Raw genomic sequence first — 461,373 nt, forward strand, 5'->3', positions numbered from 1 at the left:
CTCAAAATTCGACCAAAATCCTGTTTTCCCTGGGGGAGACAGGATTTTTGAGTTGGGCACGATTCCCCCAGGGCGGTCAACTGAGAATCTGTCCCTGAAGATTCGGGAGGCTGGGGTTTGTTGCCTAGGCTGGGGGGTAATCTGCAATATTTCCGGGTAACATGACAGCAATAGACTCTCCATTGAATGCGATCGCCAAGGGAACCATGCCCACTGACTACGACACCGCCACATCCCTCGCCCAAGTCTGGCAAATCACCTGCCAAAAACACCGGGATATTCTCGCCCTCTACGATCCCCACAGCACCCCAGAGGTGCGCTACACCTACGGCGAAGCCTATCGGGCCATCGAGCAGTTCGCCAGCGGTTTGCAAGCCTTGGGGGTGAAACCGGGGGATAAGGTGGCATTGTTTGCCGATAATAGCCCCCGCTGGTTAATTGCCGATCAAGGGGTGATCTTGACAGGGGCGGCGAATGTGGTGCGTTCGGCCCAAGCCGATCGCTACGAACTCCTCTATATCTATGCAGACAGTGACAGCACCGCGCTGATCGTTCAAGATTTCAAAACCTTGAAGACCCTCCAGCCGGAACTTAGTGAGCAATCGGTCTCGGTGATTATTTTGCTGTCGGATGAAACGCCTGATCCTGAAGGGGCGGTTAGAATGCTCAACTTTGAGCAACTACTCGCCTTGGGTCAACAGCAGCCCTTGACCCCCGTGGCGATCCAACCCTCGGATCTCGTCACCTTGCTCTATACCTCCGGCACGACGGGAAAACCCAAGGGTGTGATGCTGACCCATGGTAATTTGCTCCACCAAATCACGACGTTTATTAGTGCGATTAAACCGACGGCGGGCGATCGCGTCCTCTCCATTCTCCCCAGTTGGCATTCCTACGAGCGGACGGTGGAATATTTCCTCTTCGCCTACGGTTGTTCGCAGATGTACACCAATATTCGCTATTTCAAGCAAGACCTGGCCAGCTTTAAACCGCACTTTATGGTGGGCGTGCCGCGTCTGTGGGAATCGATCTACGAAGGGGTGCAAAAAACCTTCCGGGAAAAATCCGCTCGTCAACAGGCGTTGATTCACTTCTTTTTTGGCTGGTCAGAAAAATACATCCTGGCGCGACGGTTGGCGGATGACCTCGATCTGTTGCGCCCCAACCCATCGGCGAGCGATCGCACCAAAGCCAAACTCAAAGCCGCCCTCCTCAAACCCCTCCATCTCTTGGGCGATCGCCTCGTTTACGGCAAAGTCCGCGCCGCCACCGGTGGCTGCATTAAATACTTCGTCAGCGGCGGCGGCTCCCTCGCCCGTCACATCGACACATTTTACGAACTGATTAACGTTCCTCTGATCGTCGGCTACGGCCTCACCGAAACCGCCCCCGTCGCCACCGTCCGCAGTCGCGAATGTAACCTACGGGGCGCATCGGGCCCGCCGCTGCCCCACACCGAAATTCGCATCGTCCACCCCGAAACCCGCACCCCCCTCCCCGACCTAATCCTGTAGGGGTTTTACTAAGTCATATGTATTAGGGGGTTGAAGATATCCTGAGAGATAAAGCCCAGTAAGGCTATGGAGGTTAGACTATGCCCAAAATGATGAGGAGTAAGCACAGTAGAGATGTCAGAGTTTAGCCAACTCAACGCCTTCCGCCCCCAGGTAAAAAAAGTCTGAACCAAGCCTATGAACGTGCCTACGAAAAACCCAACTTGTCCTTTTCGAGTTGTATGGGCAACAGCTTTAGGCAAACAGTGGCCGGTTTGTTTGCCCGCAAGGACATGAACAGTGCAACGATGTTGTCCGGTCACGTGGCATCCACCCAAGCCCGAGTCCAAGCCAGTGAGAGTGAGTATCTCATCGCGGCTCAGGACACAACGTACTACAACTACTCAGGTCAGACGCAGATGTCGGGATTGGGGAGAATCCAGGGTAAGGTGCGGGGACTGATGCAGCACAATGTGTTGCTCATGGAGCAGGAGGGGCAGCCCCTAGGACTAATCCATCAACAGTACTGGACGCGAGGGGGGGCGATAGATTGGCCGTCGCCGCAAAAAGAATCTCAAAAGTGGTTCAAGGGCTTGGTTGCGGTCAACCAACAAGCCCAAGGGTCAAACCGACGGTGGGTGGTCACCTGTGACCGAGAAGGGGATATTTTCGAGTTCTTCAAAGCTGAGCGTGAGCCCAATGTGGATTTGCTGGTGCGGGTGTGTCAACCCCGCCGCGTCGAAGTGGCTGCCGCCGGAACGGTCTGTCCATTGCCGGATGTCGCTGAGCAGCTCGACGACTACGGGCAGTATTCAGTGCAGATTGAGCGGCTGTATGAGGGCAAGGGACGAACGGTAGACGTGACCTTGCAGTTGCAGGCGGCAACCGTTTACATCTACCCGCGTCAAGATTTGAGCCCCGCTCGCCACAAGACGCAGCCCCTTACGCTGGTTATGGCTACCGAGGTCGCTTGTGTCGATGGGAAAACGCAGGTGGACTGCTTCGACGCTGACAACAGTCTGTGCTGGTCTTTGCTCACCAGTCTACCGGTGGCAACGGCAGCGGATGTCCAACGCATCCTCCGTTTCTATGCTCTGCGTTGGCGCATTGAACGGCTTCACTTCACTCTCAAGTCTGGGGCGTTAAATGTGGAGCGGCTCCAATTTGACGATGTGCATACCTTGGTCAATGCCTTAACTTTTTACTCGGTGGTCGCTTGGCGGCTTCTCGGGTTGACTTATGCCTTGCGTCAAGACCCTGAACAGTCGGCTCAGACGCTTTTTGATGCCGATGAACTCAGGTTGTTGCATCAGCTCTCGGGCCAAGCTGTTGACTCCCTGCGACAGGCTACGCTGGCGTTGACGAAGTTAGTGGGCTTTGCTCCTTCTCGAAGGCAACCACTGCCAGGGGTCAAAGTCCTGGCTATTGCGATTGAACGTTTTTTCTTTGTTAAGCAGGGGGCTCAGGCTGTCTCCAAACCCCTACAGGATTAGCTCCCCGACGGTGAACAGGGTCTCGTGTTGATTCGCGGCCCCCAAGTCATGCAGGGCTATTATAAAAAACCCGAAGCCACCGCCAAAGCCATTGACCCAGAGGGTTGGTTTGACAGCGGCGATTTAGGAATGCTCACCCACGGCGGTAATCTCGTCCTCACCGGACGTGCTAAAGATACGATTGTCCTCAGCAACGGCGAAAACATTGAACCCCAACCCCTCGAAGATGTCTGTGTCCAAAGCCCCTACATTGATCAAATCATGGTCGTGGGTCAGGATCAAAAGATCCTAGGGGCGTTGATCGTGCCGAATCTCGATGCCTTGCAGCAGTGGGTGACGGAACAGGGGTTAAGCCTGACCTTGCCGGAATTGGGCGCGAGCGATCGCCAAGACCTCGATGATCCCGCCATCCATCGCCTCTTTCAAACCGAACTGAAGCAGCGGATCAAAAATCGGCCCGGCTACCGGCGCGATGACCAAATCGCCGTTTTTCGCTTGATTCTCGCACCCTTCTCCATTGAAAATGGTTTACTCACCCAAACCCTGAAAGTCCGTCGCTCGGTAGTAACCGATCGGTATCACGCTATGATTGACGGGATGTTTTCATAATTTATCCACCGCTTTATACTGCCACTCAGAGGAACCCATTTTAGTCATGGCCACCGAATTAACCATTAAGCGCCCTGTTGTCTTGAAGGTGATTGTTACCCCGCGCTGGAAAGAGGAAGTCACCCAACAACTGCAAACCCAAACCACACAACTGGATCAACAACTGCAAGACATCGATATGCAGGGGCAACGGGCGATCGCAGAAGTGCAAAAACAGGGTGTGGCCTTAACCAATCCCCAAGCACTCCAGCAAATTGAAGCGATTCAAAACCAAGTCAACCAAAAGAAAAACGAACTGCAACAACGCAAAAACCAACTGCTTCAGCAACTTGACCAACTTGAAAAAGTGGAAATGGAGCAAGAAGTAGCCCAAGGTCAGATTGACGGCACTTGTACCGTAGCCGTGGGCGACAACCTTGTGAAAAAACTCCAGGTTGAAGTCGTGGTTCGCGATGGCATTGTCCAAGAAATTCGCGGCGAACTCTAGCCACCACAGCGGGCACACCGGTTGCCCCCCCCCATCACTCACACCGTAGCATTTGACAGCGATGAGCCAGACTTCCGCCCACTGTGCCAGTTCCCCACCCCTAGATCCTAACTTGAGGGGATAGCATCCCATGAGGCAGCTTGGTATGATATGGGTGCTTCGATCTCCATCGTCCCTGCTCAGGGTGATGGATTGTCGCAAAATATCGGGTGCTAGCATCGTGAGTTTGAAGGCTCTGTCACCCTGTTACTGGAATGCGTGTCAAACTATGGTTCGGTTCTGTTGTTTGTATAAAAGGGGGCGTGCGCTATGTCGATAGAAGGAATTCAATCGGCTTCAAAACAGGATGCAATGGTCTACGTTCCTTACTTTCAAGGCCAAAAGCGCAAAATGCTGCCGAAAGCGATCGGCATTTACCAAAATGGTTCCCTTGAGGGAGAGCGGATGATTGAGGGGGGGGAAAGCATTCCCTTTGTGGCGACCTGGTTTGTCTCGAAACTGCCGGCGGAATCGACCCGGTGTCGGTTGCAGTTTGATGGCAATGCGGAACTCAGCTACGAAGTGGATATGCAGAATTCCGAGTTTGTGGATCATCTGATCGGGGTGATCATGAACTACCAACGCACGAAACATACGGATTTCTCCCGTGCGTTCTATCGCAAATTATTACAAATGGATGGCTCATCATAAACCGAATCATCCAGATCGATACCCTATAAAGTATTCATTGAGTTCAGTTATTTCAGTTATAAGGAAGGAGTGAGGGGTGGCACAGGCCAAACACAATAAGCATCTGTTGATCGGTTCAACGATGGCCCATAGTGGCAAATCGGCGGTTATTCTCGGACTTGCCCATCAACTGAATCAGCAAGGGATTCAAATCGGCTATGGCAAGCCCTTGGGAACGTATCTCAACACGGAGGCGATCGCGCCGACGGATGCGGATGTGCAATTTATCACTGAACAGTTAGCGCTATCACCGGCTCAGACGAAAGCGCCGTTACTGACCCTCAATGCAGCGAGCTTCACTCAATATTTGCAGCCGACGAGTGAGGTGACGAATGTGATGCATTCCCTGTCGAGCTATGTGGATGATATTGCTGGCGATTTGGTACTTCTAGAAGGGCCGGGCAGTTTGTCGGAGGGGCGACTGCTGAATTTGTCGTTGGTGCAGATGGCGGCTCAGTTGGATCTGCCGGTGTTGATGACGGCGTTGTATCATCCGGTGACGTTGATTGATGAACTGTTGGATGTGCAAGAGGCCCTGGGGGATCACCTAATGGGGGTTGTGATCAATGATATTCCGGAGTCTGATGCGGCGGTGGTGGCGGAACAGGTGGCCCCCTATCTGGAGCGGCAAGGGATTCCGGTGTTTGCGCAACTGCCCCGCAATGGGTTGCTCCGCAGTGTGAGTGTGCGAGAGTTGGCGACCAAGTTAGAGGCCAAAGTGCTGTGCCGTCCGGATCGGTTGGATCTCATGGTTGAGAGTTTGACGATTGGGGCGATGAATGTGAATTCTGCCCTGGAGTATTTCCGGAAGGGGCGCAATATGGCGGTGGTGACGGGGGGCGATCGCAGTGAATTGCAGCTTGCGGCCCTGGAGACTTCCACCAATTGCCTGATCCTGACGGGGCATTCTGCCCCCCAAGACTTTATCCTCAGTCGGGCGGAAGATTTAGAGATTCCGATTCTATCGGTGGATCTCGATACCTTAACAACGGTGGAAATTGCCGACCAAAGTTTTGGCCAAGTCCGCCTCCAAGAACCGATTAAAGTCCAGTGCATCCAAGAGTTGATCCACGCCCATTTTGATACCCCGCGCTTGATGCAGGCGTTGGGGTTAGAACCTAGTCCTGTTAATGTCTGAGTACAAATCCGATGCAAACCCTAGACGTACCTGTCAATTCTGCGATCGCCCTCACTGATCCCACGATTCACCGCCGCAAAACGCGCCCGGTTCCCGTGGGATCGATCACCATCGGCGGCGGCCATCCGGTGGTGGTGCAATCGATGATCAACGAAGACACCCTCGATATTGAAGGCTCTGTCGCCGCCATCCGCCGCCTCCATGAGATCGGCTGTGAAATCGTGCGGGTCACGGTTCCCAGCCTCGCCCATGCCAAAGCCCTCGCCGAGATCAAAGCGAAATTAGCCGCCACCTACCAACCCGTACCCCTAGTAGCGGATGTTCACCACAACGGCATGAAAATTGCCCTCGAAGTGGCGAAGCATGTGGATAAAGTCCGGATTAACCCTGGGCTGTATGTATTCGAGAAGCCGAGCAGCGATCGCACCGAATACAGCCAAGCCGAATTTGATGACATCGGGGCGAAAATCCGCGCCACCCTCGAACCCCTCGTCGTCTCCCTCCGCGACCAAGGCAAATCGATGCGCATTGGCGTTAATCATGGCTCCCTCTCCGAGCGGATGCTCTTCACCTACGGCGACACCCCCGAAGGTATGGTGGAATCTGCCCTCGAATTTATCCGCATCTGTGAATCCCTCGATTTTTATAATCTGGTGATTTCCCTCAAGGCCTCCCGCGTGCCGGTGATGTTGGCCGCCTATCGCCTCATGTGTCAGCGCATGGATGCCCTCGGAATGGACTACCCCCTCCATTTGGGCGTGACCGAAGCCGGAGATGGGGAATACGGGCGGATCAAATCCACCGCTGGCATTGGGACATTGTTGGCCGAAGGCATCGGCGACACGATCCGCGTCTCCCTCACCGAAGCCCCGGAAAAAGAAATTCCCGTCTGCTACAGCATCCTCCAAGCCCTCGGCTTGCGCAAAACCATGGTGGAATATGTGGCCTGCCCCTCCTGTGGGCGGACATTATTCAACCTCGAAGACGTGCTTCATAAAGTCCGGGAAGCCACGAAACACCTGACTGGTTTAGACATTGCGGTGATGGGCTGCATTGTCAACGGCCCCGGCGAGATGGCCGATGCGGACTATGGCTATGTGGGGAAACAACCGGGTTTCATTTCCCTGTATCGTGGGCGGGATGAAATCAAGAAAGTCCCCGAAGATCAAGGTGTTGAAGAACTGATTAACCTGATTAAATCTGACGATCGCTGGGTTGATCCCTAACTAAATTTCCCCTCTTTTTCACAAAACCCCCATGGCACGAACCTGCTGTGGGGGTTTGCGATCGCACCATCGCCCCCTCTCAGCCATTGACTACAATAACAACATCCTCTGCCCACGTTGCATCATGGTTCAGATTCCCTTTGAGGCCTCAACCCGCTATCCCGACTCTGACGGTAAACCCATGGCCGAAAATACCCTGCAATACCAATGGATTGTCCGCTTGGTGGAAAACCTCAAACGGATGTTAGCCGGTCAAAATGCCTTTGTTGCGGGAGATTTGCTGTGGTATCCAGTCCAGGCGCAACCCGGTGAGACTCCCCTTGCCCAAGCGCCGGACGCGATGGTGGTCATCGGTCGCCCGGATCACTGTCGAGGCAGTTACAAGCAATGGGACGAAGAGAATATCGCGCCCCAGGTGGTGTTTGAAATTATTTCACCGAGTAATAGTGCGGCGGAAATGACGGCCAAGCAGGCCTTTTACATCGAACATGGGGTGTTGGAACTGTATTTTTACAATCCGCAGTCGGAGACGTTCTGGGGGTTGGTGCGGGGCACGGTGGACGATAAACTTGAACCGGTGATGCCGCTGAATATGCCCTGGGTGTCGCCGCTGCTCCAGATTCGTTTTGAACTGTTCGAGGATGGGTTAGCCGTGTTTTATCCCGATGGTGAACCGTTCAAGACCTTGGCGGAGTTTGCCCAGGAACGCGATCGCTTGGCGGCCAAATTGCGAGAACTGGGGATTAACCCAGATGACCTGTAGCGATCGCGTCCCGTTAGGAATGGAATCGCGATCGTATTCCATGCATCACTGTTTAAGCATAGTTCGATTCAATCAATCATGACGATTTAAAGTGATGCCAAACACCCCAAATGCACAGGAATTTCGGATCAAGTCTTTTTGGATTAGGGGTGTGTGACAATTCTAAAAATGGCTAATGCGATTGTGCATCAAAATCCGCAATCTCTTGTCTGACAATAGTTTTAGTCGCAATTAATAACACCATTAGGGCGTACAATGCGTTTATTGTTCCGTAGCCAGATCATCAACTGGACTAACCCCAGAAACTTAACAGGAACTCCATTGGTCATAACTTACAACAAGAGCAGAAAAACCAGCACAACGGTTGATTCACTCTTTGCACTCACAACCACTGACCTCACTCTGCAATTTATAGGAGATTCCATAAATGATTAACTTCAAACGCTGGCAAGCCACGACCGCCTTGATCATGACCTTGGGGATGAATGCAACGGCGATCGCACCCATTTTCGTCGCCCCGATGATTGCCTCCTCCGCTGCCCCCGCCTTGGCCCAAGCCACCCGCTTCCCCGATGTCCCCAGCACCCACTGGGCGAAAGACTACATCAATGCGTTGGTGGCTCAAAATGTATTAGCCGGTTTTCCCGATGGCACCTTCCGCCCCGATGCACCGGTGACCCGGGCGCAATATTCCTCCATGGTGCAAGCGGTGTACAACAAAACGAAGATTCGCAACGCCATCAATTTTGCTGATGTACCCAGCAGCCATTGGGCCGCCGGTTCGATTCGGACATCCTACGAAATGGGGTTCCTCTCTGGTTATCCCGGTAATATTTTCCGTCCTGAGCAAAACATTCCCCGCGAACAAGTCCTCGTTTCCCTCGCCAACGGGTTGAACTATAGCTCGAATGCCCCGGTCAACCAAGTGCTCAATTACTACGTGGACAACGGCTCGATTTCTAACTTTGCCCAGTCAGCAGTGGCGGCGGCAACGGAAGAACGGATGGTGGTGAACTATCCCACCCTCAACCGGTTGAATCCGACCCGCAATGCGACCCGCGCCGAAGTTGCTGCGTTCCTCTATCAAGCCATGGTGAGTGAAGGCCGAGTGGCAGCGATTAATTCGCCCTATATTGCCAATGCCACCCCGATCGCAACGGAATACCGTATTCCCGCCGGGACGACGATCCCCGTCAGCTACATGAAGGACAAAATCCTCTTGATGCCTGATGAAACCCTGCCCGTTACGTTCGCAGTGCGGACGAATATCACCACCCAAGATGGCAGCGTGTTGATTCCGGCGGGCAGTCAGGTGAAAGGTGAACTGCGCCCCGCTGGGGATGATGCGACCCAGTTTGTGGCTCAGGAGTTGACCTATCCGGATGGTTCGACGCGACCCTTTGCTGCGACCTCTAGCCCGATCACCAAAACCGAAACGGTACGCCGGGGTACGAATACCGGGGATCTGCTGAAAAATGCGGCGTTAGGGACGGCTGCTGCTGCTGCGATCGCTGCCGTCACCGGAGACCGGGCGATCGCCACCGAAGAACTGCTGATCGGAGCGGGAGCCGGTGCAGTATTGACCCTGATCCAAAACTTCCTCGGTCGTAACAGTGTGGATCTCCTGGTGGTGGAACCGGAAACCAACTTGAACCTCACCTTAGATGATGACTTTGTTGCCCCGGTGCAATAGTCATGCCGTAGGATGCTGAGGCGGGCGAGTCGCTCCCTCAGCCCCGGTTTCACAGGATTTTTCTCACATCTAGCTTCAACCGCAATACAGATCCAGTCGGTCTGTATTGTTTTTTTGTGGGGATTGTTGTTGTGGGGGTGCGATCGCAGGAGAAAAAGCCAAACACCTCCATTTTCGTTGCGTCATAATGAAACCATCGATATTGTGATCGCCCGTGGTACAAGCACCTTCTCAACCCAACACCCAATATCCCGACTCCGACGGCAAACCCATGGCAGACAATACCAAGCAGTATCAATGGATTGTACGTCTTGTGGAAAATCTCAAATGCCTACTGCAAGATCAAACCGCCTTTGTGGCTGGCGATCTGCTCTGGTATCCCGTCCAGGCTAAAGGGGGTAAAACGCCGTCCGGTCAAGCTCCCGATGCCATGGTGGTCTTGGGTCGTCCCGCTGGAGACAGAGGCAGTTACAAACAATGGGAAGAGGATGATATTGCCCCCCAAGTGGTCTTTGAGATCATCTCACCCAGCAATACCGCCACCGAGATGGTGGCTAAACAACATTTCTATGCCCAGCATGGTGTGTTGGAAATGTATTTTTATGACCCCGATTCCTACGATTTTTGGGGACTGACTCGCGACCACGTAGAGGCGGGCTTCACCCCGGTACTCGTTCTGAATTTGCCCTGGGTTTCGCCACTGTTGCAGATTCAGTTTGAACTGTTCGAGGATGGTTTGGCGGTGTTTTATCCCAATGGTGAACCGTTTAAAACCTTCACCGAATTAGCCAATGAACGGGATAAAGCGTTTGCCAAATTAGATAAAGCGTTTGCCAAATTAAGGGAGTTGGGCATCGATCCCGATACCTTGTGAATTTGAGTTGTTTGACGCTGATTACAGTAAAAACCGCAACAGCGAACCAAAGCCCCCTAACAGGTTTAAGAGTTGAATGCCTAACCCATTGCCGCCGCCGGAACCTTGGCGTTTATTCACTTCCTCGATTAACCCTGTGGCGATCGCTTGGCCACCTTCGTCCTCTTGACGTTCAAATAAGGCTGCTGCGATTTGGGCATCTTGAATCGCGCCGGCTTCATCGGTGAGGCGGAGACGGACGAGGGCACGACCAAGATAGGCAGGGGCGAAGTCTTGTTTTAAATTCAGGGCTTGGTTGTAGTTGGCGATCGCATCGACATAGTTACGTTGATTCGCTGCCACGATTCCCAATGCGTAGTACTGTTCCGCTGTCTCTAGGGTGCGCGGCAACCCGATCGCCCCTTCCGTCCAGGCTAAATCTAACCGCGTTCCCCAAAGATTCGTATTCACCAAATAGGCCTGCCGCAAATCCGCCCCCGCCAAATTTGCCCCCAACAGGGTCGCCCCCAACAGATTCGCACTGTGGAGTGATGCACCACTGAGATCCGCCCCGGTTAAGTCCGCTCCGGCCAAGTTCGCTTGGCTGAGGTTGGCAAACCGTAAATCTGCCCCCCGCAAATCTGCCCCTTCGAGATCCGCCAATACCAACCCAGCCCGACTTAGATCACATTGCACACAATTCCCAGTCGCCAGCAGTTGGCTGGTGTGGTTGAGGTTTTCCGCCAGCAGAGGAGCGGCGAACAGGGTGGAGATGAGGCCAGTGGCGATCAGGGTTTTCTGCATGAGACCAAAAAGTGCAACGATGTTTCTATTCTACTGACTTGTTTTCAAAGACCTAGGGATCATGGTTGACTCTGCTCCGTTTCGCTTTCCGCCGCCGCTCCAACCGGGCGATCGCCTCTGTGCGATCGCCCCCAGCGGCGCACTCAACGAAATCGCTCGGCTTCAGGATGGTCTGGCCCTCTGGCAGGCGCGGGGCTATCGGGTGGATCTGGGGCCCCATTGGGATAGTCGCTATAGCTATCTCGCGGGCGACGATGCCCAGCGCCGCGAGGCCCTCCGCCAGGCCTGGGAAAACCCAGACTATCAAGGCGTGCTCTGTATTCGGGGTGGCTACGGCAGCGCCAGACTGTTAGAAGAGTGGCAGTGGCCCAAGGGGCATAAGTGGCTGATCGGGTTTTCGGATATTACGGGGCTGTTGTGGAGTTTGGCGCGGCGTAGATTGGGGGCGGTGCATGGGCCCGTGTTGACCTCTTTAGGGAAAGAGCCGGATTGGTCGGTGCAGCGGTTGATTGATTGTGTGGAGGGGCGGCCCTTGGGGCCATTGCAGGGGGAGGGCTGGGGAAATGGGGTGGCGATCGGGACGTTATTGCCCGCGAATTTAGCCGTGGCGACGAATCTCCTGTGTACCCCGGTTCAACCCGACCTAGAGGGGGTGATTTTGGCCTGGGAGGATGTGACGGAAGCCCCCTATCGTTTGGATCGGATGATTACCCAGTGGCGGTTGAGCGGGGCGTTGCAGGGCGTGCGGGGGATTGCGTTGGGGCAGTTTACGGATTGTGCGGGCAATCCGGGGACTTGGCCGGTGCTGGAGATGTTGCGCGATCGCCTCGCCGATCTCAAGATCCCGATTGTTGCCAATCTGCCCTTTGGTCATGTATCCGGGAATGCGGCGTTACCCGTGGGCGTGCGGGTGGAGTTGGACAGCGATCGCGGTTCGTTGATTATTTTGGATTGATCGCCAGAACGATCCTAAAGTTTAGGGAGTGCGAGCGTCTCGCTCGCTAGAGACCACAGCGAGAGTTCGATCATCCCTAGGCCCACCAACAGGCCAGGGGAAACAGCAAGTATTCCAGGAAAAACAGCAGCCAAATGAATTGATAAAAGCGGGCGATTTCGGGCTTTTGGGCAAGATCCACCCCGCGACTGCGCCAGAGCAGGGCAATGGCGAGGGCGGTATGGGTGGCGATCATCACCGCTCCATTGATCCCCGGTATCCCCAGCAGTCCCACCCCGATCATCGCCCCATAACAAGCGACAATTAACCCGCAGCAGATCCGAAACACCGCCCGTTTGCCGAGCAAAATCGTCACGGTTTGGATGCGATATTGGCGATCGCCGTCTAGATCCGGCACATCTTTAAATAGGGCAATCGCGATCGTAAACCAGAGAATAAACCCCGTCAGCACCCACACCGGCCCCGGAATGCCTCCCGTTGCACCTTGAAAATAGCGATACAGCCCCACATTCACCACCCCCCCCCGCACCGTGAGAATGCACAGGGCTGCCCAGAGGGAAAAGCGTTTGAGGCGAATCGGGGGCAAGGAATAGGCCGTGCCGATGATCAAACTAATGCCCACGGTGAACAGGAGCCAAGGATGGGTGAGGGCAAGGGCGATCGCCCCAATCCCCGCCGTGATCACAATGCCTCGACCTTGGGCGGGGGAAAAAACACCAGCGGCCAGGGGCAGATGGGGTTTATTAATCCGATCAATCTCGATGTCTTCGAGTTGGTTTAAGCCGACGATGTAAATATTGCCGCCGAGACAAGCTACCCAGGCGATCGCCACCGTTAACGGCGATACCGCTGCCGTCGGAGATTGAGCTAGCGCGATCGCGGCTAGGGCCAACACACTTAAACTCGTGCCAATAATCGTATGGGGGCGGGAAAATTGCCACAGGGCTTTCGCGGTTTGCGGGAGGGGCGATCGCGACCACTGCTCAAAAAAATGGGGTGTCATACCGTTACATCAACTCACGTCTGCATTGTTCATCGTAACGAGACGCGCCGCCGGACATCGCAGGATGGCGCAAATCCTTAGGAGTTGTGCCGCTGATTTCCTTTAAACCGTAGATATTCCGCCCCGCAGGCCACCGCTCCCGATGCCAAAATCAGCAGCACACTGAGGGCATTAATATCAGGTTTAACCCCGGTGCGAATCCGACTAAAAATCTCCATCGGCAGGGTCGTTGCTCCCGTTCCCGCTGTGAAGCTCGCGATCAAGAAATCATCCATGCTGAGGATAAACGAGAGCAAGCAACCCGCGAGAATAGCGGGGGCGAGTTCCGGTAACAGCACTTTAAAAAAGGCTTCAAGGGGAGTCGCGCCCAGATCTAACGCGGCTTCTTCGAGATGGGGGTCAAGGGTCGTTAAACGGGAGGAGACAACGATCGCCACGTAGGACAGGCAAAACACCACATGGGCCGCCACAATCGTCCAGAGGCTGAGTTGAATCCCCAACACCGCCAGAAAAATGAGGGTAGAGACAGCGATCGCAATATCCGGCACAATCAGCGGCAAATAGGCCACCCCCCGATAGAGCGACTTGCCCCAAAAGCGATACTTCGCCAAGCCCAACGCCATCAGCGTCCCAAAAATAGCCGCGATCGCCACGGATGCGATCGCCACCATCAGGCTATTCTCCAACGCCCGCACAATCCGCCCATCCTGAAACAGCTTCCGATACCAGCGCCAAGAAAACCCCGTCCAACCCGCACTATAGGCCGACTCATTGACGCTATAGACCGCCAAAACTGCGATCGGCAAATACATATAAAAAAACATCAACGCCGCAAACAGACCCTGCCACGACACCCGCCAAGGACGCGAATCAGAACGGCTCATCACTCCCAACTACTTCCCCTTCGTTTGGAAATAGGCCTCCATCACCTTCGCCACCATCGGCCCGGCCACCTTACCACCGCCGCCGCCCGAATGCTCCGCAAAGGCCACCACCACAATCTCCGGATTCTCATAGGGCGCAAACCCACCAAACCAAGCATGGGACTCACCCGGCGGCGCTTCCGCCGTACCACTCTTCCCCGCAGCAGAGGGAACCGTCGGAATATTCAACGCATTCCCTGTCCCCGCTGTCACCACCGACCGCAAACCTTCGCGCAGCACTTGCAGCGTCGTCGGCTTCAACTCCATAGACGTAGTCGGCTTCGGCGGCTGATCCGGATCTTGGAACAAATGCGGTGTGACCCGATAGCCCCCATTCGCCGGAACCGCAAACATCACCGCCACTTGCAGCGGTGTCGCCTGGGTAAACCCTTGACCAATCGACATATTCACCGTATCCCCGGCCGTCCATTCCCAGTCAAACTGTTCCCGCTTCCAGGCATCATCGGCAATCAGCCCCGCCGTCTCCGATTTCAATTCAATCCCCGTCGGTTTACCAAACCCATAACGACGCGCCCAATCAATTAACACCGGCCCGCCCACACCCCGGCCAATCTGACCATGGAACGTATTGCTACTCCAAGCCATCGCCCGCACATAGCCCATGGGGCCAAATCCAGCCCGGTTCCATTCCCCGAACGCCGTTCCCCCGACCCGCAGATAAGCAAACGTCGGCAACACCGTATCCGGCGGATATTTTCCCGACTCCATCCCCGCCGTAGCAGTCACCACCTTAAACGTCGAAGCCGGAGGGAAACCCCGCAACGTCCGATTCACGAAGGGATTTCCTTCCCCTTGGAGTTCGGCCCATTGTTCTTCTGTGATCCGCCCGGAGAAAATATTAGGGTCAAAGGTGGGATAACTGGCCATGGCCAAAACGGCCCCATCTTGTGGGTCTATCGCCACGATCGCACCCTTACGCTTACCCAGAGCCGCCTCCGCCGCCCTTTGCAAATCAAGGTCAAGGGTGAGTTGAACATCACGGCCTGCTTTCGCCGGTTTTTGTCCCAAAATTTGAACGGCCTGCCCCGATCCATCTACTTCCACCTGTTGGCCGCCCCATTCCCCCCGTAGTTCATCTTCGAGGGCTTCTTCCACACCCATTTGCCCCACAATATCCCCTAACCGATAGCCACGGGGTGCTCGTTCTTTCAGCTCTTCGGCATTGAGTTCGCCAGTATAGCCCAAGACGTGGGAAGCTAACTTTTGATTGGGATAGTCCCGAACATGCTCAATATCTACATCAACCCCTTGGAGATCACCGCTATATTCTTGAATCGCTGTAATTTGCTCAGGGGTCAGGTCTCGACCGACCCGAATTCGGGTGGGAGAGTTGTAGCCCGCCGCTTCAACGGGATCACGAATTTCAGCTTCCGGGAGGTTTAAGATTTGGGACAACCGCTGCACGGTGAGATCCCAGGTTTCGTATTTTTGGGCCAGCGGCCAGATGTAGGCCGAATGGGTGAGGCGGCTACTGGCTAAAATTCGGCCTTTGCGATCAAAAATTGTGCCGCGAACGGGTTGACGGGGCACAACGCGAATGCGGTTATTTTCGGCAAGTTCTTTGTTGCGTTCGCCTTCTACCAGTTGGAGGTATGCCAGCCGCGAACCAATACCGCCGAGCAACGTCAGGCTGATCAGGAGCATGATGAAAACCGATTGGTAGCTCAGACCGACGGTTCTGGGGGTTTGTTTTCGTCCAACTTTAGACGTGGGTTGTAGCGCAGTGGGATGAATGGCTCGCATTATTAGATTAACCGTTCAAGGGATGGATAGCGGAGAACCAATACAGAGAGGTATTGGAAATTCGTCGCCTAGAATGACACCCCGCAGATTGACCTGCCTGTGGTATAGGTTTGGGTCTAAACTGGCTTAGCTTTCGCATGATCTCGCCATGAATTGAACCTATATTAACCTCTGATTGAGTAATTTGTAGCATGGCTTGGGGTGAGATTAGTCAGAGGATGACGGCAATCGGCCGATTGCCAGGACAGGGGAGGGGGACTCATTCTGTCGGAGGGTTGATCACCCTACGATCGCTATTACGATCACTATATTTTGCCATCAGCATAAATTTGGCTCGTGATGACAATGTACGACATCCATTGGGGACAACTCTGCGCCAGGGCGTTGATCGTTCCTAGGGTTGGGGTTTCCCGCTGTTCCTGCCCAAGGCTCAGGGTTACCGAGGGAGACCGCTCACGGGTCTCGATGGGGCCAAGGTTCAGCGGGTTAGTATCCAGTGCCACGGTTTACCCTTCGGCTTCGGTAGATGCGAGGGGTTGTTCGGGGGGGAGGGTGGGCGCGTCATCGCTTTTTTCTTTGGACAGAAGGTTAATGATGGATGCTTTTTCTAGAAGTCCGAGGACGCTATTTTGCTCATCAACGACGACGAAGGTGGTGTTAGGTTGTTTTTCCAGTTGTTTAACGACGGTTAGGAGGGATTGATGGGCGGGAATTGTGAGGGGTAGGGTTTCGGTGTTGAGGAGGGTGCTGAGATCGGTTTCAGTCCAGAGGGAGGTGGGGATGGTTTTGAGGCTTTCGGGGTTGAGGGTTCCGAGTAGTTTGCCGTCGGCATTGGTGAGGATGAATTGTGAGTGTTGGGGTTGACCGATGATGTAGTTGTTGACGAATTCCCGAACGTTCATGCTCACTGGAGCGACGGGGCTGTGGGGGGCGATCGCATCCTGAGCCGTGAGGTGGTCTAACTTGTCCTGCACCTGGGCAGATTGGGCGGACATCCCGGCGTTTTGCAGTAAGAATAAGCCGATGAAGGTCGTCCACAAGCTCCCGATGGGACTAATGCCGAGGACTGCGAGAATCCCGATCACCACGGCTAACCAACCAAACACTTGACCCACACGGCTGGCATAGAGCAGGCCTTTGTTGGGGTTGCCGGTGATTTTCCAAATGATCGCCCGGAGGATATTCCCCCCGTCCAAGGGCAAGCCAGGGATGAGGTTAAACAGGGCTAGGACTAAATTAATGGGGGCGAGGAACGACAGGACAGCCAGCACCGGCAGGGGAAGGCCAATGTTCGCGCTGCCAATGCCGGCAAAGAGAATAAACAGGGCAATACTGACGAGGGGACCAGCGATCGCGATCGCCAACGATTGCCAAGGCTTTTCCGCATCTTTTTCGAGGAGAGCTAACCCACCAAAAATAAAGAGGGTGATCGACTTAACCGTAATCCCTTGGGACATAGCCACCAGACTATGACCCAATTCGTGGGCTAAGACAGACGCAAACAGGAGCAGCACCGTCACCAGCCCCAAGAGCAGCGAGGCAAAGCCATTAAATTGCGGTAGAGAAAGAGCAAACTCTTGCCCAAACCAGAATGTTCCCAAGGCTAAAATCAAAAACCAAGAGGGGTTGATAAAAAAGGGAATGCCAAATAACTGACCAACGCGAATATTGCCGTTCATGTATGTTCCTCGTATCCTCGGACAACTGCCACAAAAATTGCAGCGCCCCCCTATTGTATCGAGGGCCGGTCAGGGGGAATTGACCCCAAAGGTGAGGTTTTCCGACTTGTTTACCCAAAAATGGAAAATCTTCCGGTGTGGAACCGGGTTGAACAGAACCAACATCCGGAAGACTGATGCCTGCGTTTTGAGGGGCGAAAATTCCTTAGCGGGTCTTTTCAGCCCAAACGCGAGTCGGCAGGCCCCAGATGTAAATAAACCCTTCGGCAGCCTTGTGATCGAATTGATCATCGGCGGTGTAGGTGGCTAGATCCGGCGAGTAGATCGAGAGGTCGGAACGACGACCCACAATACTGGCACTGCCCTTGAACAGTTTGACCCGCACCACCCCAGAAACTCGCTCCTGGGTTTGTTTCACAAAGGCATCAAGGGCTGTTTTTAAGGGGCTGTACCACAGACCTTGATAGACCAAGTTGGTGTAGGTCTGTTCGATGGTTTGCTTGTATTGGGTGACATCTGCCGTTAGGGTCAGGCTTTCGAGGTCGCGGTGAGCTTGGATCAACACCAACAGGGCGGGTGCTTCATAGATTTCCCGTGACTTGATCCCGACGACTCGGTTTTCGACCATGTCAATCCGGCCGATGCCGTGGCCCCCGACGCGATCATTCAGTTCGGTGATCAGTGCGATGGGGCCAAGGGCGCGACCGTCGAGACTGACGGGAATGCCTTGCTCAAAGCCAATTTCTACATAGTCTGGCTCGTTGGGGGTATCTGCGATCGCCTGCGTCATCGCAAAAATTTCTTCCGGGGGTTCCACCATCGGATCTTCGAGGGGGCCCGCTTCGATGCTGCGGCCGAGGAGGTTGCGATCGATGCTGAAGGGCGAGGATTTTTTCACCGGGGAGGGAATGCCGAACTTTTCCCCGTAGGCGATCGTTTCTTCCCGGCTCATGCCCCATTCCCGCGCCGGAGCGAGCACCTTCAAGGACGGATTCAGGGCTGCAATGCCCACATCAAACCGAACTTGATCATTCCCTTTCCCTGTGCAGCCGTGGGCCACCGCATCCGCGCCATATTTTTCCGCCGCTTCCACTAGCATTTTGGCGATCATGGGCCGAGCTAAGGCCGTGGAGAGCGGGTAGCGACTTTCATAGAGAGCATTAGCTTGAATTGACGGAAAGGCGTAGTCCGTCACAAATCGTTCTTTACCATCAATGACGAGCGACTCCGACGCACCAGAGTCCAACGCCTTTTGTTGAATGGGGCCAAGTTCATCGCCTTGACCGAGATCAGCAGCGAGGGTGATCACTTCTTTCACGCCCCATTCTTCTTTCAGGTATGGAATACAAACAGAGGTATCTACACCTCCAGAGTAGGCAAGGATAACTTTATCTGCGCGACCCATGATTTTTCCCCCACGAGGATTTTGACCGAGGAGTCATTTTACGCAAGGCATCCAGGAAAGTCAAAGTGATGTCAAGATTCTCTCACTCTTGGACTGGGGTTTGGGGCGGTTTGATCACCGTGGGAATGGCGGCGAGGATAGTTGTGGCGATCGCCTCTGGTGAATCCTCCGGTGGGGGTTGAATATGCAGATCCGCTTGGGCGTAGCGATCGCACCGCGCCGCGTGCAACGTTGTCAACTGCGACAGCCGATCCTGCCCCCCCAACAGCGGACGACTCCTATCCTGGCTCTGGTCTAAACGGGCCGCAATCACCTCCAGCGGCGGATCAAGCCAGATCACCAACCCCTCCCGCAGATAGCCCCAGTTTTTCGAGGCCAGCACCGCCCCCCCACCCGTCGCAATCACACTTTGGTTATAGGCACAGACCTGCTCCAAAACCTGGGTTTCCAGCGTGCGGAAATACCCTTCTCCCGCCGTCGCAAACAGGTCAGAAACCGTCTGATTCGTCACCTGCTCAATCAAAACATCCGTATCGAAAAAACGGTAATTAATCTGACGAGACAACAGTCGGCCCACCGTGCTTTTGCCGCTTCCCATCATGCCAACGAGAAAGAGACTGAGTCGTTTTAACATTAAGTTCTGCGTCATTTTATGAATGCAATTGAGGACAAAAGGAGGCTGAATTAAAAGATGTATCGGCATTGATACAAACCCCACAGGGAATGTCTAAATCCGTTAGGGTGAGGAAGAGAGTTAGAGAATCTAAAGAAAAGATTAAAGAATGTAACCATTCTGACCGCTAGCTCCGGAATGCCTATGGCATAATACCCCTATTGCACTCAAATGGTAGGTCCATATGACTCCTGCAATGCTTCGACAGCTCTGGTCTTTGGTTGAAAATGCTCAATCCACGACCATCCTAAATCAGGACGATTCGAGTCTTGTTCAATGGCTTTTAGCCCGCCTCAGTGAACAATGTTCCCTAGCCGCTGAAGACGTTGAACTTGTGAGCCATTATATTCGGTCTCGCACCCCACTCATTCGAGAAATTGCAGCAGCCCAGGGCTAACATCCCAAATGCGAGGTGAAGCTCAAGGCGATCGCCAATATCGAAAGAGTCCCCGCCCGCCGCCCAGTCCCATTCAGCCCGAAAAACCGATTGACAGGATCTAGATTGTCAAAATCTCCCCCACATCTGACACCGTATATCCCACACCACAAGCACTCTCCCCATCGTCCCAAGAGGGATGTGCTGATCGCTGCGATCAGCACATCACCGGGGAGTCTGGATGACCCAAAATACGCCCCATCCCTAGGACTGAAATTTTCCAGCAGGATTCAATATCTCGTCACTTTTGATACCGAATTTCTGGAAATGCAGCCCCTAACCTCACATCTGGGGTGACAAACTTAATTTTTATTTTGTAAAAAAAGACACACCAACATTACAGATAATCACGAAGTGTATATACTTGTTTAGTGTAAATTCTTAGCCTTCGTGGTGTGATTGTCATGCGTAAATGGAATTCGTTATTTTTGTCTTTGCTTTTAATGGGATCTTTGGCCGCCTGTGCCACACCGCCTGAGCCCGCAGCAGACGGTGAAGAGGGTGGCTCAGAAGACACCGAGTCCGTGGCTGGTTCGAGTCGTTTGGATACCGTCAAAGAGCGCGGCACTTTGATCTGCGGTGTTGATGGTGGGATTCCTGGGTTTAGCTTTGTGGATGAAGCCGGTGACTACTCAGGGCTAGACGTAGATATCTGTAAAGCTGTGGCTGCTGCGGTGCTGGGTGATGCCGAAGCCGTTGAATATCGTCGTTTGGATTCCACGGAACGTTTTACCGCTCTGGCGGGGGGTGAAGTGGATATGCTGTCCCGGAATACGACCTGGACGATTAGCCGTGATACCTCTGTGGGTCTGGAATTCGCTCCGACGACCTTCTACGACGGTCAAGGCATGATGGTGCGGGCTGACAGTGGGATCGAAAGCCTCGAAGACTTTGATGGTCGCTCAGTCTGCGTGGAAGCGGGGACGACGACTGAACTAAACCTCACGGACAAGATGCGGAAAGCGGGGGTTGACCCGGAAGTGAAAACCTTCCAACAAGCTGATCCGGCCTATGCTGCCTATGATGATGAGCTTTGCGATGGGTTTACGTCGGACAAGTCCCAGTTGATCGCCCGTCGAACCACGCTTTCTAACCCGGAAGATCATGTGTTGCTTGATGTCACGATGTCGAAAGAACCCCTCGGCCCTGTGACGATTAATAACGATTCGGCTTGGTTCGACGTGGTGAAGTGGGTGACCTTCGGCTTGATTGAAGCGGAAGAATTTGGGATCACCTCTGAGAACGTCGAAGAAATGGCGAACAGCGAAGACCCCAATATCAGCCGCTTCTTGGGGGGTGAAGGGGATCTCGGTGAAGGCATTGGTTTAGACAATGACTTCATGGTGAATGTGATTTCAGCGGTGGGGAACTACGGTGAAATCTATGAGCGGAACTTGGGTTCTGAGTCTCAATTTAATTTGGAACGGGGCTTGAATACTCTCTGGACGGAAGGGGGCTTACTCTATGCTCCTCCCTTCCGGTAGGGTGTGATGTCTATCTAAACGAGGAGGGGGGCGAGTCTGCCCGGCTTCCTTGATTGTTGTTATTTCGGTTTTGCACCATGACCCAATCTCCAGAGCATCAGGTTCCCCTTTGGCGCGATGACCGTTTCTGGAAAATCGCCCTGCAAGTTTTAGCGGTGGTGGTGGTGGTGGCGATCGCCTCACTGCTGATCTACAACCTCAATATCAACATGCAGCGGGCGGGCTTAGAATTCGGTTTCGAGTTCCTCGATAACCAAGCCTCGTTTGATATTCTCGATAGCGTTGCCCCCTACAATGTTCCGGAAGAAACCTACAGCAGCATTTTCCCCTACAGTCCGACGGATAGTTATGGGCGCGTGCTACAAGCCGGTTTGGTCAATTCCCTGATCATGATGGTCTGTGGGATTGTGTTCACCACCCTTGTGGGGATTATCGTCGGCGTTCTTCAGTTTTCCAACAATTGGCTGCTCCAAAAAGGCAGTCAGCTTTATATCGAAATCATTCGCAATACCCCGTTGCTGCTGCAACTCTTCTTCTGGTATTCGGCGGTCTTTTCTCAACTCCCCCGACCGGGTGAACGCCTGGAGTTGGTGGGTGCGCTCTATGCTAGTAAACGCGGGATTTTCATGCCCTGGCCTGCTACGTCACCGCTGATGTGGGTGAGTTTGGCGGCGTTGATTGTGGGAACGATTGGCCTGATTGTGCTGTGGAAATGGCGCGTTTACTTGATGGTGGAGCAGGGTCGTCCCGGCAAAGCTCAACTCTATGGTCTGATTGGGGTGGCGATCGCAATGATCGTCATTTTTTGTTTTGGCCTCGGTTGGGCGTTCCCCCAAGAACTCACCCTTGATCCGAGTCAATTTGAAGCCAACGACATCGAAGACTTCACCGCATGTGTGGCCGAAACCTACCAAGTCTCATCCCTGGCCCCTCCCCTCAGTGACGAAGCGATCGCCACCTATCCCAAATGTCTCCAAACCGGGAATTTTGAATATGGGTTGCGGTTGTCCCTCGAATTTTCGGCGCTACTGGTGGGCTTAGTGCTCTATACCGCTGCGTTTATCGCGGAGATTGTCCGCGCCGGGATTCAATCGGTGGCGAAAGGGCAGTGGGAAGCGTCGAGTGCTCTGGGTATTTATCCCAACCTCACGATGCGTTTGGTGGTCTTTCCCCAAGCCTTGCGGGTGATCATTCCCCCGTTGAATAGCCAGTACCAAAACTTGGCGAAAAACTCCAGTTTAGGGGCTGCGATCGCCTACGCCGAACTCTACAACGTCGCCAACACCACCTACAACCAATCCGGACGACCCATTGACGTGATGCTGATCATTTCGGTCACGTATCTTGCGATCAACATGGTCATCTCCTTATCCATGAACGCCTTTAACCGTGCGGTTCAAATCAAGGAACGATAAACCTCGGATGGGTTCTTTTTGAACCCCCATCCCTCGTTCTTCTTTGTCGTCTATCCAACGGATTTAAACCCCAATATGACTGCCCATACCCCCACTAGTCCCGCTCTCCCCCCACCAGACGTACGCCCCACACCCGCCAATTGGGTGAAGCAAAATCTCCTCACCCCGTGGTACAACGCGGCGATCACCGTTATCATCGGTGGCGGCTTTCTCTGGTTAGCCTATGGATTTCTCGTTTGGGTCTTTACCCAAGCGCAATGGCAAGTGATTCCGGCCAACCTAGCGATTTTTACCACAGGTCGCTATCCCGATGAACAATATTGGCGGCTCTGGGTTGCGGTGGGCATTATCGTCACCCTCGCTGGGATTTCCTGGGGGGTTGTGGCTCGAAATGTGACGCTGTTTAGCCGCAATGTGTTGATTGGCTTAGGGGTGGCAGCGGTGATCTGCTTTATCATCCCGATTCCGGTAGTGCCGTGGCGATCGCTCGTCGTCTTCATGCTCGTTCTCCTCGCCGCCACCGCCTGGAGCGGGCAGCAACTCGGCAAAAAAGTCCCCAAACTCGGACAATACACCACCTTCGCCTGGCTCGGTTCATTTTTTGTCTATCTCTGGCTGATCAGTGGCAATCTTGGCCTCGAACCGGTCAAGACCAATGAATGGGGCGGTGTCGTGCTGACGGTCTTCATGGCGGTGGTTAGCATTGCCATCTGTTTTCCCTTTGGGGTGACCTTGGCCCTGGGACGACAAAGTGACCTGCCTGTGGTGCGGTTATTTTCGGTACTCTATATCGAGATTGTTCGGGGGATTCCGCTCATTGCCATCCTCTTCATGGGTCAGGTGATTATCCCGCTCTTTTTACCCGAAGGGATGCGACCCGACCGGGTGTTACGGGCGATCGTCGGGTTGACGCTGTTTAGTTCCGCCTATTTAGCGGAGAATGTGCGCGGTGGCTTACAGTCCATTCCCAAGGGTCAAGAGGAAGCCGCCAAAGCTCTAGGTCTCAATTCCCCCCTGACGGTTTCATTAATTGTGCTACCCCAAGCAGTCAAGGCAGTGATCCCGGCGATCGTGGGTCAGTTCATTAGCCTATTCCAAGACACCACCCTCCTCTCGATTGTGGGCTTAGAAGAACTGCTGGGGATGAGTCGCTCGATTTTGGCGAACCCTAGTTTTATCGGTCGCTATTCTGAGGTGTATTTATTCGTGGGGCTGCTGTATTGGATCTTCTGTTACGCGATGTCCTTGGGGAGTCGGTATGTGGAGAAAAAGCTGAATACGGGACATTAAGGATTTAAGGGGTGACTGGGGGAAATTTCCGGAGCGATCGCACCCTAAACCCTGAGCCGCCAATGGTAGGATGAAACGATAGCCATTTTTAATCGACAAGAAGCACAACATACGGAGAGCAGCATGGTTGAATATCTTTTATTGGGGATTGTCATGGGTCTGGTGCCTGTGACGTTGGCCGGTTTATTTGTGGCCGCATACCTGCAATACAAGCGCGACGATCAAGCGATCAGCTAAGGCTTGTTCAAAAAATCAGCGAAGACGAAGGTGGGATGAGCAACGATGCTCGTCCCATTGTTTTTGGGGATGATGGCGACAGCATGCTCAAACCCAAGGAGCTTGCACCTCTGGCCTGTTTTCAGGATCTTGACTGGTGCGATAAAACGCGATCGCACTGTTGCCGTAGGTTTTGCAGCGATCGCACATCAGCCCCGCAATCTCAAGCGGTTGCCATTGGCGCGGGCTATATTCCACCGCCATTTCACCATCTGGGGCGAGGAGGTGATGGGCAGCGATCGCAGTTAACACCGGTTGATACAGTGCCCCGGCATAGGGCGGGTCAAAATAAATACAGTCAAACTGACGGCCGGCGAACTTGGCCAGCATTATCACCACATCACCGCGCAAAATTTTAATCTGTTGCTCCGGTTGAGCCAGGGTTTGCCAATTGTCACGAATCACGCTGTAGGCCCTGCCCCATTTTTCAATGCCCGTCACCGTCGCCGCGCCCCGACACAGGGCCTCCGCCCCCATCGACCCCGACCCGGCACAGAGATCGAGCCAGTCACAGCCGGAGATGCGATCGCGCCATATTTGGAAGATCGCCTCTCGCACTCGGCTTGGGGTGGGGCGCACCGTTTGGCCCGGCAGGGTTTTAATGCGGCGATTACCATAGATGCGCATCAGTTTGCCCCAGAGCTTGGCATTGTTCGAGGAGGCGGCGCTGTTCGGGCCAGACCATCGGCGGTAACGAGTCGAGGGGAAACCAATGGAGGCGGTACAGGCGATTGGGGTCAGTGGGTTGGCCGGAGGTTTGCGCGGTGGTGAACAGGAAATAATGCACCACTTTCCAGGCGGTTTTATGGAGGTTGAGGCGTTCGCACACGTCTAGTTTTTGGATCAAGTGCAGTGAGCTGAGGCCGGCTTCTTCGTGGATCTCGCGCCTCGCGGCGGCTTCGATGCTTTCCCCTGGTTCTACATGGCCTTTGGGCAAGATGTAGCCCGTGTTAACGGGGCGATCGCCTTCTTCAACCACCGCGATCAGGCGTTGATCGGTGCTGCGATCGCGCCGCACCACCACCCCCCCCGCCGACACCCGCACCGGCACATCCGGCGATCGCACATACCAACTGTGATCAATCACAATCATCGCCCTATCTCCCTAACTCCAGTGAACCAATTGCCGCTCACGGAGCACCCGCTGACAGACCAACTCTGTTTGTTTCGCCAAGCGCCGCCAATGAAACTTATGGTTGAGATCTTCATAGGCATTTGTAGCCAACCTTGCGCCATAGTCCGGATGTTTCAGCACATCTAAAATCCCCCAGGCGAGGGAATCGGGGTTATTGGTTTGGGTGACAACTCCCGTCTTGCCATGCTCCACCACCTCCGGCAGGCCGCAGGTATCCGACACCACCACCGGCACTCGCGCCGCAAAACTTTCAAGCACCACAATGCCAAAGGGTTCATACAAACTGGGGAACACGGCACAGTCGGCAATCACCTGAAACCGGTTTAACTCTTGTTCTGGCATAAACCCGGTAAACAAGCATTTATGGGCAATGCCCAAGTTCCAAGCTTGTTCTTTGAGGTGATCCACATTGCCGCCGCCGATAATGACAATCTTGGCGTTGCCGTTCATCTCGGCAATCACGCGGGGTGCAGCGGCGATCAACACCGAGATCCCTTTCTCGTAGCTCATGCGGCCGAGATAATAGACAATTTTCTCAGTGCTGAGGGCAAAGCGATCGCGGAAGGTACGGTAATCAAAATTGGGGTCGAGGTTCTTTTTGGCAGCGCGGATGCCGTTGTAAATGATGTCGAGTTTGTTCGGGGGGGTGTGAAAGGCGATTTGGAGTTCGCGTTTCATATGTTCAGTGCAGACAATGACGCGCCAGGCTTCGTGGGACAGTTGCACCTCTTTGCTATGGATATAGCTTTGGGTGGGGGTGTAGATGCCGTTGTAGCGACCGTATTCCGTGGCGTGGATGGTGGCGAGGAGGGGCAGTTTAAAGCGATGTTTGAGGGCGATCGCTGCATCCCCCACCAGCCAATCATGGGCATGGATCAGGTCAAAATCCCCCGTAGCGGCGATCAGATCTCCCCCATATTTCCCCATGCTTTCGTTCATGTTGACGACCCAATGGAAAAAATCATTACCATAGGCCACCGCCACCCGATGCAAATGAATCCCGTCTACCACCTCCTGCTGGGGTGTTTTGCCAAATTCGACGGTAATTAGGTGAATCTCGTGGCCCAATGCCACTAATTCGGGATATAACTCAGCGACATGACGCGCAATCCCACCAATGATACGGGGCGGAAATTCCCAAGCTAGAACAAGAATTTTCATTGAAATTGATTGGATGGATGCCGCTTTCGGTGGATGTCGTGGAGACAATCCGATGCAGCATGATAGCGAGTGGGCAGGGTGTGAATCCCAAGGCCAGATGCCATGGGCACCGCTGTATACACATTGGGTCTGGGAACGTTCTAGTCTTGCTGTGCTAAACCATACTCTATCAAAACGGTTCGACATTGCAAGCAAGTGAGATCCTGCCGCAGTTGGGTGATTCCGGCGCGGGTGTGGGGATAGCGAGCGCCACCGGGTAGGGAGGGCGGATCATGGCGGGGGTCAAGCTCGGCAACAAAACCGTAGAGTTTTTGGTTAGAAAAGGAACTGTTGATCAGCCAACCTGTGGTCGTTAAGGCGGTGAGGGTGCTGATCGCGTCGGGTGTGATGCCGAGTTCGCGGCTGAGGATGGCCGGGGCGATCGCCTCTGGACTGCCACCGTCTGGAACCCGCCCGCCGGGAAAGTCCCACGTAGCCTGCCCCACACCGGGACGGTATTGGGGGGCGGGTAAGAGGATGTGATGGCGATGGATCGGGAGGATGATCACCGAGTCGGCTTTTTCGACGCGCCAGTAGTCATGCTCTTGGCCGGTGCGATCGCGCAGTCGTTCAGCGATCAGCGTTAGCCAGGGCGATCGCACCGTCGCCAAGGTTGCCAGAGTTTCCCAATGATCTGGTTCAGGGGGCATCGGCGATCACCTCATAGATTTGCATCTCTCGTTCTTTCCCCTTGAGGGCAACCCGCCCTAGATCCGTGAATGCGATCGCCGCTGCGTTGCCGGGCTCATTGCGCACCGATTGATAGACCTTTTTCGTGATCAAGGTTTGCCCCCACTGGGCCCGACTGGTGAGCCGCGACGCAATATTCACCGTATCACCCAGAACATTAAACTCCCGCCGTCCCCTCGGTTCGCCAATTTCGGCGGCAAACACCAACCCCTGCGCAATGCCAATCTGACAGGCCAGTTGGTAGAGTTGGTCACCCACTGGCAGGGCGGGCAGTTGAGCGATCATCTCTTGAATTTGACAAGCGACCTGCACCGCCCGACGGGAATCATCGGTGTAGCGGCTCAGGGCCCCGAAATAAATCAAAATATCGGGATCATTTAATTGATAGGTGGGGTTTTTCATGATCCCCCCCGCTGCGGTGACGAGGCCGTCAATTAATGACAGCACATAACCACAATGTTGTACCAAAGCCGCTTCCTCGTCGGGATGGGCGCGATCGCAGGCTGCCGACACCCCAATCACACTGACAAACATCACCGTTAACGGCGTAAATCGGGCCGGAATCTGCCGCTGATTGACATTCATCACCGCCAACTCCAGCACTGGCCGCGGTAAATAACTCGCCAAGGGCGTGATCTGATGCACGAGGGTGGTAATTTCCTGGGTGAACCCGGCCGGCGTGCGGTCAAACAAAAGCGAGCCGCTCGCCCGCCGCCGCCGAAATGTAATATCGTATTCCCCCAATTCATCTTCAAAATTATCCACCACCAGCACATGGTGGGGCGACAGGGGTTCAACCGTCCAGTCCGGCGGTAACTGACGCGCCGCCGCAGCGGTTAAACAGACGCGGCCCACCACCCCAGACCCTTCTGCCCCCTTCCCTTGGTGAACCGCATGGCCTAACAACATTCGCAGCATTCGGGCCGGTGTGCCCGTGTCCACCGTCAGAAAGCGGCCCGTGTGAATCCCCACCCGCATTCGCAGCGAGAGGGAACCCTGCTGGGTTTCAATGTGGGCAAAATCCGCCATGGCCCGCTGCATCCGTAGGCCCGCTCGCACAGCGCGGAGAATATCGTCTCCTTGGCGATCGCAGGGAAACTCCGCCAACAGGGCATCGCCGGTAAATTCCAGCAAATTCCCCCCCGATTTACTAATAATTTCCACCATCGCCCCAAAGTAGCGATTGAGCACCGCTAGCAGTTCATTCGCCCCGTGATGGCCTTGGGTAAAATACGCCTCCATCAAGGTTGTGAAACCCGCAAGATCCGTAAATAAGAGCGTGCCCGCTTGCCAGATCGAGCGGTTTTGGCCGGGAATGGGGGGAGCCGTGGCAATGGTGGGGGGGACATATTGCTCCAAGATGTGGCGGAGGGTGCGGAGGTGCTCAAACACTGCCGTTAGGGTTGCCGTGTCCGGTTTGACCCAAGCCAAGGTGTACAGCTTTGCCGGTAGAAACAAGCGTAATTCATGTTCAACAGGGCTTAACAGCGACATAATTTAGCAGCGTTAGGAGCAGAAGCGCAGTGATATATCTTATTTGTCTTCACATTAGAATCGAGGAAATCCGTTGATTCTGGAATTGAGGGCAAGGGCAAACCCATCCTATGGCGTTCGATCCGTTGCCATTCCAGCCATCCCTTTCCATAATTGAGGTGGTTTTCCCTTTTTGTAATGAAAAATGTCATGAACCTTCGGGCTTTTGCGATCGCAGTCCTCTGGAGTAGCTGTCTCTTCTGGCCAAAACCCAGCCGTGCCGACAACAGTCTCAACCGCCTCCTGCAACAGTCCATTTGCGGGCAAAATTGGTTCCAAGCGGTTCGCATTCTCACAGAAATGAAACGCCTCGCCCCCCAAGACGCAGCCCGTCTTACAGTGTATCAAAGTCGCCTCCAAACCCTCGCCGATCGCAACATCTTCATCACCGGCTGGGACTGTAGCGATGCCCTCCCCAGCGCCGAAGCCGCCCAACCCGTGGCCGCCTCTGATAGCTTCACCATTCCCATTTTGGAGCGTAGTAGCGGCATTCCCGTCGTCGCCGTCACCTTCAACGGCGAAACCGTCCCGATGCTCTTCGATACCGGAGCCTCCACGACGATGATTTTGCCCAGCGTCGCCGCCCGCATTGATCCAGTCATCTTGGGGGAAGCCATGGTCACGGTGGCGGATGGCCGCGTTGTGCCCAGCCGCTATGGCATGGTGGCCTCGGTGCAGGTGGGGAATCTCTCCCTGAACAATGTTGAAATTGCGGTAACAGATGGCGTTGATGAACTGGCCCTCGGTGGCATGGGGCTATTGGGACAAAATGTTTATGGTTCCTATGATGTGACGATCAAAGAAGACGTGATCGAACTGCGATCGCGCTCCGCCCCCACACCGTAACAATCCTTGCTAGGCTTACATTGGCACAGCCACACTGTAAGCAAAGACTTGGGCAAAATCATGGCGAGTTCACGACTCCGAAAACTAGGTGAATATCTCCGTCCCCACTGGCCAAAGGTTGCCCTTGGGATCGTGGCACTGCTGATTGTGAATATCATCGGTGTTTACATCCCCCTCCTGATCCGGGACAGCATCGATCAACTTCAAGGCGCACTGCAATTCAACGTCATTTTTCGCTACGTCGTCCTTATCTTTGTCTATGCCTCAATCATGTGGGTAATGCGGATGTTTTCCCGCATCATCATGTTTGGCGTAGGGCGGCAAGTGGAATTTGACCTCAAGCAACGCATTTTTCAACACCTGCTGCGCCTCGATTCTACTTATTTTGCCACCAACAGCATCGGCGATTTAATGAACCGCGCCACTAGCGATGTGGATAATATTCGCCGCCTCTTAGGATTTGCGATCCTCAGTTTAGTGAATACGCTCTTTGCCTATACCCTCACCTTGCCGGTAATGTTGGGCTTAAATATTAAATTAACCCTCTTTTCCCTGGCCGTTTATCCCCTGATGCTGATCACCGTTCAACTCTTCAGTGAAAAGCTGCGGGAACAACAGCGCGATGTGCAAGAATCCCTATCTGATCTGAGTCAACTGATCCAAGAAGATATTAGCGGCATTGCCTTGATTAAAATCTACGCCCAAGAACTCAACGAAAAACTCGGTTTTCAAGCCCAAAATCACAGCGTTCTAGAAAGTAATCTCACCCTAGCCCGTACCCGAAATTTACTCTTTCCCATCATTGAAGGCTTAGTCTACTTCTCCCTCTTAGTGCTGCTTTGGCTCGGTACGGGGGCGATCGAACAGGGGGCCATTTCCATCGGGGATTTTGTCGCCCTCTTAATTTATGTCGAACGCTTGGTTTTTCCCACTGCTCTCCTTGGATTTACGATTACGGCTTATCAGCGAGGTGAGGTCAGTATTGATCGCATCGAAACAATTTTGGCGGCTGACCCTCAAATTCAAACGGAATCCACTGCGATTGTGTTGCCTCCGGAATTAGTCGATGGTAAACTTACGGTGCAAAATTTAACCTTCACCTACCCAGACCAAACAAAACCGGCCCTTGATGATATTTCTTTTGTGATTAATTCCGGTGAAACGGTGGCGATCGTCGGGCCGATTGGGTCAGGAAAATCCACCTTGGCGAATACCATTCCTCGGCTACTGAATGTAGATGCGGGGACGATTTTTCTTGATGGTTGTGATATTACGAAGGTGCGTTTAACGGATTTGCGAGAAGCGATCGCCTACGTTCCCCAGGATAGTTTTCTCTTCAGCACCCAAATCCGCGAAAATATCCGCTACGGTCAACCCTTCGCCGAACAATCCGATATCGAAGGAGCCGCCCAACAGTCCCAAATTCACCCCGAAATCCTCAATTTTCCCCGCCAATACGACACCCTCGTCGGTGAGCGCGGTATCACCCTTTCCGGTGGCCAACGCCAACGCACGTCCCTAGCGCGGGCCCTCCTGCTCTCGTCTCCGGTGTTGATCCTAGATGATGCCCTCGCCAGTGTTGACAATCAAACCGCGACGGAAATTTTAGATATTTTGGCGAATAATGTCCAAAATCAAACGATTTTATTCATCTCCCATCAACTGTCAGCAGCGGCGACGGCGGATCGGATTTTTGTGATGGATCACGGTCGGATTGTGCAAATGGGGAGTCATGATGAGTTAATCCATCAGCCAGGACTCTATCAAGACCTCTGGCAACAGCAGGAACTCACCGAAGCGATTCTCTAACATGATTTTTTCTCGTCAATTCCCTACTGTCATGGCATAGCTAAAATTAGGCTTGATTGTAGGGTGGGTTAGGCGGCTAGAATATCGACTATAACTGCAATCTAGCAATCCGCCGTAACCCACCGATTAACTGTGTCATGCCATTAGGATGCTGAATCAGTGTCGGATGGCAGGCCGCAGCTTAGGTAGGCGATGCATTCGGGGGGCAGGGGGGCCCGTTGGCGGCGGGTAGGATCGATGCTGACGTGTTTGGTGGTGGCTATGGCGGCGAGGACGGGTTCAGGGTCTAGGGTGTAGAGGGTGTAGCGGAGTTGGAAGGCGGTGGGGCTGAGGGTGTCGGTGTGGAGATCGATTTGGAGGCGATCGCACCACCGAATCGGCTGTTTAAATTGAGCATCGCAATGGACGATGGGAAGGGCGATCGCCCCCGACTCGAACCATTGCCGCAGCGATAAGCCCGCCGCAGCAAAGGCCGCTTCATAGGCTGCGTGGCAAAGGTCAAACAATCGCGCAAAATAGATCACCCCCGCCGCATCCGTTGCCCCCAGGGGAACCGTACAGGTGTAACGAAAGAGTTGGGTCATGGCGGGGCTGGGCGAGAACGACGGGGGAATCGATGGACGGCGGCAGGGATTTAACTGCGAAAGAGGCGGCTGTATTGGGTTTCATGGGCCATGCTAGCGAGGGAAAGTCCCCAGCCACAACTGTTGAGATTGTGATCATCCAGTTGGCTGATCTGTTGTCGGGCCTGGTCAAGGTGAGGATCAAGACTCCAGAGGAGGCGTTGACCGGCGGTTTGCCCCAGGGGAATCACTTTGACCCCCGCGCTGATCACGTTCGTTGCCCAACTTTGGAGATATCCCAAGAGGGCTGTTTGGGAGTCAAGTTGCCACTGCCAGGCGGCCAGAGCAAATGCGATCGCACCATTACAGGGTGTTAACTCCGCCACCGGCCACGGCAGGGGTGGAGTCACCAAATCCCCCAGCAACTTCAGCAAGGCTTGACCCATTTGCTGGCTCGATTGGCGCAATTCTGCGGTTTCGCGGCTGGCGGATAACCATTGATTCCACTGGATCACAGCGTCCCAGTCTCCCCCTTGCGCCGCCGCCCGGGCCCGCAACAACACCGCCCCATCGATGCGAATTGTGCCGTATTGCAGTTGCTGGATTAACCAACCCTGCAACTCGGTGGCATTGTTGAGTTGCCCTGTTGCGGCGAGGGTTTCTAAGCCTTCGGAATAGCTGTAGGCCCCGATCGGTAGGGTGGGGCTGGCCAATTGGAGGAGACGGAGCAGAGCGGTGGGGTCAGTGGCGGGAGTCATGGCGGGGAATCGGGGGATGGGGCAACGGGTTGAGCGACGTAGGGCGGGCGATCGCGGGCAGTATTGTGCAGTTGGCGGTTGAGCGCATCCCAGTTTTGGTGTTGAAGCTGATCGATAACGGTGTCGAGGGTATCGCGGTAGGTGAGGAGCGATCGCAACACCGCCTGCTGATTATATTGCGCCATCATCATCCCCAGTTCGGGGTTTCCCCCGCCGACGCGACTTGTATCGCGAAACCCAGAGCTAGCAAATTGTTGCGCCAAGGCCTTGATGGCGGGATCGGCTTCGGCTTCGCAACTGGCGATCAAGGCGGCACTGACGAACACGGGAAGATGGGAAATCCAGGCCACGGATTGATCATGCTGGTGCGGGCTACAGGTGAAGATCTCAGAACCAAGCGATCGCACCACCTCCGCCACAGTAGCCAGACAGTCCGGGGGGGTAGTCTCGGTGGGGGTGAGGACATAGGGCGCATTGCGAAATAAGCCCGATTGAGCCGCTTCGATGCCCTGTTCTGCCGTCCCCGCCATGGGATGCCCCCCCACAAAGCGCGGCCACAGCGGCGCGATCGCTTCCACAATCGGAGCCTTAACCGAACCAACATCCGTTAAAATCACCTCAGGATCGAGGTGAGGGATCAGAGCCTCCACCGTGGGGCGTAGCGCATCAAGGGGGGGACAGAGGAAAACGAGTTGTGCCGCCGACAGTATGTCAAACGTTGTACTAGTCCGGTCGGCGATCCCTTTGGCGATCGCCCGTTCACAGGTTTCCGGTCGTCGGGACACGCCCAAGACTCGATAGCCCTGCGATCGTAACTCTAGCCCCAACGATCCCCCAATCAGCCCCAACCCCACAATGCCCACATCCATCACAAGCCAAAAATCCCTGATAGCATTTTCTTATCGTCTCTGTATCGGTTTACGCACGCCTGCCCCCCCATGAATCTTAAAGAACTCTGCCATCTCTATGCAACTGGCAAGCGAGATTTTGGCCCCCTCAATCTCAACGAAGCAAACCTGCGGGGCGTAAACCTCAGCGGAGCCATTTTAAAAGGCTCACGGCTCATCGTGGCTAACCTCAGCGGTGCTAACCTCAGCGGCGCAGACCTCAGCAACACCAAACTACACGTTGCCCGCCTCAGTGGAACCAACCTAATCGGAGCCAAATTCAATCAAGCTCAACTCAACGTCGCCAACCTGATCCGAGCCGATCTACGCAACGCCGAACTGATTGAAGCGGTGATCATTCGTTCTGAACTGGTGCGCGCCAACCTCAGCGGGGCCAACCTCAGCGGGGCCAACTTAAACGGAACCGACCTGCGCGAAGCGAGTCTGCGCCAAGTCAACCTCAGCTACTGCAACCTCAGCGAAACCAATCTCCGGGGCGCAAACCTCACCGAAGGCAACCTCGAACAAGTTGACCTCAGCAGCGGCGATCTCACCCGTGCGAAACTGATTGCCGCGAATCTCCGTGATGCCGATCTCAGCCATGCTCGCTTAATGTGCGCGGATTTAACCGGGGCGGACTTGCGGGGGGCAAACCTCCGGTGGACAGATTTAAGCGGGGCGAACCTCACCGGGGCAGACCTCAGTGATGCCAAGTTGAGCGGCGCAAGTTTGACCGGGGCAGATTTGCGGGATGCCAACTTAATTAATGCCAGCCTTGTCCATGCCGATCTCAGCCGGGTGCGCTTAATGCGGGCGGAATGGGATGGCGCGGATCTCACCGGCGCAACATTGACGGGGGCCATGTTGCATAATGTGTTGCGCTCGAACCTGAAAACCACAAATTTGAGTTGCGAGTGGGTGGATCTGAGTCCCTTGGGGGATGGGTCGGAAGTGCGACAGTTACGACCGGAGCAAGTGCAGTCCTTTTTTAAGGAAACCCGGCCGATGGTTAAAGTTGCCGTTGATGCTCCCTTTAATCTTTCGGCCAATCTTGCCTTGGCGACGATCTACCACCAGATCACCCAGGCCTATCCCCGCATGGAACACCCACCCAGCATCCAAATCACCACCCGTCGCACCTATCTAACCTTTACGGTGAATCGTAATTCTGACCTTTTTTTGACGGCCTATTGCGTGATGTTGCCATTTCTGGATTCTGAGGCGATCGGCACACAACTTCAGAAGATTCTGAGTGCGGTAACCCATACGCCTCAGGGTGAGTTGTCAACAGTCAAACAGGAAATTCTCCAACAGTGGTATCAAGACTTAAAACAGTTAATGCAACATTTAGCATCGGTTAAAGCGGAGCAGGATAATGTCATGCCTCAAGATGCTTCTCTGTTTTTGGAGTCGCCTACCTACACGGTGCTCACAAATGCCAATAACCATAGTATCGACCTGTACCATCATCCCTATTTCGGGAAATATATTCCAGCGGTGCAAGGCGATGAAATGGATTCATCGGAGCAGTCCGCGTTGCCGGAAATGTCCTTGCCACCCCTTCAGATTTTGATCCAGTTTATGCAGGATTGTTTTGCTTAAACAGGCGATCGCTGGCAAGCCATGGGGCTGATGCAAAGCAACGGCAACGTTGGTCTCATGACCTCTTGGCATCGAGGGGGGCGGTGAAACCGTTAAAATAAGCGGGTTGCCATGGTTTTTTGTCGTGCAGATTCATGATTACTGAAGCTCAGGCTCATCAGGCGTTGCTGGAATTTTTGCGATCGCAAGACCGACCCCTTTGGCAACACCATCTCACCTTAACCCGGCTCGTCGTCCGTGCCTTCCGGCTTGGGCGATCGGCCCTGATCCAAACCGCCACCCGTCCCGCCACCTATCGCCTCAGCTATCTCGCGGCTGCCCTCCTCTGGCCCGATGCTGTTGTCCTAGTCACGCCGGAATTTCATCATGAATCCTTGCTCACCGTTGATATTCCGCGCCTCTTAGGGGCGTTTGGGGTGACAAAAGCAGTACAAACCGGTGAGCAGATGCCGCCGGAGTTTCAGGGGCTTTGGGTGACTACGCCCGAAACTTGGCTCGGCGATCGCCTCTCTGCTTGTGGTGGCTTTCCCCCCCAGATTCCCACCCTGATTGATCCCGCTGACGATTGGGCCCAACTCACCCGCCAACACCTCACCCTCACCCTCACCCCCCAGGATTGGGATGCCCTGTGGCGATCGTGGCTCGCCCACCCCGATCAACCCGACCCCCAACAGATCATCCTGAATCTGTACCAAAGCATCACCCAAGCCATTCGCCGCCGTCCCAGCAACCCCTACCACAGCCACCCCCTCAACCCTGAGGAACTCGACCAACTCACCACCCTCCACGAGCAACTCCCCCCCGCCCCCCTACCGCCCCCCTGGGAGCAATTCCGTCAACAATGGCCGCAACCGGGGCAACTCCATTGGGCCAGCCGCAATGCTGCAACGCAACAGGTCAATCTCCACCTCGCGCCCATTGAGGTAGATCAGCCCTTACGAGGGATTTGGGAGCAACAACCGATTGTTTTGATGGGCGGGTTTTTAGGGCTTGAAACCAACAAGGGGCATCGCTATCGGCAACAGTTAGGCCTGGGGGATTGGATGCAAGTTAAGTTTTCCCCCCAGCGTCAAAACGACTATATCCAGCTTTATATCCCCGATCGCATGCCGCTCCCCAACACACGGGATTTTCAGCCCCGCCTCTTGGATCAAGTGTTGCGCCTCTGTCGCGGTGGCATGATCAGTCAGCGGCGGAGCCATCGCCACCCCCCCGATTGGATTGCCCCGTTGAAACGTCCGGTCGTGGTGATTGTGGATGATGTGCCCCTACGCGGACAAGTGGCGGCAACGGTGGCGGCGGAGTTTGGCTCTGTGGTGAAGGTGGAGCAGAAGGGGCTTGCGCCGGAGGGGATTTTGGTCTGTGGCTGGACGTTCTGGCGTTGCCATCAAGAGGCTTTACCCTTGCCGCAGTTGCTGATCATTGCCACGTTGCCCCTGCCATCGATGGAAAATCCCCTGGTGGCCGGTCGTGTCCGCCATTATAAACACCAACACCAAGACTGGTTTCACTACTACTTGTTGCCGGTGGCAATGCAGGAATTGCAGCGGGCGATCGTGCCGGTGCGGGAGGTGCAGGGGGTGGTGGCGCTCTTGGATAATCGGGTCAATCATCGCAGCTACGGGGCGAAGATTTTGACGGCGTTAGAGCCGATGGCGCGGGTGAATACGATTGATTTTGTTTAAGTCTGGATTGATGGCAAACCGAAATAAGTCCTCGCGGCAATGCTGCCGCAGATTAGACCCTTGCGCAGAGTCAAGACTTATGATTCGGATCGGATTGAATGGCCAACGCTCAAGGTGACGGTCGGTGCGTTGTGATGGTGCGTTACGTTTCGCTAACAGCACCCTACTGCCATGGCACAGCTAAAGTAGTACTTTACAGTAGGGTGGGTTGGGTGGATTTAACTCTTGCCATTGATGCAATCCAGCGATTAACCAAAACTCACTTTTTAAGATGTGTCGTGCTATTACAAGTATCCTGATTCTTAGCCTTGATGCTGTACTAGTGGACTGTCTAGCCTCAGATGGCAAGTAACTTGAAGACTGAGCGAAGTTGAAGTCTGGTGCTCCGGGGTTCGACGACCCTCACCCCTCTGGATAACAACTCACCTTTTTAAGCTAGACAAGACACTAGCCTTGACTGAGCCAAGCGATCGCTGCTTTGATCCATAATTCCGGCGCGGGGGTTTTGAGGAGTTGGGGGTCTTGGTGGAGGTGGATGAGGGCCGAGGTGATTTCGTCTTGGTCGTAACCGAGGGCGAGGAGGGTGAGTTCTACATCTTCTTGGAGGGTGGGGTCAAGGTTGGCGGTGGCGGGTGGGGCGATTTGGGCGGTGGTGCGCCATTGGGCGAGGCTGGTTTTCAGTTCGAGGGCGATGCGTTCGGCGGTTTTTTTGCCCACGCCGGGGGTTTTGATTAAAACGCGGGTGTTGTTGGTGACGATCGCTTGCACCAATTCCTCTAACCCCAGGGCATCGAGAAGGGCGATCGCTAACTGGGCCCCGATGCCGCTGACGGCGATTAACTGGCGAAATAGATCCCGCTCAGCCATGGACGCAAAGCCATAGAGCAGGGTTTGATCCTCGCGGGTTTGGTGGTGGGTGAAGATTTGGAGCATCTCCCCTGTGCCGGTGGGTAATTGTGTCGCCCACCGGCCGGGAATCTGCACTTCATAGCCGATCTGATTCACTTCAACGATCGCCACCAGCCGCTGATTGCGCCGCTGCACCGCTACCACTTGACCGTTGAGATAACTAATCATCGCCCTCCGGTGAGGCGCGATCGCACCCGTCGCCACAGCCCAATGACCGCATCTTCCACCCGTGCCATCAACCGGTCAAAGGCCCCTAGCACCACTTCGAGCCAATGTTTTTCATAGCCCACGGGTTCGGCGGGGATATCGAGCCAGTCCGGTTGATAGTCCGGCGGGGCGGCGGTGGATTCGCGGCGGCGAAGGGGGGCGGGGGCATCGTCGGCGGGGGAGGTCATGGGGGGTTTTAAGAGGGACAGAGGCGAGGGGTCACGGTGGGGCGGCTCGACGGCATAGAGTTCGAGGGCCATTTCGTCGTCGATGATGGAGCGGCTGCGGGGAACGGAGGGAATGAAGCCGCTGGATGGGTTAGGGATGTCTTCCCAGAGGAGCCAGGGCTGTCTGGGCGGGGGAGGTGGGGGCTGTAAGGGGGTGAGTTGGGGTTGGAGGCCGAAGAAATAGGCGATCGCGCTCTGGATTAACCCTTGCAGCGTACCGGACGGGGCTTCTTGTTGCGTTTGGGTCTTCATCCAATCCACCCAGCGGGCTTGGAGGGCGGCCTGTTGGGTTTCGAGGCTCACCACTTGCGGATCGAGCTTGGCCAAGGCTGAGGGGAGGGACGGCGGCGGCGGCAGGGTGAGGGCGGGAGGCAGGGCGAGGGGAAAGATCGGCGGTTCAAAAAAGGTGTCTTCGTGAAACAGATTAGTAGCGATCGCCACTGGACTCTGTTGCAGCCAACGCATCACCGCCCAAAACCGCCGCACAGGGGGCCAAATCTGCGGATCTTGGCTGAGGGCGGCAGGAATCAGGGTGCGATAGGCCTGCACCTTGCGGCGATAGTTCTGATAGGCGTAGTCGGCGAGTTCGAGGCGAATATGGCGATCGAGGCGTTGCTGTTCCGCTGGGGGGAGGGCAATGGGGCTGTTGTCGTGGGCGGTGAGGAGGAGGCTGCGGGTGGTGCGATCGCTGGCAATGCCTCGAATCAGTCCGGTGGGGGATATGTTTGTCGGAGGTGCGATCGCTTCGAGATCCAGATCCGCCCAAACTGTCCCGGTCGTCACCTGAGCCAAGAGCTTTTGAATCGGCGTATCGGGGTCGGCCGGTTGCAAATTTAAGGGAGGAGACGGACTAAAAAATCCTTCGAGTTGCAGGCTAAAATTACGTCCCCATTGGGTCAACGCATAGAAGGGATACAGCAACACTTGCACACCCCACACCGCCGCCACCTGGGCCGATCGCACCGTGCGCTGAAGGCGATCGCCCCACACAATCCGAGCGCGATTAATCGCATTCAACAAACGACTTTGATAGGGGCCAGAAGAATCGTGCATTGCCCAACGGAAAACCTGCAACGATTGTACGGTTTTCCGGTCACGCCGGTACAGCCTCGCCCCGTTTGACCAACTTGCGAAATATATCAGGAAACGGTGTGACCCTAGGGGCGTACCTTAAAATACCGGAACACGGGGGAAACGCCCGCATAGAGTTTGGTGAGTAACCCTTCATAATCCTTGGTTCAGGAGAACAGTTAATCATGACAACCGTGCTTAAAGCGGCGGTAATTGGCACTGGGGTGATTTCAAAAGAACATCTCAGCTTCCTTGCCGCCAGTCCCCACGCTCGGTTAGTGGGAGTGTGTGACCTCTCGCGAGCCGCAGCCCGCTATGCTGCCCAACGGTATGGCGCTGATGCACCCTACACGGACTTTAACCAGATGTTGGCCGAAGCGCAGCCCGATGTAGTGCATATCCTCACGCCGCCCCAAAGTCATAAATTCATCGCCACGGCCTGTTTAAAAGCTGGGGCCCATGTGATTTGTGAAAAACCGATCGCCTCCAATTATCAAGACTTTCAAGAACTGTGGGCAGTGGCTCAGGAGTGCGATCGCGCCCTAATCGAAGACCAAAACTATCGCTTCAACGAGCCGATCCTCGCCATTCATGACCTCGTGACCCAGGGCAAACTCGGCCAGATCGAAGAAATCGAAGTGCGGATGTCCCTCGGCCTCCGGGGCGGCGGTCGCTTTGCTGACGAAAACCTCCCCAGCCCAATCCACCAAATGCCCGCCGGCGTGATCCACGACCTGATCACCCATCTCGTCTATCTCGCCCTGCCCTACCTGCCCAGCTTTGACTATATTCGCGCCACCTGGAACAACCACGGCGGCGGCGATCTCTTCAAATACGACGATCTAGACGCGCTGGTGATTGGCGACAACGTTCATGCCCGATTCCGGTTCAGTTGCACCACCATGCCCGAAGGCTTTCACTTCCGCGTCCGAGGCACCGCAGGCTACGCCGAAACCGACCTATTTCAACCCTACATTCGCGCCGTCTATCCCCGTGGCGGCAAACAACTCTCCCCCCTCGTCAACCACTGGTGCAACGGTCTCGACCTGATGAAAGCCAGCGTCCGCAACTTCCGCCGCAAAATCATGCAGCGCACCCCCTACGAAGGTTTAAAAATCCTCCTCGATCGCACCTATACCGCCCTGATCAACGGCACACCCCTGCCCATCTCTTACGACGATATGGAACGCACCAGCCGCTTAATTGACGCTTTAGTCGCAGAGGACAATCAACGTTCAATGACCCCCACCTGGCATCCGCCGAGGTGGGGGAGTGACCGGAGATAACCCGGTCGTAGCTGCGAATAGGCCACCAAGGTTAGTACGGCAACACTTCCGGTTGCTTCTCTAAATCGGATTATTTGTAAGGCCCTGGAATCTCAGGGAGTGGGTTCAGCCCAGAAACACCGTACTCACTGGCTGAAGAGACCTATAGTTTTGGAATTATCTTCCATGCAACGCATCCCAGTCCAAAACCCTGATGGTACTCCTGCCATGCCCACCAAGAGTAGTCGCGCTCAACGGTGGGTAGCGCAGGGCAAGGCCCAATGGGTGAAAACCAATCTACGGATCAAGGTAGTGCGCCTGAAAGCGGAGCCATCGGGTCGTAATACCCAGCCCATCGTGGTCGGGCTCGATCCCGGCAAACTCTATTCAGGGATTGCCGTTCAATCCGCTCAAGCGACATTATTCCAGTCCCACCTAGAACTCCCCTACCCCAGGGTGCGTGAACGGATGGATCATCGCAGAATGCTACGGCGTTCTCGCCGCAGTCGGCGGATTAATCGAGAGTTACCCTTCCAGCTACGAAATCATCGCCAAAAGCGATTTAACAACCGTAAACAGCAGAAAGTGCCCCCCAGTATCCGAGCCAACCGAGACCTAGAGTTTCGAGTTGTTCAGGAGTTGGGACAACTATTCCCCATTGCCACCATTGGCTACGAGAAAGTTCGCGCCGACGTGGACTTAACCTCAGGTCGAAAGGGAGCAAAATCTGGGAAAGGTTTCTCTCCGGTCATGGTGGGGCAAGCCTATGCCATTGAGAAAATGGAGCAGATTGCCCCCGTCTACACTCGCTACGGGTGGCAGCAGGATGGCAATGGCACCGCTCAACTTCGCTCTGCTTTGGGATTGAAGAAGTCTCAGGACAAAGCAGAACAAATTCCCCAAACCCATGCGGTAGATGGTATCGCTTTAGCCTGTGGATACTTCATCGAGTATCGTCCCTTCCACCGGAAACGCAGTCACGGTTATCTTTGGTTTGGAGAGGTTAAGCTCACATCTGCCCCATTTGTGGTGATTAAACGGCCACCCATCAGTCGCAGGCAACTGCACCTCATGGTTCCCCGTCAGAAGGGTCTACGCCGCAAATATGGGGGCACAGTAACCCGCCATGGATTCCGGAAGGGGGATCTAGTGCGGGCTGAGATGGCAGGTCGCGTCTCGGTGGGCTATGTGAGTGGGGATACAACTCGGCAAGTTTCTGTTTCTGAGTTCACTTGGAAGCGTATTGGGCAGTTTAGTGCTGCCAAGGTTGAGCTACTCTATCGCGCCACGGGTATTTTGGTCAGTTGCCCGCAGAGATTGTCAGTCAGTGGGGCATTTAACCCCGCTGCCTGACGCTTGTTTCCTCCCCCACCTGCGGTGCGAGGTGGGGGTTTCCACAAGGAGTTTTTGATGAAACTACTAATTACTGGCGCATCGGGTTTTGTGGGTAAATATGTCGTGGCCGAAGGGCTGCGGCGGGGTCATGACGTGAAAGCCGTCGTCCGTCCCCAAACCGACGTAACCCGCATTCCCTGGCATGATTGCGATCGCCTCGAACTCGTTCGCATCGACCTCCGCCAACAAGCCGAACTCACCGCCGCCCTAAACGGCGTGGATGCCGTCATCCACCTCGCCGCTGTCAAATCCGGCGACTTCTACGACCAATTCGCCGGAACGGTGATGGCCACGGAAAGCCTCCTCGCCGCCATGGCTGAGGCTCAAGTATCACGCCTCGTGGCAATCAGCACCTTTTCCGTCTACGAATACCAACAAAAACGCGCCCATAGTCTCCTTGATGAAAATTCCCCCCTTGTCACCCAAGAACGGGTGATCAACCGAGATGAATATTCCCAAACAAAGCTCATCCAAGAGGAGCTTTATCGCGAATTTGGCACAGAACACAATGGCAAAGTCACGATCTTAAGACCCGGCATGATCTACGGTCGAGAATACCTCTGGCACGCCCTCCTCGGTGCTGAGTTCGGCTCAGTCCTCTTACGCATTGGCACGCGGGGAACGTTGCCCCTCAGCTATGTAGAAAACTGCGCCGAAGCGATGATCATCACGGCAGAATCAGAGGGTGCGATCGGTGAAACGATCAACATTGTGGATGACAATTTACCCACCCAAGGGAAGTACACCCAAGAACTCATGAAGCGGGCCGAATCTCCGAAGCTCTATTACTGCCCTTGGGTGGTAATGAAGTCGATCGCGGGCTTCGGTTGGTGGATCAATCAAACCTTTTTAGACGGCAAAGCTAAAATGCCGGGGATTGTGGTTCCAGCAAAGTTGCACGGTCGTTTTAAACCGTTGCGCTACACCAACAAACACGCTAAATCGGTCTTAAACTGGCAACCCAAATACACCTTCGAGGAATCCCTAGATCGCAGTTGCGGTGAGATAGAACTCCTCAAAGCCTAACCCCCCCCAAGAGTGAACCGTCTCTCACTCTAATTAAAAAAATTGCAGTATTTCTTAAAACAAAATGTAATCTTTTGGCTTAATGATGAAATATTCAAAGTAGTAATCTCTAAAACTCCTACTCTGTCGTGCTATTTGCTTATAGTTTACTTGTTTGTATTGCAAGAGATGGCAATACCCACCCTGCTACTACATTTTTGCTGTCGTGCTTTATATTGAAATTCATGCTATTAAAATAGTAGTCTACATCTGTACAATATGAAATGGGAGCGTTATACCATATGAAAAACTCTGATGAATACAGTTTGGCAAAGGAAGGAAATCCGAAAGCCATTGAGGCTTTGATAAATAAAACACTAAGCCCTAAAGGTATAAGTGTAAAAGCATCACTAAGTCATGATTGCTTAAGCCTTATTGTTAAGTCTAAGACTTCACTAAATCAAAAAGCTGTTAGTAGTTTTTTGCAACAAGGTCTAACAAAACTCAATCCCCAAAATATTGAACGAGTGGTTATTAAAGGTGGAGCTACTAATCAAGCATCAAATCAATGGCAACTTTCATTTTCTCTTTCAGAGTCATCAAAAGAGAATAATTCAGAAACGAAGATGTCAACAAAAGGTGTTCAGAAAATCAAAAGGATAGATAAGAATCTTGAAAAAAAACAACAAAAAAGTAAAATTAAGAAGCAAAAGAAAATTCTTGATCTAACAACAAAAGAAATCATTAACCTGACAACAGATTTTATTAAAAAAGAACCAAAAAAAATTGCAATTTTGTTTTTCACGCTATTTGGTTTGTTCGTGTTGTCTAATTTATTTTCATCAAAACAAATTGACAATGAAATAGCTCAAGAACAAAATACGGATTCAATAGAAATTGAACCTAGTCAATCTTCTAACACATCTGTAGAGCTTTGGAATGATACTACGTAAGGATTCAGGTAGCAGGGATGAGGGAAGGCATGGAGACTTGCTCAGGAGAAGCCGTCGCCATCAAAGCTTGTTTCAAGAAACTCAACACCGAACGCCCTTGAGTCCGACAAGTCTGAATCACACTCAGTAACCTTGCCGTCTGGGCAAAACCTACCATCGAACGCGAGCCACCACAAACCTTACGCTTGGTTACAGCCAACCGCAACGAGCGTTCCGCACGATTATTATCCGGGGGAATTTCTGGATGGGACAGGAAATACCACCACTGATTTGCCTTATCACGTAGAGAGCGCAATAACAAGCCTGCCTCATGCCCAGCCAGGGGGAGCCAATGCTCCACAGCCGCCTTCACCTCATAGATAAAGCCCGCCGCCCATTGATGATAGGCAGCCCCATCCTCGGTTTCACGCCACTGACGATGCTGCTCAAAGGCTGTGTCAATCAGATCCAGGAATGCCTTCGCCAACTCTGGATTTTTTCCATGCCTGAGCTTGCAGACTTTCTTGAAGTGCCGCCTCAGATGAGCCAAGCACTTCTGCTGGGCTTTCACCTCATAACCGTTGTACACACTGAAGTCATCAGAGACGAGTACACCATCAAAGCTTCGACCTAATAGGGTCTCTAATTCCGCCCTTGAACGAGTATCAGCGGCGTGGAAGAGGCAAAAACCCACCCCACACACTACCCACATCCACTCTTTCACTCCCTTGACTAGCCATGGTGTTTCATCCACTTGGGCATAGTCTTGGTGCTTCACCCAGTTTCCCAGTTCCTCTACTGTCGGCTTAACGCTTTGGGATGCCCTTTCGTTGGTCGCTTGTAATGTCCCTACTCCCACGGTGATATTCCCCAGTTCCTCTAGGAATTCCTGCTGCTGTTCATAGCTCATGTGAGCGTAGTTCCCCAACCACACCAACAGGGATTGCAGTCCGGCTCCTAAGCTTTGACCTCCCAGCACCGGCGGCGGTAACTCTCCCCATGTTTCCTGTCCACATCGGCTACAACAGCAGCACTGCTGCTCATACTCCACTACTTCTATGGCGGGTTGGATTAACTCGGCTACTTCATGGCGGCGCGTTTTTCGGGGGACTAGGCTCAACTCTTGGCTCCCACAGTACCCACACACTTGCGCTCGCACCATTTCGTAGCGGTCTATTCTGCCAAACCCTTTGCGAGTTTTTCCCTGATGACCGGGTTGCCCACCGGGTTTACGCTTTCCTTGGCTTGGTGGCTCTTTTTCTGGGGGTTGGTGTTCTGAGCGTTTGTGGATGTCGCTTGATGGGGGTTTCGATGAACTCTCGCTATCGCTGTTGGCGTTGTTCTTGAGCCGCTCTATTTCCCAGACTAGTTGCTGAATAATCTCTTGTTGCCGCAACACCAGTTCCACCAGCACCTCTGATGATGCTTGTCTCAGTTGCTCTCGTTCGACGGCTGGGGGAATCTCGATGGGCTTCATTGTGCTAACTTAGCTGTTTTTTCTGATTTGTCAACCCCCCCCCACCTGAATCCTTACGATACTACATATGGTATGAGTGAATCAGAACTATTTAGTCAGTTTGATAGTTCTAAGATGGTTAGAGTGCCTGATTCGGCTCGAATATGTATGAATTTTTATGAGAATAATTGTTACGAATACAGAATGGAAGGATTTCTTGTTAACACCCGTCCAGTAATTCGTGAAATTTACTTCGATGTATATTTTATTATTTCCGAAAATGGACTAGAAGAGGTGATCTTAGTCAAAGAACCTATTCGATTCAGAGATAAGAACAATTTTGAATCTACGGATAGAGCTAATCCTGAAGAAACAGGTCAACATATTATGGATGAAATGGCAATTTCTTTAATGTTGTCTGGTATTTATGGTGAACCACAAGAAAAAGAAGTTGATCGATTAGTTGAAAAACTTACTATTTGGGAGTTCCCAGAACAAAATAAATCAGTTACATTTTCAAATCAAGAAAAATTGGCTAAAATCACAATTCGCTATGAAACGTACGAGGGACGACAAAGACGACTGAGCAAAAATCAAAGACCTGACATCAATGGATACCAACTATGAAATCCCCTAAATTTATGAAGTAATCGATTCCTCTTGATTCTCTTTTTTCAGGGTTTCGCTTGATGAAATTGTTCATGCCGTCCAGGAAATCGATAAAAATCTAATTAGCAACAAGTCAGAAATACATTTCACGAAAATTGCTGAGGCTTCAGAGTATCGCAAAACGTTAGCGAAAGAGAAAGGGCTAGATGATGGATGAGAAGTGTTAGCAATGTGCATGAAGGTTACTTTATTTTGCAGTCTGGGTATAATATGACGAATACTTGCTCTCGTAATCATTGAACTCTACAAAAGCATCACCTATGATTAAAAGTCCGTTACGGTATCCGGGGGGGAAGTCGAGGGCGATTAAATTTTTGAAGGATTATTTAGGGGACTTTGAGGAGTTTCGGGAGCCGTTTTTGGGTGGGGGATCGGTGAGTTTTTTTGCGGTTCAGGATTCCCCCGGTTGCCGATTTTTGGCGACAGAACTTTATTATGAGCTGTATTGCTTTTGGAGTCAGTTAAAGACCGAGAAAATGCGCCTAGTGGATGCGGTGCGGGCGATTCGGCAGCAGTATCAGGATGGGCGATCGCTCTATCGGGAGATTATGGAGCGCCGGGAAGGAGAGTTATCCGACTTTCAGCGGGCGGTGGATTTTTTTGTGTTGAATCGGATTACCTTTTCAGGAGTAGCGGACTCTGGAGGGTATTCCGATGCATCGTTTCATAAACGATTTACCGACTCATCCATTGATCGATTGGAAGCAGCGATCGCAATTATTGAACAGATTGAAATCACCCATGATGATTACAGCCTGCTATTGAATCAACCGGGTCAAAATGTTTTGATTTTTTTAGACCCACCTTATTATTCTGTCACCGGCTCCAAGCTATACGGCAAGAAGGGACATCTTCACACGTCATTTGACCATGCACGCCTAGGGACAGAATTAAAAAACTGTCGTCATCGCTGGCTGATGACCTATGATAATTGTGACTATATTCGCGAACAATACCAAGAGTTTGAAATGCGATCGTGGCAGTTACAATATGGCATGAATAACTACAAACAAAACAATGCTGCCATGGGAAAAGAGATATTAATCGCAAATTTTTCCCTAGATTAATGAGAGTGAAGCTAGCACTTTCTCAACTCATTGATTCAGATCAACCACTCGCGTCCTGTGCAGGTCACCTTCCCCGGTAGCGAGAATCAAGCGATACACCCCGCCTGTGTCGTGGGGTTCCGTGGATGCAGCAACAGCTAAACTCTCGAAATCATCATCCTTATAATTACTCACCTCAAAATCATCCATATCTAGAGGGTCGTCGGGTGATCAGCGATCGCCCTCAGCGAGAGAATCAGTTTGGGGAGGATCGAGGCGGCTGAGGCATGACGCTTAAGTCCCCAGGATGGGAACCCGAAAATAGCAGCGATCGAGACAGGAGACGTTTGATCAGTGCTATACAAAACGATACAAAGAGCACTCTGGATGGTTATGGCGCGTTTCCAGAAAATTTTGATGAGGCCGTCATCCCGCCAGAGGGCTACAGCCTCACGATAGGGAGCACCATCCCTCAGAGCAGAATTCTGTCAAGTGACGCGATCGCCCATCAACCGGATCATGATCAAGCCCGCTAATACCTGCACAGCCTCAACTCAAAAGGATCAAACGTACTTTTTTCTTGCGATTTCGACCTAGATTGTTGAAATCAACGTCCCATCAGCATCTACTGTTACATTTATTTAGAATTCTTCAGTATCTTCCCGGCAATTTCCCGTAAAGCATTTTCGTATCAGTGCTATACTGAGTCATGAGTATGAGTATTGGTCGTAGCGTTCGTGTTTCAGTATTGATTGGTTTTTCCCCTCAGCTATTGATACCGCTAGTTTCCGAAAATCTTATCTCTCTAGACAACCCATTGATTGAAAAGATTCAATTATGTCAATTTACGTTGGTAATCTTTCTTACGAAGTTACGGAGAAAGACCTGGAAGCCGTTTTTGCCGACTACGGCTCTGTTAAGCGAGTCTACGTTCCCAAAGACCGTGAAACAGGAAAAATGCGCGGCTTTGCATTTGTTGAAATGAGTGCAGATGCAGAAGAAGAAGAGGCGATCGAGGCTCTCGATAGTGCCGAGTGGATGGGGCGTACCCTCAAAGTCAATAAAGCTCGCGAACGGGAACAACGCGGCAGATAAAGGTTGAAGCGGTATCCTTGACCCCAGTCGATTCGCAACAAGCAAAGTTTAGCATCGGAAGTCTTACGGTTGGACGAGTTGTCTTGCAGTTACACTAAACATTTGTTCTCCTCGAATTCGTGGTGTTCTAATTGCTGAACTGACCGTAGTCGCCACGACTACTCTGCAATCCAGCATTAGACAGTTATGGCATGGCCCTAAGCTGTTATGGGTAAGAAATTATTGCCCATGCAGCTTGGGTTCACCATCATAACTGTATTGTGAGCAGGAAATCGCCAAAGCAGCAAACTCATCGTTTTATGATCTCCAGATTTTAGCTATTTCGCAAGAATCATGAAATGATGACATCGCTGCCCATCAATCCCATCATCCAAGCTCAAGCAAAGCTTCCGATAACTATTGTTTTCACTCATCAAAATACCTCTGTCTTTTGGTTAGGTGATCGCTGGTATGAAAATCGGCCTGCCCTGATCGATTTAGTTTCAATGACATGGGCATTAACCCTCATTTCTCATTAAGCTTGACCTCAATCAAATGTGTAAAACCTCGCCAAAAAAGCATTTCAGGAAATACACTCTTGTTTGAAATTTCGACTCCCTAGGGGTTTTACTTAGCCAGCATAAAATTAATTTATGTTGATTAAGTGACATGGAGTTCCGAGGAAAGCGTTGTATCAGTGCTATGCTATCGGACGGGTATGAAAATCGGTCATCACTTTTTTTAAGTATCGATTGAGTTGTCTGAAACAACTGATGGGCATGTTTCCGAGAATCTTGACTTCCTAACATAATTATTCACTCCCTAAGGAGATCTTCAAATCATGTCAATCTACGTCGGTAATCTTTCCTATGACGTTACCCAGGACGACATCAAAGAAGTGTTTTCGGACTACGGAACAGTAAAGCGGGTTCATCTCCCCACTGACCGTGAAACGGGCCGGATGCGCGGTTTTGCCTTTGTCGAAATGGAGGATTCAGAAGAGGAAAAAAAAGCGATCGAAACCTTAGATGGTGCAGAATGGATGGGTCGCAACATCAAAGTGAATGCAGCTCGTCCCCGCGAGAATCACTAGGGCGACGAATTATCCCGCTGGAATCCTCCTGCGTTACTAAGGGATAGCACGTTTTGGGAGTAGAGATCACCCCATGGGGGTCAGCATTTTAATTTTTGAATCTGCCCCCAATGTTTTTGCTGCTGCACAGGTTAGGGTTAAACAACATCCGCTGTGAAAAGCAGTTTTATCGGGGTGCTATACTATTCAATGAGTATGAGAATCGGTAATAGCATTTGTTTTTCAGTATTGATTGGTTTTTCTCTCAGCTATTGAACAGCTAGTCTCCGACAACCTTATCTCCAACAATTATTCAAACTGCCTTGAGGAGACATTCAATCTATGTCAATTTACGTTGGTAATCTTGCCTACTCAATCACCCCAGAGAACCTGACCGAAGTGTTTTCGGACTACGGGACAGTGAAGCGGGTTCACGTGCCGACTGATCGTGAAACCGGTCGGATGCGTGGCTTTGCGTTTGTCGAAATGGATAGTTCCACAGAAGAAGCTGAAGCCATTGATGGACTGAATGGTGCTGAGTGGATGGGTCGTGAGCTTAAAGTGAACGAAGCTCGTCCCCGCGAAAACAACCGTTCTAGCTCTAAGTACTAAACACTGGGTATCATGGGTTGTTGCGCTGGTGGGAGAGCTATTACTTTCAACAGAGTTGTCCCACTCAGCGCATTCTTTTTGTTTATTTGAGGAATTACTGTGGCCAAACGTCGCAATCTTAAGAAGGATAAAGCTGCTCGTAACGCAGCCTACGCTAGACAATTTCGGAAGAAATCGACACGTTCTTACTCCAAGGGAAGACGATATTCTAGTGGCAGCACTGAGGGTGAGTCGAATGAGCAGTCGAACAAAAATAATGAGTCTGATAACTAAATGAAGGGTATGATTCAGACTCTCACGATGGAGTATCATCCGTTCTCTGGCGTTTGAATCGAAGGTGTAGAGTGCAAACCATTGGCAAACAAACCTGTGGCAAGACTTGGCAACCGCTGTGGCTTTTGGTCATGGCGGTTTTGATTATGGGGATCGCTACCAATACGATCGCACTCTGGGATCAGGATGAGGCGGCTTATTTGGGGTTTGCCCAGCGGATGCTAGAGACGGGGCAATGGTGGATTCCGGAGTTTCTCTGGTCGGAGGTGCATCGCAAACCGCCGCTTCAGTTTTGGGTGATGGCGGGGTCGCTGGCGGGTTTGGGGGGGACGGTGTGGGCGGCACGGTTACCGAGTTGGGTGGCGGTGGGGTTGACGGGCTGGGTGTTGTGGCGGTGGGGGCGTGGGGTCTGGGGGGAGGCGATCGCGCAGCGGGCGGCGCTCATTCTGCTCACGTCTTGGATCTTGCCCAATCTGGGCCGGTTGGCGCTGACGGATGCGCTGCTGGTGTTGTGGGAAACGGTGGCGATGTTGGCGATGGTGCGGGGGGTGCGATCGCCCCATGGTTCGTGGCCACTGTGGCTCTGGGGGGCGATGGCGTTGGGGGTGCTGACGAAAGGGCCGCCAATTTTGATTTTAGTGGGTGGGAGTGGATTGTTTTGGTGGTTTCTGGGGACAGGCTCCGATCGCCAAGGCTTGCGACAATTACACCCAGAATTCGGGCTGCCCCTAGCCCTCGTCCCGTTTGGGGTTTGGGGTTGGATGACCTGGCGCTTAGATGGTGGGGCGTTGTTGCGGTGGCTGGGGGACTGGTATGTGCTGCGCCGGGTTGGGGGGGAGGTGGTGTTTGGCCAATGGGGGCCGCCGGGCTATTTTTTGGGGGTGTTTGCGATCGCATTTCTGCCGTGGTTGCCTTGGTTCGGGGCGGCCCTGGGTCCGGCGATGCGGCGTTGGCGATCGCCGACTCAACTGCCCCTCACCGCTTGGATCGTGGCGGGCTGGCTGCTGTATGAATTGATTCCGAGCAAGCTGCCCAGCTATGCCCTAGGGGCCTATCCGGCGATCGCGATCCTGATCGCTCAAACCAGTCTTGCCCCGCCGGGGGCGCAGAGGATGAAACGCTGGTTTCAGGTGGGGTTTGGGGGGGCGATTCTGTTTACGTTGGGGTTGTTGGGGACGTTAATGATCGTGCCAGCGATCGCAGTCTTGCCCTTAGCGATCGGCTGGATGGCGGGAGCAGTGGGAGTCTATCGCTTGAGTCAAAGCGGGCAGGGGTCACGGGCGTTTACCCTCGCCACAGTGAACGCTGTTGTTTTTTTACTGATCCTCTGGGGCATTGCGCTACCGAGCTTAGAACCCGATCGCTCCGGTTCAGTCCAGATTGCCCAGGCGATCGCCGCCCACACTGCCCCCGATACGGTGGTGTTATTGGGCGATCGCTTCGATCTCCCCAGCATCCCCGCCTATCTCCACCAACACCACCGCACCTATCGCGCCAGCACCACGGCTCAGATCCTCGCCCAACTCCAAGGCCCCGACCCCGTTGCCATCATCACCCGCGACCCTGAGCAACGGGCAGCAATCAGCGCGATCGCACCCAACAGTCACACCACTGCAATCACCGCCTGGTTTGACACCTTCGGCCAACCCCAAACCTATTGGGTGATGACCCCCGCCAAACCAGCCGTTGCCGCAACACGCTATGATTTTTTAGCAGATGCACACCCCTCAAAACTGAATCATGCTCGACGAACAAGCGAAAAAAACAATCCTCCGTAAAATCCCCCACGGTCTCTATATTTGCGGTGTCAAAGATGGCGACGAACGCAATGGATTCACCGCCAGTTGGGTAATGCAGGCCTCATTCAAGCCGCCCCTCGTCGTCAACTGTGTCCGGGCTGATTCCGGTTCCCACGCCATGATTAAAACTAGTGGTGTCTTTGCCCTCAGCGTCCTCGACAGCAGCCAAAAAGAAGTAGCCGCGCAATTTTTCAAACCCCAGCGCATTGTAGGGGATAAATTAGCCGATGTAGATTGCATCGCCGGGCCAGAAACCGGTTGCCCCGTGATCACCGATTCCTTGGGGTATGTAGAATGCCGTGTGGTGGGCAGCGTTGACCATGGCGACCATACAGTCTTTGTGGGTGAAGTGGTTGGCGCTGGCGTTCACCGCGAGGGCGACCCCTTGCTACTAGAAAGCACCGGCTGGCAATATGGTGGTTAAGCACATTATTTTCCATCCTTTGCATCAAAACTGACTGAGTTATGCCTTTTATTAAAGTCCAAACATCCCTGGCCAAACCCGAAACCGCCCAAGTCGAAGGCCTGTTAAAAACCCTCTCCGGCAAACTCGCCAAACATTTAGGTAAGTCGGAATCCTACGTGATGACCGCCTTTGAAGCCGATATTCCCATGACCTTCAGCGGCACAGTAGAACCGACCTGTTATCTCGAAGTAAAAAGTGTCGGCTCCATGAGTTCCGGTCAAACCGCTGCCATGAGCCAAGACTTTTGTGCTGAAATTGCCAGCACCCTCGGCATTGATCAAACTCGAATTTATATCGAATTTGCCGATGCCAAAGGTGCGATGTGGGGCTGGAACGGTCGCACCTTTGGCTAAGTTCAGTGGGTTATAGGGGTTTCCATAAACACGAGGGACAAAGATCCCCCTCAATCTCCCTTAAAAACCACTGCCTATACATGGCGATAACTGTTGAGCCATCCGGCAGTTAATCCCCCTCCACAGAGCAACGATCTAGAAGCTCGCACGGCACTCGCACGACAGAGGATTACCGTTATGGTAGTGTCATGACACACGTTAACCGGTGGGGTATGGCGGATTACTGGGTTGTCGTGATGGCGGGAGTTTAAGCCGCCTAACCCAACCCTACGATACCACATCATTCTGGCTGTGCCGTGACAGCAGGGTGCTGTTAGCGAAGCGTAACGCACCGTCTTGTCTACTATGCCGGGTGTGCTGCGTTCCACTGCTTTCTGAGCGATCGCATTGCGCCGATTTCATCCTCTTTCGCGGTGACCAAGAAATCATAGAGCCAGGTTTTTGGGATGTCGGGAAACGTTGGGCTTTGTTCGACTTCAATGTAGACGTGCGATCGCAACACATAGATATGCCACACCTGTCCATTAAACCGCCAAAATTCCGGCACACCCAAGGCGGCATAGAATTGATTTTTTTGAATATCTGTGTGGGTAATATCCACCTCAACCACTAAATCCGGCGGCGGATCATTGGCAAAATCCACATTACGCCCCTTCACCAAGGGTTGATTTTGGAAATAATAGGCATTGTCGGGTTCAGCCCCCTTTTCGAGATTGGGATAGTTTAACGTTGTTGATCCCATTGTTTTAATTGGCAATTCCAAAATTTCCACTAAAACTAAAATAAATCGCTCAAGCATACACCGATAAAATTCATGATCTTCTAAGGGCATTGTGATTTCTAAAATTCCGTGATCGTAGGTGAGACGCGAGTTCCTCGACTGGGGTAAAAGAGCCAACATTTGGAGGTAGGTGTCCCATGTCATGTGATGAAAAATAACCCGTTGTTCACCGCTGGGATGAAGAAGGGCTGGGGGTTCTGGGGCAGTGGTTAGCATCAGCGGTTTTCCAAATCAATAGGGTCATGAGGGCGGGATGTTAATCCCAAATTTTCGCCACGAGATCAGTGAAGGGTTGCCAGTTGTCGTGCTGGGCGATCGCATCCCACACGGATTCGATCACGGGGCGGAGTAAGGTGGTTTTGGGGTTAGCGGCTTGGAGTTGATCGGCAATGGTGGGCATCTGATCCGGGGCGAATTCATTGAGGGCTTGATGGTAGAGGGTTGCCCAGGGTTCCCACTCGATGCTGAGGTTAAGATCTTTGAGGATCAGGGTGCGATCGCGCCGCCAATCAGACCGGAATTCCTGGGCGAGGGTGATGAAAAATTCACTATAGCCCGCTTGGGTTTCGGCCAAGGTGGCGATCGTCGCCTTCAGTAAATCAGTCCCCAATTCTCCCAACAATGCCCCAAATCCTAACCGCTTCAGCATCAGGCTTTGATAGGTTGTGAAATACTGCTGATCATACTGAGTTAGCCCAGCTTCTAACGCCTCTGTCGCCATCACCAATTTGAGCGGCACTTGCAACATTTCTAAATTGAGCCGACAGATTCCCGGTTGATTGCCGTAGGCATAGCGGCCACTGTAGTCAAAATAGGCGGCGGTGAAGGTGCGATCGTAGGTGGGAATGAACGCATAGGGGCCATAGTCGAAGCTTTCCCCCGTGATCGACATATTATCGGTGTTCAGCACGGCATGACAGAACCCCGCCGCCATCCATTGCGCCGCTAAGGTTGCCACCCGCTGCACCAATGCTGCGTAAAATTCGGCGTAGCGATCGCCCCCCGTCGGATCAATGTCCGGATAATACACCGCGATCACATGGTCAAGGAGAGGCGTGATCAGATCCGGACGTTGGAGATAATGGAGCCGCTCAAACGTGCCAAACCGGAGGTGCGATCGGTTCATCCGGATCATCACCGACGATCGCGTCGGTGACGGTTCATCTCCCCGCCAAAGCGGTTCCCCCGTTTCAATCAAACTCAAACAGCGCGATGTCGTCACCCCCAACCGCGCTAACAATTCCGCCGCCAACACTTCCCGCACGCCCCCCTTCAGGGTCAGCCGTCCATCCGCCGTCCGGGAATAGGGCGTGCGTCCCGATCCCTTCGTGCCAAAGTCGTACAGCACGCCATCCACGCCCCGCACCTGACCGTAGAGAAAGCCGCGCCCGTCCCCCAGTTGCGGATTATATTGCCCAAACTGATAGCCGTGGTAACGTAGGGCGAGGAAGGGGCGCACGCCTTGGAAATGGCCAAAGGCTTCAATAAAGTCATCATCCCCCACCTGGCGCGGATCGAGGCCGAGGGTGGGCAAGAGGCGATCGTTACGGAACCGGAGGATATGCTCCGGGAAGGTGGCCGCCGGGACGCGATCATAATAGTCATCCCCCAAGTTTTCGAGGGCAGGTTCATAGGTTAAAGTCAGAAAAGCGTTCGCCATCAGTGCAAAGGGGGTGCAATACCCTTAACATTTTAGAAAGCTTTGCTCAAAAATTGACCGAGGAGAGAATGATGGCGGATTCAATCATGTATCAAGAGGATGCCTATGTGGTGCTGGAATCTGGGCAGCCGGAACAGGTAATTTTGACGGCTGAGGAACTCTTGACCAAGCTCGAAGAGGTCTTAGCCACCCTCGATCATGTCCCCCGCGATCTCCAACGGTTCGCCCCTCGCTCCGCCCAAGCAAAACACTTGATGGAAACCAGTTGCGAAATCGACCTTGGCCCTGGGGACTATTTACAGTGGTACGTGGTGCGTTTGGAAAAATAGCGACGGTGCGATCGCCCCCCTTAAAAGGGCAGCAACACTTCAAACTCAGTCCCCTCATTCACCTGAGACCGGAGTTTTAATTCACCCTGGTGTTTTTTCACCACAATTTGATAGCTAATCGCCAGCCCCAGCCCCGTCCCTTTGCCTACAGGCTTCGTTGTAAAGAAATTATCAAAAATTTTCTGTTGGTTTTTGGGCGGAATGCCTAAACCATTATCAATAATTTTAATACTTATTCCTTGGCCCTTTTGATATTGTTCTAAATAGCGGGTTTCAATCCGAATTGTGGGTATCCAATGGGGGTCATCATTTTGAGCTTTGCGCTCCATCAACGTATCGATCGCATTCGCCAATAAATTCATAAAAACCTGACTAATCTGCCCAGAATAGCAAGCCACTTCCGGCAGGTATTCATAGTCTTTTTCAACAGTAATGCTATTCTTTAGTTGATTTTCTAAGATTAGTAGCGTACCCTCTAAACAATCGTGGAGGTTAATTAGTTGTTGTTTTTGATCATCAATGCGCGAGAAATTTCGCAAGCTCGTCACGATTTGAATCAATCGCTCCGAACTGAGTTGAATACTTTTAATGATTTTGGGGGTATCTTCGATGATGAAATCATATTCAATTTCGTCCTTGATTTCCGCTAGCTCATCGTGATCAGAGGCCGGGATTTTCGTTTCAAGAGTTTGGATCAGTTCAGTCAAATGATTGTAATAGTCAGCGAGGAATTGAATATTTCCATGAACGGAATTGACGGGGTTTTTAATTTCATGGGCGACCCCTGCCACCATGCGCCCCAAACTGACCATTTTTTCCGTTTGCATCCGTTCGGCGTAGCTGGTTTCATCGAGGAGTTGGCTCGTCAGTTGGTGGATGCGGGATTGAGCGAGCAGGAGTTGATGGACATCGACTAAATAGTGGATTTGATGGTCTTCGGAGTAAACAAGAATGGGTTCGTAGAGAAATTCCGGCGATCGCTCCAAGGAACACCGCGCTGCTTCAACAATCAAGGTGGTTTCGGGGAAAATCTCCAGTTTACCTTTAGTAAAATGATGCAGCGATCGCACCGGACGTTTTAAAAACAATTCCAAGGCATAGGGGCGACTCATGCGCTCTAAAAAGCGACGGCGCGAGATCATCCCGAAAAGCTGGCCAGACTCCAATAAAATCACACCGGGTGATAGGGGATTTTGTTCAAAGACTCGTGCCACATCAATCACTAACTGATCCGCCTCAATTTGGGCGGTGTGACGAGACAGTGCTTGTAGGGTTGTATCGAGGGCGAGGGGGCGATCGTTCATCCATGCTAATGGTGATAGGGGGCGATCGGGTTTAGCCGCTAAAGTGTGATTCACAGCAAAATGAGCAGAAGTTTGAAGCATGGGGGTAACGGGGTGAGCGTCATTATTCCTACTGTATCCTGCTCCTTTAAGTTCTGTCAGATTTTATACTCAAATTTCATTATTTTTTGAAATTTTGACCATCTTTTAATCTACTCTTAACGCTTTCTTGAAACGACATTAATCTTCACTGATAATGTGCTTGATATTAGCAAAAAAGAGCTTATTTCAATTCATAATATAACCCTGATTTGACCTGTATTTTCTCTCTAGAAAAGGAATTTGATCAGGGTTTAATCAGAGGATGCAAGGTGGTAAGGATGGTGAGCGATCGCTCACAGCCCAGCCAAAAACCAAGGACAAGGGGGTCAATCCGCCTTGTCCTCAGCCCCTGATCTGGGGGGATAGTCACCAATCGGCCCCAATCGGGAGCTAGTACAGAGTCAAGACTTAAGATTCAGATCGGATTGAATATCCAAAGCTCAATGTGACGGTGCATTACGCTTCGCTCACAGCACCCCACTGTAACGGCACAGCTAAAATAGTGCTTTATCGTAGGGTGGGTTAGGTGACTTCAACTTCCGCTATCACTACAATCCGGCAATCCGCCGTAACCCACTGATCAACCTGTGTCGTGACACTAGGATTCGATTTGTACGGAAAATTTCGGGGCTTGGAAGCCCATGTCGTGGAGTTGGTTGCGGAGTTTGTCGGCTTCGAGGAGGTTTTGGGTGTCGAGGATGGCGATCGCTTTCCCGAAATACTCCAACCCTTCTTCAATTTTGCCGCATTTAAACCACACCACCCCTAGGTTTTGATAGGCCGGTGCATAGTCCGCTTGGAGTTCGATCGCTTTTTCGTAGGCCTTAATCGCGTCGTTGTAGTTCCCCAAGGCCTTAAACACAAGCCCCAAATTGTAATAGGCCAGCATACAACTGGGGTCAATTTGAATTGCTGCACCGAGGGGCCGTTGTGCCATTTCATATTCCCCGGCGATGTGGAGTAATGACCCAAAATTAATCAACGCACCGAGTTTTAAAAGCGGAAAAATGTTTTGGGAAATGGCGGCTTGGTAGTGAATGACGGCTTGGTCGGTGTTATTTCTGCGGGCGTAGGCGTTGGCGAGGTGGTAGTGCAGTTCGTAGGCGACGGGGGGGTCTAAATTGGGCGTTTTTAAGCCTCGTTCGAGGAGTTCACGGCCCGGTTTATGTTGGCCGCTGGTGGTGTAGAGTGCGCCTAATTTACTGCATACATAGGGGTCGTCGGGATGGTCAGCAAGATAGGTTTCCATCGCTTTTTGGGCGCGGGCTTTTTTGTCTTTTTTGCTAATGGAGGCTTGGGTGTAGCCGGTGTGAGCGATCGCAACGGTTTGCAAGGTGGCAAAATTCCACTGGGGTTCCGCTGCGAGCAGGGCCATTACACTGTCGTCAATCAGGGCGTGGTAGGGGCGGGAAAATTCGATTTTGGGGTGACGGCGGAACAGGCGCGAGGTGAGGGAATAGGGGGATTGCACGGCTCCGAGTTCTTCACGAATCAGGCTCACCACCAAGAGGGAATCATCCACCATGGCGGTGCGAATATGCGGCCCGGCTTCTTCGGTGAGTTCTTCATCAGCATCGAGAACGAGCACCCAATCCCCGGTGACGTGCTTGAGAGCTTCGTTGCGAGCGGCGGCGAAATCATTATTCCAGGGAAATTCTGCCACTGTGGCCCCGTAGTCTTTGGCGATCGCAATGGTGCGATCGCTCGATCCCGTATCCAGAATCACGATCTCGTCTACCACATCTTTGGCACTGTCTAAACAGTGGGGCAAGGACTGCTCTTCATCCTTAACGATCATGCAAAGGCTTAGTTTCATGGGGGATCACTCGCGGTAGGCCGTTGGTTATTTTAATGTATTACAGCACCGCCACCACATGATCCGCAATCCGGGCGGCTGCGCCACTCGTGCCCATGCGATTGCGGCCATTTTCTGCGATGATTTGCAGGGTGTCGGCGTTATTGAGCAGGCTGTGGCAAATTTTCGGCACGTCCTGCGGGCGCTGAACGAGGGTGACGGATACGCCGAGGAGTCGGGTTTGGGCTTCGGCAAATTGGGGGGTGAATTGAGGCCCAGCACCGGGGAGGGCGATCGCCGGTTTACCGAGGCCGACGAATTGCTCCGTGGCTGTGCCGGCCATGGCGAAGGCCAGATCCGCCGCGTTGAGACAGGGCGCATAGGCCTGTTGCGTGAGGATGATTTGGTGGCGATCGCGATCGAGTTTCCAGGCTTGGGCATCGGGGGCGGTGATCGGGGCGGTGTCGGGTAGCGGGGTCGATCGCCACCCCTGATTGTTCAACGCGGCCTGAAAGGGGGCAGGGTCTAAACCGGGGGCGATCGCCCCTAAAAAGAGCAGGGGCCGTTGGGGGCGATCGCGGCAGAGAGCTTGGGCGGCAGCGAGTAAGATCTGCCAATTGCGTTCAGCTTCGGGCGATCGCGATCCGGTTAACAGCAGCACCGTTAAGGGCCGTTGGTCTTCCTGTTCCGGGCGATCGTAGCGGGGAACCGCTAACCCATCCATCATCGGATTGCCCAGGTCATGGGCAGGGATTTTAAACTGCTTGAGCACGGCGGTGGTGAGGGAATCGCGAGGATACACCGCCCGACAGCGCGATCGCGACAACAGCCACCGTTCCCACGGCAAATACACCGACCCCGACCAAGCCTCAGAGCGTCGCTGCTTCAACAGTCGGCCACCATCATCGCGAATGTAATATTCGGATTTCGCCGTTCCCACAAAGCCATAATTGCCCCCACTCCACCAGGCCATCGCCAGGGGCACAATGTCCCCCACCGCCAAGACCGTCCCGCCACTGTTGCCCCATCGTTTCACCGTCTGCAACTGCGCCCAGGTTAACCCCAGCAAGCCGCCGCGCACATCTTGCCACAGTTGCCGCCCATCCATATAAATAAAGCCACCGGAGGGCATCGCTTTGACGGGGCCAATGATGGGAATATCCGCTTGAACGTAGGTGCGGCCTGCTCCGACGAGGGGAAGTGCGGCCAGTTCAGGCGCATCGGGGTGTTGACGCAGCGCATCAAGAATACGAACTGCGATCGCATCTTCACCATGGCCATTACTCAAGCAGAGGAGTTTCATGTCGGATCTCGGCAGATTCACAGACTCTTATTATTAACTGAGATGCGGCGCGATCGAACGGATCGCCACCAAAAACCCCCTGTTTATCCAGAGTTTTATCCAGAGTTCCTCTGTCATTTGGCTTAGGGTTCTAAGCCCATCACCTGACGATAGTGGGCTTCGAGTTGAGGGCGATGCTGGGAGGTACGCTGTTGAATCCATTCACTGTGGGTAAACAGATCTTGGCGTAATTGCGCCACATCAACGCGGGTTAATTTTCCCTCGGCGATCACCGGCTGACCCCGCACCCACGCATAATTCACCACTTGGGTCGGTCGCCCCATCACCAACAGACCGACGGGATCGGTTTTCGGCAAGAGCGAGAGATTGGTTAAATCGTAGAGGACGAGATCCGCCTGTTTGCCGACGGTGAGAGAGCCGAAGCGATCGCTCATTTTCAGCCCCTTCGCCCCGCCCAGGGCTGCGATTTGCACCGCTTCGCGGGGGGTGATCCAATGGCGATAATCCAAATCGGTGGTGTTATGGATCAGCGTGCCAATTTTGATCGCTTCGAGGACATCTTGACTGTCATTGCTGGCCGTGCCGTCGCAGCCGATCGCCACATTCACCCCCCGCTGGCGATATTTCAAAATCGGCGCGATACCGCTACCGAGACGGAGGTTACTGAGGGGATTATGTACCGCTGTTGTCCCCGTGGCGGCCATGATCTCAATGTCGCGATCGCTCAACCAAATGCAATGGGCGAGGGAGGTGCGATCGCCCAAATACCCCAGTTTTTCCAGATGCTCCACCGCCGAACAACCATATTTTTCCTGGGCGAGCATCTGCTGGGCCTTGGTTTCGAGGAGATGGGCATGGCGGCGCAGATCGTAGCGATCGCTCAATTCAATGCAGCCTTTGAAGAGTGCATCGGAACACAATTGCGTCCCCGTGGGAGCCACCATGATCGAAATCCCCTCCTCGGGCCGATGGAACCGCTCCACCGCTGTGGCCATCATGTCTAAAATTTCCGCCGTGGTGCGGTGAAAACTGCCGTACTCCTGAGCCTCATCCCCCTGGGGAATTGCCGCCGCGATCACTTCATCCTGAATCAACGGGCCAATAAATGCCCGAATCCCCGCATCACGGTAGCCGCGCACGGTGGCTTCAATCGTCTCCAACTCCCGCCCCGGAATCAACACCAAATGATCCACTACGCAGGTTCCCCCCGTTTGCAGGGTTTCCACCGCTGTGCCGATGGCGCTGAGGTAAACCTGTTCCGGGTTGATCGGCGAAAATTCGTGGAGTTCGGCGATCCAAAGTTCGAGGGGATAAGGGGCGATCGCGCCCCGTTGCCACAGTTCCGAAGAATGGGTGTGAGCGTTAACGAAACCCGGTAAAACCAGGTGATTGGACCCATCAATGACCGTGCCTTGGGGGTCGAGGTGGGGGGCAATGGCTGCGATGGTTTCACCCTCTAGATAAAGATCAAGGGTTTCATACCCATCGGATGTCGGACTGAGGACGTGCTGGATCGTAAAACTCACGCGCTTAAAACCTTCGGTATTGTGTGTATAAATCCTAACAAGCTCACCCCGAATTTGATCCCCCGGATCAGGGCAACGAGCTAGAAGCTCACGCGCTTAAAACCTTCGGTATTGTGTGTATAAATCCTAACAAGCTCACCCCGAATTTGATCCCCCGGATCAGGGCAACGAGCTAGAAGCTCGTACTACAGAGGATGACAGCAAGGGTAGTGTGAGCCTCTGGCTCACTCATGCCAGATCCAGCCTCGCATGGCTCACTCATGCCAGATCCAGCCTCGCATGGCTCACTCATGCCAGATCCAGCCTCGCATGGCTCACTCATGCCAGATCCAGCCTCGCATGGCTCACTCATGCCAGATCTAGCCTCGCAACTTGGGTGATGGATAAGACATCTTCTAGCAGATGCGGGGGAGTTGTTCGCCGCTGAGGAGGTCGAGGATGCGGGTTGCACCGATGCGGCTTTGGAGGGTGACGCGACCGAGGGGGCGATCGCTACGACCGAGCACTGTCCCAATACATTCGGCTTTGGGGTCATAGCGGCGCATGATCTGCACGGCTTGCTCCGCACAGTGGAAGGGAGCGATCGCAATAAATCGCCCCTCATTCGCCACATAAAGCGGATCGAGTCCTAAAATTTCGCAAGCCCCCTGCACATCTTCCGGCACAGAGATTAGCTCCTCTTCTATCTGCATCGTCACCCCCGCCGTCGCCGCAATCTCATTTAAGGCACTGGCCAAGCCGCCCCGCGTTAAATCCCGCAAACAATGGAGTTCAACCCCCGCCTCTAGCATCGCCAACACCGGCTCATGGACGGGGGCGGAATCACTTTTAATCGTCGTTTCAAAGCTTAAGCCTTCCCGCTTCGCCATAATCGCAATCCCGTGACGACCGAGATCGCCGCTCAAAATAATCACATCCCCGGAACAGACTGAATGGGGTGCGATCGCCTGATCATGCTCAATCACCCCCACCCCACTGGTATTGATAAAAATGCCATCACCCTTGCCCCGATCCACCACCTTCGTATCCCCCGTGACAATCTGCACCCCCGCTCGTCGTGCCGCCCGCTGCATCGATTGCACCACATACCACAGGGTTTTCATCGGTAACCCTTCTTCTAAAATAAAGCTCACACTGAGATAGAGCGGTCTCGCCCCACTCATGGCCAAATCATTCACCGTGCCATGGATCGCCAAGGAACCAATATCGCCTCCCGGAAAAAATAGGGGTTGAATCACGTAGGAATCCGTGGTGAAGGCGATTTTGCCGTTGGGGATGGTGAGGGCAACGGAATCGTGTTGATTGGGAGATTTCCCCTGGGTGGCGAAGGCGGGGGCGAACATTTGGCCAATCAGTTGCTGCATCAGTTTGCCACCGCCCCCGTGGGCCAGCAGCACCGTGGGATATTGCTCGATGGGGATGGGGCAAGAAAAGTTTGCAGCAGCCATAGTCACAGAATTGTAGATGTTTGACGGCGATCATCCCATTGAAACGTGGCGATCGCTCCATTTCTGGGGATTGATTTAAGAAGCCAAAACAATTGCAATCTCAAAGCCTGAGTATTAAGCTAAATGAAGATTCAAGCATTACAACCAGACAACGCTGCATAGATGCAAGGCATAGTCTGCCTTTGTTGAGTTGTCGGGTTCACGCTTCGATCCACTGTATCCGGTGTCCGGTGCAGATCATTGAACGACATCCAAAATAGAGAGGAGGTGAGGAACGTGTTACCTGTTACAAAACAACCCACACTCAACAGCATTGAATTGGTTGCCGGTATTTCCGTGCAAACCAACCTCCCCCTGGATCAAATTCCGGCGTTGCGGGCTGGGTTTATGGGCTATCCTCACAATCCACGCTGGACGGCACGGAAATATCACGCCTGGAAAACCGGCTGTCAATGGCGGACAGAATTGGCCACGGGGGATAAAGTCGTGCGCGATCGCGATGCTCTTCTCGTGAATACCTCAGAACTCGAAGCCACCCTCGACAGTTCTAAACCCACTGCCCCGGCTCCGGAGCAGCGATCGCGCCGCTGGCGTTTAATCCCTGTTCTACAATAAAAGACCCCGGCGACAGCATGGCTGTGATGAACCGGGCCATTATCACCTTGAACAGGATCAGCACACCATGACACACCTTCCCATCCACGTTATTGGGGGCGGTTTAGCCGGCACAGAAGCCGCTTGGCAAATCGCCCAAGCCGGCCTTGATGTGGTGCTCCACGAAATGCGTCCCGTTACGACCAGTCCCGCCCACCATACCGAAGAACTCGCAGAATTGGTTTGTAGTAATTCCTTCGGAGCCTTGAGTAGCGATCGCGCCGCTGGCCTGCTCCATACCGAACTGCGTCACCTCGGTTCGATTGTGATTGGCAAAGCCGACGAGCACGCCGTCCCCGCTGGCGGTGCGCTCGCTGTCGATCGCGCCCACTTTAGCCACGACCTCACCCAAACCCTCGCCGCCCACCCCCACATCACCCTCCAACGCGAAGAAGTCCAACGCATCCCCCGCGACGGCATCACCGTCCTCACCACTGGCCCCCTCACCAGCCCCGCCCTCGCCGATGACCTCCAACAGTTCACCGGCATGGACTACATGAGCTTTTTCGATGCCGCGAGTCCGATTATTATCGGTGATTCGATCAATCATGACGTGGCGTTTCTCGCTTCCCGCTACGACAAAGGCGAAGCCGCTTATCTCAACTGTCCGATGGACAAAAACCAATACTTAACGTTTTGGGAGGCTCTGCGCCAGGCCGAACAAGCCGAAGTCAAAGAGTTTGAGCGGGAAACGGCGAAGTTTTTTGAAGGCTGCTTGCCCATTGAAGAACAGGCGCGACGGGGAGAAGACACAATGCGCTACGGCCCGCTGAAGCCGGTGGGGTTGAGTGATCCACGCTATCCGGATCGCGATCGCCCCTATGCCGTCATTCAACTGCGCCAAGAAGACAAAGCCGGGCAACTGTGGAACATGGTCGGCTTCCAAACCAATCTCCGCTGGGGCGAGCAAAAGCGCGTTTTTCGGATGATTCCAGGGTTGGAAAAGGCAGAATTTGTCCGCATGGGGGTGATGCACCGCAACACCTTCATTAATGCCCCCCAACTCCTCGCCCCCACCCTCCAATTTCACCACCAAGCCATGATCTTGGCGGCAGGTCAATTAGTGGGCACGGAAGGTTACACCGCCGCAGCGGCCGGGGGGTGGCTAGCGGGAACCAATGCGGCCCGGTTGGCCCAGGGACAAACGCCCCTCGTTGCCCCCAAAACCACGATGCTCGGTGCGTTGATCGATTTCATTACCTCGGCTTCTCCGAAGCATTTTCAACCGATGCCCCCGAATTTCGGCATTATTCCTCCCCTCGAAAAACGGGTACGGAACAAGCGCGAACGGTATGGGGTATACCGCGATCGCGCCTTAGCGGATCTTATGACGTGGCAAACTCAATACCCGATGAATCCGGTAGAGATGCCAAGCAGAGACTAGTTAAGTGGGGATGACTATGGGAGGCTCGAATTTCCTGCCGTTTCGTGAGCATGACGCTCACGAGATCCGGCATTTCTTGATGACAATGCTGGCAGAACCAATAGACTCGATTCTTTCGAGCTTGGCTAACCATGTCTTGATGGCAACACGGGCAAGGAATCATAGATTTTATTAAGAAAAGTTTATTATGGGGGAGTGACAGACTCTCCCTCTATTGTACGAAAACTGACTAGAAACCGGTGTAAAGAACTGTGAAATCTAGGTGTGTAAAACAGTTTAATTAATCATTAATCCTAGGATAAAAACACCATAATAAATAGGTTGTAATGTAGCGCACAGACTAAACTGCCATTGGACGGTAGAGTGAATAGCCCTGTTGCGATCGCTTCAATTCCTGCAAGGAAAAATAATTGGGGACGGTGGATTCTTTTTTTGATATTTTTAGCTTATGTTTTTGGCATTCAAGATTAAGTCCAGAAATCAATCAAGCCTTCCCCTCCTATCTATCGTAATCCTAAATCAATCGGAGATCTTATCTCCTTGTCAACAAGGGGCTTAAGCTCCTTGCCTGTTCATGAATCAAATAGGATTGCTATATCGTAATCCTCAATCAATGGTAAGGCTTAGACTCCGATCAACAATGGCGAGATATCCCATTCCCTGGTTGACTGACAAAATTAGCCAGATCCCGGAAAGCCCTCACCCTCGCCCTCTCCCCTAGGGAGAGGGAACTGGAAAATGGATCGGCTTCCCTCGCCCTCTGGGAGAGGTGTTGGGGGTGAGGGCGATCAACTTTTGTCAGTCAACCCGCCCCATTCCTGTCTATCAATCCTGTGGGATCGCTGATCGTGAATTGTGATCTGCGGTGCGGGTGGGAGGTGGGTTAAGAGGGGTCGAACCGCTGGAGGGCAGCTTGGAGATGGGGCAAGGTGTGGTGATAGCGCTGGAGACGGGCTTCGTCCTTGGGGGTGGGATGGGAAATGCGGGTGCGATCGCAATTATCCGCCATGTCTGCAATCTTGACCCGGAGGGCGAGGGGGTTAGCCATAACCCGATCTAAATAGGCTGTGTAGGCTTCTCCCTCCCGCTTCGTTAGGGCATCGAGGGCCCGGCGCAGGGAGGGCGGAAAACCCTGGGCAGTGAGGTCTGCGAGGCTGAGGTCGGAATCTTCGATCGCATCATGGAGCACCGCCACAATTTTCGCCTCGATCGTGGTCATTTGGGCCATGACGCGGAGGGGATGGCCAATATAAGGATGGCCGCCTTTATCGAGTTGATCGCAGTGGGCCTGGTGGGCGATCGCGATCGCCCGTTCTAAGAGTTGCTCCATCTTCTCAGCCATGGTGTAACCTCACGCCCTAACGACGGGGTGGCAGGGCATCGTTAAACACAGACCCCTGGGTTTCCGATTCAGGAAACGACGGAAACGAGGATTCTGGCTCCACGGGTTCGGGGTCGGCTGCCGGTTCCGGGATGGGCATCGGGGCCGGTAGGGGCCGGGCAGGGGCAGGAGTGACGGGAATTTCCACATCATCCATTTCCTGGCTGGGATCAATCGGGGGGGTCAGGGTGGTGGGTAGGATGGTGTCTTGGATGTAGGCATTGATTTCTTCAACGCGCTCAAAGTTGCCCTCTGCTTCGTAGAGACGCATCGCTTCTTCGAGGGTCGCCATGGCGTTGTCGTACCGATCCAAGGTGCGGGCGTTGAAATTCGCGATCGCAGTGGGCCCCGCTTCGGCTTCTTCGGGGTCATAGCGCACCGCTTCCCGATAGGCATTTTCAAACAACGACACCCCCAGGTTGTAGTAGGCATCGGCAAACACTGGGTCAAGATCTAAAGCTTGGCGATAGTTGGCGATCGCGTCCCCGTAGAGTTCCGCATCTTGGTAGGCAATCCCTAAGTTGTAATAGGTGCGGGCATCGTTGGGGAGGAGGGTCGCCGCCTGTTGGAGAGTCGCGATCGCATCTTCAGGATTGCCCGTTTCAATCTGCGCCGCCCCCAACTGACGATAGGCATTCACATTCGTCGGATCGAGGGCAACGGTGCGCTCAAACCGATTCGCCGCCGCTTTGTAATTCTCCAATTCCAGATAAACCAAGCCCAGATTGTATTGCGCTAGGGCGTTTTCCGGTTCCAACGCCGTCGAAGTGCCCAGGGCATCCCGCGCCGCTTCCCACTGTTCCCGCCGCGCATAGATCAACCCCTGTTGATAATAGGCTTCGGAAAATTCCGGCTCTAGGGCGATCGCCCGCTCAAACAAGCCCAGTGCCTCATCCGCGCTGCCCTGACGATTGACGATCAGCCCCAAATTGTAATAGGCCTGGGCATTTTGGTCATCCAAGAGCAACGCCTGCCGGTAGGATTGGCTCGCCGCGTCGTATTGGCCGATGCTATCGAAGGCCAGCGCCAAATTATAATGACCTGCCGCAAATTTTGGTTCAATTAACGTCACTCGTTCAAAGGGTGCGATCGCCGCTTGGGGAGACCCTTGACGATAAAAGGCAATGCCGAGATTGTAGTAAGCCGCCCCAAGCATCGGTTCGAGGATCACCGCCTCCTGATATCGACTGACGGCATCGGCGAGGCGATCCTGTTGTAGGTATACATTACCGAGGAGATAGTACGCCATCCCAATGTAGGGGTCAAAGGTGAGGGCTTTGGTGAGAAAAGTTTCCGCTTGGGTGAAGGCTTGGCGATCGTAGGCCATCACCCCCTGTTGAAAGGCACTGGCCGCATCAAGATTTTCGCTGTAGAGTCCTTCAATGCGTTGCTTCGGCGCGGCCTCGAATTTTTGAGCGATCGCCGGGGCCACCATTCCCCAACTGAGCACCAGCCCCACGGTCATCAGACCCGCGTCGCGTAGCCCGGTTGTCCAGTTTCTGTGCTGTTGCCCCATAACCCTAACTCTCAATTTTCATGGTTTAGCTCTTTAGTTATAGCAAGGGAATGGCCAACGATCGCGCCCTCAATCCGGAGCCAACCCAAAGCCTGAGCCGGTCGCAAGCTGACTATCGGGTTTCGACCCGCTCAACCCTTCATGATCGCACTCCCTAGTGCAGAGTCAAGACTTAATATTCGGATCGGATTGAATGTCCAATGCTCAACGTGATGGTGCCTTACGCTTTGCTAACAGCACCCTACAAACAGTCTAAATGCTTGGCATTGACGCTGTACTAAGCCTGCCAAATCAACCACGACCCCCACAACGCCGCCAGGATCGCCAACGCCGTAATCCACACCGGATAGCCGCTGCGGGTTCCCTCCCCTTGGCGAGGCCGAATCACATCCACATCAATCCACAGCGTACTTCCCCGCCGTAACCAGCCCAACACCGTCACCTTTTGCCCGATCAACTGTTCCGGGCGGGTGGGTTTGGGGAAGAGATTCCCCAGGGGCCCGGCTTTGGTGAAAAAGTGGAGTTTGATCGAGCCGGACGTGGTTTTGAGCATTAAATCTTGGGCGAGCCAATTTTTTAGCCCCCGGCGGCCGATCAGTTCACCCGTCAGTTTGACCCCTTCGCTTTGCGGGGGGACGGCGTTGGGGTCGCGCAGGAGGTCTTCAATGCGGGGATTGGCGCGGGACGGGGTGACGCGAATATCAGGAAAGTAGCCGTTAATCCAAACCATCAAACTGAGGCTAAAGGCGATCAAAATACACCCATCGAGGAAGGGTTGAGCGTTGGCAAGCCAAATCAATCGCCAGAGGGGGAACCAGTAACTGAGGACATCGGCGGCGGCTCCGATAAACCAAAAGCTGCCCCGCAGCACAACCCCGAAAAAGAGGCCGGAAATCACTGCGCTTTGGAGAATGGGCAGGGCTTTGTAGCTGTTGGCCAGTTGTTCGAGAAGTTGCAGGGGGGTTTTGGGCGGGGGGATCAGGGTGGGGAGGTCGATTTCGGGGGGGAGTTGCCAGTGGTTGGCGTAGCGGTTGAGGAGGTAGAGGCGATCGCCCATTAACGGGTGAGAATTCATCAGGGCGAGCCAGTGGCGATAGGGGTTGGTGCATTCCCAGGTGAGGACTTCGGCAAAGGGGGTTTTGTCGGGGAGGCTGCCGAGGCTGAGGGCTTGGCGATGGCCGATGGGCAAAAGGAGATCGACGCTTTCCATAAGCCAGAGGGTGGAGCCGCGTTGTTCGATATGGCGGGCGGTGGCGATCGCTACTTTCAACAGGCCACGACTGAGGGCGTTGGGGTTGCCGGTGAATTCTGCGGCGAAGCGATCGCCGTAATATTGCCGTTGCCGCGAAAAATACAACAACGGCACGCGCCACAGCCAGTAATAGCCATAGGCCACGGCGGCGCAGATTCCCCCGACCCCGGCAACGCTAGCGGCGAGGATGGCTCGGATGCGATCGGGAATTTTAGTCTGATTTTGCAACCAATCCCGGCCCCGTTCTCCCGCTGTGGCACTGCCGAGATAGAGCAAAAACGGGACGTGGAGCAGGGTGATCACGGCGGAGAGGATCGAGACATCACGATGAGCGATCGCCGCAATTTGCGTCGTTAAGAGAGCGGCCAATTCTTCATCCTCCACGGCAGCGAGGAGACCCTCACTAATCACCAGGCGGGAGGTGCGCGGCAGGTTGCCATAGGTGAAGGTGAGCGGTGCGCCGATGGGCAAGAGCTTGAGGGTGGGCATCGGGATCTTGGCGTGGCGCGTCAGGCGTTGCAACACTTTTGCGCTTTCGGGAAAGGTGGCGGCCAGTTGATAGAGGGCGTAGGGTTGTTGCTTGGCAAGCCGAGCGAGGAGGAGATCCAAGGCCCAGGGCGACAGGATCAAGCAGAGGAGAAGCACCGCCAGGATCAGCCGTTGCGGTTCAGCATCTAACCAGAGGGGCGGGGCAATCCCCGGTAGGCGTAGGGTGAGAATCGCGGTTTTAATTAGGCCCAGGCTGGCGAGGATCGAAACGCGCAGGAGCAAATAGAAGGCGATCGCACTCCCCCCCAACCGTAACCAAAATTTCCAGCGACGCGGCTGTTTGAGCCGTTTCCACTGGCTGGCTCGTTCAGCATTGCGCCACTCGCGCCCGGAAATAAAAACCGCTGGGGTGGCTTCGGGGGCATTGTCGTAGGCAACGGGTAAGGGGCGTTTAGCCTGGGGCGGTGTGGAGGGTTCAGGGGGGGGAGTCTGGGGCCGTTGCTGTTGGGGCGGGATGAAGGCGGCGGCGTTGGCGTTGCGGATGCGGCGGGTCAAGTCGGCGAGGGTTTTGGCCGCCCAGGGATAGGTGTCGGGGTCTTGGCTGAGACGTTTGCAAAGGTCAAGGGCATCGCGGGCGCGATCGCCGTTGTAATAGGCCACGATCAGACCCTGATAGGCTTGGGTGAGCATTGCCGGGTCGAGTTCATCGCGCACCACGGCTTCAAAATGGGCGATCGCCGCCGGATAATTTTTAGCCTGAAAAGCAGCTTGCCCTGCTTGGAAACTTGTTTCAGCCGGAGAGGTCATGGCACAGATGCACAATAACAATGTCTAGGCTTAAGCCTGTTTTAGCCTAACCCAACGGTATCGCTAAACTGCCCGCACTGGCGGCTGGTTTCGGATTTCCTCGCGGTAGAGAATTGTGGAGCACTCCTTCAAAGAACTGGATGCAGTCCTGCCTGTACCCATCGTCGCCGAGTTAATACCATGCGCGGACGGTTCATCTTAAAACAGGCCACTGTCGCCCGACCAATAGCCGTAATACCGGAAATCTGAGCATAATTATCTATCCATTCAAAATGCTCATCCCATCGTTGAACCCGTGGATTAAACAGAGACACCAGTTCCTGTGTTTCTGGGTCAGGCGCTTGGATGGATGTCGCTTTTGATAAATTGCAATTTGGACAGGCAAGGCAAAGATTTTCTAAGTGATCTCCCTCACCCGGTTTGATGTGTTCAATATGCATCGTCTGACCAATGTTGACCGCACAGGTCTGGCAATACTCACAGCATCCATTCGCCCGTTGATGAATAATCTTGCGGATGGTTTGTTTGGATGGGCTAGGGTTGGGCATCATGATGATGGATTAGATCTGCCACCGTTTCCGCATACCCTCGTTGAACAAGAATCGCTGCCGTTTCCGCCTTCCGCAGCATGAGCTGATCACCGCGCTCTATCAACGCCGCTAATGTATCTCGCTCCAATTGACTTAGCGTTTCTTGGCTATTTTGTTCCATTAATTGGGTCAAGCAGTCCTGATCCTCTGGGCGCATCTGCTCGGCCACAATCAACCGCAACACATCATCTGATAAATGGTGTAATGCCCTTAACTCAGCCTGTTCTCCCGTTGGGAGCTGATCCAACTCATCATCCAGGGCGGTAAATAATCGGTCAGTCAGAATACTTTCGACCGACTGCTGTTGCCGTGCAGCTAACTGACTTAAACGAGTTAAAAGATGCTCAGGAAGCGTAATTTGCATTTAGCCTAAATTTATTGCAGCGATACCCCTTTGGATTATAGCGCGATCGCATTTTACCCCTGTCACGACATACGTTAATCAGTAGGTTACGATAGATAGCTAGATTGCATTTTTAGCCTATAGTTTAATCGCCTAATCTACCTACAATAAAGCACCATTTTAACTATGCCATGACACGACGGCAGCGGTCATCCTAGTGCCGTGGCACGTCTTAAAAAGTGAGTTACGGCGGATTCTAGATTGCAGTGATAGCAGGAGTTTAAGCCACTCCACGAAGGATTCTGCACATTTTCTGGATCGACATGTCTACAACTGTTCTAGAAATTCCTCTAGACTCACGCCCGCTTGCTGGAGGGCACTTTTTAAGGTTCCTGGCCGGACTTCCGACTTTTCCGGAATCGTACAACTGCGTTTAGGGCGTTTCAAAATGATATGGCTACCGGTTTGGTGATCCACTTCAAAGCCTAGGCGTTTCAGGGCTTGGACGGCTTGATTGGTGGAAATGTTAGCGAGTTGGGACAGGGGCCAGGATTCCCCTGGGGTTAAGGGTTCAGGGTCGAGCGGCTCGATCTCGGTGGGGGGTGGCGTGGGTGCTGTGCGCAGTTGCCAAAGCTGATGGCGGAGGTCGCTGATTTCGGCGCGGAGCAGTTGGTTGTCGTTTTCGAGTTGGGTTTGCTCTTCGGTGAGGTCTTCAAAGGCGGCGGTGAGTTCAATCACGTCATATTCAGGGTGACGGTATTGATTGAGTTGGGCTTGGAGGTGCTGGAGTTGTTTGTCTTTGGCGGCGATCGCAGCTTGGGCGGCGGCTTGGATCGCTTGGAATTGATGGAGGGTGTGGTGGAGTTCGGCCTGTTCGTGATGGTGGCGATCTAGGGTGATCTGCACTGTATCGTACTGTTCCTGCACCGTTGCCAGTTGTTGCCGCAGCGATCGCAACTGCTGGCGATCGCGCTCCCGGTGCTGTTGCCCCCGGCCGGTGACGACCCCCACGGCTAACCCTCCCCCCACCAGTGTCACTGTCCACAGCCGATACAGGGGAGCCGTCCCCTGGGAGGATAGGGGCGCTCGACCCCAGCGATGTAGATCACCCACGAAGCTCGGCCGATCCTCCGTGGGCCGACTCTGCCAATAGGTGCGATGAACTTGGTGGAGAGCGATCGCTTCAAGGCCAATTAGCACGATCCCCAACCCTAGCCATGATTTAAACGTTCGGGAAAACACGACGTTGCTCTAAATTTTGCCCGGAGTTTTATCCGCGATTGTACTGCATCGAATTGTACTGAATTTTAAAGCACGCGATCGAAGACTTCTTTGATATCGTGGAAACGAGTTCAACTCCTAAAGATCCGTAGAGAATCCCTGTGATTAAACCTGCCTCCTTGTGGGAATATTTGGCCATCCAAGAAACCATCGTGCCCCTGCGCCCCCTCCGCATTACGGTGGAATCGGAAAATCAAGCGATCGCCGATGTATTGCAGGGCAAGTCTGTCCTTGAAACTTTGAACTATCTGGGTGCTCAAGGGTGGGAACTTGTTGCCGTGATTCCCGGTGGCGACAAAAACTCCCAAGTCTTTTACTTTAAGCGCCCCAAATGCGATTGAGTTGCGCCCAACATTACCCGCAGCGATCGCAAAAACCACACCATCCGCGCCCCTGAATACCATCATGATCGTCCCGCAACGGCGGGTTAACCCCCCTTGCTGTCTGTCCCCCCATCAACGTTAATATGGTCAAGGTTCCACGTTCACTGCTGAAAATCCCGTGCTATCCTCACTCATCGCAGATTTCCGGATTATTTTCGAGCGCGACCCCGCCGCCCGTAATTGGGCCGAGGTTTTATTTTGCTACCCCGGTTTACAAGCACTACTGAGTCATCGGCTCGCCCATTGGCTCTACAACATTGGCATTCCGTTCGTGCCGCGCTTCCTCTCCCATATCGCTCGCTTCATCACCGGCATTGAAATTCATCCCGGTGCGCAAATTGGCAAAGGAGTCTTCATTGACCACGGCATGGGTGTGGTGATCGGCGAAACCGCGATCCTCGGCGATTACTGCTTAATCTATCAAGGCGTGACGTTAGGCGGAACCGGGAAAGAAAACGGCAAACGTCACCCGACCCTCGGTGAACAAGTGGTCGTCGGAGCGGGGGCAAAAGTCCTCGGTAATCTGCAAATTGGGAATAATGTCCGGATTGGGGCCGGGTCTGTGGTGCTGCGCGATGTGCCGTCGGACTGTACGGTGGTGGGCGTGCCGGGCCGGGTGGTGTACCGCTCTGGGGTGCGGGTGAATCCCTTAGAACATGGCAAATTGCCGGATTCTGAAGCGACGGTGATCCGGATGTTGGTAGACCGGATCGAAGCCCTCGAACAGCAATTAGAACAGTTACAGGATCAGCACGCGGGGACGAAATCTCTGGTTCATGCGGCCTTGGGAGATCGTCAGGAGCCGGTGTTAGCCACATCGGGCCGGTGTGAGTTGCGCGATCGCGAAATCCTCGAATTCCTCGACGGTTCCGGGATTTAACCGGAGATCTCAGAAGACGCTCAACGGGTTAGACCCCAGGGGCTGATGAAACGTAAGAAAATAATCCGGTCATTCCGTAGTGCGAGCATCTTGCTCGCTAGAGATTGAGAGCCTGCGAGCATCTTGCTCATAGATTTTTCAATGACCGGATTCAAGATTTAACCCTCATCAGCCATTCTGAATCTAGCCGCATTGATGTGCGTTGTGCGGTTGACACAGACCCCCCTCTATCTTGATAATGATAGTTTGTGAAAACTGTCGTATATCAAAAGACCATTGGCTAACGTTATCGTTATTGGTGCCCAGTGGGGGGACGAAGGCAAAGGCAAGATTACGGATCTGTTGAGTCGTTCAGCAGACGTTGTGGTCCGGTATCAAGGTGGGGTAAACGCTGGACATACTGTTGTTGTCAAAGATCAAACCTTCAAGCTGCACCTCATCCCATCGGGGATCTTATATCCAAAGACACGCTGTATCATCGGTTCGGGCACGGTGATTGATCCCAAAGTTCTGATTGCAGAAATGGATCAACTTGCGACCCTAGGCATTTCCACTGAACAGCTTTACATTTCTCAAACGGCCCATGTGACGATGCCCTACCATCGTCTGCTGGATCAGGCCTCGGAAGAGCGACGCGGCGAGCATAAAATCGGCACGACCAAGCGCGGCATTGGCCCCACCTATGCGGACAAGTCCGAACGGATTGGGGTGCGGATGATTGACCTGATCGATCCCGATGGGTTGCGATCGCAAGTCACCTGGGCCGTGAATCATAAAAACGAGATTCTCGAAAAGCTCTACGACCTACCGCCCCTTGATCCCGCTGCGGTCGTTGAGGAATATCTCCGCTATGCCGATCGCCTTCGTCCCCATGTGATCGACAGTTCACTCCATATCGACGAGGCGGTGCGCGATCGCGCCAACATCCTTTTTGAAGGCGCTCAAGGCACCTTACTCGACCTCGATCATGGCACCTATCCCTACGTCACCTCCTCCAATCCCATCTCTGGAGGGGCTTGCGTCGGTGCAGGGGTTGGCCCCACGATCATCGATCGGGTGATCGGCGTGGCCAAAGCCTACACCACCCGCGTCGGGGAAGGCCCCTTCCCCACGGAACTCACCGATGCTGTGGGGCAACAACTGGGCGATCGCGGTGCAGAGTTCGGCACCACCACGGGCCGGGCCCGGCGCTGCGGCTGGTTTGATGCCGTGATCGGTCGCTACGCCGTGCGGATTAACGGCCTCGACTGCTTGGCCATCACCAAACTTGATGTGCTCGATGATCTGCCGGAAATCAAGGTCTGTGTTGCTTACAATATTGAAGGCGAAACCTGCCATCATTTCCCCAGCAACGCCCGCCAGTTTGCCAAATGCCAGCCCATTTACAAAACCATGCCCGGTTGGCAACAGTCCACCGCTCACTGTCGCACCCTTGAGGATCTGCCCCAAGCCGCTTTAAATTACCTCAAGTTTTTGGCAGAACTGATGGAAGTGCCGATCGCGATCGTCTCCCTCGGTGCCAGTCGGGATCAAACAATCATCGTTGAAGATCCCATCCATGGCCCCAAACGGGCGTTACTCGATGCCAAAGGGGTTCCGGTTTAACCTCCCCCGTTCGTCTGTTCAAACCCATCCACTCTCAACCCAAACAAATTCACTATGTCACTGACCATCGCTTGTCAATCTCGCCCCGAAGGCAGTAAACCCCGCGCCCTCCGTCGTGAAGGTTTGATTCCCGCCAACCTCTACGGCCACAACGGCGCAGAGTCTATTTCTCTCGTCCTCAATGCCAAAGATGCCGGGCTGTTACTCCGCAAAACGGCAGTTAACGAAACCGTGATCGATGTGACGATCCCCGATTTATCCTGGCAAGGGTCGGCGGTGATCCGCGAAGCCCAAACCCACCCCTGGAAAGGAACCCTCTATCACCTCAGTTTCTTCGCGGTGGATGCGGAAGAAGTAGCGGCAGAAGAAACCGCTGCGGCAGAATAGACTGCTTCGGATTGATCGCCCTCACCCGATTCGTCAAGCAAGGGGCTTAAGCCCCTTGTTTCTGTTGCAAGGTTATGACTACAGTGAACGCCTCATCTGCGATCGCCCTTCACGGGTCGGCCACAGATGAGGCGTTTTGGTATGTAACTCCGTTCAGCCCTCGATCTTTGCTTAGCTAGCGGTGTCAAGGAGTTGTTCTTTGGCGGCTTTGATCGCGTTGCGCACCTGTTCAAAGCCAGTGCCGCCGTAACTGTTGCGGGCGGCGACCACTTGGCGAGGCGCGATCGCCGCATAAATATCCCCTTCAAAGGCCGGATGGAGGGCTTGCCATTCCTCTAGGGTCAAGTCCTTGAGCAACTTGCCAGCGGCGAGACTGGTTTTCACCACCTTGCCCACCAGGTTATAGGCTTCCCGGAACGGCACACCCTTCGCCGCGAGATAGTCCGCCACATCGGTGGCGTTGGAAAAGTCCTCATTAACAGCTTCTTCAAGGCGTTCGATGCGAAATTCTACCCCTTCCCGGAGCAAAATCGTCATCGCTTCGAGGCAACCTTGGGCGGTTTTCACGCCGTCGAAAATGGCTTCTTTGTCTTCCTGGAGGTCTTTGTTATAGGCAAGGGGTAAGCCTTTCATGATCGTGAGCAGGGCTTGGAGATGGCCGAAGACGCGCCCGGTTTTGCCCCGCACCAGTTCGGGGATGTCGGGGTTTTTCTTCTGGGGCATGATGCTTGACCCGGTGGAGCAACTGTCTTGAAATTTGACAAAGCTAAATTCCTGGGAACCCCAGAGGATCATTTCTTCGCTGAGGCGGCTGAGATGCACCATGATCAAACTGGCAGCACAGAGAAATTCGATCGCAAAGTCGCGATCGCTCACCCCATCCAAACTATTGGAATAGACCCCGCCAAACTTCAATTCAGCAGCGGCGTAATGGCGATCGATGGGAAAGGTTGTCCCCGCCAACGCCCCACTACCGAGGGGGGAAATGTTGGTGCGCTGATAGACTTGCCCCAGACGTTCCCAGTCCCGCTGGGCCATGTTGAAGTAGGCGAGGAGATGGTGGGCAAGGCTGACGGGTTGGGCGCGTTGGAGGTGGGTATAGCCGGGGATCAGGGTTTCCACATGCTTTTCAGCGTGTTTGAGGAGCACACCTTGCCATTCTCGGAGTTGGCCGCGCAGGGTTTGGATTTGGTCGCGGAGATAGAGGCGAATATCGGTGCCCACTTGGTCATTGCGCGATCGCGCCGTGTGCAGCTTTTTCCCCACATCCCCCATCAATTCCGTGAGACGACGTTCCACCGCAAAATGCACATCTTCCGCATCAACCCCCGGATTAAACCGCCCTTCTTGGTATTCAATCCGAATCTGCTCTAGACCCGTGATCAGTTGTTGTCCTTCTTCGGTGCTGATGATCCCGGTGTGGGCCAACATCTTCGCATGGGCGATCGACCCGGTAATGTCATAGTCAATCAGTTCAATATCAAAACCGATGCTGGCATTAAAACGGGCGATCGCAGGATGGAGCGCAGTTTCAAAGCGATCGCTCCAGGTCTTCTTAGCTTGGGTCATAATAGGCAGATCACAACGAGGCGGACAACGCCCTCAATCTTATCTCGTTTAAATCTCCCAAAACTAGAGCATCCAACACAAAACCATCGGGATTCTCCCCATATCCCAGCACAAAAAACCCTTCCCCTGGCAGAAAAAGGATCAGGCGAGGCCAGAGCAAGCGAGGCCAAAAAACCAGAGCAAGCGAGGCCAAAAAACCAGAGCAAGCGAGCTAGAAGCTCGCACTACAGATCATTAAAATCAGGGTAGTGTGAGCCTCTGGCTCACTAATCCTAAGATCCGGACTCGCAAACTCCATACTTTAGCAGTGAGCTAGAAGCCAGAGCAAGCGAGGCCAAGAAGCCAGAGCAAGCGAGCTAGAAGCTCGCACTACAGATCATTAAAATCAGGGTAGTGTGAGCCTCTGGCTCACTAATCCTAAGATCCGGACTCGCAAACTCCATACTTTAGCAGTGAGCTAGAAGCCAGAGCAAGCGAGGCCAAGAAGCCAGAGCAAGCGAGCTAGAAGCTCGCACTACAGATCATTAAAATCAGGGTAGTGTGAGCCTCTGGCTCACTAATCCTAAGATCCGGACTCGCAAACTCCATACTTTAGCAGTGAGCTAGAAGCCAGAGCAAGCGAGGCCAAAAAACCAGAGCAAGCGAGCTAGAAGCTCGCACTACAGATCATTAAAATCAGGGTAGTGTGAGCCTCTGGCTCACTAATCCTAAGATCCGGACTCGCAGACTCCATACTTTAGCCGTGAGCTAGAAGCCAGAGCAAGCGAGGCCAAGAAGCCAGAGCAAGCGAGCTAGAAGCTCGCACTACAGATCATTAAAATCAGGGTAGTGTGAGCCTCTGGCTCACTAATCCTAAGATCCGGACTCGCAAACTCCATACTTTAGCCGTGAGCTAGAAGCCAGAGCAAGCGAGGCCAAGAAGCCAGAGCAAGCGAGCTAGAAGCTCGCACTACAGATCATTAAAATCAGGGTAGTGTGAGCCTCTGGCTCACTAATCCTAAGATCCGGACTCGAATTAGCCGAATCGATAGCCAAACCCCCGGACGGTAATCAGATAGCGGGGTTTGCTGGGGTCAGCTTCGAGCTTTTCCCGGAGCCAGCGAATATGCACATCCACGGTCTTCGTATCGCCGATAAAATCCATCCCCCACACCTGTTCGATCAGCTGATCCCGTGACCAAACGCGGCGGGGTGACCCCATAAAGAGTTCCAAGAGGCGAAATTCCTTCGGCGAAAGGTTAATTTCCTCGCCACTGACCAAGACGCGGCATTCTTCTGGGAAGAGGGTAATCTCTTCGTATTCCAGCACGGGGGCGGGAGGCGTGGCGGCGAAACTCTGTCGCCGGAGCAATGCCCGACAGCGGGCGATCAACTCGCGCATGCTGAAGGGTTTGGTTAAATAATCATCGGCTCCCACTTCGAGGCCGAGGACGCGATCGGTTTCGCTCGCTTTGGCACTGAGAATTAAAATCGGGATCGTATTGCCTTGATAGCGCAACAAGCGACACAGATCCAAACCGTTCACCTGTGGGAGCATCACATCCAAAATGATCAAATCATAGGACGGTTGCAAGCTGGACTGTGACTCTTTCAAGATATTGAGGGCAGACCGCCCATCAATGGCGGTAATTACCTGGTAGCCTTGCTCTTTGAGGGCAAGGCTCACCATCTCTCGAATCAACTCTTCATCTTCGACCACCAGAACACGGGGGGTTGTGGTGAATTCTGGGGTGGTGCGGCTCTTTTGTATATCGAGCGACAGCATAAATATCACAATTAGTGCTTATAAGCCCACATATACACTAAAACGGGGGCACAGAACTATAAAGATAAAATGATAAAAATCAAGGTCATTAATCCCAACACGACGGCATCAATGACGGCCATTATTGGCGATTCGGCGCGGGCGATCGCCTCCCCCCAGACAGAAATCATCGCCGTCAACCCACCCCACGGCCCCGTTTCCATCGAAGGTCATTACGATGAAGCCTTGAGTGTGCCGGGGGTGCTTGCTGAGGTGCAGGCGGGGGAAGCGGCGGGCGTAGAGGGTTATGTAATCGCCTGTTTTGGTGATCCGGGCTTGGCCGCAGCGCGAGAATTAGCACGGGGGCCCGTGGTGGGGATTGCCGAAGCGGCGATGCACGGGGCAAGTATGATCGCCACGGGGTTTTCGATTGTGACCACCTTGGGGCGGACGAAATGTATTGCGGCGCATTTGGTGGAGCAGTACGGGATGGAGCGGTTTTGTCGGGGGATTTGGGCGACGGAGTTGGCGGTGCTGGATTTGGATGATCCGGCGGGGGAGGCGCGATCGCAAATTCTCGCCACCTGCCGCCAAGCCTTATGCACCGATGAATGCGGTGCGATCGTCCTGGGTTGTGCCGGGATGGCGAATTTAAGCCGAGATTTAACGGCGGAACTGGGCATTCCCGTCATTGATGGCGTGGGGGTGGCGGTGAAGTTCGTTGAAGCCCTCGTTGGGGTGGGTCTCGGAACGAGTAAACGGGGAGATTTTGCCCCGCCCTTACCCAAACCATTCCTCTAAGGGCAAAAATTGACGGGAAAATCAAATTTTCAATCCCGAAAATACCGATTAAATGCCGTCCGCAGCTCTGTTCATTTTTGATGGTTTCGACCGCTTTAAATCGAAAAAATCCTTGCTCTGTGGTGGATTCAGCGATCAGATTGGATTGATCTTTTTAGCAACAAAATAATTTTTAGGATTTTTGTATTATTTTAGTACAGAGGTTCTAGAATAGTAATAACCCTGAGTTAATCCCAAACGTCACAAACGTGAATCTCTGACAAAATCTAGTTTCCAGACCGGACTTTGACGGCACTCGGATTTCACGTTCTACGGTGTCACCTTAATTGATACATTCGGGATGCATTTCGGGGCAATTGTTGATTGTCTGTCCAAAAAATCACAATGGAATCACTAACAAGAGCGCAACAAGAACTATACGATTGGCTGGTGGACTATATTCGCACCTCCCAACACGCCCCCTCGATTCGGCAAATGATGAAAGCGATGAGCTTGAAGTCCCCCGCGCCGATTCAAAGCCGTCTGGAGCGGTTGCGGAAAAAAGGCTATATCACCTGGGATGAAGGGAAAGCCCGCACGATTCGGATCACCTATGCCCCAGATCGACCGGGGATTCAAATTATGGGGGTGATTACGGCGGGGGGACTCGTGGAGCCGTTCACCGATGTGCAAAACCAGCAGGAGGAACTCGACCTGCAAGGGGTGATGGATCAGCCCAATTGTTTTGCCCTCCGGGTGACGGGGGATAGCATGATCGGCGACATGATTACGGAGGGGGATTTTGTCTTGTTGCGACAACCCCAGGAGGATCAAACGCCGAAGGATGGCGCGATCGTGGCGGTGCGAGTCGAAGGGGAAGGAACGACGTTAAAGCGGTATTACCAAAGTGGCAATCAAGTGACCCTCAAAGCGTCCAATCCTAACTATGACCCGATTCAAACCACGGCGAATCAGGTGCAAATCCAAGGGGTGCTGGTCGGGGTGTGGCGCACCTATGGAGCTGGATTACCGATGATGGCGCGGGGTTAATGGGAATTGATCTTAAGCCGGAGCGATCGCACCTTTGGAGGCATTTTAACGGTGCGATCGCTTTGGGTGGTGCGAGCTTCTAGCTCGCTATGTTGGTTTCGCGATCGTTGGGATACAAGGGGCTGAAGCCGCCTTGTCTGGTTTGATTGACTTGCGTAACTGTTGAATTAATCCGCCACTTCGGCCAATTCGATCACCCGTTCGGCCATATCTTTCACCAAAAAATTGAGAGGCCGCCGACTGCGAAGCTTAAACCGTAACCGTCGTGACTGCACCCGGAGCAAAATATTTTCTAAACAATCGCGGTCAAAGCACACATGGCGCTGCCGATTTTTCGTCCCGTACTGCGCCCCGGAAATGATGTGCAGTTGGGTATTTTTTTTCAGTTGATACCATAGCCCCTCGGATTGGGTGGGGGGGGCGGTGGCGGTGGTGGGCAGGGACGACATCCCGTAGATGGGGTCGAGGCTAGCGGCTCCCATGCTTTGCTCGTAGTTGTAGTAGTAATGAAGCGGCACATCGGCCACAGCTAGATTTAACAACCCTTCGTAGAACTCCCGCGCCACGTTGAGATCCGACACCATAATCGTGTGAACTTTTGGCGCACTGGACAGAAACATCCACATCGCCCCGGCATAGGCAACCAAGAGCATTACCATCACGCCTTGAGTGGAAAAGAGGCTGTCAAGGGCGGGCAAAAATGCGCCGAGATGGACAGGGGGCGGGGTTAAGATGGCTGGCATGGGTTCAGTCATAGGTGACGGGCGTTATGGGAAACAGGCTTATCTCAGGAGTCGGCGGGGCATCCCTGCGGTGAACTGGACGAACAGGCGGGAGCGATATCCCACGGATTTTCCATGTTACGGGATGTTAACGCCATCTTATCAAATCCTGTCGAGGGGGTTTTCGGGAAATGTGCCGTTGTGGATGTCGGCGGCGAATTGTCGGGTGGCGCTGATGATTTGGTCGCCGAGATTGAGGTAGGTTTTGGCAAAGGGTGGGGTTTTGGGGGAGAGGCCAAGGAGGTCGGCGGTGACGAGGACTTGACCGTCACAGTGGGGGCCGGCACCGATGCCGATGGTGGGAATGGGGAGTTTGGTGGTGATGGTGTGGGCGAGGTCGTCGGGGATGTGTTCGAGGACGATCGCATAGGCTCCGGCGGCGGCGATCGCGATCGCTTCGTGCAAAATTCGCTCGGCTTCGGGTGCGGTTTTGCCCTGTTGTCGGTAGCCCAATTGATGGACGGATTGGGGCGTGAGGCCCACATGGCCAAGGACGGGAATCCCCAGGGTGGTGAGGCGGTGGATGGTGTCCACCATGGCGGGGCTGCCGCCTTCGAGTTTGACGGCTTGGGCTGGGGTTTCTTTGAGGACGCGCCCGGCGGCGGCGATCGCATCGGGAATGCTGGTTTGATAACTGAGGAAGGGCAGATCACAGACAACGAGGGCCCGCTTCACCCCCCGACAGACGGCAGCGGTGTGGTGGATCATCGTGTCGAGATCCACCGGCAGGGTGTTGGCATGGCCCAGGGCCACCATGGCGAGGGAATCGCCAACAAGGATCATGTCTACACCGGCTTGATCCAGGAGGCGAGCGATCGCATAGTCCCAGGCGGTGAGGGTGACAATGGCGGGCGGCTGGTGTTTCCGGCGGCCCAACTGAGACGGGGTGATCGGCATGATGTCTGGCGGACAGAATGGAGCGTAGAATGGCTCTCGTGTCTGTGGTATGGTGTACAGAATTCTGGATGGAGCCTGGAATTTCTATATTTGGAGTATAGCCTGATGCCGCAGCCGATCGAACGTCAAGCCTCTGTGAATGCGGGACTGATGGGGGCGATCGCCTACAGTCTCACCTATGGCGGTTTGCTCTTGATTGCGGGGCAACTGCCGCCCCAGTGGTCTCAAGGTTTACCCCTAGATCACCTGACGTTACTGGGCTTGGCCATTGCCTTAGCGACGGGGTTTTTGTTTGGCGTTGCCTACCGCTACACGGTACGGGGCGATCGCAACCCCCACCTATGGCAAGGTGTGGTCTGGGCCTTTAGTGGCGTGCGCACCGGGGCCAGCCTTGAAACCCTACCCCACTGGACGATCCTAGAACTCTGCACCATTGGTATCGAAAGCGTGCTCTGTTTCGGCGTGGCGGCGTTGGTGTTAATCGTGGCCCGCGATCGCCACTGGCTCAACCCGTCCGCCCTCGCCGCCCCCATCCCAACATCCTCCACCCCTCGCCAATAAGGGCTTACCATAGAAATCATCATCACACCAAAACGTCTAGGCTAGCTCCCGATTCAGCCCCTGTATTCCATCCTGACGATTGCACGTTGAGGGAAACCAGCGAAACGTGTCGAAGTGCCCTGCTGTCTCCTCCGCAATTATTCCACGCTTGATCTATTCCTTCTCCTCCTTTCACGGTATGAAATTGTCTTGGCTTCGTCCATCCCGTTGGCCCATTGCGGTGAAACTCTCCACCACCCTCTTGGCCGTTGCCCTGGTTCCCACTGGCTTGATCACATATTTCAATATCCAACAAAATTTTGAAGAGGTCGAAGCCGCCGAGTATCAAAACCTCACCCTGTTGGCCCAAAGTCATAGCGATCGCATTGATCAATTCATCCTCGATCAGCAACACATCGTTGAATACATTGCCCAAACCCCACACCTCAAGGAATATCTCGCCACGCCGACCGATGCCCGCTCAACCCTCCAAGTAGCCGTAGACCAAACCCTCCGCATCCTACAAGACTCGAATTCAGACTATACCTTGGTCTATTTACTCAATGCGTCCGGGGAGGCCGTGGCAGCCCCCGGCCTGCCTGAGATCCTAGGGGATAGTTTCCAGTTTCGGAATTATTTCCAAATTCCCCAAACCCAAGGTGAAAGCTATGTGTCCAGCATCTTAGTGGGCACGAATACAAAACAGCCCGGCGTTTTCTTTTCAGCTCCGATCACCAGCATTACAGGGGAATTTCTCGGTGTGGTGGTGCTGAAACTAGACGGTGATCGGATTTGGGAGATGGTGGATAATCTCCCCGTCAGTGGTGATAGTGATGTGTTTTTGATTGACTATGCGGGGATTGTGATTGCCCACCGCGATCGCTCCCTGCTCTATCACAGCTTGGCGGAACTGCCCCCCAAGGTGCGCGATGATGTGATCCGCGATCGCCGCTATGCCGTCGATCGCATCCCCAGCCTTGGCCTCAACACCCTCGCCCATGCCATGGTCAACGCCACCCAAGCGGGTTATGTCACCTATTATTTTCCCGCCCTCCAACAGCAGCGCATCGCCGGCTTTGCTCCCCTCCGCCACCAAGACTGGACTCTCGGCATTGCCCGCACCGAAGCCACCTTCCTCGCCTCCCTCCGCCAATCCACCCTCCGCAGCTACATCGCCTTGGGGGTCGCCGGAGCCGGAGCAACATTACTGGCCATCGTGTTGATTCGCAGCATTGTCCGCCCCATTCGCGACCTCACCGCTGCCGTCGCCACCCTCGAACAAGACCACTTCACCCCCGTTCCTGACCACCGCCAAGACGAACTCGGCACGCTGGCCCGGGCCTTTAACGCCATGGAACGCCGCTTGCAGGACTCCTTTGCTGCCCTCTCTACGGCCAATAGCACCCTAGAACAGCGCGTCGAAGCCCGCACCGCCGAACTCACCGCCACCCTCACCCATCTCCAGCAAACCCAAGCTCAACTGATCCAAACCGAAAAAATGTCCAGCCTGGGGCAAATGGTGGCCGGGATTGCCCATGAAATCAACAATCCGGTGAATTTTATCCACGGCAACCTCACCCATGCCGATCAATACATGGTGGATTTACTCAACCTCATTGATCTTTATGAGCAGCATTATCCTGAACCCGATCCGGATATCGCTGAGGAAGCCGACAGTATTGATCTGGAATTTATGCGATCGGACTTGCCGCAGTTGATGGATTCGATGAAGGTGGGGACGAAACGGATTCGGGAAATTGTCCTCAGTTTGCGAAATTTTTCGCGATTGGATGAAGCGGAGGCGAAATATGTGGATCTCCATGAAAGTTTAGACAGTACGATTTTGCTGCTTAAACATCGCTTGCAATCCAAAGATCATCGCCCGGCCTTGGGTATTCTCAAACAGTATGGAACCTTGCCGAAGGTTTCTTGTTATCCGGGGCCACTGAATCAAGTTTTGCTCAATATTATGAGTAACGGGATTGATGCGTTGAAAAGTGCGATCGCAGACGGCAAAGACTTCGGCGCTGATAGCCCCCATCTCCTCCTTGTCACCGAAGCCCCAGACGACCAAGTGATTATTCGCATTCGCGACAACGGCACCGGCGTGCCTGAAGATCTCCGCGCCAAACTCTTCGACCCCTTCTTCACCACCAAAGATGTGGGCAAAGGCACGGGTCTCGGCCTCTCGATCAGCTATCAAATCATCGTCGATAAACACGGGGGCCACCTCGAATGCGAATCACAACCCGGTGAATGGACTGAATTTGTGATCACCCTGCCCCGCGAGCAGATCCCCGTTACTTAATTCAGCCCCCCGCCTTGGTAAAATTGGGCAACTCCTCACATCAAACCTTGGACAATCTATGGACATTAAAGCCGCTGTGGCTTGGGAAGCCGGAACACCCCTCAGCCTCGAAACCGTCCATCTGGAGGGTCCAAAATCCGGGGAAGTGTTGATCGAAATCAAAGCCACCGGAGTCTGTCACACCGATGCCTATACCCTCTCCGGCTCCGACCCCGAAGGCCTCTTTCCCGCCATCCTCGGCCATGAAGGCGCGGGGATCGTGGTGGAGATTGGCCCCGATGTCACCAGCGTCAAACCCGGCGATCATGTCATTCCCCTCTACACCCCGGAATGTCGCCAATGTAAATTTTGCCTCAGCGGTAAAACCAACCTCTGCCAAGCGATTCGCAGCACCCAAGGCAAAGGCGTGATGCCCGACGGCACAAGCCGGTTTTCCCAAAACGGCCAGATGATTCACCATTACATGGGCACGTCTACCTTTGCCAACTACACCGTGCTGCCCGAAATTGCCGTGGCGAAGGTGCGATCGGATGCGCCCTTTGACAAAGTGTGTTTATTAGGCTGTGGCGTGACGACGGGGATCGGAGCAGTGATTAATACCGCCAAAGTAGAACCAGGGGCCAATGCGGTGGTGTTTGGGTTGGGGGGGATTGGTTTAAGTGTGATCCAAGGGTTGCGTCTGGCGGGAGCCAATCTGATCATCGGCGTGGATCTCAATCCGGCAAAACAAGAACTCGCTACCCGCTACGGCATGACCCATTTTGTTGACCCCAACACCCTTGAGGGGGATCTCGTCGCTCATCTCATCGAACTCACCGACGGGGGCGCAGACTACAGTTTTGAATGTATTGGTAATGTCAAGGTGATGCGGCAGGCCTTGGAATGTTGTCATAAGGGCTGGGGTGAGTCGGTGATTATTGGTGTGGCGGGGGCGGGCCAAGAAATTAGTACGCGCCCGTTTCAGTTGGTGACGGGTCGAGTCTGGCGGGGGTCAGCGTTCGGGGGTATGAAGGGGCGGCGGGATGTGCCGAAGTTGGTGGATTGGTATATGGATGGCAAGATTGATCTTGATCATCTGGTGACCCATACTGTCCCCCTCGAACGAATTAATGAGGCCTTTGATTGGATGCATGCCGGGGAATCGATCCGGACGGTGGTGACGTTTTGATCCTTGGATGACAGTGAATCACCAGGCTCTTAACGGCGGCATTGACAGAATCGGGCAATATCTAACACGCTCGATTCAGGGAGATATCCCGGAGGGCGCGATCACCCCGGAGCCAGATCTTGCCCATACAGCCCTGGGCAATCTGTGCCAACGGTTTAATCTCTCGGTCTTTGAACGGGATATCATCCTCCTCTGTGCGGGGTTAGAATTGCGGCGCGATTGGGATCAGTTGTGTGGTCAGGCCCAGGGCAACCCGTACCGCAACTATCCGACGTTGAGTTTAGCCTTAGCAATCATACCGGCGGCAGATTGGCAAGCCTTGACCCCAGAGGCTCCCCTGCGACGGTGGCGACTGATTGAAATGGGAGAGAGTCAATCCTTAGTCCATGGGTCCCTGCGGTTGGATGAGCGGATTTTGCATTACCTTATGGGGGTGCAATATCTGGACAGGCGGCTCGCGACGGTGGTGGAGTCTGGGGCGGAGATGCAGGCGGCGTTAGTGCCCTCCCATGGCGCGATCGCAGCCCGCATGATTCAACAATGGGAACAGGCCAGCGGTCCGTTGCCGATCCTGCAACTCTGGGGCAGTAATGACGAAACGAAGCGAGCGATCGCCCAAGCCATCGCCCACCACTTCCATGCCACCCTATTGATCATCGCTGCCGAACTTCTCCCCAAACAAGGGGAAGATTTAGTCCTACTCCAATGTCTCCTAGAGCGGGAATGGCAGTTAAATCGGGCCATGGTGGTGCTGGATTTAAGCCATGGGGAACTCACGCCGGGACTGTTTCGACTCCTGGACACCCTCCAAGCCCCCCTCCTGTTGAGCGCCATGATCCGTCAGTCTCAACGTCATCGCGCTCTGATCACCTTTGAGATCAATGCTCCCACCTACCCAGAGCAGTACGCCCTGTGGACTCAGGTCCTTGCGACCCAGGCGGCGACCGATGGGCGATCGCACCTCACTCCTCCCCATCTCGATCAAATTGTCTCTAACTTCAACCTCACCCCCGGCCAAATCCAAGCGGCGGCGATCGTCTGGAAAACCCAACCCCCCCCCGATGATCAAGACCTTTGGGACGTGTGCCGCCACCAAAGCCGCCCCCGTCTCGATGAACTCGCCCAACGCATCACTGCTAACGCCGCCTGGGACAACCTGGTGTTACCCGAACGAGAATACGAAGCCCTCCAGATGATCACCGCCCAAGTCCGCCAACGGATGCGAGTCTATCAGGATTGGGGTTTTAGCCGCAATCAAGAACGGGGCCTTGGCATCACTGCCCTTTTTGCCGGGGCCAGCGGCACAGGGAAGACGTTGGCAGCAGAAGCGATCGCCGCCGCCCTCAATCTCGATCTCTACCGCATCGACCTCAGTTCAATTATTAGTAAATACATCGGCGAAACCGAAAAAAATCTCCGCAAACTCTTTGATGCTGCCGAAGGCGGTGGTGTGATCCTCCTTTTCGACGAAGCCGATGCCCTTTTTGGCAAACGCAGCGAAGTGAAAGATAGTCGCGATCGCCATGCCAACGTCGAAGTCGCCTATCTCCTCCAACGCATCGAAGCCTTCCAAGGCCTCGCCATCCTCACCACCAACCTCAAAAACTCCCTCGACCCAGCCTTCCTCCGCCGCATCCGCTTTGTGATCAATTTCCCCTTCCCCAAAGCCCCCCAACGCGCCGAAATTTGGCGACGCACCTTCCCCCCCCAAACCCCCACCCAAAACCTCGATTACAACCTTTTAGCGCAGTTGGAAGTCAGCGGGGGCAACATCAAGAGCATCGCCATGAATGCGGCATTTATTGCAGCGGAAGCGGATGAACCGATTCAAATGAAGCACCTGTTGCAAGCGGCACGGAGTGAATACATCAAGATTGAGAAGGTGTTAACCGATGCGGAAATCGACGATTGGGTGAATTGAAAGTTAGGAGGGAATTGCCTCGACAATGAACGCTTGCACTATAATCTAGGTGCTAAGGAAAAGAGTGAAAGAAGCCATGGCTGCCAAGGATAAATTTCATGCCGTGGTTCGAGCTGCCCTAGAGAAAGAACAGTGGCAGATTACTGATGATCCATTGCGTATCGATGTGGGTGGGACGAAGTTTGAGATTGACTTGGGTGCAGAACAGCTATTAGCCGCCGAGCGAGGTCAAGAGAAAATTGCAGTTGAAATCAAAACATTTTTAAGGGGTGCATCTCAATTTGGCGATGAGTAGATATACTCATGCCAGCCACGGCATCCTAGAGAACTCTCCATTGAGATAGGCACTGCGGTGCTTCAACACCTGGGGCACATTCTCCCGCTTCCATTGCGCTCCCGGCAGCTTCAACCGTCCTGAGAACTGCTTCACCGTGGATTCAACCGCCCCAGACCCGATGGAGATCCCCTCGCACTGGTAGTAGTCGTAATTGACGATCCGGTGGCAATGACGCTTGAGATAGACCCTGAAATTATCCACTCGTGGATGCTGCCAATCATCAAACTCAGCCAACGCCTGCTCAACATCTCCTCGCCATAAATGGCCTCTGACTCGGGATAAACGAGCCGCTGAACCCCCAACCTTCTCTAAGTTCTCCATCAAGTGATACCAGTCGAGAATTTCCAGTCGGTTCTGCTGCGCTCCAATTTGGGCAAATAGATTCCAAATCCCAGGATGACCATCGCCCAGGCAAACCACTAGGCTTGCCATGAGTTGAGTTTGGAGCCAAGCCACTAAATCCTCATTCTGCCCGAAGAAGGCGGCAACCCCATGCCCATGGAGATTCACAGCTTTGTAATCCCGCCATTCACTGGCTTCTCCTTCGGGGGTGCGCAAGCGAACCTTGCCCCCATCAAGGCTCATCTCTTCGACCGGTTCACTGGGTTCACTCACCTCAAGGTCAGGGAAATCTTGACGCTGAACTAGGCGTTGATGGGTGCTGCGAGACATCTTCAGTCCAGTCAAGATCTCGACATCTGCTGCGGCGCGTTGGTAAGACTGAGCACCACTAAGGAGCAGGCAACAGCGCTCAAAGCCAGGACTCCAACGGCTGTAGGCTTTGACTTGGTAGTAGCTCGCTTGATTTGCCGTCAAAACCAAATCCCCTAGGATACTGGTTAAGGTGCGGGATTTTCCGGCTGTGGTGCCGCTGCCATCGACGATAAAAAAATACCGACTTGAGGACTGACGTGTGCTTGAATCTGCTGGCGGACGGTCAGTTCGATGCCTTCGAGGGTTTCTAGGCGTTCGGGGCATTTGGCCTTGGCATCAGCGAGCAGGATAGCAGCGATGGCATCGGTGTGGGCTTTGAGTTGGCGCTTTTGTTCTGGGGTCATCTGAATCAGGGAGTAGCTATGGGAGGTAGCTTAACCGCTGATGCCCAAAACTAGGTAAGTACATATCAACTATTCGCCAAAGTGAGATGCACCCTTTTTAAGTGATTCACCATTAACCGATTATCACGCTGCATTAGGGCAGTTTTTGAATTATCGGTTAGCGTTAGAAATAAGTGATCCAACACGTATTCTCTATTTAGCCATACCCGTGACAGCGCATGAATCCTTTTTCAAAAAAGAATTTTCGCAGATTTCACTGAAGCGATATGAAATTAAACTCATTATTTATGATCCCGTTAAGGAGGTAATTGTGCAATGGATATCCTAGATTCTTATCGCCAGATTGTTCGGGAATTATTAACGGATTATGCCGTGATTCCGATTGCTAATGGACAGATTGACTGTTACACCATTTTTGATCTTCAAAATGATCACTACCAAGTGATGAATGTAGGCTGGGATGGCTATCGGCGAGTCTATGGCTGTATTTTACACTTGGCAATCAAGAACGGCAAAGTTTGGGTTGAACAGAATATGACTGAAATGAAAGTGGCTCAGGAACTTATGGAACGGGGAGTCAGTAAAAATGATATTGTTCTGGGATTTCAAGCCCCTGAAATTCGACAGTACACCGATTATGCAGTTATCTAAGTTTGGTGATTTTGGTCGTTCTATAGCGGATTGCGAAAAGATGCGGTACAGATTGAATTCTCTATCTCAGTCAAGGAGGCGCATACAGAACTAGAGCTGTACCTCATGATTATGAAATCCGCTATAGATGAAGCACCTGTTGCAAGCGGCACGGAGTGAATATATCAAGATTGAGAAGGTGTTAACCGATGCGGAAATCCGCGATTGGGTGAATTGAAGGTAGGGTGGGCAAATACTGAAAAGCTTGCACTTGAGAATCCGAGGCTACGAATTTTGCCCACCTTACAATTGGGTGAATTAAGTGAAGGATGAGGAAATATTGGTGAGCTTATATAGCAAGGAGCGACTAGGTTAGGACATTCAATCAGCGCACCCTGAGCTTGTCGAAGGGTAAGCGGCCGGGCTTTGACAAGCTCAGCCCTCGGTTATAAATATCCTAAGCAGCAACATCATTGCTATATTTTGGATTTGAAGAATCTCGATTTTGCCCACCTTACGAGCGTGATGCGTAAAGCCCCCTGAATTTTATTCGGGGGATATAAGCGAATAACCGAATTGATTCGGTGGTGATACAATAAAAGCGTTCGCTAGCGCGAAGTAAAATTCCGGGGTGAGCACCTTATGGGCAGGGCGTTGTCCATTGGGCGAGGCAAGATAAGACGGGCTACGCCTGCAATTGCTGTCTGAACCCAGAATCCCCCGTCATTTATGCGGGGGAGTACGTCAAGATTGTGGCTATCTCCTACGGAGACGCTGCGCAAACGGCGACCCTCAAGCCCTCAACCATCTCGTTTGATAGGAATAATGTTAGACTTCCTACTTTTCTGGCTACTGCTATATAGCGAATTGCGAAAAAATGAGAACGCCACTTCTCCCTTTTTAAGGGGGATTGAGGGGGATCTTCGTACCTCAAGTTTATGAAAACCGCTATAGAGTCCGATTTCACTAATTTTGCCTACATTAAACCCAAAGGCGTTCCATGAAATCCCAGAACACATCATCTGGTGTAGGAGCATCTTTAGGTGCATCTGTAGTTGTTGGATCATATGCATATTCGGAGGCAGATATTCCTGATAGCATCATGTTTGGATTATCTACCCAGGCAAAACCTTCTGAGGACGAGTAGGCTGGAACTTGTCTAGAGGGAAATGCTATACCTGCGGCTTCTGTTATTGCTCGTGCAAAGGTAGTGCAATTTTCACCATACAAAGCATAACTATGAAGCGTATGATTCCCCTTAGGTGGTTCGACTCCAATCTTCCACTCATATGCTTCGTGTAAAGCAGCCTCCCACTGATCTTCAGTAATCTTATAATCAAGTGCTAAACGCTTATATCCTTCTGGATCACCACCGCTAGGAATCGTTTGTGCGGAATCTGGATTTTCGATTTTCCCAGGATAGAACCCCAAACTATAAGATGCTTGAGGTTTTGAATCTACATAACTCACCAGTTTTACCCAAGAATGACCCATTCCACTAGGTGGCACAGCAAAAGATTTTGAAAAGAGCGAAGGCAAACAATAATTCATCATCCTACTACCATACTTTTTAGTCATAAACAGTAGGCTTTTGGTTAAGTAATTTGGATCAGCAACTTTCACTTGTAAACTGAGCCGAAAATCATTGGGTTTTCCATCTACAGGGTTTAACGGATCAGATTTTAATCCAGGTAATCCTCTATTCCCTTTACCCTCGCTCTGATCTTCTCCACTCTTCCATTTCTCATAACTTATCTCTCGTTGTAATTTTAGAGGCGTCCTGCTTGACGAAATTGTACTCTGCTTTATTCTTGTCTGTTTGCGCTGCACCGTCCCAGCACTTTGCTGCACCACATGGGTTAATTCATGGGCAAGTAACTCCTGCCCTCCCTGATTCTGGGGTGCATAGGCTCCTTGGCGGAAAAACACATCCTGCCCGGTGGTGAAGGCTTTGGCTTGAATGGATTGATTGAGTTGATCGGCGGTGTTGTTGGTATGGATGCGCACTTGGCTAAAGTTTGCACCAAAGGCGTTTTCCATCGGGGTGCGAATGCTGTCACTGAGGGATTGACCTTTGCCCCGTTCCCGCTGAATTGATTGCTCCAATTCTGTTGATGCTGTCCCGCCCGCGCTGGCTCCTGCCCGTTGTACGAGGGGCTTCATCTGCACGCTTTGGTCGTCTTCCTCACTGCCATAACCGGGCACTCGTTGAACTGCACCCTCTAGAAGTTGGCGTTGAACAGTGTTTTCGGCTGCGTTGTTCTCTCGCTGAACGGGTGGGGGTGGGGCGTTGAGGCGCTGCACGACTTGGGCGGCGACGGCATCGGCTTCTTTTTCGTATTTGTCATTGGCTGCCCCGACGGTGAGTTTGGCCATGATGGGCAGGGCGGTGGGGGGAGCCTGGGCGGTGGACTCGGTGACATTCGCGGTGGGGGGGGTTTGGGCTTTGGGGAAGGGCCGCGCATGGGGGGGGATTTCGGTTTTGTGGTGACCCGATGCTTTTGTGCTCTTTGGCACGGATGTGTAGTGGCGGCCCATCATCTTAGCCTCTAGCGGATTTTGTTCTAGGATGCCATGGTGAGGTGTTGTGTGGCGATTAGCTAAAGGTCTAATTTTGAGGCGCGATCGCACCCCAAGCAGCCCAAACACCCCCGGCAAAATAACGATAAATTGTGGTGAACGAACCCGTTTGTATTCCTTGATCTGAAAACCATGTCCAACTTAACTGTGACCAGTCAAACCCGCTGTTTTGGTGGCTTGCTGGCGTTTTATCGCCACGATTCAGAGGTGTGCCGATCGCCGATGCAGTTTTCGGTGTATCTGCCGCCTCAGGCTCAGGAGGGGCGAGTCCCGGTGATCTATTGGCTGTCGGGGTTGACCTGTACGGAGGAGAATTTTATGGCGAAGGCGGGGGCGCAACGTCTCGCGGCGGCGTGGGGGGTGATGGTGGTGGCTCCGGATACGAGTCCGAGGGGGTTGGGGTTGCCGGGGGAGGAGGAGAGTTGGGATTTTGGGACGGGGGCGGGGTTTTATGTGGATGCGATCGCGTCCCCCTGGCATGACCATTACCGGATGTTTAGCTACGTCACCGAGGAATTACCCGCCCTGATTGCGGCCGAATTTCCCGCTGATCCGACCCGACAAAGCATCATGGGGCATTCCATGGGGGGACATGGGGCGTTGATCTGTGCGTTGCGGTATCCCGATCGCTACCGTTCGGTGTCGGCCTTTGCGCCGATCGCGGCCCCGATGCAATGCCCCTGGGGAGAGAAAGCGTTTACGGGATATTTAGGGAGCGATCGCACCCTCTGGGCAACCTACGATGGAACGGAATTGGTGAAAACCACGGTCTGGGATCAGCCTATTCTCATTGATCAAGGCGAGGCCGATCCTTTTCTGAGCCAAGGTCAATTAAACCCTGACCAATTCGCCGCCGCCTGTGCCACGCGGGGCCTGGACCTCACCCTCCGTTACCAGCCCGGTTATGACCACAGCTACTATTTCATTACCTCCTTCATGGCGGATCATTTCGCGCACCATGCCGCTGCTCTGGGATTGTAGGCTCAGGCCAAGCGGGAGAGGAGGGAGAACACGCCAAATCCGATTAAAATCACGCCGCTCGTCGGGTTAATCCACCCTGACCAACGCCGCACGGTGAGGAGTTTTTTTAGGGTGGCGGTGAAGGTTCCGGCGAGGACGAGGGGGAGAACATAGCCGATCGCATAACTGAGCAACAGGACACCGCCGAGGGCGAGATCCTGGGTGCTGCCCACCCAGGCGAGGAGGGTGGCGAGGACAGGGGTGCTACAGGGGGAGGCGACAAGGCCGAAGGTGAGGCCGAGGAGGTAGGAGCGGACACCCGTGGGCAGGTTTTCGGCAATCCAGTCACCGCCGCCCCAACTGGGCCAGCGGAGCGGGATGATTTCCAACAGATTGAGACCCATGAGGATCGCGATCGCACTAACAAAAATCGGCAGGCCGATCCCCACCTGACCATAGACGCGCCCCAACGTCGCCGCCCCGATGCCCAACCCGGCCAGGGTCGTCGCTAATCCGAGGGCAAACCACACCGACTGCACCAACGCCATCAGTCGCCCTTGGGATTCGTAGCCGCCGATATAGGCCACCGTGATCGGCAGCATCGACAGCATACAGGGGGTGAGACTGGTCAGCAGACCCGCGCCAAAAATCAGCGTCACGCTGACAAGGCTGAGGTGGGTGAGTTGTTCGCTAACCAGGTGGTTTGCAAACTGTGACGCGGTGTAGAGGGTGGTTTGGATCTGTTCCAACATGGGGGGGAGTTGACTCCATCAGGGCATTTACAAAGTTTAACAAAGATGCGATCGCCCCATCCCAACGGTTATGCTGTGATTTTCCCCCATCCATCCCCAGAATGACCCTTCATTTCTCCCGTATCCTGACAGTTCAAACGGGCAGACACATAAAACATCCTTGAAACTGTCATCACAGCGTGAACAGGGAATTTCAAGACCCATCACGATAGTGTTACTCTAAAAATCGAGGTGCATCTCTAAACCTCTCAATAATAAATTTTTATTATGAAGCAGGGCTTTGCTAGTGATTGCCATTACATTACTTCATCCGAGTCAATCCACTCCAGTTCAAAGTTGGATCTTTGAGCGTGAATCTGTTGTCACAGTGGGACGCGGAAGTCAAAATGATATCGTACTTTACAGTGCTGTCGTATCCCGTCGTCATGCCGTTTTAGAATGCAAAGACGATCAATGGACGCTATCTAATCATGGTACGAATGGGATTATGGTCAACGGCCATTTGCTTGCAACAACGGTCAATATTACGGATGGGATGGTGATTCGGTTTGGAGAGTCCGGCCCGAAATTACGCATTCAGTTAGGGGCTGTGAAATCCGAGATGTTAGGCAAAGTGATTAAACGGCGATCGCTCACCCCCAAAGCCGTTAAACATCTCGACATTGATACCAACATTAAAAACAAACTCAAAACCCCCAAACAAGATAAATCCACATTCCTAGAATGATCCAGCGTCGCCATCAATGCCCTGGACTTTTTCCTTTTTGAAATAATATAGCGGTTGCCATCAACACGAGGGACAAAGATTCTCAATCCCCCTTAAAAAGGAGATGGCGCTCTCATCTTTGCGCAATTCGCTATCTTGCAGCTTGTTCACCCATCAACGGTGAGGGCTATCCACTGTTGTCGCCCATCAATAGTGAGGACTGTCCCCCTGGGCCAAGCCACCGGGCGAGGAGTGATCCCCAGTAAGGCTTGAGCCTGTTCGCTTCACGTTTACCACTGCTATAGTAGCGATTATTCATTCTGGCTCCAGAATGTCCCTACGTTTCTTTGCCGTCTTAGCCAATACCCCGCAACTCCTGAAATTAGTGTGGTCAGCCAGTCCGAAATGGCTGCTCATTTCGCTCCTGACGACCCTCAGCACGTCTGTTTTACCCGCTGTCCAACTCTATATCGGTAAACTCACCCTCGATCAGATTATTGCCGTCATCGGACAACCCCCCGCCCTCTGGACTCCTGTTTTTACCCTGATTCTCGCGGCCTTGGGGGTGATGGTGTTCAACGACATTTTGAGTGAGCTTTCCACCTATACATCGTTGGTTTTGAGCGATCGCTTCACCCTCTACGCCAGTAACATCCTGCTCCGCCAAGCCGTCAAGCTTGATCTCGCCCACTACGAACTCCCCGAATTCTACGACCTCCTCAGTCGCGCCCAACAAAGCGGTAGCACCTACCCCGTGCGCGCCCTCACCCTCTTCACCAGTTTCCTCGGCCAAGGCATTAAACTTCTCACCCTCGTGGGACTCATGATTCAGTTTAGTCCCCTCGCCACCCTCCTCCTGATTGCCACCTCCATCCCCGCCTTTGCCATTAGTGTGCAGTTTTCCGGCAAACGCTTTAAGGTATTACGCCGCCAAACCCAAAGCGGACGATTCGCCGATTATCTCCAACGCATTCTTACCCATCAAGACTTTGTCAAAGAAATTCGTCTGTTTAATTTAAGTGAACATTTATTAGCACAATGGCACACAATCCGGCATCAATTTAACCACGAAGCTGAACAACTTGCCCGCCAACAAACCCGCGCCCGCACCTTCTCTAACCTCCTCTCAAAACTGGGATTTTATGCCACCTATACCTGGATTGTGATTCAAACCCTCCGCGCTCAAATCACCATTGGCTCCTTAGGGATGTATAGCGGTGCATTTCGCCAATCCCAAAGCGCTATGCAGGGTCTCCTTGAAGATCTCGCTAGGCTTTATGAGGTAAACCTATATGTGAGTCAATTTTTTGATTTTTTAAACTTGCAACCCCATGTCAAAAATGCCGCCCAGCCTCGCCCTTTTCCCAACCCATTACAGCAGGGTCTTACCCTTGAAAATGTCAGTTTTACCTATCCCGGTGCAGACCGGCCCACTCTTGACAATTTAAACCTATCGGTGCGGCCAGGGGAAAGTATTGCGATCGTGGGGGTTAATGGTGCGGGAAAAACCACATTATTGAAACTTTTAACTCGTTTTTATGATGTGAGTTCCGGTGAAATTAGCATTGATCAGATTCCGATTACTCAGCTTGATTTAGTGGAGTTGCGGCGTAATGTGGGAGTAATTTTTCAGGATTTTGCCCGGTATAACTTCAGTGTTTTTGATAATATCGGGTTTGGGAATATTCAAGACCATCAAAATCTTGCCTCTATTCAAAAAGCAGGACGAGATGCGGGGGCAGATCCGATGATTACCACCCTAGATCAAGGCTATCAAACGATGCTGGGTAAGATTTTTCCGGGGGGGCGAGAATTATCTGGAGGGCAATGGCAAAAAATCGGCCTGGCGCGGGCGTTTATGACCCCAGCTCAAATTTTGATTTTGGATGAACCGACGGCGGCGTTGGATGCGATCGCAGAATACGACCTCTTCCAACGCTTTCGCAAACTTGCCGCCGGTAAAATCACCTTTCTCGTCAGTCATCGCTTTTCAACGGTGCGCATGGCCGATCGCATCATTGTTTTGGAACATGGCACGATCCAAGAAATGGGGAGTCATGCCGAACTCATGGCCCGCGATGGTGTTTATGCGCGGATGTTCACCCTCCAATCCTCCAGCTACGATGCCTAGGACAGGACTGGATTCTCCATTAAACGGGCCTCATCATTGAGCAAGGATTTTAACATCGTTTGCTTTTTGATAAAGGGGAAGGGCTGCTCAATCATAGGACAGCCGAGGAACGGACAAAGCTGCTGCCAGCCTTCCCCTGCGCCAATATTGAGCACTAAGAGTGATTCAGGGCGATCGCGGAAATAGTCGAGGGTATTGCGATAGTGCAAATCGTAGACATAGGCCATGCGATCGCGATTAAACTCATAACACCCATACACCGTACTCCGCAGAAAACGCCGAATCCGCATATGAATTTCTTGCTCTGGCACATCACTTAAGTCAAACGCCGGCCGGTTGGCATAATGACGCTCCATTGCATCAAGCCATTGCTCGCGATCGCGGATCGTTAAAATAAATTTACTCCCCGGAAACAACTGATCCAACTGTGGATAAAACGCCGACACCGTAATATCCGTAATGCCATCAAACTGTTGAAGCAAGGAAAACTGATAATGTCCTTCTGCAAGTTCCCGAAATGTTGTTTCATCTTCGGGGTAATGAATCATTTTAAACCCCAAAACATGCAACGCGCTGGTGAGGCTTTTGGTTCCCGTCCGGCTGAGGCCAATGCCAAACACTTTAAAACTCGATTGGGCCTCAGCCGGCATTTGCAGCGAACCCCCTCCTAAATTTACCAACTGCCACGGCCACACCTGCCGTGTCTGCTGATCAATCATTGCATAGGTTAACTCCGGCTGTTCCGGCAATTCCAGGGTTGCGATCGCCGCCTCAGCGATCTCCGGTAATCGCTGAATATAGGCATCTATTTCAGCCGGTGTTGCCTCTAACGCCACATCCTGTTGAGTGTTTTGAATCGCCAGTTTAGCGATCTTAAAATCCAGATCATCAGGATAGTTATCCCAATATTTTAATGCCGCCTCCAATTCACTCCGGTTCACCGCCGTTCGACTCCGCAATTCACGCAGCGCCAGCTTGGCATAGACATGATGATAGGCCTGAAAATAGTCATGAAGAATTCGGAAACTCTTAAAATGTTTCTTGAATTTGAGGTTAGACAATGCAAAGCTACGCAAGCGCGATTCTGGCCGTAGAACATATTTTTCATCATTTTCTGGCGGCTCAATTTTTTGCATCTCGCGCACGACATCAATCCGCGTAATATGCACTCCCTGATGAATATGCCCTCGGAACTTATCGAGCACATAACAATCCACATAGGGAAATGAATTACGCTGCAAAAATTTGGACAAGTCTTCCAAAATCAAGCAATCGGCATCCATAAATACCACAAAATCGCAATCATAGTCAATTTGCAACATTTTTTGAACGGCGGCCGAAAAGGGACGCACATTTTCAATCAAGTGAACGCGATTCGGCTTGATTTGTTGAATCGCTAAATCAAGGGCTATGGCGCTGGTACGTTCGTCAATAGTCCGAAAGACAAGATCAATACGTTTCGTCATGGTTGTTAGGTTGCCTTAAGTTAGGAGGGATGCCATTCAAAGGATTGATTCACCTCACTCGCTAAGCGAGCGAAGATTTGGTGCTGCTCTGGAGACAGTTCCTGTTGCCAGCGTAAATCAAGAATAATATCTGATTGATGTTCCTGATAATATTGACGGTTACTGGGTGTCATGGTTTGCAAAAGCTGCGATTGATGACGAGCCGCCAAGAATTGTGTACCGTTGTTGCCGCCGAGAATGTGATAGGTTTGTCGCGAAAAATCTCGCATTTGGGGTTCATGGGGAATTGTCAAAAAATCACATAAACCCTTGAGAATGCTGGTGGTATTGCTGGCAAGCTCTTCATAGTGAATGATGATTTTTGGCCCTGCAAATTCCTCAAATAATGCTTGAGCTTTTTTGATTTTTTCTATCCAGTTTTCGATGATTGTTTCGATGGAAAGGTCGGGATATTTGCGACGATAAGAGTTGACAACACCTCGACCATCACGTTTCAAGAAAATCAGATGGGGCTTGGCTTCAGTCTTCACCAGTTTTTTGTATTGTTGGTGAATCCAGTCAGCACCGGAGGTGGAATCAATCATTAAGGGTGCTGTGATGCCAAGGGTCGTGCTGATATGTTGTGAGAGTTGTTCATAGAGATCGCAATCTGAGGTGAGTGACACAGTACCCCAGACTGGACAATGAATGCCACAAAATTTGCAGGAGCGTTTTTGTAATGGGGCTTTTTCTTTCGTCAGAAAACGACTTTTTTCGCCTTCTCCACAGTAAAAGCTTTGGGAATGATTCCCCAGAAGAAGTCCCAATAATGTTGAGCCGGAATGACCTGTTCCTGTGATGAAACACACTTTTTTATTGATTCTCATTGGGAATGTCAATCGTTAAGGGTGTAAGGGGATAGCTTGCATAATTTCTCAGGGTTGTGAAGATGGAAAGCTTAATCATACTCAGAAATTAGGGTTTTTCATCCTATGGATAGCAATATTCAATGTGCTTTTTGGCGGTTGTGTTGCCTGGGCGTGGTGCGATCGCATCCCCTCCCTCACCCTCTGGCTTAGAGGCATGCTTGCCCTGGGCAACCTGGACTGATGTTAATTGGGATTAATAAGGGCAAAAAAGAGCCTAAAAAATCCCGCCAAGCCAACGCTTAATAAGAGCAGGTTATCTAACTTAATGCCAATCCAGAGATTGATTCCGTTGAACCGCTACCCCATGACAGGACGGGGTAGCGGTTTTCAGAGGGGGCAAAGTTTCCGGCTGGATTCGCTTAACGACTGCAATTCATGAGACGATAGCGGATTATGGTGGGATCAATCGAACTCCCATCCCGCTGATTCCCTTATTGCTACATTTTGAATGATGGACTTGCCCGTTGACGCTATCAGCAGTGGCGTAAGCCGCTCGCAACCCCCCGCCCGCCGCACTAAAATCGTGGCAACCGTTGGCCCCGCTACGCTTCAACCCCAGGTGTTGCGAGAGTTGATTGAAGCCGGAGCAACCACCCTACGCCTCAATTTTTCCCACGGAACCCATGCGGATCACCATCGGGCGATTCGGTTGATTCGTCAGACGGCCTTTGAATTGGATCAGCCGGTGGGGATTTTGCAAGATCTACAGGGGCCAAAAATTCGACTCGGTAAATTTGAAGCCGGGCCAGTGCAGGTGAATAAGGGCGATCGCTTCATCCTCACCAGTCACCCCGTCCCCTGCACCCATGAAATGTCCTACGTCAGTTACAAACGCCTCACCGACGAAGTGCCAGCCGGGGCGATGATCTTACTTGACGATGGCAAGGTGGAAATGGTCGTCGATGCCGTCGATCGCGATAACAAGCAGCTTCATTGTCAAGTGGTGGTCGGCGGCAAACTGTCCGACAACAAAGGGGTCAACTTTCCCAACGTCTCCCTCACCGTCAGCGCCCTCACCGACAAAGACCGCAAAGACTTGATGTTTGGTCTCGATCAAGGCGTGGACTGGGTCGCCCTCAGCTTTGTGCAACGGCCCCAAGACATCCTCGAAATCAAAGAACTGATCGCCAGCACCGGGAAATCCGTCCCCGTGATCGCCAAAATCGAAAAACACGAAGCGATCGAACAGATGGACACGATCCTCACCCTCTGTGATGGGGTGATGGTGGCACGGGGCGACCTGGGGGTCGAACTCCCCGCCGAACAAGTCCCCCTCCATCAAAAACGCCTGATCGCCACCGCCAACCGCCTCGGCATCCCCGTGATCACCGCCACCCAGATGCTCGACAGTATGGTGAACAGCCCCCGCGCCACCCGTGCGGAAGTCTCTGATGTGGCCAATGCCATCCTCGACGGCACCGACGCGATCATGCTCTCCAATGAAACCGCTGTGGGGAACTACCCCATTGAAGCCGTGGCCACGATGGCCCGGATCGCCTCCTGTGTCGAACAACAGGCCCCCGCCCACCGCCATTTCCAAACCACGAAACGCTCGATCCCCAACGCCATTTCCGGCGCAGTGAGCCATATCGCCCAACAACTCGATGCAGCGGCGATTATGACCCTCACCAAAACCGGAGCGACGGCCCGCAATGTTTCTAAATTCCGACCCTTAACGCCGATTTTGGCGGTTACGCCCCATGTGGATGTGGCGCGACAGTTGCAACTGGTGTGGGGGGTGCGGCCGCTGTTGATTCTCGATCTACCTTCGACGAGCCAGACGTTTCAGGCGGCGATGAATGTGGCCCAGGAAAAACAATTGCTCCATGATGGGGATTTGGTGATCTTGACGGCGGGAACGCTGCAAGGGGTGGCCGGTTCAACGGACTTGATTAAAGTTGAGGTGGTGACGGCGGTGCTCGGTGAAGGGGTTGGTATTGGGGAAGGGGCGATCACGGGTCGCGCTCGGGTTGTGAATAATCCGAAGGAGATTGGTGATTTTAGTCCGGGGGAAATTTTGGTGGCTCCGGCGACGAATGTGGACTATGTGGAGGTGATTCGCAAGGCTGGGGGGATTATTACGGAGGAGTCGAGTTTGACGAGCCACGCGGCGGTGATTGGGCTGCGGTTGGGGATTCCGGTGATTGTGGGTCTGAAGAAGGCGACGGAGTTGATCGGGGATGGGGCGATTTTGACCCTGGATTCGCAACGGGGCAAGGTGTATTTTGGGACGCGCCCGAAGGTGTCGGATTCTCATTCTGGGGTGGCGATGCCCACGTTTTAGGGGGATTGGCCCTCACCCCAAACCCCTCTCCCGCTGGGCGAGGGGCTTCAGGATGTACTCTATTGCAGCAAGCTGGCGTTGGAGAGTTAAGAGGTCATGACAAGGATTTTAGTCACGGGGGCGGCGGGGTTTATTGGGTTTCATCTCTGTCAACGGTTGTTGCAGAATGGGACGGTGACGGTGGTGGGGTTGGATAATCTCAATGCTTACTATGATGTGGGGTTGAAACGGGCGCGACTGGAGCAGTTGCAGGGTTATGAGGCGTTTGAGTTTGTGCGGGCGGATTTGAGCGATCGCACCGCGATCGAAACCCTGTTTCAAACCCATCGGTTTCAAACCGTCGTCCACCTCGCCGCCCAAGCCGGGGTGCGCTATTCCCTGGAAAATCCCCACGCCTATGTTGAAAGTAACCTGGTTGGCTTCCTCCACATCCTCGAAGGCTGTCGGCAGCAACAGGTGGAGCATCTCGTCTTTGCGTCGTCGAGTTCGGTCTATGGCAACAGCCCGAAAATCCCCTTTGCCATCGACGACAACGTAGACTATCCCGTCAGTCTCTACGCAGCGACGAAAAAATCCAATGAGTTAATGGCCCATTGCTATAGCCATCTCTATCAGATTCCGATCACGGGATTGCGATTTTTTACGGTCTATGGGCCCTGGGGACGGCCTGATATGGCCTATTGGAAATTTACCGAAGCGATTTTGCGCGATCGCCCCATCGAAGTCTACAACCACGGCAAAATGCAGCGAGATTTCACCTATGTAGACGATGTGATCGAAGGCATCATCCGCGTCATGGCCAAAATTCCCGACCCCAACGGCCCCAACCACGCCCGCTACAAACTCTATAATATCGGCAACCACAGCCCCATCGAACTGATGACCCTGATCGAAACCCTGGAAACCTGCTTAGGTCGTGAAGCCGTGAAAACCATGCTCCCGATGCAACCGGGTGATGTACCTCGCACCTATGCCGATGTGGACGATCTGATTCAGGATGTGGGCTTTCGTCCGAGCACCCCGATTCAGGTGGGCTTACAGCGATTTGTAGACTGGTATCAGGCCTATCATTCTCTGCCGTGATCTGAATCCTATTCCCGCCCCTTGGCGACGAGATCCGGCGGAGTTTTTGCGTTGCGATCGCCCACCCCTATCCTCACTATGCCCATCATCTCGCCCATCTTCCTAACCCTCGCCGTTCTCGTCATTGCGCTCATCCTCTTCATCACCGAGCTACTCCCCGTTGATCTCGTCGCCTTGATGATCATGGTTGCCCTCATGGTGCTCGGTCTCGTCACCCCCGAACAGGGCATTTCCGGCTTTGGCAACACCGCCACCCTCACCGTGATGGCCATGTTCATCATCAGTGCTGGCATCTCCAAAACCGGGGTGATCCTGATCGTCAAGCAACTACTGATCCGTCTAGGCGGCGAAACCCTGAATCGGCAAATTTTTGTGATGGGGATTCTGGTCGCCCCCATCAGTGCCTTTATCACCAATACTGCGATCGTCGCCGTCATGCTCCCCGTCGTCGAAGACTGGTGCAAACAACAAAAAATCTCCACCTCCAAACTCCTCATTCCCCTCTCCTACCTCACCATCCTCGGTGGCACGATCGCCTTGATCGGAACCTCCACCAACATCCTCGCTAGCGGTCTCTCCGAACAACTCGGCTTTGAACCCTTCAGCCTCTTTGAGTTCACCAAACTCGGCCTCTGTGTCTTCGTGATCGGCCTAACCTACCTTGTCCTCGCTGGCCCCCGTCTCCTCCCCGAACGCAAATCCGCCCTAGGTGACATCATTGCCCAAGACTATAACCTCAAAGACTACGTCACCGAAGTCATCGTGACGGCGCGATCGTCCCTCGTCGGCAAAACCCTCCAAACCAGCCAAATTCAACGCACCTTTGATATCGATGTCCTCGAAATCATTCGCCATAGCACCCGGTTTCCTCCCCCCATCGCCGACAAAATCATCAACGTCGGCGATATCCTCGTCGTCCGCAGTTCCCGCGAAGAACTCCTCAAAATCCGCGAACAGCAAGGCCTCAACATCGTACCGGATGTGCAATTTAAAGACGAAGTCCAACCCGTCCTCGAATCCGGCGAAGAAAAAATGGCCGAAGTCCTCATCCTCTCCAACTCTCGCCTCGTGGGAACCACCCTCCGCGACATTCGCTTTCGCCAACGCTACAACCTCACCGTCCTCGCCATTCGACGGGGTTCAGAACTCGTGCGGGGTCGCCTCGGCCGCATTGCCCTGCGTTTCGGGGATGTCCTCCTTGTGCAGGGGTCAAAACAAAGCTTCATCGGGTTGCAAACCACCCGCGAACTCCTCGTCCTCGAACAGCGAGATGTGGAAATGCTCCGCCAAGACAAGGCCATTATTGCCGTGGCGATTGGTTTAGGCGTAGTCCTCAGTGCCGCGTTTAATCTATTCCCGATTTTAGTCAGCGCTTTACTTGGGGTCGTGCTGATGGTGTTAACTGGTTGCCTAAAACCTGGGGAAATCTATGGCGCGGTACGGTGGGATATTATCTTTTTACTCGCCGGATTAATTCCCCTCGGAATCGCCATGGAAGCCTCCGGCACAACCCAATGGATCGCCACCCATCTCCTCGCCATTTCGCAAAACTTTTCGAGCTATGGCATTCTCGTGCTGTTCTATTTAGCCACAGCATTGCTCACCGAAATTCTCTCGAACAATGCTGCCGTGCTCCTGATGTTGCCCATTGCCGTTGAGGTGTCCCAAACCCTATCCCTCAACCCCTATGCCTTTATGTTTGCGGTCATGTTCGCCGCCTCCAATAGTTACATGACCCCCATCGGCTACCAAACCAATACGATGGTCTATGGGCCGGGGGGCTATCGGTTTATGGACTTTGTTAAAATTGGTGCGCCGCTGACCTTAATTAATACGATCGCCACCCCTGCGTTGATTGTGTTCTTTTACGGCTTATCGGGCTAGAACACCCATGCAGTAAGAGCGAGGGTCTCAATCTAGATCGGTGGGTTACGGCGGATTGCTAGATTGCAGTTGTGGCGAGGGTTTAAACCGCCTAAACCACCCTACGATTTTAGAGATCCAGGCATGGTCAAACGAATCCCGACAGGGGCAGAGATGAGCTTATCCTGTCGGGATGTTTGGAATGGGTTCAATGGAATGATGCAGGACTAAGAGACGGAAAAGGCGAGGAAGACTACACCGCTGACCACCACCAGCGCGAGAACACCACCGATCGCATAGTTCCGCTTTTCGTTGGAGGAGGGAGGGTTAGCGACGTACATGTCCGGCTCAACTGCAAAGTTATTGATCCGTCCGCCTTCTTCTTTGGTATAGGGCATTTTTAGTTCCTAATGTCTTAAATCACATTTGGGTTGAGTGCGATCGTAGATCAGACTCAATCGGTATGCTGTTAATTATGTCATGTTTCGTAACATTTTGTTGCAATTGGGGGCGAATTGCTGTTCTCAGGTCATTTTCCACACTTCCCACGCCGCCTCTCGTCCAATTTTCCCCTGTCGCTTGAAGCGAAATACCCCATATTCACAAATATCCCCACTGGGCACAATCCCGGTCAGGGTGCGCACTTGGGAGGTGGATAGCAACCATTGATAATGACAGGCTTCTTCGAGTTCGCGCCACACTTGGAGGGGAGATATGGCGGGGGAGAGGGGCGATCGCGCTGCGATCGCATCGGAGAGATTCACCAGCAACGCCGCCAAGGCCGGATCAGAAGGGGAGGGTATCGGGTCTTCTGCTGCGGTTTCGTCCTCCTCGTCAAACCCATCCGGGTCAAGTTCTCCATCGGCAACCGCCGACACATCGATCACCCCTTGGGATTGGGGCGTGCTCACGGTCATCACCCGCGACAGGGGCGTGTAGGCGGCGAGTTTTCCCCCTTTGGCTAACCATTCGTGCAGGTCGTCCAAGGCTTGCACAATCACAGGACTGGCGTATTCTTCCCCGTCTACATCACGGGAGAGGTTGACCTCCAAGGCTTGGAGACGGGCATTGAGTTGTCGCCGCGTTCTGAGTTGATAGCGTTCGAGTAACCCTGGAATTTTCATGCATTTTGAATAGCGTCGTCCATCAGTATCCTAGATCCAAACCTCCTCAAAACAGCCGATAGTTGACGCTGAAATGAATCCCCTGTTCTTGCAGACTGTTTTGGTCAATGTTGGGATTGATTAAGGGAATGCCCCAATCGAGCCGGGCGGAGAAGCGATCGCCAATACTGAGCAGGGAACCCAGGCCAAACGAGGCCAGAGTGCTGGGATTATCGGCAGTGAACTCGGAACTATTCCAGACAAAGCCATAGTCCACAAAGGGGGTCACTTGCAGCAGTGTTGCCCATTGGGGAATGCGCAGGATCGGGAGGCGGAGTTCAGCGGAGGCAAAAAAACCATTATCCGCCGTGCGAAAGTCTTGGCGGTAGCCGCGCACGGTACTCGCCCCCCCGATCGCAAATTGTTCGGCGGCGAGGAGACCTTGATCGGCGAGTTGGAGATCGGTGCGCAGCAGGGCGATGGTTTGGGGGGCAAGGAGGCGGAGGTATTGGGATTGCAGCCGCCAACTGGCGAAGGTGCTGTCGGGGATCGGGTCGGGGTTGATCGTGCTGTTGAGGGCATCGAGGCCGAGGCTGAATTGCGATCGCAGGGCGAAGACATCCCGACCGCTACGGTGGCTATACTCCTGGACAAAACGCAGGGCGGTGATGGTCGTGCGTCCGTTTTCATCGGCCCCAAAGGAAAGGGGAAACGGGCCGATGTCATCAAAACCGAGAAAGGTTTGACTGGCTTGATAACTGAGGGAGAGGCTGAGGGCGAAGTCTGTGCTGTCGGTTTGGATCAGGGGTTGGCGATAGGTGAATTGGTAATTGTGCGATCGCGACGAAATATCGAGGACATTAAACGGGGCTTCAATAATCGCGTTTTCGCTCCTGCCGTAACTTAGACCCAGCGTGCCATTGCGGGCATTGATCGGCACAGTGTAGCTGAGATTATTAAGGCTATTACTCCCCTCGGTATTGACCCAGCCGACGGTGAGGCGATCGCCCCGCCCGGTGAGATTACCGTGGCTGAAGTTTACCTGACGGCGATCGCTACCTACACTGGGCGATCGCTGATTATCAACACTGAAATCAATATCAAAGGCATCCCGCTCCACGACCCGCAAATCCAGGATATTCATCCCCGGCTGGGTTCCTGCCGAAAGTTCAGCGGCAATGGATTCGATCAGCGGATCACGCTTGAGCCGTTGTAGGGCGTTGAGTAAATCCCCTTGCTTGAGGGGCGATCGCACCGCCTCCGCCACCCGTTGTCGAATATAGCTACGATCCAACCGCCGCACCCCCGTCACATTGATCGCCTCAATGCCCCCTTCAAAAATCTGCACTCGTAACGCCCCATCCGCCACAGACTGCGGCGGCACAAACGCCCCAGAGGTAATGTAGCCCTGGTCTTGGTAATGCTGAGTGATCGCTTGGCCAGCGGCTTGGATCTCGGCGAGGGTGAGCGATCGCCCCAGATATGTCGCCACCACAGCCGTTAATTCCGCCGCCGAAAAGGCCGTATTCCCAGCAAATTCAAAGCGGTTGATCGTCAAACGCGGCGCATCGGGGCGGGCGGGAAACATTGCCGGAGGAGGGGCGATCGGCACATCTAACGGAATGTCTTCCGGAGTCGAGGGGGGCAGCAGTTCCTCTAGGGGTGGTAAGCGATCGGAGGCGGGCGGCAGCGAGTTCGGGATATTGGGCGGCACGGGTTGCGCGATCGCCCCCTGTGAGCACCCCCACCACAAAACGCCGATTATCCATTGCCATGGTTGAGCATCTACTCGGCTGGGTTTGGGGTTTGCCTGTTGCATGCCGTTATCTTTACTGTTGATCCAGGGCTGGGCTGTTAGACAATCACACAATCTTTGCGCTTAAAAAAGCGGGGAGACTCTGATTCGGACTAAGTCGTATTTTGATTGATTTTCAGTCACTCAAAAACATCAGATAGTATGATTTTGTGGAACGTTAATTATCCATCAAATGATTTTAGCAAGCTTCTCTCCTTTTTCTCTGATTTGAAGATCGCACTGGATTCAATGAGGCGATCTTCAAAAGAGGAAAAAATTGCAATTGCCCCCACAAAAACTCGATTGATTGCGTGTGTTCACCTCCCCTTACAGCGAACAGGCTTGATAATCCGAATTAATTCTGACCACCCAAAAAGGAAACCGGGAGCCGGGCAGCGATCGCCGCTCCAGACTCGGACGCTCTGAACAAAGCGATCGCAAGGGGCTAAAATTGTTAAGGACTGTTAACCCCTTGCCCCTATGTCAGAGCCATTGAACCTATCCGACTCGCTGCCGATGCCTGCTGATCCCGCAGGAACCGCCCGGAATGTGATTCGGATTCGTGGCGCACGGCAGCATAATTTGAAAAATATTGACCTAGATTTACCCCGCGATCGCCTCATTGTCTTTACGGGGGTATCGGGTTCGGGTAAATCGTCCCTCGCCTTTGACACGATTTTTGCCGAGGGGCAGCGGCGGTACGTGGAATCCCTCAGCGCCTATGCGCGGCAGTTTTTGGGGCAGTTGGATAAACCCGATGTGGATGCGATCGAGGGGTTGAGTCCGGCCATTTCCATCGATCAAAAATCCACCTCCCACAATCCGCGCTCCACGGTGGGCACGGTGACGGAAATTTACGACTATCTCCGGCTGCTGTTCGGGCGGGCGGGGTTGCCCCACTGTCCCCACTGCGATCGCAGCATTGCCCCCCAGACCATTGATGAAATGTGCGACCTCGTACTAGCCCTGCCCGATCGCACTCGCTTTCAAGTCTTAGCCCCCGTGGTGAAAGGGAAAAAAGGAACCCATAAAAAACTCCTCTCCAGCTTAGCCAGTGAAGGATTTGTGCGGGTGCGAATTAATGGTGAAATTCGAGAACTCAGTGATGCGATCGAGTTAAAAAAGAATCACAGCCATTGCATCGAAATTGTGATTGATCGCCTGATCAAAAAAGAGGGTCTCCAGGAACGATTAGTAGACTCCCTCGCCACCGCCTTAAAACACGCTGAAGGCACAGCAATCATTGCCACCGATGACCAAGAATTGGTCTTCTCAGAAAATTTTGCTTGTCCGGAACATGGGGCGGTGATGGATGAACTTTCGCCGCGTTTATTTTCCTTTAATTCGCCCTACGGCGCTTGCCCCCACTGCCATGGGATCGGCAGCCTCCGCACCTTCACGCCGGAATTGATTATTCCTGACCCAAGCCAACCGCTGTATAGTGCGATCGCTCCCTGGTCTGACAAAGACAACGCCTACTATCTCTCACTGCTCCACAGCATCGGCCAAGCCTATGATTTTGAAATCCAAACCCCCTGGGATCGCCTCAGCGACGAACAACGCCACATCTTGCTTTACGGTGCAGACCAGCCGATCCAGATGGAATCCGACCCCTATCGCGGCAAAGGCTACTATCGTAATTTTGCGGGCATCCTGGCCATGCTCGAACGTGCCTATGCCGACACCAGTTCAGAAACCTATAAACAAAAACTTGAACAATATATCGTCTTTCAAACCTGCGAAATCTGTCACGGGCAACGCTTAAAACCGGAAAGCCTGGCCGTGCGTCTCGGTCAATACAACATCATTGAACTGACGAGCGTGCCGATCCGCGTTGCCCTCGATCGCATCCATCATCTTGATCTCACCCCACGCCAAGCGATGATCGGTACATTGGCGTTAAAAGAGATTCGCGATCGCCTTCAATTCCTCCTCGATGTGGGCTTAGATTATCTCACCCTCGATCGCGCCGCCATGACCCTCTCCGGCGGTGAAGCCCAACGCATCCGCCTCGCCACCCAAATCGGTTCCGGCCTCACTGGCGTGCTCTACGTCCTCGATGAACCCAGCATCGGCCTCCACCAACGGGATAACGATCGCCTCCTCAGCACCCTCCGCAAACTCCGCGACCTGGGCAACACATTGATCGTCGTCGAACATGACGAAGACACGATCCGCGCTGCGGATCACATTGTGGATATTGGCCCCAAGGCCGGGGTGCATGGCGGTGCGATCGTCTGTGCCGGGAGTTTTGACGATCTCCTCCAGACCGAAGCCTCCTTAACCGGGGCCTATCTCTCCGGACGGCGCACCATCGACACCCCCCCCGAACGCCGCAAAGGGAACGGTCGCACCCTCAAACTCAAAGACTGCCACCATAACAACTTGCGGCATCTCGATGTAGACATTCCCTTGGGTCAATTAGTCGCGGTGACCGGGGTATCGGGTTCGGGAAAATCTACCCTCGTCAATGAACTCCTCTACCCCGCCCTGCAACACCATTTCACTAAAAAGACCCCTTTCCCCACCCATCTGGGGAAAATTGACGGTCTCAACGCTGTGGATAAGGTGATCGTCATCGATCAATCCCCCATTGGCCGCACCCCCCGCTCCAACCCCGCCACCTATACCGGTATTTTCGACTCGATTCGCGCCCTCTTCGCCGAAACCATCGAAGCCAAAGCGCGGGGCTACAAACAGGGGCGATTCTCGTTCAATGTCAAGGGGGGACGCTGTGAAGCCTGTAGCGGCCAAGGGGTGAACGTGATCGAGATGAATTTTCTGCCCGATGTGTATGTGCAGTGCGAAATTTGCAAGGGGACACGCTATAACCGGGAGACGTTGCAGGTGAAATATAAGGGGTTTTCGATCGCCGATGTGTTGGGCATGACGGTGGAGGAAGCCTTACACACCTTTGAGAAAATCCCCAAGGCGGCCACCCGCTTACAAACCCTGATGGATGTGGGGTTGGGCTATGTGCGCTTAGGTCAACCTGCGCCGACGCTGTCCGGTGGGGAAGCGCAGCGGGTCAAACTCGCGTCGGAACTCTCGCGCCGCGCCACGGGTAAGACGCTCTATCTCATTGATGAACCGACGACGGGGCTATCGTTTTACGATGTGCATCACTTGCTCAATGTGTTGCAGCGGTTGGTGGATAAGGGCAATTCGGTGTTGGTGATTGAACACAATTTAGATGTGATTCGCTGTGCGGATTGGTTGATTGATCTGGGGCCGGAGGGGGGCGATCGCGGCGGCCAGATTGTGGCGATCGGCACACCGGAAACCGTAGCGGCTCATCCTGATTCCTACACGGGGAACTATTTGCGATCGGTGCTGGAATCGTCTCGTACTCAATCCTAATGCGATCCAGCCCCTCGCCCCCTGGGAGCGAATCCTGTAGGGGTTTGGAAGCAGCCTGAGCACCTTGCTTGAAAAAGGGGGACTTCTTTCAATTTTCTCGCTTCTAAAGGGGGCTTTTTCGAGGTTCCCCCCTTAAAAAGGGGAGTTAGGGGGGATCGAGCCAGGGGATTCACGAGGGGTTAGCCTTGGGCGAAAACAGCCGCGGCCGCGCCTACGCCCGCCCCTGGGGTAATCTCACAACCGAGATTCTGCAAGGTGGCTTCGAGGGCAGCGATCGCTGTGATAATGTCGCGATCGCAGACAAATCCCAAATGACCAATTCGGAACAGCTTCCCTTTCAGGTGATCCTGTCCCCCTGCCAGGGCAATATCAAATTTTTGATTCATGGTTTTGCGAATCGCCTCCGCATCCACTTGGGTGGGCATCACTGCCGTCACCGCCGGACTCGCGCAGTCATCCGCGCCCAAGGTCGCCAAGCCTAAGGCCTGCACCGCCGCCCGCGTCGCTTTTTGGTGGCGAGCATGGCGGGCGAAAATCGCCTCTAGACCTTCTTCGCGCATCATCTGTAACGCTGCTTGCAGGGCAAAGACGAGGTTAACCGGGGGCGTGAAGGGGGTGGTGTCTTTGGCGGTGGCTTTGCGATATTTGCCCAAGTCCAGATAGTAGCGGGGCAAGGTGGCGGTTTCGTAGGCGGCCCAAGCTTTTGGCCCGACAGCAACGAACCCCAAACCGGGAGGAATCATATAGCCTTTTTGTGACCCGGATGCCACCACATCTAAGCCCCATGCATCAATCGGCACGGAAATCGCGCCGAGGCTCGTGACCGCATCCACCATGATCAACGCTGTGCCGTGTTCTTTGACGGCGGCGTTAATGGCCTCAAGGTCATTGAGAACCCCGGTGGAGGTTTCCGAATGGGTGAGGATGACGGCTTTGATATCCTTGGCGGTGTCGGCTTGGAGTTTGGCGCGGACATCGTCGGGGTTGAGAGGTTTGCCCCATTCGGCGGTAACTTTTTCGACATTGAGGCCGTAGGCGGTGCAGATTTCAGCCCAGCGATCGCCGAATTTGCCATTACAGCAGGTGATGACGCGATCGCCAGGGCTGAGGAAATTAATAATCCCGGCTTCCATCGCTCCCGTACCGCTGACGGTGAGGGCCATCACATCATGCTCGGTTTGGTGGAGCCATTTTAAATGGGCGGTGACTTCCGCTTGGATAGCATTGTATGCACCGCTGCGATGGCCGATGGGGTGCTTGGCCATGGCTTGCAGGACACGGGCGGGAACCGGAGTCGGCCCCGGAATCATCAGCATTTGTTTATCGTTCATAGCGTGAAAGTTAAAAGAAGTGGGGTGCAACCTAAAACCCGCTAAGCGGGTCTATGCTGCTATTGTTCGAGGCTCTGGAACACCTGGGGCAACACATCGTCATCATTGGCCATTGTGCCCACACTATTCAACGACCAGCGATGCTCATAGTCAATATTGGCCTGATTGCAGATGGTTTCAATCTGACGCTGCTGGGCCAACGCTTTGCGAATCGTGATGATCAATTGGTGAATTTGCTCCCGGAGTGCTGGATTTTGATCCACCGCATGAATACTCTGACGCTCCAAGAGTTGGAGCAGCAATTCGTAATGAACTAGTGAGGGTAAGGGGATTTGATCCATGGAGCAGGGGCGGGGCGAAAGGTATAATTATTGTCCCATAGGTGATGATGCGATCGCACTATCTTAACAATCTTAGCGATCTTGGAATAGGGTCTGAATCGCAGCACCGGGATCGGGTTGTTTGACGAGGGATTCCCCAATCAAAACGGCGTTTGCTCCGGCAGTGTGTACCGTGGCAAGGTCAGCCGGGGTATGAATTCCCGATTCACTGACGAGGAGGATATTGCGGGCCGCGATCGCATCCTGACGGGCGGTGATCAAGTCACGGGTCGTGGCGAGATCCACAGAAAAATCCGCCAGGTTGCGATTATTAATCCCCACTAGATTAACCCCATCAATGGCTAAGACGCGATCTAATTCCGCTAAATTATGCACTTCAAGCAACGGGGTCATCCCTAAACTGCGAATAATTTTAACGAAATAGGTCAAATCTTGATCACTTAAAATCGCCGCGATCAACAAAATCGCATCGGCCCCATGCTTACGGGCGAGGAAAATTTGATAGGGGTAGAGGATAAATTCTTTACAGAGGAGCGGGATATTGACCGCCGCCCGGACGAGGGACAGATTTTCAAAACTGCCCTGGAAAAATTCCGCATCGGTGAGCACCGATAAACAGGTTGCTCCCGCATTGGCGTAGGCTTGGGCGATCGCCACCGGGTCGAAGTCTTCGCGGATCACACCTTTGCTCGGTGAGGCTTTTTTTACCTCTGCAATCAGGGCGGGTTGACGGAGGCCATCCCGCAGGGCGGCGTAAAAGTCGAGGGCAGGGGCGACGGATTGGATCTGTTGACGGAGTTTGATCAGGGGGGTGCGATCGCGCCACCGCTCCACCTCTGCCTCTTTATGCCAAACAATTTTTTCTAAAATATGGCGCGGCTCACTATCGGGCCGTCGGGCTTGATAGCAAAGGGGATCAGTATTGACGGACGGACTCGGATTAATGCGGCGAATTTCCATAGGTTGATTGAATATGCAATGGGCAATGGGAGTGATCCCCCCCTGCCCCCCCTTTTTTTAAGGGGGGGTTCTTTGCGCCCCCTTAGGGAGTGATCCCCCCCTGCCCCCCCTTTTTTAAGGGGGGGGTTCTTTGCGCCCCCTTAAAAAAGGGGGCATTCTTTGCCTCCCTTAGAGGGGAATTTTTTGCCCCCTTTTGCAAGGGGGGATGGCGCAGCCGGGGGGGATTCCCTAAGCGACTTTGGCGCGTTTGAAGGCCTCGTCGAGAATTTCCGAGAGGGTGGGGTGAGTGTGGACATTGAAGGCCAACGCTTGGACGGGTTTGCCATCAGCGATCGCATTGGCCGCCTCTTGGATCAAGTCCGATGCATGGATGCCAATGATATGCACCCCCAACAATTCCCCGGTGTCGGGACGATAGATGATTTTGGCGATCCCGTCGGTTTCTCCTTCGGCCAGGGCCTTGGAGTTGCCTTTAAAGTAGGTTTTCGCCGTGGCGATTTTGAAGCCTTCCTCCTCTGCTTTGGCTTGGGCTTGGGGTTCGCTGAGGCCCACATAGCTAATTTCGGGGTGGGTGAAGGCGGCGGCGGGGATGCTGTTGTATTGGATGGTTTTGGTGCGATCGCACATATTCTCAATCGCCACCACCCCCTGGGCCGAAGCCGCATGGGCCAGCATCATCTTACCCGTGGCATCCCCGATCGCATAGAGGTTGGGCACAGGCTGACCGTCGAGGAGCACTTCCATTTTGTCGTTAACATCAATGAAGCCCCGGCGATCGGTGGCAACGCCCACGGTTTCCAGTCCCAAATTTTTCGTGGCGGGAATCCGACCCGTGGCCACCAAGCAGGCATCCACTTCGAGCACGTCGATGGTTTCTTTGGTTTTCGCGTCGGCGAGTTCGATCACCACGGGCGCACCGGGGGTGATTTTCTTGGCGAGCACGCCTTGATAGGTTTCAACGTCGCGGCCTTTGAGGAGGAGGCGATCGGCAATTTTGGCGATATCGGGATCAAACCCCGGCATCAGGGTATCCAAGGCCTCAATCATCGTAATCTCGCAGCCCAGCGCCGAATACACATCGGAAAATTCCAGGCCAATGTAGCCGCTGCCGATAATCGCGATCCATTGGGGCAGGCTTTCGAGGCGCACTGCGTCGTCACTGGTGTAGACGGTTTTGCCGTCGATCTCGATGCCGGGGGGAACGAAGGGGACGGAGCCAGTGGAAATAATAATGTTTTTGGCGGTGAAGAAGCTCTCACTGTTGCCGGATTTTACGCCGACTTTTTGCGGCCCATCGAGGCGGCCCCAGCCTTGGATCGTGGTGACTCCTAAGCGTTTGAGACTGTTGGTGAGGTCGCCACGAATTTTATCAACCAAGTTGGTGGCGTGGTTGGCGATCGCGCCTCGATCAAAACTAACGCTGCTGAGATGAACCCCCATGGCTTCGAGATGGTGGCGATCGCGCAGTTCGCGCACCCGTCCGGAGGCGGCTAATAAGGCCTTGGAGGGAATGCAACCCCGATTCACACAGGTTCCTCCCATGTCGGCGGCTTCGACGATCGCCGTTTTCAGCCCACATTGCACCGCGTGCAGGGCTGCCCCATGGCCGCCAACCCCTGCACCAATAATGATCACGTCATAATCGAAACTCATAGGATCTGTGTTACTTGCTGGTCTACTGGATGCCGGTCGTTGAGCAACGGCAGCCCAACAATTATAAAGGAGAAGCGATCGCACCCCTCAGCGCACCCCCGCGCACCCTGAGGGTCGTCGAAGGGCAAGCAGCCATACTCTTGTAGGGTGGGCACTGCCAGCCCTGCTTTCTCACAAGCCACATCACCATTATCTTTGCCAAATTGCACAACGTTCCCACCTCTCAGGAAACCCCATTGACGCTTTAGGCTGTGGACAAGATTCAATTAGAGTCAACAGGCGTTTTCCCCACCGATGCTTGGGATCGATTTGATCCATTAAATAAAGCATAATCACTAAGGCATTATAAGTTCGTCCTTGAGTAGTTAGAACACCGTTTAAGATATGAGACTTTTGTTTAACCTGTTTGGGTTGGATCAAAATTTCCCGATTCCAAAGTCTCGAATGATGAGCACAGGTATTTCTGATGACTGAAAGGTAGTGTACCCAAGAGACTAAAACTTGTGGACTAATTTGATAGTGCTTGGCAATTCTTCGCTTCACAATATCTTTTTTTAGTGATGAAAGCCAATATGATACTGTACGAAAGTACATTACCTCTACAACGACCCAAAGAGGAGGTAGATCCTCAGAATAATTGTTTTTGAAATGCTCGATAAAGTCTTCAGTAGATTCCTGGACTCGCTGCTTAAGATACTCAATATTTGATTGCCAATAGCGATCAAAAAGCCCTGATTGTAAATGAGCGTGAGCACCAGAATCCATAGAAAGCTCATAGGCGAAATGTCGCCTGATCGAAATTTCGATATGCTCTAGGGCATCTAAGAGGTGAAGTCTAAGTTTCCTATCAAAAGTGTAGAGGGCTAAAATATCAGAAAAACTCGTATTTTCTTTGAATATATGGGTATGATCTCGCTCAAAGGGCAGGAAATATGCTTTCAGTCGATAGTAATTAATCCGAGAAAGAGACTGTTCAGCGTCGTTATGATCAGGAATAATTAGCCCACGCTTTTGCAACAGCGAAATTTGTTCTGCAACAGTTTTAGGAGACTTTGTAAAACGCTGGGACATTATTTAAATCATAAAAATGACCCGCCACTTTGAGGATGTATTTGCATACAAGAGCCTGGGCGGGTTCTATTACAGTCTAGTGTAGCTGGTTGATCTTGGTCTGTCAATCTGCCAAAATCAGCACCAGCAATTCTCAAACCAAGGTGCTTTTTTTGTCGGTTAGACATTGGCGGAGGTCTCGGATGGCGGCGCTGGTGTTGCGTTCAGAGGCGATCGCAAAACAGCGCCTCACCCCCTCAGACACCGGCCAACCCGGAAACAATCGATATTTGAGCCGAGGCAGGGACGCATCACCCCGCTGTTGCTGGAGGGCTTGATAGTCTTGCCAGGTGGCGGGCGATCGCAGCACCGTCCCCGCTGAAAGATACAGTTTTTCGGGTGAAACCACCGTGAGCATCTTGGCCCTCCTGATCCTCGCATTCCCTCGATTGTAATCATCCCCCTTGCCCCAAGACATTCGCGCCTTTGCTCAAACCCAGCCCCGCCTCGCTTGAAAACTATACGGAACAGACCACCTCTTGCTAGGATCAATAGCCGGAACTCCAAACAATCCAGCACCTATGAGCACCCACGATCAGATTCCGGCCCACGGCGGGCATTTAATTAATCGGATTGCCACCGCAGCCGAAGGCAAAGAATTTCTCGAACAAGGCGAAACCATGCCCCGCGTTCAACTCGACGAGCGGGCCTTTTCCGATTTAGTCATGATTGCGATCGGTGGTTTTAGTCCCCTCACCGGCTTTATGGAGCAGAACGACTATGAAACCGTCGTCACCGATATGCGCCTCGCCAACGGTCTCCCCTGGGCAGTGCCTGTGACCCTGTCCGTGACAGAAGCGATCGCCGAACCCCTCAAAGAAGGAAACTGGGTGCGTTTGGATGATCCCAGCGGGCGATTTGTCGGCGTGCTCGAACTGACCCAAAAATACCGCTACAACAAAACCCACGAAGCGGTGAACGTCTATCGCACCGACGAAGACAAGCACCCCGGCGTGAAAGTGGTGTACGACCAAGGACCGATTAATCTAGCGGGGCCCATCTGGTTGTTGCAGCGCGATCCCCATCCGCTCTTTCCGCAGTATCAGATCGATCCGGCCGTGTCGCGGGCGAAGTTTCAAGAGGCAGGTTGGAAAACCGTCGTGGGTTTCCAAACCCGGAACCCGATCCACCGTGCCCACGAATATATCCAAAAATGCGCCCTCGAAACCGTGGATGGTCTCTTTTTGCATCCTCTGGTGGGGGCAACGAAAAGCGATGATATTCCGGCGGATGTGCGGATGCGGTGTTATGAAATCATGATGGATCGCTACTTCCCCCAAGACCGGGTGATTTTAGCGATTAACCCCTCAGCGATGCGCTATGCGGGCCCCCGTGAGGCGATTTTCCATGCCCTGATTCGGAAGAATTACGGCTGTACACACTTCATTGTCGGGCGCGATCATGCGGGGGTGGGGGACTATTACGGAACCTATGATGCTCAGCATATTTTTGATGAGTTTAAGCCGGATGAATTGGGGATTATCCCGATGAAGTTTGAGCACGCTTTCTATTGCACCCGCACGGGTCAGATGGCGACAACGAAAACGAGTCCGAGTGCGCCGGAAGAGCGGGTGCATCTGTCGGGGACGAAGGTGCGGGCGTTGTTGCGGGATGGGAAATTACCGCCGCCGGAATTTTCGCGGCCGGAAGTGGCGCAGGAGTTGATCCGGGCGATGCAGGGCTAGGGCTCGCCGTCAAAATCGGCTTCACGGTGAAAGACAAGGGGCTTTAAGCCCCTTGTTTGGTTGTCGGGATGGGTTACGGGGATTGGGGTTGGGTTGAGACGCGCTCTCGTATAATGTCAGCTTATCGGTATTGGGTTTTTAATCTGTTGAGGATGACCAATTGCTGATAGGCTGATAGCAAAGCATTCGCACATCAGCAGCATAGGTTGGTATGAGATTGGATCGACGTACCTTTTTGCAACAGGTCGGGCTCACACTACTGGCCACTGGAGCAGGCGCGATCGCTCCACCCCCCAGTTGGGCAGCGGCTGCGACAGAATACCAAAAAACCGTCACCGCAACAAATCGCCGCAAACTCGCACTCTTGGTGGGGATCGACAACTATCCCCACCATCCCTCTTTAGAAGGGTGTGGGATGGATGTGGAATTGCAGCGGGAAGTGTTGATCCATCGGTTGGGGTTCCAGCCGGCGGATATTGTCACGATTACGGATCAACAAGGGACACGGGAAAATATTGAAGCGGCGTTCCAAGAACATCTGATCAAACAGGCCCGGGAAGACGATACGGTGGTCTTTCACTTCAGCGGCTACGGGGCCCAAGTCCACCGCGACCCGGAACAAACGATCCTCACTAATCGCCTCGTGTCCGTAGACCGCGAAACCGCCGAAGCGACGGAGGTGGTGGGCAATGGCATTCTCGAAGAAACCCTGCTGCTGCTGGTGCAGTCCCTGGCGACGCGGCGGGTGACGGTGGTGCTTGATACCGCCTATCAAAGTTTTGGGCAGTTGCTCCAGGGGAGTTGGCGATCGCGTGCTCATCCCGATGCCCCCGCCGAACACCCCAGCCAAGCAGAATTAGCAGTGGCGGCACAACTCCAGCAACGCCTTGGCAAAAAAACACGCCTTAGCCATTCCTCAGCATCCCGTTGGGAGCAATATTCAGGGGTGCTCTTGGGCAGTGAAGCCGCCCTCGAAGGCCGCTGGCGGGGCTTTAGTGCGGGCTTATTAACCTATAGCCTCACCCAATGGCTCTGGGAAATGACCCCTTCGCCCACGGTCTTGATGACCCTCAAACATTTAAGCGAAACCCTCGTTCCCATTGCCGATCAACAACCCTACCTGCGGGGCAAAGCCAAGACTCCGCAAGCGGTGCTCCCCTACGCCATTACCCCCAGTGCCCCGACGGGAGGGGAAGGCTATGTGGCGGCGGTAGACCCCAATTCCAACGAGGTGCAGTTGAAATTGGGGGGGATAGTGCCGTGGGTGTGGAATCAGACGGAGGGGCGATCGCGGGTTCGAGTCATTACCAATAGTGGCGAGGTGGGGGGCATTCTCCAGTTGCGCTCAGGCTCGAAACTGACCGCGAAGGCGATGCCCTTGGACAATGAGATCCGTCCTCAAGTGGGCGATCGCGTTCAGGAATGGGTGCGAGCTTTGCCTCGTAATTTGGGGTTAACCATTGCCCTGGATCACAGCCTGCAACGGATTGAACGGGTCGATGCCACCAGCGCCCTCGCCAATATTAAGAGTGTTGCTAATGTGGTGCTCGCCGGGGAGCAAGCGACGGACTACCTCCTCAGTCGGAGCGGTTCTGTAACCCCCGTGGCGATCGCCAGCACCCAAAAAAACCTGATCCAAGGCTATGAACTCTACTCAGCCGGCGGTGTGCCCATCGCCAACACCATCGGCGGGTCTGATGAAGCCGTTAAACTCGCGATCAATCGCTTAGTGCCCACCTTTGCCACCCTCCTCGCTGCCAAATGGTGGCGTTTGTTGGTGAATGCGGGGTCCTCGCAACTGCCTGTCCAGGCTTCCCTACGGTTAATCAAACCCCAGCCCAGTATTCTGGCCGTCCAGAGCACCCGCCGCGCTCGTCAGATCGCGCCCCCCGTGGCGGATCTCACTGCCCAAGCCTTCACCACTCTGCCCCTGGGGGGAATGGTGCAATACCAGATTGAAAACTTTGGTGATCAGCCCCTCTATACGATGGTGGTGGGTTTGGATAGTCGCAGTAAAGCGATCGCCCTCTATCCTCCCGCCACCAGCGATGCATCCCATTGGGTCGTTGAGGCTAACACCTCTCTGACGCTGCCCCACCCCTCGAACCCCTCGACCCTCACCGGCCTAATGGCAGGCACCTCCGGACTCACCCAACTCTATATCATCTGTAGTCGGGCCCCATTCCCCACCATGCGCACCTATCTCGCCCAATTGCCCCCCCCCAAGGGCGACGGCGATCGCTTCATCGAACTCGATAAACCTCTCCCCCTCACCCAAGCCCTCCTCAAAGACCTCCACGCCGCCAGCCAACCCCTCACCCCCACCGAAAACAGCGGCGATCATTACGCCTTGCATGTGGAAGCCTGGGCTGCGTTGCCCTTGGTGTATCAGGTGGTTTAAAGAGCAGAGCGTCCAAGTCTGCCGGAAAATTGGGCTATGGTAAGCGAGGAAGATCATTCCTGCTGTTTTGAATTGCGATCGCCTATGGCTGCCACCGTTGTTGAAATTCTCTCCGCCGACGAAATTCGCCGCACCCTCACCCGCCTCGCCTCCGAAGTGATCGAAAAGGTCGGCGACCTCTCTCGCGTCGTCCTCGTCGGCATCCACACGCGGGGCGTTCCCCTCGCCGAATCCCTCGCCGCCCAAATGATGGCCCTAGAACCCTGCGACATTCCCGTCGGTCAGCTTGACATCACCTTTTACCGCGATGACCTCAGGGCCATCGGCATGCGCACCCCCGCCAAAAGCGCCATGCCCTGCGATCTCACCGATCGCATCGTCGTTCTCGTCGATGACGTGATTTATAAAGGCCGTACCGTGCGGGCAGCCCTCAACGCCGTTGGGGAGTTTGGCCGTCCGGATCGCATCTATCTTGCGGTATTAGTCGATCGCGGCCATCGCCAATTGCCCATCCACCCGGACTTCACCGGGCGACATCTACCCACCTCCTCCGAAGAACAGGTGCGCGTCTATCTCCAAGGCTACGACGGCCACGATGCCGTTGAACTGATCCGAGCGGATTAGTCCACCGCAATCTAGCAATCTTTCTCTCCATCATGCCTATCTTTCGTCACTGGCGACATCCTCGCGTTCCTGATGCGATCGCCCTCTTTAACCTCACCCTCCTGTTTGCGATCAGTTGGCACATTCCTTACTACATCAGTGATGATGCCGCCATTCTGCTCAAATCCGCCCAACAACTGAGCCAAGGTGTCACCCCCTGGCTCCAAAGTCTCACCCTTCCGAGCGCCACCGATATCGCCCAAGATACCCAAACCTGGATTGTCTGGTATCCCCCCGGCATGACCCTGCTGTACTACCCCCTCATTGCCCTTGGTCTGCCCCTGGGGATTGCCGCCCGGATTACCTCCTATCTATTTTTGGTGAGTGGGAGTTTAGGCTGGCTTGCGATCGCCAAACACTTCAAAATTCCCCAACCCGTCCAAATCATCCTCGCCTGCACCCTTCCCCTCTACGCCCTCTCCGTTGGCGGAGCCGTGCGCCTCTGGAACAGCGAACTTCCCCCCTTTGGTCTCCTCCCCTGGCTCTACCTCTACGGTTTACACCTCATCGCCCGCTGGCAAGCCCAAGCCGCCTCACTCTGCTTCCGTAAAACCGCCTTCGATATTGCCTCGATCGGCCTCCTTGCCGGCAGCGTCTATTGGCTGAAATATTCTGCGGTCACCGCTGCGTTTGCCCTCTGTATTTATCTCGTCATTGAATTATTTTTCTATCTCAAAACGTCACTAAGCGGGCCACAAAAACTGATCTTACTCACGATCGGTGGATTCAGTTTTGCCATCCCACCCACTCTTCTTTCAGGGATCAACCAAGCCTTAACCCAAACCGTTAACATCATTGAACAATCAGAACTCTCAGCGTTTTCACCGGATCACCCACGCGGCTGGTACATGCTCCTTTTTCTTCTCGCTGTTCCGACCCTCTACCTCTTCCAAGGTATGTTTGTGTGGATGCATTTTGTCTTTTTTAGTGATAGCTGGTTGCCCTTCTTTTCCGATATTGTCTTTCATAATCGAATTATTCCCCTTGCCATTCTCGTCTTGCCCCTGAGTGCTGCAATGGCATGGCTACTATGGCATCATCGCCATCAGTTTAGCCCATCACTCTTAAGGTTTGCTGCCTGTGTGGCCTTTATTCCTCTCTTACCCCTTGCTTACCTCTCCCACCGCATTGGGTACAACTATTTGATGTTTAATCCACGCCATGGATCATATCATTTTATTATCATTGAAATAATTATCTTAACCATTCTTTTGCGATCAATACTCTTGCTCAAAAAACAACGTCAAAAGTTACGAAAACTATCCTGGTTTGTCCTGCTATTTATCATCATATTTCCTAATGCTTTTCATGTCAGCACTTTCGCCAAAGAAAACATTTTAGATCAAAATAATTCTAAATATTTCACCACATCAGAATACCTCTATGATCGAAACATCGCATCGCAAAATATTCCAGGGATTCTTACTGGAATTCAAGATCTAATTCAAAACCCACAACAGGATGTAATTACGCTGGGGCTTGATAATATTAGTGCTTTTTCATCATGGTTATTGGTGGATGGGCGTGTTTTACCGCTGGCCTATTCTGACGAATTGTTCGTAACAACCCATGGACGAGCAATGAGTGTTTATAGCGAAAGTCCGTTTCTGACCTCGGAGCCGTTGCGGGTGGTGTTGGTGGTGTCGCGATCGATTGAGCGCGATCGCCCTCGGTTCCAGACCCTCAAAAACCGCTTTCCCCAAGCGACTGATTGGCAGAAAGTTCCCGATCAACAGTTACCGGAATCCAACGTGGCGATCTACTTTACAGATTTGGTGGTGGACGGTGAGGCTCCGGCGGCGATCAAGTAGGTGGGATGGGTGGGTGAATCATGCATCGAACCATGATTAATTTGCATGATCGAGCCGGGTTTTGCTGCTTTCACTACAAAAAAAATGATCGAGTACCGACACCATGGGGGACATTATCTTGTTCCCTTCTTCGTGACTATGATGCTCCGTCGTTTGTTGAAAGGATTCGGCTCGATTCGCTTGGCAGTGCCGTTGATGGCGGCCATTGTGGTGATTTTGATCGGGGCGACGATGTACGAATCCCAGGTGGGGTCGAGTACGGTGCAAGAGGTGATTTATAAAAGTCCCTGGTTTGGGGCCTTGATGTTTTTGCTGGCTTTGAATTTGGGGGTTTCGGCGATGTCGCGCTATCCCTGGCGGGGGGCGCGGAAGGTGGGGTTTGCCTTGACTCATTGGGGGCTGATTGTGTTGATTGCGGGGGCGGCGGCGGTGATCCATGTGGGGGTGGAAGGGATGTTACTCGTGCGCACGGATGCAAACCCGACGAATCAAATTCGGGTGGAGGGGGAATTTTTAGAGGTGATCCAGCCCGATCAATCCCTGGCGCAGGCGGAGGTAGTGATTACCAATGGGCAGGTGAAAACGCGGCAGGCGGCGGGTTTGGAATTGCTGGATTATCGCGAAAATACGATTAAAACCGTGAGTTTTCAGACGGGTGGCGCTGTGGAGAATCCGGCGGTGCGGCTGGAGTTACGCAGCGATCGCATGGCCCAAACGGTGGATCGCTGGCTGGCGATCGCGCCGCTTCCCTATCGTTCGGTCACGATGGGCCCGGCGGAACTGGCGATCGCCCGCGCTGAGAGCGAGGCCGAACTTGATCAGCTTCTCCATCCCTCCACCGATGCTGATTCTCACCCTTGGGGAACCCTCACCCTCACCACATTGGATCAATCGAACGTGATCGATCTTCAGACGGCGGCCCAGTCGGATCAGCCGATTCGCGTCGGGGATATCACAGCGCAAGTGGTGGCAGTGTTTCCCAATTTTCAACTCAACGGTAAAGGCCAGCCGATCAGCGTCTCGGATGAGTTTCAAAATCCGGCGGTACAGTTGACGGTGCAAGCTCCGACGGGAAAAGAGCGGTGGTTTGTGTTTGCGAAACCGGATTTTCCGCCCGTGCGCACGCCGATCACGACGGGATTCACAGAGAATCTGAGGGTTGATTATGCGATCGCGCCACCCCAACCCCAAGACTATTTCCATGTGGTGATCGGGCCCGATACACAGTGCTATTACGTGGCGAAATCCTCCCAAGGGGTCAAATCCGGGACGTTTAAGCTCGGTCAAACCGTCACCCCCGGCTGGGCAGATTTCCAGATTCGCCTTGCCGATGTGCTCGACCATGCCCAACTACACCGCGAGATTGTCCCCGTTGAAGAGCCGGGCATCGAAGGATCGCCCGCCCTGCGTGTGCGCACGGCGGCAGGAACTGAGGCTTGGTTACCGTGGGGAGAACCGACGGTGATTAACGAACCCGACGGCGGGGAAACCCTGGCCGCCTTTACGCCCAAACTGTTGCAACTGCCCTTTGCGGTGCAGTTGGATGATTTCATCGTCGATCGCAATGAAGGCTCGGAGTCGGTGGCGATGTGGACAAGTCAGATTGAGATTATTGATCCGGCGGCGCAGTGGGTGGAAGCTCGGCGGGTGTGGATGAATCACCCCACCTGGTATCACGGTTGGAAACTGGCCCAAGCCTCGTGGAATCCGGGGGATCTGAAACAATCCACCCTGCAAGTGAAGCGGGAACCGGCGTGGGTGACGGCGTTAACCTGGATCGGGTCGGCGCTGGTGATTAGCGGGATTGCGGTGATGTTCTATGGCCCGGCAGTGGTGAAACAATGGCGGCATACTGAGTCGTCAACCGTTCCCCTCGCGTCAGAGTCTGAGGCGGAATTAAGCAGCGCGATCGCAACACCTGAACCCGTTTCCCCGTCCTAGATAGGCCCTCATCCCCGACCCTTTTTCTATTGGGTGAAAGAATCCGATCACTGCTCTTGTTGAACCTTTCCATTGAACCCATGAAATTTGCAAAATTCCTAATTGGACTCTGTTTAGGCTTAGTTTTGATTCTGGTTCCCGTCAGTCAATTTCCCGCCTCGCCCCTTGCACCGCTGCAAGATTTAGCGGTGCAGTTGGACGGTCGGAAAAAGCCGTTAGATACGGTGGCGCGGGAAACAGTGCAGCAGATCCACGGTCGTACCACCTACACCGCCACCAATGGGGAACGGTTGGACGGACTCCAGGCCTATCTCGCGTTGTTGTTTAACGATCGCGACTGGAACCAAGAGCCGTTTATTCTGTTCAACTATCGCCCGTTAAAAGCAGAAGTGGGGCTAGATCCGGAGCAAAAGTATTTCACCTTTGGGGAGTTGATGCGATCGCGCCTCGGCGGCATCGTCTCCACCGCTCACCAACACCAAGCCCAAGACCAAGACCTGAGCCGCGCTGAACGGGAAGCCCTGCGCCTCGAAGACCGCCTCACCCTGTTGATCGGCACGGTGAGCAGCCAAGACTTGCCCCTCGTCCCCCATCCCAGCGATCGCCACGGTGCATGGGTCGGCATTGCCGACACCGCGACCCTCTATCCTGACAGCACAGCGGAACGAATCACGAGCCTCTACCAATCCCTGCGCCGCAGTTATCGCCAACACACCGACGATCTCGCCAGCCAAGCCCAAACCCTCCACGACACCCTCGCCGACCTCAGCCCGACGGTGTACCCCGACACTGTCCCCCTCGAACGGGAAACCCGCTTTTATCGCCTCCACCCCTTCGCCAAAGCTTGGCGACTCTATGCGATCGCCTTCGTCACGATGTTGCTCGTCGTCCTCACGGGGAAACAGGAATGGGATCAAGGGGCGATCGGGCTGTTCGTGGCGGGGTTAGGGATTCACGGCTACGGCTTTGTGGAACGGATGCAGATCGCCGGTCGTCCCCCCGTGACGAATATGTATGAATCGGTGATTTGGGTCAGTTTTGGGGTGGCAGCGATCGCGCTTCTGTTTGAACTCCGCCACCGCGCCCGCTACTACCTCCTCGCCGCAGCCCCCCTCTCCATCGTCTGCCTCCTCCTCGCCGACAGCCTCCCCGCCGTCCTCGACCCCAGCATCCGCCCCCTCGTCCCCGTCCTGCGCGATAACTTTTGGCTCGCGGTTCATGTCCCGACGATCACCCTGAGTTACGCCAGTTTCGCCCTGGCCTTGGGGTTAGGCCATATCCTGCTGGGGTTCTATCTCTTCGCCCCCCAATCCCCCCGCATCGCCCAACTCAGCAAATGGAATTACGGTGTGCTGCAAGTGGGTGTGTTATTGCTCACGACGGGGATTATTCTCGGTGGCATCTGGGCGCATTTCTCCTGGGGACGCTTTTGGGGGTGGGACCCGAAAGAAACCTGGGCCTTGATTGCGTTGATGTGTTACGTTGTCCCGCTCCACGGTCGTCTCATGGGGTGGCTCGGTTCCTTTGGGTTGGCTGTAACGAGTGTGGTGGGGTTCAATGCGGTGTTGATGGCCTGGTATGGCGTTAACTTTGTCCTTGGAACCGGGTTGCATAGTTATGGATTCGCCACCGGGGGATCGCAGTGGATTGTCGCGGGTCTGGTGGGGATGGATTTGCTCTTGGTGGCGATCGCAGCCGCTCGTTACAAACTCCGCCCGACCCCCGTCCCCACCCCCACCACCGACCCCCATGTCGTGGTGACGAAACCGGATGTTCCCGTCAAACAGTCCTAACCCCCCCATCCCTCTACACTCAGTCTCTATAGTTTCAAAATAGTTTCAAAACACCATCATGGAACGTCGTCAATTTTTAAGCTGGGTCAGCGTTGGGATGCTTGCTAGTTCCCTGCCGATGGTCTTAGCCGCCTGCGGGACTGAAACCACCGCCGACGAACCCAGCCCCGAAGCCTCACCCCCCGAACCCGACATCGACACCACCCCACGGGAGGACGGGTTTCAAGCCCTCGCCACCATCGAACAGGTCAACGCTGAACCCGTGGTGGATAAAACCAATACCGCCGCCTATGTGATGATTTTTCGGCATCCGGATACCGCTGATCTCGTCGCCCTCAATCCCATGTGTACCCATCAGGGCTGCACCGTCAAGCTCGACCCCGACGCGAAAAATTTACCCTGTCCCTGCCATGGTTCCGTCTTTGCCCTGGATGGGTCTGTGACCACTGGGCCGGCGGAAAAACCGTTACCCGTCTTTGAAGTGAAAGAAGAAGATGGCTTAGTTTTGGTTAAGGTCAGTGCTTAGTTTGCTCCAGCTTGCTCAGAAATCATCACCTACAGATCAGAAGCCCCTCGCCTTGTGGGAGAGGGGTTTGGGGTGAGGGTAATGAGTGAACAAGCTGTAGTGCAGGATGACACAATTTAGGGGTTTTTTTGCCGGTGATCTGTTTCGGTAGCGTTAAGATTGGCGGTAATATTCTTCATGTTAATCTGGAGTGATTCCACACCGGAACCATTCATCGCATCTCTTGTTTCAATCTTTGAATCGCTATGACATTATTCACGCCCGACGACGTTTTAGAGCGAATTAAAACCGGTCAATCCCTCCAAAAAGCAGAGCTAAGTCACCTCGATTTATCCGGCTGTACGATTACAGGAGGAGATTTTAATCAAGCTTATATAAAGAGTGGAAATTTTTCAGGAGCGATCGCCTACAAGACCAAATTTACCCAGACGATTCTACATTTTTCAAACTTTGATCATGCCAAGGTTTCAGAATCAGACTTTACCGAAGCGGAATTGAATAGTGCCACTGGTAACGAAGCGGACTTTAGCAAGACTCAATGTGTCAAGAGCAAATTTTATGGCGCGAAGCTCAGTGATTTAAATGCCCAAGGGGCAAATTTTCAGCAGGCCGATTTTCGCGACAGTGCGGCCCCCCGTGGAAATTTCACCCACGCAATCGGCGATCGCGCCCATTTCGGCAATGCCCGGATGACCGCAGCCATTTTTCATCACAGTTCCTTTTGTCGGGCGCAGTTTATCAAAGCGCAACTCGAAGAAACCCAATGGCATCACGCCACCTTAGAACGAGCCAATTTTCAAGAGTCTCGGCTCCGGGGGGCTGAGTTTCTCAATGCCCAATTAATTCAAGCTAACTTTGGCCATACCCATGTCCAAAACGTGAACTTTAACGGTGCGGAATTACTCGAAGCGGACTTTAACCACAGTACGTTGATGAATGTGAATTTTTCCGATGCGGCACTCTATGAGGTGGATTTTGAGGGGGCGCATTTTTGTCAGGTGAATCTAGAAAATGCAAATTTGGAAAATGCAAATTTGGAAAATACGGTGTGGCAAGATGCGATCGATGTGGATTTTTCCACCTGCCATGTGGCTGGGGCAACGTTTACCGATGCGCAAGGGCTGACGGCGGCCCAAAAACAATGGCTGCGGGATCAGGGAGCGACGAATGTACCGCGTTAATTTTCAAGTCTAGAGCGAGACTTTTTCAAGCCGGGGGCAATAATTGCTCAAATAGATCGGTGAGGACGGGTTTCGGGACGGCTCCAACGAGATAGCGTTGAACGCGATGATCCGCACTGAGGGCGGTGAGTTGGGGCACGCCGGTGACCTGGTGGGTTTCCACGAGGTCGATCCATTGGGGGTCGTCGATGTTGAGCATGACGATGTTGATGCGATCGCCGTACTCCGCCGCGAGCGATCGCATCGTTTTCGCCAACCCTTGGCAGGTTCCGCACCAATCCGCGTAGAACTCAATCACCGTCGGCTTGCCATTCTCCATCGCCACAGCGTAGGGAGTCGCCTCCTGAGCCGAGGCTCGCAATGCTGCTAATCCGGTCAGGGATGATGCTGTCGCTGGCCCAGTGCTGAACCAACAGAGCAGGATTAAACCCACGGTTCCCAGGATTGACCCCATTTTTTGCTTCATCATTCGTCCTATCGTGCTCGTGATCATGGCGCTTATCGGAAGTAATAGGCCAAGAAAATATGACCCACTAACATTACTAAAAAGATACTCACCAGAATAATATGAGTCGCCAACCAGAGCGATCGCAAATTCCGAATTAACGGCCCTTTATAGAGGGTTGCGATCGCATCAGGGCCATCTGCCGTTTGCCAGCCAAAATAACGGCGGGGCGATTCTAAAATTCCCGTTTCCGCCACGATTCCAATCAAGGCTGAGAGGGTCACGCCAAAAAAGACCCAGAGGAAAATCGCGTTATAGTTCAACCCTTGCACCCCCACGGTATGCACCAGCGTTGAAGCCAACACCGCCACACCGAGAATAATATGCAGTGTTCGCCACAACATCATCGAGCCGGGAAGCGTGATTTTAATCGGCCAGCCCCGGCCGCGTTTGCGGGCCGTGAAGGCCATTTCAATCACCACAAACAGTAGGGAAATATAGCCGGTGATCTGTTTATATATCTCCCCTTGCAACAGGGCGTGAATATCAAAATAGTCTTCGCGCAAAATGTCAATATATTGCGGACTAAACACAAACGGCAGCAATAAAACCGCAGTGATGAGCGTTAAAACAATTAATTTGGCAAAATTAAGCTTCATGATTTTGGTTGAAAATGCCCTCGGTGTAGCAATTCTCAATGAATGAGGAGTCCACAATTCTTGCCGACAAGGGGCAAAAGCCCCTTGTCTAAGCTTGATCAGCATCTAAACTGCATATAGCGGTTTTCATAAAATTGCGGTATAAAGATCCCCCTCAATCCCCCTTAACAAGGGGGAAGTAGCGTTCTCATCTTTTCGCAATCCGCTATATCAATTACCCTGAAGCCCTTGCTGCAAGCAGATCGCCTTAGCGAGTTAAATGCCGATTAGCGTATTTATCATACAGAACGCGATCGCAAAGAAGAGGAAGCATGATGCCTCCTCTTGTAATCTAATCAATCTGAAATTACGATTCTTCGAGGGGAATATTGATCATCACGCCGCCCATCACATCGCCCATTTCAAACACTTTGTCGGGATAGCGTTCGAGGTGAATGGGGTGGGTATTGTGACAGGTGACGCAGGCTTCAGCAACAGCAACATCTGGATAGAGAGCCGAGAAATACTGTTGACCCGCGATTTCTTGATAGCCTTTGTAGGGTTCACCGGTTTCATTGACAGAATCCATCGCCTCTTTTTCAAAGTCGTTTTTCGGCGCTTGGTTGTCGTTGATGTTCCAGGTTGAAATCAGACCATAGGTGAAGCTGCCATCGCCTTTTTCGGCGGCAATTTCAGACCCTAAGCGGAACATTTGGGCCGGGAGGGGAATCCCGTCGGCGGTTTGCCAACCTTCGGTGGCTTCGACGGTTAACACACCTTTTTCGTTGTCTTTGCCTTCGAGCACTTCAGAACGGTTGACCACATGCCGGGTGTAGGCGGTGCGATCGGCTTCGAGGACGGTATGAATATAGTCCGTGACCATTTCGGGGGGTATGCTTGCGGAGGGTTCGGATTCTGACGCACCACCGCCACTGCTACAGGCCACCGCCGTGATACACACAGCAGCAATCAAGGCGTAAAGGGTGAATACTTTTAAGCGAATCCGTTGTTTCCAATAGTTGATGAATTTGAGCATCGGTGTGATTTCTCCTCTGGTGGATATGAGTGGATATGAATCGAGAGAACCGCGAATGATCGGTGTCACTCTTGGGGTGTTTCAGGGGTGTTTTGACTGGAACGCTGTTGCTCAAAGGCCCGAATTAACTCGAAGGTTTCCATTGCTTGAGTGGGCCGTTGATTAAAGTTGGCTTCGACAAGATCATCGTCAAAGATGCTGTTGTAGGAATGTTCAAGACCATGACAATTCATACAGACATCGCTCACCATGCGATCGCGAGGCAACAGCGTGTAGGTGTTGTTGTGGTTAACGAACACCGTGTCGGTTTCCCCTAGGGTTTGCCGGGGCAGGTGACAAGTTGCACAGGTCACGGCGCTACTGTCCGGACGGGGTAACTCCCCAGCAGAGCTAAATAGGGTGGCGTGGGGTGAATTTTTGTAGTTGTTGGAATGGGTGTCGTTGTGACAGGTGAGGCAGGCATCCACGGCGGCGGGGCGGGTTTGCAGGGCGTGGACATCGTGGCAGGTGTTGCAGTTGAGGGGGCGATCGCTCGCCTCCGCGTGCATAGGAAGCCTCGCCAGTGCCGGAGTCAGGGGGGATAAGCCTTCCTGGAGCCGAATCCCATGCTTACCGAGTAAAAAAGTCTCGGTTTCCGGCTCATGACAGCTTTGGCAGCTTTCATAGCCGGGTGCTGGGACAAACTCTTGAGTCTCCTCGTTTTGATGACAACTCGAACAGTTCACATCGGCGAGGGCGTGGGTGCTGTCTTGCCATTGGGTGGTGATTTCATCGAGTTGGGCTTGGGTGATGGGGGAGGCGATCGCGATCGGGGTGAGGGGTGCGATCGCACTCAGCCCCAACCACAGCATTACCCCACAAAACAGCACACGCATCAGCTTCATGCCCCACCCCCCAAAAACTCCCGGTCTAGATCCGGTGTCGGGGCGCGATCGAGCGTAACCTCCACCTCTAATTCCGGCACTTCTGGCGTAGGCAGCATGAACGGTTGATCTAGATTTTGCGTTAAAAATGCCGTGGAAATTGAGCGATGGTCGTGGAAATTATGACAGCCCGCCGTCCAACAGCCATCGGGTGTAAACCCATCATGACTAGCGAGATCCCCCTGAATAATCCCCTCATGACACGCCATACAGAGATCCGGATGGAGATGCACCCCGCGCCCAAACATTTGGACATGTTCGTTATGGCACGCCGTACAAGTGAGCACATCAATGTCTTCAAGGAGAACCGCCCAACGGGGATCACGAAATTTCTTCACCCCATGCACATCTGCGGCCAATTCCGCCTCATGGCAACGATTGCAATTGTCATTGCTCACCGGCTTAAATCCTTCATGACAAGAGCTACAGGACGCTTCAAAAAGATGGTGTCCTTCCGATGTTTGTCCGGGTAGAAAAATCTGTTTTTGATCCATTGCAAAGGCTGCACCAAACCAAATCACAAACCCCACAATCAGTAAAATAATTGCAGTTCTTGTCTTCAGGAAAGATTGGATTGAGAAGTGCTGTTTCAACCAAGAAATCATCGTCTTTCGATTACAGCAGGAGTAACAGCAGCGTCACGATGCCACCACCCGCGATCAACCCACCAAACAGGCCCCAATTAATCCCAAACTCAGGGACTTCAAGGGGAGATACATCGGGTTCGGGGGAGGGTTCGGGGGAAGGTTCGGGGGTCGGGGCTGGGGAAGGTGACGATTCCGCCGGGGGAGGTTCAAGGGCCACTGCTGCGGCGGAATAATCCGCACCCGCGAGCATCAGTTCAGCGATCGCACCGTAGGCATCCACCCAGGCTTGCTTGACTTCAGCCGTCCAATCGTCTTGGAGATAGTCTTCAAAGGTTTTGAGGAGGGCATTCCCAACGAGGGGGTAATGTTCCGGCAAGGCTCCATATTTAACGTGACGAGCGCCGAGGCCGTGGAGTGCATCCGTGAGGGCATCGGGGTTGCGGAGGTTTTCCACCACCAACACCAGGGAGGCGAGGAGCTTTTTCTTTTGGGCGGCCATGTCGGTGCTGGAAAATAGCGGCGCAGCTTCGGGGTACATGGTCGTCAAGTTGTCATAAAAACTCGTGACGAATGCGTCAGCATTGGGCTTTACTTTTTCAAAACTCTGCTCAAGACATTCAACTTGTAAGGACATTGGCCTATGCTTTTCTCCAAAAAATCTGCTGTTGAAAATCTATTTTTTCAGCCCTAATTGGTTATGACTAAAGCGCAAAAGTTTGTAAAACCCGTATCAAGACATTACTCAATCCCGAAACATGATGATTTCGATCGTTGAGTTGAGACTTTCTTCGCTGAATTGACAAACAATTTTGACTGAATTTAATGATGTACAGAATAAATATCAGTTTTATTCGGTCTTATTTGTGATCACGGCTACAAAAAAACTTTTTTGATGCAATTTTTAAAATTCAAAATGTAATGATTGCATGATGTTCAGGATCGATTCTGATTTTGATGATGCGGTGCTGGGTGTGGCGTTCCTGGTTGACTGACAAAAGTTGATCGCCCTCACCCCAACCCCATGCTCGCTGCGGATTGCCCCGTCGAACTCGGCGATCCGGTCGGCTTCATGACCGGCGTGGTATCTCTGCGGTTAACGATTCTGTCTTAGGAGGCTAATTGGCGATCGCGTTCATCAATATAAACCTCGCCCAGTTCTTGTCCATTCACGGCGATCGCGTCGTAGGTGATTTCCCCCTGAATCGAGAGGCGATCGCCCACCGCCGGCACGGGTTGCTGCGTTAACACCCAAATACTGCCAGACTCGTCTTGCAGTTGATACGCTCCCCCTTGCAAAAACATCGCCCGCTGGGTCACGGTTCCCACGAGGCGCACCGATTGCCCCTGATGATCGGCTTGGATGCGATCAATGGTGGCAGGACTGCCCAAGGGCGGTAGGGTGGCAGGGCAACCCGTGATGCCGAGCATCCCCAGGAATAGTAAAGCAAGTATAAGAAGTTTCGCGTTGGCCATCAGTTTCTCGTACAATCCAAAACTTAAGCTGCTCATTTCCTATCATCCTATGTCGCAGACCCTCGACGGCAAGGCACTCGCCGCAAAACTTCAAGCCACCCTCAAAACCCAAGTCGAAATCATCCAAGCCCAAGGGGGGCGATCGCCGGGGTTAGCGGTGTTGATGGTGGGGGACAATCCCGCCAGTGCGGCCTATGTGCGCAATAAGGAACGGGCCTGCGCCAAGGTGGGGATCACGTCCTTTGGCCGGCATTTCCCCATCACCACCACCCAAGCCGAACTCACCGCCGTCATCCATGCACTGAACGCCGATGAGCGCGTCGATGGCATTCTGGTTCAATTGCCGCTGCCGGATCACCTGGACAGTGTGGCGTTGCTCCATGAAATTGACCCGGATAAAGATGCGGATGGGCTGCACCCGACGAATCTAGGGCGGTTGATTCGGGGTGAAACGGGCCTGCGCAGTTGTACGCCCTATGGGGTGATGGCAGTGTTGAAGGAATACGACATTAATCCAGCGGGCAAACAGGCGGTGATCGTCGGACGCAGCATTTTAGTGGGGAAACCGATGGCGTTGATGTTGCTCGAAGCCAATGCCACGGTGATGGTGGCCCATTCGCGATCGCAGGACCTCGCCGCCCTCACCCGCAGCGCTGATATTCTCGTCGCCGCCGTCGGGAAACCGAAGATGATCACCGCCGATATGGTGAAACCGGGAGCCGTGGTGATTGATGTGGGGATTAATCGCGTTGAGAACCCAGAGACGGGCAAAGGTAAGCTCGTCGGCGATGTGGACTATGGACCCGTGGCGGCGATCGCCAGCGCGATTACGCCGGTTCCCGGTGGCATTGGCCCGATGACCGTGGCGATGTTGCTGCACAATACGGTATGGAGTTATCAGCGGCGGTTTGGGGGGTAGGGGTGAATTGGTATCAGCAATGGGCGCGACCGGTGTTTTTTTCCGGAATGCTGGGCGATGCAGAACAGGTGCATCAGCGCAGTCTTGCCGCGATCGCTTGGCTCGATCGCACCCGGTTCCTGGGCATTCCCGACAGTATTGCCCAATTCTGTCAGTTCCATGATCCGCGCTTAACCCAAACCCTGTGGGGGATTGAATTTCCCAATCCGGTGGGGTTGGCGGCAGGGTTTGACAAAGATGGCGAAGGGGCGGGCCTGTGGGATGCCTTTGGGTTTGGGTTTGCGGAGTTGGGAACGGTGACCTACCATCCTCAGCCGGGCAACCCGAAGCCGCGCCTCTTTCGCCTCGTGGCGGATGAGGCGGTGCTGAATCGGATGGGGTTCAATAATGCAGGCAGTGCGGCGTTGCAAACACGCCTAGCGGAGCGATCGCATCCCTTCTCCATTCCCATCGGGATCAATTTAGGCAAATCGAAAATTACCCCCCTAGAGGCAGCAGCAGCGGATTATGTCGGCAGTTTCGAGCGGTTGCAGGACTTAGGGGATTATTTTGTCGTGAATGTGAGTTCACCGAATACGCCGGGGCTGCGATCGCTCCAAGCCCGCGACCAACTTGAACCCATTTTCGCCGCCCTCCAAACGGCAAATACAAGCCAAAAACCGATCGTGGTGAAGATTGCACCGGATCTCGCCGATGGGGATATTCTCGATGTGGTCGCGATCGCGCAAGACTATGCGATCGCCGGGATCATCGCCACCAACACCACGATCCGCCGCGACCTCACCACCACCCACCTCGCCCAAACCGGCCAAGCCGTCACCGCCGAAGCCGGGGGGATCAGTGGCCGTCCGGTGCGATCGCGCTCCACCGCCGTGATCCGCCTCCTCTGGCAGGAAACCCACGGCACGTTACCGATTATTGGCGTTGGGGGCATTTTCAGCGCCGCCGATGCCTGGGAAAAAATCACCGCCGGGGCCAGCCTCGTCCAACTCTACACCGGCTGGATCTACCAAGGCCCGCTCCTCGTGCGTCAAATCCTCACGGGCCTCCTCGCTCAACTCGATACCCACAACCTCCCCAATTTTGAGGCGGCGATCGGGTCTGAACTCCCCTACCGTTAGCGGTTCTAGGGGTTAACCCCTGGGCTTGGGAGAAATCCCTCCAACTCCTTCATTCCTGGGCCATTTTGCCGGATACTGAAGGCAGCCGGTCCACCCTTGATGACAGACACAAGCCCAGTCTTCGCACCTTACGGCATTAAGAATTCTTAACTGTACATGAGTTGCATCGCCTGTACCCTAGCCTTGTCATCGATGGAACTGAATTGATTGCAGCCAAACATTGATTTTGGTCAATGTACTGTAATCTTCGTTTGACGATCGCAGTCACCCTGGCATTGGACAGGATATATCCGCTGGTTTTGGGATGTAATTCTCAAGGGGAGTGAGCGATCGTATGTTGCCGAAGCGACTGTAGCCGCAAGCCCACGACCCAGGGTGCGATCGCGACCCAAGACAACTTTTTTAACATTGCTCATTTTTTCGATCATTCAATCTCGATAACCACTCATGCAACTGACCAACACCATCAATTTTAAAAATGTCCAGGGGGACATTTTCGGAGGTCTAACCGCCGCCGTCATTGCTCTCCCCATGGCCCTCGCCTTCGGGGTCGCCTCCGGAGCCGGTGCTTCCGCCGGTCTTTGGGGCGCTGTCCTCGTCGGCTTCTTTGCCGCCCTCTTTGGGGGAACGCCCACCCTCATTTCTGAACCCACTGGGCCGATGACCGTGGTGATGACCGCCGTGATCGCCCACTTCACGATCAGCAACCCCGAAAACGGCCTCGCCCTGGCCTTCACCGTGGTGATGATGGCAGGGGTGTTCCAAATGCTCTTTGGAGTCCTGCGGCTGGGGCGCTACATCACCCTGATGCCCTACACCGTGATTTCGGGGTTCATGTCAGGCATTGGGATCATCCTGATCATCCTGCAAACGGCTCCCTTCCTCGGCCAAGCTAGCCCCAAAGGGGGAGTGGTCGGCACGATCCAAAACCTGCCGGAACTCCTCAGCAATATCAATCCGTCGGAAACGATCTTGGCTGCGATCGCCGTCGCCTTGCTCTACGTCACCCCCAAAGCCGTGCGCAAGGTCATCCCTCCGCAATTAATCTCCTTGATTGTCGGTACAGTGGTCGCCTTAGTCTTCTTCCATAACGTGGACATCCGTGTCATTGGCGAAATTCCCATGGGGCTACCCAAGTTGCACATCCCGATGTTCAGCGTCAGTGGTGGTGAATTTCGGCTGATGCTCGTGGATTCGCTGCTGTTGGCGATGTTGGGCTGCATTGATGCTTTGCTGACTTCCCTGGTGGCCGACAGCTTAACCCGTACCGAACATAATTCTGATAAAGAATTGATTGGGCAAGGCTTAGGAAACTTGATGTCCGGTCTTTTCGGTGGGATTGCCGGAGCCGGGGCAACCATGGGAACCGTGGTCAACATCAAAACCGGGGGACGCACGGCTCTATCTGGCTTGACTCGTTCTTTGATCCTGTTTGTGATTGTGGCGATCGCTGCGCCCTTAGTCGCTCCGATTCCCTTGGCCGTCTTGGCGGGGATCGCGATCAAAGTGGGGATCGATATTGTGGACTGGAGCTTCTTGAAGCGGGCCCACAAAGTTTCGCCCAAAGCCGCCTTCATTATGTACGGCGTGATCCTCTTAACGGTCTTTGTGGACTTGATTGTCGCTGTCGGTGTGGGGGTCTTCGTCGCCAACATTCTCACCATTGAACGCTTGACCAAACTCCAATCCCAACGGGTGAAAACCGTCACCGATGCGGACGACGAAATCATCCTGTCACCGACGGAAATGCAAATTCTCGATCGCGCCGAGGGCCGGATTCTCCTGTTCCACCTCAGTGGCCCGATGATCTTTGGGGTCTCGAAAGCGATCGCCCGCGAGCACAACGCCATTCAACAGTACGAAAGCCTCGTCCTCGACCTCAGCGATGTGCCGGTATTGGGTGTGACCTCTTCCCTCGCCATCGAAAACGCGATCAACGAAGCGATCGAGCAAGGTCGCCACGTCTTCATCGTCGGTGCCACCGGTAGCATTCAGCGCCGCCTCGAAAAACTCGGCATCCTGGCCAAAATCCCCACCCATCACCTCGTGATGCAACGCCAAGAAGCCCTAGTGCGAGCCATGGAACTGATCGACATTGATGCGGGTGATGATGTTCTGCAAACCGACGATACTCCCCCAAGCACAACACCGAGCACCGCACCAAGCACTGCAACATGACCCAAAATGATCGACCCAACGTCACCGATTAACGCCAAACTGCGTTAACATCACAACAAAAAAATTACGCCAGATTCGGTCATCATCTCTCAGATTGATGACCGGATTTTTGATCAGGCTACCCATTCCCCCCTTGCCAATGCCCATGACCTCATTCTTTCAAGCCCTACCTAACAGTCCGTTAATTTCCTTCACGCTGTTACTGTTGGTGATTTTGACGATTCCCCCCATCTTTGAACGCTTGCAATTGCCGGGATTGGTGGGGTTGTTGGTGGCAGGGGTCTTTTTGGGCCCTGATGGCATCGGCTTGCTTAATGCCGAAAGTGAGACGATGGAACTCCTGGCGGATATTGGCAAGATTTACCTAATGTTTGTGGCGGGTTTAGAGATTGATCTCGCCCAATTTCGCCGCACAAAAAACCGCTCCCTGGGCTTTGGTTTCGCCACGTTTATCATTCCGATGATGGCGGGGATTCTCGTGGGGCGTGTTGTGGGGTTGGGCTGGAATGCGTCGATTCTGATTGGGTCTCTCCTGGCCTCCCATACACTGCTGGGCTATCCGATCGTGAATCGGTTGGGGGTGGTGAATAATGAGGCGGTGACGGTGACGATTGGGGCGACAATTTTCACGGATATTTCGGCGTTGTTGGTGTTGGCGGTCTGTGTGTCGGTGCATGATGGGGATTTTTCGGCGGCGAGTTTAATGTCGCAGTTGGTGGCGTTGGGGGTTTATGCGGCGATCGTTTTATTTGGGTTTGATTGGGTGGGGAAGGCGTATTTTCGCCGCACGGGGGATGAGCAGAGTAATCAATTTCTCTTTGTGCTGTTGGCGGTGTTTCTGGCTTCGGTGGGGGCGCAAATTGTCAATGTGGATAAAATCGTCGGGGCGTTTTTGGCGGGTTTGGCGGTGAATGATGTGGTGGGTGGTTCGCCGGTGAAGGAAAAGGTGGAGTTTGTGGGGAGTACGCTGTTTATCCCCTTTTTCTTTGTCAATATGGGCTTGTTGTTGAGTCTGTCGAGTTTGGCGACGACCTTGACTTCGGAACTGGCGCTGACGGTGATGATGGTGGGGGGGTTGATTAGCTCGAAGTTTTTGGCGGCGTTGGTGGCGAAGTTGCTCTACCGCTATTCGTGGAATGAGATGATCACGATGTGGTCATTGTCGCTGCCTCAGGTGGCGGCGACGCTGGCGGCGGCGTTGGTGGGGGTGACGGTGGGGGTGATCAATATATCGGTGTTTAATGCGGTGATCGTGATGATGTTGGTGACGGCGATTTTGGGGCCGGTGCTGACGGGGCGGTTTGCGCGATCGCTGACGGTGACCACTGCTTTAGAAACGGTGGATCTGTCGGTGTTGAATGAGGAAATGCCGATCGCTCGCCCGGATCAGTCGGAGCGGTTTACGGTGTTGATCCCCATCTATAACCCCTATACCCAGCGTTATCTGATTGAAATGGGGGCGTTGTTGGCGAACCGTGAGCAGGGGTATATTGTGCCGTTGGCGATCGCCAAAGCCTCGGTGCATATGGATGATCCGCAACTGAATGCGATGGTGCAACGCTGCGCTCACCTCCTCGAACGGGCGATCGCGGTCGGCGAAGAATTCAACGTCGCATCCCAGCCCCGGATTCGCATTGATGATGACATTGCCCACGGGATCAGCCGCGCCGCCCGTGAGGCCAACGCGAATTTAATCGTCATGGGCTGGAGTCCCACCACAAGCCTCCAAGCCCGCCTCTTTGGCACGGTGATTGACAATGTGTTTTGGTCGTCCCATTGTCCGGTGGCGGTGATGCGCTTGCTGGATGAGCCGGTGAATCTCCATCGGATTTTAGTGCCGGTGAAAAATATCACGCCCCAGGCGTTGCAGACGGTGCGGTTTGCCCAATGGTTTGCCGAAACCCACGCCGCGACGATCACCGTGCTCCATGTGTGCGATCGCTTCGCCACCCAGCCAGAAATCGAGCAGTTTCAAGACAAACTCGATCAATTTATCGCCCAATCTGCCACCTCCGTCCCGATCATTCCCAAAGTCATTTGCCAAGACAATATTGCCAAGGCGATTTTGCACCAAGCCCAGTCCTACGATCTGGTGCTGCTGCGATCGGTGCGACGGCGGACGGTGGGCGGTTTAGCCGTCAGTGATGTGACCACGGCGGTACTGTCTAAACTGGACTGCTCCCTGGTGCTGTTTGGTGATACGACGTGGAAACCCAGTGACTTCAATGATGTGGAGGCGAATTTCATGGCGTAGGGTGCGATCGCTCAAGCCCTAACCCATCCCCAATGTGGATACATAACCCAAAATGATCAACAGCAGCGAGCGAGAAGCTCGCGCTACAGGGGCTGATCGCCAGCGCGTTATCGTTATAATTGATTACAATCTGTGCCCGGATCACAACGCCAATGGTTGCCCCTACCCTCCGCTGGACTACCCGAGACTTGACTGCCATGCCCGACGATGGGGGTTGGAAACGCTACGAAATCATTGATGGAGAACTCTACGTGACCCGCGCCCCCCATATTTGCCACCAAAATGTCAGTGGCAATCTTCAGTTTGAGTTGGAATCTTGGTCACGCCAAACCAAATTAGGTAAACCCGTGAGTACACCCGGTGTCATTTTTTCGCCTTATGAGGCGGTGATTCCGGATCTGGTCTGGGTGAGCAATACCCGTCTAGAGAACGGTCTGGATGAATCGGGGCATTTTATCGTTGCTCCGGAGTTGGTCATTGAGGTGCTTTCGGCAGGGCCGCAAAATATCCAACGAGATACGGAAATTAAGCTCAAGCTTTATTCTCGCTATGGTGTGCAGGAATATTGGATTGTTAATTGGCGATTGAAAACGATTGAGGTTTATCGGCGGGTGGCGGCACAGCTTGAGCGAGCGGCCACCTTGGGGGTGGGGGATCTGCTCACGTCGCCGTTATTGCCAGAGTTTGCCGTGGCGATCGCACCCCTTTTTGAGGGATAGCCTCTTGCTCCTGTGGCGATCGCTCCAGTCAATCAGACACGAGGCATCATGGGATCGGGAGGGGCGATCGCTGACAGTTCGATCGATAAATCGTCCGGATTCCCTCAGGATTCAGGGCCGGAGTTCTTGGGACTGGGGAGGAATTTGATAGAATTCGGGTGGAAAATGCAGCCTGAATGGATACAGGATCAATTCTACGCTGTATTCCAGGATGGATTGCCCCAGGAAAACAAGACAAATCACTCCACCCTGATCCCGAAATTCTCACAACAAGTACAGGAGTAGTTATGCGTGCAGTGCTGATGGCAGGTGGTTCGGGCACACGACTGCGCCCCCTCACCTGTGATCTCCCCAAACCGATGGTGCCGATCGTCAATCGTCCCATTGCTGAACATATCATCAACCTGCTGAAGCGGAATGGGATTACCGAAGTCATTGCCACGCTGCACTATCTTCCGGACATCATGCGCGACTATTTCCAAGATGGCAGTGATTTTGGCGTACAAATGACCTATGCCGTGGAAGAAGAGCAACCCCTCGGCACCTCTGGCTGTGTGAAGAATATTGAAGAATTGCTCCACGATACGTTTTTGGTGATCAGTGGCGACAGCTTGACGGATTTTGATCTGCGAGCAGCGATCGCCTTCCACAAAACCAAAAACGCCAAAGCCACGATCATCCTCACCCGCGTCCCCAACCCCATCGAATTCGGCGTTGTCATCACCGACAGCAACCACCGCATCACCCGCTTCCTCGAAAAACCCGCCACCAGCGAAATCTTCTCCGACACCGTCAACACCGGTACCTACATCCTCGAACCCGACGTTCTCCAATACCTCCCCCCCAACGAAGAATCCGACTTCTCCAAAGACCTCTTTCCCCTCCTCCTCGCCGCCGGAGAACCCCTCTACGGCTACATCGCCGAAGGTTACTGGTGCGATGTCGGCCACCTCGATGCCTACCGAGAAGCCCAATACGCCTGCCTCGAAAAACGCCTCACCCTCGACTTCGACTACCCCGAACAGTCCACCGGCCTCTGGGTCGGACAAAACACCTACATTGACTCCTCCGCCCGCATTGAACGCCCCGTCCTCATCGGCCACAACTGTCGCATTGGCCCCCGCGTCCACATCGAAGCCGGAACCATCCTCGGCGACAACATCACCGTCGGAGCCGATGCCAACCTCAAACGCCCGATCATCGCCAACGGGGTGATCATCGGGGAAGAAGCCCACCTGCGGGGCTGCATTATCTCACGGGGCACTCGCGTCGATCGCCGCGCCCACATCCTCGAAGGTGCCGTGGTTGGCTCCCTCTCCAGCGTTGGCGAAGAAGCCCAAATCAGCCCAGGGGTTAGAGTTTGGCCCAGCAAAAAAATCGAATCCGGAGCCATTCTCAATATCAATCTCATTTGGGGAAATATGGCCCAGCGCAATCTCTTCGGTCAGCAAGGCGTTTCCGGCTTAGCCAACATTGACATCACCCCCGAATTCGCCGTCAAGCTCGGAGCCGCCTACGGGTCAACCCTAAAGCCGGGAGCGATGGTCACGGTGTCACGGGATCAACGGGCCATTTCGCGCATGGTGAGCCGATCGCTGATCGCCGGTCTCATGTCTACCGGGGTCGGCGTGCAAAACCTCGAATCCACCGCCATCCCCCTCGCCCGCACCATTATCCCCGCCCAAAACGTGGAAGGGGGCATCCATGTGCGCCTCCATCCCGATCGCCCCGATTCAATTTTGATCGAATTTTTTGACCGCAAAGGGATCAATATTTCCAAAGCCAAAGAGAAAAAAATTGAAGGGGTCTATTTCAAAGAAGATCTGCGCCGGGTGGCGATCTCGGAAATTGGCACGATGAGCTACGCCTCCCAAATGCTCGAAGCCTACAGCCAAAGTTTTGAACGGCAGCTTAATGTGGAAGCGGTGCGGATGAGCCGGGCCAAGGTGGTGATTGATTATGTGTATGCGGTGTCGGGGGCGATTTTGCCGCGTCTGTTGGCGAAATTTGGCTGTGATGCGGTGGTGCTCAACGCGAGCTTGAATCAAACGGCGGTGTCGAACGAGAGCCGCGAAGGGTTGTTAATGCAGTTGGGCCATGTGGTGGAGGCGGTGAAGGCTAATTTTGGGGTGCAGGTGTCGGCCAATGGCGAGCAGTTTATTTTAGTGGATGAGGGGGGGTTGCCGATTCGGGGTGAAACCTTGACGGCGTTGATGGTGGATATGATGTTGACGGCCTATCCACGTAACAAAATTGTGATGCCGGTGCAGGTGTCGAGCGCGGTGGAACAAATTGCCCGCCGCCACGATGCCCAGGTGATCCGGACGAAGGCGAACCCGACGGCGTTGATGGAAACCTGTCAGGCGAATCAGGGGGTGGTGCTCGGTGGTAGTGGTGAAACGGGGTTTATTTTCCCGCAGTTGCATCCGGGGTTTGATGCGATGTTTTGTATTGCCAAGATGATCGAGATGTTGACGGTGCAGGAGCGATCGCTCGAACAAATTCGCGCCGAACTGCCGCGAGTTTGGTACAAGTCCTATACGATGCGTTGCCCCTGGACGGTGAAGGGGGCGTTGATGCGGCATTTGGTGGAGACCCATCCGGCGGAGGAGTTGGAGTTAATTGATGGGGTGAAGATTATTAATCGCCAGAATGACAATTGGGTGCTGATTTTACCCGATGCCGAGGAGCCGATTGTTCATCTTTATGCCAATAGTGAAGACCGGGATTGGGTGGATTTGACCCTGAAGGAGTATCGCCACCGGGTGCAGCAGTTTATTGACCACGAGCAGGGGACGGAGATGATGAAGGTGTGATCGGGGTGATGGATGAGTATTTTTGATCTAATGAGGGGCGATCGCTGCGCTACACTGAAGAGAAATGATGCCCATCGCACCGCGCACTCCTAAAATAGGATGAGGGCGTTTCTCCCTGCTGATCATGTTGAGGATATTATGAACAGTTGTATTTTGATGGCGCAAATTGTCCAAGCTCCGGAACTACGCTACACCCAAGATAATCAGCGTCCGGTGGCTCAAATGTTGGTAGAGTTCCCGGCCTCGCGGGACACCGATCCACCCAATCGGATTAAGGTGGTGGGCTGGGGCAATCTGGCGACGGAAATTCAAGAGCAGTATCAGGTGGGCGATCGCATCATCATCCAGGGCAACCTCCGCATGAACACCATCGACCGTCCCGACGGGCTGAAGGAAAAACGCGCTGAACTGAGTGCCTCCCAAATTTTCAAACAAGACGGTGCGTTTGTGGCCAGTGGCAGCGATCGCCCCAGTAACGTCGTGTCGATGGAAAACTACAGCCGCCCCCTCAATAGCCCGCCTTTGCCTAGCCCTGCTCCCGTTGCGCCCCCTGCCCCGCTGCCCAATTCAGAACCGCAACCCCTGTCCAATGACGATCTAGACGATATCCCCTTTTAACATCGGAGCCTCGCCCCTATGATGACCTTCTTGATCACGGCATTGATCACGACCATTAGTTTAGTGATTATTTCTCACCTGCCCTTGGGAATTGAAATTGACGGCTTTAATAAGGCGTTAATCGCGGGGCTGGTGTTTGGGGTTTTGAATGCGATCGTCGCCCCGATTCTTTTAACGTTGGCCCTACCCGTCACGATCTTGACCCTCGGTCTCGCCTACGGGCTAGTGAGATTTATCGTCAATGTGATTATTTTTGCCCTCGCTGCTCAGTTAGTCGAAGGGTTTCGACTGAAAAACGGCATCTGGAGTGCGGCACTCGGCGCACTGATCTTAAGCCTCTCCAATTCAATTATTGGCAACCTGATCAACAATCTCCTTTAATCCGTCGCCTCAGAGACTATCGTAAAAGTCGAATTTTAGAGATCAAGCACGCACCTAAGAGGCTGTTTAAAAAGGGAAATTCGAGCGGGCTGAGCCTGTCGAAGCCCGGTCGCTTACCCTAATCCCGACGGGAGGCTTCAGGGGCGCGATCGCACCTCTAAGCGGCCGTTGTTAGGGTAGACCAACGCACGGTCAACCCAGAACGGGGATGCAATGAGGGAATGCGATCCAAGCTCAGGTCTTGGTTGGGTAGGATCTCCCAGTGATAGTGGCGCAACAGTTGGGCGGCGAAAATTTTCATTTCCATTTGTGCAAAGGCTAACCCTAAACACACCCTGGGCCCACCGCCAAACCCCACCAGGCGGAAGTCGCCGGGCTTGGCTTGGGGGTGGTCGGGGTTGAAGCGATCGGGGTCGAAGTGGTTGGGGTCGGGGTAGTAGTCGGCGAGTTTGTGGGTTCCGTCGATGCGGTAGAGGACTTGCCACCCGGCGGGAATGTGGTAACCGTTGAAGTCAAAGGCTTTGACGACACCGCGAAAGCCGCCCGCGATGGGGGGATAGAGCCGCTCAATTTCGGTTAAGACTTGCTCAAGGTAGGGCATGGTTTTGAGTTGGGCGAGGTCGAGGGGGCCTTGGGCGGCGAGGGTCTGTTGTTCGGCGCGGGCCCGATCGCACAGGTCTCTGTTTTGCCCCAGGGCCATGATTAAGGAGGTGAGCATGGAGGTGGTGGTTTCGTGGCCGGCAAAGAGCATCAGGATGGCTTGGGCTTTGAGTTCGTCGAGGCTGAGGCGATCGCCGTTTTCGTCTGTGGTTTGCACCAAAAGGCCGAGGGCATCGGTGGTGGGGGTTTGGTAGCGGTCTTGGATGGCGTGTTCGAGGTGGGCGAGGATGCGATCGCGGGCCCGAATCGCCTTGCCAAAGGTGGTCCACGGGAGGTTAATCGGCACGGAAAAAAGACCGGCGGATAGTGCTTTAAACCATTGGGAAAGCTGGGCGGTTTGATCACCGGGTTCACTGCCGAGGAGGAGGGTGCTGGCGATCGCAAAGGTCATCTGTTTGAGTTCATCCAACATGGTTGCCTCGCCCCGCGTGACCCAGCGGTCAAGATAGCGGCGACAGGTATCGTTCATGGTGGTGAAATAGTTGGCTAAGGCGGGGCCATGGAAGGCGGGCATCAGTAGTTTCCGGTTGCGGCGGTGTTCTTCTCCTTCCATCAGAAACAGCGATCGCCCCAACAGGGTTTTAAAGGTGTCGGGCCACCCCTCCCGCCAGGAAAAATACTCCATGTGAGTCGATAAAATAAACCGATTCGCCTCCGCACCCACCATGATCACCGTGGGGCGGTTGAGAATCTGCGTTTTGAAAATGGGGCCGTACTGTGCTTGGCGTTTCAGGGCAAAGTCGCGATCGCGCAGAAACTGCACCGTTTCACCAATGAGGGGCAATCCGAAAGAACCGGGCGGCAATGGGTTAGAGGTCATCAGGTTAAACCATAACAGAATCATGTTTCTTTAACGTAACCGCCGCTGCCCTTGACTGTCCCATGTGGTTGCGTCAAGGTAACAGATCCAGTTTCACGGGTGAATCGTGCCGTCGGCAAGGGTTGCCCCGCAGAGATTAGCCTCGTCAAAACAGGCGCGATCGCACCGGGCCCCGGTTAAATTTGCGCCGCTGAGATTGGCCCCGCTGAAGTTGGTGTCTTGGAGATTGGCCTCGGTGAGGTTCGCCCCCATTAAATTCGTATGTTGCAAATCCGCCCCGCTCAAGTTCGCCCCGGCTAAATTCAACGTCGCCAGATACAGCCCACTCAACAACGTCCCCTGCAAATCCACCCCCGGCGCGATCAGATAGGCCCCGGCGGCGATCGCATCATAATCCGGTGGAAATTGAGTGCGGCAATTGCACAGTGAGCCTTTGAACACCGCACCCTCAAGGAGGGTATCCCGCAAATCCGCTTCATAGAGATACGCCCGGCTGAAATTCGCCCCCGAAAGATCTGCCCCGGCAAAATTCGCCCCCATACAGCTTGACCCCAGCAGCGTCGCCCCGGTCAAATTTGCCCCACTCAGGTCACAGCCCAACAGTTTAGCCATCACCAAATACCCTTCACTGAGTTCCGCCCCCATCAAGCTGGCCAGATTTAACACCCCATAGCTGAGGTTAGCGCGAGTCAACTCCGCCATACTCAGATCACTTTGGCTCAGGTTCGCCTGTTCAAAATTCGCCCCGTCTAGGATTGCACTATTGAAGCTCGTGTTATTGAGTTCGGACTGTTGAAATAAAGCCTCCGTGAGGTCTGCTTGGATGAAGGCGCTGTGGGTCAGTGTGGTATGGCTGAGGTTAATCTGGGGCAGCGTTAAGTCACAAAAATCCCGTTCTCCGTCGGCGTAGCGTTGCAAAAGCGTTTGGCGATTCATGAGCGTTGCAGAATACCGATTGCATGGGCGAAAGAGGGGCAACCCTGGCGTTGAACCTAGTGTAGTCTGTCTCTTGGGCAAAGTTATCAAAAATCTACTGTACAGTAGGTCAGGGCTGACCCCGTAAGGTTGTGCTGTCCACAACTCCACCTCCAAGGGGATGGGGTTTTTCGGAGGAAGATCATGAAACCATCCATGACCCACTATTTTGCTGTCTTGCGTCGGTTTTTGCCGCGGCCAGTGTCTATTGAGCAGGGCCGCAACCTCCATCGGGAATTGACCGTAGAGGCGACCTGGTCAACGAATTTTGTGGTGCTGATTATTAGTTCCTGTGCGATCGCCACCTTCGGCCTGATTAGTAACAGCACGGCGGTGATTATTGGGGCGATGTTGATTGCGCCGTTAATGTTACCCCTGCGGGCCTTTGCGTTTGCGGCTCTAGAGGGGGATCTGGATCTGTTGAAGCGATCGCTGTTTTCGATTGTGGGGGGGACGTTGTTGTCCGTGGGGTTGGCGATGGTGATTGGCCTCGTCACGCCGATTCCGTCCTTTGGTTCAGAGTTTCAAGCCCGGGTGCAGCCCAGTTTAGTGGATTTGGGGATTGCGCTCGCCGCTGGGGGAATTAGTGGCTTTGCCAAGGTGCGCGATAGCATTAGTGATGCTCTGGCGGGGACTGCGATCGCCGTCGCCCTCATGCCCCCGATCTGCGTCGTTGGTCTGTCCATCGCCAAAGCCTTCGATACCCCCAGCTTTTGGGTCTTCAGTCAGCAAGCCATGCTTCTTTATCTCACCAACTTACTGGGGATTGTGCTTGCCTGTATGTTGGTCTTCATCCTGGCGGGTTATGCCGAAGTGAGCCACTCAATTACCTGGGCGATGATTTCCGTGGCGCTCTTGTTCATTCCCTTGGGGGCAAATTTTATTTCCCAAATTCGTCAAGCCCGCGTCGAAGACTACATTCGCACCCTGGTGGTTCGCAACACCGTCACCATTGGGCAGCAGGATGTCACCCTCGTCGATACGCGGATTGATTGGGGGGCCAAGATTCCCATCGTCTATCTCAATGTGCAAGTGTCGAGTAATGTTGTCGAGGGCATCACGGCGAAACAGGTGCAGGAGGTGCAACGGTTTATCAGTCAGCAGGTGGGCCGTCCGTTGAAATTGGTGATTTTTGTCAGTCGGGGGCAAACCGTCACCGAAGACGGCGTGAACGAAGCGATCGAAGATGCGGCTCCGTCGGCCATTGATCGCGATCGCCCCCTCATTCCCGACTCTAGACCTCTACCCATCCCATCCCCCAGCCCCGTAACCGAGATCCTCATCCCGGAAAAATTCGCCGATCCATCCCTGCCCACCCTGCCAGAGTCTGACCCAGACAGTCCCCCCGCTGAGGAGAACTAACCACCACCCGCGCCAGTTTGGGCCGATCCCCTCCTTTGCGGTAGATTAAGGGACGTTCTTATCGTGGTGTGGTCATGTTGCCTCAACGCTTAACTGCGATCGCCCGCCGTCTCGATCACCTCAATGAATGGGTGGGGCGGTTTGCCACAGGCCTAGTATTAATCATGGTGGGGGTGGGGGTGTGGAATGTGGTGGGTCGCTACCTCGGACGCTTCATCGGGCAAAACCTCACCTCCAACGCCCTGATCGAAATTCAATGGTATCTCTTCGATCTTGTCTTTCTCCTCGGCGCAGCCTACACCCTCAAACACAATGACCATGTGCGCGTCGATGTGCTCTCCAAACGCTGGAGTCCGAAAACCAAAGCCTGGGCCAATGCGATCGGAACGGTGGTTTTTTTAATCCCCTTTTGCCTATTGGTAATCTATTTTTCCTGGTCAACAGTGGTCAATTCCTGGGCCATTTGGGAAATGTCCCCCGATCCCGGTGGTTTACCCCGCTACCCGATTAAAACCATGATTTTAGTCAGCTTTGCCCTGTTAATCATTCAGGGATTGGCCGAATTATGTCGTGCGATCGCCGTCATCCTCACCCCGGAGAATCACCATGGGCTATGACTGGCTCGGCCCCGCTATGTTCATCGGTGCGCTCAGCTTCCTCGCCCTGGGCTACCCCGTCGCCTTCTCCCTCGGTGGCGTAGCGATTTTATTTGGTGCGATCGGCATCGGCTTAGACCTCTTTAACCCCATGCTCATGGCCGTCATGCCCCAGCGCATCTTCGGCATCATGGCCAACTATACCCTCCTGGCCATCCCCTATTTCATCTTCCTAGGGGCCATGCTCGAAAAAACCGGCATCGCCGAACGCCTCCTCGAAACCATGGGCATCCTCTTCGGTCGGCTCCGAGGTGGACTCGCCCTCGCCGTCGTCGTCGTTGGCGCACTCCTCGCCGCCTCCACCGGCGTGGTCGCCGCCACCGTCGTCGCCATGGGCTTAATCTCCCTACCGATCATGCTGCGCTACGGCTACGACAAACGCCTCGCCACCGGCATCATCGTCGCCTCCGGAACCCTCGGCCAAATCATCCCCCCCAGCGTCGTCCTCGTCGTCTTGGGGGATCAACTGGGCATTTCCGTCGGGGATCTCTTCATCGGCTCCCTGATTCCAGGGGTGATGATGGCGGGAGCCTTCGCGATCTACGTGTTGATCCTCGCTTGGGTGCGCCCCAGCCTCGCCCCCGCCCTGCCGGAATCCGTGCGCACCTTCGCCCCAGGGGAACTGTGGGCACGGGTGGTGAAAGTGATGCTGCCGCCCTTGGGGTTAATTCTGTTGGTGTTGGGGAGTATCTTTTTCGGGTTCGCCACCCCCACCGAAGCCGGAGCCGTCGGGTCAGCCGGGGCAATGCTCCTCGCGGCGTTGAATCGACAACTCACCTGGAACACCGTGCGGCAGGTGTGTGATGCTACCCTCCGGATCAGCAGCATGGTGATCTTCATCCTGATCGGTTCGACGGCCTTTAGTTTGGTGTTTCGAGCCTTGCATGGCGATCGCTTCATGTTCGACCTCCTCTCCAACCTCCCCGGCGGTCAATGGACATTCCTCGTCGTCAACCTACTCACGGTGTTCATCCTCGGCTTTTTCATCGACTTCTTTGAAATCGCCTTCATCATCGTCCCGATCTTCGCCCCCATCGCCGAAGCCCTGGGAATTAATATGCTCTGGTACGGGGTCATCCTGGGCGCAAACCTCCAAACCTCTTTCCTCACGCCCCCCTTCGGTTTCGCCCTCTTCTACCTGCGTGGCGTTGCCCCCGAAACGGTCAGCACCCAAGATATCTATCGCGGCGTGATTCCGTTCATTCTGCTGCAACTCCTGGTCATGGTATTAATTATTCTCTTCCCCGCCCTCGTCACCTTTTTACCCACCCTCGGCAGCGGCTAACCCTCGCCCGATCCTTACCGTAGTCACAGGGCTTGGTTGCCAAGCCCTAGGTTGCGCTGAGTTGTCTTTTCTAGCCTGGATTATTCATGACAACTTCAAAAAATCGCTGAAACCCAATTCAGGCAAGCAATCCAGCAATTTCCTCAAAAAACATTCTGTTTTTGAGCTGTCCAGCCATCAAGGATTACAGCAACGGGTGAATCATTCAGGTTAGGACATTCAGCCCCTCTGAATTAAACTCAGCACATCATTAGAACCCACCCCGTGCTCCGCGCACCCCTCCCTGGAGGGGATTCCTTACCAAAAATCTCCTCCAGGGAGGAGTACCCCGCAGGGGGGGAGGTGCGTTTATGATTCGCCCCGTCCCAACGAAATTGTCATGAATAATTCAGGCTAGAACACACCGAGATCGTGGAAGTGGCGGCGGGTGAGTTCGAGGCGGGCGGCTCCGTCTTCGGGGCGATTGATGTTGATGTTGGTGGCAAAAAAGTAGACCTGATCAGCGGTTTCAACGTAGCCCACATACCAGCCGATATTTTGGATCGCATTATTGCCGAAGCCATACCAGCCGGTTTTGGCGTGGATGGTGTAGGTGGGGGTTTTTTCGACGATCATGATGTCCTTGACGAGGGTTTGCGATCGCACGGAAAAGGGCAATTCACCCCGATACAATTGCCGCAGAAAATCAATCTGCTCCTGTGGGGTGATTTGTAAGGTGCCATCGAGCCAAAATTGATCAATTTTGTCAGGGCCACCGATCGCCTCATTGCCGTAGTTCGTCGCATCGATCCATTGCTGCATTTGAGCATGGCCCGCGCGACGGGCGAGGACTTGGTAGAACCAGACCGCCGAAATGCGGAAGGCTTCCCGGAGGTTGAGGTCACGGTTCCAGGTGGGGAGGTCGCGGGGGATGCCGTCCCAGGTGAGGATCGCGAGGTCGTTGGCGATCGCACCCGTTTCCAACGCCACGAGGGAGTTAAAAATTTTAAAGGTGGAGGCGGTGGGGAAGGCGGTGGCGTTGCGTTGGGGGTTGTGGTGCAGGAGGCGATCGCCCGCCAAATTCTCAATCAAAATCGATCCCTCAATCCCCAATTCCCGAAAATGCCGCCCCGTGTCGCGGGTTTGGGGGTTGCCAATGCTAGGGGAGTGGTGGGGATGGGCGAGGCTAGCGGCGGGACTCAGTCCCTGGCAAGCAACAGCCGTGAGGAATGCGATCGCGCCCAGCTTCAAAACAAATTTCATCATGATCTCTAGTTATCTCCTAAATGAATGCCCTCATCCCAAGCCCTCCTCCCACGGGAGCTACCGCTTATACATAACGCTCAATTCTTGACCTAGCTTGTTTGATCCCCCTCAATCCCCCTTAAAAAGGGGGACTTTTTTGGATTTCCCCGCTGCCCAAGGGGGCTTTTCCGAGTTTCCCCCCTTAATTAAGGGGGGTTAGGGGGGATCGAGCCAGGATGTTCACCTGAGATCGACTTATGTATAAACAGTAGCCCACGGGAGAAGGGAGTCAGAAGCCCTCGCCTGTGGGAGAGGGTTGGGTGAGGGGAAAAATTAATATTACGCCATCACCATACCGCCATCGACGTTAAACACTTGGCCCGTAATGTAGGCGGCGGCGGGGTCGGCGGCCAAAAAGCGCACCATCCCGGCGATTTCGTCCGGTTGACCGTAGCGACCGAGGGGGATGAATTTGAGGATTTCGTCACTGTCGAGGCCGTGGGTCATGTCCGTGGCAATGAAACCGGGGGCGACGGCGTTAACGGTGACACCCCGGGGGGCGAGTTCTTTGGCAACGGTTTTCGTAAAGCCGATTACGCCGGCTTTGGCGGCACTGTAGTTGGCTTGGCCGGGGTTGCCCATTTGCCCGGCAACGGAGGCGATGTTAATAATTCTGCCGCTGCGTTGTTTGAGCATGATTTTGCTGGCGGCGCGGGTGGCGAGGAAAACGCCGGTGAGGTTGAGGTCGATCACAGCTTGCCAGTCTTCGAGCTTCATGCGCAGCAGCAGGGTGTCGCGGGTGATCCCGGCGTTGTTGACGAGGATATCAAGGCTGCCCCAGTCTTTTTTCGTTTGGGTGATTAGGGTTTCGATTTGGTCGGCTTGGGCGGCATCGGCTTGGGCGGCGATCGCTTCCCCCCCGGCTGCCTGAATTTCCGCCACCACCTGCTCGGCTGCTTCACTGGAGCGGGCATAGTTAATCACCACTTTGGCCCCTTCACTGGCCAACTGGAGGGCGATCGCTTTCCCAATCCCCCGCGATGCCCCTGTGACGATCGCCACTTTCCCTTGAAGTTTTTGTAATGATTCCGGCAGGCGTTCCATAGTTTTGTCTATCGTTAAAGTCTGTACAGTCTTTAACGATCCCCGAATTTGGCCCCAAAATCAATTTGCATCGTGTCTCGTCGTAGCTCTACCCCTTGAACGGCTTTCCTCTGCATCAAGTCCTTATCCCCTCTCTTCATGTCCTATGGCTGTAAAAAAACAATTCACCAGTTTTGAAGACCTCCTCACCCAAGCCACTAAGCCCGTTTTAGTGGATTTCTACGCCACCTGGTGCGGCCCTTGTCAGATGATGGCCCCGCTCCTCGAAGAAGTGGGCTACCAAATGAAAGATCAAATCCAAATCGTTAAAATTGACACAGATAAATATCCGCAACTGGCAAGCCGCTACGGTATCCACGCCCTGCCTACCCTCGTTCTCTTCAAAAATGGTCAACCGGCCGAGCGCATTGAAGGGCTAATGCAAGGGCCGCAATTGGTGCAGTTTCTCCATGATGCGATCGCTGCCTAGTCTCCCGTTGCCCTCATCCCCCACCCTTCTCCCATGGCTAATCCTGTAGGGGTTTTACTAAGTCATATGTATTAGGGGGTTGAAGATATCCTGAGAGATAAAGCCCAGTAAGGCTATGGAGGTTAGACTATGCCCAAAATGATGAGGAGTAAGCACAGTAGAGATGTCAGAGTTTAGCCAACTCAACGCCTTCCGCCCCCAGGTAAAAAAAGTCTGAACCAAGCCTATGAACGTGCCTACGAAAAACCCAACTTGTCCTTTTCGAGTTGTATGGGCAACAGCTTTAGGCAAACAGTGGCCGGTTTGTTTGCCCGCAAGGACATGAACAGTGCAACGATGTTGTCCGGTCACGTGGCATCCACCCAAGCCCGAGTCCAAGCCAGTGAGAGTGAGTATCTCATCGCGGCTCAGGACACAACGTACTACAACTACTCAGGTCAGACGCAGATGTCGGGATTGGGGAGAATCCAGGGTAAGGTGCGGGGACTGATGCAGCACAATGTGTTGCTCATGGAGCAGGAGGGGCAGCCCCTAGGACTAATCCATCAACAGTACTGGACGCGAGGGGGGGCGATAGATTGGCCGTCGCCGCAAAAAGAATCTCAAAAGTGGTTCAAGGGCTTGGTTGCGGTCAACCAACAAGCCCAAGGGTCAAACCGACGGTGGGTGGTCACCTGTGACCGAGAAGGGGATATTTTCGAGTTCTTCAAAGCTGAGCGTGAGCCCAATGTGGATTTGCTGGTGCGGGTGTGTCAACCCCGCCGCGTCGAAGTGGCTGCCGCCGGAACGGTCTGTCCATTGCCGGATGTCGCTGAGCAGCTCGACGACTACGGGCAGTATTCAGTGCAGATTGAGCGGCTGTATGAGGGCAAGGGACGAACGGTAGACGTGACCTTGCAGTTGCAGGCGGCAACCGTTTACATCTACCCGCGTCAAGATTTGAGCCCCGCTCGCCACAAGACGCAGCCCCTTACGCTGGTTATGGCTACCGAGGTCGCTTGTGTCGATGGGAAAACGCAGGTGGACTGCTTCGACGCTGACAACAGTCTGTGCTGGTCTTTGCTCACCAGTCTACCGGTGGCAACGGCAGCGGATGTCCAACGCATCCTCCGTTTCTATGCTCTGCGTTGGCGCATTGAACGGCTTCACTTCACTCTCAAGTCTGGGGCGTTAAATGTGGAGCGGCTCCAATTTGACGATGTGCATACCTTGGTCAATGCCTTAACTTTTTACTCGGTGGTCGCTTGGCGGCTTCTCGGGTTGACTTATGCCTTGCGTCAAGACCCTGAACAGTCGGCTCAGACGCTTTTTGATGCCGATGAACTCAGGTTGTTGCATCAGCTCTCGGGCCAAGCTGTTGACTCCCTGCGACAGGCTACGCTGGCGTTGACGAAGTTAGTGGGCTTTGCTCCTTCTCGAAGGCAACCACTGCCAGGGGTCAAAGTCCTGGCTATTGCGATTGAACGTTTTTTCTTTGTTAAGCAGGGGGCTCAGGCTGTCTCCAAACCCCTACAGGATTAGCTCCCATGGAGAGAAGGGATCGCAACCCTCCCCTGTCCCTCATTGGTCTGAAACCCTCGTGCGTTTATCGTCAAAACTGAGTCTTGTTCTCATTGGTCTTGTGGTCGGCATTGTGTTGATCCTGTCTCCCACTGTGCATCTGATTACCGAATGGTGGTGGTATGACAGCTTGGGCCAAGTGCCGGTTTTCATGACAGTGACGGTGGGGCGATCGCTCGCTTGGGGATTGTCGGCGCTGCTGTTTTTCCTCTGTTTTTGGGGGAATTATCAGATCGCCCTCAAACTGACCCGCTACAGTGTGTTCCGGCTCAAGTCGGGCCTCTCCCCCGATTCAATGCCAGTACAAACCTTGGTCAGCATTGGGGCGGTGGGGTTATCGCTTTTCCTGGCGATTTCCGGGGCGAGTGGCTTTATCGATGGGTGGGAAGTGGTGTGGAAATATTTCAACAGCACCCCCTTTGGCAGTAGCGACCCGATTTTTGGCCAAGATGTGGGGTTTTATATCTTCCAATTGCCCGCCTATGATCAGTTGAAAAATTGGTTGATCTATCTCGTGGTGGGAAGTTTAGTCACCACGATTCCCGTCTATGTGCTCAAGGGCAGCATTGACGCGGGGCGCGGGTGGCAAAATATTGTGATTGGCCGGGTGAAAGCCCATCTCACCGTGCTGATCAGTGGCTTGGTGTTGCTGATTGGCTGGGGCTATTGGCTGCAACGTTATGAATTGCTCTATTCATCTGAGGGCGTGGTGTTTGGGGCGGGCTATACCGATGCCCATTCGCGGCTGTTGTCGCTGGCGGTGTTGAGTTTGGGGGGAGCGATCGCCGCAGGTCTGCTCTGGTGGTCGTTGCGGCGTAATGGTGTGGCCTTAGCGATCGTCACCGTGACGGGCTATGTGGCGATCGCGCTCCTGTTGCCCACCGTCCTCCCCGCCCTTGAGCAAAACCTCTTCGTTGCCCCCAACGAACTCACCAAAGAAAAACCCTACATCACCCACAGCATCGACCTCACCCGCCAAGCCTACGGCCTCGACCAAATCCAAACCCAACCCTATCCCGTTGAATCCAACCTCAACTGGGAAGTCCTCAACGCCAACCCCGGCACGATCAACAACATTCGCCTCTGGGACTATCGCCCCCTCCTCAGCACCTACCGCGAACTGCAAGAACTGCGCCTCTACTACAGCTTTCGGGATGTGGACATTGACCGCTACATCCTCAACGAGAACTATCGCCAAGTGATGCTCGCCGGGCGTGAACTCGACTACACCCAAGTGCCCGATCGCGCCCAAACCTGGGTCAACCAACGCCTCAAATATACCCACGGCTACGGCGCGGTCATGAGTCCCGTGAATCGCGTCACCCCCCAAGGCCTGCCGGAACTCTTCATCCAAGACATTCCCCCCCAAAGCTCCATCGATATCACCATTGATCAGCCGCGCATCTATTACGGTGAAGCCACGGATACATTCATTTACACTGGCATGAGCACCGATGAATTTGACTATCCCATCGGGGAAGAAAACGCCGCCAACCGCTACGATGGCCTGGGCGGTGTGCCGATGCCATCGTTTTTCCATCGCTTGCTGTATGCCATCGATCGCCGCGATTTCAAAGTCTTAATCTCGAACTATTTCACACCCGAATCGCGCATCCATTATCACCGCACGATTCGCGATCGCATCCAACGCCTCGCCCCCTTCCTCCGCCTCGATCGTGACCCCTACCTCGCCATCATTGACGGTCGGCTGCAATGGCTGATTGATGGCTATACGATTAGCGATCGCTTCCCCTACTCCGAACCCATTTCCCCCCAGTTCAACTACATTCGCAACTCCGTTAAAGTCCTCGTCGATGCCTATAATGGCACGGTGCAATTCTTCATCGTCGATCCAACCGATCCCGTCCTCCAAACCTACGCCAAAATCTTCCCCAGTCTCTTCACCAACGACCCCATTCCCGACAATGTTCGCGCCCATTTTCGCTACCCCGTGGATCTCTTCCAAATCCAGGCGCAAATGTATTTGTCCTACCACATGACAAGCCCCGAAGTCTTCTACAACCAAGAAGACCTCTGGCGGCTCCCCACCCAACTGTATGAAGATGCAGAAGAAGTGATGGAGCCTTATTATGTGATCATGAAATTACCGGAATCCGAGCAAGAAGAATTCCTCTTAATCTTGCCCTTTACGCCAGTCAATAAAGATAATATGGTCGCTTGGATGGCTGCCCGTTGTGATGGCGACAACTACGGCACAGCCTTACTCTATGATTTCCCCAAACAAGAACTCATCTACGGCCCCCAACAGATCGAAGCCCGCATCGATCAAGACTCCGACATTTCCCCACAACTTACCCTCTGGAGCCAAGAAGGTTCGCAGGTTATTCGCGGCGATTTATTGATCATTCCCCTTGAAAATTCGCTGCTCTATGTGGAGCCGATTTATCTCCGCGCCGAACAGAGTGAATTGCCAGAATTAAAGCAGGTGATTGTTGCCTACGATGAACAAATTGTCATGCGAGAAACCCTAGAAGAATCCCTCGCTGTTGTCTTCGGCCAGCAAACGGTACAGCCCCAAAATGCAACCCCCACGGCTGTGACTTCATCCCCCCAAACGGCGACCACCTCACCCACAATTACCCCCCTCGCCCAAGAGGCCCTCGAAACCTACGAAGCCGCCCAAGAGGCCCTCCAGGCTGGTAACTGGGCCGAATATGGCGAACTCACCCAACAACTTGAAACTCTCCTCCAAGAGTTAAATGATCAGGTTACCCCTCAACCCGCAGAGTAGCGATCGCGCGATCGCAACCCCTAAAATCGCTCAGTAATTATCTCTAAAATCCGGTAATTTGCATGGGAATTGTGGGATTTTCTCTCAATTGTAGCGGCGGTATTCAGAGAGAAAGTTAGCACGGTGGCCAATGCGATCGCGCCTTGGCATGGGTTGGGTTGAGATGAATGCCATGGTGGTTAAGGTAGCATCGTTGTTGGGTTTGGGGGCGATCTCTATTCTTTCCGCAACGGGCGATGTCTAATCGGGAAGGCTGGGCTAGACTGGGGGCGTATTTCTATCGGTTGGGGAGTGGATGGTGATGTTGGCGGATTTCTCCCAGAATTTAACCCCCTTAAAAAGGGGGTCGGCGAAGCCGGGGGGATCGCGCAAGGTGTGCCGCAGACGCTAGTCCCTCGCTTCGTTTCAGGCTCTCGATCCCCCCTGCCCCCCTTAAAAAGGGGGGGTTTTTTTGTACGCCCTGTTTCTATTTTGGCAACGGGTGATGTCTAACCGGGAAGGCTGGGCTAGACTGGGGGCGTATTTCTATCGGTTGGGGAGTGGATAGTGATGGGGGGATTAAGGGGGTTGCTGGGTGGGATTGTGTTGGCGGGGTTGTTGGCGGGGGAGGCCGCTAAAGGTGTGGAACCATCCGGGTTTCGACTCCGCTCAACCCTCAGTGATCGAGGACTGAGCGGAGTCGTTGGCGAAGCCTCTCCAGCGGAGATAGTCCGGCTATTGGAGACGCAAACTCAGCTACTCCCTGCACCAGACCCCGAATTTTCCCGTGAACTCCTCGCGCAAAGTGCCGAAGTGAATGAGGCGTTGCGGCTTTATCAAGAAGGGCGGGAATTGTTCGACCAAGGGACAGCGGAATCGTTACGAGCAGCACTTGAAAAGTTTGAAGCCGCGATCCCTTTATTGCAATCGAGTGGTAGAACATTTGGTGAAGCCATTACACGATATTATGCGGGCTTTGCACATCTCAGGTTGAATTTTAATACTCAAGCATTACAACAGTATGAAAAATCCCTCAAATTGTGGCAGAACTTAAGCCAGCAATCAACAGGTGAAGACTTGCAACTGGTGCAGCAATGGCAAGCGAATACGCTCAATGATATTGGTAGTGTCTACAATGCATTAGGAGAAAAGAGTCGCGCCCTTGAATACTTTAACCAAGCCTTGCTCCTCAGACGTGCAATAAGCAATCGAATCGGTGAAGCCATAACCCTTAATAATATCGGTATTGTCTATGATGATTTAGGAGAAAAGAGCCGTGCTCTTGAATATTACAATCAAGCTTTGCCACTTTTTCATGCAGTAGAAGATCGCGATGGAGAAGCCACAACCCTCAATAATATTGGTAGAGTTTACTCAACATTAGGAGAAAAGAGCCGTGCTCTTGAATACTACAATCAAGGTTTGTCACTTTTTCGTACTGTAGGTAATCGTGGTGGGGAAGCCACCACATTCAATAATATCGGTAGAGTATACGATTTCTTAGGCGAAAGAGAAAAAGCCCTCAACTCCTTCAAGCAAGCTTTGCTACTTTTTCAGGCAGTGGGTGATCGCAATGGGGAAGCTGTGAGCCTCAATAATATTGGTTTAGTTTATTATTCTCTAAACGAAAAAAATCGTGCTCTCGATTATTACAACCAAGCCTTGCCACTTTTTCGCGCAATGGATAATCGCAATGGGGAAGCCTATATTCTCAATGGTATTGGCAATATTTACTTAGCATCAGGAGAAAGAGAACGCGCCCTCAACTCCTTCAAGCAAGCCTTGCCACTTTTTCGCGCAATGGATAATCGCAATGGGGAAGCCGCGAGCCTCAATAGTATAGGTGCGGTTTATTACAACCTAGGAGAAAAGAGCCAGGCATTGGAGTATTTGAACCAAGCCTTACCCCTGAGGCAGGCGGTAGGCGATCGCGAAGGGATCAGTATTACCCTCAATAACATCGGCAGAATATTCGCCGACCAAAACCAACCCGAAGTCGCGATCATCTTCCTCAAAGAATCCGTCCGCATCCGCGAAACCATCCGCACCGATAACCGCCAACTCGACGAACAACTCCGCCAAACCTACATCACCACCATCGAAGACGACTACCGTTTCCTCGTCAACCTCCTCCTCCAACAAGCCCGCATCCCCGAAGCCCAACAAGTCTTAGACCTCCTCAAACTCGAAGAACTGCGCGACTTCACCAATACCCGCGCCACCTTCACCAGCGACGGCAAAATCCGCTACACCGACCCCGAACAAGCCGTCCTCAATGACCACAACAGCCTCATCGCCCTCGGAACCACAATCCTCACCTGCGAAGACAGCAACTGCAACGACCTCGATCGCCTCTACCGCCAACTCGAAGGACTCAAAGCCCAATACAACGCCCAAATCGAAAACTTTATCGCCACCATCCAAGCCAATCGCAGAGATGACGACGTATTCCAAGACCTCGATAACCTCAGCAGCGAAGCCGAAGACCTGCTCATGGCCTATCAGGACGCGGGACAGAATGCCGTCCTAATTTATCCCTTCGTCCTCGAAGATAAACTCTGGCTCGTCTGGGCAGCCGCCGGGGGCGTGATTGGTAGCATTGAAGTTCCCGTCACCCAAGCCGAACTCGCCCAAACCGTCCACCACCTCGGTCGCCACCTCAAAACCAGCGGCAACATCCAAGCCATCCAAACCGCCAGCCAACAACTTTATGATTGGATCATTAAACCCCTCGAAAGCGAACTTGCCGCCAACGAGATTGATCATTTAGTATTCGTGAACGATCGCGTCACCCGCTACATTCCCATGGCAGCCCTGTTTGATGGTGAACAATACCTACTCGAACGGTTCCAGATTTCCAGCGTCCTCGCCCCCGCCCTCACCGACACCAGCAGCCGCCTCGACCATCAACAAACCAACGTCCTCGGCTTGGGGTTAACCGATGCGATCGCCGGCTTTAGCCCCCTCCCAGCAGTGCAAGCTGAATTGGATGCGATTGTGATCGAAGGCAATGATCCGGGGGTCTATCCCGGTCAAGTGCTGCTCAATCGTGACTTTACCCTCGACAACCTCAAAACCAACGTCCTCAGCCATAACATCCTCCATCTAGCCACCCATGCTGAGTTTGTCCCCGGTCGCGCTGAAGATTCCTATATTTTGCTCGGTGATGGAACCACGCTGAAAACCGCCGATATTGATGTGATGGATCGGCGGTTGCGCAATCTGCAATTGGTGGTGTTGTCAGCCTGTCAAACCGCCCTGGGGGGTGATGGGGGCGATGGAACAGAAATTGCCGGGATTAGTTCCTATTTTCTCAAAGACGGTCGCGCCAAAACGGCGATCGCCTCCCTGTGGTCAGTGAACGACAGCAGCACCAGCGTATTGATGCAGCGGTTTTATGCCCTGCTCTCCACGGGGGAACTCAGCCAAGCCGAGGCCCTGCGTCAAGCACAGTTGAGCCTGTTGTACCGAGAGGAAACCGCCGACTTTGAAACACGCATGGCTGATAGTCGCTCTTTGGTATCTGTGCGACCCCGCAACGGTGCAGCCACCCCCAACCCCCCCGGTTTTAGTCATCCTTACCATTGGTCGCCCTTTATTTTGATCGGCAACGGGTTGTAGGCGATCGCACCTACCAAACCGAGCGGGGGGGCAATCCCACGGATTAGGCGGGCGGGGGCGTGACCTTCAGATCGATGAGGCGGCGATCGATATCCCGCAGGACTTGGAGATCGGCGGCGGGTAACGTCTGGGCGGGGTTGGGGGTGAGGAATTGAAAAGCGTCGCGCCAATCGTGGGGGGTGGCGGCGATCGCAGCAGTGAAATGACAGGGAATAATCCGCTCGAAGGGCCAGCGGGCGACGCGATCGCACCAATGGCGCACGGTCACAGGGTCACGGTTGAGGATCAGGGTTTGGAGGATCGGGGCGACGCGGAGGGTTTCATGGTGGCTGAGGGTGGCGAAGGTGTCGCGCCAACCGGCTTTCCAGGTGAAGGGATAGAGGCCGAAATAGGCCCGGCGGGTGCGATCGCTCCCCTGTTTCGCCTCCTGCCACGCCGGGCCGAGATCAACCGTTTCTAAAGTGGCGGGGCGAAAATAGAGGGCAAAGAGGCAAATCCGTTGCCAGCCCTTTTGGCGGTTGCTGGGGGTGTCGCGGATCGGGTCGGCGGCTCCGTCCTTGGCGTGGAAGAGGAGGGGGTAGGGGTCAAGCTGCACCACCTCCGGCGGGTCGGGGGGAACGGAGAGGATCGTATCCGTGGCGAGGAGAGTGCGCGATCGCCGATGATAAAACACCACTTCGCCAAATTTCCCCAGCCCCAAACTCAACGGCCCCAAAATTTCATAATCAAACTCATCGGCGAAGGGCGTGGCCGACCGTTCCGGGGGCAAAATTTCCGTCCGTCCCCAGGGACAGCCCAACCAACTCAGGGGTAAATTGAGGGGAAAACTCCATTGACCGGGGGCGACAAACACCGTTGCAGCCGGGAAACGACGGGCAAAGGGGCCGATAAATACCTTATGTTCAATCCCGGAAATCGTCGGCAGGATAATATAGCGCACGTCCCCGAAGCGATCGCACAGTTCCCGCAATAACCCCAAACATTCCCCCGTCGGAGCCACCGGCGCATAGACCAACAAGCCCCCCGCCTCCAACCGCACCACCGTCATCCGAATCGGCACCACCACATAGAAAATCCCCTGCACCTGCTCAAACACCCAAATCCAATCCGGGACAAGCTCCCGGCGTAGGGTGCGACGTTGCCCGTAGGGATAAATCGGCACAATCGGCCAATAGGGCCAGCGGCGATCGGCGGTTTGCGCGGAAATTGCGGCGGTTTTGGTCATGCCATCTCAGTTGCCAAGGGTTCAGCCTTTCATTTTACGAGATCGCTGATCGATACAACGGGCGGTTGGCATACACTACACTAAATACACAATTCCCATTGAAATCCTCAATTTATCCCTATGCCACGCACCCAACGCAACGATAACTTTATTGATAAAAGCTTTACCGTCATGGCAGACATCATCCTCAAGATTCTGCCCACCAATCAGAAATCAAAAGAAGCCTTCGCCTATTATCGAGACGGGATGTCCGCCCAAGCCGATGGGGAATATGCCGAAGCTCTGGAAAACTATCACGAAGCCCTGAAACTGGAAGACGAGGCGGGCGATCGCTGCTATATCCTCTACAACATCGGCCTGATTCACGCCAGCAACGGCGATCATGAAAAAGCCCTCGGCTACTATCACGACGCGATCGAACTCAACCCCAATATGCCCCAAGCCCTCAATAATATCGCCGTGATCTACCACTACCAAGGGGATCAGGCTCAGGAAGCGGGCAACAGCGACCTGGCTGAATCCTTCTACGATCGCGCCGCTGAATATTGGAAACAAGCGATCCGGATCACCCCCAATAACTACATCGAAGCGCAAAACTGGCTCAAAACCACCGGCCGCTCTGAAATGGATGTGTTTTTCTAGTCCTTGGATCGAGCTTGAGCGGATTCCCCTCACCCCAAACCCCTCACCCCAAACCCCTCTCCCACGGGGCGCTAATCCTGTAGGGGTTTGGAAGTAGCCTGAGCACCTTGCTTGAAAAAGAAAAAACGCTCAATCGCAGTTGTCAGGACTTTAACCCCTGGCAGAGGTTGCCTCCGAGAAGGGGCAAAACCCACTAACTTCGCTAACGCCAACGTCGCCTGTCGTAGAGAGTCAACAGCTTGGCCGAAGAGGAGATGTAAAAACCTCAGTTCCTCAGCATCGAACAGAGTCAGAACCGACTGCTCAGGGTCATGACGCAGGGCATAGGTCAGCCCCAAAATGTGCCCTGCGACCACCGAGTAGAACGTTAAGGCATTGACTAATGGGCAGACCGTTGCGGCTGCCGTCACTTCGACTCGATGGGGTTGAAACACCCGCACCAGCAAATCCACATTCGGTGGGCGCGGAGCTTTGCCACTGTTTGCCTAAAGCGGTTGCCCATACAACGCGAAAATGACAAGTTCGGTTTTTCGGAGGCCAGTTCATAGGCTCTATTTAGGGGGTTTTTACCTGGGGAGGGAAGGCATTGAGTGGGCTGAACTCTGACATCTCTAGTTGGGGGGATTTTCGTTATTATCTCATCATCGTCTCACTTTGTTCCGTAAAACCCCTACAGGATTAGACCTGGGAGAGGGGTTAGGGGTGAGGGTAATTGGGTGGCACACCCAGGCAGCGACCCCCAACCCAGTACAATGCTGTTAGCCAAAATGGAGAATTCTCTTGGGGATTGAGTTACGGAGTTACGTTTTTTTAGATAGCTTGCAACCCCAACACGCGGCCTATATTGGCACAGTGGCTTTGGGTTTTTTGCCCTTGCCGGGGGATAGTTCCCTGTGGATTGAAATTTCACCGGGGATCGAGATCAACCGGATTACCGATGTGGCGTTGAAGTCTACTGTCGTGCGTCCGGGGGTGCAGTTTGTTGAACGGCTCTACGGGTTGCTGGAAATTCACGCCAGCCGCCAAGGGGAAACCCGCCAAGCCGGAAAGGCAATTTTGGAATCCTTGGGAGTGCGGGAGCGCGATCGCCTCAAGCCGCGCATTGTCTCCAGCCAAATCATCCGTAACCTCGACCCCCACCAAGCCCAACTGATCAACCGCACCCGACGCGGTCAGATGATGCTCGCGGGGCAAACCCTCTACGTTCTTGAAGTGCAACCCGCAGCCTATGCCGCCTTGGCCGCCAATGAGGCCGAAAAAGCTGCCTTGATTAATATTTTGCAAGTTTCTGCGATCGGTAGTTTTGGCCGCCTCTATCTGGGGGGGGAAGAACGAGATATTCTCGCTGCCTCCCAAGCCTTAATCGCCGCCCTCGAAAGTGTTTCTGGTCGGGAGCACGAACCGCCCAAGCAGAAAAATGATTAAGAATGGTGATCGGAACGGTACGATCGCAGGCTGCCAGTGTCGTTCGGGTTGGGATTGAAGCCTAGATTTCGGAAAAAGATTTTTTATCGTTGGACTGATTACTCTGGGTTATTCACCCCGTAGACTGATGAATCACTTTACGAATGTAAAGCTTATATCCCCCGTTTTCCAAACGGGGGATATAAGCGAAGGGCTGAATTTATTCAGCCGTGATACCGAGGTATCATAGCAACCATGAAAACGCTCAAGTTCAAGCTCTACCAGCATAAGCGGAATCGATACCTCAAGCGGACAATCAATGCCGCAGGGCGTATCTACAACCATTGTGTTGCCCTCCACAAACGGTACTACCGAATGTGGGGCAAGCACTTGAACTGTGCCCGACTGCAAAAACACATCGCCAAGCTTCGGAAACGGAACCCCTGGTGGTTGCAAGTGGGTTCTCAAGCCGTACAGGATATCTGCCAACGAATTGAGAAAGCCTATCAACTGTTCTTCAAGCACAAAGATAGAAGCGTTCGACCGCCCAACTTCAAGAAAACCCGAAAATACAAATCCTTCACCCTCAAGCAAGCTGGGTACAAATTCCTCGGTGGCAACCGGGTCAGGATTGGGAACAAAGTCTATCAATATTGGCACTCTCGCCCCATTGAGGGCAAGGTCAAAACCCTGACGATTAAACGAACTCCCTTGGGAGAACTGTTCATGATTGTCACGGTAGATACCCTGTCAGAACCCCAAGTCAAAACCGAGACAGGTAACATTGCTGGTTTTGATTTTGGACTCAAGACGTTTCTGACCTGTTCTGAGGGATTCAAGATTGATGCCCCCTTGTTCTTCAAGCAGTCACTTAACTCGGTTCGCAAAGCAAGTCGAGAGTTGTCCCGTAAGCAAAAGGGTTCAGCCCATCGGGAACGTGCCCGATTAAACTTATCCCGCAAGCATGAAGATATTGCCCATCGACGGCGGGACTGGTTCTGGAAGTTGGCTCACCGCCTGACGAATCAGTTTGATGTGCTGTGTTTTGAAACCTTGAACCTCAAGGCGATGCAGCGGCTCTGGGGGCGTAAGGTGAGTGATTTGGCGTTTCGGGAGTTTCTGCAAATCCTGGAGTGGGTGGCGACGAAGAAGGGGAAGCGGGTGGTCTATGTTGACCGCTGGTTCCCTTCGAGCAAGACCTGTTCAAGTTGTGGTCATATTTTGGAGCATCTGGATTTAGAGACTCGCCATTGGCGGTGTCCCAGTTGCTCGACAGAGAATGACCGGGATGAGAATGCGGCGATGAATATTAAAGTGGCTGGGGCTTCAGCCATTGGGTTAGGTGATGTCAGACAGGCGTTGCCTGCTATTGCTGTTTGATCCCAGAATCCCCCGTTTTCTAAACGGGGGAGTAAGTCAATGTTTTGATGCAGTTTTTGCGCGATCGCCCCAAATTCTTCGAGACTGTCCAAAGCGAAAAATATCTTCACCAGACCGCCCTTTCACTGCTGATTTGCAGTTCTTGCTTTTTCGCCCTCTACGGCCCCGAAATCTACGAAACCCTGGCAGCCCTGCGTACCAGCCTGTTGGGGCGGATTCAACTCGAACAACTCTACTCCCGTCACCCTGGCCACCCGCCTCACCATCAAACGCTGATCGCCCAACTAGACCAACAACTCAACATCTTACTGCACGCCAATACCGAAGATCCCAAGACCGAAACCGCCCGACTGCTGCACGATGCTGTGGAATTGGGGATACAGGTTCACCGCGAAATGCGCCGTCTCTAATCCAGGAGACGCAATCCCCCTCCCGGTCGGCAAACTCGCTGTCCCATTAACCCACCAACAAGAAGAGACGTTTTGAGTTCGCCCCAGTTACGGCGTGATCAACGAAGCCACGCCAAAGGTGGCATTAAACTCACGACACCAGATCGCGGCGGATTGGTAGGTTTCTAGATCCACATCGGCGGGGATCGCATAGGTTTGCTCACCCGTGGGGGATGCGAGGAGATCGAGCAGGATGTAGTCGCCTTCTTGGATGCCGTAGGCGGGGGGATCGGTGACTTCGAGGATGTTGGGGGCTTTGTGGAGGACGACGGTGAGGTCGGGGCCGGGGTCGGTTTTGAAATCTTCGCTGAGGATGAGGACGCGATCGCCATCGGTTTCTTCGATGGTCACCGTGCCGCTGGTGGGGTGTTCCGCGTCTTGCCATGAGCCAGTTCGCAGGATCGCACCGTCAGCTACTGGGGCCGGGGCTTCGGTAGGGGTGGAGGTTTGATCCGCTGCTGGGGCGGGTTCGGGGGCAGGGGGGGCAGAGTTGGCGCAACCGGGTAAGACGAGGAAGGCGACAAGTCCGGTGGCGAGCAATGGGGAGAATTTAAACATCAGTGAGCCTCAACGGTAGGGAGATTAAAAGAGGGTGGTTTGGGTGGATTCTGGCGAGTAACCCAGGTGGGCATAGGCGTTGGGGGTGGCGACGCGGCCGCGGGCGGTGCGGTTGATGAAGCCAATTTGCAGCAGGTAGGGTTCGTAAACTTCCTCTATGGTACGGGCATCTTCGCCGGTGGCGGCGGCGATCGCTTCCACCCCCACCGGCCCGCCGTTGAACTGTTCGATCATCGTGGTTAAAACGAGGCGGTCTGTCCAATCTAACCCCCTGGGATCGACGTTGAGGAGTTCGAGGGCAGCGGTGGCGACGGCGGCGGTGATGTCCCCTAGGGCTTTGACTTGGGCGTAGTCACGGATGCGGCGTAGGAGGCGGTTGGCGATCCGGGGTGTGCCACGGGCGCGGCGGGCGATTTCGGCGGCTCCGTCGGGGGTGATCGGAACAGCAAAGAGGGCGGCGCTACGGGTGACGATCGCACTCAATTCGTCCACGTCATAAAACCGCAAGCGTTGAATTAGGCCGAAGCGATCGCGCAGGGGAGACGTGAGCGCCCCCATGTTCGTTGTCGCACCGATGATCGTAAAGGGCGGGAGGGGCAGGCTACGGGTGCGGGCGGATTGACCTTTGCCGATGGTGATATCGAGGCGAAAATCTTCCATGGCAGAGTAGAGCAGTTCTTCGGTGATCCGGTTGAGGCGGTGGATCTCATCGATGAACAGAATGTCGCCTTTTTGGAGATTCACCAACAGGCCGGTAATGTCGCGGGGACGTTCGAGGGAGGGGGCGGCGGTGATTTTGCAGTTCACCCCCATTTCCGCCGCGAGGATTAGGGCCATGGTGGTTTTACCCAAACCGGGCGGGCCGTAAAAGAGGGTATGATCGAGGGGGTCTTGGCGTGATTGGGCGGCGGCGATCGCAATCTGCAAGACGGCCTTTAAATCCTTTTGTCCCACATAGTCCGCGAGGGATTGGGGGCGAATGGTTTCCTCGGTTTGGGGGGTTTCTTCCGGGGCGGGGGTGGGGTCGAGGACTTCGCGGGGGGGACGGCGCGATCGCGATCGCTCTGCCTCGTTGCCATTGCCGTAGGTGCTTTGAATCGCCATAATTTCCCCGCCATACTCTGCCCCAGTTTAACGAAGCTCCGGCAATTCCTCCACGGGCGGTAACGGTGTGCCCAATTTCACGAGATCCAACGCATAGCCCCCCGTGACCAGATACACCGCGTCACAGTGGGGACTAAGGCGGCGCACCAATTGACCGAGGCGATCGCGAAAGATTCGCCCCAAAGGATACACCGGCACTAAGCCCCAGCCCACTTCCTCGGCAACGAAAATCAAGGTTCCCTCACAGTTCTGCACGGCGGCGATCAACTGCTCAACCTGCCCGAACCACTCCCGTTCGTCCGCCTCTAACCAACTGGCGAGCCAAGTGCCGAGGGAGTCGATCAGGTAACAGTGATCGGCCTGGGTTTGGGCGGCGAGATAGGCCGGCAGGGTGACGGGGATATGTTCGGTGTGCCAATGGGTGGGGCGGCGATCGCGGTGGCGTTCAATTTTGGCCTGCCATTCGGGATCATCAGGTAAACGTTGGGCGGTGGCGATGTAGGTGACGGGTTGGCCGGTGTCGTGGGCGGCTTGTTCGGCCCATTCACTTTTGCCGGAACTGGCGGGGCCGGTGACTAAAATGCAAAGAGGAGAAGCCATTAAACTGGGTGCATATCATGAAGAACGATAAGCGAGACCATACAATAAAAAGCAGATTTATCATTAACAAAGATTGCTCGACCCGTGGCGCGATCGCATGATGCTCAATCAGTGGCAACCCCATGAAACCTGAACTTCGACGGATTGAAACCACCCTGCAACATTTAGAAGGACAACGGCAAGCTCCGTCGGCCTCCCCTGCCTCTGCAACGCCGCGATCGCCCCAACTCCCCTATATGCCGCCGCGCACCGCCCCCTACCCCACACCCCCACCGCCGCGCCCGGTTTCTCCCCCCGGTGGGATTAATCTCCCCCCCCGTTCCACGGGTCTGCCGCCGATGCGATCGCCCCAAACCCCCCACGCCTACCGCACCAACCCCGCCAACCCCCCCCGACCCGTTTCGCCCCCGTCCTTTCGCGTCCAATCCCCACCCCAATCCCCCTCTCCCCAACGTCCCCCCACGCCCCAAGCCCAGCCCGCGCCTCCTCCCTCCCCACCCCAACGCCCCCCCGCCCCATCGGGGGGACAGATCACCCATGTGCCCGCCGGTCGCCTCAGTCACCATCGCCACAACGTCAACCCCGCCCTCGCCACGAATATTTTGCGGGAAATTGAAGCGGTGATCGTCGGCTGGCAACGGGAGTTAAAACAAATTTTGATCCAGATTCAAAACCTCTACCTTGAAGGGCCGATGGTGGATGGTTGGCTAGAATCCCAAGAGGCCGATCCGGCGCGATCGCTTCCCCAAACAGCCCGCCAACAGATTGAATCGAACTACGGACGGGTCAGTTATGAATTTCCCCGGTCGGGGTATCGTCTTTGTGGCCGCGATGATCAAGGGCGAGTCTGGTCGAAACCCTGCCCGCCCCATCAGGTGGCTGGGGTGAGTATGGCGATCGCCCGGTATCAAAAACTCCGCCAACTCCTCAAGAAAAAACAGGGTTTAGAGCAGCGTTTAAGCAACATCGCCGAAACCCTCGTTTTAGTGCATCGTCGCCTGAAGAGTTAGATGACCTCACCCAACCCTCTCCCTCAGGCGAGGGCTGCTAACGCCCTTCTCCCGTGGGAGAAGGGCCGGGGATGAGGGAATCGGGCGGGTGGCGTGTTAAGACAGGGGAAGATTAGGGGTGCATGATTGACGGTTTTTGAATTTTTAGTGAAAAACTATGACGGTGGCGATCGCAGCAATTATCTGTACTCACAATCGAGAAGACTACCTCGGCAAAGCGATCGATAGTCTGCTCACGCAAGATCACGACGATTACGAGGTGATTGTTGTCGATAATGCCTCCACCGATCGCACCCGTGAGATTGTCGAAGCCCGCTTACCCCATCCCCGGCTGCGCTATTGCTACGAGGCAGAGGTGGGACTTTCAGCGGCTCGCAATCGCGGTGTGCGGGAAACCGAAGCGGCGATCATTACCTATCTTGATGATGATGCGATCGCATCTCCCGGCTGGCTGACTGCCTTAGAAGCGGGATTTGAGGAAGACGAGGAGTTAGCGATCGCCGGCGGCAATGTTACGTTAATTTGGCCCGACGGCTGCACCTGCGCCCCCCCCTGGCTCTCCGACGGCCTCGCCGCCAACCTCGGAGCCTACGACCTCGGCAACCAACCCCGCGCCATCACCCAGCACAACCTCACTCCACGGGGCTTAAACTACGCCATCCGTCGCCTCTTTTGGGAACAAGTGGGAGGATTCGATCGCAACCTCGGCCGCGTCGGCAAAAATCTCCTCTCCAACGAAGAACTGCGCATGACCGAACTCGCCCTCAAACGCGGCTGGCACGTCACCTATCTCCCCGCCGCCACCGTTGCCCACCACGTCACCCCCGAACGGCTAGAGCGGCGCTGGTTCCTCAAACGCGGCTGGTGGCAAGGGGTGAGCGAATCCTATCGCGAGCAACTCACTGGCGCGGGCGGCTGGGGCCAATTTCCCAGAGGCGGCGAGCGCATCGTTCGCGGCCTGTATAAATCCCTAAAATACATTGCTGATCCGGCATTGAGGTTTGATAATTTGGTGTATGCCTACGGTCAAATCGGCTATCTCATCACTTCCTTACAGGGCATCCTATTCCCGCCCTCGTTTAAATCCTAATTGTTTCAAGATTCCCCGCCCAACTAACGCCCTAATCCCATGACTTCCTCCCCCGGAAAAATCCCGGTTTCTGTTTTGATTCCGGCTAAAAATGAAGAATCGAATCTCCCCGCTTGTCTCGACAGTGTGGCGCGGGCGGATGAAGTGTTTGTGGTGGATTCCCAGAGTAGCGATCGCTCCATCGAAATTGCCGAGAGCCACGGTGCGACGGTGGTGCAATTTCACTTCAACGGCCGCTGGCCCAAAAAGAAAAATTGGTCTCTGGAAAATCTCCCCTTTCGCAATGATTGGGTCTTAATCGTCGATTGTGACGAACGCATCACCCCAGAACTGTGGGACGAAATCGCCCAACGCATCCAAGACCCCACCCACCAGGGTTACTATCTCAATCGTCGTGTCTATTTCCTCGGTCAATGGATTCGTCACGGCGGCAAATATCCCGACTGGAACCTACGTTTGTTTCACCACAAACTCGGCCGCTACGAAAACCTCAACACCGAAGAAATCCGCAACACCGGCGACAACGAAGTTCATGAACATGTCATCCTCGATGGCTCCGTGGGCTATCTCAAAGCAGATATGCTTCACATTGATTTTCGGGATATCTACCACTGGCTAGCCCGCCACAATCGCTATTCCAATTGGGAAGCCCGCGTCTATTACAACCTCCTCACCGGCAAAGGTAAAGATGGCACGATTGGCGCAAATTTGTTCGGCGATGCGGTGCAGCGGAAACGGTTTTTAAAAACGATTTGGGTGCGATTACCGTTTAAGCCTACGTTGCGGTTTGTGTTGTTTTATATTTTGCGGTTGGGGTTTTTAGATGGCCATGCGGGCTATACCTATGGCCGATTGTTGAGCCAATATGAATATCAAATTGGCGTAAAACTCTACGAACTGCGAAAATTTGGGGGGCAATTGAACGTTACCCCCACGAATGCCCAACCCGCAAAATCGACCCATGAATCCTAACCCCACCCCACCGCCGGATCTCGAAGGGTGCGATCGCGCCTGGGTCGATCTCAGCCGTTATGATCAATCCTTTTTTGATCGCGGTCGTCCCACTGTGGTGATTCTGCTCTGGTGGTTCGTGCAGGCGGTCTGTTTTCCCCTCACCCTGCATAACATGAGCGGCATTCGTTGCGCCCTATTGCGCCTGTTTGGGGCCACGATTGGTACAGGGGTGGTGATTCGGCCTACGGCGCGGGTCACGTATCCCTGGAAAGTTGCGATCGGCGATTACAGTTGGATCGGCGATGATGTGGTGCTCTACAGCCTCGATCGCATCACCATCGGCGCTCACACCGTCATTTCCCAGGAATGCTATCTCTGCACCGGCAGCCACGATATTAGCGATCGCACCTTCAAACTCAAAACCACTCCCATCACGATCGGCCATGGCGTGTGGATTGCCACGGATTGCTTCATTGCCCCAGGGGTGACGATTGGGTCAAATACCATCGTGGGAGCACGGAGCAGCGTTTTTCGCGATCTCCCGCCCGCGCAGGTGGCCTGGGGCAATCCCTGCCAGGCGATGCGATCGCGCTTCCCCGATCCATGATTGATCCAGTCTGAACCTTTAGCTAATCGGCGGGAAGCCCCGCGCTGTAACGGCAAGGTCAGCGTCGGGATGGGAGCCGCGTGACTGAGCGGAGCGAAGGAACAAACGATCCCTACATCTCATCAGGCAACTGATTAACCTAACGATGGGTTTATGTTAAAGCAAGAGTATGTTGAAAGCCTTCAAGGTCAGAATTTACGAAAAGAGTGCGGGGCTTTCAGACTCTCGCACTCTTTTCGTAAAGAGACGAGGCACGATCGCATTCTAGGGGAGCCATTGGGGTTGGATGCCGACAAAGGGCAACTCTTCTAAGGCGGGGGGATCTTCGGGGTCAGCGGGGGGGATCAAGATCCACAATTGACTATTGACGATCGCTTCGCCGCCATCGGTTTGTAAGCGGCGATCGCGCCCTGCATCCGGGTCAGTGGTGAGTTGGTCGAAGAGCAGCGCCAAGCCATCGGGGGCAACGCTGAGGTGAATATCTTGATAGTTCGGTAGGGTGGTGAGGGGGAGAATCTCTTTCGTTTCTAGGTTGACCTGGGCCACATAGGGCTGCTCGGCATATTCCTGTCCCTCCAACAGATTAGTTAACAGACAGTAGAGATTTTTCCCCCGTGGATCGAAGTCACAGTCCACAATTGAGCCACGGGTGTCAAAGACTTTTTCTTGGCTGCGTTGGTTGGTGACGAGGTAGAGCGATCGCGTATAGAGCAGATCCGGCTTGTCGCGGTTATAGTCCACCATCGCCGCCGTTGTGCCGTCCGGCGCGAAATCCAACACCATCCCGAACTGTGCAAAAAAGTCCAAGGGTTCCGCCCCCGGTTCTAAGGAAAGCAGCGCAATGCCTTCCCCTTGGGCCATCGCAATGAGTTGATTATCCGGGGCAATCTGGAACACGCCCCCCGGTTGATTTTCGAGGGGTACGGGGTCTTGGTCGTCCCGGATTAACCACAGCCCCATCTGGGTTGGGTCATCTCGTTCTACCCGCTGGACGACGATAATGCTGCCATCTGCCGAGAGGTCGAAATTGAGAATTTGGTGGGTTTCATTGGTTAACTGGGGGGTGACTTGGCCGGCGGCGGTGGGTTCGGCATCGAGGGTGGCACTGATCCCCGTAGTAACTCGATAGAGTTGTTGTTCGAGGAGATCGGTTCGGGTCAGATCAGCATCAATGGCCGTGAATAAAATGCTCTGGCCGTCGGGGTAGGGTTCAAATTCCGTGATGACTAAATTGGGCGGGGTGAGGATGGTTTTGCGCTGTTGGGTGAGGTTGTAGAGAATGAGGCGGCCTTCTTCTTCGCGTTCTAGCCCGATGTAGGCAAAGATGCGATCGGGGGTGCGGAAGGTGGCGGTGAAGGGTTGCATTTCCTGACCCAGTTCGTCATTGCCGCGAAATTTTTCCTGGGCTCCGGCGAGGTTCAATTGGTAGCGATCGCCATAGGGAGCCGGAAAATCCAACGTATAGGCCAAGCGTCGCCCCGCCCAACTTACTTTTCCGGGCAGTGGATTGGTAATTTCGGGTTTATCGGGGATCGTGATCTTGAGGTTGTTTTCGACACCGTCGTGATCCATGGGGCGGTTGAATTCCAGCACAAAGGCGTTGTCTTCGGCCCGAATAATTTCATCTTGCCAGTTAAAGGCGGCCACCTTCGGGCGCGTATCCACCCAACAGCGATCGCCCCGACAGATGACCCCGCTGAGCAACAAGATCCCGGCCAAAACCGTAAGCACCACCACCGTGCTCAGGGCCGCAATATCGATGGGATACAAGGTCATCGGTGCAGATTTAAACTTCATAATTGATCGCCATACAAGGTTGAAAGATCAGGGCAAATCCCTGGAGTGGGTTCCCCAGGGATCTCAAGGCTGAGGGGGCGCGGCTTAGCGGCCCGGCAGGCCCACATAGACGAAATAGGTCACCATGGGAACCACCGTCGCCACAATGAGCAACACCACCACCCAGACTGTGGCATTGCGATCGTCGGTTTCTTCCGCGCTGGCGAAGGTGGCTTCCACATCCACGCCGCCCACCTCTGGCGCACCGGGATCGGGTTGTCCGGAGAGTACCGCCACGAGGCGATCGCCCGCATCAATGAGGGCTTTATTATATTTACCGCCGCCTTGGCGCAGGGGGGCGAGGAGGGTATCTTCAGCGATGCTCGTGGCAATCTCGGCGGGGAGGGCTTCGCCGGCGGTGGTATGGATGCCGCCTTGGTTGGTCAGGGTTGCCAAGACTACCACGGTTTGATTGGCTTGAGTGTCTGGGGTGGGAAACCAACGCTCAAAAAGGCGATCGGTAAAGGCGGCGATCGTGTCGTCGTATTCGAGGCGTTCGATGGTGACGAGATGCACCTGTTGACCGGTGGACTCGGTGAGGGCTTGGAGGGCTTTGTTTAACTTGCCCACACTGAGACGGCTGAGGACATCAGCGGAGTCAATCACGCCGCTGCTCTCCACTGGGCTGGGGAGATCATAAACCGTGGTGGCATGGCTCGGCGCGATCCAGAGGGTGAGGCTGAGGATGGCACAACAGAGCGCGATCGCCCCCCGTCGTAGCACCATCCCTAGGGAAGATTGAAACATAAGTATTGACCTAATCACGAATAATTGCATCCCTAAATTGTAAAGGGCGAGGCGAGTCCCCCGCTCACGCTTGAGGGTGACCGGGGTTGCCGCGTGGGCAGATTCGCCCGCGAGGGGAAACATGAACTTTTTTAAACACAACGGTCGGATCTCGCGTCCCTGCTACGCTTGTCTGATAAAACTAGACTAATCTTAACCCTTTGTGATCCTGAGTAATCTTCCCTGTATATCGATCATATAGATGGCGATCGCAACGTTCACCCGCACGAAAAGGTCTGAAGCTCCACCCCTACAGCAAGCCCAGGACAAGCCCGTGAGAACGACCTTTCTTCTTTAAATTGATCATTCAGTTTTCTCTGTCTCTGGTATCATCGCACTATGAAAAGCCGATACCCGGACGCAATCCACCCCGCCTCAAATCAGCAAACCGCACCAACCAAACAGTGCGGATGCTGTCGTGTGGTGTGGAGCGATGTCCTGGTTCTGCTGAAGACAATTCCCCCTGGTGAGCAACGGACACTGTACCTGAACTGCGGTGCAGAACAAGACCGGAGCATCAATGCCAGTGTGAATAGGGTAACGGCAGGGCTTGCCGACCTGAATGGACAGACGTTCAGCAGGGTAAGACCCCAATCCGGGGCGGTTGCTTGTCTGTCTACCCATCAGGAGTCCATTGATTATGGGCAGACTGAAAATCCCCGTGCCTTTAGGCCGGGGAGGATATCAAAAAGTCAAAAGAGCATTTTGTCTACGTCTACATTGATGAGGAGATAGCATTCATGGCATTGGATGTAATTAGTGATGGTGGCGATCCTCAAGTTGGGAACCTCGCCACACCAGTCAATTCTTCGAGATTTACCAAGGCTTTGATCAACAATCTACCCGCCTATCGGGCTGGATTGTCAGCAAATCGCCGCGGCCTGGAAGTGGGAATGGCCCATGGCTATTTGCTCTACGGGCCCTTCGCACTCTTGGGACCCCTCCGAAATACGGAATACGCTGAGTTAGCAGGTCTGATATCGGCAATTGGGTTGGTGGTGATCCTCACCATTTGCTTGGTGATTTACGGGGCGGTGGAATCGGGCAAACCCATTGCCACCTTAACCACGCCAAACCCGCCGGATAGCTTTGCCACTAAAGAAGGGTGGAGCAACTTCGCCAGCGGATTCCTGCTCGGTGGCTGTGGCGGTGCGGCCTTCGCCTATTTCATCTACATTATCCTCAGTTTGTTGGGCCTAAGCTAGTGGTGCTGGGACAAAAACTCAGGCTAATATTTGGCTCAAATCTATCCACGGCCAGGCATTTGTTTCACTAAGTATCAAGTAACGGTTTCAGCGATGTTTTGACCCTCGACCTGATTTTTGATCTGGGCCTGGCTTACCAGGACTTAAAAACCGCATTTGTTTGATCTCACTCTCTTGCTGGATTAGACTTTTGCCCCATACATTTAAGGGGCCCCAGAGCCAAACGTCCGTCCAGGGTTCCGATTTCAATGAACTTTTCTAAAGTTATTTAATGCTTTTGGGACGAAATCGCCCACACGTCTCTAGAATATTAGCTTAAAGTTCTTTAATCAAGAATTTTGGAGAATAGGAGAAATTTTCATGACAATGTCCACCAGCAATCAGATGGTGAAGCCTTATCAGGGTGACCCTCAAATGGGTCATCTGTCCACACCCATTAGTGACTCGGCCTTCACTCGTGCCTTTATTGGCAACCTTCCCGCCTACCGTCCTGGCCTGTCGCCGCTACTGCGAGGCCTAGAGATTGGCATGGCTCATGGCTACTTTATCGGTGGCCCCTGGGTCATGCTCGGCACCCAACGGGGTACGGAGTTCGCTAACCTCAACGGCTTGATTTGCGGCGGAACCCTGTTGCTCATTGCCACAGCTTGTTTAGCTGCCTATGGATTAGTCAGCTTCCAAGACCAATCATCCAACAACCAGGACTCCCTGCAAAGTTCCAAGGGCTGGAGTGAGTTCACGGCTGGATTTTTTGTCGGTGGCATGGGAAGTGCATTTTTGGCATTTTTCTTGTTGGACAATTTCGAGGCTGTTGACGCTATTCTGCGTGGATTTGTCAACTAGTCCTCGATGTTTGGATTTGAATTGCTTGGCACTGTTAACCTAAACTTTTTTGAAATTGGAGCGTTATAGACATGACTGGTGATTACGCTGCTTCCTTTCTTCCCTGGATTCTGATTCCGATGGTCTGCTGGCTGATGCCGCTCGTCACCATGGGACTGCTGTTTATCTACATCGAAAAAGAAGCTTAGGACTCTGTGAGTGGTTCTGGGCTTTGTCCGTCGTTAAATCTAAAATTCAAGTGATTTAGCCAAGGCAAGGAACTTTTAAGACTTTACTCACAGTTTCTAGGATTAGGAAAAAGAGAGAGTGACATTGAATTGTTCTCTCTCTTTTTTCGTGACTTGTTTCCAGTGAAGCGAATCAGCATTCAAGCTACACTGTGCCACTCACCCTAAAGCTCTCTTATAAAGAGACTCAGAACAATGAGGATGCAAGTTAGCTGCCGATCAGCTTATAGCAATCCTATTTGATTCATGAACAGTTGACGTACTCCCCCGCATAAATGACGGGGGATTCTGGGTTCAGACAGCAATTGCAGGCGTAGCCCGTCTTATCTTGCCTAGCCCAATGGACAACGCCCTGCCCATACGGTGCTCACCCCGGAATTTTACTTCGCGCTAGCGAACGCTTTTATCGTATCACCACCAAATCAATTCGATTATTCGCTTATATCCCCCGAATAAAATTCAGGGGGCTTTACGCATCACGCTCGTAAGGGGCTTCAGTCCCTTGTTGATGAGGAGATCAGATCTCCGATTGATTTAGGATCGCTATAACTCCAGGTTTTACAGCTTGTTCACTCATGACCTTCACCCCAAACCCCTCTCCCACGGGGCGAGGATCTTCTGATCTGTACTTGGCTCAACATCACTCAGCCATTTTGCATTCTTTGATCCAGGTTTGATTCAGCCAAGCCCCGGTGCGATCGTATTGGCGCACTAAGCGCAGGCGTGTTGTCGGATTGAGGAGCCAGCCCAATTCACAGACAAAGGCGGTGACGCGGGGAATCCGTTGCGGACAGAGGGATGAACCACCATGGGGTAATAGCAATAATTGATAGGACAGTTCACTTTGGGTGAAGAGGAGGCGATCGCCCACTCGTTGCCCTTGGGATGCGATCGCTGGACTTGACCCATAGGTGAGGGTTTGGGCGATCGTGTCGGGGGCGGTTTGGGTGATGGTTAAATGGGTCGGGAACGATGACACCGTCCAATCTTGGTGATAGGTCACCGCTTCTCCCTGCCAGGTTCCCACCAACTGCTCCATCGTCAACGTCGGACGCACCACCGGATCACACCCCGCCCGCGTTTCCGTAATCAACACCAAATAATCCAACTCCCCGCCCCGCTGATACATCTGCACCAACCGTAAACGGGCTTCGGGCTGGGTTAAGCCAAATTCAGTGCCAAAATCTGACACAGGACTCCATTGCATTGATCCTTTGGTAAATGAGCCATCATTCCCAAACAAAACACTGCGGGAAAGGGTCGCGAATTCGTTGCGGTGGGTGGTAGACGGGGCATCGGCGGGGAAGCGGGTCAACTCAAAGCGGGCAGCGCGATCGCCCAACTGTTCCAAACAAAGCCGCGACGGAGTTTGACTAGCGATCGCCCCCTCCGGACTTAACCGGATAAACGTTCCCTCCCACGTCCCCGCATTTTGCAATAAATTTTCCCACTGAGAAGCCATAACCTACATCTCTCCTGATCGCCACACTTTGCCATTTTCAGGGTAAACCCTGGAATAGGGCTGACACCCATCGGAACTGCGATCGCGTTTAAGCGTGGGGATATAAGCCCCGGCTCACCAACCAATCCGGGTTATAGAGCTTCGATTGATAGCGCGAACCGCCATCACACAGTACCGTTGCGATCGTATGACCCGGCCCCATCTCCTTCGCCAACGCATAGGCCGCCGCCACATTAATCCCCACGGAACCGCCCATAAATAACCCTTCTTTTTCGAGCAGTTGGTACAGCACCCGCACACATTCTTTATCGTCAATTTGGATCGCGTCATCAATAGGCACACCCTCCATATTGCCCGTGATCCGGCTATTGCCAATCCCCTCAGTGATTGAACTGCCTTCGGGGTTAATCTCCCCCGTTTTCACGTAGCTATAAAGACCGCTCCCCATCGGGTCAGCCACCACACAGCGAATGTCCGGATTTTTCTCCTTCAAAAATAGAGTGACCCCGGCATAGGTTCCCCCCGTCCCCGTCGCCGCCACCCAACCATCGATCGCGCCATCGGTTTGGGCCCAGAGTTCGGGGCCCGTGGTTTCGTAGTGGGCGTTACGATTCGCCAGGTTTTCAAACTGATTCGCCCAGATGCCGTTTTCTAATTCCTCCGCCACCCGGCCCGACAGTTTGACGTAGTTGTTGGGGTCTTTATAGGGCACGGCGGGCACGGGGCGAACCTCTGCGCCGAGGGTGCGCAGCATATCCATTTTTTCTTGAGATTGGGTTTCTGGGATGATGATCAGGCATTTGTAGCCTTTGGCATTGCAGATATGGGCTAGGCCAATCCCGGTGTTGCCCGCAGTGCCTTCAACCACGGTGCCGCCGGGCTTTAAGTGTCCTTGTTTTTCCGCCGCTTCGATGATGTAGAGGGCGGCCCGGTCTTTAACAGACCCGCCGGGATTTAAAAACTCAGCTTTACCCAGAATTTCACACCCGGTTTCATCACTAAAACTGTTGAGGCGAAGGAGGGGTGTGTTTCCGACTGTACCGACAAAACCGTTTTTAATATCCATGGGGCGTGAGGAATGACCGATTGTACTCCGTGGTTATTGTACCGGGTTGGGGGGTAGGGGCGGGGTTAGGCATCGTCTTCAAATTTGTAGCCGAGGCCGATGACGGTTTTGATGAATTGGGGTTGGGAGGGGTCGAATTCAACTTTTTTCCGGAGGCGGCCAACGTGGGTATCGACGACGCGCTCATCGCCAAAGAAGTCATCCCCCCAGAGTTTTTCGATCAGTTGGGGGCGTGTCCAGACGCGGCCGGGGTAGCTGAGGAAGACGCTGAGGAGGTTGAATTCAAGGGCGGTGAGGTCAAGAATTTCGTCGCCGTGGCTGGGATTGTGGCGGGTGACGAGGTGTTGATCGAGGTCGAGGGTGAAGTGAGCGGTTTGGTGGAGGCGGCTTTTTTCGCCGCGCAGGCTACGGCGCAGGAGGGCGCGGACGCGGGCGACGAGTTCGCGGGGGCTGAAGGGTTTGACGAGATAGTCATCGGCTCCGGTGGAAAGGCCGATGACGCGATCGATCTCGTCGCTGCGGGCGGTGAGCATTAGGATGTAGGGGTCTTTGGGGAGGCCCATTTGACGAATACGGGTGCAGACTTCGAGGCCGTCGAGGCCGGGAAGCATCAGGTCAAGGATGATTAGGTCGGGCTGAATGCTTTGCACAAGGTGGAGGGCTTGGGGGCCGTCGGCGGCGCGATCGCACCCAAACCCCTCCCGCGCCAAGGTATCGCTCAACAGTTGAGCGATTTCGGCGTTGTCTTCCACAATGAGAATTTTCATGGTGGTGATTGCGTCAAGGGTATGAACGATCTTACGAATGTAAAGCGTAAAGCCCCCGTTTTCCAAACGGGGGATATAAAGCGAAGGGCTGAATTTATTCAGCCGTGATACCGAGGTATCATAGCAACCATGAAAACGCTCAAGTTCAAGCTCTACCAGCATAAGCGGAATAGATACCTCAAGCGGACAATCAATGCCGCAGGGCGTATCTACAACCATTGTGTTGCCCTCCACAAACGGTACTACCGAATGTGGGGCAAGCACTTGAACTGCGCCCGACTGCAAAAACACATCGCCAAGCTTCGGAAACGGAACCCCTGGTGGTTACAAGTGGGTTCTCAAGCCGTACAGGATATCAGCCAACGAATTGAGAAAGCGTATCAACTGTTCTTCAAACACAACAAAAAAGGCGTTCGCCTGCCAAACTTTAAGAAGACCCGAAAGTACAAATCCTTCACCCTCAAGCAAGCTGGGTACAAATTCCTCGGTGGCAACCGGGTCAGGATTGGGAACAAAGTCTATCAATATTGGAACTCTCGCCCCATTGAGGGCAAGGTCAAGACCGTGACGATTAAACGAACTCCCTTGGGAGAACTGTTCATGATTGTCACGGTAGATACCCTGTCAGACCCCAAGTCAAAACCGAGACAGGTAACATTGCTGGTTTTGATTTTGGACTTAAGACGTTTCTGACCTGTTCGGAGGGATTCAAGATTGATGCCCCCTTGTTCTTCAAGCAGTCACTCAATGCAGTTCGCAAAGCAAGTCGAGAATTATCTCGCAAGCAAAAGGGTTCAGCGAATCGAGAACGTGCCCGATTGAACTTAGCCCGCAAGCATGAAGATATTGCCCATCGACGGCGGGACTGGTTCTGGAAGTTGGCTCACCGCCTGACGAATCAGTTTGATGTGCTGTGTTTTGAAACCTTGAACCTCAAGGCGATGCAGCGGCTTTGGGGGCGTAAGGTGAGTGATTTGGCGTTTCGGGAGTTTCTGCAAATCCTGGAGTGGGTGGCGACGAAGAAGGGGAAGCGGGTGGTCTATGTTGACCGCTGGTTCCCTTCGAGCAAGACCTGTTCAAGTTGTGGTCATATTTTGGAGCATCTGGATTTAGAGACTCGCCATTGGCGGTGTCCCAGTTGCTCGACAGAGAATGACCGGGATGAGAATGCGGCGATGAATATTAAAGTGGCTGGGGCTTCAGCCATTGGGTTAGGTGATGTCAGACAGGCGTTGCCTGCTATTGCTGTTTGATCCCAGAATCCCCCGTTTTCTAAACGGGGGAGTAAGTCAACATTTCCATTGGCATTGCGGAATTTCCACACCATGGGTCTACGGAATGTGATCTCTTACAGGCGGCGGATGCGGCGTTGTACGCGGCGAAGGAAGGGGGGCGTGATTGTACTGTGGTGGCGACGGTGACGGCTAAGCCCGCGATGCTCCGTTCTTAGCACCACTGGGAGATGTCTTGATGAAACTGATCGAGGGAGAGGAGTTGGAAGCGATCGTGGTGTTGGGCAGTCTCTCGCATGGCTGCGGTGTTGTAGCCCCAGTCGGCGAGGAAAAGTTTAACGATGCGCAGATCCGGTTGGTCGGCGATATTTTCTAGGGTACTGAGGCGGTCTTCAATAAACCAGGCTTGGGGGGTTTGAAAGAGTAATTGGCGCAGGGAGTCGGCTTTGGGGCGTTTGACTTCTTTGCCGAAAATATGGGCGCGGGGAAAGTTGAGGCCCTGTTGCCGGAGGAGTTGGTCAATGAAGCGGCCTTCTTTGGTGCTGATGATCCACAGTTCTGGTGTGTCGGCGGCGAGCCAGGTGCGCAGACGATCGAGAACGCCGGGATAGAAGCGGTGGAGAGCAAGCCAGCCGTCTAGATCCGTTTGCATCCATTGGTCGCGGACGTGATCAACAACGGTGGCAAGATGGATACGATCGCACTCTTCGGCCTTAACAATTTCATTACGAATCGGGGCCCAATGGTCAGCGATCGCGTCACCGGAAACCCCCGTGACCAATGCTCGCAACAGTATCGGCATTTCCCAGCCACTTTCAATCACCGGGCGGAGGCGACAAAATTCCGCTTCCCAGGGGGATAAATCGAGGCTTTTCCCCCAGAGAACGGAATAGGCCCGACAGGTGGTTTGAAAATATTCGAGTAACCCATCACAGATGACCCCATCAAAATCAAGTGCGAGGAGTGGTAAGTCTGGAGCCATGGGTTCAGGGTGAGGGCCGACATCGGCAGCAACCTGGACTAGGCTGGAAGAGCCGTAGAGGGCGATCGCATCCCGCTGAGGTGCTCCGCCTGTTGCTGCATCGCCTTCGAGTGTAACTCATGCTCTACTAAAAAAATATTCCCATAGAGATTGGCCACCACCTGCTTACCCCCTTGGGTCGCACAGAGATATTTCAGCCCATCCTGAATATAGGGCGCAACCACCGTCCAGAAAAACCCCGGCACACCGTCCCGCAAATCCCCCGGATGCTGATACCCCAATTGTTGATTGGTGCCATTTTCGGCAAATTCTTGAAACAGCGCGGGCAGTTTATCCAAATAGCGCGGGTCTGCCAATTGCCCCAGGAGATCCGCCGCTCGGATTAACCCCGGATAGCCACGGGTGTCATCGTAACGAGTTCCGGATGGAACGGGAAAACGGGTCAGTTCGATGCCATCTTGGACACGCTTCACATCGATCAGGGGATGATCCCTAAACTGTTCTGCCACAAAGCGCTGACCCCGATCCACATGGTAGGGGGTGAGGCTTGCGTCGGTTTGGTCTGGGGTGAGGGTGACCATGCGGCTACCCACGCCCGTGGTGTAGAGGTGGTATTGGGGGCGATCGCCCTGACAAATGCCTTTCAAATAGCCCACATCATGGCAGAGCAAGGCGAGGAGGCCGTGAAACCAGTCCTCCGGAGTCACGCCACCATCCTGCTGCTGCTTGCCCCGCAGGATTTCTTGGCCCGTTAAGGTCACCAGGATCGTATGCTCCACATCATGGTACGCCGCATCACTGGCCGCGATCGCCGTCAGCACCGTTGTAGCCACATCACCCAACACCTCACCATAGTCCGGGTGAATCTGCTCGTAGGTTTGGGCATAGCCCCGCCGCAACTGTTGACGACAATATTGAATTTCACGATCAACCATCTTGAACACCATGCGTTCCCTGAGATCCACCTTAGACACCAGTTGCCTCTGATCGGGCAAGGGGGATGGTTCAGAGACAAGACCCTTGACCCAGAACACAACAGAAGGCAAGCGGTTATGGCGCGATCGCACCATCCCAGGGTCTGCTGATCCTCATTTCACCCCAACTGCTCCAGTATCCCCTAAAAAACCAGCGGAAATCAGTCCGTATTTTTACTTAATTCCTCGACAATACAACCGCAGGATGGCCAGCTGTCTTATTCTCTCATCCAAGCCAAAACAACCAAGCGGTTGGACCGTTCCCCATCCATGCCCCGCAATCTCCCAACCCCAGGATCGCCCAGGGACGTGGTCACCATCCCCTCAGTTTTAAAGACTAAGGGATAATGCAGTTGAGCGGGATGGGGCACAGATTGCAATCCCTAGCACAGTCCTCAATCCGCTCGACACCGTAGCATGGAAGATATAAATCCAAGCCAAACTTTAACGAGATCACCCTAAAGCATGACTGAATGCTTGGATCACTGATGACCATGTTTTCTCCTCTATCCCCTTATCTCTACACGGTTGGTGGCCCCCTCCAGCCCAATGCTCCTAGCTATGTCGTCCGCCCCGTTGATCATGAGTTGGAAATGGCTCTCAAGGGAGAGGGCTGCTGTGGGGTGTTTGCCCCCGGTCAGATGGGCAAAACGAGCCTGCGATTGCGAGTGATGGATCGCCTTCAGCGGGAGGGCTATGCCTGTGTGGCGTTGGAATTGATGAAGATGGGCTGTGAGGATAGCACGTCCCAACAGTGGTATGGGGGCATCATGCAGCAGTTGGTGCTGCGGTTGGGGGTGGAGATGTCGTTGGGGGTGTGGTTACGCGATCGCGCCTTTCTCTCGCCGGTACAGCAATTCAGCGAACTCCTCGAAACCCTGATTTTCCCAACCGTCCAGGCCCCGATCGTGCTGTTTATTGATGATGTGGAGCGTTTGGGGACACTTCAGTTTAGTCCTAATGACTTTTTTGCGGTGTTGCGGGGCTGCTGGGAGTCCGGGACAATTCGAGTGGCCCTGTTTGGGGATACCCTCGCCCCGGACGGGTTAGATCGAGCCGGTCGCGCCCTCCTCACTCAATGCGGCTCTCGGATCACCCCCGGTGGCTTTGCCCTGGCGGCCACTCAACCCCTCTGGCAGGGCTTGCGGGAGCATGTGCCCGATCCGGAGGCGATGATGGCGTTGATTTTGGACTGGACGGGGGGACAACCGTTTTTAACCCAAAAACTCTGTGCGCTGATTGTCCAAGCCCCCCAGTCCCCTCCGGCGGATGGCCAAGGGGCCTGGCTAACGCAGTTGATCACGACGCAACTGCTCGACCCGTGGGCAAGCCACGATCAGCCGCCCCATCTGCGGTTGATCTGCGATCGCCTTTTGGCCCCTGGTCCTAACCTATTGCCGCGTTTACAGGGGTATCAGGCCGTGGTGACAGGCCAAGGGGAAGCGGTGGAACGGAGCGCGGTGCAGCAGGAGTTGCAGGTGCTGGGGTTGATTCGGGTCGAGTCGGGGCGGGCGCGGGTGGCGAACCGGATTTATCAGGCGGTGTTTTCGGCGGTGTGGGTACAGGAGGCGATCGCCACCCTCCAGCCGGATTTTATCAACTTGGTGCTGGAACAAGAACATCAATTACTCACCGTTTTGAAGGGGCAGACCGGCCAGGATTTTGAAGATCTGTTGGGGTCGATTTTGGGAACTTTAATTCTCAACCTGGGGGAAATGCTGGCGGCGGATCATGTCAACTTGTTTTTTTTGAATTCGGAGACCGATGAACTCTGGTCGATCTTGACCCAAACCACGGTCAGCCACAGCACCAAGATTCAACTTTTTGCCGAGACTGCCACCCCAGAGCGTGTCATGATCTATAAAAAGGCGGTGCATGTGTCGAGAACCACGGCCAACGATTGGGGGGTGATTGTGGCCAATGTTCAAGCCCAAACGGCACTGTTTCGCAATGAATTGACGCTGCCGTTGCGGGATGAAACGGGGGAAATTGTCGCCTTTATTCAGGTGATGAATAAGCTCAAAGTTCCCTCCCGTCCAGAGTTACCCCTCGTGGAACGCATTGACCTCAATGGGTTTACCGAACGCGATCGCGATCGCCTCAACACCGCCGCCCCCGCCCTCCATCGGATGCTCAAGCGTTGCCAAGACTGCTACAGCTTTACCCAGCGCCTCCATATTTCTGAAGCGATCGCCGAAGCCACCCGCACCGTCGCCCACAGCAGCCTCAACACCCAAGACATCATCCGCCGCGTCATGGCCGCCGCCAAACGCCTCATGAACGCCGATCGCAGCACCCTCTGGCTCCTTGATGACCGTAACGACCAACTCTGGACAGAGATTCCCTTTAGTGATGGCTCCGTCCACACGATCCGCATCCCCGTCAGCCAAGGCTTTGCCGGACAAGTCGCCGCCACCGGGCAACCCCTCAACATTCCCTACGACCTCTACGACCATCCCGACTCCGTCATCGCCCAGCAAACTGACCAACAGACCGGTTATCGCACCTGTAGCCTCCTTTGCCTACCGGTGTGGAGTCCCGACGGGGAATTATTGGGCGTGACCCAATTGGTGAATAAACGCCGCCCCGGAGCACAGGAACCCTACGACGCGAGAAACTGGCCCGCTGCCCCCTACGCCTTCCAAGCCAGTTTCGATCGCAACAGTCAACAATACCTCAAGATTTTTAATACCCAAGTGGGGATCGCTCTCCACAATGCCCGACAACTCGAACAGATGCAACGCCAAGCCCAACCGCGTTCCGACAATGCGGTGAGCCAAACCCTCGACCTCCTCAATCAAGTCATGGATGGGAATGGCTTTGACGATATTCTCGATACCACCTTGCGATCGATTACGCTGCGGGTGGGACGGGCGTTAAATGCCGATCGCACCACCATTTTTTTGCTTGATGAAGACAATCAGGAATTTTGGTCAATCTTGGCGGAGGCGGACGGCACCAATGATTTAGAAATTCGGATTCCGGCGGATCAGGGCATTGTGGGGGAAACGGCGCGGTGTCGTCAGATTTTGAATATTCCCTACGATTTTTATGATGATCCCCGGTCGGCGATCGCCCAAATCCAGGATCGCAAAAATAACTATCGCACCTATACCCTCGTGGCCGTTCCCTTGCTCAATGAGCAAGGCAACCTGATCGCCGTCGTCCAATGCCTCAACAAACTCCAACGCTTCCACGATCGCACCGCCCCCCTCGCCCAACGCATCGACCCCGCCGGCTTCACCACCGCCGACATCAGCCGCTTTTTAGACAACACCCCCCTGATGCGGATGATCCTCGAAAGTTTCCGCGCCTACCACCGCACCGCCAAGCAACAACGCATCGCCGCCGCCCTCATGGCCGCCACCCGCTCCGTCTCCCAAGGCAAACTCACCATTGACGGCGTGATTCACCAAGTCATGACCGCGGCCCAAGATCTGCTCAACGCCGATCGCAGCACCCTGTGGCTCCTCGACCGCGATCGCCAAGAACTCTGGACAAAAATCACCTCGATCAACGGCACAACCCGCGAACTCCGCCTCAACCTCGGCGAAGGCTACGCGGGCTGGGTCGCCCAACATACCCTACCCGTCAATATTCCCTACGACCTCTACGATCACCCCCAATCCGCCACCGCCAAAACCATCGATCGCTGCACCGGCTATCGCACCTGTAGCCTCCTCTGTCTGCCGGTGTGGAATCCCCAAGGCGAACTGATTGCCGTCACTCAACTCGTCAATAAAATTCGCCCCAACCTCCACAGGCAAGAACCCACCCCCCCCACGGCATCCCGGACTATCTCCACACCGGTTTTGATGCCCATGACCAACGCTATATGCAGGTGTTCAATCGACAGGTGGGCGTTATTTTGGACAATGCCGAACGCTTAACCGCGCAGCGCGATCGCACCCCTCAACCGCGTTAAACCCCACCGCTGCCCGCCACCTTGCCCCAATTATCAACATTTGTTAACTTAGCAAGGGAGGCCGATCCCGCCCCAATTGCCCCAAACTGCGATCGTCCCCGTCCAGAGAAACCCCATCCCCTCTCGCTCTGACTCTGCCTCTCATTGCTCCCCCGCGATGCGATCGCCCCCGTCACCCCCCGTCACCCCGCTTCACCCCCCACCCCCCAGCCTCGCCGCGAATCCCGATCCCCACCTGGGGAAGATGCAAAATTAGCGCGTATAATCAAAACATCGTTCATTTATTGCTACAGTTCGTAGCAATCTGTAATGAATCGTGTTGACATTCCTGTAGGTCATGCCCCGAATATTGGTCATTGATGATGATCCCGCAATCTCAGAACTCGTCTCCATCAATCTGGAGATGGCTGGTTATGATGTCAATCTAGCCAGTGATGGCATCAAAGGCCAGGCCCTCGCAGTCCAACTCCAACCGGATTTGATCCTGCTTGACCTGATGCTTCCCAAAGTCGATGGCTTTACCATCTGTCAACGCCTACGACGGGATGCTCGCACCACCGATATCCCAGTTTTGATGTTGACAGCCCTCGATCAAACCCAAGATAAAGTCGGTGGCTTTAACGCTGGAGCCGATGACTATCTCACGAAACCCTTTGAGCTTGAAGAAATGTTGGCGCGAGTGCGGGCCTTATTGCGCCGCACTGATCGCATTCCCCAAGCCGCCAAGCATTCCGAAATTCTCAACTATGGCCCGTTAACCCTGATTCCGGAACGGTTTGAAGCCATTTGGTTTAACAAAACCGTTAAACTCACCCATCTTGAATTTGAATTGCTTCACTGTCTGCTGCAACGCCACGGGCAAACCGTATCACCGAGCGAAATTCTCAAAGAAGTCTGGGGCTACGATCCCGATGACGACATTGAGACGATTCGGGTTCATATCCGGCATTTGCGCACCAAAATTGAACCTGATCCCCGGCATCCCTGCTACATCAAAACCGTTTATGGTGCGGGCTACTGTTTAGAATTGCCCAGTAGTGAAAACACAATCCCTGATCCCGACCCGGATTCTGCTGCAACGTCCTAGGCTGTCATGAGGCGTTATTACCTGTTCTATGTGCGCGAGACTCTACCGATGTCGGGGGCGTATCTCGTGCAGATGGTTCATCTTGCCAACGCGGCGGCGAATCTGGGCTATCGGGCGGTGTTAGTGTACCCACGCCCTACCCGGCGCGTTTGGCGTTGGGTGGCCGGATTTCACCCCCAAGGGGCGGCGGCGGATCTGCGGGCCTATTATCAATTGCAAGCCGACTTACAAACGGCAGAGTTGGCTGTGCTAAGGGGGGGCGATCGCCTCCCCGGCCTCCTCGGCAAACTCACCAACCGCAGCACCGTCGTCTGTAAATACCATCTACCCCTGCATCTGCGCCAGCAGACGGGCTTGGTGCATAGTCGCGATTGGAATTTTGTCAAAGCCGCGATTCAGCAGGGCATTCCCGCCATCTATGAGCGCGACCACTGCGAAACAAAACGCTACGAGCCGGAGATCGTCCAGAGTCCCCTCCTCCATGCCACGGTGACCGTGGCGACTCCGGTGCGAGACAATTTAATCGCCAATGGGATGCCCCCGGAGAAAATCCGCCAATTTCATAATGGGTTTAACCGGGGATTTTACGAACGACACCCCGACCAGGCGCAGGCGTGGCGCGATCGCCTCCTCACCGCCGATCAATCCCTCGTCGTCTATGCCGGTGCTCTCGAACCCTTCAAAGGCATTGATATCATCCTCGACATTGCCCCCCAGTTTCCCGATGTTCAATTCGCCCTGGCCGGTGGCCCTCCCACCCAGATCGCCCATTACGAAGCCGAACTCAAAACCCGCCACCTCACTAACGTCTCTCTCCTCGGCTACCTCAGCCACGATCGCCTCGCCCCCCTGCTCCAAGCCGCCGATATTCTGGTCTATCCCCACCACGCGGGCAACGCGGCCAACTTCACCTCCCCCATGAAACTCTTTGACTACATCGCCGCCGGGCGTAATATCATCTCCACCACCATCCCACCCCTGCGCGAATTCCAAACCTCCCCCTTAATCACCGCTTGGGCCGAACCCGACAACCCCCAAGACTTCGCGCTCCAACTCCGCAAAACCCTAACGACCCAACCCGCCTGGACTCCCCAAGGCCTCTACCCCTGGAACGCGGTGCAGTCCTATTCCTGGGAAGCCCGCATCGAAAAGACCCTCCACGGCCTCGATCCCGCCTGTCTACAGGCTCTCCGGTCAGGGCAATGATGGGGTTTCCCTCCAGCCTCGCAAGGGTGGAGGGATTGGGGGCGATCGCCTAGAATCAAACCAGCCCATCTCTTAGGCTTGGAGAGATCCAATGGTACAAACACCCGCCACACCCGCCACCGAAATGTTACGACTAGAGTTACGAATGTAAAGCGTAAAGCCCCCGTTTTCCAAACGGGGGATATAAGCGAAGGGCTGAATTTATTCAGCCGTGATACCGAGGTATCATAGCAACCATGAAAACGCTCAAGTTCAAGCTCTACCAGCATAAGCGGAATAGATACCTCAAGCGGACAATCAATGCCGCAGGGCGTATCTACAACCATTGTGTTGCCCTCCACAAACGGTACTACCGAATGTGGGGCAAGCACTTGAACTGCGCCCGACTACAAAAACACATCGCCAAGCTCCGTAAACGGAACCCCTGGTGGTTGCAGGTGGGTTCTCAAGCCGTACAGGATATCTGCCAACGAATTGAGAAAGCGTATCAACTGTTCTTCAAACACAACAAAAAAGGCGTTCGCCTGCCAAACTTTAAGAAAACCCGAAAATACAAATCCTTCACCCTCAAGCAAGCTGGGTACAAATTCCTCGGTGGCAACCGGGTCAGGATTGGCAACAAAGTCTATCAATATTGGCACTCTCGCCCCATTGAGGGCAAGGTCAAGACCGTGACGATTAAACGAACTCCCTTGGGAGAACTGTTCATGATTGTCACGGTAGATACCCTGTCAGAACCCCAAGTCAAAACCGAGACAGGTAACATTGCTGGTTTTGATTTTGGACTTAAGACCTTCTTGACCTGTTCTGAGGGATTCAAGATTGATGCCCCCTTGTTCTTCAAGCAGTCACTTAACTCGGTTCGCAAAGCGAGTCGAGAGTTGTCCCGTAAGCAAAAGGGTTCAGCCCATCGGGAACGTGCCCGATTGAACTTAGCCCGCAAGCATGAAGATATTGCCCATCGACGGCGGGACTGGTTCTGGAAGTTGGCTCACCGCCTGACGAATCAGTTTGATGTGCTGTGTTTTGAAACCTTGAACCTCAAGGCGATGCAGCGGCTCTGGGGGCGTAAGGTGAGTGATTTGGCGTTTCGGGAGTTTCTGCAAATCCTGGAGTGGGTGGCGACGAAGAAGGGGAAGCGGGTGGTCTATGTTGACCGCTGGTTCCCTTCGAGCAAGACCTGTTCAAGTTGTGGTCATATTTTGGAGCATCTGGATTTAGAGACTCGCCATTGGCGGTGTCCCAGTTGCTCGACAGAGAATGACCGGGATGAGAATGCGGCGATGAATATTAAAGTGGCTGGGGCTTCAGCCATTGGGTTAGGTGATGTCAGACAGGCGTTGCCTGCTATTGCTGTTTGATCCCAGAATCCCCCGTTTTCTAAACGGGGGAGTAAGTCAATCCTCCACTGAGACCGCATCCACATCAACGGTGGCGGTGCTGCCAATGCCATCATCGGGGGTAACACCTTCACTCTGTCGCGCTTTAGCGAAGTCGAGCACCATTTGGGAAACTTCGCTAATTAACAGGGTCAAAATCGCGATGTCATCGATTTGCCCCACAATCGGGATCAGGTCAGGGGCGATGTCTAAGGGGCTGACGAGGTAAGCCAAACTGCCGAGAATAATCCACCACCGATATTTAGGGTTGCGGAGGGTGGTGCGATACCAGTTGTAGAGGGCTTGGGGTGACATGCTCATAGGTTTAGCGGGTTCAGGGCGTTAATCGTTTGGTTCCATTGTGACAAATTGGCGATCGCAACGGGGAACGGCATTTTCTTGCATCTGACGGCGGATTTCCACACCCGATCCCATCGGGAAGGTTGGGGCTAGGGGGCGATCGCAGGATTAACGGGGGCGGAATCAATGGGGGCGGGTTGAGTGGCGATCGCTAACTGCACCCCCCCCAACTGCCGCAATTGATCCATCACCGCGACAACATCCCCGTGGGGAACTACCCGATCCGCATTCAACAACACCACCAAAGGCTGCTCCGGGGTTTGCATCCCCTCCAAGGCGGTGATGATCTGCGGTAGGGGGGTGGGGGTTTGATTGAAAAAAATCTGACCATCGGCCCGCAGCGTCACCGTCACTGGCGGCACGGGCTGGGCTTCGGAGGTGGCCGCTGGGGGGAGATTGACGGGCATTCCGGTTAAGCGCACCAACTGCACCGCCGCGAGAATCACAAAGGCCAAAATCACAAAAATCACATCAATCATCGAGATGAGATTGATGCTTAACGGGGTGTCAGGGTCATCAGGCAGACGCATACTTGGGAATAGATCAGGACTATGGTTCCATCTTAGAATGTCCAAATTCATCTCACCGTAAAGCCAATCGACTCGAACGGAAGTCTTCTTGTGACAGTTAAGCCAGGACTGCGCAGTGATCCCATGTTTGCGTTGCCCTCCTTTCCCAGCGCCCCCAGTAGGGCGATGGGGATGAAGATGTCAAGGTCGCAAAGCCACGATCTTCACCCAATGCGAGTAGAATCATTAAGACTCCAGACACTGAATTTTTAACACATTCAAACATGACACAACGCTCCTTCCCGCTATCCCGATTTTGGCGAGCTTGCGGACAATTTGTAGGTTTATTTTTACTCTGTGCCGTCTTGGTGGTGGGCTGCAATCCTGCTTCCTCGGACAGGGCGAGCGATGCCCCCAGCGATACGGCCGCTAGCACCACACCGAGCGATCGCATCATCTACGGCACGACCCTAAAACCCCGCACCATCGACCCCGCCGACAGCTATGAAATGGCCGGGATCGAAATTATTTATAACCTTAGCGATACCCTCTATACCTACCAACCGGGAACCACCGAACTCGAACCCAGTTTAGCCACGGCCATGCCAACGATTAGCGACGATGGCCTCACCTACATCATCCCCCTGCGGGAAGGGGTCACCTTCCACGACGGCACACCCTTTAATGCCGAAGCGATGAAATTTTCCCTCGATCGCTTCATCGGCAACGGCGGCAAACCGGCGTTTCTCCTGGCTGACGTAGTGGAAACCGTGGAGGCATCCGGTGACTACGAACTAACTATCACCCTCAAACAACCCTTTGCGGCGTTCCCCGCCCTCCTAGGCTTTGCCGGAACTTGCGCCATTTCTCCCGATGCCTACACCATCGGCGAAGGGGAATTCAACCCCGATACCTTTGTCGGCACTGGCCCCTACAGCCTGACGGAATTCACCAGCGACACGATTCGCATGGATGCTAACCCGGACTATTGGGGTGATGCACCCGCCAATGAAGGGGTTGATATTCAAATCTATGGCGACAACTCCGCCAACCTCTTTAATGCCTTCACTACGGGCGCGGTGGATGTGGCCTATCAATCCCTCGATCCGGAACAAATTACGACGCTCCAAGAGGGCGGTGATCAAGAGGACTGGCAGGTGATTGAAGCCCCTGGTACGGCGGTGAATTTCATGGTGCTTAACGTGAATCAAGAACCCCTCGATCAAGTGGAAGTGCGACAAGCGATCGCTTCCCTGGTTGATCGGGCCTTGATCAATGAGCGCGTCTTCCAAGGTCAAGCCGAACCCCTCTACAGCCTCATCCCCACCGCTTTTGAGAACTATTACGAACCCACCCTCCAAGCCGCCTACGGTGATGCCGACAGCGAAGCCGCGATGGAACTGCTCACCGAAGCTGGGTTTTCCGCAGCCAACCCGGCGGTGATCCCCCTCTGGTTCCCCACCGCTTCCACCACACGTTCCCTCGTGGCGCAAACCCTCCAAGCTCTCGCGGAGCAGCAGCTAGAGGGCATCCTTCAGTTTGAACCCAACACCGTCGATGGGGCCTCATTCTTCAAAAACATCAAAGAAGGCATCTACCCCGCCGCCCTCGTCAACTGGTATCCGGACTTTCTCGACCCGGACAACTACATCCACCCCTTCCTCAGTTGCTCCCAAGGCAGCGAGGCCGCTGGCTGTTCGGAAGGGGGCGCACAAAGTCAAGGCTCGTTCTATTACAACAAGGAAATGAACGACTTGATCAATGCCCAACGGGAGGAGAGCGACCCCACTCAACGGCAGGAAATCATCAGCCAAATTCAAACCAAGCTGGCCGAAGATCTCCCCTACATCCCTCTTTGGCAAACCAAGGAATATGTTTTTGCCCGCAATGAGGTGAGCCGCCTTGAAATGAACCCCAGTCAAACGATTCCGTTCTGGGTGGTAGAAAAGTCTTAGAGTCTGACTCAACCCCATAAAAATACTGCGTCTTGCAGAAAGAAGAGGCTGATCGATCAGCCTCTTCTTTCTGTATCTGGAGTGACTCATCAATGCTACTGCCTATACACAACCGTCCAATGTTGACCTAGCCTGCGCTTGATCCTCCCTCTCCGTCAGGGCTAGAGGTTTGCAAGTGAGCTAGAGGTTTGCAAGTGAGCTAGAGGTTTGCAAGCGAGCTAGAGGTTTGCAAGCGAGCTAGAGGTTTGCAAGCGAGCTAGAGGTTTGCAAGCGAGCTAGAAGCTCGCACTACAGAGGCTTCTAGGAAGGGGACTGTGGGCCTTTGGCTTACGCATACTGGTTCCAGACTCGCAACGTGGCTGATGTGTCGGCAGTGGTATTGATGGGGGGTGAAAAATTAATCGATTCTGATCAGTGGAGTGAGATTCTGAGCCGATCGCTTGTCTTGGCTTGAGCTTGAAAATGTTAGGAAAAAGCGGGTGAGGGGAATCGAACCCCTATCATTAGCTTGGAAGGCTAAGGTTTTACCACTAAACTACACCCGCGAATGTGCAGCCCTCCCATGATAGCGAGTTGGTTTGGAAATGTCAAAATGAATCAGGGGTTACGGTGCAGGGTGCAGCCCTATACGATCGCATTTCGGCGACCACTGTCAACGGCGCACGGGATATGGCGACAGCGAGAGGGGGCGATTTTGCAACTTTGGGATGGGGGCGATCGCACGGGTCAGGGGGAAATCGCGCCGATTCCGTGGTTTGGGTCGGAAACGTTAGCAGAGGCGATCGCCTTTTTTAACCACCTTGGCCCCACCTGCACCCCGGCACAACTGACGCAGATTCCCGACCACCTGCCCGCCTGCCAATTCGCCGCCGCTTCAGCCCTCTTTGCCCTTCACCATCAACCGGATGCGATCGCCCTCCAACCCGCTCAAATTGCCTACCTGTTACCGACGGGACAGGCTGCCATGGGTGCGATCGCAACAGTGCCAGCAGGGACACAGACGGTGAAATGGAAAATTGGGGTGGCGACCGTGGCGGAGGAATTGGGCTGGTGGCGGGAACTGTGCGATCGCCTCCCGCCGGGGATCATGATCCGGTTGGATGCCAACGGGAGTTTAAGCGAGGCGGCGTTGGGGGCGTGGCTTGACGGGGTGGGTGCGTCGGCGCGGGTGGAATTGATCGAGCAACCGTTACCGCCGGATCAGGTGGATGTGCTGTTGCGATGGCAGGCGCGATCGCCGCTGCCCTTGGCGTTGGATGAGGCGGTGGCGACGGTGGGGCAGTTGGCGCAGTGGGTGCGGTGGGGTTGGCGGGGGATCTATGTGGTGAAGGTGGCGATCGCGGGTGATCCGTGGCAATTACAGGCATTATGTCAGGCTCATCAGCTTGATGTGATTGCATCATCAGTGTTTGAAACGGCGATCGGTCGCCAAAATGCGCTTCAATGGGCGATGACGATTCATAACCCGGCGCGGGCGTTGGGATTTGGGACGGCAGGATGGTTATGGGAAACGGGTTAGGATTGGGGGCGTATTTGGAAGCGCGATCGCCGTGGTTGCGCCGGGATGATCCGGCTCAGGAACGGGCGGATCGGGCGCGGTTTGCGGTGGACTATGCGATCGCCTGTGACCGATTGAGCCAGCAACGCCCCCGCCTTTGTTTAGCCGAACCCGACCCGGTACGCTTTCTCGCCCAATGTTGCGCCGCGATCGCAACTCAAACCCCAGTTTTTCTCTGTGATCCCCGCTGGCAAGCCCAGGAATGGCAGCAGGTACAGGCAACCGTGCAACCGGATTTGATGTGGGGACTCCCTGAAACGCAGCAGCAGAGCCAAGAGATGAAGCCCCTGGCCGATGGTGAGCAGGATGATCATGAGGCAGCGATCGCACAGATCAACGGCCAAGGGATCATTGGCATTCCCACCGGCGGATCGTCGGGGCGGGTGAAGTTTGCGATCCATACCTGGAACACCCTGACGGCAGCGGTGACGGGATTTTACGACTATTTCGATCGCCGTCCGGTGCAGAGTTATTGTGTGTTGCCGCTCTACCATGTCAGCGGGTTGATGCAAGCATTACGGGCGATTCTCACCGGGGGACAGGTTGGGATCGGGGACTATCGCCGCTTGAAACAGGGACAATTCCCAACCCATTTAGACTCGGAGACGTTTCTATCCCTCGTGCCCACGCAATTACAACAGATCTTGACTTGGGACGATGCACCGCAATGGTTACGGCAATTTCGGGCAATTTTCATCGGCGGTGCGCCCGCGAATCCGGCCCTGTTGGATCGTGCCGCCGCCCTAGGACTCCCCCTCGCCCCCACCTACGGCATGACCGAAACCGCCGCCCAGATCGCCACCCTCAAACCCGCCGATTTTCTCGCCGGCAACCGCACGAGCGGGCCGGTGCTGCCCCATGCCCAGATTGAGAGTTTGCCCGATCGACGGCTTCAGATTCGGGCCGCGTCCCTCTGCTGGGGGTATTATCCGAACCTGTGGCGCGATCGCACCTTCACCGCCGATGATCTCGGCCAGTTCGATCCCCAGGGTCACTTAACCCTGATCGGTCGGCAGCAGCGGCAAATCATCACGGGCGGCGAAAATGTCGCCCCAGAGGAAATCGAAGCGGCAATTTTAGCGACGGGCCAGGTGGCGGATGTCTGCGTTGTGGGCCTGCCCGATCCCGTTTGGGGAGAAGCGATCGCCGCCCTCCATGCCCCGATTCTCTCCGAAACCCAGTTACACAGCCTCCAAACTCACCTCCGCCGCACCCTCGCCCCCCACAAACTCCCCAAACAGTGGCACGGTTTCGCCCAACTCCCCCGCAATGCCCAAGGCAAACTCGACTATGGGCAGATGAGGGCGATCGCCCAGCTCCCCACAGTGTCAGACTACAATCAAGAACAAACCGTGTTGTAAGAAAAACCTGCTATGGCAACCTATCCCGGCCTTTCTAGCGAAGCCTTCCGACATCCCCTCGATGCCCAAGCGGAGCAAGCCCTGCGCTCCATTCCCGGTTTTCAGCAATTCACCCGTGGTTTTGTGGAATACCTCTACGAACGCCCCCAACATGTCTATTTAATGGGCAATTGCGTCGAAGTGGGCCCCCGTCAATATGCCACCATCTACGGCATTTTTCGCGAATGCGTGCGGGATCTCAGCCTCCCCATAGAACCCCATCTTTTCGTCAGTCAAAATCCCGAAGTGAATAGCTATTCCCTCGGCTCTGATCATCCCAGCATGGTGATTAATTCCGGGGCGTTGGACTTACTCAATGAAGCGGAACTGCGCACCGTCATCGCCCATGAATTGGGACATATTAAATGCGGCCATACCGTGCTCAAACAGATGGCAATCTGGGCAATGGAAGCCACTCAATTAATCGGCGATCTCACCTTGGGGATTGGAAAAATGCTCACGCCGGGCCTGGTGTTTGGGTTCTATGAATGGAGTCGCAAGGCGGAACTGTCGGCCGATCGCGCTGCCCATTTGGTGGTCGAAGATTTGCCACTGGTGGCGCAAACGATGCTGAAGCTGGCCGGTGGCAGTCAGAAATACGCCCATGAATGCAGCCTGACGGAATTTATGAACCAAGCGGAACGCTATCAGGCTCAGGATCAAGACGAACTCAACCAGATTTATAAATTTTTGCTCTATAACGGCGGTCGGGGCGCGTTGCTCACCCATCCGTTTCCCGTGGAGCGGCTGCATTTTCTCCAACAATGGTCAACCTCTGACCAGTATCAGCGAATTCGTAATGGCCAATACAGGACGGCGAATTCGGAAGGCGCGGTCAACGTATCTGCCCAGGAGAGCGATCGCGAAGTGAACGAGCTACAGCGTCAAGTGGAACGGCTCCAGGCGGAGATTGACCGAGTCCGGGGGCGATCGCAACGTCATTAATACCGAACGTGATCGAGATCAACCCGTATTTAGACGGAAATCAGCAGCAGGATCGATAAAGATCATCGTGGAAATCACTGATATCCTTGATAGTCAATGTATCCTGGGAAAAAGATGAGCGGACGCTGCGGCGGCGTGGGTCTCTGGTTCACTCATTCTCAATCCTATATTTCGCTCGGTGCTGTATGCCTAAGGCTAGGTGAACGATGATCTATAAATTCCTCCTTGATGTTGTTCGTAACTGTTCACCAGAAATTGCCCTTGATGAGTTTAAGGCTCTCTTTTTGGAGCATCGTTCTCATCCAGGCAACTTATCAGCATTTTCTGATCTCGTTCTTCTCCTTAAACATCATGACAAGGACGAGTTTTTAGGAACATTGAAACGGTGTTGTTATATTTTAGTGAACAACTGGGAAACGCAACGGAAAACCCACTGCATCCCAAATTTGGTGAGTAGCTTCACTGAAATTGACTGGCATATGCCCACTGCGACCAAGGCACGTAAACATTTAAAAGCATGGTTGAAAGAATTTGTTGATAGTCAAGATTATCAAGATTTAAAGTTATTTACAGCGCAGCATCTACAGCCGCAAGGAGAGAACCAGAGGGAGGAAGACGCACCAGCACCGCACTGGAGTACACGCTACACATCTTATCTGTTGGTTCCCCAATTTATGAATGCGGAAAATTCGCCAGAACAGCGGGCAGTGGCTCAGAAGCGATCGCAGGAACTCAAAGATAAGTTTAAGTTTGATTTGGCAATGTATACAGCGCGATCGCAGTCGGGCATTCCAGACCGTAAAACTGATCTTCAAAATCCCACCGGCTTAGGGGATGATGTGCTTCGCCTGATTAAAACCATTGTGGCCCGTCAAGGTCGCTACAGTTATTCCCACTTTGCCAATATTTTTCTCAAGCAAATTCAAGGGTTAAGCTACGGTGAATTTAAAGGGGCGTTATGCAACTATTTATCCTACTCCACTGATTCTGCCGTTCAGCAAAATTCTGTCAGCAAACAGTTACTGCGCCGGATTCAAAACCTCTACCCCGATTACAGCGATGATGGGCTAGATGAAGCTCTACTGCTGCGCACCTGTAACCGTGTAATTGATTTTTTGACCATTGAACGCAATGACACACCCTCGGATTTTTTCGTGTTTATTCTCACCCAAGGTCATGCGCTGACCTTAGTGGTTTTACTGCTGAAAATTGTTCTGGTCTGTCCCAATGCGAGAACCCATTTAGATCATCAAGTGGCGAAATTAATTCGCTATTACATGCAATATCCCGTGGATGATTGTGATTGGGTGGTTCATTTTTTTGAGGTGTTTAATATTGCCTTTGCGATTCACGGCGATCGCAATGTGGAATATAACCTGATTCGGATTCGGAGCGGCAACACCGCAGACTATGACTCCGCAGATCAAGACTTGATGGAAAACTATCGCATTTTTTCCCAATATAAGGACGGTGCTAGCCCAAAGTTGATCCCCTTTGAAAAACCATCCTCCCAACACCCCATGACCTCCTGAAGCGGGATAGTTCTCCGGTTAACATCGGGATAGACCAAGCAGAAAATCATGAGGCGAAGGGATGATCAGCAAAGCGCGAGTGTTGGGGGTAACGGCGGTTCAGGGGGCGATTACCTTGGGATGGGTGTTGTACGCGCTGTACTTGCCGCAACTTTTAACAGAATTAGGATTAGCGCCGGAATGGGCGGGGCTGTTACTGACGATTGAGCATGGGCTGGAGGTGGTGATTGAGCCGATTGTGGGGCGGCTGTCCGATCGCAGCCAACGGAAGCTAGGGACCCGTTACCCCTGGATTGTGGTGGGAAGTTTGGCAACGGCGACGCTGTTGATGGGGTTTCCGGCGGTGGTGGTGTGGGGGAAAGCTGTGCCGATGTTGTTGATCGGGGTGGCGATCGCTTGGGCTTCGGCCATGGCGGTGTTTCGCAGTCCGGTGATGAGTCTGCTGGCCACGGCAGCACCCCGCCCCCAATTGCCCCTTGCGGCCAGTGCCTTAACCCTGGTGCAACAACTGATCGGGGCGTTGCGATTCACGGTGTACGGGGTGATTTTGAGTTGGGGGCCAGGGTTTGCTTTTGGTTTGGGGTCAGTGGTGCTGTTGGGGGCGATCGCGTTTCTCCGCTGGGCCATTCCCCCCCAACCCGATCAACCCCAACCCGTCGAACCGTCTCCCACGGCTCTCACTCCGTTGACGATCGCCCTAATTGTCGGGGTGGGTCTTACCCTTTCGGTGGGGTTGCGCTTTGTCTTTGCCACAATTCCGATGGTGGTGGCGCTGGGGTTCAGCCCGGAACAAAAAGCCATGGGGAGTTTGGCGTTTAGTCTCACGTTGGCGATCGCTGCCTTGCCCGTGGGATACCTGGCAACACGCTGGGGGAATGGGATAACGATGGTGGGCGGTGCGGGGTTGGCGGCGCTGGGGTTGGTGATGATGCTGGGCAATCCACAGCCCCTGATGGTGATCCTGGGAGTGGCGATCGTGGCGATTCCCCTCAGTGGCGTACTCAATGGCGCGATTCCCTTTGTTCTCAACCTTGTGCCGACAACGGATAAAGGCTTTGGACTGGGGTTGTATTTTGGCGCGTTGGGAGGTGGGTTTAGCTTTTTTGATCTGGTGTTTAAGGCCCTGGAACCGGTGGCAACGGTGCAGGGCATGGGCGGGGCGATCGCGCTGGTCTGTGTGGCGGTTTTGATTGGCTACAGTCAACGCCAGGCCGTTTCACCATCCTAAACCAGAGCCTACCCCAGACAACAAACCGAAACTATGGGGCTTGCTAGCCTCTGGGAGTGCAAGCTTTTAGCTCGCTATCCGATTCGCGACACAACAAACCGATGGCACTTGCTCGCCCAAATCTAGGATTTAGTGAGCCAGAGGCTCACACTTCGATTAGGAGAAATTCGCCGACTGCACTAACGGCGACAGGGGCCCCAGTTGTTCTGCACCATTCACCGCCAATTCGCTATGGCACAGAATCAACCGCTGATCCACCCGTGCAATCAGATCTCGTAAGACGCGATTGAGGCGATCGCGCTTGTCCTGCTCTTGCTCCTCTGGGCTCCAGGGTTGCCCTAGGCGATCGCGCCAAAACAGATGATGGGCGAATAATCCCGTTGCGCCCCCCTCTTGCCACAGCACCGACCCCACATCGAGCCAAAATTGCCAAGGGTGCGATCGTCGCAACGTCCGGTATTGATAAATCGTGGCCAGCAGCACCGCATTGTCCGGCTTCCCCTGACGACTGGGGTAAGCATTGGCGGTAATTGTGCCTCGCCGCAACAGTTTAATAAATTGCTCTAAGGTCTCTGAAGCCGTGCGTTTCGGGGAGCCGCTCTGTTCGAGTCGCCGTTCCACATCCCAAAAATGTTGCGCCGTTTCCATCAGTTCCCGCAACACCGATAACTCGCCATAGGTGAGTTGCGGCCGGGTTGCGCCGAAAAAATCTTGAATGGCACGATTTAAGACCTGAGCGGGTTTTTCCGCATATTGCGGAGGATGCTGGGCAAGGTGGGAGCGTTGCCGTTCAATCCAGGTGTAGATCTGTTCATAGGCGGTAACCACTTGATGCCCAAAGCGATCCCAGCGATCGTAATCCATGATCGGTAAGAGGTGGGGATGGTCAGGGGCGAAGTGGTAGCAGTGATCCGAGAGGAGACCCGCCCGCACCGGATCGATGGTGGCGGCAGGACTGCGGTTCGGTAATGGTGGACTGAGCACAACGAGCATTTCGGCGATGCGATCGCGCTCCGTCAGGTGGCCTAAATTGGGATAGACCAAGGTGAGCAAGGTTAACAAGGCCCGCACTAGGGGAGACGTGATCAAGGGGCGTTGCTCGTTGAGGGGTTCAACGGCAATCTGATTTTTACTGAGAATATCGATCAGGGTGTAGCGGGCGATCGCATCTAACCCCGGCGCAATTACCGCAATATCCGCCGCCCTCACCCCTTCCTCCTGCACTGCTCGAATAATCCGATCCGCCGTCGCCCGCAACAACGAGGCCCGCGACACTGGCAAATATTGTTCAATGCGATCGTGGCGCGTTTGTTGCAGTTGCACCACCTCCACCGTCGGCGGCAAGTTTAGCAATTGCGGCGAATCTGAGACCAGGGAATCCAGCAGCGGCGTTAATATTTCTGTCAGGCCAGCGGTGCGATTGAGACGCTCGCATTGCTCAAATTGCTCCTGAAGTTGCCACAGAGCTTGCGGGTCTGCATTTAACCCCAAACGGCTTTGGCCATGAATATTATAGGTCGCCACACAATACACCCGATGATCTAAAAACGTCCGCAAAATATCCGCAGCCAAGGCTGGATAATCATCGAGATCATCGGCAAAAACGGCCTGATAGCGGCGCAAAAGTTGCACTTCATAACTGGGATTCCCCAGCAAGTAATGACTATACAGATCGTAGATCACGCCATAGGACAGGAACCCCCGTTCTAAACACCAGGTGTGCCACCCTTGCAATAGTTCCCCCCGCTGGCAACTAATATCCGTTTGTTCATCCCAGCACAATCCCGGCAACCCGGCACAGAGCAGATCGGCAATCTGGCTTAAGGGTGTGCCCCCCGCCCCCGCCAGTTGCAGCAGATCCAGGGTATCGCGCACGAAGCGATATTCCATCATGCCGCTGTTGTCCCGTTGCAAGTCTTCGAGGTGCGATCGCCACAATTGTGTGGCCAGTTCTTGCTCCGTTTCGGGGCGCAGATGGAGGGGAAATTGGGCATTGAGTTTGAGGGCTTGGAAAATGAGCGGCCAAAACAGCGACACCTCATCCTTCATAAAGGCGATCGGCGTTTTCATCACAATCGGTTCATGGCTGATCACCTCGGCCAGGAGGCGATCGCTCAAATCCCGCTGATTAGCCGTACTCGCCGTCAAGACCAAAACCGCCGGGGTAATCGCTGGCCGTCCCTGCTTCGGCAACGGCAGCGATCGATGTTGACCCGTCCATTGCTCAAACATTTCCAACAAACGCTGGGTCTTCCCACTCCGACTCGACCCTGAAATCCACAGTGAACGCATAGAACTCGTTAGGAATTGAGCTTAAAGGCTTCGAGAAACAGACCATAGATGAAACCAATTTTCAGGGCATTGATCACATCCCCCCAGGCGATGCGGGGCGATCGCTGACCTTGACCATAAATGAAACGGCTGATCACCTCCGTCACCGCCACACAAAAGGCCGCGATCGAGATATCCCATAGAGCCATCTGCCCTGCTGTACTGGAGACCCCACTCGCCAGGAAAAACCCCACCAGCAAGCCAATCACCAACAGCGACAACCGCCGCCAGGGATTACTTGCCCATTGCGTGGTGCGATCGCCCACCCCCGTCAACAAACCATTCAACCGCGTTCGTTGCATCGCGTCCTTCCCTCAAACCTGTCCCCTTACTCTAGCTCTCAGGACTCCAACTGCTCAAGCTGTTGATGCTGGATTCCCCACTCATGCATCACCGCCAAAATCGGCCGCAAACTTTCCCCCAACCCCGTCAGGGAATATTCCACCTTCGGCGGCACCTGAGCATACACCTCCCGATGCACAATGCCATCCGCCTCCATTTCCCGTAACTGTTGGGTCAGCATCTTTTGGGTAATCCCCGTTAACGCCCGTTGCAACTCGCCAAAACGCCGCACTCCCCCCAACAATTCCCGCAAAATCAACACCTTCCAACGTCCACCAATCACCGCCAATGTCCGCTCCACCGCACAATAGACCTGCTTGTTTCCAATCTGTGAAATGGATGCTTGATTCACCATAGTATCGTTTTGGGTACTACCTTACTTTTTAGTGCTTACTGTGCAAACCGATGGTACTCGATTTAAAGTCTAATTATAGAAGATTCAGCCTTTGAACTGGCTGAATTTTAGACCGTAAAAGTCGTTATAGGATTGGATCAAAAATCATGAGTAAGCCCGTTGTTTTCGATCATAAGCCTGCGGTTTTAGACCTTGAAGCGGGAACCTATTTCTGGTGTAGTTGTGGCCAATCTAAAAATCAACCCTTTTGTGATGGCGGTCATCAAGGCACAGACTTCACGCCGGTTAAATTCGAGCTTGAATCTGCTCAAAAAGTAGCCCTGTGTAACTGCAAACACAGTGCCAACAAACCGTTTTGTGATGGTGCTCATACATCGCTTTAAGGCGTTAACGTTCCACGGGTTGATTCAGGGGATGGGAGGGACGCAAACAATCAGACCGCGCGATCGCTGCGTCCCTCCTGTCGTTCTGAATCTTGGCGGTGAGTACGGTCTCTTGAGCCATCACGTCATTGTCTCCTGTTGTTTCTCTGGTGGTGAGTTCTACCGGACATCATCCCTAAATTCCCCCTACAATACTAGAGTTTTCTTTCATGAGGAGGTCTTAAATGTTACAAGTTCGGAAAAGTCATGAACGAGGTCATGCGAATCATGGTTGGTTAGACTCGTACCATACCTTTTCATTCGCGAGTTATTACGATCCAAATCACATGAGCTTTCGCAGCTTACGGGTGATTAATGAAGACCGAATTGATCCGGGTGCTGGGTTTGCGACCCATGGCCATCGCGATATGGAAATCATTACCTATGTGCTCAATGGTGCTTTGGAGCATCAGGATAGTTTAGGCACTGGGTCAGTGATTCGTCCGGGGGAAGTGCAACAGATGAGCGCGGGCACGGGGATTCAACATAGTGAATATAACCATTCCCAGCGCGAACCGGTGCATCTGTTGCAGATTTGGATTACGCCGAATCAAACGGGGATTGAGCCGCGTTATGCGCAGCGGGAGTTTCCGATTGCGACGGAGTTGGGCAAGCTGCATCTGGTGGCGGGGCCAGTGGGTGAGGTGGAGAATGTGATTCCGGTGCAGCAGGATATGCGCCTCTATGCGGGGCAGTTGGGGGCGGGGGATGAAGTTCACCAGGCGATCGCACCGGATCGTTATGCTTGGATTCAGGTGGCGCGGGGGGACTTGAGCCTCAATGAAATTCCTCTCCAAGCGGGGGATGGGGTGGCGATCAGTGGAGAGGACGCGATAACCATCACCGCCACCACAGCGGCGGAGTTGTTGCTGTTTGATTTGCCGTAAGGGTGTGGAAATTTGCGATCGCACCGGATGCCATGATTTGAAGTGCTGATGGTGCGATCGCCCTCAAACCAAACCTCTAGACTCAAATAATATAAATTAAATGTAAAGATTCTTGCATAATTATCGCAATTCAAGGGCAATATTCTCGAAATGTAACGTTTTAAGAACAACCATCACACAACTGATTAATCAGTCAAGGTGATTTTGTTAATTTCCTCACTGTCGGGCTGTTTCAAGAACATTCAAACCCTCAAAAATTGCATTAAAATCAGGGTGTTTCGACCGTTTTGCCTCGGTTATTCTCCCAATATTCTTGTTAGGATAAAGGGAGATGCAACCAGAGGAGATTCTATGGCATCCCCACAAAAGATTAAACAGTACCTTGCCTATTGGGTTCAGCTTGGCAAGGGAATTGTGATTGGCGATCGCCCTCCGGTGTACTGCAAGACAGTGTTGGCGCAGGAAACCTACTGCAACGAATTTGAATCCCTTTGGCAACAGGTCGAAGCCCGTCACGGCGAAGGATGCCACATCACCGGTACGGATCAGGAATTGGCAGAACTGTTTTCAGAACAATGGAATGTGACGGCCTGCTATCGGTGTGAACTCCTCGTTCCCCAAAAAGTACGGGGTATGCCTGCCACCACCTGTCCCTGTGCCGACCTCGACACCTGGCCCAACCTAGAGATTCCTAAACCCCGGCTTCCCCTCAGCAGCAATGGACATCTCGCCAAAATTCGCCACCGCCTCACCGGGCTGCCCCATCCGGTCAAGTCTTCCCAACCGTTACCCTATGACCCAAGTCTGGCGGAAAGTGCGGGGGTGGACTGTGCGCTCAAGCTCCATCTGGCGAAAGCCCAAAAAGCGACCACAGCCCCAGGACAGCCTCAATTCCCTCAAGCGCATCGCAGCGATCGCCTCCCATCTGATCGGGTGATGCCGGCGGCCTTTCCCGCTGATCAGCCCGCCACCTCCGACTGTGATGAAGCAGAGGTGAGTTGTTGAGCGAGGCGATCGATTGCCGTTTGATATTGCAAATCCCGCGCTGAGGCGATGTCCTGCCGCGTGATTGGGTCTTGAGACACAACATAATCCGGCAGGATGCCGAGGCGATGGATGTCATGGTGATTGGGGGTTTCGTATTTCGCCACCGTCACCGCTAGCCCAGAATCATCCGGGAGTTCAAACAGGGATTGGATTAACCCTTTGCCAAAGGTGCGATCGCCGATCAGTTCTGCCCGACCATTATCCTGTAATGCCCCGGCTAAGATTTCGCTCGCGCTGGCAGTACCTTTATTCACCAGCACGACCAGGGGGGCGGTGGTGAGGGCATTATGGGCGGCAGTAAAACTGTCAAACATCCCTTGACGGTTGACGGTGTAGACAATGGTGGCATCATTGAGCCACAGTCCTGCAATTTCAATCCCGGCCTGAAGGAGTCCCCCCGGATTATTGCGCAGGTCGAGGATATACCCTTCGGCTCCTTGGCGTTGGAGTCGGGCGAGGGCGTGTTCTAGCTCGCGGTAGGCGTTGGCGCTGAATTGCGAAAGACGGAGGTAGCCGATGGGGGTATCGAGAAGGCGGGTATCGAGTTCGGCCACCACTGGATTCAGGTCAATGCGATCGCGCACCACTTTAAACTCATACGCTGCCTCCGTATCCGGTCGCGCCACCTCCAGGGTGACAGCCGTTCCCCGTGGGCCCCGCATCAGATTCGCCGCCTCTTCGAGGGATAATTGTTCAGTGGGATGATGGTCAATGGCCAGAATGCGATCGCCCGCCAAAATCCCCGCTTGATCCGCCGGCGAATCAGCGATCGGAGCCACCACCTCTAACTGATGGCTCGTGGGATTGAGATCAATCTGTAATCCCACCCCCGACAGCGACCCCGACGTACTCACCTGCAAGCTGCGATACTGCTCGGGCCGCAACAGCCGCGTAAAGGGATCATCCAACGTCCCCAGCATTTCCTCAATCGCCCCATAGGCCGCCTCACGATCCGGCAGCGATCGCCGCAAATAATCCTGGCGCAGTCGCCACCAATTGTGATCATTAAACGTGTCATCTAAATAGGCTTGATTGACAATCCGCCATGCTTGCAAAAAAATCTTTTGATCCTCGGAAAACGCATGAGCCACCGGCATCACGCCCCAACTCACCAACCCGATCAGCAAACACAACGCAAAATTGACCCAAAATTGACGGTTCTTCATTAGTTAATAGTTGCCAAGCTGAGTTAACCCCCCAAAATGGGATGTGCGCCTCATCCCCCTAGGGCTACTTTTCGGTATTATAGTTCTTACGTGTCGGAGCACCATAACCCAAGTGACTCCACACACCGAACTCAATCGTCAGCATATTCGTCCAAGTCGCGGGCTGGCAGTTCGAGACGTTAAACGGGCGCAAATGAAAGACACAGAATTTCCTCAAAAAGATTCGCCCTCTTCAGACGCGCCAACTCTCTAGTTCTCAACCAGGCCAACGTTTGGATTGAGTGAGACCCTCGTCTATTGTGGCTAGGATGACCATCCACCACCGTCGCCTGATTGTGTCACTAGAGAATCTGTCAACGCATTCCTTCATTACCCAGCACTGAATTCAAGCTCCATGTTTACCAAACAAGTCACTGACTCCAAAGCATATCAATGGTTTCAGGAGCGTCTTGAGATCCAAGCCATCTCAGATGACATCAGCAGCAAATACGTCCCCCCCCATGTCAATATTTTCTATTGCCTGGGCGGTGTGACACTGGTCTGCTTCCTAATCCAATTTGCCACAGGCTTCGCCATGACCTTCTATTACCGTCCCACGGTAACGGAAGCGTTCAACTCCGTTCAATACCTGATGACCGAAGTAAATTTCGGGTGGTTGATTCGTTCAGTCCATCGCTGGTCCGCCAGCATGATGGTGCTGATGATGATCCTCCACGTCTTCCGCGTCTACTTGACCGGTGGCTTCAAGCGTCCCCGTGAACTCACCTGGATCACGGGTGTTGTGATGGCGGTGCTGACGGTGTCCTTCGGGGTAACCGGCTACTCTTTGCCGTGGGATCAAGTGGGCTACTGGGCGGTGAATATCGTCTCTGGTGTGCCGGCTGCGATTCCCGTCGTGGGCGATCAAATGGTTGAACTGATGCGCGGTGGCGTATCGGTGGGCCAAGCGACCCTCACTCGTTTCTACAGTCTCCACACCTTTGTGTTGCCGTGGATGATTGCTGTGTTCATGCTGGCTCACTTCTTGATGATCCGCAAACAAGGCATCTCTGGCCCCCTCTAAGGTGCGCCATCAAACCTGAGGCTGTTTCCATAGCTTGTTGACCGTTAGCACCGACTAACACTGAATAAGGAGAAATTACACTATTATGTCCACGCTGAAAAAGCCTGACTTAAGTGATCCGAAGATGCTCGCAAAACTTGCGAATGGCATGGGTCACAACTATTACGGAGAACCGGCTTGGCCCAATGACCTGCTCTACACCTTCCCAATTGTGATCATGGGAACGATCGCCTTGATTGTGGGTCTGGCGGTGCTTGACCCGGCCATGGTGGGTGAACCGGCGAACCCCTTCGCGACTCCCCTGGAAATTCTGCCGGAATGGTATCTCTACCCCACGTTCCAAATTTTGCGCGTGGTTCCCAATAAACTGTTGGGGATTGTGGCTCAAGGGGCGATTCCCATGGGCTTGATGCTCGTGCCGTTCATTGAAAACGTGAATAAATTCCAAAACCCGTTCCGTCGCCCGGTGGCTACGGCGGTTTTCATGTTTGGAACGGTGGTGACCTTGTGGCTCGGCGCGGGTGCTCTGTTCCCCATTGACACCTCTTTGACCTTGGGCTTGTTCTAGAGCTGCGTCACACTCCCTGGATTGGAATCAAAAAGAACCCTGCGATCGCAGGGTTCTTTTTGATCTCCCCTGATCCCGCGTGATCCCCCCTTGGTGATAGACTTTTCCTTGGCATCTGTTATGATACGTCGCCTAAATACGATTTAAAAATAAGAGGACTAGACTCTGTGGAAAGTACGCTTGGATTAGAAATTATTGAAGTTGTTGAACAAGCTGCCCTCGCCTCCGCGAAATGGATGGGGAAAGGGGAAAAGGACACCGCCGATGAAGTAGCTGTCGAAGCGATGCGGGAGCGGATGAACAAAATTCACATGCGGGGCCGCATCGTGATCGGGGAAGGTGAACGTGACGATGCCCCCATGCTCTACATCGGCGAAGAAGTGGGGATTTGCACCCAAGAAAACGCCGCTGCGTTCTGCAATATGGAAGAACTAGTCGAGATCGATATTGCGGTTGATCCCTGTGAAGGTACTAACCTCGTTGCTTACGGTCAACCGGGTTCGATGGCGGTGCTGGCTATTTCCGAAAAAGGTGGGCTGTTTGCAGCACCTGACTTCTACATGAAGAAATTGGCAGCTCCTCCGGCGGCCAAAAACCACGTTGACATCAACAAAACGGCCACCCAAAACCTGCAAATTTTGTCGGAATGTCTCGATCGCTCCATTGAAGAATTGGTGGTGGTGGTGATGGATCGGTCTCGCCACAAAGACCTGATCGCTGAAATCCGCACTGCTGGGGCACGGGTGCGCTTAATTAGTGATGGTGACGTTTCGGCGGCGCTGTCCTGTGCGTTTGCTGGGACGAACATTCACGCTCTGATGGGGATTGGGGCGGCTCCCGAAGGGGTGATTTCGGCGGCGGCAATGCGCTGCTTGGGTGGTCACTTCCAAGGTCAACTGATCTACGATCCCGAAGTGGTGAAAACCGGTCTGATCGGTGAAAGCAAAGAAGGCAATATTGCTCGCCTCAACAGTATGGGTATCACGGACATTGACCGGGTGTATGATGCGCAGGAACTGGCGTGCGGTGAGACGGTGTTGTTTGCTGCTTGTGGGATTACCCCTGGTACGTTGATGGATGGTGTGCGTTTGTTCCATGGTGGCGCTCGCACCCAAAGCTTGGTCATTTCGAGCCAATCTAAAACGGCTCGTTTTGTGGATACGGTGCATATGTTCGACCAACCCAAATACATCCAATTGCGCTAGGGTTGATGCCTAGTTGCCCGGTTTAACGGGCTAAACTCCCTCGATGTCTGGTGCTATGACCGGATCGAGGGAGTTTTTGATGGCGCGATCGCGCTCCAGCCTACAACGGGCCAGGGTGTAAATTTTTTGTTAAATCTTATTACTGACAATCATGGCCCTGGAGGGAAATGTCCAACAATAGGCAGGTAATGTAACAGAGCGTTTAACACTAAATTTTTATGAACATTGCAGTGGTTGGCTTAAGCCACAAGACCGCACCCGTGGAAGTGCGTGAAAAGCTCAGTATTCCTGAATCGGAAATTGAGGCTGCGATCGCCCACCTCAAAACCTATCCGCACATTGAAGAAGTGGCGATCCTCAGCACCTGTAACCGCTTAGAGATCTACTTTGTCGCGACGGAAAGTGAACCCGGTGTCGTCGAAATCACGCAATTTCTCTCGGAAAAAAGTGGATTGCCGCTCCTGCAACTGCGCCGCCACCTGTTCACCCTGCTCCATCAAGATGCGTTGCGCCACCTGATGCGCGTTGCCGCCGGGCTGGATAGCTTGGTGCTGGGTGAAGGGCAAATTCTCGCCCAAGTGAAAACCACCCATAAGCAAGCGCAGAAATATAAAGGGATTGGCCGCCTCCTCGATCGCCTCTTTAAACAAGCGATCACGGCGGGCAAGCGGGTGCGCACGGAAACCAACATCGGCACGGGGGCGGTGTCGATCTCCTCAGCGGCGGTGGAATTGGTGCAGATCAAGCGGGATGACCTCGATCACTGCAAGATTGCGATCATCGGAGCAGGCAAGATGTCGCAACTCTTGGTGAAACACCTCTCCTCAAAAGGGGTGCAGGAAATCACTGTGGTTAATCGGTCGCTAAAGCGATCGCAAGACCTCGCCAAGCAATTTCCGGATGTGTCCTTGGTGTTGCGACCCTTGGATGAAATGCTCGATGCGATCGCCGCTTCTGACATCACCTTCACCAGCACCGGAGCCACCGAACCCATCGTCGATCGCGCCAAACTGAGCAGCGTCCTCACCCCCAACCAACCTTTGATGCTCGTGGACATTTCCGTCCCGCTCAACGTTCACCAGGACGTGGAAGAACTCCCCCACGTACAAAACTTCAACGTTGACGATCTCAAAGCCGTTGTCGCCCAAAACACCGCCCAACGCCGCCAAATGGCCCAAGAAGCCGAAACCCTCCTCGAAGAAGAAGTGGCCGCCTACGAAGTGTGGCGACGCTCCCTCGAAACCGTCCCCACGATCAACTCCCTGCGGCACAAAATCGAAGGCATCCGCGAGCAAGAACTCGAAAAAGCCCTCTCCCGCCTGGGGGTTGAATTTGCCGACAAGCACCAAGAGGTGATCGAAGCCCTCACGCGGGGCATCGTCAATAAAATCCTCCATGAACCCATGGTGCAACTGCGGGCCCAGCAAGACATTGAAGCTCGCCGCAAAGCCGTGCAATCCCTCCATCTCCTGTTTAATCTCGATTCCAGCGAACAATATTCGTAACCTGGACTTGTTCGACCGTTCTGCCTGGTTTTCGTGACTCTGCAAGGGGTGCGATCGCCGGGCAGGATGCTGATTACTGTTCTTCACCTCCCAACTATGAGCGACACCATTTTTGGCAAAATCATTCGCCGTGAAATTCCCGCCGATATCGTTTACGAAGACGATCTTTGTCTTGCCTTCAACGACATCAGCCCCCAAGCCCCCACCCATATTTTGGTCATCCCCAAAAAAAACATTCCCCGCCTCTCCGACTCCCACAGCGAAGATCACGCCATTCTCGGTCACCTGCTTTGCATGGTGCGCCAAATTGCCGCCAACGCCGGCCTAAGCAACGGCTATCGCGTCGTGATTAACAACGGCCAAGATGGCGGGCAAACCGTAGACCATCTCCATCTCCACATCTTGGGCGGTCGCGCCATGGCCTGGCCCCCCGGTTGATTTCTGAGAATCTCCGGCGATCCCTTTACAATTCGCAATGATTTCTTTATAATGGGCGGTAGGTTATCCACATTATTTTCCGGATACCCGTAAATTTCAGTTAAGCAATAATCTGAATATGACAACTACAGTTCAAACCCAACAAGGCGGTTCCGTTTGGGAACGCTTTTGCCAATGGGTCACCAGCACCAACAACCGCCTCTACGTGGGCTGGTTTGGTGTCTTGATGATCCCCACCCTCTTGACCGCCACCACCTGCTTCATCATCGCCTTCATCGCTGCTCCCCCCGTGGACATCGACGGCATCCGTGAACCCGTGGCCGGTTCTCTCCTCTACGGCAACAACATCATCTCCGGTGCTGTTGTGCCTTCCTCAAACGCTATCGGTTTGCACTTCTACCCGATCTGGGAAGCTGCTTCCCTCGATGAGTGGCTGTACAACGGTGGCCCTTACCAACTGGTGATTTTCCACTTCCTGATCGGCATCTTCTGCTACATGGGTCGTCAGTGGGAACTCAGCTACCGCCTCGGTATGCGTCCTTGGATTTGTGTTGCATACTCTGCACCCGTCTCCGCCGCTTCCGCAGTGTTCCTCATCTACCCCATGGGTCAAGGGTCCTTCTCCGACGGCATGCCCCTCGGAATCTCCGGAACCTTTAACTTCATGCTCGTGTTCCAAGCCGAGCACAACATCCTGATGCACCCCTTCCACATGCTCGGTGTGGCTGGTGTCTTCGGTGGTGCTTTGTTCTCCGCCATGCACGGTTCCTTGGTGACTTCCTCCCTAGTGCGGGAAACCACCGAAATCGAAAGCCAAAACTACGGCTACAAATTCGGACAAGAAGAAGAAACCTACAACATCGTTGCAGCCCACGGCTACTTCGGTCGTCTCATCTTCCAATACGCTTCCTTCAACAACTCCCGCGCTCTGCACTTCTTTTTAGGTGCATGGCCCGTGATTGGGATTTGGTTCACCGCCTTGGGTGTGTCCACGATGGCATTCAACCTGAACGGGTTCAACTTCAACCAATCGGTGCTCGATAGCCAAGGTCGCGTCATCAATACCTGGGCGGACATCCTGAACCGCGCTAACCTCGGTTTTGAAGTGATGCACGAACGCAATGCCCACAACTTCCCCTTAGATTTGGCTTCTGCTGAGTCTGCGCCTGTGGCTTTGACCGCTCCTGCGATTAACGGTTAATTGACACGCTCTTGAGCTAGGTTGAATAACTGAATCAGAAAGCCCCCTCAGTTGAGGGGGCTTTCTGCTGTTTTAGAAAAATCTAGCCTTCAAAATCTTGAAGTTCGGTTTTGGTTTCTGTTGACGCATTTTTAAGGGACAACGATATGCCCAGATCGCACAAGATTATGGCTGCACCCCTGGCCATGTGAAAGATACCAGTTACAAACTGTGGCGATTACTGCCCGATGTCTTGGATGAACCGATTCATAAAACCAATTTAATCGCGACCCTGGAACGATTGGACTTGGATACGGCCGATGCGCGATCGCCCGATTTGTATCCCAATGCGATCGCGCCCTCGTTCGACATATCCCATTAAATGGGGCATGATCGCCGCTTGAAGTCTTTAATCAGCGCGGGCATAATGCGCTCAATGGCGAGCCTGGCACCAAAGAGGTTACGCGCCACCGGCCCCAGTTGCAGGGCAGCAGCTCCCCCCATGATGAACAGGTTGCAGCCTGGCCAGCGCAGTTGATCATCCAAAACGGTTGACTTACTCCCCCGTTTAGAAAACGGGGGATTCTGGGATCAAACAGCAATAGCAGGCAACGCCTGTCTGACATCACCTAACCCAATGGCTGAAGCCCCAGCCACTTTAATATTCATCGCCGCATTCTCATCCCGGTCATTCTCTGCCGAGCAACTGGGACACCGCCAATGGCGAGTCTCTAAATCCAGATGCTCCAAAATATGACCACAACTTGAACAGGCCTTGCTCGAAGGGAACCAGCGGTCAACATAGACCACCCGCTTCCCCTTCTTCGTCGCCACCCACTCCAGGATTTGCAGAAACTCCCGAAACGCCAAATCACTCACCTTACGCCCCCAGAGCCGCTGCATCGCCTTGAGGTTCAAGGTTTCAAAACACAGCACATCAAACTGATTCGTCAGTTGATGGGCTAACTTCCAAAACCAGTCCCGCCGTCGATGGGCAATATCTTCATGCTTGCGGGCTAAGTTTAATCGGGCACGTTCCCGATTCGCTGAACCCTTTTGCTTACGGGACAACTCTCGACTCGCTTTGCGAACTGCATTGAGTGACTGCTTGAAGAACAAGGGTGCATCAATCTTGAATCCCTCAGAACAGGTCAGAAACGTCTTGAGTCCAAAATCAAAACCAGCAATGTTACCTGTCTCGGTTTTGACTTGGGGTTCTGACAGGGTATCTACCGTGACAATCATGAACAGTTCTCCCAAGGGAGTTCGTTTAATCGTCACGGTCTTGACCTTGCCCTCAATGGGGCGAGAGTTCCAATATTGATAGACTTTGTTCCCAATCCTGACCCGGTTGCCACCGAGGAATTTGTACCCAGCTTGCTTGAGGGTGAAGGATTTGTATTTTCGGGTTTTCTTGAAGTTGGGCGGTCGAACGCTTCTATCTTTGTGTTTGAAGAACAGTTGATAGGCTTTCTCAATTCGTTGGCAGATATCCTGTACGGCTTGAGAACCCACCTGCAACCACCAGGGGTTCCGTTTCCGAAGCTTGGCGATGTGTTTTTGTAGTCGGGCGCAGTTCAAGTGCTTGCCCCACATTCGGTAGTACCGTTTGTGGAGGGCAACACAATGGTTGTAGATACGCCCTGCGGCATTGATTGTCCGCTTGAGGTATCTATTCCGCTTATGCTGGTAGAGCTTGAACTTGAGCGTTTTCATGGTTGCTATGATACCTCGGTATCACGGCTGAATAAATTCAGCCCTTCGCTTATATCCCCCGTTTGGAAAACGGGGGCTTTACGCTTTACATTCGTAAGCCATTGACCACGGGAATCGGGTGGGTTGTGCGAATTTGGTCTAACAGAGGCCATTGATTCACATCCAGTGTGCTGCCCGTGGCGAGCCAGATGCGATCAATAGGGAGATGGGCAATGCAATCATGGGCAGCCGATTGATCACAGTTCACTTGCCAGGCATCCCCTTTCCACTGGGCTGAGCGCACTTCGCATTGTTCATAAAATGAGAGTTTGCCCTCCCGTTCCAGGCGGCGCAGTTTGGTGAGAATGGTAGGGGTGAGGGAACCGCCGTTACGGGCCGATTGAATCATCTGCCAGCGGGTTTGCCAATCGGTTTCGGCGTGAAACCCATTGAGATATTTGGGCCCCAGCCATCCGGGTTCGGCATCGAAGAGCTTTTCATAAAAAGTGCGCCGCGCCATCATGATCACCCTTGCGCCACGGGCGATCGCCCCCACGGCTAGATGCCCACTGGTCAGCCCACTCCCCACAATTAAAATCGTTTCGTCCCTCAACTGCGGTAGGGTTTGCAGATCAACGTGATGGGCATGACGCAGGCGATCCTGGGGGTAATGAGAGGATAGGGTTTGCATCCATGGGGGATAGTTGGGTCTTCCCCCGGCGATCGCTAACACCACCCGCTTCGCCGTCAGTTCCCGACCGTCAGCCAGTCCGAGACGGAACCGCTGCCATCCCCGCCGATGGAGCAGATCAATGCGGTGTACCTGGGTCGGGATCACTCGCTCTTGTAGATCCCAGCGGCGGATCACCTCCTGGCAAAAGTCGTAGAACAGTTGGGTTCCGGGGAGGGCATAGGGGGGAAACAGTTCCGCCGGGCGAGATTCGGCAAAGGCGCGGAGGGCGTGGGGATTGGGGTCGGGATGGTGAACAGCGGGCGATCGCAAATGCGGAATCTCATAGGCGGCAAACTGGTGCTGCCACTGGTGCAGCCAATCCCCCGCCGGATCGAGTACCACAAAGCGATGACGCATGGACTTTTTCTTTTTCAGGAGGTGCGTAACCAGGGTTAACGCCTGGGGGCCGCCGCCCACAATGGCGATATCAACAGTGTTCGGCAAAGACGGCACATCTGAGAGCGATCGCATAGTAGAAAACTAAAGAGTTGCATTAAACACTGTAGCTCAATATGATAATGATTATCATTCTAAACTTTACTCCATTTTGAAACAGGATTTCATGAGTTCCGTGACATTAATTGCGGTGGCTGGGCCAACGGGTAGCGGCAAAACCACATGGATGAGCCAGTTCCTACAAGACCCGAACCGTTCTTTGTTCTACTGCTGTCCCGGAGCGGGTGCGGGTTCGGTGGATCAGGTGCGGATTGCCTATCGCTTTCCCTGGGTGCAGTTGATTCCGGAGCACCAAGCTCAGCAGGTCTTAACCACCTTGCCAGACCAGGCGCGAGTTTATTTTGAGGTGGGTTTTCACCTTGATCTTGACTCGCCGTTTTTTGCTGCGCTGCCCTGCCATCACGTGGCAGTGTTGCCGCCGGAACTGACGGCTTCGGAGTGGCACGACTGGGCCGATGAAGTGATTCCCGGTAACGCCATCACGGTTCCGACCTCTGATAACCTGCCGGAATTGTGGCGATCGCCCCTCACTGGACAGGTATTTGATCCTCCGAGTTTGGATGAGATGTTGATCGAACTGACCAGCGGTGCTTACGGGAGGGTGCAGCGTGCCAAGGGAATTTTTGAATTGCCCGATGGACGGGCCTTTTACGTTGACTTTCTCGAAGGCTTACAGGGGATCGAATACACAGAATTGAGCATTCCCCGCTGGCTAGAGGGCCGCCCCAATCGCTTAAGCGGCATTGAAGTGGTGGGCTGGAACTTGGATAAAGATGCGATCGCCCAAACCGTCCTCGATGGGTGCTTATCCGATAGCATCATTGCCCAATACCAAGAACAATACAAAGCCTTAATATCTGACGAAACTAATCCAGAGGAGACAATCCTGGCATGAAATTAGCCGTTATGTCCTGCATCCATGGCAACTATGAAGCACTTAACGCGGTGTTGTCGGATATTGATGATCAAAACGCCGATCAGATCTACTGCTTGGGGGATTTAGTTGGTTATGGCCCCCACCCGAATGCAGTGGTGGAGATGATTCGCTCCCTTGATATTCCCACGGTTCAGGGCTGCTGGGATGAAGATATTGTCGAGGGGTTAAACGCCTGCGAATGCAGTTATCCGTCGCAATTAGCAGAAAAACGGGGACGCTTAGCCCATGAATGGACAAACGAGGCCATTCATCCAGAGGTGCGCGAGTATCTGGCAACCCTGCCCATGACCCTGAAGCGGGATAATCTCTGTTTTGTCCATGGCAGTCCCAATAGTCAGCACGAGTATCTCTTGCCCAGTATGGATGGCTTTGCGGCCCTAGAACGAGTCCTGGCGGTTGATGCCGATGTGTTGTTTTGTGGCCATACCCATGTGCCCTATGTGCGGCGTTTGGAAAATGGCACCTTAACGGTACAGGTGCAGCAACCTGGTCGAGATCCTTCAGAAACCCAGTTCACAACCCCTGTTAAACAGATTATTAATGCTGGTTCCGTGGGAGAACCCCGCCACGGTCGCCCCAACGCCACCTATGTGATTTACGACACCGATACCACCCAAGTCAGCCTCCGGGAAGTCGCCTACGACTACGAAAAAACCTGTGCTGACATTCTGGAAAAAGGGTTGCCGCCGATCTTTGCCTGGCGATTAGCGCGGGGCATGGAGTTTGCAGAACGAGCCGATGACCCAAGTCATGTGTGTCAGCGGTAAGGAAGTGGGGAGTTTTGAATATCAGGAGGTGAGTCGATGCATTGGGCGATTTTGAGCGGGATTGAGGGGAATTTGGCGGCCTATGAGGCGGTGTTGCAGGATATTCGGCGGCAGCGTCATCCGGTGACGACCCTCTTTATTTTGGGGGATGTGGTGGGGCTGAAGGGGGATAATGAGGCGCTGATTCGGCGACTGCGATCGCCCCGTCCCGGTGAACTCGAACCTCAGATTTGTGTGGGCTGGTGGGAGGAGCAATGCTTTAGCCTCCATGGGCTGAGGGAGGTAACCGATGCTCCCGAACTTCTGGCGCAATTCGGAGGGGATGGGGTGAAGCAACTGTGGGATTCGGTATCGCGGGAGTTGGTGCGGTGGTTGCGATCGCTCCATTTTGGTTTTCATGAGTTGGATTGCCTCCTGATACACGGCAGTATGGCGGGCTATGCCGATGAACTCACCCCCGCAACTCCCGCCATTCAGTTGTGCGATCGTCTGATTCGCGCCGATGCCAATACGCTATTCTGCGGGCGATCGGGGCTGAGTTTTGAATGTTGGGTGACACCGCATGAGTTGCGATCGACCCTCACGACCTTAGACGGAACCCAAGACCCCCAAGAACAGGGCAAAACCGCCCGCCGCGTCGTCGGGGTGGGCAATGTTGGCCGCAAGCCCAACCAAGCCACCTATACCCTCTACAACCCCGGCAATGATCAAGTCACCTTTAGAACCATTGCCTACGACCGTGCCAAAGGGTTTGGCGTTTCCAAAGTTTGATATTCCCAAAATAGCGAGGTTATTCGAGAGGAGCGATCGCCCCATGACCTGACATCCTGAATATTTTTAATGTAGAAGTTCGCAAATAACCCAACCTAGTTTATTTACTCAACCAAGGCATTAATTATGACATCCCCATCGTCCGAACTATCGATCAAACGAGGAATACCTGTGACCATTATCACGGGTTTTCTAGGCAGTGGTAAAACAACACTGTTGAACCATATTCTCAGCAACAACAACAATTTAAAAGCTGCTGTCTTGGTGAATGAATTTGGTGACATCAATATCGATAGCCAGTTGCTTGTCTCGGTTGATCAAGAGATGGTCGAACTCAGTAACGGCTGTATTTGTTGTACAATCAATGATGACTTAGTTGATGCAGTTTACCGGATCTTAGAACGAGGAAAACAGGTCAACTGTCTTGTGATTGAAACCACAGGTTTAGCCGATCCTTTACCAATTATCTTGACCTTTCTCGGCACTGAATTGCGGGATTTCACTCATCTTGATTCCATTATCACGATGGTTGATGCAGAGGTGTTTACGCCTGACCACTTTGACAGCGAAGCAGCACTTCAGCAAATTATCTGTGCAGATGTCACTATCTTGAATAAAACAGATTTAGCGGCTCCTGAAAAAGTGAAGCAATTAGAAACCTACATCGGAACAATGAAAAGTGGAGCGAGAATTCTCCATAGCCAACAAGGTCAAGTGCCCCTGCCGCTCATTCTCGATGTGGGCTATAACGACCCCGCTGCCTATGCTGCTCTGGTGCAGGAGGAAATTGAGCAGACAGAACACGATCGCGCTCATGGGCATCACCACCACGACCACGGGCATCATCATGATCACGATCATGACCATCACGAACATGAACATCATCATCACCATTCCTCCCATTTAGAGAATGATGGGTTTGTTTCGATCGCCTTTGAAAGCGATCGCCCCTTCCAGGTTGAAAAGTTTGAACAGTTCTTGCAAGAAAAACTACCGCAAAATGTATTTCGAGCTAAAGGCATTCTCTGGTTTCAAGAAAGCGAACTCCGCAACATTTTTCAGCTCAGTGGCCCTCGATTTGACCTAAGAGGCGAAGAATGGCACACCCCACCTCGCAACCAGCTTATTTTTATCGGGCGACATCTCAATGGGGATGAACTACGGCAACATCTCAACGATTGCCTCGCCTGATCCCCAGTCTTTCAGCATGGGAGTCGTGTGCTCGAAGGAGTAGATCGCAGTGCGATCGCTCCTCAATAACGACCAATGAACAGCGGGGCATGACGGCATTGTTGACAATGGGCAAATTCTCAATGATGAAACCGTTGCGGTTTTGGTCAAGCAAGCGATCGCCGAAGCCGGGTCTGATATTGTCGCGCCCTCGGACATGATGGATGGTCGCGTTGGTGCGGTTCGCCAAGGGCTGGATGCGACAGGGTGGATCAACCTGGGCATTCTGGCCTATTCCGCGAAATACGCCTCGGCATACGATGGGCCGTTCCGCGATGCCTTCCAAAAGGGTTGGATTGATGAGCAAAAGGTGATCTTGGAAACCCTGCTGAGCATGAAGCGGGCAGGAGCCGATGTGATCTCTGACCTATTTCGCGAAAGAGGGTGCGATCGCGCTTCAGAAATAACGATGGTCATTGTCGTAACCCACCATTGAACTGTGCGATCGCACCCTACCCCTTCACACAGACCACCTGTTTCAAAGTGGCGACAATTTCCACCAGATCGGCTTGATTATTCATCACCGTTTCGATGGACTTATAGGCGCTGGGAATTTCATCGAGAACGTGCTGATCTTTACGGCATTCGATCCCCTCCGTTTGGGCCACCAAATCATCAACAGTGAACTGTTTTTTGGCTTTGGTGCGGGACATTTGCCGCCCGGCTCCGTGGCTGCAACTGCAATAGCTGTGGGCATTGCCTTTGCCTTTGACAATGTAGGATTTTGCACCCATGGAACCGGGGATGATGCCGTAGTCTTCGCGGCGGGCCCGGACGGCTCCCTTGCGGGTGACGTAGACTTCTTCGCCAAAGTGGACTTCTTTTGCGGCGTAGTTGTGGTGACAGTTGACGGTTAACAGGGGTTGGGTGGGTTTGCCGCCGGCCAGGTGTTGCTCGACAATCCGTTTAAACCGGGCCATCATTACCTCGCGGTTATAGCGGGCGTAATTTTGCGCCCATTGGAGATCACGCCAATAGGCGGCAAATTCGGGGGTTCCGGTGACGAAGTAGGATAGATCCGGGTCGGGGATTTTACGATCGCTGAGTTTTTGCAGGGTTTTGGCGGTGTCGATGTGGCATTGGGCAAGTTTGTTGCCGATATGCCGCGAACCGGAATGGAGCATTAACCAGACGTGATCATCAGCATCTAAACAGAGTTCGATGAAGTGATTGCCGCCACCGAGGGAACCCAGTTGCTGCATGGCTTTACCGTCTAAACGTTGCACGCCGGGATGGAGGGTTTTAAACTCGCGCCAGCCTTGCCAGTTGGTGACGGCGCGATCGCACTCCCGATTCGATTCAAATCCCACGGGAATCGCCGCTTCAATATCGAGGCGAATCCGCTTTAACTTTCCCTCTAATTGATCGCCGTGAAACGGTAGTTTTACCGCTGCCATGCCGCAGCCAATATCCACTCCCACGGCGGCGGGGATAATCGCTTCGTGGGTGGCGATGACGGAGCCAACTAACGCCCCTTTCCCCAAATGCACATCGGGCATCAGGGCAACGTGTTTAAACACGAAGGGCAACGAGGCGACATTTTTCGCCATCTGGGTTTCGGCAGAACCGAGGGGATGACCGGCCCAAGACAGGACAGGCTTCGGACTAGACAGGTTTAAGGATGCGTAGGGCATGGGAGTTTCCCAAATTCGCTTGTAGTATCATAATACATAAAACTACAGATCGCCAAATCCCGATAATTCTGCCAATGTTTCGAGGCTCATCACGCCGCGATGATACTCACCGTTAATCTTCCAGGTGGGATAGGCTTGAATGTTATTCATCGCACATAATGCCGGACTGGCGGGCTGTTCCCCACCCGGTTCGCATTCGAGATAGATACCGTAGCGCACTAGCCAATCTTCCGGGCCAAACTGGGCCCGCTGGGCGCGACAGTGGGGACACCAATAGGCACTGTAGACGCGGGCGTTAATGCGGCTGAGGTGACGGGCGAGGGCTTCGACGCGCTCCGGTGCGATCGCATCTTGTTCTCTCATTTGAGCATGAACGGTGGAAATGGCGGGGGGAAGCGTGATCGCCGTACAAAACAGAACCAAACAAAGTGTAAAGCGCAACATAAGCTCACTCAACCAAACCAGAACCCCTCAATCCTACCCTTCTCACCCCTCAGACGAAATCTGCATCAACCTTGCCCGCTAATGATCCGAGGCCCTCAGTCTGCGCTGTTTTGGGGTATCAAAGTCGGATTTCGTATCACTCCCCACTCAAAACAGGCTCAATTGTTGGGGCGGTTCGGGGAGCGTGTCCCAGGGGAGAGGCGGTAAATGGGGCGCGATCGCTTGCAACTGATGGTAGAACTGGCGGGCGGTGTGGGGGGAATGCTCTTCCTGGGGGCAGTGGACGAAAAAATAAACAGTCTTGCCTTCGATGAGCCATTGCGCCACTTGATGAACCCAAAAATTTTGGGTGATTTCGTTGTATTGCGGGTCGGGATGGGTGATCCAGCGGATCAAGACGATGGGGGCGGGGCAGTGGGGGAGAACGGGAAGATCGGGTTTGTGGTTGCGGGATCGGGCTTGGGGGTTGTCGGGGCAGCGGTAGATGGGGCGGGTGTCGAGGCAGACCGGGGTGATCGCGTCGAGGAGGGGAGCGAGGCGATCGCGCCCTGTTGGGGTGAACCAGTCCGGGTGACGCAGTTCGAGGCCAAGGGGATGATCCGTGGGGAGGGCGGCGAAAAATTGGGCGAGATCGTCGCTGTGGGCGGGGCTGTAACTGGGGGGAAGTTGGGCGAACACGGGGCCGAGGCGATCGCCCAATCCAGTTTTTAAATGGTTCAGAAATGCGATCGCGCCCTCGATCTGTCCCATGAGCGGCCCCTGATGGGTGACAGTTTTGGGAAATTTTGGGCAGAATTTAAACCCCGGCGGCATGGTGTCGCGCCAACGGTGCAGCGTTGCCGCATCAGGAACAGCGTAAAAAGTGGTATTACCCTCAACGGCGATGAAGCGATCGCAATACAAGGGCAAAAACTCCCGCGCCGGAGCCTTGGCCGGATAGAACGACCCCACCCAGCCGGGAAACGCCCACACGGCACAACCGAGATAAAATTGCCCCACGTTTTGCCCCTGACTCATCAACTCTCACCCCAAACGTCCAGCTAAAACGGTACAATAAACCGGAAATATTGGCTTGTCTTGACTATGATGCTTGATGTCAACAGTCCCCAGTTTATCGCCCTCATCTATCTTGTCTTGAGCGGGTTATATCTTGTCGTGCTTCCCGCTGGTCTCTATGCGTATCTCAATCTGCGCTGGTATGTGGCCAGTTCCATTGAGCGCGTGATTATGTACTTTTTCGTGTTTCTGCTGTTCCCTGGGCTGCTGCTCCTGAGTCCGTTTTTGAATCTTCGTCCCAAACGAGCTGAATCCTAATGCGCCGAATTGATGCGATCGCCCTCACCTTTGGTCTTTTCCTCGGTGGGGGTGCGATTTATCTCCTCTTTCGAGCGATCGGGTTTGATAATCTGTCCGCCGGCATTTGGAGTCAAGCCATTCTGATCGGGGGTCTGATTGGCTGGTTGGCCACCTATGTCTTTCGGGCCCTCACCAAAGGCATGACCCTCAATGAACAGATGCAAAACTACAAAGAAGCAGTGCTGCGTAAACGTCTAGAGGAAATGACCCCAGAAGAACTGGCCCAACTGCAAGCGGAAATCGAAGCCGACGAAGCCGCCGCCACCGAATCCCAGAGCGACCCCTCCTAACCCACCCCATGGCCCGCGCCCCGAAACTCACCTACGATCGCGGCACATTAATTTTGCATCCCCCCCCACGCGGCAAAGGGTGGATCGACTTTGCCACCTGGGACGATCGCATCGAAAAATTTCGCATTCCCGCCCAGCATTATCGCAGCCTCGTGGAAACCCTCCAGGGCGATCAGGTGGAGTTTGTCGATGAAGCCAAGGCGTTTTTTCCCCTCGACCTCAACGCTAATTTTCAAAAAAACCCCTATCCCCACCAAGCCGAAGCCCTCCAGGCCTGGAAAAAGTCCGAGCGGCAAGGGGTTGTGGTTCTCCCCACGGCAGCGGGTAAAACCTTTCTGGCTCAATTGGCGATCGCTTCCACCCCCCGATCCACCCTCATCGTTGTTCCTACCCTGGACTTGATGCACCAATGGTATGCCGAACTAGAGGCGGCCTTTCCGGGGGTGGAATTGGGGCTATTGGGGGGTGGATCGAAGGATCGCACCGCGATTTTGGTGGCCACCTATAACAGTGCGGCGATCCAGGCGGAAACCCTAGGGAATCTCTACGGGTTGCTGATTTTTGATGAATGCCACCATTTACCGACGGATTTTTTTCGGGTGATTGCGGAATATGCGATCGCCCCCTATCGCCTCGGCCTCAGTGCCACCCCCGAACGCGCCGATGATTCCCACCAAGAGCTAGACCACCTGATCGGCCCGATTATTTATCGCAAAGCCCCCGATGATCTGTCCGGCAACACCCTTGCTGACCATGAAGTGCGGCAAATCAAAGTGAGCCTGTCGGCAGAAGAGCGCGATCGCTACGACGACGCGATCCAAACCCGCAACCAATTTTTACAAGACTCGCGGATCTTTCTCGGTAGTTTAGAGGGTTGGCAGGAATTCGTGCGGGCTTCGGCGCGATCGGCCGCCGGTCGTCGGGCCATGCTCGCCCACCGCGAGGCAAAAGCGATCGCCAATGGCACCGACAGCAAACTCCGCACCCTCGCTGAACTGATCGCCACCCATTACCCCGCTCGGATCTTGATCTTCACCAACGACAACGCCACGGTTTACCGCATCTCCCGCGAATTCCTCATTCCCGCTCTCACCCATCAAACCCCCGTCAAAGAACGCCATCACATCCTCGGCAAATTTCGCCGGGGCGAGTATGGTGCGATCGCCGCCTCCCATGTCCTCAACGAAGGGGTTGATGTGCCCGATGCCCAGATCGCGATCATCCTCTCCGGCACAGGTTCAACGCGGGAATATGTGCAACGTCTGGGCCGCGTCTTACGCAAAGGCAACAGCCCCGATAAACTCGCCATCCTCTACGAAGTGATCGCCACCGACACCAGCGAAGAACGCACCTCCGAACGCCGCCGCAGCACCCCCCAACCCGCCGCCGCCCAACTCGAACTCCTGCCCCGTTACAGCACCGGCCGCCCCACCCCCAAAGCTGCCGAATCCACCCCACCCGACTATGATGTTTAAGCAGAGGCGGGGAGTATCCAGGAGAGTATCAATATGTTGAGGGATGCTCCATTCAGGTCATCAGTCAAGATACTCTAACACTATGGGGTGTTATCCATGCGCAACTCGTTATCCAACCCCATATTGCTTCCGATGTAGGGCGATCGCTAGTGAGGACATCAAAGATCATGCTGGCAATGCGATCGCATAATGGTCTTTTGTTCCGAACATTTGCAATCACGCCAGACTGGTTTTTTCGACACCCAATTGTCATGATTCCTGCCCAACCCCTTCCCAATGAAGCGGAGCGACTCAAAGAACTGCTACGCTATGACATTCTAGACACGCCCGAAGAGCAAGATTTTAATGATCTCGTGGATTTAGCAGCGCAAGTATGCGGTGCTGAGATTTCTTTAATTTCGCTGGTGGATGATCACCGGCAATGGTTTAAAGCTCGCCATGGCATTGATGCCTGTGAAACCCCAAAAGATCAAGCCTTCTGTGCCCATGCCATCCATGGCGATGACATTATGGAGGTTCCCAATGCCACCCAAGATGAACGCTTTTTTGATAATCCCTTAGTGACCCACGGCCCAGAAATTCGCTTCTATGCGGGCCAACCTCTTTATGCGGCTTCGGGCCATACGTTTGGCACACTCTGTGTGATCGATCGCTACCCTCGCCAACTGACACCGCTCCAACGTCAAGCCCTCAAAGTCTTAGCCCACCAAGTCGAACGACAACTTGAACTCCGCCTCCGGCAGCGACACCTAGAAGAAAGCCTCACGATCATCCAAGAACAAAAGCAGACCTTAGAATCGCTCAATACGTTAAAAGATCAGACCTTGGCGTTGTTGTCCCATGATTTGCGCAGCCCCCTCGCGTCTTTAGAATCAATTTTAGAACTGTTTCAGAATGGCCTCAGTGCTGAAGACGTGAACACCTTGATGCAGCAAATCCGCCCTGAATTAGAACAAGGCGTTGCCCATCTCAACCATGTGTTGCAATGGGCAGAGGATCAAATGCGGGGGGCAGATGTGGAGTTGTGTGCTTGTCCCCTGGCAGAGATTACGGCGGCGAGCTTGGCGTGGGTACGGCAAAATGCCCAGCGAAAAGGGGTTGATTTGGTCTGTGAATTACACACTACGCATTCTGTGTGGGGGGATGGGGAATTATTGGAAATTGTGTTGCGGAATTTGTTGAGTAATGCGATTAAGTTTTCTCGGCAGGGCGATCGCATCACGGTGTTTGCCGTCGAGCACGAGTCTCAGATTCGCCTTGGGGTCAGGGATGAAGGGGTTGGGATGACGGTGGAGGAACTGAAAAAAGTTCACTGTGTTTCGACTCGCTTTTCCAAACGGGGCACGCAGCAGGAAAAAGGCATGGGGCTGGGGCTTATTCTCTGTCAGTCCTATTTAAACCAGATGAAAAGTCAGTTAATCATTACCAGTGAACCCCATCGGGGTAGTGAATTTTCCTTTTTACTCGACGGTGTTCCGTTCCAGCCCCATGACCATAGTGCCGGCTGTGAGGACTGTCGCGACTGCAATCCTGTGCTGCTCTCCCAGGCTGACGTAGCGGTGTCCTCTCAATAAATTGCGACGGCTTGTACACAATGTTCTCAGGTTGATCTCGTCTGCGTTTAATCCCCCTCTGTCATCAAGGCAGCGAGCGAGAAGCTCGCACTACAGAGAATTCCAGGCAGGGTCGTGTGAGCCTCTGGCTCACTCATACCCCCTCGATTCGTAACTTTGGGTTATGTATAAGCAGTAGCAATAAGTTAGGAGGGTATTGATGGGACAGCACCTCTATCGCTTGGCGATCGCACCGATGCAGCAGCACGGCGATCGTATTCACCTCACCCCAGACCAACAGCATTATCTCTATCGGGTGCTGCGGTTGACGGCGGGCGATCGCTGCATTGTGATCAACGGCAGGGGCAAAGCCTGGATCGCTTCCCTGGCCGACGATTGGGCCACCTTGCTCAATCCCCTCGAACTCGGCACAGAATTACCCCACCCCCTGACCCTGATCGTGGCACTGCCGAAGGGGAGCGGCTTTGAAGACATCATCCGGAGCGGAACGGAATTAGGCGTAAGTCGGTTTCAGCCGGTGATCAGCGATCGCACCCTTTTAAAACCCAGTCCCCAAAAACTCACCCGTTGGCAACGCATCGCCCAAGAAGCCGCCGAACAATCCGAGCGGGCGATCGTGCCCGTCGTCCATGACCCGCTCCCCTTCCGCGACAGTTTAGACCCAGGAACTCAAACCACAGCCTTGATCGCCCTCGCTCGTGGTGATTCACCCCCTCTCACGACGGTTCTAAACTGCCTACCCCGATCCACTGAACTGGCGATCGCCACGGGCCCCGAAGGCGGTTGGACTCCCACGGAACAGGCAGCAGCGATCGCCGCTGGGTTTCGTCCCGTTTCCCTGGGGCGGCGCATTTTACGGGCGGTCACGGCTCCCGTGGCGGCGGCGGCGACGATTGCCGCCTGGCAAGAGCAAGACCAGGTTCATCCTGTTACGTCTGGGGAGGATTCGGGATGTTGATTTTTTTGGATACGGAATTCACCGGTCTCCATCAACAGACAACGCTGATCAGTCTCGGCCTCGTAGCGGACTGCGATCGCACCTTTTACGCCGAATTCAACGACTACGACCCCCACCAACTCAACCCCTGGCTCGAAACCCATGTGATACCCCATCTATTGTTTCCCGATTGTGAGCACCACACACCGAGCTTGGGCGATCGCCACCACCGCATGAAAAGCGATCGCGCCACCATCGCCAAAACCCTTGTGCATTGGTTCGCCCAATTCCACCGCATCGAACTCTGGGCCGACTGTCCCGCCTACGATTGGGTCTTATTTTGCGAACTCTTCGGCGGCTCCCAACAACTCCCCCCCGGCCTGCACTACAGCCCCTACGATCTCGCAACCCTATTCCACTGCGCGGGCTTGGATGCGACGTGCGATCGTGCTCAATTCGCCGGACTTTCCACCCTCACCCTCCACAACGCCCTCGACGATGCCAAGCTAGCCCAAGCCTGCTACCACAAACTCCAATCATGACGAATTTACCCCAGAAAAATTGATTCCGGGGGCAAGTTAAGGACTATTCTTGAGATGTATGAATCGATTTTTTTTGCGGTTGAGTTGGTGGATTTACAAGGCAAAATCTATAGGTTGGCAACGTTGCATGAGGAGCAATTGATCAAGTTGTAGTATCAACGCGCTTTTTGAGTTGTGAAGGAGGGGGTTGAGGATGACGCTGGAAAAATTTCTGTTCTTGGCGAATGGCTAGAATTGTGGGGCGATTCATCACCAATAGGGTCAATGTTGCTCGTTCAATTGCGGTCAACCCCACGACTTGCACTTCATCCCAAGCAAGGATAAAAATTCGGCGAGTTCGACGAGTCCGAGGGCTTCGGCTTGTTCATCTGGGGTGAGGGGCTGACCTAGATCCTGATGATCGAGGAGGGTTTGTAAACGATTTTGCAGGGCGGTGGGGAGTTGGAAATGGACGAGTTCGCTGGGTAGGGTGATGATGCTCATGAGGAGGAAGGCTCTCGATTTGCTTTTTCAGTATATGAATTTTTCAAGGAAACTGAGTTTCTTTTTACGGGGGTGCTAGGGGAGGGGACGCATCGTAGGGGCGCAATGTTTGCGCCCTTGGGGTTTGGGTTAGGATGGGGGGAGTTTTTTGAGGGGAAAGGCTGATGTGTTGGCTATTTCGACGGAAGAAGAAGCAACCCAAGGCGCAGGGGCGGGATTTTGTGGGGGCGTTACGGTCTGTGGGGGGGTTTGTGATTGGGGGGCAGCGGGGTTATGTGGCGTTGCAGGGGTTGCCGCGTTGTCGGGTGACGGAGGAGGAGTTAATTGAATGGGTGCGATCGGGGGAGGGGCGTGATCTGTTGTCGGTGCGGGAATGGGGGCGGTTGGCGGCGGCGGATTTGGGGGGGTTGAGTGAGGTGGCGGGGGATGTGGTGCGGGAGTTGGGGGGGGAGGTTGTTGAACCACCGAATAAACCTGAAAAAGACAATCCACCTATACCTATAAAGAATCCACCATCACCAACGGGCGGCACTTTTTATCGTCCAGACACATCCCACATCAAACCCGAAGCGAAAGAACTTTTTAACCAAGGGGTTGATCGTTATCAAGCAGGGGATTTAATGGGCGCAATTGATCTTTGGAGTCAAGCCATTGAAATTGACCCCAACTTTGCCTATGCCTACTACAATCGCGGCCTTGCCTACTCTAACCTGAAGCGATACGAAGAGGCGATCACCGACTACACCAGCGCCATTGAAATTGACCCCAACGATGCCTCTGCCTACTACAATCGCGGCAATGCCTACAATGCCCTAAAAAGGTACGAAGAAGCGATCGCCGACTACACCAGCGCCATTGATATTGACCCCAAATATGCCTATGCCTACAACAATCGCGGTAAGGATTCAGGTACTTGAAACGCAGTCACAGCAAGGCTTTCAAAATCGAGGTGAGTTCTAAACTAACAGTTCATTCTCAATAATTACGCAAGACTAGGGGTTACAGCCTTGTTTATTGAGAATAATAAAATAGCTCAAAATAGCTGAAACCCATACTGAGCAGTGCTTACAGCCAAATCCTCATGACCTGAATGCTTACCAATCGCGGCCTTGCCTACTCTGATCTGAAGCATTACGAAGAAGCGATCGCAGACTATACCAGAGCTATTGAAATTGACCCCAACTTTGCCTCTGCCTACAACAGTTTAGGCGTTGCTTTCAATAATTTGGGCCGATATGAGGAAGCGATCAGAAACTTAAACAAAGCTCTAGAAATTGATCTTGACCTCGCCCATACTTATTATGCTCGCGGCTTTGCCCACCGTAGACTGAAGCGATACGAAGAGGCAATTCAGGATCATGAAAAAGCAATCGAACTTGACCCAAAACTTTTTAATTCGTGGGATGATCGGGGTTGGGCACTTTATCATCAGTCTGGCTATCAAGCAGCCTTAGAAAATTGGAATGAGGCCTTAGAGAAACACATCAAGCCAGATGTTGAACCCTTGGGTTGTGCGATTCTTCATCAGAGCAAGGGAAAAGCTTATGCTGATCAATCTAAGAAGTATTTTGGCGCGTATTCCTCTATTGAACAGGACTATAAAGAACGGCCGCTTTTTTCGTGTAAAGCGACAAAAAGCTATGCAACTGCTTATGATTTGATCAAAGATCATCCTAGATATACAGAAAACATATTGAAAATCCTTTTAGATTGGAGTATTTCGCTCAAGGCTCTAGGACTTGTTGAAAATAGCAATAAAAGGGTATTAGAAGCCATCCAACGTATTAACAAAAGAATGCTGGAGTTTGCTGATCCCTTCTATCGAAAATATTTGCGTCTTGAATTTCAATCTCTTTACTTTTTAGACGTCGATCGCCTCATCAGCCAAAACCAACCCTGGGAAGCCCTGATCGAAGCCGAACAATGGAAACGCCTTGCCCTCACTTGGCTCCAAAACCCCAACGCCGACCCCCAACCCCTCACCCGCGAAACCCTCCAAACCGCCATCGGGCAACTCTGCCCCAACCCCCAAACCGCCATCCTCTACTGGCATCTCAGCCCCGCCCAAATCACCATCTTCCTCCTCCGCCCCCACCAAGACCCCCAAATCATCACCCCCATCCCCACCGATCCCCCCTTCACCCCCACCACCCAAACCACCGAAAACTTCACCGAATGGCTCAAACACTACAAAACCACCTACAACCAAACCCGCAAAACATCCTCCGAAAAAGTCCCCCTTCCCAAGGGGGATTTAGGGGGATCACAATGGCGCGATGAACTCCCCCCACTCCTCGCACCCCTCCCCAACCTCCTCAACATCCCCCAAATCCTTGAACACCTCCCCACCATCGAAACCCTCATCCTCATCCCCCACCGCGACCTCCATCTCCTCCCCCTCCACGCCCTCTTTAATTCATCAAACGTCCCCCTTGCCAAGGGGGATTTAGGGGGATTCCGCATCACCTACCGCCCCAACCTCACCCAACCCATCCCCACCCATTCCCCCAACCCCGACCCCACCCTCCTGATCATCAAAAATCCCCAAAGCACCATCGCCACAGGAACCCTACCTTGGGCAGAAACCGAAGTAGACAGCCTCAGCACCCTCTACACCAGCACGATCATTAAACGCCCCAACGCCCACCTTGCCCACATCACCCCACACCTCACCCAACCCCATCATCAATTTCACTTCGCCGGCCATGGCAACAGCGATCCCGACAATCCCCTAAAATCCTGCCTCTACCTCAACAACAAAGACACCCTCACCGTCGAAACCCTCCTCACCCTCAACCTCCCCGCCTACGATCTCGTCAGCCTGTCCGCCTGCGAAACCGCCCTCACCAATACAGGAGAATTCATTAATGAATTTGTGGGCCTACCCAGTGCCTTCCTCAAAAGCGGCGCAAAACAAGTCCTCAGTAGCCAATGGTCTGTCGAATCCTTCCCCACAACCCTCACCATGATCGAATTCCATCGCCGCTATCGGGCCGGAATGCCCGCCGCCCAAGCCCTCGCTGAAGTGCAAATCTGGCTCCGAAACCTGACCCGCGAAGACCTCCAAACCTGGCTCCAAACTGCCCAAACCCTGATTGACGGACAAAAGATTCAGTCAGGGGAGTAAGAAAAAGAGCAAAACTGGAATTCAAGGCGATAAGAGCGTTGCCGATGCTGAGGACGAGAAGCCATAGCCGGTTCAGGGTCAGAATTAGAAAAGAAAGCAACAAGCCGAATCAAGCGCCAGCCCTCAAGGAGAGCAGTACGAATCCACTCAAGACCGATACGAAAATAGCTATTGCCGCGAAACCAATGGGGGTCAACCCAGCGACGCTTGCCCGATTGGACAACCTCAAGACCCTGAGCTGAGACATAGAGAGTCGCCAGAGCCAGAATGAAGCAGAGACGGGAAAGAACACAAACTGAGCGAAGTTGGGAAGATTGGAGGTGCCAACCCCCAGACTGGTCATCGAGAAACGCCTCCTCGATATCAAACCGGAGACCATACTCAGCAAAAGTCTGGAGGTGGGTCGGTTCATCACTGACAACCGCCCAAAACTCGCCATTGACATTGTTGCGACCGAAAATGACATGAACCGGACCATACCATTCACCTTTGTGAAGTTTGACGTTGTGCCAGCAGAGGGCTTCACCGGGTTTGAGATGAAACGCTTTTGGTTGGCTCCAGCCCTTGGCAGAGTGCCAAAGCCAGGTATTGCTTTTGATGCGGATGCGATAATGCCAGCCGAAGGTGCGCACCAGCGTCATAGTCTCCGTCTGCACAAAGCCACGGTCAGCCAGCAGCACCACCTTCACCCCTTGCGGTAGGAGTCGAGCGACATCTTGGAGCAGTTCTCGGTAGGTGTTGGCGGCAACCGAGGCACTGGGATGAGCCAACACACGCCAGCCTAGGGGTAAAGCACGACCGCGATGCACCACAGCCACCCGAATCAGACAATACTCATCCCAAAATAGTGAGGTGTCTAAGCTCAGGTACATCACCTCATCCTGCCAATCGGCTAAGGCGGCTTTGATGATGGGTTTGTAGAGTCGATGAATATTGATGCGGCTATTGCCCAGCCAGCGTCGGACTCGCCGCTGTTTACTTTGGGCAAACAATCCTCGACAGGGCAGATACGGCAGCCATTTCGTGAGGTTGACTGCTCCGGTTTGGATGACGGCGATGACCATCCAGATGCAGGTAGTCAGGTGGCTCAGATGCGCCCAGGGGATGTCTTGACCCAACCAGGTTTTCAGGGCATTGTAAATTTGGGAGTTTTTTTCACAGTTCTCCAGAGTTTTGTTGTGGTAACTCAATTCTAGAGGACTGACTCCCATTTCTTAATTCTCTGTATTTCAGTCAGGGCAACCTCTTTAGCTATCCCTACCACTTCTTTTGTCAGTCAATCAGGCCCAAACCACTTGGCCCAACGAACTACTCTGGCGAGACAAACTCAATGAAATTGAACCATGGCCAGCGGGACACCAACCCTATCAAAACCCCTACTATTGGGCAGCCTTTATCGTGACGCAATAGGAGATCTGAATCAATGGCAACACTAAGCGTTATACGCCTTGCTGCGGTGGGCGATCGCCATCACCACAACCTGAACTTGCGCATCATTGATCCGATACAACAATCGATAATCCCCCAAACGATAACGATAGTAGCCCGATAGCTCACCCTTGAGTGCTTTGATATTCGGATGGTGACGTGGATTTTGTTCAAGCTGCTCTAAACAGCGGGCAATTTTCTTGGCGAGTATTTGGTTAGCCTTCTGGTAGGTTTTTTGCGCATCAGCACTCAGGAGAACTTCATACATCAGAGCGCAGCGATCGCCAATTTTGAGCCGTAGCGTGGGGTGTTGCCTCCAGTTGTCGAACCCGCTCCAGTAGACCCGGAATACTTAACATCTCTTGGGTTGCAGCCTCACTTTCCTGATCAGCCAAATAGGTTGCGCAATCCGTGAGTACCTGCAACTGCTCCAGAGAAAGCTGACCCATCAACAGAGTGAGTTTATTTTGAAGTTCTGCGACCGATGCCATAGCCATTTCAAAAATTTTCCCTCAATTGTACTCGACTCCTTGCCCAGAAAACACCGCCATCGCCAGCCATGCCCCTAAAATAAAGCTATGCAATCACCACACCTCCCCCCCTAACACCATGGACGATAGCGACCTGCTCACCCTCAAAGCCTTCACCGCTGCCTACATCGCCAACGATCGCCCCCCCATTCCTGAATTACTGGGGATTCAAGCCGACCTTGAGAATCGGGCGAATGAATTAGATGCGATCGCCTGCAATCATAGCCAACTTTGCAACGCTTATCAACAAGCGCGAACCCTCCTAATCAGTGCCGCCAGCACCCGCAAAGCTGGCTTGAATGTAACTCCAATACCACCCGTAAACGATGACAGCAAAGACGTAGAAAATTTGGTGCGTGTGTTGGATGAGCAATCTAAAGCAGAATTGAAGTCAGCACTCCAAGCACCGGAAAATTAAACCTACGCTGAGACTTCATGGGGAAGGAAAAGTTCTGTGACACAATTACCCGGCTTACGTTATCTCAATCTAGACATCTTTTGCTTCGATCATCGTGAAGGTTTGGGGCAAGATGGAGAAAAGTTAGCAAGCAATCGTGAGCAGTTCTTAACACGCATTGCCAATCCACCCTTGAGTGATGAAGAGATTAAGACCTTCAAAGGTCGTGATCAAAATAGCACAAGGTTCGCCTACCTCTTACCAACACCCTATATTCAGGCCTTTAAAGAACCTCTTGATGGCTATTATTCTCCTGCTAAAATTGGCGATAGCTACGGGTTACAGATTAATTGTTCGGGCTATCGGGATTGGGCAACTAAAACCTGCACGGCCCAAGATTTACAAGAAATTCATCAAATTATCAAAGAACGCCATCAAACGCCGGGTCAACTGGGAGAGACTTGGCTGATCTGGGGCAAACTCACAGAAGCTTGTAGTGATGATTGTTTAACTCAACTCGCTCAAGAGCTTTTGAAATCCGTCCGTCGTGACATCCCTAGCAACTGGAATGAGCAACAGCAAAACCAAGGCAAATGGCAAGAGGCAACTCTATTTGAACTGTCCGAAATTCCCAACCAACCCCTTCCCCTCCAGCAAGAAAAACCCCAAATTTTAATTGTCCTTTTCCCGCATCATTTAAGCGATGAAACTCTCTTGAATGCAGTGCAAACCCAACTCTATCCAGAGCTGATGCAGGTCGCCTACTATCGCAGCAAAATCCTCTGGATTTATCACCAAACCCGCGAGATTAAACAAAAACTCAAAAATCAAGCCCCTGAAATCCAGAAGACTACAGCGATCGTCAAATCCAGCCCACAAGAAAACTCAAACCGATTGGATAGTCTACAATCACAGCTAGAAACAGGGTTTGAGATTTATCAACGCTATGTCACTTGGCTCAGTTATTTAGATGAATATCGCTACGCACTCCAGGTAAACAGCGATAATTATCAAAAACGATTTTGCCGATTCTTAAACATTGACTCTCCCCAAAAAGGGGGCTTTTTCCTAACGTTTCAAGACTACGTTACCGAACAATTTATCCCCCAAGTCACCAACGATTTCAATACATTATCAGTCAGTTCAGCCTTACTGGATAATTCCCTCAAAACAACGGAAGGGTTCATTCGTCTCGAAGAAACTCGTGTCCAAGCGGCTCAACAGGAACACGATCGCGAGCAACAGCAACAGGAGATTGATCGCGATCGCAACCTCCAGATTGTGATCACAGCTATTGGGGGCGGTTTGGGTGTGGCAGGGGTGACGGCCACGGCTTACCCCTACATTCGTCCCACTCCTGAGGAAGCGGTGCCGATCCTGCCCCCCTTCAGTACGCCTCGCCTGCATCCAGGGGTGGAGTCCGTGGGGGTGAGTTTGGGGTTGGGGGTGCTCTCGGCGGTGGTGGTGTATGGGGTGTTACAGTTCGGCCGAACCCTTAGGGGGCGCGATCGCCCCTAGGGATTAGAGGATCGGGCGTAACTCCTGCCAGGCTTTCCAGAGATTGCCTTGCATGAGGGCGGCGATGCCGTCGAGGGCTTGATAATCGGGGTTCGTGGGGTCGTCTTGGCGGGCGAGGGCGATCGCATCGGCGGCGCGGCGGGGTTGCCAGAGGTAGAGATGGACGAAGGCGACGTAGGCGTGATGGATCGGGGTGGCGGGGGCGATTTTGGCTAAGTGTTGCATTGTGGTGAGGGTGGTTTGAGCGTCTTCCTGGAGACCGGCGGCGAGGGCGAGGCTGTAGAGGGAGGCGCGATCGTTGGCGTTTTGTTGGAGACGGTAGCGGCTGGCGGCTTCGGCTTGGACGAGATAGTCCTGGATCGGGTCGTATTGGTTGATCCGGCCAATCTGTTGAAAAATCGGCTCTAGGCCGGGGCGGCCTTGGGGGAGGCCTTGGGCGAGTTGGCGCAGTTGGGTGACGTAGTCCAGTTCCGGGGCAGGTTGGGGGTCGGCGGCGGGGTCGAGGCGGATCGTGGTGCTAGGAGGGGTGAGGATTTCGGCTTTGGCAGTGGTGCGATCGAGGAGGGTGACGGCGATCGCATAGTCACCCGCTGGCAGATCGGCGGGGGGTAACATGGCGAGATTTTCCACGACCCGAAACCCAGCATCGGGGGCGATGGGTTCGGCGGTGTGGAGATTACCGAGGCCAATGCCGTGATCGTGCGTCCAGGCCTCACCTGTGGCGGCGATCCAGGTGACGATCGCGACGCTATTTTGCAGTTGTGCCCAAGGGCCTGTCCATTCGTAGGTGATCGGGATGGGTTGACCGGGGGGAGCGCTGGCAGGAACGTTAACCCGTTGCAAGATCACATGTTGCCGTTGGCGGTCTTGGTTGATGACGCGCACGGGGGGATTGCGGCGATGGTGGAGGGTGATCACGGTTTGATCGGCGGTCGTCCATTGGCCTTCGGGTTTAAAGCGGGGATCGGCGGCGATCGCATCTCCTAACGCCACATGTTCCGGTCGCGCCGCATCATTATGTTGACTTTGGGTGATGAACCAGAGGTGCGATCGCTCATCCTGCAAGAGGTGATCCTCACTGCCGCCCAACTCCCGACCATAGACCTGGAAGTTCTCCCGGTTGCCGTAATAGTTGAACGTGTTGTGGTTCAACGCTGGGGTACTGGGCACAATCGCCACCGTTGAGCGCAGATAGGGAGCCGTTGCGACAACTTCATCGACGATCGCCGTCAACGGGATCGACGGTTGAGCATGAAATGACTTTGTGATCAGGTCTGGTACTTGGCGCGTCACCTCCCCCAGTTGCGGAATTGGGTAAAGACTACTCACCATCAAAAACGCCGCCGCCCCCACCGTCAGCCAGCGCACCCCCACCAACCAACGCCGCCACTGGGCTAACCCCTGGGCCAAAATCACCGCCAACACGGGCAGATAGGGCATCACAAACCGCGAATCCTTATTGAAAATCGCCGAACAGATCAAATACGCCCCCCCCCAATAAAGCAGCAACCACGCCACGCCCTGCCGTTCTCGCTGGGCAGTTTCATCGGCTCGCCGCCCCGTGGTAAACAGCCAAAACAGCAGCCCCACCGCTGGCACGATTAACAGCACCCACGATGCGGCTTGGGGCAGTTGCCGGGCGTAGTAGCTCCAGGCGGCCCAGGTGTTGAGGGGGGGATCGCCTTCGAGGGAGGCGGGGATGGCGTTGGCGTTTTGGGCGGTACTGAAGAGATAGATCCAGTTGGTGTGATACCACGGCCCCCAGATCGGCAGGGAAATCACGCCGCTCAACAGAAGTTGTAGCAAGCGTCCCCACTGTTTGCGCCACAGACTGCCCCCCGTCACCCAGATCAAGGGCGTGATCAGGAAAAACATGACATTTTGTTTGGTCATGATCGCAAAGCCGAGGCTAATGCCGAAAATGACGGCCCAACGCCATTGTTGCGATCGCGCCTCCTCCCCCCACCAAATCGTTAGGGTCGTAAAGGTCAGCACCGTTAACGCCGTCACCCCCGTATCCAAGAGGTAATCTAAACGGTAAAAATACAGCGTCGGCATCAAGACTGTGATCCCCGCTGCCCACAGTCCCACCGTGCCATCAAACAGTCGCCGCCCCAGGTGATAAACCGCAATCAACAGCAAAGCCAGATACACCAAATTCACCGCCGCCGCTGCATCCAACCCCACGCCAAACACCTGTTGAAACGGCGCTGCCAGGGTATAGGTGAGGGGCGGATATTTATGGGACAGTCGCCAAAAGTTGAGCCACCAATCGCCATCGGTGAGTTGAAGCGTTTGGAGGGCGTTGAGGTGGTTGAGGGAACCGGTGAGGTGGTGGCTCATGTCCCAGGCGGGAATCGTGCGATCGAAGGCTAACCAGAGGCGATCGTGAATCGCAGTGAGTAGCCAGATAATGCCGAGAATTTTTAAATCTTTGGCGTGGGACATGGGGAGATTTAACAGGGGTTCGACCCCTGAGCCTAACACCTTGCGGCGGTCTCAACAATTCATCCTGACGTGATCTCGTTTGGGATCTGCTCCAGGACTTTGCTCATTTTGATGTGGGGAATCCCGGCTTCTAAAAATTCTTTGCCGTTAATCGTGAAGCCAAGGCGTTGATACAGTCCCTGAATGTAGGCTTGGGCGTTGAGGGTGATTGCTTGGTAGGCGTGGGTTTGGGCGTAGTCGAGGGCGGCTTGGGTGAGGGCGGTGGCGATGCCTTGGCCGCGGGCTTCAGGGAGGACGGCGAGGCGTTCGAGTTTGAGGGTGGTTTCGTCCAGGGGGCGGAGGCGGAGGGTCGCCACGGGCTGACCTCGCCAGTGAGCGAGGAAATGGGTGGCGATCGCATCCTGGCCATCAAATTCCAACTCTGCCGGAACGCCCTGCTCTGCCTGGAACACACGGGTGCGAATCTGGATTAGGGTTGGCTCGGCTGCTGTGTAGGGGACGATCGCCACGGTGAGATCAGGCATGGAAGGCTTAGGAGGGCTGGCCAAATTGGCGATCGTAGAGTTCATCCTCTTTGCCGGCTTCCACGGTGACATCCGACCGAGGATAGGCGGTGCAGAGCAACACATAGCCTTCGGCTTGCAACTCGGATGAAACGCCCATCGCGTCGGGCTGTTCCACCGTGCCGCTCACCACTTTGGCGGCGCAGGTGGTGCAAACCCCCGCGAGACAGGAGGAGGGCAGTTCGATGCCGCTATCGAGGGCGACTTGGAGGATGGTTTGGTCTTCGGGGACTTGAACCGTGCTCGTTGCGCCGTTGTGGTTAATCGTGACAGTGTAGGTCGTGGACATTGTGATGCGTGGAATTACGAAATGGTGTAGATGTTGTGGCGGTTGAGTCTGGTCGGCGATCGCCATAACGTGGCAATCATAGCAAGTTGGGCGGGGCTTCTGAAAGACAATACTGCCCGAATCCTGTCCCCAGCCGATGGTGATCGGCCTATTTTGAAGCTTGTTTGCGGTTGGGAATGGAGATGAAAAAGTAACTGAGGGACAGGAGCAAGACCGTGACCCCGATCGCCATCAGGTCATCGGAGGACGATTTCTCAAGGTCAAAAATAATCACTTTACGAGCGATCGCAATAATCGCCGTCACAATCACCAACTCTAACTGGATCACATGGTTCTTTAAATACGCCGTGATATTATCCAGCAGTTCCAGCGCAATTAAAACATTTAAAAAGAGGCCAAAGGCATCAAATAAGCGTGTTTTCAAGGGATCAGACGAGTGAATGAACCATTCTTGCACTAAAAAGACAGAAATATCATACAGGGCAAAAAAGATCAGCCCAATCATAAAAATTGACAGGATTTTTGAAACCAAACTTTCCATGAATTTCAACATCACGAGAAATTCATTGTTATTGCGAGCGAGTTTACCAAGCCAGCGAAAAAAGTGACGAATTGAGCGCATCTCCTGTAACCTAACGAAAAAATAGTGGCATCTCAGAATTACCACGATTAAGCATAAATAAAACGCCTGATCGGGGTCAGGCGTTACAACTCTTTTCAACTCAAAATGTAGTTTTAAAGGGCATTCGCACCCGCAACCACTTCGAGCAGTTCTTGGGTAATGGCGGCTTGCCGGGCTTTGTTGTAGGACAAGGTTAAGGTTTTGACCAACTCGCTGGCGTTGTCGCTGGCGTTGTTCATCGCCGTCATCCGGGAGGCCAATTCACTGGCGGCGGATTCTTGTAAGCCGCGCAGCAGTTGGTTGTTGAGATACAGGGGTAACAGGGCATCCAAAATTTGGGTGGGATCTTGTTCAAAGATCATGTCACGGGGATAATCGTGGGATTGCCCTGAAACCGATTCTCGCTCAATTTCAAAATGACCACTTTTAGAGGTGAGATGAAAAATTTCATCATCGCTGTTTTCGAGGCCTTGGGGGGACAAGGGCAAGAGGGTTTGAATCACAGGGCGGGAATTGATCAGGGACACAAATTTGGTGTAGATCAATTCGACGCGGTCTACGGTTTCGGAGAGAAACAGGGAGAGCAAGTAATCAGCAATGCGGGAGGCTTCGTCGGCGGTGGGGATTTGCTCAAGCCCGATGTAGGTTTGGGCAATGGGGGCTTTGCGCCGTTCGTAATATTGAGCAGCTTTGCGGCCGACGAGGATCAGTTTGTAGTCGTAGCCGTCGGCTTTGAGTTCGGTGATCCGGGCTTCGGCTTGTTTGATGATGTTGGCGTTGTAGCCGCCGCAGAGACCGCGATCGCCAGAAATGACTAAGAGTCCGACGGTTTTCACCTCCCGTTGTTTGAGGAGGGGTAGGTCTACATCTTCAAATTTGAGCCGACTTTGGAGGTTGTAAAGGACTTCTGCTAAACAGTTGGCAAAGGGGCGGGTGGCGTTGACCTGTTCTTGGGCGCGGCGGACTTTGGCGGCGGCCACTAGGCGCATCGCTTCGGTGATTTTGCGGGTATTTTTCACCGAGTCGATGCGATCGCGAATTAATTTTAGGTTAGGCATTTCGTTTTAATATCCAGACATCGAAAAATAACCACAATCAGGGACAAACCGCAGCGGTGTCCCTGATTGCTTAATCCCTTAGGCTGAAACCATGAAGGTTTGCTTGTACTCATTGATCGCGTCTTTGAGCATCGCTTCGGTGGCATCGCTGAGTTTTTTCTCGGCCTTCACCGTATCCATGAACTCGGTTTTGCTCGTTTTCAGATACTCACGGAAACCGAGGGCAAAGTCAGCCACCTGATCAGCGGGTAACTCATCGAGATAGCCGTTAATCCCGGCATACACCAGCGCCACTTGTTCCGTAACGGACAGGGGAGAGTATTGGGGCTGCTTGAGCATTTCCCGCAACCGTTGACCCCGTTGCAGTTGGGCTTGGGTAGCTTCGTCGAGGTCGGAGGCGAATTGTGCAAAGGCTTCGAGTTCCGCGAACTGGGCGAGTTCGAGCTTCAGTTTACCGGCCACTTGCTTCATCGCTTTGATTTGCGCCGCCGATCCCACCCGTGACACGGAAATCCCCGCGTTGATCGCCGGGCGGAAGCCGGAGTTAAACAGGTCAGAGGATAAGAAGATCTGACCGTCGGTGATCGAAATCACGTTGGTGGGAATGTAGGCGGACACGTCACCGGCTTGGGTTTCGATGATCGGCAGGGCCGTCATGCTACCGCCGCCGAGTTCGTCGCTCAGTTTTGCGGCGCGTTCGAGGAGACGGGAGTGGAGATAGAACACGTCGCCGGGATAGGCTTCACGACCGGGCGGCCGACGGAGCAGCAGCGACATTTGACGGTAGGCTTGGGCTTGCTTGGAGAGATCGTCGTAGATCACCAAGGTGGCTTTGCCGTTGTACATGAAGTATTCTGCGATCGCAGCCCCGGTATAAGGAGCCAAATATTGCAGGGTTGCCGGGTCACTGGCGTTAGCTGCCACCACCACGGTGTAGTCCATCGCGCCCCGTTCTTGCAGTTCACCCACCACTTGGGCAACGGTGGAGGCCTTTTGACCCACTGCCACATAGACGCAGATCACATCTTCGCCTTTTTGGTTGAGGATCGTGTCCACCGCCACAGCGGTTTTCCCGGTTTGACGGTCACCAATGATCAATTCCCGTTGACCGCGACCGACGGGAATCATCGCGTCAATGGCAGTGATCCCGGTTTGCATCGGTTCATGGACGGAACGGCGTTCAATAATGCCCGGTGCGCCGGATTCAATCAGGCGGCTTTCGGTGCTGGCAATATCGCCTTTGCCGTCGATCGGTTTAGCGAGGGCATCGACGACGCGGCCCACCATCGCATCCCCAACCGGGATTTGAGCGATTTTGCCGGTGGACTTGACGGTGCTGCCTTCTTGAATACCGAAGCCGTTCCCCATCAACACCACCCCGACGTTGTCCTCTTCGAGGTTGAGGGCGATGCCGACGGTTCCGTCTTCAAATTCGACGAGTTCCCCCGCCATAACACTTTCTAGCCCGTAAATCAGGGCGATGCCATCTCCGACTTGGAGCACGGTTCCCACATTGGAAACTTGGACATCTTGGTCATAGGATTCAATTTGTTGACGAATAATGTTACTAATTTCGTCCGGTCTGATACTAACCATAGGGTTCACTCTTGTAAATCTTGGTTTGTCGTAGCTTTGTTCTGGCATCTGTTGCGATCGCAACATCCCCCAGGGTGTCGATCCGAGTCGCCTCGGATTGAATGAGTGTGTCGGGCTAGGCCCAACCCCACCCGTAACGATTAGACATTGAGTTGCATGCCGATGCGTCGCAGTTGACCCCGTAAACTGGCATCAAAAACCTGAGACCCAACCCGCACAATCAACCCCCCTAAAACACTGGCATCAACAACGATTTTCAGTTCAACGCTTTCGGCGCTGATTAACTGACGCACCTTGGCTTCAATGGCATGGCGTTGATCGTCGTTTGGCTCTTGAGCAATCGTCACTTCGGCGAGTACCGTTTTGTTCAAGACGCGCAAAATGGTGAGGTATTGCTCAATCACCGCCGGTAAAAATGCAATGCGACGGCGATCCACTAGCAGCATCAAAAAGTTGAGCAAGTCGCGATCGCAATCCCCCAAAATCTGACGCAGGACATTTTTTTTGTCAGCGTCATCAATCACAGGGTTGGTGATGAAGTCTTGCAGTTCCGGTGACTCCTCTAAAAGCTGACCCAAACTGCGAAATTCATCCCCAATGTAACCGGTGATGTCGCGGGCTTGCGCCAGAGACATTAACGCCTGGGCATAGGGTTCAGCAATTTCACTACTGACTAAGCTTCCCTTCATGACTGTCCTCCGATTTGAGCAATACAGCGATCCACCAACCGGGTTTGGACGGATTGATCTTGGAGGCGATCTTGGAGTTGTGCTTCTGCCTTTTGCAGGGCGATCGCACTAATCCGTTGGCGCAGTTCTGCGATCGCACGATCTTGCTCAGAACTGAGATCCGCCGCCGCCGCTGCCTTGATTTTCTCAACATCGGCAGCCCCTTTCGAGAGCACCTCTTGTTTCGCCCGTTCTGCCGTTGCTTGCGCTTCGGTGCGAATCCGTTCGGCTTCGGCTTGAGCTTGGGCGAGCTTCTGTTGGGCATCCGCTAACGTCGCCGATGCCTGCGCAGCCCGCTGCTCCGCTTCTGTAATCGCAGTTTCAATTCCGGCCCGCCGTTCCCCCAGCATGGAGCCGAGGAACGAACGACCAAAATAAATTAAAACCCCGATAATAATGATGAGGTTGAGTAAATTCGTTTCGAGAATATCAAAATTCAACCCAATACCCCCTTCTGAGGAGGCTAGGTATAAGCAAATTCCCATGATCTATGATCTGTTATTGACCTTATCTTGACGCGCTTGGTAATTACACCAACTCCGGCCCTAAGAGCTTTTCGAGAATCTGACGAGTCAGGGCATCGACCTCTCCTTCTAAGGATTGGAACGCTTGGGCCTTTTGCGCTTCAATTTCTTGAGCCGCAGCTTCCCGTTCTCGTTGCACCTGTTGCTGGGCTTCTTGAATCTGGGAGGTCACGATTTTTTGAGCGTCTGCCTGGGCCGCCGAGACCACCGCTTGGGTTTCTCGTCGTACCGTAACAAGCTCTTGCTCATACTGTTTAGCGAGGGCGTTTGTCTTTTCGAGCCGTTCTTTGGCGGCCTGTTGGGTTTGCCGGATATATTCGGCGCGATCGTCGATCGCTTTCCCAATCGGCTTGTAGAACAGCACGTTCAGCAAAACGACCAGCACCAAAAACTGTACGGCCATTAACGGCAATGTCGCATCAAAATCGAACAGCCCTCCGGCTTCTTCAGCCGCTTCCGCCAGCAAAATTGTCCACTGTATCATTGCTATGTTCTCTTGCTGAATAGATTGAAACGGGCTAGGGGAGGAGCGATCGCCACCCCCCTAGAATCTCCCGACTACGAGAAGGGGTTCGCAAAGAGGAGCACCAAAGCAACCACCAAACCGTAGATGGTGAGCGCTTCCATAAATGCCAAACTCAGCAGCAAGGTGCCTCGGATTTTACCTTCAGCTTCCGGCTGACGCGCAATCCCTTCCACGGCTTGACCAGCAGCATTACCTTGACCAATCCCAGGGCCGATTGCAGCTAAACCAACAGCTAAGGCAGCAGCAATAACGGACGCAGCAGCAACTAAACTATCCATGATTTTCTTTTCCTTTGTCTAATTGAAACACTGACAAAAACAATTACCCACAATAACCGCCGGGTCAGCGGGGACTCAAACAGGAACCGAGATAGCCCGATTAATCGTGCTCCTCGCCACCGTGACCTTCCATTGCTTCACCAATATAGGCTGCCGCTAATGTTGCGAAGATCAACGCTTGGATTGCACTCGTAAATAACCCCAAGGCCATCACGGGCAGGGGAATAAATAACGGCACAAGTAACACCAGTACCGCAACCACCAATTCATCCGCCAGAATATTTCCGAAAAGACGGAAGCTGAGGGAGAGGGGCTTGGTAAAGTCTTCGAGGATATTAATCGGAAGTAAAATCGGGGTAGGTTCAATATACTTGGTTAAGTACCCCAACCCTCGTTTCTTAAATCCCGCGTAAAAATAGGCCAACGAGGTGAGCAGCGCGAGAGCAACCGTCGTATTGATGTCGTTGGTTGGCGCAGCCAGTTCACCAGCCGGGAGGTGGACCAATTTCCATGGCACCAGTGCGCCCGACCAGTTGGACACAAAAATGAACAAGAACAGCGTGCCCACAAAGGGAACCCAGGGACGATACTCTTTCTCGCCAATTTGGTTTTTTACCAAATCCCGCAAGAATTCGAGCGCGTATTCCATGAGGTTCTGTACCCCACTCGGTACCCTTTGGATGCTACGAGTGGCTGCGAGTGATGCCAACACCAGCACCGCAATGACAAACCAAGAGACCATAAACACTTGGCCATGAACCTTGAGGTTGCCGATCTGCCAGTAAAAGTGCTGACCCACTTCGAGTTCAGCTAAAGGGAAGAAGGTGAGACCCTTCAAACCAGTGAGAATTTCCATTGGGCGTAAGTTCCCCAACTTTTTAAGGACAAGCTAGGTATCAATCCCAAGTCCAGCGTGGGCATTATTTATGATGACGATACAGGACGTAACGTAGACTGCACTACATAAATAATGATGGCGGCTTTATAGGTGATGAATCCTAGAAATATAGGCACAATATGTAACGTCTGCCATTGGGTGGCGATCACGATTAGTCCAATGAATGGAGCTAGTCGATTCGAGCCAAGCCGCTTTTTCTGAACCCCGATTCGTTCCACATCTCGCGCCAACATGCCTAAATAAACAACACCCACGCAGGCTCCAATCAAATAATTGAGAGCTATATTGAGGGAGTAGGTGATCCAGACGGAAATGAAAACCACAGCAGTGATGCCGAGGGTAACCCAGAGGAGGGTTTGTTTCAACTGGTAGTAGTCCTGCATGGCAGAACTGCTATTAGCGATCGCTGGATCGGCGGGGGAAGGCGCAGTTTCAGACTCAGGGACTGAATTGGCGTTAGGCTCATTCACCATTAGGCTTTGTCATAGTCATACAAATGCTATCCGTTGCTGACAGCGATTAACGACCCACTGCGTATTTGACTACTAGGGGGTGATGTTGAACCAGTGACTGTTAGGCAATGAATGGCAATTTGTCTGTGCCGATTGAACATGATGGCTCGTATGTTCCGAGCCAAGTGAAATCTTATCACGGTGCGGGATCAATTCTTAAAAATTTGTGTATGGGGGAAGGGGTTGTGTTTGGGGGTTGAGGTGCGATCGCCCACTCTCGATTGTCGCCGTCAATTCACCCCAAAACTAAGAGACGTTGCCGCCACAGTTGCCGCACGGTGGCCAGGTCAAGGGGGAGGGATGCCACCAGTTGGCCAACGCTTTGTTCACCGTCGCAGGCTTCGAGGGCGGCGAATTCGGCATCGCTGAGTTGGATCAGTTCGTAGTCGTCATTGAAGAGGCTGAGACTGGGCCAGCCATGGAGACAGGGATGCAGGCGCGGGACAGCGGCAAGGAGTTCGGCATCGTCGGCCCAATCGGTGGGGGTGAAGGGGGGACGGGCGAGGAAGAATTCGTAGTGGGTGACGGATTTGGGGTCGAGGAGTTCGATCAGGCGGTAGCGATCGCGCTCCACCAATGCCTGCCCCCGTGCCATCAAGTCGGAGGAGGGGCCAAGCAATCGCTCTAATTGCCAAAACTGCGGATTAGAAAAACCAACGAATTCCAACCCCGACGCATCGATTAATTCAAACAGGCTCTGGATCGTGTAGTCCACCTCTTGGGGATGGACGTACATGTCCGCGAAACATTCATCGCGGCGATTTTCCCCCGACCAGCGTTCTTTTTCCCGCTGGACGAGGGGGTTCTGTTCCGGGAGGGTGGCAAAAATATCACGCCCCACGGCCACGCCATCGGTGTAGTCGCCGCGCTTGTTGCCTTGGAGGAGGGCGATCGCTTCCTGCATCAGTTGAATTTCCCAGCGTCCCAAGGCCGCATAGACAAAAATATGCATCAAGCCACCGGGGGCGAGTTTTTGGGCAATGGATTGAATCCCAGCGATCGGGTCGGGCAAATGGTGCAACACTCCGACGCAGTTAATTAGGTCGAATTCCCCTGGTAGTTTGAGCGCGGCTTCTTCGAGGGGCATCTGGCGAAAGGTGACGCGATCGGCTCCAGAACGCCGACACCGTTCCCGCGCTACGGCCAACGCCCCTGCACTGAGATCAATAGCGGTCACCTGCGCCTGGGGGTTGAGATGAACCAGATAATCCGTGCCGTTCCCCGTGCCGCAGCCTGCGTCGAGGATTTGAATATCTTCCCGTGCCGGACTGCGCCCGGTGCAAAAACTGTGGGCGGCCACCCAAGTCCAGCGCCAGTTATAGCCGGGGGGCGGGGCATCGGAGAGGGGATCGGGGGGGAAAGGGTAGGTATTGTAGAGCTTGGCGACGGCGGCCTGAATGTCGGACATGGCGAGTCAACGGATAACACGAGTGATGAGTGTGCCTATTATCCCATTCTCTTCAGCCTGAGGGAGAAAAACGCAGCATTCTGTCCAAACGTCTTCCTTTTGATAGACCGGGAATCTCCCTCGATCTAGAGATGTCAAGGCGGGGGGGATTTCGGTGTAATGGGAAGTGAAGTCAACGAGGTACACATTGTTTATGCGTACGATCAATATCGGTTTAACCGACAACCAACGACAGGGTGTAGTGAGTTTACTCAACGCCAATCTAGCGGACTTCTACCTGTTGTCAATCAAAACGCGGAAATACCATTGGGATGTGGTAGGCCCGCAGTTCCGCACGCTCCATGAGATTTGGAACGAGCAATACGAAATGATCGCGGCCAACATTGATGCGATCGCTGAACGAACCCGCGCCCTAGGGGGTTATCCCATCGGGACGGCGGCCACCTTCTTGCAACTCACCACCCTCCGGGAACATCCGGGCGACTTACCCAGCGCCTCCGAAATGGTGTCCCGCCTGGTGTTAGACCATGAGCAAATCATTCGGAATTTGCGATCGCACATTACCCAGTGCAGCGAAAAATTCAACGACGAAGGCACAGCCGATTTCCTCACGGGCCTGATGGAAGCCCACGAAGACATGGCCTGGATGTTGCGATCGTTCATCGACGGTGAACCCGTTTCTCCCGATTCTGCAATGCAGCCCCACGGTGTCGCCACCCTCAAAGTGTAATCGCCCCTCCCAATCCAGCGAACTTGTCGAAACTTGGAGGCCCCATGGCATACACCGCAGAACGAACGATCACCGCAATTTTCACCACAGAAGCACAGGTCAGAACCGCCGTTGACCGCCTCATCGAGCGAGGCGTAGATCGTGAACACCTCTCGGTGATGGGACGTAATTTCCAGTCCGAAACCCGGATTTCAGGGTTTATCACGAAAAAAGATGTGATTTTAGGCGGACTCCGCACGGGGGCTGTGTTCGGGTCGCTGTTCGGCAGTATCCTCAGTCTCTTTACGGGGATCGGCGTTCTCTTCATCCCCTTTGTGGGATCTGTGGTGGCGGCTGGGCCGATTAGCTCCATTCTCTTAGGGGCGGCTACGGGTGCGATCGCCGGTGGAGCCGGAGCCGGTTTAGTTTCATTCCTCACCACATTAGGCATGCCGAAAGACAAAGCCGTCCTCTATCAAACTCGCCTGCAAGCCGGTGAATACGTCCTCATGGCCGAAGTCCCGGCGGCGAAATCCGGTGAATATCAACTTTTGATGGAAAGTGTAGGCGGCGACGAAATCCACATTGCCGAGCAAGCCCTACCCCGTCCCTGTCCCGGCCCCTGTGAGTCTCTCGAAGACTTATCTCCGGAAATTCGGACGCACCTATCCGAAGACGCGCAACAGGTTTTCATCGCGACCTACAACCAGCAGCTTGAGGCGACCGGCCGCGAAATCGAAGCCGAACAAGCCGCATGGCAAGCAATCCATGACCAGTTTGAGGAAGACGAAGCGGGCCGCTGGAAAACTCGCAAGCGTGAAGCCGTCACCGCTTAACGCCTGACGTGATCCCCTTTGGGGAACCCTGGTGAGAGCGATCGCCCCGCGATCGCGCTCCACCTCTGTTGTGAATTGGAGAAAATATATGACTATGCGACAACTCGTTAAAACCCTACGCCTCCCTACCCTGGGCATTGCAACCTTGGCACTGATCTTGGTTCCCGGTTGTGGTGAAACCGCTGGCCCTGTCATTGATGGGAGTGGTGATGCCCGCGTTGAAGACGTGGTGGATAACCGGGTCGAATGGGATGGTGAAACCATTGAGCTATCGGGTGAAGTGGAACAAATCATTGCGCCGAACGCCTTCGTCATGGGCGAAATCAATGACGTTGACTTGGGTGGCGAACCAAAGGTGCTCATCGTTGATGTGGCAGCAACCCAAGGGCTGGAGCTAGAACAAAACGTGCGCGTCATTGGCGAGGTTCAATCCTTCGTGGCTGAAGAAGTGGAACGCGATTACGATGTCAAATGGGATGGCGACATCCGCAAAACCCTAGAGGTCGAATATGAGGGTAAACCCGCCGTCATTGCGAAATCGACCCTAGCAATTGAATAATCACATTGGCTGATCCTGCCCCTTCGTCGGGTAGCATTTGCTAAATTCATGAGGCCGTCCTGGCGATCTAGATTGCCAGGACGGCTATTCCACAAGCGGATGATTCGGCAATGAATCTGATCCGATCGCACCCCTAACCCCCCCAAGGCCATCATGACTTCTCCCGCGACAAAACCCGCTTGGCATCAAGTCCTCAACACCCCCGGCCAGGAATTCCCTCCAACGAATTTATCCATCCTAGACGGTGCAATTCCTCCCGATTTAAGCGGCACACTCTACCGCAATGGCCCAGGTCGGTTGGAGCGGGGCGGGGAAACGGTGGGGCATTGGTTTGATGGGGACGGGGCTATCTTGGCGGTGCAATTTGCTGGCGGTCAGGCCCAAGCGACCTATCGCTATGTGCAAACGGCGGGCTATCAAGCAGAGGCGGAGCGCGATCGCTTCCTATTCCCCAACTATGGTCGTCAAGCCCCCGGCCCCTTGTGGAATAATTGGCTGCGGCCCGTGAAAAATGCGGCGAATACCTCCGTGATCGTGTGGGGCGATCGCCTCCTCGCCCTCTGGGAAGGGGGACAGCCCCACGCCCTCGATCTCGATACGTTAGCGACTTACGGCATTGACTCCCTTGGCCTCGATAACACTCCCTTTTCCGCCCATCCCAAACGCGACCCCCATAGCGGCGAAATCTATAACTTTGGCGTTACCCCCGGCCCGAAAAATACCCTCCACCTCTACCGCCACAATGCCCAGGGCCAACTCCTCAAACAGGGAACCTTTGCCCTTGATGGCTTGCCCGTGCTCCATGACTTTTGTTTGGCGGGGCGGTATTTGGTCTTTTTTGTCAGTCCGGTGCGGGTGAATTTATTAACGGTGATTTTCGGCCAGGGGAGTTATTGCGATGCGATGGCGTGGCGGCCGGAATTGGGGACACAGATTCTGATTTTTGACCGCGACACCTTAACCCTTGTCACCCAAAAAACCGCCGATCCTTGGTATCAATGGCACTTTAGCAACGGCTGCGAACATCCTAACGGCACGGTGCAGATCGACTATGTTCACTATGACGACTTCACCACGAATCAATATCTAAGAGAAGTGCCCTCTGGCGTGATTCGCCATCCTGCCCCCGGCAGTCTCCGCAGCCTCTGCCTTGATCCCCGCACCGGCGCGATTATCCACCAAACGACCCTCTGTGAAACCTGGTGCGAGTTTCCGACGGTACATCCGGAGCAGGTGGGGCAACCGTGGGCGCGATCGCATTTCTCGGTCAAAGTGGGGCCGAATCCAGAGCAGGAACTCTATCGGGCCTTGGGGACGTGCGATCGCACCACCGACACCCTCACCATTACCGAACTCGGCCCCCACCACTACCCCAGCGAACCCGTCTACATCCCCAACCCCACCGGCCCCGACTCTCTGATCACCGTCGTCTACGATAGCCACACCCACCAATCGGAAGTCTGGTTATATCACAGTGACGACATCACCGCCGGGCCAATCTGTCGCCTCGCTCTCCCCCAACCCATTCCCCATAGTTTCCATGGAATTTGGCGGGTGCAATAATTTTAGAGATCACAATCAGGTCAAATAAAGGGGATGTCATGACGTTTTTTCAATTTGAGCAGGATTTTGTTGAATCCTTGCGCTGTATTCCGATGCGAGTGCGGATGAAGCTTGATACCTGCGGGGTGAAGTTAAAACTGGATCACTGGAATCGCTTCAGTTTAGACGAACGCCAAACGCTTGTTGATCAACCTTGCACAACGGACAGCGAAGCCACGCTCTACCGCGACCAGTTACAAGCCATGGTGATCGCGCACATGGGCAAACCTGCGTCAGAATTAGAAATTCCCGCCGCTCCCCCCTGGTTAGACGTGGGCAAGATTCCCGCAGCGGTGACTGAACAGGCGGCCAAGGTGGGATTAACGATTACGCTTGAGCAATGGCAATCACTGCAACCGGATCAACGATTTGCCTTAATTAAACTCAGTCGGCCCAGTCATGAAAATCGCAATTTTAAACCCGCCATGATGGAGTTTGGCTTAGCTTAATCACGCAGGTCAACGATGACGGGGGTGTGATCGCTGGGTTTTTCGCGGCGGCGGGGTTCGAGGTCGATGGTGCAGGATTGGGCGCGATCGCACAGGGCATCGGTCAGGTAAATATGGTCAATCCGCCAGCCGCGATTCTTGGCAAATCCACCTTGGCGATAGTCCCACCAACTGTAATGGCCACCGTCGGGGGTAAAGTGCCGAAAAATATCCGTGAAGCCTAAACCCAGCACCGAGGCCAGGGCTTCCCGCTCTGGAGGCGAGGCCATGATGTGCTTGTCTTTGCCATCGGGTTTATAAATGTCGCGGTCATCGGGAGCCACATTAAAATCCCCACAGACGCAGAGATCCGACACAATGGAGCTTTGCAACTGGGCAAGATAGGTTTGCAACGTGGCAAACCAGCGCAATTTGTAGTCATATTTTTCACTCTTGATCGCTGACCCATTGGGCACATATAAATTCACCACCCGCACCCCACCAATCACCGCCGTAATCACCCGTTTCTGCTCATCGAGATCCGTCTCTTCCCCTAGAACTGCGCCGAATCCCGCGCTGATCTCGGTCATCGGTTGACGGCTAAAAATGGCCACGCCGTTATAGGATTTTTGCCCCGAAATTGCCAACTGATAGCCAATCTCTTCAAACGGTGCGCAGGGAAAATCCTTGTCCACCACTTTCGTTTCTTGCAGACAAAGCACATCCACCGGATTCGCCGCCAGCCAATCCAGGACAATGGCTTGACGGCTGCGGATTGAGTTGACATTCCACGTTGCGATTTTCATGACATCTTTGGGACTGTTGAGGGTTTCATTGTCCCATAGTTTAAAAATGCACTGAAGCCTGAGCCGATGAAGCCTGAGGGTCGTCGAAGGCTGGCCGTTGCTGTGAGACCGCATTTCGACGACCCTCAGTGCTCGAATTTGGGGGCATTGGAAAAAGGCGCGATCGCTACACCGCCAGGAATTTTTGGATCACTTCTTGGCTGAGGTCTTGGGTGTCGCCCGATGCAACAATGCCACCTTTTTGCATCGCGTAGTAGCGATCGGCTTGGCGGACGAAATGGAGGTGTTGTTCCACGAGTAAAACGGAAATGCCGGTATTGGCGATAATCCCCTTCACAGCGGCCTCAATTTCAAGAATGATCGAGGGTTGAATCCCTTCGGTGGGTTCGTCTAAAACGAGGAGCTGCGGTTTCCCCATCAGGGCGCGGGCGATCGCTAACTGTTGTTGCTGCCCCCCACTGAGATCGCCCCCCATCCGATGCAACATCGTCCGCAACACCGGAAACAGCTCAAAAATTTCATCGGGGATCTCGTTGCGTTTCGTCACTCCTTTGGGCCGCGCTTCTAAGCCTAGCAATAAATTTTCCCGCACCGTCACCCGTGGAATCACTTCCCGACCCTGGGGCACATAGCCAATCCCCATCCGCGCCCGCTGATCCGGCGACTTTTTAACAATATCTTGCTCAAACAACTGCAACGAACCGCTGCGGGGTTTGAGTAATCCCATAATTGTTTTTAACAAGGTGGTTTTACCCACACCGTTTCGCCCAATTAAGCAGACCATTTCCCCGGTGCGAATACTCATATCTACATTGCGTAAAATATGACTTTCACCATAGAAAACATTCAACCCCGAAACATTTAAAATCGGGCGACTCGGACGGTTCGTGTCAGCTTTTTTTTCTAAGGTGGGGTTTGTCATCGGATTAGGGGTGAGATGATTAGGATGGGATCAATGCTGAATTGAAAGGGGATCAAGGGTTGGCTAGCTGACGTTGAGATAGTCGTCTAATGTGCCGTTGGTCATGCCGAGGTTAATGGATTCTTCGGTTTGACTCACCACCCCATCGGGTAAATTGAGCAGTTCTAACAGTTTTTGATAGACTACACTTTCTTGTTCGTTGATTGTGTTAGCGCGGATGATTTCATAACAGAGTTTTAAGACCTGTTCTTTCTCCTGTTCATTTTCTAATTGCGGGATCAGGGTTTCTAATGAAGTTTCTGTACTGAGGTAGTTTTGCAGTTCTTGGCGGAGGTCGTCTTGTTGGGTGGGGTCGGGGGCGAATTTCCGGCTTAATCGGGTCAAGATGACTTGTAATTGTTCAGGGGCAAAATACCCATCGGCCCAGGCCATGGCGGCGGCAATCCGTAAAATGCGCAGTTGCGATGGGCTAATCGTGGGGGCTTGGCCGAGATAGACTTCAATGACGCGGGGATCGTCTTGAATTTCGTCCATGGAGCCTTCGCACAGTACCGAGCCTTGATGTAAGACGGTGACTTGGCGGGCAATTTGGCGGACGAATTCCATGTCATGTTCGATGACGATGATCGAATGACTCTGGGCCAGGGAGATTAATAAGTCCCCCACGCGCTCAGTTTCTTCGTCGGTGAGGCCCGCCACGGGTTCATCAACGAGGAGGAGTTCGGGGGATTGGGCGACGAGCATGCCGATTTCGAGGCGTTGTTTTTCACCGTGAGAGAGGAGATTGGCGGGGAGGTCGGCTTTGCTGGCGAGGCTGATGGTTTCGAGGAGTTGGACGACGGTGGCGCGATCGCGCTTTTCCGGTTTCCGAAACAAGGTCGCCAAGACATTTTTATTCCGATTACAAGCCAAGTCTAAATTTTCCCGCACCGTCAAGTTGAGATAGACGCGGGGGGTTTGGAACTTACGACCCACACCAAGGCGAGAAATCGTATGTTCAGGCAACTTGCGCAGGTCACGCCCCTTAAAACGCACGGAGCCAGAAGTAGGTTGCACTTTGCCGGTGATGATGTCGAGGAAGGTGGTTTTTCCTGCACCGTTGGGGCCAATAATCACCCGCAATTCACCGGGCTGCATCGCAAAGGTGAGGTTATTGAGGGCTTTAAACCCGTCAAAGCTGACGGTCAGATGGTCAATTTCCAGAATCGGTTGAGGCATAGGAAGGACGGGGAGAAACGTCAGGAAGGCGAGGTTAAATCAAGGTTGCAGCGGTTAGGTGGGAGGTGTGAGCACCGGTGTGAGGCGGGCTAGGGTTCTGACTCATGACTCAGGGGTTCTGGGTTGGTTGGCGGTTCTGGGTCATGACTAAACTGCTCCCGTTCTTGTTGGATATCCGGGTCGCTTTCGAGGCTGGGATAGGTGCGCACCGGGGGAGCGAGGCCGAGACGGCCCCGAATTTTGGGCCACAAGCCGTCATTCAAGAGACCCATAATGCCGCTGGGGAGCACGGTAACCACGAGCAAGAAGAGAAACCCTTGGAAAAAGAGCCACACTTCCGGGAATTGGGTGCTGAGGGTGGTGCGGGCATATTGGACGAGGAGCGTGCCAATGATGGCACCGATGAGGGTAGCGCGACCCCCGACGGCAACCCAAATCACCATTTCAATGGAAAAGGCGACTTCCATGGCGCTGGGGGTGATGATGCCGGACTGGACGGTGTAGAGTGCTCCAGCAACGCCGGCGATGCCTCCGGAGACGGCGAAGACGAGGACTTTAAACCAGGTGGGGTCATAGCCGGAGAAGCGCACCCGGTTTTCGTCGTCGCGGATGGCGACAAGAAGGCGGCCAAAGCGGCCACTGGTGAGCCAGCGACAGAGGAGATAGATGGCGATCGCCGCCAGCACCGTGTATTGATAAAACGTCCATTGCATCCGGGGCGAACTGACTACCTGGCCAAACAGTTCGGTGGTGTCGGTTTTCAGGCCGTTGGTGCCGTTGATCAGTTTTTGTTGTCCGGTGAAAAAGTTATAGAAGACGAGGAGCGCCGCTTGGGTGAGGATGGAAAAATACACCCCTTTAATCCGGTTGCGGAACACCACAAAACCGAGGATCGCCGCCACGATCGCAGGCACAACGATCACCAGTAGCACCGTGATCGGCAGGGAATAGTAGGGATACCAAAAGAAGGGGAGTTTCTGGACTCCGTAGAGGCTGAAAAAGTCGGGAATCTGGCCCTCCGGGAGTTGGAGGCTGAGGTGCATGGCTAAGCCATACCCCCCCAGGGCAAAGAAAATACCATGGCCCAAACTGAGCAGGCCGGTGTAGCCCCAAATCAGGTCAATGCCGAGGGCGACGATCGCCAGGGACAAAAATCGTCCCAACAATTTAAGCTGAAAGGCGGACAACAGAGACGGCAACACCCCCATCATCACGATCGCTAACACAATCAAGGTGATGCCTTCAATGATGAAGCGTTGCCTTGCGATCGCTTGTTTCGGATTCCTTTGATTCACACCATTCACCGTCATAATTTTCTGTGCGGACGTTGTTCAAACGAGGACAAATTCAGAGGTTTAGCGACCAGAGGCCATGGCAACTCATGGGAAGGCAGCGAGCAAGGTCATAGCTCGGCGGTGCGTCCCTTTTGGGGAAAAATCCCCGCCGGTTTAATCTGTAAAAACCCAATAATCAAGGCAAACACCATCACTTTCGCCATACTCGATGAGGCGAAAAATTCAAAAAAGGCCACCACCGGCTGCATCGAATCCATGGGGCTGAGGAGCACAGCAAAGGTTCCAGACCCGATTAGATAGGTGACAATCCCAATCACCATCGCTGAGACAATCGAGCCGAAGAGATTCCCCACCCCGCCCACGACCACCACCATAAACGTATCAATGATGTAGTTTTGGCCGGTATTGGGGCCCACCGAGCCGAGGAGGGTAATCGCACAACCGGCAATCCCGGCCAAACCGGAGCCGATCGCAAAGGTCAGCGCATCCACTTTCGCGGTGGGAATGCCTAAACAGGCACTCATCTGACGGTTTTGGGTGACGGAGCGAATCCGCAACCCCCAATTAGAACCATTGAGGAAAAAATACACCCCTACGACACAGGCGATCGTCAAAACGATGATGAACATGCGCGCATAGGGCAATTGAATCGGGACAGCACTGCCTGTGTCAATTTGCAACCCGCCCCGCAGCCAAGCCGGAGCCGTTACATCTACGTTCCGGGCGCTGATCGTGGTGCGCACCAACTGCCGCAGGATCAAGCTCACCCCCCAGGTGGCTAAGAGGGTTTCGAGGGGTCGCCCGTAGAGAAAGCGGATCACGCCCCGTTCCAAGATCAGCCCGACGAGGGCCGCGACAAGAAAGGCGGCGGGAATGGCAGCGATCGTATAAACCTGTGCCCAGGGATCACCCAAAGCATTAAATAAATTTTGGACAAAAAAGGTCGTGTAAGCACCGAGCATCATTAACTCACCGTGGGCGAGGTTGATCACCCCCATCAAGCCAAAGACGATCGCCAATCCTAACGCCGAAATCAGCAACACCGAACCAATACTGATGCCATTAAATGCACCAATCAAAAGCTGGACAATAAAATCAACCATAAGGGCACAGTAAAACTAAAACTTGGCGTGAATGGACTCATTCACACCCTGAGCACAGATCAGGACTGAGGCTGGACAGTTCAACAGGCGATGATTGATCCCGATCGCTGTTGAGACAGGCAAACGATCAGGATAGTTATCATCTAGCGATCGCTAAGCTTCCACTTTGTACTTGCCACCTTTTTCCGGATCACTCCAGTCACAGGCAAAGCCCTTCGTTTCCGGTACATACTGGTTCCAGGGCTGGGGATCAACGGGGCCATCGGTTTCAAAGACAATATCAAACATCCCGTCTTCGTTGATTTCACCAATGCGCACCGTCTTAGAAAGGTGGTGGTTAGCGTTCATCGTTACCGGCCCTTCCGGCGCGTCGAAGGTTTGGCCGATGGCTGCTGCGCGCACGGCTTCCAGATCTGTCGTCCCCGCTTCTTCCACGGCTTGCTTCCAGAGGTACACCATGATGTAGGCGGCTTCCATTGGGTCATTGGTGACGCGATCGTCACCGTATTCCGCTTTGAAGTCAGCGACCCACTTTTCGTTTTCCGGAGTCTCCACGGTTTGGAAGTAGTTCCACGCCGCGTAATGACCGACAAGGAATTCCGGGCCAATTTGGCGCACTTCTTCTTCGGCAACACTGACGGACATGACGGGGTATTTATCCGGGGTTAAGCCCGCCCCTTGCATTTGTTTGAAAAATGCCACATTGCTGTCACCGTTGAGGGTGTTGAAAATCACGCCGCCATCAGGTAGGGCTTGTTGAATCTTGGTGATGATCGGGGTGACTTCGGTGTTGCCCAAGGGGAGGTAGTCTTCCCCGACAGTTTCGCCGCCGTTGGCTTTGAGTTGTTCTTTAATCACCGTGTTGGCGGTGCGGGGGAACACGTAGTCAGAGCCAACGAGGAAGAATTGTGTGCCTTTGTTTTCGAGGAGCCAATCCACAGCGGGTTCAATTTGCTGGTTAGGGGCAGCCCCGGTGTAGAAGATGTTTTTGGAGCATTCTTGGCCTTCGTATTGGACGGGATACCAAAGCATGTGGTCTTTGGATTCAAACACATCCAAGACGGCTTTACGGCTGGCGGAAGTCCAACAGCCAAAAACGACAGCAACTTCATCTTGGTCGATGAGTTTACCGGCTTTTTCCGCGAAGGTGGGCCAATCGGATTCACCGTCTTCGATCACGGCTTCGATTTGCTTACCGAGGACACCCCCGGCGGCGTTGATTTCTTTGATGGCGAGTTGCTCAGCATCAACGACGGTGGTTTCACTGATGGCCATCGTGCCACTCAGGGAGTGCAGAATCCCAACTTTAATCGTGTCGCCGCTGTCACCGCTATCGCTGCTAGCGGTTTCATCGCCACCCTCTTCTGTGGTGGTTTCAGTGTCTTCTGGCGGCGCACCGCAGGCTTTCAGCAGAATACTTGTGCCTAGGGCGGCGGTTCCGTAGAGCAGAAATTTCCGTCGCCCGATGTTTGGTTGTACCATGTTCCGTTCGTTGCCTCACGTTCTTTAAAAAATTAACAATCGCTTTTGCTCCCAGTGATCTTACAGCTTATGCAGCAAGGGGCGTTGAGCGATTAAACCAAGGAAGTATGTTAGATCCGTGCTTCTTTAGATTTTGTGCTCTGCAATACCGTTACCCAGCAGATGGGGCCTTAGACAGCGATCGCCCCACGCTCCAACAGAAAACCACACATTTTTTCAGGGCTGACTTAGCCTCTCAATGATGAGTAAAAATCAACAAATGTTTATTTTTGTATCTCAACACAATTGAGACTCAAAATACCATAAAGTCTTGTTAAATTACATTGCATATCATTCGTGAATTCTCACTAAATTACAGATTCTTTTAAGCCCTGTTTTGAAGTCTGGTCAGGGGAATCCATTACGCTGAAGGGGGATAGATGCATAGGAATTGAAGCGCTGGCATCTCAATTCCCCCCATTTATTATGTGCCGTATGGAGCAGGGATCATGACGAGTCTTACTTTTTCAGCCCAACAATATGATCTGAGTCAACTCAAACAACCAACGATTCATACCCTGCCCCAGATTCAATCCCATGGCATTCTCTTGGTGCTGAGTGAACCGGATTTAACGATTCTGCAAGTGAGTCGTAATACGCAGCGGCTGTTGGGCTTGACCCCGGAGGATCTCCTGGGACAATGCCTTGAAACGCTCCTAGATGTGGTGCAGATGGAGCAAATTCAAGCGGGCTTACGGTCTGTAACCCTTGACCCCATTAATCCGAGCAAAATCTGGATTCGTCGCCAAGGGGATGAGTATGGGGTGTTTGATGCGGTGTTTTATCGCACGGCGGATGGGGTGTTGGTGATGGAGTGTGAACCGGCGATCGCCCTGGAAAATATTCCCTTCCTCAGCTTCTATCACCTGGCGAAATCCTCGATCAATCGCATCACCACCACCACCAATCTCCACGATTTTTGTCACATCATTGTCCAGGAAGTCCGCAACCTCACAGACTTTGACCGGGTGATGCTCTATCGGTTTAACGAAGATAACCACGGTGAAGTGTTAGCCGAAGCGAAAATTGAAGAACTGGATTCCTATTTGGGGCTGCATTTCCCGGAATCGGACATTCCCGCCCCGGCCCGCCAACTGTTTCTCTCGAACTGGATTCGGGCCATTCCCGATGTCACGGCGGAACCCGTGCCCCTCTATCCCACCCTCCATCCCGAAACCCAGCAGCCGACGGATCTCACCCTTTCAATTCTCCGCAGTCCCTTTTCCTGCCACATTGAGTATCTGAAAAACATGGGGGTGGGGGCATCGTTGACGATTTCTCTGATTAAAGATGATCGGCTGTGGGGCTTGATTGCCTGTCACCATCGCACCCCGAAACAGATTTCCTATGAACTGCGCAAGGCCTGTGAATTTTTAGGGCGGGTGATTTTTGCAGAACTGTCTACCCGTGAGGAGGAGGCGGATTATCGCTACCGGATTAAGCTGGCGAGGGTGCAGGCGGATCTGATTGAGGCGATGTCTGATGCCGATGATTTTATTGCGGGTTTGGTGAAAACGCCGACGCTGCTGCTGGATTTGGTGAAGGCGACGGGGGCGGCGATTTATTTTAATAATCAATGGACGCTGGTGGGGCAAACTCCGGCCCGGGAAGATTTGGAGGGGTTGGGGCAATGGTTGACGAAAGCGATCGCGGATGATGTGTTGGTCACTGATTCGTTGCCGTCGATCTATTTTGACGCGGAACGGTTTAAGGGTTTAGCCAGTGGCTTGTTGGCGATTCCGTTGGCCCAACGCAGTTTTGTCATGTGGTTCCGCCCAGAAGTGCTGCAAACGGTGAATTGGGGGGGAAACCCTCAGCAGGCGTACCATGTGGAGGAACATGAAGGCGAGGTGAAACTCTGTCCGCGTCAATCCTTTGAGTTGTGGAAAGAGACGGTGAAGCTGACGGCGTTGCCCTGGCAGCAAGATGAGGTGCGGGCGGTGCTGGAATTGCGCAAGGCGATCGTCAATAATGTGCTGCGCCAAGCGGAAGAGTTAGCCCTGTTGGCGCAGGATTTGGAACGGTCGAATGCGGAACTGAAAAAGTTTGCCTATGTGGCCTCCCATGATTTGCAAGAGCCGCTCAATCAGGTGGCGAACTATGTGCAGTTGTTGGAAATGCGCTATGACGAGGTGCTTGACCAAGATGCTAAGGATTTTATTAATTTTGCGGTGAATGGGGTGAGCTTGATGCAAACCTTGATTGATGATGTGTTGGCCTATTCCAAGGTGGATTCGCGGGGGATTGAGTGCGAGTCGGTGGAGGTGCAGGATGCCATTGAGCGGGCGATCGCCAATGTCCGGAGCCGGATCGGGGCCACCCATGCCGAAATCACCTGGGATGATATGCCGGTGGTGATGGCGGACCCCACGCAACTGATGCAACTCTTTCAAAATCTGATCAGTAATGGGATTAAGTTCCGTTCACCGGATACAGTGCCGCAGATTCATGTGGGGGTAGAACGCCAGGAAGATGTGTGGCTATTCACGGTGCAGGATAACGGCATTGGCCTCGATGTGCAGTTTGCCGATCGCATCTTTGTGATTTTCCAACGCCTGCACACCCGTGATGAATACGATGGCTCTGGGATTGGCTTGGCAATCTGTAAAAAGATTGTTGAAGGCCATCGGGGCCAAATTTGGGTAGAGTCTGAGCTTGGAAAAGGCACTACATTTTATTTCACTCTGCCTGTGGAGGATCGCGATCGTCACCATGTCAACCGACGCAAAACGCAAAACTATTTTGTTAGTGGACGATAATCTTGGCGATATTCGCCTGATTCAAGAGGCGCTCAAAACGAGTACCCTTGACCTTGACATTGTCATTGCCCGCGATGGGGTCGAAGCGATCGCCCAGTTACGTGGCCTCGACGATTACCCCATCGTACACCCGGACTTGATCTTGCTAGATCTCAACTTGCCCCGAAAAGACGGGCGGGAGGTTCTGGCTGAGATTAAAACTGATCCTGCCTTAAAACGCATTCCCGTTGTTGTACTGACGACATCACGCCATGAAGATGACATCATCAATAGCTATGATCTCCATGTCAACTGCTATATTTCCAAATCACGTAATTTGAGCCAATTGTTCAAAATTGTGCGGGGGATTGAAGAATTTTGGTTAGAAACTACGACCTTACCCCCCAACATTCACTAAAGACGGGCCACGGTACAATTCTGCTGATTGAAGACAGTTTGGCCGATGCTCGCCTCCTCCAAGAAGTGTTGCGGGGCAGTCCTTTATCCAACAGTCGTTTTCTCCATGTGCAACGCCTCCAAGCGGCCACGACGCTCCTAGACCAGGCAGAACAAGAAGCGATCGCCGTCGTGCTCTTAGATCTCACCCTTCCGGATAGCTACGGCCTCGCCTCCTTGGATACGATCACTCACCATGCACCCCAGTTGCCGATTGTGGTGTTGACCAACACCAACGATGATCAACTGGCGCTGCAAGCGGTGCGCCACGGAGCTCAGGACTATCTGATCAAACGGCAGATTAACGCGGAAATGTTGAGCCGGGCGGTTCATTATGCGATCGAGCGCAAGCAAGCCGCCGAAGCCCTCCGGATCGCCAAAGAAACCCTAGAATTGCGGGTCAGCCAACGCACGGCCGAATTGAAAGCCGCCAATGAATCCCTCCAGCAGGAAGTGGCAGGGCGGCAGCACATTCAAGAGCGGCTCACCTTGGCGCAACAGGTGGGCAAAATCGGCACGTTTGAATGGATTTTAGAGACAGATCAGGTGTTATGGACGGCGGAATTAGAGGCTCTGTATGGGGTCCAGCCGGGGGAGTTTGGCGATCGCCACCACACCTGGCTCCAACGCATCTACCCTGAAGATCGCCCCCGTCTTCAACAGGCGATCGACAACACCCGCCAGCGTCATATTGGCCTCAATCTCGAATTTCGGATTCACTGGCCGGACAATACACTCCATTGGATCGCCGTCACCAGCACCGTTTTTCCGGCCGGTGACGGCAAACCCCAACGCCTGATCGGTCTCCATATGGACATCACCGAAAAAAAGCAACTCGAAGCCCAGTTTCTCCGGGCCCAACGCCTCGAAAGCTTAGGCACCTTAGCCAGCGGCATTGCCCACGACCTCAACAATATCCTCACCCCGATCCTCTCCGTTGCTCAACTGCTGCCCCTCAAACTGCCCAATCTCGATGCCCAAAATCTCAATCTTTTGAATATTCTGGAAACTAGTGCTCGCCGGGGGAGTGAGTTGATCAAGCAAATTTTGTCCTTTGCGCGGGGCATGGAAGACAAGCGGATTTGTCTGCAAGTGGGCCATCTGCTCACGGATATTCAGCAGATGATTCGCCAAACCCTGCCTAAATCCATTGAAATTACGATGGATCTGGAGCGAGATTTATGGATGGTGAATGGGAATTTAACCCAGTTGCATCAGGTGTTGATGAATCTCTGTGTGAATGCCCGCGATGCGATGCCGTTGGGGGGCACGCTGCAAATGACGGCGATGAATTGGATCGTGGATGAGGGGTTAGCGCGGCAGCATTTTGATGCGATCGCAGGCCCCCATGTGCAAATCACCATTGCCGACACCGGCATGGGGATTGCCCCCGAACTTCTGCCGCGTATTTTTGATCCCTTCTTCACCACCAAAGAAATCGGCAAGGGTACAGGCCTTGGTCTTTCGGCGGTCTTGGGCATCATTAAAAGTCACGGGGGATTTATTGATGTCCACAGTGCCGCCCAAGGGGGCAGTACCTTTATTGTCTATCTCCCGGCCCATATTGCCCTTTCTGAGCAGTCGGAAGCGGCGGGCGTAGTGCCTGTGGGTAACCAGGAGTTAATTTTGGTGGTGGATGATGAAGAGGTGGTCTGTGATGTGATCAAAACGACCCTCGAAACCTATCACTATCGCGTCCTCACCGCCAACCATGGCCTCGCGGCGATCTCCCTGTATTCTGAGCATCACCGCAGCATCCAGGCGGTGGTGATGGACATCATGATGCCGATTATGGATGGGCCCGCGACGCTGCCTCTGTTGCAGCGGATTAACCCGGAGGTGATTGCGATCGCCACCAGTGGACTCAACTCCAACGAAGCCGCCCAAACTGCCAAACAACTAGGGTTTAAAGCCTTCCTCCCCAAACCGATCAACATCAACAATCTGCTCAACACCCTCCACAGTTGCCTCGTCCCCCGCCACGATCCTTAACGGATCGGATCATGCACCGTGACCAACTTCGTCCCATCGGGAAAGGTCGCTTCCACTTGCACCTCCGGAATCATTTCCGCAATCCCCTCCATCACATCAGCACGGGTGAGGATGGTCGTGCCTGCGGTCATCAGTTCTGCCACGCTGCGCCCTTCGCGGGCCCCTTCGAGGATCGCCGCCGTCAGATAGGCCACCGCTTCGGGGTAATTGAGCTTTAATCCCTTCGCTTTGCGCCGCTCAGCCAGGAGGGCCGCGGTGAAAATCAATAATTTATCTTTTTCCTGGGGGGTGAGTTGCATAGGGGCGTTCTCGATAACTGGAATTCAACGGGTGGGTGGGAGGCCTGTTGCTTAATCATCAGCGGGGCGCGTCAGAATTTCAACCCCCGTTTCGAGGATTGCGATCGTATGTTCAAACTGCGCCGAGAGTTTGCGATCCTTCGTGAGTGCCGTCCAACCATCGGCCTGTACCTGGGCTTCCCATGTCCCTTCATTAATCATCGGCTCAATGGTGAACACCATGCCGGGGCGGAGTTTTTTCCCTTTGCCCCGCGTGCCATAGTGGGGAATTTGCGGGGCGGTATGAAAGACCCGGTTCACGCCATGGCCGACAAAATCCCGCACCACGGAAAATCCATGGGCTTCGGCATGTTCTTGAATGGCCGCGCCAATATCTCCCACTCGTCCACCGGGCTGCACGGCTTCAATCCCGCGTTGCAAGCATTCTGCGGTTACTTCAACGAGTTGTTTGGCAAGGGGGGACGGTTCACCCACAAAGAAGGTGCGGGAGGTGTCTCCGTAGTAGCCGTCGAGGATCGGGGTGACATCAATATTGATGATGTCGCCATCTTTGAGAATTTCAGTGACGCTGGGAATGCCGTGGCAGATTACCTCGTTGATGCTGGTACAAATGGATTTCGGAAAGCCGTGATATCCCAGGGGGGCGCTGATGGCTCCATGGGCTTGGGTCCAGCGTTCCGCTTCATCATTTAGTTCAAGGGTGCTGATGCCGGGTTTGACCATCGGGGCGAGGTGGTCTAGGAGTTGGGCAGCCAGTTTGCCGGCTTCCCGCATTTTGGCAATTTCACGTTTTGAGAGTAAAACGATGCGATCGTTTCCCATAGACTCGTTTGAGCGGATTGCTAAAAGTGTTTCGTTCTTTATCGTGACAGATTGTGGAAATTCTGGGGACTGAATCTACTGCATGGGGTTTAGAGGTGTAAGTCCAGATGAACAATGTAACACCCTAACATCAAGTTACCCGACCAGAGTTCATATTCAATTTGGATGCGATCGGGCAAGGGATAGCCGGAGACAACGAGCCGCCGGGTGAAATTTCGTAACCGGATCGCGCTGTGTAGGTGGTCGGTTTCATCGTGGAGCCAGTACCGGGAGGTTCCGTAGACTCCGTTGGCCCAATGGTGACGATAGCCCAGTTGACTCCGCCCCTGGAGGGTCATTAACACCCGTTGGGAGGAAAATTCAAACCAGAGGAGTCCGGCTTTTTGGGGGTCTGGGGCTGCGGTGAAGTCTTCGCCGGTGCGGGGAAAGACGGGGTGCTTGAGGAGAAGATGAAAACAATCGCGGTCTTTTTGATAGAGCGTTGCATAGGTGTCAAACGCTGACCAGAGGGGGAGATTGGTCGCCACGAAAGACAGCGAGACTGGACAGCGGTAGTGGGTCAACATAGAGGCAGGATCGTCAAGGGTGCGGCTTTCCTTCACGATACCTTGCATTTTGAGGCATCAATGACTTCGCAACGGAGGTGTTACAGGTCTTTGGGCAAATTAACAGAAAATCACTTGCGTTTTTTTGTTCAATCCCATACAATGAGTAACTGTCGCTGAAATTTCAATCCTCAGTAGCTCAGTGGTAGAGCGGTCGGCTGTTAACCGATTGGTCGTAGGTTCGAATCCTACCTGGGGAGTTTAACCGTTTCAATATTAATCATTCCGATTGTGCTCGGTTTGCTGGGCTATATCGGGTCTGCATCCTGTTGGTGCGAATTATTCTGGGGTAGGGGCTGGAGTGCGATCGCCCCCCTCGCAGTCTGATCGTCCATTCAGTCTTAATCTTGGGTGAGCACTTGCCAGTAGGCCTGGGCGATTTTGCTGGGGGTGTAGTGTTGGTCGAGGTAGTCCCGCCCGGATTGACCGAGGGTTTTGACGAGTTTAGGGCTTTGGGAGAGTGTCCGAATATAGTGGGCGAGTCCGGCGGCATCGCCACTTTCAAAGGCTTGGCCGCAGTGGGCTTCGTGGAGGATTTTGCGGAGGTAGGAGTGGGATTCGCAGATGGCGGCGACGGGGCGACCGGCGGCGAGAATGCCATAGAGTTTGCTGGGGGCAACGAGGCCTTCGAGACCGGGGCTGATGCTGACGAGGGAGAGGTCGCAGGCAGTGAGGGAATAGGGGAGGATTTCTTTGTCTTGGTAGGGGAGGAAGCGGCAGCGGGTCAGTTGCGATCGCGCCACTCGTTCCACACAGGCCCGCAGTTGTGCGCCTCGTCCAATGAACAGGAATTGAATCGGTTCATCGCGCAGTAACTCCGCCGCCCGTAAAATCGTGTCGAGGTCGTGGCAGCGTCCGAGGTTGCCGGAATATTGCACCGTGAAGGTGTTCACACAGTCATAATGTTGCGCAAACCAATTGTGCGTTTTGTCCATGGGCACGATTAATTGAGGATCGGCCCAACTAGGGATCACGCTGATTTTGGCTTTGAGATGAGGGGCTTTGGCCAAGACGCGATCGCGCATTGAAGAACTCAGCACAATAATCTGATCCGCTTGTTGCCAGATTTGCATATTGAGCCAATTCCACAGGCGCACCAGCCAATGTCGAGAAGACACCATCTTCAATGCCACCGCCACATCGGGATACAAATCATACAGCAGGCAAATGTAGCGGAGCCTGAGTAACCGATTCGCCAAATATCCCAGCACCGGCAAATAGGGCGGCTCACTGGTCACCACCATCACATCTCGATGGCGAGCCACCCGGATCAGGTGCATGGCGGTGCGCATACAGAACAAGAGACCATTAATTGCTCGACCTCTAACCCGCAAGGGCCAAGCTCGTGAGGCCCGCGATCGCTGCACTTCCACCTGTTGATTCGCTTCTCGTTTGGGGGCAAACTCCCGATCAAAGGCATAGCCCGGTTGCCCCGTAAATATACGCACATTTAACCCCATCCGACTCAAATGCACCGCCAATTCTGCAATCAGTTGCCCCGTGGCGGCATAGTCCGGCGGATAAAACTGAGTCACAATCAAGACGCGGCGATAAGCACCCGCCACAAATGGAGAGGCGGACTGAGATGAGGGGGAGGCGGGAGAGGCGGGTAATGAATTCGGTAGATGAGACTCGGTATGGTCTAGCATGCGATGATTAAGCAGTCCAAGGGCTGGAAGTTTTAGGATAGTTCATGGCGAGGAGGAATCTTGTTGGGATCACATCAAAATCAGCATTAATCTCCTCAGCATCTCACCATTGGCAACCATCCTTCAGTTCGGCTGATCCTGTCTCACGTTTCCAAGTACAGATCAAGACTTTTCAGGACACTCAAAAGTTGCCATCAATTCACCACGACTCCATTCACCACCCGTGCAATCTTTGCTGTAGGTTAGCCATGGTGCTTTGCTATCTCCTAGATAACCTAAGGGTTTTCCATTTCACAAGGGAAAATTTACAGAGAGATCAATGTGTGAATACTAACAGTGTTTTCAGCCACAGTGTTTCCAGAGTAGGCAATATGATGATAGACTATAATTCCTAAATGATTAAGGGCGTGTAGCTCAGTGGATAGAGCACCAGATTCCGGTTCTGGGTGTCGGGAGTTCGACTCTCTCCACGCTCGCTTCAAGAATAGCAAGGTTAGAGTTCAGTGAGTTTGACCCACTGGCTCTTTTTTTTGGGGTCAAGGCTCAGGGGCCGGCGGCTCGTTAAGATAGGGGCTGTGTTGCTGGAGCATGGCTAAATGATGTCTTTATTGCCGGTGGGATTGGAGCCGCGCTTGATGGCTCAGATGCGGTTTATTGTGGAGATCGATCGCCTCAAGACGGTGTTGCGTCAAACGAGCTTGGCGGATGGGTCGCGGCGGGAGAATAGTGCTGAACATTCCTGGCATTTGGCGCTGATGGCGATCGCGCTGGCGGACTATGCACCGCCGGGGGTGGATTTGCATCGGGCGATCGCGCTCTTGCTCGTCCATGACGTGGTGGAAATCGATGCGGGGGATACCTTCTGCTACGATCTGGCGGGCAATGCCGATAAGGCGGCACGGGAACAGGCTGCGGCTGATCGCATTTTTGGCCTGTTACCGAAGGATCAATCTCAACAGTATCGCGATCTGTGGGATGAGTTTGAGGCGGGGGAGACGGTGACGGCCCAGTTTGCGATCGCCCTGGATCGCCTCCAACCGTTTTTGTTGAATTTGGCCAACCATGGGGGAACTTGGCGGGAGCACGGCATTGATGAGGCGCGGATTCGCGATCGCATGGCTCCGGTGGCGCGGGTATCGCCGGAACTGGGGGGGATGGTGGAGGCAGCGATCGCCCAATGTCGGGCGGCGGGGGCGATCGTTTAAGGCAGAAGGCAGAATCGAAAATTCTGGCAATTCTTGACATTTGGGATCGCCTCAATCAACCCGACCGGCCAGAGAACGATTAAAGTGATCAGTGAGGATAAACTGTCCTCCATCGCTGTATTCACCCCATCTAGATTGAGGAGACCTTGATGCTTGAAGCCTATCGCAACCATGTGGCCGAACGCGCTGTTCTGGGCATTCCGCCCCTCCCCCTCACTGCCGCCCAAACCACAGACCTGTGCGAACTGCTGAAGAATCCGCCCGCAGCCGAAAAAGAAGAATTGTTGATGTTGCTACGCGATCGCGTTCCCCCCGGTGTGGACGAAGCCGCCTATGTGAAAGCAGGATTTTTAACCGGCATTGCCAAAGGCGAGATCCCCTGTCCGCTCATTTCCAAACAAGGCGCGATCGATCTCCTCGGTACGATGGTGGGCGGGTATAACGTGCAATCCCTGGTGGATCTGTTGAAATCGCGTGATCCAGAAGTGGCATCGACGGCAGCGATCGCCCTCAGCAAAACCACCCTCGTTTTCGATGCTTTCAACGATGTGTTAAACCTCTCCGAAGTCAACCCCCACGCCAAACAAGTGATCGACGCTTGGGCCGAAGGCGACTGGTTCATCAGCAAACCCAAACTCCCGGAAACCATCACCGTCACCGTCTTCAAAGTCCCCGGCGAAACCAACACCGACGACCTTTCCCCCGCCCCCCACGCCACCACCCGCCCCGACATCCCCCTCCACGCCACCGTCATGCTGGAATCGCGGATGCCCGACGGCCTCGCCACCATTGCCCAACTCAAAGCACAGGGCCACCCCGTAGCCTACGTCGGCGATGTCGTCGGCACAGGGTCAAGCCGGAAATCCGCCGCCAACTCCCTGCTCTGGCACATCGGCAACGACATCCCCTTCATCCCCAATAAGCGATCGGGCGGTGTTGTCCTTGGCGGTAAAATCGCCCCAATCTTCTTCAACACCTGCGAAGACTCCGGCGCACTCCCCATTGAATGCGACGTGAACGCCCTCAACACCGGCGACGTGATCACCATTCACCCCTACGCCGGCAAAATCACCAACGCAGCAGGCGAAACCATCTCCAGCTTTGAACTCAAACCCGAAACCATCGTTGATGAAGTCCGGGCTGGCGGTCGGATTCCCCTCCTCATCGGTCGCAGCCTCACGGACAAAACCCGCGAAGCCCTCGGCCTCCCCCTCAGTGACCTTTTCACCCGCCCCACCCTCCCCAGCGACACCGGCAACGGTTTCACCCTCGCCCAAAAAATGGTCGGCAAAGCCTGCGGCCTCCCCGGCATTCGTCCCGGCACTTCCTGCGAACCCCTAATGACCACCGTGGGTTCCCAAGACACCACCGGCCCCATGACCCGCGACGAACTCAAAGAACTCGCCTGTCTGGGTTTCTCCGCTGACCTCACCTTGCAAACCTTCTGCCACACCGCCGCCTATCCCAAACCCGTCGATATCACCACCCACAAAAACCTTCCCGACTTCTTCGCCACCCGTGGCGGCGTAGCCCTGCGACCCGGTGACGGCATCATTCACTCTTGGCTGAACCGGATGCTTCTGCCGGATACCGTCGGTACAGGCGGCGACTCCCACACCCGTTTCCCCTTGGGGATTTCTTTCCCCGCTGGTTCCGGGTTAGTGGCCTTTGCGGCGGCGTTGGGCGCGATGCCTCTGGATATGCCGGAATCGGTGCTGGTGAAATTTAGCGGCGAACTGCAACCCGGTGTCACGCTGCGGGATATCGTCAACGCGATCCCCTGGGTGGCGATGCAACAGGGCAAACTCACCGCCGGTAAAGGCGACAAAATCAACGTCTTCAACGGTCGGATCATGGAAATGGAAGGGTTGCCCGATCTCAAAGTGGAGCAAGCCTTTGAACTCACCGATGCTACGGCTGAACGGTCTTGCGCCGGTTCAACGATTAAGCTCAGCGAGGAAACCGTGGCGGAATATCTCCGCTCCAATGTGGCGTTGCTGAAAAATATGGTGGCTCGCGGCTATCAAGACCCCAAAACCCTGATGCGCCGCGTGGCAAAAATGGAACAGTGGCTCGCCAACCCTGAATTGATGTCTGCGGATGCGGATGCGGACTATGTGGACACGATTGAGATCAATCTCAACGAGATTAAGGAGCCGATCGTTGCTGCCCCCAATGATCCGGACAATGTCAAACTGATGTCTGAATGTGCAGGCGACACGATCCATGAGGTGTTTATCGGTTCCTGCATGACCAACATCGGCCACTATCGCGCTGCTGCGAAAATCCTCGAAGGGGCGGGCCCGGTCAAAGGCCGGCTTTGGATTTGTCCGCCAACGCGCATGGATGAAAAGCAATTGCGCGAAGAGGGGGTTTATGGGGTGTTTGCCGCTGCCGGAGCGCGGACGGAAATGCCCGGTTGCTCTCTCTGCATGGGCAACCAAGCCCGCGTTGAAGATGGCGTGACGGTGTTTTCCACTTCGACCCGGAATTTCAATAACCGCATGGGCAAGGGCGCACAGGTTTACCTGGGTTCGGCGGAGTTGGCGGCGGTCTGTGCGCTGCTGGGTAAGATTCCAACGGTGGCGGAGTATTTAGCGATCGTGACGGAAAAACTCGACCCCTTCGCGGACGAACTCTATCGCTATCTCAATTTCGACCAAATCGCCGATTTTGAAGACGAAGGCCGCGTCATTCCCCTCGACCAAATGCCCAAAATCGAGGACATTCTAGGAATGCCCGCCACTGTGAAGTAGTTCTGAGCCAGAAATCTAATGTCACAATTACGGGGGAGTCAAATTTGGCTCCCCTTTTTCATCCATACCCGCAACAATGGCATAGACATTTTGCTTGGAGCACTGATTCAACACCAGTGATTGGCAAAACATAATGTGGTCGTGCAACAGTTGAAGCTCTGCACATGAATCGCCAGGGTGTTGTTAATCTCAGGCGTTTACTCGTGCGGGATAATCGTCATCCACCCAAGAATTGATGGGAGATAATGAGTGTAACGATTACGGCTGCCAAACGGAAGGTCTGATACATTGATGGCAGTCCCGATCGCTCCTTCGCCATGACTGACCCTGATGCGCCGCTGCGTAGTGTTCATACGAGCAACTTTCCTGACTTGCTGAATCAGTTGGGGATTTCCTTGGTGGTGTCTACCTATCAAGCGGGGAAAGTGATTGTGATGCGGGCTGATGGGAATACGATGAATACTCATTTTCGGGTGTTTCCCAAACCCATGGGGTTGGTGGCGGATCGGGAGCGGATGGCGATCGGGTCAACGTTGCAGATTTTTGAATTGCGGAATGTGCCAGCGGTGGCGGCGAAACTTGACCCGCCCGATCGCCACGATGCTTGTTATTTACCTCGAAAAATTCATATCACGGGGGATATTGATATCCATGAAATGGCCTATGCGGGGTCGGACTTGTGGTTTGTGAATACGCGGTTTTCCTGCCTTTGTACCCTGGAAGACCCCACCTGTTCCTTTGTGCCGCGTTGGCGACCGCCGTTTATTTCGGCCTATGATTTGAGCGATCGCTGTCACCTCAACGGCCTCGCTGTCGTTGATGATCAACCCCGCTACATCACCGCCCTCGGAGCCACCGATACCCCTGCCGGATGGCGCAAAAACAAAGCCAGTGGCGGCATTTTGATGGATGTCTCCAACAATGAATTTGTCACCCAAGGGTTATCGATGCCCCACTCGCCCCGCTGGTATGACGGCAAGCTGTGGGTCTTGGAATCCGGGAAAGGCTCCCTTGCACAGGTAGACCCGATGACGGGAGCGGTGGAGACGGTGACACTGATGCCGGGGTTTACGCGGGGCTTGGATTTTTGGCATCGGGTGGCGTTTGTGGGGCTGTCTCAGGTGCGGGAAACGGCGGTGTTTAGTGGGTTGCCAATTACGGAGCAGGGCGATCGCAATTGTGGCGTGTGGGCGGTGCATTTGGATACGGGGCAGATTCTCGCCTTTTTGCGGTTTGAGGCGGCGGTACAGGAGATTTTTTCGGTGCAGGTGTTGCCGGGGATTCGCTTCCCGGAGTTGATTGATTGGGATGAAACCTTGTTGGGGTCGTCCTATGTGTTGCCCGATGCGGCGGTGCAAGAAGTGGCCCAAGGCCCCCTAGAGTTTGATCACGATGAGCAGGCGGACTTTCTCTTTCGTTCCGGCAACGATCGCTACACCCAAGGCAACCTCACCGAAGCCATGCAAAACTATCAACAGTGCCTCGAACTGAAACCGGATTTTCCCCTCGCTCGCTACAACTTGGGGGTGATCTATCGGCAGATGGAACGCTGGGCCGAGGCGGAGGCGGCGTTTAAACAGGTGGTGGCCACCGATCCGAAGAATGCGGCGGTGTATAACAATTTGGGGATTGTGGCACAGCATCAAGGCCGCTATCAGGATGCGGTGCGGGATTATGAACGAGCGATCGCCCTACAACCCGATTTTGCCACAGCGCATTTTAACTACGGGATGTTGCTGCTTAGTTTGGGCGACCTGAAGCGCGGCTTCACCGAATCGGAATGGCGGTGGCAAACGGAGGAATTCACCCCCTTTGATTGCCCCCATCCCCGCTGGCAGGGCGAAGACATTACCGGCAAAACTCTCCTCATTCACACCGAACAGGGAGCCGGGGACGCGATCCAGTTTTGCCGATTTATTCCCCTGGTTGCTGAACGGTGTGCCCAAATTCTCCTCGTCTGTATGCCGGAACTGATGCCCCTGTTGCGCACCGTGCCGGGGATCACGAAGCTACTCCCCCCCGGTCAATTGTCCCTGAGTGATTTTCAAGCCTTTGTGCCGCTGATGAGTTTGCCCTACTGTCTCGGCACGACCCTAGAAACACTCCCCAACACTGTGCCCTATCTGGATGTGGAGCGATCGCCGACGATGCAACTTTTAGGCGAGGGGTTAAAGGTAGGGATTGTCTGGGGTGGCAGTCCTACCCATAAAAATGATCACCACCGTTCGACGCGCTTGGCGGCGTGGTTGCCGATTTTAACTGTGCCGGGGGTGACGTTTTTCTCGCTGCAAAAAGGGGAGCGATCGGCGGAGTTGGCCGATTTACCGCCAGAGGTGACGGTGCAGGATTTGGGGCCGCAGATTCAGGATTTTGGCGATACGGCGAATTTTTTAAAACAGTTGGATTTGGTGATCACGGTGGACACCTCAGGGGCGCATTTGGCGGGGGCGTTGGGACTGAAGGTGTGGGTGCTGCTCTGTGCCGATCCGGATTGGCGGTGGTTGCGCGATCGCGAAGCCGACAGCCTCCCCGGTCGCCTCGATAGCCCCTGGTATCCCACCATGAACCTCTTTCGTCAAACGGAACTCGATCACTGGGAACCGGTTATGGCGGAAGTCCGCGCCCTACTCCAAGCTCAGATCCCCTAGGATGGTCGCTGTATTCTTCATTTGTCCATCATTTCCATGACCCACGGCCCCGATCCTCAGACGCGCTATCCCTTACCCGGTCAAACGCGGCTCGTTTTTCTCAACAGGGTGATTACCAATCCCCATATCCAGGTGGGCGACTACACCTATTACGATGACCCGGATGATCCGACAACGTTCGAGCGCAATGTGCTGTATCACTTTGACTTTGTGGGCGATCGCTTAATCATCGGTAAGTTTTGCGCGATCGCCTCCGGTGCCACCTTCATCATGAACGGCGGCAACCACGCCACCCAGGGCATCAGCACCTATCCCTTCGGCATTTTCGGCCAAGGGTGGGAAAGCGCGATGCCCACCGCATGGCCCCACAAGGGCGACACCACGATCGGCCATGATGTCTGGATTGGCTATCAAGCCACGCTGATGCCAGGGGTGACGGTGGGACATGGGGCGATTATTGGCACAAAATCCGTCGTGACGCACGATGTAGAACCCTATGCGATCGTCGCGGGCAACCCCGCACGGGTAATCCGCAAACGCTTCACCGATGCGGAGATCGAAACCCTGATCCAGGTCGCCTGGTGGGATTGGCCCATTGAAAAAATCACCGCCCATTTAGCGGTGATTGGCGGCGGTGATGTGGAGGCGATCGCCTCCCTCACACCCTAAACCCCTCATCCCCGACCCTTCTCCCACCGGGAAAAGGGAGAAAAAAGCCCTCTCCAGTGGGAGAGGGTTAGGTGAGGGGTGCTTAATATTGCGGCACAGAGGAATCAACCTCTTGGCTCCAAGCGGTAATGCCGCCCACCACATTCGTGCCATCAATCCCGTGCTCTTTCAAAATCCGAATGGCGGTCGCCGATCGCCCCCCCATCTTGCAATGAGCGATTAAGCGATGGCCATTGAGCACTGCTTTCACTTTTTCCACCCCCGGCCCCTGTTCAATATCCGGCAAGGGAATCAACACAGCACCGGGAATCTGAGCAATTTCATACTCGTTGGGATTGCGCACATCAATCAGCACGTAATCCTGAGCATCACTATCGAGCAATGCCTTGAGTTCAGTCACGGTCATTTCTTGCATCGCTGCTTTTTCCTGTTCGGCTTCGGCTTGGGCTTGGGGAATGCCGCAAAACTGTTCGTAGTCGATCAGTTTTTCAATCACGGGGCGAACCGGATTAGGGCGCAGCTTGAGTTCTCGGAAGGACATTTCTAAGGCATTGTAAAGCAAGAGCCGCCCACTCAAAGTTGTATTTGAACCAAGAATGATCTTAATCGCCTCGGTGGCTTGAATCACCCCGATAATTCCCGGCAGCACACCCAAGACCCCACCCTCAGCACAAGACGGAACCATGCCCGGCGGCGGCGGTTCAGGATAGAGGTCGCGGTAGTTGGGCCCGCCTTCATAGTTAAACACCGTGGCTTGACCTTCAAACCGGAAGATCGAGCCGTAGACGTTGGGTTTATCCAAGAGCACGCAAGCATCGTTGGTTAAATACCGGGTCGGAAAATTATCCGTACCGTCAATCACCACATCGTAGGGGCGGAAAATATCGAGGGCATTTTCCGAACTGAGGCGGGTGTTGTAGAGGTCTACTTGGCAGGTGGGGTTAATTTCGAGGATGCGGTGCTTAGCGGATTCGATTTTCGGCTTGCCGACCCAGGATGTGCCGTGAATGACTTGGCGTTGGAGGTTGGAATGATCCACCACGTCAAAGTCTACGATCCCGATCCGGCCAATCCCGGCGGCGGCAAGATAGAGGAGCAGGGGTGACCCTAGGCCACCAGTGCCAATGCAGAGAACGCTAGCAGCTTTGAGGCGTTTTTGTCCTTCAAGGCCCACTTCGGGCAGGATGATGTGCCGGGCGTAGCGTTCGTAGTCGTCTTTACTGAGTTGGATGTCATCCAAGTTGGGATTTAACATAGTCGATTACGTTTAGGGTCTTGTGGTTCAAAAACCCGTTTTCTATAGAATTTAGCGAGTCAGAAGTATCATTCTAGACTGAATTGCTCAGGGGGATGCTGAAACTGCAAGCGATGTTTACAAACCGACGGGCCTGGAAGCATTTAAGGGTAAGCAGGCAGCGTCATGAGTGGGCGGATTGCCGACTGCGTCATCCAATCTAACGATTTGGTCGCCTGGGAAGACTTGAAGGTGAACGGGTTAGTCTGGGATCGGCATCGGGCTGAGTCGATAGTGAAGCGGGCTTGTATCCTGCGCCTTGGACTAACTACCGTGGGGCACAAGGGACGTTATCCGCTTGGGGAGATTAGACCTCTGGCGGGGTTGGAGCAATCCGGCTCGGTTAAGTCCGGTGGATGAACCCAGAATCCCCGTCGCTGTCTTCGTGGGGAGTGTCAAATTCTGTCGAAGGGGTACGGGGGCGCGTTGGTTGAAGGGCGCGATCGCCCGCCTCAGTCGCTCCCCCATCAATGCAAGGCTTTCGACAATCGAGACCCTAGGATCTTGAGATCAGCCCTCAGGATTAAAGGGGTGGGGAAAAGCGCGATCGCACCCCTCACCGCGCCCGATCCTCATCCATTAGAGCCGATATAAACCCCCCACCTGCTCCGCGTAGCCGTTATACAGAAGCGTCTCCTTCATTTCCCAATCCAGCGTTGTTCCCGGCCCGATGAATCGCTCCGTAGCTTGAGACCAACGGGGATGGGGTTTTCCCGGATTCACATTCGCTTCAAAGCCGTATTCATTAGGGATCAGACTATTCCAATAGGTGGCGGGTTGTTCGGCCACAAACTCAATTTTGACAATGGATTTCGCCCCTTTAAACCCATATTTCCAGGGCAACACTGCCCGGATCGGCGCACCATGTTGCTTCGGTAGTTCTTTGCCGTAAATGCCCACGGCGAAAAAGGCCAAATCATTGGCCATCTCTTCAATGCGTAACCCTTCTTGATAGGGCCAAGGCAATGAGCCTAAGTGGAAACCAGGCCCTGGGGTGATTTTTTCATCGTAGAAGGAGGTAAAGCGGACAAATTTTGCGTTGGATGTGGGTTCAACGGCTTCGATGATTTTGCGCATCGGGAACCCCACCCAGGGCAGCACCATCGACCAAGCTTCGACACAGCGGAAACGGTAGATCCGTTCTTCGAGGTCAAAGGTGTTGCGCAGATCGTCGAGGTCATAGGTGCGAGGATTTTTCACCAGGCCGGTTACTGCCAGAGTCCACGGATTAGTGGGGAGGGTTTGGGCGGCTTTCCAGATCGATTTCGTGCCGCCGAATTCGTAGAAGTTGTTGTATTGACTGGCGAGGTTTTGGGTGGTGAGGGGGCGATCGCCCTCCCGAAAATCTGGGTTTTTGCGAATGGGCGATAGTTTCGGAAGTTGAAAGCTTTGTTCGAGTTCACTCCCTGGGCCTGAGGGAGTCGATTTACAGCCAGTCAAGGGCAAAATTGAGGCACTCACCCCGAAGCCCAACAGGGTCTTGAGGACGTGACGACGGGTAAAGTATGCCGATTCGGAGGTGACGTGGTTTTCGCGGAGGTGCCACGTAGGCGGATGGAGTGAGAAGGGCATCAGCGTTTGCTTAGGGGATCAACAAGGGTGAATGAGGACAAACCATCAGGGACGAGATTCCTGCTGTTCTCCCAATTGTAACGATTGTTGTCACGGAGAGAGGGGCACGACCATGCCTTCACGGGCCAGGTTGAGGTTGGGGAATAATTGCTGAAGCTTGGATTCGATGTGATCTAAATAGTCGTCGCTGTGGTCTGGATTGTGGAGGGAAAGGATGATGTGTTTAACGCCGACATCTTTCGCGGTTTTGATGTTGTGGTGGAGGCGATCGCTACTCTCTAATGCCAACGGCACACCCGCCGAAGTGGCACGGGGAGCCGCTAGCATCAAAAGATCGGCATTGCGGGCAAACTCAAACAACGGAGAACTGGCACTTTCAAGACAATCATCGGGACTCATCGCATAGACGATCGCCTTATCGTGAACCGTCGTGCGATACCCCACCGAACGATGATGATCATTGAGCAAACAACTCTCAATCACAATGTCATCGCCAATGTGACACTTGTTAAGATCATTCAGGTCATGAAATTCCAGCTTGGATTGCATCACCTGGATCGGCACCGGAAAATTAGGCCCTAGCATTTGCTTGCTGAGACGTTGCTGAAATGTTGAGCCGTTGGAGGCATTAGCCCCATAGATATGAAAGTGATTGATGGGGATAAACGCAGGCACAAAAAATGGAAAACCCTGAATGCGATCCCAATGGCAATGGGTGAAGAAAAGGTGTGCTTCAACGGGCATCCGGGACAAAAGACTATTGCCAAGAATTCGCAACCCCGTCCCTCCGTCGAAGACCAGGCAATGGTCATCAATACGAAGTTCTACACAGGACGTATTACCACCGTACCGCACAGTATCTTCACCGGGAGTTGGGATCTGATCACGAACGCCCCAAAACTGCACATCAACGCTCACAGCAAGGCTCTCCTCCTGGACATCATGGGTACTCGGCATTGCGACATCTATGGCTGCTGGCTGGGAATAAACTCAAAACAATTAACAAGGGGAAACCCGGCACACAGGACTACACCACACAGTATAGCCCTCAGACTTCAAGGGAACTTGTCTCAGGACGGTGGAACTTCGGAGATGAAGCACAAAAACCCCCTTGAATGTTCGTCAGTTGGCAATCCAATAATTAGGATAGCAGTGTGGGAATCTTCCCTTACTTTAACTCTACTCACACCCATTGGGGAGTCGGGATAGTTTTCCCTGAGCTTCCAATTATATTAGCGTGGAGATTAGGCAGACCTTGTGAGTTATATCACAAGGCCTAACTTCATTTCGCTTCAGCCCCAGAGGGTGGCCTTGAAAACGATTATTTCGCCGCTTGAATACAACGCTCAACAAGGGTTAAGACTTCGCTCACACCTTTCCAGCCTAGGATTTCCGTTTCTTTCTTTTCGAGGTTTTTGTAGGTGCGGAAAAACTCGGCGATTTCATCGAGGCGGTGGGGGGCGATGTTTTCGAGGGACTGGACTTGGGCGCAGCGGGGGTCATCGTTGGGCACGCAGATCAGTTTTTCATCGCGATCGCCTCCATCGATCATTTCCAACATCCCAATGGGGCGGACGGGAATCACGCAGCCGGGGAAGGTGGGTTGGTCGATCAAAACCATGCCATCGAGGGGGTCGCCATCATCGGCCAGGGTGTTGGGGATGAAGCCGTAGTCGTAGGGGTAGTGAACCGAGGAGAAGAGTACCCGGTCAAGGGCGAAGGCGTTTAAGTCTTTGTCGAATTCATATTTGTTTTTGCTGCCCGCCGGAATTTCAATCAAAACGTTGAGAAGACCGGGTTTGGGCTGGGCTGGAATTCGCGCTAAATCCATGAAATTACTCCGAAAACACAGGGCGGTGATGTGCAGTTTAATAGGGTGCAAACGGCAGGGTTTGCATGAAGCATAATACCAGCAATTGGGGAGATTGGCCCGGTGAGGGTGTTAGCGCGATCGCTCCGCCCAACTGACCCAGGTATTGGCCGGTTCTGGCATGGGGACTGGGCGCGAAGCGTAGTTAGACCGGCTCAGGTCTAATCCTTTGGGTGATGCATAGGACGCAATCATAAATATCGGAATCGTGAGGGTCAAGATTGCGATCAATGTACCGAGGGTTTGACTCCACCTGTGACTAGGAGGCTCTGAAGCTTGAGCAGACGAACCGCTGGATTCCATACCGTTTTTAAAAAATTGAGATGCAATTTATAGGGTTTGTGATGAGCGTTGGGCGATCCAACCAGGGAAGCTTACGACTCACACCCCAATTCTAGCGACCGTTCTTTAAGATAGTGTGATCAATGCAACGAATCGTTGAGTCGGCATTTCATTGTATGGGAATTTCTAATCTTAAGTGTGGCGATGATCACTGACAGGGGGACGGTTGAAGGGTGTGTGCATGTGATTGGCATCGGCCGGGCGGGGTGGTCGTCTTTGGCGATCGCTGAACAGAACTGTTTGCAGCAGGCCACGGTAGTAGTGGGGAGCGATCGCCAACTTCACAGCCTACGCCATCTGGCCGGGGACTTGTTACCAATTACTCACCTGCACGCAACGCTTACCGAGGCAAAAGCACGCTGGGAACAGGGCGATCGCTTGGTGATCCTCGCGTCGGGTGATCCCCTCTGTTTTGGCTTGGGGCGGTTACTGTTGGCCTATTTTCCCGCCGCAGTCTTGGTGTTTCACCCCCATGTCAGTTCGATTCAGTTGGCGTTTAGTCGGTTGAAGCTACCCTGGCAGGATGCGGCGATCGCCAGTGTCCATGGCCGCGAGCCGGATGAGTTGATTCGTCTCCTGCGGCGCGGAGTGGAGAAGATCGCGGTGTTGACCGATGGGGTGCATCATCCGGGGGCGATCGCGACTCTCTATCAGGCCTTAGATTTACCCCAGATCTATCGGATCTGGGTCTGTGAAAATTTAGGCGGGGCGGATGAGCGGGTGTTTGAATTGGATTTAGCGATCGCGCCATCCCTCACCGCCGATCACTTCGCGCCGTTGAATGTGGTGGTGTTGGTGCGTCAAGAAGAAGCGCGATCGCTGCCCCCCTTGCCGATCATCGGGATTCCGGATCAGCATTTCCTCACCTTTCGCGATCGCCCCGGCCTGATGACCAAAGGCGAGATTCGCCTCGCCATCCTCGGAGCCTTGGCCCTGATGCCCGCTCAAGTGGTGTGGGATATTGGCGCGGGGACAGGGTCGGTGGCGGTGGAAATCGGGCGGCTGTGTCCCACGTCTCAGGTGTTCGCCATCGAAAAAACCGCCATGGGGGTGAACTTAATCGAGCAAAATGCCCAACGCTTTCAGGTGCAGAATCTGCAAGCGGTCAGTGGGGCAGCCCCGGAGGCTTTGAACCCTTTACCCCGCCCGGATCGCGTTTTCATCGGGGGCAGTGGCGGCAATTTAGCGGCGATTCTCAGCCATTGCCAGAACGTGCTCAATCCCGGTGGCTGTTTGGTGTTGGCCATGGCGACGCTTGAATCAATCCACACCGCCCTAGAGTGGTTGCGATCGCACGATTGGCCCTACGACCTAGCACAGTGGAATGTGGCGCGATCGCTCCCCATCGCCCAAAGCCATCGCCTCGCCCCCCTCAACCCCGTCACAATCATCACCGCCCAACCGCCAACCCCGAAATCTTGAGCCGAGGCAACGGCATCAGCAGCCTTTCAGGGCATTTTGTTGGGCGATTAACAGGGATTGAATGCCATCTTGGGCAAGGTCGAGAACGCGATTCAGTTGGTCGCGGTTAAAGCTCCCGGATTCAGCCGTACCTTGAATTTCAATCAGTTCTAAATTGCCCGTCATCACCACATTACAATCCAGATCCGCCGCCACATCTTCGGCATAGTTCAAATCCAGCAGGGCTTGATCCTCAATCAACCCCACCGACACCGCCGCCACGGGATATCGAATCGGCGACACCGCCAACTCGCCCCGCTCGATCAAGCCTTGGATCGCGAGGGCGATCGCCACATAGCCCCCCGTAATCGCAGCGGTGCGCGTCCCCGCATCGGCTTGCAGCACATCCGCATCCACGGTGATCGTCCGTTGACCGAGGGCCTCTAAATCCAAAGCCGCTCGTAAACTGCGACCAATCAAGCGTTGAATTTCTTGGGTGCGGCCGCCGAGTTTGACGAGTTCACGGGGGTGGCGTTGGGGAGTGGCACTGGGGAGCATCCGATATTCGGCGGTGAGCCAGCCTTGGTTGCTGGCTTCGAGGAATTTCGGCACACCGGGGGTAATACTGGCGGTACAGAGCACTTGGGTCTGACCACAGTGAACACGCACCGATCCGGCAGCAAAGCGGGTGAAGTTGAGATCGAAAGAAACGGGGCGGAGTTCGTTAACGGCGCGTTGATCGGGGCGTTGCCAAGCCATGGGGGTACACCAAGAGAGGGGGTTGCCTCTAGCTTAGGGGCTGTTTTGGCGGTTTGGCTCAGGGTTTAAGGTTTTGCAAGATTTCGGCGCTGATCGTCTTGGGGTCGCGGGTGGCATCGAGGTGGAGGAGTTTCCCCCGTGAGCCGTAGTATTCGAGGATGGGGGGAATTTGGTCGTGAAAGCGTTTAATCCGGCGGTGGAGGATTTCGGGGGTATCGTCGGGGCGCGATCGCGCTAAAGACCGCTCCAACATCACCGCTTCGGGCACGTCAAGATAGAGCGCATAATCAACCGATTGATTAAAATCATCGAGCATGAAATCCAGTTCTTCGGCCTGGACGGTGGTGCGGGGATAGCCTTCGAGAATCCAGCCTTGATCCATATTGTGGGCGAGGAAGCGCAGCCGAATCACCTGCACCATCAATTCATCCGGAACGAGTTCACCCTGGGCAACATCGGTTTTCACTTGGGCCCCCAAAAAGGTGTTGTCAGCGATCGCCTGTCGCAAAATTTCCCCGATGGAAATCCCCACCACATCCAATTCCGACTGAATCACATTTAACTGTGTCCCTTTTCCCGATCCGGGCCCGCCCAAAATGATCAATCTCACGCGCTTTTCCCTTGCTTGCGATTACTCTCCTTTTCTACTCTACAAGGGAAGCTAACCCCAACACTCCCTTTATCCCTCATCCTTACGCCGCAAATACCGCAACATCAACCCCCACGACCCAATCGCACAGACGACACTCGCCAGCAACGCCACCCCCAACGGATGCCACGCCACCCCCCCAAACATCGGATAATCCTCATCCTGCGCAACGATTAACCCCGAACTCGACGCGACGATCGCCCCCGCCGCGATTCCCGTCCCCACCGCTTGGATCTGATGCTGTAACTCCTGTTCATGCTTGGCTTGTTCAATCTCCGTCGTAGCTCGAATCGTATTAATTAAATCGCTAAATAACTCCCGTCCCGGCTCTAAATATTCTAAATAAAACTCAAGTTGCTGAAGATAATGCGGATACGTTCGTTGGGCAAGCTCTGACCAGTTCTTGAACTCATTTCCATTTACCGTGAGCAAATAGTCTAGCGAGACTTGAAAGTTATGAATATTCGATTTCAGGGTGGTGTGATGGGTTCTCAAGTCCCGTAGACAGCAGTGATAATAGAGCAAATCTTGGGGAACCATTTGAATCATTTTTGCTAAAGTGTTCAGCTTATTCTGAGCATCTTGATTCAGCGTGGTGTAGAATTGCGCAACTTGTTTTTCAAGTTTTTCATAATACAATGTCGCCTGTTGATGGCTCGCTTTCGCCTCTGCATAAACTGCCTTAACTTTTACAAAACTCCACAGCAAGTCTCTAAAAAAGAGAGAATTTTCAGAAAACTGCTCCCCCTCAAACTGATGCGGTTGTGGCAATAGCATCCATAGCGTTAACCCTGAAGCCTCGAACCAAAAACCACGACTATTAAACCACACAAACTCACCCCGAAATTCAGGCTGTAACCCGGTCTGCTCACAGAGTGCGATCGCCCATTGTTCTGCATCTAACCGCGTTGGTTCACCCAACTGTTCATCTTGTTCACCATAAAACACCAGCACCCGACCTAAACTCGCGGTAATATCCTGAATCAAACAGTGCGCATGAAAGGGCTTGAGATCGGCTAATCCTAGCTCAAAAGGCCAGTCATCAATCGGGTTCAGGGTCAGCGTGAGGCAATAGGTATCGTTCAGTAAATAGGGTTCAATGTCCCCCGTGAGTTTAAACCCTGCCGTCGTCTGGATTTGACCGAGGGTGATTGCATGATTATGGGGGGTTAAACAGCCTCCAGAGTGCTGCTTTTCTGCTTCAGGGTGGTAGATGTAATTACCATTGTGGTCGGGTGTGTAGGACACGAGATGAGACTTGAGATTTTGGAGTTCAGGAAAGGGGTAGACATTACCTAACTGAATCAAGCTTGTCCACAATTGCTCACCTTGATTGGGCAAGGTTTCCGGAAAGCCACCCAAACTTTGTTTCAGGTGAAAAGCATAAAGGGTCAGAGTGATGTTTTTCACAATTCAAGGCACTTGTAGCAGAGTTTGTATTTTTTGACGCAGTTCGGGGATACTTGATTCTAAGGTTAGCCACACTCGTTCGGTGTCCACGCCGTCGTAATCGTGAACTAATTTATCGCGCATGCCTGCCATGGCTGACCAAGGGATATCCGGATGCTGGTTTCGTAATTCTGGAGAAAGCCGTTTAACAGCCTCGCCTAAAATGGCAATTTGGTAGAGCACAGCGGATTGGGTCTTGAGGTCTTGAAAAAACTTGGATTTATTGGTGTTTTCGACAAACGCCAAACTTAGATCAGCCGCTTTAATGATGTCGAGTAATGAAGCGCGATCGCGAGAATTCATGATTTTCTGTTTTGAGCATAAATAACACGAGCAGACCCAAGAATATTTGTTTTCCGAATAGGGTTAGAACTCTTTTCAATCACTTGCTTTTCCACTAAATCAACATCCCGCTGAAAATACCGTGCGAGTTCTTGTTCCATGGTGACTAAATCTAAGATTGTCCAGGGACTATTTGGCGCGAAGGACACTAAAACATCAATATCACTGTGGTCATTAAAATCCTCGCGTAGGACTGAACCAAACAATGCAAACTCCGTAATTTTCCATTGATCACAAAAGGCAGCAATATCTACCATCGAGAGCTGAATTTGTGGGTGGTGAATAATTGGCATGATGACCTCAAAAACTGCTCTGCACACAACTGGCCCCACAGTCCGGTTAACAATCTGGATCGGGTGAGGGTGCGGGCGGTTGCTGGGGTGGGGGTGGCGTATTTTGTTTTTGGTTGTTGTCTAACAGTTCTGGCAGCGTTTGGCCTTGGGGATTGGGCCGAGTACCGCCAATTCCCATTTCTTGGGGTGTGCCTAAGAGCGGGTTAACCTCAGTGAGGGTGGCGAGTTTTTGGTTGTAGGCTTGTTTGAGGGATTCACGGGAATCAAGCCAGGCTTCAATCGCTTTGACGTTTTGGGTGTCATCATCGCCGATTTGCAACTGGTTGAGGTCTGATCGATGGGGATCGAGAAGGGTGGCAAAGGCTTCACTGAAAAGAATTTTAAACGCTTCGATTTTGTCTCTGTCCCGTGCCATTTTTTGCTCTCCTTGTCCAACAATGCAGAAGGCCGCCCAATGATAGGGGGACTCGTAGGGGCGGCAGTTTGCCCCTTCTTTATTTTGCCTGGTTTGGAAAACTTGGGCGAGAATCTTGCGCCAATGGTCATCTAAGAGGGGGGATTTTTGTACCCAATCGTAAAAGCCGCTGTTGGTGGTTTCTCGCAGCCAGGTTTGGGCGGTTTGGAGGGCGGTGGTGAGTTGGCCGGGGTGTTGGTTGAGGGTTTCGTAGGTTTTGATCAGGAGCAGGGCGGTGGAGGCTTCATTGACTGACCAGAGGCTCATGAGGACGCTGGGGCTTCCGGCGAGGAGGAAGCCGCTGGCGATGCTGATATATTCGTCGGTGTCGTCTAGGGCGACTTGGCCGGTTTCGCAGGCGGAGAGGGTGACGAGGCTGCACGCTTTGAGGTTGAAGGTGGCGATGATTTGTTCTAGGGTGAGAACGCCATCGGCCAGGAGCAGGCCGGAGTCTAGGGGGGAGTTGGGGTTAAAGCTGCCGTGGCAGGAGAAGAAGAGGTGATGGGTTTGGGGGAGGTTTTTGTTGAGGAAGGTGGCGAGGCGGGCGTTTTCGCGGCTGAGGGTTTCTTGTTGGGGGAAGATGTTGCGGATGGTTTCGACTTCGATTTCTGCCCAGTTGAGGTCGTTGGTGGGGTTTTGGATGGCGAGGAGGCGGTTAAAGTGGGGGCGGGGGCGGTTTTGGGCTTGTTGGAGGAGTTGGCAGTTGGGGGCGTAGGTGATGCCTTTGGGGAATAGGTCTTGGAGGGGGATGGGGCGCAAGGGGATTGGGCGCAAGCGTTGCGCCCCTACGGAGTCATGTAGGGGCGGATTGTATCCGCCCTCTTCGAGGGTGATGGGTAAGGCGTGGAGGGGGAAGAGGTGGAGGTAGCGATGGGGGATGAGGATCAGTTTTTGGCAGGTGGGGAAGTTTTTAAACAGGTTGGAGAGGATTTCATCGAGGTGGAGGATTTTGGGGAGTTCTGCGAGGCGATCGGCTAGGGTTTCGCGCCATTGGCTGTTGTTGCGGTTGCGGTAGTCGTTGAGGTAGGCATTTCCCCAGTCGATGAGGTTTTTTAGATCTTCCTCGGAAGATGTCCAGAGTGTGATCCCCCCTGCCCCCCTTAAAAAGGGGGGTTCTGAGGGATCGACCTCTGGTTTTAAAAAGGGGGGTTCTGAGGGATCGACCTCTGGTTTTAAAAAGGGGGGTTCTGAGGGATCGACCTCTGGTTCCCCCCCTTCAAAAGGGGGGGTTAGGGGGGGATCTGACATGAGGGTAAATGTGAGGAATTTATCCCCCAAGATGTACCATTCCAAAATGGCGGTTTCCTCATCCAGTAACTCTTGCATTCCCTGGAAATGCAGGGGTTTGTAGGGTTCGAGTTCCCGCTTTTCTTCCCGCAATTGGTTGAGGCGGGTTAGGTCGGGGTTCTCTTCCTGTTGGAGGTGGCGTTCGGCTTGGGCAATGGCAATTTTGAGGGATTGCAACTGTTGGCGGATGTTTTCAGGCATCACGCCCCCCGGATAAGCGTCACGGGTGGCGATGAGTTCCACGAGGTTACGGGCTTTGCTGCGGTCTACATATTCCAGCGCATCGCTCTTGCGCCCCAACTCTAGACACACTTCCACCATGCCGCGATATACCTTGTTCCACTCCTCATTGAAGTTGCGTTTATAGCCTTCGCTATCGGCTCCAATTTCACCCCGCAATTGTTCGATCTGGGCCAGTGCTGCTTGAAAGCTCTGGTAGGCATTTTCGAGGGCTTGGGGCTTCTGGTCTTCACTGAGGCGAGCTTGTGCTTGGTAGGCAAACCCCGCATTATTCAAGGTTTGGGCTAAATCACGGACTAACCCCAACCGCCGCCGAATTGCCGCTGCTTCGTCCTGTGCCGCGATCGCCCTGTCCAGATTCGCCGCCGGGTCGATGCCCATCTCGGCTTGGGTTTGGCGTGCCACCCCTAGGTTATTGAGGGTAGAGGAGAGGTCTTTTCTAACCCCAACCGCCGCCGAATTGCCGCTGCTTCGTCCTGTGCCGCGATCGCTCTGTCCAGATTCGCCGCCGGGTCGATGCCCATCTCGGCTTGGGTTTGGCGTGCCACCCCTAGGTTAGTGAGGGTTCCGGAGAAGTCTTTTTCTAACCCCAACCGCCGCCGAATTGCCGCTGCTTCGTCATAAACTGCGATCGCTCTGTCCAGATTCGCCGCCGGGTCGATGCCCATCTCGGCTTGGGTGAGGCGGGCATTCCCTAGGTTAGTGAGGGTAGAGGAGAGGTCTTTTTCTAACCCCAACCGCCGCCGAATTGCCGCTGCTTCGTCATAAACTGCGATCGCTCTGTCCAGATTCGCCGCCGGGTCGATGCCCATCTCGGCTTGGGTGTGGCGGGCACTTCCTAGGTTAGTGAGGGTAGAGGAGAGGTCTTTTTCTAACCCCAACCGCCGCATAATTGCCGCTGCTTCGTCATAAGCCGCGATCGCCCGTTCCAGATTCGCCCCGGAGTCGATGCCCATCTCGGCTTGGGTGCGGCGGGCATTCCCTAGGTTCGTAAGAGTAGAGGAAATATCTCTATCTAACCCCAACCGTCGCCTGATAGTGATAGCTTCCTCGTATGCAGCGATCGCCCGTTCCAGATTCGCCCCGGAGTCGATGCCCATCTCGGCTTGGGTGAGGCGGGCAACCCCTAGGTTAGTCAGGGTAGAGGAGAGGTCTTTTTCTAACTTCAACCGCCGCAAAATCTCGGCCGCTTCATCTAAGGCGGCGATCGCCCGTTCCAGATTCGCCCCGGAGTCGATGCCCATCTGGGCTTGGGTGCTGCGGGCATTCCCTAGGTTAGTCAGGGTAGAGGAGAGGTCTTTTTCTAACTTCAACCGCCGCATAATCTCGGCCGCTGCATCATAGGCGGCGATCGCTCTGTCCAGATTCGCCGCCGGGTCGATGCCCATCTCGGCTTGGGTGAGGCAGGCATTCCCTAGGTTAGTCAGGGTTCCGGAGAGGTTTTTTTCTAACCCCAACCGCCGCATAATTGCCGCTGCTTCGTCATAAACTGCGATCGCTCTGTCCAGATTCGCCGCCGGGTCGATGCCCATCTCGGCTTGGGTGAGGCAGGCATTCCCTAGGTTAGTCAGGGTTTGCGCCCGTTTTGGGGGGTTATCCGCCCGCAGTTCTAACACCACCCCATAGCCGCGAATGGCAATCTCTAATGCTTCTGCATACCGACCATCGGGGAATCCCTGAATCCTGTTGCAGACATTTTCGACCACGCCTGCTACACCTTCAGAATTGTCAGGATTCTGAGCGAGAAGTCCCGGCATTGATTGGGCAATAGTATCCCCCAGGTTGGGAACAATCAACCCCATATTTTGCCGCATCACCTGATGCACCGCCGCTGTATCACCCTCAAATTCCGCTTGCAGCAGTTGCAGCCAAAATTGCTGTAATCTTACTTTCTCATTTTCCCCCGTCCCCTCCCACGCCAAAAACGCCCCCACCTGCTGCGCCAAATTCCGCAAAAACCCCGCCGCGTTCTCCTGTCCATCCCCCTGCAACTGCGCCGCCCTCTGCTCACACACCTGCACAAACCCCCCATCCACCAACTCCCAATGACGGTTAAGGATCTCGTTTCCTGCCCTTGGAGAGTTGAGAAGTTCCTGAATCAGAGCGAGATAAGCCTGTACCCGTAGTTCATCCATAGCCGCAAGGTCAAAACAGCACCCCCATTCTACCCCCCAACCCAGAAACCGGGTTGCCTAGATTGGCTCCTTTTCCCTCCAGATTGCCCTAAAAACCCGGTTTCAAATCTATTTAAAGATTCCTTACCCTGCGTAACTCCTGCAAAAAATCCTCCCGCGTCACCGACCCTAAAACCTCCCGCCGTTCCTGGGTATAATCGCCCTGACCCCAACCCATTTGCTGCAAAAAGCGAATCGCATCCGACTGCCCTAAATGATCAACTAAAATCCGATAACCTTGTTCTCTTAATTCCACTGCTTTCATCATCAATAACTCCTTTTTACTGCTCCTGTAAAACCTCAATGAGCCACACCACCGGATTACCAATCTTCACATTTAATTGATCTCCACACCTGCGAGCTGTTTTGAGCAGACGATCATCCGTAGACAGAAAAATATCGGCCCCAGCCGCTTCAGCACAAGCCACATGAAAAGAATCGAAAAGCGCAAACCCTAGATCTTCTAGTTGTCGTGAACGCTCCTCAACTGCTGCATTGATTTCCTGCCTCCCTGTTGCTAACCCTAAAAGATCAAGAATACTGGCTTTTTTCTCCAGATTTTGCATTTTTTCAAGTTCCACGGCGATCGCCTCACTCGCGATGAGTTGCCATTCCCCCCGACGAACCCGCTCCAGAATACTTAAAACTGAGTCTCCCTCTAGCCGAACCCGCTCCTGCATCCAGTCATCAAAGGGGCGATTGAGACAACACACATCCAAATAGACAGCAACCATCACACCCCTTCCATAGCCGCAAGGTCAAAACAGCACCCCCATTTTATCCCCCCCACCAGGAACCCTCACATGGCGTATTGGATGATCAGCTCAGAGAATAACCGGATTCAATCTGTCATTCTTCGCCCCTGGTTAAATTGAGAATCTCATCCGTCGTCATGATTGTGGTTGCTTTTCCCCGCAAACTGTCAATTAACGCTGCTCCTTGGGGCGAAGTATTTTGATAGCGCCACGCTAAAAAATCTAAAAAGACTTTGGCTTCCTCTAAGGCAGGCTGGGGAAGATTGCGAAGGATAGCGAGAATTTCAGTTTCCGTCGTGAGCATTGTGCCAAGGGGTTAAAAGAGCACCCCCATTTTACCCATCCCCACCGGGAACCCCCGCCCCCATCCCGATCCTTTATGATCAGAATCCAGACCTTCAGCCCTGCTCACCATGACCGATCCGTTTTCGCCTCAATGGACTCGTGATGGTTCCGCCACGTTTTTTTCGGCGGAATTTGGGGAGCTGTTTCATTCCGAATTTGGAGCCGCCCAGGAAGCCGAGGGGAAATTTGTCGAGCCTTGTGAATTGCGGCGCTTGGCCCAAACCCAAGACCGGATCAGGCTGCTGGATGTGTGCTATGGGTTGGGGTACAACAGCGCGGCGGCGTTAGCGGCGATTTGGGCGGTGAATCCGGCTTGTGGGGTGGACTTGGTGGCGTTGGATGTGGATGCGCGTCCGGCTCAGGCGGCGATCGCACATCACGCCCTCGCCGCCTATCCCCCGGAAATCGTTGCCCACCTCGCCACCCTCAGCACCGCCCACCGTGTCAGCACCCCCCAATTCACCGCCCAATTTCATGTGGGGGATGCCCGCCAAACGATTCAAACGGTGGCGCGATCGCAGTATCAAGCCGATGCCATTTTTCTTGACCCCTTTTCGCCGCCCCGCTGCCCCCAACTGTGGACGGTGGAGTTTATCGCCCAGGTTGCCCAAGGCCTCGCTCCGACGGGAATCCTCGCCACCTATTCCTGTGCCGCCGCCGTGCGGGCCGCCCTCCAAGCCGCCGGGTTGCACATCGCCTCCTCGCCCAGCGTGGGGCGCAAAGCTCCCGGCACGATCGCCCGCTGGGATGGCACAGCGTTACCCCCGTTAACCCCCCGCGAACAGGAACACCTCCAAACCCGCGCCGCCGTGCCCTATCGCGATCGCACCGGCACCGCGATCGCCGCCACCATCCTCGCCCACCGTCAACAGGAACAAGTCCACAGCCCCTTAGAACCCAGTAGCCAGTGGAAACGTCGTTGGTTTACGCCCCATGCTTCGATTATTCCTTCACCGTAGAAATACGGTTTTTCTGGCGGAGTATTTCCGGATTTGTGCGGGCCCCCACTCCGTAAAAAAACAGAGGTAATCGCCTCCAAAAATTAGTGATACTAGGGCAGACTTCCTAGACTGACATCATGCCAAATACCCCATCCTTACCTGCTGCTCCGGTTGTCCTTGTGGTAGATGATCACTGCTTATTGCGGCGTTTAGCAACGGATTTGCTGGCGTTTGAGGGGTTTCGCACCATTGAAGCGGCCTGCGGGCAAGAGGTTTTAGATCTCGTGAACGATCATCAACCTGATGTGATTTTAATGGATTTGTATTTACCCGACGTTGCTGGGGTAGAAGTCTGTCGCCGTTTAAAGGAAAATCACAAAACGGCTCCCATTCCCGTTATTTTTACAACGGTGGAACAGAGTCAAAAATCTCAGGCGCTGAGTCGTAAAGTGGGGGGCAGTGATGTGATGCAGAAGCCTCTAGATCGCCGCTCGTTAAGTCTCCGGATTCGCGCCTTGCTGCCCCACCCGTTTAACTCTGTCCAGGGCTTGATGATTCCTGCTGTGAGCTAAATTGAGGCAGAAAGTGGCGGAATTTCCGGAATCATTCCGAAAAGTGAGGTGCGATCGCTTTAAAGTAGTCGAAGGTGGCCTTGCGCAAGGTGTGGCGCAGATCGCTAGAATAATGCACTGCTGCCCCGTGATTGATACCCTTCAACAATGGCCCCAACTCCCCGTGTGAAACGACGAAGTTTGCTGACTGATGCCGGGTCTGAACGGTTGTCCCAAGCCATTCAATCCCATTACCAAGCGCAAAATTTACGGGTCAATTCGCGTCAAATTGCCCAAACGGCTCAGTTGCCGGTCGAAACAACGATTAAGATTCTCTATCGTCAGCAGGGGTGTGACCTCAAAACAATCAAGACCCTGTTCCAAGCCTTTGATCTCCGGGTGCAGCGGGATGATCTTGAGACGGTGCGCACGGACCTAAGGGAGGAGACAGAGGTGCAGCCGGAGCCGCTGCCCTTGGGGTTTGGGCGGGCGGCGGTGTTAGACCAACTAAAGCAGCAACTTCAGGGAGATACCTGGGTGGTGGCGATCGCGGGCATGGCGGGGATCGGCAAAACCACCCTCGCCCAAGCATTGATCTCTGATCCGGCCTTGCGGGAAGCCTATCCGCTGGTGTTGGCGGTGAATGTCAGTCAGGCGGCGTTGGAGTTGGTGGCGATCGGGCGGCAGGTGCTGGGGGAAGCCCTCACCCATCGGGCGCAGCAGGCGGGTGGGGTGTCGGCATTGGTGCAGGCGATTGGGGCGAAGTTGCAATCGCAGCCCTGTTTGCTGTGGTTGGATGGGTTTAACGGTGTGCCCAGTAGTGCGGTGCAGGAACTCTTGGCGCAAGTGGTGATGGGGGAGGAGATGCGATCGCGCCTGATTCTCACGGTAGAAACGCCGCCCCTGTTCCCCTCCCCCCGCTGCCAGCAATTAGACCTCGATGGCCTCGATCTCCCGACGATCGCCACCTTATTTCAACAGTGGGGCGTACCCTTGGCGACGGCCAGCGATCGCGATTGTCTGCGCACCATCCACAGCACCTATCACGGCCATCCCCTCGCCCTCAAAATCATCGCTGGGGAAATTCGCAGCCGACCCTACAGCGGCAACATCCGGGCCTATTGGCAAGACTACGGCTATGAATACGAAATTGCCGCCACGAACCCCGATCAGGCTGCGACCCCCACCCCCACCCGCAGCCTGAGTGATTGGGTGCTGACCCTCCTAGAGCGGGCTAGTCAACGCCTGGCCCAACAGATGCCCCTCGCCTACGAACTCCTCTGTATGGGGGCGACCAATCGGCAGTTTGCCAGTGAACAGGGGTGGCAATTCCTGATCGGGGAAGTGGAGCCGGAAGTCCAGGCCAGCACAATGGCGATGTTGCGCGATCGCTTTTGGCTCGAAAGCATCACCATGAATACCGTGCCCCACTATCGCATCCCGCCCTTACTGCGTAAAATTATCCTCAAGACAACCCCACCCCATCCCCCTGAGGTAGAGCGTGGCTGAACTCGATCCAGACATCAAACTGCGTGAATTATCGGTAACCGATGCCCTCCGGACTCGGTATCGATCCGACTCCGGCCAATTTTATTTAGCCGGCGAACCGGAACCGAAGGAATCCCCCAGCGACCCATTCTCCGTATCCCGTCTCGCCCGTTTCATTGCCTGCGTGCAGCATTGGAGTGGGTTACAGGCAGAGATTGAAGCCGAACCCACGCCCCCCAGCCTCCGCGACCTTTTTGGGGACTATAGCCTGAGTGAAATTTCCCATATTCGCTGGGCATTTTACTATTTGCAACTCTATGCAACCCCGGCCAGTGATTCAGGGCTGGAGCGGGTGCGGAATTATTTAGAAGCGTTTGAACATTTTCGGGAATTAAAGGCGTGGGATGAGGCGGGAGAATTGCTCCTTGTTCCCGTTGAACACCAGACACCGCTCCATGTGCAATTGCGGGAATGGGGCTATTTTTCGGAAGCGATCGCCCTCTACGCTGCCTTGGTTGACCACGCCGCCCCCCCACTGCGCACCCTCTGCCTCTACGGCCTCGGCGCGAGTTACTACGCCTTGCAAGACTACGACCAAACGGTTCACTACCTCGAACAATACCTTGAGCAGATCGAAGCCAACCCCACCGGCCCAAGCGGCTCTCTGGGTAGCACCTATCTTTACTTGGGTAATGCCCATTATGCCCGCCAAGACTACCCCCAAACGATCGCCTACCTCGAACAATGCTTAGACCTGGTGAAAGGGTCAGAGGCAACACCAGGAGACGGGGCCACCTTGGCGAATTTGGGTAATGCTCACTATCACCTGAAGCATTACGACATTGCCAGCCAATACCTCCACGCCTATTTACCCATCGTGCGGCAGCAGGAAAACGCCCCCGCCCTCGCCACGACGCTGCTGCATTTGGGCAAAAGTCAAGCCGCGCTCCAAAACTATGGGCCAACGGTGACCTATTTACAGGCGTATCTAGAGGCGATCGCTCCCCAGGAGATTGAACCCCCAGCGGAGGTGTATCAACTCTTGGGAAATGCCTATTATCATCAGCGGCAAGCACCAGAGGCGATCGCTATGTTGGAGCGATATTTCGCCACGGAGCCGGAGATTACCGGGCCAGAATCCTGGGTGCATCTGGGGTTGGCTTATTATGATCAGCAGCACTATTCCGAAGCGATCGCCCCCCTCGAACAGGCCCAGCGTTGGGTCTCAAAACACCAAGCACCGCCCCTTGCCGCTGTGGTCAATTTTGCCCTCGGTACGGCCCTGTTTAAGCAGGGGAATTTTGCGTCGGCTCTGGTGTATTTAGAGCAGTATTTGTTGCGATCGCCCAATCCCGACCCCCTCGAACAGCAGCAGGCCTTTCTCCAACTCGGCATCGCCGCCTACGAACTGCAAGACTACCGCAAAACCGTCGAATACCTCCAGAAATACCACGATCATCGCCAATGGACAGAAGCCGATGATGCCACATTGGCCCTGCTCTGTCTACAGTTGGGCACGGCCTACTATGCCCTCGAAGACCTCCCACCCGCCCGCGACTATCTGCAAATTTATCTCAATCTGGCCGATTCCATTGATGATCCCCAAGATATTGAAACGACGCTATTTGTCCTCGGTAAAATTTCCTATTTACTCGCGGATGATGAGGAAACAATTCGCTATCTTCAGCAATATTTAAATCTGATTCAAGCACCCAGTCCCAATAATACAAAAACCCTTGAAGCGGCTTTGTTTTATCTCGGTGATACCCATGCCCATCAAGGAAATCACCCCCAGGCGATTACGATTCTCCAGGAATATTTAACCTTAATTGGCAGTGATGCCCCACCCGATGCCCTGCGCCAAGCCCTGTTTGATTTAGGCTGTGCCTATGGAGAATTGGGGGATGATAACCATGCCTTGGATTATCTCCAGCGGTTTTTACCCCTCGAACAGCGGCAGGTGGAACCGAATCAAAAACAGGTGGCCCAGGCACTTTTTTACGTCGGTAATGCCTATAGTTATTTAGGGGAATATTACAATGCGATCGCCACATTTGAAGAACTAAAAACCCTCAGCGAAGCATCAGGCAATCAGGCGCAATATGGTACTGCGATCGCCCAACTTGGCAGTATCAACCTGGCCTTGAGTCACTACACCACCGCCATCGGTTACTTTGAAGAATATTTAGTGATTGCTGAACATCTCAGTGATTCCATCGGTAAAAGTAAAGCGATTGGTAATTTAGGGGCGGCCTACTTTGCCCTGGGGCAATATCCCAAAGCCATTTCCTTTCTCCAAAAGGCACTCCGAATCACCCGCCAACATCAAAATGTGATCGAAGAAAGTCGCTGGCTGGGTCACCTCGGCAGTGCCTACAATGCGATCGGCGACTACGATCGCGCCATGTCCCTGTATCAACAATCCTGGAATCTCACCCGTGCCAATGGCGATCAAGCGGGGGTCGGGGCGGCGTTGGGGAATCTGGGCGTAACCTACTGTTTGATGGGAAACTATACCCAAGCGGTGAAGCACCTACGCCAAAGTCTACCCATTGCGCAAGAATTGGGCGATCGCGCTGAAATTGCCCGCATTCTCTGTCACCTGGGCGAAAGTTATCTCGCCCTCGAAGACTACGCCGAAGCCCGCAACAGCCTCAGCGAATCCCTTACCATTGCCCAGGCTATCGGAGCACGCCACCTCGAAGCCGCCATTTTCCACAACCTGGCGCAACTTCACCAGCAGGTGGGCGATGTCACCGTCGCCCGCACCCACTGCCAGCAAGCGATCGCGATCGCCGCCGATCTCAACATTCCCGAACTCGAAACCTATCGCCAACTGGAGCAAACCCTCAACCCCAGCTTCTTCCAAACTGTTCTGGAAACTGTGCACGACTTTTTGAGCAAGTATTCCTTCGGGTTGAAGGTGTTACGCGATCGCAGTTAAACTAAAATGAGGTTTTATATAGGGTGCGTTAGGTGGCTAAAACATAGGCTATAACTGTAATTTAACAATCCACCGTAACGCACCAATGAAAACATGTCACGACTGACACACCCACAACGAGGCGAGCGGTGCGATCGCCGTTATTCTTCGCTCGCCTCCGTTTCTTTTGTTGGGCTGGGTTCCGGCATCACATAGCGTTGACTCGCCACCGGTTTCGACTCCGGCAGCGATGTCGGTGGTAGTTCCGTTCCCTTCAGCTTCAACGCCAACTCAAAGAACGATTCGGCCATATCTTCCCGCGTCACCTTCGCCGATGACAGCGTCGTGATGCGCTTCTCTAACTCCTCAAACAACTCAGCCCGCACCGCAATCAGATCCGCCTGTTGCTTGCGGTGACTCGACAGCAAATCATCCCGGAGTGAGCTAACTTGCTTATCGATCGTCTCATCGAGATTGGAAATATTGCTTGCCAACCGCTTCCCAAACCGATCAAGCTGTTCACGCATTTCATGCTTTTCGGTTTCATCATCCGATCGCGACGATTTTAAATCATCCCGAATCGTCCGCACCGCAATCTGAAACTCTTTCAAAATTTGCTTGATCTCATCCGTGCGCTTATTGAGGTCTTCCCGCACGTCCTTAATGGTACTGGCCGTCTCACTACGCAACGCTTTATGGGCATTTTCTAGGTTTTGGAGTCGATTACTATACTCCTTCAACTGCGGCCCGAACAGGATATCCCGAATCAGTTCAATATTTTCGATGCGTCGAGCTGTGTCCAATTTATCCACGTTCATGGGGGTAGGTATATAGAGGTAGTTTGAATTAATTTATCTTTATTCGTCTCAACTTTGTCAAACAACTCTCCAGCCCCCTTGGACAAATTTAGAGTTTAAGCTGGGCATCACATCCGTAGCCTTACGGATTCCAAGACTGAAAACTGTAAGATTAAATACTTTTTTGTCCCCCATATTCCTAAGTATACGGATGTTCAGCACCGGGTTTGTGGCGCTTGAGCTTGGGGATTAGGTTACTGCTGATATAGCAATCAACAAGTGCGTTAGGACAGGCAAGGGACTTAAGCCCCTGGTTCCAGAGTCTCTGAATATCCTAACCGCTCTGGCTAGTGCTATACATAACCGTGCAACGATTGGCCTGGCCTGCATAATTCCCCTCATCAGGGCAGCGAGCTAGGCGATCGCGCCACAAGAACTTGCCGTCCCCAATGGCACAGTCAGTGGCGGAAAGGATGTCAACTGGCATCGATTCTGATCCGGCTTAGTCCGGTTTGCGGTTACGATGGCGGGAAGATGTCGGGCATACCCCACTAAACTGGTCATTTTTTTTGAGTTCCTGTGACACCGAAAAAGGCAAGACAGCGTCACCCTGAAGATCCCGTCGTAGCGACGTTTATGATTCCCTATGCTGCGTGGCAAGAGTTCAAGACCCGCGTTGAAGCCCAGGGAGAAACAGTTTCCGGGACATTACTCGCCTTCATTCAAGGCTATCTCGCAGCGGTGCGATCGCCCCAGGGTGCAGCGGAGGTGGTGAATGCGCGGGTGGATGCCGTGATTGATCACAAAATGATGCCTTGGCAACAGCAGGCGATCGCCACCCATCACCGCCTCGCCCGCATCGAAGCAAAAATGGACGTGGTAGAAATCCACGTCGAAACCCTCAAGCGCCATAACGATGCCCGTTGGATCGACGTGGACAGTTACCCCACCCATGATGATCCCCGCAGTGCCACGGTTCCCTCCTCCCTGAGCGAGATCGAACTCTGTCGCCGCTTTGGCATCAACCCCTACAACTTAGATCACAATGCCTCCCTACGCCGCCTCTCGATCCCGGAATATCTCCACGAGTTAACCGGCTGGCATTACCACAATGGCCACTATCTCCCGCCAGCGGTGCGATCGGCCCCATCTCCCTAAAGCAAATCAATCACATCCCCCTCAAATGCTTTTGCAAAGTCCTGCACCGCCGCCTCTAGATCCGACGGGTTAACGGGTTCAGGCGGGGAGGGGTCAGGGTTGGCTGGGGCGGGAGGGTTAACAGGGCGATCGCTGATGGTCGGGGCTGGGGGACGGGGCGGGGCGGGGAGCGGCTCCGGGGGGCGTGGGGCTGGGGCAACCTGCATCGGGGGCGAACTGGGCGGGGCTGGGGCAACCTGCACCGGGGGCGGTGAGGGCGCAACGGTGGGCGCAGCGTGAGCGGGCTGGTGTTTGCCCCGGACTTGGAATTGGATGGTGATCTTTTGCTCCCAGACGCGCTCAAAGGCGATCGCAATTTGGGGGGCTTTGCTTTCGGCAATTTTGAGCAAGGGTTGCGACGACACCCCCAGATGGGCGATCGCATCTTCAATATCAAAATCCAACAGCGTACAATGCTGGTTCACCAAACTCCGAGTCGAAGGCGGCTCTAATGTTGTTAATACCCGTTTCCACGTATCTTGGAGCCGTTGTTGCAGGATTGCATCCGGGTCGGTTGATCCGGATGGCGTGGTGTGCCGTTGTGGCGGCGAGGGTTCAGGGGCCTTCGATGGGTTTGGGTTAACGGTGAAGGTTGAGGCTGGATTCACTGTGGGGGCCGGTGGGGCTGGAGTTGCCAGACTGGAGGTGGAAATGTGGAATGTTGCCGGAGTGTTGCGGGCAGGTGCTGGTTGGGGTGGTGAGACCTGCGGCTGCGGGTGCTGGGGTGTGGCGGATGGTGGCGCGGGGGTTGCGGGAGTTGTCGAGGGGCGATGGTTTGCTGGAGCGGGTTGGGCAGCGCCAACCGTCGCCGCAACTTGCACTAAAGACGACGGCAACAGACCCAAGAGCGCAACTTCTAGCCAAAGGCGCGGCTGGGTTGTTTGTTTGATCTGATATTCGCTGTCTTTGAGTTTTTGTTGGCCCTGGAGGATGGTGGCAACGTGCCACTGTTGCGCCTCTGCTACCAAGGCTTGCCAGGTGGGAGCCGTCACCGCGACGAGATCACTCCGTTGGGCTGCGGTTTTGGCAATTAATAAATTCAGATAAAACGACGCTAAATTTTGCAACACGATCAAGGGTTCTCGACCGCGATCGAGCAAGTGCCGACAATTGGACAACACCGCTTCAATGTTGTCGCTGCGAATCGCCTGCAACAGGGACAGCAAATCCCGCTCCGGCACGGCTCCCACCAGATCCCACACTTTCTCGGCGGTAATTTCACCACTGAGCAAACTCAATTGATCGAGCAAACTTTCCGCATCCCGCAACCCTCCGTTGGCAATTTGAGCCACGAGGGTGAGGGCATCGGGGGCAATTGCAATGGTTTCGGTGTGAGCGATCGCACCCAAATGCTGCACCATCGCATCCAGGGGAATCCGCCGAAAATCAAACCGCTGACACCGGGAAATAATCGTATTTAGCACCCGCTGCGGATCAGTGGTGGCAAGGACAAAAACGACGCGATCGGGCGGTTCTTCGAGGGTTTTTAACAGGGCATTAAACGCCGCCGTACTGAGCATGTGACAGTTATGCACCAGCAAACCATTCGCGACAAAATTATGATTATGCTGCACTTCAATGTCATAAACAGGAGCCGCTTGTCCGGGTGTCACGGATTCAACATTCTCGAAATTTGTATGCCATTGCGGCAATACTGTAGGGTCGCAAATCGGCAACGAACTTGGGGATACGATTTTCATCCCTGGTGTGATTTCTTTGGCTGGTTTCCAGCCTTGATCTGTCCTGATTAAATGATTACTAGTACAGGAAATTGTTGTGTTGCGAGTTTTGATTGTTATGGTATCTTTAACACCTTGCTGAAGCCAACGAACGACTTTTTGATAGTCCCAATGCCCAGAGCGTTCGTTGTAACTGAGAACCCGTTGATTTTGAATCTCTGGATTATCAATCCTGCATAACCCTTGCTCAGTTAAGACAAGCGTGTCCCCTGTTAGGCATTCGTCCACTACGTAGACTTTGTAGCGACATTGGACGGGGGCAAATTGGGCGCGTTCGATGATTTCGCGGATGTTGTCCACGCCGGTATTGCTGGCGGCATCGATTTCGATGATGTCCATGGCAGAGCCACGGGCGATTTCTAGGCAGGTTTGACAGTGGCCGCAGGGAGTGGGGGTGGGTTTGCCGGCGGTGAGGCAGTTGAGGGATTTGGCGAGGATGCGGGAGGAGGAGGTTTTGCCGGTTCCCCTCGGCCCGGTGAAGAGGTAGGCGGGGGCAATACGATCGCTCAAAATCGCATTGGTCAAAGTTTGGGCGATCGCTTCTTGGCCCACCAATTCCCCAAAGGTTTGGGGGCGATACTTATGATGGAGCGGTTCGTAGGGCATGGGGGCAATGGCGGAGTCGCTCGGTTATTATCCCAAAATATTGGGCCGGTCGGCGCTGAATTCAGCACCTCGATCGCAGGATGAAACCGGGGCTGATCAGCAGCCTCGGCCGAGGTTCAGTTTAGATTCTATGTACTACTTTACAGCGGTTGTGTTGCAATCTGTCGCGAAGCCGATCACTTTACTGTCTAAGGGTTTTGACGACAGTCCCCACAGAAGCCTTTCACCGTCACTTCGTAGCTGGTGGCGTGGAGCGATGCCGGGATTTTGCTGAGGTCGAGGCGATCGCTCAACGCATCCCAGGGAATATCCGCGATCGCGCCGCAACCCTGGCAAACAAAGTGATGATGAGAACTCACATTGGCATCGTAGCGCGTCACCCCTGCTTCCAGGAGCACCTCACGCACGAGTCCCACTTCTCGCAGAATGTTCAACGCACTATACACACTGGCTTTCGAGGCAATGGGGATTTCTTCGTTGATCGTGTCGAGGATCTGATCCACCGTGGGATGATCCGTGCGAGACAGCAGGCTGTTGTACACCGCAAACCGTTGCGGCGTAATCCGCAGCCCTTCGGCTTTCATGCGATCGCGAATTTGACCCGCCACTGCTTTTGAAACCATGGTGTTTTCGTTCGTTATCCTTTTCAAGGTAGGGCTATCGTTCGGGGGGAGCCTTGCATCATAAACTCTGATCCTATCGCGTCCATTTTAGACCCGAAGAAAGGTTAGAATTTCTTTAGATTTATACTTATCTTAATCCTATCTAAGATTGAGTCTGACTTGCAGGGCGAAGCCTCAATCAGAGCAGAGCTAAATCACCCCGCCGATCAGGGCAGCGTGCCGACCTGATCGGCGGGGTGGCGATAGGGAAGAGAGATGATTTTTCGGCGTTTTGAGGTGCGGCGTTGAGACCTGTCGTTATTGGGGGGAGGGGTTTGGAGGTTCAATTCTTCGAGGGTGTCTGAGTTCGGGTTGAAAATGATTTGATTGCGATCGCCCACGGCTTGACCGTTGATGTTGATGCGATAGGTTCCAAGGCGAAGCTGTTCGAGATAATACACCCCGGCGCTGTTGGTAATTGAAAAACTGACGATCTCGCCCTGTTCATCCACGGCTTCGACTCGCGCCCCAGCGACTGGGTTCCCGTCGGCATTCGTCACCACTCCCATCAGCGTATAGGATGCCTGCAAGGGGATCGGAAACGGGGTGTAGCTGCCCTCTGCCACCTCGACGGCAAAACTGGTGATGGTCGGTTGGAAATCCGGGGGAAATCCGGCCTCTTCGAGGTCGATGCGATGGAATCCGGCACTGAGGGGCAAGAGGAGGCGATCGCCTTCCTGATACAGGTCTTGCGATCGCACTACTTCATGATCGACAATCAGAAAATCAACACTGTCCTGATACAGAGATTCCCCCGCGTCGCGCTCACCGTTACCATTAAAATCATAGAACGGCTGCACTAATATCCCACCTTCGGTGCGTAACCGTTCGGGACGGCGTTCACCGGGCCCAAACCCCGGCTGCACTCCTAAACTAGAGCGTAGTTGAAACGTGAAACGGTTTTGATTGGCGCGGAGGGTGACCACTTCGTAGCGGGCTTCGAGAAACAGGCCAGGAACCACCGTCGTACCGATGAGGGCATAGGGGCCGTGGCTTTTCGCGCTCACGCCATAACCCAGTTCCGTTTGCCAGAGGGATTGGCCGATGTCATTGCGATCGCGGGATTTATAGTGCCATCCGGCAGTTAAGAGGTAATTATCTTGTGCAGTGCGACCTTGCCCGCCCTCGACCCACTCGGTTTCAAGACCCAGGGCGAGAAAATCAGACTGATTAGTACGGTTGAGGCGATAGTCTAGTTGGGTGTCGGTGGTGAGGCGATCGCTGCGATCGTCGCCACGATGGGTCAGCGTCCACTGATCAAGACGTTGATACAAGAGCCAATCTGTTCGAGCATCCGTCTGCCAATTCAACCCCAAAATCGTTGAAGCCAAGCGGCCAGAGGTGGAATATTGCACCCCAAACCGGGCAAAATCATCCCAAGTGCCCCGACTGAACAACCGCAGCCCCGCAAGCACTTCCCAATTCAAACTATATTGTGTGCGGTCTAAATTCGTGTTCAGCGTGATATACAAGTCCTGCTGATCCCACACCACCTCCGCATCCACATCACTATCAGTACTCATTAACCCCGAAATGGCAACGCGCAGGGGCGTACCCTTGGGTTGATAAAACAGTTCTGCCAAGCCGTAGAGGTCGCCATCATAAACACTGCCGATACCAAGGGTGAGGTCTTCACTGATGCCGTAACGGTAGGCAACACCGCCGCTTAACCCCTGAAATTCCCCAATAAATTTATCGGGCTTGCGGATGCGTCGCCAACCGCTAGACGCGATCAGGGCTGATGCGCCGGTGGGGAGTTGTTCGGGCAGGAGGGTGAATTCGGCTGCTTCGATGACCGGCTCGGCGGCGAGGGAACCGTTGGGAAACAGAAGCAGATAATAGTTGCGCGGCGCATCCCGTCCCACGGGGACATCAGTAAACCGATAGACCCCGGAACCATCGACGAGTTCTTCATCCCACACATCGCGCTGCTGGAGGTTGGTGACGAGTTGGACGAGGGTTCCGGGTTCGGCGCGGCCGTTGATCGTGGCGGTGACTTGGTTGGGTTGGAGGCGGCGGGTGGGGTTCGCGCCGCCGCTGATGTTGCGGTAGGAGAAGGGGGTGAAGCCTCGGCGTTGGATGGTGGTTGTGCCCCAAAAATCGCCGGGGGTTTGGCCGCGCCAAAAGGTGGGCTGGGAACCGAAAAAGTAGTCGGCGCGATCGCTTTGGTTCAAGATTTGAAATTCGGCCAGTTGCCAGGGGTCGCCATCGAGGAGATTGCCGGGGTTAATCCGGGCAAACCAACTACTGCCGAACATCGTGCCGACGGCGAGGAGTTCGCTGCGATTTTGCCAGTCGGAGTCTTTGGTTTTGTCAAAGGTGAGGTTTGGCTCGATGAGGGTTAAACCAAAGGAGGGCGATCGCACCACGGGCAGGCCTGCCAAACTGACCAGGGGCGGTTCACGACGGCTACTGCGCGTCGCGTTCACGGTGGGCACATCAAAGACGATCGCATAGTCAAAGGCATCAAATTCGACACCAATCTCGAAGCGATCGCGGATTTCAGCCACGGAAAAGACGCGGCCCAATTCCGGGTCTTGGCGAATGTCGTTGGGGTCGAGGCGCAGGACTTTGTAGGGCGATCGCAGTTCGATTTCGGTCGCGCTGATCGCGGTGGTGCGAATTTGCAACACCTCTAGCACCGCATCGTAGGGAATCAGCCAATTCTCAAAATCAACGGCCGTGAATTCGTCGATTTCTCCCCGGACGAATACGCCGGGGTTAACGTTGCGATTCCCCAGGTTGAGGCCGATGATCGGGAGTTCGTCGGGGGTTGGGGAGGGTTGGGCGATCGCCATACTCAAGGGGTTGAGCAGCAGGAGGGCGAGGATACTGCTCAACCAGGTTTTAGGATGGTGATGGGGTTTCACTATGGGCTAGGGAATCGTGAAGGTGACGCGGAAGGGGGTGCGATCGCTGTTGTAGTTCACACCAGAACCGAGATGCCCTGAGAGTTCGTAAGTGCCGGGGGTGAGGGTGAGGGGGTTGGCTTCGGTGTTGTAGTCCACCGTGAGATACCGTGACCCGTTGGCAATGATGGTTGTGGGAATACCAAGGCCGGTGTAGAGGGTTTCGCCATCTTTGCTTAAGGTCCAATTGCCTTGGGCGATGACGCTGGCCAGGCCGGTATTTTCCACCAATAGCTGCAAGGCTTGGGTTTCGGGGTTAAAGCGGGCTTGGGGGGTGCTGAGTTCGTGGGAGATGTTGCCTTTGCGGACATAAACGGCTACACCGATGCGGGGAACGATCGTTGTGCGAATCACCACATCACCATCACTTTGTTCTTGTTCTTGGATCGTGGCTTGGAGGTTTTCGGTGAAGATCATCGTGCGATATTCACCATCGGGGGCGCTGGGGGGGATGCGGGCAATGAAGCGAATGCGCCGCTCGTTGGAGCCGGGAACTTGCAATTCACGGGGGGAAAAGAGCAGGTAGGGGGTGAGGTCGTTGGGGCTGGAGTCGAGGAATTGAATGCCGGTTTCCGGGTCGTAGGTGAAGGGGCTGGTATAGACGCGGGCGCGAAAGTCGTTTTCGCCTGTGTTTCTAATATTGATGATGCCTTGGGCTTGGCCGCGTCGGAGTTCGGTTTCAATCACCATCGGAGAGATGCCCACATTGGCTTGAGCGGTGTCACCGAACAGGAGGAGGCTGGCAAGGAGGAGACCGGTGGTGAAGGGGCGCAAGGGATTGATCATGGTGATGTGGCGGTGAGGGTGACAGTATAGCTGTAGTTACCGGCGGGGAGGACGCGGCTATCAGCGAAGCCGACAACGAGGGAGACATCTAAAGTGGCATTGGTATTGCTGGGAAGGTTGAAATCGGCAGAGTTGGACAATCCCCAATTACCGCTACCGGAGCTAAATCCACTGGTGCCAATGTTGAGGACTTTGCTATCGGCAGGGTAGCGGACAATGGTTCTGGCACTGGGATTGGCGGTGTTGAAGCTGGTGGGGGAGCTAATGTGTTGGATGGTGGCGGCGCTGATTTGGCTGGCGGTGGTGCAGTTAATGATGACGGTGGCGGATGTGCCAGCGCCGCCGATGGCGCTGGCAGATTCAAGCCAACCTTGTTGGAGGGCAGGCGTGGCAAATGCGCCATTACTGAGGCCGCTAAAGGTGCAGGCCAAGGCACGACCCCCACTGAGGCATAAACCAGTGAGGAAAATGCTACTCAGGGGGGGGATGAGGGTTTTTAAAAAGGAAAGTTTCATGGATGGTTGCAACGGTTAACCTATCCCACAGTTTGACGGTTTTGTTATGGATTGGAATGGAGGTAGAAACCCCAAAATGGGGCGTTACTTGGCAGAAACAAGTAGTATAGAATTCGGTTGTAGAATTGATGAATTTAGTAGGGTTGGCATTGCCCACCCTACTCATTGACTACGGCGGAATACCCCATGAAATCCGGTTGTAAAATTGATAGATTTAGTAAGGTGAGCATGTGAGCATTGCCCACCTACACATTATTCTACAAAGCAACAGCAGTTAGAGTAACACTAAATTGATATGTACCAGCCGGGATAGCAACATCATCTTGCCATGTCATTTCAACACTTAAGGTTTCATTTGTAATAACCTGACCAATCGCGACTGCTCCAGCAGCATTTGTAATAGCAGTACCACTATTAACGTTTGTTCCGGTGACTTGACTGCTACTAGCAGTTGCCGCACCGAGTGCAGTTGCTGCCGCATTCGCTGCAACAGGAGCAGCAATTGCTAAGGTACTAGCTGCACTATTACAAGTTAAATCAACAGTACCAGGGGCAGTTGTATTAAATGTATCTCCAGTTGCCGTCAGCACATTCGCAGCAGGCAAAGTAGGTGTTCCAAAGTTACAAGTGGGTGCGATCGTACCCTGAAAAATCACATCAACAGTGACGGCGGAGGCTTTGGGGGCGAAGGTGACAGCACCGAGAACGGCAAGACTTGCAACAAGAGCAAAACGACGATTCAGAATTTTAGGAACCATGATCAAACCTCCGAGGGGCTTTTTTCTTTTCTACTTAGGAGACGTTTCAAGTCATCCATTTGTGAAAAAATAATCTGTCGATGGGCCAACCACAATTGAGCAGTATTACTAATGTATTGTGCTAAATATCACAAAATATTGATTCGTCAAGATTAAAAAATCAATTTTAAGCTTTTTTTTGGATTTCATGAATCACAAGAAACCAGAGAAAATCCCCTCCACCAAAGGCAAAGAGTTAGTTGATTAAAACAACAAAATAATTGCAAATTAACTCACGGTAACACTGATCATTGATTCACATTCTTATGCTTTACGCCCCGCTCATACTCCGCCAACCGACGACGCAAAATCGCCCGCGCTTGGGAAACCCGCTTCCGCACATTTGCCGTCGAAAGACCTAACCGCTCCCCAATCTCCCCATAGGAACAATCTTCCTCCACCCATAACACCATCACCTCCCGCAATTTCGATGGTAAAGCCGCGATCGCTTCCCAACAGAACGTGATCAACTCTGCCTGCAAGGCATAGTTCACCGGATCTCCCGGCCCATATTCCCCATCTCCTGACGGAGCGATCGCATCAAAATCACCACAAACTACCGCCCGACGACCCCGCTGACGATGGAGATCGATACATAGATTTTTTGCCAACTGGCGCAACCAAGCTCGCTCATTATCAATCTTGCTCTGCTTGGCTTTCGCCTTTGCCCTTAACATCGCTGCTGACCAGGCATCCTCCGCATCGGGTCTATTCCCCATCCACCGCAAACAGCAACGGTAAATCTCGGCTTCGTGCTGCAACCACATCGACCAAAAAACTCGATCATCATCCGTGGACATTCTAGATGAAGCAGATGGATGAGCGTCACTTTGCTCACCATCATCACGCAAGGCAATCATTATTCAATCTCTCCTCAAGAGTTCAGACAGTTATGTTCCTGAAGGAATACAGTTAAAATTAATAAAGTGTCTTTAATTAATACTCAAGAACACTGGAGATTTTCTCCCACACCCCAAAATCTTCATAATTCTTGGCCACCACCTTGACAAACCTAGATCGGTGGATTGGAGCAGATTATTGAGTCAAAAACGCGAAGTCGCGGCAACGGGATGGAGAAGCCCGCGCTCTCTGCGTAGCATGAGCGTCGGGAGTATGTCACTTAACATCACAACCTATGTTTTCAGGGTGTTGTGCATGACAGGTTAAATATCTTAGGTTAGGCGTGGGGGCTTCACTGCACCGCTTTCAATCGTCATCGGTGAGAAATTCGGTGAGGGCGGCTTTGGCGGCGGCTTTTTCGGCTTCTTTTTTCGATCGCCCCTGACCTTTGCCATAGACCACCCCATCAATCGCCACCTCGGCCTCAAAATACGGTGCATCATCCGTCCCCCCAATCCGTTCGGTGTAGTAGCGGGGTGGGTCGCGTTGGGGGTTGCGATCGCTGTCGGCGAGGGCGTGCTGTTGCAGGAGACTTTTATGATCGGCTTTTTTCCCATCCATGCTGTTTTGTTGCGGAGTCAAAAGCTCCGTCAAAATCCGCTCAAACAGCGGGGTCATAAAATCTTGCACAATTTCTAAATCATAGGAATCGAGGTAATAGGCCCCTAACATCGCCTCAAACGCCCCACAGAGCAGGCGCGGATTAAAGCGGGCTCCATTTTGTTCAGCCGATTTTCCCAGGCGCAGTTGCTCATCAATGCCGAGGGCGATCGCAAATTCCGCCAACTGTTCCCGATCTACCATCGTCGTGCGGAGCCGCGTCATATCCCCTTCACTCAATTCCGGCTCATGGTGGTATAAAAATTCACCACAGAGAAACGTCAACAGCGCATCTCCCAAAAACTCCAGCCGTTCATTATCGGCCTCACGGGTATTACTTTCGTGGGCAAACGAACTATGGGTGAGAGCTTGACGGAGCAAGTCGGGGTTACGGAAAGACGGCAAAGCAGGCATAAATAAATTGGCAGCGATCGCACAAGGGAAGAGATAGTTAATCTCTAGTATCTCATTGTGCCGGAGCAGACTTTTCACGGCAAACCCGTGACCCCAGAGATTGCAATGCTGCTGCCAGGTCTTGGGTTAATTGTTTTGAGCCGGCCTTCACAGAATCGCTGCTGTAGTCCGTCGCCGTAAGGGGCTGACCAATCGTGACGCGCACCGCCGTACCCCGGTGCGGAATGGGGTCGGAATAGTGCAGATCAATGGGCACAATTTGCACGGGCGGCAGGGTGTTAGAACGCTGTGCCTGTGCGTCGAGGGCAATTTTTGCCACACCGCGTTTAATCGGTTGCACCTGGGTGTCTCGAAAAATATTCCCCTCAGGAAAAATCACCACCATTTGCCCCCGATGCAACAGTTCAATGGTGTGGTCTAGGCTCGCCATTTTGGTGCGATGAGTGCGGCGTGTATCCACGGGAAAGCCGCCCAACTGCCGAATAAACCACCCCTGCACCCCCCTCATTTCATCCGCCGACACCATAAACCGTAGGTAACGCCCTGTGACCCCTCTGCCCGTGGCGTGGGCGACGATCAGCGCATCCCACCGGGAGCGATGGGTCGGGGCGAGGATGACGGGGCCATGGTTGGGAATATGGTGTTGACCTGTGACGAAGATGTGATCGAAGTAGTAGGGCAGCACGAATTGATTGCCCAGGGGATAGGCGATCGCACTAAAGAGGGGAGAAATACGGGAGGAAATTTTTGAGGGGGTAATGGTGTTCATGGCGGTTTACAAAGGGGCTTCGACTTGCTTTCAGCCTAGGGATTCAGGCTGAAGTTCACGGGTGCGATCGTGCCAGTTTACGGAGCGAACAGGGTTTAAGGGTGGGTTTTGCCCCTCACCCCCATGATGATCTACCCCCAGAAGGGGACAGTTGCGCAAGTGGAATTCTACGGAGCATCAACAAATCATGAACACAGAGAATCGGTGAACGGGATCGGTGAGCGGGATCGGTGAGCGGGATTCGGTGAGCGATCGCCCCAGTGAATTCAGCATCCGTCCTCAAGCGCGACGCTGGGCAAACCAATCCGAGAGCAGGGTTTGACAGGCGGCGGCTTCAATCCCGGCGAGGACGGGCAAGCGATGGTTAGAGCAGGGATGGTCGGGCAAATTGAGAACACTGCGCACCGTTCCCGTTTTGGGGTCATCACAGCCATAGACCAGCAGGCCAAGGCGAGCTTGGATAATCGCGCCGGTACACATGGGGCAGGGTTCGAGGGTGACGTAGAGGGTGCAGGGGGTGAGATGCCAATCTTGTCGGGTGTGGCTGGCTTGTTGGATGGCGAGAATTTCAGCGTGGGCGGTGGGGTTGCGATCGCGCTCTTTCCGATTTCCCGCCCGCCCCAAGCAATGCCCCCCCTGATCCACCACCACCGCCCCCACCGGCACATCCCCCGCCGCCCCAGCCTCCCGCGCCAACGCCAACGCCTCCCCCATCCAAAACCGATGGTGAGCGTAGGCGGCGGGCGTTAATTGTGCGAGTTCAAAGCGCATTCCCTTCCCACCCTGAAACAAAGCTAAACCCCAGCACCATGGATCAAATCCCACGCCCCCAAGCAGGCGAACCCGCATCCTGTGCTTCATTTTCTACAATGAAACCAATGCTCATGCCTTCGTTCCCATGCGTCAACGCCCCATCTATCTCGACCACAATGCCACAACCCCCGTTGACCCCCAGGTCGTTGAGGCGATGTTACCCTACTTTACCGAATCCTTCGGCAATCCATCGAGCAACGGTCACCTCTACGGGTGGGAGGCCGAAGCAGCCGTTAAACAGGCTCGCCAACATCTAGCCGACGCGATTCACTGCGACCCCGATGAACTGATTTTCACCAGTGGCGCGACGGAATCCAATAACCTGGCAATCAAAGGGGTTGCCGAGGCCTATTTTTCCCAGGGTCGCCACATTATCACCGTTGCCACGGAACACAGCGCCGTGCTCGATCCTTGCGCCTATTTGGAGGCGCTGGGGTTTGAGGTGACGACGTTGCCTGTGCAGGGGGATGGACTGGTGGATGTGGACGAATTGAGCGCGGCGATTCGCCCAGATACGGTGCTGGTGTCGGTGATGGCGGCAAATAATGAGATCGGGGTGGTGCAACCCTTGGCGGCGATCGGCGCACTGTGCCACGAGCGGGGGGTGCTGTTCCATACGGACGCGGCTCAGGCTTTGGGGAAAATTCCCCTGGATGTGGTCGCGATGCAGATTGATTTGATGTCGTTGACGGCCCATAAACTCTACGGCCCGAAGGGAATTGGGGCGCTGTATGTGCGGCGACGACGGCCACGGGTGAACCTGGCGGCCCAACTCCACGGCGGGGGACAGGAACGGGGCCGACGATCGGGGACGTTGTCCACGCCGCAGATTGTCGGGTTTGGGGCGGCGGTGGCGATCGCCATGGAGCACCGAGAAACGGAGGGGGAACGGTTGCGGCAATTGCGCGATCGCCTCTGGACGGAGATCCAAGCCCTTGACGGGATCTTGCTCAATGGTCACCCCACCCAACGCCTACCGGGAAATCTCAATATCAGCATTCTGGGGGTGAATGGGGCGGCGTTGTTATTGGGGCTACAGCCCACGGTGGCGCTGTCGTCGGGGTCGGCCTGTGCGAGTACCAATGCTGCCCCGTCCCATGTGTTGCTGGCCCTGGGGCGTAGTGATGCGATCGCCGCTGCCTCGCTGCGGTTTGGCCTCGGTCGTCAAACAACAGCAGCCGAGATTGATCGCGTGGCGATCGCCGTCCAAACCACAATCACGGCCCTCCGTTCCTCCCCCCAATCACCCCAGCAACACGAAACGTTCAAGAATGGTTTATAATACGGACGTAAGCGTGCGTCAGAATCTGCATCAGTGTAATTTCCGGAGTTATACCCTGGCAGAGTGAATACCACGTCACCCCGTTTTCCAGACAATCGTCCGATGGGGTCTTTGTTTTCCCGTTGTGCCAGCATTGTCACTTTTAGCCTCTGCTATGGAGTCAACCCGCAACTAGGGTGATACTGAATAGCCCAGCGCTCAAACTCTAAATTACGTTGCAGTGTTTTTGCGCGAGTTGCTAAAAGTCTCGTTTTTCCCATGGGAAACCGCGAGAGGAGTTATTTCACTGTTCCTCGGTTCCGTTCAGAATCGTCCAGGAGCAGCGACGTGCCGCTCACCTAAACGTGGGGTTTAACAAAAACCTCATGCGATGATGAAGTCCTCACTTGAGGCGCATAGACCGCTCTGTTCCGTCAGCACAGTGTTGGCCATATGTCACCTCACACTCGTTTCGATTTCATTCTGCCACCGACAGATCAGGTAAAACGCTGCGATCGCTACATTACCTGCGGAAAGCGGCCCTTGCGAGGTAGTGAATAGTGGTATAGAAATGCTTTAATCAACAGAATTTCCCGTTCCGAAAATATGGTTTTGAGCGCGAGTCGCAGATAACGAGGCCGTTATTTCCTATCACCATCACTTCGGAGTTGCCCGGACATTCAGCGATGAAAGCATTCCGCCAGTCTTACCCCCATCAGTTTTGTGGTATGAATCTCCCACCTTATCCTTGTTAAGTGTGGATCGCTCGGAAACTTGGGGTCTCTCGACTTCAGTTTCAGTCATTATCTCACCGTTCAATGTTTAGTTGATTCCCAGGAGTTAACAACGGTGAACCCGGAAAATTTTCCAGATTGAGATGGTTGAAATGGGTTCATTTTAGTCGGTTCTACGATTAATCTTGCCCAGATTTGTTGATGATTAAAATCAATTGCCTAGGTTTCATGCAGTGGTGATCACGGCTGAAATCCTAAGCCTCTTTATTTTCGCTCGTCCTCACTCGGTTCTAGACTGACCTCAGTTTTGATGGTATCTAGACTGCGCGAGTTGAGAAGCATTACACGTTTCGAGGAGCTTGCATGCCTAAGCAGATTATTATTGCAGAACAGCATCAGATCGCGGCTGTTTTTAGTGAAGATCAAATTCAAGAGCTTGTTGTCTCGACAGGTACACAACAGGTCAGTGATATCTACCTTGGAACCGTAGAAAACGTATTACCTGGAATTGATGCAGCCTTTGTCAATATTGGGGACAGCGATCGCAACGGCTTTATGCACGTGACCGATCTGGGCCCCTTGCGGCTGCGGCGCAGTGCCTCAGCAATTACCGAACTGCTGTCCCCGCAGCAAAAAGTGCTGGTGCAGGTGATGAAAGAGCCGACGGGGAACAAAGGCCCCCGCTTAACCGGCAACATCAGCATGCCGGGCCGCTACCTAGTCTTGATGCCCTACGGCCGGGGGGTGAACCTCTCCCGACGGATCGAAAGTGAAGCAGAACGCAGTCGGCTGCGGGCTTTAGCGGTGTTGATTAAACCGGCGGGGATGGGGCTGCTGGTGCGTACCGAGGCCGAGGGCAAGGGTGAAGATGAGATTTTAGAGGATTTGGACTATCTCCTCAAGCAATGGGAATCGGTGCAGACCCAGGCAAGTTCCGCCCGGCCGCCCATGTTGCTCAACCGCGATGATGACTTTATCCAGCGGGTGTTACGGGACATCTACACCGCCGATGTGAACCGGATTGTCGTAGATTCAGCGGCGGCGGTGAAGCGCGTCAAGCAGCATCTCCGGAATTGGAGCGGGGGTCGCGCCCCGGAAGGGGTCTTAATTGACCATCACCGCGATCGCTTACCGATCCTAGAATTTTTCCGCGTCAATGCGGCGATTCGTGAAGCCCTCAAACCCCGGGTGGATCTGCCGTCGGGGGGCTACATCATCATCGAACCCACGGAAGCCCTCACCGTCATTGATGTCAACTCCGGCTCCTTCACCCGCTCCGCCACCTCCCGCGAAACGGTGCTGTGGACGAACTACGAAGCCGCCACAGAAATCGCCCGCCAAATGCGCCTCCGGAACTTGGCCGGGGTTTTGGTGGTGGACTTCATCGATATGGACTCGCGCCGCGACCAATTGGCCCTACTCGAACATTTCACCAAAGCCCTGGCGGCAGATAAAGCCCGCCCCCAAATTGCGCAGTTGTCGGAATTGGGACTGGTGGAACTGACCCGTAAACGCCAGGGGCAAAACCTCTATGAACTGTTTGGCAAAGAATGTCCCCATTGCGGTGGCTTGGGGCATTTGGCGCGTTTACCAGGGGAGGCAGACCACACCCCCCTAGAACGCGCCCCGTTGTCGATCCCATCGACTCCTACCACGGTGAGCAAAACGCCTCGGATTTTGGATAAACGTGAGGATGAGGAGGAAACGCTGTTTGATGGGGAAAGCGAGAATGAGAAATCGCTAGATTTGGTCAATCATCCCAGTTACCAAGACAGCGGTAATACCGGCAATCGGCGGCGGCGGCGGCGGCGCATTGGGGACGGGGAGAGTGTCACGAATGGCAGTGCAAGCAGTATCCCCAGCAGGACAAAGCCGCGCTTGAATGCGAATCGAAATGGGGAGCCGGAAAAAGAAACTTTTGAGGCAGAGTCGTCTTCTGGGGTGACGGATAGTGCTGAACGGCAAGAGCGACCCGAACGGCAAGAGCGCGATCGCACCGCCTCCGGCCGAGTGTCACGCCGTGAATACACTCCTCCGGAAAAAGTAACCGTGCCCATGACCCCCTTGGAACAGGAAATTTACGCCCTGATGGGGGTTTCTCCCCTGATTCGGATTGAGCGGGAGGTGAAAGATCCCAAGTCCGTTTTGGTGTCGGTGGCGGATGTGGACTCATCAGCAGCGGCCCAGGAGTTTCAGGAGACGGTGACTGAATTGCCTGACGTTCCCGTGACCGCAGCAACTACGCCGCCGGCTCAGGAAACGGTGGATCACGAGGGAATCCCTGCCCCCGTGAAACAGGAACCAGAACCCTCAACCGAGGAGGAAGAGGCCGAGGAATCGACCCAGGTTGTGGTCACATCGGCTGCTTCGAGCAAGCCCAAGAAAAAGAACAGTGAGGCTGTGTCCCCGGAGAGTGAGGCCTTGTCCACACCACGGACAAGCGCAGGGGGCGGGACTCGTCGCCGTCGCCGTCGGTCTTCGGCTCGTAGTGGTTCCTAGGGTTGCGCCCCTCGACCTTGCCTCATGCCCGGCTGTGGTGGCGGGGGTTGATGAGGTGGGGCGGGGGGCTTGGTTTGGGCCGGTGGTGGCGGCGGCGGTGCTGATCACGCCGGATCAAGGGGGGCAGTTACGCGATCGCGGCGTGCGGGATAGTAAGCAATTGAGTGCCAAGCGGCGATCGCACTACGTCCCTGAGATTCAGGCGATCGCCACTGATGTCAAAATCGGCTACGCCACCCCCCGCGAAATCGATCGCCGCAACATCCTGCAAGCGTCCCTGGCCGCCATGGCCAGGGCGGTACAGCGACTTACCCCTACGCCCCACCATTGCTACGTTGACGGCACGTTTACGATTCCCGGCCTGACCCTGCCCCAAACGGCGATCATTAAAGGCGACCAACAGGAAATTGCGATCGCTGCGGCGAGCATCATCGCGAAAGTGTGGCGCGATCGCCTGATCGAACGGTTAGCGCAGCGGTATCCTCAGTATGATTTGGCGAATAATAAAGGCTACGGCACTGCGAAACATCGCTTGGCCTTGACTGAGCATGGTGTGTCGCCGCTCCATCGCCGTTCCTTCAAACCCTGCCAGATCCACAGCAACACACCCTAAACGTCTCAACATAGACAAGGCAGCTTCAGCCCCTTGGGTCTCTAGCTTGGGCAGAGCAGCGAAATGCCGATCCCACTGTAAAAATCAGTGGAATCGGCATTGGGCGGGTCTGGACTGGGGGCGCGATCGCTAGCTAATGTAGCCGCCTTCTTTCAACGCAGAGAGGACTTTTTCGACACTTTCTTCAAGGTCTTCAAGATCCGTGCGGCATTCAATTTCAGGGTTAGCAGGCGGTTCGTAGGGATCAGAAATCCCCGTAAATTGCTTAATTTCACCCGATCGCGCCCGCTTATACAAGCCCTTCACATCCCGCTCTTCACAGACCGCGAGGGGCGCATTCACAAACACTTCCACAAAACTCCCGACGCGAGCGCGGACTTCTTCGCGAATAGCGCGATAGGGGGAAATCGCGGAGACAATCACAATCACACCATTGCGGGTCAACAGGTGCGAGACAAACCCAATCCGCCGAATATTTTCGTCGCGGTCTTCTTTGCTAAACCCTAAGCCTTTGGTGAGGTTTGTCCGCACAATATCCCCATCGAGGACTTCTAACGGATAGCCCTGCGATCGCAGTCGTTCCGCAACGACCTGACTAATGGTGGTTTTGCCTGCGCCACTGAGGCCCGTAAACCAAACTGTAACTCCGCGTTGCTCCATGAAACTCCTTGAACCTCATCAATTCGCACCCTATATTCTATCGGATCACTTTCCCCCGGTCAGGATAATCTCAGGCATTTTTAGATCCTTGCTGCCCATTCCTAGAACCGAACGATCCGACCCATCCGGCACGAGACTGATTCCCACCGCACCCCACCCTAACCCAACGAGCAAAAATCGCGACAAGCGATCGCCGTTTCCGTATTCGCACTCTGGGGGTGGAGCGTACATTTGAGGGCGGGATGATTGGTAAAAAACTGACACTGGGTACAGGGAATCTGATGCATCGTCATGGCGCGTTGTCGAACGGATCGCCCAAACCCCACCAGTTGCCAAACCACAACCCCCAGAAAACTCCAGGCCAGAACCGCAAAAAAACCATGTACCACTTGCCAAAAAATGTCACTCATGACGCATCGGATAACAATTTAACGAGTTGAACCACTTGCTTTTTATCAAAGGTACGCAGCAACGTTTTCGCAGCGGCAGCGGGTTCGACAGAAATGAGAATTTGGGGAACTTTGGCCGTTGCGAGTTGCTTCAAACCGCTGCTAATCGTGATCTGATCGACTTCGTTGAGGGTAATGCGATCGCTCGCCTGTTTCAACTCTTGGATCACAATCGGAGCCAACGTACGATAGGAAAATTTCGGATTACCGATCGCCTGATAACAATTTTTTGTCAGCCGCTGCCAAATCTTCACCGACGGGGCTAACTTCGACAAGCGGATACAGCGCTTTTGTAACTCCTTCCGTCCGTCAGCACTGGGCTTTTGCTTAAACAGGCGCAGCATTTCCTTGAGCAACACCGTTACATTGTGGCTAAACTTTTCCTGCTCAGGAGCGATCGTCATCACTGGGTCCGCCGGTCGCTGTCCCGATGACGGAACGGACGGAGTTGGGGCCGGAACAGGCACACTGCCGCGAATCAGTTGGTTTAAATAGGCTTCGAGTTCGGCAAAATCCGGGTCAGCGGCAGCGGTAATTTTGTCTGCATCTTCATCCCGGAGTCCAAAGGGGCTTTCGAGTTGATCGATCAACGTATGCAGGGTGTCGTAGCCCTTTAAAAAGAGAGATTCGAGCTTAGAGTCAGCCGGAATATCGTGCTCTTTGAGCAGTTTAAAGCAGTCTTCGAGGCGGTGGGCGGTGCGTTGAATGCTGTTATAGCCCAACATTGCTGACCCCCCTTTTACCGAGTGGGCTGCCCGGAATAGCTCATTAATTTCTTCAGGATCATTGATCACCTTCGAGAGATCCATCAAACCCTCTGCCAGGGTTTCGAGATGTTCCCTCGCTTCTTCAATGAAGTATCCTAAGATTTTTTGTTGGTTGGCCGCATCCAAGGCTGGTGTTCCTCCCGAAGGATTAAGTCTGTTGGGGTCAAGGGGCGATCGCCCTTAGTCGTCCGGATTCGGAATAACAATCGGGTCACGTTTGAGTAAATAGGGTCTGAGTCCCGCTGCTTTGGCTCCTTTATAATCGTTTTCGACACTATCGCCAACGTGCATCGCTTGGTTGGGCGCACAATGGTGTTTTCTCAAGGCCACCTGAAAGATTTTAGGATTGGGTTTGGCAACGCCGCTGACGGAAGATAGGGTAATGGTTTTAAAGTAACTGGTCAATCCAAACACGTCTAAGAGGGCGTAAATCCGGGTATCGAAGTTAGAAATGATCCCCAATTCGATGTCATTTTCCCGCCAAGCGTAGAGCATTTTTTTGACATCGGGATATACAAACCAGGCATCCGGGAGGGCGAAATAGCCATACAGCCGATTGAAGAAGTGATCAAAGTCGTCGAATTGTTCCAACACTCCCACGGATTCCATTGTGATCTTGGCAATGTCGTACCACCATTGATATTCGCGTTCGGGCAATTCCATCAACGGCGTATCGGGGAAGGCTAAGGGACTGGCTTGGCTAAAACTTTTGTAAAAGGCTTCGTTGATGGCATCCGATGGGGCCTGAACTTTGAATTCGCGGGCGATTTTGCCATACACTTTGCCCACATTCCCTTGCACCCCGAATAATGTGCCAACGGCATCTAAAAAAATGACTTTCGTTTTCGTCATAGTCCCCTAATTCTGTTGCGCCAATGCGTTAACGAGTGGTTGTGTGAGCCAGTTGAACCCCACCGCCAGTTGATGATTTAAGGTGGGTAATCGATACAGGTAGGCGAGCCGTCGCGCGAGGTAGGCGGCGGGCCCGGTGAGTTGGATGCCGAGTCCGGTGAGGGTGGCTTGATCCACGCCTAAACTGAGCATTTCACCGAGGGGTTGATACCGGAAGGGGAGGAAGGGGCGATCGCACAATGAGGCCCAAATATTCCAGGCGCAGTAATCCGCTTGCTGGAGCGCCACTTGGCCGGTGGCGGGCAACAGTTGTCCTTCGGCATCCACACAATCGGTGGCATCTCCGATCGCAAAACAATCGGGAAAGGCCTCAATTTGTAAGGTTGACTTGACCTGAATCAAGCCTTGGGCTGTTTTGGCCACGGGTAGTGATTGAATGAGTTGACCCACTTCCGTTCCCACAGTCCACAACACCAGATCTGCCGGAATCGTATCTACCTGTTCTTTATACAGTAAAGCGATCGCTTCAGGTTGAACGGATTCAACGGAGGTGCTGAAATCCAGCCAAATTTTGCGGGTTTCGAGGGCGGCGAGGGCGGTTTTGCGGTTAAACGCGGGGGAACCTTTGAGAATATCTTCACCGCGATCGACAATGCGGATTTTACCGCGATCGCCCAACCGATCCGCCAATTTACAAGCCAATTCCACGCCGCTATAGCCCCCCCCCACAATCACGACGCGGATCGGGTCGGTTTTGTCCTGTTCAAGCTGGCGTAATTTTTGTTGGAGGTGGGAGGCATCGCCTAGGGTACGGAAGGGCAGGGCGTGTTCTTTCACGCCGGGAATGCCATCAACGGGGGTTTTGCCACCGAGGGCAACGACGAGGCGATCGCAGGTCAACGATGGTTGATCCGCCAATTCAACGGTTTTCGTCGCCAGGTCAATCCCCGTAATCGTGCCTTGTCGAAAGGTGATGCCAGTGTTGGCAAAGACTTCTTCATAGGGCGGGGCCACTTCCCAGGTTTGCATTTCCCCCGTCACGAGTTCATAGAGCAACGGCGAAAACACAAAGCGATCGTTTTTATCGATCAGCACAATTTCCGGACGCGCTGATCCGTTCCATTGCAGTTGATTGAGGCGCAAAGCGGTATACAACCCCCCAAAGCCCCCGCCAAGAATACCGATACGAATTGGCTGTTTGCTCATCTTTACCGCAGACAGGTTTTCATCTCTTAGGATAAGACACACCGCTAAATCTCGGCCAGACGATGATCGACCCTGACCGATTGATCGGGTCGTCTAGAGAGGATCTGGCGCAATCCCAACGCAGATCGAGACTAGCCCAGAGCTTAAACCTTTGGGTTTTCAGGGTTGAACATTCCCTATGATCGTGCTAACCAGGGGGCGGTTTGGTTCCATTGGCCGGTAAAGACGAAATCCGTTAGGGGTTTGCGGCTGCGGGGGGCGGCTTCGCGCTGTTGGAGTTGCTCCGTGGGCAGTTGGCGCAGTTCGCCTTGATAGCCGACGGCGATCGCCGTCACCGGGTCGTAACTGGGGGGGATTTGGTAGAGTTCGCGGGCGCGATCGGGGTCGAAGCCGCCCATGGCGTGGACAACCAGGTCGAGGGCGGTGGCTTGGGTGGCGAGGTTGGCGATCGCTGCCCCTAGGTCGTGATATCCATGGCGGTTCTCGTTACCATTGCGGGCAAAGGTGCGCGATGCCACCCCAATCATCAGCACCGAAGCGGCTTTGGCCCAGGATTGATTAGCTTCGACGATGCAACTGAACATCCGTTCAAATTCGGCGGGTTGATCGGCGGTGGCGACCAAGAAAAACCACGGTTGCTCGTTATAACAAGAGGCGGCCCAGCGAGCCGCTTCGAGGAGGCTGCCGAGTTTGGCGGGTTCAACGGGGCGAGGGTCAAAGGCGAGGGGACTCCAGCGATCGCGAATCAGGGGATGGATCGGGTAGGTGGTTTCAGTGGGCTTCGGCATCATGGCAGCACCTTGTACTAGCAACAATCAACCATTATGCCAGGAGAACTTGAGGTTCCAGAGCCTAGGTAAAATGGACATACACTTGCGATCGTTGCGCAAACCCGGCACAACTACAGAACGAAACAATGACGAATCCGGCGCAATCCTATCACTACACCGATGCCCAAGTTTCCGTTTGGTTACGGGGACTGCTGACCATTGCCTGGGCTGACGGTCACTTTGACCCCGAAGAACAAGACCTGATTACCCAACTCACCCAAGACGATCTTGCCCCCGCCACGGATCTCGGTGATCTCAAACCCATTTCCGCCGCTGAACTGGCCCAAACCCTAGGCGACGACCCCACCACCGCAGAAAACTTCATGCGGACTGCCGTGATGATGGCCCTGGCCAATGGGGTCTATTCCATCGAAGAGTCGAAGGTGGTCAACGGGTTTCTCGCGGCCCTCGGCTTAGAAGTGGATGCCCTCAAGTCGCTAGAACATACTCTCTATGATCCGGAGAAACATGATCTTCAGGCCGATGATGCGTTTGTGGATGAAGCCTTGACCGAGGAAATTACCAAAGCGAAAACGCCGAAATCTGGTCACCCGCCCAAACCGGCCATTGATCCCCTCCATCCGGTGCGCGATTGGCTTGATGGGATGGATATGCACGATCCACGGGTGGCGCGATTTATCTGTAAGATGGTTCCGCCTCAATGCCCCTTTGAGCGCGATGTGGTGCTTTTTGGCCACAAAATCGTCCATATTCCGCCGATGTGTAAGATTAATCCGCTCTATGAACAGCTTGTGGGCTTGCGGTTCCGGGCTTTGTCCTATCTGGCTGATGACCAGGGCGAGGATATTACTCCGTATATTTAAAAATCACCCCGTATATTGAGGGGTGAACGCGATGAGATGAGGGGGAATGATGAGTCGGATTGGTGTGGTGACAATTGGCCGGAATGAGGGCGATCGCCTCATCCGGTGTCTTCAGTCGTTGCGCGATCGCTTGCCGGACGATGTGCCGATTGTTTATGTGGATTCGGGATCAACGGATGACAGCATGGCCCGTGCCGCAGCCCTCGGTGTGCGCACCATTGCCCTAGATTTGTCGATTCCCTTCACCGCCGCCCGCAGCCGTAACACGGGGTTTTATCGCCTCCTAGAGACTGATCCCGACCTCGACTATGTGCAGTTTTTAGACGGCGATTGTGAATTGATGGCGGGCTGGATCGAGGCGGCGATCGCGCACCTCGACGCGAATCCCGATTGTGCGATCGTCTGTGGTCGTCGTCGCGAACGCTTCCCCGATACCTCCCCCTACAATCGCCTCGCTGACATGGAATGGAATACCCCCGTGGGCCCCGCCCCTGCCTGCGGTGGCGATTCCCTCGCCCGCGTCAAAGCCCTCCAAGGGGTGAATGGATTTAACCCGCGCCTGATCTGTGGTGAAGAGCCGGAGATGTGCATTCGTCTCCGTCAACAGGGCTGGACAATTTTTCGCCTTGACGTAGATATGACCCTCCACGATGCGGCAATGACCCAATTTAAGCAATTTTGGAAGCGATCGGTGCGGGGCGGCTGGGCGGTGGCCGAAGGCTATGTGATGTATGGCCAACCGCCGGAACAGTATATGCAACGGCAATACAAAAGCGGCTGGCTCTGGGGGATCGTGGTTCCCCTGCTGGGGCTGCTCCTCGCCTGGCCCACCCGTGGCCTGAGCCTGCTCCTCTGGTTGGGCTATCCCTATTTGATCTGGCGAGTCTATCGCTATCGTCGCCAATCCTTTCGCGATCGCCCCACCCATGCCCGCCTCTACGCCGTCTATACCGTCCTCTCCAAACTCCCCCAAGCGATCGGCCAACTGCAATATTGGCTCACCCAATGGCGCGGCAAACAAGCCACCCTGATTGAATACAAAGGATAATAAACCCGGTCTACCTCCGCTTGGGTCATGCCGAGTCGAATCACCTCTTAGCAACTCCCGATGCGTGATATCCAGTTTCACACCGTTCGCCGTACTCTCATGCAGCCCTTTGTACTGCACATTGTCTTACCTATTGTTCTCTTTTGGTTGATCTTGTGGTCACTCGAATTTCCGCCGCCATCTGTGGATGATTTATTCTTTGTTGGCACGGCGGATCATCTGTTTAAAACGGGCGAATTGGTGAACCCCTTATTACGCTTTTGGACAGACCGAGCGGTTGACCACTACTATCTACACACCCCCATTTATCCCTATACCTTAGCCGCGTGGTTTGTCCTCTTTGGCATCAATACCCAGAGTCTTTTACTCTTTCAATGTGTTTGTGCGATCGCTGTTTCCATCGCCACTGCCGCCATCCTGCAACATTACGGTTTCTCTAAACTCGCCTGCCTCCTCACTCCCATTCTCTACAGTACTGTCTGGCTCTCCAACAGTGGCCTACGCCACGATGGTTTTGGGATGGCCCTATTGGCGATCGGGCTATGGCTTTTAATTCAAACAAACCGATGGGCAACGATTGGCGGCTTTTGTTGCGTCGGCCTTTCGGCGTTGGTCTATCCACAATTAATTGCCTATGGAATTCCTTTCACTGGGGGGATATTAATTGAGCGATGGTACAACCTCAAGCAACAGCTTAAAACTCAAACATTCATTCGTCAAACAGTAACAGATCTCATGACAGCAGTGATCATTGTTGGTCTCTTATTTTTGGCACTGATTCAGTTTGACATTCAACGGTTTTTAGCTGATTTTTTATGGCACTCGTCCTTAAGTCGGAGCGAATTTGATCAATTTTTCAGTATTCAAGGATCAATCGCGTTAATCACCCATTACCTAAAGCTTGGCTACAATGCGATTATTTTCGGCGGGCTTTATCTGTTGTATCTGACCTGCATTATCTATCTTTTTATTGCTCACAAGCAGCAATCTGCCTCACTAATCGGCGTAACGATTAGTATCTTTTTAGGATTATTTTTGAACGTATTGATCTATAGCAACAATTGGCTGTATGGATCACTTGATTTTTTTGTTTGGCTTTCAGTTCTCTTGATTTTAACGGAGTCTCAGCAATTCCTTTTTTATGGGGTTGCGATCGCAGTTTTTCTGCTTTATCAAAGCACTGCGATCATTAGCGTAATTGGACAAGAACAGACTCCTGATTCAGACTATCAAGCGATTCACCAAGAGCTTCAAGCTGTTACTGATAAAATCATCGTTATCGATAGTGTTACGGCCCGCTTCGTCTTAGACTATCAAATCCCAGAAAATAGTATTGACTACATCTTTTATGGCCCTGCACCAAAATTCATCCCTGAACAACTAGCGCAGAAAAAAGAGAATGAAGTGTGGATGGTGGGGCGACGTAATGTTTTATTTATGGAGTTATCGGATGAGCAGACGGTGCATCTTTTTGGGCATCAGTTTGGTAGTATTATGCGCTGGCCCAATGAGGTGATCGTATTTCAATAAGTGGGTAAGATCGGGTTGTGAATGGCGTAGGCGTTTGAGCATGAATGAGATCAAAATGAACAGATTAGGCTCGCAGGTTATCAATGATGCCGTTGCTGTGGCGCAGCGAATTTTGTGGGAAATGGGGCGGCGGCGGCGGAGTCTGGTGTTTTGGGGGGTGTTTCCGCTGTCGGTGTTGATTTTGATGGGGGTGATTTTGGCCGATCGCGCTGAACTGCCCCTGTCCTTGGCGTTGGAATTGGCGGCTCCGGCAACCCTGGCGGGGGCGGCGTTGTTTTTTAGCTGCGTCGGCGGTACGGTGGCGACCTTGGTGGCGGAACGGGAACAACAGACCCTGAAACGGTTGTTTCTCTCGCCCTTGAGTGGGGAGGGGTATTTCCTGGGCATCTGTGGGGCCCAGGGGGCGATCGCTCTCGGTCAAACAGTGCTGCTCTATGGTGTGGCGCGGGGGATGGGAGCGCGATTTGTCGGGGCGTGGTGGTTGGGTGTGGTGATTGTTGGGCTGAGTATCTTGGCCTATGTGGGGGTAGGGTTTTTGTTGGGGACGCAATTGGCCCGCCGCACGGAGGATGTCAATACCCTGATCGCCGCGTTTGGTGTACCGTTGCTGATTCTGGGGGGCGCGTTTTTACCCACAATGATTTTTCCGGCATCTCTCCTCACGATCGCCCAATTTAACCCCATCTTTCACATGACCGAGGCCTTAACGGGGGTGTGGGCGGACGGGGCGACCGTGGGTGACATTCGGGATCATCTGAGCATTTTGGCCGGATTTGCGATCGCCATGCTGATCCTTGGTGGGCTGTCCTATCAGCAGATGCTCCGCCGTGAACGTCGGTTTTAGGGACAATGGGGCCGGGGATGCGATCGCCCCAATTCCGTCGCCCTAGACATTAAACCGGAACAACATCACATCCCCCTCCTGCACCACATACTCCTTCCCCTCACTGCGCACCAAACCCTTCTCCTTCGCCGCCGTCATCGAACCCGTCGCCACCAAATCCTCATAGGACACCGTTTCCGCCCGAATAAAGCCCCGCTCAAAATCCGTGTGAATCACCCCAGCGGCTTGGGGCGCGGTCATGCCGGCGATAATCGTCCAGGCGCGGGTTTCTGTCTCTCCCGTCGTTAAATAGGTGCGCAGTCCCAGCAGATCATAGGTCGCTCGGATCAAGGACTTTAAGCCCCCCTCCGTCACCCCAAGGGCATCGAGAAAATCCGCCGCCTCTTCCGCCGACAATTCCACCAATTCCGATTCCACCTGGGCGGAAATAATCACCACCTTGGCGTGTTCCTGGGTTGCCACGGTTTGCACCGCTTCCACCCAAGCATTCCCGCTGGCGAGATCATCCTCGGAAACATTAGTGGCGTAGATAACCGGCTTACGGGTCAGGAGGCCGAGGGATTTAATCAGTTCGGCTTCTTCGGGGTCTAGCTCCACCAGGCGGGCCGATTGTCCCGCATCGAGGGCTGTTTGCAATTTTTGCAGCACTTCGAGTTCCACTTGAGCGTCTTTATTGGCGCGAGCTTGTTTACGGACGCGATCGATGCGGCGTTCGACTTGGAACAGATCCGCCAGGGCAAGCTCCAAATTAATCACCTCAATATCCCGCACCGGATCAACCGAACCCGCCACATGGATAATGTCATCATCATCAAAACAACGCACCACATGGACGATCGCATCCACTTCGCGAATATTCGCCAGGAACTGATTGCCCAGCCCTTCCCCTTGGCTTGCCCCTTTGACCAAACCGGCAATATCGACAAATTCAATGCGAGTCGGGACAATTTGCTTGGATTTGGAGAGATCTCCGAGTACCGTGAGGCGGGGATCAGGAACGGCAACCACGCCGACATTGGGTTCAATGGTGCAAAATGGGAAGTTGGCGGCATCAGCCTTGGCATTGGCGACAAGGGCGTTAAACAGAGTAGATTTTCCAACGTTGGGGAGTCCGACGATTCCGGCTCTGAGCATGGTGAGGATTGAGTGGACAGCAAGTGATCACTATATCTCAATCTGCGATCGCTCCTCGCCCCCACATCCCACGTCTAGGCAAAATGACGGCATTCGTTTTTTGGCTCATCAGAATAAACTATTCTATAGTTGCATTCTTTATGTTGCAATAGTTGCAGGGCGAATTAATTGAGTGCTCGCTCTTCCCATCGTCCATCTCGTTCGGAAATCTGAGGGAAAATTGGTTCAACGGGGTTCACCGTCTTCGCGACTCTGCATTGGCACAGTGGCTAATCATGAAGCTCGTCTGCTCTTTCATGAGGAAAATCTAGCGATTTGGGTGCATCTCAGTGAGGCAATCTTGAACCCACCAGATCATTAGTGTTTTTGGGTAATGTAGCAATCCTTTTTGATTCATGCACAGCCAAGGGGCTTAAGCCCCTTGTTGATGAGGAGATAAGATCTTCGATTGATTTAGGAGCGCTATAGTTTCTGTGACTTCAGTAAAAATTTTAATTTTTGTGATGATCATGCCCGGATGAAATTTGAAGATCAATCAAAATGCCATATCCAGTTAATATTATATGCAGCGAGTAGGATTTCATGCCGGAATTTAATCCTTCTGACTTTTTAATTTTAGTGGTCGATGATCTCAGTCAGAACTTGAAAATAATGGGATCTATTTTAGATCGCCAAGGGTATCGTGTGACGATTGCCCAAAGTGGAGTGCAAGCCATTAACCGTGTGCAACAATCACACCCGAATCTGATTTTATTGGACTTGATGATGCCCGAAATGGATGGCTTACAAGTCTGTAATTATCTTAAATCCACGCCTGAATTTGAAGCCATTCCCATCCTGTTTTTAACGGCAAGCAAAGATAAGGAAGATATTCTCGCTGCCTTTGAAGCCGGTGCTGTGGATTTTATTACCAAACCCTTTATCAAATCAGAGGTCTTGGCTCGGATTAAAACTCAGCTTCAATTGAGCCGCATCCAACAGTCACTCCAAACTCAAAATATTCAACTGGAAAAATTCAGCCATAACCTCAAAACGCTCCATCGTTTAGATACTCGAACCTATGATTCTGTGGCTGCTATTTTTGACGATCATTTAGCGACGGGTTGCCAAATGTTTGGCTTGGCAATGGGTCTGATTACCCGTGTGGAGCGCGATCGCACTCACGTCATTGCCCAAAAAACAACCAATTCGGCTTTGGCTTTGCCCATGGATTACAGCATGGGTCATCTGTCAGAAATTTCTCAAAAAACCTATGCTGTGCTACAGCAGACTCAACCCCAAAATATTGACCCCATTTCCCACCAGTTACCCTTTCCCATTGCCACCTCTTTCAGCACCCCGATCTGGGTGAATGGTCAACTGTTTGGCATGCTCTATTTCGGGGATGAGGAACGGCGAGACTATCCCTTTCAATCCCATGAAGTGGATGTTTTGGAGTTAATGGCGCGGGGCTTGGGCAAGTATATTGCAGTGGATCAACTTGAACAGGAGCGGCAAAAAATTTCAAAGCGGAAAGATGAATTACTGGCGATCGCAGGCCATGAATTACGAACTCCCCTCACTTCAATTTCTGCTGCGGTGCGGCTATTGGCAACGGGAAAGCTGGGCGAGTTCAACCCCCAAGGCCAGCAATTAATTGACATTGCCGCGACGAATATTGATCGATTGATTCGTCTGATTAACAATCTGTTGAATTTAGAACGCTTGGAGTCGGGAGAGTTGCAGATGGATAAAAAGAGCTACGCCATTCTGGAACTGGTGGAACAAGCGATCGCCGCCATGCAGCCCATGGCTCAAAAACAAGAAATTACCCTCAATTATGACAAGATTCCAACGACGTTGAATGTGTGGGCCGATGGCGACCAAATCTTGCAAATTCTCACCAATTTAATCAACAACGCGATTAAGTTTTCTCCTGCCCAGAGTGCTATTACCATTCACACCGAAGTCCAGGATAATCTGGTCAAAGTGCTTGTGAATGATCAAGGGCGAGGCATTGACCCGGAGCAGTGCGATCGCATTTTTGAACGCTTTAAACAGGTTAAAACCGAGGATCAAAATGTGTATAAAGGCACGGGTCTGGGTTTGGCTATTTGTCGAGAAATTATCCGCCAACACCACGGCTCGATTTGGGCGGAAAGTCAAATTAATCAGGGAAGTACCTTCATTTTTACGCTGCCGCAATCTCAGGATTAGAGATGCAGAATCCAGGGGGGGGCTATGCCTGGCCCGCAGCGGGGCAGAGGTCAGCGATCGCACAATGGCCGCAATCCGGTTTCCGCGCCTTGCACACCGCCCGCCCGTGGTAAATCAAGCGAATTGACCAATTTTCCCAGTCCGGTTGGGGGATTAGCTTCATCAAATCCCGCTCGATTTTGACCGGATCGGTTTGTTTCGTTAGCCCTAACCGGGTGCTCAAGCGTTTGACATGGGTATCCACCGTCACCCCTTGGAGGATGCCGAAGGCGTGGGCCAAAACGACATTGGCGGTTTTGCGGGCGACTCCTGGCAAGGTGAGCAGGTCTTCCATGCGTTGGGGGACTTGGCCGTTAAAGTCAGTGACGATTTTGTGGCACGCGCCTTGAATGTGTTTGGCTTTGTTGCGATAGAAGCCGGTGGAGTGGATCAGGGTTTCGAGATGGGTGCGATCGCACCCGGCCAAGGCGATCGCATCAGGATAGGCCGCAAACAGGGCCGGGGTGACAAGATTAACCCGCTCATCGGTGCATTGGGCCGACAGAATCGTCGCCACCAATAGCTGCACCGGGGATTGATAGGTGAGGCTACAGGTGGCATCAGGATAAAGGGAATGGAGCCGCAGCAGGATCGCGTTGGCTCGTTGTTTGGGGAGCGATCGCGCCATTCTAGGGTCGTTCTTGGAACAGGTCTTGCACAATGGCAAGATTCACCGTATCCCGCACAATCAAAAACACCCCTAAACCCATCAACAACACAATCCCCGTTTGCATAATGCCATCTTGAATCCGGCCCGGCAGGGGTTTACCCATCACCCCTTCAATGATCAAAAACGCCAACTGTCCCCCATCTAATGCCGGCAGGGGCAGAATATTGATAATCGCCAGGTTGATACTGATCAACGCCCCGAATTGAAACAAACTACTCAGGTCAGAATCGGCTAAATTTGCGCCAATTTCGACAATTTTCACCGGGCTAGCCACTTGGCCCGCCGTCTCTTGGAAATTACTCACCAACGTCCCGAACCCGATCAAAATCAACCGCGTCAAGCGTTGAAACTCCGTCGCACCGCTGCTAAACGCGCCGATGATGCTGGTGCGTTGGCGGGTGATGTTTTGGTTGGGGGAAAGGGTGACCCCAATTTTACCGAGACCATCCGCGCCCGCTTCCGGGGTGATCGGGAGGGTGAGGGTGTCTTGGTTGCGGCGCACCGTCAAGGTTAGCTCCTGACTGGGGGAAGCCTGGATCGTGGCCATCAAACTGCGCACGGCTTCGGCTTCAGGGGGGAGGGGGGTTTGATCCACGGCGAGGATAATGTCACCGGCTTGGAGGCCGGCTTGTTCGGCGGCATGGACATCGCCCGTGGTCATCACTTCCGGGACAACCACACCGGGATTGAAATGCACTTCGGGAATGCCGACGGTGGCGATCTGCGTCACGAGGAGGACGTAGGCCAAAATCAGGTTGGCAATCACCCCGGCACTAATCACGATCGCACGATCTAGGAGCGGACGATTGCGCAGCAGGTTCGGGTCATCGGGGGGGATTTCACTGTCAGGATCATCATCGGGAAAGCCGACGAAGCCACCGAGGGGAATGGCGCGGAGAGAATATTCAGTTTGAGGGCCTTGGTGACGGAGCAAGACGGGGCCAAACCCGATCGCAAATCGATTGACGTGGATATTTTGCAACCGAGCGGCGGCAAAGTGACCCAGTTCATGCACTGCAATCAGGAGGCCAAGGACGGCGATCGCTGCCAAAACGGACATAGTTTAATTTGTGGGGCTGACTGTACAAAAGACTTAGTGACCCATTGTGACATATCTTTACGCAGGGGGCGATCGGCAGCACCGGGAACGGCCCTGATTTCGCACCCCTTTTTAAAAAAAAATCCGTATTCAAAATCACTCTTTTTTAGATAAAAGTAACAATCGCTACATTTTTGGCTGATTTTTTTCTACACTAGGAGATGAAATGAATTCACCACAATCTCGGAGGATAGCAAGCCATGCTGAATGCGTATACCAAATTTAATCGCCGCACCCATGACGTAATCAGCCACAGTACAGCGTGGGACTGGATGACGGTGCTTTGTGCCAGCACGATTGTGGCTGTGTTAGTGGTTTTACCCCTAACCCAAGTTCGCCAAGCGGGAGTCACTCCCCACGAAGCCACCCTATGGCAAACAACCTTGAGTACGCGGGGGGGACGTTAGGTAGGCGGATGGCCGGCTTAACGTTGGGATAGTACCGGATTAAAGGCTAATGTGCGTTCTTCAGCGGTTGCAGGCACTGAAGACAAATTCCCTTGAACGGGGAAGAGTTGCACCGCACAGGCCTTGAGTTCTGGTTGTAATGAAGTGGGGCAGGCAGCGGCATGGGTGAGGATATTCGCTTCGGTATCATCGCCCCAGAGTGCGCCCCAATGCATCGGTGCAAAGACCGTACCGGGGGCGATCGCTTTCGTCACCTGCGCAGGGAAGCGACAGAAGCCTCGGCGCGATCGCACCTCTAACCAATCCCCATCATTCACCCCCAAGGTGCGAGCATCGCGGGGGTGAATTTCGAGGGTGGGGTGGGGGTGCATTTTGACGATTTTTTCAATGCGGCCGGTGCGAGATTGGGTATGCCAATGGCCGTAGAGTCGCCCCACGGTGAGGACAAAGGGATAGTCTGGGTCGGGGGGTTCGGCAAGGCCGCGTGAATGGAAGGCGGCAAACTGGGCGCGACCGTCGGGGGTGTTAAAACTGGCGTTGGTGTAGAGTTGAACACCGTGGGATTGGGGTTCGCTGTCTTGGGGGCAGGGCCATTGAATCGGGCCGAAGTCCTGGAGGCGATCGTGGCTGATCCCGGTCATGTCGCAGGGACGGCCAGCGGTGAGGCGGGTGAATTCTTGGTGCACCTCGGCGGCGGTGGTGGCGGTGAATTGCGCCTCAAACCCCAAACGCCGCCCCACTGCGGCGAAGATTTCCCAATCGGCGCGAGCCTCGCGGGGCGCGGGTCGGAAAGCGGGGCAGAGGGTGACGACGCGCTCGGAGTTGGTCATCGTGCCGGTTTTTTCGCTCCATTGGGCGGCGGGAAGGAGCAGGTGGGCGTAGGCGGCGGTTTCCGTGGGGTAGTAGGCATCTTGGCAGATGGTGAAGGGCGATCGCAACAAGGCCGCCTGCGTCCGTTTTAGATCCGGCATACTCACCGCCGGATTGGTTGCCACCACCCACAACAGCCCGACGTGATCCTGTTCTAATCCTTGGATCATCGCCCAAGCATCGCGGCCCGGCGTTGCGGCAATCTGACCGGCTGGCAACCCCCAGGCCTGTTCAAGTTCGGCCCGATGCTCCGGATTTTTCACACTGCGATAGCCCGGCAAAATATGCGCCAAACCGCCCGCTTCTCTGCCGCCCATGGCATTGGGTTGACCCGTGAGGGAAAAGGGGCCTGCGCCCGGTTTGCCAATATTGCCCGTCATCAGGTGCAAATTGATCAAGGTGCGCACCTTAGCCGTCCCTTCAGAGGATTGATTGAGGCCCATCGACCACAGGGACAGCACCCGCTCGGACTTTGACCACCATTGGGCCACTTTTTTCAAGTCACCGAGACTAATCCCGCAGGTTTCGGCCACCACTTCAGGGGGATAATGCTGGATCACCTCTGCGTAGGCCGGGAAATTGCGAGTACATTCATCAATGAAGAAGGTTTCGATCTTGCGGGACTTAAGAAGCAAGTAGGCGATGCCGTTAAACAGGGTGATATCTGTGCCGGGTTTGATGGCGAGGTGGATGTCGGCCTTCTCGGCGGTGGGGGTGCAACGCGGATCGACGACGACCATTTTGACGTGACGATTGCGCTTGTGGTACTTCGCGAGACGGTTGAAGGCGATCGGGTGACATTCGGCCATGTTCGCCCCGGCGATGAAGGCAAAGTCGGTGGTTTCGAGGTCGTCATAACAGCAGGGAGGGCCATCGGAGCCGAAGCTCTGGGTGTAGCCAGCGACGGCGGAGGACATACAGAGGCGGGAGTTGGCATCGAAATTATTGGTGCCGAGACAGCCCTTGAGGAGTTTTTGGGCGGTGTAGTAGTCTTCGGTTTGGAGTTGGCCGGAGCCATACATGCAAATGCCGTCGGGGCCAAGGGTGGCGCGGGTGGTTTGGATTTGCGCAACGATGCGATCGCAGGCCTCGTCCCAGGAAATGCGCTCAAAGGGTTGATCGAGGCGATCGCGCCCCATCGGATATTCGAGGCGATCGCACTCTAGGGATTCGGCAATGGTTGCCCCTTTAACGCACACATGACCAAGACTAGAGGGATGGGCGCGATCGCCTTTCACCCGCCAAATCGGAGTCCCCTGAGCATCACGTAGCGTCCCCCGACCAGGAATAGCGGGCGGGGTCACTTCTAAACCACAGCCCACACCACAATAGGGACAGAGAGTGCGATGGGTTTCAATCATAGTCAGTGCAACAGGTTAAAACTAGGGGTGTTAAAAACGATTGAAAATTACAGTTAAATGCTGAATAGCAACAATTGACAGAGCACCAAGGTCATTACGTCTGTCAATTGTTGCTGGAGTTCACGCCAAGACTTAGAGAATCCGAGCAGATTGATCTTCCGGTAACACCGAGGGATGACCATGGGCGGCCACCACTTCCGCTTCCCCTTCATGGAATTCTGCGAAAGAGCCTTGGGGTTCTTCCAAGATAAAGAAGCAGAGGAACGCCACCACCAAACTCGCCACCCCCAAGATTTGGAAGAAGATCACATTGGCTTGGTCAATGATCGCCGGGCTTGCTTCCGCCCCGCCCCCTAACCACACCGGCAACATACTCAAAATCGTTAAGTATGCCACCGCTCCCACGTTGCCATACGCCCCCACGTTACCCGCAATTTGCCCGGTCACGCGACGCTTAATCAGCGGCACGATCGCAAAGGTAGACCCTTCACCCGCTTGGACAAAGAAGGAGCAAGCCATGGTCATCACCACCGCTAGGATAATCATCGGCATTTGCGAGAGGCCGAGAGAGTCGCGCAGGGAAGGAATGCTACTCATCACCAGATAGCCAATCCCCATCCCGAAGGTCAGAATTGCCATGGTGTTTTTCCGACTGCCCAAGCGGTCAGAGATTAAACCACCACCGGGACGCGCCACCAAATTCACAAAGGCATAACTCGCACCGAGCAACCCCGCCAAGGCTTTATCCAGCCCAAAGGTGCCTTCAAAGAATGCCGGTAGCATGGAGACCACCGCTAATTCAGACCCGAAGTTGACAATGTAGGTGAGTTCGAGGATGGCCACTTGCTTGAACTTGTAGCGATCTTCGGGGGCATAGTGTTTGCGACCGGCGAGCAGGTCTTTGTTGACTTCCCAACAGTTATAGGATTGAAAGAGGTACAAACCAACTAGAGCGACCCAGGCAATCATCATGCCCGTGGGGGAGAGGAAGTTCACTTTTTGCAAGCGCCAAGCCAAGACCATTAGAATCCCGGTGAGGGGGGCATTCATGGCCATCAAGAGCCAGAAGTCTTTCACGGTGGTCACTTCGATGCCACGGGCACTTTCGGGGCGTTGGTAGACTTTACCGGGGGGGGTGTCGGTGACGTTGAAGAAGTAGAAACAGCCGTAGATGGCGGCAATGGTACCAGTGGCAGCGATCGCACCGCGCCAGTTCAACACTTGACCCGTGGCTAATTCAAAGGAACCGGGGAAGAAGCTCAACGCTCCCGCCACTAACACGAGACTTAACGCTGCAAACGCAGAGCCAAAGTTACCCCAGCCGCCATAGATCCCTTCCGCGAGACCAATTTCTTTCGGGGGGAACCATTCCGCCGTCATCCGAATCCCAATCACGAACCCTGCACCCACAATCCCCATCAACAACCGACCTAACACCAGTTGATTGAAATCCCCTGCGGTCGCAAAGAGCCAGCAGGGAATTGCCGCATACACTAATAAGGCTGAATAGGTTAATCGGGGGCCATATTTATCGAGGAGCATTCCGATAATGATTCGGGCCGGAACGGTTAACGCCACATTACACATTAGTAATGTGCCGACTTGCCCTTGGGCGAGGTCAAATTCTTCCTTAATGGTGGTCATTAAGGGAGCCATATTGAACCACACCACAAAGGAGAGGAAAAAGGCAAACCAGGTTAAATGTAAAACGCGATATCGATCCCGAAAAGACAGTATTTCTGTGAGCATTGCAATGATAAAAGTTAGGCGAAACAGTAACAAAAATAGAGAACGTCAACAAGAGGATTAATCTCCCTCATTCTGAATCAATGACTACATTCAAAATGGTTGTTGTTGATGTCCTTTAGCATCACACTGTTACTTGAGATGTTTCGTGTTTTTTGATACAAAAAAATAAATGAAATGCAATTAAATCATCACTTTTTATTTAAGATTGCATACCTTTTGAGTCGGTCTTAAGCGCAAAATTGCAGACAAAAAAAATCAGACCAGCGGACTGATTTTTATCGAATTCAGGAAAGGGTGATGGGGGTGATATTAGGGTGCGATCGCCATGGATCAAATGTTGTGGTTAACGTGATTTTGATCTGGCCGCTGTCGCTACCTCCTATGGGGCGGGTGCCTTAGGCGTTGCCCCCAATTTTTCGATCATGAGGGATTCTAAAACAGCAATTAAATCATCACAGGCGATCCCTTTTTGGACACAGGTGCCAAGCTGGGCATCTTTGCCCACGGTTCCCCCCATATAAATATCCACACCTTCAACGGTTTTGCCATCTTTGCGGACTTTGGTTCCCATCAGGCCAATATCAGCCACTTGGGGCTGACCGCAGGAGTTGGGGCAGCCTGTCCAATGGATGCGAATTCGGTGGGGAATATCGAGGCGTTGATCGAGGGTTTGGGCGATCGCAACGGCCCGTTGTTTGGTTTCCACGAGGGCGAAATTACAAAATTGTGCACCGGTACAAGAGACGAGCGATCGCGTTAACGGTGTCGGCTCCAGCCTAAAGCGTTCTAAGAGAGGTTCGGCTAAGAACATCGGCAGATTTTCATTGGCAATAAACGGCAAAATCACATTCTGTTCTACTGTCCAGCGAATTTCCCCATTGCCATACACCTCTGCTAGCCGCGCCAACTCAAACATGGCCGCCGCATCTAAACGCCCGACGGGAATATGGAGCCCCACGAAACTAAAACCCGGTTGCAGTTGCGGGTGAACGCCGAGATGATCCCGCTTGTCCCAATCAATTTCGTCTTTTGCTGCGGCTGGGGTTAAGGGGTGGCCGAGGTGGTCAGCGATCGCCGCCTGGAACCGCTCCATCCCCCACTCATCGATCAGCCACATTAGCCGTGCCTTCTGACGATTCGATCGCAACCCATAATCCCGGTACACCGTCAAAATGGCGCGGCAGATCCCCACCACCGCCGCCGCCGTCGGTGGAACCCAAGCATCTAAAGGAATCGCCGCTTCACACCGCCGTGCTGAGAAAAAGCCACCAACTAGCACATTAAAGCCCAGTTCACCCGCGTTGTACGCCGGCACAAACGCAATGTCGTTAATTTCAGCATGAACAGCATTATCCCGACCGCCTTCAATGGCAATGTTGAATTTACGCGGCAGGTTGGTAAATTCGGCATTCCCTTCGCCCTTGTTGGTGATCATGTCCTGCACCGCTTGGACAAGATCACGGGTATCGATCAATTCATCGCCATCAATACCTGCGACGGGAGAGCCAGTAATATTGCGCACATTGTCCATCCCCGACTGCACAGAGGTGAGGCCAACCGCTTTAAAACGACGAAAAATATCGGGAAAATCTTCAAAGCGCAGGCCCCGCAGTTGGAGGTTTTGACGGGTGGTGATGTCGGCACTGCCATCGTCTCCGTAGCGTTGCACCACTTCCGCCAAGACGTGCATTTGGTCAGCGGTAATGATGCCGTTGGGAATCCGCAGCCGCAACATGAATTTACCGGGGGTCACCGGTCGGTAAAAAATACCCAGCCACTTGAGACGATGTTCGAGGTCGCTCTTGTCGATGGCTTCCCAACCAAGGGCAGCAAATTGTTCAAGTTCATCTTTCACCGCCAATCCATCTTTGGCAGCTTTTAATTGTTCAAATCGGTTTAAGGAGGGTTGGCTAGTCATAGCGAGTGATTCAGATAGGTTCAGTGCTGGGCGGATGGTTGACTGACTTGATAGCCCTCACCCCCAACCTCCCAGAGGGCGAGGGGAGCCGATCCATTTTTCCAGTTTCCTATCCCCTAGGGAGAGGGCTAGGGTGAGGGCTTGCCGGGATCTGGCTAATTTTGTCAGTCAACCAGGCTGGGCGGATATGGGCTGGAGAAAGGCGATGGGATTGAGTCTAGAATTAGGTTCACCTTATGGAGAAAATCCTCGGAATTTTGTAGTATTGGGCACAACTTTTGTTTCTTTATGAGGATCGAATCTGAAAATGATGCGATTTGTGCATGAAAAAGGGAGAGGAAAACGAAAATTTCTTTTACACTGAAGACTCACCCCTGTGCTGTGCTCAGGGCCATGCTATGGGGAAGTTGCGATCCAGGCTTGTGGGCGGTTTGAACCTGGATGATGCGTGTTTTGATTGTCACTGGTGTTCTTAGGTTTTTATGTCTCATTCCCTTACTGCTGCGACTCAATGTGCCCAAGCGGGAAAGTGGTCGGCGGTGTGTCAGCATCTGCGTCAATGGTTGGCGATCGCACCCGTTTCGCCACCAGATGAAGAACGGCACGCCCTGGATTTGGCGTTGTTGGTGTTGGAATGGGGGGATTTTCAAGAGCGTTGGGAGGTGGCGAAGGTGTTGCCGCGTTTCGGTACGGGGGCGATCGCACCGCTCCTCGCGATCCTCTCCAATGGAGAACGAGAACTCGAAGAACGCTGGTTTACCGGACGCATTCTCGGCGAATTCCCAGAGCCGCAGGTGATTGATACCCTGATTGATCTGTTGCAAACCTGTGCTGATGAAGAATTGTGTACGGTGGTGGCTGGGGCCCTGGCTCAGATTGGCCAACCGGCGATCGCTGCCCTCACCCATAGCCTTGATCAACCCACTGCCCGCCCTATCGCCGTGCGCTCCCTCGCCCAAATTCACCACCAGGCAGTGATTGACCCCCTCCTCACCGTTACCCAAGATGCCGACCCAATCATCCGTAAAACAGCGATCGAGGCCCTGAGCGGCTTCCAAGATACACGCATTGGCCCAGTGTTACAGCAGGCCGTGCGCGATCCCGTGGCGGCGGTGCGGCGTGAGGCCTTGATGGGCTTGGGGTTGCGGGTGACTCAGATCGGGGAGCAGGCGGTGTTGGCGACGGTGTGCCCCTGTTTAGAAGATTGGCATTTGGAAGTCTGTCAACAGGCGGCGTTAACCTTGGGGCGTTTAGGCAGTCCGGCGGCGGTGGCAGCGATCGCCCGCGTCCTCGAACGCACCACCACCCCCGCCCCCCTGCAACAGGATTTAATCCGGGCGCTGGGCTGGACGGCCACCCCCGAAAGTTTAGCCGTCTTACAGGAGTTGCTGCCGCGTCTCTCGATTGGATTGGGGGTCGAAGCGATCCACATCGTCGGACGAATTGAGCGGGAGTCGCTCCGCCCGGCCGGTGCAACCCTGCTGCTCAACTACTACCGGCAGTACCACGATCGCAACCTGGACTATCGCCTCAAACAAGCCCTCACCCAAGCCTGGGGCCAACTGGGCGATCCGATTGCCATTGATGCCCTGGTGCAGTTGATGGGGGATGTGGATCATCGGGTGCGCCTCCATGCGATCGCGGCGTTGAAGCGGTTCGACTTACCCGCCTAAACCGGATACCCAGGACTTAAGGCGACCAAGACCGTTTTTTCCAGCCCCGGATTTCGGCAGGGGTGAGGCTTTGGCCGAATTTGAGGTATTCCGATTGAGCCGCGTCGAGAATGGCCTGCATCGTGACGGGGGCATCGGCTTGGGCGGCGAGAAAAGCCGCATTGAGAGCGATGGAGCGAATATTTCCCCCCGTAACGTTGAGTTGACTGAGAAGGTCAAAATCAAGCCCTTTTTGGGGCATTTGGGGCGGGAAAATCTGCTGCCAAATTTGGGCACGGGACTCGGCTTCGGGGAAGGGAAAGTTAATGATAAATCGCAGCCGCCGGGTGAAGGCATCGTCGAGATTGTCTTTGAGGTTGGTGGTGAGGATGGCGAGGCCGTGATAGGCTTCCATGCGCTGTAACAGATAGCTGACCTCCATGTTGGCGTGGCGATCGTGGCTGTCTTTGACTTGGGTGCGTTTGCCAAAGAGGGCATCGGCTTCGTCAAACAGCAGCACCACACCGCCCGCTTCGGCTGCGTCGAAAATTTGGCGGAGATTTTTCTCGGTTTCGCCGATGTATTTACTGGTGACCGCACTGAGATCGATGCGGTAGAGGTCGAGGTTGAGTTCGCGGGCGATCACTTCGGCGGCCATGGTTTTCCCCGTCCCACTAGGGCCCGCAAACAGGGCGGTAATCCCTAGGCCGCGGCGGCCTTTACTGGCGAATCCCCAGGTTTCATAAACGGTGTGGCGTTGGTTGACTTGCTCGACGGTGGCTTTGAGGAGGGCTTTTTCGCGATCGCCTAAGATCAAATCATCCCAGGTGGCGATCGCATCAATGCGTTGGGCGAGGTGGTCGAGGCGGGGGCGGGCTTGGTGGCGGCAAAATGTCCAGAGGGTTTGTTTAAACACCGCCGGATCGGGGTCAACCTCTACCAGACTGGCGGTTTGGATCGTGCGGGGGGAAAGGGTGAAATGGGCAATGATGTCATTGAGGGCGGCGTGGTGGGTTTCGTCGAGCAGGCCGAGGGCGGTGTGCCACAGTTGCCACTGTTCGGGGTGGGTGAGAGGTGGAATATTGAAAACGGCGATCGCCCCTTGAGACAGTTCAATCCGCTCCGCCGTAGAGAGCAGCAGGGGAGCATTGAGGCGATGGGCAAACCGTTGCAGGACCGTGGTTTGTTCGCTCCCTAGCCCCGCGTCTAGATCACAGACCAGTAAACTCCCCGTCAAGATCACAAAGCGTTGCCAGCACAGAATGAGGGAGGTTAACGCCGGGGCAGCGGTGGGCAGATCCGCCAAGGCGATCCGATAGAGGGGGGCGTGACTGGCGTGGCTGACGGCGATCGCGATCGCTTGGCGTTGTTCCGGATTCGCCCCGCACAGTTGCACGATCGGGCTAGATTGCGCCGCCGTCAACATCGCTGCGATCGGCTCAACGAGGGCCGCATGGGAGGACGACAGGGGGGATTGCTGCGAGGATAGTGGCTCAATCACCCCAGCTAACAGCCCATCGACGTAGGGTTCACCCAGGAGATAGTGCAAAATGCTTTCATCAATTTGCAGCCGGGCATGGGTGATGTCGTCATCGGTGGAGTTGTGCAACAAGTTCCAACGGCGCAGGGGCGCGTGGGGGGTGAGGGCTTGCCAATGGCTATGGGGAAACAGTTGCAAGGCAAGCTGAAAGGTGGGATAGGTGCATTGGGGCTGTTGGTGGGCGATCGCACAGAGATCCCGAAACTCCGGATGCACGGCCCGCCCCGCACAAAACACGATTAAATCTCGCTCAAAAGTAGACAAGCCAAAGCGTTGACAGAGTTCGAGCAACGCCGGAGGGTGGGACATCTGAGCCGCGATCGCCTCCATCCCTGCCTCGTCCGGGGGCGGCGGCATCTCTGCGGTGCGATCCTGACTCTGGGCAATGGTGCGATCGAGCCACGTCTGGATTACGGCGATCGCTTCCACTAAATAGTCGTAATTGTCTTGATACCAAGTCGGGTCAGATTGGGAGGGGTGCGATCGCTCAAAACCCATAACATCAAAGTATCCTCGCGTTTCTTAACTCCCCAGCGTAGTACAGTTTCCGGCCCGAATCACCCGCCCAACCCCCAAAACTCGACTAAAGTCGAATAACTTAGATCAACTCGTTCCCCTAAGCTAAGAACTAGAATTACGATCAGCCACACCCTAAATCTATCCCCATCTTGTCCCACAACAAGGATGGAAAATTCTCACACCCTAAAATCACTGGAGGCCTGTCGCTATGCGTTCTCACTCCCAGAAAAAGCCCCAACAATCAACAACGCCCCCACCCCAGTCCCATCAATTTGCTCCGCCCACTGTCATTCAAGCCAAAGCCGACCCCGAAACGGCGGAACTCCCCCAGTGGAACCCCGGCCAACGCGCCACCCTCCCCAACCTCGGCCAAAACCCAGTACAAACTCCCGTACAAGCCAAACTCACTATCGGCCAACCGGGCGATCGCTACGAACAAGAAGCCGATCGCGTCGCCTCTGACATTGTCCAAAACCTGAATGCCCCCTCTGCTGATCACTCTGTGCAGCGCGTAGACATCGAAGACAACGAACTCCAAATGAAACCGCAGTCACAGCAAACCACCCCAATGATTCAACAGTCAGCCCAAGTGCCAACCATTCAAGCTGCACGCGGAAAAACAGGAAGAGTAATGTCAGATATTGCATTTGGTCTCGGTTTGCCAGTTCTTGGCGCACTTGGTGCAGAATATGCAGCCAGGAATGTCTTTGGCTTTGAAAAAACGCGAACAGATGTAGAAAAGCAAATCGATGACGAGGGGAACCTCACTCAAGACGACTGGGTTCGTCCTGATGCCAAAGATGATCGTAACTATGATGCAAAAAAAATTGAAATCAAGGTAGACAAAAAGTATGCTTTACGGGGTTTTCGATATGATCCCAAAATAGAGCGGAATGGCAAGGCTGTTATCCTACTCTCTGGGAGTGGAGGGCCTAACGAGAAACAGTTAGAACCCGTTGCGAATACCTATTGTGAAGGCGGAACAACAGTCTATGGCATTGATTATCGAGGGTTTGGGGAAAGTGTGGATTTGAATAAAAAAGGTGAGGAAAGCACTCCCTTTTTGTCGGAGGCAGGGGTTTATAAAGATGCGCGTCGCATCTATGAGTATGTTAATGATGCTGGATTTGTGCCGGGTAACATTGTGCTGCACGGATTTTCATTGGGAGGTGCTGTAGCCTCAAACCTTGCCAAATCTTTGGCGAAAGAAAATATTACGCTCGGAGGTTTAGTTCTCCATAGTTCGATCGATACAGCCTATCGTCAAGGAACGATGGGCAAGCCGCTTCTAGGGATTATTCCAGGATTAGGTGCGAAAGGAAGTGCTGGTAATTTCGATACGATAGAAAACTTAAAAAAACTGGCTAAACGAGATGCTGATCTCCCCATTCATTTTATGAGCGGAACTGAAGCAAAAGGTGATCAATTAGATCTCGACAAAACCAAACTACAGAATGTCAAAAAAAGTAAGTTTACTAATGTATCTAGTTATTCTCGAGCAGGAGACCATCTTGAAACAGATCAACATGTTGGTGGACTTTATCAAAAAGACTACTTGAATAAGTTGGTGACTCTGGGACGAGGCCGCCAGGACAACGATAAAGATCACACAAAATGGTAAGTAAGGGTTGAATAATTTCCCATTCTGCGTCGCTCGCATCGCTGGGGCATCCTTGTCCAGGCATGTTTTTCTCTTGCATTCTTTACCCCCTTTTTCCATCTTTTGAGGCTTTCACTCCCCTCTTTTTTATCTTTTCCTCACAGATCTCTCTAGACAAATGTCCATAGCTCAGATCGGGACGTTTCCACTAAACTAGAATGAGAAGACTGGATAAAACGAATCGATATCATCACTCAATGTCTCTTGAAGAGGGTGATACTAAAATTTTCGATCACTACTAAACTTCGATTACGACTCAACATTGGAGGCCTGTCAATATGCGCTCTCATTTTTCAAAACGGCCTCAACAATCCAAAACAACCCCGCTCCAGGCGAACCCATTCGCTCCGTCCCCCATTCTTCAGGCCAAAGCCGACCCCGCAACAGCGGAACTTCCCCAGTGGAACCCCGGCCAACACGCCACCCTCCCCAACCTCGGCCAAACTCTCAGCGGAACACCCGTACAAACCAAGCTTACCCTCGGCCAACCCCACGACTACTACGAACAAGACAGCGATCGCCTCATCTCCCAAATCGTCCCCACCCTTCAACAATCCCCCGATCCCCTCCCAACCGATACGCCACAGCGCGAAAACAATCAGTTAACCCATGGGGTGCAGCAAAGTGGAAGCTCTGTGCAACGCGCTCCCACACAGTTATCCTCACGTTCATCTACCTTGCCCGACGCATTTGTGCAGAGAAGCCAATGGAAGCAAGAATCCCCTGGACGTTGGGTAAAAACGAAAGCGAAAAAAGATGGGACAGAAGAATCAGAGCCAGAGGTTCCCTATGGACCGTTAACCAAAGAAGACACCTTGAAATCCTACAAAAATGACTCATTAGTCACCAAAGAATTTGTAACTGAAGATCATAAAGAAGCCATCAGCCTATATTGCAAAAAATACAATGTAATTCTCTCAACACGAGACACAGGTAGTCTCTCCCTCGACAGAGTCAAAGAGGGTGCAAAACCAAAACCCCATACAATCCTAGAGAAGTCAATCAAGAAAAGTTCACTGGAAAAATACCATCCAGAAGCTGCCGAAGCACTCCGCAATGGATCAGCAATTTTACCCGACATTGATGGTGTAAATCTCAGTGAATTGAAAGGATTTGTTGGCCATTGGAAAGATGGAACTGGGCAGCTTTTGGGGGTGAGAGTGGACAAAAAGGATGTGTTGACTGAAAAAGAGTTAGCTCGCAAAGTAGATAACGATGATCCCCATGCTCAGGGGTTGAGAGTCATTCAACCCTTTGTAGAGGGGAAAGATACAAACTCGCCCTATATTCCCATGAAGAATTTTGCCGCGTTTTGCCAAGCACTCCCGAATCATAGATGGAAACAGTTTTTATATACAGGAGATTACGATCTTCACGAGATTTATAAACACAATAAAACTCTCATGGAAGGGTCAAGAGAAAAAGCGAGACTGCTGACCGGTATTAATCAATACATTGCCCATGGACAAAAGAAAAAAGAGGCTAACGGTGCGCCAAAAATGCCCCTGCGAGAGGGCACAATTCATGTCGAAAAAGCCTCTGCTAAAATTGGGGATAATAATCGAGAGGTTTCCGCAGATACGTTGCATGGTGGTTCTCCCTACGCGATGATTCAGCATGGGGATCAGATGGGTTACATCACCAATCAGGTGCATGAAGGTCGTCTCCGCGATGAAACCAAAAATCTCAAAGCACAAATGGTGGGGGCTGTGGCGCAGGAAAGTCCTGATGCTCTGGCTTGGTGTGTCCGAGGGGAATGGTATGTGACGAAAAATCCTGAAGAGCACGGCCATTTCCGCACCTTGATTAATGTGACGGCTAGTTCTGGCTGGTCACAAAAAAGTCAAAAGGCCATGCGAGACGGAAGTAGTCGGACGAGTGAATTACGATCCAATCATCCGTCTTCTAAGACGCTACGTTCTGAAGAGGAGCAGCGTCAGCAATGGCAATGGGAACGGGAGAAAAGCCAACGCCGGAAGGCTTTGGGCTGGGATGGCTTGGAGAAGAATCGCGAGAAGCAACGCTGGAGTAGTGCTGAGGTGAATGAAAAAAATAAACAGCCCTATCTGTATTAAATTAAGAGTTTTAGGGTGGGGTTTTAGTCATCTAAGTTTGAAGTTTTTGCACCGCTGACGCGTATGATTTCAATGGTGTTGAGGTTGTTTTCGTCATGATTTTTGAGAAATGATTCTGCGATCGCTCCATCCACCACCCCATGCTGCTGCTTGGCCAAATGATCATCCATCAACGTTGAAACCTAGACAAATGTCTATTGCTCCAATCGGAACGTTTTCACTAAACTAGAATGAGAAGACTGGATCAAATAAATTGCCTCATCACCTCACATGTCTTGAAGAGGGTGATACTCAAATTTTCGCTCACTACCTAAACATTGGAGGCCTGTCGATATGCGCTCTCACTTCCAGAAAAAGCCCCAAACATCGACAACGCTCCCACCCCAAACCAATCAATTTGCCCCACCCATCATTGTTCAGGCGAAAGCCGACCCCGAAACGGCAGAACTTCCCCAGTGGAACCCCGGCCAACGCAAAACCCTCCCCAATCTTGGCCAAAACCCCGTACAAACTCCCGTACAAGCCAAACTCACTATCGGCCAACCGGGCGATCGCTACGAACAAGAAGCCGATCACGTCGCTTCCCAAGTCGTCCACAACTTGAATGCCCCCTCTGCCGATCAATCTGTGCAGCGCAAAGACATCAAAGACGACGAACTCCAGATGAAGCCGCAGCTACAGCGGGCAGTCCCCACCGGAGCCGCTGACCCAGAACTTGAGCAGGGCATCAACCGCGCGAAAGGTGGCGGCCAATCCTTAGATCCGACGCTGCAAACCAAGATGGGCCAAGCCATGGGCGCAGATTTCAGCGGCGTTAAAATCCACACCGATGCCCAATCGGATCAACTCAATCAATCCATCCAAGCCAAAGCCTTCACCACCGGCCAAGACGTGTTCTTCCGCCAAGGGGAATATCAACCCACCAACCCCAGTGGTCAACACCTCATCGCCCATGAGTTGACCCACGTGGTGCAACAGAATGGCGGGGCAGTACAGCGATCGCCCATACAACAGCCAATCATTCAAAGAGTCATTGGTGTTACACCAGAAGAATTAGCCCAACAACAAGCAAGACTGAGAAAACGACAACCAGAACAAGCACCGGCAAACCCAAATCAGGGGCCAAGCCGGGCAGATATGCCACGCAGATCTATAGAGGTTGTGAGAGGGATTAATCCAATTGATCCATCAAAAAGAAATGCAGGGATTAATCCAATTGATCCATCAAAAAGAAATGCTAGGCACTTGCTGCCAGAGCAGCAAGAACAACTACAAAAAGATTTAGCTTCTAGACCTAATATTCTCAAGTTCAATTTCGCTGGTTCTGGGGAACCGGCATGGAAAACCCATCGGAAACCCGAAAACCCAAACAAAAAACAGATGGATCCTACAAGGCATAAACATGATGGACTAAAATACGGAAAAGAGAAAAAAGCTCAAGACTCGGTCAAAAAAGTAGTTGAATATGCTGGACCTCTTGGGAAAATTTTAGGACTAGGAGCGGGAGCTGCGGATAGAGGTAAGAACAGCACAGCAAAAAATTTAGATGATGCTAAGGACGAATTCACAAATTTTATGGTGGCATATTGGGAACTCAAAACTAAGTATCCCGATATTCCAAAGGTACAAATAAACATAAAAGGGTTTAGTCGTGGTTCAGCAACAGCAACAACATTCGCAACTTGGATCAAAAACGCAAGCCCCTACAGTGACGATGTAGATGTTAATCTAGTCGTCCTAGATGCTGTCCATGGAACTGGCCCGACTCAAAGGTTTGGGCAAGGCAAGATGACACCTGAGCAAGATGTATCAGATGTATATGACGAAAATAAACCAGACAATACAGGGACAACTTATCTGATGCCTGTTAAGTCTGGCTACCCCGGTGATGCCTTTAAGGTACAGCATCTAACGGGATATCAACGCCTGATTATTGCCTATGGACCCAATGCCATCCATTCATTTGGCCACGGAGAGTCTCAGGAGAACAGGTTGAAATGGAATAATGAACCCGTTAAGGGAATGAAGTTATCGACACTACCGAAAGGGTTGTTTGTGGTGGAGGCAGATGATCTGAATATTAAGCAGGTCACGTCTATGGACGAATGGGAAACGAAGTATCAGGATCAAGTTCTGGGGAAGGCGAATAAAAAGGAAGGAAGGGACGTTGTAATTCGTGAAGCAGTCGCAAAATTTCTTCGCTAAAAAATAGTGCGATCAATCAATTAACTTCTGTGGCTTCGGGGGGGCGATCGCAGTGGATCTTCTTACCCCCCGTCAAGAGTGAAACCCTGAATGGATGGGGTTAGACCCAAGCTCGGATTTTGGATTAGTCGTCGAAGATGTAGATTTCTTCACCGTTGGCACGGATGATTTTGAAGGCGTTGAGTTCGTTTTCATCGTCCTCGAATTGGCCGAGGACGGTGACGGTTTCGCCGAGGCTGATTTGGGCGCGGCGGAGGGGGCGAGATTCGGCTTCGACCATGATTTGACCGGTGCCATCATCGAGGATAAATTCATCGCCGTAGAGGTGAACGATTTTGCCGGAGACGGTGGTGCTGCGGGTGGTTTGCAGGTCGCGGATGGTGGATTGGGCGATCGCAGTTGGGTTTCCTTCTGAGAAGACCAGGGCACTGGAGAGGGCGATCGCACCGAGACCGAGGGTGTTGAAAGAGTTGATGTTCATAACAAAAAATGGAGTGATTGGTTTGCTGATGTGTTCAGCATGACAGGCAAATATCACACCAATATTTCAGGATTCATAATCCGGGGCAAGGGGAACACGAATCGTAAAGCAAGTGCCCTGTCCGGGGTGGCTGCGAACGGTGATTTTGCCCTGGTGGGCGGTGATAATTTGCTCAGTAATGGCCAAGCCGAGGCCAAATCCTTCAGCCGATCGCGCCTGATCAACGCGATAGAACCGTTTAAAAATGGCGGCTTGGTCGGCGGGGGTCATGCCGATGCCGGTGTCGGTGACGGTGATGATCGCCCAGCGGGTCTGTTGGCTGAGGGCGAGGGTAATGGTGCCGCCGGGGTCGGTGTAGCGACAGGCGTTGCTGAGGAGGTTGGCGATCGCCTGTCGCCATAGATCCGGTTCAACCCAGAGCCAGACGGGATCGGCGGGGAATTGGGTCTGGAGGGTTAAGGGTTTGGCGGCGATCGCTTCTTGGTGGGCGGCGATGACGGCAGCGAGGAGGGTTGCTCCGTTGACCCGCTGCCGTTGGTGGGCGGGGAGTTCGCCGCTTTGCCGGGCGAGGAAAAGGAGTTGGCTAACGAGGCTGCCCATGGTGGTGGCGATCGCGGCGATGGTTTCGAGGCGCATCGTTTGTTCCTGGGGGTCAATCGGCTCCATGAGGGCAACTTGGGCATGGTTGATGATCCCGGCGAGGGGGTTACGCAGTTCGTGGGATGCGTCGGCGGTGAATTGCTGGAGGTTTTGGTAAGAGACGCGAATCGGTTGCATGGCGATGCCGCCTAAAATCCAGCCGACGCTAGCGATCGCCCCTAGGGTAATCGGCACACCGATCGCTAAAAACCAGCGCAGTTTTTGCAGTTGGGTTTCGATGGGGTGGAGGGAAGTCGCGATCTGGAGATAACCGATCAGGATTTGATTTTGGTAGACGGGAAGGGTTAATTGACGGAGGCGATCGCCCCGTCCCCCCGTCGGAGTCTGTGCCGCTCCACGGGTGATTAACCCCGGTTGATCCATGAGGCGAGGCGGGGGAATGGGACCGAAAAATTGCACCAGGGTTTTGCTTGTTGTATACCACCGTGCAAAGTGGAGTTCTGTGTTTAAAAAGCGTGAATCGTCGCCCAGTAGCGGCATATCTTCGAGGTCAATGTACTGCTGACCTTGATAATGGGTCACTTCCACACCGCCGATCATCACTTGGCTGGTGCTGTAGAGGGCGCGGTCGAGGGTATCAATGCGATCGCGCACCTCACGCCCATAGACCAACCCGGCAAAGGTGACTAAGATCAGCCCCATCGACAGCGTGAAGGAGCGAGCCAGGCGGCGGCGACTGTGGTTAAACATCATCCGTGGGGTTCACGAGTCGATACCCCATGCCATAGACCGTTTGTAGCCAGGAGTCTGCGCCGAGGCTTTGGAGGCGTTGGCGGAGGCGATAGATCAGGGTGGCGATCGCATGGCTGTCCGGCTCATGATCCCACTCCCAGAGGGCCTGCTCAAGTTGGGTATGGGTCAGCACTTGGCGGGGGTGGCGCAGGAGATAGTCCATCAGTTGAAATTCGCGCCCGGAGAGTTGGACGGTGTGGTCTTGATAGGTCAAGATCAGGGTATCGCAATCGAGGCGCAGATCATCAAGGGCGAGGCTGTCCCCTTGCCAGAGGGGCGATCGCCGTCCCAAGGCCCGCACCCGTGCCAATAATTCCAGCACATTCACTGGCTTAATCAGATAGTCATCCGCCCCCGCATCGAGACCCGTAATCCGGTCTGCGATCGCATCTTTCGCCGTCAAAAATAAAACCGGAGCACCCTTACCCCCTTGGCGATACCGCTGGCACAACTCCACCCCGCTGATCTGCGGTAACATCCAGTCTAAAATCAGCAAATCATAGTCCCGGTCTGCAAGTAATGAGGCAGCGATCGCCCCATCTCCCACCGCATCAACACTATGCCCCGCCTTCGTCAACGCCCGTTGCAGGGGTTCTAATTGCATCGGATCATCTTCCACCAATAAGACCTTCATGGCTTGCGTTGCTCCCGTTGAGCATTAACTCTTCACTATCATGATCCCATGACTCGAAAAAGACGCACGATCTTCGCCCCGCTCCTGTCCCAAGGAGGACGCTGGGGGCTTGAATTTTGGTTACCGCTGCCACTGATTGCCCTGGGCATCTGGGGCGGTGCAGGGTGGCTCGATGGCCGCGTGCTCAGCCAGCCCCGTACCATTCCAGACGACACCATCCCCATTCGTCAGGGTGAAACCTACTTAACCATGACCCTCACCGTCACTTCCATTGATGCGGAGATTGATGAGCAGTCGGGCAGTACCAGCGTCGTGGTGCAAACGGTGGGGAGTAGTTTACAAGCACTAGAGTTTGAATATCCGTTTGTGGACTTTGCGGAGGTGGAACGAGCGATCGCCACCGATCTCGACCTGCCCGTCACCACCATTCAAACCCTCGTCCGCTATCGCCTCGATTAACCGATCAGAAGTTTGCTTCCGTCGGGGCTTTGTTAGGGTCGCGGCTAATTTTCTTACCCTTGCCACCCGTCATCAGCGAAACCCCCACAAACGCCGCTAAACCCACCAAGGGACTAATCAACGTCGGGAAACCATCAAAATCTGGGGTGAAGATCGGGTTTGGAATATAAAGCAGGGTGTTGTCGCTGCCGAACATCGTCGGCATCAAGACAAAAAACGCCAAGCGGGTGATTGTGCCGAGGATGATGCAGGCTAACGCGCCGTATTCATTGGCTTTGGGCCAAAATAACCCCCCAGCCAAGGGAATTAATAACCCCGCAAACCCCAGGTCAAACGCCAGGAGGAGCAGAATCCCGGTTTGGGGCACGAGCACCGCGAAAATCACGCCCAAGGCGGTGATCACTACCGCCATCATCCGCGTGATCGCCAGGAGGCGATCGCCCGCTGCATTGTGGTCATCGTGGCGAATCCCAATGATATTATGGGCAATCACCGACGACGTGCCCAGAATCGCCCCATCCGCCGTTGACAGCGAAGCCGACATAATCGCCGTAATCACCAACAGCCCCAGGGCCGGCGGCACAACCCCCGACAGCAGGTTAAACAGCAACGGTTGATCCGCATTACGCGCCACATCAGCAGCCTCTAAAATAGTCGGAGCCGCCAGCGCCAACATCGAAAACGGCACACCGATCAACACCGTACCCGCCGACCCAATTAAACAAGCCCTCTGGGCCGTTTCCGGACTATCGGCCGCAAAAACCCGCGCCATAAAATCAATCGCGACAATATCCCCCAAACCCAGAGCCAGCAGTGTTGCCCAGTTAATCGCAGCCCCAAAGCTGGGGTCTGTTAACTGTTCGAGGTCAAAGGGCCCCATGCCTTCGGGAACCGTGAAACCATAATTAATCGCCACAAACCCGATCAATCCAACCGTCCCAATCAATGCAATGCCCACTTGAATCGCATCGGTATAGGCCACCGCAAACAGGCCACCACTGGCGGTGTAAATTAACACCACCAACGCGATGAGAATCACCCCCGCCACATAGCTGGTTCCCAGAAACGACTGAAATAAAAATCCCCCCGCCACTAAGTTTCCTGCTAAGAGAAAGGCAAAACTAAGCACCATAATGATCGAGGCGATCCATTCCGTGAGGCGGTTATATTTCACCCGATAAAAATCCGGCAAGGTAATTAACCCCATGCGGTTCATCGGCTTCGCAAAAAACAGCCCCGTTAAGAATAAACAGAGGGCTAATCCTAAGGGTAACGAAGCCCCCGCCCAAAAACCGAATTCTCCCGCGAGATCGGTGTTTCCTAAGGTGGCGTTAGAGTCTACAGATTGGGCCATTAAAGTTGCGGCGGCGAGGGGCAAAATCAACCCACGACCCGCGACTAAGTAGTTCACACTATCACCTTTGATCTGTTTCGCGGCCCAAAGTCCAATGGCTAAGGTCAGGACAAGAAATGCAATAATTCCCCAAAAGAAAATCTGATTTGGCATAATAAAGTTCTCTCAATGTTGATGTGTCATTGTGATTTTCCCTCGATCGCTTTCCCTTTCAACATCTACACCAGACTTCAGGTGAGAGCAGACCCAATCAATTAATGGGTAAGCAGTGGAGAAGACACCATGCCCTGTACTTGCGATCGCACCCAATCGAACCATAAATCGAGGCCCTCGCCTGTCTTCGCTGATACCGGAATAATCGCAGCATTAGAATTCATCTGACGCACATTAGCCACGAGCATTTCCAGATCTAGATCCAGATAGGGTGCGAGATCCATTTTGGTCACCAAAAGACAATCCGCCTCCTGGAACATTAAGGGATATTTCAAGGGCTTATCTTCCCCTTCGGTCACACTTAGAAGTGCAACTTTAGCGTGTTCTCCCACTTCAAACTCCGCCGGACAGACGAGATTCCCCACATTTTCCACAAAGACGAGATCAAAGGTTGTGGGATCATAGTCATGGGAAAGTTGATGCAGCCCCCCGGCGACCATTTTGGAATCCAAATGACAGGCGCGACCGGTATTAATCGCAATCACCGGCACATCGTATTGACGGAGGCGATCGGCATCTAATTCCGTGGTCATATCCCCTTCAATTACCGCCATTTTTAACTCAGCATTCAGGGTCGCCAGGGTGCGTTCAAGGAGTTCCGTTTTACCTGCGCCAGGACTACTCATTAAATTCAGACAATGAATTCCCCAGCGATCGAAATGGTCGCGATTGTGATCCGCTCCGGCTTGGTTGGCATGGAGCAAATTTAATTCCAGGGCAGCGTCGAAGGTTTGGTGCATGGGAATACCTCACAATAGGGAATGATGGGGACAGATTTAAACAAGTGTTAGGGGGATCATCGTTGACCCGATTTAGCAGGACGTGGGGGATGCGATCGCATCTTCTTCGTGATATGAATATTCAATCCGATCAATTTTTAACTCACGCCCAGAGCGAATCTCCTCCATCGGAGCGTGACAGGTCGGACAGGCATATTGCAGCCCCATTTGAGGCGCATACTCTGCCTGACAGGAATGGCAAAACGCAATCAATGGCATTTCTTGAATCATCAAGCGCACCCCCTCCAAAAACGTGCCTTGGGTCTGAGCCGTAAAGGCAAACTCTAAACTGGCCGGTTCCACACAGGTGAACTGTCCCACGATTAAATGAATCGCTTCAATATTGGGCGTACCATGCTGATGTTCAAACCAATCCCGGACGGTCATAATCAATGCCTTAGTCATGTCTGTTTCGTGCATAAAAATTGCCTCTAAAAACGTCACATTGAATCCGTAATTAAACAATGATTAGGTTGAGTTTTGACCCGTGCAAACCATGCTTGAATTGCCGTAAAGGGTGACAAATCAAATCCCCCTTCATCCGCCACATGGGTATAGGCATAGAGCGCAATATCAGCAATGGAATAGGACTCATTGACAAAAAATGTATGGGTTTTTAAATGGTCTTCCATCACCTGGAGGGCGGCATACCCTAAGGGGCGTTTTTGGTCGAGTTGTTCCCGAAATTTTTCGCCTTGATTGAGGCTGTGGAGCCAATAACGGGAGGTGGCGATATGGGGTTCATGGCTGTATTGCTCAAAGAATAACCAGCGCATCACCTGAGCTTGATCCCAAGGATCATCGGGAAAAAAGGCGGTGTTTTGACTGAGATAATACAGGATGGCATTGGATTCGGCGAGGTATTGACCCGGCGACACTTCGAGGACGGGAATGCGCCCATTGGCATTAATCGCTAAAAAGTCAGGGGTGCGAGTTTCTCCGGCAATAATATTTTTTTCAATGTGCTCGAAGGGAATCTCTAATTGACGCAATAAGAGCCGCACTTTATAGCCATTCCCTGAGGGTAAAAAATCGTAAAGTCGATACATTTTGAGGATGCTCCGGTATCACCATAAAACAGGTCAGGGCTGGCGCGATCACCAACCCTAACCGTGGGGTTAACGCCAGGGTTGATCCACCACTTGGGCTTCGGGGTGGATGTAACTAGGGGTTGCTTTGCGGGGGAGTTGTTCGGAGACGACGAGATGGGCGAGGGTGTCGCAAATTACCCGTGTTGCCATTAAGGCGGTCATGTCGCTGACATCGTAGGGCGGTGAAACTTCGACAATTTCCATGCCGCATACGTTGGTTTCCCGAATAATTCGTTTCAGTAGATAGAGGGCTTCACGGGGTAATAAACCGCCGGGTTCGGGCCAGCCGGTGCCGGGGACAAAGCCCGCATCAATGCAGTCAATATCGAAGCTAATCCAGACGCAATCGGTGCCGTCGGTGGCGCGGGCGATCGCAAAATCCGCCGCCGCATCTAACCCCATTTCGGTAATGTCCGTGACGGTGAGAATATTCGTTTCCCGTTCGCGGCACACCTTCACCCCTTGACGCGGCACTTGCCAACCCCCAATCCCCAACTGCACGAGGTTTTTCGCGGGGGCATTGGCGATATTTGTGGCGTGGAACCACGGACAGGTGTGCATCCGTTCATCGAGGTCGGTTTCTTGGGTATCCACATGGCGATCGAAGTGAATAATGCCTACTTTTTGATCGCCTAGATGCTGACAAATGCCGCGCACCGTGGGAAATCCGATCGAATGATCGCCCCCTAAAATCATCGGAAATGCCCCGGAACTAAAGACATGGGCGACCCCTTTAGAAATCTGATCAAAGGACTTTTCATTATTCGCAGGAATCGTGAAAATATCCCCTACATCACAGAGGGTAATTTGTTCACGCAAATCCACACCAAATTCAAAGTTGTAGGGGGTGTAGAGGGCGGAAATGCGGCGAATGCCTTGGGGGCCGAAGCGTGTGCCGGGGCGGTAGGTGGTGCCGGAATCGTGGGGCACACCGATGATCGCCACGTCATAATTGCCCACTTGGCGCACGTCTTCAAGATAGGGGGCCTTCATGAAGGTGTTAATCCCGGCATAGTGGGGCAGTTCACCCCGCGAGAAGGTGGGAATGGTGCGGTCTTGGATGCTGGCGGCGGCTTCTAGGCCGAATTCTAAGCCCTGATTCACTTCCTGTTGCCAGCCGGTGAGGGGGAGGTGTTGTTCCATCCCTAGGGCGCGTTGGGCTTCGCTTTGGCCGTTGGGGGGTTGAAAGGCTGAGTCTGTCATTGATTTACTCCGATGTAGGGATGCGCTGCAAAATAATTAGCCCGGAAGAATTCACCATTCAAGGGGTCTGAATGATGTTGTTCTCCCGGGCTTTTATCCCGCCGTGGGGTTATCGACATTTGTTAAGGGTGGATAACCTGTCTCTCTTGGTCCAGTCGTTTTATTTGTTGAGGATAAAACCGGAACCCTAGAGACCTATTGAATTGTTGCCCCGTAGTGTATGGTGCTCCTCAGGAACTGCACCGTATCAATGGCTACGAAACTGCGATCGCGCCATAACTTTTCATCTTCATCAACTGCCGAGATCATGGGGGATCATGAATTTTTCTCTCAAAAAGACGAGATGCCCTCGACCCCTGTGAGATCATGGAGAGAAGAGTTGAAGCAGTCTGCGTTTGATCCCTCTCTCCGTCAGGGCAGCGAGCTAGAAGCTCGCACTACAGAGGATTCCAGCAATGGTAGTGTGAGCCTCTGGCTCACTTAGTACTCGATCCAGACTCGTAACTTGATTGATGGATAAGCAGTAGCCCATTCTTTTGGAGGATGCTATGGATACACAAGCACAGGCGATCGCCCTTACGGACACCACTCCGACCCCAATTCAACGTATTTTGGTGGCGTTAGACCTCGATCCCAAACACCAAAGCCCGCAGGTGTTGGCCCAAGCGGTGCAGATGGCAAAATTGCACAATAGTAAATTGATGCTCTGCCATGGCATGAGTGACCCGTTACCGCCTGCGTCCAATGTGTTTGCCAGTGGCAGCCTGGGGATGTATGGCAGTTCCTATTCGCCGGAATTATTTGAACAGTCCCAAGCGGCGGTGCGGGCGGAGCGCGATCGCTTAATTAATGAACTGACGGCGATCGCCACGGCCATCCAAGACCAGGGCGTGAGCACTGAAGTGAGCGTCAAAGAAGGGGAACCGAGCCACTATATTTGCAAACTAGCGCAGGATTGGGCTGCGGATCTCGTCGTGGTGGGCCGTCGTGGCCGGACAGGACTTGCAGAAATCGTGATGGGCAGTGTGAGCAATTATGTGGTTCACCATGCGCCCTGTGCGGTGTTGGTGGTGCAGTAGTCATTGCGGCGGCGGGTAGCTCCAGGGTTGCAGGGGGATCAACGGCGCAGGCTGGCGGGGTGATGCCCTGTCGGGGTGAATCGGCAGATGAATGGTGAAGGTGCTGCCCTGGTTGGGGGTGCTGGTCACGGTGATCTGGCCGTGATGGCGGTGGGCGATCGCTTTCACGAGGGCCAGTCCTAACCCGGTTCCTCCGGTTTGACGTGAGCGATCGCTCGTCACCCGGTAAAAGCGTTCAAAAATGCGTGGCAGATCAGCGGGGGCAATGCCGATCCCGTTGTCTTGAATCGTGATCAGTGCGGTGCGATCGCTCTGGTCGAGGCGGAGGTGAATCGCGCCGCCGGGTGGGGTGTAGTGAATGGCGTTGGCGATGACGTTCGCGACGAGGCGGTAGAGTTGGGGTTCATCGCCCCACACCGGCAGGGGCGCGGCGGGAACGTGACTCGTCAGGGTGAGGTCAGCGGCGATCGCCAATTCTAAAAATTCCTCGGCCAAATCACTGACTAAATCATTCAGACAGCAGCGTTGCAGGGGGGTGGTGGCGGTGTTTTGTTCAAGGCGACTGAGGAGTAAAAGGTCATTAATCAACTGGCTTAAGCGTCGTCCCTGCCGCTCCACGGTGGTTAAGAGGGGGAAGAGGGTTTGGGGATCAGTGGGGGCCAGGTGGGTGATCGCATCTACGGTGGCGAGAAGACTGGCGAGGGGCGATCGCAATTCGTGGGCGGCGTTGGCGGTGAACTGTTGTTGCTGCTGGTAGGACTGATAAATGGGGCGCATCGCCAGACCCGCCAGCCCCCAACTCGACAGCGCCACCACCAGGAGCGTCACGGGGAGTGCGATCGCCAAAATCCAGCCAATGCGCTGCGCTTCAGCCTCCAACGCGGTTAAGTCCCGGCCAATTTGTAGATAGCCCCAAGAATCATGGCTGTGCCCCGCCAAAGTCTGCCCCTCAGCATTGTGCAAAATGGTGGTGAATTGGCGGTAGCGTTTGCCATCGGGGGGGGTGATGGTTTGCCAGACAGGGGTGAGGGCAGTTTCCGTGGGGGCGGGTTGATTGGGGGAAAAGGCCAGCAGTTCACCGTGATGATCAAACAAGCGAATGTAGTAGAGGGTGCGATCGCTCACCCCCGTCGTATGGCGTTGAATCAACGTTCTGTTAACCGTGCAAGCCTGTCCCACCAGACAGAGATCCGGAACGATACGCTGCAACACCTGCGTCGGATCACCCGTGGTCGGCAAAAGTGGCTCAAGGCTGTCATGGAGGGTTCCCGCGATCGACTCAATTTCCCGCTCCATCGCCCCCCAATTGGACTGCACAATCGAACGATAGACCCCATAGGCCGAAAGACTGAGAATCCCCCCCATCACCAGGGAATACCACAGGGCCAAGCGCACCCGACTCCGGCGAAAGAGGGGGCGAATGCTCATGGTGGGCCCCCAAAGCGATAGCCCTGGCCAGGAACGGTTTCAATCGGGCAGGGACAGCCATGGTTCGCCAGCTTCCGGCGCAGGAGCCGCATCTGGGCCGCCACCACATTGCTCATGGGTTCCTCGTCGAGATCCCAGAGTTGCTGCCGGATTTTGCTGCCGGACAGGATGCGATGGGGGTTTTGCATCAAGTAGGTGAGAATTTGAAATTCTTTGACCGTGAGGGGAATGGTTTGCGGTGGGTCTGGGGTAGTGAACCGCAGGGCGTTGTTGGCATCGTTGAGGGTGAAGGGGCCGACGCTGAGATCCTGGGGTTGGATCTGGGGCGATCGCCGCTGCAAGGCCCGCAACCGCGCCAACAATTCCGCCATCACAAAGGGTTTAACGAGGTAGTCATCCGCCCCGGCATCCAAGCCTGCAACGCGGTTTTCCGGTTCCCCCAGGGCGGTGAGCATCAGCACCGGCAGCGGGTTGTGGTGCGATCGCAATTTTTGACAGAGGGCCAACCCCGACAACCCCGGCACCATCCAATCCACGATCGCCACGGTGTAATCCGTCCACTGATGTTCCAAGCACAGCCAAGCCTGCGTCCCATCTAGCAACCAATCCACCACATATTTTTCGCCGATCAAGACCTGCTTAATCGCTCTACCCAAATCCTCTTCATCCTCAACAAGTAGTACACGCATCCTAATGATTTAACCGCCACCGGCTCGATCATACCGAATTCGCTCCCATTTCACCTGATTTTCATCCCCCCTGTGGCAGGCTATGGGGACATTATCCATTGCCCAACGAAAAGGAGCATTCTTCTGATGAAATCCATGCCATTCGCCAGTGCCATGCTTGGGGTCAGTTTAATCCTGGGAACCCCCAATGTTGCGATCGCCCATGTGGGCCATGGGGATGAATTTCAAGCCGAAGGCGGCATTAATCGCGTCCAGGTCAACCCCGACACCGATGCCATTTTCGGCATTCAAGTCGCGCCCATTGAAGCCGCCCCCGATGGCAGTGCCACGGTGCTAATCCCCACCACTGCCCTAGTGGATGCGGATGGCCAGTCCCTGGTTTTTGTGCAATATGAAAATTTCTATGAGCCAGTGCCGGTCACCCTGGGGGCGACCCAAGGGGAGACGGTCGAGGTGACAACGGGCTTGTCAGTGGGTGAGCAACTCGTGACCCAGGGGAGTTTGTCTCTCTATGCCGAATCACGCAAGACCCAAACCGCTGAAACCGATGCACCGGAAGCGACAGCGGCTCCCACCGCAGCGGTAGAGACCCCCCAACCAGAGACCCCAACGGTGGTGACGGAAACCGTAGAAACCGCCGCAGTTCCAGACGAGGCAGCGGGTGGCTTGCCCTTGGGTGTCATGGCGATCGCTGGGGGCGTGGTGGCCCTGGTCGGGGGGGCGATCGCATGGTTCGTGGGTGGCCGTGGGACGAAGCGTCGCACCGCTGGCAAAGATGGAGACATTTAAGCCATCATGGTGAACTCACTTCTGAATCAAACCCTCAAAACCGCGATCGCGCAGCGGTGGTTAATCGTGGGGGGAGCGATCGCTGTTACCCTTTGGGGCCTATTCAGCGTCACCCAAATGCCCCTCGATGTTTTTCCCCCCTTTGCGCCGCCCCAAGTGGATATCCAAACCGAAGCCGTGGGGCTAGCGCCGGAAGCCGTGGAAACCCAGATCACGATCCCCATTGAAAGTGCGGTGAATGGACTGCCGGGGGTGACGACGGTGCGATCGTCCTCCAAGGTAGGACTCTCCATGGTGCAGATTGTCTTTGACCAAGAGGCGGACATTTACCAAGCCCGCCAAGCGGTGACGGAACGCCTCCAGCAGGTGACCAACCAATTACCCGATAATGCTCATCCGCCGCAAATCTCGCCTCTCCTCTCCCCCTTGGCGACAATTTTGCAATATTCATTCACGACCACTGACACCGGGGAAACCGCGTTAATGGAACTGCGGCGACTGGTGGATGTCACCCTGCGTAATCAGATTTTGGCCGTGGCGGGGGTGTCCCAAGTGACGGTGTATGGTGGCGATGAGCGTCAAGAGCAGGTCTTGGTTGATCCGGAACGGTTGCGATCGCGCAATGTCTCCCTCAACGAAGTCACCGCCGCCGCTCGTGGTGCGAACGCCAACGCCCCCGGTGGCGTTCTCATCGGTGGCGGTCAAGAACTGCTCGTGCGTGGCCTTGGTTCCGTGCAGTCGATCGCAGACTTGCAGCAATCCGTGGTGAAAGTAGACCAGGGCAACCCCATCCTGCTCCAAGATGTGGCAGAGGTGAAAACCGGCTCGGCCCTGAAGCGCGGCGATGCCAGTTTTAACGGGGAACCGGCAGTCGTCTTGATGATCAACAAACAGCCCGCTGTGGATACGCCCACGGTGACCCAGGCCGTCGAAGCCGCGATCGCTGAACTGCAACCCACCTTTCCTGCTGATGTGCAGATGACCCGTACCTTCCGCCAAGCGGACTTCATTGATGCAGCGATTCACAATGTCAGCGGCTCCCTGCTGCAAGGGATCGTGATCGTGGCGGTGATTATGCTGCTGTTTTTGATGAACTGGCGTACTGCGATCATTACCCTCAGTGCGATTCCCCTGTCGTTGCTCGTGGGGTTGATGTTCATGAAGGCTTTTGGGTTGAGCATCAACACCATGACCCTGGGCGGGCTGGTGGTGGCGATTGGGTCGGTGGTGGATGATTCGATTGTGGATATGGAAAACTGCGATCGCGGTCTACGCCAAAACCAAGCCCAGGGCAACCCCAAGCACCCGTTTCAAGTGGTCTATGAAACCTCGGTGGAGGTGCGCTTGGCGGTGATTTTTTCCACGGTGATTATCATCGTTGTGTTTGCCCCGATCTTTAGCCTGACGGGGGTTGAAGGCCGGATTTTTGCGCCAATGGGTTTAGCCTATCTGTTCTCGATCGCCGCTTCTACCCTCGTCGCCATGACCCTGTCCCCGGCCCTCTGTGCCCTTTTATTGGCCGATCAACCCCTTCCCCCAGAGGGTACGGTGGTGTCTCGCTGGGTTGAACGGCTCTATCGTCCGTTGCTGCGGCTTTCCCTGCGATCGCCCCAGATCATCCTCGGTGCGGCCCTCGCGGCCTTGGTGGCCAGTGCTGCCCTCGTGCCCTCCTTGGGGCGAGTCTTTTTACCCGAATTTCAAGAACGCTCCTTGGTCAACTCCATGGTGCTGTTTCCGGGGGTCTCCCTCGACATCACCACGGGCGCAGGCAAAGCCTTGGCCAATTCATTACAGGACAATCCTTTGTATGACTGGGTGCAGGTGCGGGCCGGTCGCGCTCCCGGTGATGCGGATGGGGCTGGGGTGAACATGGCCCACGTAGATATTGAACTCAGTGCTGCGGCCCTGCAAGATCGTGAGGCCAGCGTCCAGCAATTGCGAGCGGCGTTTTTGCAACTGCCCGGTGTTGCGCCCAACATCGGCGGGTTTATCTCCCACCGCATGGATGAGGTGCTGTCGGGGGTGCGCAGTGCGATCGCCATCAAAATCTTCGGCCCCGACTTAGCCCAACTCCGCAGCATCGGCGAACAAGTCCGCAACAGGATCGAACCGATCGCGGGGGTGGTAGACCTCCAACTCGAACCCCAGTTACCGATCCGCCAGGTGCAAATCCAGTACGATCGCACCGCCGCCGCCGCCTACGGCCTCCGCATGGATCACCTCTCCGAATTGGTAGAAACCGCCCTCAATGGTCGCGTCGTCTCCCAAGTCGAAGAAAATCAGCAGTTTGTTGATATTGTCGTCTCGCTCCCCGCCGCCGCTCGGAGTCATCTGGATGCGATCCGGGCGATTCCCCTCTCCACGCCCACGGGGGAGATGATCAGCCTCGGAGACGTGGCGACGGTGGACTACGGCATGGGGGCGAATGTGGTGAATCGGGAAGATGTATCGCGCTTAATCGTTGTCTCGGCCAACGTGGCCGATCGCGACCTCGGCAGCGTCGTCGGGGAGATTCAGTCCCAAATTCGCCAAAATGTCCCCTTACCCAAGGGCTACTTTATCCAGTACGGCGGCCAGTTCGAGGCGGAGCAAAACGCCACCCATAACCTGCTGCTCTATAGCGGTCTAGCGGCGATCGTCATCACCGTGTTGATGTTCTTTTCGGTGCAATCCTTCCCCGCCACCATTGCCATCATGATCAATCTCCCCTTGGCACTCGTGGGCGGTATTTTGTCCATCGCCCTCACCGGCGGGGTGATCTCGGTGGCTTCCCTGGTGGGGTTTATCACCCTGTTTGGCGTGGCGGTGCGCAATGGCCTCTTGCTTGTGGATAACTACAACCGCAAGTTTGCCCAAGGGATGCCGATTAGGGCGGTGATTACCCAAGGCTCCCTAGACCGGGTCAACGCCATTCTGATGACCGCCTTCACGTCGGCATTGGGGATGTTGCCCTTAGCGATCGCCCATGGCGCTGGTAACGAGATTCTGCAACCCTTAGCGATCGTCGTGCTGGGCGGACTAGTCACCTCCACCACCTTAACCCTCCTTGTGATCCCGGCCCTCTACGCCCAATGGGGTCGCTGGCTGATGCCCAAGCCCAAACGCACCGATCTAACCGATCTAAACATCACCCCCACCAGCAATCCATCACCTCAACCTAAGGTCATGGATATCCGTTGACGTACTCCCCCGCATAAATGACGGGGGATTCTGGGTTCAGACAGCAATTGCAGGCGTAGCCCGTCTTATCTTGCCTAGCCCAATGGACAACGCCTTGCCCATAAGGTGCTCACCCCGGAATTTTCCTTCGCGCTAGCGAACGCTTTTATCGTATCGCCACCGAATCAATTCGGTTATTCGCTTATATCCCCCGAATAAAATTCAGGGGGCTTTAAGCATCACGCTCGTAAGCCCTGGTGATGTCGGACGGTCTAGAAGGAACGGGGTCACCGCGATCGCTGCCTAGGCAGCGATCGCGGTGTTATTCTGGATTAACCCGTTATTCTGTGCCATTAAACCGGTGGATCTAGCAGCGTGCTACCAATTACTAGGACTGGAGTGGGGTTCGCCCTTGCCCGAAATCAAGGCGGCCTATCGTCGATTGGCGCGTCAGTATCACCCCGATATGCATCCCCACAATCCTACGGCGGTGCAGGCTCAGTTTGTGGCCTTGACCCACGCCTATGAACAGCTACTCCAAGCCCAGTCATTACCCGGCATCACCGCCTTTCCGGCTGCATCGGAGCAGGATCAACAGCTTAAACGCCAGGCCTACCGCAATTTACAACCCCTGTTGCGCAAAGGACGGTTTGCGCGGGCGGTGGCGTTGATCGAAGGCTTGGCGATTCGGCTGCCGGATGATCCAGAAGTGCGGCAATGGCAAGCGATCGCCTATTACCAATGGGGAAAATCCTTGATCGACCAAGGCCACGCCACCAAAGCGAAAATCTACCTCCGCAAAGCCCTCCGCACCGACCCCCACAACCGCACCCTCTGGGCCGAAGTGGAACACCAAGTCCACCGCCTCGCCCAAGTGCGCTAAGGGCTTAAGACTTTACATCCCCGTTTAAGGTGCTCGGATCAATCCCTAACTCGCGTAACTTAGCAAAGGCGCGATCGCGCTGCTGTTGTGCTTTGTCCCGCTGCTGTTGTGCTTCGTCTCGCTCTGCTAAGATGTCCCCCGGATCTTTGAACGGTTCCCCATCGGGATAGAACACCGCCAACCCCTCCGCCGCTGACCAGGTGAATTGAATACCCAACAGCGGCGATGACCACGGCAGAGTCAGGGGCATAATGCTCTCAAAATCATCGTCAACGCTAGAGCGCACATAGCCCATAAAATCGGGCAAATCAGGATTGTAGAGATAAAACTCTAATACCCCATACTCACGATAAAAATCGAGTTTTTTTAGCATTTCCAGAGCCGTATTACTCGGCGACAGAATTTCAAACACCACCTGCGGCGCAATTCCCGCTTCTTCCCATTGTTTATAGCTGCCGCGCCGACCGGGGGGACGGTCTAAGGCGACCAAAACATCCGGGGCTTGACAGGGAACCGGCGGCTCGGTCACTCGGACGGGATACCAAAGCAGATCGCCCGCGACGAAGGCGGTGCGATCGCGCAATAAATACTTCAGATTCGCCACTAGCCGAACAATCCAATCATACTGAAGCGTATTTTCAGCCATCGGTTGACCATCCGAATCAGGGTATAAGACTTGAAGCGATCGTGGCGCTTGAACCATAATGCTCACCAACGACAATGTATGCCACTCATTATAATTAACCCAACCCTCACACCCTCGGAGGCTCGATGCAATCATCCCCTGAATCCATGATTTACCACGGCCAATTTGGCGAATTTACGATCACCGACCATGACCGGCGCGAAGTGATCCTGTATCGAGCTGGGTTAACCGTGGCGGCGCTGAGTTTCGCCCTCGGTACGTTGTTGGTCTGTCTCCAAGCCCCCAGCCCTGGGCTATGGCAGATCGTGACGCTGCTCTTTGCTCTGTTTACGGCGGGGTTGGGGGTGAGCTTGTGGTTTATTCATATTTATCTGCGCCCCTTACATCGGGCATTACAGGCATTTTGGGCTATTGGCACGATCGCCAGTGGTGCGATCGCCCTCACCCAACCCGAACTCCTCCCCCTTGCCCTCTACTATCACCCGATCCTGATCCTCGGTGTGGGCTTCACCTTCGCCGCCCTCACCGGAATTTACTTCAAAGAAGCCTTTTGCTTTAACCGCTTGGAAACGAAAATCTTAACGCCCCTCGTCCCGATCCTGCTTCTGGGTCATCTTTGGGGTGGCCTATCCGTGGGAGTGGAACAGGGTTTATTAATCACCTGGGCGGTGTGCTTCCTGGTCTTCAGTGGACGGAAAGTGGTGCAGGCGATTCCCCCCGATCTTGGGGATAAATCCGTTTTTGCAGAACTCCAACGCCAAGCCCAGGCCCGTAGTGCATTCAATTCGGGTCAATGAAAACGCCGGTCTTAACCTAATCAAAATAAGTCATGGTTATCCTGGGGTTATTCGGCGTTGAGACTTTCCTCTCTTGCCCAAGTTCAACCGATCGCACCTCAAAATACCAGAGGTCAGAGGGTCAAGGCTGCCATGATCTTGAGCCATGCAGATCAGCCATTGCGTCGGGGAACAAGGGCGATGAATGGCGAAGTGTGATCGTCGAGGTTGCAACGGGGGCATCGAATCCATTGGTTTCTAAAAGTCTGACATGACGTTGTGCGATCGCAATTGAGGAGTACGTTCCCTGGTGTCTGTTGTCTCGTCCCGCCGTTTTCGTGGTTCCACCGTGCCCTACGGGTTCCTCCAGAGCCTCCATTTAGCCGCAACGGTCGATCAATTGCCGCTCGATGGCTTTTGCATCCCCATCACCACCAGCGGTCGTGATGTGGCCCAATCCCTCCATCTCCATCCCCAGCGTCCGGGGGTTATCCTCCTGCGGGATCAGAACTTTGTGGGCATGATTTCCCGGCGGCGTTTTTGGGAACAAATGAGTCGCCCCTACAGTTTGGAACTCTTTTCGCAGCGACCGATTCAGCATTTATATCAGTTCATTCAGTCCAAACCATTACGCTTACCCGGTTCCACGTTGATTGTGGATGCCGCATGGCAAGCTCTACAGCGATCGCCCGATCATCTTTATGAACCGCTCATTATTGAACTTGAGCCGAACAGCTATCGCCTGCTCGACATCCATCACCTCCTAATTGCCGACTCTTATATCCACCAACTGACGATTCAACTGCTGCAAGAGTCATCCCAACAGCTAGCCCAAGCCAACGAAAAATTCAAAACCCTCGCCACTCGCGACGGATTAACCGGGATTAGCAATCGGCGGCAGTTTGATGAATCATTATTGTTGTTGTGGACGATGGCCACCGATCATCAGCACCCCATCACCCTGCTTTTGATGGATGTGGATTTTTTTAAGGCTTTTAACGACCACTATGGCCACCTGGCCGGCGATGATGCTCTGCGTCAGGTGGCCCAAACGATTCAGCAAACGGTGCAAGATCCTAACGCGGTGGTGGCTCGCTATGGGGGGGAAGAGTTTGCGGTGATTTTGCCCCAGTGCGATCGCACCTTGGCGATCGCCATCGCCCAACAGATCCAAGCCCAGATCACCACCTTAGCTCTGCCCCATGCCGCGTCACCCGTTACCCCCCACATCACCCTGAGCATGGGACTCATGACCCTCTGTCCCTGTGTCCACAACACCCCTCAGCATCTAATTGCTGGCGCAGATCAAGCCCTCTACCACGCCAAACAGCAAGGGCGAAATCGTTATCTATACAAACAAGACTGGGTATGAATCGGGACGTGCGATCGCACTCTCCCGCAACGAACACCCCAACACCCCCAAGCACCCCGAATTCGTACAGATAACCTTGCCATGGTCAAGTGGTGCATGGGCTAAGCTTACAAGGCTAAAAACCGACAGTCCTGGAAGCATTTAAGGGTAAACAGGCAGCGTAATGAGTGGACGGATTGCCTGCGTCATCCAATCTAACGATTTGGTCGCCTCGGAAGACTTGAATGTGAACGGGTTAGTCTGGGAGCGGCATCGGGCTGAGTCGATAGTGAAGCGGGTTTGTCTCCTGCGCCTTGGACTAACTACCGTGGGGCACACGGAAAGTGTCAAGTCTGCTCATCGACTCATCAAGTATGAGTAGAAAGATTTTTCAATCGAGCATCAACGTAGAGCTTCGCTCTCCTGATCGCATCTGTTCGGCTGAAAGCGCAGGGGACAGCGACCGCACAGCCCATCTTGTCATTTGCCCACACGGAATAGAAAATTTGACCATTTTCGTCACTTTGGTCTACCTCTAGTCGCCATCCCCGGTAAGTAAACGACCAAATGATATGAGGGAAATCAGGGTTCAAGATCATATCATAACTCGATTGGATAATCATTATTAAATGGCTCCACCTCACTGAGGTAGAGCTGTGTATACGCCCTCAAGCCAAACTACCTGGAGCCGTCGCAGTGCTCCGCCTATACTGAGAAGCGGTTAGGGGGTGGTGAAGCGGCGCACGACAGAGTCAGATTGGCTTGAGGGATTGAAGACAATAGTGTAGACCCGGTATTACTTAGGCCGCTGCCAGATTTTGAGCGGCAAAATCCCAATTCACTAGGCTATCTAAGAAGACTCCAATGTACTCAGGACGCTTGTTCTGGTAATCCAAGTAGTAAGCATGCTCCCAAACATCCATAGTCATTAGAGGAATCTGTTCACTGATGAGGGGGTTCTCAGCATTGAGCGTTTTCGTTACTTTGAGAGTGCCATTGTCCAAGACTAACCAGGCCCAGCCACTGCCGAATTGACTGGCTCCGGCAGATTTGAACGCTTCTACAAATTTCTCAAAGCTGCCAAAATCAGTCTCGATTTTTCTAGCCAAAGTGCCTGTGGGCATACCACCCCCTTGTGGTTTCATGCTGTTCCAATAAAAGGTGTGGTTCCACGCTTGCGCAGCATTGTTAAACAGCCCACTTTTTTCAGCATCGCCTGCAATTGCTTTGATCACATCTTCAATCGGCTTGTTGTCTAGATCGGTTCCTTGAACGGCAGTATTGAACTTACTGACGTAAGCGGCATGATGTTTATCGTGGTGGAACTCTAAGGTGCTCTTTGAGATGTAAGGCTCAAGGGCGGTGTAGTCGTAGGGTAAAATGGGAAGCTCGTAAGACATAATTTTTTGGTTCTCTCTCAACAAAATGAATATTCTGCCTATGGACAAGCAGAACTGAGATGTAGTCAGCGGTTCAAGCAATGAATTTATGCAGCATTCAATGATGCAATAGCCTAAAATCATAAGTCTGAGCCTGCGATTAACACAGCCTCAAGCTATCAAATCATCGCAAGAAAATCTATACCCCTAGGAGGCATCTGTTGAGCTAGCGATCGCAATTCATAGTTGCACAGAACCCCAGTTAAGTCGTGACATCTAGCCATGAATTATACGAATTTTCCCGATCTAATCATGTGGATAAAAACTTAATCAAAATTTTATTTGAAATGTGGATGAAAGATGTCCATTAGACCCGACTGCTTACCCACAAATTGATCTTATCCCCAATCTATCCCAATCCTAAGTCAATGAAAAATCAAGCTCTCATCTTCAGCCCCTCTCCCCCACTGGGATGCTTTCCTGTTACTGGGTTTCAGGCTTCCATCGGTATCTTATTTTTACTGAAATTTTTACGAATGTAAAGCGTAAAGCCCCCGTTTTCCAAACGGGGGATATAAGCGAAGGGCTGAATTTATTCAGCCGTGATACCGAGGTATCATAGCAACCATGAAAACGCTCAAGTTCAAGCTCTACCAGCATAAGCGGAATAGATACCTCAAGCGGACAATCAATGCCGCAGGGCGTATCTACAACCATTGTGTTGCCCTCCACAAACGGTACTACCGAATGTGGGGCAAGCACTTGAACTGCGCCCGACTGCAAAACACATCGCCAAGCTTCGGAAACGGAACCCCTGGTGGTTGCAGGTGGGTTCTCAAGCCGTACAGGATATCTGCCAACGGATTGAGAAAGCCTATCAACTCCTCTTCAAGCACAACAAAAAAGGACGTTCGCCCGCCAAACTTTAAGAAGACCCGAAAGTACAAATCCTTCACCCTCAAGCAGGCTGGGTACAAATTCCTCGGTGGCAACCGGGTCAGGATTGGGAACAAAGTCTATCAATATTGGCACTCTCGCCCCATTGAGGGCAAGGTCAAGACCGTGACGATATAACGAACTCCCTTGGGAGAGCTGTTCATGATTGTCACGGTAGATACCCTGTCAGAACCCCAAGTCAAAACCGAGACAGGTAACATTGCTGGTTTTGATTTTGGACTTAAGACCTTCTTGACCTGTTCTGAGGGATTCAAGATTGATGCCCCCTTGTTCTTCAAGCAGTCACTTAACTCGGTTCGCAAAGCGAGTCGAGAGTTGTCCCGTAAGCAAAAGGGTTCAGCGAATCGAGAACGTGCCCGATTGAACTTAGCCCGAAAGCATGAAGATATTGCCCATCGACGGCGGGACTGGTTTTGGAAGTTAGCCCATCAACTGACGAATCAGTTTGATGTGCTGTGTTTTGAAACCTTGAACCTCAAGGCGATGCAGCGGCTTTGGGGGCGTAAGGTGAGTGATTTGGCGTTTCGGGAGTTTCTGCAAATCCTGGAGTGGGTGGCGACGAAGAAGGGGAAGCGGGTGGTCTATGTTGACCGCTGGTTCCCTTCGAGCAAGACCTGTTCAAGTTGTGGTCATATTTTGGAGCATCTGGATTTAGAGACTCGCCATTGGCGGTGTCCCAGTTGCTCGACAGAGAATGACCGGGATGAGAATGCGGCGATGAATATTAAAGTGGCTGGGGCTTCAGCCATTGGGTTAGGTGATGTCAGACAGGCGTTGCCTGCTATTGCTGTTTGATCCCAGAATCCCCCGTTTTCTAAACGGGGGAGTAAGTCAATGAAACTGCTATATCTTTGATCACGACCTAGAAATCACTATTTAGCAAAGTCGATACGATGGAACCTCTCAATCAGTTTGACCTCACCCAACCCGGTCGGCCCATGCCCACCGAGGCTGAACGGGCCGCCCATCGCCAGGCTGCCCGCCACCAAGCCCGCTTTGATGGGTATGAACAACTGACCGAACTTTGTCGGATTGGGGAAGTGGCGATGGCGACCCACCTGGCCGAGCGGCATTCAGGTTGGGGCTATGAAATCGTTGATGGTACTGTGATGGAAAGACTCCCACCCGATGAAACACGAGTGTTATGACCACGATTACCCTCACCCTTGAGCATTTGACCCGCCTTGATTTGGGGCCGGTGCAGACTGCGATCGCACCCCTCCTCGCCGACCCCCTCCCCACCGACCCCGACCCCCTCCGCTTCACCATCGAGATCCCCCGCGACCCCACCGACCCCCGCGAACTGTCTGAACTCCCGGAAGTGCGGCTCTGGTTTATCCGCCTCGATGCCGTCTATCCCTGGCTGCCCTATTATCTTGACTGGACAAGCGAACTGGCCCGCTACACCGCCATGCTCGTCCCCCATCAATTCAGCCGCACCGAAGGCATCCAGTTCAACCCCGAAGCCCTCGAAATCTTCATCATGGCGAAAGTCTTTGCTGTCCATCGCTGGCTCCAGGCCCACCACATCAGCCAAACCGGCAAGCTCCGCGCCATGACCCAAACCCTTGGTTACGATCTAGACAGTCGCTTTTTTGAACAGCTTGGCTAATGGTTGCGCCCAATCCCTACCAGATTCTGCAAATTTCCGCCGATGCCACCGCCGCCGAGGTGAAGCAGGCCTACCGTCGCCTGGCGAAACAATTTCACCCCGACAGTCAAAATAATACGGCGAGCCATGAACAGATTGTGGCGTTGAATGCCGCCTATGAGGTGTTGAGTGATCCGGAGCGTCGCCAATCCTACGATCGCCAACGGGAGGATCGCCGCAATCGCCGCGTCGATCGCACCGCCGCCGCCCAGGATATCTACAACCGGGATCATCGCGATCGCCAACGCCACACCGGTGAACTCTCCCGCTGGCTCCAGCGCATCTATGCCCCCGTGGATCGGATCATCACCCAAATCATTAGCCCCCTCAATGATCAGATTGACGACCTCGCCGCCGATCCCTTTGATGATGAGTTGATGGACAATTTCCTGCTGTATATCGAAGACTGTCGCGCCGCCCTAGAGCAAGCCCAAACCCTCTTTCGCTCCCAACCCAATCCCCCTCAAGCGGCAGCCACGGCGACCCATCTGTACTATTGTCTGAATCATTTGGGGGATGGACTGCTGGAGTTGGAATGGTTTACGAGTAACTACGACCATAATTATTTGCACACGGGCCAGGAGTTTTTTCGCATCGCCCGTCATTTCCGCCAAGAAGCGGCGGGACGCTTGCCCCTCTGATGCCCGATCCAATGCGCCTCCTTCACCTACAATGGAGCGGTGTTAATCCCATGGAGGTTGGGCGATCATGGTGGATTTCGTTAGCCTTGAACAGGGCAGCACAGTCAACGGATCGGATACAATCACGCCATTAACTGGGTTAACAGTATGAACGGTTTCCCTTGTGTCTTGGTGGTGACAACTAACCTCTCCTTGAGTCAGCAGATTGAGCGTGACCTAACGATGGCTGGGTATGGCGTGATCAGTAGCGAAACCTTGAATGCCCTAGAGCAACAGGTTGCCGCGATCGCACCAGCATTAGTGGTGATTGATCAAGGCGAGTTTGGCGAGGTGGGTTTACAGCTTTGTCGGCAGCTCCGCAATCAGGGAAATCGTTTTCCGATTTTGTTGTTGATGACATCAGAACGGTTAGCAGATCGCGTCGCTTGTCTCGAAGCCGGAGGCGATGACTATATTGTGGCTCCCTATCAGGGCGATCGCTTCCTCTCCCAAGTGCGGTTTTATCTACAACCCCCCCGCGAAAGTGATGAACAACTGCGGTTTGGCGATCTCGTCCTTGACCTCAGCACCCGCCGCGCCATTCGCAATGGCCGCGAGTTTGACCTCACCATGAAAGAATTTGAACTCTTGAAATATCTAATGCTGCATCCCCGTGAGGTGGTTACCCGTGAGCAGATTCTCGAAAATGTCTGGGGCTATGACTTTATGGGGGAATCCAACGTAATTGAAGTGTATATTCGCTACCTCCGCCTCAAAATTGAAGACGAGGGCGAAAAGCGATTGATCCAAACGGTGCGGGGTGTGGGCTATGTGCTGCGGGAACCCTAGGGATCTTCCGCAATTGTTCGGTGGGCAATGGGGCAAGAAACTCTTTACTATTGATCCTATGTCGGATGATGAGTCGCTCTGGTGAATCACAGACAGATTCGACGGTGGGATGTCATCGCCTGGGGATGCTTGTTTTTTCGTGATCCTTGAACAACACTTTTTCTATGATGCGGGTCAAGCACATTTCACATCGTTGGTATTGGGTGATCATTGTCGTGATCGGTTTTGGCTTAGGGAGTTGTGCAACACCGACGGAACCGAGTACATCAGACCCTTCATCACGCACGGAATCCCAGGTAATTACTGACCTTAGTTCCTCTTCTCAAATTTTGCCCATCGAAGCGATCGCCACCGTTCCCAGCAAAAACATCGAGCTACAACTAGAAGTGGCTCGGACTCCTGCGCAGCAGTCCCTCGGCTTGATGAATCGGGAGTTAGACAGCTTGCCGGAAGACCAAGGGATGTTGTTCCCTTTCGACCCGCCGCGGCCGGTGACGTTCTGGATGAAAAATGTTCAGATCAACCTGGATATGATTTTTCTGCGGGAGGGGGTTGTGGTGGCGATCGCTGCCGATGTGCCCCCCTGTACGAGCGATCCTTGCCCAACCTATGGCCCGCCAGTGGTGGTGGATCAGGTGATCGAAGTGCGGGGCGGCCAGTCCCAAAAGATGGGCTTAGCCGTGGGCGATCGCATAACGTTAGAATTTTTGCAAAACTAATCGTTCAAACTTCCCACAACAGTGTAAAATCAGCTACACTATCGAATCAAATGCTCCGATCCGTTCATTAGAATTGCAAATTTTGTCGCGTCTCCCAAGGGTTTTCGGCGTTAAACCATACCCTTTATTGATCAGGCTCAACAAGATCAAATTCCATGCCATCGGAGAATAGCTGCAACCCACTCCGAGCCATAGTTGGTGTCAGTGTTTCGGTCTGAGATTTAAGCCTTGGGCGGATTGTTTAGCAATCGGCGCTTAAATCTGAGCACCATGCGGTTAGATCGAGGAGCACAGGCAACTCGTTGACAGCGTTGCGGGGTCAATCCCCGCTAGAATCGCCATTCATTCAATCCCTGGAGTGGACAGATCAGGCACTGGCCCTTCGGGTTGAGGATAGTTTCGATAGTCATTCACAATCAACAGCAGCACAATTTAAAGCAATCCATAAGGAGGTGATACTACTCATGCACACAGGAACCTACGCCCGTTTAATTAAATTCTTACACGATGAGTTGTCGTTATCAAAAGATTCCATTGCGATCGCTCAACGGTCGTTTGAGAAAAATCCGGGTTCATTCCCGATGATTCTCTGGCAATACGGTCTTGTGACCCTCGAACAACTCGATCGCATTTTTGATTGGCTTGATAGTTCCCCCAACACTAGTAATTCTTGAACGATGGTTTTCTTTCCAGATCCCACAAATCGCTCACAATCTAGACAACAGCAAGCTTGACAACGGGAGAGGGACTACCTTTCCCGTTGTTTGTTGAGACCGGGCGAGACCCGGATCACCGTTGGACTCCATCACAACCGATCATGGGCTGAAAGTCTCCAGACTCAGAATCTGAAGCAGGGTAATAGAATAAAAGCGGACTTGTGAACCTGTGGAGTTGCCATGATTGAGAATCGACTCGATGAAATTTGTGCGATCGCCCGTGAAGTGGCGTGGGGTGCGGCGAATGTGTTGCGATCGTTCTATCGTGGCGAAACCGACCTGAACATCAAAGACAAAAAAGGCGACCCCGTCACCGCCGCAGACATGGCCGCCAATCGCTATATCCTCGACAATTTTGCCGCCAAGTTTAGCGGCGAACCCTTCGGCTACCTCAGCGAAGAAACCTACGACCTGGAAAAGATGGAGGCATTCCCCCAAGATTGGGTCTGGATTATTGACCCCCTCGATGGAACGCGAGATTTTATTGAAAAAACCGGCCAATATGCCGTCCATATTGCCCTCACTTATCAAGGTCGCCCCCAAATCGGCATCGTCGTCATCCCTGAAACCGATAAACTCTACTACGCGATCAAGGGCCAAGGCACCAAAGTCGAACGCTCCGACGGGACGACCACCCCGATTACGGCCTCACCCCGAAACCGGATTGAAGACCTCGTTTTGGTAGCCAGTTGGAGCCATCGCAATCCCCGCCTCAATCTGATGTTGGAGCGGATTCCGTTCAGCGATCGCAAATTCGTCGGCAGCGTCGGCTGCAAAGTCTCCACCATCCTCGAACAAGACACCGATGTCTACATTTCCCTCTCCGGAAAATCCGCCCCCAAAGATTGGGACTTTGCCGCCCCAGAATTAATCCTCACCGAAGCCGGCGGTCAATTCACCAGCTTTGAAGGCAAAACCCTCCTGTACAACCAAGGCGATGTCAACCAGTGGGGCGGACTCATGGCCAGCAATGGCCCCTGTCACACTGATCTCTATACCCTCGCCTCCAAACTGCTCACCGAGATCGACGCAGAACTCGCAGCCGCTGAATAACCGATCCCCCTCACCCTCAGTCCCTCTCCCCGCAAGGGCGAGGGACTTTGACCATTTGCTCCTTCCTTTACGAGCGTGATGCGTAAAGCCCCCTGAATTTTATTCGGGGGATATAAGCGAATAACCGAATTGATTCGGTGGCGATACAATAAAAGCGTTCGCTAGCGCGAAGTAAAATTCCGGGGTGAGCACCTTATGGGCAGGGCGTTGTCCATTGGGCTAGGCAAGATAAGACGAGCTACGCCTGCAATTGCTGTCTGAACCCAGAATCCTCCGTCATTTATGCGGGGGAGTACGTCAATTCCCAATTGGCAGCAGGATCTAAGGGATGGGGGCTGACAGATACACCTGAGATACACCCGATTAAATCTGACGAAACCAAGTCGGATGAATCGTAACCACTTCAATCATCTTGGTCTCCACACCCAGCTTTAAATCTTTCAACAAGATGCACAGTTGTTCGCCATCAATGAGATCTAATGCGGGCGCACCATCGCGGGTTGCCTCTTGCTTGGCCGCAGAGGTGAATGTTCCTGTTGTGACGAATAATCCTCTGTCGGTGCGCCCTACCATTGCCCCCCGAAAATCGCGAATCGCTGAAGCCCCCACAGAACCGGCATAACGTTTGCATTGAAAAAAGACCGGGAAGCTTAACATCGCCATTTTTAACACCCCAATTCCATCAATTCCCCCGTCTCCTGTTTTCCCGGTCACCTCCACTTTGATAAAGCCCGATTGACGTAAAACTCTCTGACAGAGACGCTCAAAAGCATCGGGAGCCATGGTTTTTAACTCTGCTAGTAGATGCTCAATCCAGACATTCGACTCTACGGGAATATCTGCTCGATTATTCCACTGAATTTCAGGATCAAGATTTGCATCTGCATCAGATTGGCTGCCCCGATCTGCGGGATTTTCACATTGGGTAGATGAGGGGGAATCGGATGCTTTCAGTTTTTCAGTCACAAATCGCTTGATTTGAGTTTGGTTGATGGTCTGTAGGGCTTGACCTTTGGGGGTTAACGCCCAAACGCCGCGACTCACATTTTCAACGGCTTCATAATGTTTGAGGTAGGTTCTGGCCCAGGCTAAACGATAGGCGATTTCTGTTTGGGGGCCATCTTTGTGGAGAACGGATTGCTGGGCTTCACTGAAGTGGCCGGATGCGCAGACGCGATCATAAATTTCTTGAATCGTACCAGACTCACCCAATTGTTTGAGGACTGTCAGGGTTGGTTCAAAAAAATGGTCAAAGGGTGGAATGAGAGAATCTGAAGACATAGGAGACGAAGGGAATTTCAAGTTGGATTTTATCGGATTTGAGTCTGGATTATCGTTTGGCGATCGCCCGATCGCGCAGCGTAATAATCCCCAGCGTCACCACCACCACGCCCAACACCTGCACCCAGGTCAACGATTCCCCGATCGCAACCCAGGCCAAAATCAGCGTTAACGTCGGATTACTCGATCCAATCAGCGCGGCTTGATTAGCGCCAATTTGCCGAATCCCCAAATTTTGCAACACATGGCCTGCTAAGGTTGCCAGGGCAGAAATCAAACTACCGATCCATAACCCCTGCCAGGCGATATCCGGGGGTAAATCGAGGGTGAAGGGCAACAAGATCGCAGCGAAAATGAGAGTGATCGCGAAACTGAGCCAGGTGAAGGGGATGGGGTGCAACGCTTGGAAACTTTGTTGCCCGACGAGGCTATAGCCCGCATAGGCAAGGCCCGCCGCCACCCCGCAGATCATGCCAATGCCTTGCTGGGGAGCGGCGTTGATGCCACTAGGGGATAGGGTGAGGGCTGTGCCGCCTAACATCATCACCATCACCACTATTTGCAAGCGGGTGGGGGCTTGCTGGCCGAGGAGGGTGGTGAGGATTAGGGTGAAGAGGGGATAGAGAAAAAAGAGAATCAGGGCGATGCCGGTGGGAATCAAACCAATGGAAATGTAGAGCAGGGCTAGATAGAGAAACATGAGGCTGCCGCCCGCGATCGCTTTTTTCAAGAGGGGGCGGTTTTGGCGGTGGCGGAGTTGGGCGATCGCCCCCCACAGGGGCGGATAAAGCCGCAATGACACCACACTCAGCACCGGCACCACCCACACCATCCGCAACGCCAACAGCAAAAACGAATTCGCCAAAGACGGCTCCACAAACCCGCCCACCCCCTCCCAACCAAACACCGAGGAGGTATTAAACAAAATTCGCACCGTCACATTTTGAGCGCAGAAACAGAGAGCGGCGAGCAGTACAATGCTAATCCCAGACATGATGATCAAATTTCCCGTAGTGGCAAGTCAACAGGGTTTCACTTTAGCTTGATTTTCACCGCAGCATCTCAAGGAGTGAAATTCACCATCAAAAATCCTAGGCTGATTTAAAAAAGATGCACGCTAATAAATGTTGAGCTAGCTACCGCAAGCAAGCCAATCATAATCCCTTGACAGATTCGTAAATTTTGACCTCCTCGCAGCAAGAAAAAGAGGGTATATAAATCAATAAAGGTGCGGGGATAGTTAAACACATAGTCCAAAATATACATACTACTCATCACAACCACCGCACCGTACCCCACCGTTCCCAACAGCACGAACTTATTCACTTCAAGCTTGATGATTGCGATAATCAAGCTAACCAAAATTAAGAGACATAACACCCCAAACATATAGCCATCAAACCCATTTTTCAAATCAAAATCTAGACTAAAAAAGGATTTAATTTTCGCTGAAATGCCAAAAAATGGCGCAACAAAATTTGTAGTAGTGCCTGGAATAGTTTGGCTATTAAATCGTGTGAGCACGTAACCATTCCATAACACACTTGGTATAATTGCCGGCAAGAAATAACGCCAATCTGCTTGGCGAGAATCCCAAACACTGACCCCCATCAGCGTCAACCAAATTAATAGAGATGTTTCGCGGGTGAGGCAGGCTAGCATGATCGCAACGGCAGACCATTGGGGCTTTTTAATACTGTAGGTGTAGAGAGCGATCGCCATCAGCACGGTATTCAATCCATCAGCCGTTGAAAAAGCCAACACAATCCAAAGTCCTGGAATACTCAAGACACCCAAAGCGGGCCAAATTTGCTGCTGCCATGTTTCTAAATATCGACCCAAAACCCATACTAAAATAGGGATCGAGAGAATATTAATTAAAACCATCATATAGGGGATAAGCTGTGCATTTCCCAACCCCAAAATATAGCTCAAGAGTGGATAGAAGATGCGACGATAGCGAAATGGCGGATCATCGAGAGCAGCGATGGAATCGGGATTTTGGAGGAAGGGATCGAGGGCGATCGTGAAGAAGAGTTGACCATCGTAGCCGAATTCATCGAATTGGTATGTTGTTTCAGGATTGGCATAGGGGGAGAGCGGTAAAACATTGCCGATCCGCATGAAGCTGGTGATGTTGTGATCAAACCGAATGAAGACTGCGATCGCGATCGCTAGGGCAACGAAAAACGCAATGATCGTATATTTCCAAACTGGATGTTTAAATAAAAGCATTAACTATACTGAATTTTTAACTAGCAAAAGATATTCAGGAATGTCCGACCAGAAAAAACAAACTTGATGCCAAAAGTCCCCCCATCATAGTCCCTTGAATATATCGAACTTTTGATATACCTGAAATCCAAAAAAATAGAATGTAAAGGTCGATAAAAGTGCGCGGGTAATTAAAAAAGTAATCTAATATGTTAATGCTGCTCATGATAAAAACCATGCTGTAGAGCGAGATGCTAATCAGAATTAGGCGGTTCTGTTTGACATCTAGCAAACTCAGTTTTATCCCCACTCCAATTATTAAAATCAATAACATAAAACAATACAGATCATAGATAGATTTTGGGTTTAGTCCTGAATTTAGAAGAGTCGTTAGCTTTTCCATGATTCCCATCAATGGAATCGTGAAACTATCGGTTGCGCCGGGGATTTGAGTTGCCGCAAATCGAGTTAAAACGGCATAGTTCCACAATATCATTGGAATTAAGGCGGGGATACTGTAGCGCAAATCTTGATATTTTCGATTCCATCCGCTGGTGATGAGCCAAGCAATACCGATGAGCAGTGAAGTTTCACGGGTTAAGGTTGCAAGGGTCAGGGCAAGGGCAGCCCAAATCGGGCGTTTGAGATGATAGTTGTAGATTACTAAACTGATCAGCATAGTATTGAATAGATCAGCCGTGGAAAACACAAGACTAATCCAAACACCGGGAATACTGAGAATTCCCAATGCTGGCCAGGTTGGTAGAGTGTGGCGATTGAGAACATCACTAATGCACCAGATGATGACAACAATCGCAAGGCTATTGATGAGCACCATGACATAGGGAATAATCGCAGAATTGCCAAATCCTAAACTATAACTGAGGAGGGGATAGAAGATGCGACGATAGCGAAAGGGTGGGTTATCGAGGGCAGCAATGGAAGCAGGATTATTGAGGAAGGGATCGAGGGCAAGGGTGAGGAATTGTTGACCATCGTAGCCTAATTCATTGGGGATAATTGTGGTGGTTTCGGGGTCGAGATAGGGGGAGAGGGGGAGAATTGAGCCAATGCGAAAAAAGCCGGTGATGTTACTGTCAAACTTGAACCAATAGAGGAGAAGAGTGGTACAGATGACAACGATCGCGGCAATCAAACTATTCCGTTGCGGTGCAGTTAACGCACAAAGCCAAGGATGGGCGCGGGTCATGAATGATTTGGGAGAGGCTGAATATCTTCCTTGGCATACCGTATTTTTGTTCGGGCTGTCAATAGAGTGAGGGGGGCGATCGCAGGGTCTCTGGCAGAATTAACGCCATAATAGAAGGGATGTTGTGAGCAAGGGAAGAGGCAAGATGATTGGCGCGATCGCAGGAGATATTATTGGCTCGGTGTACGAATGGAATAATATCAAAACGAAAGAATTTCCGCTGTTTAGTCCACAGTGTTTTTTCACTGATGATACGGTTTTAACGGTGGCGCTGGCCGATTCAATTTTAACGGGGACGAGCTACGTTGAAAATTTAAAACAGTTTTTCCAATGGTATCCCGATCGCGGTTATGGAAATCGGTTTCACCACTGGGCCAGTCAGGCGAATCCGCAGCCCTATTACAGTTGGGGAAATGGGGCAGCGATGCGGATTAGTCCGGTGGGCTATGCCTATGATGACCTCGAAACCGTATTAACAAAAGCGGCAGAGTTTACCGCCGTTACCCACAATCACCCCGAAGGGATTAAAGGCGGCCAGGCCACGGCGGCGGCGATTTTTTTGGGGCGCATGGGTCAGTCTAAATTAGAGATCAAGACCTACATTGAATCACAATTTGGCTATGATTTAAGCCGATCCGTGGATGACATTCGCCCCACCTATGCGTTTACGGAATCATCCCAAGAGACTGTGCCCCAAGCGATTCGGGCTTGGTTTGAGGCAACGGATTTTGAAGATGCGGTGCGGACGGCGGTGTCCTTGGGGGGAGATTCGGATACCTTAACCTGCATTACGGGGGGAATTGCCCAGGGGTTTTATGGCGGGGTTCCGACGGCGATCGCAACTCAGGTTTATGCCCATTTGGATGACCGTTTAGCCAGAATTACCCGTGATTTTATGGCGATGGTTGAGAGGCAGCACGGTGGTTAGGTATCGAGGCGCATGGCGGTATCAATGCGGTCTTGGGAGAGGAAGGCGCGATCGCTCGGTAACGGGGCAACGGGTTCCGTGAGGGTGAAGTCTCCGGCGGTGATCCATTGTTTGAGTTCTTCGGCGACCCGTTGCGATCGGTATAAACTCGCCAGGGGCGCGGTGCGCACGGTTTGGCCTTCGATGCTGATCCGGCCACTTTTTAACTGTGCATAGGAGACGAGGCCAAAGGTAGGACGTACCCGACGCGGAATCGAAAAATCCATCACCGGTGCAACGATCGCATCATCCTGCACCGCACAGCGTGCCACCACCGCCTCATTCAACACCGGCATCGGCACACCCACCCCCAACATGATCGACGGGCCGTAATGCTTGAAATAGCAGCCCCGCACCCAGTCCGGCGACATCTGTTTGGCATCACCGATCAAGGCTACAGTGGCGGCGGGGCCGATGGGGGTGCGGTTTTCGAGGCGTTTTTGTAAGGGAAAATGTTGCGTGCCTTCCCAGGCCACATAGCCCACACCGCCACCGAGGAAAATTTTAGTGCCAATCCCCACCACGGTTAAATCCGGGTCATTCAACAAAGGAGACATCGCGCCGGGATTGGAATAGACGGCATTGCCAAGGGTGGGTTGCAGCACCCCCAGATAGGTGTAGAGGGGGCGATCGCTCCCATTCACTCCCACGATAAAGTTTTGATATAAATTACGCGGATTAAACAAATAAAACTGATTGATCGCCTCCGCCCGAATCGACGTATCCAACGACGCACGGGGATAACAATCGGTCACATGACCCGTCGCCCGCAATGGCACAGATTTACCCGCGATCAACGCCTCAATCACATGACCACCGCCCCGCTCTTGCGCTTCACCGTCCGGGGGAATTTCCTGGGGCATCGTCGCCCCCAAATATAAATCCACCGCCCCCAATCCCGCATACACCGGCACATCATCGAGCCAACAGTGACGAATTTTAATCGGTGGATCGGTATGGCCAATATTGAGCATCGCCCCGGTGGACTCCATCGGCTCAAACGTGCCCGTGGTGATCACGTCCACCGTTGCGGCAATGTCGGCGATGGACTCGGTGAGGGCCCGTTGCTTCACTTCGGTGACGGTGAGGGCGATCGCCGTTTTCTGGACAATCTTGGCATTGATTTCGGTAATTGTGCGCTGCACACCCATCCCCGTTTTGCTCCTCTGCGTTTCTACAATGGTCGTGGTTTGTAGAAGTATACCCGCTCAAAACTATTGACATTATTTTTGCTCGCTAACCGTTGGGCCCGCCGAAAAAAGTTCACCGTTTCATCTTTGACCCAACCATATTGAATTGCCAATAACTCTAGGGCGATCGGTTCAATGCTTTGGTCTTGAATTAACTGATCGATTTGGTCGTCATTTAATAGCCCTGAAACTTGTAAATATTCTGTCAAATTATAGGATCGCTTCTGTTTTAACCATTGCGGTAACTCCACCAGAAAAAAGCGAACCGTTTGGGGATTGACCCAACCCTGCTGCACAATCAATTCCCCAAAGCGTTGGGACGGTGCTTGACCTTGTTTTTCAAGCAAAAATTCGACTTGATCCATCGAGAGTAACCCTGCTTCATGGAGCAATAACCCCAAGGGTTTTTTATAGCGATACTGATTAAATTTTTGTTGCGTGGCGAGCCAAAACATCGGCAAAATGTCGAATAAGTAGCGTTTCCACAGCCGCCGAGGTTCTGCCCAGAGACGATACAGCCACTCTAAGCCCCACCGACTCATGTTACGGGGGGCACGGCGAGTTACGCCCGCCTCAAAATCAATCGTCGCCCCGATCGCAAGGAAAATTTTAATCTGGGAGAGGCGATCGCGATATTTATAAATCCATTTTTCCTGCTTGGGTGCGCCGACTCCAACGGCCAGCACATTCGCATCGGTGGCTTGAATAATATCGAGAATTTTTTCGCATTCCTCAAGATTCCGTTCAAAGCCAAAGGAGGGGGAATGGACACCCACCACTAATTCTCGTCCGACTTTCTGGTTGATGCGCTCCTGGGCTTGTTGGGCCACGCCTTCCCGGGAGCCGAGGAGGAAAACACGAATGTCTGGATCGTCTTTGTAATATTCATAAAAGGCAGGAAAAAAATCTGAACCGGAAATTTTTTCTTGAATGCGTTTCCCTAAAAATAACGAAATCCACATTAATATTTGACTGTCACAAATAACATAGTCAGCGGTTTGATAGACGTGGAAAAATTCAGGATCATGTTGAAGTTTGATAAGGTGATCTACGTTGGGGGTAATGATAAATCCCCCTTGTTTGATCTGCCGGAGCAAGTTCTTTAAGGAAATATTATCAATGGAGATATTAAGAATATCAAATTTGGTCATGAGGCAGCCTAGGACGATACCAAGGAGTGAGGAAATGGGAATCAGTCTTGGGGAATATCACTTGGCGACGATTGTGATTCTTACTCTAGTACCGAAGGGTGAGAGGGAAAATCCGGAGGTAATGGGTCAGACTTCCAAATATTGAGAATATCTTTCAAAACGATTTCTGTAAACCAAATCTGGCCGACGATGGTGAGGGGCAAGGAGAGGAAAAGACCGGGAATCCCAAAGGCGATCGCAAAAAAGAGTTGGGCGAGGAGGGTGAGGGCGGGGAGTTTGAGGGCGGGGCGGGTGAGGAGGCGGCGGGCGAGGAGGTTGCTTTCGAGTTGTTGGATGGTGATGTAGAGCAACAGGACGATCAGGGATTTCCAGGGTTGATCGAGGAGGGCGATCGCCATGGGGGGGATGGCACTGAGTCCAGCACCGAGGGTGGGGATCAGGGTAAACAGGCCGGCGATTAGGGCTTGGGAGAGGGCGAGGGGAATCCGTAGCAAGAGGAGACCGATGAAGCTGAGGAGGGTGACGGTGAGCATGTTGACGACGATGCCTTCAAACCACCGTTGTAGGGCGCGATCGCAGGTGGCCAAAATCTGATTCACCCGTGGACGATAGAAGGCGGGAAACATCCTTAACACACCCTGACGATAGGGGTTTGGGTCTACGAGCAGCATCAAGGTTAGGGCTGTCAAGAGTAAGACATTCAGCATCGCCCCTAAGGTGCTAGAAAAAATCGTCCACCCCTCGCCGAGGATGTTATTGCCCAATTCGGGGAGTTGTGCGCCCATATCCTGCCAATTGGGGAGCAGGGCCCAGACGCGGGGACTGAAGCGATCTTCAAATTGGGCAATCCACGGGCCGAGGCGATCAATGCCCTCCATGACTTCTTGGGGCAGTTGGTTAATTTGGGCGACGACGGGCGGGACGAGCAGACCAAAAAAGCCCACAATCAAGACCAGGGAGAGGGCGATCGTCGCCATCACGGCCCGACCCCGGCCGAGGGATTTAAAATTTTGCTGTAAACCCCGCACCACCCCTGATAGGGCATTGGCGAGGATAATCGCGCCCAAGACGACCACCAGCAGTTGACGCACCTGCCAGGCTCCGTACAGCCCGATCAGCAGCAAGATGAGTCCGAACCAATGACCAAATTTCATGATTTCAAGGGTTAAGCGGGGGGCGATTGACGCAAGGCTCGAACAGTGAGGAGAAGGGCGAGGAGGATGGGGGGCAAGGCGACGAAGGCGATCGCATGACCTCGCGTTGGGGCAATTGCCACGAGGGGGCCAACATATTTAATCACCCCCGAAATTCCGGCCGCCCCTAGGAACACTTTGAGAATGAGTTCAGTGACATCACGCAGGGGCATAGGCAAACCGTCTGAGGGTGGAGAGGAATTGCCCTCGATTTTAGCGGGTTGGCGATCGCCTTGCCTAGCGGCCTGCCCCAAAATCCCCGATGCGGGGGTAAACCCGGTGGGGCTACGGATCGATCATGGCTGATTCCGGTGGCGATCGTATCGTAATTGTGCGGGGTTGTCAGGATGGCGATCGCAGGATTATCACTCCGACTCTATTTAACGATTGGCACTTCAAAGGAGTTCCCCCTCTGCTTCAATGGGCCCGATTCCCGTGGCCAAAACACAGCACCTTTTTGAGGTTTACATGATTCGCATCCGCATCGGGCAATCCAGTGCATAAGCGGCGTTAAACATAATGGGAATCGGACAAGATGATCAAGGGAAGATTCGGGACAACGAGGGATAGAATCCCTGAAATACAGTGATCCCAAACCCAAAAGGGGTTTAATGAATGCGCTGGATCGGGGCTTGTGGAGATCGGGAGAATCTTCGTAATCTTTGCTCATTTTGAGGGTCGTGATTGAACGATTCTAGAGTTGAATGCTTGAGCAAAGATTAAGAATGCTGGATATCACGAAGTTCTCATGTCTAGACGAAAAGAAATGTAATTAATTGTGTGCAGATCCCGTTAGCTTTTCGATCTATAGAGATAATGTGCCTAGACCTCTCATTGGGTTTGAAATCAGTGAGAAATGATTTTCCTTCTTGCTGTGTGCTCAAGCGTTCCTCATGTCTACGTCCTGCCCTAACCTCCACGCTCTGATTCGTCCAGTGCCGGTGTGCTCTCCTCAGGTCACGCTCACATCGCTCTTGGGATTATTTTCAGGAACCACGACGGATGTGGTGGTGTGCTTGGATGCGGACTATAAACCCTTGGGGACGATTTCCCTGGCGACGCTGTTGCCCTTCCTCCAAGCACCGCAACCGGATCAGTCCTTTTCGTCCACTTGGCTGCACTCGCTCCCGATTGTCACCCTTGATGAAAGTTGTGATGCGATCGCCGCCTTCATCCACGAAAATCCGAAAAAATACTATGCGGTGGTAGACACCGAGGGGAAATTTCAGGGCCTCGTGAATGGTTGGCAACTTTTACCGCAACTGCTACGCCCGGAACTCACCGAGCGCATGACAGCGTTGCTGATGCTGCTCGATCATATCCCGATGCCCCTGCGCCTCGAAACCGAAACCGGGCAAGTGTTGCAACAAAACAAAATGTGGCAACATCAGGTTGATCCCCAAGCTGAATTTCTCCAGGAGAATGTTGGCCTCGACAGTGCACCCGCCAACCCGATGATTCCCGTATCGTCACGGCAGGACAGCACCCTTTCCACCACTGTATCGACGCTGAAATTTTCAGGGCCGAACCTAGCCTCCGACAATCAGCATATTTGGAAGCTGCTCCGCTTTCCCCTCTCGATTCCCCTCGCCCATGCGGGGGAACCGCTGCGGCTGGTACTGGCGACGGATATCACCGAACAGCGACAACTCTGTAAAGAATTAACCGCCAAAAATGCGGATTTAGTCCAACTCAATCGCCTCAAAGATGAGTTTTTAGCCTGTATTACCCATGAATTAAAAACGCCTCTGACGGCGGTGCTGGGGCTGTCCAATCTGCTCAAGGATGCCAAGCTTGGCCCGTTGAATCCTCGCCAAAGCCGCTATGCCCAGTTGATCCATCAAAGTGGACGGCAACTGATGGGGGTGGTGAATGACATTCTGGATTTAACGCGCTTAGAAACGGGGCAACTGAAGCTGAATCCGGAGCCGGTGCAACTGGCATCGCTGTGCGATCGCGCCTATGAACAGGCCCTGGCCCAAGTGGTGAGCAGCCATAACCCCGACGCGGAAAAAAGCCAACAAACCCGATTCACCCTCACGATCGAGCCGGGTCTAACGGGTCTGGTTGCCGATGAGTTGCGCTTGCGGCAAATGCTGAGTCACCTGTTGGAAAATGCCCTGAAGTTCACGCCCCCCACGGGGCAAGTGGGGTTAACGGTGAGCCGGTGGCAAGGCTGGATTGACTTCACCGTCTGGGATACGGGGATCGGGATTCCAGAATCTGATCAACATCTGATTTTTCAGAAGTTCCAACAGTTGGAAAGTCCCCTCACTCGCCAATTTGAAGGCGCGGGCCTGGGCTTAGTTTTGACTCAACGCTTGGCCCGTGCCCATGGGGGTGATATTTCGTTTATCTCAAAGTCTGGCCATGGCAGTCGCTTCACCCTATTGTTACCCCCTAGCCCACCCCAAGGGGCGGCAAAAAAAGCCAATGGCACAACGGTACAACAACCCACGCCGAATCAGTTGGTGATGATTGTGGAGGCTGTGCCCCACTATATTGAAGGGTTGACGTTGTATTTGCAGCAGTTGGGCTATCGAGTGTTGATTGCGCGATCGGGCACTGAGGCGTTGGAAAAAGCCCGGCAAATTCAACCTCGGATTATTTTTCTCAACCCGTTGCTGCCGTTGCTGTCGGGGTGGGATGTGTTGACGCTGTTGAAATCTGATCCGAGTACCTGCAATATTCCGGTGCTGGTGACGGCAACACGGGCGGAGAAGAACCAAGCGAAGCAGAATCGGGCCGATGGGTTTTTGACACTACCGGTGAAGTTAGCCCCACTGCGGGAGAGTTTGCTTAAGATTCAAACTGCGTTGGTGGGTGAGACGCGGAATATTACGATTTTGCATTTGAATGCCCAGGAGAACCCGGCAGTCGAGGGACATTCTCCCTTTGTTCGGGAGTTTGGCGGGGAGATTGCCCACCATACCGGGCCGGTAAATTACCGGATTTTGGAGGCGGATGATCTAGAGCAGGCGGATATTTTGGCGCGGGTGTGGAAGCCGGATGCGCTGTTGTTGGATGGGACACAGTTGCAGAATGCGGGGTCGTATTTGCGATCGCTCACCAGTTATCCGGCCTTGACCGTGCCACCGTTGATCACCCTGGACAATCAAACCACAGCGATCGCCAACCAATACCCCGAACTCACCGTCTGTCCCTGCCTGATTCCGATCACCACCGACAGTATTCCCGCCCTGCTGCAAGTGATTCAAGTGGCCACCGGCATCACCGTCCAGCCCAATATTTTGGTAGCCAGTGATGAACTGCGCCTGCCCCCCTCCGCCCCTCCGGAACACCACGCCCCCCACAGCTTTATCCACGCCCTCACCCAATACCTCCAAACCGCCGGATTCCGGACGGTGCTCTCCAAATCCTGGCCCGAAATTCAACGGCAGTTAGCCAATAACCGGATTAATCTTTGGGTGTTGCATATCCATGAACCCACCGCTGAATCCTTCTGGCTCGAACGCCTCGCTGCGATCCGCCAACAGTACCCCACCTTGCCGATTCTGCTGGTGGACTATCGCGATGAGTCCAAAGATACGGTGTCTTCCCTCTGTGCCCATGCCACCTGCACGATCACCGATGCTGACCAATCCATGACGACGGTGCTACAAAAAATCAATCAACTGATTCTGGGCTAACCCATTCCACCCCTAGACCTGGCGCAGGGGCGGGGATTAAGCACCCATCCGCGTAGGTCATTCCTTGGAAGGGATCATCCTGGAGATTGAGGTGACTGTCGAGATCGATGTAGTGGGCGTAGGGGGCTAACTGATTGAGGGCAGCGTTGGAGAGGCTGCTGTCGGCGTAGCAACCGTACATGATCTGAAGTTTGTGGCTTTGGGCGGTGTGGATCATGCGGAGCACTTCAGTGAGTCCCCCGGCTTTCATCAGTTTAATGTTGATGCCATGGACGACGGGGGCAAGGCGGGGAATATCAGCGGCGGTGAAACAACTTTCATCGACAAAAATGGGCAGGGGCGATCGCCCATACAGGGCGGCAAAGTCCCCTTCATCCTCCACGGGTAGGGGTTGTTCGAGGTGACGCACGCCCCGATCCGCGAGCCAATCGGCCATGGCGATCGCTTCCTCTAAGCGCCATCCCCCATTGGCATCAACGGTAAATTCTCCATCGGGAGCCGCCGCCTGCACCGCCTCAAACATGGCGCGATCGGCCTCGATGCCCACCGGAGACCCCAGCTTAATCTTGAACTGTCGCGCCCCCAGTTGATCTTGCCATTGTCGCACCCGCGCTTGGGCCAGGGCCGGATCACTAATCCCCACGGTGACCGAAGTGGGTACGCTGTGCTGCGGCTCTAGGCCCCACAGTTGCCAGAGGGGCAGCCCCGCCCGTTTCCCCAACCAATCATGCAATGCTGTATCCAATGCCGCCCGCGTCGCTGAGGACAGGGAGGCAATTTCAGCGGCGATCGCTTGACGTTGGAGGGGATGGTACTGCCGCAGGATCGGGGCGATCTGGCTTAGTTCCGTCTGCATGGTGGTGGCGGTGAGGCCCTCCTGGCGGGTGACGGAAAAGGCCGTGGCCTCGCCCCACCCCTCAATGCCGTCGGCGTAAATGCGCACCCAGAGGTTGGTGTTTTGCGTGGACGTGCCGCGACTAATGGTTAACGCAACGCGCTTATGGACGGTGAAGGGAGTGATGGTGATATCCACAGAGTTTTAAGGAGATCGCGGGGGTTAGCGGTTATAGCGTTGGGTCAGGGTGAGGAGGCGATCGCTCAAGGCCTCGGTTAACTGTGCTGAAGATTGGTAACGCCACCGCCAATTTCCTGCATTCACGCTCGGATCATTCATCCGCGCCCGACCGTCCAAATCCAGCAAATCCTGGAGCGGCAAGATCGCTTGATTGGCCACTGACGCGAGGGCAAGGGTGATGAACTCCCAATTCATCGCGGTGATCTGTGCGGGGGTCTCGTAACCGAGATACTGCGCCACGTTGTGCCGTTCGGTGTCTCCCGTTGTGGCCCACCAGCCGAGGGTTGTGTCGTTGTCGTGAGTGCCGGGATAGACAACACAGTTTTGGCTGTAGTTGTGGGGTAAATAGGGGTTGTGGCTGTCGTCCCCAAAGGCAAACATCAGGATCTTCATGCCCGGAAAATCAAAGCGATCGCGCAAGGCCTCCACTGGCGGCGTAATCACCCCCAGATCCTCCGCCATGACCGGCAGTGAGCCGAGGCGATGGCCCAAGGTTTGAAAAAAGGCCTCCCCCGGTGCGGGAATCCATTCGCCATTGAGGGCGATCGTTTCCTCTCCCGGCACTTGCCAATAGGCCTCAAAGCCTCGGAAATGGTCAACGCGCACCAAGTCCACATACAACAACGTCGCCCGGAACCGGTCTACCCACCAGGCGAAGTCCGTCGCTTCGAGGGTCTCCCAGTCATAGACCGGATTACCCCAGAGTTGCCCCGTGGCGCTGAAATAGTCCGGCGGCACGCCCGCCCGGTAGGCCGGTGCAAGGGTATCAGGGTCGAGTTTAAAAATCTCCCGATTCGCCCACACATCGGCACTATGTTCGCAGACATAGATTGAAACATCGCCGATGATCTGAATATTGCGATCATTGGCATAGCGGCGCAGGGCTTGCCATTGGGCGAAAAATTTAAACTGGACAAATTGATGGTAGGTGATGCGGTGGCTTAACTCGGCCCGTTTTGCTGCCAATACCGCCGGATCGCGCCGCGCTAAACCCGGTTCCCACTGATGCCACATCCGTTCCGGTTGCTGTTCATGGATCGCAATGAACAAGACGTAATCCTCTAACCACCCGGCCTGCGCTTGGCAAAACTGCTCAAATTCTGGGCTGGGGCTAAAGTTGCCGTAGGCCTGTTCGAGATAGTGGGTTTTATGGGCAATGACGCGATCAAAATCCACCTGTTCCGGGTTCACATCATCCAAGGGGGCGATCGCTGCCGTGATTAACCCCTCCGCCGCCAGTTGATCCAGACTGATCATCAGGGGATTGCCCGCAAAGGCACTGAAATTCATTGTGTAGGGCGAATGTTCATACCCCGTCGGCCCCAAGGGCAAAATTTGCCACAGTTTTTGACCGCTGCGCACGAGGAAATCAACGAAATCATAGGCAGCTTGGCCGAGATCGCCAATGCCATAGGGGCCAGGTAGTGAGGTGGGATGAAGCAAAATACCACTTGCGCGGGGAAATGCCATAGCTGAGGAATTCTCTCAATCGAATGAAGTGCCATGTTCATTACACCATGGCGATTCGGCGATCGCTGTATTTTGCCCGATTTGATCCTAATTTGTTCAAGCCAGGATGGCTCTCACGAATGATGCGCATCCTGACCAATCAAAAAAGAGAAGCCAAGTTTGACTTCTCTTTTTTGTGATACCCCCAAGGGAATTCGAATCCCTGTCGCCTCCGTGAAAGGGAGGTGTCCTAGGCCTCTAGACGATGGGGGCCTGTCTTTTTTCGCTTGATGAGCGCAGTTTTGAAGGGCGCGTTTCACTCGAACGTTTCTAACTATAGCGAACCCCTATGGGACTGTCAAGAATATTTTTAGAATTTTTTGATCTGCTGCGGCTCCAGCCCTGAATCATCCCCTAGAGTTTGCCAAAGCGGAGTTGGCTGAGTCGCTGTTGAGCTTGGGGGTCAAGGCCGCTAAACAGAAAACGGCGGGACGATTGTTTGGGTTTGCGATCGCGATGCACCCGGCGACGATTAGACTGCTGCACCGCGATCGCCAATTGCCGCGCCGACAAACATTCCGCCCCGTACCCACTAGCCGTCTGCTGTTGGGCATAGTCCGATGTAGCGACGATCAACCGTTTGCGGGTGACTTGGCGGGCATGGTGGGCGCAGGACTTTTCAATGTAAGCATCAGCGGTTTGGGCGTAGTCCGTATAATGCACGGACAGATGGGGCGTGTAGGCTTCGGTGTAGGCTTTTTCGCGGCGAGCGTAGGCATCAAAGACCACTTGGGTTTGAAAATCCTGCAAGGCGGCGTAGTTAATCAACTGTTCAATCAGGCGATCGCGGGCCGCATCAAGACCCTCTTGCTGTTGCAGTTGTTTGAGATCGGGCCAAGCCCCGATCATGTTGTAGCCATCGACCAGGAGACGAGCAAAAAAACGGGGAGCAGTCATGATTGAGGTTAGCGTCTAAGAGCGTCATAAAAACAGCAGGAATAGTAAGGGGGTCTTGTTCGGATGGTTGCAATGCGATCGCCACCCAACCGGGCCGCCATTGCATCAATGCAATCTCAACTGCAACCAGCACAAGTTTTGAGCAAGAACCTCACATCATGTTAACAATGATTGCGAGTTGTAACTGAATCAATCATCACAAAGTTAGTGCTTGATGTTCTCGATCTCTCTGCTTCACAGATGCGATCGGTTGTTAGGGCGTTTCAGGCATGGGACTGTCAGCCTCTGGCTCACGCATACCAGATCCAGACTCGCAACTTGGGTGATGTATCAACAGTAGCCCAAGCCCGGAGAAAGATTGAGGGAGAGGGCGACATGGAATGCACTCTGAACCCTTTTGATTAGATGTGACGCACCATCGCCCCCACTATGCCGCCGCTTGCATGAGTTCTTGGTAAGTCTCAAGGATTTTCTGAGCTTTAGAACTCCACGTAAATTCTTTGCTTCTCTGGACGGCTTGCAGTGACATGTGATGGAGTAAGGCGCGATCGCTCACCAATATTTCAATGGATTTCTTTAATTCCTGGACAACAAAATTTCTCGAAATCGGATTGATTTTAAATCCAGTTTTTTCAGTGACATACTCACCAATTCCACCATGATCAACAACAATACAAGGCAACCCATTCGCCATCGCCTCTATCACAACCGCACCACCAAATTCACGAACAGATGGAAAACAAAAAACATCAGATGATCTGTAATACTTCAATGTCTCTTGTTGTTGAACCCATCCCGTAAAACTAACTTTGTCTTGAAGCTCTAGCCGCTTAACTTGTTGCTCTAAAGCAGTTCGTTCTCCACCATCACCAACAATCGTCAGGAAAACCTTGTGCTGAATAGATTCTTCTAACTTGTAAAGCGCATCAATCAAAATATCCGCCCCTTTATAGGGCACAAGGCGACCAACAAAGAGAAGATGAACTTCTGTCCTATTCTTTGATTCAAGATCACTTTTTTTATCATTATGCAAGAAAGACTCTTTAATACCATTCTCATAAAATATTTTGACTTTGTGATTTTCAATATTAAATAAATCTTTAATGAGCTTCAACGTATAAGTAGATCCAACAAGAATATGATGAGCCTTCTCATAAGTTTCCCGATAACCCGGAATGATAAATCGACCGATTGCTCGGAGAAAATTAAAATTAGCAAATTCTCGTTTTGCAACATCTTTGAAACCATCTGGAAAAGGAACACCTCCATTGACTGGCCCAATCACAAATGGTGTTCGTTTACATGCCTTAATGATTTTCGCAGGATAGCGTGGCATCATCGGGGTGATCACATGGACAATATTATAGTGGCCTCTGATCACCAATTTGTTGAAATGGTGGTAAACAAGGTGGTTGAATTCATGATAAATAGGATATGTCAACGTATGATAGATCGGCCAAATCACCCGGCCATTGATCTTACTAAAGCGTTCGACAAAAGCATAGTATTTCTTGATGAAGCTGCTTTCGGAAATATAAGCGATATCTCGATCTGGATGTAGTCTTTCTAGCGCATCTTTATTCCTTGCATGCGTCACTAGGGTGGTGTTGACGTGACGACTAATCTGTTCATAAAAGCAGTAGCCTTGAAATGGAACTGAAGACCATTCAGGATTACACTGCTCAATAATCAAAAGAATTTTCGTGTTTTCCATGATTCTTTCCTGCATTTAATTTTTCTCTTGTGAGTAGACTTTTTTTCGCAAGAGTTTAGACTGGATCTATTAAAGAGCAATCAAACTCAGATTCTTATGTCGGCAGTGCTAAGAATGTAGTGAAAAATGACCGAAACCAAAGCTTTTTCTATCTGATTCCACTACTTGCATACCACTATAGCGGTTTGCATTTTGATCAGGTACAGCCCTTACTCTCAATTTCTCTCCCAGCAGGACGATGGACGTTGAGGCGTGTTGCATGATTTTTCTATACTCATGAGGTGCGCTCCCTACTCCAAGCTCTTGTCCTAGCTAGGACGAGGTAGGACGAGGAACTTGAGAATGTGTCTCATGGATTGAGACAAGTCGATACTCTTTTGTCACGAAATCTTGACTTAAACGAAGATATTAGTACACTTGCCCTTTTGCTTGAATTTAACTCCAATTATATTTTGAAAAATCCTGAGAAATTGATCTGGTTGACCCATTTATCTCATGTTCTCTTGCAGATCTATCTCACATTTTTCAGGTTGTGCTAAAAAAAGGGGTGGATTGCAGAAGTGTTGAATGGTTTGTTTGTTCTAGTTGAATTTGGACACACTAATCCTATGAAAAGCCAAAATCAACATCGTGGAATTAACTTTCTAAACCAATGTACATAACTGATTTGCTCACACATGAACGCTTGCAAATAGCGGAGCTTATCTAACAAACTCTTTCTCGCTTCTTTTGGGATTTCAGTCAATTGCAGTATCAGATATCCTAAAAGCGTTGTCTTGGGCTACATTAAGCTTTGACCGGGACAAGGCGAATGGTGATTGGACGGCAATTCAACGCTGGCAGCATTGGCTAACACAGATAGCATGATTGCAGACCGTGTGGCGCTATGGCCACCGTTCTGTGGTTTCAGGGCTGCGATCGCCCCTAAGGTGCTGGGGGACTGAGGGGGTTATGGCGCGATCGCATCGGGCGGTAAGTGGATTTCGGGGTCTTGGGCAACCCAGCCGATGGGGGAGGCTTGGCGCACTTCAAAATGAAGATGGGGCGGGGGAATATCCGGCTGGCCGCTGGTGCCGACGCGGGCGATCGCTTCTCCGGCTTGCACCCATTGCCCCACCTCCACCAACGTATCTTGCAGATGGGCGTAGCGGGTCTGCCGTTCTGTGCCATGTTGCAAAATCACTAAAGTACCATAGGCATTTTGTGAACCCACAAACACCACCACCCCCGGCGAGGCAGCAAGTACCGTGGTTCCCGGTTCTGCGAGTAAATCCATGCCGCTGTGAAAGGTTTGCTCTGTGGCGTTGGGTGTTGCGTCGTACCATCCGTAGGCTAAGCCGATGGTGGCGGGTTGGGGGAGGGGATAAAGGCTCAAACCAATGTAGGTATCGCGGCGGCTCGGATCATTGTCGTTCTGAGGATTACCAGGGATAAACGCAAGGCTCGCCGGGGCTTGGCAGCCGTTGAGTTCAAACAGGACATCCGCCCGGACTCCGTAGGCTTGGGCCAGATCTTGCCAGGTTGCACCGGCGGGAACCTGAACCGCGATGCCATTGAAGGGCGGAATTTTGACAATGCGGCCGGGGGCGATCGCATTACCCGCTAGATCGGGGTTAAAGGTGCGCAGGGTTTGGGGCGTGAGGCGATAGCGTTGGGCGAGGCTGCTCACGGTGTCGCCAGCTTGGGCGGTGTGGGTTTGAAACCGATTGAGCGCCGGGGGTAAACAGAGCGGGGACGATTGTGCCAGGGTGGCGGGGGCGACTCCACTCAATCCGATCACGGTTGTGGCTAAAAGACGAAGCATCATGGTGTGTTGTTAAAGAGTGTGGTGAGCAAGCCCGCCAGATAAAACCGACTGTAACCGATCAGATACAGACCATTAATCGCCACCAAAATTCCCCGACTCCATCCCGTTTTCAGCACTGTCCAAGCAAGGGGCGACAATCCCAACACGAGGAGCAATTCTACCCCTGCTACGATGCGGCCATGGTGGCGGGGGTCCCAATAGGAGAGGGGGCTGATGAAACGGTAATTGCTGAGGGGGAAAAAATGGCGGTGGGCATCGTCGTGATGAACGGGAATATCAAGCAGGGAATGGCCGATCATACTCGCAAAGAAAAAGAATCCCCAGCGCCATTGACCCCAGAGGCAGAGGAGGAGGCCCAGTATCGCCAGGGGAAACGAATGCCCTAGGGTAATTGCGGTTTGCCAGCCCACGGATTCGTAATAGGTTTCTGACCAAATCTGCGCTTCGGGCAGGCGATAGATGAGTTTAGCGACGGCGTAAAAGAGGAAGATGGGGAGATCGGGCGCGATCGCACCCCAGGTAATCGCCGTCACCGCATCCGGCGCAAGGCCATAGCCCAACGCCACCACATTCAAAACATAATGACTCGGTGTGTTCATCCTGATCCTGTCTCGATAATGATGAGCGATCGGATCATCCCAACAACAATCAGGGGTTATTGGTTATTGATTTATTTATTTATTTATTTATTTATTTATTTATTGATTGGCTTTGGTGTCTTGGACGGCCGCCCAAAATAGCACAATCGTGACCGGCACACTCAACGCTAGAATCGCCGCCGTGACGGGTGTCCCGTAGGTGGGATTACCATAGCCCAATTCAAACACTGAACCCACGGCTGCGATCGCACTCACGCAGCACAACGCTAAATAAATTCCGCTCTTAACGGTCATGCCCATCAGCTTTTCCGACTCCTTTTTGACATCAACAATTGAACAGCAAGGCTGAATCCAATGGTGGCGCGGGTTATTTCACCGCTTGCACCGCATTCACTGAAAAATTATTTTTCTTCAGTTCCTCGGCCAACACTAAGCCATTTTCCACCCGATCCACAAACAGCACCCCATTGAGGTGATCCATTTCATGCTGAATCACACGGGCTAAGAGACCTTTGGCTTTCATCCGTTGGGGGCGGCCTTGTTCATCTTTAAACGACACCTCAACGGTTTGAGGGCGGGTCACGGGCAAGTAGACCCCCGGAATACTTAAACAGCCTTCTTCGGCATCACAGACCCCATGACTGACGGCGGTGATCTTAGGATTAATCATAACCAAGGGGAGATTTGCCGGATTGCTGGGGTCACAGTCAATCACAATCAATTGTTTATGAACCCCCACTTGGGGCGCGGCCAAGCCAATCCCATCGGAACTGTACATGGTTTGGAGCATTTCACGGGCTAATTGACGAATGGCATCGTCTACCTTCGCAATCCGTTTAGCCGGTTGGCGGAGCACCCGCTCGCCCAAATAATGCATATCGAGGGGCGGTTTGGACAGTTTTTGTTTTTCAACAACGATCGAGGCAGCCATACGCGCTTGAAATAGTAAAGATATCTATACGGAAATTCGCTTTAATCTTAACAGTTCTCGGTGGAGGACTTCCGCCTTGCCCCGAAATCTGGAAATCAGGCGCAAAGCGATCGTGGCATAGTGGGGACATTGTGAACCGGTTAACCCCTTTTGTGTGGTGCTATGAGTATCGAATCCACCTTTGATTCTGACGCGGAACTCTCCCGTGAACCGGCGGTTCCCCTCACCTTGAAAACCCAACTTAGCTATGGCGTGGGGGAGGTGAGCAGTGAGATCACCGGGAGTATTTTGGTCTTTTTTTGGCTCTATTTTCTGACGAATGTGGTGGGGTTGCCGCCGGCTCAGGCGGGGTCTGTTTTAATTATTGCGCGGGTGTGGGATGCGGTACTTGATCCCTTGGTGGGGTGGTTGAGTGACCAGACACGATCGCGCTTCGGGCGGCGGTATCCTTGGATGCTCGGCGGGGCGATTCCCCTGGGGGTGAGTTTCGCATTTTTGCTCTGGGCGATGCCGTCGGCTCCCTTGCAGTGGCGTTGGCTCTACGCGACGGCGATGGCGTTGCTGTTTTACACGGCGTTTACGGTGGTGATTGTGCCCTATTCCACCCTGGGGGCAGAATTAACCCACCAGTACCAAGAACGCACCCGCCTCGTCAGTGTGAAGGCTTCGTTTACGATTGGCAGCAGCATTATGGCGTTGATCTTGGCGCAGGTCATTTTTGGGGTGATCGAGGATGAGGTGCTGAAGTATCAGGTGTTGGGGGGAATTTGTGGCGCGATCGCTTCCCTCAGTATGGTGATCTGCGTTTGGGGAACCCGCGATCGCTTCGCCGCCATGCAAGCCTTCCGCCATCGCCCCGTCAAACCGCCCCCACTGCCGATCCGCCAACAAATTCACATGGCCGTTAGTAACCGTCCCTTTCTCTTCGTCGTTGGGATTTATCTCTGTTCCTGGCTCGGTTTGCAGGTCACAGCGGCGATTTTGCCCTACTTCGTTGTGGAATGGATGGGATTAACAGAGCAGGCCTTCACCCAAATGGCCTTAACCGTGCAGGGAACCGCGTTTTTGATGATGATCTTTTGGCGGCGGTTGAGTTTGCGACTCAGTAAACGGGCGATCTATCTGTGGGGTGTCCCCTTAACCTTTGTGGCGCAGTTGGGTTTGTTTACGCTCCAACCGGGTCAAACGGGCTTGATGTATGGGTTTGGCATCTTGGCCGGGATGGGGTTATCAGTGGCGTATTTGATTCCTTGGTCGATGTTGCCCGATGCGGTGGATTTTGATGAACTGCGCACAGGGCAACGGCGGGAGGGCATTTTTTACGGGTTGATGGTGCAGATGAAGAAGTTAGCGATCGCCGTCACGATTTTCTTCATCAGTCGCCTCCTCGATTCCTCCGGCTTCGTCACCGATAACCTCAGCAACCCCGAACAACCCGCCGCCGCCCTCTGGATGATTCGCCTCCTGATCGGACCAATTCCAGTGATCAGCCTCGTGGTGGGGATGATCCTCGCCGCCGCCTATCCCCTCTCCCAAGCCGTTCACGGTGACATCATGCTCAAACTCGCCACCCAACGCCGCCAACCCGAAACCCCACCGGAACCCTAATGCTCTCTTGTTGAGAGTTTCTCCAGAAATGAGAAATTATTCCGCCATTGTGCGGAAGAGGGCGCGATCGCGCAACTTTCGCCCCAGAGGAATCGTCCCAAAGAAATCAAGAGCACCTTGACTTCTGGGCAAGATGCTCCTGCGTCACTCAATCGTGTGGTGTTATTTAAACCAGTGGATTTTGGTCTTACCGTGTTGCGACCAAATATCCACTGGTTTAATTCTATTCCTCACACCGCCTTCACTGTAAGCCCATGGCTTGGGATTATGGAGCACTAGAGTGACAGTCTGTAAATCGGCATTCCCATGAATTTTCCCCCAGGGTAAAGGCGGACAGCAGCATCGTGGCTCAGGTTTGACAAAATCTCAAAAATTCAGTACATTAGATAACTGCGTTTCCAATGCGTGCGGAACTGGCGGAATTGGTAGACGCGCTAGATTCAGGTTCTAGTGGGAGCAATCTTGTGCGAGTTCAAGTCTCGCGTTCCGCATAAACAGTAAACCCTTATAAATCAATAGTTCTAGCGATTTGCTAGGGCTATTTTTTTTGCCATCTACCAAAAATCTACTAAACCCATTATACCCATTGGTAATCTGGTAGACGCTACCAGTGGTACAGGGGATAAGCACCGATGATAAATCAGAGTACATTTCTCTGGCAGTGGGGAGAGCTTACCACAGACGCTCACACCGTCAAGGGTCACTACGGTACTCACTCCCTACGAGTTCCGTGTCTACGTTTATCCCCTTGACTGTGCTCGCTAGTCTGTGACCCATTCTTCTTTGTTGCCAGAGGGAATGTCTCTCCGTGGTACAGCTAACGTGGTTACAGGACAATCACTGGCAACGACTACAACAGCGATCGCCAAAAAAAAATCACCCCCAATCTGTGAGGGTGAGTACCTATCCCTGAAATCGTTAAACAAAGCGTTAAACGATTTTTCAGGAATACCTACATACCCAGAAGTGTTGAATGCCAGAAATCCCCGCTAACGGTAAACTCTGTTAATGCTTGACTAATTTTCCAGCATTTATCTACAGCGTTAATAATACCAGCGTCATCAAATTGTTCACCGCTAGATTTAACCGTGATTTTGTCTGTATCAGGGTTAACAAACTGAATCATCAAGAATTTAGATTTTTGCAGTTTCAGCCGCACCCCCTTAGGACAGTCTTTAGCTTTACGCTTGTAGAGTTCAATTGTATCAGCATACCCCTTGTATTCATTAGATTTACTAATGGGGGTATCGTCGTTAGATTTACCGTTTTTCGTTGAATTAGTGTCTACCATTTATCTACCAGATTGATTAACTGGTAGATTCAGGTAGATGGTTAGGGTGACGTGTTATCAAGCGTTTCAGACGATATGAACGGCATAAGCCTAGTTCGAGTCTCGCCATCCGCATTGGATTAAGCCAAAAAAACCTCACCATAAGACCCTAGATTGATCGCCAATCTAGGGTCTTATTCTTGTCCAGAAGGGTCGCGATGGGGATGGATAACCCCATCCTCTCCAGATCGCTCGGCTGGAGCGGGAATGGGAGGTTATCCCTCAAGACATTGAGCCGAAAAAACGGGAATTGTTCACCGTTGAAGTCAATTCCCTGCCCCCCTTGAGGCAGAAAACGAGGGGCAAGACAGAGGCGCGATCGCAATCGTAAGATCGTTCCGTCGCCACCTCCAATCTTGCATTTAGTCCACACGTTCAAGTTGCCAAAGAATTTGGTTCCCTTCCCGACGAACCCGTGAAATGACCCAATTACGCCATGACCAATGATCGCCACGACTGGTCACTGCGCTTGCATTGACATCCATCAAATCCGCCAGTTCGGAACTGCTGATTAGGTAGCCTTTTTCTGCAACCTCCTCGGCAATTCTTAATGTTTCAATCAGATGATCTAGTCGCAACATCCGTGTCTCGCGGGGCAAGTATTGATCATCGAGAGTCCCGGAATTAACGTCACTCATGGTCGATTGCATCTCGAAAAGATTAGTTTGTTTATCGTTGTAACGTATCGTTAAAGGCTCCAGTGAGTCTGATAAGCCTGTTACCGGATTTCCACTGATTTCCGACCAAATTGTAACGAAGTCCGCTGGAATATCACATCGTAATGAAGGATTTTTTCCTTGGGCAAAGGCACTTGCGATCGCATCAGCGGCCTCATTTCCTGCTACGCCACGATGGGCCGGAACTGTTTTCCATTCAAGGGGTGGAGAGGCTTGTTTTAATGACAGTAATTCTTGCCAGAGGTCTTGGTTTTGAACCGGCTTCCCAGCGGCGGTTGTCCAGCCTCGTTTTTGCCATCCGTTCACCCATTGGGTAATCCCTTTTTGCACATATTCACTATCGGTATAAAGGGTGGCTGGGCTGTGTTGGCCACTGCGTTGCCAGAGGCGCAGGGCGGCGATCGCCCCCTGTAGTTCCATCCGATTGTTGGTGGTTTGGGGGTCACTGCCGCCTAATTCCGCGATCGCGCCATCGGAAAAATATACCACCACTCCCCACCCTCCCGGCCCCGGATTGCCAGAACAGCCTCCATCCGTATAGATAGACTGAATCATAATGGGTTGCTGGGCCATAAAACCGATCTCCCTGTTGAGTACTGTTGTCTATCTTAAATGTCAAATTGACACTCCCACAGTACGAAGGGCGATCGCCGTTTAAATTTTGGCCCAAAAGAAGGAGCGATCGACAAACCGCTCCTCAGGAGATCGTAGTTTTAATGACACTAACTACCCAAACTGAAATAGAAATTTTTTGTAGTGCGTAGCGCAACAGACAGTCCGCACCGCAACACTCAAGCATGAATGGCATTTTTTAGAGCCGACAGACCCCAAACAGCCCCAGACATGGCGCGGTTGCCCTTGAAGACAATGCTGCATCCGGCTGACCGAGACAGGGTCGCGATTGATCACAGCAGGGCGAGAAAAATTGCCGAGACAGGGCAGAGGGGAAACCTTAACAGCGGTTTTCAGCAGTGGAAGACAGGCCGCTCCTGGGGTGTTTTGCAATCTGACATCGAATTGCTGTCCTTACTTATTTCTTCAGCCCGAATCACAAGTTTTATGCAAATTGTCGAAAACTTTTTTTTGAATTAGGAGCCAATTTCTCTGAAATGCTCATAAGACAAGGGTTTCAGGATTCTAATTGATTGTTAGATCAAATTCAGAATAACGGACGGGAACATGAAGATCGGCGCAAGGCTGGCGGGCTGGGCGCTCTGAACGGTGTCACCGGGGTTAAAGCTGTGATGGAGTCAAGAGCAGCGGGGCGAGACTTGCGATCGCACCGGTTCAAGAATTCAAGAATAGCGGTCACCCGTTGTACTGGGGTGGAGGTTGGAGCCGTGTTTGCAGGGCAACGGTGGGGGCGCGATCGCCTGATGAACGGTCACGCAGATCAGAGGGGCTAGATTCCCGTTAACGGCTAGGGGTCAGGCGCACACGGCCCGCATCCATTTCGGCCATCAGGAGTTCAAGGGCTTCATAGTCCACATCGGAAATGTGGCCGAGGCGCGTGAGTTCAACGTTAATTTCGTTTTCAATCTCAGGTGTTAGGCGGCGAATATGTAACGCTTTTTCCACCAAGCGGCGAATTAATGGTGCTCGTTTCACTGATCCATACTGCGTTTAAGTGGATGTCTTCATCATCCAATTTTCGTTCCCCTCAGGATGTGATCCATGAAATGGAGTTTGGTGATCCAAATCACGTCTTAAGTGTGGAATATACGCATAAACTCGGCAAATTCAGAGCGATCGCAGCCTCAACGCTCTCACCCCTTAACTACACCGAGGCCGCCGACCATAGTGCCGATAGTGCCAATAGTCCTGCAAAATTTGACCATGATCAAAGCAGAGCGGGTCTGGCATTGCCCATGGGTAAAAGACTCCCACGGTTTTCGCATCATCAGCCGCACGGGGTTCGCCGGTGGCGGTGGCGATCAAAACGGTGCTGATCGTATGTTTGCGTTGATCGCGCTGGGGATCGGAATACACGTAAAACTGTTCAATCAGGGTCACATCAAGGCTAATTTCTTCGCGGGCTTCGCGCCGGGCGGCGGTTTCCACCGATTCGCCGTAATCAATGAAGCCGCCGGGAATCGCCCAACCGTAGGGGGGATTATTCCGCTCGATCAGGATGATGGGGCGATCGCGCTGATCCACGAGTTCGATAATAATGTCTACGGTGGGAACCGGGTTACGATAGGTCATGCGTTCAAAGACGAAACGAGCAGCAACAAGCTGAACGGAAAAAAAAGAGTGCGTTTTTGATTGTATCGGAGCAGGAGCACAATGGCAGAGCAGTACGGGCGAATCACAATTGTAGGGGCAGGGGCGTGGGGGTCGGCATTGGCAACCCTGGCCACCGAGGGGCAGAACGAGGTGCGGCTCTGGTCGCGGCGCAGTGGTCAAGCCCTAGGGCCGTGGGTCGAGACGAGTGATGTGCTGTTGATCACGGTGTCGATGAAAGGGGTGCGGGATACGATCGCCCGCCTCCAAGCCATCCCCCTGCCGCCGGATTTAATCATCGTCACCGCCACCAAAGGCCTTGATCCGGAGACCCAGCAAACCCCCGCCCAGCTTTGGCACGCGGCGTTTCGGGATCATCCCATTGTTGTCCTCTGCGGGCCCAATTTATCGAAGGAAATTCAACAGGGTTTACCCGCTGCGACGGCTGTTGCCAGTGACGATCTAGAGGCGGCGGCAACGGTGCAGCATTATTTTGCCAGCGATCGCTTTCGGGTCTATTTCAACGAAGATCCGCTGGGGACGGAGTTGGGCGGCACGTTAAAAAATGTGATGGCGATCGCGGCTGGGGTTTGTGATGGGTTGGCGTTGGGAACCAATGCCAAGGCCGCCCTATTAACGCGGGCCCTGCCGGAAATGGTGCGGGTGGGGGTCACCTTAGGCGCACAACCCGATACCTTTTTTGGCCTATCCGGGTTAGGGGATTTGCTCGCCACCTGTAGCAGCCCGCTGTCGCGCAATTATCAAGTAGGCTATGGTCTCGGCCAGGGCAAGACTTTAACCGAAATTTTGGATCATCTCGAAGGCACAGCGGAGGGGGTGAATACCGCTGCGGTTTTGGTGACGTTAGCCCAGCGAGATGCGATCGCTGTCCCCATCGCCACCGCTGTGCATCACCTCCTCCAAGCCCAGATCACCCCTCTCGATGCCGTCCAAAGCCTGATGGAGCGAGACCTCAAATCCGAATTTGGTGCCTGGCTGCGCCGGTCATGAGCCACAAAAAAAGCTGAGAGATGAACGACCATCTCCCAGCGTTGGATCATTAAAGGTGGATCTGAGGACTACATCAAAGCAGTCTGATTACAGTTGCGGCGCGAACTGTTCTTTTTCCGGAACTTCCGTATATTCCGCCACGATCTGCCGGAACTCTGCGCCGTCGATCGTTTCCTTTTCGATCAACAGATCAACTAAGCGATCGATCACGACACGATTATCGCGGACGATTTGGCGGGCGCGTTGGTGGCATTGTTCGGCAATCTCGCGCACCTGGGCATCAATGCGAGTGGCGATTTTTTCTGAATATTCAGAGCGATTCATCAAGCCATTACCGAGGAACACTTCACCGGCTTGGTCTTCGAGAGACAGCGGGCCGAGATCACTCATTCCGAAGCGGGTCACCATTTGCCGCGCCATGCTCGTCACCATTTGCAAATCACCGCCGGCCCCGGTGGTCACTTCCGCATGACCGAACACTTCTTCTTCGGCAGCCCGGCCACCCAAGGCCCCGCAGATCCGAGCGGTCAACTGAGAGCGGGTGGTTAAGCCCTGCTCTTCGTTGGGGGTAAACCAGGTTAAGCCTTGAGCTTGGCCACGGGGAACGAGGGTCACTTTTTGCACTGGATCATGTTCTTTGACGAGCGTACCAACGATCGCATGGCCCACTTCGTGATAGGCAATCAAGCGCTTGCTCTTGCTATCCACCAAGGGCGTGCCTTCCATCCCCGCAACGACACGATCCACCGCGTCATCAATTTCGAGGATCGTGATCGCCTCTTTGCGGCGGCGGGCGGTGAGAATGGCGGATTCGTTGAGGAGATTCGCCAAATCAGCACCACTAAAGCCAGGGGTACGGCGAGCGATCGCTTCTAAGGACACATCCGGCGAGAGCTTCTTATTGCGGGCGTGAACTTCCAACACTTTTAAACGGCCTTTGAAGTCCGGCGCATCCACAATCACCTGACGGTCAAAGCGACCCGGACGCATCAACGCCGAATCGAGCACGTCGGGGCGGTTCGTTGCCGCAATGATAATAATGCCGGTGTTGCCTTCAAACCCGTCCATTTCCGTCAGGAGTTGGTTTAAGGTTTGTTCCCGTTCATCGTTACCGCCGCCGATGCCTGCGCCCCGTTGACGACCCACCGCGTCGATCTCATCAATAAAGATCAAACAGGGGGCATTTTCCTTCGCTTTCTTAAACAGATCACGCACACGAGACGCACCCACCCCCACAAACATTTCCACAAATTCCGACCCGGAAATACTGAAGAAGGGTACGGCGGCTTCGCCAGCGATCGCTTTTGCCAAGAGGGTTTTACCCGTTCCCGGCGGCCCCACGAGCAGCACCCCTTTCGGAATCCGCGCCCCCACAGCGGTAAAGCGTTCGGGCTGTTTCAAGAACGTCACCACCTCTTGCAGTTCTTCCTTGGCTTCGTCAATCCCCGCCACATCATCAAACATCACCCCGGTTTTCGCTTCCATCTGGAACCGAGCGCGAGACTTCCCAAAATTCATCGCTTGGCCAGGGCCGCCGGGCATATTGCTCGACCGACGGAACAGAAAGAACAACGAACCAATCAACAACAGCGGGAAAATCAAGTTCCCCAAGAATCCCCACACCGCGCCTTCACTGCGCACCGGATGAGAATCTAGGGTGACCCCTTCTTGGCGGAGTTTCGCCACGAGTTCCGGCGCATTGCTCGGCAGGTCTACCCGCAGGGTTTGGGTGCGGCCATCCAGTTGCGGATCGGTGGCTTGAACGATCGCCGTCCGTCCCCCTTCATAGAGGTCAACACTTTGCACCCGATGGGCATCCACATACTCCAGAAAACGCCCGTAGGTCATCCGGGTGCTTGCACTGTTATTGCCCATATCATTGGCGTTCCCCGTCATGCTGCCTTGCCAGAAAAAGAAGCCAACTAACAGGGCGGGTAATGTCCACAGGAGGATGATTCTCCAAGAAAATTTCATAGGTAGCAGTCTCGTAGTGATGATCAATGACGCTAGGATAGCCGCCTAGCTACGGCAGAAATTGCGTTTAAAGAGCAAATTTTTTATAGAGAATTGGCAAAAAGTGCCAAGGTTTCTTAACTAAATTTAACGTAATTCTCACAATAGGGGCAAGAACTCCACAGAGTTCCCCTAGGGGCGGGAATGAATCCAGCACCCGCTATCCCGCCGAACCCTTATTTTGGTGGGCATTGCCCACCTACTGCAATGCCCACCAAAATAAGGGTTCAGCCTTTCCAAAATGTTCTAACCACCAAGATCATGGCTATATGAGGTGCTTGTCCTCCCGGATCACTGTAGGCGCTGTTGACACCGCTCAAAAGCACGTTGGTGCTTTTCACTCGACACGCGCCGGAATTGGCTGAATAAATCCCGTAATGCCGGTTCGCTGACCCAAGTGAGAAACTCGTCATACATCTGAACATTAAGAATTTCTGCTTCGATGCCCATGGCACAGGCCGCCGCTATGCTTTGGGGGGCTGCCACGGTTCCGGCAAAGGTGTCAGGCGGAACAGGCAATCCATACTGTTCAAATAACGTCTGCAACCGTGCGGCATGGCGTTCTTCGGCCTGCACAATATTGGTGAAGGGGCGCACAGCTCCATATTTTTCGATCACTGCCGTATAAAAGGCGTGGGCATGATATTCGTCTTCAATGGCTGCGATCATTGCGGCCTGGGTTTGGGCATCAATGCGTCCGGTTGATTGTGCCGGGGTCTGCTGCCCGATCGCAACTCCTCCCCACAAAGCGCCCAGCGCGATCGCACTACCAAACCAACCCACCATTTTTAAGGGTTTTCCCCATCTATGTTGTCCCATCTTGACCTCGCATGAATCTATAACTATTTGTTCATTTACCAAAATCATAGGATTAAGCGAGGGAACAGCCATCGATCCTTAGTCACAGATTGCGCGATCAGTGGCCGGGGCGATATGGGCTAAACGTCACGGTTGTCGCAGAGTTTATCAGCAGGACAACGCTGGCACAGGGAGAACGCGAAGGGAGAAGCCACTGCAAAAACTCACCCAAAAGGACTACGACGGATGCCGCAGAGGGACAACAGTTCGGGGGAAGCAAGAGCCATAATTAGCCCATTAAAACCACGGTATCAATAACATGAATAATCCCGTTCGTCGCCTCAATATCCGGCGCGAGTACCGTCGCATTTTTTACTTCAAAAACCTCACCACACCGCACCGGAATCGGCGACCCTTCTAATGAGGTGACAGTATCTAGTTCCTTGAGTTCGGCGGTGGTATAGCGACCGGCAACAACGTGATATTTTAAAATGCGTTGCAGTTGGGGAATATTTTGCACCAAGGTGTCCACTGTGCCCGGCAGTAATTTCGCAAAAGCGTCATCATTGGGGGCAAACACCGTTAAGGGCCCAGGTTGTTGTAAAGCGTCGCCGAGGCCTGCCACCGTAACGGCGGTGACAAGGGTTTTAAACGCATCATTACTAACGGCAATTTCAACGATGTTTGGCATTTTCAGTCTTCAGAAATATAAATGATTGGGAAAAATAGTCAGTCTAGACAATCAACCAACTATTGACGCTTGAACTGATGGACTATCACCGGGGAATACAATGCGCCCAATGCTTAGCGATAGTCCTGGGATTGAATATCGCTGAGGCGGGCTTCCGGACGGAGGAAGCGATCCATTTGGGCCTCGAAAAATTGACGATTTTTCAGGAGGTGCTCCGGGTTGGGATCATCCAAGGGATAGAGGAGAGCCGTGCGCAGGGCTTGGATCACAGCCGAGGTGACGTTATACATCGATCGCTGAAATGTAATCCCCAGTTGAATCAACATATCATCTTCACCCCGGCAATAGTTTTGGTAATAGTCCAATAAATAGGGGGGGAGAAAATGGAGCATATCTTGCATTAACAACGTCGGCGGAATGCCAGCCGTACCGACGGGGAACACATCAGCGTAAAGAATGCCGTAGTGGAAGTCTTTTTGTTCTTCGGGGACTTGGTGGGCTTGGGCGTTGTAAGACTTCGTGCCTCGGAAGGGAGCGGTGCGATAGAAGACGGCTTCAACATAGGGGAGTGCTGCTTCATAGAGCCACATGAACCCTTTGGATTTGGGGATGATTTCGTAACATTCATCGCCAATGTAAACGTGGTGATAAATGGGCCGACCGGCGGCGATAAAAATGCCATTGACGAGAAAATCCATTGCGTCGGGGACGGTTTTGAATTTGCCTTCATCGTAGAGATCGCTCATTTCAAAAAATACCGGAGCCATCACTTCCCAAAATAGCCCTAAGTTGGCGTAGTAGGAGAGTTCGCGAACTTTTTCGTAGAACATTTCCGGGAAGAGTTTATACAGGCCCAACATCAGAGGGTTACCTTTGAAATAGGCTTTGATGGCGCGATCGCTGTTCGCAATATATTCCTCACTTTCGAGATAGTCGTAAAACTGGCCGCCCATGCCTTGGTGCCAGAGCATGGCTTGCATACAGGCTTCGGCGAATTCCATGTTGATGCGATCGTGCCAGAGGTGATGAAAGAGTTTAGGGAGTTTTTTCTTTAGTTCACCGCGATCCATGAATTCGAGGAGTTCCGGGTGGGCGGAGGCTTCACCCTTTTGCCAGACGCGGAAGTCGGCGGTGTCTCCGGCGTAGTGGTTGGGGAGATCGAGATATTCCTGGGGGAGGAAGTATTTAAAGAAGGGCAGGGGGTCGAGGAAAACGCGCTCGGCAATGTACAGGAGGTCACGCCAGTAGAAGTCCATGGGGACGGCGTAGGCTTTGTAGATGCCGATGATTTGCATTAGGTTTTCTTCGGTGTCGGGGAGCATGGAGCCGCCCGCTTCGAGGCGATGGATGATTTCGGCGTATTTGTGGGTGGAGGGGGGGATTTTGGCGGTGGGGTTTTCGAGGGTGGTGGTCATGGTGAGGTTTGGGGGTAGGGAGTGGGTTAGGGGTTGGTGGTGGCGATTTGGGCGATCGCAGGCTGGTGTAATTCAACCACGAGGCTGTTTGTGGTGGGTTCAATCCAATGCAGGAGGGCGTTGGGTTGCACACCAAAGTAAAGGATGATCGCCGTGAGAACAAGGGCGGGCCATTGCTGGCTGAAACCGATGCGGGTGTAGTAGGCGCGATCGTTGTCGAGCTTGCCGAAGCAGGTGCGGTTGATCAAGATGACGAAATAGACCGCTGTCAGACCGGAGGCGATGATACAGAGGAGGGTGGGAATCGGGAAGGTGGCGAAACTGCCTTGGAAGACGATGAATTCTGCCGCAAAGCCGACGAGTCCAGGAATTCCCGCGCTGGCCATTCCGGCGAGAATCAACAGGGAACTGGTGAGGGGCAGGCCGCGCACCGGGTTCATTAAGCCGTTGAGGACACCGAGGTCGCGGGTTCCGGTGGTTTTTTCCACAATCCCGACGAGGAAGAAGAGAAGGGCGAGGATCAAACCGTGGGCGACCATTTGTGCGATCGCACCTAAGACACTCAATTCTGTCCCCGCAGCGGCGGCGACGAGGATGTAGCCCATGTGCCCGATGGAACTGTAGGCCACCATCCGTTTAATATCCCGTTGAGCGATCGCGCTGATTGCCCCGTAAATCACGCTGACCGTACCGATAATCGCCAACCCAGGGGCGACGGTTTGCCAAGCGGTGGGGAAAAGCTGCAAACCAAAGCGCAGCAAACCGTAGGTTCCGAGCTTGGCGAAAATGCCCCCTAACAGCACTGTGGTGGCGGGAGAGGCTTCGACGTAGGTATCTGGCATCCAGGTATGGAGCGGAACGAGGGGGATTTTAATCCCAAAGCCGATCAAAAGGGTGGTGAGCAAAATCAATTGCGGAATCAGATCCAGATTTTGCACTTTCAGATCGCTAAATTCAAAGCTGGGGGACTGACTGAGGAAGGTCGCACCCAAAAAGCCCGCCAGCACTAAGAGGCCCGAAACGGCGGTGTAGAGCAAAAATTTTGTGGCGGCGTAGCCGCGTTTTTCGCCGCCCCAAATGCTGATCAAGAGGTAGAAGGGGATCAGTTCGAGTTCGTAGAAAATGATGAACAGTAGTAGGTTTTGCGCCATCAAAGCCCCGGCAATCCCAGCATTGATCAGCAGGATGAGGCTGTCATGGAGGCGGGTGCGTTCGAGGTTGCTGCGGTTGGTGTAGAGGGCGATCAGGGTGAGAAGGCTATTGAGGGCCAGGAGAGGAAGCGAGAGACCATCGACACCGAGACTGTAGTTGAGTCCTACAGGGTCAATCCACCGGTGAAACTCGCTGAATTGGAGACCGCCGAGGCTGAGGTCAAACTGACTGAAGAGATACAGCGTCCAGATCAAGGAGGCGATGCTAAAGGCTCCGCCGAGGAAGCGGCTGAATTGGGGTTTGAGGACGGCGATCGCGATCGCACCCAGTAAGGGAATGACTAACAGGGGAGTGAGCATGGTTCGCAAGGATGAAGACAGTGAATGGGTTGAGGACTATTGCAGAGCTTGGATCAAGGGGAACGCCAGGATCGCGCCAAAGAGAATCGTGCCGAGGAGAATCGAGAGGGCATAGAACTGCACTTGACCGGTGGTGTTGTATTTCAACCCCTGACCGCTGGCGAGGGTGAAAAGACCGACCAAGTTCACCGCACCATCGACGAGGATGCGATCGCACCAGTCCACCACTTTGGCCGCCAGACCCACAGCGGCGATCACCGTTACTTTGTACAGTTGAGCGGTATAGAGGTCATAGGCAAAGAAATCCTGCACCGCCGGAACCGGGAGCCGAATCGGTTTCGCCACTCGCTCGCCGCCGTAGAGCCAGAGGCCCACGCCCCCGCCCACAACCGTGGAGGTCATCAGGAGGAGGGCAGCCGGTGTCGTCATCAAGCTCAGGCTCGGCAACAAGCCCACCGCAATCAGCAATTGGGGTAAGTGGAGAGCAACCCCCAGCAGCACCATCATCGGCAGCACCAACGCCCACAGGCCTTCGGGGGAGCGGCGTGTCCAATCTGTCACCGGTCCGGTGAACAGTTGACCAAAGACCCGCGCCAAACTGCACGCTGTCAAGCCATTGACCACCAGCATCACCGCGAGGAGAACCGGGTTATTCACACCGTTGGCAATCTCAGCCAAGCCCCAGAAGCAGCCCAACGGTGGCACAGCAACAAGGGAAAGCGCACCCACCACATAGCAGATGCCAGAAATGGGACGGCGTGACCAAAGGCCACCGAGTTGGGTAATGTCTTGGGAAATATTGTTGAGGATGATGCCGCCGACACTCATCAGGATCAACGCCATGGCGATCGCATAGGTCAAGAGCAAGATTAACGCCTTGTCCCCTTGACCCGTGCCCACGGCAACAAACACTAACCCCAGGTAAGAACTCGTGGCGTAGGAAAAGACCCGTTTAATATCTACCTGAGCGAGGGCGATCGCGGCACAGGTCACCGCCGTGAAAGCACCCACAAAAATTTCCGCCGTCACCACCGTGGGCGACAGGTTCAAAATCGGCTGCATCTTGATTAAGACCCAAGCCCCCATCGACACCACCACCGCATTCCGCAGCACCGTCGCCGGCATCGGCCCTTCCATGGCTTCATCGAGCCACAATTGCAGCGGAATTTGCGCACATTTCCCGATCGGGCCAATGAGCAGGGCAAACCCTAGCAAGGTGGCTGTGGTGGGGTCGAGGGGGTTGGTTTGGGCCCAGGCGGCTAACTCATCAAAGTTCCAGGTTCCCGCCAAGGGATAGAGGGCGACCACCCCCATCAGCAAGACCAAATCCCCCACCCGTTTGGTGAGGAAGCCATCCCGCGCCCCAGTCACCACCAGGGATTGATTGAACCAGAAGCCAATCAGCAGGTATGTGCCCAGGGTGAGAATTTCCAGCATCACATAGCTGAAGAAGAGTGAATTGGTGAGGGACAGAGAGGTCATCCCCGCTTCAAACAGAGCGAGGAGGGCATAGAAGCGGGCCCAGCCCCAATCCATTTCGAGGTAGGCGATCGCGTACACCTGCGTCAAGGCGTTCAACCCTAAAATCACCACCAATGCACCCACCGTCGTCGCAGACGCTTGCACATCAAAGGCAATATCCAGGTTTGCCGCGTGGAGCCAATTGATCGAAAATTGGACGGGTGTTGACCAGACCTCGCGCAGGGCAAACAAACTATGGGTAAATGCGGCTAGGGTCATCAATAAATTGATGTAACCCGCCGGACGCGGGCCAGTGCGTCGGATCAGTCCCGGCGACCAGGGTATGGTCAACACCGCACCGATTAGCGCATAGCAGGGAATCAACCAAATGCTTTGACTAAAGGTATTCATCGAGAAATCGGTCATCCTAGTGGGGTAAAGCTGGGGCTAGACTTCCGCGATCGCACCGGAACATCACCGAACAAAATCCCAACAGAACAATTCTGTTGTTACAGGGATTCCGGGCGATTACATTGCCAAAAGTCTATGGCTTGATTCAGAGTATAGTGTTTTATGAATGAAAAAACAAGTAAGATTGACTAATGTCAATCTTGAATATTCATAATCATTAGCCTTCCCAAACGGTGAAGACTCAACTGCTATCCCATCCTTGCCCCAGTGTGGTGATTTGGGTGGGGGATGGCCTGTTTAATACCCGCCTTGGGCTTAACCCGTTGGTTGGCAACAAAAGGGCGCGATCGCCTCCTCTTTCCCCTGGTGGCTGCGATCGTCCTTGGCCTCAACACCCTCTGCCCCGGACTCAATCACCGCTCGCCCCGCTGCATCAATGTGCGAAATTAAGCTGCGGATTGAGTCCCAGCCCAGGAGTTGACACTCCCCGTCGCTTCAGCGACGGGGATTCTTGGTTCATCGACCGGACTTAACTCAGCAGGATTGCTCCAACTCAGCCAGCGGCCCAATCTCCCCAAGCGGATAACTTCCCGTGTGCCCCACGGTAGTTAGTCCAAGGCGCAGCATACAAACCCGCTTCACTATCGACTCAGCCCGATGCCGATCGCAGACTAACCCTTTCACATTCAAGTCTTCCTAGGCGACCAAATCGTTAGATTGGATGACGCAGTCGGCAATCCGCCCACTCATTACGCTGCCTGCTTACCCTTAAATGCTTCCAGGCCTGTCGGTTTTTAGCCTTGTGATCGTTCTTGGACGTTTGAAATCCAAGATAGCAGCCTAACACCACTGGCTCAAGGAGGGCGACTCAAGTCGCTCGTGTCGTCTTTCATCCCCGCAATCAATTGACGGGGCTTTCAGACTCCCGCACTATTTTCGTAAGCATTTTTTCCAACCGTCAACAAAAAGTGTCAAATTGTATCTTAAACTGTATATTTAATCACAAACTATCTAATGGTATCGTGGTGTTTTCCTTAATTTTCAACCCAGGGCGAAAGCACTAATGATAGAATCGCCATCAGATGAGGTTCAATCCATGGTGCCGTGAGCCGTACAGCAACACTTAATTACTTCCAGCCAACCCTGACTTCCCTTTCGGAACATAACCGCCTCCGCTTATTTTCCGGGTCAGCGAACATTCCCCTTGCCCAAGAAATCGCCCGCTATCTGGGCATGGACTTAGGCCCCATGATTCGCAAGCAATTTGCGGATGGTGAACTGTATATCCAAATCCAAGAATCAATTCGTGGCTGTGATGTCTATATCATTCAGCCCACTTGTCGTCCGGTGAACGATCACCTGATGGAATTACTCATCATTATTGATGCCTGTCGGCGGGCTTCGGCCCGGCAAATCACGGCGGTCATTCCCTACTACGGGTATGCCAGGGCCGATCGCAAAACCGCCGGCCGCGAATCCATCACCGCGAAACTCGTGGCGAACCTGATGACCCAGGCCGGGGCCAATCGGATCGTTGCCATGGATCTGCATTCGGCCCAAATTCAGGGCTATTTTGATATTCCCTTTGACCATGTTTATGGATCTCCGGTGCTTTTAAACTATCTCCTCAGTAAGCAACTAGAGGATTTAGTGGTGGTGTCCCCCGATGTGGGGGGCGTTGCACGGGCGCGGGCCTTTGCGAAAAAATTGAACGATGCACCGTTAGCGATTATTGATAAACGTCGCCAAGCCCATAATGTGGCGGAAGTGATGAATGTGATCGGGGATGTGCGGGGTAAGACGGCGGTGCTCGTGGATGACATGATCGACACAGGGGGCACGATCGCAGAAGGTGCTCGCTTCTTACGGGAACAGGGAGCACGGCAGGTCTACGCCTGTGCAACTCATGCGGTGTTATCGCCCCCTGCGATTGAACGCCTGTCCAGTGGTGTGTTCGAGGAGGTGATTGTCACCAACTCGATCCCGCTCCCGGAGACGAAACACTTTGAGCAGTTGCGGATTTTGTCCGTGGCAAACCTGATCGGGGAAACCATTTGGCGCATCCACGAAGATAGCTCCGTGAGTAGTATGTTTCGCTAATCCCATGGGCAACCAGTGCCCTCGTCGCGACTCGTGGTTGATCTTCAGGATGAATGCCACTCCTTCAAAGTCCCTCGCCCATTCTGGGAGAGGGATTTCGGGTGAGGGCTAATGGATCACGTCTCAGAAATAACGCTACAGATGAAATCATGCAGGCGAGGGGCTTAAGCCCCTTGTGCGATCGCCTGACTTGAGCGAATGGGTTTTAAAGAACGATCGCATCCCCCTGTTCGGTGAATTCAACGGTGGTGATTTGCCATTCGGGGTTTTGGGTGAGGGTTTCGCGCAAGCTGCCGAAGAGGGCGAAACTTTCGCATTGTGAGAGGGAACTGAGGTGGCGGGGACTGTCGGGGGGGAGGCGGAGATCAACGATCGCGCTTTGGGTTTGGGGGTTGACGCTGACTCGGTAGCCGGCGATCGCAAAATCTGCTGTGTTGAATTGTTCAATCACGGCAGCGATCGCACCGTCTAAACTTTGGTCGGGCGGCACGGTTGCCACGCTGGGAACCAATGCTGCACAGTTGGGATCGGGGAAATAGACTTGAATCGTGGTGGTGTTGGTCGATGGCGGGGTCAGGTCAGGGTCGGGGACAGTCTGCGCCACGGCGGGCTGGGGGGCAGGGGTGGAGGATTCCATGGCACGGGGGGCGATCGCACAACTGTTGAGCAGCATCACCGCTCCCCCGATTAATCCCGTCAAACCGATCCGTTGTAACATAGCCGCCTCCAAACTTTTTCTCTGAACCGCTTAAAATCTTCATCCGGCCTGCCCAGTTAACAATCCGGACAAGTTTCCACCCCCTTGGCCCGCCTGCCCCAAAACCCTGGAAGCGGTGCGATACACTGATGACTTCAGTACGTCAGGAGGGGCGATGTTAGGGAGTTTAATCTGGATTTTGGGGGTGGGATTTCTCCTGGGGCAGGGGGCGCGATCGCTGAAGTTGCCGCCCTTGGTGGGGATGATTGGGGCGGGGATTCTCCTGGGGCCGCAGGGGTGGGATCGCTTGGCTCCAACGGTGTTAGCGACGGCGGATCAGTGGCGATCGCTGGCCGTAATGGTGATTTTGATGAAAGCGGGCTTAGGTCTAGATCAGGACAAGCTCCAACAACAGGGAACCGTAGCACTGCGGCTGGGGATTTTACCCGCCACAGGAGAAGCGATCGCCGTTGCGATCGCCGCCATGGTCTTGTTGCAATTCGATTTTCCCACCGCCCTCCTCCTCGGCTGCATCCTTGGCGCAGAATCCCCCGCCGTGATCGTGCCGGGAATGTTACGCCTCAAGCAGTTGGGCTGGGGCGTAGCCAAAGGCATTCCTGACGCAATTCTCACCGGTAGCGCCCTCTCGGATGTGCTGCTGCTCTTGGTGTTTAGCCTCCTCCTCAATCTCCTCACCCACACCACATCCGCCGGTCTCACCCTCGGCTCCCTCACCCTCACTCCCCTACAACTCCTCCCGTTCCAACTCCTCACCCAGATCAGCGGTGGTTTGCTTTTGGGCTATCTGGCTGCCCACGGCGTTCGGTTGATTCTCGTCCGCTGGCGTTGGACTCAAAACCCGGTGCAGGATCTCCTTGTGGCGGCGTTGGGGGCGATGGGGTTGGTGTTGGGGGCGGAGGCGTTACCGCTGTTTTCGGGGTATATGGCGGTGATGACGCTGGGGTTTTGCTTGGTGGAGTTGGATGCACCCTTGGCGCGACGGTTGCGGCAGGGGTTTGATGGACTGTGGGGAGTGGCAGAAATTATCTTGTTTGTGTTGCTGGGGGCGGCGATCGCCTTCGAGACCCTAACCTCAATGTTGGGGCCAGGGCTGCTGATTCTGGCCGTCGGTACGTTGATCGGGCGGGCAATCGGTTGGGGGTTGGCCACTTGGGGCAGTAATTGGACAGGACGCGAACGGCTCTTTTTATTACCGGGCAATTCTGCCAAAGCCACGGTACAGGCGGCGATCGGGGCAATTCCCCTCGCGGCAGGCGTGCCAGGGGGCGATCGCATTCTCGCCCTCGCTGCCCTGTCGATCCTGATCACCGCCCCCCTCGGAGCCTGGGCAATCCCCACCTTTGCCCCGAAATTGTTGCAACAGGGCCGGGTAGATCCCACAAAAACGAGTCGCGATCGCCCCATCACCCTCCTCGCTGCCGTCGATACCTCCCCCCACGCCGATGCCGTCCTCACCAAAGCCGCCGACCTCGCCCGCCGCTGCGATGGCCATGTCGTCGTTCTCCATGTGGTCACGTCCACCGATACCCCACCCCAGATCGAAGCCCTCGAAGCCCGCACCGCCCAACACCTCGCCGACATCCGCCACGACTTCAAAACCCTAACGGGCGACATTGCCGCCACAATCCTCACCACCGCCGACCATTACCGCGTTGATGAAATGATTTTTGGTAAACGCAACCATCCCCACGGCGCGATCGGGTCTGTGGCTCAAACCCTCCTCGCCACCAGCCCCCACCCGATGATCCTCGTTGATCCTGCCCTCACTTAAACCGCATGGATGCGATCGCTTCTATCCGGTTGTGCCTTCAATCAATCGGGTTAGGATGGCGAGTGATGATTTTTGTATTAAAGAATGCGATGCCTCATCCCTCAGATTCGGATCAACCCAAGCGGATGTTTCCTAACGAGTTTTACGACGATCAAGCCGGTGACAGTGGGCCACGCCCTCCCAAGCCACCGAAAAAAACGGGAACGATTACCCTGGTCTTTCTAATTTTGTTGAGTATCCCGGCGATCTTAATCAGTCTGGTGGGGCTGGTGTTTTTGGTGACCGATCAAGGGATTGTGCCGTTGCTGCTGGGGTTGTTGGCGGTCTTGATGGTGTTTCCGGGGTTGCGGAATGTGCGCGATCGCCTGCCCCCCTTGCGGATACCGGTGTTAAATATGTTTTTTAGCGTAGTGTTAATGTTTGCGTCCTTGCTTGCGATTGGGGCGAGTGAATTAGAAGAAGCCGCACAGGTTCCCGATGTGCCGCCGGTGACGGTGGCGGATGTGCAGCTCTGTACGCAACCGGTGGAAGACACCTGCGATGGCGATTACAACCTGTTCACCCGTGATAGTGAGACGATCTATATTGTCGGTACGCCGGAAAATTTTGCCGCCGAGCCGCCGCCGATCACCCTGGAGGTGGACTACACGCCCCGACCGGAACAGACGGAGCAGGTGAAGAGTGAGACGTTTTCTAGCCCACTCGATGAGGCGGGCGCGTTGGCTTTAACCTATGCCCCGGAAACGTTGCCGGTGGGTTCCTATGAACTTCGCTTAACGTCGGATGGGGAGGGCTTTGAGCCGGTGACGAAAACCTTTGATGTTTGGCCGTCGGCGGACTGGGTGGAGGCGATCGCCAACCACACCAAGCCCGAAGTCTCCACCGAGATCAAAACCTTCAAGCTTTGCATTGATGAACAAGTGGAAACCGAGCCGCCGCCCACTGATGCACCAACGACTGGCCAATACACAGGCTGTGCTGTGGATCAGTCGGAATTCACCTCAGATGTGACGGCGCTCAAGGCAGATGCGGATCTAGAAGATGCCCAAGAGGGTGAACAACTCACCTTCCTCTGGTTCTATCAAACGTCCGATGGCACCTGGGAAGAAATCAACACAAACACAGTGGATTTGCAGCGATCGCTCGATGGGTTTCTCTTTACTCTCCAAGGCGATTTCACACCGGGCGAGTACGAAGTGTTAGCCCTCCTTGAAGCCCACAATCGCCACCCCTTGCGCCATTCGTTCACGATCACCAAATCCGAATAACACAGTGCGATCGCCTCGGACTGTCCTCCGAATTTAGGCAGCACAGCCCAGGAAAATGCACAGAACTTAAACCGCCGAGAAGTAGATTTTGGATTTTTTCGGGTCGGGACTCATGGTTTTGTCCCCTTCTTGCCAGCCCACGGGGCAGACTTCTTCGGGGTGGGCTTGGACATGTTGGATGGCTTTCAGGGTGCGGAGGGTTTCGTCAACGCTGCGGCCAAAGGAGAGATTGTTAATCGTGGCGTGCTGGATGATGCCGTCTTTGTCGATGATGAACAAACCCCGCAGGGCAACCCCGGCTTCGGGGTCGAGGACGTTGTAGGCGGTGCTGATTTCTTTTTTAATGTCGGAGATCAGGGGGTAGTTGATGTCGCCGACACCGCCGTGTTTGCGATCGGTTTGAATCCAGGCGAGGTGGGCAAATTCGCTATCCACGGAGATGCCGAAGAGTTCCGCGTTGAGGGTTTTAAATTCGTCGGTGCGATCGCTGAATGCCGTTACTTCCGTCGGACAAACAAAGGTGAAATCGAGGGGATAGAAGAAGAGAACGACATATTTACCCCGGAAGTCTGACAATTTGAGGGTTTTAAACTCTTGGTCAAACACTGCCGTCGCCGTAAAGTCCGGGGCAGCTTGTCCTACGCGGAGGCATCCTTCCATGGGTTTATTCTCCTAAAGAAACGCGATGTCGATGAACGTGGGCCCAATGATTGTTGTATCACAGGGGTGTGACGGGAAAACGTTGCGAATCAACGTCACTCCAGTTATTTAAGCAAATTTTAAGAACTGTTACAACTTTTTCACGCGGAGACAACGGACGGCGGGGTCAAGGGGAAACAATCCGGACATTCTCCCGGATGCCTGAAAAGGGGGGTAATTGTTGTTCTTTGCACAGAGCCTTGGTCAACCCCACTGATATTAAATATCCCAGCCTTGGACAACTTCTGCACCAACGTTACAAGGTGCTCCAAGTGTTAAATTCAGGTGCTTTTGGACAGGTATATCTCGCCCAAGACACCCTTGATCCAACGCGATCGCACTGCGCCATCAAGTACTACTTTTCCGACCTCAACTATCCTCACCTCGTTAAAACCAGTCGGCGCATTTTCCTGAACGAAGCTGAATATTTAAAACGACTGGGGGTTCATCCACAAATTCCCCAGTTTCTCAACTGCTTTGAGGAAAATCGGGGGTTTTTCCTGGTTCAAGACTATATTGCCGGCACGTCCCTCAGCCAAGAACTGGCGATCGCCCGCCACAGTTCCCCCCTCGAACGAGTCGCCCAGGTGGTCTATTTCCTCTGGGATCTTTTGCCGGTGCTGCATTTCATTCATCAACAAAATGTGATGCACGGTGATATCAAACCCAACAACATCATGCGCCGTAGTCATGACGGCAAGGTGATGTTACTTGACTTTGGAGCGTCTCAGTTCCTGCCCAAAAACCCTAGCCCGGCCTCGAAAATCGCTACATTTCCCACCTATCCCACCGCCACGTCTAGTCCGTCGGGCTATCTCGCGGCCGAACAACTGCGGGGCCAGCCGACGATGGGCAGTGATCTGTACTCGGTGGGGATTATTGCGCTGGAATGGTTGACGGGGTTAGATGTGACCCATTTTCAGCCCCATCCGAAGACCTATGAAATTCAGTGGCAGGCTTGGACGGATCACAATCCGCCGCCGCCCTATTTGGAGCCACTGGTGGCGATTTTGCGGCAACTGGTTCGCTACCATCCGGAAAATCGCTACGCGACGGCGATGGAGGTGCTGAAGGATTTGGAACCGTTGCGATCGCAAGTCAACCACAGCCTGCTGGATTACTGGGGTGAACAGCGGCTGAATACCCTTGTCCCGATGCCCCATCACACCGCTGCGGCGGCCCAGACTCCATCCTCTGAGGCGGATCGCGATGAATGGACAGCAACCGCCGCCCAGTTTGAAGATGTCGCCCTGGATGACCCAGAACTGATGCCGGATGAACCGTGGCAAGTGGAGCATTCCGGGATGATGATGGCTCGCACGGCGGCGATCGTGGCGGATTTACCCCTGTGGCGATCGCAGTCTCCTAGTTCAACCGCTCAGGTATTGATGCGGATGGGCTTGGTGATTGGGATGCTGAACGTGTTTGCGATCGCCCTCGGCTACTACACCCTCACCAGTAGCCTCAGCACCGATCCCGGCGAAGAAGCCTGGCTCGCCGCCCAAGAAGCAATTCAGCGCGGCCAACTGGCCGAAGCCTTAACCCTGGCCGAATCGATCCCCCGCAACAGTGTCCGTTATCAGCAATCCCAAGCGGCGCTCCAAGCCTGGCAAACGGAATGGCGCACCGCGTCGAGCTTAATCAATACGGCCCAAACGGCTCTTGACAGTCACCAATGGCAAATGGTGCTCAATATTGCCGCCCAAATGCCGGAGATTAACTATTGGAAACAAAAAATGCACCCCCTCGTGGAGGTGGCACGGCCACGAGCGGAAGATGAAGCGCGGCGACTGCTGGCCCAGGCCTATCGCTCGGCTCAGCAGCGAGATTTCACCCGTGCCTTAAGTTTTCTCTATCAGATTTCCCCTGAAACGCAGGTGGGCGCAAGTATCCAGCCGAAGCTGGATGAATATCAACGCAAGCAAAGTGTGCGGGCGATGGTGCAGTTACAGGAGGCCTATGATTTAGCGATCGCGAAACAATTCCGGGCCGCGATCGCGATTCTCGAAGAAATCCCCACGAACACCACCGCCGGCGCGATCGCCCAAGAAAAACTCCAGGAATATCACCACAAAGCCCAAACCCGCCGCGCCCTCGTTGCCCGCGCATCCTAAGCCCTAAGCGGGAACAGGATCGGCGACCAACAAGGGAAAACCCAAGGCTTCGCGCTGTTGATAATACAACTGAGCAACTTGGCGGGCCAGGTTGCGGATGCGGCCGATGTAGCGCGTCCGTTCGGTAACGGAAATCACGCCCCGCGCATCGAGGAGGTTGAAGGTGTGAGAACATTTCAGCACATAGTCATGGCTGGGTAAGACAAGACCGCGCTCGATCAGTTGGGCGGCTTCTGCTTCATAGAGGCCGAAGAGTTGAAAGAGGCGATCGCTATCCGACGCTTCAAAATTATAGGTGCATTGCTCCACTTCCCCTTGGAGGTGAATGTCGCCGTAGGATAGGGTGTCGTTCCATTGAATTTTGGCGATCGCATCCACATCCTGCAAATACATCGCCAACCGTTCCAACCCGTAGGTAATCTCAATCGACACGGGCCGGCAATCAATCCCGCCGCACTGTTGAAAATAGGTGAATTGGGTAATCTCCATACCATCAAGCCACACTTCCCAACCCACACCCCACGCGCCCAAGGTCGGCGATTCCCAGTTATCTTCCACAAACCGAATATCATGGTCGGCGGGTTGAATCCCCAAGGCTTGCAGCGATTCTAAATACAGTTCTTGAATATTGTCTGGGGACGGTTTGATCAAGACTTGATATTGATAATAATGCTGATACCGATTCGGGTTCTCCCCATAGCGGCCATCGGTGGGGCGGCGGCAAGGTTCCACATAGGCCACCGACCACGGCTCCGGGCCGATCGCCCGCAAAAAGGTATGGTGGCTCATTGTCCCCGCTCCTTTTTCCGTATCGTAGGGTTGTGCGATCAGACAGCCGCGATCGCTCCAAAATTGATTTAATGTTGCAATAACCGATTGAAAACTGAGAGCCACGGTTTCCTTTTTCCCAAAAACAGTGATTCCATTATCCCGTGCGATCTGCCGCTTTGAATGGCGGCCTCATCTGCCGTGATCATTGCAGCGATCCAATATCCCCCCAGAGCGCAGCGGCTTTGTGCAAACGGGACGATCGCAGCAGCGTTGGATGGTATATTAAATCGCTGCACTGATTAAGAGCAGTATGCCCCTTAACCCGTTCCTGAAAAGACTCGGCCCGCCCCTCGCGGTCTTTCTCCTAGCGCGGCTGATGATTGCGATCGCCGCTCTTGCCCTCAACCTCGATCCCCTTGATCCTGTGACATTCTCGCGCTGGGACTCCGGCCATTATCTCCATATTGCGGATCAGGGTTATGAACTATTTTCCTGCGATCGCATCCCCGGCTACGACCCAGAAGACTGGTGCGGCAACACCGGCTGGCTCCCCGCCTACCCCTGGCTGATGCGACTGCTCAGCGTCACGGGCCTGCCCACCATCACCGCAGGCGTGTTGTTGTCTGCCGTTTTTCACCTGGCCACCCTCATCGCTCTGTACCACTATTTCCTCGATGCCACCTGGAATAAACGCAATGCCCTCTGCCTCCTTCTGGCGGGCTTCTTTCCGGGTTGCATCTACTACCATGCCGTCTTTCCCATCTCCATCTGTACATTCTGCATCGTGCTCATGCTCCACCATTTGCGGCAACAGCGGTTCCTCGTGGCAGGACTGGCCGGAGCAGCAGCGGCGTTTACATACTCCACGGGTTTTGTCCTCGCCGCCGTCGCCACCGCTTGGCTGGTTTGGATCGGGCGGGGTCAACCTTGGCGGCAACGTGTCCCTAAACTCTTAATCACGCCAGGGTTGACAATGCTGGGCTTTGTGCTGGTGTTGGTGCTGCATCATGTTGTTGTGGGGGACTGGCTGGCCTTTTTTAAGGTCCAGGCGAAATATGGCCACGGGATACATATTCCCATCGGAATTTTTTACGCTCGCATTGTGCCGATCGTCCAGCCACCGTGGGTGTGGACTCAAGATGTTCAGGCACTCCAAACCTTCGTCGTTCTCTGCTTTGTGGTTGCCATTGCCGTCACGTTTTTCCGTCAGCGTCGCCTGCTCAACCCCCAAACCATACTACTGATCCTGTTTATGTTCGCATTCTGGCTTTTTCCGGTGATCACCGGGCCAGGGGTGAGTAGCTACCGGGCTGAATCCCTCCTGTTACCCTCTGTGGTTTTAGTGCGATATCTGCCCTGGTCTGTGCAGGTTATCCTGACGATAACGGCGGTACTGCTCGCTTATCCGATGACAGTGCTGTTTTATCAACATGTTTTGGTTTGATTATGATTGCGCTTCACTCTCCCCAACGCCACCGCCTCGATCTGCCCTCTGGATTGCACCTATCCTATTTAGACTGGGGCGGGACGGGCGATCGCGTCATCTTATTGCATGGCTTGGCGGATCATGGCGGTGTGTGGGCGAGCGTGGCGCAGCGGTTGGCGGCCTATGGGTGCATTGCGCCGGATTTGCGCGGCCATGGGGAGAGTAGCAAGCCCGAAGACCCGGCGGCCTATGGTTTTGGGGCGATGGTGGCGGATTTGCAGGCGTTGATTGCGGCGTTGGGAGAAACCTCGGTGCATGTGGTGGGGCATTCTTGGGGGGCGAAGCTGGCCTGTGTGTGGGCGACGCAATGCCCGGAACAGGTGAAAAGTCTAACCTTGGTTGACCCGTTTTTAATTCAAAAGCTGCCGGGGTGGATGGAATTAACGTTTCCGATTCTCTATCGCACTTTGCCATTTTTGCAGTTGTTGGGGCCGTTTCCCTCCGAAGAAGCGGCGATCGCCAAAGCCAAAACCCTCAAGCAATACCGCGAATGGACACCCTTTCAAGCATCCATCTTTCGGGCAGGAATGGAGGAAAAAGGCGAGGGACAATGGGGCAGTAAATTCACCGTGGCCGCCCGCAACGGTATTTTTCAAGAAGTGATGAAGGTGGCCGGATTGACGCGATCGCTCCCTATCCCCAGTCTCCTGATTCAACCCACCGCCGGAGTCAACCGCACCGCCTGGCAACTCGCCCCCTATCACCGTCACCTCTCCCATTTGGAGCATCGCGTCATCCCCGGCCATCACTGGGCGTTTCTCTCGGAGCCGGAACGCTGCGAAACGGAAATTTGCACGTTTTTAGATCAGCAATGCCACCGGGGCACAAATGCTTAGGGGATGAGTCACAATCAAAGAACCATTGCAATGATTGAGAGGTGAGATGATGCGAATTGCTGCTCTGTTGCTATTGGGGGCGATCGCCCTCAGTCCCAGTCTCATCCTCCCGGCTCCGGTGCAAGCCCAAACAGAGGAAAGCCGCCCCCGGCGTGCGCCCCAACTCCTCGAAGCCCGCACCACCAATAACCGCGTGCGATCGCGCTTCGCAAAATACTACATCACCCTCGCTACGCCTCCCGATGCCCGCCCCCTCCAAGCGATCCAACTCGACCAACGCACGGGCGGCGACGCGATCCAGCTCCGCTTGGATCAAACGCGGGTTTGGGTCAACGATGAGGAGGTGGCGATCGCGTCCTACAGTGGCAACGGTGCGAGTGAACCCCTCCAACTCACGTTCGCCGACCCCATCCCCCCCAACAGCACCATCACCGTCCAACTCAACCCCTATTACAACCCTCGTTGGGGCGGCGAATACAGCTACGGCGTGACGGTAATGATGGCGGAAGACTTTAACCTCTATCTCGGCCCGGCGCGGCTACGTTTTTATGAGCGCGATCGCCGCATCTGGTGGCCGTAATTGCTGTGAAAACTTAACGTTTGCGGCGGGACTTTCTCGATAGAGTACACACAACATCACCTCATCACGCTGGGATACTGTCATGGATCAGCAGGCTTGCGATCGCGTTGAAGCCTTTTTAAACACTTGGTCGGGGTCTCAAGGCAATGAACGGGCCAATGCTCAACCCTTTTTTAATGATCTTTGTGATGCGTTGGGAGTAGATCGCCCCCCGCCGAAGGGATCGGTAGAGGATGATCCCTACTGTTACGACAAGGACATCCGGACGATAGATGAGGGGTTGACGTTTTCTATAGATTTATGTAGTCCTGTGGCAACGATTTCGTAACATAGCGAATTCCGCCTTACAATGCAAGGCAGGTCAATCGAGAACGTCTGAAGCCTCATTTCTCCACGACCCTATTAAACTCGATAGAAACTAAATACCTATGCCGACATCAGCACAAGGGCAAACGGGAATTTCTAACCCTGCCCAAACTCGTCTTCTGCTGTCTCTTTGGGATCTCAATGGTTTGATCCAGCCGGTTAAGCGTTCAGACTTGAACAAACGAATTGTCCGTTCAAAAGAAAAATCCAAAGACTATCAAGCCCTCATCGATACGTTGGATAAAGCGGGAGCTATTCAGGTTTTCACAGAGAAACGTTCAGTAACAATCAAGCTCACTGAACAAGGGCTCGATCTACTAAAAACGGGATTGAATGACCCCGCTTTTAAATTTTCAGGCTCAATTATTGGCACTAAGTTTCCGAATTCACTCCTTCGATGGTTGCGCGAAAATCCGACTCATCATTCTAGCTCTACCCCAGTATCGACCTCAACGAAAACACAGCAATCTAAATCTACAGTATCGAAGGGTAAAATCAGCACATATCAAGACTTCCAAAGCAGCACCCTAGAAGTCTATGAAGCCCTCAATAAAAAACATAATTTTAAAGAGTTAGTCCCGATCTATCGCATTCGTCGTGAGTTGGGTAAAAACGTTGAACACACCCAATTTGATGAATGGCTTACAGAAATGCAAGCAGACGACATCGTCCAACTCATGGCCGGGGAAATGCCCGACATGACCCCCGATAAACGCAAAGATTCACTCACCTTACCCAGTGGCAATTTCCGCTATTACGTCAAACGCATCACGTAAGCTCACTTTGCCATATCTTTCTAGTATCGAAGAACTATGAGCCCTAAACGATTAACAGAGTCTGAGAAACAAGAGATTGTATCAAGTTACAAACTACCTCACGAAAATGCTCAAACATTAGCTGAACGGTTTGGAGTTCAATCACAAACTATTTTACGTGTGCTTAAAGCCCAATTACCCCAGGCTGAATACGAGACATTAGTTCAGCAGAAACGCCTTAACCGCGCATCTCAAAAATCTGAGGTAGCATCTACCTCACAGGACGATACCGAAAGCGATCATAATGAAATTAGCTCGTCATCATTAGAAAGTATTCACAACGCAATTAAAAGCCAGAATATTTTCAAAAATATTGGAGTATTTCGATCAAACAATATTTGGGGACGAGAATATCCTGATGTTGTGAAATTCAATGCTCATGCATCAGATACTGTTTTGCAAGCCTTAGAGCAGGTCAAAAAAAATCGTAAGCACAAAGTTACATCACTGGTATTAACTGCAACTCAAGGTCAAGGCAAAACACATCTAATTAATCGAGTACGTCGTCAGTTAGCAAAACAAGAAAATACTGTTTTCATTTATACTCATGTTTTGAACTTCACTGATCTCAATCAAGTTAATTTCTATTTTCAGCAAACTGTTGTAGACAGCTTAAGCCGAGTTAATAGCAGTGATGTGACTCAGTGGCAAATGTTGGCGACTGCGATCGTTAATCAGGCTGTCAAGAAACCCAAGACTCCAAAAGAACTTGTTAATCAATTTGATAAAGTTTATGAAAATAGTCGTAAGAGCGGCAAAAATTTATTAGATTTACTAATTCAAAAAATTCATACTCAGAAAAGTATTGATCCCTACATCTTAAGGGCAGTACTTTGGACGCTCTCTAAAAAAGCATCTAGTTATGCTGAAAAGTGGCTTTCTGGAGAAGCACTAGAAGATTCTCATGCTCAATATTTAGGATTGCCGACCTCAATCACTGATCACCAAGATCGCGAAGCTTCAGCACTAAATATCGTCAAACAGATTTTTAGTTTAATTAGTGATTATAGTTCAATCATTATCTGCTTTGATGAAATTGATACAGGTGAAAAATATAGTGATGCAGGCTTGAGATCGTCTCAAGTTGTGACAATTTTGATTAAGTCTCTCTATGACACTCTAGAACAATCACAACTGGGTAAAGGTGTTGTCATTCTAACGGTCATGATGCCAGATACGCATCGCGATTTGTTTGATTCGATGTCTGATGGTGGCATTAGTGCGCGGCTCTCAACCTTTACGGAAAATAAACCGATTGAGCTAAAGTTTCTTGACCCAGCTTCAATGACTGAACTGGTCAAGCTCTATCTGGATATTTTCTATGCCAAGAAAAAACTTACACCACCCACGCCGATCTATCCTTTTGAAGAGAAGCAACTAGAACGATATGCAAAGGTTAATAAGCCAACAGTACGAGAAGCCTTACATTGGTGTGCGGAAAATTTCAAAGTAGAAGAAGAACTTTTACCGGATAACCCTCAAGATCGCTTTGCACTTGCGCTGAGTCGTGAAAATGAAAATGATTTTACAGAATGTATTGATGATAGTGAGTTGATTTCTAATGTTTTGCGATTTGGGTTGATGTCTTTAGTGGGTGAAGTGTTAAATGGGGAAACTGCTAGTGGTGAAAAGTTAAATAATGTCATTATTCAAGATGTAGTAGATATTGTTCCAAAATCCAAAAATAATGATTGGATTAATTTTAAAATTGTTGGCACTGAAAATAATCAGCCCATCAAAGTTGGCGTGATGGTGCTGCAACATACTCACGGACTTTCAGTGGGCGCAGGCATGAATCGGATTATCGATTATCAAACATTTGATTTGACTCGTGGTTGTATTGTTCGGTCTAAAACACGAAAAATAAAAAGTAATTGGGATTCTTATCGACTTGTCCGAAAGCTTATTAACAAGCAAGGCGGTGAATGGGCAGATTTAGAATTTGAAGACATTCATGATTTGCTAAAACTCTATACCATTAATGAGCAAAAAGAATCGTATCAATTAACGGATGAACAGATGAGAGCATTCACAAAAGAGTATGCGATCGCAAATTCTCTTTTGCTAGAAATACTCAGTTCTCCATCAGGGGGAATCGATGAATCTAGTATCGAAGTTGATAATTTATTTGATAACTTGGATGATTCTGGTGATGTTGACCTAGATACTGAGTTAAATGAATTACTCACTACGTTTCAAGGTGAAAAAGTTGAAGGCTCTGGTTTTCCAGAAGAGAACCAAACTGAAGATCAAGAGATTGACTTAAGTGCTGAGCTAGATTCGGACAATTCTCCTAATATCCCATCGCAGGATACTGAGGCTCAAGATTCTCCACAGCCCAGTACATCAGATGATTTACCGTGGTTTAAGCAGACCTATACCCACAAAACGATTAAAGCATTTTCCTTCAATGACAGTGAATATGATGTGACAACCTGGCGCGAATTCTTGGTCACAGTCTGTACACTAATGAAGCTCTACCACAATAAAGATTTTGCTAAAGTTTTACAAATCAAAGGCAAGAAAAATGCCTACTTCAGCAAACATTCAGATGATCTCAAAAATCCTGAAAAAATCTCTGGTTCTGGCATTTATATTGAAACTAATCTCAGTTCTAACCAGATTATTAAGTTTGTTCACCGCATCATCACCCATTTTGATTATCCGGAAAACTGCATCCAAATCGTCTTAGATGAGGAGTAGGATGAATACATTGTCTTTGAGTATTCCGATTTCAGCGTTTGAACTTAAAGTCTTACTCAAGGGAACAGCAATCACAGCCTTGCCTAAGATGTATGTGAAGGGTAAGAGCTTTTTACTATATCCTTTAGAAAATCACGATTCATCATCATTTTATCATTCAGTTTTCCACGGCGAAGCCCCGATCAATACCCAAACAAATACCAATACAGTCATCATTGAAAGTTGGGCAAAGTGTGAGATCTGTGAACGGGTTCAACGTGTAGATGAAATGAACCGCCTTGCCCAAAGTACAATTTGGACAGATCAGGGGTTAGCCAAGCATCGAGGGCAATTTCCCCATCTCTTTTTAGCCTATCTCAGGGTGTATCGCTTGCCGAAACCGATTGCAGTAGATCGAATTTCAACAGCTCAGGATAAGGTTGGAAAATTCATGGGATTGAATCAAGCTGTTGTCATTGATGATTCACAGCCTGTCTTAACAGAAGAACAGTTTGATAATGCTGCACAACGCCTGAAAGATCGCCAACCGATCATCATAATCAAAAGTCTAGAACTTTCTGAATCGAATAGTGTAGAATCGGCAGCGATCGCGCCCCCTCTTCCTCCCATTCCCCAACCCCCAAAACCCCAACCCATTCAGACACAAATTCCAGAGGAACCCCCACAACCTCCAGTACCGAAAAGCATCCTAGAACCCACTCCAAAACCTGCACCATCCTATGATTTAACCCAGATTGCCGATGTAGGAAATTCGAGTGAGGGTCATGCGTTTGAGCGTCTCGTGCGGCAAGGTTTATTATTTTTGGGATTTCAAAATTCCGAAACTAATCCTAAAGCTAGTCTTGATCCGGGTGCAACAGGGGGAGCAGGTGGGTTAGATTTTTATGCCGATTATCCCTATCCGATTGTGGGGGAATGTAAGGCAACAAAAACGGAAAAAGTCCCCGATGGCACACCCGCCCAACTCGTCAAATTAGGGCATAAAATCCTCAAAGATCATTACCACGATTGTATTAAACTTGTGATCGCAGCAGGTGAGCTAACCAGCGCAGCCAATGAAACCGCAAGCGGCAATCAAATCAATGTGCTTCGCCCGGAAACAATTCAGCGTTTAGTGAATTTGAAGCAGCATTACTCAGGGGCGATTAATTTATTTAAGCTGAAAGATATTTTGGAATCTGAGCCATTTAGTGAAGCGGTGAATGCTCGCATTAATACTTATGTTGATGGCATGATTGATGAAATTCAAACTCGAATTAATCTTATTGATTTAGTGCAGCAACATCATCCAGCGAGCGTTGAACTGTTAAAAGGAATTTATTTAGGGCGTTATGGTAAGACATTAGACCCGCTGGATCTTCATTATATTTTGGTTGAACTTGCTTCACCGTTTACGGGTTTTCTGGGTCGTAAGCGGGGCCAACGTTGGCAAGAGGATCAGTTTTATTTTGTGCGTGAATTTGACCACTTGCCCCCTACCTCATTCTGAGGATTGCACCGCCGATCGCAGGGTGGGCGCGATCGCACTGCCCAAGTCCACCCCCCGCCCCACGATAAACACCGTTAACCCCAGCCACAGCAATAGGAGATTCTTCGGTCGTGGTATTCCACGGCTCAGGACGAGCGATCTCCCCGAAAATTCCCCCCCCCATTCCTAGCTTCTATGCCGCTTCGGAGATTCAGAGAAGGTCACAGGCTTGGAGTTTTTGGGTTAACTGTTCGGCGTGCTTCCACCATTGCGTGCCGCCGACCCAGCGTCGGGAGGGGAGATGACCTTGGGGGGCGCGATGGGTGAATTGGAGATAGGTGTGACGTGTGACCCGATGCACGGGCCAGCCCACCTGTTGGCAAAAGGCGGGATAGTCTGCCTTGGCGGTGATAAACAGTTGACTTTGTATTTTGAACCCAAAGTGGCGATCGCTATACTTTGCCCACAGAAAATCAATCGCTTGGAGGTCGGCACAGGGCAGGGCTGCAATTTCCCGCACGAAGAGACAGGCGTTATCGCGTTTGCGGAGGAGACGGCAGAGAATCGCCCAGGTTTCAGCGTCGGCTTGTTCCCAGCGCCGTTTTTGCAGCATCGTTTTGAGGTGGGTATAGTCGATGCGGACGGGTTGGGGGTCGGCTGGGGGCGGGGTTTGGGTCGTGGGGGTGAGGTCTTCGGCGGCGCGGGTTCCAGTGAAGATGGTAGGGGTGTTGAGGTCGGGGCTTGGGGTGGCATCGGAGCGGATGGGGGGTACGGTGGGGCCGCCGATATCGCGGAGGAGAGCCGTGGCCGATTGGACTCGTTGCCGCAGAGAGGGGGCAATCAGTGAGTTGAGAATGCGGATCAGGGCGGGGCTGAGGGTTTGACCGGGAGGGAGGCGATCGCGCCACTGCCAGCGGTCATTGACCACATCAAAGAGTGTGTCAGGATGCAGCCCGGTGATTAAATTCAAACAAGTGACCCCTAAACTGTAGAGGTCACTAGCCGGGAGCACTTTCCCCCGCATCTGTTCAGGAGCCATAAAGCCCGGTGTGCCGATCACCGTTGCGCCGCCCATCATTGCGGTTTCGGTCAGGGTGCGGGCAATGCCAAAATCAATCAGGATAAATTTGCCATCGGAACGCCGTTGTAGGATGTTGTCGGGTTTGATGTCGCGGTGAATGACGTTGCGATCGTGGATGAATTGCAGCACGGGGAGCAAATCCCGCAGCAGTTGCCAAATCCGGGGTTCCAGGTTGGGATGTTGCGACCACACCGACGGGTTAAGGGGTTGGCCATTGACCCATTCTTGGACGAGATAGAGTTGATCGCGTTCTTTGAAGTAAGCAGCTAGGGTGGGGATTTGGGGATGGCTGCCCAGTTGACTGAGTTGCAGGGCTTCTTGTTCAAAGAGGGCGATCGCTTTCGCCTGGAGTGCCGCGCTCGTGGTTTGGAAAAAAAGTTGTTTAATCACACAGCGGGGGGATTTGGGTAAATCGAGATCCACCCCGATAAAGGTGCGCCCAAACCCACCCTGGCCGAGGGAACGGATCGGGCGGTAGCGTTGTTTGAGCAGGATCACCTGACCACAACTCCGGCAGACTTGGGCGCGAGAGTGGCTGACGCGATCGCTCCCCTCTCTATTTTGGGGGTGGCCACAGTCAGGATTTAAACAGTACGACATAATGGAAAGAATAGCCAACGGGCGAACTATCCCCATTGTCGATCGTTCTTTTCATGTCTAAACTGATTCATCCCTCCGACGTTTCCCCTCAACTCACCAAAACGCCTGTAGCCGTGCGGATGGCGGGCATTACGAAAGTTTACGGCAGCGGTAACGCTGAAGTTCGCGCCCTCGATGGGGTGGAATTTGTGGTGAATGTCCATGACTACTGCGCGATTATGGGGCCATCGGGGTCTGGTAAATCAACCCTGATGAACATGATCGGCTGTCTCGATCGCCCCACTGACGGGATTTATGAACTCGACGGGATTAACGTGGCAACCCTCGGTGATGCAGACTTGGCCGATGTGCGTAACCGGAAAATTGGCTTTGTCTTCCAACAGTTCCACCTCCTGCCCCACGCCAACGCCGTCGAAAACGTGATGCTACCGATGATCTATGCGGGTGTTCCCGTCACGGAGCGGCGCGATCGCGCCGTCGCCGCCCTCACCCGTGTCGGCCTCGCCAATCGCCTCACCAACAAACCCAACCAACTCTCCGGCGGTCAACAGCAGCGCGTCGCGATCGCCCGTGCGATCGTCAACGAACCCGTGATCCTCCTCGCCGACGAACCCACCGGAGCCCTCGACTCCCACACCACCCAAGAAGTCCTCGATCTTTTCGCCGAACTCAACGCCAGCGGCATCACGATCATCACCGTCACCCACGAAGCCGATGTCGCCCAACACGCCCACCGCACGATCTGGATGAAAGACGGGCGCGTGGTGCAGTCCCATTAAGACGCGGGGCGACTCGCCTGGTCGGCAGACGGTTGTGCCGCTGAATGCTGCTGGACTGGAATGGTGATGATAAACGTCGTGCCTTCACCGGGTTTGGATTGACAACGAATCGATCCGTGATGTTTTTCCGTGATGATTTGATAGCTAATCGACATCCCTAACCCCGTGCCTTGGCCGATCGCTTTGGTGGTAAAAAAGGGATCAAAGATTTTGGATTGAATCTCTTTAGGAATCCCTAAGGCATTATCTTGAAATGTGATTTCAACCTGTTGCTCATCTCCCTGTTGTACAAGTTTTGTGGCGATCGTGATCTGATTGGGATCTGCTTTGATGTCTTGATAGCTTCGAGCTTGATTGCGTTCTTCAAGCGCATCAAGGGCATTCACCAAAATATTCATAAACACCTGATTCAATTGCCCTGAATAACATTCGATCAAGGGTAGATCACCATAGTGTTTTTTGATGATAATTTCCGGATGCTTCGGTGTTGCCTTGAGACGATTTTGCAAAATCATCAAGGTGCTATCAATCCCCTCATGGAGATTCACATCTTTATAGTCGGCTTCATCCAAACGCGAGAAACTGCGCAAAGAATTGACGATTTCACGAATGCGCTGCGATCCCACCTTCATCGAATCGATCAGGCTCGGCAAGTCTTCGAGAAGAAAATTCACCTCTTTCTCTTCGATTAACTCCGCTAAATCAGGCGCAGGATTGGGGTAATGTTCCTGATAGGTGGTAACCACTGTGGTTAAGTCCTGGACGTATTCATCAATATGAATTAGGTTCCCGTAGATGAAGTTCACCGGATTGTTGATTTCATGGGCAACTCCAGCTACTAATTGACCCAAGCTGGACATTTTTTCCGTTTGTACGAGTTGGCTTTGGGTCTGTTTGAGGGTTTTGATCGTGTCGCGGAGGGTTTTTGTTTTTTGATGGAGTAAGGCTTCGTCTTTTTTGCGATCGCTAATATCCCGACAGACCACTAATCCCCCTTGGACGTTGCCGATTTCATCCAACAAGGGCCGCCCATTCACACTCGTCCACAGGCCCTCCGGAGCCGTAGCATGGCGGACAAAAATTTCAAATTCATCCACCGCTTCCCCTTGCAAGCTCCGAACGAGGGGAATTTCCTCTGGGGCTAAGGGCGTGACTTGATCTCCATGAAAGAGGCCATATTGTTCAGACCATGCCTCGTGATTCGTCTCCGTGGGGCCATTGCCAAACATGGCCGCTGCGGCAGGATTGAAGACCAAAAATTTGCCGTCGGCATCACTGACCACCACCCCTTCGCTCATGTTGTCGAGGATCGATTGCAAAATATTGGTTTGCTGTTGCAGTTGCTCCTCAGCGGCTTTGCGATCGCTAATATCCGTAATTGTGCCCACATAGCCATCCTGATTCGGGAGGGGAACCGCTTGGCTAATCACCCACGACACCGACCCATCCGGACGCTGAAACCGGCATTCGGTGCGGAATGCACTCTGGTTTTGGGCGGCTTCATGCCAAAGTTGAAAGGCGCGATCGCGATCCTCCGGATGGAGCGCCCCCGCCCAGCCCAACCCCAACGCTTCATCAGCACTGAGACCGGCGATCGCTTGCCAGCGATCGTTCGTATAGACACAATACCCCTGTACATCCGTCATAAACACACAGATCGGCGATGCCTCTAAAATCCCCACCAACCGCTGACGCGCCAAATCCCCCTGCTTTCGCTCCGTAATATCCAACGCATTCCCCACCAAGCGATAGATCTCCCCCTGGGGGTTGCGCAACGGAGTGAGCGTCGTCTGAGACCAAGTCTCTTCCTTCTGAAACGGCACAAATTCTTCGTAGGCGATCGCCGCTCCACAATCTAGGCATCGTTGATAATTGGCTCGAATCTCAGCCCCCATCTCCGGGCCAAACGCTGCCTCCGGTGTCTGCCCACAGATTTCCACTGCACTGCGTCCCGTCCAAGTTTCAATCACAGGATTCACCGCCGCCATCACAAAATCCTGTTCTGGTGTCACATCGACCGCAAACAACCCCAGCGGTGATGCATCAAACACACTCTGCCAAAACGAGGGCGTAATCCAGTGGGTGCTAATGTCTTCAATCGTTTGCTGCGATGTTAGAAGTTGTGCCTCGGCCTGTTGGCGACGTTGGATTTCAAAATGTAAACGGCGCTGGAGATGCTGAAGTTCATCAGCTTGACGCATATGCTCATCACGCGAGAAATAAGCAACCATGGCAACTTCCCAAAATTAAAGAAGGAACAGGATAATCCGAAAAATAGTATTGAGGCCCTGAGGTGTGATCTGCCTGAAATGTCACAGTGACAGGCCGTGAAGAAATTAACGCACTGCTGCAACACGTCTTAATTAGTGATCATCTTGTCATCCATGAAACCCCTATCCGGTGGGCAGTGCTCACCCTATACGAGATGTTTTTTTAATTCCCTTTTTTAGCCCTGTCGGTTTAGTAGAGTGTTGTCTATCTGAACAGTAATGTACAAATGTGAAAAAGTTGTGAAATGAGTCACGAATTATGCTACATCCCTGGGGTTCATTTGCTCAGGGAAAAACATCACCCGCCCTAGACAGGCTTCGCTCCTGTCCACTATGCTTAAATGCTTGACGGTTAAGGGATTGATGTTGTGGTAAAAATAACGGTTCCGGCAACAACGGCCAATCTTGGCCCAGGGTTTGACTGCATTGGTGCGGCTCTCACGCTTTACAATCGCTTTGAATTTACTCCGGCTGACGCGCTTCAGATTGATGTTCGGGGAGAGGGGCAAGAGTTGGTAAGCCAGGGAACTGATAATTTGGTGTATCAATCGTTTTGCTATCTTTATGCGGAGCTTGGCCAAATGCCGCCGCCGATTCATCTGGAGATCAAGATGGGGATTCCGTTGGCGCGGGGCTTGGGCAGTTCGGCGACCGCGATCGTCGGCGGGCTGATGGGTGCCAATGATTTGGCGGGACACCCCTTAGACACCACCGCGCTGATTAATTTAGCAACCCAAATTGAAGGCCATCCCGACAATGTTGTACCGGCTTTGTTAGGCGGGTGTCACCTGGCCGCGAAGGATGGCGAGGATTGGCACATTGGCAGTATTTCCTGGCATCCGTCGCTCATTCCCGTGGTGGCGATTCCGAATTTTACGCTCTCGACGGAAGTGGCGCGATCGGTGTTGCCGTCGGAGGTGAGCCGTCAGGATGCGATTTCAAATATTGCCCGGTTTGGCTTGCTGTTGCGGGGGTTGGAAACGGGCTGCGAAGACTGGCTGCGGGTGGGTTTGCAGGATTCAATTCACCAACCCTATCGCCAAACCTTAATTAAGGGCTACGAGGCGGTTCACGCGGCAGCGTTGGCGGCGGGAGCCTACGGCATGGTGATTAGTGGAGCAGGGCCGACGGTGTTGGCGATGACCCATGCAGACGAGGCCAATGCGGTGGCGACGAGTATGGAATCGACTTGGCGGGGGTTGGGGATTGAGCCGCAAATTCATATTTTGTCGATGGATACGGCGGGGGCGCGATCGCTGATCTAACTCCCATCACGCTGATCTAGCTCCCATCACACTGAATCTCAAATCCAAGCACGCCGTTAAATTTAGCCCGCCTGCTCCTTCCGTGCGGCAAGCTAGAAACTGTAGTTTCTCAGACCTGCCTAGCTTGTGAGCTTTACAATTGATCGCTATGCCTATTTAACGTCTCCCCTCCACCGCTGGGAGCCGCGAGCGAAGTTGGTGGGTCTGTTGGCATTGATTTTTGCCTTTGGGACGGTGCAGCAATTGACGGTGCTGCCGTGGATGGTGCTGGTGACGGTGGGTCTCTATGGCCTGTCGCGGTTGCCCTGGGCCTTTGGTCTGAACCAACTGCGCTATCCGGGGGCGTTTATGGTGATGGTGGTGATTTTGGTGCCCTTTGCGGGGGGGGAAACGGTGCTGTGGCAGTGGGGGGCGTTGCGGTTGACGGCGGAGGGCTGTTGGATGGTGGTGCGGGTGGGGGTGCGGTTTTTCTCGATTGTGACGTTGAGTGTGGTGCTGTTCGGAACGACACCGTTAACGAAAACGTTGCGGGCGATGCGATCGCTGGGCATTCCCTCTCTCTTAGTGGATATGGCGTTGCTCACCTATCGCTATCTCCAAGAGTTCAACAACACCCGCCGCACAATGCAGCAGGCGATGCGCTTACGGGGCTTTCAAGGCGATCGCCTTTCGATCCGCAGCCTGCGCCATTGGGCCCAATTGGCGGGCAGTTTGCTCGTCCGCAGTTATGACCGGGCGACGCGGGTTTACGTGGCGATGCTCCTCCGGGGGTACGGCCAACAGTGGCAGGGTAAATCGCTGGGCTGGCGGGGGATTGATCGGCGCAGTTGGCTGGCGATGGGAGGGATGGGCGCGATCGCGATCGCCTTTGTCTGGTTCGGTTGACCCCATGAGCCGGATTTCGCACCGCAGACAAAAAAAAAGAGAGTCACCTCGGTGACTCCCCCAATCATCAGGGTGCATCTACAGTTATTACTATAGATTGTTTAGTGAGGGGTGTCACCCCCCACCCTTAAGTTTTTGCAAAAAAAGGGTTAAAGCGATCGCAGTTCTGAGCGGGGATCAGGGCCTGAGTCCGCCTGGTCTGGGCTGACTGACCCCTACACTGGTTTTTGACTCAATAAATCCGTAAAAATCCGATCCAACTGACCCCGACAGGACTGGGGTGGATTGAGGCGATGTTGCAGGGCGATCCAGCGTTCATTGAGGGCAGCGAGGAGCGATCGCGACGCATCCGGCACCAGGGTCGGCACGGTCAGCACCTGCACCCAGCGGGATAATTCTGGCGGTAATTCTGTTGCGAGTCGCATCGTCAGTTGGGGCGTGGATTGGGACTGGACATAGTAAGGAGTCAGAAACGGACGGTAGATCATCGCGTTCTCCGTGCGTTGTTCCACAAACGCTAAAATCACGCCGCGCATCAAATTCCGCACCGGTTCCGCCTCCGCCCCCATCACCTCCTGCACCAGCGTACTTTGGGCCATCGTACTGCCGCTGTTGCTCTCGTCGGTGATGCTCATGTGGGTTGCCCCCAAGATCGTCACGAAATATTTGGACACCTTTAATTGTTCAAAGGCTTGGAGTTGATGATCCAGCGGCGGGGCGACGGCATCGCGGCTATTACTCAGAATCAGCGTCGGCACATCCACCCGACTTAAGCCGTCCTCCCCAAAAAGATGACCCGTCACCGGATTGAGGGCCACCACCTGCACCACGCGGCGATCGCGGAAATTCAAGGTGCGATCGGGCAGGGGTGCAGCCGAACATTGCAGCCAATCCGCCGGAGCACGACCAATGGGGCTGCTCTCTTGGCAAAACTTCCGTAAGGCGAGGAGATCAAGCTCACCCCCGGCAAGGGCGATCGCAGTATATCCCCCCGACGAATGACCCACCACCACCACCTCAGTTGTGTTGAACTTATCCTTTATATAAGGCCAGTTTTCATTGAGGGTTTCTAACTCATCCAACAGGAACTGCACATCCAAGGGCCGATTCACCAATTCCTGAGCCGAGAGCACCTCGGCCGGTTTACGATTGAGCGAAATTTCCGCGAGCAGATCAATATTGCTCCCCGGATGCTCCAAGGATGCAACGCTAAACCCATAGGACGCGAGATGATTCGCTAAATAGGCCATAAAGCGCCGATCCGCTGCGAAACCGTGGGATAGGACAATCAACGGGCCACGCGGCTGGGCGCTGTAGTACAGATCGACTTTAATTTGTCGCTGGCGGGTGTCATCGTTTAAGACGAGCGATCGCTGTCGCACGGCATGGGGGCCCGGTTGAGTCGGGTCAAAACTAGGATGGGGGCTTTGGCCGCGTAGGGGTGGGGCAGCCAATTTTCGCGCCATGATCGGGGTGAGAAATTGGCTTTGGATTGCGGCGCGTTTGAGTTGGAGGGCGAGGCGGGCAGTGGTGGGGAGGTCAATCACGAGTTCCGCCTGGGGGTAGTGGGAAAGGAGGGTGAGGGGGGTAATCCGTTCAGCGTTGTCGAGGGTGAGGTAGAGGGCGGTTTGGAGATCGGCGGTGGTGCTGTGGGGGATGGCTGCTTGCAACTGTTCGAGCAGGATTTGCCCATCGCGGGTGTTGAGGAGGTCAGCGAGGAAGCGATCGGCGATGTTGCGATCGATGGCGAAGGTTTGGTTGAGGAGCGATCGCAGTTCCGGTGTCAGCAAGGGCGCAAACCGTTGCAGTGTGGGGGACAGTTCCCCGGTGTCGGTAAAGTGCTTCAGTTCATCGAGGGCAATGGTTTGGTCAAACGGGCCCACTTTTAAGGTGAGGCGTTCGGTGGCTTTCGCGCTGAGGGGAGCCAAACTGCTCCAGAGCGTGAGCCCGAAAGCGGCGAGAGTGAGGCGGAAATCAAGAGAAAACACACGCACAACGTCTGATGGAATAAACAAACAAGGCAAGGTGGACTGAGATTAAGGCTGTTGAGCCCCGTTATACCGAATAAGTTCCAATTACCCTCTCCCGTCATACGGGGGATTCGTGAGCAAAGCCACTTCATTTTAGACGGTGATCCTGATGAAAAGCATCCGGGCCGGGGGAGTGCGATCGCCCCTCATCTCCATCCACCGGAAACCCAAGAGGGGGGATCTGACCCCCTACAATTGAGAATGAACTCAATTGCCATTATTCACCCAAGGACGGATCAACTGTGCTGCTTTCCAAAGGCTGTGAAATCGAACTCTACACCGGACATCCCGACGGCACCATCGTCGGCCTGTCCGATCATATTGTCCATGACCTATCCGGATTTGTGCGCGAACCCGATAGCCGCAACGTGGAATACACCACAGCCCCGTTTAGTGGTTATGATCGCCTTCTCTGCGCCCTCGTCCGTCCCCGCCAACAACTGCGCCACTACCTCCCCCAGCACGGCGACTATACCCTCCACCCCGGTAGCACCCTCTCCCTCGGTGACACCCGCCAATTCTTTCGCTCCGACCCTAACAACCCCTACCACGCCTACATCGAGCAGACCTATCACACCACCGTCGTCACCGCCAGCGTCCATATCAATATCGGCATTGATGACCCTGACCTCCTGATGCGTGCCTATCGCCTCATTCGCCTTGAAGCGCCGCTGTATCTGGCCCTGAGTGCCTCATCGCCTTTCCTCGACGGCCAACCGACGGGCTTCCATTCCACCCGCTGGGCCGTTTTTCCCCAAACCCCCGACCATGTGCCCCTGTTTACGAGCCATGCCGACTTCGTCCACTGGACAGAGGAGCAATTGCGCCTCGGCACCATGCAGAATGTCCGCCACCTCTGGGTTTCCGTGCGTCCCAATGGCGATCACCGCCCCTACAATCTCAATCGTCTTGAATTGCGCATCTGTGATCTCGTCAGCAACCCGATTGCCTTGCTCGCGATCGTCGCCTTCCTTGAAGCCCGCCTGACCCAACTCCTCACCGATGAGCGTCTCGATCCCCTCACCCAAAGCCAGTTCACCCCCGATGAACTCCTCGCCCTCACCGTCGCCAATGAACAGGCCGCTGCGAAACATAGCCTCGCCGCCACCCTCTGCCATTGGCAAGATGGGCGATCGCTCACCGCTGCTGACTGGATCGACCAAATTTATGAGACCCTGTGGCCCACCGCCAAGCAGCGGAGTTTTAGCTGCTTCCTCTCCCCCTTGCGGAAGATTCTCAGCCAGGGAAACGAGGCCCAGCGCTGGTTAGCCCAGTATGAGCAGGGACAGTCTCCCCAACAGATTATGCAAGGCGCGATCGCCGCCATGGCCCAAGCTGAACTGGAATTACAGGAAAAACTCTGCGTCGAAATGGCTGTGTAATCCCGATGCGATCAGGCATTGAGCCGGATTAATCATTAATGCAACAATACTTCACAAAAACTAATCAATCCCCTGTACACGGGTGCTATCAGGAAAACGAATCGATTGCCCCGGAGCCGATTCTTTCATCCATTCACAGCGATACAGTATCCTAGCCATGCCTCATGTTGTTTTAGTCCATCCCGAAATCCCCCCCAACACCGGCAATATTGCCCGCACCTGTGCCGCCACAAAAACAGAGCTACACTTGATTGAACCCTTGGGGTTTGAGTTAAGCGATCGCTACCTAAAGCGAGCCGGATTAGACTATTGGCCCTACGTTAAACTGCATTGCCATCCAGATATTGAATCGTTTTATCATGTACAAGCCCAGCGCGGCGGCCGCTGTATCGGCTTTAGTGTCTCCGGAACCTGTAGCCATACTGACTTCCAATTCCAAGCCGATGACTGGCTCCTCTTTGGCTGTGAAACCCAAGGATTGCCCAAGGCCGTCCTTGCCGCCTGTCCCGCCACTGTCTACATTCCTATGGCAGAACCAGGGGTGCGCAGCTTGAATCTGTCGGTGAGCGTGGCGATCGGACTCTTTGAAGCCCGTCGTCAGGTGGGACTCCTGCCATAGCCCTCTTTTATCACTGCATCGCGATAAAGTGCTGTTTCCCCTTACACCAGACCCCATCATTTTCAGTGGTTCCGCATTGCAGATTTCAGAGCCAGGTGAGGACGATTGGCCGCCAACCTCAACCCCGAAGAGTCCTGATGCTGAATGGTTTTCTTCGGATTAATCTCGCTGTCCTCGATAGATGGCCGGCAATTGAGTGCATCCTCACCCTTTCCAGTCATTGGGGAACGATAGACCCCTTCTTAGTGTTCGCAAGTCTCCGTATAATTACGATAAGAAATCTAGACTCATAGCTGACTTTAGTGCTGTAAGCTACCAAGTTTTAACAATTTGATAAGAAATTTCTATCACCTCTTGAGCTAAGGGGTTTGATCCGTCAGCAGCCTAAAATCCTGATGCCAGTCCGAAAAAATAGGACCGAAAAGCTATGAGGGGAAAGGATTCCAGTCTTTCGTCAGGGGATTCGTTCACCGCAATAGTTGTGTGCTAACCCCGCCGCGCCCCAGAGAGGATGGCCTTGTCGTAGTCGCAAAGTTCGCTTAGATTACACTTCAACTGGTTTGAATGACTGTCCGGGTCAATGCTCTCAACTCAAGAACGTATCTACAGTTAGCGCATTTTCAAATCAATATTTTCAAGGTTTGACTTGTCTAATTTGGAAAAGCAGAGTAACCTTACCTACGTCAACACATCACACACATCACACAACGTTTGTGATTGTTGTCACGCTCACACTCAGTGAGGTTTCTCTCTAAAGCAGTGCATCGCTTACTGTTTCACCAAGAGTCATTCTTTACTGTCCAGGAGGTCGTTTTTGAAACGCTCACTCACACAAAACGTCCAATCTGTTCCTCCCAGTTCCATTCGCTCACCAGAAATGTTGGAAAAGAAAGTACAAACCCCCAAGAAAGTGAATTCTAGTGATACGGCTCGCCGTGCTAGTGCCATGCTAGGACTTGCTGCAATCTCCATGGGTGCAACAGCTGGTGTGCTGATTGCCAGCCAAGGGGATGAGGCTATTGCGGCTGAACCTGCATTTAATCGCTCTGATGCGGGTCAAGTTGATATGTCTCCATTGGAGCAATCAACGTCACTCATTCAACACCGTATTCAGGACGGCGATACCCTCTGGGATCTCTCTCTGTCCTACAACGTTCCCGCTGATGCGATCGCAGCATCCAACAATCTCCCCGAAGATACCGTGTTATCCATCGGCCAGACGTTGGTGATTCCCGCTGCTAATACCGCTGCGAACCCCGTTGTTGCCGCTGTAGCTGAACCGATGGAAGTGGCCGTCGCTGACATCGCCGAAGATGACTACGAGCTGACTGCGATCGAAGCCGTCGAAAAAGACTCCAACCCGAAAACTCCCGCTGTCATTGCTGAGACAGAACCCCAAATCATTGCCAGCGCAGACCCTGGCCAAACCATTCACGCAGTTCGGTCTGGTGAAACCGTTGCGGAAATTGCGGCTCAGTACAATGTCACCCCGAATGATATTCTCGCGAGTAACAACATTGCTGATCCTCGCACCCTCCAAGTCGCCCAAAAATTGATTATTCCGGGCGCAGCATCTCCCACCGATACAGCAGATGCGATCGCTTCAACCCCCATTGCTTCAGCCCCTATCGCCCCGGCTGCGGCTCCTGAGTTGGTCACCCAAAACACCACGACCCTCGCGACCCAACTCAACGACCCGACCCCCGATGACCGCATCAGCCGCCTCAAAGAGGAAGTGATGCAAATGCGCGAAGAATACCGCGCCCAACGGGAGCGTCAAACCCCGACCACGACCCAAGCGGCATCTGCTCCTAGCGTTACTCCGCTAGAACCCCAAGCACAACCGGCATCTCCGGAATGGCAGCGTCAACAACAACTGCGCAAACCCAGCCGCCCTGAAGTGATCGCACCTCAACCGGAAGCCGCCCCTCAAACCAGCCAACAACCGGATCTCGTTGCGGCTGCACCCACTTCGGGGCGTGGCTACAACCGCTTACTACAGTTGCCCGCTGGTCAGAGTGTTGAGCCGCAAATTCCGCCCTTACAGGAGCGTGATCAATACCTGCCTGACCGGCCGCAAGAGTTTAACGGCTATATTTGGCCCGCTCGTGGTGTGTTGACTTCTGGTTATGGCCCTCGCTGGGGTCGGATGCATCGTGGGATTGACATTGCCGCTCCGACGGGAACTCCGATCCATGCAGCCGCTTCTGGAGAAGTGACTGTGGCAGGTTGGAACTCTGGGGGTTACGGTAACTTGGTGGAAATCCGTCATCCCGATGGCAGCATGACCCGTTACGCCCACAACAGTAAGCTGTTGGTGCGTAAAGGCGATCGCGTTGAACAAGGTCAACAGGTGGCGCTGATGGGTAGCACCGGCTTCAGCACCGGGCCTCACCTGCACTTTGAAATCCACCCGTCCGGTAGTGGTGCCACGAACCCCATGGCCTTCCTCCCTAGCCGCTAGGCTTCACCAGAGTTAGGTTAGACCATCAACTCAATTAACAAAACAGAGCCAAGACTGAAGTCTTGGCTCTGTTTTTGTGGGAATACTGCGAGACCCATCCGATCGCTGTGACTCGATTAGGGATTAAAGCCTCGATCGCACCATGCTCGATCTAGATTGAGTGTGATCAAAGAGTGACATAACCCCAATTTTTGGGGGGCTGAGGCAACGTCGTGCGGGTGTGCTTGTAATCTTCTGTTACAAAAGAGCGATCGCAACAAAGACCAAAAATCACCGTTTCATCAGGATTTGAGCGATTGAGCCAGGCTTTTTTTGATGAACAAATATTACAAATTTGGCTCCACCGTGAACTTAGATTACTAAAATCTCATATTTCCTGTGGCTTCATTATAATTACCTATTAACAGGCAAGATTTTAAAAAGTTAATAATTAACTGTTACCTAGAGAACTTCAAGAGGTCACAAAACATGGTAAGCATTCAACATAATCAATCCCTTTGGCATCACGATTCTTTGACTCACACGAAAAGCTTCTTGCTGTGGAGCTTTACGCTGGCGGTCTGTTTGTTGGTGGTTGGCTTTCCCATGCTGGTTTTGGTGGCAACGGTGACGGCGTTGGCTGCGATCGTCCTACAATCTTTGCTGCCGATGAGTGCAGTGTTGGTTGTGGTGGGAACGGTCACAGGGTTTCATGTACTGGGAATTTTCTTGGGGGCGGCGATCTTAACTGCTAAAGGAGTCCATCCTGACGAAGTGCGTTGGCTCCATTGGCTCCACGGGAATACGACGGAACAGACTCAACCGGTCTACGCCGCTTGCCCGTTAACCTGTGACCTCGTTCATTCTTAACCCTCACTCATGTTTTAACCTTGCTGGGAGCAAGATCGAAAGCAGCTCAAATTCGTTGAGCTGCTTTTGTCTGGGGAGATCATGATAGGAACGCGCAGGGATGCGTGGGATTAGAAGCGAATCGGAATGTTGGCGAGGCGGCGATCGCGGGCAATGGTAAACAGAGCAGCATCGGGCCCGGAGGAGAGAAACGTCAGAATATCGTCAACGGAGCGGATGCGGCGGCGGTTGATGGCGAGAATGCGATCGCCCGGACGTAAACCCGACTGCGCCGCGATCGATCCCCGCTCCACCCCTTGAATAATCAAGTCGGGGGTCATGGCCACACCGAGGCGAATTTGGCTCGCTGTAGGGGATGGCGGGGGAGGGGCTGGCTGTTGGGCGAGATTGCGGGCGGTGGCGATTTGGTCACGGCTGCGGGCGATGAGTTGCTCCACGGCTTGGAGATGGGTGGCGAAGCCGATGCCCACATTACCGCGATTGGGGGTGATGATGGCTTTATTGACCCCGATTAACTCGCCGTTGGAGTTGAGTAAGGGCCCGCCAGAATTACCGGGGTTGATCGCCGCGTCGGTTTGTAAGTCACCGTTGGGGGCGATGCGGCTCAGAATGCCGGTGGTGAGTGTGCCGGATAATCCGAAGGGACTGCCGATCGCATAGACCTGCTGGCCGACGCGGACATCTTGCCGGGAGGCGAGGGGAATGGCGGGGAAGCGGCGGGTGCTGAGAATTTGGACGAGGGCGAGATCATTGGTGCGATCGACGGCAATCACTTGGGCCGGGTAGCGATCGCCTGCTGCGGTGATCACCACAACGCGGCCCCGATTCGCCCCTTGAATCACATGATCATTGGTTAAGACTAAACCCGTCGGGTCGATAATACTGCCCGATCCTGCGCCTCGGCCAATATCCAACGTCACCACCGCTGGGCTTGCCGCTTCATACAGATCGATGCGGGTTTGCTCATCTGGGTTAAACGCGAAGACCGCAGGAATGGCAGGCGATGAGGCAGTGGCAGCGATCGAGAGCGCACAGGCAACCCAATAACCCGGTTTAATTCTCATAATTCTTAACCCCAATGCCGACTAAAACGAATACGCAAAGAGACTGAAAGTTTGCAGGGCTGAGTGGATCTGCATCAGGCTCGTGCCTTCAGTGTAGATAAAGTTGGGTGCAATCGGTTCAGATGGTGTAATGGCTGACCCTGTTTCCCCTTCACGCACATTGGCGGCCATCCGGGAGGATTGCCCCGGTGAGAATCGCTCCGGTTAATTTCACTAACCAGCGATCGCCACTTCCTCCCACTAAGGCCCCTTTCAAATTCGCCCCACTGAGGTCAGCGCCACTGAAATCCGCCCCGACTAAGTTGGCTCCTTCGAGGTTGGCATTGCGGAGATTGGCCCGGAGTAAATTGGCGCGAAAGAGATCCGCCTGACGGAGGTTCGCCCCTTCTAAATCAATGCCATGGAGAAACCCATCGCGCAGGTTTGCCCCCGTCAAATTCGCGTTTTTGAGGTTCCGTCCTGATAAATCCCGTTCGCGCAGGTTTGCCCCTCGGAGGTCGGCCCCTTGCATATCGTGCATATCGGGGCGGCGATAGGAGTGGCGGGTGCGGTAGGGGTTGGAGGGGCGTGGGGGATTGTGGGGGCGCGATCGCGGCGTTGACGGTGGCCGTGAGGGGGGACTCGATTGCGACACCGGGACGGCTGCGGTGGGGGCTTGCGATCGCAACATATCCCGCGCATGGTTAATCTCTTTCAGGCGGGCCGCCGCTTTTTCGATCAAACGGGGGTTATCCTGAGGCAAGCGGTCTGGATGCCAAATAAAGGCTAAATCTTTATAGGCTTGATTAATGTCTTCCAGAGAAGCTCCCGGCTCCAAACCCAAAACTTGATAGTAGTGATTTAACGAATAAGTCATTAGTTCACCAGGCAACGCCATTAATCCCTCAGCATAGTGTGATCCTCGATCACCTCTTTAAAATATTAAACAAAATCCCGGAATTTGAGGGTATTTTTGTTTTTTGTGTTCATCGTGAACGTTTGGTATCGCAACAGCCCAGAGGCTTCAGACCTCCAAAACGGTCAACATCCTTACCAAGAGCCGGTTTGATCTTGCTTTTATCCTTCTGTCGTTAGCCCTATGGCCATCACCCCCGATCGCTTCCACCAGCTTAAAGCCACCCTGTCCCGCATCATCGTCGGGCAACAGGCCACAATTGAACAATTACTGATTGCCCTCCTTTGTGGAGGTCATGTGATTTTAGAAGGCGTTCCCGGAACCGCCAAAACCCTGCTGGTGAAAGAACTTTCCCAGGCCATTCATGCCCAATTTCGTCGCGCTCAACTGACCCCGGATGTTTTGCCCGCTGATCTCATTGGCACGCATATTTTTGACCTCAATAGCCGGACGTTTACCCTGAAAGCGGGGCCCGTTTTTACCGAAATTCTCCTCGCTGATGAAATTAATCGCACCCCGCCCAAAACCCAAGCCGCTCTCCTCGAAGCCATGGCGGAACGTCAAGTTACCCTCGACGGTGAGACCCTGCCCCTCTCGCCCTTGTTTTGGGTGATTGCGACGCAAAATCCCCTGGAATTTGAGGGTACTTATCCCCTCCCAGAAGCCCAACTCGATCGCTTCCTCTTCAAAGTGGTGGTGTCCTATCCTGCGCCGGAATTTGAAAAGCAAATGTTGCTTAATCTCCAGAACGATGCTTCCGTAACCGCTGCGACATCGGAGCTAACGGTGGAGACGATCCTCGCGGCACAGGCGGCGGTGGCGCGGGTGAAGGTCACGGAAGCGGTGGTGGATTATTTATTGGCGTTGGTGACGCGATCGCGCCAGATGGCCGATGTGGCCCTGGGGGCATCGCCACGGGCGGCGGTGGCGTGGTTGCGGGCGAGTCAAGCTACCGCCTGGCTCGCCGAGCGGGACTATGTGACCCCCGATGATGTGAAGGCGATCGCGCCGCCCCTGCTGCGCCATCGTCTCATCCTCACCCCCGATGCTCTTCTTAACGGCATCACCCTAGAGCAAGCGATCGCCTCCCTCCTCCAAACCGTCACCGTGCCCCGCTAACCTCACCCCCCGCCCCAATCTTAAAAAAAAAGCCCCTGAACGGCCACTGACGGCAAATCCTGTGCTAAGATTACAAACCGTGACCGCAAAACGGCTCAGTAGCTCAGTTGGTTAGAGCAGGGGACTCATAAGCCCAAGGTCGGCAGTTCAAATCTGCCTTGAGCCATTATTCACCCCCAAGCACCTCCCCCCAGAGGTGCTTTTTTATCGTTGGGTTCATCGCCCTTTAAGCGATCGGCGGCGGCACCGGATTGGACAGGGGGCGCAGCGGTCGGGGCTGGGCTTGGGGGGTTGCAATTAACCGGAGGCTAATCGTCGTCTGTTGACTGAGATCCTGCTGAATTGGAGCCGCAACGCCGAATTGCTGATCGCTTTGCCCAGAGAGTCCCGTACCGCCCGCGCGACGACTTGACCCGGCAAGATACCCCGCACTAAAGGGGGCGGATGCAGGCGGCGGGGGTGCAGGCAGTTCCGGGGTAAACACCACTTGCACCACGCCCAGATTCGGATCATGGGCGGCTAACCCGGCCTGCTGAGCTTCGGGAGTCGCGATCGCATAGAACGTAAAACGTCCGGTATCATTCACCGGCCGTTCCAACGTGATCAAACTCACCGCCGGAATCCGCCACGTGCCCACCGGTTTACCATCGATCATCACCTTGGCATCGCAGCGTTGGCGATGTTCGTTGCGCAGATGCAGGGTGTAGGGCGTGTTGTGGGGCAGTTCCACATAGCCGTTGGGCGTTTCTTTGCCGGGTTGAATCGTGAGGCTAAAACTGTTGATTTCCATGGCAATTTCTGATGATCAACCCCTCCGTCATAGCATAGCTCTGTCCCAATCTAAGGGATAATCAAAGAGGTTTATCATAGGCAGACAGCACCGGATCAGGGCTATGAAGATTCGCATTGGCAACGGTTACGACATTCACCAATTGGGGCGCGATCGCGATCTAATCCTCGGCGGTGTGAAGCTTGATCATCACCTAGGACTCGTCGGCCATAGCGATGCCGACGTGCTGACCCATGCGATCATGGATGCCCTGCTCGGAGCCTTAGCCCTGGGCGATATCGGCCATTTTTTCCCCCCCACCGACCCCCAATGGGCCGGAGCCGACAGCCTCAAACTCCTCGCCCAGGTTCACCACGAAATTCAGCAACGGGGCTGGCAGATCGGCAACCTCGATGCCGTGGTGATCGCTGAACGCCCCAAATTAAAACCCCATCTGGGGACAATGCGCGATCGCCTCGCCCAAGTCCTCCACCTCGATCGCGACCAAATCAGCATCAAAGCCACCACCAACGAAACACTCGATGCCGTCGGCCAAGAACAAGGCATCGCCACCTACGCCGTCGTGCTCCTGTTCGCCTCAGACTCGTAATGGTTCAGTTAATCGTAGCGGCCTTAAGGACTGCAAAATTCTAGATTCGTCCCCCCTTCTTGACCACCGGAAATCCAACCCGCATAGGGAGCCGAAATCTTCAGCCAGAGCCGAGCCTCATCATCCATTTGGCTTTCGCCCGTCAGCGTCGCCCGCATCCCCTCTAAGAGACGACCCGCAAACGGTTCAGCACCCACCTCAGGCCGCGGACGCACCACCAACCCCAACGCCGCCCGCCGACAACTGCCCGGTGTTAAATCCACAAGGGTCGGATGTTGCGTAAACACGGGCCGAGCCGGTTCTGCGGGTGATGTGCTCACCGCTGTACAGGGTTTGAGATGACGAGCAATCACAAATCCCGCGAGGGGCGCTGTAATGGGAACCCAGCCATTCGCCCCTGCGGATGCGATCGTCACCCGCGCCTCTGGCTCCAAAATGCCCAGAGTACTGCTATCCGCCCCCACAGAAGGCTTAGCAAAAATATCAACGGTGCGATTCGTCTGGCGGCAATTTGGGTCTGCCGGATTAACCGCAGCGGTCGTTTCCGCAGTAGATGTCTCCGGTGCAGAATCTGGTGTAGATTGCGCTGCTTCTGCTTGGGGAGGATCGGAGGGAGTTTGAGCCAAAGCTGTTGGCATCACGCTACCGATCAGCAACAGCGAAAGTAAAAACGCTTGCGTATTCATGATCACAAAAAGCGAAAGGGGTTAACCAAAACCCCCGTTCGGGGTGTTTAATTTAGCCTATGCTATCATTAACCCGGAATTGTGCTCTAGTCATCACTTTAACCGCAGTCTAATCGTTGAGCTTTACCCCACATTGGGTTACACAACATAAAAGCCCGTGACGAGGATTGAACTCGTGACCTCACCCTTACCAAGGGTGTGCTCTACCACTGAGCCACACGGGCGGGAAAAGGTGGTGGGCCGAGTTGGATTTGAACCAACGTAGGCGTAGCCAGCGGATTTACAGTCCGCCCCCATTAACCACTCGGGCATCGACCCCTTTGATTTCCACGATTATTAATCGTAGCGGAGTGATTCACAAAAGGCAAGCTAATTGACTAAATTGGATCGCAGTAGGGGCGGTTTAGGGCGGGGAAAGTCGCTCTCATCATAGATTTCACCTACCAACTCTTCCAAAATATCCTCCAGGGTAATCAAGCCCACCGTGCCACCATACTCATCCACCACGATCACCAGATGCCAGCGTTGCTTCAGCATTTCTTTGAGGAGGCTAGCAATTCGTTGGGTTTCCGGCACGTAAACCGGTGGATCGATGATGTCACTGAGCTTGATATCGGCTTGGGGGATTTGGCCATTGGGGAGGCCACGCAGGCGTTGCAGAGCTTGTTTTAAATGCACAATCCCGACAATCTGATCTTTGGATTCTTCCTGCACCGGAATCCGAGAATACCCGGTTTTTAAACAAAGATCGACGAGTTCGGCGACGGTGGCCTCGCGGGAAATGGTCTGCATTTCAATGCGGGGCTTGACCACATCTTTCGCCATGACTTGATCTAACATTAGGGCGCGACTAATCAGGTCATGGCGGTAGAAGTCGAGCTTACCTTTGCCGCTGAGGATTTCGATCATCAGTTGCAGGTCGGTGAGGCTTTCGCTGTCCTGGGAGGATTTTGAGGCTTTGCCCTGGAAGAGGCGGATGATGCGCTGGGTGATGGATTCAAAAATAAAAATCAACCCCAGGGCTGAGAAGAGTCGGGAGAGCCAATAGATGGGGCGGACAGCGAGTTGAAAGACGGCGAGGGAGTTGAGAATGGCAACGGATTTGGGGGTGATTTCGCCAAAGACTAGCACCAAGATTGTAAGGACGGCAGTGGCGATACCGAGGCCAGCGTTCCCTAGCCAGAGGACAAACAGGTTGCTGGTGAGGACGGTGGAGAAGATGTTGACGAGGTTGTTGCCGAGGAGGAGGGTGGTGATGAAGCGCGGCCGTTTGGTGAGGACAAGGCGAAACATACCGTTGGGGTCGCCTTGGTGTTTGATTAGGCCGCGGAGTTTGAGGTCATCGAGGGCGGTGATTGCGGTTTCTGAGCCGGAGAAAAAGGCTGAGAGGGTGAGCATCAAAACGATGACGGTGAGATCGAGCCACACGGAACCGAGGAGGGGTTGGGCTTCTGCGACGGCAATCAAAGCGGGGAAGGAGGATAACAAGGGGGGTTGAGGAAGAACGAAGAACAGCAAGGGGGGAGGGTGGATGTAGGTCGAGACTGTGACACTGCATCCGTGGGTGTAAACGCATTACACCTGGTAGGCGGTGTTTAGGGCCCAGAGGATGAGGGCGATGATGCTGCCGATGACAAGGGTGGCGGAGATGGCCACGACGAGAGGCTTGTCAGCGTTCTTGAATTTCATGATGCCGCGATTCAGATCAGACATAGTGCGTTATGGGTTGTGGGTTTATCTCAACTTCAGGGTAAGCATGGGTTTAGCATGGATGCAGATTTTATTTTTTAATCTTAATCTTAATCAATGCTTGGGGAAAACATGGGTTTCATGCTGGGGGTGTGGGGGACGATCGCACTCGTGATCGTTGCGATCGCAGCGGAATTGGGGCTGCGGTGGTTTTTCGGGTTCGGGCGGCCGGTGCTGTATCGGGGTGATCCGACGATTGGTTATCTTCCCCGGCCGAATCAGCGGACGCGGCGCAGGGGAAACCGGATTGTGATTAATGCCCAATCGATGCGGGGGGAGGCGATCCGGGCAGAGGTCACGGGACGGCGGTTGCTGTTGTTGGGGGATTCGGTGGCGAATGGGGGCTGGTGGACGGATCAAGCTGAGATTATTTCGCAGCAGTTGGGGCGACGGTTGGCGGCGGTGTGGGGGGTGGAGGTGGAGGTGTTGAATGCGTCGGCGAATTCTTGGGGGCCGCGCCATGAGTGGGCTTATGTGGAGCGGTTTGGTCTGTTTGGGTCGGATCTTGTCCTGGTGTTGCTGAATACGGATGATCTGTTTGCGACGGCTCCGACGGCGTTACCGGTGGGGCGCGATCGCAACTACCCCGATCGCTATCCCCGCTGCGCCCTCCATGAACTCTATCAACGCTATGGCGCAACGCAAAAGCCGATTCCGGGGTTAAAGGCGGTGCAGCAGGAGGGGGGCGATCGCGTCGGTAAAAATTTGGCGGCGTTGGCCCAGATTCACAACCTGGCCCAAGCCCAGGGGGCCGGGATGGTCTTGGCGATGACCCCCTTACAGCGGGAACTCAAACCGGCCCAGCCCCGCGACTATGAACAGCAGGCCCGCGATCGCCTCACTCAATTCGCCCAGGATCACACCATTCCCTATCTGGATTTTTTGTCCCAGTTCAACGCTGACCCGTCGCCCCATCGCTTCTATCACGACCATATTCACCTCAATGGCGCGGGCAATCAGGCGGTGAGTGAGGCGATCGCGTCTCTCCTAGCCACCTTCCTGGGTCATGACGGAAAGGGTTAGGCTGGCGGCGGCCTGGGTGTGGGGTGGAAACCTCCTTGCGGCGAATGTGGTGCTACGGGACAATTGACGGGCTTGCAGAGATTACCATGTAGGGTATCTATCTTTTTTTCTTGAGGTGTTCATGGCGAGTCTGAGTGACCATCAAAATCGACTCGATGAGTTAATTTATCGGCATCGCCACCGTGTTGATTTTTTAGCAATCCGCCTGGAAACTTCCCAAGGAACTGATATTGTGTTGCGATCGCCTTCGGCCCCCATTGATACCCTGAGCGAAGGGGTCTCCCTGGGGGGCCAGGTGCGGGCTTGCTATCAGGGAGGGTGGGGCTTTGCCAGTTTTAACCACATAGTGGAATTAGAGGAACAAGTGGAGTTTGCGATCGCCGCCGCTCGTCTGGTGGGCAGTGGCAACCGTGCATCCACCTGCCTCGCCCCCATCGCCGGGATTCATGATTCCGTGATCCTCCCTTTCACGGGTCGCGATCCGCGCCAGGTCAGCCTCGCCACGAAAAAAGACCTCTGCGATCGCTACCTCACCGCCCTCCAAACCGCCGCGCCGAATATTGTCAACAGCACCGTCCGCTACAGCGACAGCACCCAACAAATTCTCCTCGTCACCTCCGACGGCACGATGATCGACCAAACCTGGACGGATCTCGAAATGCGCTTTGCCGCCACGGCCCGCGACGGTGATCGGGTGCAAACCGGCCGCGAAACCACCGGCTCCCGGCGCGGCTATGACGACCTCCTCGGCCTCGATGCTGCCGTCACTGCTGCGGCCCAACGCGCCACCCAAGCCCTCCACCTGCCCCCCGTCAAGGGCGATCGCTACACCGTCGTCATCGACCCCATCCTCACCGGCCTCTTTGTCCATGAAGCCTTTGGCCACCTCTCCGAAGCCGATATGGCCTATGAAAATCCTGATTTATTAGACGTTATGCAGTTTGGCAAACGCTTTGGCCCCCCAACCCTGCAAATCTTCGACGGAGCCGCCCCCGCTGGACATCGCGGCAGCTACGCCTACGACGACGAAGGCACACCCGCCACCACCACCCAACTGATCCGCGATGGCCGCCTCGTGGGCCGCCTCCATTCCCGCGAAACCGCCGGTAAATTAGGTGAAGCCCCCACGGGCAATGCCCGCTGCTTAAACTATCACTACTCTCCCCTCGTGCGCATGACCAACACCTGGATTGAGCGCGGCCAAACGCCCGTGGCGGATCTGTGCAGTGATATTAAACTAGGGGTTTATGCTTGCAATTGGTTGGGGGGCATGACCAATGGGGAAATGTTCACCTTCACCGCTGGGGAAGCGTGGATGATTCGCAATGGCCAGCGAGCCGAGCCGGTTCGGGATGTAACGCTGTCGGGTAATGTGTTTAAGACCTTAGCCGCTATTGAAGGCATTGGGGATGATTTTCTGTGGGATGAATCGGGGGGCTGTGGCAAAGGGGGGCAAAATGGTTTAGCGGTGGGGTGTGGTGGCCCTAGTCTCCGGATTCGAGATGTGACCGTAGGAGGAGATGCGGTGTAGCGATCGCCCCGAACTGATCCTGCCCCGGCAATCTTCAGACGATGCGGAATGCTCTCCCTTTGATCCGAAAAGAGCAGTATGTTAATGCTTCTCCCTGCTTTATTAATGTCCCACTGAACCGATGAAACAACACCAAGCAACGGCTTTGCAACGCTGGCAGCCATTTCTCAGTGGAACGATCGCCACGCTGCTAGTGGCTGGCCTCCAATTGCTCGGCTGGGTGGAACCCTTTGAAGGGTTGGCCTATATCACCTTATTTCGGCTCCGGGGCACGCAAGCGTGGGACGATCGCATTGTGGTGGTGGGCATTGATGAAGCGGGAATGGATGTCCTTGAAGCGGCCGACTGGTCTCGTCGTCCCTACGGAGAACTCTTAGAGATCCTGGCCCAAGCCCCGGCGGAAGTTGTGGGGTTTGATCTGTTGTTTGAACAGGCGACGGCGGATGATGGGATGTTTGCTGCTGCGATGCAGGGCGATCCGGCGGTGGTGTTGGGGGCTTCCTGGGACAGTACCGGAGCCTTTGTGCAGCCCCCTTCGCCCCTCTTGGAAGCGGCCACCTCGATCGGCTACATTACCAAATTTGCGGACTATCAAGGCGTGACCCGTAAGGGGTCGATTACGCGCCAATCCCGGCCTAGTTTGAGCTATGCGATCGCCCGCACCCGGCCGGATCTGCCCCCCTTACCCAATCCCTTACCGAATTTAACCTGGATCAACTGGGCCGCACCAATGGACACGATCCCCACCTACTCCCTCGCCGCTATCCTCAAAGGGGACGTTGATCCGGCCGTCTTTCGCGACAAAATCGTCCTCGTGGGCACAACGGCCGCCGGCATCGATCCGATCCGGACTCCCTATGACACTGCCCAGCCCACCCATGGCATCTATGTTCATGCGGCGATGTTGAGTAATTTGCTCCAGGGCAATACCCTGCGGGTGCTGGCTCAACATCCGTGGGGGCGGCAATGGTGGGTGTATGCCGTGCTGGGGCTGGGGTTAAGTGGGGCGATCGCCACCCGCGCCCATCGCTGGCAACTCCTCAGCGGTGTGATGCTCGGTGGGGCGATCGTCCTCGTCGGGGTTGGCAGTTTAGCCGTAGCGGTGCTGGTTCCCGTCGTTCCTCCCCTGTTGATTGTGGGCTTGACCACCGGCCTCAGCAGTATCTACAAGGAAACCCGCCTCACCCAACGCCTCACCCACCAAACCCGCCACGACACGGTCACCGGCCTCCCGAACCGCGCTTCATTTTTAGCCACTCTGACCCCTCTCATCCAGACGCACCAAACCTTCGCCCTGTTCTTTTTTGATATCGATCGCTTCAGTTCCATCAACACCCACCACGGCGATCGCATCGGTGACGAACTGCTGATCCAAGTCGTCCACCGAATTCAGCAGGCCATGGCCCCCATCGCTCACCCCCAACTTGCGCGGGTCGGAGCCGATGAATTGATGCTCCTCGTGCCAGCCCCCCCCCTCCTCACCAGCGAAACCCGGCGGGCCCAAGCGCTGCAAACCGCCCACCACCTGGATCAAGCCCTGCGCCAAGGCTATGTCCTCAGCACCGAAACCCTCTACTGTACCGTCAGCATCGGGATTGTCCTCTCCTGGGAATCCTGCCCGGAGGCGGATACCCTGCTGCACTATGCCGAAACAGCAATGTATCAGGCGCGGATTCAAAGTAAGCGCAATTATGCCCTGTTTAATGTCCAACTCCATCAAGGGGCGATCGCTCTCTGGCAATTGGAATCAGATTTGCGCCAATCCCTCCAAAACAGCAGCATCTCCAGCCAAGATAGCGACCTCTTAAAACAAGGCTTTTACCTCAACTATCAGCCGATTGTGGATCTGAAAACCGGTCACATTGCCGGGTTTGAAGCCCTCGTCCGCTGGCATCACCCCACCCGCGGCCAACTCTCCCCCCTGGAATTCATCCCCTTAGCCGAAGAAACCGGCTTAATCACCCTCCTCGGACAGTGGGTACTCTATAAAGCTTGCTATCAACTGCGCACCTGGCAAATGCTCTTCCCGGAATATCAAACCCTGATCATGACCGTGAACCTCTCCCCGATTCAACTGCTACGGCCGGAAGTGCTGACCCAAATTCGCTCAATTCTCCTCGCCACGGGCTTACAGGGGTCTTGCTTGAAATTAGAAATCACCGAAAGCAGTTTAATGAGCAATGGCAATCGAGCGATCGCCCTCCTCGAACAACTGCGCCAATTAGGGGTACAACTGAGCTTAGATGACTTTGGAATCGGCTATTCTTCCCTCAGTCGCCTGCGCCATCTCCCGATCAACACCCTCAAAATTGACCGTTCCTTCGTCCAAAACCTCAGCCTCGAACCGGAAAACCGCGAAATCATTAAAACCATGCTCGATCTGGGGCATCAACTGAAACTCGATGTGGTGGTGGAAGGCATCGAAACCCCGGAGCAACTTGAAATTCTCCGCGAGTTGCACTGTGATTATGGTCAAGGCTATCTCTTCGCTAAGCCCCTCGCCGCCGCTGCCGTTGAAAGTCTCCTCGCCACTGATCCCGCCTGGTAACCCGCCCACTGCGTCTTAAAATAGAGGGTAATCTAACCCACCACAACCAACCATTGCCTATCGGTTAGGAGAGGAGCATTACCCTTGGCAGGACATAGTAAATGGGCCAACATCAAACGCCAAAAGGCACGAGTAGACGCGAAAAAAGGCAAAACCTTCACGCAATTGTCGCGGGCGATCATCGTGGCGGCGCGAAACGGTTTGCCCGACCCCAGCGGCAATGTGCAACTGCGCACGGCAATTGACAAGGCGAAGGCGGCCGGGATTCCCAACGACAATATTGATCGGGCGATCGCCAAAGGGGCCGGAACCTACGCCAACGACAGCGACAACTACGAAGCGATCCGCTACGAAGGCTATGGCCCCGGCGGGGTTGCCGTCTTGATCGAAGCCTTCACCGACAACCGCAACCGCACCGCCGCCGACCTCCGCGCTGCCTTCAGTAAAAACGGCGGCAATTTGGGCGAAACGGGCTGTGTGAGTTGGATGTTTGAGCAAAAGGGCGTGGTCTGTTTAGCGGGTGAAATCCACGAAGAAACTCTTTTGGAGATGGCGATCGCCGGCGGCGGCGAAACCTACGAATTATTGACCGATGCCGAGGATCTCAGCGCCGAAGTGTTTACCGAGGTGACCAATCTCGATCACCTCAGTCAAACCCTTCAGAATCATCCATTTACGGTTAAAGATGCCGAATTACGCTGGATTCCGAGCACCAGCATCACCCTTGATGATCTGGAGCACGGTAAAGCGATGCTTAAATTAATCGACGCGCTCGAAGCCCTGGATGATGTGCAAAATGTGACGACCAATTTTGAATTAGATGATGAATTGATCACACAACTCACCTGACCAGCACGGACGCAGACCTGCTGCGTCGAGGTCTGCGCCGGCTTGCTTTCGGTCGTTAGCGTACAGGGGTACGGTGTTCCACGGTGGCGATCGCTTCGACAAAGCGGCGCACCGCAGCCACCATGGCCACTTCGTTATTGAGTTGGTTGATGGCTGAACCCACCCCAACCCCAGCCGCGCCGGTGGCGATCGCCATCGGCGCTGTCACATCGGACAAGCCCGACGCACAGAGCACTGGCACAGAAACCACCCGACTAATCATCGTCGCCGCTGCTAAGGTGGGGGCAGCTTTTTCGATTAGGCCCAGGGTTCCCCCATGGTGGGGGGTGCTGCTGGTGCCGCCTTCGGTTTGGATGATGTCAGCCCCAGCGGCCACTAAGGCTTCCGCGAGTTCAACCTGTTGATCCAGTTCCAGAATATGGGGAACCGTCACCGACAGGGTCACATCGGGCAACAGGGCCCGCGTCTGTTCCGTCAACGCGAGAACTTCCGGGGCCTCAAAGCGACGACCTTGGGCATAGAAACTGTCAAAATTGCCAATCTCAATCAGATCGGCCCCGGCAGCGATCGCCGTCACGAATTTTTCCGGCTCCACCGCCGACACACAGATCGGCAACGGGGTTAATTGTCGCGCCAACCGCACCAAGTCCGGATCGGCGGCAATGTCCACAAAAGTCGCCCCGCCTGCCGTTGCCGCTTTCACCGTTGCCGCCACCGACGCACTCTCAAAGTTGTGCAATCCACTGATCACCTTCAGGGCAGCATGGTGCTCAAAGGCGGTGCGGAGTTTAAGATTCATAGTCATAGACTTGTCATTTAACGTTGCTTTCGGTCAATACTAATAGTATCTAGATCTTGTCCCCCAGTATCAGATATCGCAATCAACAAGAGCATTAGGGCAGGCAAGGGGGTTAAGCCCCTTGTTCCAGAGTTTCTGAATGTCCTAGCCGCTCTAGCTAGTGCTATCTCTATTCTTGCCATCCACAGGGCCGAGGATATGAGCCGATCGATTTCAATCAGGAACACTAGGGTTATCGGGTGTAGGCTTAAAACTGTGAGGTGATGGGAGAAATCACACAGTTCAATGACCCCCACCTGGCATCCGCCGAGGTGGGGGAGTGACCGGAGATAACCCGGTCGTAGCTGCGAATAGGCCACCAAGGTTAGTACGGCAACACTTCCGGTTGCTTCTCTAAATCGGATTATTTGTAAGGCCCTGGAATCTCAGGGAGTGGGTTCAGCCCAGAAACACCGTACTCACTGGCTGAAGAGACCTGTAGTTTTGGAATTATCTTCCATGCAACGCATCCCAGTCCAAAACCCTGATGGTACTCCTGCCATGCCCACCAAGAGTAGTCGCGCTCAACGGTGGGTAGCGCAGGGCAAGGCCCAATGGGTGAAAACCAATCTACGGATCAAGGCAGTGCGCCTGAAAGCGGAGCCATCGGGTCGTAATACCCAGCCCATCGTGGTCGGGGTCGATCCCGGCAAACTCTATTCAGGGATTGCCGTTCAATCCGCTCAAGCGACATTATTCCAGTCCCACCTAGAACTCCCCTACCCCAGGGTGCGTGAACGGATGGATCATCGCAGAATGCTACGGCGTTCTCGCCGCAGTCGGCGGATTAATCGAGAGTTACCCTTCCAGCTACGAAATCATCGCCAAAAGCGATTTAACAACCGTAAACAGCAGAAAGTGCCCCCCAGTATCCGAGCCAACCGAGACCTAGAGTTTCGAGTTGTTCAGGAGTTGTCCCAACTGTTCCCCATTGCCACCATTGGCTACGAGAAAGTTCGCGCCGACGTGGACTTAACCTCAGGTCGAAAGGGAGCAAAATCTGGGAAAGGTTTCTCTCCGGTCATGGTGGGGCAAGCCTACGCCATTGAGAAAATGGAGCAGATTGCCCCCGTCTACACTCGCTACGGGTGGCAGCAGGATGGCAATGGCACCGCTCAACTTCGCTCTACCCTGGGATTGAAGAAGTCTCAGGACAAAGCAGAACAAATTCCCCAAACCCATGCGGTAGATGGTATCGCTTTAGCCTGTGGATACTTCATCGAGTATCGTCCCTTCCACCGGAAACGCAGTCACGGTTATCTTTGGTTTGGAGAGGTTAAGCTCACATCTGCCCCATTTGTGGTGATTAAACGGCCACCCATCAGTCGCAGGCAACTGCACCTCATGGTTCCCCGTCAGAAGGGTCTACGCCGCAAATATGGGGGCACAGTAACCCGCCATGGATTCCGGAAGGGCGATCTAGTGCGGGCTGAGATGGCAGGTCGCGTCTCGGTGGGCTATGTGAGTGGGGATACAACTCGGCAAGTTTCTGTTTCTGAGTTCACTTGGAAGCGTATTGGACAGTTTAGTGCTGCCAAGGTTGAGCCACTCTATCGCGCCACGGGTATTTTGGTCAGTTGCCCGCAGAGATTGTCAGTCAGTGGGGCATTTAACCCCGCTGCCTGACGCTTGTTTCCTCCCCCCCACCTGCGGTGCGAGGTGGGGGAGGAAACAAGGAGTTTTTGATGAAGTTAATGCCTCACAGAGATAATCCGGGATAACAGGTTAGATAATGAGTTAAGGGTGCAGTTTTGAGGACTTCAGGGTTACTCAAAACAGGTTGTCAGAATCATCTACGTCCGTCCTCACTCACCAACATTCACCATGCCGTTTCAACCGACTAATTTGTCTGAATTTCATAACGATGTGTTTGAAAACACCACCCTGGGGCAACTGTGTGGCACGGATGAGCGTTTTCGCGATCGCTACCTTGTCCTGCGGATGCTCGGCCGGGGCGGATTTGGTGTGACCTTTTTAGCCCGTGACATGATGCTGCCGGGTAAACCCTTTTGTGTGATTAAGCAACTGTGCCCCCGCGTCAGTGAACTCCGCGCCCTAGATACCGCCCGCCACCGCTTCAAACGCGAGGCTAAAATCCTCGCCACCCTGGGCAGCCATTCCCAAATTCCGATGCTCTTGGACTACTTTGTCCTTGAAGATGAGTTTTATCTGGTGCAGGAATACATCAAAGGCGCGACCCTCGCTCGCCTCGTGCGGCGGCAAGGAGTCCAGCCCGAAGCGATCGTGCGTCGCATTCTGCGCGAAGTGGCAAAACTGCTCCACTTTGTCCACAGCCAAGGGGTAATTCACCGCGACATCAAGCCCCAAAACATCATCCTCTCCCAAGATCGGCAAATTGTGCTGATTGACTTTGGCGCGGTGAAGGCGGAACTCGCTGGCATTGCGGATAGTAGCATTCAGAACGGGGTCACCACCCATTTTGTCGGCACGGTGGGGTTTGCGCCTCCGGAACAGTTTTCCCTGCGTCCGGTCTATTCGAGCGATCTTTACGCATTGGGGGTCACCTGCCTCTACCTTTTAACGGGAAAAGCGCCCCTCGATTTCAAAAGCAACCCCCGCACCGGAGAATTGTTTTGGCAGGACAAGGTACAGGTGAGCCGGAGTTTTCATCAAATCTTGACGCAAATGCTGCGCCCCACGCCCCAAGATCGGTATCAAACGGCGGCTGAGATTCTCGCGGCGATGGAGGCGGTGTCCCCCCAGGATAATCTCTCAAACTGCATGAATTCAACGCCGGTCACACCCCCCACAGGATCAGCCGCACCCCAGCGCATTTCGTCCTTAGCCCGCACGGCTGAGGCGATCCGGATTCGGAATGGGCGGCGAGCGGCGCAACCGCATCCCCCTCGTAATGTTTTGCAAAGTTCGGGCTAGACTCCGGTGGCCTGTTCCAAGTCACTGCGATCGCCGATACACTGGAAAGGATAGGATACTTTGGCAACTCGGTTTAGGGGGATGGCTTGGCGGACCAGTCCAATTATGGCGATGAGCCGCTGACCACATTACGAGTCACCGGTGATTCGGTATTGCGCGATCGCAAGGTGGCGGATGTGGGTGGGCAGTTGCTGGATCGAGGCATTCAACATCAGCATCGGGGGGAACTAGAGTCCGCCATCCTTGTGCTGAAGCAGGCCCTTGATCTGTTCATTCAGCGCAAGCAAGTCCGGAACCAAGTGAAGGCCCTGTATTATATTGGGCTGACCTATTACAGCGATGGGAAATACGACGCAGCCCAACAGGCCGCCGAGGCAGGCCTAGAGGCGGTATCCGATTTAGATGATCCGCGCTTAATGGCGCAGGTTTTGAGCCTGTTGGGCAATACCTATCGCCACCAAGACCGCTACGATCGCGCCTTGGAGGTGCAGCAGCGGGGCTTAAAACTGTTCTTGAACCTCAAAGATCGAGCCGGAGCGATGGCGCTGCTGAACAACTTAGGCTTGACCCATAAGGCCCAAGGGAATCACCGCAACGCGATCACCTGCCAAAAACAAGCCTTAACCTTTGCCGAAGCATTGGGCGATGAAACAACGATCGCCCAAATCCTCAAAAACCTGGGCAATGCCTGCTATTCCCTGGGACAATATGGCGAAGCGATCACCTACTACGAGCGCCGCCTGCAAATGGCCACCGCGAAACAAGAGCACCGCATTGTGCTGCAAGTGCTCCGCAATTTGGGGAATACAGCCTATACCGTGGGAGATTACGAAAAAGCGATCGCCTACAGTCATCAGCGGCTCCAACTCGCCCAAGATCAAGAAGACTTCCGCGCCCATGAACAAGCCCTCAGTAGCCTAGGGGTTGCCTACGAAGCCCTCGGAGACTACGAAAATGCAATTTTGTATTATGAAGAACGGTTAATCTTGGCGCGGCAAAATAGCGATCGCCGCATCGAACAACAAGCCCTCAGCAGTCTACGCACCACCTGTTACGCCATGGGCGATTATGGCCGCTTGATGAAATACCAAAGTGGAGAAGTGACAGGATTTTAGCGCAGGAGAACCCCTCCCCATGACAGCGTGATCTACCCGCCGCTCCCCCCCAAAAACAGCATCTAAACTGTCATGATTCCGATCCAAAATGCCTGAAGGACTCAACAGCGGCAAACACGCGAGGTCTGTGATACCATTGCCTAAGCGTTAGCGCAAACCTTAGTATTTTGGAGATATCTAGTCCGAATCTTAGGCTTTCCCACCTTCTATCCATCCTGCCCATTGTCGTGATGATGCCAGCGCGTTAGCCCAGTCAAACACAGGAGCAACAACTGATCAAATCCCAAGGTCACGGTGGCTTGCCTTCCCCTGCGGATCTACGATTAGGTTCAGCGTAACGCCATTCTCTGTGTATTCTGTTGAAGGGTGAATCCTAAACATTCAGGCATTTCCGAGTCTAGTCTTGAGCTACGTTTGGATGAGCGTCATAAAGATGGGCAAGAGTTCGCCGTTTGCTGTTGAAGGTGTCACGCTCAATCAAAATCACCTTATTTTTTTTGACGATCAGGAGAAAAAACCTATGGAACCGAATATTCAATCTTCCGAAACTGAAACCCAAGCCCCACAGTCTGCCCAGATCAACACCGAATCCTCTGGTGCTATTTCTCCTGCGACTGCACCTGCTAGCGGTCAAGAATGGCAAGAATGGTTAGAACCCGTGTCCGACTTTTTGGCGAAGTTACCGGATTACCTGGGGAAATTCTTCTCGGACTACAAGCAACCCTTGATCACCGTGGGTTTGATTGTGGCTGGGATTATTACGGTGAAATTAACGTTAGCGTTGTTGTCAGCGATTAATGATGTGCCGCTGTTGGCCCCTGTGTTTGAATTGGTGGGGATTGCCTACACTGGTTGGTTTGTCTATCGCTACCTCTTGCAGTCGAAAACACGCAGCGAATTGGTGCAGGAATTTAACACCCTGAAAGCAGAGGTTTTGGGGGGAAGCGAAGGAAAGAAAGGCTAAACGTCTGTTGAATCAACCTGCTTTGATTTGGTACTAAACGAAGGATGTAGCATGGCTACATCTTTTTTTTCGCTTGGGGAGATTGATCGTGAAGCAGAAACCCATACCCAGCCAATTTTGGGGGGGGAGTGTGATGATGATCGCCCTGGCTGCTACTCCTCTGCCTCTCTTTGCCCAAGCACCGATCCCGATTGTGGTGGAGCGGGTGGTGTTGGTGGGGAATACGGTGGTGAGCCGTGACGATGTGGCGGATTTGTTGGCGACGGTGGAGGGGAAAACGGTGACGCTAGATGCACTCCAAGCGGTGGCGGCGGGGATTACTCAACGCTATCACGAGGCGGGCTATATTACGTCGAGCGCGGTGCTGGGCAACCAAGCGATTACGCCGCGTGGGGAGGTGACGATTCAGGTGGTTGAGGCGGGGGTGGATGGGGTGGTGATTGAGGGGACGCGGCGACTGCGGCAGGGATATCTGCGCGATCGCCTCGCCCCCGGCCTCACTCGTCCCCTCCAGATCAATCGCCTTGAAACCGCTCTCCAACTGCTCCGGCGTGATCCCCTCTTGAAATCCCTCACAGCCCAACTCGAAGTGATTTCCCCGACCCAAACCCAACTCCGGATCACGATAGAAGAGGCGAAATCGGTGGCGGGTGAGGTGCAGATCAGCAATGATTCACCGGCGAGTGTGGGGTCGGAACGGTTGCAGGGGGTGGGGCGCGATCGCAACCTCACCGGCCGGGGCGATCAACTTCAACTCAGCTACGCTCGCACCACTACGGGCGGCTCCGAAAGCGTCGATCTCGCCTATTCCCTTCCCCTCAACCCCCAAAACGGCACGCTCTCCCTCCGCACCGTTTTCGACCGTAACCGCATTACCCAAGTCCCCCTCGATGCGTTTGACATCACCGGCGCGTCCCAACTCTATCAACTCAGTTGGCGGCAACCCCTGTACCGGACCCTCACCGCAGAATTTGCCCTCTCGCTGGATCTCGCCCATCGTAACGGCCAAACCTTCCTGTTTGGCAGTCCCCAGCCCTTTGGGGTCGGCCCGGATGAGGATGGGGTGAGCCGGACGACGGTGATCCGTTTCGGCCAGGACTATCTGCGGCGGGATCTGACGGGGGTGTGGTCGCTGCGATCGCAATTCAACATCGGCACAGGCTGGCTCGCTGGCACGATTAACGCCGCCCCAACTCCCGATAGCCGCTTTTTCAGTTGGTCGGGTCAAGTGCAACGGATCGAAGCCCTCAGTGCCGATCATCTCATTGTGGGGCAGCTTGATGTTCAACTCACCCCCGATAGCCTGCTCCCCTCCGAGCAATTTGTGATCGGGGGACGGCAATCCCTGCGGGGGTATCGTCAAAATGCCCGGTCTGCGGACAATGGCCTGCGCGTTTCACTGGAAAACCGGATCACCCTCGAACGGGATCACACCGGCCAATCCGTCGTCCAACTGATTCCCTTCCTGGACAGCGGAGCGGTGTGGAACCATCCCGATAACCCCAATACCCTCCTTTCGCCGACGGTGCTACTGGGGGCAGGGGTTGGCCTAGAGTGGATGGTAGAACGGGGGTTGACCCTCACGTTTGATTACGGATTACCGTTGATTCCCCTCAGTGATGCGGGGGATAATGCCCAAGATCTGGGAATCTATTTTCAGATTCAGTATGGGTGGTGATGTCTGTGAAGACCGTCTAGCGGGGAGTTGTCAGGTTGTTCTCGCTAAGGGGCGGTGAGAAATACGGGTTCGGTTTGGCGGCGCAGTTGGCCGTTGGCTAAGCGATCGTAGATGAGGGGTTCGCCGGTTTCAATTTCGAGGTGGGGCACGTCCTCGGCGGGAATGGATTCGAGTTCCATAACAATTGAGCGGAGTGAGTTACCGTGAGCCACGAGCAACACATTCGCCCCTGCTTTGAGGAGGGGTAAAATACGGTAATTAAAAAATGGAATCGTGCGCGCAGCCGTATCGGCTAAACTTTCGCCACCGGGCGGACGAGTTTGATAGGAACGTCGCCATTGTTGCACAAGATCATGACCGACGGTGTCCGCCATTGTTGCTTTGTTATAGCCTTGTAGATCTCCGTAGTGGCGTTCGTCTAAGTTGGGGGATTGAAAGATGGGAATTTCTTCGTCTTGATGGCCTTCATACTGATCCCAATTATGCCAGTCAGGATCGGCGGGATCGTGCTTAAAAACGGGGCTTTTCGAGTCAGTTCTAGATGGCCCTTCGGTGAGACAAATGGCCATCGTTTCCATCGCCCGCATCAGCAAACTGGTAAAGGCAACATCCACGGGATAGAGGGAAATTTTCCGGGCGGCGGCGATCGCTTCTTGACGACCGTGATGATTAAGGGGCACGTCCACCCAACCACTAAAGCGGTTTTGGGCGTTCCAGGTACTTTGACCATGGCGCACGAGAATGAGGTGGGGCATAGGGTGATCTCCCAAAAATGATATTCGGTAGTGGGGGCGATCGCTCTCATTCCATCATTAACCCAGAAGGATAATTGTGGTGCGAGGAATGGAAGCGATCGCCACGGGCCCACTGTTACACCTACACTAATCAATCTGGCTCCCCATTGCCCTCTCTCAATTGATAGACCTGACACTGCCAAAACCCTAACACTTACGGTCTAAATTCCCAAAAATGGGACAGCAAAAAGGGAGAGTTTTCACTCTCCCAAAGTACTATCAAACCTCTCACCAACACATTAAGTTAAGTCTTGAACATCAAAAAAACGTTCAACGTTAGAGACCAGAATCGGTTAACTCGCGATATATTCTTGAACCCGTGCCCGACGCTTGCGTAATTGATTCAGGGCTTGTTGTTCGAGTTGCCGAACACGCTCCCGGCTGAGGCTGAGTTGTTCACCAATTTTAGCCAGTGACAAGGGATTACCATCTTCTAAGCCGTAGCGGAGGATGATCACCCGTCGCTGTTGGGGCGTGAGTTCCGAGATCAAGCTTTGCAAGTCTTGACGGAGGGATTCTTGGGTGGCGTAGTCATCGGGGGAAGCGTCTTCATCTTCGAGGAGTTCCGACAGTTCGGTGTCGTGGTTGTCCCCGACACGCATATCCAAGGACAGGGGATGACGCGCCACGGTGAGGTAGTCCCGCACTTGGCTGGGTTCCATTTCAAGGGCGATCGCAATGTCCTTCGGCGTGGCGCGGCGACCCAATTCTTGAGCCAGTTCGCGCTGGGTCTTCTTGATTTTGTTGAGTTTTTCGGTGATGTGGATCGGCAGACGGACGGTGCGCGATTGTTGAGCAATGGCGCGGGTAATCGCCTGACGAATCCACCAATAGGCATAGGTGGAAAATTTATAGCCACGGGTCGGATCAAATTTTTCGACCCCGCGTTCTAGCCCTAACGCGCCTTCTTGGAGCAGATCGAGGAACTCCATG

The 461,373-nt window shown here is 53.6% G+C and carries 405 protein-coding genes, 8 tRNA genes, 12 pseudogenes and 1 riboswitch (1 of these 426 cut by a window edge); of the genes and pseudogenes, 213 read left to right on the plus strand and 212 right to left on the minus strand.

The features are described from left to right. Positions 1–161: 161 nt before the first annotated feature. From SPI6313_RS17515 to SPI6313_RS17560, 10 genes and pseudogenes are all read left to right on the plus strand, one after another. Positions 162–1,514, plus strand: coding sequence for an AMP-dependent synthetase/ligase (locus SPI6313_RS17515; protein ID WP_245788861.1), 1,353 nt, complete (start codon positions 162–164; stop codon positions 1,512–1,514). 221 nt (positions 1,515–1,735) lie between these two features. Further along, positions 1,736–2,986 carry an IS4 family transposase gene (locus SPI6313_RS17520; protein ID WP_072619200.1) on the plus strand — a complete coding sequence of 417 codons (1,251 nt, stop codon included), beginning with the start codon at positions 1,736–1,738 and terminating at the stop codon, positions 2,984–2,986. Continuing rightward, a pseudogene (locus SPI6313_RS17525) lies at positions 2,987–3,595 on the plus strand (acyl-CoA synthetase family protein); the annotation flags it as partial. A 46-nt stretch (positions 3,596–3,641) separates the two neighbouring features. Continuing rightward, the gene (locus SPI6313_RS17530; RefSeq protein ID WP_072622154.1) at positions 3,642–4,082 is read left to right on the plus strand and encodes a YlqD family protein; all 441 of its coding nucleotides are present in this window, start codon (positions 3,642–3,644) and stop codon (positions 4,080–4,082) included. Between the two features lie 309 nt (positions 4,083–4,391). Beyond that, positions 4,392–4,772, plus strand: coding sequence for a type IV pilus biogenesis protein EbsA (gene ebsA / locus SPI6313_RS17535; protein WP_072622155.1), 381 nt, complete (start codon positions 4,392–4,394; stop codon positions 4,770–4,772). A 76-nt stretch (positions 4,773–4,848) separates the two neighbouring features. Next, a complete protein-coding gene (locus SPI6313_RS17540; RefSeq protein ID WP_072622156.1) occupies positions 4,849–5,949 on the plus strand; it encodes a phosphotransacetylase family protein in 1,101 nt (366 codons plus the stop codon). Positions 5,950–5,960: 11 nt separating this feature from the next. Continuing rightward, positions 5,961–7,175 (plus strand): (E)-4-hydroxy-3-methylbut-2-enyl-diphosphate synthase, encoded by a 1,215-nt coding sequence (gene ispG / locus SPI6313_RS17545; RefSeq protein ID WP_072622157.1) that lies wholly within the window; start codon positions 5,961–5,963, stop codon positions 7,173–7,175. 124 nt (positions 7,176–7,299) lie between these two features. Beyond that, complete coding sequence (locus tag SPI6313_RS17550; RefSeq protein WP_139276785.1) at positions 7,300–7,938, plus strand: Uma2 family endonuclease; 639 nt, start codon at positions 7,300–7,302, stop codon at positions 7,936–7,938. Positions 7,939–8,365: 427 nt separating this feature from the next. Next, on the plus strand, positions 8,366–9,631 hold the full coding sequence (locus SPI6313_RS17555; protein WP_072622158.1) for an S-layer homology domain-containing protein: 1,266 nt from the start codon (positions 8,366–8,368) through the stop codon (positions 9,629–9,631). A gap of 214 nt (positions 9,632–9,845) precedes the next feature. Next, complete coding sequence (locus SPI6313_RS17560; protein ID WP_072622159.1) at positions 9,846–10,505, plus strand: Uma2 family endonuclease; 660 nt, start codon at positions 9,846–9,848, stop codon at positions 10,503–10,505. 21 nt (positions 10,506–10,526) lie between these two features. Here SPI6313_RS17560 and SPI6313_RS17565 read toward each other — a convergent pair whose 3' ends face one another. Further along, positions 10,527–11,288: a pentapeptide repeat-containing protein gene (locus SPI6313_RS17565; protein WP_072622160.1), complete on the minus strand. Its 762-nt coding sequence runs from the start codon at positions 11,286–11,288 to the stop codon at positions 10,527–10,529. Between the two features lie 61 nt (positions 11,289–11,349). Here SPI6313_RS17565 and SPI6313_RS17570 point away from each other — a divergent pair, with 61 nt between their 5' ends. Then, on the plus strand, positions 11,350–12,243 hold the full coding sequence (locus SPI6313_RS17570; RefSeq protein ID WP_072622161.1) for a S66 peptidase family protein: 894 nt from the start codon (positions 11,350–11,352) through the stop codon (positions 12,241–12,243). Between the two features lie 76 nt (positions 12,244–12,319). Here SPI6313_RS17570 and SPI6313_RS17575 read toward each other — a convergent pair whose 3' ends face one another. The 7 genes from SPI6313_RS17575 to SPI6313_RS17600 form a co-directional block, all read right to left on the minus strand. Continuing rightward, positions 12,320–13,246 carry a homogentisate phytyltransferase gene (locus SPI6313_RS17575; RefSeq protein WP_072622162.1) on the minus strand — a complete coding sequence of 309 codons (927 nt, stop codon included), beginning with the start codon at positions 13,244–13,246 and terminating at the stop codon, positions 12,320–12,322. Positions 13,247–13,323: 77 nt separating this feature from the next. Continuing rightward, positions 13,324–14,130, minus strand: coding sequence for an ABC transporter permease (locus tag SPI6313_RS17580; RefSeq protein ID WP_072622163.1), 807 nt, complete (start codon positions 14,128–14,130; stop codon positions 13,324–13,326). A gap of 9 nt (positions 14,131–14,139) precedes the next feature. After that, positions 14,140–15,933 (minus strand): penicillin-binding protein 2, encoded by a 1,794-nt coding sequence (gene mrdA / locus SPI6313_RS17585; protein ID WP_072622164.1) that lies wholly within the window; start codon positions 15,931–15,933, stop codon positions 14,140–14,142. A gap of 305 nt (positions 15,934–16,238) precedes the next feature. After that, positions 16,239–16,436, minus strand: coding sequence for a hypothetical protein (locus SPI6313_RS23070; RefSeq protein ID WP_139276690.1), 198 nt, complete (start codon positions 16,434–16,436; stop codon positions 16,239–16,241). A 3-nt stretch (positions 16,437–16,439) separates the two neighbouring features. Further along, positions 16,440–17,612, minus strand: coding sequence for a site-2 protease family protein (locus tag SPI6313_RS17590; RefSeq protein ID WP_072622165.1), 1,173 nt, complete (start codon positions 17,610–17,612; stop codon positions 16,440–16,442). 205 nt (positions 17,613–17,817) lie between these two features. Next, positions 17,818–19,017 carry an argininosuccinate synthase gene (locus SPI6313_RS17595; protein ID WP_072622166.1) on the minus strand — a complete coding sequence of 400 codons (1,200 nt, stop codon included), beginning with the start codon at positions 19,015–19,017 and terminating at the stop codon, positions 17,818–17,820. Positions 19,018–19,099: 82 nt separating this feature from the next. After that, entirely contained in the window at positions 19,100–19,675 is a 576-nt protein-coding gene (locus SPI6313_RS17600; RefSeq protein ID WP_425443129.1) for a shikimate kinase, read from the minus strand. A gap of 855 nt (positions 19,676–20,530) precedes the next feature. Here SPI6313_RS17600 and SPI6313_RS17610 point away from each other — a divergent pair. From SPI6313_RS17610 to petG, 4 genes are all read left to right on the plus strand, one after another. Then, positions 20,531–21,610: a transporter substrate-binding domain-containing protein gene (locus tag SPI6313_RS17610; protein WP_072622169.1), complete on the plus strand. Its 1,080-nt coding sequence runs from the start codon at positions 20,531–20,533 to the stop codon at positions 21,608–21,610. 77 nt (positions 21,611–21,687) lie between these two features. Beyond that, positions 21,688–23,025: an amino acid ABC transporter permease gene (locus SPI6313_RS22490; protein WP_084669093.1), complete on the plus strand. Its 1,338-nt coding sequence runs from the start codon at positions 21,688–21,690 to the stop codon at positions 23,023–23,025. 75 nt (positions 23,026–23,100) lie between these two features. Further along, a complete protein-coding gene (locus SPI6313_RS17625; RefSeq protein WP_072623209.1) occupies positions 23,101–24,315 on the plus strand; it encodes an ABC transporter permease subunit in 1,215 nt (404 codons plus the stop codon). 123 nt (positions 24,316–24,438) lie between these two features. Beyond that, a complete protein-coding gene (gene petG, locus SPI6313_RS17630; RefSeq protein ID WP_072622170.1) occupies positions 24,439–24,552 on the plus strand; it encodes a cytochrome b6-f complex subunit V in 114 nt (37 codons plus the stop codon). Between the two features lie 87 nt (positions 24,553–24,639). Here petG and rsmD read toward each other — a convergent pair whose 3' ends face one another. The 5 genes from rsmD to SPI6313_RS17655 all read right to left on the minus strand — a co-directional run bounded on the left by rsmD (position 24,640) and on the right by SPI6313_RS17655 (position 29,110). Beyond that, a complete protein-coding gene (rsmD, locus tag SPI6313_RS17635; RefSeq protein WP_072622171.1) occupies positions 24,640–25,218 on the minus strand; it encodes a 16S rRNA (guanine(966)-N(2))-methyltransferase RsmD in 579 nt (192 codons plus the stop codon). Then, on the minus strand, positions 25,202–25,684 hold the full coding sequence (locus SPI6313_RS17640; protein ID WP_072622172.1) for an NUDIX domain-containing protein: 483 nt from the start codon (positions 25,682–25,684) through the stop codon (positions 25,202–25,204). Before SPI6313_RS17640 ends, rsmD begins: the two co-directional genes overlap by 17 nt. Before the next feature lie 12 nt (positions 25,685–25,696). Further along, on the minus strand, positions 25,697–26,887 hold the full coding sequence (locus tag SPI6313_RS17645) for a glycosyltransferase family 4 protein (protein ID WP_072622173.1): 1,191 nt from the start codon (positions 26,885–26,887) through the stop codon (positions 25,697–25,699). A gap of 140 nt (positions 26,888–27,027) precedes the next feature. Further along, on the minus strand, positions 27,028–27,576 hold the full coding sequence (locus SPI6313_RS17650; protein ID WP_072622174.1) for an NUDIX hydrolase: 549 nt from the start codon (positions 27,574–27,576) through the stop codon (positions 27,028–27,030). Further along, entirely contained in the window at positions 27,566–29,110 is a 1,545-nt protein-coding gene (locus tag SPI6313_RS17655; RefSeq protein WP_072622175.1) for an adenylate/guanylate cyclase domain-containing protein, read from the minus strand. Before SPI6313_RS17655 ends, SPI6313_RS17650 begins: the two co-directional genes overlap by 11 nt. Positions 29,111–29,299: 189 nt before the next feature. On the opposite strand from SPI6313_RS17655, the gene SPI6313_RS17660 reads away from it, so the two are divergent. Further along, entirely contained in the window at positions 29,300–29,995 is a 696-nt protein-coding gene (locus SPI6313_RS17660; protein ID WP_072622176.1) for a retropepsin-like aspartic protease family protein, read from the plus strand. Between the two features lie 60 nt (positions 29,996–30,055). After that, the gene (locus SPI6313_RS17665; protein WP_072622177.1) at positions 30,056–31,804 is read left to right on the plus strand and encodes an ABC transporter ATP-binding protein; all 1,749 of its coding nucleotides are present in this window, start codon (positions 30,056–30,058) and stop codon (positions 31,802–31,804) included. A gap of 143 nt (positions 31,805–31,947) precedes the next feature. Here the strand turns inward: SPI6313_RS17665 and SPI6313_RS17670 are convergent, their stop codons facing one another. The 3 genes from SPI6313_RS17670 to SPI6313_RS17680 are packed head-to-tail and all read right to left on the minus strand — an operon-like array spanning position 31,948 to position 33,994. Then, on the minus strand, positions 31,948–32,388 hold the full coding sequence (locus SPI6313_RS17670) for an acyl-CoA thioesterase (protein WP_072622178.1): 441 nt from the start codon (positions 32,386–32,388) through the stop codon (positions 31,948–31,950). 50 nt (positions 32,389–32,438) lie between these two features. Continuing rightward, positions 32,439–33,125 (minus strand): urease accessory protein UreF, encoded by a 687-nt coding sequence (locus SPI6313_RS17675; protein WP_072622179.1) that lies wholly within the window; start codon positions 33,123–33,125, stop codon positions 32,439–32,441. Further along, positions 33,122–33,994, minus strand: a complete 873-nt coding sequence (locus SPI6313_RS17680) for a prephenate/arogenate dehydrogenase (protein WP_072622180.1) — start codon at positions 33,992–33,994, stop codon at positions 33,122–33,124. The genes SPI6313_RS17675 and SPI6313_RS17680 overlap by 4 nt, the downstream gene beginning before the upstream one ends. Before the next feature lie 69 nt (positions 33,995–34,063). Here SPI6313_RS17680 and SPI6313_RS17685 point away from each other — a divergent pair, with 69 nt between their 5' ends. Both SPI6313_RS17685 and SPI6313_RS17690 read left to right on the plus strand, forming a co-directional pair. After that, positions 34,064–35,614 (plus strand): pentapeptide repeat-containing protein, encoded by a 1,551-nt coding sequence (locus SPI6313_RS17685; RefSeq protein WP_072622181.1) that lies wholly within the window; start codon positions 34,064–34,066, stop codon positions 35,612–35,614. A gap of 134 nt (positions 35,615–35,748) precedes the next feature. After that, positions 35,749–37,299, plus strand: coding sequence for a helicase C-terminal domain-containing protein (locus tag SPI6313_RS17690; RefSeq protein WP_072622182.1), 1,551 nt, complete (start codon positions 35,749–35,751; stop codon positions 37,297–37,299). Between the two features lie 447 nt (positions 37,300–37,746). On the opposite strand, the gene ruvA is transcribed toward SPI6313_RS17690, so the two are convergent. Both ruvA and SPI6313_RS17700 read right to left on the minus strand, forming a co-directional pair. Beyond that, the gene (gene ruvA, locus SPI6313_RS17695) at positions 37,747–38,376 is read right to left on the minus strand and encodes a Holliday junction branch migration protein RuvA (RefSeq protein ID WP_072622183.1); all 630 of its coding nucleotides are present in this window, start codon (positions 38,374–38,376) and stop codon (positions 37,747–37,749) included. Next, positions 38,373–39,695 carry a hypothetical protein gene (locus SPI6313_RS17700; RefSeq protein ID WP_072622184.1) on the minus strand — a complete coding sequence of 441 codons (1,323 nt, stop codon included), beginning with the start codon at positions 39,693–39,695 and terminating at the stop codon, positions 38,373–38,375. The genes ruvA and SPI6313_RS17700 overlap by 4 nt, the downstream gene beginning before the upstream one ends. Before the next feature lie 203 nt (positions 39,696–39,898). Between SPI6313_RS17700 and SPI6313_RS17705 the strand changes: the two genes are divergently transcribed. The 4 genes from SPI6313_RS17705 (at position 39,899) to SPI6313_RS17720 (ending at position 44,331) form a co-directional block, all read left to right on the plus strand. Next, a complete protein-coding gene (locus tag SPI6313_RS17705; protein ID WP_072622185.1) occupies positions 39,899–40,999 on the plus strand; it encodes a Gfo/Idh/MocA family protein in 1,101 nt (366 codons plus the stop codon). A 165-nt stretch (positions 41,000–41,164) separates the two neighbouring features. Beyond that, on the plus strand, positions 41,165–42,331 hold the full coding sequence (locus SPI6313_RS17710; RefSeq protein ID WP_072622186.1) for an RRXRR domain-containing protein: 1,167 nt from the start codon (positions 41,165–41,167) through the stop codon (positions 42,329–42,331). A gap of 57 nt (positions 42,332–42,388) precedes the next feature. Further along, a complete protein-coding gene (locus tag SPI6313_RS17715; RefSeq protein ID WP_072622187.1) occupies positions 42,389–43,399 on the plus strand; it encodes an NAD-dependent epimerase/dehydratase family protein in 1,011 nt (336 codons plus the stop codon). A gap of 281 nt (positions 43,400–43,680) precedes the next feature. Beyond that, entirely contained in the window at positions 43,681–44,331 is a 651-nt protein-coding gene (locus tag SPI6313_RS17720) for a hypothetical protein (RefSeq protein ID WP_072622188.1), read from the plus strand. Positions 44,332–44,335: 4 nt separating this feature from the next. Here the strand turns inward: SPI6313_RS17720 and tnpC are convergent, their stop codons facing one another. Continuing rightward, the gene (gene tnpC / locus SPI6313_RS17725) at positions 44,336–45,787 is read right to left on the minus strand and encodes an IS66 family transposase (protein ID WP_072621940.1); all 1,452 of its coding nucleotides are present in this window, start codon (positions 45,785–45,787) and stop codon (positions 44,336–44,338) included. Positions 45,788–45,859: 72 nt separating this feature from the next. On the opposite strand from tnpC, the gene SPI6313_RS17730 reads away from it, so the two are divergent. After that, positions 45,860–46,393, plus strand: coding sequence for a hypothetical protein (locus tag SPI6313_RS17730; protein ID WP_072622189.1), 534 nt, complete (start codon positions 45,860–45,862; stop codon positions 46,391–46,393). Positions 46,394–46,695: 302 nt separating this feature from the next. Then, on the plus strand, positions 46,696–47,502 hold the full coding sequence (locus SPI6313_RS17735) for a DNA adenine methylase (RefSeq protein WP_072622190.1): 807 nt from the start codon (positions 46,696–46,698) through the stop codon (positions 47,500–47,502). Positions 47,503–47,693: 191 nt separating this feature from the next. Here SPI6313_RS17735 and SPI6313_RS23690 read toward each other — a convergent pair whose 3' ends face one another. After that, positions 47,694–47,846 carry a hypothetical protein gene (locus tag SPI6313_RS23690; protein ID WP_175551177.1) on the minus strand — a complete coding sequence of 51 codons (153 nt, stop codon included), beginning with the start codon at positions 47,844–47,846 and terminating at the stop codon, positions 47,694–47,696. 472 nt (positions 47,847–48,318) lie between these two features. Between SPI6313_RS23690 and SPI6313_RS17745 the strand changes: the two genes are divergently transcribed. From SPI6313_RS17745 to SPI6313_RS17770, 6 genes are all read left to right on the plus strand, one after another. Then, complete coding sequence (locus SPI6313_RS17745; protein ID WP_072622192.1) at positions 48,319–48,576, plus strand: RNA recognition motif domain-containing protein; 258 nt, start codon at positions 48,319–48,321, stop codon at positions 48,574–48,576. Between the two features lie 820 nt (positions 48,577–49,396). After that, positions 49,397–49,648 (plus strand): RNA recognition motif domain-containing protein, encoded by a 252-nt coding sequence (locus tag SPI6313_RS17750; RefSeq protein ID WP_072622193.1) that lies wholly within the window; start codon positions 49,397–49,399, stop codon positions 49,646–49,648. Between the two features lie 321 nt (positions 49,649–49,969). Then, positions 49,970–50,239, plus strand: a complete 270-nt coding sequence (locus SPI6313_RS17755) for an RNA recognition motif domain-containing protein (protein WP_072622194.1) — start codon at positions 49,970–49,972, stop codon at positions 50,237–50,239. 344 nt (positions 50,240–50,583) lie between these two features. Further along, on the plus strand, positions 50,584–52,290 hold the full coding sequence (locus SPI6313_RS17760; protein ID WP_072622195.1) for an ArnT family glycosyltransferase: 1,707 nt from the start codon (positions 50,584–50,586) through the stop codon (positions 52,288–52,290). Beyond that, entirely contained in the window at positions 52,253–52,735 is a 483-nt protein-coding gene (locus SPI6313_RS17765) for a flavin reductase family protein (protein WP_072622196.1), read from the plus strand. The genes SPI6313_RS17760 and SPI6313_RS17765 overlap by 38 nt, the downstream gene beginning before the upstream one ends. Positions 52,736–52,776: 41 nt before the next feature. Next, positions 52,777–53,130 (plus strand): phenylpyruvate tautomerase MIF-related protein, encoded by a 354-nt coding sequence (locus tag SPI6313_RS17770; protein WP_072622197.1) that lies wholly within the window; start codon positions 52,777–52,779, stop codon positions 53,128–53,130. A 343-nt stretch (positions 53,131–53,473) separates the two neighbouring features. Here SPI6313_RS17770 and SPI6313_RS17775 read toward each other — a convergent pair whose 3' ends face one another. Both SPI6313_RS17775 and SPI6313_RS17780 read right to left on the minus strand, forming a co-directional pair. Beyond that, a complete protein-coding gene (locus SPI6313_RS17775; protein ID WP_072622198.1) occupies positions 53,474–54,127 on the minus strand; it encodes a Uma2 family endonuclease in 654 nt (217 codons plus the stop codon). Between the two features lie 40 nt (positions 54,128–54,167). Then, complete coding sequence (locus tag SPI6313_RS17780) at positions 54,168–55,571, minus strand: protein adenylyltransferase SelO (protein ID WP_072622199.1); 1,404 nt, start codon at positions 55,569–55,571, stop codon at positions 54,168–54,170. Positions 55,572–55,642: 71 nt separating this feature from the next. On the opposite strand from SPI6313_RS17780, the gene SPI6313_RS17785 reads away from it, so the two are divergent. Further along, a complete protein-coding gene (locus tag SPI6313_RS17785) occupies positions 55,643–55,900 on the plus strand; it encodes a CRR7 family NDH-1 assembly protein (RefSeq protein WP_072623210.1) in 258 nt (85 codons plus the stop codon). Between the two features lie 20 nt (positions 55,901–55,920). Here SPI6313_RS17785 and SPI6313_RS17790 read toward each other — a convergent pair whose 3' ends face one another. The 5 genes from SPI6313_RS17790 to hypE form a co-directional block, all read right to left on the minus strand. Next, on the minus strand, positions 55,921–57,285 hold the full coding sequence (locus tag SPI6313_RS17790; protein ID WP_084669095.1) for a sensor histidine kinase: 1,365 nt from the start codon (positions 57,283–57,285) through the stop codon (positions 55,921–55,923). A gap of 598 nt (positions 57,286–57,883) precedes the next feature. Continuing rightward, positions 57,884–59,101, minus strand: coding sequence for a glycosyltransferase (locus tag SPI6313_RS17795; RefSeq protein ID WP_245788870.1), 1,218 nt, complete (start codon positions 59,099–59,101; stop codon positions 57,884–57,886). A gap of 40 nt (positions 59,102–59,141) precedes the next feature. Beyond that, positions 59,142–60,383: a lipid-A-disaccharide synthase-related protein gene (locus tag SPI6313_RS17800; RefSeq protein WP_072622201.1), complete on the minus strand. Its 1,242-nt coding sequence runs from the start codon at positions 60,381–60,383 to the stop codon at positions 59,142–59,144. A 122-nt stretch (positions 60,384–60,505) separates the two neighbouring features. Then, positions 60,506–61,909 (minus strand): amidohydrolase, encoded by a 1,404-nt coding sequence (locus SPI6313_RS17805; RefSeq protein ID WP_072622202.1) that lies wholly within the window; start codon positions 61,907–61,909, stop codon positions 60,506–60,508. Positions 61,910–62,304: 395 nt separating this feature from the next. Then, the gene (gene hypE / locus SPI6313_RS17810) at positions 62,305–63,357 is read right to left on the minus strand and encodes a hydrogenase expression/formation protein HypE (protein WP_072622203.1); all 1,053 of its coding nucleotides are present in this window, start codon (positions 63,355–63,357) and stop codon (positions 62,305–62,307) included. A gap of 276 nt (positions 63,358–63,633) precedes the next feature. On the opposite strand from hypE, the gene SPI6313_RS17815 reads away from it, so the two are divergent. Then, positions 63,634–63,972: a hypothetical protein gene (locus SPI6313_RS17815; protein ID WP_072622204.1), complete on the plus strand. Its 339-nt coding sequence runs from the start codon at positions 63,634–63,636 to the stop codon at positions 63,970–63,972. Between the two features lie 67 nt (positions 63,973–64,039). After that, a complete protein-coding gene (trmFO, locus tag SPI6313_RS17820; protein WP_072622205.1) occupies positions 64,040–65,395 on the plus strand; it encodes an FADH(2)-oxidizing methylenetetrahydrofolate--tRNA-(uracil(54)-C(5))-methyltransferase TrmFO in 1,356 nt (451 codons plus the stop codon). 883 nt (positions 65,396–66,278) lie between these two features. Here the strand turns inward: trmFO and SPI6313_RS17825 are convergent. The 6 genes from SPI6313_RS17825 to SPI6313_RS24090 form a co-directional block, all read right to left on the minus strand. Continuing rightward, a complete protein-coding gene (locus SPI6313_RS17825; RefSeq protein WP_072622206.1) occupies positions 66,279–66,737 on the minus strand; it encodes a GTP pyrophosphokinase in 459 nt (152 codons plus the stop codon). Positions 66,738–66,753: 16 nt separating this feature from the next. Then, positions 66,754–68,292, minus strand: a complete 1,539-nt coding sequence (locus SPI6313_RS17830) for a tetratricopeptide repeat protein (protein ID WP_084669097.1) — start codon at positions 68,290–68,292, stop codon at positions 66,754–66,756. Positions 68,293–68,569: 277 nt separating this feature from the next. Beyond that, positions 68,570–70,840, minus strand: coding sequence for a M48 family metalloprotease (locus tag SPI6313_RS17835; RefSeq protein ID WP_072622208.1), 2,271 nt, complete (start codon positions 70,838–70,840; stop codon positions 68,570–68,572). Between the two features lie 128 nt (positions 70,841–70,968). Next, positions 70,969–71,391, minus strand: a complete 423-nt coding sequence (locus SPI6313_RS23075) for an HNH endonuclease (protein ID WP_139276691.1) — start codon at positions 71,389–71,391, stop codon at positions 70,969–70,971. Next, positions 71,375–71,794, minus strand: coding sequence for a hypothetical protein (locus SPI6313_RS17845; protein WP_072622209.1), 420 nt, complete (start codon positions 71,792–71,794; stop codon positions 71,375–71,377). Before SPI6313_RS17845 ends, SPI6313_RS23075 begins: the two co-directional genes overlap by 17 nt. Before the next feature lie 306 nt (positions 71,795–72,100). Beyond that, positions 72,101–72,973: a type II toxin-antitoxin system HicA family toxin gene (locus tag SPI6313_RS24090; protein WP_217650645.1), complete on the minus strand. Its 873-nt coding sequence runs from the start codon at positions 72,971–72,973 to the stop codon at positions 72,101–72,103. Between the two features lie 182 nt (positions 72,974–73,155). Between SPI6313_RS24090 and SPI6313_RS17855 the strand changes: the two genes are divergently transcribed. The 4 genes from SPI6313_RS17855 to rplY all read left to right on the plus strand — a co-directional run bounded on the left by SPI6313_RS17855 (position 73,156) and on the right by rplY (position 76,309). Then, on the plus strand, positions 73,156–73,395 hold the full coding sequence (locus tag SPI6313_RS17855; protein ID WP_072622210.1) for a hypothetical protein: 240 nt from the start codon (positions 73,156–73,158) through the stop codon (positions 73,393–73,395). Positions 73,396–73,555: 160 nt separating this feature from the next. After that, the gene (gene cysE / locus SPI6313_RS17860) at positions 73,556–74,317 is read left to right on the plus strand and encodes a serine O-acetyltransferase (protein ID WP_072622211.1); all 762 of its coding nucleotides are present in this window, start codon (positions 73,556–73,558) and stop codon (positions 74,315–74,317) included. 276 nt (positions 74,318–74,593) lie between these two features. Continuing rightward, positions 74,594–75,922, plus strand: coding sequence for an adenylosuccinate synthase (locus SPI6313_RS17865; RefSeq protein ID WP_072622212.1), 1,329 nt, complete (start codon positions 74,594–74,596; stop codon positions 75,920–75,922). A gap of 54 nt (positions 75,923–75,976) precedes the next feature. Continuing rightward, positions 75,977–76,309 (plus strand): 50S ribosomal protein L25, encoded by a 333-nt coding sequence (rplY, locus tag SPI6313_RS17870; protein ID WP_072622213.1) that lies wholly within the window; start codon positions 75,977–75,979, stop codon positions 76,307–76,309. A gap of 171 nt (positions 76,310–76,480) precedes the next feature. Here the strand turns inward: rplY and argH are convergent, their stop codons facing one another. Together argH and SPI6313_RS17880 are read right to left on the minus strand one after the other, a co-directional pair. Next, complete coding sequence (gene argH / locus SPI6313_RS17875) at positions 76,481–77,878, minus strand: argininosuccinate lyase (protein WP_072622214.1); 1,398 nt, start codon at positions 77,876–77,878, stop codon at positions 76,481–76,483. Positions 77,879–78,893: 1,015 nt separating this feature from the next. Continuing rightward, the gene (locus tag SPI6313_RS17880; protein WP_072622215.1) at positions 78,894–79,643 is read right to left on the minus strand and encodes a winged helix-turn-helix domain-containing protein; all 750 of its coding nucleotides are present in this window, start codon (positions 79,641–79,643) and stop codon (positions 78,894–78,896) included. Positions 79,644–79,715: 72 nt separating this feature from the next. Between SPI6313_RS17880 and SPI6313_RS17885 the strand changes: the two genes are divergently transcribed. After that, positions 79,716–80,423 (plus strand): aspartate/glutamate racemase family protein, encoded by a 708-nt coding sequence (locus tag SPI6313_RS17885; RefSeq protein ID WP_072623214.1) that lies wholly within the window; start codon positions 79,716–79,718, stop codon positions 80,421–80,423. Between the two features lie 384 nt (positions 80,424–80,807). Continuing rightward, the gene (gene lexA, locus SPI6313_RS17890; RefSeq protein WP_072622216.1) at positions 80,808–81,452 is read left to right on the plus strand and encodes a transcriptional repressor LexA; all 645 of its coding nucleotides are present in this window, start codon (positions 80,808–80,810) and stop codon (positions 81,450–81,452) included. Between the two features lie 167 nt (positions 81,453–81,619). Here the strand turns inward: lexA and SPI6313_RS17895 are convergent, their stop codons facing one another. Next, positions 81,620–82,207 (minus strand): glyoxalase-like domain protein, encoded by a 588-nt coding sequence (locus SPI6313_RS17895; RefSeq protein ID WP_245788873.1) that lies wholly within the window; start codon positions 82,205–82,207, stop codon positions 81,620–81,622. Between the two features lie 129 nt (positions 82,208–82,336). Then, positions 82,337–83,131 carry a 3-methyl-2-oxobutanoate hydroxymethyltransferase gene (gene panB / locus SPI6313_RS17900; RefSeq protein WP_072622218.1) on the minus strand — a complete coding sequence of 265 codons (795 nt, stop codon included), beginning with the start codon at positions 83,129–83,131 and terminating at the stop codon, positions 82,337–82,339. A 105-nt stretch (positions 83,132–83,236) separates the two neighbouring features. On the opposite strand from panB, the gene SPI6313_RS17905 reads away from it, so the two are divergent. The 5 genes and pseudogenes from SPI6313_RS17905 to SPI6313_RS17925 form a co-directional block, all read left to right on the plus strand. Next, positions 83,237–83,692, plus strand: a complete 456-nt coding sequence (locus tag SPI6313_RS17905; protein ID WP_072622219.1) for a hypothetical protein — start codon at positions 83,237–83,239, stop codon at positions 83,690–83,692. 178 nt (positions 83,693–83,870) lie between these two features. Beyond that, positions 83,871–85,979 (plus strand): sensor histidine kinase, encoded by a 2,109-nt coding sequence (locus SPI6313_RS17910; protein WP_072622220.1) that lies wholly within the window; start codon positions 83,871–83,873, stop codon positions 85,977–85,979. A gap of 58 nt (positions 85,980–86,037) precedes the next feature. Next, entirely contained in the window at positions 86,038–87,147 is a 1,110-nt protein-coding gene (locus SPI6313_RS17915; protein WP_072622221.1) for an S-(hydroxymethyl)glutathione dehydrogenase/class III alcohol dehydrogenase, read from the plus strand. Positions 87,148–87,154: 7 nt separating this feature from the next. Continuing rightward, entirely contained in the window at positions 87,155–89,068 is a 1,914-nt protein-coding gene (locus SPI6313_RS17920; protein WP_072622222.1) for an ATP-binding protein, read from the plus strand. A gap of 76 nt (positions 89,069–89,144) precedes the next feature. After that, positions 89,145–89,345 (plus strand): annotated as a pseudogene (locus SPI6313_RS17925) (element excision factor XisH family protein); the annotation flags it as partial. A gap of 24 nt (positions 89,346–89,369) precedes the next feature. Here the strand turns inward: SPI6313_RS17925 and SPI6313_RS17930 are convergent. After that, positions 89,370–90,463, minus strand: a protein-coding gene (locus tag SPI6313_RS17930; RefSeq protein WP_139276657.1) for an ISKra4 family transposase whose coding sequence is annotated in 2 segments (ribosomal slippage) — positions 89,370–90,298 and positions 90,298–90,463 — 1,095 coding nt in all. Because the reading frame shifts where the segments join, the coding sequence is not laid out codon by codon here. 106 nt (positions 90,464–90,569) lie between these two features. On the opposite strand from SPI6313_RS17930, the pseudogene SPI6313_RS25200 reads away from it, so the two are divergent. Both SPI6313_RS25200 and SPI6313_RS17945 read left to right on the plus strand, forming a co-directional pair. Beyond that, positions 90,570–90,791, plus strand: a pseudogene (locus SPI6313_RS25200) (element excision factor XisH family protein); the annotation flags it as partial. Continuing rightward, entirely contained in the window at positions 90,779–91,114 is a 336-nt protein-coding gene (locus SPI6313_RS17945) for a XisI protein (RefSeq protein WP_072622224.1), read from the plus strand. The pseudogene SPI6313_RS25200 and the gene SPI6313_RS17945, both read left to right, overlap by 13 nt. Before the next feature lie 960 nt (positions 91,115–92,074). Here SPI6313_RS17945 and SPI6313_RS17950 read toward each other — a convergent pair. Then, positions 92,075–93,469, minus strand: a complete 1,395-nt coding sequence (locus SPI6313_RS17950; RefSeq protein ID WP_084669098.1) for an eCIS core domain-containing protein — start codon at positions 93,467–93,469, stop codon at positions 92,075–92,077. 336 nt (positions 93,470–93,805) lie between these two features. Between SPI6313_RS17950 and fghA the strand changes: the two genes are divergently transcribed. Next, a complete protein-coding gene (fghA, locus tag SPI6313_RS17955; RefSeq protein WP_072622226.1) occupies positions 93,806–94,654 on the plus strand; it encodes an S-formylglutathione hydrolase in 849 nt (282 codons plus the stop codon). Positions 94,655–94,656: 2 nt separating this feature from the next. Here fghA and SPI6313_RS17960 read toward each other — a convergent pair whose 3' ends face one another. Further along, complete coding sequence (locus tag SPI6313_RS17960; protein ID WP_072622227.1) at positions 94,657–95,385, minus strand: cytochrome c biogenesis protein CcdA; 729 nt, start codon at positions 95,383–95,385, stop codon at positions 94,657–94,659. 286 nt (positions 95,386–95,671) lie between these two features. Here SPI6313_RS17960 and SPI6313_RS17965 point away from each other — a divergent pair, with 286 nt between their 5' ends. Next, on the plus strand, positions 95,672–96,112 hold the full coding sequence (locus SPI6313_RS17965; RefSeq protein ID WP_072622228.1) for an FHA domain-containing protein: 441 nt from the start codon (positions 95,672–95,674) through the stop codon (positions 96,110–96,112). Positions 96,113–96,422: 310 nt separating this feature from the next. Further along, positions 96,423–98,222, plus strand: a complete 1,800-nt coding sequence (locus SPI6313_RS17970; RefSeq protein ID WP_072622229.1) for an ABC transporter ATP-binding protein — start codon at positions 96,423–96,425, stop codon at positions 98,220–98,222. Here SPI6313_RS17970 and SPI6313_RS17975 read toward each other — a convergent pair. Together SPI6313_RS17975 and SPI6313_RS17980 are read right to left on the minus strand one after the other, a co-directional pair. Then, positions 98,219–99,688 carry a sulfotransferase family protein gene (locus SPI6313_RS17975; protein WP_072622230.1) on the minus strand — a complete coding sequence of 490 codons (1,470 nt, stop codon included), beginning with the start codon at positions 99,686–99,688 and terminating at the stop codon, positions 98,219–98,221. The two genes, SPI6313_RS17970 and SPI6313_RS17975, sit on opposite strands and share 4 nt — an antisense overlap. Positions 99,689–99,708: 20 nt before the next feature. Then, on the minus strand, positions 99,709–100,554 hold the full coding sequence (locus tag SPI6313_RS17980; protein ID WP_072622231.1) for a sulfotransferase: 846 nt from the start codon (positions 100,552–100,554) through the stop codon (positions 99,709–99,711). A gap of 493 nt (positions 100,555–101,047) precedes the next feature. Here SPI6313_RS17980 and pyk point away from each other — a divergent pair, with 493 nt between their 5' ends. The 3 genes from pyk (at position 101,048) to SPI6313_RS17995 (ending at position 105,847) form a co-directional block, all read left to right on the plus strand. After that, positions 101,048–102,880, plus strand: coding sequence for a pyruvate kinase (pyk, locus tag SPI6313_RS17985; protein WP_072623215.1), 1,833 nt, complete (start codon positions 101,048–101,050; stop codon positions 102,878–102,880). A 96-nt stretch (positions 102,881–102,976) separates the two neighbouring features. Beyond that, positions 102,977–103,963 carry an NAD-dependent epimerase gene (locus tag SPI6313_RS17990; RefSeq protein WP_072622232.1) on the plus strand — a complete coding sequence of 329 codons (987 nt, stop codon included), beginning with the start codon at positions 102,977–102,979 and terminating at the stop codon, positions 103,961–103,963. A gap of 84 nt (positions 103,964–104,047) precedes the next feature. After that, positions 104,048–105,847 carry an SLC13 family permease gene (locus SPI6313_RS17995; protein WP_425443130.1) on the plus strand — a complete coding sequence of 600 codons (1,800 nt, stop codon included), beginning with the start codon at positions 104,048–104,050 and terminating at the stop codon, positions 105,845–105,847. A 206-nt stretch (positions 105,848–106,053) separates the two neighbouring features. On the opposite strand, the gene psb34 is transcribed toward SPI6313_RS17995, so the two are convergent. The 3 genes from psb34 to SPI6313_RS18005 all read right to left on the minus strand — a co-directional run bounded on the left by psb34 (position 106,054) and on the right by SPI6313_RS18005 (position 108,748). Then, positions 106,054–106,224 carry a photosystem II assembly protein Psb34 gene (gene psb34 / locus SPI6313_RS23080; RefSeq protein ID WP_139276692.1) on the minus strand — a complete coding sequence of 57 codons (171 nt, stop codon included), beginning with the start codon at positions 106,222–106,224 and terminating at the stop codon, positions 106,054–106,056. A 126-nt stretch (positions 106,225–106,350) separates the two neighbouring features. Then, entirely contained in the window at positions 106,351–106,950 is a 600-nt protein-coding gene (locus SPI6313_RS22500) for a hypothetical protein (protein WP_084669099.1), read from the minus strand. A gap of 46 nt (positions 106,951–106,996) precedes the next feature. Further along, complete coding sequence (locus SPI6313_RS18005) at positions 106,997–108,748, minus strand: ShlB/FhaC/HecB family hemolysin secretion/activation protein (protein ID WP_072622234.1); 1,752 nt, start codon at positions 108,746–108,748, stop codon at positions 106,997–106,999. 492 nt (positions 108,749–109,240) lie between these two features. On the opposite strand from SPI6313_RS18005, the gene uvrA reads away from it, so the two are divergent. Then, positions 109,241–112,084 carry an excinuclease ABC subunit UvrA gene (uvrA, locus tag SPI6313_RS18010; RefSeq protein ID WP_072622235.1) on the plus strand — a complete coding sequence of 948 codons (2,844 nt, stop codon included), beginning with the start codon at positions 109,241–109,243 and terminating at the stop codon, positions 112,082–112,084. Positions 112,085–112,263: 179 nt separating this feature from the next. On the opposite strand, the gene SPI6313_RS18015 is transcribed toward uvrA, so the two are convergent. The 6 genes and pseudogenes from SPI6313_RS18015 to SPI6313_RS25205 all read right to left on the minus strand — a co-directional run. Then, positions 112,264–113,415 carry a pyridoxal-phosphate-dependent aminotransferase family protein gene (locus SPI6313_RS18015; protein ID WP_072622236.1) on the minus strand — a complete coding sequence of 384 codons (1,152 nt, stop codon included), beginning with the start codon at positions 113,413–113,415 and terminating at the stop codon, positions 112,264–112,266. A gap of 59 nt (positions 113,416–113,474) precedes the next feature. Further along, positions 113,475–113,756: a DUF5340 domain-containing protein gene (locus tag SPI6313_RS18020; protein ID WP_072622237.1), complete on the minus strand. Its 282-nt coding sequence runs from the start codon at positions 113,754–113,756 to the stop codon at positions 113,475–113,477. A 72-nt stretch (positions 113,757–113,828) separates the two neighbouring features. After that, entirely contained in the window at positions 113,829–114,716 is an 888-nt protein-coding gene (gene trpC / locus SPI6313_RS18025; RefSeq protein WP_072622238.1) for an indole-3-glycerol phosphate synthase TrpC, read from the minus strand. 228 nt (positions 114,717–114,944) lie between these two features. Continuing rightward, positions 114,945–116,369, minus strand: coding sequence for a dihydrolipoyl dehydrogenase (lpdA, locus tag SPI6313_RS18030; protein WP_072622239.1), 1,425 nt, complete (start codon positions 116,367–116,369; stop codon positions 114,945–114,947). Between the two features lie 189 nt (positions 116,370–116,558). Further along, positions 116,559–117,440: an Abi family protein gene (locus SPI6313_RS18035; protein ID WP_072622240.1), complete on the minus strand. Its 882-nt coding sequence runs from the start codon at positions 117,438–117,440 to the stop codon at positions 116,559–116,561. A 262-nt stretch (positions 117,441–117,702) separates the two neighbouring features. Beyond that, positions 117,703–117,837 (minus strand): annotated as a pseudogene (locus SPI6313_RS25205) (Uma2 family endonuclease); the annotation flags it as partial. Positions 117,838–118,000: 163 nt separating this feature from the next. On the opposite strand from SPI6313_RS25205, the gene sat reads away from it, so the two are divergent. From sat to SPI6313_RS18080, 8 genes are all read left to right on the plus strand, one after another. Beyond that, positions 118,001–119,164, plus strand: coding sequence for a sulfate adenylyltransferase (gene sat / locus SPI6313_RS18045; RefSeq protein WP_072622242.1), 1,164 nt, complete (start codon positions 118,001–118,003; stop codon positions 119,162–119,164). Positions 119,165–119,399: 235 nt separating this feature from the next. After that, positions 119,400–121,565 (plus strand): caspase family protein, encoded by a 2,166-nt coding sequence (locus SPI6313_RS18050; protein ID WP_175551180.1) that lies wholly within the window; start codon positions 119,400–119,402, stop codon positions 121,563–121,565. Between the two features lie 84 nt (positions 121,566–121,649). Beyond that, entirely contained in the window at positions 121,650–122,189 is a 540-nt protein-coding gene (gene pyrR / locus SPI6313_RS18055) for a bifunctional pyr operon transcriptional regulator/uracil phosphoribosyltransferase PyrR (protein WP_072622243.1), read from the plus strand. A gap of 32 nt (positions 122,190–122,221) precedes the next feature. Further along, the gene (locus SPI6313_RS18060) at positions 122,222–124,039 is read left to right on the plus strand and encodes a hypothetical protein (protein ID WP_072622244.1); all 1,818 of its coding nucleotides are present in this window, start codon (positions 122,222–122,224) and stop codon (positions 124,037–124,039) included. A gap of 138 nt (positions 124,040–124,177) precedes the next feature. Beyond that, positions 124,178–125,980, plus strand: coding sequence for a cytochrome c biogenesis ResB family protein (locus tag SPI6313_RS18065; RefSeq protein WP_217650647.1), 1,803 nt, complete (start codon positions 124,178–124,180; stop codon positions 125,978–125,980). Positions 125,981–126,060: 80 nt separating this feature from the next. Beyond that, a complete protein-coding gene (locus SPI6313_RS18070) occupies positions 126,061–127,773 on the plus strand; it encodes a cytochrome c biogenesis protein (RefSeq protein WP_072622246.1) in 1,713 nt (570 codons plus the stop codon). Between the two features lie 58 nt (positions 127,774–127,831). After that, on the plus strand, positions 127,832–128,299 hold the full coding sequence (locus SPI6313_RS18075; protein ID WP_072622247.1) for a QcrA and Rieske domain-containing protein: 468 nt from the start codon (positions 127,832–127,834) through the stop codon (positions 128,297–128,299). A 245-nt stretch (positions 128,300–128,544) separates the two neighbouring features. Further along, the gene (locus tag SPI6313_RS18080) at positions 128,545–129,480 is read left to right on the plus strand and encodes a pentapeptide repeat-containing protein (protein ID WP_072622248.1); all 936 of its coding nucleotides are present in this window, start codon (positions 128,545–128,547) and stop codon (positions 129,478–129,480) included. 25 nt (positions 129,481–129,505) lie between these two features. Here the strand turns inward: SPI6313_RS18080 and SPI6313_RS18085 are convergent, their stop codons facing one another. The 7 genes from SPI6313_RS18085 to SPI6313_RS18115 all read right to left on the minus strand — a co-directional run bounded on the left by SPI6313_RS18085 (position 129,506) and on the right by SPI6313_RS18115 (position 134,582). Further along, positions 129,506–129,949, minus strand: coding sequence for a thioredoxin domain-containing protein (locus SPI6313_RS18085; RefSeq protein WP_084669102.1), 444 nt, complete (start codon positions 129,947–129,949; stop codon positions 129,506–129,508). Positions 129,950–129,978: 29 nt separating this feature from the next. Beyond that, entirely contained in the window at positions 129,979–130,584 is a 606-nt protein-coding gene (locus SPI6313_RS18090) for a hypothetical protein (protein ID WP_072622250.1), read from the minus strand. 346 nt (positions 130,585–130,930) lie between these two features. Further along, positions 130,931–131,599, minus strand: coding sequence for a Tll0287-like domain-containing protein (locus SPI6313_RS18095; protein WP_072622251.1), 669 nt, complete (start codon positions 131,597–131,599; stop codon positions 130,931–130,933). Positions 131,600–131,664: 65 nt separating this feature from the next. Continuing rightward, positions 131,665–132,483: a cytochrome c3 family protein gene (locus SPI6313_RS18100; protein ID WP_072622252.1), complete on the minus strand. Its 819-nt coding sequence runs from the start codon at positions 132,481–132,483 to the stop codon at positions 131,665–131,667. Beyond that, positions 132,480–133,127 carry a cytochrome c3 family protein gene (locus SPI6313_RS18105; RefSeq protein WP_072622253.1) on the minus strand — a complete coding sequence of 216 codons (648 nt, stop codon included), beginning with the start codon at positions 133,125–133,127 and terminating at the stop codon, positions 132,480–132,482. The genes SPI6313_RS18100 and SPI6313_RS18105 overlap by 4 nt, the downstream gene beginning before the upstream one ends. 10 nt (positions 133,128–133,137) lie before the next feature. Next, positions 133,138–133,743: a globin family protein gene (locus SPI6313_RS18110; protein ID WP_072622254.1), complete on the minus strand. Its 606-nt coding sequence runs from the start codon at positions 133,741–133,743 to the stop codon at positions 133,138–133,140. A 473-nt stretch (positions 133,744–134,216) separates the two neighbouring features. Beyond that, positions 134,217–134,582, minus strand: a complete 366-nt coding sequence (locus SPI6313_RS18115; RefSeq protein ID WP_072623218.1) for a hypothetical protein — start codon at positions 134,580–134,582, stop codon at positions 134,217–134,219. A 49-nt stretch (positions 134,583–134,631) separates the two neighbouring features. Here SPI6313_RS18115 and folD point away from each other — a divergent pair, with 49 nt between their 5' ends. From folD to SPI6313_RS18160, 8 genes are all read left to right on the plus strand, one after another. Then, positions 134,632–135,501 (plus strand): bifunctional methylenetetrahydrofolate dehydrogenase/methenyltetrahydrofolate cyclohydrolase FolD, encoded by an 870-nt coding sequence (gene folD, locus SPI6313_RS18120; protein WP_072622255.1) that lies wholly within the window; start codon positions 134,632–134,634, stop codon positions 135,499–135,501. Positions 135,502–135,503: 2 nt separating this feature from the next. Next, the gene (locus SPI6313_RS18125) at positions 135,504–136,622 is read left to right on the plus strand and encodes a quinone-dependent dihydroorotate dehydrogenase (RefSeq protein WP_072623219.1); all 1,119 of its coding nucleotides are present in this window, start codon (positions 135,504–135,506) and stop codon (positions 136,620–136,622) included. 447 nt (positions 136,623–137,069) lie between these two features. Beyond that, positions 137,070–138,800, plus strand: coding sequence for a bicarbonate transporter BicA (gene bicA, locus SPI6313_RS18130; RefSeq protein WP_072622256.1), 1,731 nt, complete (start codon positions 137,070–137,072; stop codon positions 138,798–138,800). 145 nt (positions 138,801–138,945) lie between these two features. Further along, positions 138,946–141,054 (plus strand): cation:proton antiporter domain-containing protein, encoded by a 2,109-nt coding sequence (locus SPI6313_RS18135; RefSeq protein ID WP_072622257.1) that lies wholly within the window; start codon positions 138,946–138,948, stop codon positions 141,052–141,054. A gap of 152 nt (positions 141,055–141,206) precedes the next feature. Further along, positions 141,207–141,773: a Uma2 family endonuclease gene (locus SPI6313_RS18140; protein WP_072622258.1), complete on the plus strand. Its 567-nt coding sequence runs from the start codon at positions 141,207–141,209 to the stop codon at positions 141,771–141,773. A 287-nt stretch (positions 141,774–142,060) separates the two neighbouring features. Continuing rightward, a complete protein-coding gene (locus tag SPI6313_RS18150) occupies positions 142,061–144,589 on the plus strand; it encodes a mannose-1-phosphate guanyltransferase (RefSeq protein ID WP_072622260.1) in 2,529 nt (842 codons plus the stop codon). Positions 144,590–144,727: 138 nt separating this feature from the next. Beyond that, a complete protein-coding gene (locus SPI6313_RS18155; RefSeq protein ID WP_072622261.1) occupies positions 144,728–145,207 on the plus strand; it encodes a single-stranded DNA-binding protein in 480 nt (159 codons plus the stop codon). 18 nt (positions 145,208–145,225) lie between these two features. Next, the gene (locus SPI6313_RS18160) at positions 145,226–145,588 is read left to right on the plus strand and encodes a phage holin family protein (protein WP_217650651.1); all 363 of its coding nucleotides are present in this window, start codon (positions 145,226–145,228) and stop codon (positions 145,586–145,588) included. A 157-nt stretch (positions 145,589–145,745) separates the two neighbouring features. Here the strand turns inward: SPI6313_RS18160 and SPI6313_RS18165 are convergent, their stop codons facing one another. Continuing rightward, complete coding sequence (locus SPI6313_RS18165) at positions 145,746–147,068, minus strand: cytochrome P450 (RefSeq protein WP_072623221.1); 1,323 nt, start codon at positions 147,066–147,068, stop codon at positions 145,746–145,748. Positions 147,069–147,161: 93 nt separating this feature from the next. After that, positions 147,162–148,004, minus strand: a complete 843-nt coding sequence (locus tag SPI6313_RS23090; protein WP_072622262.1) for a pentapeptide repeat-containing protein — start codon at positions 148,002–148,004, stop codon at positions 147,162–147,164. A gap of 183 nt (positions 148,005–148,187) precedes the next feature. Here SPI6313_RS23090 and SPI6313_RS18175 point away from each other — a divergent pair, with 183 nt between their 5' ends. From SPI6313_RS18175 to SPI6313_RS18185, 3 genes are all read left to right on the plus strand, one after another. Continuing rightward, positions 148,188–149,405: a DUF389 domain-containing protein gene (locus SPI6313_RS18175; protein ID WP_084669104.1), complete on the plus strand. Its 1,218-nt coding sequence runs from the start codon at positions 148,188–148,190 to the stop codon at positions 149,403–149,405. A gap of 74 nt (positions 149,406–149,479) precedes the next feature. Beyond that, a complete protein-coding gene (locus SPI6313_RS18180; RefSeq protein ID WP_072622264.1) occupies positions 149,480–150,022 on the plus strand; it encodes a TRAP transporter small permease subunit in 543 nt (180 codons plus the stop codon). After that, positions 150,006–151,346: a TRAP transporter large permease subunit gene (locus SPI6313_RS18185; protein ID WP_072623222.1), complete on the plus strand. Its 1,341-nt coding sequence runs from the start codon at positions 150,006–150,008 to the stop codon at positions 151,344–151,346. The genes SPI6313_RS18180 and SPI6313_RS18185 overlap by 17 nt, the downstream gene beginning before the upstream one ends. A 393-nt stretch (positions 151,347–151,739) precedes the next feature. Here SPI6313_RS18185 and blaOXA read toward each other — a convergent pair whose 3' ends face one another. Further along, the gene (gene blaOXA, locus SPI6313_RS18190; protein ID WP_072622265.1) at positions 151,740–152,588 is read right to left on the minus strand and encodes a class D beta-lactamase; all 849 of its coding nucleotides are present in this window, start codon (positions 152,586–152,588) and stop codon (positions 151,740–151,742) included. Between the two features lie 321 nt (positions 152,589–152,909). Beyond that, entirely contained in the window at positions 152,910–153,674 is a 765-nt protein-coding gene (fabG, locus tag SPI6313_RS18195; protein ID WP_072622266.1) for a 3-oxoacyl-[acyl-carrier-protein] reductase, read from the minus strand. Positions 153,675–153,819: 145 nt separating this feature from the next. Between fabG and trxA the strand changes: the two genes are divergently transcribed. The 4 genes from trxA to SPI6313_RS18215 all read left to right on the plus strand — a co-directional run bounded on the left by trxA (position 153,820) and on the right by SPI6313_RS18215 (position 162,055). Then, positions 153,820–154,143 carry a thioredoxin gene (trxA, locus tag SPI6313_RS18200; RefSeq protein ID WP_072622267.1) on the plus strand — a complete coding sequence of 108 codons (324 nt, stop codon included), beginning with the start codon at positions 153,820–153,822 and terminating at the stop codon, positions 154,141–154,143. A 270-nt stretch (positions 154,144–154,413) separates the two neighbouring features. Beyond that, on the plus strand, positions 154,414–155,664 hold the full coding sequence (locus SPI6313_RS18205) for an IS4 family transposase (protein WP_072619200.1): 1,251 nt from the start codon (positions 154,414–154,416) through the stop codon (positions 155,662–155,664). Positions 155,665–155,722: 58 nt separating this feature from the next. Then, positions 155,723–158,455 (plus strand): UPF0182 family membrane protein, encoded by a 2,733-nt coding sequence (locus tag SPI6313_RS18210; RefSeq protein ID WP_072622268.1) that lies wholly within the window; start codon positions 155,723–155,725, stop codon positions 158,453–158,455. A 549-nt stretch (positions 158,456–159,004) separates the two neighbouring features. Then, complete coding sequence (locus tag SPI6313_RS18215) at positions 159,005–162,055, plus strand: CHAT domain-containing protein (protein WP_084669106.1); 3,051 nt, start codon at positions 159,005–159,007, stop codon at positions 162,053–162,055. 43 nt (positions 162,056–162,098) lie between these two features. Here SPI6313_RS18215 and SPI6313_RS18220 read toward each other — a convergent pair whose 3' ends face one another. Beyond that, positions 162,099–163,280, minus strand: coding sequence for a DUF4336 domain-containing protein (locus SPI6313_RS18220; RefSeq protein ID WP_072622270.1), 1,182 nt, complete (start codon positions 163,278–163,280; stop codon positions 162,099–162,101). Between the two features lie 120 nt (positions 163,281–163,400). Between SPI6313_RS18220 and SPI6313_RS18225 the strand changes: the two genes are divergently transcribed. Further along, on the plus strand, positions 163,401–163,922 hold the full coding sequence (locus tag SPI6313_RS18225; RefSeq protein ID WP_072622271.1) for a photosystem I assembly protein Ycf3: 522 nt from the start codon (positions 163,401–163,403) through the stop codon (positions 163,920–163,922). A 71-nt stretch (positions 163,923–163,993) separates the two neighbouring features. Here the strand turns inward: SPI6313_RS18225 and SPI6313_RS18230 are convergent, their stop codons facing one another. Then, on the minus strand, positions 163,994–164,362 hold the full coding sequence (locus SPI6313_RS18230) for a hypothetical protein (RefSeq protein ID WP_139276694.1): 369 nt from the start codon (positions 164,360–164,362) through the stop codon (positions 163,994–163,996). Positions 164,363–164,702: 340 nt separating this feature from the next. Between SPI6313_RS18230 and ccmP the strand changes: the two genes are divergently transcribed. The 3 genes from ccmP (at position 164,703) to SPI6313_RS18245 (ending at position 167,116) form a co-directional block, all read left to right on the plus strand. Then, a complete protein-coding gene (gene ccmP, locus SPI6313_RS18235) occupies positions 164,703–165,347 on the plus strand; it encodes a beta-carboxysome protein CcmP (RefSeq protein WP_072622273.1) in 645 nt (214 codons plus the stop codon). A gap of 234 nt (positions 165,348–165,581) precedes the next feature. Further along, the gene (locus tag SPI6313_RS18240; RefSeq protein ID WP_072622274.1) at positions 165,582–166,706 is read left to right on the plus strand and encodes an RNA-guided endonuclease InsQ/TnpB family protein; all 1,125 of its coding nucleotides are present in this window, start codon (positions 165,582–165,584) and stop codon (positions 166,704–166,706) included. Positions 166,707–166,750: 44 nt separating this feature from the next. Then, the gene (locus SPI6313_RS18245) at positions 166,751–167,116 is read left to right on the plus strand and encodes a hypothetical protein (protein ID WP_139276695.1); all 366 of its coding nucleotides are present in this window, start codon (positions 166,751–166,753) and stop codon (positions 167,114–167,116) included. A gap of 87 nt (positions 167,117–167,203) precedes the next feature. Here SPI6313_RS18245 and SPI6313_RS18250 read toward each other — a convergent pair whose 3' ends face one another. Genes SPI6313_RS18250 through cobU form a run of 3 tightly spaced genes read right to left on the minus strand, consistent with a single transcriptional unit; the run spans position 167,204 to position 169,417 of the window. Further along, positions 167,204–167,713, minus strand: coding sequence for a DM13 domain-containing protein (locus SPI6313_RS18250; protein WP_072622276.1), 510 nt, complete (start codon positions 167,711–167,713; stop codon positions 167,204–167,206). Positions 167,714–167,737: 24 nt separating this feature from the next. Next, a complete protein-coding gene (gene ruvB / locus SPI6313_RS18255) occupies positions 167,738–168,817 on the minus strand; it encodes a Holliday junction branch migration DNA helicase RuvB (protein ID WP_072622277.1) in 1,080 nt (359 codons plus the stop codon). A gap of 27 nt (positions 168,818–168,844) precedes the next feature. Continuing rightward, entirely contained in the window at positions 168,845–169,417 is a 573-nt protein-coding gene (gene cobU / locus SPI6313_RS18260; protein WP_072622278.1) for a bifunctional adenosylcobinamide kinase/adenosylcobinamide-phosphate guanylyltransferase, read from the minus strand. 122 nt (positions 169,418–169,539) lie between these two features. Between cobU and SPI6313_RS18265 the strand changes: the two genes are divergently transcribed. From SPI6313_RS18265 to hpsU, 4 genes are all read left to right on the plus strand, one after another. Continuing rightward, positions 169,540–170,427 (plus strand): hypothetical protein, encoded by an 888-nt coding sequence (locus SPI6313_RS18265; RefSeq protein WP_072622279.1) that lies wholly within the window; start codon positions 169,540–169,542, stop codon positions 170,425–170,427. Positions 170,428–170,584: 157 nt separating this feature from the next. Next, complete coding sequence (locus tag SPI6313_RS18270; protein WP_072622280.1) at positions 170,585–171,517, plus strand: glycosyltransferase family 2 protein; 933 nt, start codon at positions 170,585–170,587, stop codon at positions 171,515–171,517. A gap of 39 nt (positions 171,518–171,556) precedes the next feature. Beyond that, positions 171,557–172,489, plus strand: a complete 933-nt coding sequence (locus SPI6313_RS18275) for a glycosyltransferase family 2 protein (protein ID WP_072622281.1) — start codon at positions 171,557–171,559, stop codon at positions 172,487–172,489. Next, positions 172,479–173,078: a hormogonium polysaccharide biosynthesis acetyltransferase HpsU gene (gene hpsU / locus SPI6313_RS18280; RefSeq protein WP_072622282.1), complete on the plus strand. Its 600-nt coding sequence runs from the start codon at positions 172,479–172,481 to the stop codon at positions 173,076–173,078. The genes SPI6313_RS18275 and hpsU overlap by 11 nt, the downstream gene beginning before the upstream one ends. Before the next feature lie 264 nt (positions 173,079–173,342). Here the strand turns inward: hpsU and SPI6313_RS18285 are convergent, their stop codons facing one another. Both SPI6313_RS18285 and psb32 read right to left on the minus strand, forming a co-directional pair. Beyond that, positions 173,343–174,875 carry a hypothetical protein gene (locus tag SPI6313_RS18285; protein WP_072622283.1) on the minus strand — a complete coding sequence of 511 codons (1,533 nt, stop codon included), beginning with the start codon at positions 174,873–174,875 and terminating at the stop codon, positions 173,343–173,345. Positions 174,876–174,959: 84 nt separating this feature from the next. Further along, positions 174,960–175,661, minus strand: a complete 702-nt coding sequence (psb32, locus tag SPI6313_RS18290; RefSeq protein ID WP_217650654.1) for a photosystem II repair protein Psb32 — start codon at positions 175,659–175,661, stop codon at positions 174,960–174,962. 779 nt (positions 175,662–176,440) lie between these two features. Between psb32 and SPI6313_RS18295 the strand changes: the two genes are divergently transcribed. From SPI6313_RS18295 to SPI6313_RS18305, 3 genes are all read left to right on the plus strand, one after another. Continuing rightward, the gene (locus SPI6313_RS18295) at positions 176,441–176,905 is read left to right on the plus strand and encodes a photosystem I reaction center subunit XI (RefSeq protein WP_072622284.1); all 465 of its coding nucleotides are present in this window, start codon (positions 176,441–176,443) and stop codon (positions 176,903–176,905) included. 360 nt (positions 176,906–177,265) lie between these two features. After that, positions 177,266–177,748, plus strand: a complete 483-nt coding sequence (locus SPI6313_RS18300; protein ID WP_072622285.1) for a photosystem I reaction center protein subunit XI — start codon at positions 177,266–177,268, stop codon at positions 177,746–177,748. 71 nt (positions 177,749–177,819) lie between these two features. Further along, positions 177,820–177,936, plus strand: a complete 117-nt coding sequence (locus SPI6313_RS18305) for a photosystem I reaction center subunit VIII (protein ID WP_072622286.1) — start codon at positions 177,820–177,822, stop codon at positions 177,934–177,936. Positions 177,937–178,615: 679 nt separating this feature from the next. On the opposite strand, the gene SPI6313_RS18310 is transcribed toward SPI6313_RS18305, so the two are convergent. From SPI6313_RS18310 to SPI6313_RS18320, 3 genes are all read right to left on the minus strand, one after another. Further along, complete coding sequence (locus tag SPI6313_RS18310) at positions 178,616–179,437, minus strand: DUF3598 family protein (RefSeq protein WP_072622287.1); 822 nt, start codon at positions 179,435–179,437, stop codon at positions 178,616–178,618. A gap of 88 nt (positions 179,438–179,525) precedes the next feature. Beyond that, on the minus strand, positions 179,526–180,503 hold the full coding sequence (locus tag SPI6313_RS18315) for a cysteine synthase A (protein WP_072622288.1): 978 nt from the start codon (positions 180,501–180,503) through the stop codon (positions 179,526–179,528). 65 nt (positions 180,504–180,568) lie between these two features. Further along, a complete protein-coding gene (locus SPI6313_RS18320; protein WP_072623224.1) occupies positions 180,569–181,270 on the minus strand; it encodes a response regulator transcription factor in 702 nt (233 codons plus the stop codon). A 129-nt stretch (positions 181,271–181,399) separates the two neighbouring features. Here SPI6313_RS18320 and SPI6313_RS25210 point away from each other — a divergent pair. Both SPI6313_RS25210 and SPI6313_RS25215 read left to right on the plus strand, forming a co-directional pair. Continuing rightward, positions 181,400–182,523, plus strand: a pseudogene (locus SPI6313_RS25210) (RNA-guided endonuclease InsQ/TnpB family protein). 47 nt (positions 182,524–182,570) lie between these two features. Then, entirely contained in the window at positions 182,571–182,720 is a 150-nt protein-coding gene (locus SPI6313_RS25215; protein WP_342751676.1) for a hypothetical protein, read from the plus strand. On the opposite strand, the gene SPI6313_RS18340 is transcribed toward SPI6313_RS25215, so the two are convergent. Both SPI6313_RS18340 and SPI6313_RS18345 read right to left on the minus strand, forming a co-directional pair. Continuing rightward, on the minus strand, positions 182,717–183,484 hold the full coding sequence (locus tag SPI6313_RS18340) for an HAD family hydrolase (protein ID WP_072622291.1): 768 nt from the start codon (positions 183,482–183,484) through the stop codon (positions 182,717–182,719). The genes SPI6313_RS25215 and SPI6313_RS18340 overlap by 4 nt on opposite strands. 38 nt (positions 183,485–183,522) lie before the next feature. After that, complete coding sequence (locus tag SPI6313_RS18345; protein WP_425443131.1) at positions 183,523–184,428, minus strand: Npun_R2479 family HD domain-containing metalloprotein; 906 nt, start codon at positions 184,426–184,428, stop codon at positions 183,523–183,525. 524 nt (positions 184,429–184,952) lie between these two features. Between SPI6313_RS18345 and SPI6313_RS18350 the strand changes: the two genes are divergently transcribed. From SPI6313_RS18350 to SPI6313_RS18365, 4 genes are all read left to right on the plus strand, one after another. Further along, complete coding sequence (locus SPI6313_RS18350) at positions 184,953–188,348, plus strand: GAF domain-containing protein (protein ID WP_217650656.1); 3,396 nt, start codon at positions 184,953–184,955, stop codon at positions 188,346–188,348. Positions 188,349–188,720: 372 nt separating this feature from the next. Continuing rightward, a complete protein-coding gene (locus SPI6313_RS18355; protein ID WP_072622293.1) occupies positions 188,721–189,470 on the plus strand; it encodes a response regulator transcription factor in 750 nt (249 codons plus the stop codon). 6 nt (positions 189,471–189,476) lie between these two features. After that, on the plus strand, positions 189,477–190,676 hold the full coding sequence (locus SPI6313_RS18360; RefSeq protein ID WP_072622294.1) for a glycosyltransferase: 1,200 nt from the start codon (positions 189,477–189,479) through the stop codon (positions 190,674–190,676). A 236-nt stretch (positions 190,677–190,912) separates the two neighbouring features. Continuing rightward, positions 190,913–192,037: an RNA-guided endonuclease InsQ/TnpB family protein gene (locus SPI6313_RS18365; protein ID WP_072622295.1), complete on the plus strand. Its 1,125-nt coding sequence runs from the start codon at positions 190,913–190,915 to the stop codon at positions 192,035–192,037. 36 nt (positions 192,038–192,073) lie between these two features. Here SPI6313_RS18365 and SPI6313_RS18370 read toward each other — a convergent pair whose 3' ends face one another. Together SPI6313_RS18370 and SPI6313_RS18375 are read right to left on the minus strand one after the other, a co-directional pair. Continuing rightward, positions 192,074–192,376: a YkvA family protein gene (locus SPI6313_RS18370; RefSeq protein WP_072622296.1), complete on the minus strand. Its 303-nt coding sequence runs from the start codon at positions 192,374–192,376 to the stop codon at positions 192,074–192,076. A 128-nt stretch (positions 192,377–192,504) separates the two neighbouring features. Then, entirely contained in the window at positions 192,505–192,945 is a 441-nt protein-coding gene (locus SPI6313_RS18375; RefSeq protein ID WP_072622297.1) for an ExbD/TolR family protein, read from the minus strand. A 263-nt stretch (positions 192,946–193,208) separates the two neighbouring features. On the opposite strand from SPI6313_RS18375, the gene SPI6313_RS18380 reads away from it, so the two are divergent. Continuing rightward, complete coding sequence (locus tag SPI6313_RS18380) at positions 193,209–194,879, plus strand: ABC transporter substrate-binding protein (RefSeq protein ID WP_072622298.1); 1,671 nt, start codon at positions 193,209–193,211, stop codon at positions 194,877–194,879. A gap of 474 nt (positions 194,880–195,353) precedes the next feature. On the opposite strand, the gene SPI6313_RS18385 is transcribed toward SPI6313_RS18380, so the two are convergent. Beyond that, positions 195,354–195,424, minus strand: a tRNA-Gly gene (locus SPI6313_RS18385). 17 nt (positions 195,425–195,441) lie between these two features. Here SPI6313_RS18385 and SPI6313_RS18390 point away from each other — a divergent pair. The 5 genes from SPI6313_RS18390 to SPI6313_RS18410 all read left to right on the plus strand — a co-directional run bounded on the left by SPI6313_RS18390 (position 195,442) and on the right by SPI6313_RS18410 (position 201,542). Then, positions 195,442–196,398 (plus strand): o-succinylbenzoate synthase, encoded by a 957-nt coding sequence (locus tag SPI6313_RS18390; RefSeq protein WP_217650657.1) that lies wholly within the window; start codon positions 195,442–195,444, stop codon positions 196,396–196,398. Beyond that, positions 196,377–197,798, plus strand: coding sequence for an AMP-binding protein (locus SPI6313_RS18395; RefSeq protein ID WP_072622300.1), 1,422 nt, complete (start codon positions 196,377–196,379; stop codon positions 197,796–197,798). The genes SPI6313_RS18390 and SPI6313_RS18395 overlap by 22 nt, the downstream gene beginning before the upstream one ends. A 12-nt stretch (positions 197,799–197,810) precedes the next feature. Then, positions 197,811–198,782: a M48 family metallopeptidase gene (locus SPI6313_RS18400; protein WP_072622301.1), complete on the plus strand. Its 972-nt coding sequence runs from the start codon at positions 197,811–197,813 to the stop codon at positions 198,780–198,782. Positions 198,783–199,456: 674 nt separating this feature from the next. Continuing rightward, positions 199,457–200,314: a hypothetical protein gene (locus tag SPI6313_RS23100; protein ID WP_139276696.1), complete on the plus strand. Its 858-nt coding sequence runs from the start codon at positions 199,457–199,459 to the stop codon at positions 200,312–200,314. Between the two features lie 61 nt (positions 200,315–200,375). Next, positions 200,376–201,542 (plus strand): MFS transporter, encoded by a 1,167-nt coding sequence (locus SPI6313_RS18410; RefSeq protein ID WP_072622303.1) that lies wholly within the window; start codon positions 200,376–200,378, stop codon positions 201,540–201,542. 156 nt (positions 201,543–201,698) lie between these two features. Here the strand turns inward: SPI6313_RS18410 and SPI6313_RS18415 are convergent, their stop codons facing one another. Genes SPI6313_RS18415 through SPI6313_RS18425 form a run of 3 tightly spaced genes read right to left on the minus strand, consistent with a single transcriptional unit; the run spans position 201,699 to position 204,570 of the window. Continuing rightward, positions 201,699–203,834, minus strand: a complete 2,136-nt coding sequence (locus SPI6313_RS18415) for a hypothetical protein (protein ID WP_072622304.1) — start codon at positions 203,832–203,834, stop codon at positions 201,699–201,701. 8 nt (positions 203,835–203,842) lie between these two features. Then, positions 203,843–204,175, minus strand: coding sequence for a DUF565 domain-containing protein (locus tag SPI6313_RS18420; protein ID WP_072622305.1), 333 nt, complete (start codon positions 204,173–204,175; stop codon positions 203,843–203,845). 38 nt (positions 204,176–204,213) lie between these two features. After that, positions 204,214–204,570, minus strand: a complete 357-nt coding sequence (locus SPI6313_RS18425; RefSeq protein WP_072622306.1) for a winged helix-turn-helix transcriptional regulator — start codon at positions 204,568–204,570, stop codon at positions 204,214–204,216. A 146-nt stretch (positions 204,571–204,716) separates the two neighbouring features. Here SPI6313_RS18425 and SPI6313_RS18430 point away from each other — a divergent pair, with 146 nt between their 5' ends. From SPI6313_RS18430 to SPI6313_RS18440, 3 genes are all read left to right on the plus strand, one after another. Further along, a complete protein-coding gene (locus SPI6313_RS18430; RefSeq protein ID WP_072622307.1) occupies positions 204,717–204,953 on the plus strand; it encodes a CDGSH iron-sulfur domain-containing protein in 237 nt (78 codons plus the stop codon). A 224-nt stretch (positions 204,954–205,177) separates the two neighbouring features. After that, entirely contained in the window at positions 205,178–205,879 is a 702-nt protein-coding gene (locus SPI6313_RS18435) for a pirin family protein (RefSeq protein WP_072622308.1), read from the plus strand. A gap of 351 nt (positions 205,880–206,230) precedes the next feature. Beyond that, positions 206,231–206,884: a hypothetical protein gene (locus SPI6313_RS18440; protein ID WP_072622309.1), complete on the plus strand. Its 654-nt coding sequence runs from the start codon at positions 206,231–206,233 to the stop codon at positions 206,882–206,884. Here the strand turns inward: SPI6313_RS18440 and ctpA are convergent. Continuing rightward, on the minus strand, positions 206,839–208,092 hold the full coding sequence (gene ctpA, locus SPI6313_RS18445) for a carboxyl-terminal processing protease CtpA (RefSeq protein WP_072622310.1): 1,254 nt from the start codon (positions 208,090–208,092) through the stop codon (positions 206,839–206,841). The genes SPI6313_RS18440 and ctpA overlap by 46 nt on opposite strands. A gap of 394 nt (positions 208,093–208,486) precedes the next feature. On the opposite strand from ctpA, the gene petB reads away from it, so the two are divergent. From petB to SPI6313_RS23700, 7 genes are all read left to right on the plus strand, one after another. Continuing rightward, positions 208,487–209,155, plus strand: a complete 669-nt coding sequence (gene petB, locus SPI6313_RS18450) for a cytochrome b6 (RefSeq protein ID WP_072622311.1) — start codon at positions 208,487–208,489, stop codon at positions 209,153–209,155. 85 nt (positions 209,156–209,240) lie between these two features. Continuing rightward, the gene (gene petD / locus SPI6313_RS18455) at positions 209,241–209,723 is read left to right on the plus strand and encodes a cytochrome b6-f complex subunit IV (RefSeq protein ID WP_072622312.1); all 483 of its coding nucleotides are present in this window, start codon (positions 209,241–209,243) and stop codon (positions 209,721–209,723) included. 167 nt (positions 209,724–209,890) lie between these two features. Continuing rightward, positions 209,891–210,928 (plus strand): class II fructose-bisphosphatase, encoded by a 1,038-nt coding sequence (glpX, locus tag SPI6313_RS18460; protein ID WP_072622313.1) that lies wholly within the window; start codon positions 209,891–209,893, stop codon positions 210,926–210,928. A 218-nt stretch (positions 210,929–211,146) separates the two neighbouring features. Further along, positions 211,147–212,433, plus strand: a complete 1,287-nt coding sequence (locus tag SPI6313_RS18465) for a glutamyl-tRNA reductase (RefSeq protein WP_072622314.1) — start codon at positions 211,147–211,149, stop codon at positions 212,431–212,433. A 96-nt stretch (positions 212,434–212,529) separates the two neighbouring features. Beyond that, positions 212,530–212,871, plus strand: a complete 342-nt coding sequence (locus tag SPI6313_RS18470) for a histidine triad nucleotide-binding protein (RefSeq protein WP_072622315.1) — start codon at positions 212,530–212,532, stop codon at positions 212,869–212,871. Between the two features lie 118 nt (positions 212,872–212,989). Continuing rightward, positions 212,990–214,072: a photosystem II q(b) protein gene (psbA, locus tag SPI6313_RS18475; RefSeq protein ID WP_072619476.1), complete on the plus strand. Its 1,083-nt coding sequence runs from the start codon at positions 212,990–212,992 to the stop codon at positions 214,070–214,072. Positions 214,073–214,199: 127 nt separating this feature from the next. Continuing rightward, positions 214,200–214,433, plus strand: a complete 234-nt coding sequence (locus tag SPI6313_RS23700; protein ID WP_483881764.1) for a helix-turn-helix domain-containing protein — start codon at positions 214,200–214,202, stop codon at positions 214,431–214,433. On the opposite strand, the pseudogene SPI6313_RS23105 reads toward SPI6313_RS23700, so the two are convergent. The 3 genes and pseudogenes from SPI6313_RS23105 to SPI6313_RS18485 form a co-directional block, all read right to left on the minus strand. Then, positions 214,430–214,600 (minus strand): annotated as a pseudogene (locus tag SPI6313_RS23105) (FAD-dependent oxidoreductase); the annotation flags it as partial. The gene SPI6313_RS23700 and the pseudogene SPI6313_RS23105 sit on opposite strands and share 4 nt — an antisense overlap. Before the next feature lie 42 nt (positions 214,601–214,642). After that, positions 214,643–215,767, minus strand: a complete 1,125-nt coding sequence (locus SPI6313_RS18480) for an RNA-guided endonuclease InsQ/TnpB family protein (RefSeq protein ID WP_072622316.1) — start codon at positions 215,765–215,767, stop codon at positions 214,643–214,645. Between the two features lie 85 nt (positions 215,768–215,852). Further along, a complete protein-coding gene (locus SPI6313_RS18485) occupies positions 215,853–216,950 on the minus strand; it encodes an FAD/NAD(P)-binding protein (protein ID WP_072622317.1) in 1,098 nt (365 codons plus the stop codon). Between the two features lie 91 nt (positions 216,951–217,041). Between SPI6313_RS18485 and SPI6313_RS18490 the strand changes: the two genes are divergently transcribed. The 5 genes and pseudogenes from SPI6313_RS18490 to SPI6313_RS18510 all read left to right on the plus strand — a co-directional run. Beyond that, a complete protein-coding gene (locus SPI6313_RS18490) occupies positions 217,042–217,830 on the plus strand; it encodes a CobW C-terminal domain-containing protein (protein ID WP_072622318.1) in 789 nt (262 codons plus the stop codon). Next, on the plus strand, positions 217,827–218,639 hold the full coding sequence (locus SPI6313_RS18495) for a metallophosphoesterase family protein (protein WP_072622319.1): 813 nt from the start codon (positions 217,827–217,829) through the stop codon (positions 218,637–218,639). Before SPI6313_RS18490 ends, SPI6313_RS18495 begins: the two co-directional genes overlap by 4 nt. 36 nt (positions 218,640–218,675) lie before the next feature. After that, positions 218,676–219,410 carry a metallophosphoesterase family protein gene (locus tag SPI6313_RS18500; protein ID WP_072622320.1) on the plus strand — a complete coding sequence of 245 codons (735 nt, stop codon included), beginning with the start codon at positions 218,676–218,678 and terminating at the stop codon, positions 219,408–219,410. 126 nt (positions 219,411–219,536) lie between these two features. Next, entirely contained in the window at positions 219,537–220,601 is a 1,065-nt protein-coding gene (locus tag SPI6313_RS18505; RefSeq protein ID WP_072622321.1) for a GTP-binding protein, read from the plus strand. 85 nt (positions 220,602–220,686) lie between these two features. Then, positions 220,687–221,047 (plus strand): annotated as a pseudogene (locus SPI6313_RS18510) (hypothetical protein); the annotation flags it as partial. A gap of 45 nt (positions 221,048–221,092) precedes the next feature. On the opposite strand, the gene SPI6313_RS18515 reads toward SPI6313_RS18510, so the two are convergent. The 3 genes from SPI6313_RS18515 to SPI6313_RS18525 all read right to left on the minus strand — a co-directional run bounded on the left by SPI6313_RS18515 (position 221,093) and on the right by SPI6313_RS18525 (position 223,735). Beyond that, positions 221,093–222,274: an RtcB family protein gene (locus tag SPI6313_RS18515; protein ID WP_072622323.1), complete on the minus strand. Its 1,182-nt coding sequence runs from the start codon at positions 222,272–222,274 to the stop codon at positions 221,093–221,095. 42 nt (positions 222,275–222,316) lie between these two features. Then, positions 222,317–222,718 carry a thioredoxin domain-containing protein gene (locus SPI6313_RS18520; RefSeq protein ID WP_072622324.1) on the minus strand — a complete coding sequence of 134 codons (402 nt, stop codon included), beginning with the start codon at positions 222,716–222,718 and terminating at the stop codon, positions 222,317–222,319. A gap of 147 nt (positions 222,719–222,865) precedes the next feature. After that, the gene (locus tag SPI6313_RS18525; RefSeq protein ID WP_072622325.1) at positions 222,866–223,735 is read right to left on the minus strand and encodes a DUF72 domain-containing protein; all 870 of its coding nucleotides are present in this window, start codon (positions 223,733–223,735) and stop codon (positions 222,866–222,868) included. A 66-nt stretch (positions 223,736–223,801) separates the two neighbouring features. On the opposite strand from SPI6313_RS18525, the gene ndhL reads away from it, so the two are divergent. The 6 genes from ndhL (at position 223,802) to SPI6313_RS18555 (ending at position 228,892) form a co-directional block, all read left to right on the plus strand. After that, complete coding sequence (gene ndhL, locus SPI6313_RS18530) at positions 223,802–224,032, plus strand: NAD(P)H-quinone oxidoreductase subunit L (protein WP_072622326.1); 231 nt, start codon at positions 223,802–223,804, stop codon at positions 224,030–224,032. Beyond that, a complete protein-coding gene (locus tag SPI6313_RS18535) occupies positions 224,032–224,364 on the plus strand; it encodes a DUF3007 family protein (protein ID WP_072622327.1) in 333 nt (110 codons plus the stop codon). The genes ndhL and SPI6313_RS18535 overlap by 1 nt, the downstream gene beginning before the upstream one ends. A gap of 8 nt (positions 224,365–224,372) precedes the next feature. Continuing rightward, the gene (locus SPI6313_RS18540; RefSeq protein ID WP_072622328.1) at positions 224,373–225,839 is read left to right on the plus strand and encodes a DEAD/DEAH box helicase; all 1,467 of its coding nucleotides are present in this window, start codon (positions 224,373–224,375) and stop codon (positions 225,837–225,839) included. Between the two features lie 251 nt (positions 225,840–226,090). Next, positions 226,091–227,413, plus strand: a complete 1,323-nt coding sequence (locus SPI6313_RS18545) for a GAF domain-containing sensor histidine kinase (protein ID WP_072622329.1) — start codon at positions 226,091–226,093, stop codon at positions 227,411–227,413. A 199-nt stretch (positions 227,414–227,612) separates the two neighbouring features. Further along, positions 227,613–228,371 carry a 16S rRNA (uracil(1498)-N(3))-methyltransferase gene (locus SPI6313_RS18550; RefSeq protein ID WP_072622330.1) on the plus strand — a complete coding sequence of 253 codons (759 nt, stop codon included), beginning with the start codon at positions 227,613–227,615 and terminating at the stop codon, positions 228,369–228,371. Beyond that, positions 228,365–228,892: a 3'-5' exoribonuclease domain-containing protein gene (locus tag SPI6313_RS18555; RefSeq protein WP_072622331.1), complete on the plus strand. Its 528-nt coding sequence runs from the start codon at positions 228,365–228,367 to the stop codon at positions 228,890–228,892. The genes SPI6313_RS18550 and SPI6313_RS18555 overlap by 7 nt, the downstream gene beginning before the upstream one ends. Positions 228,893–229,177: 285 nt before the next feature. On the opposite strand, the gene SPI6313_RS18560 is transcribed toward SPI6313_RS18555, so the two are convergent. Continuing rightward, on the minus strand, positions 229,178–229,375 hold the full coding sequence (locus SPI6313_RS18560) for a hypothetical protein (protein WP_072622332.1): 198 nt from the start codon (positions 229,373–229,375) through the stop codon (positions 229,178–229,180). Positions 229,376–229,539: 164 nt separating this feature from the next. On the opposite strand from SPI6313_RS18560, the gene SPI6313_RS23705 reads away from it, so the two are divergent. The 3 genes and pseudogenes from SPI6313_RS23705 (at position 229,540) to SPI6313_RS18570 (ending at position 232,502) form a co-directional block, all read left to right on the plus strand. Beyond that, positions 229,540–230,292, plus strand: coding sequence for a tetratricopeptide repeat protein (locus SPI6313_RS23705; protein ID WP_072622333.1), 753 nt, complete (start codon positions 229,540–229,542; stop codon positions 230,290–230,292). Between the two features lie 173 nt (positions 230,293–230,465). Beyond that, positions 230,466–230,750, plus strand: a pseudogene (locus SPI6313_RS25430) (tetratricopeptide repeat protein); the annotation flags it as partial. Positions 230,751–231,170: 420 nt separating this feature from the next. Beyond that, entirely contained in the window at positions 231,171–232,502 is a 1,332-nt protein-coding gene (locus tag SPI6313_RS18570) for a CHAT domain-containing protein (protein ID WP_245788887.1), read from the plus strand. On the opposite strand, the gene SPI6313_RS23710 is transcribed toward SPI6313_RS18570, so the two are convergent. Then, on the minus strand, positions 232,487–233,713 hold the full coding sequence (locus tag SPI6313_RS23710; protein ID WP_175551102.1) for a transposase: 1,227 nt from the start codon (positions 233,711–233,713) through the stop codon (positions 232,487–232,489). The two genes, SPI6313_RS18570 and SPI6313_RS23710, sit on opposite strands and share 16 nt — an antisense overlap. 58 nt (positions 233,714–233,771) lie before the next feature. Between SPI6313_RS23710 and SPI6313_RS23715 the strand changes: the two genes are divergently transcribed. Further along, complete coding sequence (locus tag SPI6313_RS23715) at positions 233,772–233,912, plus strand: hypothetical protein (RefSeq protein WP_175551182.1); 141 nt, start codon at positions 233,772–233,774, stop codon at positions 233,910–233,912. 22 nt (positions 233,913–233,934) lie between these two features. Here the strand turns inward: SPI6313_RS23715 and SPI6313_RS18580 are convergent, their stop codons facing one another. Together SPI6313_RS18580 and SPI6313_RS18585 are read right to left on the minus strand one after the other, a co-directional pair. Next, a complete protein-coding gene (locus tag SPI6313_RS18580) occupies positions 233,935–234,198 on the minus strand; it encodes a type II toxin-antitoxin system RelE family toxin (RefSeq protein ID WP_072622335.1) in 264 nt (87 codons plus the stop codon). Next, a complete protein-coding gene (locus SPI6313_RS18585) occupies positions 234,191–234,421 on the minus strand; it encodes a hypothetical protein (RefSeq protein WP_217650660.1) in 231 nt (76 codons plus the stop codon). Before SPI6313_RS18585 ends, SPI6313_RS18580 begins: the two co-directional genes overlap by 8 nt. 118 nt (positions 234,422–234,539) lie before the next feature. Between SPI6313_RS18585 and SPI6313_RS18590 the strand changes: the two genes are divergently transcribed. Together SPI6313_RS18590 and SPI6313_RS18595 are read left to right on the plus strand one after the other, a co-directional pair. Beyond that, positions 234,540–234,878, plus strand: a complete 339-nt coding sequence (locus SPI6313_RS18590) for a hypothetical protein (RefSeq protein WP_072622337.1) — start codon at positions 234,540–234,542, stop codon at positions 234,876–234,878. 36 nt (positions 234,879–234,914) lie between these two features. Further along, on the plus strand, positions 234,915–236,375 hold the full coding sequence (locus tag SPI6313_RS18595; RefSeq protein WP_072622338.1) for a hypothetical protein: 1,461 nt from the start codon (positions 234,915–234,917) through the stop codon (positions 236,373–236,375). A 3-nt stretch (positions 236,376–236,378) separates the two neighbouring features. Here the strand turns inward: SPI6313_RS18595 and SPI6313_RS18600 are convergent, their stop codons facing one another. The 13 genes from SPI6313_RS18600 to SPI6313_RS18660 form a co-directional block, all read right to left on the minus strand. After that, a complete protein-coding gene (locus SPI6313_RS18600; protein ID WP_072623226.1) occupies positions 236,379–238,823 on the minus strand; it encodes a phospholipid carrier-dependent glycosyltransferase in 2,445 nt (814 codons plus the stop codon). Between the two features lie 59 nt (positions 238,824–238,882). Beyond that, complete coding sequence (locus SPI6313_RS18605) at positions 238,883–239,347, minus strand: GNAT family N-acetyltransferase (RefSeq protein WP_072622339.1); 465 nt, start codon at positions 239,345–239,347, stop codon at positions 238,883–238,885. Positions 239,348–239,354: 7 nt separating this feature from the next. Continuing rightward, a complete protein-coding gene (locus SPI6313_RS18610) occupies positions 239,355–239,675 on the minus strand; it encodes a 2Fe-2S iron-sulfur cluster-binding protein (RefSeq protein WP_072622340.1) in 321 nt (106 codons plus the stop codon). A 148-nt stretch (positions 239,676–239,823) separates the two neighbouring features. Then, positions 239,824–240,297, minus strand: a complete 474-nt coding sequence (locus tag SPI6313_RS18615; protein ID WP_084669111.1) for a phosphate-starvation-inducible PsiE family protein — start codon at positions 240,295–240,297, stop codon at positions 239,824–239,826. Positions 240,298–240,410: 113 nt separating this feature from the next. Beyond that, a complete protein-coding gene (locus SPI6313_RS18620; RefSeq protein ID WP_072622341.1) occupies positions 240,411–241,355 on the minus strand; it encodes a F0F1 ATP synthase subunit gamma in 945 nt (314 codons plus the stop codon). A 78-nt stretch (positions 241,356–241,433) separates the two neighbouring features. Beyond that, the gene (gene atpA / locus SPI6313_RS18625; RefSeq protein ID WP_072622342.1) at positions 241,434–242,951 is read right to left on the minus strand and encodes a F0F1 ATP synthase subunit alpha; all 1,518 of its coding nucleotides are present in this window, start codon (positions 242,949–242,951) and stop codon (positions 241,434–241,436) included. A 140-nt stretch (positions 242,952–243,091) separates the two neighbouring features. Continuing rightward, a complete protein-coding gene (gene atpH / locus SPI6313_RS18630; RefSeq protein WP_072622343.1) occupies positions 243,092–243,640 on the minus strand; it encodes an ATP synthase F1 subunit delta in 549 nt (182 codons plus the stop codon). Continuing rightward, on the minus strand, positions 243,637–244,164 hold the full coding sequence (locus SPI6313_RS18635; protein ID WP_072622344.1) for a F0F1 ATP synthase subunit B: 528 nt from the start codon (positions 244,162–244,164) through the stop codon (positions 243,637–243,639). Before SPI6313_RS18635 ends, atpH begins: the two co-directional genes overlap by 4 nt. Positions 244,165–244,207: 43 nt before the next feature. After that, the gene (locus SPI6313_RS18640) at positions 244,208–244,687 is read right to left on the minus strand and encodes a F0F1 ATP synthase subunit B' (RefSeq protein WP_072622345.1); all 480 of its coding nucleotides are present in this window, start codon (positions 244,685–244,687) and stop codon (positions 244,208–244,210) included. A gap of 74 nt (positions 244,688–244,761) precedes the next feature. Then, positions 244,762–245,007, minus strand: coding sequence for an ATP synthase F0 subunit C (gene atpE, locus SPI6313_RS18645; RefSeq protein ID WP_072622346.1), 246 nt, complete (start codon positions 245,005–245,007; stop codon positions 244,762–244,764). Positions 245,008–245,107: 100 nt separating this feature from the next. Further along, a complete protein-coding gene (atpB, locus tag SPI6313_RS18650; RefSeq protein WP_072622347.1) occupies positions 245,108–245,863 on the minus strand; it encodes a F0F1 ATP synthase subunit A in 756 nt (251 codons plus the stop codon). 68 nt (positions 245,864–245,931) lie between these two features. Continuing rightward, positions 245,932–246,378 carry an ATP synthase subunit I gene (locus tag SPI6313_RS18655; protein ID WP_245788889.1) on the minus strand — a complete coding sequence of 149 codons (447 nt, stop codon included), beginning with the start codon at positions 246,376–246,378 and terminating at the stop codon, positions 245,932–245,934. A gap of 274 nt (positions 246,379–246,652) precedes the next feature. Continuing rightward, positions 246,653–247,825, minus strand: a complete 1,173-nt coding sequence (locus SPI6313_RS18660) for a class I SAM-dependent methyltransferase (RefSeq protein WP_072622348.1) — start codon at positions 247,823–247,825, stop codon at positions 246,653–246,655. Positions 247,826–248,018: 193 nt separating this feature from the next. On the opposite strand from SPI6313_RS18660, the gene SPI6313_RS18665 reads away from it, so the two are divergent. From SPI6313_RS18665 to SPI6313_RS18685, 5 genes are all read left to right on the plus strand, one after another. After that, positions 248,019–248,555 (plus strand): Dps family protein, encoded by a 537-nt coding sequence (locus tag SPI6313_RS18665; protein WP_072622349.1) that lies wholly within the window; start codon positions 248,019–248,021, stop codon positions 248,553–248,555. Positions 248,556–248,599: 44 nt separating this feature from the next. Continuing rightward, positions 248,600–249,370, plus strand: a complete 771-nt coding sequence (locus SPI6313_RS18670) for a ChaB family protein (RefSeq protein ID WP_072622350.1) — start codon at positions 248,600–248,602, stop codon at positions 249,368–249,370. A 94-nt stretch (positions 249,371–249,464) separates the two neighbouring features. Continuing rightward, a complete protein-coding gene (locus tag SPI6313_RS18675; RefSeq protein WP_072622351.1) occupies positions 249,465–249,929 on the plus strand; it encodes a hypothetical protein in 465 nt (154 codons plus the stop codon). A 153-nt stretch (positions 249,930–250,082) separates the two neighbouring features. Beyond that, positions 250,083–251,492 (plus strand): carotenoid oxygenase family protein, encoded by a 1,410-nt coding sequence (locus tag SPI6313_RS18680; RefSeq protein WP_072622352.1) that lies wholly within the window; start codon positions 250,083–250,085, stop codon positions 251,490–251,492. Between the two features lie 38 nt (positions 251,493–251,530). Continuing rightward, positions 251,531–251,980 (plus strand): nitrate reductase associated protein, encoded by a 450-nt coding sequence (locus tag SPI6313_RS18685; RefSeq protein ID WP_072622353.1) that lies wholly within the window; start codon positions 251,531–251,533, stop codon positions 251,978–251,980. Here SPI6313_RS18685 and xth read toward each other — a convergent pair. The 6 genes from xth to urtA all read right to left on the minus strand — a co-directional run bounded on the left by xth (position 251,977) and on the right by urtA (position 258,785). Then, positions 251,977–252,765 carry an exodeoxyribonuclease III gene (gene xth / locus SPI6313_RS18690; RefSeq protein ID WP_072622354.1) on the minus strand — a complete coding sequence of 263 codons (789 nt, stop codon included), beginning with the start codon at positions 252,763–252,765 and terminating at the stop codon, positions 251,977–251,979. The genes SPI6313_RS18685 and xth overlap by 4 nt on opposite strands. Positions 252,766–252,931: 166 nt before the next feature. Next, entirely contained in the window at positions 252,932–253,687 is a 756-nt protein-coding gene (gene urtE / locus SPI6313_RS18695; RefSeq protein ID WP_175551183.1) for an urea ABC transporter ATP-binding subunit UrtE, read from the minus strand. Between the two features lie 63 nt (positions 253,688–253,750). Continuing rightward, complete coding sequence (gene urtD / locus SPI6313_RS18700) at positions 253,751–254,905, minus strand: urea ABC transporter ATP-binding protein UrtD (RefSeq protein WP_072622355.1); 1,155 nt, start codon at positions 254,903–254,905, stop codon at positions 253,751–253,753. Positions 254,906–254,994: 89 nt separating this feature from the next. Next, complete coding sequence (urtC, locus tag SPI6313_RS18705; protein ID WP_425443132.1) at positions 254,995–256,116, minus strand: urea ABC transporter permease subunit UrtC; 1,122 nt, start codon at positions 256,114–256,116, stop codon at positions 254,995–254,997. A gap of 191 nt (positions 256,117–256,307) precedes the next feature. After that, positions 256,308–257,291 (minus strand): urea ABC transporter permease subunit UrtB, encoded by a 984-nt coding sequence (gene urtB, locus SPI6313_RS18710; protein ID WP_139276795.1) that lies wholly within the window; start codon positions 257,289–257,291, stop codon positions 256,308–256,310. 165 nt (positions 257,292–257,456) lie between these two features. Then, complete coding sequence (gene urtA, locus SPI6313_RS18715) at positions 257,457–258,785, minus strand: urea ABC transporter substrate-binding protein (RefSeq protein WP_072622358.1); 1,329 nt, start codon at positions 258,783–258,785, stop codon at positions 257,457–257,459. 488 nt (positions 258,786–259,273) lie between these two features. Here urtA and SPI6313_RS18720 point away from each other — a divergent pair, with 488 nt between their 5' ends. From SPI6313_RS18720 to SPI6313_RS18730, 3 genes are read left to right on the plus strand one after another with little or no spacing between them, the layout of a single operon-like run. After that, positions 259,274–261,583 carry an ATP-binding protein gene (locus SPI6313_RS18720; RefSeq protein WP_072622359.1) on the plus strand — a complete coding sequence of 770 codons (2,310 nt, stop codon included), beginning with the start codon at positions 259,274–259,276 and terminating at the stop codon, positions 261,581–261,583. Beyond that, positions 261,537–261,980: a response regulator gene (locus tag SPI6313_RS18725; protein ID WP_072622360.1), complete on the plus strand. Its 444-nt coding sequence runs from the start codon at positions 261,537–261,539 to the stop codon at positions 261,978–261,980. Before SPI6313_RS18720 ends, SPI6313_RS18725 begins: the two co-directional genes overlap by 47 nt. Continuing rightward, positions 261,941–264,010: a hybrid sensor histidine kinase/response regulator gene (locus SPI6313_RS18730; protein ID WP_072622361.1), complete on the plus strand. Its 2,070-nt coding sequence runs from the start codon at positions 261,941–261,943 to the stop codon at positions 264,008–264,010. Before SPI6313_RS18725 ends, SPI6313_RS18730 begins: the two co-directional genes overlap by 40 nt. Here SPI6313_RS18730 and ureA read toward each other — a convergent pair. The 3 genes from ureA to SPI6313_RS18745 form a co-directional block, all read right to left on the minus strand. Then, complete coding sequence (ureA, locus tag SPI6313_RS18735) at positions 264,007–264,309, minus strand: urease subunit gamma (RefSeq protein WP_072622362.1); 303 nt, start codon at positions 264,307–264,309, stop codon at positions 264,007–264,009. The genes SPI6313_RS18730 and ureA overlap by 4 nt on opposite strands. A 51-nt stretch (positions 264,310–264,360) precedes the next feature. Then, entirely contained in the window at positions 264,361–265,131 is a 771-nt protein-coding gene (map, locus tag SPI6313_RS18740) for a type I methionyl aminopeptidase (RefSeq protein ID WP_072622363.1), read from the minus strand. A gap of 89 nt (positions 265,132–265,220) precedes the next feature. Further along, positions 265,221–265,745, minus strand: a complete 525-nt coding sequence (locus SPI6313_RS18745; RefSeq protein WP_245788890.1) for a hypothetical protein — start codon at positions 265,743–265,745, stop codon at positions 265,221–265,223. 119 nt (positions 265,746–265,864) lie between these two features. Here SPI6313_RS18745 and SPI6313_RS18750 point away from each other — a divergent pair. Then, positions 265,865–265,936: transfer RNA gene (locus tag SPI6313_RS18750), tRNA-Asn, on the plus strand. 141 nt (positions 265,937–266,077) lie between these two features. Here SPI6313_RS18750 and SPI6313_RS18755 read toward each other — a convergent pair. Next, positions 266,078–267,385, minus strand: a complete 1,308-nt coding sequence (locus SPI6313_RS18755) for a glycosyltransferase family 4 protein (protein ID WP_072622364.1) — start codon at positions 267,383–267,385, stop codon at positions 266,078–266,080. A gap of 403 nt (positions 267,386–267,788) precedes the next feature. Between SPI6313_RS18755 and SPI6313_RS18760 the strand changes: the two genes are divergently transcribed. The 5 genes from SPI6313_RS18760 to SPI6313_RS18780 all read left to right on the plus strand — a co-directional run bounded on the left by SPI6313_RS18760 (position 267,789) and on the right by SPI6313_RS18780 (position 274,663). Further along, a tRNA-Arg gene (locus SPI6313_RS18760) sits at positions 267,789–267,861 on the plus strand. A 120-nt stretch (positions 267,862–267,981) separates the two neighbouring features. After that, positions 267,982–268,590, plus strand: a complete 609-nt coding sequence (locus SPI6313_RS18765) for an HD domain-containing protein (protein WP_217650661.1) — start codon at positions 267,982–267,984, stop codon at positions 268,588–268,590. 149 nt (positions 268,591–268,739) lie between these two features. Beyond that, on the plus strand, positions 268,740–271,346 hold the full coding sequence (gene acnB / locus SPI6313_RS18770; RefSeq protein WP_072622365.1) for a bifunctional aconitate hydratase 2/2-methylisocitrate dehydratase: 2,607 nt from the start codon (positions 268,740–268,742) through the stop codon (positions 271,344–271,346). Positions 271,347–271,663: 317 nt separating this feature from the next. After that, positions 271,664–273,994, plus strand: coding sequence for a TIGR03032 family protein (locus tag SPI6313_RS18775; protein WP_072622366.1), 2,331 nt, complete (start codon positions 271,664–271,666; stop codon positions 273,992–273,994). A 36-nt stretch (positions 273,995–274,030) separates the two neighbouring features. Then, positions 274,031–274,663 (plus strand): CatB-related O-acetyltransferase, encoded by a 633-nt coding sequence (locus SPI6313_RS18780; protein WP_072622367.1) that lies wholly within the window; start codon positions 274,031–274,033, stop codon positions 274,661–274,663. Between the two features lie 82 nt (positions 274,664–274,745). Here SPI6313_RS18780 and moeB read toward each other — a convergent pair whose 3' ends face one another. The 5 genes from moeB to SPI6313_RS25515 all read right to left on the minus strand — a co-directional run bounded on the left by moeB (position 274,746) and on the right by SPI6313_RS25515 (position 279,702). Continuing rightward, positions 274,746–275,918, minus strand: a complete 1,173-nt coding sequence (gene moeB, locus SPI6313_RS18785; protein ID WP_072622368.1) for a molybdopterin-synthase adenylyltransferase MoeB — start codon at positions 275,916–275,918, stop codon at positions 274,746–274,748. Between the two features lie 618 nt (positions 275,919–276,536). Further along, entirely contained in the window at positions 276,537–277,529 is a 993-nt protein-coding gene (gene msrP, locus SPI6313_RS18795; protein ID WP_072622370.1) for a protein-methionine-sulfoxide reductase catalytic subunit MsrP, read from the minus strand. A gap of 90 nt (positions 277,530–277,619) precedes the next feature. Beyond that, positions 277,620–278,486 carry an MBL fold metallo-hydrolase gene (locus SPI6313_RS18800; RefSeq protein WP_072622371.1) on the minus strand — a complete coding sequence of 289 codons (867 nt, stop codon included), beginning with the start codon at positions 278,484–278,486 and terminating at the stop codon, positions 277,620–277,622. A gap of 364 nt (positions 278,487–278,850) precedes the next feature. Then, the gene (locus tag SPI6313_RS18805; protein ID WP_072622372.1) at positions 278,851–279,360 is read right to left on the minus strand and encodes an inorganic diphosphatase; all 510 of its coding nucleotides are present in this window, start codon (positions 279,358–279,360) and stop codon (positions 278,851–278,853) included. Between the two features lie 111 nt (positions 279,361–279,471). After that, positions 279,472–279,702 (minus strand): TLTLP motif-containing protein, encoded by a 231-nt coding sequence (locus tag SPI6313_RS25515; protein ID WP_072622373.1) that lies wholly within the window; start codon positions 279,700–279,702, stop codon positions 279,472–279,474. Between the two features lie 183 nt (positions 279,703–279,885). Between SPI6313_RS25515 and cbiE the strand changes: the two genes are divergently transcribed. Beyond that, on the plus strand, positions 279,886–281,163 hold the full coding sequence (cbiE, locus tag SPI6313_RS18815; RefSeq protein ID WP_072622374.1) for a precorrin-6y C5,15-methyltransferase (decarboxylating) subunit CbiE: 1,278 nt from the start codon (positions 279,886–279,888) through the stop codon (positions 281,161–281,163). 15 nt (positions 281,164–281,178) lie between these two features. On the opposite strand, the gene rph is transcribed toward cbiE, so the two are convergent. The 10 genes from rph to SPI6313_RS18870 form a co-directional block, all read right to left on the minus strand. Then, the gene (rph, locus tag SPI6313_RS18820) at positions 281,179–281,901 is read right to left on the minus strand and encodes a ribonuclease PH (RefSeq protein ID WP_072622375.1); all 723 of its coding nucleotides are present in this window, start codon (positions 281,899–281,901) and stop codon (positions 281,179–281,181) included. 58 nt (positions 281,902–281,959) lie between these two features. Continuing rightward, positions 281,960–282,511 (minus strand): nucleoside monophosphate kinase, encoded by a 552-nt coding sequence (locus tag SPI6313_RS18825; protein WP_072622376.1) that lies wholly within the window; start codon positions 282,509–282,511, stop codon positions 281,960–281,962. Positions 282,512–282,580: 69 nt separating this feature from the next. Then, positions 282,581–283,960, minus strand: coding sequence for a DUF4267 domain-containing protein (locus tag SPI6313_RS18830; protein WP_072622377.1), 1,380 nt, complete (start codon positions 283,958–283,960; stop codon positions 282,581–282,583). Positions 283,961–283,963: 3 nt separating this feature from the next. Beyond that, a complete protein-coding gene (locus SPI6313_RS18835; protein WP_072622378.1) occupies positions 283,964–284,302 on the minus strand; it encodes a HepT-like ribonuclease domain-containing protein in 339 nt (112 codons plus the stop codon). Beyond that, positions 284,299–284,634 (minus strand): nucleotidyltransferase family protein, encoded by a 336-nt coding sequence (locus SPI6313_RS18840; protein WP_072622379.1) that lies wholly within the window; start codon positions 284,632–284,634, stop codon positions 284,299–284,301. The genes SPI6313_RS18835 and SPI6313_RS18840 overlap by 4 nt, the downstream gene beginning before the upstream one ends. Before the next feature lie 46 nt (positions 284,635–284,680). Further along, entirely contained in the window at positions 284,681–286,783 is a 2,103-nt protein-coding gene (locus SPI6313_RS24110) for a CHAT domain-containing protein (RefSeq protein WP_342751677.1), read from the minus strand. A gap of 239 nt (positions 286,784–287,022) precedes the next feature. Next, a complete protein-coding gene (locus SPI6313_RS24115; protein WP_217650664.1) occupies positions 287,023–288,750 on the minus strand; it encodes a hypothetical protein in 1,728 nt (575 codons plus the stop codon). A 112-nt stretch (positions 288,751–288,862) separates the two neighbouring features. After that, a complete protein-coding gene (locus SPI6313_RS18860) occupies positions 288,863–289,057 on the minus strand; it encodes a hypothetical protein (RefSeq protein WP_084669112.1) in 195 nt (64 codons plus the stop codon). Positions 289,058–289,070: 13 nt separating this feature from the next. Continuing rightward, the gene (locus tag SPI6313_RS18865) at positions 289,071–289,523 is read right to left on the minus strand and encodes a hypothetical protein (RefSeq protein ID WP_072622382.1); all 453 of its coding nucleotides are present in this window, start codon (positions 289,521–289,523) and stop codon (positions 289,071–289,073) included. Positions 289,524–289,638: 115 nt separating this feature from the next. Then, positions 289,639–289,848 carry a transcriptional regulator gene (locus SPI6313_RS18870; protein WP_072622383.1) on the minus strand — a complete coding sequence of 70 codons (210 nt, stop codon included), beginning with the start codon at positions 289,846–289,848 and terminating at the stop codon, positions 289,639–289,641. 109 nt (positions 289,849–289,957) lie between these two features. On the opposite strand from SPI6313_RS18870, the gene SPI6313_RS18875 reads away from it, so the two are divergent. The 4 genes from SPI6313_RS18875 (at position 289,958) to SPI6313_RS18890 (ending at position 295,813) form a co-directional block, all read left to right on the plus strand. After that, positions 289,958–290,848 (plus strand): tRNA (5-methylaminomethyl-2-thiouridine)(34)-methyltransferase MnmD, encoded by an 891-nt coding sequence (locus SPI6313_RS18875; protein ID WP_072622384.1) that lies wholly within the window; start codon positions 289,958–289,960, stop codon positions 290,846–290,848. Positions 290,849–290,967: 119 nt separating this feature from the next. After that, the gene (locus tag SPI6313_RS18880) at positions 290,968–291,402 is read left to right on the plus strand and encodes a response regulator (protein ID WP_072622385.1); all 435 of its coding nucleotides are present in this window, start codon (positions 290,968–290,970) and stop codon (positions 291,400–291,402) included. 165 nt (positions 291,403–291,567) lie between these two features. Next, positions 291,568–292,890 (plus strand): NB-ARC domain-containing protein, encoded by a 1,323-nt coding sequence (locus SPI6313_RS18885; protein WP_175551184.1) that lies wholly within the window; start codon positions 291,568–291,570, stop codon positions 292,888–292,890. Then, positions 292,883–295,813: a tetratricopeptide repeat protein gene (locus tag SPI6313_RS18890; protein WP_072622387.1), complete on the plus strand. Its 2,931-nt coding sequence runs from the start codon at positions 292,883–292,885 to the stop codon at positions 295,811–295,813. The genes SPI6313_RS18885 and SPI6313_RS18890 overlap by 8 nt, the downstream gene beginning before the upstream one ends. Positions 295,814–295,953: 140 nt before the next feature. On the opposite strand, the gene SPI6313_RS18895 is transcribed toward SPI6313_RS18890, so the two are convergent. Next, on the minus strand, positions 295,954–296,610 hold the full coding sequence (locus SPI6313_RS18895) for a hypothetical protein (RefSeq protein ID WP_072622388.1): 657 nt from the start codon (positions 296,608–296,610) through the stop codon (positions 295,954–295,956). Between the two features lie 558 nt (positions 296,611–297,168). Between SPI6313_RS18895 and SPI6313_RS18900 the strand changes: the two genes are divergently transcribed. Continuing rightward, a complete protein-coding gene (locus tag SPI6313_RS18900) occupies positions 297,169–297,747 on the plus strand; it encodes a hypothetical protein (RefSeq protein WP_139276698.1) in 579 nt (192 codons plus the stop codon). Here SPI6313_RS18900 and dnaX read toward each other — a convergent pair. The 10 genes from dnaX to tadA form a co-directional block, all read right to left on the minus strand. After that, positions 297,744–300,131 carry a DNA polymerase III subunit gamma/tau gene (gene dnaX, locus SPI6313_RS24840; RefSeq protein WP_072622390.1) on the minus strand — a complete coding sequence of 796 codons (2,388 nt, stop codon included), beginning with the start codon at positions 300,129–300,131 and terminating at the stop codon, positions 297,744–297,746. The genes SPI6313_RS18900 and dnaX overlap by 4 nt on opposite strands. A 188-nt stretch (positions 300,132–300,319) precedes the next feature. Continuing rightward, positions 300,320–300,754: a Fur family transcriptional regulator gene (locus SPI6313_RS18910; RefSeq protein WP_072622391.1), complete on the minus strand. Its 435-nt coding sequence runs from the start codon at positions 300,752–300,754 to the stop codon at positions 300,320–300,322. Between the two features lie 206 nt (positions 300,755–300,960). After that, positions 300,961–303,663 (minus strand): carboxypeptidase-like regulatory domain-containing protein, encoded by a 2,703-nt coding sequence (locus SPI6313_RS18915; RefSeq protein ID WP_175551185.1) that lies wholly within the window; start codon positions 303,661–303,663, stop codon positions 300,961–300,963. Between the two features lie 6 nt (positions 303,664–303,669). Continuing rightward, a complete protein-coding gene (locus SPI6313_RS18920) occupies positions 303,670–304,488 on the minus strand; it encodes a fimbrial biogenesis chaperone (RefSeq protein WP_072622393.1) in 819 nt (272 codons plus the stop codon). After that, the gene (locus SPI6313_RS18925; RefSeq protein WP_072622394.1) at positions 304,485–305,003 is read right to left on the minus strand and encodes a hypothetical protein; all 519 of its coding nucleotides are present in this window, start codon (positions 305,001–305,003) and stop codon (positions 304,485–304,487) included. The genes SPI6313_RS18920 and SPI6313_RS18925 overlap by 4 nt, the downstream gene beginning before the upstream one ends. 257 nt (positions 305,004–305,260) lie before the next feature. After that, on the minus strand, positions 305,261–305,761 hold the full coding sequence (locus tag SPI6313_RS18930) for a hypothetical protein (RefSeq protein WP_072622395.1): 501 nt from the start codon (positions 305,759–305,761) through the stop codon (positions 305,261–305,263). Between the two features lie 287 nt (positions 305,762–306,048). After that, positions 306,049–306,600, minus strand: coding sequence for an RNA polymerase sigma factor (locus tag SPI6313_RS18935; protein WP_072622396.1), 552 nt, complete (start codon positions 306,598–306,600; stop codon positions 306,049–306,051). Between the two features lie 406 nt (positions 306,601–307,006). Beyond that, positions 307,007–307,792, minus strand: coding sequence for a ribonuclease III (gene rnc / locus SPI6313_RS18940; protein ID WP_217650666.1), 786 nt, complete (start codon positions 307,790–307,792; stop codon positions 307,007–307,009). Beyond that, complete coding sequence (locus SPI6313_RS18945) at positions 307,767–308,483, minus strand: lysophospholipid acyltransferase family protein (RefSeq protein ID WP_072622398.1); 717 nt, start codon at positions 308,481–308,483, stop codon at positions 307,767–307,769. Before SPI6313_RS18945 ends, rnc begins: the two co-directional genes overlap by 26 nt. A 279-nt stretch (positions 308,484–308,762) precedes the next feature. Beyond that, positions 308,763–309,254 carry a tRNA adenosine(34) deaminase TadA gene (tadA, locus tag SPI6313_RS18950; RefSeq protein ID WP_072623232.1) on the minus strand — a complete coding sequence of 164 codons (492 nt, stop codon included), beginning with the start codon at positions 309,252–309,254 and terminating at the stop codon, positions 308,763–308,765. A gap of 127 nt (positions 309,255–309,381) precedes the next feature. On the opposite strand from tadA, the gene SPI6313_RS18955 reads away from it, so the two are divergent. From SPI6313_RS18955 to SPI6313_RS18965, 3 genes are all read left to right on the plus strand, one after another. Continuing rightward, the gene (locus tag SPI6313_RS18955) at positions 309,382–310,578 is read left to right on the plus strand and encodes a cysteine desulfurase family protein (RefSeq protein WP_072622399.1); all 1,197 of its coding nucleotides are present in this window, start codon (positions 309,382–309,384) and stop codon (positions 310,576–310,578) included. 1,076 nt (positions 310,579–311,654) lie between these two features. Beyond that, positions 311,655–313,790 (plus strand): ribonuclease E, encoded by a 2,136-nt coding sequence (gene rne / locus SPI6313_RS18960; protein ID WP_072622400.1) that lies wholly within the window; start codon positions 311,655–311,657, stop codon positions 313,788–313,790. Further along, complete coding sequence (locus SPI6313_RS18965) at positions 313,705–314,403, plus strand: ribonuclease HII (protein WP_245788894.1); 699 nt, start codon at positions 313,705–313,707, stop codon at positions 314,401–314,403. Before rne ends, SPI6313_RS18965 begins: the two co-directional genes overlap by 86 nt. 129 nt (positions 314,404–314,532) lie before the next feature. Here the strand turns inward: SPI6313_RS18965 and cysC are convergent, their stop codons facing one another. The 6 genes from cysC to SPI6313_RS18995 form a co-directional block, all read right to left on the minus strand. Further along, positions 314,533–315,063 (minus strand): adenylyl-sulfate kinase, encoded by a 531-nt coding sequence (cysC, locus tag SPI6313_RS18970; RefSeq protein ID WP_072622402.1) that lies wholly within the window; start codon positions 315,061–315,063, stop codon positions 314,533–314,535. A 158-nt stretch (positions 315,064–315,221) separates the two neighbouring features. Then, the gene (locus SPI6313_RS18975; RefSeq protein ID WP_072622403.1) at positions 315,222–315,473 is read right to left on the minus strand and encodes a hypothetical protein; all 252 of its coding nucleotides are present in this window, start codon (positions 315,471–315,473) and stop codon (positions 315,222–315,224) included. Beyond that, positions 315,470–316,405, minus strand: coding sequence for an Hpt domain-containing protein (locus SPI6313_RS18980; protein ID WP_072622404.1), 936 nt, complete (start codon positions 316,403–316,405; stop codon positions 315,470–315,472). The genes SPI6313_RS18975 and SPI6313_RS18980 overlap by 4 nt, the downstream gene beginning before the upstream one ends. Positions 316,406–316,459: 54 nt before the next feature. Further along, the gene (locus SPI6313_RS18985) at positions 316,460–317,131 is read right to left on the minus strand and encodes an HAD-IA family hydrolase (RefSeq protein ID WP_072622405.1); all 672 of its coding nucleotides are present in this window, start codon (positions 317,129–317,131) and stop codon (positions 316,460–316,462) included. 6 nt (positions 317,132–317,137) lie between these two features. After that, positions 317,138–318,337 (minus strand): NAD(P)/FAD-dependent oxidoreductase, encoded by a 1,200-nt coding sequence (locus SPI6313_RS18990; protein ID WP_072622406.1) that lies wholly within the window; start codon positions 318,335–318,337, stop codon positions 317,138–317,140. Between the two features lie 176 nt (positions 318,338–318,513). Beyond that, positions 318,514–319,125 (minus strand): nitroreductase family protein, encoded by a 612-nt coding sequence (locus tag SPI6313_RS18995; RefSeq protein WP_072623233.1) that lies wholly within the window; start codon positions 319,123–319,125, stop codon positions 318,514–318,516. 128 nt (positions 319,126–319,253) lie between these two features. Here SPI6313_RS18995 and SPI6313_RS19000 point away from each other — a divergent pair, with 128 nt between their 5' ends. The 4 genes from SPI6313_RS19000 (at position 319,254) to SPI6313_RS19015 (ending at position 323,413) form a co-directional block, all read left to right on the plus strand. Continuing rightward, on the plus strand, positions 319,254–319,991 hold the full coding sequence (locus SPI6313_RS19000; protein ID WP_072622407.1) for a Mo-dependent nitrogenase C-terminal domain-containing protein: 738 nt from the start codon (positions 319,254–319,256) through the stop codon (positions 319,989–319,991). A 49-nt stretch (positions 319,992–320,040) separates the two neighbouring features. Further along, the gene (locus SPI6313_RS19005) at positions 320,041–321,039 is read left to right on the plus strand and encodes a glycosyltransferase (protein WP_072622408.1); all 999 of its coding nucleotides are present in this window, start codon (positions 320,041–320,043) and stop codon (positions 321,037–321,039) included. Between the two features lie 99 nt (positions 321,040–321,138). Next, positions 321,139–322,569, plus strand: a complete 1,431-nt coding sequence (locus SPI6313_RS19010; RefSeq protein WP_072622409.1) for a glycosyltransferase family protein — start codon at positions 321,139–321,141, stop codon at positions 322,567–322,569. A 55-nt stretch (positions 322,570–322,624) separates the two neighbouring features. Next, positions 322,625–323,413, plus strand: a complete 789-nt coding sequence (locus SPI6313_RS19015) for an ABC transporter permease (protein ID WP_072623234.1) — start codon at positions 322,625–322,627, stop codon at positions 323,411–323,413. A gap of 42 nt (positions 323,414–323,455) precedes the next feature. Here SPI6313_RS19015 and ychF read toward each other — a convergent pair whose 3' ends face one another. Further along, entirely contained in the window at positions 323,456–324,547 is a 1,092-nt protein-coding gene (ychF, locus tag SPI6313_RS19020; RefSeq protein ID WP_072622410.1) for a redox-regulated ATPase YchF, read from the minus strand. A 582-nt stretch (positions 324,548–325,129) separates the two neighbouring features. On the opposite strand from ychF, the gene SPI6313_RS19025 reads away from it, so the two are divergent. Next, entirely contained in the window at positions 325,130–326,743 is a 1,614-nt protein-coding gene (locus SPI6313_RS19025) for a response regulator (protein ID WP_072622411.1), read from the plus strand. Between the two features lie 22 nt (positions 326,744–326,765). Here the strand turns inward: SPI6313_RS19025 and nth are convergent, their stop codons facing one another. Together nth and rseP are read right to left on the minus strand one after the other, a co-directional pair. Further along, positions 326,766–327,410: an endonuclease III gene (gene nth, locus SPI6313_RS19030; RefSeq protein WP_072622412.1), complete on the minus strand. Its 645-nt coding sequence runs from the start codon at positions 327,408–327,410 to the stop codon at positions 326,766–326,768. Between the two features lies 1 nt (position 327,411). Next, the gene (rseP, locus tag SPI6313_RS19035) at positions 327,412–328,512 is read right to left on the minus strand and encodes an RIP metalloprotease RseP (RefSeq protein WP_072622413.1); all 1,101 of its coding nucleotides are present in this window, start codon (positions 328,510–328,512) and stop codon (positions 327,412–327,414) included. A gap of 239 nt (positions 328,513–328,751) precedes the next feature. On the opposite strand from rseP, the gene SPI6313_RS19040 reads away from it, so the two are divergent. After that, a complete protein-coding gene (locus SPI6313_RS19040) occupies positions 328,752–328,958 on the plus strand; it encodes a hypothetical protein (RefSeq protein ID WP_072622414.1) in 207 nt (68 codons plus the stop codon). Positions 328,959–328,975: 17 nt separating this feature from the next. Here SPI6313_RS19040 and SPI6313_RS19045 read toward each other — a convergent pair whose 3' ends face one another. The 3 genes from SPI6313_RS19045 to SPI6313_RS19055 form a co-directional block, all read right to left on the minus strand. Further along, positions 328,976–331,189 (minus strand): molybdopterin oxidoreductase family protein, encoded by a 2,214-nt coding sequence (locus SPI6313_RS19045; RefSeq protein ID WP_072622415.1) that lies wholly within the window; start codon positions 331,187–331,189, stop codon positions 328,976–328,978. Between the two features lie 132 nt (positions 331,190–331,321). Beyond that, positions 331,322–332,938: an MFS transporter gene (locus SPI6313_RS19050; protein WP_072622416.1), complete on the minus strand. Its 1,617-nt coding sequence runs from the start codon at positions 332,936–332,938 to the stop codon at positions 331,322–331,324. Positions 332,939–333,317: 379 nt separating this feature from the next. Then, the gene (locus SPI6313_RS19055) at positions 333,318–334,856 is read right to left on the minus strand and encodes a ferredoxin--nitrite reductase (RefSeq protein WP_072622417.1); all 1,539 of its coding nucleotides are present in this window, start codon (positions 334,854–334,856) and stop codon (positions 333,318–333,320) included. A gap of 482 nt (positions 334,857–335,338) precedes the next feature. Between SPI6313_RS19055 and SPI6313_RS19060 the strand changes: the two genes are divergently transcribed. After that, positions 335,339–336,529, plus strand: coding sequence for a HEAT repeat domain-containing protein (locus tag SPI6313_RS19060; RefSeq protein ID WP_072622418.1), 1,191 nt, complete (start codon positions 335,339–335,341; stop codon positions 336,527–336,529). 16 nt (positions 336,530–336,545) lie between these two features. Here SPI6313_RS19060 and SPI6313_RS19065 read toward each other — a convergent pair whose 3' ends face one another. Then, positions 336,546–338,546: an ATP-binding protein gene (locus tag SPI6313_RS19065; protein WP_072622419.1), complete on the minus strand. Its 2,001-nt coding sequence runs from the start codon at positions 338,544–338,546 to the stop codon at positions 336,546–336,548. A gap of 229 nt (positions 338,547–338,775) precedes the next feature. Between SPI6313_RS19065 and SPI6313_RS19070 the strand changes: the two genes are divergently transcribed. Next, entirely contained in the window at positions 338,776–340,188 is a 1,413-nt protein-coding gene (locus SPI6313_RS19070; RefSeq protein WP_072622420.1) for an alpha/beta hydrolase, read from the plus strand. Positions 340,189–340,904: 716 nt separating this feature from the next. Then, entirely contained in the window at positions 340,905–342,302 is a 1,398-nt protein-coding gene (locus tag SPI6313_RS19075; RefSeq protein ID WP_139276699.1) for a hypothetical protein, read from the plus strand. Positions 342,303–342,325: 23 nt separating this feature from the next. Here the strand turns inward: SPI6313_RS19075 and SPI6313_RS23720 are convergent, their stop codons facing one another. Beyond that, positions 342,326–342,472 (minus strand): hypothetical protein, encoded by a 147-nt coding sequence (locus tag SPI6313_RS23720; protein WP_175551187.1) that lies wholly within the window; start codon positions 342,470–342,472, stop codon positions 342,326–342,328. A 163-nt stretch (positions 342,473–342,635) separates the two neighbouring features. On the opposite strand from SPI6313_RS23720, the gene SPI6313_RS19080 reads away from it, so the two are divergent. Further along, positions 342,636–344,507, plus strand: a complete 1,872-nt coding sequence (locus SPI6313_RS19080; protein WP_072622422.1) for an eCIS core domain-containing protein — start codon at positions 342,636–342,638, stop codon at positions 344,505–344,507. A gap of 124 nt (positions 344,508–344,631) precedes the next feature. On the opposite strand, the gene SPI6313_RS19085 is transcribed toward SPI6313_RS19080, so the two are convergent. The 3 genes from SPI6313_RS19085 to SPI6313_RS19095 all read right to left on the minus strand — a co-directional run bounded on the left by SPI6313_RS19085 (position 344,632) and on the right by SPI6313_RS19095 (position 347,014). Next, on the minus strand, positions 344,632–344,988 hold the full coding sequence (locus SPI6313_RS19085) for a NirD/YgiW/YdeI family stress tolerance protein (RefSeq protein ID WP_217650669.1): 357 nt from the start codon (positions 344,986–344,988) through the stop codon (positions 344,632–344,634). 66 nt (positions 344,989–345,054) lie between these two features. Then, entirely contained in the window at positions 345,055–346,341 is a 1,287-nt protein-coding gene (locus SPI6313_RS19090) for a sensor histidine kinase (protein WP_217650670.1), read from the minus strand. Beyond that, positions 346,331–347,014: a response regulator transcription factor gene (locus SPI6313_RS19095; protein ID WP_072622423.1), complete on the minus strand. Its 684-nt coding sequence runs from the start codon at positions 347,012–347,014 to the stop codon at positions 346,331–346,333. Before SPI6313_RS19095 ends, SPI6313_RS19090 begins: the two co-directional genes overlap by 11 nt. 48 nt (positions 347,015–347,062) lie before the next feature. Here SPI6313_RS19095 and SPI6313_RS19100 point away from each other — a divergent pair, with 48 nt between their 5' ends. Then, positions 347,063–347,473: a hypothetical protein gene (locus SPI6313_RS19100; RefSeq protein WP_072622424.1), complete on the plus strand. Its 411-nt coding sequence runs from the start codon at positions 347,063–347,065 to the stop codon at positions 347,471–347,473. Positions 347,474–347,477: 4 nt separating this feature from the next. Here SPI6313_RS19100 and SPI6313_RS19105 read toward each other — a convergent pair whose 3' ends face one another. The 5 genes from SPI6313_RS19105 to SPI6313_RS19125 all read right to left on the minus strand — a co-directional run bounded on the left by SPI6313_RS19105 (position 347,478) and on the right by SPI6313_RS19125 (position 352,113). Beyond that, the gene (locus SPI6313_RS19105) at positions 347,478–348,980 is read right to left on the minus strand and encodes a high affinity choline transporter 1 (protein ID WP_072622425.1); all 1,503 of its coding nucleotides are present in this window, start codon (positions 348,978–348,980) and stop codon (positions 347,478–347,480) included. A 101-nt stretch (positions 348,981–349,081) separates the two neighbouring features. Then, entirely contained in the window at positions 349,082–349,780 is a 699-nt protein-coding gene (gene hypB / locus SPI6313_RS19110) for a hydrogenase nickel incorporation protein HypB (RefSeq protein WP_072622426.1), read from the minus strand. Between the two features lie 72 nt (positions 349,781–349,852). After that, on the minus strand, positions 349,853–350,239 hold the full coding sequence (gene hypA / locus SPI6313_RS19115; protein ID WP_072623237.1) for a hydrogenase maturation nickel metallochaperone HypA: 387 nt from the start codon (positions 350,237–350,239) through the stop codon (positions 349,853–349,855). A 20-nt stretch (positions 350,240–350,259) separates the two neighbouring features. After that, complete coding sequence (locus SPI6313_RS19120; protein ID WP_072622427.1) at positions 350,260–350,868, minus strand: glutathione S-transferase family protein; 609 nt, start codon at positions 350,866–350,868, stop codon at positions 350,260–350,262. 69 nt (positions 350,869–350,937) lie between these two features. Then, positions 350,938–352,113 carry an agmatinase family protein gene (locus SPI6313_RS19125; protein ID WP_072622428.1) on the minus strand — a complete coding sequence of 392 codons (1,176 nt, stop codon included), beginning with the start codon at positions 352,111–352,113 and terminating at the stop codon, positions 350,938–350,940. A gap of 80 nt (positions 352,114–352,193) precedes the next feature. Beyond that, positions 352,194–352,315, minus strand: a riboswitch (guanidine-I (ykkC/yxkD leader). A gap of 346 nt (positions 352,316–352,661) precedes the next feature. On the opposite strand from SPI6313_RS19125, the gene SPI6313_RS19130 reads away from it, so the two are divergent. Next, a complete protein-coding gene (locus SPI6313_RS19130) occupies positions 352,662–353,192 on the plus strand; it encodes a universal stress protein (protein WP_072622429.1) in 531 nt (176 codons plus the stop codon). Here SPI6313_RS19130 and rppB read toward each other — a convergent pair whose 3' ends face one another. Together rppB and rppA are read right to left on the minus strand one after the other, a co-directional pair. After that, positions 353,193–354,620 (minus strand): two-component system sensor histidine kinase RppB, encoded by a 1,428-nt coding sequence (gene rppB, locus SPI6313_RS19135; protein ID WP_072622430.1) that lies wholly within the window; start codon positions 354,618–354,620, stop codon positions 353,193–353,195. It abuts the gene before it with no gap. Next, positions 354,617–355,309: a two-component system response regulator RppA gene (gene rppA / locus SPI6313_RS19140; RefSeq protein ID WP_072622431.1), complete on the minus strand. Its 693-nt coding sequence runs from the start codon at positions 355,307–355,309 to the stop codon at positions 354,617–354,619. The genes rppB and rppA overlap by 4 nt, the downstream gene beginning before the upstream one ends. 126 nt (positions 355,310–355,435) lie before the next feature. Here rppA and SPI6313_RS19145 point away from each other — a divergent pair, with 126 nt between their 5' ends. From SPI6313_RS19145 to SPI6313_RS19155, 3 genes are all read left to right on the plus strand, one after another. After that, the gene (locus tag SPI6313_RS19145) at positions 355,436–356,098 is read left to right on the plus strand and encodes a permuted SH3 domain-containing protein (protein WP_072622432.1); all 663 of its coding nucleotides are present in this window, start codon (positions 355,436–355,438) and stop codon (positions 356,096–356,098) included. 6 nt (positions 356,099–356,104) lie between these two features. Beyond that, positions 356,105–359,278, plus strand: a complete 3,174-nt coding sequence (locus SPI6313_RS19150) for an efflux RND transporter permease subunit (protein WP_072622433.1) — start codon at positions 356,105–356,107, stop codon at positions 359,276–359,278. Positions 359,279–359,618: 340 nt separating this feature from the next. After that, positions 359,619–360,140, plus strand: a complete 522-nt coding sequence (locus SPI6313_RS19155) for a J domain-containing protein (RefSeq protein ID WP_072623238.1) — start codon at positions 359,619–359,621, stop codon at positions 360,138–360,140. Positions 360,141–360,144: 4 nt separating this feature from the next. Here the strand turns inward: SPI6313_RS19155 and SPI6313_RS19160 are convergent, their stop codons facing one another. After that, positions 360,145–360,843, minus strand: coding sequence for a Uma2 family endonuclease (locus SPI6313_RS19160; RefSeq protein ID WP_072622434.1), 699 nt, complete (start codon positions 360,841–360,843; stop codon positions 360,145–360,147). Between the two features lie 68 nt (positions 360,844–360,911). Between SPI6313_RS19160 and SPI6313_RS19165 the strand changes: the two genes are divergently transcribed. From SPI6313_RS19165 to SPI6313_RS25225, 3 genes and pseudogenes are all read left to right on the plus strand, one after another. Next, positions 360,912–361,583 (plus strand): DUF2301 domain-containing membrane protein, encoded by a 672-nt coding sequence (locus SPI6313_RS19165; RefSeq protein WP_072622435.1) that lies wholly within the window; start codon positions 360,912–360,914, stop codon positions 361,581–361,583. Positions 361,584–361,872: 289 nt separating this feature from the next. Then, complete coding sequence (locus SPI6313_RS19170; protein ID WP_072622436.1) at positions 361,873–362,934, plus strand: diguanylate cyclase domain-containing protein; 1,062 nt, start codon at positions 361,873–361,875, stop codon at positions 362,932–362,934. 108 nt (positions 362,935–363,042) lie between these two features. Further along, positions 363,043–363,202: pseudogene (locus SPI6313_RS25225) on the plus strand (RNA-guided endonuclease TnpB family protein); the annotation flags it as partial. Positions 363,203–363,713: 511 nt separating this feature from the next. Here SPI6313_RS25225 and SPI6313_RS19180 read toward each other — a convergent pair. After that, the gene (locus tag SPI6313_RS19180; protein WP_072623239.1) at positions 363,714–364,313 is read right to left on the minus strand and encodes a superoxide dismutase; all 600 of its coding nucleotides are present in this window, start codon (positions 364,311–364,313) and stop codon (positions 363,714–363,716) included. A 462-nt stretch (positions 364,314–364,775) separates the two neighbouring features. Beyond that, on the minus strand, positions 364,776–365,009 hold the full coding sequence (locus SPI6313_RS23725; RefSeq protein ID WP_175551023.1) for a hypothetical protein: 234 nt from the start codon (positions 365,007–365,009) through the stop codon (positions 364,776–364,778). Between SPI6313_RS23725 and SPI6313_RS25230 the strand changes: the two are divergent. The 8 genes and pseudogenes from SPI6313_RS25230 (at position 364,920) to SPI6313_RS19220 (ending at position 370,857) form a co-directional block, all read left to right on the plus strand. Continuing rightward, positions 364,920–366,044 (plus strand): annotated as a pseudogene (locus tag SPI6313_RS25230) (RNA-guided endonuclease InsQ/TnpB family protein). The gene SPI6313_RS23725 and the pseudogene SPI6313_RS25230 overlap by 90 nt on opposite strands. 98 nt (positions 366,045–366,142) lie before the next feature. Beyond that, a complete protein-coding gene (locus SPI6313_RS19190; protein WP_072622438.1) occupies positions 366,143–366,397 on the plus strand; it encodes a hypothetical protein in 255 nt (84 codons plus the stop codon). Further along, positions 366,394–366,861, plus strand: coding sequence for a CRR6 family NdhI maturation factor (locus SPI6313_RS19195; RefSeq protein WP_072622439.1), 468 nt, complete (start codon positions 366,394–366,396; stop codon positions 366,859–366,861). The genes SPI6313_RS19190 and SPI6313_RS19195 overlap by 4 nt, the downstream gene beginning before the upstream one ends. After that, the gene (locus tag SPI6313_RS19200) at positions 366,861–367,541 is read left to right on the plus strand and encodes a J domain-containing protein (RefSeq protein WP_072622440.1); all 681 of its coding nucleotides are present in this window, start codon (positions 366,861–366,863) and stop codon (positions 367,539–367,541) included. The genes SPI6313_RS19195 and SPI6313_RS19200 overlap by 1 nt, the downstream gene beginning before the upstream one ends. Before the next feature lie 147 nt (positions 367,542–367,688). Continuing rightward, a complete protein-coding gene (nblR, locus tag SPI6313_RS19205) occupies positions 367,689–368,369 on the plus strand; it encodes a response regulator transcription factor NblR (protein WP_072622441.1) in 681 nt (226 codons plus the stop codon). Between the two features lie 164 nt (positions 368,370–368,533). Further along, positions 368,534–369,088, plus strand: coding sequence for a DUF192 domain-containing protein (locus SPI6313_RS19210; RefSeq protein ID WP_217650674.1), 555 nt, complete (start codon positions 368,534–368,536; stop codon positions 369,086–369,088). Positions 369,089–369,552: 464 nt separating this feature from the next. Beyond that, positions 369,553–369,762, plus strand: coding sequence for a DUF2949 domain-containing protein (locus tag SPI6313_RS19215; protein WP_072622442.1), 210 nt, complete (start codon positions 369,553–369,555; stop codon positions 369,760–369,762). Positions 369,763–369,984: 222 nt separating this feature from the next. After that, on the plus strand, positions 369,985–370,857 hold the full coding sequence (locus SPI6313_RS19220) for a 3'(2'),5'-bisphosphate nucleotidase CysQ family protein (protein ID WP_072622443.1): 873 nt from the start codon (positions 369,985–369,987) through the stop codon (positions 370,855–370,857). Between the two features lie 363 nt (positions 370,858–371,220). On the opposite strand, the gene SPI6313_RS19225 is transcribed toward SPI6313_RS19220, so the two are convergent. From SPI6313_RS19225 to SPI6313_RS19240, 4 genes are all read right to left on the minus strand, one after another. Next, positions 371,221–372,138 (minus strand): restriction endonuclease, encoded by a 918-nt coding sequence (locus SPI6313_RS19225; protein ID WP_072622444.1) that lies wholly within the window; start codon positions 372,136–372,138, stop codon positions 371,221–371,223. A gap of 49 nt (positions 372,139–372,187) precedes the next feature. Beyond that, positions 372,188–373,132, minus strand: coding sequence for a DMT family transporter (locus SPI6313_RS19230; RefSeq protein WP_072622445.1), 945 nt, complete (start codon positions 373,130–373,132; stop codon positions 372,188–372,190). Between the two features lie 107 nt (positions 373,133–373,239). Next, positions 373,240–374,373, minus strand: coding sequence for an AZOBR_p60025 family cell surface glycopolymer formation protein (locus SPI6313_RS19235; RefSeq protein WP_072622446.1), 1,134 nt, complete (start codon positions 374,371–374,373; stop codon positions 373,240–373,242). Between the two features lie 34 nt (positions 374,374–374,407). Beyond that, a complete protein-coding gene (locus SPI6313_RS19240; protein ID WP_072622447.1) occupies positions 374,408–375,562 on the minus strand; it encodes an AZOBR_p60025 family cell surface glycopolymer formation protein in 1,155 nt (384 codons plus the stop codon). A gap of 145 nt (positions 375,563–375,707) precedes the next feature. On the opposite strand from SPI6313_RS19240, the gene SPI6313_RS19245 reads away from it, so the two are divergent. After that, the gene (locus SPI6313_RS19245; protein WP_072622448.1) at positions 375,708–376,490 is read left to right on the plus strand and encodes an ADP-ribosylglycohydrolase family protein; all 783 of its coding nucleotides are present in this window, start codon (positions 375,708–375,710) and stop codon (positions 376,488–376,490) included. Here the strand turns inward: SPI6313_RS19245 and SPI6313_RS19250 are convergent. From SPI6313_RS19250 to SPI6313_RS19265, 4 genes are all read right to left on the minus strand, one after another. Beyond that, the gene (locus SPI6313_RS19250) at positions 376,487–377,674 is read right to left on the minus strand and encodes a homocysteine biosynthesis protein (RefSeq protein WP_217650676.1); all 1,188 of its coding nucleotides are present in this window, start codon (positions 377,672–377,674) and stop codon (positions 376,487–376,489) included. The genes SPI6313_RS19245 and SPI6313_RS19250 overlap by 4 nt on opposite strands. A 29-nt stretch (positions 377,675–377,703) precedes the next feature. Continuing rightward, the gene (locus tag SPI6313_RS19255; RefSeq protein ID WP_072622450.1) at positions 377,704–378,870 is read right to left on the minus strand and encodes a WecB/TagA/CpsF family glycosyltransferase; all 1,167 of its coding nucleotides are present in this window, start codon (positions 378,868–378,870) and stop codon (positions 377,704–377,706) included. Positions 378,871–378,950: 80 nt separating this feature from the next. Beyond that, entirely contained in the window at positions 378,951–380,024 is a 1,074-nt protein-coding gene (locus tag SPI6313_RS19260) for an AI-2E family transporter (RefSeq protein WP_072622451.1), read from the minus strand. Positions 380,025–380,035: 11 nt separating this feature from the next. Continuing rightward, a complete protein-coding gene (locus SPI6313_RS19265; protein ID WP_072622452.1) occupies positions 380,036–380,236 on the minus strand; it encodes a hypothetical protein in 201 nt (66 codons plus the stop codon). 720 nt (positions 380,237–380,956) lie between these two features. Between SPI6313_RS19265 and SPI6313_RS19270 the strand changes: the two genes are divergently transcribed. Next, positions 380,957–383,713: an ATP-binding protein gene (locus SPI6313_RS19270; RefSeq protein ID WP_084669115.1), complete on the plus strand. Its 2,757-nt coding sequence runs from the start codon at positions 380,957–380,959 to the stop codon at positions 383,711–383,713. Here the strand turns inward: SPI6313_RS19270 and SPI6313_RS19275 are convergent. Then, complete coding sequence (locus tag SPI6313_RS19275; RefSeq protein ID WP_072622454.1) at positions 383,691–384,746, minus strand: dipeptide epimerase; 1,056 nt, start codon at positions 384,744–384,746, stop codon at positions 383,691–383,693. The genes SPI6313_RS19270 and SPI6313_RS19275 overlap by 23 nt on opposite strands. Positions 384,747–384,770: 24 nt before the next feature. Then, positions 384,771–386,258: a 4-alpha-glucanotransferase gene (gene malQ / locus SPI6313_RS19280; protein WP_072622455.1), complete on the minus strand. Its 1,488-nt coding sequence runs from the start codon at positions 386,256–386,258 to the stop codon at positions 384,771–384,773. Positions 386,259–386,305: 47 nt separating this feature from the next. On the opposite strand from malQ, the gene SPI6313_RS24845 reads away from it, so the two are divergent. After that, positions 386,306–386,437 (plus strand): hypothetical protein, encoded by a 132-nt coding sequence (locus SPI6313_RS24845; RefSeq protein WP_281248432.1) that lies wholly within the window; start codon positions 386,306–386,308, stop codon positions 386,435–386,437. Here SPI6313_RS24845 and SPI6313_RS19285 read toward each other — a convergent pair. From SPI6313_RS19285 to def, 8 genes and pseudogenes are all read right to left on the minus strand, one after another. Beyond that, positions 386,438–386,510 (minus strand) — tRNA-Glu (locus SPI6313_RS19285). A gap of 141 nt (positions 386,511–386,651) precedes the next feature. Further along, on the minus strand, positions 386,652–387,194 hold the full coding sequence (locus SPI6313_RS19290) for an NYN domain-containing protein (protein ID WP_072622456.1): 543 nt from the start codon (positions 387,192–387,194) through the stop codon (positions 386,652–386,654). A 427-nt stretch (positions 387,195–387,621) separates the two neighbouring features. Next, positions 387,622–388,908, minus strand: a complete 1,287-nt coding sequence (locus SPI6313_RS19300; protein ID WP_072623241.1) for a glycosyltransferase family 4 protein — start codon at positions 388,906–388,908, stop codon at positions 387,622–387,624. 622 nt (positions 388,909–389,530) lie between these two features. Beyond that, a pseudogene (locus tag SPI6313_RS25235) lies at positions 389,531–389,683 on the minus strand (IS4 family transposase); the annotation flags it as partial. 174 nt (positions 389,684–389,857) lie between these two features. After that, positions 389,858–390,715, minus strand: coding sequence for a LysM peptidoglycan-binding domain-containing M23 family metallopeptidase (locus tag SPI6313_RS19310; RefSeq protein ID WP_072622458.1), 858 nt, complete (start codon positions 390,713–390,715; stop codon positions 389,858–389,860). Next, positions 390,712–391,314, minus strand: coding sequence for a hypothetical protein (locus tag SPI6313_RS19315; protein ID WP_072622459.1), 603 nt, complete (start codon positions 391,312–391,314; stop codon positions 390,712–390,714). The genes SPI6313_RS19310 and SPI6313_RS19315 overlap by 4 nt, the downstream gene beginning before the upstream one ends. 99 nt (positions 391,315–391,413) lie before the next feature. Then, complete coding sequence (locus tag SPI6313_RS19320; protein WP_072622460.1) at positions 391,414–391,614, minus strand: hypothetical protein; 201 nt, start codon at positions 391,612–391,614, stop codon at positions 391,414–391,416. A gap of 67 nt (positions 391,615–391,681) precedes the next feature. After that, positions 391,682–392,245 (minus strand): peptide deformylase, encoded by a 564-nt coding sequence (gene def, locus SPI6313_RS19325; protein WP_072622461.1) that lies wholly within the window; start codon positions 392,243–392,245, stop codon positions 391,682–391,684. A 162-nt stretch (positions 392,246–392,407) separates the two neighbouring features. On the opposite strand from def, the gene SPI6313_RS19330 reads away from it, so the two are divergent. Both SPI6313_RS19330 and SPI6313_RS19335 read left to right on the plus strand, forming a co-directional pair. Beyond that, the gene (locus tag SPI6313_RS19330; RefSeq protein ID WP_072622462.1) at positions 392,408–393,853 is read left to right on the plus strand and encodes an MFS transporter; all 1,446 of its coding nucleotides are present in this window, start codon (positions 392,408–392,410) and stop codon (positions 393,851–393,853) included. A gap of 407 nt (positions 393,854–394,260) precedes the next feature. Continuing rightward, positions 394,261–394,344: transfer RNA gene (locus SPI6313_RS19335), tRNA-Leu, on the plus strand. A 461-nt stretch (positions 394,345–394,805) separates the two neighbouring features. On the opposite strand, the gene SPI6313_RS19340 is transcribed toward SPI6313_RS19335, so the two are convergent. The 4 genes from SPI6313_RS19340 to SPI6313_RS19370 form a co-directional block, all read right to left on the minus strand. Continuing rightward, complete coding sequence (locus SPI6313_RS19340) at positions 394,806–395,144, minus strand: hypothetical protein (protein ID WP_072622463.1); 339 nt, start codon at positions 395,142–395,144, stop codon at positions 394,806–394,808. 401 nt (positions 395,145–395,545) lie between these two features. Beyond that, positions 395,546–396,433, minus strand: a complete 888-nt coding sequence (locus tag SPI6313_RS19350) for a ribonuclease H family protein (RefSeq protein ID WP_072622465.1) — start codon at positions 396,431–396,433, stop codon at positions 395,546–395,548. Positions 396,434–397,273: 840 nt separating this feature from the next. Next, positions 397,274–397,468 carry a hypothetical protein gene (locus SPI6313_RS19365; protein WP_072622468.1) on the minus strand — a complete coding sequence of 65 codons (195 nt, stop codon included), beginning with the start codon at positions 397,466–397,468 and terminating at the stop codon, positions 397,274–397,276. 165 nt (positions 397,469–397,633) lie between these two features. Next, positions 397,634–398,065, minus strand: coding sequence for an NUDIX domain-containing protein (locus tag SPI6313_RS19370; protein ID WP_072622469.1), 432 nt, complete (start codon positions 398,063–398,065; stop codon positions 397,634–397,636). 81 nt (positions 398,066–398,146) lie between these two features. Between SPI6313_RS19370 and SPI6313_RS19375 the strand changes: the two genes are divergently transcribed. Continuing rightward, positions 398,147–399,094: an NAD(P)H-dependent glycerol-3-phosphate dehydrogenase gene (locus SPI6313_RS19375; RefSeq protein ID WP_072622470.1), complete on the plus strand. Its 948-nt coding sequence runs from the start codon at positions 398,147–398,149 to the stop codon at positions 399,092–399,094. A gap of 87 nt (positions 399,095–399,181) precedes the next feature. On the opposite strand, the gene ftsH2 is transcribed toward SPI6313_RS19375, so the two are convergent. The 6 genes from ftsH2 to SPI6313_RS19405 form a co-directional block, all read right to left on the minus strand. Next, positions 399,182–401,068 (minus strand): ATP-dependent zinc metalloprotease FtsH2, encoded by a 1,887-nt coding sequence (ftsH2, locus tag SPI6313_RS19380; RefSeq protein ID WP_072622471.1) that lies wholly within the window; start codon positions 401,066–401,068, stop codon positions 399,182–399,184. 330 nt (positions 401,069–401,398) lie between these two features. Then, a complete protein-coding gene (locus SPI6313_RS19385; protein WP_072622472.1) occupies positions 401,399–401,926 on the minus strand; it encodes a ferritin-like domain-containing protein in 528 nt (175 codons plus the stop codon). A gap of 268 nt (positions 401,927–402,194) precedes the next feature. Next, positions 402,195–402,596, minus strand: a complete 402-nt coding sequence (locus SPI6313_RS19390; protein WP_072622473.1) for a fasciclin domain-containing protein — start codon at positions 402,594–402,596, stop codon at positions 402,195–402,197. Between the two features lie 113 nt (positions 402,597–402,709). Continuing rightward, positions 402,710–404,011, minus strand: a complete 1,302-nt coding sequence (locus tag SPI6313_RS19395; RefSeq protein ID WP_072622474.1) for a CO2 hydration protein — start codon at positions 404,009–404,011, stop codon at positions 402,710–402,712. Between the two features lie 26 nt (positions 404,012–404,037). After that, on the minus strand, positions 404,038–405,522 hold the full coding sequence (locus SPI6313_RS19400) for an NADH-quinone oxidoreductase subunit M (protein ID WP_072622475.1): 1,485 nt from the start codon (positions 405,520–405,522) through the stop codon (positions 404,038–404,040). A gap of 36 nt (positions 405,523–405,558) precedes the next feature. Continuing rightward, on the minus strand, positions 405,559–407,409 hold the full coding sequence (locus SPI6313_RS19405; RefSeq protein WP_072622476.1) for an NAD(P)H-quinone oxidoreductase subunit F: 1,851 nt from the start codon (positions 407,407–407,409) through the stop codon (positions 405,559–405,561). A gap of 273 nt (positions 407,410–407,682) precedes the next feature. Between SPI6313_RS19405 and SPI6313_RS23735 the strand changes: the two genes are divergently transcribed. Beyond that, positions 407,683–407,844: a hypothetical protein gene (locus SPI6313_RS23735; RefSeq protein ID WP_175551189.1), complete on the plus strand. Its 162-nt coding sequence runs from the start codon at positions 407,683–407,685 to the stop codon at positions 407,842–407,844. 642 nt (positions 407,845–408,486) lie between these two features. Further along, positions 408,487–409,494 (plus strand): ribose-phosphate pyrophosphokinase, encoded by a 1,008-nt coding sequence (locus tag SPI6313_RS19410; RefSeq protein ID WP_072622477.1) that lies wholly within the window; start codon positions 408,487–408,489, stop codon positions 409,492–409,494. Positions 409,495–409,699: 205 nt separating this feature from the next. On the opposite strand, the gene SPI6313_RS19415 is transcribed toward SPI6313_RS19410, so the two are convergent. Continuing rightward, positions 409,700–410,212, minus strand: coding sequence for a hypothetical protein (locus SPI6313_RS19415; protein WP_072622478.1), 513 nt, complete (start codon positions 410,210–410,212; stop codon positions 409,700–409,702). Between the two features lie 154 nt (positions 410,213–410,366). On the opposite strand from SPI6313_RS19415, the gene SPI6313_RS19420 reads away from it, so the two are divergent. Together SPI6313_RS19420 and SPI6313_RS19425 are read left to right on the plus strand one after the other, a co-directional pair. Then, a complete protein-coding gene (locus SPI6313_RS19420; RefSeq protein WP_072622479.1) occupies positions 410,367–411,983 on the plus strand; it encodes a cation:proton antiporter in 1,617 nt (538 codons plus the stop codon). An 89-nt stretch (positions 411,984–412,072) separates the two neighbouring features. Next, on the plus strand, positions 412,073–413,251 hold the full coding sequence (locus SPI6313_RS19425) for a hypothetical protein (protein WP_139276700.1): 1,179 nt from the start codon (positions 412,073–412,075) through the stop codon (positions 413,249–413,251). A 66-nt stretch (positions 413,252–413,317) separates the two neighbouring features. On the opposite strand, the gene SPI6313_RS19430 is transcribed toward SPI6313_RS19425, so the two are convergent. After that, the gene (locus tag SPI6313_RS19430) at positions 413,318–413,911 is read right to left on the minus strand and encodes a peroxiredoxin (protein ID WP_072622481.1); all 594 of its coding nucleotides are present in this window, start codon (positions 413,909–413,911) and stop codon (positions 413,318–413,320) included. Positions 413,912–414,150: 239 nt separating this feature from the next. Here SPI6313_RS19430 and SPI6313_RS19435 point away from each other — a divergent pair, with 239 nt between their 5' ends. Beyond that, the gene (locus SPI6313_RS19435) at positions 414,151–416,064 is read left to right on the plus strand and encodes a serine/threonine-protein kinase (RefSeq protein ID WP_072622482.1); all 1,914 of its coding nucleotides are present in this window, start codon (positions 414,151–414,153) and stop codon (positions 416,062–416,064) included. 3 nt (positions 416,065–416,067) lie between these two features. Here SPI6313_RS19435 and glyQ read toward each other — a convergent pair whose 3' ends face one another. After that, positions 416,068–416,958 carry a glycine--tRNA ligase subunit alpha gene (gene glyQ, locus SPI6313_RS19440; protein WP_072622483.1) on the minus strand — a complete coding sequence of 297 codons (891 nt, stop codon included), beginning with the start codon at positions 416,956–416,958 and terminating at the stop codon, positions 416,068–416,070. Between the two features lie 187 nt (positions 416,959–417,145). Between glyQ and SPI6313_RS19445 the strand changes: the two genes are divergently transcribed. The 7 genes from SPI6313_RS19445 (at position 417,146) to SPI6313_RS24850 (ending at position 425,110) form a co-directional block, all read left to right on the plus strand. Further along, positions 417,146–418,279 (plus strand): hypothetical protein, encoded by a 1,134-nt coding sequence (locus tag SPI6313_RS19445; RefSeq protein WP_072622484.1) that lies wholly within the window; start codon positions 417,146–417,148, stop codon positions 418,277–418,279. Positions 418,280–418,281: 2 nt separating this feature from the next. Continuing rightward, the gene (locus tag SPI6313_RS19450; protein WP_072622485.1) at positions 418,282–419,157 is read left to right on the plus strand and encodes an alpha/beta fold hydrolase; all 876 of its coding nucleotides are present in this window, start codon (positions 418,282–418,284) and stop codon (positions 419,155–419,157) included. A gap of 46 nt (positions 419,158–419,203) precedes the next feature. After that, positions 419,204–419,737: a DUF2808 domain-containing protein gene (locus SPI6313_RS19455; protein WP_072622486.1), complete on the plus strand. Its 534-nt coding sequence runs from the start codon at positions 419,204–419,206 to the stop codon at positions 419,735–419,737. Between the two features lie 82 nt (positions 419,738–419,819). Beyond that, the gene (locus tag SPI6313_RS19460) at positions 419,820–420,065 is read left to right on the plus strand and encodes a type IIL restriction-modification enzyme MmeI (RefSeq protein ID WP_072622487.1); all 246 of its coding nucleotides are present in this window, start codon (positions 419,820–419,822) and stop codon (positions 420,063–420,065) included. A gap of 100 nt (positions 420,066–420,165) precedes the next feature. Continuing rightward, a complete protein-coding gene (locus SPI6313_RS19465) occupies positions 420,166–420,879 on the plus strand; it encodes a hypothetical protein (protein ID WP_072622488.1) in 714 nt (237 codons plus the stop codon). 36 nt (positions 420,880–420,915) lie between these two features. Then, positions 420,916–423,621 carry a transposase gene (locus SPI6313_RS19470; RefSeq protein WP_139276701.1) on the plus strand — a complete coding sequence of 902 codons (2,706 nt, stop codon included), beginning with the start codon at positions 420,916–420,918 and terminating at the stop codon, positions 423,619–423,621. Position 423,622: 1 nt separating this feature from the next. Further along, complete coding sequence (locus SPI6313_RS24850) at positions 423,623–425,110, plus strand: DUF1802 family protein (protein ID WP_072622490.1); 1,488 nt, start codon at positions 423,623–423,625, stop codon at positions 425,108–425,110. Between the two features lie 190 nt (positions 425,111–425,300). Here SPI6313_RS24850 and SPI6313_RS24855 read toward each other — a convergent pair whose 3' ends face one another. Continuing rightward, positions 425,301–426,770 carry a protein kinase domain-containing protein gene (locus tag SPI6313_RS24855; RefSeq protein ID WP_072622491.1) on the minus strand — a complete coding sequence of 490 codons (1,470 nt, stop codon included), beginning with the start codon at positions 426,768–426,770 and terminating at the stop codon, positions 425,301–425,303. 53 nt (positions 426,771–426,823) lie between these two features. Between SPI6313_RS24855 and SPI6313_RS19485 the strand changes: the two genes are divergently transcribed. Next, on the plus strand, positions 426,824–427,549 hold the full coding sequence (locus tag SPI6313_RS19485) for an ABC transporter ATP-binding protein (RefSeq protein ID WP_072622492.1): 726 nt from the start codon (positions 426,824–426,826) through the stop codon (positions 427,547–427,549). On the opposite strand, the gene SPI6313_RS19490 is transcribed toward SPI6313_RS19485, so the two are convergent. Then, positions 427,546–429,780 carry a PAS domain-containing protein gene (locus SPI6313_RS19490; RefSeq protein ID WP_084669118.1) on the minus strand — a complete coding sequence of 745 codons (2,235 nt, stop codon included), beginning with the start codon at positions 429,778–429,780 and terminating at the stop codon, positions 427,546–427,548. The two genes, SPI6313_RS19485 and SPI6313_RS19490, sit on opposite strands and share 4 nt — an antisense overlap. A gap of 398 nt (positions 429,781–430,178) precedes the next feature. Between SPI6313_RS19490 and thrB the strand changes: the two genes are divergently transcribed. Continuing rightward, positions 430,179–431,084 (plus strand): homoserine kinase, encoded by a 906-nt coding sequence (thrB, locus tag SPI6313_RS19495; RefSeq protein ID WP_072622494.1) that lies wholly within the window; start codon positions 430,179–430,181, stop codon positions 431,082–431,084. 126 nt (positions 431,085–431,210) lie between these two features. Further along, positions 431,211–431,969: a cobalt ECF transporter T component CbiQ gene (cbiQ, locus tag SPI6313_RS19500; protein ID WP_072622495.1), complete on the plus strand. Its 759-nt coding sequence runs from the start codon at positions 431,211–431,213 to the stop codon at positions 431,967–431,969. Positions 431,970–432,184: 215 nt separating this feature from the next. On the opposite strand, the gene SPI6313_RS19505 is transcribed toward cbiQ, so the two are convergent. After that, entirely contained in the window at positions 432,185–433,963 is a 1,779-nt protein-coding gene (locus SPI6313_RS19505) for an alpha/beta hydrolase (protein WP_072623242.1), read from the minus strand. A gap of 278 nt (positions 433,964–434,241) precedes the next feature. On the opposite strand from SPI6313_RS19505, the gene gshA reads away from it, so the two are divergent. From gshA to SPI6313_RS19525, 4 genes and pseudogenes are all read left to right on the plus strand, one after another. Beyond that, entirely contained in the window at positions 434,242–435,381 is a 1,140-nt protein-coding gene (gene gshA, locus SPI6313_RS19510; protein WP_072622496.1) for a glutamate--cysteine ligase, read from the plus strand. Positions 435,382–435,538: 157 nt separating this feature from the next. Beyond that, complete coding sequence (locus tag SPI6313_RS19515) at positions 435,539–436,000, plus strand: tRNA (cytidine(34)-2'-O)-methyltransferase (protein WP_072622497.1); 462 nt, start codon at positions 435,539–435,541, stop codon at positions 435,998–436,000. Between the two features lie 2,053 nt (positions 436,001–438,053). Further along, positions 438,054–438,464, plus strand: a pseudogene (locus SPI6313_RS25435) (M23 family metallopeptidase); the annotation flags it as partial. Between the two features lie 468 nt (positions 438,465–438,932). Continuing rightward, on the plus strand, positions 438,933–439,313 hold the full coding sequence (locus tag SPI6313_RS19525) for a hypothetical protein (protein WP_072622499.1): 381 nt from the start codon (positions 438,933–438,935) through the stop codon (positions 439,311–439,313). A 110-nt stretch (positions 439,314–439,423) separates the two neighbouring features. On the opposite strand, the gene SPI6313_RS19530 is transcribed toward SPI6313_RS19525, so the two are convergent. Together SPI6313_RS19530 and SPI6313_RS19535 are read right to left on the minus strand one after the other, a co-directional pair. Beyond that, a complete protein-coding gene (locus SPI6313_RS19530) occupies positions 439,424–440,377 on the minus strand; it encodes a S1C family serine protease (RefSeq protein ID WP_084669121.1) in 954 nt (317 codons plus the stop codon). Positions 440,378–440,528: 151 nt separating this feature from the next. Continuing rightward, positions 440,529–441,233 (minus strand): pentapeptide repeat-containing protein, encoded by a 705-nt coding sequence (locus tag SPI6313_RS19535; protein WP_072622500.1) that lies wholly within the window; start codon positions 441,231–441,233, stop codon positions 440,529–440,531. 222 nt (positions 441,234–441,455) lie between these two features. Between SPI6313_RS19535 and SPI6313_RS19540 the strand changes: the two genes are divergently transcribed. Both SPI6313_RS19540 and SPI6313_RS19545 read left to right on the plus strand, forming a co-directional pair. Then, entirely contained in the window at positions 441,456–442,391 is a 936-nt protein-coding gene (locus SPI6313_RS19540) for an AAA family ATPase (RefSeq protein WP_072622501.1), read from the plus strand. 92 nt (positions 442,392–442,483) lie between these two features. Further along, positions 442,484–442,557, plus strand: a tRNA-Met gene (locus tag SPI6313_RS19545). 60 nt (positions 442,558–442,617) lie between these two features. On the opposite strand, the gene SPI6313_RS19550 is transcribed toward SPI6313_RS19545, so the two are convergent. Continuing rightward, positions 442,618–443,181 carry a hypothetical protein gene (locus SPI6313_RS19550; RefSeq protein ID WP_072622502.1) on the minus strand — a complete coding sequence of 188 codons (564 nt, stop codon included), beginning with the start codon at positions 443,179–443,181 and terminating at the stop codon, positions 442,618–442,620. A gap of 103 nt (positions 443,182–443,284) precedes the next feature. Here SPI6313_RS19550 and ispF point away from each other — a divergent pair, with 103 nt between their 5' ends. Continuing rightward, positions 443,285–443,770 carry a 2-C-methyl-D-erythritol 2,4-cyclodiphosphate synthase gene (gene ispF / locus SPI6313_RS19555; protein WP_072622503.1) on the plus strand — a complete coding sequence of 162 codons (486 nt, stop codon included), beginning with the start codon at positions 443,285–443,287 and terminating at the stop codon, positions 443,768–443,770. A 23-nt stretch (positions 443,771–443,793) separates the two neighbouring features. Here ispF and SPI6313_RS19560 read toward each other — a convergent pair whose 3' ends face one another. The 5 genes from SPI6313_RS19560 to SPI6313_RS24130 form a co-directional block, all read right to left on the minus strand. Further along, positions 443,794–444,456: a hypothetical protein gene (locus tag SPI6313_RS19560; RefSeq protein ID WP_072622504.1), complete on the minus strand. Its 663-nt coding sequence runs from the start codon at positions 444,454–444,456 to the stop codon at positions 443,794–443,796. A gap of 152 nt (positions 444,457–444,608) precedes the next feature. Next, a tRNA-Thr gene (locus SPI6313_RS19565) sits at positions 444,609–444,680 on the minus strand. A gap of 9 nt (positions 444,681–444,689) precedes the next feature. After that, a tRNA-Tyr gene (locus SPI6313_RS19570) sits at positions 444,690–444,774 on the minus strand. Between the two features lie 51 nt (positions 444,775–444,825). Then, positions 444,826–445,944 (minus strand): hemolysin family protein, encoded by a 1,119-nt coding sequence (locus tag SPI6313_RS19575; protein ID WP_425443107.1) that lies wholly within the window; start codon positions 445,942–445,944, stop codon positions 444,826–444,828. 87 nt (positions 445,945–446,031) lie between these two features. After that, the gene (locus SPI6313_RS24130; RefSeq protein WP_217650678.1) at positions 446,032–446,169 is read right to left on the minus strand and encodes a hypothetical protein; all 138 of its coding nucleotides are present in this window, start codon (positions 446,167–446,169) and stop codon (positions 446,032–446,034) included. A 108-nt stretch (positions 446,170–446,277) separates the two neighbouring features. Between SPI6313_RS24130 and SPI6313_RS19580 the strand changes: the two genes are divergently transcribed. The 4 genes from SPI6313_RS19580 (at position 446,278) to SPI6313_RS19595 (ending at position 452,156) form a co-directional block, all read left to right on the plus strand. Next, a complete protein-coding gene (locus tag SPI6313_RS19580; protein ID WP_072622506.1) occupies positions 446,278–447,228 on the plus strand; it encodes an SGNH/GDSL hydrolase family protein in 951 nt (316 codons plus the stop codon). Between the two features lie 121 nt (positions 447,229–447,349). Next, entirely contained in the window at positions 447,350–448,759 is a 1,410-nt protein-coding gene (locus tag SPI6313_RS19585; protein ID WP_072622507.1) for a TldD/PmbA family protein, read from the plus strand. A gap of 121 nt (positions 448,760–448,880) precedes the next feature. Further along, positions 448,881–451,307, plus strand: coding sequence for an EAL domain-containing protein (locus SPI6313_RS19590; RefSeq protein ID WP_072622508.1), 2,427 nt, complete (start codon positions 448,881–448,883; stop codon positions 451,305–451,307). Positions 451,308–451,391: 84 nt separating this feature from the next. Beyond that, entirely contained in the window at positions 451,392–452,156 is a 765-nt protein-coding gene (locus SPI6313_RS19595) for a YebC/PmpR family DNA-binding transcriptional regulator (protein WP_072622509.1), read from the plus strand. A 55-nt stretch (positions 452,157–452,211) separates the two neighbouring features. On the opposite strand, the gene SPI6313_RS19600 is transcribed toward SPI6313_RS19595, so the two are convergent. Continuing rightward, positions 452,212–452,961 (minus strand): DUF561 domain-containing protein, encoded by a 750-nt coding sequence (locus SPI6313_RS19600; RefSeq protein WP_072622510.1) that lies wholly within the window; start codon positions 452,959–452,961, stop codon positions 452,212–452,214. A gap of 492 nt (positions 452,962–453,453) precedes the next feature. Between SPI6313_RS19600 and SPI6313_RS19605 the strand changes: the two genes are divergently transcribed. The 5 genes from SPI6313_RS19605 to SPI6313_RS19625 all read left to right on the plus strand — a co-directional run bounded on the left by SPI6313_RS19605 (position 453,454) and on the right by SPI6313_RS19625 (position 459,646). Next, positions 453,454–454,620: an RRXRR domain-containing protein gene (locus tag SPI6313_RS19605; RefSeq protein ID WP_072622511.1), complete on the plus strand. Its 1,167-nt coding sequence runs from the start codon at positions 453,454–453,456 to the stop codon at positions 454,618–454,620. Between the two features lie 198 nt (positions 454,621–454,818). Then, positions 454,819–455,889, plus strand: coding sequence for a serine/threonine-protein kinase (locus tag SPI6313_RS19610; RefSeq protein ID WP_072622512.1), 1,071 nt, complete (start codon positions 454,819–454,821; stop codon positions 455,887–455,889). An 86-nt stretch (positions 455,890–455,975) separates the two neighbouring features. Continuing rightward, positions 455,976–457,004 carry a tetratricopeptide repeat protein gene (locus tag SPI6313_RS19615; protein ID WP_072622513.1) on the plus strand — a complete coding sequence of 343 codons (1,029 nt, stop codon included), beginning with the start codon at positions 455,976–455,978 and terminating at the stop codon, positions 457,002–457,004. Between the two features lie 520 nt (positions 457,005–457,524). Further along, positions 457,525–457,968: a CAAD domain-containing protein gene (locus SPI6313_RS19620; RefSeq protein ID WP_072623244.1), complete on the plus strand. Its 444-nt coding sequence runs from the start codon at positions 457,525–457,527 to the stop codon at positions 457,966–457,968. 88 nt (positions 457,969–458,056) lie between these two features. Continuing rightward, positions 458,057–459,646 carry a ShlB/FhaC/HecB family hemolysin secretion/activation protein gene (locus SPI6313_RS19625; protein ID WP_139276703.1) on the plus strand — a complete coding sequence of 530 codons (1,590 nt, stop codon included), beginning with the start codon at positions 458,057–458,059 and terminating at the stop codon, positions 459,644–459,646. A 44-nt stretch (positions 459,647–459,690) separates the two neighbouring features. Here SPI6313_RS19625 and SPI6313_RS19630 read toward each other — a convergent pair whose 3' ends face one another. Both SPI6313_RS19630 and SPI6313_RS19635 read right to left on the minus strand, forming a co-directional pair. Further along, positions 459,691–460,401 (minus strand): histidine phosphatase family protein, encoded by a 711-nt coding sequence (locus SPI6313_RS19630; protein ID WP_072622515.1) that lies wholly within the window; start codon positions 460,399–460,401, stop codon positions 459,691–459,693. Positions 460,402–460,733: 332 nt separating this feature from the next. Next, positions 460,734–461,373, minus strand: partial view of an RNA polymerase sigma factor, RpoD/SigA family gene (locus SPI6313_RS19635; RefSeq protein WP_072622516.1) — the 3' portion only. The gene runs 338 nt beyond the window's last position; 640 of the gene's 978 nt are visible here — the last part of the coding sequence; its start codon lies beyond the right edge, outside the window; its stop codon occupies positions 460,734–460,736.

The organism is Spirulina major PCC 6313 (assembly GCF_001890765.1).
GTDB lineage: Bacteria > Cyanobacteriota > Cyanobacteriia > Cyanobacteriales > Spirulinaceae > Spirulina > Spirulina major.

Bases quoted from the DNA above. Each gene is read 5' to 3' on its own strand.
- SPI6313_RS17515 (WP_245788861.1), top strand. From the start codon at position 162: ATGACAGCAATAGACTCTCCATTGAATGCGATCGCCAAGGGAACCATG.
- SPI6313_RS17520 (WP_072619200.1), top strand. From the start codon at position 1,736: ATGGGCAACAGCTTTAGGCAAACAGTGGCCGGTTTGTTTGCCCGCAAG.
- SPI6313_RS17530 (WP_072622154.1), top strand. From the start codon at position 3,642: ATGGCCACCGAATTAACCATTAAGCGCCCTGTTGTCTTGAAGGTGATT.
- ebsA (WP_072622155.1), top strand. From the start codon at position 4,392: ATGTCGATAGAAGGAATTCAATCGGCTTCAAAACAGGATGCAATGGTC.
- ispG (WP_072622157.1), top strand. From the start codon at position 5,961: ATGCAAACCCTAGACGTACCTGTCAATTCTGCGATCGCCCTCACTGAT.
- SPI6313_RS17550 (WP_139276785.1), top strand. From the start codon at position 7,300: ATGGTTCAGATTCCCTTTGAGGCCTCAACCCGCTATCCCGACTCTGAC.
- SPI6313_RS17555 (WP_072622158.1), top strand. From the start codon at position 8,366: ATGATTAACTTCAAACGCTGGCAAGCCACGACCGCCTTGATCATGACC.
- SPI6313_RS17565 (WP_072622160.1), bottom strand. From the start codon at position 11,288: ATGCAGAAAACCCTGATCGCCACTGGCCTCATCTCCACCCTGTTCGCC.
- SPI6313_RS17570 (WP_072622161.1), top strand. From the start codon at position 11,350: ATGGTTGACTCTGCTCCGTTTCGCTTTCCGCCGCCGCTCCAACCGGGC.
- SPI6313_RS17575 (WP_072622162.1), bottom strand. From the start codon at position 13,246: ATGACACCCCATTTTTTTGAGCAGTGGTCGCGATCGCCCCTCCCGCAA.
- SPI6313_RS17580 (WP_072622163.1), bottom strand. From the start codon at position 14,130: ATGAGCCGTTCTGATTCGCGTCCTTGGCGGGTGTCGTGGCAGGGTCTG.
- mrdA (WP_072622164.1), bottom strand. From the start codon at position 15,933: ATGCGAGCCATTCATCCCACTGCGCTACAACCCACGTCTAAAGTTGGA.
- SPI6313_RS17590 (WP_072622165.1), bottom strand. From the start codon at position 17,612: ATGAACGGCAATATTCGCGTTGGTCAGTTATTTGGCATTCCCTTTTTT.
- SPI6313_RS17595 (WP_072622166.1), bottom strand. From the start codon at position 19,017: ATGGGTCGCGCAGATAAAGTTATCCTTGCCTACTCTGGAGGTGTAGAT.
- SPI6313_RS17610 (WP_072622169.1), top strand. From the start codon at position 20,531: ATGCGTAAATGGAATTCGTTATTTTTGTCTTTGCTTTTAATGGGATCT.
- SPI6313_RS22490 (WP_084669093.1), top strand. From the start codon at position 21,688: ATGACCCAATCTCCAGAGCATCAGGTTCCCCTTTGGCGCGATGACCGT.
- SPI6313_RS17625 (WP_072623209.1), top strand. From the start codon at position 23,101: ATGACTGCCCATACCCCCACTAGTCCCGCTCTCCCCCCACCAGACGTA.
- petG (WP_072622170.1), top strand. From the start codon at position 24,439: ATGGTTGAATATCTTTTATTGGGGATTGTCATGGGTCTGGTGCCTGTG.
- rsmD (WP_072622171.1), bottom strand. From the start codon at position 25,218: ATGCGCATCTATGGTAATCGCCGCATTAAAACCCTGCCGGGCCAAACG.
- SPI6313_RS17640 (WP_072622172.1), bottom strand. From the start codon at position 25,684: ATGATTGTGATTGATCACAGTTGGTATGTGCGATCGCCGGATGTGCCG.
- SPI6313_RS17645 (WP_072622173.1), bottom strand. From the start codon at position 26,887: ATGAAAATTCTTGTTCTAGCTTGGGAATTTCCGCCCCGTATCATTGGT.
- SPI6313_RS17650 (WP_072622174.1), bottom strand. From the start codon at position 27,576: ATGCCCCCTGAACCAGATCATTGGGAAACTCTGGCAACCTTGGCGACG.
- SPI6313_RS17655 (WP_072622175.1), bottom strand. From the start codon at position 29,110: ATGTCGCTGTTAAGCCCTGTTGAACATGAATTACGCTTGTTTCTACCG.
- SPI6313_RS17660 (WP_072622176.1), top strand. From the start codon at position 29,300: ATGAACCTTCGGGCTTTTGCGATCGCAGTCCTCTGGAGTAGCTGTCTC.
- SPI6313_RS17665 (WP_072622177.1), top strand. From the start codon at position 30,056: ATGGCGAGTTCACGACTCCGAAAACTAGGTGAATATCTCCGTCCCCAC.
- SPI6313_RS17670 (WP_072622178.1), bottom strand. From the start codon at position 32,388: ATGACCCAACTCTTTCGTTACACCTGTACGGTTCCCCTGGGGGCAACG.
- SPI6313_RS17675 (WP_072622179.1), bottom strand. From the start codon at position 33,125: ATGACTCCCGCCACTGACCCCACCGCTCTGCTCCGTCTCCTCCAATTG.
- SPI6313_RS17680 (WP_072622180.1), bottom strand. From the start codon at position 33,994: ATGGATGTGGGCATTGTGGGGTTGGGGCTGATTGGGGGATCGTTGGGG.
- SPI6313_RS17685 (WP_072622181.1), top strand. From the start codon at position 34,064: ATGAATCTTAAAGAACTCTGCCATCTCTATGCAACTGGCAAGCGAGAT.
- SPI6313_RS17690 (WP_072622182.1), top strand. From the start codon at position 35,749: ATGATTACTGAAGCTCAGGCTCATCAGGCGTTGCTGGAATTTTTGCGA.
- ruvA (WP_072622183.1), bottom strand. From the start codon at position 38,376: ATGATTAGTTATCTCAACGGTCAAGTGGTAGCGGTGCAGCGGCGCAAT.
- SPI6313_RS17700 (WP_072622184.1), bottom strand. From the start codon at position 39,695: ATGCACGATTCTTCTGGCCCCTATCAAAGTCGTTTGTTGAATGCGATT.
- SPI6313_RS17705 (WP_072622185.1), top strand. From the start codon at position 39,899: ATGACAACCGTGCTTAAAGCGGCGGTAATTGGCACTGGGGTGATTTCA.
- SPI6313_RS17710 (WP_072622186.1), top strand. From the start codon at position 41,165: ATGCAACGCATCCCAGTCCAAAACCCTGATGGTACTCCTGCCATGCCC.
- SPI6313_RS17715 (WP_072622187.1), top strand. From the start codon at position 42,389: ATGAAACTACTAATTACTGGCGCATCGGGTTTTGTGGGTAAATATGTC.
- SPI6313_RS17720 (WP_072622188.1), top strand. From the start codon at position 43,681: ATGAAAAACTCTGATGAATACAGTTTGGCAAAGGAAGGAAATCCGAAA.
- tnpC (WP_072621940.1), bottom strand. From the start codon at position 45,787: ATGAAGCCCATCGAGATTCCCCCAGCCGTCGAACGAGAGCAACTGAGA.
- SPI6313_RS17730 (WP_072622189.1), top strand. From the start codon at position 45,860: ATGAGTGAATCAGAACTATTTAGTCAGTTTGATAGTTCTAAGATGGTT.
- SPI6313_RS17735 (WP_072622190.1), top strand. From the start codon at position 46,696: ATGATTAAAAGTCCGTTACGGTATCCGGGGGGGAAGTCGAGGGCGATT.
- SPI6313_RS17745 (WP_072622192.1), top strand. From the start codon at position 48,319: ATGTCAATTTACGTTGGTAATCTTTCTTACGAAGTTACGGAGAAAGAC.
- SPI6313_RS17750 (WP_072622193.1), top strand. From the start codon at position 49,397: ATGTCAATCTACGTCGGTAATCTTTCCTATGACGTTACCCAGGACGAC.
- SPI6313_RS17755 (WP_072622194.1), top strand. From the start codon at position 49,970: ATGTCAATTTACGTTGGTAATCTTGCCTACTCAATCACCCCAGAGAAC.
- SPI6313_RS17765 (WP_072622196.1), top strand. From the start codon at position 52,253: ATGCTCGACGAACAAGCGAAAAAAACAATCCTCCGTAAAATCCCCCAC.
- SPI6313_RS17770 (WP_072622197.1), top strand. From the start codon at position 52,777: ATGCCTTTTATTAAAGTCCAAACATCCCTGGCCAAACCCGAAACCGCC.
- SPI6313_RS17775 (WP_072622198.1), bottom strand. From the start codon at position 54,127: ATGCTAACCACTGCCCCAGAACCCCCAGCCCTTCTTCATCCCAGCGGT.
- SPI6313_RS17780 (WP_072622199.1), bottom strand. From the start codon at position 55,571: ATGGCGAACGCTTTTCTGACTTTAACCTATGAACCTGCCCTCGAAAAC.
- SPI6313_RS17785 (WP_072623210.1), top strand. From the start codon at position 55,643: ATGGCGGATTCAATCATGTATCAAGAGGATGCCTATGTGGTGCTGGAA.
- SPI6313_RS17790 (WP_084669095.1), bottom strand. From the start codon at position 57,285: ATGCTTCAAACTTCTGCTCATTTTGCTGTGAATCACACTTTAGCGGCT.
- SPI6313_RS17795 (WP_245788870.1), bottom strand. From the start codon at position 59,101: ATGAAACTAAGCCTTTGCATGATCGTTAAGGATGAAGAGCAGTCCTTG.
- SPI6313_RS17800 (WP_072622201.1), bottom strand. From the start codon at position 60,383: ATGAAACTCCTCTGCTTGAGTAATGGCCATGGTGAAGATGCGATCGCA.
- hypE (WP_072622203.1), bottom strand. From the start codon at position 63,357: ATGGCTGCTGCAAACTTTTCTTGCCCCATCCCCATCGAGCAATATCCC.
- trmFO (WP_072622205.1), top strand. From the start codon at position 64,040: ATGACACACCTTCCCATCCACGTTATTGGGGGCGGTTTAGCCGGCACA.
- SPI6313_RS17825 (WP_072622206.1), bottom strand. From the start codon at position 66,737: ATGGCTGAGAAGATGGAGCAACTCTTAGAACGGGCGATCGCGATCGCC.
- SPI6313_RS17830 (WP_084669097.1), bottom strand. From the start codon at position 68,292: ATGGGGCAACAGCACAGAAACTGGACAACCGGGCTACGCGACGCGGGT.
- SPI6313_RS17835 (WP_072622208.1), bottom strand. From the start codon at position 70,840: ATGACCTCTCCGGCTGAAACAAGTTTCCAAGCAGGGCAAGCTGCTTTT.
- SPI6313_RS23075 (WP_139276691.1), bottom strand. From the start codon at position 71,391: ATGATGCCCAACCCTAGCCCATCCAAACAAACCATCCGCAAGATTATT.
- SPI6313_RS17845 (WP_072622209.1), bottom strand. From the start codon at position 71,794: ATGCAAATTACGCTTCCTGAGCATCTTTTAACTCGTTTAAGTCAGTTA.
- rplY (WP_072622213.1), top strand. From the start codon at position 75,977: ATGTCACTGACCATCGCTTGTCAATCTCGCCCCGAAGGCAGTAAACCC.
- argH (WP_072622214.1), bottom strand. From the start codon at position 77,878: ATGACCCAAGCTAAGAAGACCTGGAGCGATCGCTTTGAAACTGCGCTC.
- SPI6313_RS17880 (WP_072622215.1), bottom strand. From the start codon at position 79,643: ATGCTGTCGCTCGATATACAAAAGAGCCGCACCACCCCAGAATTCACC.
- lexA (WP_072622216.1), top strand. From the start codon at position 80,808: ATGGAATCACTAACAAGAGCGCAACAAGAACTATACGATTGGCTGGTG.
- SPI6313_RS17895 (WP_245788873.1), bottom strand. From the start codon at position 82,207: ATGACTGAACCCATGCCAGCCATCTTAACCCCGCCCCCTGTCCATCTC.
- panB (WP_072622218.1), bottom strand. From the start codon at position 83,131: ATGCCGATCACCCCGTCTCAGTTGGGCCGCCGGAAACACCAGCCGCCC.
- SPI6313_RS17905 (WP_072622219.1), top strand. From the start codon at position 83,237: ATGCCGCAGCCGATCGAACGTCAAGCCTCTGTGAATGCGGGACTGATG.
- SPI6313_RS17910 (WP_072622220.1), top strand. From the start codon at position 83,871: ATGAAATTGTCTTGGCTTCGTCCATCCCGTTGGCCCATTGCGGTGAAA.
- SPI6313_RS17915 (WP_072622221.1), top strand. From the start codon at position 86,038: ATGGACATTAAAGCCGCTGTGGCTTGGGAAGCCGGAACACCCCTCAGC.
- SPI6313_RS17920 (WP_072622222.1), top strand. From the start codon at position 87,155: ATGACAGTGAATCACCAGGCTCTTAACGGCGGCATTGACAGAATCGGG.
- SPI6313_RS17945 (WP_072622224.1), top strand. From the start codon at position 90,779: ATGGATATCCTAGATTCTTATCGCCAGATTGTTCGGGAATTATTAACG.
- SPI6313_RS17950 (WP_084669098.1), bottom strand. From the start codon at position 93,469: ATGGCCAAACTCACCGTCGGGGCAGCCAATGACAAATACGAAAAAGAA.
- fghA (WP_072622226.1), top strand. From the start codon at position 93,806: ATGTCCAACTTAACTGTGACCAGTCAAACCCGCTGTTTTGGTGGCTTG.
- SPI6313_RS17960 (WP_072622227.1), bottom strand. From the start codon at position 95,385: ATGTTGGAACAGATCCAAACCACCCTCTACACCGCGTCACAGTTTGCA.
- SPI6313_RS17970 (WP_072622229.1), top strand. From the start codon at position 96,423: ATGTCCCTACGTTTCTTTGCCGTCTTAGCCAATACCCCGCAACTCCTG.
- SPI6313_RS17975 (WP_072622230.1), bottom strand. From the start codon at position 99,688: ATGACGAAACGTATTGATCTTGTCTTTCGGACTATTGACGAACGTACC.
- SPI6313_RS17980 (WP_072622231.1), bottom strand. From the start codon at position 100,554: ATGAGAATCAATAAAAAAGTGTGTTTCATCACAGGAACAGGTCATTCC.
- pyk (WP_072623215.1), top strand. From the start codon at position 101,048: ATGGACTTGCCCGTTGACGCTATCAGCAGTGGCGTAAGCCGCTCGCAA.
- SPI6313_RS17990 (WP_072622232.1), top strand. From the start codon at position 102,977: ATGACAAGGATTTTAGTCACGGGGGCGGCGGGGTTTATTGGGTTTCAT.
- psb34 (WP_139276692.1), bottom strand. From the start codon at position 106,224: ATGCCCTATACCAAAGAAGAAGGCGGACGGATCAATAACTTTGCAGTT.
- SPI6313_RS22500 (WP_084669099.1), bottom strand. From the start codon at position 106,950: ATGAAAATTCCAGGGTTACTCGAACGCTATCAACTCAGAACGCGGCGA.
- SPI6313_RS18005 (WP_072622234.1), bottom strand. From the start codon at position 108,748: ATGCAACAGGCAAACCCCAAACCCAGCCGAGTAGATGCTCAACCATGG.
- uvrA (WP_072622235.1), top strand. From the start codon at position 109,241: ATGCCTGCTGATCCCGCAGGAACCGCCCGGAATGTGATTCGGATTCGT.
- SPI6313_RS18015 (WP_072622236.1), bottom strand. From the start codon at position 113,415: ATGAACGATAAACAAATGCTGATGATTCCGGGGCCGACTCCGGTTCCC.
- SPI6313_RS18020 (WP_072622237.1), bottom strand. From the start codon at position 113,756: ATGGATCAAATCCCCTTACCCTCACTAGTTCATTACGAATTGCTGCTC.
- trpC (WP_072622238.1), bottom strand. From the start codon at position 114,716: ATGGAAATTCGCCGCATTAATCCGAGTCCGTCCGTCAATACTGATCCC.
- lpdA (WP_072622239.1), bottom strand. From the start codon at position 116,369: ATGAGTTTCGATTATGACGTGATCATTATTGGTGCAGGGGTTGGCGGC.
- SPI6313_RS18035 (WP_072622240.1), bottom strand. From the start codon at position 117,440: ATGTCCCAGCGTTTTACAAAGTCTCCTAAAACTGTTGCAGAACAAATT.
- sat (WP_072622242.1), top strand. From the start codon at position 118,001: ATGAGCACCCACGATCAGATTCCGGCCCACGGCGGGCATTTAATTAAT.
- pyrR (WP_072622243.1), top strand. From the start codon at position 121,650: ATGGCTGCCACCGTTGTTGAAATTCTCTCCGCCGACGAAATTCGCCGC.
- SPI6313_RS18060 (WP_072622244.1), top strand. From the start codon at position 122,222: ATGCCTATCTTTCGTCACTGGCGACATCCTCGCGTTCCTGATGCGATC.
- SPI6313_RS18065 (WP_217650647.1), top strand. From the start codon at position 124,178: ATGATGCTCCGTCGTTTGTTGAAAGGATTCGGCTCGATTCGCTTGGCA.
- SPI6313_RS18070 (WP_072622246.1), top strand. From the start codon at position 126,061: ATGAAATTTGCAAAATTCCTAATTGGACTCTGTTTAGGCTTAGTTTTG.
- SPI6313_RS18075 (WP_072622247.1), top strand. From the start codon at position 127,832: ATGGAACGTCGTCAATTTTTAAGCTGGGTCAGCGTTGGGATGCTTGCT.
- SPI6313_RS18080 (WP_072622248.1), top strand. From the start codon at position 128,545: ATGACATTATTCACGCCCGACGACGTTTTAGAGCGAATTAAAACCGGT.
- SPI6313_RS18085 (WP_084669102.1), bottom strand. From the start codon at position 129,949: ATGATGAAGCAAAAAATGGGGTCAATCCTGGGAACCGTGGGTTTAATC.
- SPI6313_RS18090 (WP_072622250.1), bottom strand. From the start codon at position 130,584: ATGAAGCTTAATTTTGCCAAATTAATTGTTTTAACGCTCATCACTGCG.
- SPI6313_RS18095 (WP_072622251.1), bottom strand. From the start codon at position 131,599: ATGCTCAAATTCATCAACTATTGGAAACAACGGATTCGCTTAAAAGTA.
- SPI6313_RS18100 (WP_072622252.1), bottom strand. From the start codon at position 132,483: ATGAAGCTGATGCGTGTGCTGTTTTGTGGGGTAATGCTGTGGTTGGGG.
- SPI6313_RS18105 (WP_072622253.1), bottom strand. From the start codon at position 133,127: ATGATTTCTTGGTTGAAACAGCACTTCTCAATCCAATCTTTCCTGAAG.
- SPI6313_RS18110 (WP_072622254.1), bottom strand. From the start codon at position 133,743: ATGTCCTTACAAGTTGAATGTCTTGAGCAGAGTTTTGAAAAAGTAAAG.
- SPI6313_RS18115 (WP_072623218.1), bottom strand. From the start codon at position 134,582: ATGGCCAACGCGAAACTTCTTATACTTGCTTTACTATTCCTGGGGATG.
- folD (WP_072622255.1), top strand. From the start codon at position 134,632: ATGTCGCAGACCCTCGACGGCAAGGCACTCGCCGCAAAACTTCAAGCC.
- bicA (WP_072622256.1), top strand. From the start codon at position 137,070: ATGCAACTGACCAACACCATCAATTTTAAAAATGTCCAGGGGGACATT.
- SPI6313_RS18135 (WP_072622257.1), top strand. From the start codon at position 138,946: ATGACCTCATTCTTTCAAGCCCTACCTAACAGTCCGTTAATTTCCTTC.
- SPI6313_RS18140 (WP_072622258.1), top strand. From the start codon at position 141,207: ATGGTTGCCCCTACCCTCCGCTGGACTACCCGAGACTTGACTGCCATG.
- SPI6313_RS18150 (WP_072622260.1), top strand. From the start codon at position 142,061: ATGCGTGCAGTGCTGATGGCAGGTGGTTCGGGCACACGACTGCGCCCC.
- SPI6313_RS18155 (WP_072622261.1), top strand. From the start codon at position 144,728: ATGAACAGTTGTATTTTGATGGCGCAAATTGTCCAAGCTCCGGAACTA.
- SPI6313_RS18160 (WP_217650651.1), top strand. From the start codon at position 145,226: ATGATGACCTTCTTGATCACGGCATTGATCACGACCATTAGTTTAGTG.
- SPI6313_RS18165 (WP_072623221.1), bottom strand. From the start codon at position 147,068: ATGACCTCTAACCCATTGCCGCCCGGTTCTTTCGGATTGCCCCTCATT.
- SPI6313_RS23090 (WP_072622262.1), bottom strand. From the start codon at position 148,004: ATGAATCGCCAAACGCTTTTGCAACGCTACGCCGACGGAGAACGGGAT.
- SPI6313_RS18175 (WP_084669104.1), top strand. From the start codon at position 148,188: ATGAAACCATCCATGACCCACTATTTTGCTGTCTTGCGTCGGTTTTTG.
- SPI6313_RS18180 (WP_072622264.1), top strand. From the start codon at position 149,480: ATGTTGCCTCAACGCTTAACTGCGATCGCCCGCCGTCTCGATCACCTC.
- blaOXA (WP_072622265.1), bottom strand. From the start codon at position 152,588: ATGAAATTTGTTTTGAAGCTGGGCGCGATCGCATTCCTCACGGCTGTT.
- fabG (WP_072622266.1), bottom strand. From the start codon at position 153,674: ATGGAACGCCTGCCGGAATCATTACAAAAACTTCAAGGGAAAGTGGCG.
- trxA (WP_072622267.1), top strand. From the start codon at position 153,820: ATGGCTGTAAAAAAACAATTCACCAGTTTTGAAGACCTCCTCACCCAA.
- SPI6313_RS18205 (WP_072619200.1), top strand. From the start codon at position 154,414: ATGGGCAACAGCTTTAGGCAAACAGTGGCCGGTTTGTTTGCCCGCAAG.
- SPI6313_RS18215 (WP_084669106.1), top strand. From the start codon at position 159,005: ATGGGGGGATTAAGGGGGTTGCTGGGTGGGATTGTGTTGGCGGGGTTG.
- SPI6313_RS18220 (WP_072622270.1), bottom strand. From the start codon at position 163,280: ATGACCAAAACCGCCGCAATTTCCGCGCAAACCGCCGATCGCCGCTGG.
- SPI6313_RS18225 (WP_072622271.1), top strand. From the start codon at position 163,401: ATGCCACGCACCCAACGCAACGATAACTTTATTGATAAAAGCTTTACC.
- SPI6313_RS18240 (WP_072622274.1), top strand. From the start codon at position 165,582: ATGAAAACGCTCAAGTTCAAGCTCTACCAGCATAAGCGGAATCGATAC.
- SPI6313_RS18250 (WP_072622276.1), bottom strand. From the start codon at position 167,713: ATGTTTAAATTCTCCCCATTGCTCGCCACCGGACTTGTCGCCTTCCTC.
- ruvB (WP_072622277.1), bottom strand. From the start codon at position 168,817: ATGGCGATTCAAAGCACCTACGGCAATGGCAACGAGGCAGAGCGATCG.
- cobU (WP_072622278.1), bottom strand. From the start codon at position 169,417: ATGGCTTCTCCTCTTTGCATTTTAGTCACCGGCCCCGCCAGTTCCGGC.
- SPI6313_RS18265 (WP_072622279.1), top strand. From the start codon at position 169,540: ATGAAACCTGAACTTCGACGGATTGAAACCACCCTGCAACATTTAGAA.
- SPI6313_RS18270 (WP_072622280.1), top strand. From the start codon at position 170,585: ATGACGGTGGCGATCGCAGCAATTATCTGTACTCACAATCGAGAAGAC.
- SPI6313_RS18275 (WP_072622281.1), top strand. From the start codon at position 171,557: ATGACTTCCTCCCCCGGAAAAATCCCGGTTTCTGTTTTGATTCCGGCT.
- hpsU (WP_072622282.1), top strand. From the start codon at position 172,479: ATGAATCCTAACCCCACCCCACCGCCGGATCTCGAAGGGTGCGATCGC.
- SPI6313_RS18285 (WP_072622283.1), bottom strand. From the start codon at position 174,875: ATGAAGTTTAAATCTGCACCGATGACCTTGTATCCCATCGATATTGCG.
- psb32 (WP_217650654.1), bottom strand. From the start codon at position 175,661: ATGTTTCAATCTTCCCTAGGGATGGTGCTACGACGGGGGGCGATCGCG.
- SPI6313_RS18295 (WP_072622284.1), top strand. From the start codon at position 176,441: ATGGCATTGGATGTAATTAGTGATGGTGGCGATCCTCAAGTTGGGAAC.
- SPI6313_RS18300 (WP_072622285.1), top strand. From the start codon at position 177,266: ATGACAATGTCCACCAGCAATCAGATGGTGAAGCCTTATCAGGGTGAC.
- SPI6313_RS18305 (WP_072622286.1), top strand. From the start codon at position 177,820: ATGACTGGTGATTACGCTGCTTCCTTTCTTCCCTGGATTCTGATTCCG.
- SPI6313_RS18310 (WP_072622287.1), bottom strand. From the start codon at position 179,437: ATGGCTTCTCAGTGGGAAAATTTATTGCAAAATGCGGGGACGTGGGAG.
- SPI6313_RS18315 (WP_072622288.1), bottom strand. From the start codon at position 180,503: ATGGATATTAAAAACGGTTTTGTCGGTACAGTCGGAAACACACCCCTC.
- SPI6313_RS18320 (WP_072623224.1), bottom strand. From the start codon at position 181,270: ATGAAAATTCTCATTGTGGAAGACAACGCCGAAATCGCTCAACTGTTG.
- SPI6313_RS18340 (WP_072622291.1), bottom strand. From the start codon at position 183,484: ATGGCTCCAGACTTACCACTCCTCGCACTTGATTTTGATGGGGTCATC.
- SPI6313_RS18350 (WP_217650656.1), top strand. From the start codon at position 184,953: ATGTTTTCTCCTCTATCCCCTTATCTCTACACGGTTGGTGGCCCCCTC.
- SPI6313_RS18355 (WP_072622293.1), top strand. From the start codon at position 188,721: ATGCCCCGAATATTGGTCATTGATGATGATCCCGCAATCTCAGAACTC.
- SPI6313_RS18360 (WP_072622294.1), top strand. From the start codon at position 189,477: ATGAGGCGTTATTACCTGTTCTATGTGCGCGAGACTCTACCGATGTCG.
- SPI6313_RS18365 (WP_072622295.1), top strand. From the start codon at position 190,913: ATGAAAACGCTCAAGTTCAAGCTCTACCAGCATAAGCGGAATAGATAC.
- SPI6313_RS18370 (WP_072622296.1), bottom strand. From the start codon at position 192,376: ATGAGCATGTCACCCCAAGCCCTCTACAACTGGTATCGCACCACCCTC.
- SPI6313_RS18375 (WP_072622297.1), bottom strand. From the start codon at position 192,945: ATGCGTCTGCCTGATGACCCTGACACCCCGTTAAGCATCAATCTCATC.
- SPI6313_RS18380 (WP_072622298.1), top strand. From the start codon at position 193,209: ATGACACAACGCTCCTTCCCGCTATCCCGATTTTGGCGAGCTTGCGGA.
- SPI6313_RS18390 (WP_217650657.1), top strand. From the start codon at position 195,442: ATGATAGCGAGTTGGTTTGGAAATGTCAAAATGAATCAGGGGTTACGG.
- SPI6313_RS18395 (WP_072622300.1), top strand. From the start codon at position 196,377: ATGGTTATGGGAAACGGGTTAGGATTGGGGGCGTATTTGGAAGCGCGA.
- SPI6313_RS18400 (WP_072622301.1), top strand. From the start codon at position 197,811: ATGGCAACCTATCCCGGCCTTTCTAGCGAAGCCTTCCGACATCCCCTC.
- SPI6313_RS23100 (WP_139276696.1), top strand. From the start codon at position 199,457: ATGAATGCGGAAAATTCGCCAGAACAGCGGGCAGTGGCTCAGAAGCGA.
- SPI6313_RS18410 (WP_072622303.1), top strand. From the start codon at position 200,376: ATGATCAGCAAAGCGCGAGTGTTGGGGGTAACGGCGGTTCAGGGGGCG.
- SPI6313_RS18415 (WP_072622304.1), bottom strand. From the start codon at position 203,834: ATGCGTTCACTGTGGATTTCAGGGTCGAGTCGGAGTGGGAAGACCCAG.
- SPI6313_RS18420 (WP_072622305.1), bottom strand. From the start codon at position 204,175: ATGCAACGAACGCGGTTGAATGGTTTGTTGACGGGGGTGGGCGATCGC.
- SPI6313_RS18425 (WP_072622306.1), bottom strand. From the start codon at position 204,570: ATGGTGAATCAAGCATCCATTTCACAGATTGGAAACAAGCAGGTCTAT.
- SPI6313_RS18430 (WP_072622307.1), top strand. From the start codon at position 204,717: ATGAGTAAGCCCGTTGTTTTCGATCATAAGCCTGCGGTTTTAGACCTT.
- SPI6313_RS18435 (WP_072622308.1), top strand. From the start codon at position 205,178: ATGTTACAAGTTCGGAAAAGTCATGAACGAGGTCATGCGAATCATGGT.
- SPI6313_RS18440 (WP_072622309.1), top strand. From the start codon at position 206,231: ATGGCATCCCCACAAAAGATTAAACAGTACCTTGCCTATTGGGTTCAG.
- ctpA (WP_072622310.1), bottom strand. From the start codon at position 208,092: ATGAAGAACCGTCAATTTTGGGTCAATTTTGCGTTGTGTTTGCTGATC.
- petB (WP_072622311.1), top strand. From the start codon at position 208,487: ATGTTTACCAAACAAGTCACTGACTCCAAAGCATATCAATGGTTTCAG.
- petD (WP_072622312.1), top strand. From the start codon at position 209,241: ATGTCCACGCTGAAAAAGCCTGACTTAAGTGATCCGAAGATGCTCGCA.
- SPI6313_RS18465 (WP_072622314.1), top strand. From the start codon at position 211,147: ATGAACATTGCAGTGGTTGGCTTAAGCCACAAGACCGCACCCGTGGAA.
- SPI6313_RS18470 (WP_072622315.1), top strand. From the start codon at position 212,530: ATGAGCGACACCATTTTTGGCAAAATCATTCGCCGTGAAATTCCCGCC.
- psbA (WP_072619476.1), top strand. From the start codon at position 212,990: ATGACAACTACAGTTCAAACCCAACAAGGCGGTTCCGTTTGGGAACGC.
- SPI6313_RS18480 (WP_072622316.1), bottom strand. From the start codon at position 215,767: ATGAAAACGCTCAAGTTCAAGCTCTACCAGCATAAGCGGAATAGATAC.
- SPI6313_RS18485 (WP_072622317.1), bottom strand. From the start codon at position 216,950: ATGCGATCGCTCTCAGATGTGCCGTCTTTGCCGAACACTGTTGATATC.
- SPI6313_RS18490 (WP_072622318.1), top strand. From the start codon at position 217,042: ATGAGTTCCGTGACATTAATTGCGGTGGCTGGGCCAACGGGTAGCGGC.
- SPI6313_RS18495 (WP_072622319.1), top strand. From the start codon at position 217,827: ATGAAATTAGCCGTTATGTCCTGCATCCATGGCAACTATGAAGCACTT.
- SPI6313_RS18500 (WP_072622320.1), top strand. From the start codon at position 218,676: ATGCATTGGGCGATTTTGAGCGGGATTGAGGGGAATTTGGCGGCCTAT.
- SPI6313_RS18505 (WP_072622321.1), top strand. From the start codon at position 219,537: ATGACATCCCCATCGTCCGAACTATCGATCAAACGAGGAATACCTGTG.
- SPI6313_RS18515 (WP_072622323.1), bottom strand. From the start codon at position 222,274: ATGCCCTACGCATCCTTAAACCTGTCTAGTCCGAAGCCTGTCCTGTCT.
- SPI6313_RS18520 (WP_072622324.1), bottom strand. From the start codon at position 222,718: ATGTTGCGCTTTACACTTTGTTTGGTTCTGTTTTGTACGGCGATCACG.
- SPI6313_RS18525 (WP_072622325.1), bottom strand. From the start codon at position 223,735: ATGAGTCAGGGGCAAAACGTGGGGCAATTTTATCTCGGTTGTGCCGTG.
- ndhL (WP_072622326.1), top strand. From the start codon at position 223,802: ATGATGCTTGATGTCAACAGTCCCCAGTTTATCGCCCTCATCTATCTT.
- SPI6313_RS18535 (WP_072622327.1), top strand. From the start codon at position 224,032: ATGCGCCGAATTGATGCGATCGCCCTCACCTTTGGTCTTTTCCTCGGT.
- SPI6313_RS18540 (WP_072622328.1), top strand. From the start codon at position 224,373: ATGGCCCGCGCCCCGAAACTCACCTACGATCGCGGCACATTAATTTTG.
- SPI6313_RS18545 (WP_072622329.1), top strand. From the start codon at position 226,091: ATGATTCCTGCCCAACCCCTTCCCAATGAAGCGGAGCGACTCAAAGAA.
- SPI6313_RS18550 (WP_072622330.1), top strand. From the start codon at position 227,613: ATGGGACAGCACCTCTATCGCTTGGCGATCGCACCGATGCAGCAGCAC.
- SPI6313_RS18555 (WP_072622331.1), top strand. From the start codon at position 228,365: ATGTTGATTTTTTTGGATACGGAATTCACCGGTCTCCATCAACAGACA.
- SPI6313_RS18560 (WP_072622332.1), bottom strand. From the start codon at position 229,375: ATGAGCATCATCACCCTACCCAGCGAACTCGTCCATTTCCAACTCCCC.
- SPI6313_RS23705 (WP_072622333.1), top strand. From the start codon at position 229,540: ATGTGTTGGCTATTTCGACGGAAGAAGAAGCAACCCAAGGCGCAGGGG.
- SPI6313_RS18570 (WP_245788887.1), top strand. From the start codon at position 231,171: ATGCTGGAGTTTGCTGATCCCTTCTATCGAAAATATTTGCGTCTTGAA.
- SPI6313_RS23710 (WP_175551102.1), bottom strand. From the start codon at position 233,713: ATGGGAGTCAGTCCTCTAGAATTGAGTTACCACAACAAAACTCTGGAG.
- SPI6313_RS18580 (WP_072622335.1), bottom strand. From the start codon at position 234,198: ATGTATGAAGTTCTCCTGAGTGCTGATGCGCAAAAAACCTACCAGAAG.
- SPI6313_RS18585 (WP_217650660.1), bottom strand. From the start codon at position 234,421: ATGGCATCGGTCGCAGAACTTCAAAATAAACTCACTCTGTTGATGGGT.
- SPI6313_RS18590 (WP_072622337.1), top strand. From the start codon at position 234,540: ATGGACGATAGCGACCTGCTCACCCTCAAAGCCTTCACCGCTGCCTAC.
- SPI6313_RS18600 (WP_072623226.1), bottom strand. From the start codon at position 238,823: ATGTCCCACGCCAAAGATTTAAAAATTCTCGGCATTATCTGGCTACTC.
- SPI6313_RS18605 (WP_072622339.1), bottom strand. From the start codon at position 239,347: ATGCCTGATCTCACCGTGGCGATCGTCCCCTACACAGCAGCCGAGCCA.
- SPI6313_RS18610 (WP_072622340.1), bottom strand. From the start codon at position 239,675: ATGTCCACGACCTACACTGTCACGATTAACCACAACGGCGCAACGAGC.
- SPI6313_RS18615 (WP_084669111.1), bottom strand. From the start codon at position 240,297: ATGCGCTCAATTCGTCACTTTTTTCGCTGGCTTGGTAAACTCGCTCGC.
- SPI6313_RS18620 (WP_072622341.1), bottom strand. From the start codon at position 241,355: ATGCCTAACCTAAAATTAATTCGCGATCGCATCGACTCGGTGAAAAAT.
- atpA (WP_072622342.1), bottom strand. From the start codon at position 242,951: ATGGTTAGTATCAGACCGGACGAAATTAGTAACATTATTCGTCAACAA.
- atpH (WP_072622343.1), bottom strand. From the start codon at position 243,640: ATGAAGGGAAGCTTAGTCAGTAGTGAAATTGCTGAACCCTATGCCCAG.
- SPI6313_RS18635 (WP_072622344.1), bottom strand. From the start codon at position 244,164: ATGGGAATTTGCTTATACCTAGCCTCCTCAGAAGGGGGTATTGGGTTG.
- SPI6313_RS18640 (WP_072622345.1), bottom strand. From the start codon at position 244,687: ATGATACAGTGGACAATTTTGCTGGCGGAAGCGGCTGAAGAAGCCGGA.
- atpE (WP_072622346.1), bottom strand. From the start codon at position 245,007: ATGGATAGTTTAGTTGCTGCTGCGTCCGTTATTGCTGCTGCCTTAGCT.
- atpB (WP_072622347.1), bottom strand. From the start codon at position 245,863: ATGGAAATTCTCACTGGTTTGAAGGGTCTCACCTTCTTCCCTTTAGCT.
- SPI6313_RS18655 (WP_245788889.1), bottom strand. From the start codon at position 246,378: ATGGTGAATGAGCCTAACGCCAATTCAGTCCCTGAGTCTGAAACTGCG.
- SPI6313_RS18660 (WP_072622348.1), bottom strand. From the start codon at position 247,825: ATGTCCGACATTCAGGCCGCCGTCGCCAAGCTCTACAATACCTACCCT.
- SPI6313_RS18665 (WP_072622349.1), top strand. From the start codon at position 248,019: ATGCGTACGATCAATATCGGTTTAACCGACAACCAACGACAGGGTGTA.
- SPI6313_RS18670 (WP_072622350.1), top strand. From the start codon at position 248,600: ATGGCATACACCGCAGAACGAACGATCACCGCAATTTTCACCACAGAA.
- SPI6313_RS18675 (WP_072622351.1), top strand. From the start codon at position 249,465: ATGCGACAACTCGTTAAAACCCTACGCCTCCCTACCCTGGGCATTGCA.
- SPI6313_RS18680 (WP_072622352.1), top strand. From the start codon at position 250,083: ATGACTTCTCCCGCGACAAAACCCGCTTGGCATCAAGTCCTCAACACC.
- SPI6313_RS18685 (WP_072622353.1), top strand. From the start codon at position 251,531: ATGACGTTTTTTCAATTTGAGCAGGATTTTGTTGAATCCTTGCGCTGT.
- xth (WP_072622354.1), bottom strand. From the start codon at position 252,765: ATGAAAATCGCAACGTGGAATGTCAACTCAATCCGCAGCCGTCAAGCC.
- urtE (WP_175551183.1), bottom strand. From the start codon at position 253,687: ATGACAAACCCCACCTTAGAAAAAAAAGCTGACACGAACCGTCCGAGT.
- urtD (WP_072622355.1), bottom strand. From the start codon at position 254,905: ATGCCTCAACCGATTCTGGAAATTGACCATCTGACCGTCAGCTTTGAC.
- urtC (WP_425443132.1), bottom strand. From the start codon at position 256,116: ATGATGGGGGTGTTGCCGTCTCTGTTGTCCGCCTTTCAGCTTAAATTG.
- urtA (WP_072622358.1), bottom strand. From the start codon at position 258,785: ATGGTACAACCAAACATCGGGCGACGGAAATTTCTGCTCTACGGAACC.
- SPI6313_RS18720 (WP_072622359.1), top strand. From the start codon at position 259,274: ATGACGAGTCTTACTTTTTCAGCCCAACAATATGATCTGAGTCAACTC.
- SPI6313_RS18725 (WP_072622360.1), top strand. From the start codon at position 261,537: ATGTCAACCGACGCAAAACGCAAAACTATTTTGTTAGTGGACGATAAT.
- ureA (WP_072622362.1), bottom strand. From the start codon at position 264,309: ATGCAACTCACCCCCCAGGAAAAAGATAAATTATTGATTTTCACCGCG.
- map (WP_072622363.1), bottom strand. From the start codon at position 265,131: ATGGGAAACGATCGCATCGTTTTACTCTCAAAACGTGAAATTGCCAAA.
- SPI6313_RS18745 (WP_245788890.1), bottom strand. From the start codon at position 265,745: ATGCAAGGTATCGTGAAGGAAAGCCGCACCCTTGACGATCCTGCCTCT.
- SPI6313_RS18755 (WP_072622364.1), bottom strand. From the start codon at position 267,385: ATGCTAGACCATACCGAGTCTCATCTACCGAATTCATTACCCGCCTCT.
- SPI6313_RS18765 (WP_217650661.1), top strand. From the start codon at position 267,982: ATGATGTCTTTATTGCCGGTGGGATTGGAGCCGCGCTTGATGGCTCAG.
- acnB (WP_072622365.1), top strand. From the start codon at position 268,740: ATGCTTGAAGCCTATCGCAACCATGTGGCCGAACGCGCTGTTCTGGGC.
- SPI6313_RS18775 (WP_072622366.1), top strand. From the start codon at position 271,664: ATGACTGACCCTGATGCGCCGCTGCGTAGTGTTCATACGAGCAACTTT.
- SPI6313_RS18780 (WP_072622367.1), top strand. From the start codon at position 274,031: ATGACCCACGGCCCCGATCCTCAGACGCGCTATCCCTTACCCGGTCAA.
- moeB (WP_072622368.1), bottom strand. From the start codon at position 275,918: ATGTTAAATCCCAACTTGGATGACATCCAACTCAGTAAAGACGACTAC.
- msrP (WP_072622370.1), bottom strand. From the start codon at position 277,529: ATGCCCTTCTCACTCCATCCGCCTACGTGGCACCTCCGCGAAAACCAC.
- SPI6313_RS18800 (WP_072622371.1), bottom strand. From the start codon at position 278,486: ATGCCGAGTACCCATGATGTCCAGGAGGAGAGCCTTGCTGTGAGCGTT.
- SPI6313_RS18805 (WP_072622372.1), bottom strand. From the start codon at position 279,360: ATGGATTTAGCGCGAATTCCAGCCCAGCCCAAACCCGGTCTTCTCAAC.
- SPI6313_RS25515 (WP_072622373.1), bottom strand. From the start codon at position 279,702: ATGGAATCCAGCGGTTCGTCTGCTCAAGCTTCAGAGCCTCCTAGTCAC.
- cbiE (WP_072622374.1), top strand. From the start codon at position 279,886: ATGATCACTGACAGGGGGACGGTTGAAGGGTGTGTGCATGTGATTGGC.
- rph (WP_072622375.1), bottom strand. From the start codon at position 281,901: ATGGCTTGGCAACGCCCCGATCAACGCGCCGTTAACGAACTCCGCCCC.
- SPI6313_RS18835 (WP_072622378.1), bottom strand. From the start codon at position 284,302: ATGAATTCTCGCGATCGCGCTTCATTACTCGACATCATTAAAGCGGCT.
- SPI6313_RS18840 (WP_072622379.1), bottom strand. From the start codon at position 284,634: ATGCCAATTATTCACCACCCACAAATTCAGCTCTCGATGGTAGATATT.
- SPI6313_RS24115 (WP_217650664.1), bottom strand. From the start codon at position 288,750: ATGGATGAACTACGGGTACAGGCTTATCTCGCTCTGATTCAGGAACTT.
- SPI6313_RS18860 (WP_084669112.1), bottom strand. From the start codon at position 289,057: ATGATGAAAGCAGTGGAATTAAGAGAACAAGGTTATCGGATTTTAGTT.
- SPI6313_RS18865 (WP_072622382.1), bottom strand. From the start codon at position 289,523: ATGGTTGCTGTCTATTTGGATGTGTGTTGTCTCAATCGCCCCTTTGAT.
- SPI6313_RS18870 (WP_072622383.1), bottom strand. From the start codon at position 289,848: ATGCTCACGACGGAAACTGAAATTCTCGCTATCCTTCGCAATCTTCCC.
- SPI6313_RS18875 (WP_072622384.1), top strand. From the start codon at position 289,958: ATGACCGATCCGTTTTCGCCTCAATGGACTCGTGATGGTTCCGCCACG.
- SPI6313_RS18880 (WP_072622385.1), top strand. From the start codon at position 290,968: ATGCCAAATACCCCATCCTTACCTGCTGCTCCGGTTGTCCTTGTGGTA.
- SPI6313_RS18895 (WP_072622388.1), bottom strand. From the start codon at position 296,610: ATGAACGTGGATAAATTGGACACAGCTCGACGCATCGAAAATATTGAA.
- dnaX (WP_072622390.1), bottom strand. From the start codon at position 300,131: ATGCCCTACGAACCGCTCCATCATAAGTATCGCCCCCAAACCTTTGGG.
- SPI6313_RS18910 (WP_072622391.1), bottom strand. From the start codon at position 300,754: ATGGTTTCAAAAGCAGTGGCGGGTCAAATTCGCGATCGCATGAAAGCC.
- SPI6313_RS18920 (WP_072622393.1), bottom strand. From the start codon at position 304,488: ATGATCAATCCCTTGCGCCCCTTCACCACCGGTCTCCTCCTTGCCAGC.
- SPI6313_RS18925 (WP_072622394.1), bottom strand. From the start codon at position 305,003: ATGAAACTTTCCTTTTTAAAAACCCTCATCCCCCCCCTGAGTAGCATT.
- SPI6313_RS18930 (WP_072622395.1), bottom strand. From the start codon at position 305,761: ATGGTTCCTAAAATTCTGAATCGTCGTTTTGCTCTTGTTGCAAGTCTT.
- SPI6313_RS18935 (WP_072622396.1), bottom strand. From the start codon at position 306,600: ATGTCCACGGATGATGATCGAGTTTTTTGGTCGATGTGGTTGCAGCAC.
- SPI6313_RS18945 (WP_072622398.1), bottom strand. From the start codon at position 308,483: ATGAACACCATTACCCCCTCAAAAATTTCCTCCCGTATTTCTCCCCTC.
- tadA (WP_072623232.1), bottom strand. From the start codon at position 309,254: ATGCGCTTTGAACTCGCACAATTAACGCCCGCCGCCTACGCTCACCAT.
- SPI6313_RS18955 (WP_072622399.1), top strand. From the start codon at position 309,382: ATGCGTCAACGCCCCATCTATCTCGACCACAATGCCACAACCCCCGTT.
- rne (WP_072622400.1), top strand. From the start codon at position 311,655: ATGCCTAAGCAGATTATTATTGCAGAACAGCATCAGATCGCGGCTGTT.
- cysC (WP_072622402.1), bottom strand. From the start codon at position 315,063: ATGGAGCAACGCGGAGTTACAGTTTGGTTTACGGGCCTCAGTGGCGCA.
- SPI6313_RS18975 (WP_072622403.1), bottom strand. From the start codon at position 315,473: ATGAGTGACATTTTTTGGCAAGTGGTACATGGTTTTTTTGCGGTTCTG.
- SPI6313_RS18985 (WP_072622405.1), bottom strand. From the start codon at position 317,131: ATGACGAAAACGAAAGTCATTTTTTTAGATGCCGTTGGCACATTATTC.
- SPI6313_RS18990 (WP_072622406.1), bottom strand. From the start codon at position 318,337: ATGAGCAAACAGCCAATTCGTATCGGTATTCTTGGCGGGGGCTTTGGG.
- SPI6313_RS18995 (WP_072623233.1), bottom strand. From the start codon at position 319,125: ATGCCGAAGCCCACTGAAACCACCTACCCGATCCATCCCCTGATTCGC.
- SPI6313_RS19000 (WP_072622407.1), top strand. From the start codon at position 319,254: ATGACGAATCCGGCGCAATCCTATCACTACACCGATGCCCAAGTTTCC.
- SPI6313_RS19005 (WP_072622408.1), top strand. From the start codon at position 320,041: ATGAGTCGGATTGGTGTGGTGACAATTGGCCGGAATGAGGGCGATCGC.
- SPI6313_RS19010 (WP_072622409.1), top strand. From the start codon at position 321,139: ATGCAGCCCTTTGTACTGCACATTGTCTTACCTATTGTTCTCTTTTGG.
- SPI6313_RS19015 (WP_072623234.1), top strand. From the start codon at position 322,625: ATGAACAGATTAGGCTCGCAGGTTATCAATGATGCCGTTGCTGTGGCG.
- ychF (WP_072622410.1), bottom strand. From the start codon at position 324,547: ATGCTCAGAGCCGGAATCGTCGGACTCCCCAACGTTGGAAAATCTACT.
- SPI6313_RS19025 (WP_072622411.1), top strand. From the start codon at position 325,130: ATGCCGGAATTTAATCCTTCTGACTTTTTAATTTTAGTGGTCGATGAT.
- nth (WP_072622412.1), bottom strand. From the start codon at position 327,410: ATGGCGCGATCGCTCCCCAAACAACGAGCCAACGCGATCCTGCTGCGG.
- rseP (WP_072622413.1), bottom strand. From the start codon at position 328,512: ATGTCCGTTTTGGCAGCGATCGCCGTCCTTGGCCTCCTGATTGCAGTG.
- SPI6313_RS19040 (WP_072622414.1), top strand. From the start codon at position 328,752: ATGCTGAATGCGTATACCAAATTTAATCGCCGCACCCATGACGTAATC.
- SPI6313_RS19045 (WP_072622415.1), bottom strand. From the start codon at position 331,189: ATGATTGAAACCCATCGCACTCTCTGTCCCTATTGTGGTGTGGGCTGT.
- SPI6313_RS19050 (WP_072622416.1), bottom strand. From the start codon at position 332,938: ATGCTCACAGAAATACTGTCTTTTCGGGATCGATATCGCGTTTTACAT.
- SPI6313_RS19055 (WP_072622417.1), bottom strand. From the start codon at position 334,856: ATGACTAGCCAACCCTCCTTAAACCGATTTGAACAATTAAAAGCTGCC.
- SPI6313_RS19060 (WP_072622418.1), top strand. From the start codon at position 335,339: ATGTCTCATTCCCTTACTGCTGCGACTCAATGTGCCCAAGCGGGAAAG.
- SPI6313_RS19065 (WP_072622419.1), bottom strand. From the start codon at position 338,546: ATGGGTTTTGAGCGATCGCACCCCTCCCAATCTGACCCGACTTGGTAT.
- SPI6313_RS19070 (WP_072622420.1), top strand. From the start codon at position 338,776: ATGCGTTCTCACTCCCAGAAAAAGCCCCAACAATCAACAACGCCCCCA.
- SPI6313_RS23720 (WP_175551187.1), bottom strand. From the start codon at position 342,472: ATGGATGATCATTTGGCCAAGCAGCAGCATGGGGTGGTGGATGGAGCG.
- SPI6313_RS19080 (WP_072622422.1), top strand. From the start codon at position 342,636: ATGCGCTCTCACTTCCAGAAAAAGCCCCAAACATCGACAACGCTCCCA.
- SPI6313_RS19085 (WP_217650669.1), bottom strand. From the start codon at position 344,988: ATGAACATCAACTCTTTCAACACCCTCGGTCTCGGTGCGATCGCCCTC.
- SPI6313_RS19090 (WP_217650670.1), bottom strand. From the start codon at position 346,341: ATGATGTTTAACCACAGTCGCCGCCGCCTGGCTCGCTCCTTCACGCTG.
- SPI6313_RS19095 (WP_072622423.1), bottom strand. From the start codon at position 347,014: ATGAAGGTCTTATTGGTGGAAGATGATCCGATGCAATTAGAACCCCTG.
- SPI6313_RS19100 (WP_072622424.1), top strand. From the start codon at position 347,063: ATGACTCGAAAAAGACGCACGATCTTCGCCCCGCTCCTGTCCCAAGGA.
- SPI6313_RS19105 (WP_072622425.1), bottom strand. From the start codon at position 348,980: ATGCCAAATCAGATTTTCTTTTGGGGAATTATTGCATTTCTTGTCCTG.
- hypB (WP_072622426.1), bottom strand. From the start codon at position 349,780: ATGCACCAAACCTTCGACGCTGCCCTGGAATTAAATTTGCTCCATGCC.
- hypA (WP_072623237.1), bottom strand. From the start codon at position 350,239: ATGCACGAAACAGACATGACTAAGGCATTGATTATGACCGTCCGGGAT.
- SPI6313_RS19120 (WP_072622427.1), bottom strand. From the start codon at position 350,868: ATGTATCGACTTTACGATTTTTTACCCTCAGGGAATGGCTATAAAGTG.
- SPI6313_RS19125 (WP_072622428.1), bottom strand. From the start codon at position 352,113: ATGACAGACTCAGCCTTTCAACCCCCCAACGGCCAAAGCGAAGCCCAA.
- SPI6313_RS19130 (WP_072622429.1), top strand. From the start codon at position 352,662: ATGGATACACAAGCACAGGCGATCGCCCTTACGGACACCACTCCGACC.
- rppB (WP_072622430.1), bottom strand. From the start codon at position 354,620: ATGAGCATTCGCCCCCTCTTTCGCCGGAGTCGGGTGCGCTTGGCCCTG.
- rppA (WP_072622431.1), bottom strand. From the start codon at position 355,309: ATGCGTGTACTACTTGTTGAGGATGAAGAGGATTTGGGTAGAGCGATT.
- SPI6313_RS19145 (WP_072622432.1), top strand. From the start codon at position 355,436: ATGAAATCCATGCCATTCGCCAGTGCCATGCTTGGGGTCAGTTTAATC.
- SPI6313_RS19150 (WP_072622433.1), top strand. From the start codon at position 356,105: ATGGTGAACTCACTTCTGAATCAAACCCTCAAAACCGCGATCGCGCAG.
- SPI6313_RS19160 (WP_072622434.1), bottom strand. From the start codon at position 360,843: ATGGTTCAAGCGCCACGATCGCTTCAAGTCTTATACCCTGATTCGGAT.
- SPI6313_RS19165 (WP_072622435.1), top strand. From the start codon at position 360,912: ATGCAATCATCCCCTGAATCCATGATTTACCACGGCCAATTTGGCGAA.
- SPI6313_RS19180 (WP_072623239.1), bottom strand. From the start codon at position 364,313: ATGTCTTACGAGCTTCCCATTTTACCCTACGACTACACCGCCCTTGAG.
- SPI6313_RS23725 (WP_175551023.1), bottom strand. From the start codon at position 365,009: ATGGTTGTAGATACGCCCTGCGGCATTGATTGTCCGCTTGAGGTATCT.
- SPI6313_RS19190 (WP_072622438.1), top strand. From the start codon at position 366,143: ATGGAACCTCTCAATCAGTTTGACCTCACCCAACCCGGTCGGCCCATG.
- SPI6313_RS19195 (WP_072622439.1), top strand. From the start codon at position 366,394: ATGACCACGATTACCCTCACCCTTGAGCATTTGACCCGCCTTGATTTG.
- SPI6313_RS19200 (WP_072622440.1), top strand. From the start codon at position 366,861: ATGGTTGCGCCCAATCCCTACCAGATTCTGCAAATTTCCGCCGATGCC.
- nblR (WP_072622441.1), top strand. From the start codon at position 367,689: ATGAACGGTTTCCCTTGTGTCTTGGTGGTGACAACTAACCTCTCCTTG.
- SPI6313_RS19210 (WP_217650674.1), top strand. From the start codon at position 368,534: ATGATGCGGGTCAAGCACATTTCACATCGTTGGTATTGGGTGATCATT.
- SPI6313_RS19215 (WP_072622442.1), top strand. From the start codon at position 369,553: ATGCACACAGGAACCTACGCCCGTTTAATTAAATTCTTACACGATGAG.
- SPI6313_RS19220 (WP_072622443.1), top strand. From the start codon at position 369,985: ATGATTGAGAATCGACTCGATGAAATTTGTGCGATCGCCCGTGAAGTG.
- SPI6313_RS19225 (WP_072622444.1), bottom strand. From the start codon at position 372,138: ATGTCTTCAGATTCTCTCATTCCACCCTTTGACCATTTTTTTGAACCA.
- SPI6313_RS19230 (WP_072622445.1), bottom strand. From the start codon at position 373,132: ATGTCTGGGATTAGCATTGTACTGCTCGCCGCTCTCTGTTTCTGCGCT.
- SPI6313_RS19235 (WP_072622446.1), bottom strand. From the start codon at position 374,373: ATGCTTTTATTTAAACATCCAGTTTGGAAATATACGATCATTGCGTTT.
- SPI6313_RS19240 (WP_072622447.1), bottom strand. From the start codon at position 375,562: ATGACCCGCGCCCATCCTTGGCTTTGTGCGTTAACTGCACCGCAACGG.
- SPI6313_RS19245 (WP_072622448.1), top strand. From the start codon at position 375,708: ATGATTGGCGCGATCGCAGGAGATATTATTGGCTCGGTGTACGAATGG.
- SPI6313_RS19255 (WP_072622450.1), bottom strand. From the start codon at position 378,870: ATGACCAAATTTGATATTCTTAATATCTCCATTGATAATATTTCCTTA.
- SPI6313_RS19260 (WP_072622451.1), bottom strand. From the start codon at position 380,024: ATGAAATTTGGTCATTGGTTCGGACTCATCTTGCTGCTGATCGGGCTG.
- SPI6313_RS19265 (WP_072622452.1), bottom strand. From the start codon at position 380,236: ATGCCCCTGCGTGATGTCACTGAACTCATTCTCAAAGTGTTCCTAGGG.
- SPI6313_RS19270 (WP_084669115.1), top strand. From the start codon at position 380,957: ATGTCTACGTCCTGCCCTAACCTCCACGCTCTGATTCGTCCAGTGCCG.
- malQ (WP_072622455.1), bottom strand. From the start codon at position 386,258: ATGGCATTTCCCCGCGCAAGTGGTATTTTGCTTCATCCCACCTCACTA.
- SPI6313_RS24845 (WP_281248432.1), top strand. From the start codon at position 386,306: ATGGCGATTCGGCGATCGCTGTATTTTGCCCGATTTGATCCTAATTTG.
- SPI6313_RS19290 (WP_072622456.1), bottom strand. From the start codon at position 387,194: ATGACTGCTCCCCGTTTTTTTGCTCGTCTCCTGGTCGATGGCTACAAC.
- SPI6313_RS19300 (WP_072623241.1), bottom strand. From the start codon at position 388,908: ATGGAAAACACGAAAATTCTTTTGATTATTGAGCAGTGTAATCCTGAA.
- SPI6313_RS19310 (WP_072622458.1), bottom strand. From the start codon at position 390,715: ATGATGCTTCGTCTTTTAGCCACAACCGTGATCGGATTGAGTGGAGTC.
- SPI6313_RS19315 (WP_072622459.1), bottom strand. From the start codon at position 391,314: ATGAACACACCGAGTCATTATGTTTTGAATGTGGTGGCGTTGGGCTAT.
- SPI6313_RS19320 (WP_072622460.1), bottom strand. From the start codon at position 391,614: ATGGGCATGACCGTTAAGAGCGGAATTTATTTAGCGTTGTGCTGCGTG.
- def (WP_072622461.1), bottom strand. From the start codon at position 392,245: ATGGCTGCCTCGATCGTTGTTGAAAAACAAAAACTGTCCAAACCGCCC.
- SPI6313_RS19330 (WP_072622462.1), top strand. From the start codon at position 392,408: ATGAGTATCGAATCCACCTTTGATTCTGACGCGGAACTCTCCCGTGAA.
- SPI6313_RS19340 (WP_072622463.1), bottom strand. From the start codon at position 395,144: ATGGTAGACACTAATTCAACGAAAAACGGTAAATCTAACGACGATACC.
- SPI6313_RS19350 (WP_072622465.1), bottom strand. From the start codon at position 396,433: ATGGCCCAGCAACCCATTATGATTCAGTCTATCTATACGGATGGAGGC.
- SPI6313_RS19370 (WP_072622469.1), bottom strand. From the start codon at position 398,065: ATGACCTATCGTAACCCGGTTCCCACCGTAGACATTATTATCGAACTC.
- SPI6313_RS19375 (WP_072622470.1), top strand. From the start codon at position 398,147: ATGGCAGAGCAGTACGGGCGAATCACAATTGTAGGGGCAGGGGCGTGG.
- ftsH2 (WP_072622471.1), bottom strand. From the start codon at position 401,068: ATGAAATTTTCTTGGAGAATCATCCTCCTGTGGACATTACCCGCCCTG.
- SPI6313_RS19385 (WP_072622472.1), bottom strand. From the start codon at position 401,926: ATGGGACAACATAGATGGGGAAAACCCTTAAAAATGGTGGGTTGGTTT.
- SPI6313_RS19390 (WP_072622473.1), bottom strand. From the start codon at position 402,596: ATGCCAAACATCGTTGAAATTGCCGTTAGTAATGATGCGTTTAAAACC.
- SPI6313_RS19395 (WP_072622474.1), bottom strand. From the start codon at position 404,011: ATGACCACCACCCTCGAAAACCCCACCGCCAAAATCCCCCCCTCCACC.
- SPI6313_RS19400 (WP_072622475.1), bottom strand. From the start codon at position 405,522: ATGCTCACTCCCCTGTTAGTCATTCCCTTACTGGGTGCGATCGCGATC.
- SPI6313_RS19405 (WP_072622476.1), bottom strand. From the start codon at position 407,409: ATGACCGATTTCTCGATGAATACCTTTAGTCAAAGCATTTGGTTGATT.
- SPI6313_RS23735 (WP_175551189.1), top strand. From the start codon at position 407,683: ATGGCCTGTTTAATACCCGCCTTGGGCTTAACCCGTTGGTTGGCAACA.
- SPI6313_RS19415 (WP_072622478.1), bottom strand. From the start codon at position 410,212: ATGTTACAACGGATCGGTTTGACGGGATTAATCGGGGGAGCGGTGATG.
- SPI6313_RS19420 (WP_072622479.1), top strand. From the start codon at position 410,367: ATGTTAGGGAGTTTAATCTGGATTTTGGGGGTGGGATTTCTCCTGGGG.
- SPI6313_RS19425 (WP_139276700.1), top strand. From the start codon at position 412,073: ATGCCTCATCCCTCAGATTCGGATCAACCCAAGCGGATGTTTCCTAAC.
- SPI6313_RS19430 (WP_072622481.1), bottom strand. From the start codon at position 413,911: ATGGAAGGATGCCTCCGCGTAGGACAAGCTGCCCCGGACTTTACGGCG.
- SPI6313_RS19445 (WP_072622484.1), top strand. From the start codon at position 417,146: ATGCCCCTTAACCCGTTCCTGAAAAGACTCGGCCCGCCCCTCGCGGTC.
- SPI6313_RS19450 (WP_072622485.1), top strand. From the start codon at position 418,282: ATGATTGCGCTTCACTCTCCCCAACGCCACCGCCTCGATCTGCCCTCT.
- SPI6313_RS19455 (WP_072622486.1), top strand. From the start codon at position 419,204: ATGATGCGAATTGCTGCTCTGTTGCTATTGGGGGCGATCGCCCTCAGT.
- SPI6313_RS19460 (WP_072622487.1), top strand. From the start codon at position 419,820: ATGGATCAGCAGGCTTGCGATCGCGTTGAAGCCTTTTTAAACACTTGG.
- SPI6313_RS19465 (WP_072622488.1), top strand. From the start codon at position 420,166: ATGCCGACATCAGCACAAGGGCAAACGGGAATTTCTAACCCTGCCCAA.
- SPI6313_RS19470 (WP_139276701.1), top strand. From the start codon at position 420,916: ATGAGCCCTAAACGATTAACAGAGTCTGAGAAACAAGAGATTGTATCA.
- SPI6313_RS24850 (WP_072622490.1), top strand. From the start codon at position 423,623: ATGAATACATTGTCTTTGAGTATTCCGATTTCAGCGTTTGAACTTAAA.
- SPI6313_RS24855 (WP_072622491.1), bottom strand. From the start codon at position 426,770: ATGTCGTACTGTTTAAATCCTGACTGTGGCCACCCCCAAAATAGAGAG.
- SPI6313_RS19485 (WP_072622492.1), top strand. From the start codon at position 426,824: ATGTCTAAACTGATTCATCCCTCCGACGTTTCCCCTCAACTCACCAAA.
- SPI6313_RS19490 (WP_084669118.1), bottom strand. From the start codon at position 429,780: ATGGTTGCTTATTTCTCGCGTGATGAGCATATGCGTCAAGCTGATGAA.
- SPI6313_RS19515 (WP_072622497.1), top strand. From the start codon at position 435,539: ATGCCTCATGTTGTTTTAGTCCATCCCGAAATCCCCCCCAACACCGGC.
- SPI6313_RS19525 (WP_072622499.1), top strand. From the start codon at position 438,933: ATGGTAAGCATTCAACATAATCAATCCCTTTGGCATCACGATTCTTTG.
- SPI6313_RS19530 (WP_084669121.1), bottom strand. From the start codon at position 440,377: ATGAGAATTAAACCGGGTTATTGGGTTGCCTGTGCGCTCTCGATCGCT.
- SPI6313_RS19535 (WP_072622500.1), bottom strand. From the start codon at position 441,233: ATGACTTATTCGTTAAATCACTACTATCAAGTTTTGGGTTTGGAGCCG.
- SPI6313_RS19540 (WP_072622501.1), top strand. From the start codon at position 441,456: ATGGCCATCACCCCCGATCGCTTCCACCAGCTTAAAGCCACCCTGTCC.
- SPI6313_RS19550 (WP_072622502.1), bottom strand. From the start codon at position 443,181: ATGGAAATCAACAGTTTTAGCCTCACGATTCAACCCGGCAAAGAAACG.
- ispF (WP_072622503.1), top strand. From the start codon at position 443,285: ATGAAGATTCGCATTGGCAACGGTTACGACATTCACCAATTGGGGCGC.
- SPI6313_RS19560 (WP_072622504.1), bottom strand. From the start codon at position 444,456: ATGAATACGCAAGCGTTTTTACTTTCGCTGTTGCTGATCGGTAGCGTG.
- SPI6313_RS24130 (WP_217650678.1), bottom strand. From the start codon at position 446,169: ATGTCTGATCTGAATCGCGGCATCATGAAATTCAAGAACGCTGACAAG.
- SPI6313_RS19580 (WP_072622506.1), top strand. From the start codon at position 446,278: ATGGGTTTCATGCTGGGGGTGTGGGGGACGATCGCACTCGTGATCGTT.
- SPI6313_RS19585 (WP_072622507.1), top strand. From the start codon at position 447,350: ATGGCGAGTCTGAGTGACCATCAAAATCGACTCGATGAGTTAATTTAT.
- SPI6313_RS19590 (WP_072622508.1), top strand. From the start codon at position 448,881: ATGAAACAACACCAAGCAACGGCTTTGCAACGCTGGCAGCCATTTCTC.
- SPI6313_RS19600 (WP_072622510.1), bottom strand. From the start codon at position 452,961: ATGACTATGAATCTTAAACTCCGCACCGCCTTTGAGCACCATGCTGCC.
- SPI6313_RS19605 (WP_072622511.1), top strand. From the start codon at position 453,454: ATGCAACGCATCCCAGTCCAAAACCCTGATGGTACTCCTGCCATGCCC.
- SPI6313_RS19610 (WP_072622512.1), top strand. From the start codon at position 454,819: ATGCCGTTTCAACCGACTAATTTGTCTGAATTTCATAACGATGTGTTT.
- SPI6313_RS19620 (WP_072623244.1), top strand. From the start codon at position 457,525: ATGGAACCGAATATTCAATCTTCCGAAACTGAAACCCAAGCCCCACAG.
- SPI6313_RS19630 (WP_072622515.1), bottom strand. From the start codon at position 460,401: ATGCCCCACCTCATTCTCGTGCGCCATGGTCAAAGTACCTGGAACGCC.